421 protein-coding genes, 11 tRNA genes, 3 rRNA genes, 10 pseudogenes and 3 riboswitches (2 of these 448 running past the window's edge) are annotated in these 453,038 nt (G+C 71.5%); of the genes and pseudogenes, 200 read left to right on the top strand and 245 right to left on the bottom strand.

The features are described 5' to 3' along the window. A protein-coding gene (locus SXIM_RS15940) for a sacsin N-terminal ATP-binding-like domain-containing protein (RefSeq protein WP_030729417.1) crosses the window boundary here: on the bottom strand, positions 1-751 show its beginning. Its footprint begins 2,408 nt before the window's first position; the window shows 751 of its 3,159 coding nt (coding positions 1-751); the start codon lies at positions 749-751; its stop codon lies beyond the left edge, outside the window. Positions 752-843: 92 nt separating this feature from the next. Further along, positions 844-1,635 carry a DUF3027 domain-containing protein gene (locus SXIM_RS15935; RefSeq protein ID WP_030729420.1) on the bottom strand — a complete coding sequence of 264 codons (792 nt, stop codon included), beginning with the start codon at positions 1,633-1,635 and terminating at the stop codon, positions 844-846. A 225-nt stretch (positions 1,636-1,860) separates the two neighbouring features. On the opposite strand from SXIM_RS15935, the gene SXIM_RS15930 reads away from it, so the two are divergent. The 4 genes from SXIM_RS15930 to SXIM_RS15915 are packed head-to-tail and all read left to right on the top strand — an operon-like array spanning position 1,861 to position 5,555. Then, entirely contained in the window at positions 1,861-3,285 is a 1,425-nt protein-coding gene (locus tag SXIM_RS15930) for an MFS transporter (protein WP_030729423.1), read from the top strand. Between the two features lie 26 nt (positions 3,286-3,311). Beyond that, complete coding sequence (locus SXIM_RS15925) at positions 3,312-3,896, top strand: DUF2771 domain-containing protein (protein ID WP_148236120.1); 585 nt, start codon at positions 3,312-3,314, stop codon at positions 3,894-3,896. Between the two features lie 7 nt (positions 3,897-3,903). Further along, a complete protein-coding gene (locus SXIM_RS15920; RefSeq protein ID WP_046724457.1) occupies positions 3,904-4,638 on the top strand; it encodes a futalosine hydrolase in 735 nt (244 codons plus the stop codon). Beyond that, a complete protein-coding gene (locus SXIM_RS15915; RefSeq protein WP_046724456.1) occupies positions 4,635-5,555 on the top strand; it encodes a 1,4-dihydroxy-6-naphtoate synthase in 921 nt (306 codons plus the stop codon). The genes SXIM_RS15920 and SXIM_RS15915 overlap by 4 nt, the downstream gene beginning before the upstream one ends. On the opposite strand, the gene SXIM_RS28560 is transcribed toward SXIM_RS15915, so the two are convergent. After that, positions 5,540-5,923, bottom strand: coding sequence for a cold-shock protein (locus SXIM_RS28560; RefSeq protein ID WP_030729435.1), 384 nt, complete (start codon positions 5,921-5,923; stop codon positions 5,540-5,542). The genes SXIM_RS15915 and SXIM_RS28560 overlap by 16 nt on opposite strands. Before the next feature lie 214 nt (positions 5,924-6,137). On the opposite strand from SXIM_RS28560, the gene SXIM_RS15905 reads away from it, so the two are divergent. After that, positions 6,138-6,425: a hypothetical protein gene (locus SXIM_RS15905; protein WP_043177089.1), complete on the top strand. Its 288-nt coding sequence runs from the start codon at positions 6,138-6,140 to the stop codon at positions 6,423-6,425. Here SXIM_RS15905 and SXIM_RS15900 read toward each other — a convergent pair. Continuing rightward, positions 6,407-7,018, bottom strand: a complete 612-nt coding sequence (locus tag SXIM_RS15900) for an HAD family hydrolase (RefSeq protein WP_030729441.1) — start codon at positions 7,016-7,018, stop codon at positions 6,407-6,409. The two genes, SXIM_RS15905 and SXIM_RS15900, sit on opposite strands and share 19 nt — an antisense overlap. A 160-nt stretch (positions 7,019-7,178) precedes the next feature. Here SXIM_RS15900 and SXIM_RS15895 point away from each other — a divergent pair, with 160 nt between their 5' ends. Beyond that, complete coding sequence (locus SXIM_RS15895; RefSeq protein WP_246156975.1) at positions 7,179-8,408, top strand: Cmx/CmrA family chloramphenicol efflux MFS transporter; 1,230 nt, start codon at positions 7,179-7,181, stop codon at positions 8,406-8,408. Here the strand turns inward: SXIM_RS15895 and SXIM_RS15890 are convergent. Further along, on the bottom strand, positions 8,369-8,980 hold the full coding sequence (locus SXIM_RS15890) for an HD domain-containing protein (protein WP_324604811.1): 612 nt from the start codon (positions 8,978-8,980) through the stop codon (positions 8,369-8,371). The genes SXIM_RS15895 and SXIM_RS15890 overlap by 40 nt on opposite strands. Before the next feature lie 100 nt (positions 8,981-9,080). Here SXIM_RS15890 and SXIM_RS15885 point away from each other — a divergent pair, with 100 nt between their 5' ends. From SXIM_RS15885 to SXIM_RS15880, 3 genes are all read left to right on the top strand, one after another. Next, positions 9,081-9,836, top strand: coding sequence for a copper homeostasis protein CutC (locus SXIM_RS15885; RefSeq protein WP_078846941.1), 756 nt, complete (start codon positions 9,081-9,083; stop codon positions 9,834-9,836). A gap of 22 nt (positions 9,837-9,858) precedes the next feature. Next, entirely contained in the window at positions 9,859-10,026 is a 168-nt protein-coding gene (locus tag SXIM_RS27470) for a hypothetical protein (protein ID WP_158708002.1), read from the top strand. 76 nt (positions 10,027-10,102) lie between these two features. After that, positions 10,103-10,375, top strand: coding sequence for a type II toxin-antitoxin system Phd/YefM family antitoxin (locus SXIM_RS15880; protein WP_246156890.1), 273 nt, complete (start codon positions 10,103-10,105; stop codon positions 10,373-10,375). 224 nt (positions 10,376-10,599) lie between these two features. On the opposite strand, the gene SXIM_RS15870 is transcribed toward SXIM_RS15880, so the two are convergent. After that, entirely contained in the window at positions 10,600-11,136 is a 537-nt protein-coding gene (locus SXIM_RS15870) for a helix-turn-helix domain-containing protein (RefSeq protein ID WP_199811781.1), read from the bottom strand. A gap of 89 nt (positions 11,137-11,225) precedes the next feature. Here SXIM_RS15870 and SXIM_RS15865 point away from each other — a divergent pair, with 89 nt between their 5' ends. Together SXIM_RS15865 and SXIM_RS15860 are read left to right on the top strand one after the other, a co-directional pair. Next, a complete protein-coding gene (locus tag SXIM_RS15865; protein WP_078846940.1) occupies positions 11,226-12,002 on the top strand; it encodes an AzlC family ABC transporter permease in 777 nt (258 codons plus the stop codon). Continuing rightward, entirely contained in the window at positions 11,999-12,313 is a 315-nt protein-coding gene (locus SXIM_RS15860; RefSeq protein ID WP_234306802.1) for an AzlD domain-containing protein, read from the top strand. Before SXIM_RS15865 ends, SXIM_RS15860 begins: the two co-directional genes overlap by 4 nt. Before the next feature lie 51 nt (positions 12,314-12,364). On the opposite strand, the gene SXIM_RS15855 is transcribed toward SXIM_RS15860, so the two are convergent. The 3 genes from SXIM_RS15855 to SXIM_RS15840 form a co-directional block, all read right to left on the bottom strand. Then, positions 12,365-12,706 carry a hypothetical protein gene (locus SXIM_RS15855; RefSeq protein WP_030729466.1) on the bottom strand — a complete coding sequence of 114 codons (342 nt, stop codon included), beginning with the start codon at positions 12,704-12,706 and terminating at the stop codon, positions 12,365-12,367. A 94-nt stretch (positions 12,707-12,800) separates the two neighbouring features. Beyond that, the gene (locus SXIM_RS15850) at positions 12,801-14,867 is read right to left on the bottom strand and encodes a HelD family protein (RefSeq protein ID WP_030729469.1); all 2,067 of its coding nucleotides are present in this window, start codon (positions 14,865-14,867) and stop codon (positions 12,801-12,803) included. Positions 14,868-15,275: 408 nt separating this feature from the next. Further along, positions 15,276-16,931: a DNA repair helicase XPB gene (locus SXIM_RS15840; RefSeq protein ID WP_030729472.1), complete on the bottom strand. Its 1,656-nt coding sequence runs from the start codon at positions 16,929-16,931 to the stop codon at positions 15,276-15,278. Positions 16,932-17,163: 232 nt separating this feature from the next. Between SXIM_RS15840 and SXIM_RS15835 the strand changes: the two genes are divergently transcribed. Together SXIM_RS15835 and SXIM_RS15830 are read left to right on the top strand one after the other, a co-directional pair. Beyond that, on the top strand, positions 17,164-18,543 hold the full coding sequence (locus tag SXIM_RS15835; protein ID WP_046724451.1) for an AAA family ATPase: 1,380 nt from the start codon (positions 17,164-17,166) through the stop codon (positions 18,541-18,543). Further along, on the top strand, positions 18,488-19,171 hold the full coding sequence (locus tag SXIM_RS15830) for an RloB family protein (RefSeq protein ID WP_078846938.1): 684 nt from the start codon (positions 18,488-18,490) through the stop codon (positions 19,169-19,171). Before SXIM_RS15835 ends, SXIM_RS15830 begins: the two co-directional genes overlap by 56 nt. Here the strand turns inward: SXIM_RS15830 and SXIM_RS15825 are convergent. The 4 genes from SXIM_RS15825 to SXIM_RS15810 form a co-directional block, all read right to left on the bottom strand. Beyond that, positions 19,123-20,064 carry an aminoglycoside phosphotransferase family protein gene (locus SXIM_RS15825; RefSeq protein ID WP_046724450.1) on the bottom strand — a complete coding sequence of 314 codons (942 nt, stop codon included), beginning with the start codon at positions 20,062-20,064 and terminating at the stop codon, positions 19,123-19,125. The two genes, SXIM_RS15830 and SXIM_RS15825, sit on opposite strands and share 49 nt — an antisense overlap. Before the next feature lie 26 nt (positions 20,065-20,090). Further along, a complete protein-coding gene (locus tag SXIM_RS15820) occupies positions 20,091-20,927 on the bottom strand; it encodes a M23 family metallopeptidase (protein ID WP_030729481.1) in 837 nt (278 codons plus the stop codon). 143 nt (positions 20,928-21,070) lie between these two features. Next, positions 21,071-21,526, bottom strand: a complete 456-nt coding sequence (locus SXIM_RS15815) for a nuclear transport factor 2 family protein (protein ID WP_030729482.1) — start codon at positions 21,524-21,526, stop codon at positions 21,071-21,073. A gap of 58 nt (positions 21,527-21,584) precedes the next feature. Beyond that, a complete protein-coding gene (locus tag SXIM_RS15810; protein ID WP_046724449.1) occupies positions 21,585-24,293 on the bottom strand; it encodes a helicase-associated domain-containing protein in 2,709 nt (902 codons plus the stop codon). 165 nt (positions 24,294-24,458) lie between these two features. Between SXIM_RS15810 and SXIM_RS15805 the strand changes: the two genes are divergently transcribed. Together SXIM_RS15805 and SXIM_RS15800 are read left to right on the top strand one after the other, a co-directional pair. Continuing rightward, positions 24,459-25,301, top strand: a complete 843-nt coding sequence (locus SXIM_RS15805) for a helix-turn-helix domain-containing protein (RefSeq protein ID WP_030729487.1) — start codon at positions 24,459-24,461, stop codon at positions 25,299-25,301. Beyond that, complete coding sequence (locus SXIM_RS15800; protein WP_030729489.1) at positions 25,298-25,540, top strand: DUF397 domain-containing protein; 243 nt, start codon at positions 25,298-25,300, stop codon at positions 25,538-25,540. The genes SXIM_RS15805 and SXIM_RS15800 overlap by 4 nt, the downstream gene beginning before the upstream one ends. Here the strand turns inward: SXIM_RS15800 and pstB (SXIM_RS15795) are convergent. From pstB (SXIM_RS15795) to pstB (SXIM_RS15770), 6 genes are all read right to left on the bottom strand, one after another. Continuing rightward, the gene (gene pstB, locus SXIM_RS15795; RefSeq protein ID WP_030729492.1) at positions 25,521-26,294 is read right to left on the bottom strand and encodes a phosphate ABC transporter ATP-binding protein PstB; all 774 of its coding nucleotides are present in this window, start codon (positions 26,292-26,294) and stop codon (positions 25,521-25,523) included. The two genes, SXIM_RS15800 and pstB (SXIM_RS15795), sit on opposite strands and share 20 nt — an antisense overlap. Positions 26,295-26,323: 29 nt before the next feature. Next, the gene (gene pstA, locus SXIM_RS15790; RefSeq protein WP_030729495.1) at positions 26,324-27,259 is read right to left on the bottom strand and encodes a phosphate ABC transporter permease PstA; all 936 of its coding nucleotides are present in this window, start codon (positions 27,257-27,259) and stop codon (positions 26,324-26,326) included. Further along, positions 27,256-28,239, bottom strand: a complete 984-nt coding sequence (gene pstC / locus SXIM_RS15785) for a phosphate ABC transporter permease subunit PstC (RefSeq protein WP_030729499.1) — start codon at positions 28,237-28,239, stop codon at positions 27,256-27,258. The genes pstA (SXIM_RS15790) and pstC (SXIM_RS15785) overlap by 4 nt, the downstream gene beginning before the upstream one ends. A 173-nt stretch (positions 28,240-28,412) precedes the next feature. After that, positions 28,413-29,513 carry a phosphate ABC transporter substrate-binding protein PstS gene (pstS, locus tag SXIM_RS15780; protein ID WP_030729501.1) on the bottom strand — a complete coding sequence of 367 codons (1,101 nt, stop codon included), beginning with the start codon at positions 29,511-29,513 and terminating at the stop codon, positions 28,413-28,415. Positions 29,514-29,681: 168 nt separating this feature from the next. Then, positions 29,682-30,359 (bottom strand): response regulator transcription factor, encoded by a 678-nt coding sequence (locus tag SXIM_RS15775; protein WP_030729504.1) that lies wholly within the window; start codon positions 30,357-30,359, stop codon positions 29,682-29,684. Positions 30,360-30,417: 58 nt separating this feature from the next. After that, positions 30,418-31,194, bottom strand: coding sequence for a phosphate ABC transporter ATP-binding protein PstB (gene pstB, locus SXIM_RS15770; RefSeq protein WP_107046973.1), 777 nt, complete (start codon positions 31,192-31,194; stop codon positions 30,418-30,420). A 170-nt stretch (positions 31,195-31,364) separates the two neighbouring features. Between pstB (SXIM_RS15770) and SXIM_RS15765 the strand changes: the two genes are divergently transcribed. Then, positions 31,365-32,408: a hypothetical protein gene (locus tag SXIM_RS15765; protein ID WP_046724447.1), complete on the top strand. Its 1,044-nt coding sequence runs from the start codon at positions 31,365-31,367 to the stop codon at positions 32,406-32,408. Between the two features lie 80 nt (positions 32,409-32,488). Here the strand turns inward: SXIM_RS15765 and SXIM_RS15760 are convergent, their stop codons facing one another. From SXIM_RS15760 to SXIM_RS15745, 4 genes are all read right to left on the bottom strand, one after another. Then, entirely contained in the window at positions 32,489-32,743 is a 255-nt protein-coding gene (locus SXIM_RS15760) for a type II toxin-antitoxin system RelE family toxin (protein WP_046724445.1), read from the bottom strand. Then, entirely contained in the window at positions 32,740-33,054 is a 315-nt protein-coding gene (locus SXIM_RS15755; protein WP_148236119.1) for a hypothetical protein, read from the bottom strand. Before SXIM_RS15755 ends, SXIM_RS15760 begins: the two co-directional genes overlap by 4 nt. 105 nt (positions 33,055-33,159) lie before the next feature. Then, a complete protein-coding gene (locus SXIM_RS15750) occupies positions 33,160-33,429 on the bottom strand; it encodes a DUF4031 domain-containing protein (protein ID WP_030729515.1) in 270 nt (89 codons plus the stop codon). Further along, complete coding sequence (locus SXIM_RS15745) at positions 33,426-33,806, bottom strand: hypothetical protein (RefSeq protein WP_030729516.1); 381 nt, start codon at positions 33,804-33,806, stop codon at positions 33,426-33,428. The genes SXIM_RS15750 and SXIM_RS15745 overlap by 4 nt, the downstream gene beginning before the upstream one ends. Positions 33,807-33,881: 75 nt before the next feature. Here SXIM_RS15745 and SXIM_RS15740 point away from each other — a divergent pair, with 75 nt between their 5' ends. Both SXIM_RS15740 and murQ read left to right on the top strand, forming a co-directional pair. Next, a complete protein-coding gene (locus SXIM_RS15740) occupies positions 33,882-34,832 on the top strand; it encodes a MurR/RpiR family transcriptional regulator (RefSeq protein WP_078635300.1) in 951 nt (316 codons plus the stop codon). 50 nt (positions 34,833-34,882) lie between these two features. Continuing rightward, entirely contained in the window at positions 34,883-35,821 is a 939-nt protein-coding gene (gene murQ / locus SXIM_RS15735) for an N-acetylmuramic acid 6-phosphate etherase (RefSeq protein WP_030729519.1), read from the top strand. Positions 35,822-35,907: 86 nt separating this feature from the next. Here murQ and groL read toward each other — a convergent pair whose 3' ends face one another. From groL to thrC, 4 genes are all read right to left on the bottom strand, one after another. Further along, positions 35,908-37,533: a chaperonin GroEL gene (groL, locus tag SXIM_RS15730; RefSeq protein ID WP_030729521.1), complete on the bottom strand. Its 1,626-nt coding sequence runs from the start codon at positions 37,531-37,533 to the stop codon at positions 35,908-35,910. Positions 37,534-37,885: 352 nt separating this feature from the next. Then, positions 37,886-38,089, bottom strand: coding sequence for a cold-shock protein (locus SXIM_RS15725; RefSeq protein WP_004986573.1), 204 nt, complete (start codon positions 38,087-38,089; stop codon positions 37,886-37,888). Positions 38,090-38,511: 422 nt separating this feature from the next. Then, positions 38,512-38,790: a MoaD/ThiS family protein gene (locus SXIM_RS15720; RefSeq protein ID WP_030729523.1), complete on the bottom strand. Its 279-nt coding sequence runs from the start codon at positions 38,788-38,790 to the stop codon at positions 38,512-38,514. After that, entirely contained in the window at positions 38,787-40,085 is a 1,299-nt protein-coding gene (gene thrC / locus SXIM_RS15715) for a threonine synthase (protein WP_030729525.1), read from the bottom strand. The genes SXIM_RS15720 and thrC overlap by 4 nt, the downstream gene beginning before the upstream one ends. 16 nt (positions 40,086-40,101) lie before the next feature. Then, a riboswitch (SAM riboswitch) is annotated at positions 40,102-40,240 on the bottom strand. 246 nt (positions 40,241-40,486) lie between these two features. Between thrC and SXIM_RS15710 the strand changes: the two genes are divergently transcribed. Together SXIM_RS15710 and SXIM_RS15705 are read left to right on the top strand one after the other, a co-directional pair. Further along, on the top strand, positions 40,487-41,455 hold the full coding sequence (locus tag SXIM_RS15710; protein WP_046724441.1) for a glucosyl-3-phosphoglycerate synthase: 969 nt from the start codon (positions 40,487-40,489) through the stop codon (positions 41,453-41,455). Between the two features lie 133 nt (positions 41,456-41,588). After that, positions 41,589-43,067 (top strand): alpha,alpha-trehalose-phosphate synthase (UDP-forming), encoded by a 1,479-nt coding sequence (locus SXIM_RS15705; protein WP_046724440.1) that lies wholly within the window; start codon positions 41,589-41,591, stop codon positions 43,065-43,067. Positions 43,068-43,134: 67 nt separating this feature from the next. Here SXIM_RS15705 and SXIM_RS15700 read toward each other — a convergent pair whose 3' ends face one another. The 5 genes from SXIM_RS15700 to SXIM_RS15680 all read right to left on the bottom strand — a co-directional run bounded on the left by SXIM_RS15700 (position 43,135) and on the right by SXIM_RS15680 (position 47,758). Continuing rightward, on the bottom strand, positions 43,135-44,448 hold the full coding sequence (locus SXIM_RS15700; RefSeq protein ID WP_078846937.1) for a serine hydrolase domain-containing protein: 1,314 nt from the start codon (positions 44,446-44,448) through the stop codon (positions 43,135-43,137). 121 nt (positions 44,449-44,569) lie between these two features. Further along, the gene (gene otsB, locus SXIM_RS15695; RefSeq protein WP_046724438.1) at positions 44,570-45,433 is read right to left on the bottom strand and encodes a trehalose-phosphatase; all 864 of its coding nucleotides are present in this window, start codon (positions 45,431-45,433) and stop codon (positions 44,570-44,572) included. Positions 45,434-45,460: 27 nt separating this feature from the next. Next, positions 45,461-45,679 carry a DUF3263 domain-containing protein gene (locus tag SXIM_RS15690; protein WP_043177166.1) on the bottom strand — a complete coding sequence of 73 codons (219 nt, stop codon included), beginning with the start codon at positions 45,677-45,679 and terminating at the stop codon, positions 45,461-45,463. A gap of 100 nt (positions 45,680-45,779) precedes the next feature. Beyond that, entirely contained in the window at positions 45,780-47,060 is a 1,281-nt protein-coding gene (locus SXIM_RS15685; RefSeq protein ID WP_030729542.1) for an ABC transporter substrate-binding protein, read from the bottom strand. 233 nt (positions 47,061-47,293) lie between these two features. Further along, complete coding sequence (locus tag SXIM_RS15680; protein ID WP_046724434.1) at positions 47,294-47,758, bottom strand: hypothetical protein; 465 nt, start codon at positions 47,756-47,758, stop codon at positions 47,294-47,296. Between the two features lie 134 nt (positions 47,759-47,892). On the opposite strand from SXIM_RS15680, the gene SXIM_RS15675 reads away from it, so the two are divergent. Continuing rightward, entirely contained in the window at positions 47,893-48,897 is a 1,005-nt protein-coding gene (locus tag SXIM_RS15675; protein WP_030729549.1) for an ROK family protein, read from the top strand. Next, positions 48,884-50,056, top strand: a complete 1,173-nt coding sequence (gene nagA, locus SXIM_RS15670; RefSeq protein WP_046724432.1) for an N-acetylglucosamine-6-phosphate deacetylase — start codon at positions 48,884-48,886, stop codon at positions 50,054-50,056. Before SXIM_RS15675 ends, nagA begins: the two co-directional genes overlap by 14 nt. A gap of 81 nt (positions 50,057-50,137) precedes the next feature. On the opposite strand, the gene SXIM_RS15665 is transcribed toward nagA, so the two are convergent. Together SXIM_RS15665 and cdgB are read right to left on the bottom strand one after the other, a co-directional pair. Then, on the bottom strand, positions 50,138-51,100 hold the full coding sequence (locus SXIM_RS15665; RefSeq protein ID WP_046724430.1) for a hypothetical protein: 963 nt from the start codon (positions 51,098-51,100) through the stop codon (positions 50,138-50,140). A gap of 99 nt (positions 51,101-51,199) precedes the next feature. Continuing rightward, positions 51,200-52,816, bottom strand: coding sequence for a diguanylate cyclase CdgB (cdgB, locus tag SXIM_RS15660; protein WP_030729556.1), 1,617 nt, complete (start codon positions 52,814-52,816; stop codon positions 51,200-51,202). A 286-nt stretch (positions 52,817-53,102) separates the two neighbouring features. Between cdgB and SXIM_RS15655 the strand changes: the two genes are divergently transcribed. Beyond that, positions 53,103-53,603 (top strand): flavin reductase family protein, encoded by a 501-nt coding sequence (locus SXIM_RS15655; RefSeq protein ID WP_030729558.1) that lies wholly within the window; start codon positions 53,103-53,105, stop codon positions 53,601-53,603. Between the two features lie 113 nt (positions 53,604-53,716). On the opposite strand, the gene arfB is transcribed toward SXIM_RS15655, so the two are convergent. Further along, positions 53,717-54,157, bottom strand: coding sequence for an alternative ribosome rescue aminoacyl-tRNA hydrolase ArfB (gene arfB, locus SXIM_RS15650; RefSeq protein ID WP_030729561.1), 441 nt, complete (start codon positions 54,155-54,157; stop codon positions 53,717-53,719). Between the two features lie 162 nt (positions 54,158-54,319). On the opposite strand from arfB, the gene SXIM_RS15645 reads away from it, so the two are divergent. Next, positions 54,320-54,895 (top strand): TerD family protein, encoded by a 576-nt coding sequence (locus SXIM_RS15645; protein ID WP_030729564.1) that lies wholly within the window; start codon positions 54,320-54,322, stop codon positions 54,893-54,895. Between the two features lie 54 nt (positions 54,896-54,949). Here SXIM_RS15645 and SXIM_RS15640 read toward each other — a convergent pair whose 3' ends face one another. Next, a complete protein-coding gene (locus SXIM_RS15640) occupies positions 54,950-55,585 on the bottom strand; it encodes a Uma2 family endonuclease (protein WP_078635305.1) in 636 nt (211 codons plus the stop codon). A 144-nt stretch (positions 55,586-55,729) separates the two neighbouring features. Then, positions 55,730-56,245 (bottom strand): Uma2 family endonuclease, encoded by a 516-nt coding sequence (locus tag SXIM_RS15635; protein WP_078846936.1) that lies wholly within the window; start codon positions 56,243-56,245, stop codon positions 55,730-55,732. Positions 56,246-56,411: 166 nt separating this feature from the next. On the opposite strand from SXIM_RS15635, the gene SXIM_RS15630 reads away from it, so the two are divergent. After that, positions 56,412-57,404 (top strand): zinc-binding dehydrogenase, encoded by a 993-nt coding sequence (locus SXIM_RS15630; protein ID WP_046724428.1) that lies wholly within the window; start codon positions 56,412-56,414, stop codon positions 57,402-57,404. A 53-nt stretch (positions 57,405-57,457) separates the two neighbouring features. Here the strand turns inward: SXIM_RS15630 and SXIM_RS15625 are convergent. Beyond that, a pseudogene (locus tag SXIM_RS15625) lies at positions 57,458-59,619 on the bottom strand (alpha-galactosidase). 70 nt (positions 59,620-59,689) lie between these two features. Between SXIM_RS15625 and SXIM_RS15620 the strand changes: the two are divergent. Both SXIM_RS15620 and SXIM_RS15615 read left to right on the top strand, forming a co-directional pair. Next, on the top strand, positions 59,690-59,953 hold the full coding sequence (locus tag SXIM_RS15620; protein ID WP_046724426.1) for a hypothetical protein: 264 nt from the start codon (positions 59,690-59,692) through the stop codon (positions 59,951-59,953). 83 nt (positions 59,954-60,036) lie between these two features. After that, positions 60,037-60,651 (top strand): flavin reductase family protein, encoded by a 615-nt coding sequence (locus SXIM_RS15615; RefSeq protein WP_030729581.1) that lies wholly within the window; start codon positions 60,037-60,039, stop codon positions 60,649-60,651. A 119-nt stretch (positions 60,652-60,770) separates the two neighbouring features. Here SXIM_RS15615 and SXIM_RS15610 read toward each other — a convergent pair. The 3 genes from SXIM_RS15610 to SXIM_RS27465 form a co-directional block, all read right to left on the bottom strand. Beyond that, positions 60,771-60,843: transfer RNA gene (locus tag SXIM_RS15610), tRNA-Thr, on the bottom strand. A 159-nt stretch (positions 60,844-61,002) separates the two neighbouring features. Continuing rightward, complete coding sequence (locus SXIM_RS15605; protein WP_046724424.1) at positions 61,003-61,509, bottom strand: NlpC/P60 family protein; 507 nt, start codon at positions 61,507-61,509, stop codon at positions 61,003-61,005. Further along, positions 61,491-61,658: a hypothetical protein gene (locus SXIM_RS27465; protein ID WP_158708003.1), complete on the bottom strand. Its 168-nt coding sequence runs from the start codon at positions 61,656-61,658 to the stop codon at positions 61,491-61,493. The genes SXIM_RS15605 and SXIM_RS27465 overlap by 19 nt, the downstream gene beginning before the upstream one ends. 80 nt (positions 61,659-61,738) lie before the next feature. Here SXIM_RS27465 and SXIM_RS15600 point away from each other — a divergent pair, with 80 nt between their 5' ends. The 6 genes from SXIM_RS15600 to SXIM_RS15580 all read left to right on the top strand — a co-directional run bounded on the left by SXIM_RS15600 (position 61,739) and on the right by SXIM_RS15580 (position 66,680). Continuing rightward, entirely contained in the window at positions 61,739-62,398 is a 660-nt protein-coding gene (locus SXIM_RS15600; protein ID WP_052385123.1) for a hypothetical protein, read from the top strand. A gap of 22 nt (positions 62,399-62,420) precedes the next feature. Next, a complete protein-coding gene (locus tag SXIM_RS27460; RefSeq protein WP_158708004.1) occupies positions 62,421-62,597 on the top strand; it encodes a hypothetical protein in 177 nt (58 codons plus the stop codon). A 157-nt stretch (positions 62,598-62,754) separates the two neighbouring features. Continuing rightward, complete coding sequence (locus tag SXIM_RS15595) at positions 62,755-63,879, top strand: ABC transporter ATP-binding protein (RefSeq protein ID WP_030729590.1); 1,125 nt, start codon at positions 62,755-62,757, stop codon at positions 63,877-63,879. Between the two features lie 201 nt (positions 63,880-64,080). Beyond that, positions 64,081-64,515, top strand: a complete 435-nt coding sequence (locus SXIM_RS15590; RefSeq protein WP_030729592.1) for a hypothetical protein — start codon at positions 64,081-64,083, stop codon at positions 64,513-64,515. Positions 64,516-64,577: 62 nt separating this feature from the next. Continuing rightward, positions 64,578-65,306 carry a nucleotidyltransferase family protein gene (locus tag SXIM_RS15585; protein WP_030729595.1) on the top strand — a complete coding sequence of 243 codons (729 nt, stop codon included), beginning with the start codon at positions 64,578-64,580 and terminating at the stop codon, positions 65,304-65,306. Between the two features lie 102 nt (positions 65,307-65,408). Continuing rightward, positions 65,409-66,680, top strand: a complete 1,272-nt coding sequence (locus tag SXIM_RS15580; protein WP_052385124.1) for a HEAT repeat domain-containing protein — start codon at positions 65,409-65,411, stop codon at positions 66,678-66,680. A 277-nt stretch (positions 66,681-66,957) separates the two neighbouring features. Here SXIM_RS15580 and SXIM_RS15575 read toward each other — a convergent pair whose 3' ends face one another. The 10 genes from SXIM_RS15575 to SXIM_RS15530 form a co-directional block, all read right to left on the bottom strand. After that, on the bottom strand, positions 66,958-68,526 hold the full coding sequence (locus SXIM_RS15575; RefSeq protein ID WP_376045896.1) for a VWA domain-containing protein: 1,569 nt from the start codon (positions 68,524-68,526) through the stop codon (positions 66,958-66,960). 70 nt (positions 68,527-68,596) lie between these two features. Continuing rightward, a complete protein-coding gene (locus SXIM_RS15570; RefSeq protein ID WP_030729604.1) occupies positions 68,597-69,820 on the bottom strand; it encodes an AAA family ATPase in 1,224 nt (407 codons plus the stop codon). Between the two features lie 99 nt (positions 69,821-69,919). Continuing rightward, positions 69,920-70,915 (bottom strand): alpha/beta fold hydrolase, encoded by a 996-nt coding sequence (locus SXIM_RS15565; RefSeq protein ID WP_046724420.1) that lies wholly within the window; start codon positions 70,913-70,915, stop codon positions 69,920-69,922. A 242-nt stretch (positions 70,916-71,157) separates the two neighbouring features. Next, positions 71,158-72,693 (bottom strand): DoxX family protein, encoded by a 1,536-nt coding sequence (locus SXIM_RS15560; RefSeq protein WP_078635307.1) that lies wholly within the window; start codon positions 72,691-72,693, stop codon positions 71,158-71,160. A 148-nt stretch (positions 72,694-72,841) separates the two neighbouring features. Further along, on the bottom strand, positions 72,842-73,780 hold the full coding sequence (gene rlmB, locus SXIM_RS15555) for a 23S rRNA (guanosine(2251)-2'-O)-methyltransferase RlmB (protein WP_030729613.1): 939 nt from the start codon (positions 73,778-73,780) through the stop codon (positions 72,842-72,844). Between the two features lie 83 nt (positions 73,781-73,863). Continuing rightward, the gene (gene cysS / locus SXIM_RS15550) at positions 73,864-75,255 is read right to left on the bottom strand and encodes a cysteine--tRNA ligase (RefSeq protein WP_030729616.1); all 1,392 of its coding nucleotides are present in this window, start codon (positions 75,253-75,255) and stop codon (positions 73,864-73,866) included. A gap of 100 nt (positions 75,256-75,355) precedes the next feature. Then, positions 75,356-75,760 carry a PPOX class F420-dependent oxidoreductase gene (locus SXIM_RS15545; protein WP_030729619.1) on the bottom strand — a complete coding sequence of 135 codons (405 nt, stop codon included), beginning with the start codon at positions 75,758-75,760 and terminating at the stop codon, positions 75,356-75,358. Positions 75,761-75,851: 91 nt separating this feature from the next. Continuing rightward, positions 75,852-76,358 (bottom strand): 2-C-methyl-D-erythritol 2,4-cyclodiphosphate synthase, encoded by a 507-nt coding sequence (gene ispF / locus SXIM_RS15540; protein ID WP_030729622.1) that lies wholly within the window; start codon positions 76,356-76,358, stop codon positions 75,852-75,854. Further along, positions 76,348-77,115 carry a 2-C-methyl-D-erythritol 4-phosphate cytidylyltransferase gene (gene ispD / locus SXIM_RS15535; RefSeq protein WP_030729625.1) on the bottom strand — a complete coding sequence of 256 codons (768 nt, stop codon included), beginning with the start codon at positions 77,113-77,115 and terminating at the stop codon, positions 76,348-76,350. The genes ispF and ispD overlap by 11 nt, the downstream gene beginning before the upstream one ends. 273 nt (positions 77,116-77,388) lie before the next feature. Next, positions 77,389-77,871 carry a CarD family transcriptional regulator gene (locus SXIM_RS15530; protein ID WP_030729628.1) on the bottom strand — a complete coding sequence of 161 codons (483 nt, stop codon included), beginning with the start codon at positions 77,869-77,871 and terminating at the stop codon, positions 77,389-77,391. A 494-nt stretch (positions 77,872-78,365) separates the two neighbouring features. On the opposite strand from SXIM_RS15530, the gene SXIM_RS15525 reads away from it, so the two are divergent. Then, a complete protein-coding gene (locus tag SXIM_RS15525; RefSeq protein WP_030729630.1) occupies positions 78,366-79,094 on the top strand; it encodes a hypothetical protein in 729 nt (242 codons plus the stop codon). Between the two features lie 89 nt (positions 79,095-79,183). Here the strand turns inward: SXIM_RS15525 and phoP are convergent, their stop codons facing one another. After that, positions 79,184-79,855, bottom strand: a complete 672-nt coding sequence (gene phoP, locus SXIM_RS15520; protein WP_484422090.1) for a response regulator transcription factor — start codon at positions 79,853-79,855, stop codon at positions 79,184-79,186. A 5-nt stretch (positions 79,856-79,860) separates the two neighbouring features. Then, positions 79,861-81,180 (bottom strand): two-component system sensor histidine kinase PhoR, encoded by a 1,320-nt coding sequence (gene phoR, locus SXIM_RS15515; protein ID WP_030729633.1) that lies wholly within the window; start codon positions 81,178-81,180, stop codon positions 79,861-79,863. A 224-nt stretch (positions 81,181-81,404) separates the two neighbouring features. Here phoR and phoU point away from each other — a divergent pair, with 224 nt between their 5' ends. Then, positions 81,405-82,082 carry a phosphate signaling complex protein PhoU gene (phoU, locus tag SXIM_RS15510; RefSeq protein ID WP_030729634.1) on the top strand — a complete coding sequence of 226 codons (678 nt, stop codon included), beginning with the start codon at positions 81,405-81,407 and terminating at the stop codon, positions 82,080-82,082. Between the two features lie 405 nt (positions 82,083-82,487). Here the strand turns inward: phoU and SXIM_RS15505 are convergent, their stop codons facing one another. Together SXIM_RS15505 and SXIM_RS15500 are read right to left on the bottom strand one after the other, a co-directional pair. Next, positions 82,488-83,840 (bottom strand): sensor histidine kinase, encoded by a 1,353-nt coding sequence (locus SXIM_RS15505; RefSeq protein ID WP_053116213.1) that lies wholly within the window; start codon positions 83,838-83,840, stop codon positions 82,488-82,490. Between the two features lie 55 nt (positions 83,841-83,895). After that, on the bottom strand, positions 83,896-84,654 hold the full coding sequence (locus tag SXIM_RS15500) for a phosphoglyceromutase (RefSeq protein ID WP_030729636.1): 759 nt from the start codon (positions 84,652-84,654) through the stop codon (positions 83,896-83,898). 81 nt (positions 84,655-84,735) lie between these two features. On the opposite strand from SXIM_RS15500, the gene SXIM_RS15495 reads away from it, so the two are divergent. Beyond that, positions 84,736-87,417 carry a SpoIIE family protein phosphatase gene (locus SXIM_RS15495; RefSeq protein ID WP_046724418.1) on the top strand — a complete coding sequence of 894 codons (2,682 nt, stop codon included), beginning with the start codon at positions 84,736-84,738 and terminating at the stop codon, positions 87,415-87,417. Positions 87,418-87,450: 33 nt separating this feature from the next. Further along, the gene (locus SXIM_RS15490) at positions 87,451-87,840 is read left to right on the top strand and encodes an RNA-binding S4 domain-containing protein (protein ID WP_030729641.1); all 390 of its coding nucleotides are present in this window, start codon (positions 87,451-87,453) and stop codon (positions 87,838-87,840) included. A 44-nt stretch (positions 87,841-87,884) separates the two neighbouring features. On the opposite strand, the gene SXIM_RS15485 is transcribed toward SXIM_RS15490, so the two are convergent. The 4 genes from SXIM_RS15485 to SXIM_RS15470 all read right to left on the bottom strand — a co-directional run bounded on the left by SXIM_RS15485 (position 87,885) and on the right by SXIM_RS15470 (position 89,788). Further along, positions 87,885-88,274, bottom strand: a complete 390-nt coding sequence (locus SXIM_RS15485) for a nuclear transport factor 2 family protein (RefSeq protein ID WP_246156889.1) — start codon at positions 88,272-88,274, stop codon at positions 87,885-87,887. Positions 88,275-88,276: 2 nt separating this feature from the next. Further along, positions 88,277-88,606: a (4Fe-4S)-binding protein gene (locus tag SXIM_RS28145; RefSeq protein ID WP_234306804.1), complete on the bottom strand. Its 330-nt coding sequence runs from the start codon at positions 88,604-88,606 to the stop codon at positions 88,277-88,279. A 32-nt stretch (positions 88,607-88,638) separates the two neighbouring features. After that, positions 88,639-88,947: a GNAT family N-acetyltransferase gene (locus SXIM_RS15475; protein ID WP_030729651.1), complete on the bottom strand. Its 309-nt coding sequence runs from the start codon at positions 88,945-88,947 to the stop codon at positions 88,639-88,641. 184 nt (positions 88,948-89,131) lie between these two features. Beyond that, positions 89,132-89,788: a hydrolase gene (locus SXIM_RS15470; RefSeq protein ID WP_046724416.1), complete on the bottom strand. Its 657-nt coding sequence runs from the start codon at positions 89,786-89,788 to the stop codon at positions 89,132-89,134. Between the two features lie 319 nt (positions 89,789-90,107). Between SXIM_RS15470 and SXIM_RS15465 the strand changes: the two genes are divergently transcribed. Beyond that, entirely contained in the window at positions 90,108-90,572 is a 465-nt protein-coding gene (locus tag SXIM_RS15465) for a MarR family winged helix-turn-helix transcriptional regulator (RefSeq protein WP_030729657.1), read from the top strand. 72 nt (positions 90,573-90,644) lie between these two features. Here SXIM_RS15465 and SXIM_RS15460 read toward each other — a convergent pair whose 3' ends face one another. The 6 genes from SXIM_RS15460 to mshA all read right to left on the bottom strand — a co-directional run bounded on the left by SXIM_RS15460 (position 90,645) and on the right by mshA (position 95,519). Next, positions 90,645-91,781 carry a methyltransferase domain-containing protein gene (locus tag SXIM_RS15460; protein WP_053116212.1) on the bottom strand — a complete coding sequence of 379 codons (1,137 nt, stop codon included), beginning with the start codon at positions 91,779-91,781 and terminating at the stop codon, positions 90,645-90,647. Continuing rightward, the gene (locus SXIM_RS28555; RefSeq protein WP_267880992.1) at positions 91,778-91,912 is read right to left on the bottom strand and encodes a hypothetical protein; all 135 of its coding nucleotides are present in this window, start codon (positions 91,910-91,912) and stop codon (positions 91,778-91,780) included. The genes SXIM_RS15460 and SXIM_RS28555 overlap by 4 nt, the downstream gene beginning before the upstream one ends. A 106-nt stretch (positions 91,913-92,018) precedes the next feature. Continuing rightward, positions 92,019-92,867, bottom strand: coding sequence for a helix-turn-helix domain-containing protein (locus SXIM_RS15455; RefSeq protein ID WP_046724414.1), 849 nt, complete (start codon positions 92,865-92,867; stop codon positions 92,019-92,021). Further along, positions 92,864-93,607: a DUF6879 family protein gene (locus SXIM_RS15450; RefSeq protein WP_052385127.1), complete on the bottom strand. Its 744-nt coding sequence runs from the start codon at positions 93,605-93,607 to the stop codon at positions 92,864-92,866. The genes SXIM_RS15455 and SXIM_RS15450 overlap by 4 nt, the downstream gene beginning before the upstream one ends. 171 nt (positions 93,608-93,778) lie before the next feature. Then, positions 93,779-94,270 carry a type III secretion system chaperone family protein gene (locus SXIM_RS15445; RefSeq protein ID WP_030729666.1) on the bottom strand — a complete coding sequence of 164 codons (492 nt, stop codon included), beginning with the start codon at positions 94,268-94,270 and terminating at the stop codon, positions 93,779-93,781. Beyond that, positions 94,263-95,519, bottom strand: coding sequence for a D-inositol-3-phosphate glycosyltransferase (mshA, locus tag SXIM_RS15440; protein WP_043177092.1), 1,257 nt, complete (start codon positions 95,517-95,519; stop codon positions 94,263-94,265). The genes SXIM_RS15445 and mshA overlap by 8 nt, the downstream gene beginning before the upstream one ends. Before the next feature lie 139 nt (positions 95,520-95,658). Between mshA and SXIM_RS15435 the strand changes: the two genes are divergently transcribed. Further along, a complete protein-coding gene (locus SXIM_RS15435; RefSeq protein ID WP_046724410.1) occupies positions 95,659-96,456 on the top strand; it encodes a class I SAM-dependent methyltransferase in 798 nt (265 codons plus the stop codon). Positions 96,457-96,545: 89 nt separating this feature from the next. On the opposite strand, the gene SXIM_RS15430 is transcribed toward SXIM_RS15435, so the two are convergent. From SXIM_RS15430 to mshD, 3 genes are all read right to left on the bottom strand, one after another. Next, on the bottom strand, positions 96,546-96,965 hold the full coding sequence (locus SXIM_RS15430; RefSeq protein WP_030729672.1) for an NUDIX hydrolase: 420 nt from the start codon (positions 96,963-96,965) through the stop codon (positions 96,546-96,548). Continuing rightward, positions 96,949-99,348 carry an RNA degradosome polyphosphate kinase gene (locus tag SXIM_RS15425; protein WP_246156887.1) on the bottom strand — a complete coding sequence of 800 codons (2,400 nt, stop codon included), beginning with the start codon at positions 99,346-99,348 and terminating at the stop codon, positions 96,949-96,951. The genes SXIM_RS15430 and SXIM_RS15425 overlap by 17 nt, the downstream gene beginning before the upstream one ends. Before the next feature lie 72 nt (positions 99,349-99,420). Continuing rightward, on the bottom strand, positions 99,421-100,317 hold the full coding sequence (gene mshD / locus SXIM_RS15420; RefSeq protein WP_030729677.1) for a mycothiol synthase: 897 nt from the start codon (positions 100,315-100,317) through the stop codon (positions 99,421-99,423). 220 nt (positions 100,318-100,537) lie between these two features. Here mshD and SXIM_RS15415 point away from each other — a divergent pair, with 220 nt between their 5' ends. Further along, positions 100,538-102,358, top strand: coding sequence for a bifunctional metallophosphatase/5'-nucleotidase (locus tag SXIM_RS15415; protein WP_030729680.1), 1,821 nt, complete (start codon positions 100,538-100,540; stop codon positions 102,356-102,358). A gap of 25 nt (positions 102,359-102,383) precedes the next feature. On the opposite strand, the gene SXIM_RS15410 is transcribed toward SXIM_RS15415, so the two are convergent. Both SXIM_RS15410 and SXIM_RS15405 read right to left on the bottom strand, forming a co-directional pair. Next, positions 102,384-103,052 carry a 4'-phosphopantetheinyl transferase family protein gene (locus tag SXIM_RS15410; protein WP_030729683.1) on the bottom strand — a complete coding sequence of 223 codons (669 nt, stop codon included), beginning with the start codon at positions 103,050-103,052 and terminating at the stop codon, positions 102,384-102,386. Then, positions 103,049-103,870, bottom strand: a complete 822-nt coding sequence (locus tag SXIM_RS15405; RefSeq protein WP_107073931.1) for a metallophosphoesterase family protein — start codon at positions 103,868-103,870, stop codon at positions 103,049-103,051. The genes SXIM_RS15410 and SXIM_RS15405 overlap by 4 nt, the downstream gene beginning before the upstream one ends. 69 nt (positions 103,871-103,939) lie before the next feature. On the opposite strand from SXIM_RS15405, the gene soxR reads away from it, so the two are divergent. Further along, positions 103,940-104,437 carry a redox-sensitive transcriptional activator SoxR gene (gene soxR, locus SXIM_RS15400; protein ID WP_030729686.1) on the top strand — a complete coding sequence of 166 codons (498 nt, stop codon included), beginning with the start codon at positions 103,940-103,942 and terminating at the stop codon, positions 104,435-104,437. 29 nt (positions 104,438-104,466) lie between these two features. On the opposite strand, the gene SXIM_RS15395 is transcribed toward soxR, so the two are convergent. The 6 genes from SXIM_RS15395 to SXIM_RS15370 form a co-directional block, all read right to left on the bottom strand. Beyond that, the gene (locus SXIM_RS15395) at positions 104,467-105,891 is read right to left on the bottom strand and encodes a HAMP domain-containing sensor histidine kinase (RefSeq protein ID WP_030729688.1); all 1,425 of its coding nucleotides are present in this window, start codon (positions 105,889-105,891) and stop codon (positions 104,467-104,469) included. After that, positions 105,888-106,625 (bottom strand): response regulator transcription factor, encoded by a 738-nt coding sequence (locus SXIM_RS15390; RefSeq protein WP_046724408.1) that lies wholly within the window; start codon positions 106,623-106,625, stop codon positions 105,888-105,890. The genes SXIM_RS15395 and SXIM_RS15390 overlap by 4 nt, the downstream gene beginning before the upstream one ends. 16 nt (positions 106,626-106,641) lie before the next feature. Next, positions 106,642-107,616 (bottom strand): S1C family serine protease, encoded by a 975-nt coding sequence (locus SXIM_RS15385; protein WP_078846933.1) that lies wholly within the window; start codon positions 107,614-107,616, stop codon positions 106,642-106,644. A gap of 64 nt (positions 107,617-107,680) precedes the next feature. Continuing rightward, a complete protein-coding gene (locus tag SXIM_RS15380) occupies positions 107,681-108,193 on the bottom strand; it encodes a Uma2 family endonuclease (protein ID WP_107046975.1) in 513 nt (170 codons plus the stop codon). A 205-nt stretch (positions 108,194-108,398) separates the two neighbouring features. Then, entirely contained in the window at positions 108,399-109,424 is a 1,026-nt protein-coding gene (locus SXIM_RS15375) for a LacI family DNA-binding transcriptional regulator (protein ID WP_030729699.1), read from the bottom strand. Positions 109,425-109,509: 85 nt separating this feature from the next. After that, on the bottom strand, positions 109,510-110,262 hold the full coding sequence (locus SXIM_RS15370) for a winged helix-turn-helix transcriptional regulator (protein ID WP_030729702.1): 753 nt from the start codon (positions 110,260-110,262) through the stop codon (positions 109,510-109,512). A 224-nt stretch (positions 110,263-110,486) separates the two neighbouring features. On the opposite strand from SXIM_RS15370, the gene SXIM_RS15365 reads away from it, so the two are divergent. The 7 genes from SXIM_RS15365 (at position 110,487) to SXIM_RS15340 (ending at position 115,112) form a co-directional block, all read left to right on the top strand. Continuing rightward, positions 110,487-110,753 carry a MoaD/ThiS family protein gene (locus SXIM_RS15365; RefSeq protein ID WP_030729705.1) on the top strand — a complete coding sequence of 89 codons (267 nt, stop codon included), beginning with the start codon at positions 110,487-110,489 and terminating at the stop codon, positions 110,751-110,753. A gap of 86 nt (positions 110,754-110,839) precedes the next feature. Then, complete coding sequence (locus SXIM_RS15360; protein ID WP_030729708.1) at positions 110,840-111,643, top strand: hypothetical protein; 804 nt, start codon at positions 110,840-110,842, stop codon at positions 111,641-111,643. A 109-nt stretch (positions 111,644-111,752) separates the two neighbouring features. Next, the gene (locus SXIM_RS15355; protein ID WP_030729711.1) at positions 111,753-112,484 is read left to right on the top strand and encodes an LmeA family phospholipid-binding protein; all 732 of its coding nucleotides are present in this window, start codon (positions 111,753-111,755) and stop codon (positions 112,482-112,484) included. Positions 112,485-112,587: 103 nt separating this feature from the next. Next, positions 112,588-112,689 carry a putative leader peptide gene (locus SXIM_RS28825; protein ID WP_346133130.1) on the top strand — a complete coding sequence of 34 codons (102 nt, stop codon included), beginning with the start codon at positions 112,588-112,590 and terminating at the stop codon, positions 112,687-112,689. 160 nt (positions 112,690-112,849) lie between these two features. Next, positions 112,850-113,689 (top strand): sulfurtransferase, encoded by an 840-nt coding sequence (locus tag SXIM_RS15350; protein WP_030729714.1) that lies wholly within the window; start codon positions 112,850-112,852, stop codon positions 113,687-113,689. 17 nt (positions 113,690-113,706) lie between these two features. Beyond that, on the top strand, positions 113,707-113,994 hold the full coding sequence (locus tag SXIM_RS15345; RefSeq protein WP_030729716.1) for a DUF1416 domain-containing protein: 288 nt from the start codon (positions 113,707-113,709) through the stop codon (positions 113,992-113,994). Between the two features lie 554 nt (positions 113,995-114,548). Next, positions 114,549-115,112 (top strand): heme-binding beta-barrel domain-containing protein, encoded by a 564-nt coding sequence (locus SXIM_RS15340; protein ID WP_030729722.1) that lies wholly within the window; start codon positions 114,549-114,551, stop codon positions 115,110-115,112. Between the two features lie 264 nt (positions 115,113-115,376). Here the strand turns inward: SXIM_RS15340 and SXIM_RS15335 are convergent, their stop codons facing one another. After that, positions 115,377-116,156 (bottom strand): SDR family oxidoreductase, encoded by a 780-nt coding sequence (locus SXIM_RS15335; protein ID WP_030729725.1) that lies wholly within the window; start codon positions 116,154-116,156, stop codon positions 115,377-115,379. A 176-nt stretch (positions 116,157-116,332) separates the two neighbouring features. On the opposite strand from SXIM_RS15335, the gene SXIM_RS15330 reads away from it, so the two are divergent. Both SXIM_RS15330 and ygfZ read left to right on the top strand, forming a co-directional pair. Continuing rightward, on the top strand, positions 116,333-116,773 hold the full coding sequence (locus SXIM_RS15330) for a Fur family transcriptional regulator (protein ID WP_030729728.1): 441 nt from the start codon (positions 116,333-116,335) through the stop codon (positions 116,771-116,773). 9 nt (positions 116,774-116,782) lie between these two features. Then, complete coding sequence (gene ygfZ, locus SXIM_RS15325) at positions 116,783-117,754, top strand: CAF17-like 4Fe-4S cluster assembly/insertion protein YgfZ (protein WP_046724403.1); 972 nt, start codon at positions 116,783-116,785, stop codon at positions 117,752-117,754. 36 nt (positions 117,755-117,790) lie between these two features. On the opposite strand, the gene SXIM_RS15320 is transcribed toward ygfZ, so the two are convergent. Together SXIM_RS15320 and dtd are read right to left on the bottom strand one after the other, a co-directional pair. Further along, entirely contained in the window at positions 117,791-118,414 is a 624-nt protein-coding gene (locus tag SXIM_RS15320; RefSeq protein ID WP_046724401.1) for a DUF4232 domain-containing protein, read from the bottom strand. Then, the gene (gene dtd, locus SXIM_RS15315) at positions 118,414-118,839 is read right to left on the bottom strand and encodes a D-aminoacyl-tRNA deacylase (RefSeq protein WP_043177174.1); all 426 of its coding nucleotides are present in this window, start codon (positions 118,837-118,839) and stop codon (positions 118,414-118,416) included. The genes SXIM_RS15320 and dtd overlap by 1 nt, the downstream gene beginning before the upstream one ends. Positions 118,840-118,991: 152 nt before the next feature. Between dtd and SXIM_RS15310 the strand changes: the two genes are divergently transcribed. Beyond that, positions 118,992-119,597, top strand: a complete 606-nt coding sequence (locus tag SXIM_RS15310; protein ID WP_030729749.1) for an RsiG family protein — start codon at positions 118,992-118,994, stop codon at positions 119,595-119,597. A gap of 181 nt (positions 119,598-119,778) precedes the next feature. Next, complete coding sequence (locus tag SXIM_RS15305) at positions 119,779-121,026, top strand: GNAT family N-acetyltransferase (protein ID WP_046724400.1); 1,248 nt, start codon at positions 119,779-119,781, stop codon at positions 121,024-121,026. Between the two features lie 51 nt (positions 121,027-121,077). Here SXIM_RS15305 and SXIM_RS15300 read toward each other — a convergent pair whose 3' ends face one another. Further along, entirely contained in the window at positions 121,078-121,263 is a 186-nt protein-coding gene (locus SXIM_RS15300; RefSeq protein WP_030729756.1) for a hypothetical protein, read from the bottom strand. A 164-nt stretch (positions 121,264-121,427) separates the two neighbouring features. Here SXIM_RS15300 and SXIM_RS15295 point away from each other — a divergent pair, with 164 nt between their 5' ends. The 3 genes from SXIM_RS15295 to SXIM_RS15285 all read left to right on the top strand — a co-directional run bounded on the left by SXIM_RS15295 (position 121,428) and on the right by SXIM_RS15285 (position 124,201). Beyond that, positions 121,428-122,276, top strand: coding sequence for a winged helix-turn-helix domain-containing protein (locus SXIM_RS15295; protein WP_234306806.1), 849 nt, complete (start codon positions 121,428-121,430; stop codon positions 122,274-122,276). Beyond that, on the top strand, positions 122,277-122,969 hold the full coding sequence (locus SXIM_RS15290; RefSeq protein ID WP_030729762.1) for an HAD family hydrolase: 693 nt from the start codon (positions 122,277-122,279) through the stop codon (positions 122,967-122,969). A gap of 83 nt (positions 122,970-123,052) precedes the next feature. Beyond that, positions 123,053-124,201, top strand: a complete 1,149-nt coding sequence (locus tag SXIM_RS15285; protein ID WP_078635314.1) for a phosphotransferase family protein — start codon at positions 123,053-123,055, stop codon at positions 124,199-124,201. On the opposite strand, the gene SXIM_RS15280 is transcribed toward SXIM_RS15285, so the two are convergent. The 4 genes from SXIM_RS15280 to SXIM_RS15260 form a co-directional block, all read right to left on the bottom strand. After that, positions 124,086-126,227, bottom strand: coding sequence for an MMPL family transporter (locus SXIM_RS15280; protein ID WP_046724398.1), 2,142 nt, complete (start codon positions 126,225-126,227; stop codon positions 124,086-124,088). The two genes, SXIM_RS15285 and SXIM_RS15280, sit on opposite strands and share 116 nt — an antisense overlap. A gap of 243 nt (positions 126,228-126,470) precedes the next feature. After that, complete coding sequence (locus tag SXIM_RS15270; RefSeq protein ID WP_046724397.1) at positions 126,471-126,815, bottom strand: hypothetical protein; 345 nt, start codon at positions 126,813-126,815, stop codon at positions 126,471-126,473. A 118-nt stretch (positions 126,816-126,933) separates the two neighbouring features. After that, entirely contained in the window at positions 126,934-127,599 is a 666-nt protein-coding gene (locus tag SXIM_RS15265) for a response regulator (protein ID WP_030729776.1), read from the bottom strand. Then, positions 127,596-128,786, bottom strand: coding sequence for a sensor histidine kinase (locus SXIM_RS15260; protein ID WP_107046976.1), 1,191 nt, complete (start codon positions 128,784-128,786; stop codon positions 127,596-127,598). The genes SXIM_RS15265 and SXIM_RS15260 overlap by 4 nt, the downstream gene beginning before the upstream one ends. Before the next feature lie 53 nt (positions 128,787-128,839). Between SXIM_RS15260 and SXIM_RS15255 the strand changes: the two genes are divergently transcribed. Further along, positions 128,840-129,253, top strand: a complete 414-nt coding sequence (locus SXIM_RS15255; protein WP_030729783.1) for an ankyrin repeat domain-containing protein — start codon at positions 128,840-128,842, stop codon at positions 129,251-129,253. On the opposite strand, the gene SXIM_RS15250 is transcribed toward SXIM_RS15255, so the two are convergent. Together SXIM_RS15250 and SXIM_RS15245 are read right to left on the bottom strand one after the other, a co-directional pair. Beyond that, on the bottom strand, positions 129,250-130,104 hold the full coding sequence (locus SXIM_RS15250; protein ID WP_046724395.1) for a MerR family transcriptional regulator: 855 nt from the start codon (positions 130,102-130,104) through the stop codon (positions 129,250-129,252). The genes SXIM_RS15255 and SXIM_RS15250 overlap by 4 nt on opposite strands. Before the next feature lie 37 nt (positions 130,105-130,141). Next, the gene (locus SXIM_RS15245; RefSeq protein ID WP_046724393.1) at positions 130,142-132,184 is read right to left on the bottom strand and encodes an NAD(+) synthase; all 2,043 of its coding nucleotides are present in this window, start codon (positions 132,182-132,184) and stop codon (positions 130,142-130,144) included. 136 nt (positions 132,185-132,320) lie between these two features. Between SXIM_RS15245 and SXIM_RS15240 the strand changes: the two genes are divergently transcribed. The 7 genes from SXIM_RS15240 (at position 132,321) to SXIM_RS15210 (ending at position 142,464) form a co-directional block, all read left to right on the top strand. After that, the gene (locus SXIM_RS15240) at positions 132,321-132,683 is read left to right on the top strand and encodes a helix-turn-helix domain-containing protein (protein WP_030729793.1); all 363 of its coding nucleotides are present in this window, start codon (positions 132,321-132,323) and stop codon (positions 132,681-132,683) included. Then, on the top strand, positions 132,680-133,051 hold the full coding sequence (locus tag SXIM_RS15235; protein ID WP_030729796.1) for a hypothetical protein: 372 nt from the start codon (positions 132,680-132,682) through the stop codon (positions 133,049-133,051). Before SXIM_RS15240 ends, SXIM_RS15235 begins: the two co-directional genes overlap by 4 nt. Positions 133,052-133,144: 93 nt before the next feature. Further along, positions 133,145-133,495, top strand: coding sequence for a DUF2516 family protein (locus tag SXIM_RS15230; RefSeq protein ID WP_030729798.1), 351 nt, complete (start codon positions 133,145-133,147; stop codon positions 133,493-133,495). A 104-nt stretch (positions 133,496-133,599) separates the two neighbouring features. Beyond that, entirely contained in the window at positions 133,600-134,220 is a 621-nt protein-coding gene (locus SXIM_RS15225) for a DUF47 domain-containing protein (RefSeq protein WP_030729801.1), read from the top strand. A gap of 5 nt (positions 134,221-134,225) precedes the next feature. Next, on the top strand, positions 134,226-135,224 hold the full coding sequence (locus SXIM_RS15220; protein WP_030729804.1) for an inorganic phosphate transporter: 999 nt from the start codon (positions 134,226-134,228) through the stop codon (positions 135,222-135,224). 226 nt (positions 135,225-135,450) lie between these two features. Continuing rightward, positions 135,451-138,708, top strand: coding sequence for a S8 family serine peptidase (locus SXIM_RS15215; protein ID WP_046724390.1), 3,258 nt, complete (start codon positions 135,451-135,453; stop codon positions 138,706-138,708). Positions 138,709-139,152: 444 nt separating this feature from the next. Continuing rightward, complete coding sequence (locus SXIM_RS15210) at positions 139,153-142,464, top strand: S8 family peptidase (RefSeq protein ID WP_053116209.1); 3,312 nt, start codon at positions 139,153-139,155, stop codon at positions 142,462-142,464. Between the two features lie 76 nt (positions 142,465-142,540). Here SXIM_RS15210 and pstB (SXIM_RS15205) read toward each other — a convergent pair whose 3' ends face one another. The 4 genes from pstB (SXIM_RS15205) to pstS (SXIM_RS15190) form a co-directional block, all read right to left on the bottom strand. Then, positions 142,541-143,317 (bottom strand): phosphate ABC transporter ATP-binding protein PstB, encoded by a 777-nt coding sequence (pstB, locus tag SXIM_RS15205; RefSeq protein ID WP_030729812.1) that lies wholly within the window; start codon positions 143,315-143,317, stop codon positions 142,541-142,543. 30 nt (positions 143,318-143,347) lie between these two features. Continuing rightward, a complete protein-coding gene (gene pstA / locus SXIM_RS15200; protein WP_030729814.1) occupies positions 143,348-144,433 on the bottom strand; it encodes a phosphate ABC transporter permease PstA in 1,086 nt (361 codons plus the stop codon). An 88-nt stretch (positions 144,434-144,521) separates the two neighbouring features. After that, the gene (pstC, locus tag SXIM_RS15195) at positions 144,522-145,475 is read right to left on the bottom strand and encodes a phosphate ABC transporter permease subunit PstC (RefSeq protein WP_030729816.1); all 954 of its coding nucleotides are present in this window, start codon (positions 145,473-145,475) and stop codon (positions 144,522-144,524) included. 123 nt (positions 145,476-145,598) lie between these two features. Beyond that, positions 145,599-146,699, bottom strand: coding sequence for a phosphate ABC transporter substrate-binding protein PstS (gene pstS, locus SXIM_RS15190; protein WP_030729818.1), 1,101 nt, complete (start codon positions 146,697-146,699; stop codon positions 145,599-145,601). A 218-nt stretch (positions 146,700-146,917) separates the two neighbouring features. Here pstS (SXIM_RS15190) and SXIM_RS15185 point away from each other — a divergent pair, with 218 nt between their 5' ends. Next, a complete protein-coding gene (locus tag SXIM_RS15185) occupies positions 146,918-147,241 on the top strand; it encodes a metal-sensitive transcriptional regulator (RefSeq protein ID WP_030729820.1) in 324 nt (107 codons plus the stop codon). A gap of 204 nt (positions 147,242-147,445) precedes the next feature. Here SXIM_RS15185 and SXIM_RS15180 read toward each other — a convergent pair whose 3' ends face one another. Next, a complete protein-coding gene (locus tag SXIM_RS15180; RefSeq protein ID WP_030729821.1) occupies positions 147,446-148,246 on the bottom strand; it encodes a hypothetical protein in 801 nt (266 codons plus the stop codon). A gap of 43 nt (positions 148,247-148,289) precedes the next feature. Between SXIM_RS15180 and SXIM_RS27455 the strand changes: the two genes are divergently transcribed. Then, entirely contained in the window at positions 148,290-148,460 is a 171-nt protein-coding gene (locus tag SXIM_RS27455; protein WP_168222771.1) for a hypothetical protein, read from the top strand. 56 nt (positions 148,461-148,516) lie between these two features. Here SXIM_RS27455 and SXIM_RS15175 read toward each other — a convergent pair whose 3' ends face one another. Both SXIM_RS15175 and SXIM_RS15170 read right to left on the bottom strand, forming a co-directional pair. Then, a complete protein-coding gene (locus SXIM_RS15175) occupies positions 148,517-149,263 on the bottom strand; it encodes a phosphatase PAP2 family protein (RefSeq protein ID WP_030729824.1) in 747 nt (248 codons plus the stop codon). A gap of 169 nt (positions 149,264-149,432) precedes the next feature. Beyond that, positions 149,433-150,416: a C40 family peptidase gene (locus tag SXIM_RS15170; RefSeq protein WP_030729826.1), complete on the bottom strand. Its 984-nt coding sequence runs from the start codon at positions 150,414-150,416 to the stop codon at positions 149,433-149,435. A gap of 152 nt (positions 150,417-150,568) precedes the next feature. Here SXIM_RS15170 and SXIM_RS15165 point away from each other — a divergent pair, with 152 nt between their 5' ends. After that, the gene (locus tag SXIM_RS15165) at positions 150,569-150,877 is read left to right on the top strand and encodes a hypothetical protein (protein ID WP_030729828.1); all 309 of its coding nucleotides are present in this window, start codon (positions 150,569-150,571) and stop codon (positions 150,875-150,877) included. Between the two features lie 5 nt (positions 150,878-150,882). Further along, positions 150,883-151,902 (top strand): PQQ-dependent sugar dehydrogenase, encoded by a 1,020-nt coding sequence (locus SXIM_RS15160; protein WP_030729831.1) that lies wholly within the window; start codon positions 150,883-150,885, stop codon positions 151,900-151,902. Between the two features lie 18 nt (positions 151,903-151,920). Here the strand turns inward: SXIM_RS15160 and SXIM_RS15155 are convergent, their stop codons facing one another. From SXIM_RS15155 to SXIM_RS15140, 4 genes are read right to left on the bottom strand one after another with little or no spacing between them, the layout of a single operon-like run. Next, entirely contained in the window at positions 151,921-153,111 is a 1,191-nt protein-coding gene (locus tag SXIM_RS15155) for an MFS transporter (protein ID WP_234306807.1), read from the bottom strand. 8 nt (positions 153,112-153,119) lie between these two features. Continuing rightward, positions 153,120-155,078: a primary-amine oxidase gene (locus SXIM_RS15150; RefSeq protein WP_030729837.1), complete on the bottom strand. Its 1,959-nt coding sequence runs from the start codon at positions 155,076-155,078 to the stop codon at positions 153,120-153,122. Positions 155,079-155,082: 4 nt separating this feature from the next. After that, complete coding sequence (gene speB / locus SXIM_RS15145) at positions 155,083-156,273, bottom strand: agmatinase (protein ID WP_078635316.1); 1,191 nt, start codon at positions 156,271-156,273, stop codon at positions 155,083-155,085. Further along, positions 156,270-157,448 carry an agmatinase family protein gene (locus SXIM_RS15140; protein ID WP_046724384.1) on the bottom strand — a complete coding sequence of 393 codons (1,179 nt, stop codon included), beginning with the start codon at positions 157,446-157,448 and terminating at the stop codon, positions 156,270-156,272. The genes speB and SXIM_RS15140 overlap by 4 nt, the downstream gene beginning before the upstream one ends. Before the next feature lie 497 nt (positions 157,449-157,945). Here SXIM_RS15140 and SXIM_RS15135 point away from each other — a divergent pair, with 497 nt between their 5' ends. The 10 genes from SXIM_RS15135 (at position 157,946) to fabI (ending at position 168,964) form a co-directional block, all read left to right on the top strand. Further along, positions 157,946-160,597, top strand: coding sequence for an aldehyde dehydrogenase family protein (locus SXIM_RS15135; RefSeq protein ID WP_078846932.1), 2,652 nt, complete (start codon positions 157,946-157,948; stop codon positions 160,595-160,597). Then, positions 160,594-162,297 (top strand): thiamine pyrophosphate-binding protein, encoded by a 1,704-nt coding sequence (locus SXIM_RS15130; protein ID WP_030729849.1) that lies wholly within the window; start codon positions 160,594-160,596, stop codon positions 162,295-162,297. The genes SXIM_RS15135 and SXIM_RS15130 overlap by 4 nt, the downstream gene beginning before the upstream one ends. After that, positions 162,294-163,550, top strand: a complete 1,257-nt coding sequence (gene fabF / locus SXIM_RS15125) for a beta-ketoacyl-ACP synthase II (protein ID WP_046724382.1) — start codon at positions 162,294-162,296, stop codon at positions 163,548-163,550. The genes SXIM_RS15130 and fabF overlap by 4 nt, the downstream gene beginning before the upstream one ends. Positions 163,551-163,619: 69 nt before the next feature. Beyond that, positions 163,620-163,859: an acyl carrier protein gene (locus SXIM_RS15120; protein WP_030729854.1), complete on the top strand. Its 240-nt coding sequence runs from the start codon at positions 163,620-163,622 to the stop codon at positions 163,857-163,859. A gap of 105 nt (positions 163,860-163,964) precedes the next feature. Further along, positions 163,965-165,203 (top strand): aminotransferase class I/II-fold pyridoxal phosphate-dependent enzyme, encoded by a 1,239-nt coding sequence (locus tag SXIM_RS15115; RefSeq protein WP_046724380.1) that lies wholly within the window; start codon positions 163,965-163,967, stop codon positions 165,201-165,203. Between the two features lie 101 nt (positions 165,204-165,304). Continuing rightward, the gene (locus tag SXIM_RS15110) at positions 165,305-165,772 is read left to right on the top strand and encodes a MaoC/PaaZ C-terminal domain-containing protein (protein ID WP_052385133.1); all 468 of its coding nucleotides are present in this window, start codon (positions 165,305-165,307) and stop codon (positions 165,770-165,772) included. A gap of 32 nt (positions 165,773-165,804) precedes the next feature. Beyond that, positions 165,805-166,560 (top strand): SDR family NAD(P)-dependent oxidoreductase, encoded by a 756-nt coding sequence (locus SXIM_RS15105; RefSeq protein WP_046724378.1) that lies wholly within the window; start codon positions 165,805-165,807, stop codon positions 166,558-166,560. An 84-nt stretch (positions 166,561-166,644) separates the two neighbouring features. Continuing rightward, a complete protein-coding gene (locus SXIM_RS15100) occupies positions 166,645-167,433 on the top strand; it encodes a GNAT family N-acetyltransferase (protein WP_052385134.1) in 789 nt (262 codons plus the stop codon). Positions 167,434-167,472: 39 nt separating this feature from the next. Continuing rightward, complete coding sequence (gene fabG / locus SXIM_RS15095; protein WP_030729868.1) at positions 167,473-168,177, top strand: 3-oxoacyl-ACP reductase FabG; 705 nt, start codon at positions 167,473-167,475, stop codon at positions 168,175-168,177. Between the two features lie 19 nt (positions 168,178-168,196). After that, positions 168,197-168,964 (top strand): enoyl-ACP reductase FabI, encoded by a 768-nt coding sequence (fabI, locus tag SXIM_RS15090; RefSeq protein WP_030729871.1) that lies wholly within the window; start codon positions 168,197-168,199, stop codon positions 168,962-168,964. Between the two features lie 60 nt (positions 168,965-169,024). Here fabI and SXIM_RS15085 read toward each other — a convergent pair whose 3' ends face one another. Further along, a complete protein-coding gene (locus tag SXIM_RS15085; RefSeq protein WP_053116207.1) occupies positions 169,025-169,705 on the bottom strand; it encodes a sigma-70 family RNA polymerase sigma factor in 681 nt (226 codons plus the stop codon). Between the two features lie 579 nt (positions 169,706-170,284). On the opposite strand from SXIM_RS15085, the gene SXIM_RS15080 reads away from it, so the two are divergent. From SXIM_RS15080 to SXIM_RS15065, 4 genes are all read left to right on the top strand, one after another. Continuing rightward, the gene (locus SXIM_RS15080) at positions 170,285-172,243 is read left to right on the top strand and encodes an AfsR/SARP family transcriptional regulator (protein ID WP_148236118.1); all 1,959 of its coding nucleotides are present in this window, start codon (positions 170,285-170,287) and stop codon (positions 172,241-172,243) included. 219 nt (positions 172,244-172,462) lie between these two features. Further along, a complete protein-coding gene (locus SXIM_RS15075) occupies positions 172,463-172,876 on the top strand; it encodes a hypothetical protein (protein WP_046724377.1) in 414 nt (137 codons plus the stop codon). Continuing rightward, a complete protein-coding gene (locus tag SXIM_RS15070; protein WP_046725681.1) occupies positions 172,876-174,468 on the top strand; it encodes an alpha/beta hydrolase in 1,593 nt (530 codons plus the stop codon). Before SXIM_RS15075 ends, SXIM_RS15070 begins: the two co-directional genes overlap by 1 nt. 17 nt (positions 174,469-174,485) lie before the next feature. Beyond that, positions 174,486-174,992 carry a hypothetical protein gene (locus SXIM_RS15065; protein WP_148236117.1) on the top strand — a complete coding sequence of 169 codons (507 nt, stop codon included), beginning with the start codon at positions 174,486-174,488 and terminating at the stop codon, positions 174,990-174,992. An 89-nt stretch (positions 174,993-175,081) separates the two neighbouring features. On the opposite strand, the gene SXIM_RS15060 is transcribed toward SXIM_RS15065, so the two are convergent. The 4 genes and pseudogenes from SXIM_RS15060 to SXIM_RS15050 form a co-directional block, all read right to left on the bottom strand. Further along, positions 175,082-176,284 carry a S8 family serine peptidase gene (locus SXIM_RS15060; RefSeq protein WP_078846929.1) on the bottom strand — a complete coding sequence of 401 codons (1,203 nt, stop codon included), beginning with the start codon at positions 176,282-176,284 and terminating at the stop codon, positions 175,082-175,084. 361 nt (positions 176,285-176,645) lie between these two features. Then, entirely contained in the window at positions 176,646-177,836 is a 1,191-nt protein-coding gene (locus tag SXIM_RS15055) for a S8 family serine peptidase (RefSeq protein ID WP_046724376.1), read from the bottom strand. Next, positions 177,833-178,066 carry a hypothetical protein gene (locus SXIM_RS27450; protein ID WP_046724375.1) on the bottom strand — a complete coding sequence of 78 codons (234 nt, stop codon included), beginning with the start codon at positions 178,064-178,066 and terminating at the stop codon, positions 177,833-177,835. Before SXIM_RS27450 ends, SXIM_RS15055 begins: the two co-directional genes overlap by 4 nt. Positions 178,067-179,490: 1,424 nt before the next feature. Further along, positions 179,491-180,401 (bottom strand): annotated as a pseudogene (locus tag SXIM_RS15050) (SDR family oxidoreductase). A gap of 101 nt (positions 180,402-180,502) precedes the next feature. On the opposite strand from SXIM_RS15050, the gene SXIM_RS15045 reads away from it, so the two are divergent. Continuing rightward, on the top strand, positions 180,503-181,351 hold the full coding sequence (locus SXIM_RS15045) for a helix-turn-helix transcriptional regulator (RefSeq protein ID WP_046724374.1): 849 nt from the start codon (positions 180,503-180,505) through the stop codon (positions 181,349-181,351). 142 nt (positions 181,352-181,493) lie between these two features. Here SXIM_RS15045 and SXIM_RS15040 read toward each other — a convergent pair whose 3' ends face one another. Continuing rightward, entirely contained in the window at positions 181,494-182,204 is a 711-nt protein-coding gene (locus tag SXIM_RS15040) for a helix-turn-helix domain-containing protein (RefSeq protein WP_046724372.1), read from the bottom strand. 63 nt (positions 182,205-182,267) lie between these two features. Here SXIM_RS15040 and SXIM_RS15035 point away from each other — a divergent pair, with 63 nt between their 5' ends. Then, positions 182,268-183,074, top strand: a complete 807-nt coding sequence (locus SXIM_RS15035; protein ID WP_046724370.1) for an NAD(P)H-binding protein — start codon at positions 182,268-182,270, stop codon at positions 183,072-183,074. 13 nt (positions 183,075-183,087) lie between these two features. Here SXIM_RS15035 and SXIM_RS15030 read toward each other — a convergent pair whose 3' ends face one another. The 3 genes from SXIM_RS15030 to SXIM_RS15020 all read right to left on the bottom strand — a co-directional run bounded on the left by SXIM_RS15030 (position 183,088) and on the right by SXIM_RS15020 (position 184,141). Beyond that, complete coding sequence (locus tag SXIM_RS15030) at positions 183,088-183,432, bottom strand: hypothetical protein (protein WP_168222723.1); 345 nt, start codon at positions 183,430-183,432, stop codon at positions 183,088-183,090. A 107-nt stretch (positions 183,433-183,539) separates the two neighbouring features. Then, positions 183,540-183,752 carry a hypothetical protein gene (locus SXIM_RS15025; protein ID WP_046724367.1) on the bottom strand — a complete coding sequence of 71 codons (213 nt, stop codon included), beginning with the start codon at positions 183,750-183,752 and terminating at the stop codon, positions 183,540-183,542. Further along, complete coding sequence (locus SXIM_RS15020; RefSeq protein WP_148236116.1) at positions 183,749-184,141, bottom strand: hypothetical protein; 393 nt, start codon at positions 184,139-184,141, stop codon at positions 183,749-183,751. Before SXIM_RS15020 ends, SXIM_RS15025 begins: the two co-directional genes overlap by 4 nt. A 106-nt stretch (positions 184,142-184,247) precedes the next feature. Here SXIM_RS15020 and SXIM_RS15015 point away from each other — a divergent pair, with 106 nt between their 5' ends. The 3 genes from SXIM_RS15015 to SXIM_RS15005 are packed head-to-tail and all read left to right on the top strand — an operon-like array spanning position 184,248 to position 185,480. Continuing rightward, on the top strand, positions 184,248-185,084 hold the full coding sequence (locus SXIM_RS15015) for a helix-turn-helix domain-containing protein (RefSeq protein ID WP_046724362.1): 837 nt from the start codon (positions 184,248-184,250) through the stop codon (positions 185,082-185,084). Beyond that, entirely contained in the window at positions 185,081-185,269 is a 189-nt protein-coding gene (locus SXIM_RS15010) for a DUF397 domain-containing protein (RefSeq protein ID WP_046724360.1), read from the top strand. The genes SXIM_RS15015 and SXIM_RS15010 overlap by 4 nt, the downstream gene beginning before the upstream one ends. Positions 185,270-185,285: 16 nt before the next feature. Continuing rightward, positions 185,286-185,480: a DUF397 domain-containing protein gene (locus SXIM_RS15005; RefSeq protein WP_046724359.1), complete on the top strand. Its 195-nt coding sequence runs from the start codon at positions 185,286-185,288 to the stop codon at positions 185,478-185,480. A 96-nt stretch (positions 185,481-185,576) separates the two neighbouring features. Here the strand turns inward: SXIM_RS15005 and SXIM_RS15000 are convergent, their stop codons facing one another. Further along, positions 185,577-186,731 carry an oxygenase MpaB family protein gene (locus SXIM_RS15000; RefSeq protein ID WP_246156886.1) on the bottom strand — a complete coding sequence of 385 codons (1,155 nt, stop codon included), beginning with the start codon at positions 186,729-186,731 and terminating at the stop codon, positions 185,577-185,579. A 237-nt stretch (positions 186,732-186,968) separates the two neighbouring features. Here SXIM_RS15000 and SXIM_RS14995 point away from each other — a divergent pair, with 237 nt between their 5' ends. The 3 genes from SXIM_RS14995 to SXIM_RS14985 all read left to right on the top strand — a co-directional run bounded on the left by SXIM_RS14995 (position 186,969) and on the right by SXIM_RS14985 (position 188,636). Next, the gene (locus tag SXIM_RS14995; RefSeq protein ID WP_046724357.1) at positions 186,969-187,202 is read left to right on the top strand and encodes a DUF397 domain-containing protein; all 234 of its coding nucleotides are present in this window, start codon (positions 186,969-186,971) and stop codon (positions 187,200-187,202) included. An 83-nt stretch (positions 187,203-187,285) separates the two neighbouring features. After that, a complete protein-coding gene (locus SXIM_RS14990; protein ID WP_046725677.1) occupies positions 187,286-187,822 on the top strand; it encodes a VOC family protein in 537 nt (178 codons plus the stop codon). After that, entirely contained in the window at positions 187,815-188,636 is an 822-nt protein-coding gene (locus SXIM_RS14985) for a MerR family transcriptional regulator (protein WP_046724355.1), read from the top strand. Before SXIM_RS14990 ends, SXIM_RS14985 begins: the two co-directional genes overlap by 8 nt. A 47-nt stretch (positions 188,637-188,683) precedes the next feature. Here the strand turns inward: SXIM_RS14985 and mqnP are convergent, their stop codons facing one another. Next, positions 188,684-189,610, bottom strand: a complete 927-nt coding sequence (gene mqnP, locus SXIM_RS14980) for a menaquinone biosynthesis prenyltransferase MqnP (RefSeq protein ID WP_046724354.1) — start codon at positions 189,608-189,610, stop codon at positions 188,684-188,686. Next, complete coding sequence (locus SXIM_RS14975; RefSeq protein WP_030729942.1) at positions 189,607-191,058, bottom strand: menaquinone biosynthesis decarboxylase; 1,452 nt, start codon at positions 191,056-191,058, stop codon at positions 189,607-189,609. The genes mqnP and SXIM_RS14975 overlap by 4 nt, the downstream gene beginning before the upstream one ends. An 86-nt stretch (positions 191,059-191,144) precedes the next feature. On the opposite strand from SXIM_RS14975, the gene SXIM_RS14970 reads away from it, so the two are divergent. Beyond that, positions 191,145-191,573 carry a PLD nuclease N-terminal domain-containing protein gene (locus SXIM_RS14970; protein WP_046724353.1) on the top strand — a complete coding sequence of 143 codons (429 nt, stop codon included), beginning with the start codon at positions 191,145-191,147 and terminating at the stop codon, positions 191,571-191,573. Positions 191,574-191,610: 37 nt separating this feature from the next. Here SXIM_RS14970 and ccsB read toward each other — a convergent pair whose 3' ends face one another. The 6 genes from ccsB to hemL form a co-directional block, all read right to left on the bottom strand. Then, positions 191,611-192,708: a c-type cytochrome biogenesis protein CcsB gene (ccsB, locus tag SXIM_RS14965; protein WP_046724351.1), complete on the bottom strand. Its 1,098-nt coding sequence runs from the start codon at positions 192,706-192,708 to the stop codon at positions 191,611-191,613. Then, positions 192,705-194,603, bottom strand: a complete 1,899-nt coding sequence (gene resB / locus SXIM_RS14960) for a cytochrome c biogenesis protein ResB (RefSeq protein WP_046725676.1) — start codon at positions 194,601-194,603, stop codon at positions 192,705-192,707. Before resB ends, ccsB begins: the two co-directional genes overlap by 4 nt. A 5-nt stretch (positions 194,604-194,608) precedes the next feature. Continuing rightward, the gene (locus tag SXIM_RS14955; protein WP_046724349.1) at positions 194,609-195,379 is read right to left on the bottom strand and encodes a cytochrome c biogenesis CcdA family protein; all 771 of its coding nucleotides are present in this window, start codon (positions 195,377-195,379) and stop codon (positions 194,609-194,611) included. A gap of 7 nt (positions 195,380-195,386) precedes the next feature. After that, complete coding sequence (locus SXIM_RS14950; RefSeq protein ID WP_046724347.1) at positions 195,387-196,055, bottom strand: TlpA family protein disulfide reductase; 669 nt, start codon at positions 196,053-196,055, stop codon at positions 195,387-195,389. 103 nt (positions 196,056-196,158) lie between these two features. Further along, positions 196,159-196,806, bottom strand: a complete 648-nt coding sequence (locus tag SXIM_RS14945) for a histidine phosphatase family protein (RefSeq protein ID WP_046725675.1) — start codon at positions 196,804-196,806, stop codon at positions 196,159-196,161. 84 nt (positions 196,807-196,890) lie between these two features. Then, positions 196,891-198,207 carry a glutamate-1-semialdehyde 2,1-aminomutase gene (hemL, locus tag SXIM_RS14940; protein ID WP_425473465.1) on the bottom strand — a complete coding sequence of 439 codons (1,317 nt, stop codon included), beginning with the start codon at positions 198,205-198,207 and terminating at the stop codon, positions 196,891-196,893. A gap of 128 nt (positions 198,208-198,335) precedes the next feature. Between hemL and SXIM_RS14935 the strand changes: the two genes are divergently transcribed. After that, a complete protein-coding gene (locus SXIM_RS14935; protein WP_078846927.1) occupies positions 198,336-198,947 on the top strand; it encodes a hypothetical protein in 612 nt (203 codons plus the stop codon). 98 nt (positions 198,948-199,045) lie between these two features. Here SXIM_RS14935 and SXIM_RS14930 read toward each other — a convergent pair whose 3' ends face one another. After that, complete coding sequence (locus tag SXIM_RS14930) at positions 199,046-199,378, bottom strand: rhodanese-like domain-containing protein (RefSeq protein ID WP_030729968.1); 333 nt, start codon at positions 199,376-199,378, stop codon at positions 199,046-199,048. A 395-nt stretch (positions 199,379-199,773) separates the two neighbouring features. Here SXIM_RS14930 and SXIM_RS14920 point away from each other — a divergent pair, with 395 nt between their 5' ends. From SXIM_RS14920 to SXIM_RS14910, 3 genes are all read left to right on the top strand, one after another. After that, on the top strand, positions 199,774-200,613 hold the full coding sequence (locus tag SXIM_RS14920) for a hypothetical protein (RefSeq protein WP_030729971.1): 840 nt from the start codon (positions 199,774-199,776) through the stop codon (positions 200,611-200,613). Positions 200,614-200,695: 82 nt separating this feature from the next. Then, positions 200,696-201,463, top strand: coding sequence for a hypothetical protein (locus tag SXIM_RS14915; RefSeq protein ID WP_030729973.1), 768 nt, complete (start codon positions 200,696-200,698; stop codon positions 201,461-201,463). 81 nt (positions 201,464-201,544) lie between these two features. Continuing rightward, a complete protein-coding gene (locus SXIM_RS14910; RefSeq protein WP_046724343.1) occupies positions 201,545-202,819 on the top strand; it encodes a DUF2637 domain-containing protein in 1,275 nt (424 codons plus the stop codon). Positions 202,820-202,891: 72 nt separating this feature from the next. Here SXIM_RS14910 and lysS read toward each other — a convergent pair whose 3' ends face one another. Then, positions 202,892-204,631, bottom strand: coding sequence for a lysine--tRNA ligase (gene lysS / locus SXIM_RS14905; protein WP_030729979.1), 1,740 nt, complete (start codon positions 204,629-204,631; stop codon positions 202,892-202,894). A 131-nt stretch (positions 204,632-204,762) separates the two neighbouring features. On the opposite strand from lysS, the gene argS reads away from it, so the two are divergent. Then, positions 204,763-206,532 (top strand): arginine--tRNA ligase, encoded by a 1,770-nt coding sequence (gene argS / locus SXIM_RS14900; RefSeq protein WP_046724341.1) that lies wholly within the window; start codon positions 204,763-204,765, stop codon positions 206,530-206,532. A gap of 284 nt (positions 206,533-206,816) precedes the next feature. Then, positions 206,817-208,010: a S8 family serine peptidase gene (locus tag SXIM_RS14895; protein WP_046724339.1), complete on the top strand. Its 1,194-nt coding sequence runs from the start codon at positions 206,817-206,819 to the stop codon at positions 208,008-208,010. 146 nt (positions 208,011-208,156) lie between these two features. Here the strand turns inward: SXIM_RS14895 and SXIM_RS14890 are convergent, their stop codons facing one another. Further along, a complete protein-coding gene (locus tag SXIM_RS14890; RefSeq protein WP_046724337.1) occupies positions 208,157-208,735 on the bottom strand; it encodes a TetR/AcrR family transcriptional regulator in 579 nt (192 codons plus the stop codon). Positions 208,736-208,847: 112 nt separating this feature from the next. On the opposite strand from SXIM_RS14890, the gene SXIM_RS14885 reads away from it, so the two are divergent. Next, positions 208,848-209,717, top strand: a complete 870-nt coding sequence (locus tag SXIM_RS14885) for an alpha/beta hydrolase (RefSeq protein WP_046724336.1) — start codon at positions 208,848-208,850, stop codon at positions 209,715-209,717. Between the two features lie 49 nt (positions 209,718-209,766). On the opposite strand, the gene SXIM_RS14880 is transcribed toward SXIM_RS14885, so the two are convergent. From SXIM_RS14880 to SXIM_RS14845, 8 genes are all read right to left on the bottom strand, one after another. Then, positions 209,767-210,804, bottom strand: coding sequence for a serine hydrolase domain-containing protein (locus SXIM_RS14880; RefSeq protein WP_046724334.1), 1,038 nt, complete (start codon positions 210,802-210,804; stop codon positions 209,767-209,769). Beyond that, a complete protein-coding gene (locus SXIM_RS14875; RefSeq protein ID WP_046724332.1) occupies positions 210,804-211,574 on the bottom strand; it encodes an SDR family NAD(P)-dependent oxidoreductase in 771 nt (256 codons plus the stop codon). Before SXIM_RS14875 ends, SXIM_RS14880 begins: the two co-directional genes overlap by 1 nt. A 45-nt stretch (positions 211,575-211,619) precedes the next feature. Further along, entirely contained in the window at positions 211,620-212,651 is a 1,032-nt protein-coding gene (gene hemB, locus SXIM_RS14870) for a porphobilinogen synthase (RefSeq protein WP_078846926.1), read from the bottom strand. Positions 212,652-212,659: 8 nt separating this feature from the next. Next, positions 212,660-214,327 (bottom strand): bifunctional uroporphyrinogen-III C-methyltransferase/uroporphyrinogen-III synthase, encoded by a 1,668-nt coding sequence (locus SXIM_RS14865; protein WP_030730002.1) that lies wholly within the window; start codon positions 214,325-214,327, stop codon positions 212,660-212,662. Next, a complete protein-coding gene (gene hemC / locus SXIM_RS14860) occupies positions 214,324-215,310 on the bottom strand; it encodes a hydroxymethylbilane synthase (RefSeq protein ID WP_046724328.1) in 987 nt (328 codons plus the stop codon). The genes SXIM_RS14865 and hemC overlap by 4 nt, the downstream gene beginning before the upstream one ends. Then, positions 215,307-216,851 carry a glutamyl-tRNA reductase gene (gene hemA, locus SXIM_RS14855; protein ID WP_030730008.1) on the bottom strand — a complete coding sequence of 515 codons (1,545 nt, stop codon included), beginning with the start codon at positions 216,849-216,851 and terminating at the stop codon, positions 215,307-215,309. Before hemA ends, hemC begins: the two co-directional genes overlap by 4 nt. Continuing rightward, the gene (locus SXIM_RS14850; RefSeq protein ID WP_030730017.1) at positions 216,848-217,642 is read right to left on the bottom strand and encodes a redox-sensing transcriptional repressor Rex; all 795 of its coding nucleotides are present in this window, start codon (positions 217,640-217,642) and stop codon (positions 216,848-216,850) included. Before SXIM_RS14850 ends, hemA begins: the two co-directional genes overlap by 4 nt. A gap of 231 nt (positions 217,643-217,873) precedes the next feature. Then, on the bottom strand, positions 217,874-218,152 hold the full coding sequence (locus tag SXIM_RS14845) for a glutaredoxin family protein (protein WP_174864319.1): 279 nt from the start codon (positions 218,150-218,152) through the stop codon (positions 217,874-217,876). Between the two features lie 84 nt (positions 218,153-218,236). On the opposite strand from SXIM_RS14845, the gene SXIM_RS14840 reads away from it, so the two are divergent. The 3 genes from SXIM_RS14840 (at position 218,237) to SXIM_RS14830 (ending at position 221,965) form a co-directional block, all read left to right on the top strand. Continuing rightward, positions 218,237-219,265, top strand: coding sequence for an HAD family hydrolase (locus SXIM_RS14840; RefSeq protein WP_078635326.1), 1,029 nt, complete (start codon positions 218,237-218,239; stop codon positions 219,263-219,265). Between the two features lie 429 nt (positions 219,266-219,694). After that, positions 219,695-220,450, top strand: coding sequence for an ECF subfamily RNA polymerase sigma factor, BldN family (locus SXIM_RS14835; protein ID WP_078846925.1), 756 nt, complete (start codon positions 219,695-219,697; stop codon positions 220,448-220,450). Positions 220,451-220,732: 282 nt separating this feature from the next. After that, on the top strand, positions 220,733-221,965 hold the full coding sequence (locus tag SXIM_RS14830) for a DUF5667 domain-containing protein (protein ID WP_324604812.1): 1,233 nt from the start codon (positions 220,733-220,735) through the stop codon (positions 221,963-221,965). Between the two features lie 184 nt (positions 221,966-222,149). Here the strand turns inward: SXIM_RS14830 and SXIM_RS14825 are convergent, their stop codons facing one another. The 8 genes from SXIM_RS14825 to SXIM_RS14790 all read right to left on the bottom strand — a co-directional run bounded on the left by SXIM_RS14825 (position 222,150) and on the right by SXIM_RS14790 (position 233,040). Then, complete coding sequence (locus tag SXIM_RS14825) at positions 222,150-222,248, bottom strand: 30S ribosomal protein bS22 (protein WP_003948845.1); 99 nt, start codon at positions 222,246-222,248, stop codon at positions 222,150-222,152. Between the two features lie 133 nt (positions 222,249-222,381). Next, a complete protein-coding gene (locus tag SXIM_RS14820) occupies positions 222,382-222,591 on the bottom strand; it encodes a helix-turn-helix domain-containing protein (RefSeq protein ID WP_019431885.1) in 210 nt (69 codons plus the stop codon). A gap of 617 nt (positions 222,592-223,208) precedes the next feature. Further along, a complete protein-coding gene (locus SXIM_RS14815; RefSeq protein ID WP_046724322.1) occupies positions 223,209-224,363 on the bottom strand; it encodes an acetoin utilization protein AcuC in 1,155 nt (384 codons plus the stop codon). Between the two features lie 95 nt (positions 224,364-224,458). Further along, positions 224,459-224,575 (bottom strand): 5S ribosomal RNA (gene rrf, locus SXIM_RS14810). A 49-nt stretch (positions 224,576-224,624) separates the two neighbouring features. Further along, positions 224,625-227,747, bottom strand: a 23S ribosomal RNA gene (locus SXIM_RS14805). 190 nt (positions 227,748-227,937) lie between these two features. Then, positions 227,938-229,467, bottom strand: a 16S ribosomal RNA gene (locus SXIM_RS14800). Together the 16S, 23S and 5S rRNA genes form the textbook arrangement of a ribosomal RNA operon. 466 nt (positions 229,468-229,933) lie before the next feature. Next, the gene (locus SXIM_RS14795; protein WP_030733286.1) at positions 229,934-231,604 is read right to left on the bottom strand and encodes an ATP-binding SpoIIE family protein phosphatase; all 1,671 of its coding nucleotides are present in this window, start codon (positions 231,602-231,604) and stop codon (positions 229,934-229,936) included. A gap of 68 nt (positions 231,605-231,672) precedes the next feature. Next, complete coding sequence (locus SXIM_RS14790; protein WP_030733283.1) at positions 231,673-233,040, bottom strand: NAD(P)/FAD-dependent oxidoreductase; 1,368 nt, start codon at positions 233,038-233,040, stop codon at positions 231,673-231,675. 223 nt (positions 233,041-233,263) lie between these two features. Between SXIM_RS14790 and SXIM_RS28820 the strand changes: the two are divergent. Then, positions 233,264-234,183: pseudogene (locus SXIM_RS28820) on the top strand (TetR/AcrR family transcriptional regulator). A 123-nt stretch (positions 234,184-234,306) separates the two neighbouring features. Beyond that, positions 234,307-236,250 (top strand): sigma-70 family RNA polymerase sigma factor, encoded by a 1,944-nt coding sequence (locus SXIM_RS14775; RefSeq protein WP_046724320.1) that lies wholly within the window; start codon positions 234,307-234,309, stop codon positions 236,248-236,250. Here SXIM_RS14775 and SXIM_RS14770 read toward each other — a convergent pair. Both SXIM_RS14770 and SXIM_RS14765 read right to left on the bottom strand, forming a co-directional pair. Continuing rightward, a complete protein-coding gene (locus SXIM_RS14770; protein ID WP_053116201.1) occupies positions 236,237-239,668 on the bottom strand; it encodes an AfsR/SARP family transcriptional regulator in 3,432 nt (1,143 codons plus the stop codon). The two genes, SXIM_RS14775 and SXIM_RS14770, sit on opposite strands and share 14 nt — an antisense overlap. 67 nt (positions 239,669-239,735) lie before the next feature. Then, positions 239,736-241,748 carry an asparagine synthase-related protein gene (locus SXIM_RS14765; protein WP_030733274.1) on the bottom strand — a complete coding sequence of 671 codons (2,013 nt, stop codon included), beginning with the start codon at positions 241,746-241,748 and terminating at the stop codon, positions 239,736-239,738. Positions 241,749-242,264: 516 nt separating this feature from the next. Between SXIM_RS14765 and SXIM_RS14760 the strand changes: the two genes are divergently transcribed. Then, complete coding sequence (locus SXIM_RS14760) at positions 242,265-243,701, top strand: NsdA family TPR-like regulatory protein (RefSeq protein WP_030733273.1); 1,437 nt, start codon at positions 242,265-242,267, stop codon at positions 243,699-243,701. A gap of 147 nt (positions 243,702-243,848) precedes the next feature. After that, on the top strand, positions 243,849-244,571 hold the full coding sequence (gene trmB, locus SXIM_RS14755; RefSeq protein ID WP_046725669.1) for a tRNA (guanosine(46)-N7)-methyltransferase TrmB: 723 nt from the start codon (positions 243,849-243,851) through the stop codon (positions 244,569-244,571). A gap of 28 nt (positions 244,572-244,599) precedes the next feature. Here the strand turns inward: trmB and SXIM_RS14750 are convergent, their stop codons facing one another. The 4 genes from SXIM_RS14750 to SXIM_RS14735 all read right to left on the bottom strand — a co-directional run bounded on the left by SXIM_RS14750 (position 244,600) and on the right by SXIM_RS14735 (position 252,369). Further along, on the bottom strand, positions 244,600-245,703 hold the full coding sequence (locus SXIM_RS14750) for a DEAD/DEAH box helicase (RefSeq protein WP_046724318.1): 1,104 nt from the start codon (positions 245,701-245,703) through the stop codon (positions 244,600-244,602). Then, positions 245,697-247,520, bottom strand: a complete 1,824-nt coding sequence (drmB, locus tag SXIM_RS14745) for a DrmB family protein (protein ID WP_246156974.1) — start codon at positions 247,518-247,520, stop codon at positions 245,697-245,699. Before drmB ends, SXIM_RS14750 begins: the two co-directional genes overlap by 7 nt. Positions 247,521-247,591: 71 nt before the next feature. Next, entirely contained in the window at positions 247,592-250,756 is a 3,165-nt protein-coding gene (locus SXIM_RS14740) for a helicase-related protein (RefSeq protein ID WP_046724313.1), read from the bottom strand. Beyond that, positions 250,753-252,369, bottom strand: a complete 1,617-nt coding sequence (locus SXIM_RS14735) for a nuclease-related domain-containing DEAD/DEAH box helicase (RefSeq protein WP_046724310.1) — start codon at positions 252,367-252,369, stop codon at positions 250,753-250,755. The genes SXIM_RS14740 and SXIM_RS14735 overlap by 4 nt, the downstream gene beginning before the upstream one ends. A 152-nt stretch (positions 252,370-252,521) precedes the next feature. On the opposite strand from SXIM_RS14735, the pseudogene SXIM_RS28550 reads away from it, so the two are divergent. The 4 genes and pseudogenes from SXIM_RS28550 to SXIM_RS14720 form a co-directional block, all read left to right on the top strand. After that, positions 252,522-253,763: pseudogene (locus tag SXIM_RS28550) on the top strand (sigma-70 family RNA polymerase sigma factor); the annotation flags it as partial. 9 nt (positions 253,764-253,772) lie between these two features. Beyond that, positions 253,773-255,908 carry a histidine phosphatase family protein gene (locus SXIM_RS28135; RefSeq protein ID WP_375879596.1) on the top strand — a complete coding sequence of 712 codons (2,136 nt, stop codon included), beginning with the start codon at positions 253,773-253,775 and terminating at the stop codon, positions 255,906-255,908. After that, positions 255,905-256,897, top strand: coding sequence for a hypothetical protein (locus SXIM_RS14725; RefSeq protein WP_174864318.1), 993 nt, complete (start codon positions 255,905-255,907; stop codon positions 256,895-256,897). The genes SXIM_RS28135 and SXIM_RS14725 overlap by 4 nt, the downstream gene beginning before the upstream one ends. After that, complete coding sequence (locus tag SXIM_RS14720; RefSeq protein WP_046724309.1) at positions 256,894-257,781, top strand: DUF6339 family protein; 888 nt, start codon at positions 256,894-256,896, stop codon at positions 257,779-257,781. The genes SXIM_RS14725 and SXIM_RS14720 overlap by 4 nt, the downstream gene beginning before the upstream one ends. Here the strand turns inward: SXIM_RS14720 and SXIM_RS14715 are convergent. The 10 genes from SXIM_RS14715 to SXIM_RS14675 all read right to left on the bottom strand — a co-directional run bounded on the left by SXIM_RS14715 (position 257,750) and on the right by SXIM_RS14675 (position 269,761). Further along, on the bottom strand, positions 257,750-259,045 hold the full coding sequence (locus SXIM_RS14715; RefSeq protein WP_046724307.1) for a DNA cytosine methyltransferase: 1,296 nt from the start codon (positions 259,043-259,045) through the stop codon (positions 257,750-257,752). The two genes, SXIM_RS14720 and SXIM_RS14715, sit on opposite strands and share 32 nt — an antisense overlap. 145 nt (positions 259,046-259,190) lie before the next feature. Continuing rightward, the gene (locus SXIM_RS14710) at positions 259,191-259,670 is read right to left on the bottom strand and encodes a very short patch repair endonuclease (RefSeq protein WP_046724306.1); all 480 of its coding nucleotides are present in this window, start codon (positions 259,668-259,670) and stop codon (positions 259,191-259,193) included. A gap of 164 nt (positions 259,671-259,834) precedes the next feature. Then, on the bottom strand, positions 259,835-260,830 hold the full coding sequence (locus tag SXIM_RS14705) for a M23 family metallopeptidase (protein WP_043177610.1): 996 nt from the start codon (positions 260,828-260,830) through the stop codon (positions 259,835-259,837). Positions 260,831-260,839: 9 nt separating this feature from the next. Beyond that, positions 260,840-260,989, bottom strand: a riboswitch (cyclic di-AMP (ydaO/yuaA leader). 218 nt (positions 260,990-261,207) lie between these two features. After that, on the bottom strand, positions 261,208-262,596 hold the full coding sequence (locus SXIM_RS14700; RefSeq protein WP_046724304.1) for an extracellular solute-binding protein: 1,389 nt from the start codon (positions 262,594-262,596) through the stop codon (positions 261,208-261,210). Continuing rightward, a complete protein-coding gene (locus SXIM_RS14695) occupies positions 262,596-265,172 on the bottom strand; it encodes a caspase family protein (RefSeq protein ID WP_053116199.1) in 2,577 nt (858 codons plus the stop codon). Before SXIM_RS14695 ends, SXIM_RS14700 begins: the two co-directional genes overlap by 1 nt. Positions 265,173-265,179: 7 nt before the next feature. Beyond that, positions 265,180-265,632: an effector-associated constant component EACC1 gene (locus tag SXIM_RS27660; RefSeq protein WP_046724302.1), complete on the bottom strand. Its 453-nt coding sequence runs from the start codon at positions 265,630-265,632 to the stop codon at positions 265,180-265,182. A gap of 87 nt (positions 265,633-265,719) precedes the next feature. After that, positions 265,720-266,826 (bottom strand): PP2C family protein-serine/threonine phosphatase, encoded by a 1,107-nt coding sequence (locus tag SXIM_RS14690; RefSeq protein ID WP_046724300.1) that lies wholly within the window; start codon positions 266,824-266,826, stop codon positions 265,720-265,722. A gap of 127 nt (positions 266,827-266,953) precedes the next feature. Then, positions 266,954-267,026 (bottom strand) — tRNA-Lys (locus SXIM_RS14685). A gap of 120 nt (positions 267,027-267,146) precedes the next feature. Continuing rightward, the gene (locus tag SXIM_RS14680; protein WP_046724298.1) at positions 267,147-269,027 is read right to left on the bottom strand and encodes a DEAD/DEAH box helicase; all 1,881 of its coding nucleotides are present in this window, start codon (positions 269,025-269,027) and stop codon (positions 267,147-267,149) included. 194 nt (positions 269,028-269,221) lie between these two features. Further along, positions 269,222-269,761, bottom strand: coding sequence for a hypothetical protein (locus tag SXIM_RS14675; protein WP_046724296.1), 540 nt, complete (start codon positions 269,759-269,761; stop codon positions 269,222-269,224). A gap of 90 nt (positions 269,762-269,851) precedes the next feature. Between SXIM_RS14675 and SXIM_RS14670 the strand changes: the two genes are divergently transcribed. The 5 genes from SXIM_RS14670 (at position 269,852) to SXIM_RS14650 (ending at position 271,151) form a co-directional block, all read left to right on the top strand. Beyond that, on the top strand, positions 269,852-270,202 hold the full coding sequence (locus tag SXIM_RS14670) for a metallopeptidase family protein (protein WP_030733240.1): 351 nt from the start codon (positions 269,852-269,854) through the stop codon (positions 270,200-270,202). Between the two features lie 82 nt (positions 270,203-270,284). After that, positions 270,285-270,360: transfer RNA gene (locus SXIM_RS14665), tRNA-Glu, on the top strand. Between the two features lie 121 nt (positions 270,361-270,481). Next, positions 270,482-270,955, top strand: a complete 474-nt coding sequence (gene aroQ, locus SXIM_RS14660) for a type II 3-dehydroquinate dehydratase (RefSeq protein WP_046724295.1) — start codon at positions 270,482-270,484, stop codon at positions 270,953-270,955. Positions 270,956-270,998: 43 nt separating this feature from the next. Further along, positions 270,999-271,073 (top strand) — tRNA-Asp (locus SXIM_RS14655). A gap of 4 nt (positions 271,074-271,077) precedes the next feature. Further along, positions 271,078-271,151, top strand: a tRNA-Phe gene (locus SXIM_RS14650). A 27-nt stretch (positions 271,152-271,178) separates the two neighbouring features. Here the strand turns inward: SXIM_RS14650 and SXIM_RS14645 are convergent. Continuing rightward, on the bottom strand, positions 271,179-272,183 hold the full coding sequence (locus tag SXIM_RS14645) for an ABC-2 transporter permease (RefSeq protein ID WP_046724294.1): 1,005 nt from the start codon (positions 272,181-272,183) through the stop codon (positions 271,179-271,181). Positions 272,184-272,260: 77 nt separating this feature from the next. On the opposite strand from SXIM_RS14645, the gene hrpA reads away from it, so the two are divergent. Continuing rightward, a complete protein-coding gene (gene hrpA, locus SXIM_RS14640; protein ID WP_046724293.1) occupies positions 272,261-276,208 on the top strand; it encodes an ATP-dependent RNA helicase HrpA in 3,948 nt (1,315 codons plus the stop codon). An 83-nt stretch (positions 276,209-276,291) separates the two neighbouring features. Further along, positions 276,292-276,366: transfer RNA gene (locus tag SXIM_RS14635), tRNA-Asp, on the top strand. A gap of 501 nt (positions 276,367-276,867) precedes the next feature. On the opposite strand, the gene bldC is transcribed toward SXIM_RS14635, so the two are convergent. Together bldC and SXIM_RS14625 are read right to left on the bottom strand one after the other, a co-directional pair. Then, entirely contained in the window at positions 276,868-277,074 is a 207-nt protein-coding gene (bldC, locus tag SXIM_RS14630) for a developmental transcriptional regulator BldC (RefSeq protein ID WP_019431930.1), read from the bottom strand. Positions 277,075-277,525: 451 nt separating this feature from the next. Beyond that, complete coding sequence (locus SXIM_RS14625; protein ID WP_030733230.1) at positions 277,526-278,455, bottom strand: DUF8083 family protein; 930 nt, start codon at positions 278,453-278,455, stop codon at positions 277,526-277,528. Between the two features lie 411 nt (positions 278,456-278,866). Between SXIM_RS14625 and SXIM_RS14620 the strand changes: the two genes are divergently transcribed. Then, entirely contained in the window at positions 278,867-280,000 is a 1,134-nt protein-coding gene (locus SXIM_RS14620) for a Leu/Phe/Val dehydrogenase (protein WP_046724290.1), read from the top strand. A gap of 294 nt (positions 280,001-280,294) precedes the next feature. Beyond that, positions 280,295-280,597 carry a DUF3073 domain-containing protein gene (locus SXIM_RS14615; RefSeq protein WP_030733224.1) on the top strand — a complete coding sequence of 101 codons (303 nt, stop codon included), beginning with the start codon at positions 280,295-280,297 and terminating at the stop codon, positions 280,595-280,597. A gap of 116 nt (positions 280,598-280,713) precedes the next feature. Here the strand turns inward: SXIM_RS14615 and purM are convergent, their stop codons facing one another. From purM to SXIM_RS14600, 3 genes are all read right to left on the bottom strand, one after another. Next, the gene (gene purM, locus SXIM_RS14610; protein ID WP_030733222.1) at positions 280,714-281,787 is read right to left on the bottom strand and encodes a phosphoribosylformylglycinamidine cyclo-ligase; all 1,074 of its coding nucleotides are present in this window, start codon (positions 281,785-281,787) and stop codon (positions 280,714-280,716) included. A 107-nt stretch (positions 281,788-281,894) separates the two neighbouring features. After that, positions 281,895-283,436, bottom strand: coding sequence for an amidophosphoribosyltransferase (purF, locus tag SXIM_RS14605; protein WP_030733220.1), 1,542 nt, complete (start codon positions 283,434-283,436; stop codon positions 281,895-281,897). A 102-nt stretch (positions 283,437-283,538) separates the two neighbouring features. After that, complete coding sequence (locus tag SXIM_RS14600) at positions 283,539-284,324, bottom strand: maleylpyruvate isomerase family mycothiol-dependent enzyme (protein ID WP_030733218.1); 786 nt, start codon at positions 284,322-284,324, stop codon at positions 283,539-283,541. Positions 284,325-284,471: 147 nt separating this feature from the next. Between SXIM_RS14600 and SXIM_RS14595 the strand changes: the two genes are divergently transcribed. Both SXIM_RS14595 and SXIM_RS14590 read left to right on the top strand, forming a co-directional pair. Beyond that, positions 284,472-284,957, top strand: a complete 486-nt coding sequence (locus tag SXIM_RS14595) for a PH domain-containing protein (protein WP_030733217.1) — start codon at positions 284,472-284,474, stop codon at positions 284,955-284,957. Between the two features lie 115 nt (positions 284,958-285,072). Beyond that, on the top strand, positions 285,073-285,615 hold the full coding sequence (locus SXIM_RS14590; protein WP_030733215.1) for a hypothetical protein: 543 nt from the start codon (positions 285,073-285,075) through the stop codon (positions 285,613-285,615). 19 nt (positions 285,616-285,634) lie between these two features. Here the strand turns inward: SXIM_RS14590 and SXIM_RS14585 are convergent, their stop codons facing one another. Further along, on the bottom strand, positions 285,635-286,102 hold the full coding sequence (locus tag SXIM_RS14585; protein ID WP_030733211.1) for a pyridoxamine 5'-phosphate oxidase family protein: 468 nt from the start codon (positions 286,100-286,102) through the stop codon (positions 285,635-285,637). 211 nt (positions 286,103-286,313) lie between these two features. Between SXIM_RS14585 and SXIM_RS14580 the strand changes: the two genes are divergently transcribed. Beyond that, positions 286,314-287,039 carry a PIG-L deacetylase family protein gene (locus tag SXIM_RS14580; RefSeq protein ID WP_046724288.1) on the top strand — a complete coding sequence of 242 codons (726 nt, stop codon included), beginning with the start codon at positions 286,314-286,316 and terminating at the stop codon, positions 287,037-287,039. Between the two features lie 99 nt (positions 287,040-287,138). Here the strand turns inward: SXIM_RS14580 and SXIM_RS14575 are convergent, their stop codons facing one another. Continuing rightward, positions 287,139-287,654, bottom strand: coding sequence for a GNAT family N-acetyltransferase (locus SXIM_RS14575; protein ID WP_046724287.1), 516 nt, complete (start codon positions 287,652-287,654; stop codon positions 287,139-287,141). 36 nt (positions 287,655-287,690) lie between these two features. Here SXIM_RS14575 and SXIM_RS14570 point away from each other — a divergent pair, with 36 nt between their 5' ends. Next, the gene (locus SXIM_RS14570) at positions 287,691-288,380 is read left to right on the top strand and encodes a maleylpyruvate isomerase family mycothiol-dependent enzyme (RefSeq protein WP_046724285.1); all 690 of its coding nucleotides are present in this window, start codon (positions 287,691-287,693) and stop codon (positions 288,378-288,380) included. A gap of 16 nt (positions 288,381-288,396) precedes the next feature. Here the strand turns inward: SXIM_RS14570 and SXIM_RS14565 are convergent, their stop codons facing one another. Beyond that, entirely contained in the window at positions 288,397-290,313 is a 1,917-nt protein-coding gene (locus tag SXIM_RS14565; protein ID WP_053116198.1) for a serine/threonine protein kinase, read from the bottom strand. Positions 290,314-290,444: 131 nt separating this feature from the next. On the opposite strand from SXIM_RS14565, the gene SXIM_RS14560 reads away from it, so the two are divergent. Then, positions 290,445-291,083, top strand: coding sequence for a TetR/AcrR family transcriptional regulator (locus SXIM_RS14560; protein ID WP_046724283.1), 639 nt, complete (start codon positions 290,445-290,447; stop codon positions 291,081-291,083). A 169-nt stretch (positions 291,084-291,252) separates the two neighbouring features. Beyond that, positions 291,253-291,528: a hypothetical protein gene (locus SXIM_RS14555; protein ID WP_046724281.1), complete on the top strand. Its 276-nt coding sequence runs from the start codon at positions 291,253-291,255 to the stop codon at positions 291,526-291,528. On the opposite strand, the gene SXIM_RS14550 is transcribed toward SXIM_RS14555, so the two are convergent. After that, positions 291,449-292,372 carry a phosphotransferase gene (locus tag SXIM_RS14550; RefSeq protein WP_046724279.1) on the bottom strand — a complete coding sequence of 308 codons (924 nt, stop codon included), beginning with the start codon at positions 292,370-292,372 and terminating at the stop codon, positions 291,449-291,451. The genes SXIM_RS14555 and SXIM_RS14550 overlap by 80 nt on opposite strands. Continuing rightward, positions 292,372-293,049, bottom strand: coding sequence for a GntR family transcriptional regulator (locus SXIM_RS14545; protein WP_030733193.1), 678 nt, complete (start codon positions 293,047-293,049; stop codon positions 292,372-292,374). Before SXIM_RS14545 ends, SXIM_RS14550 begins: the two co-directional genes overlap by 1 nt. Positions 293,050-293,189: 140 nt before the next feature. Between SXIM_RS14545 and SXIM_RS14540 the strand changes: the two genes are divergently transcribed. The 4 genes from SXIM_RS14540 to madM are packed head-to-tail and all read left to right on the top strand — an operon-like array spanning position 293,190 to position 297,324. Then, positions 293,190-294,533 carry a malonyl-CoA decarboxylase domain-containing protein gene (locus SXIM_RS14540; RefSeq protein WP_046724277.1) on the top strand — a complete coding sequence of 448 codons (1,344 nt, stop codon included), beginning with the start codon at positions 293,190-293,192 and terminating at the stop codon, positions 294,531-294,533. A 14-nt stretch (positions 294,534-294,547) separates the two neighbouring features. Beyond that, on the top strand, positions 294,548-296,083 hold the full coding sequence (locus SXIM_RS14535) for an AMP-binding protein (RefSeq protein ID WP_046724276.1): 1,536 nt from the start codon (positions 294,548-294,550) through the stop codon (positions 296,081-296,083). Positions 296,084-296,135: 52 nt separating this feature from the next. After that, entirely contained in the window at positions 296,136-296,552 is a 417-nt protein-coding gene (gene madL / locus SXIM_RS14530; RefSeq protein WP_234306879.1) for a malonate transporter subunit MadL, read from the top strand. A gap of 1 nt (position 296,553) precedes the next feature. Beyond that, positions 296,554-297,324 (top strand): malonate transporter subunit MadM, encoded by a 771-nt coding sequence (gene madM, locus SXIM_RS14525; protein WP_234306878.1) that lies wholly within the window; start codon positions 296,554-296,556, stop codon positions 297,322-297,324. Between the two features lie 211 nt (positions 297,325-297,535). On the opposite strand, the gene SXIM_RS14520 is transcribed toward madM, so the two are convergent. From SXIM_RS14520 to SXIM_RS14510, 3 genes are all read right to left on the bottom strand, one after another. Next, a complete protein-coding gene (locus tag SXIM_RS14520) occupies positions 297,536-297,766 on the bottom strand; it encodes a hypothetical protein (protein ID WP_030733177.1) in 231 nt (76 codons plus the stop codon). Positions 297,767-297,856: 90 nt separating this feature from the next. After that, positions 297,857-298,882: a trypsin-like serine peptidase gene (locus SXIM_RS14515; protein ID WP_043177601.1), complete on the bottom strand. Its 1,026-nt coding sequence runs from the start codon at positions 298,880-298,882 to the stop codon at positions 297,857-297,859. A gap of 135 nt (positions 298,883-299,017) precedes the next feature. Further along, positions 299,018-299,428 carry a RidA family protein gene (locus SXIM_RS14510; RefSeq protein WP_030733172.1) on the bottom strand — a complete coding sequence of 137 codons (411 nt, stop codon included), beginning with the start codon at positions 299,426-299,428 and terminating at the stop codon, positions 299,018-299,020. Between the two features lie 310 nt (positions 299,429-299,738). Here SXIM_RS14510 and SXIM_RS14505 point away from each other — a divergent pair, with 310 nt between their 5' ends. Beyond that, positions 299,739-299,933, top strand: coding sequence for a hypothetical protein (locus SXIM_RS14505; RefSeq protein WP_148236115.1), 195 nt, complete (start codon positions 299,739-299,741; stop codon positions 299,931-299,933). Between the two features lie 45 nt (positions 299,934-299,978). Here SXIM_RS14505 and SXIM_RS14500 read toward each other — a convergent pair whose 3' ends face one another. Continuing rightward, positions 299,979-300,665 (bottom strand): ArsR/SmtB family transcription factor, encoded by a 687-nt coding sequence (locus SXIM_RS14500; RefSeq protein ID WP_046724274.1) that lies wholly within the window; start codon positions 300,663-300,665, stop codon positions 299,979-299,981. Positions 300,666-300,736: 71 nt separating this feature from the next. Here SXIM_RS14500 and SXIM_RS14495 point away from each other — a divergent pair, with 71 nt between their 5' ends. Next, entirely contained in the window at positions 300,737-301,504 is a 768-nt protein-coding gene (locus SXIM_RS14495; protein ID WP_174864363.1) for a sulfite exporter TauE/SafE family protein, read from the top strand. A 54-nt stretch (positions 301,505-301,558) separates the two neighbouring features. Here SXIM_RS14495 and purL read toward each other — a convergent pair whose 3' ends face one another. Genes purL through purS form a run of 3 tightly spaced genes read right to left on the bottom strand, consistent with a single transcriptional unit; the run spans position 301,559 to position 304,754 of the window. Beyond that, positions 301,559-303,814, bottom strand: a complete 2,256-nt coding sequence (gene purL / locus SXIM_RS14490) for a phosphoribosylformylglycinamidine synthase subunit PurL (RefSeq protein WP_046724272.1) — start codon at positions 303,812-303,814, stop codon at positions 301,559-301,561. Next, on the bottom strand, positions 303,811-304,491 hold the full coding sequence (gene purQ / locus SXIM_RS14485; RefSeq protein ID WP_030733163.1) for a phosphoribosylformylglycinamidine synthase subunit PurQ: 681 nt from the start codon (positions 304,489-304,491) through the stop codon (positions 303,811-303,813). Before purQ ends, purL begins: the two co-directional genes overlap by 4 nt. Continuing rightward, complete coding sequence (gene purS, locus SXIM_RS14480) at positions 304,488-304,754, bottom strand: phosphoribosylformylglycinamidine synthase subunit PurS (RefSeq protein ID WP_030733160.1); 267 nt, start codon at positions 304,752-304,754, stop codon at positions 304,488-304,490. Before purS ends, purQ begins: the two co-directional genes overlap by 4 nt. A 411-nt stretch (positions 304,755-305,165) precedes the next feature. Here purS and SXIM_RS14475 point away from each other — a divergent pair, with 411 nt between their 5' ends. The 8 genes from SXIM_RS14475 to SXIM_RS14440 all read left to right on the top strand — a co-directional run bounded on the left by SXIM_RS14475 (position 305,166) and on the right by SXIM_RS14440 (position 310,009). Beyond that, complete coding sequence (locus SXIM_RS14475; RefSeq protein WP_030733157.1) at positions 305,166-305,483, top strand: histone-like nucleoid-structuring protein Lsr2; 318 nt, start codon at positions 305,166-305,168, stop codon at positions 305,481-305,483. Positions 305,484-305,583: 100 nt separating this feature from the next. After that, positions 305,584-305,655, top strand: a tRNA-Gly gene (locus tag SXIM_RS14470). 49 nt (positions 305,656-305,704) lie between these two features. Further along, positions 305,705-305,776, top strand: a tRNA-Gly gene (locus SXIM_RS14465). 89 nt (positions 305,777-305,865) lie between these two features. Further along, positions 305,866-305,938 (top strand) — tRNA-Gly (locus tag SXIM_RS14460). A gap of 139 nt (positions 305,939-306,077) precedes the next feature. Then, entirely contained in the window at positions 306,078-307,004 is a 927-nt protein-coding gene (locus tag SXIM_RS14455) for an ABC transporter ATP-binding protein (protein ID WP_030733153.1), read from the top strand. After that, on the top strand, positions 307,001-307,918 hold the full coding sequence (locus tag SXIM_RS14450; RefSeq protein ID WP_425473463.1) for an ABC transporter permease: 918 nt from the start codon (positions 307,001-307,003) through the stop codon (positions 307,916-307,918). Before SXIM_RS14455 ends, SXIM_RS14450 begins: the two co-directional genes overlap by 4 nt. Positions 307,919-307,925: 7 nt before the next feature. Continuing rightward, a complete protein-coding gene (locus SXIM_RS14445) occupies positions 307,926-309,407 on the top strand; it encodes a sensor histidine kinase (protein WP_246156885.1) in 1,482 nt (493 codons plus the stop codon). Continuing rightward, on the top strand, positions 309,404-310,009 hold the full coding sequence (locus tag SXIM_RS14440) for a response regulator transcription factor (protein WP_030733148.1): 606 nt from the start codon (positions 309,404-309,406) through the stop codon (positions 310,007-310,009). The genes SXIM_RS14445 and SXIM_RS14440 overlap by 4 nt, the downstream gene beginning before the upstream one ends. Positions 310,010-310,207: 198 nt before the next feature. On the opposite strand, the gene SXIM_RS14435 is transcribed toward SXIM_RS14440, so the two are convergent. After that, on the bottom strand, positions 310,208-310,717 hold the full coding sequence (locus SXIM_RS14435) for a MarR family winged helix-turn-helix transcriptional regulator (protein WP_030733146.1): 510 nt from the start codon (positions 310,715-310,717) through the stop codon (positions 310,208-310,210). Between the two features lie 181 nt (positions 310,718-310,898). Here SXIM_RS14435 and SXIM_RS14430 point away from each other — a divergent pair, with 181 nt between their 5' ends. Next, complete coding sequence (locus tag SXIM_RS14430; protein WP_030733143.1) at positions 310,899-312,410, top strand: MFS transporter; 1,512 nt, start codon at positions 310,899-310,901, stop codon at positions 312,408-312,410. A 43-nt stretch (positions 312,411-312,453) separates the two neighbouring features. Here SXIM_RS14430 and SXIM_RS14425 read toward each other — a convergent pair whose 3' ends face one another. The 6 genes and pseudogenes from SXIM_RS14425 to purD form a co-directional block, all read right to left on the bottom strand. Further along, the gene (locus SXIM_RS14425; RefSeq protein ID WP_046724269.1) at positions 312,454-313,653 is read right to left on the bottom strand and encodes a low temperature requirement protein A; all 1,200 of its coding nucleotides are present in this window, start codon (positions 313,651-313,653) and stop codon (positions 312,454-312,456) included. A 91-nt stretch (positions 313,654-313,744) separates the two neighbouring features. Then, entirely contained in the window at positions 313,745-314,416 is a 672-nt protein-coding gene (locus SXIM_RS14420) for a hypothetical protein (protein WP_052385281.1), read from the bottom strand. A 221-nt stretch (positions 314,417-314,637) separates the two neighbouring features. Then, entirely contained in the window at positions 314,638-315,561 is a 924-nt protein-coding gene (locus SXIM_RS14415) for a phosphoribosylaminoimidazolesuccinocarboxamide synthase (protein WP_046724267.1), read from the bottom strand. A 98-nt stretch (positions 315,562-315,659) separates the two neighbouring features. Beyond that, positions 315,660-317,152: pseudogene (locus SXIM_RS14410) on the bottom strand (N,N-dimethylformamidase beta subunit family domain-containing protein). 364 nt (positions 317,153-317,516) lie between these two features. Then, complete coding sequence (locus tag SXIM_RS14405) at positions 317,517-319,109, bottom strand: hypothetical protein (RefSeq protein WP_046724265.1); 1,593 nt, start codon at positions 319,107-319,109, stop codon at positions 317,517-317,519. A 393-nt stretch (positions 319,110-319,502) separates the two neighbouring features. Continuing rightward, a complete protein-coding gene (gene purD / locus SXIM_RS14400; protein WP_046724263.1) occupies positions 319,503-320,768 on the bottom strand; it encodes a phosphoribosylamine--glycine ligase in 1,266 nt (421 codons plus the stop codon). Between the two features lie 191 nt (positions 320,769-320,959). Between purD and SXIM_RS14395 the strand changes: the two genes are divergently transcribed. Further along, positions 320,960-321,694: an SLATT domain-containing protein gene (locus SXIM_RS14395; protein WP_030733124.1), complete on the top strand. Its 735-nt coding sequence runs from the start codon at positions 320,960-320,962 to the stop codon at positions 321,692-321,694. 20 nt (positions 321,695-321,714) lie between these two features. Here the strand turns inward: SXIM_RS14395 and SXIM_RS14390 are convergent, their stop codons facing one another. Together SXIM_RS14390 and SXIM_RS14385 are read right to left on the bottom strand one after the other, a co-directional pair. Continuing rightward, a complete protein-coding gene (locus SXIM_RS14390) occupies positions 321,715-322,362 on the bottom strand; it encodes a hypothetical protein (RefSeq protein ID WP_030733123.1) in 648 nt (215 codons plus the stop codon). Between the two features lie 141 nt (positions 322,363-322,503). Then, a complete protein-coding gene (locus SXIM_RS14385) occupies positions 322,504-323,163 on the bottom strand; it encodes a GntR family transcriptional regulator (RefSeq protein ID WP_234306876.1) in 660 nt (219 codons plus the stop codon). Between the two features lie 196 nt (positions 323,164-323,359). Here SXIM_RS14385 and SXIM_RS14380 point away from each other — a divergent pair. The 4 genes and pseudogenes from SXIM_RS14380 (at position 323,360) to SXIM_RS27725 (ending at position 330,763) form a co-directional block, all read left to right on the top strand. Further along, positions 323,360-323,802: pseudogene (locus tag SXIM_RS14380) on the top strand (MarR family winged helix-turn-helix transcriptional regulator). 523 nt (positions 323,803-324,325) lie between these two features. Further along, on the top strand, positions 324,326-326,149 hold the full coding sequence (locus tag SXIM_RS14375) for a protein kinase domain-containing protein (protein ID WP_030733118.1): 1,824 nt from the start codon (positions 324,326-324,328) through the stop codon (positions 326,147-326,149). A 69-nt stretch (positions 326,150-326,218) separates the two neighbouring features. Next, entirely contained in the window at positions 326,219-328,270 is a 2,052-nt protein-coding gene (locus SXIM_RS27730; protein WP_179956274.1) for a serine/threonine-protein kinase, read from the top strand. Between the two features lie 183 nt (positions 328,271-328,453). Beyond that, positions 328,454-330,763, top strand: coding sequence for a serine/threonine-protein kinase (locus SXIM_RS27725; protein WP_053116197.1), 2,310 nt, complete (start codon positions 328,454-328,456; stop codon positions 330,761-330,763). Between the two features lie 93 nt (positions 330,764-330,856). On the opposite strand, the gene SXIM_RS14350 is transcribed toward SXIM_RS27725, so the two are convergent. After that, positions 330,857-332,140, bottom strand: coding sequence for an adenylosuccinate synthase (locus SXIM_RS14350; protein WP_046724259.1), 1,284 nt, complete (start codon positions 332,138-332,140; stop codon positions 330,857-330,859). A 107-nt stretch (positions 332,141-332,247) separates the two neighbouring features. On the opposite strand from SXIM_RS14350, the gene SXIM_RS14345 reads away from it, so the two are divergent. Next, on the top strand, positions 332,248-333,018 hold the full coding sequence (locus SXIM_RS14345) for a diacylglycerol kinase family protein (protein ID WP_030733107.1): 771 nt from the start codon (positions 332,248-332,250) through the stop codon (positions 333,016-333,018). On the opposite strand, the gene SXIM_RS14340 is transcribed toward SXIM_RS14345, so the two are convergent. Then, the gene (locus SXIM_RS14340; protein WP_046724257.1) at positions 333,015-333,533 is read right to left on the bottom strand and encodes a GbsR/MarR family transcriptional regulator; all 519 of its coding nucleotides are present in this window, start codon (positions 333,531-333,533) and stop codon (positions 333,015-333,017) included. The genes SXIM_RS14345 and SXIM_RS14340 overlap by 4 nt on opposite strands. Positions 333,534-333,599: 66 nt before the next feature. Here SXIM_RS14340 and SXIM_RS14335 point away from each other — a divergent pair, with 66 nt between their 5' ends. From SXIM_RS14335 to SXIM_RS14305, 7 genes are all read left to right on the top strand, one after another. After that, complete coding sequence (locus SXIM_RS14335) at positions 333,600-334,520, top strand: ABC transporter ATP-binding protein (RefSeq protein WP_030733105.1); 921 nt, start codon at positions 333,600-333,602, stop codon at positions 334,518-334,520. Next, the gene (locus SXIM_RS14330; RefSeq protein ID WP_046724256.1) at positions 334,517-336,196 is read left to right on the top strand and encodes an ABC transporter permease; all 1,680 of its coding nucleotides are present in this window, start codon (positions 334,517-334,519) and stop codon (positions 336,194-336,196) included. Before SXIM_RS14335 ends, SXIM_RS14330 begins: the two co-directional genes overlap by 4 nt. Before the next feature lie 237 nt (positions 336,197-336,433). Then, positions 336,434-337,033, top strand: a complete 600-nt coding sequence (locus tag SXIM_RS14325; protein WP_148236114.1) for a hypothetical protein — start codon at positions 336,434-336,436, stop codon at positions 337,031-337,033. An 11-nt stretch (positions 337,034-337,044) separates the two neighbouring features. Next, a complete protein-coding gene (locus SXIM_RS14320) occupies positions 337,045-337,878 on the top strand; it encodes a class F sortase (protein ID WP_168222770.1) in 834 nt (277 codons plus the stop codon). Between the two features lie 135 nt (positions 337,879-338,013). Continuing rightward, positions 338,014-338,382 (top strand): YbjQ family protein, encoded by a 369-nt coding sequence (locus tag SXIM_RS14315; RefSeq protein WP_030733097.1) that lies wholly within the window; start codon positions 338,014-338,016, stop codon positions 338,380-338,382. 9 nt (positions 338,383-338,391) lie between these two features. Further along, positions 338,392-338,994, top strand: a complete 603-nt coding sequence (locus SXIM_RS14310) for a DUF7691 family protein (RefSeq protein WP_046724255.1) — start codon at positions 338,392-338,394, stop codon at positions 338,992-338,994. Positions 338,995-339,092: 98 nt separating this feature from the next. Then, positions 339,093-339,806: a bleomycin resistance protein gene (locus SXIM_RS14305; RefSeq protein ID WP_046724254.1), complete on the top strand. Its 714-nt coding sequence runs from the start codon at positions 339,093-339,095 to the stop codon at positions 339,804-339,806. Between the two features lie 125 nt (positions 339,807-339,931). Here SXIM_RS14305 and SXIM_RS14300 read toward each other — a convergent pair whose 3' ends face one another. The 12 genes and pseudogenes from SXIM_RS14300 to SXIM_RS14250 all read right to left on the bottom strand — a co-directional run bounded on the left by SXIM_RS14300 (position 339,932) and on the right by SXIM_RS14250 (position 349,434). Next, a complete protein-coding gene (locus SXIM_RS14300) occupies positions 339,932-340,357 on the bottom strand; it encodes a hypothetical protein (protein ID WP_030733088.1) in 426 nt (141 codons plus the stop codon). After that, on the bottom strand, positions 340,354-340,770 hold the full coding sequence (locus tag SXIM_RS14295; RefSeq protein WP_030733085.1) for a prevent-host-death protein: 417 nt from the start codon (positions 340,768-340,770) through the stop codon (positions 340,354-340,356). The genes SXIM_RS14300 and SXIM_RS14295 overlap by 4 nt, the downstream gene beginning before the upstream one ends. Positions 340,771-341,596: 826 nt before the next feature. Further along, a pseudogene (kynU, locus tag SXIM_RS28120) lies at positions 341,597-342,832 on the bottom strand (kynureninase); the annotation flags it as partial. Further along, positions 342,825-343,646 carry a tryptophan 2,3-dioxygenase family protein gene (locus SXIM_RS14285; RefSeq protein WP_030733078.1) on the bottom strand — a complete coding sequence of 274 codons (822 nt, stop codon included), beginning with the start codon at positions 343,644-343,646 and terminating at the stop codon, positions 342,825-342,827. The gene SXIM_RS14285 and the pseudogene kynU, both read right to left, overlap by 8 nt. 166 nt (positions 343,647-343,812) lie before the next feature. After that, positions 343,813-344,226, bottom strand: coding sequence for a DUF3151 domain-containing protein (locus tag SXIM_RS14280; RefSeq protein ID WP_030733075.1), 414 nt, complete (start codon positions 344,224-344,226; stop codon positions 343,813-343,815). A gap of 51 nt (positions 344,227-344,277) precedes the next feature. Continuing rightward, positions 344,278-345,300: a class II fructose-bisphosphate aldolase gene (gene fbaA / locus SXIM_RS14275; protein ID WP_030733072.1), complete on the bottom strand. Its 1,023-nt coding sequence runs from the start codon at positions 345,298-345,300 to the stop codon at positions 344,278-344,280. A 150-nt stretch (positions 345,301-345,450) separates the two neighbouring features. Further along, positions 345,451-345,987: an orotate phosphoribosyltransferase gene (gene pyrE / locus SXIM_RS14270; protein ID WP_030733069.1), complete on the bottom strand. Its 537-nt coding sequence runs from the start codon at positions 345,985-345,987 to the stop codon at positions 345,451-345,453. A gap of 11 nt (positions 345,988-345,998) precedes the next feature. Further along, on the bottom strand, positions 345,999-346,862 hold the full coding sequence (locus tag SXIM_RS14265; RefSeq protein ID WP_030733067.1) for an aldose epimerase family protein: 864 nt from the start codon (positions 346,860-346,862) through the stop codon (positions 345,999-346,001). A 23-nt stretch (positions 346,863-346,885) separates the two neighbouring features. After that, positions 346,886-347,065, bottom strand: coding sequence for a hypothetical protein (locus SXIM_RS28115; protein ID WP_425473462.1), 180 nt, complete (start codon positions 347,063-347,065; stop codon positions 346,886-346,888). Further along, complete coding sequence (locus SXIM_RS14260) at positions 347,062-347,892, bottom strand: SRPBCC family protein (RefSeq protein WP_053116194.1); 831 nt, start codon at positions 347,890-347,892, stop codon at positions 347,062-347,064. Before SXIM_RS14260 ends, SXIM_RS28115 begins: the two co-directional genes overlap by 4 nt. A 178-nt stretch (positions 347,893-348,070) precedes the next feature. Continuing rightward, a pseudogene (locus SXIM_RS14255) lies at positions 348,071-348,880 on the bottom strand (spermidine synthase); the annotation flags it as partial. Further along, on the bottom strand, positions 348,877-349,434 hold the full coding sequence (locus SXIM_RS14250) for a DUF2617 family protein (RefSeq protein ID WP_030733060.1): 558 nt from the start codon (positions 349,432-349,434) through the stop codon (positions 348,877-348,879). The gene SXIM_RS14250 and the pseudogene SXIM_RS14255, both read right to left, overlap by 4 nt. A 446-nt stretch (positions 349,435-349,880) precedes the next feature. Between SXIM_RS14250 and SXIM_RS14245 the strand changes: the two genes are divergently transcribed. The 5 genes from SXIM_RS14245 (at position 349,881) to SXIM_RS14225 (ending at position 356,557) form a co-directional block, all read left to right on the top strand. Then, positions 349,881-351,638, top strand: coding sequence for an ABC transporter family substrate-binding protein (locus tag SXIM_RS14245; protein WP_030733057.1), 1,758 nt, complete (start codon positions 349,881-349,883; stop codon positions 351,636-351,638). Between the two features lie 179 nt (positions 351,639-351,817). Continuing rightward, positions 351,818-353,329, top strand: a complete 1,512-nt coding sequence (locus tag SXIM_RS14240) for an ABC transporter permease (RefSeq protein WP_030733055.1) — start codon at positions 351,818-351,820, stop codon at positions 353,327-353,329. An 11-nt stretch (positions 353,330-353,340) separates the two neighbouring features. Further along, positions 353,341-354,357: an ABC transporter permease gene (locus SXIM_RS14235; protein WP_030733052.1), complete on the top strand. Its 1,017-nt coding sequence runs from the start codon at positions 353,341-353,343 to the stop codon at positions 354,355-354,357. Next, the gene (locus SXIM_RS14230; protein ID WP_030733049.1) at positions 354,357-355,496 is read left to right on the top strand and encodes an ABC transporter ATP-binding protein; all 1,140 of its coding nucleotides are present in this window, start codon (positions 354,357-354,359) and stop codon (positions 355,494-355,496) included. The genes SXIM_RS14235 and SXIM_RS14230 overlap by 1 nt, the downstream gene beginning before the upstream one ends. A 2-nt stretch (positions 355,497-355,498) precedes the next feature. Then, entirely contained in the window at positions 355,499-356,557 is a 1,059-nt protein-coding gene (locus tag SXIM_RS14225; RefSeq protein WP_046724251.1) for an ABC transporter ATP-binding protein, read from the top strand. A gap of 79 nt (positions 356,558-356,636) precedes the next feature. Here the strand turns inward: SXIM_RS14225 and SXIM_RS14220 are convergent, their stop codons facing one another. From SXIM_RS14220 to clpB, 3 genes are all read right to left on the bottom strand, one after another. Then, positions 356,637-356,933 carry an MTH1187 family thiamine-binding protein gene (locus SXIM_RS14220; protein WP_030733044.1) on the bottom strand — a complete coding sequence of 99 codons (297 nt, stop codon included), beginning with the start codon at positions 356,931-356,933 and terminating at the stop codon, positions 356,637-356,639. After that, positions 356,930-357,544, bottom strand: coding sequence for a YbjN domain-containing protein (locus tag SXIM_RS14215; protein ID WP_046724249.1), 615 nt, complete (start codon positions 357,542-357,544; stop codon positions 356,930-356,932). Before SXIM_RS14215 ends, SXIM_RS14220 begins: the two co-directional genes overlap by 4 nt. Before the next feature lie 94 nt (positions 357,545-357,638). Continuing rightward, on the bottom strand, positions 357,639-360,224 hold the full coding sequence (clpB, locus tag SXIM_RS14210; RefSeq protein WP_030733039.1) for an ATP-dependent chaperone ClpB: 2,586 nt from the start codon (positions 360,222-360,224) through the stop codon (positions 357,639-357,641). 186 nt (positions 360,225-360,410) lie between these two features. Between clpB and SXIM_RS14205 the strand changes: the two genes are divergently transcribed. Both SXIM_RS14205 and SXIM_RS14200 read left to right on the top strand, forming a co-directional pair. Next, positions 360,411-360,992 (top strand): Uma2 family endonuclease, encoded by a 582-nt coding sequence (locus tag SXIM_RS14205; protein ID WP_030733037.1) that lies wholly within the window; start codon positions 360,411-360,413, stop codon positions 360,990-360,992. 59 nt (positions 360,993-361,051) lie between these two features. Next, on the top strand, positions 361,052-361,855 hold the full coding sequence (locus SXIM_RS14200; RefSeq protein ID WP_046724247.1) for a nucleotidyltransferase domain-containing protein: 804 nt from the start codon (positions 361,052-361,054) through the stop codon (positions 361,853-361,855). On the opposite strand, the gene SXIM_RS14195 is transcribed toward SXIM_RS14200, so the two are convergent. After that, positions 361,852-362,667 (bottom strand): trypsin-like serine peptidase, encoded by an 816-nt coding sequence (locus tag SXIM_RS14195; RefSeq protein ID WP_046724245.1) that lies wholly within the window; start codon positions 362,665-362,667, stop codon positions 361,852-361,854. The genes SXIM_RS14200 and SXIM_RS14195 overlap by 4 nt on opposite strands. A 208-nt stretch (positions 362,668-362,875) precedes the next feature. Between SXIM_RS14195 and SXIM_RS14190 the strand changes: the two genes are divergently transcribed. The 3 genes from SXIM_RS14190 (at position 362,876) to SXIM_RS27720 (ending at position 365,966) form a co-directional block, all read left to right on the top strand. Then, the gene (locus SXIM_RS14190) at positions 362,876-364,759 is read left to right on the top strand and encodes an N-acetylmuramoyl-L-alanine amidase (protein ID WP_053116193.1); all 1,884 of its coding nucleotides are present in this window, start codon (positions 362,876-362,878) and stop codon (positions 364,757-364,759) included. A gap of 37 nt (positions 364,760-364,796) precedes the next feature. Continuing rightward, positions 364,797-365,441, top strand: coding sequence for a phosphatase PAP2 family protein (locus SXIM_RS14185; protein WP_046724243.1), 645 nt, complete (start codon positions 364,797-364,799; stop codon positions 365,439-365,441). A 78-nt stretch (positions 365,442-365,519) separates the two neighbouring features. Further along, positions 365,520-365,966, top strand: coding sequence for a hypothetical protein (locus SXIM_RS27720; protein ID WP_030733027.1), 447 nt, complete (start codon positions 365,520-365,522; stop codon positions 365,964-365,966). Between the two features lie 12 nt (positions 365,967-365,978). On the opposite strand, the gene SXIM_RS14175 is transcribed toward SXIM_RS27720, so the two are convergent. The 8 genes from SXIM_RS14175 to SXIM_RS14140 all read right to left on the bottom strand — a co-directional run bounded on the left by SXIM_RS14175 (position 365,979) and on the right by SXIM_RS14140 (position 373,342). Then, positions 365,979-366,764, bottom strand: a complete 786-nt coding sequence (locus SXIM_RS14175; RefSeq protein WP_046724241.1) for an alpha/beta fold hydrolase — start codon at positions 366,762-366,764, stop codon at positions 365,979-365,981. A gap of 146 nt (positions 366,765-366,910) precedes the next feature. Beyond that, a complete protein-coding gene (locus SXIM_RS14170; protein WP_281289050.1) occupies positions 366,911-367,396 on the bottom strand; it encodes a heat shock protein transcriptional repressor HspR in 486 nt (161 codons plus the stop codon). A 3-nt stretch (positions 367,397-367,399) separates the two neighbouring features. Continuing rightward, complete coding sequence (gene dnaJ / locus SXIM_RS14165) at positions 367,400-368,605, bottom strand: molecular chaperone DnaJ (RefSeq protein WP_030733021.1); 1,206 nt, start codon at positions 368,603-368,605, stop codon at positions 367,400-367,402. Between the two features lie 96 nt (positions 368,606-368,701). Then, positions 368,702-369,460, bottom strand: a complete 759-nt coding sequence (gene grpE, locus SXIM_RS14160) for a nucleotide exchange factor GrpE (RefSeq protein ID WP_046724239.1) — start codon at positions 369,458-369,460, stop codon at positions 368,702-368,704. After that, positions 369,457-371,337 (bottom strand): molecular chaperone DnaK, encoded by a 1,881-nt coding sequence (gene dnaK, locus SXIM_RS14155; protein ID WP_030733014.1) that lies wholly within the window; start codon positions 371,335-371,337, stop codon positions 369,457-369,459. The genes grpE and dnaK overlap by 4 nt, the downstream gene beginning before the upstream one ends. 111 nt (positions 371,338-371,448) lie before the next feature. Further along, a complete protein-coding gene (locus tag SXIM_RS14150; protein ID WP_078635521.1) occupies positions 371,449-372,252 on the bottom strand; it encodes a peptidoglycan recognition protein family protein in 804 nt (267 codons plus the stop codon). A gap of 7 nt (positions 372,253-372,259) precedes the next feature. After that, positions 372,260-372,904 carry an NADPH-dependent F420 reductase gene (locus SXIM_RS14145; protein WP_030733008.1) on the bottom strand — a complete coding sequence of 215 codons (645 nt, stop codon included), beginning with the start codon at positions 372,902-372,904 and terminating at the stop codon, positions 372,260-372,262. A gap of 72 nt (positions 372,905-372,976) precedes the next feature. Next, positions 372,977-373,342, bottom strand: a complete 366-nt coding sequence (locus SXIM_RS14140) for a DUF488 domain-containing protein (RefSeq protein ID WP_030733007.1) — start codon at positions 373,340-373,342, stop codon at positions 372,977-372,979. A gap of 96 nt (positions 373,343-373,438) precedes the next feature. Between SXIM_RS14140 and SXIM_RS14135 the strand changes: the two genes are divergently transcribed. The 3 genes from SXIM_RS14135 to dcd are packed head-to-tail and all read left to right on the top strand — an operon-like array spanning position 373,439 to position 376,937. Then, positions 373,439-375,595 carry a (Fe-S)-binding protein gene (locus tag SXIM_RS14135; protein ID WP_046724237.1) on the top strand — a complete coding sequence of 719 codons (2,157 nt, stop codon included), beginning with the start codon at positions 373,439-373,441 and terminating at the stop codon, positions 375,593-375,595. Between the two features lie 47 nt (positions 375,596-375,642). Further along, positions 375,643-376,344, top strand: coding sequence for a Yip1 family protein (locus tag SXIM_RS14130; protein ID WP_375877996.1), 702 nt, complete (start codon positions 375,643-375,645; stop codon positions 376,342-376,344). 17 nt (positions 376,345-376,361) lie between these two features. Beyond that, a complete protein-coding gene (gene dcd / locus SXIM_RS14125; RefSeq protein ID WP_030733001.1) occupies positions 376,362-376,937 on the top strand; it encodes a dCTP deaminase in 576 nt (191 codons plus the stop codon). On the opposite strand, the gene SXIM_RS28110 is transcribed toward dcd, so the two are convergent. Next, positions 376,905-377,108 (bottom strand): hypothetical protein, encoded by a 204-nt coding sequence (locus tag SXIM_RS28110; RefSeq protein WP_078635541.1) that lies wholly within the window; start codon positions 377,106-377,108, stop codon positions 376,905-376,907. The genes dcd and SXIM_RS28110 overlap by 33 nt on opposite strands. 77 nt (positions 377,109-377,185) lie before the next feature. On the opposite strand from SXIM_RS28110, the gene SXIM_RS14115 reads away from it, so the two are divergent. After that, positions 377,186-377,259 (top strand) — tRNA-Gly (locus SXIM_RS14115). Between the two features lie 513 nt (positions 377,260-377,772). Here SXIM_RS14115 and SXIM_RS14110 read toward each other — a convergent pair. Next, positions 377,773-379,239 carry a non-reducing end alpha-L-arabinofuranosidase family hydrolase gene (locus SXIM_RS14110; protein ID WP_030732999.1) on the bottom strand — a complete coding sequence of 489 codons (1,467 nt, stop codon included), beginning with the start codon at positions 379,237-379,239 and terminating at the stop codon, positions 377,773-377,775. Positions 379,240-380,366: 1,127 nt separating this feature from the next. Here SXIM_RS14110 and SXIM_RS14105 point away from each other — a divergent pair. From SXIM_RS14105 to SXIM_RS14095, 3 genes are all read left to right on the top strand, one after another. Beyond that, entirely contained in the window at positions 380,367-381,788 is a 1,422-nt protein-coding gene (locus tag SXIM_RS14105) for an endo-1,4-beta-xylanase (protein WP_046724235.1), read from the top strand. Between the two features lie 100 nt (positions 381,789-381,888). After that, complete coding sequence (locus tag SXIM_RS14100; protein WP_046724230.1) at positions 381,889-383,211, top strand: RICIN domain-containing protein; 1,323 nt, start codon at positions 381,889-381,891, stop codon at positions 383,209-383,211. A 142-nt stretch (positions 383,212-383,353) separates the two neighbouring features. Next, positions 383,354-383,432 (top strand) — tRNA-Gly (locus SXIM_RS14095). A gap of 414 nt (positions 383,433-383,846) precedes the next feature. Here the strand turns inward: SXIM_RS14095 and SXIM_RS14085 are convergent. After that, positions 383,847-385,178 (bottom strand): MFS transporter, encoded by a 1,332-nt coding sequence (locus SXIM_RS14085; RefSeq protein WP_046724228.1) that lies wholly within the window; start codon positions 385,176-385,178, stop codon positions 383,847-383,849. 151 nt (positions 385,179-385,329) lie between these two features. Next, a complete protein-coding gene (locus tag SXIM_RS14080; protein WP_052385274.1) occupies positions 385,330-387,039 on the bottom strand; it encodes a PucR family transcriptional regulator in 1,710 nt (569 codons plus the stop codon). Positions 387,040-387,368: 329 nt separating this feature from the next. Here SXIM_RS14080 and SXIM_RS14075 point away from each other — a divergent pair, with 329 nt between their 5' ends. The 8 genes from SXIM_RS14075 (at position 387,369) to SXIM_RS14040 (ending at position 397,738) form a co-directional block, all read left to right on the top strand. Continuing rightward, positions 387,369-387,746 carry a peptidase inhibitor family I36 protein gene (locus tag SXIM_RS14075; protein ID WP_030732988.1) on the top strand — a complete coding sequence of 126 codons (378 nt, stop codon included), beginning with the start codon at positions 387,369-387,371 and terminating at the stop codon, positions 387,744-387,746. Between the two features lie 194 nt (positions 387,747-387,940). Then, positions 387,941-388,050, top strand: a riboswitch (SAM riboswitch). 36 nt (positions 388,051-388,086) lie between these two features. After that, positions 388,087-389,307, top strand: a complete 1,221-nt coding sequence (locus tag SXIM_RS14070) for a peroxidase-related enzyme (protein ID WP_234306875.1) — start codon at positions 388,087-388,089, stop codon at positions 389,305-389,307. A gap of 27 nt (positions 389,308-389,334) precedes the next feature. Beyond that, positions 389,335-390,417, top strand: a complete 1,083-nt coding sequence (locus tag SXIM_RS14065) for an ABC transporter substrate-binding protein (protein WP_030732982.1) — start codon at positions 389,335-389,337, stop codon at positions 390,415-390,417. 6 nt (positions 390,418-390,423) lie between these two features. Beyond that, the gene (locus tag SXIM_RS14060) at positions 390,424-391,542 is read left to right on the top strand and encodes a FecCD family ABC transporter permease (protein WP_030732979.1); all 1,119 of its coding nucleotides are present in this window, start codon (positions 390,424-390,426) and stop codon (positions 391,540-391,542) included. Further along, a complete protein-coding gene (locus tag SXIM_RS14055; RefSeq protein WP_030732976.1) occupies positions 391,539-392,312 on the top strand; it encodes an ABC transporter ATP-binding protein in 774 nt (257 codons plus the stop codon). Before SXIM_RS14060 ends, SXIM_RS14055 begins: the two co-directional genes overlap by 4 nt. Next, positions 392,309-394,216 (top strand): FAD/NAD(P)-binding protein, encoded by a 1,908-nt coding sequence (locus SXIM_RS14050; RefSeq protein WP_046724224.1) that lies wholly within the window; start codon positions 392,309-392,311, stop codon positions 394,214-394,216. The genes SXIM_RS14055 and SXIM_RS14050 overlap by 4 nt, the downstream gene beginning before the upstream one ends. 94 nt (positions 394,217-394,310) lie before the next feature. Continuing rightward, entirely contained in the window at positions 394,311-396,464 is a 2,154-nt protein-coding gene (locus SXIM_RS14045; protein WP_046724222.1) for an AAA family ATPase, read from the top strand. Further along, positions 396,461-397,738, top strand: a complete 1,278-nt coding sequence (locus SXIM_RS14040) for a 5-methylcytosine restriction system specificity protein McrC (RefSeq protein WP_046724220.1) — start codon at positions 396,461-396,463, stop codon at positions 397,736-397,738. Before SXIM_RS14045 ends, SXIM_RS14040 begins: the two co-directional genes overlap by 4 nt. 20 nt (positions 397,739-397,758) lie before the next feature. Here the strand turns inward: SXIM_RS14040 and SXIM_RS14035 are convergent, their stop codons facing one another. Then, positions 397,759-398,217, bottom strand: coding sequence for a DUF5997 family protein (locus tag SXIM_RS14035; protein WP_046724218.1), 459 nt, complete (start codon positions 398,215-398,217; stop codon positions 397,759-397,761). Positions 398,218-398,333: 116 nt separating this feature from the next. Between SXIM_RS14035 and SXIM_RS14030 the strand changes: the two genes are divergently transcribed. Then, positions 398,334-399,038: a LysR substrate-binding domain-containing protein gene (locus SXIM_RS14030; protein WP_375877990.1), complete on the top strand. Its 705-nt coding sequence runs from the start codon at positions 398,334-398,336 to the stop codon at positions 399,036-399,038. 15 nt (positions 399,039-399,053) lie between these two features. Here SXIM_RS14030 and SXIM_RS14025 read toward each other — a convergent pair whose 3' ends face one another. Continuing rightward, a complete protein-coding gene (locus SXIM_RS14025; protein ID WP_046724215.1) occupies positions 399,054-399,800 on the bottom strand; it encodes a dienelactone hydrolase family protein in 747 nt (248 codons plus the stop codon). 412 nt (positions 399,801-400,212) lie between these two features. On the opposite strand from SXIM_RS14025, the gene SXIM_RS14020 reads away from it, so the two are divergent. Then, positions 400,213-401,118, top strand: a complete 906-nt coding sequence (locus tag SXIM_RS14020; RefSeq protein ID WP_043177585.1) for a lytic polysaccharide monooxygenase auxiliary activity family 9 protein — start codon at positions 400,213-400,215, stop codon at positions 401,116-401,118. Positions 401,119-401,334: 216 nt separating this feature from the next. Here the strand turns inward: SXIM_RS14020 and SXIM_RS14015 are convergent, their stop codons facing one another. From SXIM_RS14015 to SXIM_RS13985, 7 genes are all read right to left on the bottom strand, one after another. Beyond that, complete coding sequence (locus tag SXIM_RS14015) at positions 401,335-402,171, bottom strand: carboxymuconolactone decarboxylase family protein (protein ID WP_046724214.1); 837 nt, start codon at positions 402,169-402,171, stop codon at positions 401,335-401,337. 28 nt (positions 402,172-402,199) lie between these two features. Then, positions 402,200-402,415: a tautomerase family protein gene (locus tag SXIM_RS14010; protein WP_030732957.1), complete on the bottom strand. Its 216-nt coding sequence runs from the start codon at positions 402,413-402,415 to the stop codon at positions 402,200-402,202. Between the two features lie 9 nt (positions 402,416-402,424). Further along, positions 402,425-403,255, bottom strand: coding sequence for a hypothetical protein (locus SXIM_RS14005; RefSeq protein WP_046724213.1), 831 nt, complete (start codon positions 403,253-403,255; stop codon positions 402,425-402,427). Next, on the bottom strand, positions 403,252-404,463 hold the full coding sequence (locus SXIM_RS14000) for an MFS transporter (protein ID WP_030732952.1): 1,212 nt from the start codon (positions 404,461-404,463) through the stop codon (positions 403,252-403,254). The genes SXIM_RS14005 and SXIM_RS14000 overlap by 4 nt, the downstream gene beginning before the upstream one ends. Then, a complete protein-coding gene (locus tag SXIM_RS13995) occupies positions 404,463-405,221 on the bottom strand; it encodes an SDR family NAD(P)-dependent oxidoreductase (protein ID WP_046724212.1) in 759 nt (252 codons plus the stop codon). Before SXIM_RS13995 ends, SXIM_RS14000 begins: the two co-directional genes overlap by 1 nt. Before the next feature lie 20 nt (positions 405,222-405,241). Continuing rightward, positions 405,242-405,850, bottom strand: coding sequence for a hypothetical protein (locus tag SXIM_RS13990; RefSeq protein ID WP_030732948.1), 609 nt, complete (start codon positions 405,848-405,850; stop codon positions 405,242-405,244). A 69-nt stretch (positions 405,851-405,919) separates the two neighbouring features. Next, positions 405,920-406,696, bottom strand: a complete 777-nt coding sequence (locus tag SXIM_RS13985) for an AfsA-related hotdog domain-containing protein (protein WP_043177584.1) — start codon at positions 406,694-406,696, stop codon at positions 405,920-405,922. Positions 406,697-406,915: 219 nt separating this feature from the next. Here SXIM_RS13985 and SXIM_RS13980 point away from each other — a divergent pair, with 219 nt between their 5' ends. The 3 genes from SXIM_RS13980 to SXIM_RS13970 all read left to right on the top strand — a co-directional run bounded on the left by SXIM_RS13980 (position 406,916) and on the right by SXIM_RS13970 (position 409,301). Next, on the top strand, positions 406,916-407,914 hold the full coding sequence (locus tag SXIM_RS13980; RefSeq protein WP_030732942.1) for a beta-ketoacyl-ACP synthase III: 999 nt from the start codon (positions 406,916-406,918) through the stop codon (positions 407,912-407,914). Between the two features lie 30 nt (positions 407,915-407,944). Next, positions 407,945-408,229 carry an acyl carrier protein gene (locus tag SXIM_RS13975; RefSeq protein WP_046724211.1) on the top strand — a complete coding sequence of 95 codons (285 nt, stop codon included), beginning with the start codon at positions 407,945-407,947 and terminating at the stop codon, positions 408,227-408,229. Positions 408,230-408,389: 160 nt separating this feature from the next. Further along, positions 408,390-409,301 carry an NHL repeat-containing protein gene (locus tag SXIM_RS13970; RefSeq protein WP_148236113.1) on the top strand — a complete coding sequence of 304 codons (912 nt, stop codon included), beginning with the start codon at positions 408,390-408,392 and terminating at the stop codon, positions 409,299-409,301. Positions 409,302-409,349: 48 nt separating this feature from the next. Here the strand turns inward: SXIM_RS13970 and SXIM_RS13965 are convergent, their stop codons facing one another. Together SXIM_RS13965 and SXIM_RS13960 are read right to left on the bottom strand one after the other, a co-directional pair. Then, positions 409,350-409,979: a helix-turn-helix transcriptional regulator gene (locus SXIM_RS13965; protein ID WP_052385270.1), complete on the bottom strand. Its 630-nt coding sequence runs from the start codon at positions 409,977-409,979 to the stop codon at positions 409,350-409,352. A 278-nt stretch (positions 409,980-410,257) separates the two neighbouring features. Continuing rightward, on the bottom strand, positions 410,258-410,959 hold the full coding sequence (locus tag SXIM_RS13960; protein WP_046724209.1) for an HAD family hydrolase: 702 nt from the start codon (positions 410,957-410,959) through the stop codon (positions 410,258-410,260). 339 nt (positions 410,960-411,298) lie between these two features. Here SXIM_RS13960 and SXIM_RS13955 point away from each other — a divergent pair, with 339 nt between their 5' ends. Next, entirely contained in the window at positions 411,299-412,363 is a 1,065-nt protein-coding gene (locus SXIM_RS13955; RefSeq protein ID WP_168222769.1) for a L,D-transpeptidase family protein, read from the top strand. A gap of 25 nt (positions 412,364-412,388) precedes the next feature. Here SXIM_RS13955 and gad read toward each other — a convergent pair whose 3' ends face one another. Next, positions 412,389-413,768 (bottom strand): glutamate decarboxylase, encoded by a 1,380-nt coding sequence (gene gad, locus SXIM_RS13950; RefSeq protein WP_046724208.1) that lies wholly within the window; start codon positions 413,766-413,768, stop codon positions 412,389-412,391. A gap of 80 nt (positions 413,769-413,848) precedes the next feature. Here gad and SXIM_RS13945 point away from each other — a divergent pair, with 80 nt between their 5' ends. Then, positions 413,849-414,838 (top strand): ketopantoate reductase family protein, encoded by a 990-nt coding sequence (locus SXIM_RS13945; protein WP_030732921.1) that lies wholly within the window; start codon positions 413,849-413,851, stop codon positions 414,836-414,838. 39 nt (positions 414,839-414,877) lie between these two features. Here SXIM_RS13945 and SXIM_RS13940 read toward each other — a convergent pair whose 3' ends face one another. The 3 genes from SXIM_RS13940 to SXIM_RS13930 all read right to left on the bottom strand — a co-directional run bounded on the left by SXIM_RS13940 (position 414,878) and on the right by SXIM_RS13930 (position 419,889). Then, complete coding sequence (locus SXIM_RS13940; protein WP_046724207.1) at positions 414,878-415,321, bottom strand: hypothetical protein; 444 nt, start codon at positions 415,319-415,321, stop codon at positions 414,878-414,880. A gap of 146 nt (positions 415,322-415,467) precedes the next feature. Continuing rightward, positions 415,468-418,758: a substrate-binding domain-containing protein gene (locus SXIM_RS13935; protein ID WP_046724206.1), complete on the bottom strand. Its 3,291-nt coding sequence runs from the start codon at positions 418,756-418,758 to the stop codon at positions 415,468-415,470. A gap of 153 nt (positions 418,759-418,911) precedes the next feature. Continuing rightward, positions 418,912-419,889, bottom strand: a complete 978-nt coding sequence (locus tag SXIM_RS13930; RefSeq protein WP_030732913.1) for a pectate lyase family protein — start codon at positions 419,887-419,889, stop codon at positions 418,912-418,914. 257 nt (positions 419,890-420,146) lie between these two features. Between SXIM_RS13930 and SXIM_RS13925 the strand changes: the two genes are divergently transcribed. After that, positions 420,147-420,368, top strand: a complete 222-nt coding sequence (locus tag SXIM_RS13925; RefSeq protein WP_030732910.1) for a DUF2277 domain-containing protein — start codon at positions 420,147-420,149, stop codon at positions 420,366-420,368. On the opposite strand, the gene SXIM_RS28815 is transcribed toward SXIM_RS13925, so the two are convergent. From SXIM_RS28815 to SXIM_RS13910, 3 genes are all read right to left on the bottom strand, one after another. Next, positions 420,343-420,558, bottom strand: coding sequence for a hypothetical protein (locus SXIM_RS28815; RefSeq protein ID WP_046724205.1), 216 nt, complete (start codon positions 420,556-420,558; stop codon positions 420,343-420,345). The two genes, SXIM_RS13925 and SXIM_RS28815, sit on opposite strands and share 26 nt — an antisense overlap. Positions 420,559-420,654: 96 nt before the next feature. Beyond that, positions 420,655-420,900, bottom strand: coding sequence for a DUF5302 domain-containing protein (locus tag SXIM_RS13915; protein ID WP_030732907.1), 246 nt, complete (start codon positions 420,898-420,900; stop codon positions 420,655-420,657). 230 nt (positions 420,901-421,130) lie between these two features. Continuing rightward, positions 421,131-421,649 (bottom strand): MarR family winged helix-turn-helix transcriptional regulator, encoded by a 519-nt coding sequence (locus tag SXIM_RS13910; RefSeq protein WP_046724204.1) that lies wholly within the window; start codon positions 421,647-421,649, stop codon positions 421,131-421,133. Positions 421,650-421,828: 179 nt separating this feature from the next. Between SXIM_RS13910 and SXIM_RS13905 the strand changes: the two genes are divergently transcribed. Continuing rightward, positions 421,829-423,058, top strand: coding sequence for an FAD-dependent monooxygenase (locus SXIM_RS13905; protein WP_046724203.1), 1,230 nt, complete (start codon positions 421,829-421,831; stop codon positions 423,056-423,058). A gap of 37 nt (positions 423,059-423,095) precedes the next feature. Here SXIM_RS13905 and SXIM_RS13900 read toward each other — a convergent pair whose 3' ends face one another. The 5 genes from SXIM_RS13900 to SXIM_RS27430 form a co-directional block, all read right to left on the bottom strand. Further along, positions 423,096-423,668 carry a hypothetical protein gene (locus SXIM_RS13900; protein ID WP_148236112.1) on the bottom strand — a complete coding sequence of 191 codons (573 nt, stop codon included), beginning with the start codon at positions 423,666-423,668 and terminating at the stop codon, positions 423,096-423,098. Then, on the bottom strand, positions 423,658-425,955 hold the full coding sequence (locus SXIM_RS13895) for a hypothetical protein (protein WP_046724201.1): 2,298 nt from the start codon (positions 425,953-425,955) through the stop codon (positions 423,658-423,660). Before SXIM_RS13895 ends, SXIM_RS13900 begins: the two co-directional genes overlap by 11 nt. A 1-nt stretch (position 425,956) precedes the next feature. Then, on the bottom strand, positions 425,957-426,388 hold the full coding sequence (locus tag SXIM_RS13890; RefSeq protein WP_046724200.1) for a hypothetical protein: 432 nt from the start codon (positions 426,386-426,388) through the stop codon (positions 425,957-425,959). 134 nt (positions 426,389-426,522) lie between these two features. After that, the gene (locus tag SXIM_RS13885) at positions 426,523-428,202 is read right to left on the bottom strand and encodes a DUF885 domain-containing protein (RefSeq protein ID WP_046724199.1); all 1,680 of its coding nucleotides are present in this window, start codon (positions 428,200-428,202) and stop codon (positions 426,523-426,525) included. 89 nt (positions 428,203-428,291) lie between these two features. Continuing rightward, positions 428,292-428,429, bottom strand: coding sequence for a hypothetical protein (locus tag SXIM_RS27430; protein ID WP_168222768.1), 138 nt, complete (start codon positions 428,427-428,429; stop codon positions 428,292-428,294). Between the two features lie 116 nt (positions 428,430-428,545). Between SXIM_RS27430 and SXIM_RS13880 the strand changes: the two genes are divergently transcribed. Beyond that, on the top strand, positions 428,546-429,001 hold the full coding sequence (locus SXIM_RS13880; RefSeq protein WP_046724197.1) for a MarR family winged helix-turn-helix transcriptional regulator: 456 nt from the start codon (positions 428,546-428,548) through the stop codon (positions 428,999-429,001). On the opposite strand, the gene SXIM_RS13875 is transcribed toward SXIM_RS13880, so the two are convergent. From SXIM_RS13875 to paaA, 7 genes are all read right to left on the bottom strand, one after another. Further along, entirely contained in the window at positions 428,985-429,551 is a 567-nt protein-coding gene (locus tag SXIM_RS13875) for a GNAT family N-acetyltransferase (RefSeq protein ID WP_046724195.1), read from the bottom strand. The genes SXIM_RS13880 and SXIM_RS13875 overlap by 17 nt on opposite strands. After that, a complete protein-coding gene (locus SXIM_RS13870; RefSeq protein ID WP_046724193.1) occupies positions 429,551-430,447 on the bottom strand; it encodes an alpha/beta fold hydrolase in 897 nt (298 codons plus the stop codon). The genes SXIM_RS13875 and SXIM_RS13870 overlap by 1 nt, the downstream gene beginning before the upstream one ends. A gap of 61 nt (positions 430,448-430,508) precedes the next feature. Continuing rightward, positions 430,509-431,591 (bottom strand): 2Fe-2S iron-sulfur cluster-binding protein, encoded by a 1,083-nt coding sequence (locus SXIM_RS13865; RefSeq protein WP_046724191.1) that lies wholly within the window; start codon positions 431,589-431,591, stop codon positions 430,509-430,511. Between the two features lies 1 nt (position 431,592). Next, on the bottom strand, positions 431,593-432,129 hold the full coding sequence (paaD, locus tag SXIM_RS13860) for a 1,2-phenylacetyl-CoA epoxidase subunit PaaD (protein ID WP_375877979.1): 537 nt from the start codon (positions 432,127-432,129) through the stop codon (positions 431,593-431,595). Next, the gene (paaC, locus tag SXIM_RS13855; RefSeq protein WP_046724190.1) at positions 432,126-432,803 is read right to left on the bottom strand and encodes a 1,2-phenylacetyl-CoA epoxidase subunit PaaC; all 678 of its coding nucleotides are present in this window, start codon (positions 432,801-432,803) and stop codon (positions 432,126-432,128) included. The genes paaD and paaC overlap by 4 nt, the downstream gene beginning before the upstream one ends. After that, the gene (gene paaB / locus SXIM_RS13850) at positions 432,800-433,087 is read right to left on the bottom strand and encodes a 1,2-phenylacetyl-CoA epoxidase subunit PaaB (protein ID WP_030732874.1); all 288 of its coding nucleotides are present in this window, start codon (positions 433,085-433,087) and stop codon (positions 432,800-432,802) included. Before paaB ends, paaC begins: the two co-directional genes overlap by 4 nt. Continuing rightward, a complete protein-coding gene (gene paaA, locus SXIM_RS13845; RefSeq protein ID WP_046724188.1) occupies positions 433,084-434,064 on the bottom strand; it encodes a 1,2-phenylacetyl-CoA epoxidase subunit PaaA in 981 nt (326 codons plus the stop codon). Before paaA ends, paaB begins: the two co-directional genes overlap by 4 nt. A gap of 140 nt (positions 434,065-434,204) precedes the next feature. Here paaA and SXIM_RS13840 point away from each other — a divergent pair, with 140 nt between their 5' ends. From SXIM_RS13840 to SXIM_RS13830, 3 genes are read left to right on the top strand one after another with little or no spacing between them, the layout of a single operon-like run. Further along, entirely contained in the window at positions 434,205-434,936 is a 732-nt protein-coding gene (locus SXIM_RS13840) for a DUF5819 family protein (RefSeq protein WP_030732868.1), read from the top strand. Further along, positions 434,933-436,279, top strand: a complete 1,347-nt coding sequence (locus tag SXIM_RS13835; RefSeq protein ID WP_107047015.1) for an HTTM domain-containing protein — start codon at positions 434,933-434,935, stop codon at positions 436,277-436,279. Before SXIM_RS13840 ends, SXIM_RS13835 begins: the two co-directional genes overlap by 4 nt. After that, on the top strand, positions 436,261-437,058 hold the full coding sequence (locus SXIM_RS13830) for a TrmH family RNA methyltransferase (protein WP_046725650.1): 798 nt from the start codon (positions 436,261-436,263) through the stop codon (positions 437,056-437,058). Before SXIM_RS13835 ends, SXIM_RS13830 begins: the two co-directional genes overlap by 19 nt. Positions 437,059-437,127: 69 nt before the next feature. Here SXIM_RS13830 and SXIM_RS13825 read toward each other — a convergent pair whose 3' ends face one another. From SXIM_RS13825 to SXIM_RS27425, 3 genes are read right to left on the bottom strand one after another with little or no spacing between them, the layout of a single operon-like run. Beyond that, positions 437,128-437,313 (bottom strand): hypothetical protein, encoded by a 186-nt coding sequence (locus SXIM_RS13825; RefSeq protein ID WP_030732861.1) that lies wholly within the window; start codon positions 437,311-437,313, stop codon positions 437,128-437,130. Then, a complete protein-coding gene (locus SXIM_RS13820) occupies positions 437,310-437,585 on the bottom strand; it encodes a DUF7848 domain-containing protein (protein ID WP_046724185.1) in 276 nt (91 codons plus the stop codon). Before SXIM_RS13820 ends, SXIM_RS13825 begins: the two co-directional genes overlap by 4 nt. Beyond that, positions 437,582-437,758: a hypothetical protein gene (locus SXIM_RS27425; protein ID WP_168222767.1), complete on the bottom strand. Its 177-nt coding sequence runs from the start codon at positions 437,756-437,758 to the stop codon at positions 437,582-437,584. Before SXIM_RS27425 ends, SXIM_RS13820 begins: the two co-directional genes overlap by 4 nt. Positions 437,759-437,852: 94 nt before the next feature. Here SXIM_RS27425 and SXIM_RS13815 point away from each other — a divergent pair, with 94 nt between their 5' ends. The 3 genes and pseudogenes from SXIM_RS13815 to SXIM_RS13805 all read left to right on the top strand — a co-directional run bounded on the left by SXIM_RS13815 (position 437,853) and on the right by SXIM_RS13805 (position 439,968). Further along, positions 437,853-439,118: a helix-turn-helix domain-containing protein gene (locus SXIM_RS13815; protein WP_046724184.1), complete on the top strand. Its 1,266-nt coding sequence runs from the start codon at positions 437,853-437,855 to the stop codon at positions 439,116-439,118. Positions 439,119-439,220: 102 nt separating this feature from the next. Next, positions 439,221-439,433: a DUF4287 domain-containing protein gene (locus SXIM_RS13810; RefSeq protein ID WP_046724182.1), complete on the top strand. Its 213-nt coding sequence runs from the start codon at positions 439,221-439,223 to the stop codon at positions 439,431-439,433. 80 nt (positions 439,434-439,513) lie between these two features. Further along, positions 439,514-439,968: pseudogene (locus tag SXIM_RS13805) on the top strand (hypothetical protein). 193 nt (positions 439,969-440,161) lie between these two features. On the opposite strand, the gene SXIM_RS13800 reads toward SXIM_RS13805, so the two are convergent. Beyond that, the gene (locus SXIM_RS13800; RefSeq protein ID WP_046724180.1) at positions 440,162-441,121 is read right to left on the bottom strand and encodes a GlxA family transcriptional regulator; all 960 of its coding nucleotides are present in this window, start codon (positions 441,119-441,121) and stop codon (positions 440,162-440,164) included. A 24-nt stretch (positions 441,122-441,145) separates the two neighbouring features. Beyond that, a complete protein-coding gene (gene paaN, locus SXIM_RS13795; RefSeq protein ID WP_046724179.1) occupies positions 441,146-442,789 on the bottom strand; it encodes a phenylacetic acid degradation protein PaaN in 1,644 nt (547 codons plus the stop codon). A gap of 124 nt (positions 442,790-442,913) precedes the next feature. On the opposite strand from paaN, the gene SXIM_RS13790 reads away from it, so the two are divergent. Both SXIM_RS13790 and SXIM_RS13785 read left to right on the top strand, forming a co-directional pair. Continuing rightward, a complete protein-coding gene (locus SXIM_RS13790; RefSeq protein ID WP_030732847.1) occupies positions 442,914-443,516 on the top strand; it encodes a TetR/AcrR family transcriptional regulator in 603 nt (200 codons plus the stop codon). 135 nt (positions 443,517-443,651) lie between these two features. Further along, positions 443,652-444,998 (top strand): nitric oxide synthase oxygenase, encoded by a 1,347-nt coding sequence (locus SXIM_RS13785; RefSeq protein ID WP_078846916.1) that lies wholly within the window; start codon positions 443,652-443,654, stop codon positions 444,996-444,998. Positions 444,999-445,048: 50 nt separating this feature from the next. Here SXIM_RS13785 and SXIM_RS13780 read toward each other — a convergent pair whose 3' ends face one another. Together SXIM_RS13780 and SXIM_RS13775 are read right to left on the bottom strand one after the other, a co-directional pair. Further along, the gene (locus SXIM_RS13780; RefSeq protein WP_030732841.1) at positions 445,049-445,693 is read right to left on the bottom strand and encodes a dihydrofolate reductase family protein; all 645 of its coding nucleotides are present in this window, start codon (positions 445,691-445,693) and stop codon (positions 445,049-445,051) included. Between the two features lie 82 nt (positions 445,694-445,775). Next, entirely contained in the window at positions 445,776-446,294 is a 519-nt protein-coding gene (locus SXIM_RS13775; protein WP_030732838.1) for an Lrp/AsnC family transcriptional regulator, read from the bottom strand. A gap of 157 nt (positions 446,295-446,451) precedes the next feature. On the opposite strand from SXIM_RS13775, the gene pdhA reads away from it, so the two are divergent. The 3 genes from pdhA to SXIM_RS13760 are packed head-to-tail and all read left to right on the top strand — an operon-like array spanning position 446,452 to position 449,974. After that, a complete protein-coding gene (gene pdhA / locus SXIM_RS13770; protein WP_078635514.1) occupies positions 446,452-447,627 on the top strand; it encodes a pyruvate dehydrogenase (acetyl-transferring) E1 component subunit alpha in 1,176 nt (391 codons plus the stop codon). Further along, on the top strand, positions 447,624-448,622 hold the full coding sequence (locus tag SXIM_RS13765) for an alpha-ketoacid dehydrogenase subunit beta (RefSeq protein WP_030732833.1): 999 nt from the start codon (positions 447,624-447,626) through the stop codon (positions 448,620-448,622). Before pdhA ends, SXIM_RS13765 begins: the two co-directional genes overlap by 4 nt. Positions 448,623-448,627: 5 nt before the next feature. Then, positions 448,628-449,974 (top strand): dihydrolipoamide acetyltransferase family protein, encoded by a 1,347-nt coding sequence (locus tag SXIM_RS13760; protein ID WP_046724177.1) that lies wholly within the window; start codon positions 448,628-448,630, stop codon positions 449,972-449,974. 219 nt (positions 449,975-450,193) lie between these two features. On the opposite strand, the gene SXIM_RS13755 is transcribed toward SXIM_RS13760, so the two are convergent. After that, entirely contained in the window at positions 450,194-450,496 is a 303-nt protein-coding gene (locus SXIM_RS13755) for a hypothetical protein (protein WP_148236111.1), read from the bottom strand. A gap of 173 nt (positions 450,497-450,669) precedes the next feature. On the opposite strand from SXIM_RS13755, the pseudogene SXIM_RS13750 reads away from it, so the two are divergent. The 3 genes and pseudogenes from SXIM_RS13750 to SXIM_RS13740 all read left to right on the top strand — a co-directional run. After that, positions 450,670-451,431, top strand: a pseudogene (locus tag SXIM_RS13750) (NTP transferase domain-containing protein); the annotation flags it as partial. A gap of 44 nt (positions 451,432-451,475) precedes the next feature. Then, a complete protein-coding gene (locus tag SXIM_RS13745) occupies positions 451,476-453,005 on the top strand; it encodes a molybdopterin molybdotransferase MoeA (protein ID WP_425473484.1) in 1,530 nt (509 codons plus the stop codon). After that, positions 453,002-453,038: the start of a potassium channel family protein gene (locus tag SXIM_RS13740; RefSeq protein ID WP_030732823.1), read on the top strand. The gene runs 1,115 nt beyond the window's last position; 37 of the gene's 1,152 nt are visible here — the first part of the coding sequence; the start codon lies at positions 453,002-453,004; its stop codon lies beyond the right edge, outside the window. The genes SXIM_RS13745 and SXIM_RS13740 overlap by 4 nt, the downstream gene beginning before the upstream one ends.

Genomic DNA, 453,038 nt, shown 5'->3' with positions numbered 1-453,038 from the left:
GGGTGAGGCTGCGGGTGCCGCCGGGCGTCTCCACGATGACCTCGGTCAGCCCCGGCAGCGCCAGCAGCAGCGTGTCGTCCACGGCGTCCAGCAGCCGGGTGACCAGGTCCTCGGCGGCGGCGTCGCGCAGTGGCAGCACCACGGCGGTGTCGTACCCCTCGGGCACCACGGCCGGCGGATCGTCAGGGGTCTGCGGGAATGGCAGCCGCAGCAGCGGTACGGCGTGCCTCCCGCCCGCCCGGCGCTCCAGCTCAGCGATCAGCTCTGGGTTGTCCCCCGCGGTCTCCCGGGCGAGCGCGGTGGAGTCGGCGAGCGACCAGCGCACCCCGCCCGTGGAACTGACGATCGCGGGATCGTCGCTGACGGCCAGTACGGCGGCGAAGCCGACCCCGAACCGGCCCACGGTCGCGGCGGCGTCACCGCCCTCGCCTTCGCCGTCCCGTTTGGCGGAGGCGCGCAGCGTGGACAGGGAGGCGACCCCGGCCGCGTCCAGCGGGTCACCGGTGTTGGCCGCGACCAGCACCCCGTCGCGCAGGCCCAGCCGCAGCCGCCCCGGCGCGCCGGAACGGGCGGCGGCGTCGGCGGCGTTCTGCGCCAGTTCGACCACCACCCGGTCGCGGTAGCCGCCGCGGGCGAGGTCCTCCTCGGCGTTGGCGTCCTCCCGGAACCGCGCCGGGGACGCGCTCCAGGCGTTCAGGACGGTCTGCCGCAGCCGTCCGGTGTCGAACGGGTCGTCGTGGGTCACGGTCACGGGAGCGACAGTACCCGTGCGCACCGACACGCCGGGCCGGGAGGCCGCGACCCGGCCCCGTAACAGCCCCCTCTAGCAGCCCCGTTACGGATTCACAGCGGATCGGCCGTCATGTGGTCGATGACCGGCTGCGGCGCGGGCGGCGGGGTCGGGACCACAGCGGCCTCCGAGTGGGCGCCGCAGCCGTAGGACAGGGCCACCACGTGGCCGTCCGCCGGGGAGAACTCGTTGCCGCACACACCGAAGGAGCGGCGCAGCGAGCCCGCCACCGGCACCAGGAAGCCACAGGTCACACAGGACGCGGGAGCCGCCTGCGCCATCGGGGTGCGCGGCCCGTAGTGCTCCTCCCAGCGTTCGGCCGCCTCGTCCAGGCCCAGCCGCGACATCACCCGGGGGCGGGCCATGCCCAGTTCGCGGGCGACGGCGGCGATGCTGGCACGTTCCGGCAGCGCCTCGCCCTCCGCGGGCGCCTCGGTCCGCTCCAGCTCCTCCAGTTCCTCGACCGGCTCCGGCGCGTACCCGGGCTCCAGGCGCGGGTCGTCCGCCTCGGACGGCAGCAGATCGCCGGGCCCCAGGTCGCCCGGGCGCAGCCGCTCGCTCCAGGGCACCCACTCGGGCGCCAGCAGCGAGGAGGGGCCCGGGGTCAGCACGACCTCGTCCACGGTGACGTTCTTCGCCCGCGAGGCGCGGGCCACCGTCACCGACCAGCGCCAGCCCCGGTACCCGGGGTCCTGGCTCTCGAAGAGATGGGTGACGAGGCGGTCGCCTTCCGCGACCGCCCCCAGATAGGGTCCGAGCGGCTGCGGACGAGCCGCCTCCGCCGCCGCGTCGCGGGCCAGTTCCACAGCCTCCGCGCACAGCCGGTCGGGGGTACGGCTTCGCATCCCGGCACTCACAAGAATCGACCCTCCTACGCCGTTGATCGGTGCGGGCGCCTGAAGGCGGACGGAGCTGACGGAGCGGGCCCGGAACGGAGGTCCGGCCGCTGCGACGTCGTACTGTTCGAGACTAGGCGCACCGTCTGACCACGCTACCGCACGGGTTACACCCGGGGCGCGTGGGCCGCGAGCCTGGGTGCGCGGGACGGCTCAGGACGTAGGCTGCTGCCCGTGGCTGCTGCCCGCACCTCGGACGCGTCGGATGCCAGGAACGACACCGGATCCGGCCCGGGTCGTCTCACCCGAGCCGGCCGGGCCATCGGGCGTGCCCTGCGCAGACCCCCGACGGCGCTGGGGCGCCGGGTCAGGAAGGCCACCCACGCGCAGGGCGCGGGCGAATCCGGTCTGGGCAAGCTGATCGAACTGCACGCCGTGCACTCGGCGGGCGACATGCTCATCACGATGTCGCTGGCCTCCACGATCTTCTTCTCCGTCCCCACCGGCGAGGCCCGGGGCCGGGTGGCGCTGTATCTGGCGGTCACCATGGCGCCGTTCGTCCTGCTGGCCCCCGTGATCGGCCCGCTGCTGGACCGGGTCCCGCACGGCCGGCGGGCGGCGATGGCCGGGGCGCTGCTGGTGCGCGGGATGCTCGCGCTGGTGATCGCCAGCGCCGTGGCCTCGGGGGCGAGCCTGGAGCTGTACCCGGCGGCGCTGGGCGTGATGGTGGCGTCCAAGGCGTACAACATCGTGCGGGCCGCCGTCGTGCCACGGCTGTTGCCCGGCCAGATCTCGCTGGTGAAGGCGAACGCCCGGATCACGCTGACCGGGCTGATCTCGGCCGGGGTGGCGGCACCGGTGGGTCTGGGGCTGAACGCGCTGGGCGAGAAATGGCCGCTGTACGCGGCGTTCCTGATCACGGTGGCGGGCGCGGTGATGTCCTTCCGGCTGCCGCACAAGGTGGACCTGGCGCGCGGCGAGCGCGAGGTGCACCTGGCGGAGCTGACCCGCTCGCGCGCCGAGCGGGCGGAGCGCACGAAGGAGACCGGGCGCGGGACGCGGCTGCTGGGCGCGGGGATGGACACCCCGGTGCTGAAGGCGCTGGTGGCTAACTCCTCGCTGCGCTGCCTGACCGGCTTCCTGCTGTTCTTCCTGGCGTTCCTGCTGCGCGAGCACGGCCTTTCCGGACAGTCGCCCGCCGTGTCGCTGAGCATCGTGGGGGTGGCGGCCGGTCTGGGCAACGGTCTGGGCAATGTGCTGGGCTCCTGGCTGCGGGACCGGGCGCCCGAGGCGATCCTGCTGATGATGATGGTGCTGGCGCTGGCCTCGACGGTGGCGGCGGTGGTGGCGTACGGGCTGGCGACGGTGACGGCGGTGAGCGCCGTGGCAGGAATCTGCCAGGCGATGGGCAAGTTGTCGCTGGACGCGATCATTCAGCGCGATGTCCCGGAAGTAGTGCGTACCTCCACGTTCGCCCGTTCCGAGACGATGGTGCAGATGGCGTGGGTGATCGGCGGCGCCATCGCGATGGCCCTGCCGCTCAACGGCACCCTGGGGATGGCGGTCGCGGCGGTCCTGGTGGTGGCCGGGGCGGTGCCCACCATGGGCAGCCTGCTGGCGACCGCGCGGCGCGGCTCCCCGTACCCGCGCGTGAGGTGAGCGGGGCTGCCCGGTAATCTGCCCGCATGACTGCGATCTCCAGGAGCCGGGGCCGACGGGCCATTCGTACCGCTGCCGCCGTCGGCGCCGTGTCGCTGGGCCTCGTCGTCCTGTCGGCCTGTGAGAAGCCGACGCCCAACGCGCACTTCACGCTCAACACCAACACCACCTCCCCCGAGGCGGACGCCGACTGCTACGGCCACGGCGAGACGCTGGGCGCGGAGCAGGCGCAGAAGTGCCTGACGGCCGCCACGGACGTACCGGTCTTCGACTACAACACCGGCGACGCGTTCCGGATCGGCGTGGACCCGAAGGTCGCCGACTCGGGCTGGCTGCTGTTCGTCAACGACCAGCCGATCGAGTACCAGCGCTACACCAGCACCTACCGCACGCTCTCCGGCGACCTGCTGTGGTCGCTGTCGCAGAACGCGATGCAGCAGTCCGGCGACGGCACGCTGCGGGTGTCGGTCGCCGAGGTGACCGAGGACTTCAGCCTGGAGAAGCTGACCGCCATCGCCCAGGCCGAGGGGCAGGAAGCGGTGCAGGCCGCCCTGTACGACAGCGTCAAGGGCGTGTGGAACGCCCAGCTGAGCCCCGACAGCGAGGACTGAGCCGGCCGTGGGCCGCGTCCTGGTGGTGACGGCCGTGGCCGCCGAGCGGGACGCGGTGCTGCGGGCGGTGGGTTCCGACGGAGCCGGTGATGCCGATGCCGGTGGTGCCGGCGCGGGCGCCGTGCGGTACGCGGTGCTGGCCGCCGGCGCGGGTCCGGCCGCGGCCGCCGCCGCGACGGCCTTCGCGCTCGCCGGTTCCGGCCCCGCCCCGTACGACCTGGTGATCTCGGCCGGCATCGGCGGCGGCATCGCGCCGCACGCCGGGATCGGCGACACGGTGGTGGCCTCCGCGCTCGTCGCCGCCGATCTGGGCGCGCAGACCCCGGGCGAGAGCCCGGAGGGCTTCACCGACCTGGGCACCCTGGGATTCGGCACCGCCGCGTACCCGGCGGACCCCGACCTCTCCCCGGCCGTGGCCGCGGCGCTGGGCGCCGTGCGCGCCCCGGTGCTCACCGTCTCCACCGCGACCGGCACGGCGGCCCGCGCCGCCGAGCTGGTCCGGCGCCATCCGGAGGCCGCCGCCGAGGCGATGGAGGGGTTCGGGGTGGCCGAGGCCGCCGCCCGGGCCGGCGTACCGGTGCTGGAGATCCGTACCGTCTCGAACGCCGTGGGCCCGCGTGACCGCGCCGCCTGGCGGATCGGGGAGGCGCTGACCGCGCTCACCGAGGCGTTTGCCAGGATGGTCCCCGTCCTGGAGGACGGCCTCGGGGCACGGACGGCAGAACGGAGCACCGCACCATGACGGACACCGGCACGCCCACCGGAACGCTGACGCTCCGCCACTCCCCCTGCCCCAACGACACCTTCGTCTTCCACGCCTGGTCGCACGGCCTGGTCGCGGGCGCGCCGCCGGTGAGCGTGGACTTCGCCGACATCGACATCACCAACGGCCTGGCCGAGCGCGGCGAGGGCGAGCTGCTGAAGGTCTCCTACGCCGTTCTGCCCTGGGTGCTGGAGGAGTACGCGCTGCTGTCCTGCGGTGGGGCGCTGGGCCGTGGCTGCGGTCCGCTGGTGCTCACCCGCGAGCCCGGCGCGTCCCTGGTCGGCAAGACCGTGGCCGTCCCGAGCGAGCGGTCCACCGCGTATCTGCTCTTCCGGCTGTGGGCGGCGGCGAGCGTGCCGGCGCCCGGCATCGGCGAGATCCGGGTGCTGCCCTTCCACGAGATCATGCCGGCGGTCCGCGACGGGGTGGTGGACGCGGGCCTGGTCATCCACGAGGCGCGGTTCACGTACCAGGGGTACGGGCTGCACAAGCTCGCCGACATGGGCGAGTTCTGGGAGTCCACCACCGGGCACCCGATCCCGCTCGGCGCGATCATCGGCAAGCGGTCCCTGGGCACCGAGCGGCTGACGGCGATCAGCGACGCCATCCGCGCCTCGGTGCGGCAGGCGTGGGCGGACCCGGCGGCGTCCCGGGAGTACGTCCTGGCGCACGCCCAGGAGATGGATCCGGCCGTGGCGGACCAGCACATCGGGCTGTACGTGAACGACTTCACGGCGGAGCTGGGCGACTCCGGCCACGCGGCGGTACGGGAGCTGCTGACCAGGGCCGCGGGTCAGGGCCTGGTACCGCCGGTGGCCGGGGAACTGCTGCTGCCCCCGGAGGCCACCGCGGCGGCGTCCGCCAAAGCGGCGGCGACGGGTCAGACGTCGAGCTGATCGGCGACCGCGCGCAGCATGCCCGCGATCTTCCGGCCGCTGTCCTTGTCCGGGTACCGGCCGCGCTCCAGCTGCTGGGTGACGTTCTCCAGGAGGGTGGTCAGGTCCTGCACGATCGAGGCCAGCTCATCGGGCTTGCGGCGCTGCTGCGCGGCGAGCGAGGGCACCGGGTCCAGGACGACCACCGACAGCGCCTGGTCACCGCGCTGGCCGGCGACGACGCCGAACTCGACGCGCTGGCCGGGCTTGAGGCTGTCGACGCCACTGGGCAGGGCGGAGGAATGGACGAAGACGTCAGCGCCGTCGTCGCGGGAGAGGAAGCCGAAGCCCTTCTCGCTGTTGAACCACTTGACCTTGCCGGTAGGCACGTGTCCTCGTCCTCGCACTCGTCCGCAGGAACCATCACAAGAGCAATACACAACGCGGCGGGCCCACAAGGACCCGCTGTTCCAAGGCTAATCGCCGAAGCGCCCCTGGCAAGAGGCCACCGACTCACGTCCCGGATCCCATGCTCCCACCCTTCACGATCAAGGTGAATGGCTTTTCTTGCCAGAAGGCGGGGTCACACTTCACTCTTGAGGGGTGAGCGGCTCCAATGACAACACCCTCGATCGTGGGGATCTGCTGGTACGGATCGGCGGCGTGATCTTCGCCGTGGGCGCGGTCGCGACCCTGATCACCTTCATTCCCCTCTTCGCCGGAACAGAACCCTTCCCCACGGCCGCGTACGCGGTGTCGATGCTGATGGGCCTAGGATTCGCCGTCGCCGCCTGCGGGCTGCTGCGCTCGGTGGCCCAGCAGCGCCGCAGGGACCGGGCGGCGGCCGCCGCCGTGCAACCGGTGGCGACCGCTCAGTCGGTCGCGCCGTAGCCGTCCAGCCAGCCGGGGAAGTGCGTCAGGTCCGGCAGCACGGTGCCGGCCCCGGCCTCGGTGAGCGCCGCCGCGTCGTAGGGGCCGGTGGCCACCGCGACCGAGTGCGCCCCGGCCGCCGCGGCGCCCCGTACGTCCCCGATGTGATCGCCGACGTACACCGTGGCACCGTGCTCGCGCAGCGCGGTCGCCTTCTCCTCGGCCCACAGCGAGCCGATGAGCGCGTCCGGGCGCAGCCCGAGCCGGTCCAGGTGGAGCTTCGCGTTGGGCTGGTACTTGGCGGTGACCACGATCGCCCGGCCGCCGCGCGCGTGCACGGCGGCGATGGCCTCGGCCGCGCCCGGCAGGGCGGGGGTGCCATGGATCGCGTACTCGGGGTACATGGCGCGGTAGCGGTCGGCCATCTCCGGGACGCGGCCGGCGGGGAACCAGTACGCCAGTTCCTCCTCCAGCGGCGGCCCGAGCCGGGTGACGGCGAGCGCCGCGTCGATGGCGACGCCGGTCTCGGCCGACAGCTTCTCGTAGGTGGCGCGGATCCCGGGCCGCGAGTCGATGAGCGTCATGTCGAGGTCGAATCCAACGGTCAGTGCCATGCGCCCAGTGTGCGGGAACGGGCCGCCGCGCGGCGTGGCCCGGATCACTGCGGGCCCAGGAATGCGTACGCCGACGGCGACTGTTGGCCCTCCCGTGCCTGATTCCACTGACGCCGCCCCGGCCTCCGTCCCGGCGACTGCGCCGGCCTCCCGTACCCGGCTGCCCACCGCCGTCCTCATTCTGGGGGTGGCGGTCTTCGCCCTCGGCACCTCGGAGTTCATGCTCTCCGGGCTGCTGCCCGAGGTGGCCGACGATCTGGACGTGTCGATCCCGACGGCCGGGCTGCTGATCTCGGCGTTCGCGATCGGGATGGTGGTCGGCGCGCCGGTGCTCGCGGTGGCGACGCAGCGGCTGCCGCGCCGGGTGACGCTGATCGGGCTGCTGGCGGCGTTCGGCGTCGGCCATGTAGTGGGGGCGCTCGCGGACGGGTACGCGCTGCTGTTCGCCTCCCGGGTGGTGAGCGCGCTGGCGTGCGCCGGTTTCTGGGCGGTGGGCGCGGCCGTGGCGATCTCGCTGGTGCCGGTGGACGCCAGGGCCCGGGCCATGGCGGTGATGATCGGCGGGCTGAGCATCGCCAACATCGCGGGGGTGCCCGGCGGGGCGTTCCTGGGCCAGCACCTGGGCTGGCGGTCCTCGTTCTGGGCGGTGACCCTCATGACGGCGGTCGCGCTGGTGGGGGTGGTGCTCTTCGTCCCCAGGGACCGCGAGACGGCGGACGGCGAGGCCCCGGCACGCCCCCGGCTCCGCGAGGAACTGCGTGTCTACCGGGACGGCGCGGTGCTGCTGGCGATGGCGACCACGGTGCTGTTCGCCGCCGGAACGTTCTGCCTCTTCTCCTACCTGGCGCCGCTGCTGACCGATGTGACCGGCCTCAGCGAGTCCTGGGTTCCGGGCGTCCTGGTGCTGTACGGCGCGGGTGCGCTGGGCGGCACGATCGTCGGCGGGCGGGTCGCGGACGCGCACATGTTCGGCACCCTGTACGCGGGCCTGGGCGGCGCCGCGACGGTGCTGGCCGTGCTGGCGCTGACCGCCCGGTTCCCGGTGGCGGCGGTGCTGCTGGCCGGACTGCTGGGCTTCGCCTCGTTCCTGTGCGCCCCGGCTCTGAACGCCCGGATCTTCAACGTGACCGAGGGTGCCCCCACCCTGGCCGGCGCGACCGCCACCTCCTCGTTCAACGCCGGCAACACGCTGGGCCCCTGGGTGGGCGGCCTGGTCATCAACGCCGGGTTCGGCTACACGTGGACCGCGTGGGTGGGCGCGCTGATCGCCCTGGGCGGGCTCGGACTGGCCTTCGCGCAGTCCCGGCTGTCGGTGCGGCGCTCGCGGGTGGTGGCCTGCGGTACGGCGGGTCAGCCGGTGAGCAGCGAGAGCTCCGCCGCGACGTTGTAGCGGGCGGTGGCCTCCCAGTGAGCGGCGCCGTGCGGGGTGTGGAACAGACGCGGCAGCGCGAGCAGCCGGCGCAGCACATCGGCGCGGCCGGTGCGGAAGGCGGCGTCCGGCACGAAGCCGTACTCCTGCCGGACCTCGGCGGCGTAGGCGGCGTACCGGGCCGGTGAGCCGGCCAGCACCCCGAGGTCGGCGTCGCACAGCGCCGCGCCGTTGGTGTCCCCGGGGCCGGCGTCGTGGGTGGCGGTGAGCCGTACCAGCCGGGCGACCTCGGCGCCGCGCCCGCCCGGCGGCAGCCGGTCCTCGGCGAGCTCGGCGCTCTCCTCCTCGTTGGTCGCGGCCTCGCGCGGGTCGTAGACAGCGTCGTGGAACCAGGCGGCGAGCCGTACCGCGTCCGGGTCGGCCGCGTACCGCTGGACGTCCAGTTCCTCCAGGCGGTCCAGCACGGCCCGCAGATGGGTGACCGTGTGATACCTGCGGTGCGGCTCCCGCCAGCGTCCCAGCAACTCCTGGGCCAGGGCGGGCGGCCCCGGGAACCGTGCGATCAGCGCGCTGTCGTCCTCATGACCACTCACCCGGGCATTGTGCACGCAAAGCGGCCGCCGTTCACGGCCCCGGCCGTCTTCGCCCGCGTCCGGCCGCATCACGGCGCCCCGGCCGGGGAAGGGCTCAGCCATGTCTGTCACCCGGCCGCTCCTCGAAGTCATCGCCCTCACCGCACAGGACGCCCGCGCGGCGTGGGAGGGCGGGGCGGATCGCGTCGAGCTGGTGACCGGCATGGAGTACGACGGGCTGACCCCCGACGTGGCGACGGTGACCGCCGTCCTGGCCGCGACGGCGCTGCCGGTACGGGTGATGCTGCGCTCGGGGGCCGGGTTCGGCGCGGCCGGGACGGAGCGGCTGTGCGAGGCGGCCCGGACGCTGCGGGCGGCCGGGGCGCGGGAGTTCGTCCTCGGCTTCCTGGACGGGGGCGGGGCGGTGGACCTGACCGCCGTACGCGCCCTGACGCGGGAGCTGGCGGGTGCGCCGTGGACGTTCCATCGGGCGCTTGACCACAGCGCCGACCGCCTCGCGGCGCGGGCCGCGCTGCGCGGACTGCCGGGCCTGGACACGGTGCTGACGGCCGGCGCGGCCGGCGGGGTGACGGACGGTCTGCCGGTGCTGTGCGCGGAGGCCGCGGCGGCGGGCGGCGAGCCCCGGCTGATGGCGGGCGGCGGGCTGCGGCTCGGCCATCTTCCGGCGCTGCGGGCGGCCGGGGTGGACGCCTTCCACATCGGCGGCGCGGCGCGTGAGGGCGGCAGTTGGGCGTCCCCCGTGTCGGCGGCGGCGGTACGGACCTGGCGGCGGGCCCTGGACGCGGCGGCGGACGGCGCGGGGGCGGCGAACGCGGCGGGGACGAACGGAACGAACGCGGCGATGTACGGCCGCTGATCACCCGCCTACACTCGGGCCCATGTCCGTACTCGAACACATCGGCGCCTGGGGCCTGCTCGCGGGCGGCACGATGCTGCTGGTGGCCACCGTCATGAACCGCACCGCCCGGCGCGGCCCCAAGATCAAACAGGGCGGCATCGCGGTGGCCGCGATGGCCATCGGCGCGCTGGTGCTGCTCAACGGCTGACGGCGACCTGCGCCCGGCGGTGGGCCGGGCGCATCGGGCCCCTTGTGTACACACGTTGATGCGTACATTGGGTCGCGTGAATGATGCGGTCAGTGTCCCTGAGGCCAGGGCCCAACTCGCCACGCTCATCAACCGGGCCGAGGCCGGGGACGCCAGCGTGATCACCAGGAACGGCGTTCCGGTGGCGGCGCTGGTGCCGATCCACGCGTACGAGGCACTGGAAGACGCCGCGGACGCACTGCTGGCCCGTGAGGCGGTAGTACATCTCGGGGACGAGACGGTCAGCATGGGCGAACTGCTGGCCGATCTCTTCGGCGAGGAAGGCGGCAAGGGAACCGCAACGGCATGACGTACGCGTTCCGCTGCACCACCGCGGCGCACAGACAGTTGCGCGGCATCGACCAGCCCACCGCGATGCCCGTTCTGGCCGCCCCTACGTGCTGGGAGACCCCTACCGCCGGGATGCCGACATCAAGAAGCTGAGGGCCACGGAGGGCTCTGCCGCCTTCGGGTCGGTCATCGTCGCGAGGTATGTCGCGGGCTGTAGCCGATTCGACCGGGCGATTCAGTCGCTCAGATGTGTTCCATCACCATCACGGCCGAGGTGTCCGGTGCCAGGGCGCGGAAGGTGTGGGGGGCGTCGCCCGGGTAGGAGATGTAGTCCCCCGGGTGCAGTTCCTCGGGGGCGTCGGCGGGGCCGATCAGGGCGTGCCCGGTGGCCAGGACGGCGTGTTCGACCGTGCCCGGCATGTGCGGGTCCGAGATCCGGGGCTCGCCCGGCTCGATGAGAATCCGGTAGATGTCCCGGCGCGCGCCGGGCGGGCAGGTGGCCAGGACGACGGCCGTGTAGTCGGCGTGTTCGGAGCGGGTCGCCGGGCCCTCGCCGGCCCGGATGACCCGGGTGACGGGGCGGGGCGGGTCCACGAGGTGGCTGAACGGGACGCCGAGCGCCACCCCCAGCGCCCACAGCGTCTCCACGCTGGGATTCCCGGTGCCGTTCTCCAGCTGGGACAGGGTCGACTTGGCGATCCCGGCGCGCCGGGCGACCTCGGTCAGGGACAGACCGGTCCGGTTCCGCTCGCGGCGGATCGAGGCCGCGATGGTGCCGATGAGGTCCACTGACGGCTCCTTGTCGTTCGGTGGGCGCTACCGGCTGTTCGCCTTGACGAACGGCCTCCTGTGCGTTCACTCTACTGGACATGCTTTCGATATGGCGAACGCTCGATCGCGACAGCCAACGGGCCATCGTGCTGATCTCCGTCGCCTACTCCCTCATCGGCGCCTCCTTCGGCGCCATCGCGGTCTCCGGCGGGCTCCCCCTGTGGGTGCCCGTCGTCATGTCCCTGTTCGTGTTCGCGGGCGCCTCCCAGTTCGTCACCGTGGGGGTGATCTTCGCGGGCGGCGGAGCGGTGGCCGCCGTTCTGGCGGGCCTGGTGCTCAACGCACGGCTGCTGCCGTTCGGCTTCGCCGTGGCCGGCTCGTTCGGCTCCCGCTGGTGGAGCCGGCTCATCGGCGCGCACACCCTCACCGACGCCTCGGTCGGCTTCGTCCTGCGGCACCAGGACCCGGCCCTGCGCCGGGCCGCCTTCTGGGCCGGCAACATCGCCGCCTTCCTCGTGTGGAACGCCGCCACCGTTCTGGGCGCGCTGGCGGGCGATGTCCTCGGCGACACCGACGCGCTGGGCCTGGACGTGGCCCTGCCCGCCATCCTGCTCTCGCTGGTGCTGCCCTCCCTCACCGGACGCGGCGACGGGCAGCGCGCCCGCCGCCGGGCCGCGCTGGTGGGCGGCGTGCTCGCCGTCGCCACCACCCCGCTGCTGCCCACCGGGGTGCCGGTGCTGCTCGCGCTCGCCGCGCTCCCCCTCACCCTGCTCCGCGACACCCCGCCACCGAAGGCACCACCCGGGCCACGTGCCCCGGCGACACCGTCCGCATCGCCCGCACCGCCTGCACCGCCTGCACCGGAGACCCCGTGACGCTGCCGCTGACCGCCATCGCCGTCCTCGCCGGGGGCACCCTCGCCTTCCGGCTCGCGGGCCCGCTGCTGCACGACCGCCTCGCCCTGGGCGACCGCACCCGCGCCCTGCTCACCGACGCCGCGACCCTGCTGCTCATCGCACTGGTGGCCACCGCCGCGCTCACCGAGGGCCAGGGCGCGGCCGGCTGGTCACGCCCCGCCGGGGTCCTGGTCGCCGCCGTGCTCGCCTTGCGCCGCGCCCCCCTGCCCGTGGTCGTCCTCGCGGCGGTCACCACCACGGCCGTCCTGCGGCTGTGCGGGGTGCCCTGAGCCACGGGACCGTACGGAGAACCCCCGTCCGCGCCGGCCCGGCGCCCTCCCTCAGCCGGCCCCCGGCCCGGGATGGCGGAGCCGCTTCCGGGCCCGCCACGCCGCACGGACCTCCCCGTACACCGCGCCGCCCACCAGCACATTCATCGCCTGGGCGGCCACGATGGCCGGCACCACGAACCCGTCCGGGCGGCCGTTCTCCCAGAACAGGTCCCCCACGCCCGTGATCAGGGCGAAGGAGGGCATGGCGGACACGAGGAGCGGCAACCCCGCGGCCGGCCCGCTGTCCCCGGCATCGCCCAGCACGGGCAGCCAGACCAGCACCATCACCACCGCCAGCCCGGCCGTCACCGGGTTGGCCACCCGCCCCGCCCGCTCCCGTGCCTCCGGCATCCCGTCTCCCCCGTCGTCTCCGCGCGTTCGGGTATCGGACGCGCGTACCGAGCAGTTGGTTCACCCCGCCCCGGGGTCACTCGGGCCCCAGGGGTCAGCCCGCGGCCAACTCCCCCGGCAGCGGCGTCGCGTGCACCACCGTCAGCCCCGACACCGCACGGGTGAGCGCCACGTACAGCCGCCGCAGCCCGGTCCGTTCGTCCGGCTCGCCGTCCACGACCGCCGCCGGCTCGTCCAGCACCACGTAGTCGTACTCCAGGCCCTTCGCCAGCGACGCGGGCACCAGCGTCAGCCGCGCCGACTCCGATGTCTCCTGCCCCGGCGTGAGATGGGCGAGCCCGGCCGCCGTCAGCGCGGCCGACAGCACCGGGACGCGCGCGTCCGCCGCGATCAGGCCCACCGAGCCCTCCCGCTCCAGCGCCTCCCGGCACGCCGCCACCGCCGCCCCGTCCAGCTCCTCCACCGGCACCTCGCGCAGGACCAGCGAGCCCTCCGAGTCCCGGATGGAGGTCGCCTCCGACAGCTCGGGCGCGATCGCCGGCAGCAGCCGCGACGCGTACGCGATCACCTTGCGCGGCACCCGGAACCCCTGCGTCAGCTCCTCCACCACCGCCTCCGGCTTGCCCAGATGGGCCAGCGCCTCCTCCCACCCCGAGGTCGCCCACGGCGTGGTGCCCTGCGCGATGTCGCCCAGTACCGTCACCGAACCCGTGCTGCACCGGCGCCCCACCGCCCGGTACTGCATCGGCGACAGGTCCTGCGCCTCGTCGAGCACCACATGCCCCAGCGACCCGGTCCGCTCGATCAGGTCACGCGCCTCGTCGATCAGGACCGCGTCGGCCGGTGACCAGCGCGCCGACTTCACCCCGCGCGCCGGGCGTTCCCACAGCAGATGCTTCTGCTCCTCCTCGTCCAGGATCCCCTCGGCCGCCCGGGCCAGGAACTCCGCGTCCGACAGCAGCCGCAGCACCAGCTTCACCGGGTCCACCAGCGGCCACACCTCTTTGACCACGGCCTTCACGGCGGGGTTACGGGCCACCGCGTTCTGCACCCGGTCGTCCGGCGCCTCCCCGGCCGCCTCCATCCGGACGAGCACGGCGTGCGCGATCCGCTGCGGCAGCGCGTCGCGGGCCGCCCCGTACCGGATGTCGCGGGCCAGCAGCTCCGTCACGATCGCGGCGATCTCGTCCACCGGCACCCGCCAGCGCCGCGAGCCGCGGACCACCACCACACCCTCGGCCGGGGTGGTGCGCACCCCGGAGCGCACGGCGCGGCGCAGCACCTCCGCCATCCGGGCGTCGCCCTTGAGGCGGGCCGTGCCGGAGGGGTCGGTGCCCCGGATCTCGATGCCGCCGCCGGCCACCAGGTCATCGACGGTCGCCTGCTTGACCTCCAGCTCGCCGAGCGCCGGCAGCACCTGCTCGATGTAGCGCAGGAAGGACCGGTTCGGTCCGATCACCAGGGTGCCGCTGCGGGCGAGCCGGTCGCGGTAGGCGTACAGCAGATACGCGACCCGGTGCAGGCCGACCGCCGTCTTCCCGGTGCCCGGCGCCCCCTGCACACACACCGAGCCGCTCAGCCCGGCCCGCACGATCTCGTCCTGCTCGGGCTGGATGGTGGCCACGATGTCCCGCATCGGGCCCACGCGCGGCTTCTCGATCTCGCGCTGGAGCAGCGCCGAGGAGCGCTCGGCCTCCGCCGGGTCGGTGAGGTGCTCGTCCTCGTACGCGGTCAGCTCGCCGCCGTCGTAGCCGAAGCGGCGGCGCAGCGCGACGTCCTGTGGGTCCTTCTTCGAGGCGCCGTAGTAGGGGCGGGAGGCAGGGGCACGCCAGTCGATGACCATGGGGTCGCCGTCCGCGTCGTGCACGTGCCGGCGGCCGATGTAGAAGCGGCGGCCGGTCTCGTCGTCCGCCTCGCCGAGGTCGTGCTCGTAGTCGACGCGGCCGAAGAACAGCGGGGTGTGGGCCAGGTCGGCCAGGGACTTGATGCGCTGGGCGAGCTCGGAGGCGAGCACCTCGGCGTTGACCCAGTTCGCGGTGACGTCGCTGATGTCCAGGCCCTCCGCCTCGGCGCGCATGGTGCGCAGCGCCGCGCGGGAGGCCGCGAGGTGGGCGCGCTCCGCGTCCAGGGGGGTGGAGGGGGACGGCTGGTCCGCGGGCATGGCGAAGCCTCCGGGGCGAAAGTGACGAGAAAGGGGGTGCCGGCCGGTACCGTGCGGCCGGCTCCACTCCCGACCGGGAGGGAGGCAGACGCAGCACCTTAGGCGCGGCCCGCTGCGAACGCAAACCCTTTCTCCCGGCCCAGTGGCACCCCTGAGCCACCCCTTAAGGGGACACAGTCGGACATTAGGTCGAAAGACCGATGACGTACCCCTGTGACCGGGAGCACGCTGGACCCATGAGTACCACGACGGTTCACGGAACCCACGGGGCCTCCGCCACCGGGCCCCTGCCCCACCCCAGGCACCGGCTGGGGAACGCGCTGCGCGCCACCCGGGTGTGGCTGGGCTCGGCGTTCGAGGTGGTGCTGCTGGGCCGCGTCGACACGGACGCGGGCGTTGTCGGACCGCTCAGGCACCATCCGGCTCAGGGGATTCCCGCAGCTCGCCGGCGTCCATGATCCGGTAGGCGTAGCCCTGCTCGGCGAGGAAGCGCTGCCGGTGGGCGGCGAAGTCCTGGTCGATGGTGTCCCGGGCGACCACCGAGTAGAAGCGGGCCTCGTGCCCGTCCGCCTTGGGGCGCAGCACCCGGCCCAGCCGCTGGGCCTCCTCCTGGCGCGACCCGAAGGTCCCGGACACCTGGATGGCGACCGTGGCCTCCGGCAGGTCGATGGAGAAGTTCGCGACCTTGGAGACCACCAGCACGTTCAGCTCGCCCTCCCGGAACGCCTGGAAGAGCTTCTCGCGCTGCGCGTTGCTGGTCTCCCCCTTGATCACCGGGGCGCCGAGCGACTCGCCCAGCTCGTCCAGCTGATCGATGTACTGGCCGATGACGAGAGTCTGCTGCCCCGCGTGCTTGCGCACCAGGGCCTCGGTGACGCGGCGCTTGGAGTCGGTCGTGGCGCAGAAACGGTACTTCTCCTCGGCCTCCGCCATCGCGTACGCCAGCCGCTCCGACTCGGTCAGATCGACCCGTACCTCCACGCAGTCCGCCGGCGCGATGTACCCCTGCGCCTCGATCTCCTTCCACGGCGCGTCGAAGCGCTTCGGGCCGATCAGCGAGAACACGTCCGACTCGCGCCCGTCCTCGCGCACCAGCGTCGCCGTCAGCCCCAGCCGCCGCCGCGCCTGGAGGTCGGCGGTGAACTTGAAGACCGGCGCCGGCAGCAGATGCACCTCGTCATAGACGACCAGGCCCCAGTCCCGGGAGTCGAACAGCTCCAGATGCGGGTACACGCCCTTCCGCTTCACCGTCAGCACCTGGTAGGTGGCGATGGTGACCGGCCGGATCTCCTTGCGGGTGCCGCTGTACTCGCCGATCTCCTCCTCGGTCAGGCTGGTACGGCGCATCAGCTCGGCCTTCCACTGCCGCGCCGAGACGGTGTTCGTCACCAGGATCAGCGTGGTGGACTTGGCGGTCGCCATCGCGCCCGCCCCCACCAGCGTCTTCCCGGCGCCACAGGGCAGCACGACCACCCCGGAACCGCCGTGCCAGAACCCGTCCACCGCCTGCCGCTGGTACGGGCGCAGACTCCAGCCGTCCTCCGCCAGCTCGATGGGGTGCGCCTCACCGTCCACGTACCCGGCCAGGTCCTCGGCCGGCCAGCCCAGCTTGAGCAGCGCCTGCTTGATCTGGCCGCGCTCGGAGGGGTGCACGGCCACCTGATCGGCGTCGATCCGCTCCCCGACCAGCGGCTTGATGCGCTTGGAACGGAGGATCTCCTCCAGCACCGGCCGGTCGGTGCTCTGCAGGACCAGACCGTGCGCCGGGTGCTTGACGAGGCTGAGCCGCCCGTAGCGCGCCATGGTCTCGGCCACGTCGACCAGCAGCGACTGCGGCACCGGGTAGCGCGAGTGGGTGACGAGGGCGTCGACGACCTGCTCGGCGTCGTGCCCGGCGGCTCGCGCGTTCCACAGCCCCAGCGGGGTCACCCGGTAGGTGTGGATGTGCTCCGGGGCCCGCTCCAGCTCGGCGAAGGGCGCGATGGCCCGCCGGCACTCCTCGGCCCGCTCGTGATCCACTTCGAGCAGGAGCGTCTTGTCGCTTTGCACGATCAAGCAGGACACACATACCTCCGGAGATCAAGGACGCCGACCGGGGCCCCTCTCCCCCGGCGCCGGTACGGACTCGGCCACCACCGCAAAAAAATCAGCCGCTGGGAGCCACCCTCACTATCGTGCCCCATCGTCGTTCACTCACGGGTGATAACACTGGTCGATGTCGATGAGAGGGCGGTATGGTCAGAGTTCGACAGTAGAGCCCCTAAAACAACATCGATGCTGGTCAAGGAAGGCTTCCGTGCTTCTGCGGTTTCAAGTGACCAACCATGCGTCGCTCCGCTACGAACAGCAACTCTCACTCATCGCAAGCGACGAGCACCCCGACCGGGCCGAACGTGGGGTACCCGACACCCGGCACCGTGTACTGCCGGTGGCTGCGATCTACGGCCCCAACGCCTCCGGCAAGTCCAATGTTCTCAACGCCCTGGTCTGGATGCGTTACGCGGTGCTCTCCTCGTTCCGTCGCTGGGATCCGGACGGAGGAGTCCCACGGCGACCATTCACGCTGTGCACCGATCCGGGCGCCTTCCCCAGCACCTACGAGATGGACTGCGTGGTGGAGGGAACCCGCTACGAGTTCGGGTTCACCGTCGATGACAGACAGGTCCTGAGGGAATGGCTCTACTACTTCCATGACGGGCACCGTCGCAAGCTCTACGTACGCTCCGAGGAGAACCCCGTGCCCAGCTTCGGGCGCTGGCTCACCGGACGGCGCAAGGTGATCTCAGAGCTCCTGCGCCCGAACAGTCTCTACCTCTCCGTGGCCGCGGCCCAGGGACACGACCGGCTCGGTGCCCTCTATCGCTGGTTTCGCAACGGACTCAGGGTGGCCTCCGACTCCGACTTCGTCAGTCGGCTCAACTACACCGTGGATCTCTACCGGCGACAGGAAGGTTCCTCTGCCTCCTCCGTGCGGGCCCCCTTGCTCGAACTGTTGAGGTTCGCCGACCTGGGTGTGCGGGATCTGCGCATCCAGGAGCAGGAAGAGGGGGTGAAAGAGGAGCAGCAGCGCATCGTGACAGCGCTGAGGGAAGCGGTCGGTGGGCACGTTCGCGTCGACAGCCTTCCCAGGCACCAGGTCCAGGTGGAGCACAGAACAGCCGAGGGCATCTTCAGCCTGGAGATCGACGAGGAATCAAGCGGCACCCGAACGTGGATCGGACTGCTCGGACCGGTTCTGACCTCACTGCAACAGGGGAGCGTCCTTTGCGTGGACGAGCTCGACGCGCGCCTCCATCCCTATCTCGCCGACGCGCTGGTCGGGCTGTTCCAGTCCGCCGAGACCAATCCCTACGGGGCCCAGCTCGTCTTCAGTACCCACGAGGCGTCCCTGTTGGGCCATAATGCCCGCACCGAACTGAAGCGGGATCAGATCTGGTTCACCGAAAAGGACACGGAGGACAGCACCACCCGCCTGTTCCCGTTGACCGACTTCCGAGTGAGAGATGTTCACGACAATCTGGAGAAGAGATACCTCTCCGGCCGGTATGGCGCTCTGCCGTTCCTCGATGAGGATGTACTGCGTCATCTGACGGAAGAAGTATCGGCAGCAGGAGGGGCACGTGGGGCGGGGAAAACCACTGAATCGTCCGGGGGAAACTCGTCCGGAGTACCGTAGGTTTCTCATCTACTGCGAGGGGGCGCGCACCGAGGAGCAGTATTTCGTTGGACTCCGCAGAACGGAACTCAGCAAGCTTCCGGTGACCGTCAAGGTTGGTTCTGCACACGGCGAGGCCATCAAATTGGTACGAGAAGCGGTCAAGCACAAGGAACGCGCTCCCACCAGCCGAGCAGACCGGTTCACCGCTTATGACGAGGTCTGGTGCGTGATGGATGTCGAGGCTCCCGCGCCACAGCCGGGTCTGACTCAGGCTCTGGAGACCGCTCGCCGGAACAACATCGAAGTCGCGCTCACCAATCCATGTTTTGAGTTATGGCTGTTGCTTCATTTTCAAGATGTCACTGGCTACCGCACCTCGACAGCAGCCCAGAAACTGCTGGAACGCCACACGGAATGCGGCTACACGCCAGAGCGCAAACATCTTGAATACTCTTCTCTGAAAGACCGCTTTGCCAAGGCTGAGAGCAGGGCACAGGGACTGCGTGGCCACCATGGATCCACACACCGGAACAACCCGTGGACGGATGTCGATCTTCTGATCAGCAAGTTGCTGATGGAGCGACCCGATACACGAGCTCAGGGCCGCGCCGATTCGCGTTCCGGGCGGCGCCGCAGCGCCTCGTAAATCAGGATGTGATGCGGGGGCGCGGCCCTCGTTCCGGCGTCCGCCGTCCACAGGCCGTTCTGCAGGATGCGGGCCAGGGTCCAGGCCACCGCGCGATCGCGGTCCAGGGCGGCGGTGGCTGTCATCAGGTCGAAACGGCGGCGGACGGCGCGGGCCGGGTCGGGCGCGGCCTCGATCTCCGCGAAACGGTTGAACAGGGCGGGGAGGAGTTCGAAGCCCGGGTCGCCGATCAGCGGCTTGGGGTCGATCGCCAGCCAGGGCTCGCGCTCACCCGCCAGCACGTTCGCGTAGTGCAGGTCCCAGTGCAGCAGCGCCCCGCCCGGCTCCGGCAGCACCTCGCGCAGGGCGGCGGCGCAGTCGGTGTACAGCGCGCGGTGGCCGGGGTCGGGAAACGCCGCGATCGCCGCCGGGGCGCGCTCCAGCATCCGGGCACCGATGTCGGCCAGGGTGCGCAGGCCGGGCGGCGGCGGTGCGGTGACCAGGCGGGCCAGCAGCAGGGACAGCGTCTCCAGGGCGGCGGGGAGGTCCGGCACGTCGGCCAGGGAGCGCGGGGCGAGCCGCTCCAGCAGCAGGGAGCCGCTCGCCGCGTCGTGCGCCAGCAGCCGGACGGCCCCGTTCCCCTGCCAGGCGGCAAGGGCGAGGGACTCGCCCACCGTCTCCTCGTCCACCATCTGGAGCTTCAACGCCGCCGGTATGCCGTCGGCGGCGCGGACCACCGGCAGCACCAGCGCGCACACGCCGTGCGCCGGCGGCCCGTCCGGACACAGGTCCCAGCGCTCCAGCAGGCCGGCGGCCAGGCGGGGCAGGGCGGCGATCCACTCCCGGCCCCGCTCGCCGTGGAACCGCCGGTAGGAGTCCGCCAGGGGCCGCGGTACGTCGATCGGCGTGCGCATGCCGTCACCCTAGGGCCGCCCCGCCCTCAGCAGTCGGGGATCACGTTGCCGCTGTTGTCCCGGGCCTCGTCGTTGCCCCAGCGGGAGAGGTAGTAGGCCGGTACGTACGCGCCGCGCCCGTTGCCGCCCGGGTGGGTCCGGTCGAGGTCGGTGCGCAGCCACCAGTGGTTGTGGCCGTACACGCCGGCGTAGCGGGCACCCCACACCTTGCAGTACACGTAGTGGGTGCCCTGGAGCAGCACGCCCTGGGGGGAGGCGGTGTTCGGCGCGGCGTAGCCCTGGGTCTGCGCGAACGTGTCGACCCAGTAGCGGCCCCCGCCCCCGCCGCCGCAGCCGTTGTCGCTGGTCAGGTACCGCTGGTGGTACGACCCGGGGTAGGGCAGGGCCGTCCCGTTGATGCGGATGTCCTGGCCGACGCCGTTCAGCAGCTGCTCGTAGTGGATGTGGGCGCCGGAGGAGTTGCCGGTGGAGCCGGTGGTGCCGATCTGCTGGCCCTGGGCGACGGCGGCGCCGTTGGGCACGGAGTACGCGGCGAGGTGGAAGTAGTACGTGCGCCAGCCCCCGCCGTGGTCGATGACGATGTAGTTGCCGGCGCCGCCGGCCTGGCTGTGCCGGGTGGCGGTGCCGGCGGCGGAGGCGAGGACCGGCGCGCCCGCGGTGGCCCCGCCGTCGGTGCGCACGAAGTCCAGGGCGCGCCGTACCTCGGCGGAGTGGTGGCTGTACGTCCAGGTCTGGCCGCAGCCGAAGGGTGCCTTGAAGGTGGGCGCGGCGGCCGTGGCGGGGTCGGCGCCGGCCGTGCCGGGCAGCAGCATCGAGACGATGAGTGCAGCGAGTGCGAGCAGGGCGATGCGGAGGGAACGCACGGGTGGTCCTCCCGAGGTCGGTCCGTGGGTGCGGGGGTTCGGACCGGATGTCCCCGGTGGCCGCGCGCCGTACGCGCCGCCCGCTGGCAGCAAGCGGACAGGCGCCCGAGGGTTACGGGCGGCAGGGCTGGTGGGGGCGGCCGTCAGGGCAGGACGGGGGGCTCGCCCGTGGTCCACACCGCCTCGATGGACATCCGCCGGAACCGCCAGCCCTCCGGCTCGGTGTGGACCAGCTCGGCCCGGCACCGGCCGCCGACGGTGAAGACGCCGCGCGCCGGGTCGTGGTGGATGTGTGTCATGAGGGTGTTCCAGGCGGCGGTGGCCCGTCCCGTCGCCGGGTCGGTGTCGGTGAGGACGTCGGTGCTCAGGTGGTGGGTGCGGGCGAACCGCCGCAGCGCCTGTTCGGTCTGCCGGGTCACCGCCCGGTGCCCGCGCGTGCGGCCGACCGGGAAGAGGGCCTCTACGTCGTCGGTGTGGAAGGGCCGGGCCCACTCACCCGCCTCGTCGAAGTCGCGCTCGTCCAGGGCCCGGAGGTAGCGGCTGATGAGGGTGGCGATGGCGGTGGTGTCGTCGGCCGTCCGGCCGCTCTGCGTGGTCATGGCACCAGCCTCGTACCTCAAGGTCACTTGAAGTCAACCCGTCGCACGGCCGTGCCGGCTACCCCTCAGGCAGTTCCGCCGTCCCGGTGATGCGGTGCAGCGGATAGGTGCGGACCTCCTCGGCCGTGTGGTCGAACGCCGTCACGAAACCGCCCTCCACCCGAACCGGGGCGAGGATCCGCTGCCCCGCGATGCCGTCCGCGCCGACGTAGCCGATCCGTACCAGCGCGCCGGTGAGCGCCGCCGCCTGCAGGACGGCCAGGGTGTCGGCGGGAGAGGTACGCGGCAGCGCGCCGAACGGGGCCGGTACCGCCGTCCGCCCGCCGGCCGGGGCGCCGGACGCCGTCGCCTTCGGGCTCCCGCCGCTGTCGTCGCCCGCCCGGATGGCGCGGACGGCCGCCGCCAACAGCCGGTCGTCGGCGGCCGGCGGGCCGTCCGGCACGGGTTCGGGCGCGGTGCGCGGCGGGGTGCGGTGGCTGGTCGCCGCCGCCGTCAGCACGGCGCCCTCCGCGGACTCGGCGGCGGGCGCGAAGCCCAGTTCGCGCAGGCGGGCCAGCAGGATCTCGGGCGGCGTGCCGGAGATCAGCACGGTGGGGGCGATGCGGCGCAGCCGCAGCGTCTCGGTGCGGCGGTCGGCGAGCACCTGGGTGAGCAGCGCCTCGTCCTCGCATCGCAGATACCCGGCCGCCACCCCGACGCGCAGCCGGCCGTGCCGCCGGGCCACGTCGTCGATGAGGTAGCTGAGGGGCTGCGGCACGGGGGTGCGGGAGTGCGCGGCGAGGAAGTCGTGGAGCGCGGCGGGCGACCAGCCGGAGTCCAGGGCGCGGCGTACGGAGTCGGGGGTGAACCGGTAGACGGTGGCCCCGCCCTTGGACTCGATGTCGGCGGCCAGCGCCATGGTCGCGGCGGGCTCGCGCAGCAGCGGGCCCGGGGCGACGGCGGTCAGGTCGGCCTGGAGGAGGAAGTGGTCGAGCGGTTCGGGCAGCAGCGGGCCGAGCCGCCGGGCCGCCTCCAGGACGGTGGGCTCGGCGGCCCTGCCGAGCCAGCCGCCGGTGGACGGGGCGGGCGGGGCGAACGCCTCCGCCGGGCCGGGCACCGGGACGCCGGCGCTGTCCACCCCGGCACCGGGGCCGGCCGCGGAGGCGGGGCCCGGGGGCCCGCCGGGGGCGGGGAAGGTGTCGGTGCCCGGCGCTCCGCCGGTGGCGGCACCGGCGTCCGCTCTTTGCCCGCCCACCGCGTCATCGGTGTCAGCGGCGTCCGGGGTGGTGTCCGCGTCCGCCTCCGGCGCGCTCGCGGTTCCGTCCGGCGTTCCGGCCGGCCCGAGCAGGGCGCGGCCGAAGGAGGTCAGGGCGCCCCTGCCGGTGACGCCCAGCAGTTCGGCCTCCGCCAGCGCCGCCTCGCACAGCGCGTCGCGGGCCTCGGCCGGCATCCGGCGCGGCAGCTCCCAGCCGATGTGGTCGCGGATCGCCGACGGTTCGGGGGCGGTGCCCGGTTCCACCGCGGCCAGCAGTTCGACCACCCGGCGGCGCAGCTCCGCCGCCGGGCCGCGGTCCAGTCCGGGGCCGAGCGCGGACAGCGGACGGCCCTTGCCGTCCCGGCCGCCGACCAGGCCGGGGACGCGGGTGCCGGCCAGCCAGACCGCCGCCAGCCGCGCCCAGCGCAGCTGCCCCGGCTCGCTCGACCACACGTCGTACGAGGGGGTCGGCGCGTACCGCTCGTCCGCCTCGCCGTCGCCGGCCACCAGACCGGCTCCGTAGGCCAGTTCGGCCCAGAACGCGGCCTGCGGCTCGGGGATGTCCAGCGCCACCGCCGTGCGCTTCAGGTCCCGTACGCCGACCCCGCCGGTGCGCAGCACGGCGGGCGGGTCGGCGGCCCAGCCGCCCAGCAGTTCGTCGATCAGCGCCACCGCGCCCTGTGCCGCGCCCGCGCCCGCCGCGTCCACCGTGTCCGGCGTGTACTGTCCACGCGCCGTCACCCGGGGCGGCTGGGGACGCAGTTCGCGGTGGGCCCGTCCGCCGCGCAGCCGCAGCGCCACCTCGCGCGGCAGGACGACGGTGCCCGGCTGGTGCGGCAGCAGCAGCCCGCGATCCAGCAGCCAGCGCAGCTGCGGCCCGGGCCGGGCCGAGACCTCGCCGTACGGCGGGCCCCACGCCAGCCGGTCCAGCGCCGTCAGCGCCCCGTCCGGGGCCTCTTCCAGCAGCCGGGCGAACCGCTCCTCGTCCCCGAACAGCTCGGTGAGCGCGTTGACCGCGCTCACCGCGTCGCCGGTGCCCGGCAGCCCCGCCCCGGTCAGCAGTTCCTGCACCCGGCGCGGCGAGATCCCCGCGCACGCCTCGGCCACGGTCGGGCCCAGCCCGGTGGTGCCCGGCCGGGCGGCGGTCGGGGCCAGCACCTCCTGCGCGGTGCGCACCAGCCGTGGCTCCCGCTCCGCGCCCCACAGCAGGGCGCGCCCGCGCAGCGCCGCCAGCGCGCGCGGCAGCTCCCGCTCCCCGCCCGGCAGCAGCCCGGCGAGCGTGTCGTACGGGCAGGGCTGCGGGGCGATCGCGAGGGCCTCGGCGACCTGGAGGGTGAAGACGTCCAGCCGGTCCAGGGCGCGGATCACCGAGGCCCGGGTGCCCGCCCTCGTGGCCAGCTGCGAGATGTCCCCGGGCAGCGGGGAGAGCAGATCGGCGCGGGCCCGCAACAGCCCGCTCAGCTGCTCGTCGCTGCGCGCCCGCAGTTCCTCGGCCAGGGTGCGCGGACCGCGCGAACGCTGCTCAGTGGTCATCCAGCCCACGGTACCGGTCCCGCCCCTCCACGGACAGGAAACAACCACCAATCACCCCATAGCCCACCGGGATACCTGTACCCCTGTGCATGCAAGTGGACTCGGGGAGTAATGGGACGGCAAACTCAGGCCAGCGCCAGCGATCAACAGGACCGGAGAACCACCATGCCGCCGAGGGAGCGTCCTACCGCCCGGCAAGCCCGCCTGGGAGCAGAACTGCGCAAGCTGCGCGAACGCGCCGGCCGCACCGCGCGCGAGACCGCCGCCATGCTCGGGACCGACCAGGGCAAGATCAGCCACATCGAGTCGGGCCGGATCGGCGTCAGCGAGCAGCGCATCCGCAGACTCGCCGACTACTACGGCTGCGCCGACACGCCGCTGCTCGACGCCCTGTCGGCGATCGCCGGCGAGCACCGCGGGCAGCACTGGTGGGACGAGTACCGCGGCGTGCTGCCGCCCCGCTTCCTCGACCTCGCGGAGCTGGAGTTCCACAGCACCCGGATGCGCATCCTGCACACCGTCAACGTCCCCGGGCTGCTCCAGACCGAGGAGTACATCCGCGCCGTCAACGGCAGCAACCCGGCCGACGACGTGGAGCCGTACGTCGAGTACCGGCTGCGCCGCCAGTCCGTCCTGGACGGCTCCGCCCCGCCCTCGTTCGACGTCGTGCTGCACGAGGCGGCGCTGCGCATGCGGTTCGGCGGCCGGCAGGTGGTGCGCGCCCAGCTGGAGCATCTGATGAAGTCGTCCGAACTCCCGCACATCACCCTGCGGGTGATCCCGTTCACCAATGAACGCTTCTACGAGGCCACCCAGCCGCTGCTGTACGCGCACGGGGTGGTCCCGCAGCTGGACACGGTCCAGATGGACACCCCGATCGGCGGCATCCTGCTCACCGCGGACGACCAGCTGGAGGGGTACCGGGAGTTCTTCGACGGCGTCCACGACTTCACCCTCAGCCCGGGCGAGTCGCGTTCGCTGATCCATCACATCGCGCGGGAGCTATGACCACACGCTGGCAGAAGTCCTCGTTCTCGTCGGGGAACGGCGGTGAGAACTGCGTCGAACTCGCCCGCCTCCCCGGTGGGCGGGTCCTGCTGCGCGAGAGCACCCGGCCCGGGACCGTCCTGGACGGTTCCCGGGCCCGTGGTGCGGCGTTACTCGCCGCCGTGAAGCAGGAACGATTCGCCCCGCTGCCGCGACCGCGTCCCCGGCGGTCGCCCCCGCTCAGCCGAACCGGCCACTGATGTAGTCCTCGGTCCGGGTGCTGCCCGGATTGTTGAAGATCTTCTCCGTGGTGTCGTACTCCACCAGCGCGCCCGTGCGCATCCCCTGCTCGTCGTCGATGTCGACGCTGAAGAACGCCGTCATCTCCGACACCCGCGCCGCCTGCTGCATGTTGTGCGTGACGATCACGATGCTGTACGAGCTCTCCAGCTCCCGGATCAGGTCCTCGATCTTGAGCGTGGCGATCGGGTCCAGCGCCGAGCACGGCTCGTCCATCAGCAGCACGTCCGGCTGCACGGCGATCGCCCGCGCGATGCACAGCCGCTGCTGCTGGCCGCCCGACAGCGCCGTCCCCGGGTCGCCGAGCTTGTCCTTCACCTCGTCCCACAGCGCCACCGAACGCAGCGACTCCTCGACCAGCTGGTCCAGATCGCCCTTGAAGCCGTTCAGCCGCGGCCCGAACGCCACGTTCTCGTAGATGGACTTGGGGAACGGGTTCGGCCGCTGGAACACCATGCCGATCCGGCGCCGCACCTCCGCCGCGTCCACCTCGGGCCCGTAGATGTCCTCGCCGTTGTAGATGACCTTCCCGCTGACGGTGGCGTCCATCAGGTCGTTCATCCGGTTCAGGCAGCGCAGCACCGTGGACTTGCCGCAGCCCGAGGGGCCGATCAGCGCGGTGACCTTGTTGCGCGGTATCTCCAGGCTGATGTCCCCCACGGCCGTGAAGGCCCCGTAGGAGACCCCCAGCCCCTGTATGTCGAACACCGACATGACTGCTCCCTTCCCCCTTCTGTCTCGCGTCACTTGAGCTTGTTGGCCTTCGAACCCAGCCAGCGGGCCAGCACCACCAGCAGCAGGACCAGCAGGAACAGCGACAGCGCGCCGCCCCACGCCCGCTCGATGCCGGCCTCGAACTGCTGCCGCGCGCCCCGGTAGATCTGCAGCGGCACCGCGCCCTGCGCGCCCTCGAAGTAGCTGCTCACCAGGTACTGGGAGCCGAGGATGGTCATGATCAGCGGCGCGGTCTCACCGGCGCCGCGGGCCACCGCCAGCATCGAGCCGGTGGCAAGACCCGGCGCGGCGGCCGGCAGCACGGTGGTGAGGACCGTACGGGACTTGCTGGCGCCCAGCGCGTACGAGGCGTTGCGCCACTCGTCCGGGACGAGCTTGAGCATCTCCTCCGAGGAACGCGCCACGATCGGCAGCATGATGATCGCGATGGCGACCGAACCGGCGAAGGCGTTGAAGCCCTGGCCGAGCCCGCCGGTGGAGGAGACCAGGAAGCCGTAGACGAACAGACCGACGAAGATCGAGGGGATACCGGTCATCACGTCGGTGAAGAACCGGATCAGGTCGGACAGCCGCCGCCCGGCGCGCGTCTCGCGGCCGTACTCGACGACGTAGATCGCGGTGGCCAGACCCAGCGGGACGGACATGAGGATCGCGCCGCCCATGACGTACGCGGTGCCCACGAAGCCGGCCCGGTAGCCGCCCTCCTGGCGGTAGCTGGGCTCGTCGGTGGTGAAGAAGTCCCAGTGGATGGCGCCGATGCCGCGCCGGGTCACCTCGATGATGATGAGGATCAGCGGGACGACGGCGATCGCCATGGCGGCCGTGAGGACCCCGGTGGCGAAACGGTTCTTCACGCCCCGGGCGTTCGCGTTGCCCTGCTTCACCAGCAGGCTGCGGTGGCCGGTGGACGTGGTCTTCGCGGTGGTGGTGTCGGTGGTGCTCATACGGCGGCGTCCCCCGAGACTCGGCCGATCCGCCACACCAGCAGTCGGGCCCCGATGTTGATGATCATGGTGAACAGGAACAGCACCACGCCGATCGCCATGAGCGCCTTGGTGGTCTCCGGCGTCGCCTCCCCGAACCGGGCGGCGATGTGCGCGGCCATCGAGTCACCGGCGGACAGCAGCGAGCCGTCCCAGTTCTTGGTGGAGCCGATCAGCATCATCACGGCCACCGTCTCGCCGACCGCGCGGCCCAGGCCGAGCATGCTGGCGGCCACGATCCCGGAGAAGCTGGAGGGCAGCACCACCTTGCGCATCACCTCGAAGCGGGTGGCCCCGAGCGCGTAGGCGGCGTGCTGCTGGTCGACCGGGTTCACGGCGATGACCTCGCGGACGATCGCGGTGATGATCGGCAGGATCATGATGGCCAGCACGATGCCGGCGGCCAGGTAGCTGGAGCCGAACACCGGGCCCTCGAAGGGCTTCCAGCCGGCGATGTTCAGCCAGCCGAGCACGGACTCCAGCCACTCCAGGAACGGGCGCAGCACGTTCGGCAGCAGCCAGAAGAAGCCCCACATCCCGAAGATGATGCTGGGCACGGCCGCCAGCATCTCCACGGAGTACGACAGCGGGTTGCGCAGCCGCCTGGGCGCCAGCTGGTTGATGTAGAAGGCGACGCACAGGGCCAGCGGCAGGGCGATCACGATGGCGATCAGCGCGGTGACCATGGTGCCGTAGATGAACGGCCAGGCCCCGTACGTACCGGTGAAGTCGCTGTCGGTGCGGCTGGATCCGGCCAGCCACTGGTCACCGGTCAGAAAGTCGAAGAAGCCGGTGTACTGGAAGATGGGCCAGGCGTCATTGGTCGTTCTGATGACCATCCCGGCGAGGATGACGAAGACGCTGGCGCCGGCGAGGGTCACGAACCAGCGGAACGCCGGGTCGGCTATCCGCTTTCGTTGACGGGACAGTGTGGCCGACATCGTTGCTGCTGCTCCTGTCTGCTGCCACGGGGCACAAGGGGGACGTGGACGGGTACCGGGCGGACGGATACCGGGTGGGGGTACGCGCGCGGGTACGGGGAAGGCCCGGGGCGGATGGCTACCGCCCCGGGCGGCGGGGGGACTGGGGGACGGACGACCCGAGGTCAGCGGGCTCAGCCCTGGCTGTTGATCAGGTCGATCTGCGCCTGCACCCGCTCCTTGAGGTCGGCACCCAGCGGGGCGTAGCCCAGCTCCAGGGCGAGCGCGTCCGCGTCCTCGGTCAGCGTCCAGGACCAGAAGTCCTTGATGATGTCGGCCGTGGCGTCTTCGTAGCCGCAGGTGTAGGCCAGGATGAAGTTGGTACCCGCGATCGGGTAACCCTCGCCGCCCACACCGTTGATGGTGAACTGGAAGGTGTCCGGGATCTCGGCCTCCTCGGAGGCGGCCGTGGTGGCCTCCAGGGTCGGCGCGATGGCCTCACCGTCGGCGTTGACCACCTTGGCGGTGGGCAGGCCCAGCTCCAGCGCGTAGGACTGGTTCACGTAGCCGACGCCGCCGGGGTTCTGCGAGATCTGCTGCGAGACACCCTCGTTGCCCTCGCCGCCGATGGTGTCACCGGACCACTCGATCTCCTTGCCCTCGCCGTAGGTGTCCGCCCAGGCGGGGACCTCGGTGGTGAGGTAGTGGGAGAAGACGAAGGTGGTACCGGAGGAGTCGGAGCGGTGGACCGGCAGGATGTCCTGGTCCGGGAGGTCGAAGTCCGGGTTCAGGTCGGCGATCGCCGGGTCGTTGAAGTTGGTGATCTCGCGGTCGTAGATCGAGGCGATCACCTCCGGGCTGAGCACCAGACCGTCGAGGGCCGGGTCGTTGAAGGCGATGGCCACCGAGCCGAAGACCACCGGGAACTGCACGGCCGGGCAGCCGCGGGCGGCCTCGGCGTCGGCGAGCGCCTCGTCGCTCAGGTACTCCTCGGAGGAGCCGAAGTCGATGGACTGCCCGATGAACTGCTCGACACCGGTACCCGAGCCGACGCTCTGGTAGTTGACGGTGACACCGGACTTGTCGCCCTGGTAGGCGGCTATCCAGTCCTGGAAGACGGTGGCGGGGAACGACGCGCCGGCGCCGGTCACCGTGCCGGACAGGGACGAGCCGCCCTCGGTCCCCTTGCCGTCGCCACCCTTGTCACCGTTGTCGCCGTCGCCGCCGCCGCAGGCGGTCAGGGCCAGGGCGGACACCGCGACGATCGCCGCGGACTTGGCGCGCCAGTTGCGCATGCCATTGCTCCTTTGACTTTGAATGTCTCGAGGAGAACGTAGGAGCGTGCGGCGAAGGCGTGCGGTCCGGAAGGTGAACAGAAAGATAGGTTCGGCGGAACCGGCAGTTTCACAAACAGAGCCGAAATCGTTAAGAAAGGCGTCACCTGGGCGAGCGGTACCCGCCCGTTACGCGAACTGCCCCGGCGGCACCAGGCGGTAGCCGACGCCGCGCACCGTCTGGATGATCTCCGGGTGGTGCGGATCGTCGCCGAGCCGCTCCCGCAGCCGCCGAATGTGAACGGTGATCGTATTCGACCTGCTGGCTCCGTCGCCCCACAGTTCGGCGCGGATACGGTCCCGGGTGATGACCTTCTCGGCGTGCAGCATCAGCAGATGCAGCAGCTGGAACTCGCGCAGCGGCAGCCGCGCGGTGACCACCCCGTGCACCCGCACCTCGTACGTCCCCGGGTCCAGCGTGAGCGGCCCGCACACCAGCGGCTGGTCCCAGCCGCCGCGGTGACCGCGGTCGGACAGGCTCAGCAACTGGGCCACCTCGCGCGGCCGGTAGGGGCGCGCCACGCAGGCGCTGGCCCCCGCCGCCAGGGCGGGTCCGACCTGGTCGGTGTCCTCGGGGCTGACCCCGAGCACCACCGGGATGGACAGCCGGCGGCGCACCATCCTGGTGACGGTGGCGCCGTCGATCAGCGGCAGCCCGGCCGAGACGAGCAGCACGTCGGGGCGGCGCAGGCCGGCCTCCAGCAGTGCCGCCGCGCCGTCGGCGCAGTGCACGACGGAGACCTGATACTTCGCCAGCTGGGCGGTGAGACCCTGTCTGATCCGCTCGTCGGAATCCGCGAGCAGCACCAGCGGATTGACACCGAGCGAAATACCCGGGGCGGAATCATCCTCATCCGGCGGGAGATTATCCGAACCGGCCGGAGATGTAATCCTCGGTACGCTGGTCAGCGGGCCGGTTGAAGATTTTCTCGGTCGCGTCGTACTCAACCAGGCGCCCATGGCGTACCCCCTCGCTGTCGGTGTCGGCAGTGAAGAAAGCGGTGCGGTCGGAGACCCGGGCTGCCTGCTGCATGTTGTGCGTGACGATCACCAGCGTGAATTCGTCCGCGAGTTTCTGCATCAGGTCCTCGATCTTCGCCGTGGCGATGGGATCGAGCGCCGAGCAGGGCTCGTCCATCAGCACCACATCGGGCTGGACCGCGACCGCCCGGGCTATGCACAGGCGCTGCTGCTGGCCCCCGGAGAGCGCGTGCCCGCTGCTGGACAGCTTGTCCTTGACCTCGTCCCACAGGGCGGCGCTGGTGAGCGCGGCCTCGACCCGGTCGTCCATCTCCTTGCGCGTGACCCGGGCGGGGCCGAAGCGCAGGCCGTAGGCGACGTTGTCGTAGATCGACTTGGGGAAGGGGTTCGGCTTCTGGAACACCATTCCGATCCGCCGCCTGACCTCGATGGAGTCGACGTCGTCGGCGTAGAGATCGCTGCCGCGGTAGGCGACCTTGCCGGAGACGGCGGCGCCGGGCACCAGGTCGTTCATCCGGTTCAGGCAGCGCAGCACGGTGGACTTGCCGCAGCCCGAGGGGCCGATGAGCGCGGTGATCTCCCGTTCGTGGATGTCCATGGAGACATCGCGGACGGCGCGGTGCGCACCGTAGGAGACGTTCACCCCGCCCAACTCGAACACAACGGGGGCGCCCTCGGTGGGGCGGCGCCCGCCGTGGGGGGATAGGGGTGTCGCAAGACCTGTCGCCATGGTTCACATGTAACGAGGCGTGGGTAGCCGATTGCGGGGTGTCCGGTGAACCCTTGATGAACAGCGGCGAAGGCATAGGTGCTGCCGCTACCATCGGGCGCGTGGGGATCGAAGGCGAACAGCTGGTACTCGACTATCTGAGCAAGGTGGGCGACCTGGCCCACACCACCAGCATGTCGGCGGCCGAACGCGCGGCGCTGGTGGGGCGGTTGCGGACCGAGATCGGACAACAGCGGTCCCGGGTGGACGGCGAGGAGAGCCGCTCGGACATCAAGAAGATCCTGCGCGGCATGGGACGCCCCGAGGACGTCGTCGCGAACGCGTCGGGCGGCGGGACGGTGACCGCCCCTGCACCGGCGCAGGCCGCGGCACCGGCTCCGGCGCCCTCGGCACCGGCGGCGCCCGAGGAGCCGGCCCGGACGCAGCGGGCCCCGCTCTTCTCCTTCCGCAAGCCCAGGCCCGCCGCCCCGGCCGCCGATCCGGAACCGGCGCCCCAGGCCCCCGAGCCGGCGGCCGCCGTGCCGGAGGAGGACCTGCCCGACCTGACGGAGCAGCCCAAACCCCCGGAGCTGTACTGGCCGGACGGCCAGATCGGCGGGTTCGTCGGCGGCATCGAGGTGCCCGAGATGCTGCGGCCCCCGGTGGAGGAGCGCAAGGATCTGAAGCCCGCCGCTCCGGCCCCCCTCGCTCCGGCGGTGGAGGCCGCGCCGCCCGCGGCGGAGGCGGCCCCGGCCGCCGAGCCCGCCGCCCCGCCCCCGCCCACGGGCTGGCGCCGGGCGAACGCGGCGATCCGTGGCACCAACCGCCACATGGGCGGCCCGATCGAGCTGATCGGCGCCCTGCTGCTGGTGGCCGGCGCGGTCCTGACCGAGATCGCCCCGCTCGCGATCGGCTGGCTGCTGGCGTACTGGTCGCCCAGGCTCTCCCGGCGCGAGGCCCAGTGGGCGACGTTCGGCGGCCCAGGACTGGTCTTCGGCGGGTACCTGGCCTGGCTGTTCGGCCGCGTCAACGCGTACTGGGGCGAGCCCCTGGTCGACACCACGGCCGGCGACCAGCTCTCGGAGACCTGGCCGCTGCTCCTGCGCCTGTCGGCGGTGGCCTCGGCGGCCATCCTCGTCTGGCGCGCCCGCCGGCCCCGCCCGTAGGGGTGGGGCCCGGGGACGGGTGTCGGGCGGAGCACACAGGTCTCCACCACCGACCGGCGGGCCGGGCCGGGCCGGGACCGCTACGGCCGGTTCGCGTGACCCACGTGCTCGACCAGGAGGACGGCGGGCTTGTGCTGCTTGACCACGTAGATGACCCGGTAGAAGCAGATCCGGATGCGGAACCGGTCGGATCCCATGGCGAACGCCCCGTCCGGGCGGGGATTTCCGGGCAGCAGGTTGACGCTGTCGAGGACCTGCTGCACCCCTGCGGGGTCCGTTTTGAACCGGTCGGAGAGGTAGCGGCGCGCGGCGGGCTCAAAATCGAGCCGGCTCACGCCGCCCCCAGCTCCGCGATCAGCTGCTTCATCGACACCGCATTGTCCACTCCGCGCACCCGGTCCAGCTCACTCTGGAGCAGGGACCGCTCCTCCCGGATGTCCTCGATCTTCTCGGGGTCGACCAGAACCGCGAGAATCCGGCCGTCCCGGGTAAGGGCCACACCGTCATCCCCGAAAGCACCGTCGGCCACTCGCTGCAGCAGTTCGGGCAACTGATCGCGCGCGTCCTCGACATCGATCGCCGCCCAGGGCCCCAGCTGTGTCACTCCCGCGATCGGGGGCACGCCTTCACCTCGCCGCACACTCATGCCCGGAAGCCTACCCATCCGGGGGTGATCACCCGAATCAACCGATCCGCCGCTTTCACCTTTCACGCGCCCGCCCGCTCGGCGTACGTTCGTCCGGCCACGGAGTCAGGCGGACGGGCGTCTCTTCCGTCGCCGCAGGCCGGCGGTGCGCAGGTGGTGGACCAGGGTTTTGCTGCCGACCTCCACCGCGCCGAGGCGCACGGCCTCGGCGTAGCTGTCGGACGGGATGTCGTAGTGGTCGCCGTCGAACGCCCTGGGCGGCGCGCCCAGGCGGGCGGCGAAGGCGTGGAGTTCGTCGTACGAGACGTCGCTGATCAGGTGCGACCACATCCGGCCGTGGCCGGGCCAGTTGGGCGGATCGATGTAGACCGTCACGCGGAGTCCGCTTCCCCCGCCGTGTCCAGGCCGCCGAGCGGGGCGACCGTACGGCCGGTCGCGCCGCACACCCAGTGCGGGTCCTCGGACAGTTCCGGCTCCAGGTCAAGGGCGTGGTGATCCTCGCAGAACGGGCACACCGGCCAGCGTCCCGCCGCCCCGTGCGCGTCCAGCAGGGCGTCCTGGACGTCCTGGGCGAGCAGCCCGGGGAGGTACGGGGCGCCCTCGGGCCACTGTTCGCACCACCACCGGCGGTGCTCCATCGCCTTCTCCAAGGCGGACACCTCGGCGGGCCCGGCGGCGTCGCAGGCCGCCAGGTCGGCCAGGACCAGCGCGCGGCCCCGGTGAATGGCCCCTTCCGGCGTCTCGTGGTTCATACGCACTATTGGAGCACCCCGAAGGCTTGACGCGACAACTCCTACGAAAATATGTTTCATCCTGTGAGGAATGCGATGAAGGAAAATTTCGTCCGCCGTCCCGGTCGGCCGCGTCCCGTCGCCGTCGCCCCACCACGCCCCGCTCCCCCGGAGCCGGCCGCGCTGGCCGCCAAGGTCCGCACCATGACCCCCTCCATGACGCGCTCCATGCAGCGTGTCGCCGAAACCGTCGCCTCCGACCCGGCCGGCTGCGCCGCCCTCACCGTCACCGGCCTCGCCGAACGCACGGGCACCTCCGAGGCCACCGTGGTCCGTACCGCCCGGATGCTCGGCTACCCCGGCTACCGCGACCTGCGCCTGGCCCTGGCCGGCCTGGCCGCCCAGCAGGCGTCCGGCGCCGCGCCCGCCGTCACCGCCGACATCTCGGTGGACGACCCGCTCAGCGACGTGGTCGCCAAGCTCACCCAGGACGAGCGGCAGACCCTCACCGACACGGCCGGCGCCCTGGACCTCGCCCAGCTCGAAGCCGTCGTCACCGCGCTGGCCGCCGCCCGCCGCGTGGATGTGTACGGCATCGGCGCCTCCTCCCTCGTCGCCCAGGACCTGGCACAGAAACTCCTGCGCATCGGCCTGGTCGCCCACGCCCACGCCGACCCGCATCTGGCGGTCACGGGGGCCGTCCAGCTGCGCGCCGGCGATGTCGCGGTCGCCATCACCCACTCGGGACGCACCGTGGACGTCATCGAACCGCTCCAGGCGGCCTTCGACCACGGTGCCACCACGGTCGCCATCACCGGCCGCCCGGACGGTGAGGTCACCCAGTACGCGGACCATGTGCTGACCACCTCCACCGGGCGGGAGAGCGAACTGCGCCCGGCGGCGATGTCCAGCCGCACCAGCCAACTGCTGGTGGTCGACTGCCTGTTCGTCGGCGTGGCGCAGCGTACGTACGAGACCGCCGCGCCCGCGCTGCACGCGAGCTACGAGGCGCTGGCGCACCGCCACTCGCCGGCCCGCGACCGCTGACCCCGCAACCGGGACACCGCCGTCCCCCGTACCAAGAGAGCCGCACCTCCATGTCCCTCAGTCCTTTTGGTGAGCTGCGCACCGAGCTCGACGGCCTGACCACCGAGGCCCACCGCCCGGATCTCGCGGAGATCGACCGGCGCTCCACGCTCGACATCGCCCGCACCATGAACCGCGAGGACGCCGGGGTGCCCGGCGCCGTCGCCGCCGAACTGCCGAAGATCTCCGCCGCCATCGACGCCGCAGCCGAACGGCTGGCGCGCGGCGGGCGGCTGATGTACCTGGGCGCCGGAACCGCCGGCCGGCTCGGGGTGCTGGACGCCAGTGAGTGTCCGCCGACGTTCAACACCGATCCCTCGCAGGTGGTCGGGATGATCGCCGGCGGCCCGAGCGCGATGGTGACGGCGGTGGAGGGCGCCGAGGACAGCAAGGCGCTGGCCGCCGAGGATCTGCGGCGGCGCGGTGTCACGGCCGACGACGTGGTGGTCGGCATCTCGGCGTCCGGCCGCACCCCGTACGCGGTGGGCGCCGTGGAGTACGCGCGGGCCCAGGGGGCGCTGACCATCGGCCTGTCGTGCAACGCCCGGTCGCCGCTGGCGGCGGCCGCCGAGCACGGCATCGAGGTCGTGGTGGGCCCCGAGCTGATCTCGGGATCGACCCGGCTGAAGGCGGGCACGGCACAGAAGCTGGTGCTGAACATGATCTCGACCATCAGCATGATCCGGCTCGGCAAGACCTACGGCAATCTGATGGTGGACGTCCGCGCCTCCAACGAGAAGCTGCGGGCCCGCTCGCGCCGCATCGTGCACCTGGCCACCGGGGCGCCGGACCCGGTGATCGAGTCGGCGCTGCGGGCGACCGGCGGCGAGGTGAAGAACGCCATCCTCACCATCCTCGGCAAGGTGGACGCGCCCACGGCCGGGCGGCTGCTGACGGAGTCCCACGGCCACCTGCGGGCGGCCCTGACGGCGGCGTCGGCCGGGAGCTGACGCCCGAGGGCGGCACCCGGGACCTGGTGGTCCCCGGTGCCGCCCTCGTCGCTACGGCAGGCTGGGCCGGTCGGCCCGGGCAGGACTCAGAAGTCCATGCCGCCCATGCCACCGGTCGGGTCGCCGGCCGGAGCCGCCGACTTCTCCGGCTTGTCCGCGATGACGGCCTCGGTGGTGAGGAACAGCGCCGCGATGGAGGCGGCATTCTGCAGCGCGGAGCGGGTGACCTTGGTGGGGTCGGGGATCCCGGCGGCCAGCAGGTCGACGTACTCGCCGGTCGCGGCGTTGAGGCCGTGACCCTGCGGCAGGTTGCGGACCTTCTCGACCACGACGCCGCCCTCAAGGCCGGCGTTGACCGCGATCTGCTTCAGCGGGGCCTCCAGGGCGAGCTTGACGGCGGCGGCACCGGTCGCCTCGTCACCCTCCAGGTCCAGCTTGTCCAGCGCGGAGGCGGCCTGGAGCAGGGCCACGCCACCGCCGGCGACGATGCCCTCCTCGACGGCGGCCTTCGCGTTGCGCACCGCGTCCTCGATGCGGTGCTTGCGCTCCTTCAGCTCCACCTCGGTGGCGGCACCGGCCTTGATGACGGCCACGCCACCGGCCAGCTTCGCGAGGCGCTCCTGGAGCTTCTCGCGGTCGTAGTCCGAGTCGGAGTTCTCGATCTCGGCACGGATCTGGTTGACGCGGCCCTGGACCTGGTCGCTGTCACCGGCACCGTCGACGATGGTGGTCTCGTCCTTGGTGATGACGACCTTGCGCGCACGGCCCAGCAGGTCGAGGCCCGCGGTCTCCAGCTTGAGGCCGACCTCCTCGGAGATGACCTGGCCACCGGTGAGGATGGCGATGTCGGTCAGCATGGCCTTGCGGCGGTCACCGAAGCCGGGCGCCTTGACCGCGACGGACTTGAAGGTGCCACGGATCTTGTTGACGACCAGCGTGGACAGGGCCTCGCCCTCGACGTCCTCGGCGATGATCAGCAGCGGCTTGCCGGCCTGCATGACCTTCTCCAGCAGCGGAAGGAGGTCCTTCACGTTGCTGACCTTGGAGTTGACGATGAGGATGTAGGGGTCCTCGAGCTCGGCCTCCATCCGCTCCATGTCGGTGGCGAAGTAGGCGGAGATGTAGCCCTTGTCGAAGCGCATGCCCTCGGTGAGCTCGAGCTCGAGCCCGAAGGTCTGCGACTCCTCGACGGTGATGACGCCTTCCTTGCCGACCTTGTCCATGGCCTCGGCGATCAGCTCACCGATCTGGGTGTCGCCGGCGGAGATGGAGGCGGTGGAGGCGATCTGCTCCTTGGTCTCGACCTCCTTGGCCTGGCCGAGCAGCGCCTCGGAGACCTTCTCGACGGCGGCCTCGATGCCCCGCTTCAGGGCCATCGGGTTGGCGCCGGCGGCGACGTTGCGCAGCCCTTCGCGGACCAGGGCCTGAGCCAGCACGGTGGCGGTGGTCGTACCGTCACCCGCGACGTCGTCGGTCTTCTTGGCGACCTCCTTGACCAGCTCGGCGCCGATCTTCTCGTAGGAGTCCTCCAGCTCGATCTCCTTGGCGATCGAGACACCGTCGTTGGTGATGGTGGGGGCGCCCCACTTCTTCTCCAGAACGACGTTGCGGCCCTTGGGACCGAGCGTGACCTTGACGGCGTCGGCGAGCTGGTTCATCCCGCGCTCAAGGCCGCGCCGCGCCTCCTCGTTGAACGCGATGATCTTGGCCATGTGAAGGGGTCCTCCCATATACAGGGGTGGATGCTCCAGGACCGCGCCGGCGCCCGCGACGGACGGCCGTACACCCTGCGGTTCCTTGCCCCGCCTGGCTCACGACCTCACCGAACCGGTCTCTGCTGTCACTCTCACCCTCAGAGTGCTAACGCCATGATTAGCACTCTCACCCCGAGAGTGCAAGCGGTTCGCCCGCAGGGCGTCGTCGGGGAGTGACGGGCAGACACCGGCGCCCTCACGTTGTCGCAGGTGAGATGGGGGCGCACGCGCCGGGGCCCGCATCCCCGCGCTGGTGTGCGCTGGATGCGGGCCCCGGTTCGCCGGCTGCGGTGGTAGTACGGTCGGCGGTTCAGGCGGTCACCCGGACCATGTCGGCCTGAGGACCCTTCTGTCCCTGCGAGATCTCGAACTCGACCCGCTGCCCCTCTTCCAGGGTGCGGTATCCGTCCATCTGAATCGCGCTGTAGTGGACGAACACGTCCGCACCACCGTCTACCGCGATGAAGCCGTATCCCTTCTCCGCGTTGAACCACTTGACGGTGCCCTGAGCCATTCCAAACTCCCCATGTTGCTGGCCCTTTCACGGAACCGCACTTCGCGGGCCCGGGTCAGACCGGAACGCGTCGACCGCCGCTGAATGTATCTGGACGGACGCCCTGTGCAACAGGCCATTGAGCGGAGAATTATTGGAGCGCCCAAACGGGCAAATTGCGCAAAACAGAGGAAAGATGAATGTTTCTCGCCCGCCTTATTGCGCAGATCCGGCAATTGGTGCAGTGAATTGCCGCGCGTTTCCGTCGAGAAGTGTCGCGAATTCATATGCGGTCGGCATCGGATGGGCCGTCCCCGCGCGGGACTCACTCTATCGCCCCGGAAACGCCCAACCGCCCCGAAGCGGACAGCTTCGGGGCGGCTGTTGAAGATGTGATCAAGTGTAGACCTGACAGGGCGTGACCAGGCCGGGCCGACCGGTCGTCAGCAGCCCCCGGCCACCGCCGGGATGATGGAGACGCCCGCTCCGTCCGGCGTCGGGGTGTCCAGGCCCTCGGCGAAGCGCACGTCGTCGTCATTGACGTAGACATTCACGAAACGGCGCAGCTTGCCCTGGTCGTCGAGCACCCGGGCGGCGATTCCCTGGTGGTTCTTCTCCAGGTCGGCGAGGACGTCGCGCAGCGTTCCACCGTCGGCGGTCACCTCGGAACGTCCGCCGGTGTAGGTGCGCAGGATGGTCGGGATTCGGACAGTCACACTCATGCGAGGCCGGCCTCTCGGAAAGCGTCCAGATTCGGACGGATGATGGCGGTGGGACCGGTGGTCGCCGCCACCGCGTCCAGGGTCTTCAGGCCGTCGCCGGTATTCAGTACGACCGTCGTCAGTTCCGGGTCCAGCTGCCCGGTCTCGATCAGCTTGCGGGTGACGCCCACCGTCACCCCGCCCGCCGTTTCGGCGAAAATGCCCTCGGTGCGGGCGAGCAGCTTGATGGCGTCCACGATCTGCGCGTCGTTCACGTCCTCGACCGCGCCACCGGTGCGGCGGGCGATGTCCAGGACGTAGGGGCCGTCGGCCGGATTGCCGATCGCCAGGGACTTGGCGATGGTGTCCGGCTTCACCGGCCGCACCACGTCGTGCCCGGCCTTGAACGCCTGGGAGACCGGCGAGCAGCCCTCGGCCTGGGCACCGAAGATCTTGTAGGGCCGGTCCTCGACCAGGCCGGTCGCGATCAGCTCCTTGAGCCCCTTGTCGATCTTGGTCAGCTGGGATCCGGAGGCGATCGGGATCACCAGCTGGTCGGGGATGCGCCAGCCCAGCTGTTCGGCGATCTCGAAGGCCAGGGTCTTGGAGCCCTCGCCGTAGTAGGGGCGCAGATTGACGTTGACGAATCCCCAGCCCTCACCGGCGGGGTCGCCGATCAGCTCGCTGCAGAAACGGTTCACGTCGTCGTAGGTGCCCTCGATGCCGACCAGCTCGCCGCCGTAGACGGCGGCCATCACGATCTTGCCCTGTTCGAGATCGTGCGGGATGAACACGCAGGAGCGGAATCCGGCTCTGGCCGCCGCGGCGCCGACCGCGCCCGCCAGGTTGCCGGTGGAGGAGCAGGACAGCGTGGTGAAGCCGAAGGCGCGGGCCGCCTCCACGGCGTTGGCGACCACCCGGTCCTTGAAGGAGTGGGTGGGATTGCCCGAGTCGTCCTTCACGTACAGCTCGCCGCCGTGACCCAGCGCGGCGGCCAGCCGGTCGGCCTTGACCAGAGGGGTGTCGCCGGGGTTCAGATTGGGCTTGGAGGCGACATCGGCCGGCACCGGCAGCAGCGGCGCGTAGCGCCAGATGCTGTGCGGTCCGGCCTCGATGGCGGCCCGTAGCGCTTCGGGGTCACCGGTGGGCAGATCGTACGCGATTTCGAGAGGACCGAAACATGCCTCGCAGGCGAAGATCGGGCTGAGAGGGAAACGCTCCCCGCACTCCCGACAGGAGAGCGCGACGGCGGGCCCGAGATCGACGGCGGAGCCGCCGGGGGGCGTGGTGGAGGTGTGCGATGTGAGCACAGGCATGGGTACGAGGCCCTTCCCCTCATCTTCCCCGTGACGGATTTCGCCACAGGACGGAATTGGCACCTTCCCCACCGGGAGCCTCGCATCGTCACGAGACCGGCGGAAGGGTTGCCGGGGCTTCAACGGGCCGTTCCCTCTGCCCCTCTGGATGAGCTGTATTCAGTTGACCGCGCAGCGTCTCCGATATGCGGAGGACACCTGCACTGCCCGAGACTGTAACGGACGCCCCGGACAATGGCTCATGCCGTCCGATCCGCGAGACGAACAGGAGACAGACATATTCCCGCCCGAACTGGGCACCACCGATGAGGGCCATAACCGCCCATTGCTGACAGATCCAACAGACAAGACTTACCTGACCTACCCGACTTATATGGTCGAAGCGAACAGGAGCGACATTCGTGCTGGAAGAGGCTGAGGAGTGGCTGAGCCGCCGGTCCTGGACTGCCGCTGACCGCTCGCTGCGACGGTTGCTGGACGCGAAAGCCGCGGCCGGCCCGGCGGGCAGCGTCAGCGTCGTGCTTCCCGCGCTGAACGAGGAAGCGACCGTCGGCACCATCGTGGAAGCGCTGCGCCGCGACCTGATGGAAACCGTGCCACTGATCGACGAGCTGATGGTGGTGGACTCCGGATCCACCGACCGCACCGGAGAGGTCGCCGCCGCGGCGGGCGCCAAGGTCGTCCACCGCGACGAGATCCTGCCCAGAATGCCCACCGTCCCCGGCAAGGGGGAGGTGCTGTGGCGCTCCCTCATGGCCACCAGCGGCGAGATCATCTGTTACGTCGACGCCGACCTGCGGGAGTTCGACTCCTGCTTCGTCTCCGGCATCCTCGGACCACTGCTCACCGAACCCGATGTGCACCTGGTCAAGGCCATGTACGACCGCCCGCTGGGCGACGCCCCCTCCGGCGCCCACCAGGGCGGCCGGGTCACCGAGCTGGTGGCCCGCCCGCTGCTCAACCTGCACTGGCCACAACTGGCCGGTGTCGTCCAGCCCCTGGGCGGCGAGTACGCGGCGCGGCGCTCCCTGCTGGAGCAACTGCCCTTCCCCGTCGGGTACGGCGTCGAACTCGGCCTGCTCATCGACACCCTGCACCTGGCCGGCCTGAACGCGGTCGGCCAGGTGGATGTCGGGGTGCGCAAGCACCGTCACCAGGACGGCCAGGCCCTGGGCCGGATGGCGGCCGCCATCATGCGCACCGCGCAGAGCCGGCTGCCGGGCAACGGTCCCGTGCCCGTGCAGCAGGGCATGATGCAGTTCGAACGGCTGGCGGAGGGCGGCTTCTCACCGCTGACCCACACGATCCACACCGAGGAACGTCCCCCGATGGCCACCATCCCCGAGTACGCCGCCCGCCAGGCGGCGTAGCCCGAGCTTCCCGGCCGACCCCGGCCCGTGCCGCACCCCCTCACCGGGGTGCGGCACCCGGGACGCGGGACGGGACACGCCAGGGTGACCGGACGCACGTTTGTACCCGGCCACGGGTGGCTAGGGTCGGGACATGGGCGTTGCAGAGGTCTCCGAGGCTCCTCCGGTCCTGGTCGCGTCCAATCGCGGCCCCGTCAGCTACACGCTCGCGGACGACGGCACGCTCACCGCCCGGCGTGGCGGCGGCGGGATGGTCTCCGGCCTTTCCGCCCTCGGCTCGGCGGCCGGCACCTGGGTGTGCGCGGCGCTGGGCCCCGGCGACCGCGAGGCCGCCGCCCGCGCGGGCACCGGCACCCTGGAGGCGGCCGACACCGGAGGCCAGTCCGTACGGATGCTGGACATCCCCCCGGACATCTTCGACGCCGCCTACAACGGCATCGCCAACTCCGTGCTGTGGTTCGTCCATCACCTGCTGTACCAGACGCCGCTGGAGCCGGTGTACGACAGCGCCTTCGAGAGCCAGTGGGCCGGCTACGAGAGCTACAACGCCGCCTTCGCGGACGCGCTGGCCGCCGAGGCCGCCCGGGGTGCGGAGGTGCTGGTCCAGGACTACCATCTGGCCCTCGTCCCCGCCCTGCTGCGCGAGCGCCGCCCCGATCTGCGGATCGGACACTTCTCGCACACCCCCTGGGCTCCCCCGGACCTCTACCGGGTGCTGCCCGACGCCGTCGCCCGCCAGGTGCTGCGGGGCATCCTCGGCGCGGACCGCGCCGCGTTCCTGACCCGGCGCTGGGCGCGGGCCTTCGCCGACTGCTGCGCCGACCTGCTCGGCGCCCGGGTCCGGGACGTGCCCGAGGGCACGGCCGGTACGGACGCGTTCACCGTCACCCTCGACGGCCGGACCACCCGGCTCGGTGTCCACGGCCTGGGCGCGGACGGCGACTTCCTGCGCGAGCGCGCCCACCGCCCCGACGCGGACGAACGGCTGGCCGCGCTGCGCGCCCAGGTCGGCGACCGCAGGACCATCGTGCGCGTCGACCGCACCGAACTCTCCAAGAACATCGTCCGCGGGCTGCTGGCCTACCGCCGCCTGCTCACCGAACATCCGCAGTGGCAGGGGCGGGTGGTGCACGTCGCCTTCGCCTACCCCTCCCGGCAGGACCTGGAGATCTACCGCGCGTACACCGCCGAGGTGTCCCGGGTCGCCGAGGGCATCAACGCCGAGTTCGCCCGGGGCGACTGGACGCCCGTGGTACTGCACGTGAAGGACGACTTCGCCCGCTCGCTGGCCGCCTACCGGATGGCGGACGTGGCGCTGGTCAACCCGATCCGCGACGGCATGAACCTGGTCGCCAAGGAGATCCCGCTGATCTCCGAACAGGGCTGCGCCCTGGTCCTGTCCCGCGAGGCCGGCGCCGCCGCCGAACTCGGCGACGACGCCCTGCTCGTCAACCCCTACGACATCGCCGGCACGGCCGAGGCGCTGCACCGGGCCCTGACGATGCCCGCGGACGAACGCCGGGCGCGGGCCGGGCGGCTCGCCCGGGCCGCGACCGCGCTGACCCCCCGCGACTGGTTCCTCGCCCAGGTCGAGGCCCTGCGCGGCAGCTGAGCGAGCCGGCGGACCGTTCACCGGTGGTCCGGGCGGCGGGCGTTCGTGCCCGCCGCCCCCGGCCGGGTCAACGGACCCCGCACACCGCCCGGTCCACCAGGTCGATGCCCGCCCGGAACTGTTCCTGGGCCTTGTCCTGGTCATCCAGCCACAGGGTGTACTCCGCGGCCGCCGCCGAGTACCGGCCGTCGGCGCTCACCCCGGTCTCCGAGACCGTACCGAACGAGGTACCCCCGTGGAACCACAGGCCGCCGTCCGCGCAGCGCTGCGGCGAGGCGCCCTCCACCGGGCGCCACGCGATGCCCAGGCCGTACCCGCCGCCCGGCGCGAAGTCGTCGGCGGGCACGGTCTCCTTCATCAGCTCCAGCGTCCCCGGCTCCAGGAGTTCGCCGCCCAGCAGGGCCCGCAGGAACGTGTTCATGTCCCGTGTGGTGCTGATGATCGCGCCGTCCGCGCCGGCGTCGGCCATGACCGAGGTGTCGGTCAGCTCCTGGCGGCCCGGGAACTGCATGTACCCGGTGGCCGTGGGCCGCGGGACGTACGCGGACGTCCCCGGGGTGAGGGTGTGCGCCAGGCCCAGCGGCTCGATGATCCGTTCGTGCACCTCGTGCTCCCACGGGTGCCCGGTCACCTTCTCGATGATCATCCCGGCCAGGATGTAGTTGGTGTTGGAGTACGCCCACCGGGTCTCGCCCTGCGGGTCCGCGGCGTCCGGCAGCCAGCCGGGGGCCTCCGTCATCGCCAGCGCCACCTTCTCCGCGTTGTCCGAGGTGCTGAACCGGGTCTCGCGGTAGTTCTCGGGCGTGAACGCGTCCAGGTCGGACAGGAAGAGGATGTCCGTGTAGTTGGGGAGACCGCTGGTGTGCCGCAGCAGGTTGGTGACGGTGATCCGGCCGCCGTCGTTGCCGTTGCCGGTGACGACGCCGGGCAGCAGTTCCTCCACGGTGTCCTCCAGCGCCAGCCGGCCCTCCTCCACCAGTTGGAGCGCCACCACCGCGGTGAAGGTCTTGGTGTCGGAGCCGATCCGGTAGTACGCGTCCTCGGGCACCTCGCCCCGCCGCTCCAGGTCATCGACCCCGGCCCGCGCGGTGCTCCGCCGGCCGTCGGCGTCCACCGTCTCCGCCGTGACCCCGGTGGCCCCGGCCGTCACCACGGCCTGCGTGTCCCGCTGCAACTGGCGCGCGACCCGGTCCCCGTGCCCCGCCCCGCCGGACTCGGCGGCGCCGGCCACCGCCGCGCCGCCGCCCGGAGCCAGCAGGGCCACCGCGGCGATCGCCCCCAGACCGGTGGCGGCGAGCCCCGCCCTGGTCCACGCCGTACGCCGCGCCGCCCCGCCGTTCCTCCTGCCGCCGCCGCTCTCCCCGTCGCGCACCGCACCCATCTCCCGACTCCGTTCTGTGAAGGCCAGTGCACTACAAGCTACCGAGTGTCACTGACAACCACGAGCCGGAGAGCCCCCCGACCGGAGGTGGGGCCAGCCCCACCCCGCAGCTGATCCGGCGTCAGCCGATCGACCGCGCGAGGGCGGACAGCAGCGCGGCGATCCCGCCCGGGCCGTCCACCGTCAGGTCCGTGACCGCCGCCAGTTCGGCCACCTCCGTGCTGCCGCTGCACACCCGGACCCCCGGAACGCCGTCCTCGCGCAGCTTCGCCACCGCGTCGAACGCCGCCAGGTCTCCGAGATCGTCGCCCCCGTACAGCACCGCGGAGGCGCCCTTCTCGCGCGCCAGGGCGGTCAGCGCCGCGCCCTTGTCCATGCCGGGCGGCCGGACCTCCAGCACGAACCGCCCCGGCTCCAGCGCCAGGCCGAGCCGGGCCGCCAGTTCGGTCAGCGGTTCGCGCAGCGCGGCGAACACCCCGGCCGCGTCGGGTGCCGTGCGGGTGTGCACCGCCAGCGCGTTGCCCTTGTCCTCCAGGAGAACGCCGGGCCCGGCCCGCTCCACCAGCGCGGCCAGTTCGGCACGGGCCGCCGCGATGCCCGGGTGCGGCGGCGGCCTGTGCAGTGCGCCGCTCGCCGCGTCCCACCGCTCCGCGCCGTAGGCGCCCAGCACGGTCAGCCCCGCCAGCTCCGGGTGCCCGGCGAAGCCTCCGAGCCGTACCGCCACCTCGGCCGGGCGGCCGGTGATGATCGCCAGCACCCCGATCCGGGGCGCGAGGCGGGCGAGGGCGGGCAGCGCGTCCGGGTGCGCGTACGCCCGCTCCGGGTCGTTCACGATCGGGGCCAGTGTGCCGTCGAAGTCCAGCGCCACCAGCGCCCCCTCGGGGCGCGCGAGCAGTGCCGCGAGCCCCTCGCGGCCGGACTCGGTCACCGGCTCCGGGAGAGAGGGAGGGGAAGGGGATCCGGAAGGTACGGGAGGAGTGCCCATGCCGGTGACCCTACCCAGCGGGTGCGGCTATCTTCCTCCGCGCCGCACATCCCGCAACCGCCGCAGCCGGTTGACCGTCACCGGGTCGTGGGCCAGCGCCCGCTCGTCGTCCAGCAGCGCGTTGAGCAGCTGGTAGTACCGGGTCGGCGAGATGCCCAGCCGCTCCCTGATCGCCCGCTCCTTGGTGCCGGAGCCCGCCCAGCCCTGCCGTTCGACCGCCAGCACCGCCAGCTCCCGCTCGGACAGCCCACCGGCGGCAGCCGTGTCCGCGTTCGCCGCCGCGTCCGCGCCCCCGTCCGTACCCCGTTCACTACTCACCCGGGCATTTTATCCCCTTATGGACGCCCTACGACGTCGGCTGCTCCCCCAGGTCGGCCGCCTCCGCCTGCTCCTGGAGATCCGCGAGAATCCCCGGCACATTGCTGCTCGGCTCCAGTGTCGCCCCGATCCCCTGCGCGACCAGCGTCGAGACCCGCGACCACGACACCTTGCCGACCGGGAAGAATGTCGCGGTCGGCAGCGCGTCGAGGAACGGCGTCAGCCGCTCGCCCTGCCGCCCCTCCTCCTGGTCCTGCATCGCCTGCGAGGCCGGCGTCGTCACCGGCAGCAGCTCCCAGCGCTCGGCGAAGGTGTTGACGTTCTCGGCCGTGAAGACGTACTTCAGGAACGTCCCGATCGCCTCCCGGTGCCCCCGCTGGTTGAACGCCATCAGCCACGACGCCTCCCCCAGCGTGGAGGTCGACGGCGCCGCGAACCCGGGCAGGTCGGCAGTCCCGTAGGACACCCCGCCCCGGTCGGACTGCCGCATCAGCACCGGGTCGGCGAACAGCATGCCCACCGTGCCCTCCGCGAAGCCGCTGTACGCCTGCTGCCGGGTCGTGGAGCCCGGGGGCCGGTCACCGGTCAGCCCCGGAGTCACCAGTTCGTCGCGCAGCCAGTTGAACGTGCTCGCGTTCATCGGCGAGTTGAGCGTGTAGCCACCGGTGTTGTCGGTCAGGCCACCACCACCGGCGAGCATCCACATGAGTGCCTCGCCCGCCGCGTCGTCATGCCCGAACGGCAGGGCGAACGGCACCGCGACCCCCGTCGTGCGCAGCGCCGTCGCCGCCTCCAGCAGTTCCTCCCAGGTCTCCGGCGGCACGTCCGGGTCGAGACCGGCGTCCTCGAACAGATCCTTGTTGTAGAACAGCCGGCCTATCCGCGCCGCGAACGGCATGCCGTACTGCACCCGCCGCATCTCGCCCGCGATCGCCAGCGAGGGGATGAAATCCGCGAGCTGGGATATCGGCAGCAGCTCATCCGCCTGGTACAGCTCGCCCGCCGACGCGAAATCCGCGAAGGCGCCGATCTGGGCGATATCGGGGGCGTCTCCCTCGGCCACCATGCGGGCGACCTCGGCGTTCGCGTCCTGCCAGCGCAGCGTGGTCACATCGATGATGATCTCCGGGTGCTCCAGCCGGAAATCCGCGACCAATTCGTTCCAGTAGCGCTGCGTGCTGCCGGTGTCGGACGCCTCCCCGGCCTCGGCCGCCACCAGCTTCAGCACGGTCTCCGAGCTGCCGCCGGAATCATCGCCCCCGCACGCGGTCGCCGAAAGGCCGACGGCCCCGGTCAGACCGGCCGTCATTCCCAAGAACTTCCGACGTCGCACGTTCACAACCCCTTTGTCCAGAAAATCATTTCTGCCCCGAGCGCGCCCGCCGAGAGCCGCGCGCGATGAAGGAGAGTCTGCCTTGCGGCGTCGTGATCACGACCGTCACCATCGGTATCGCTTTCACAACAGCTATGCGCCCGGGGAGGTTTGAGAGACGTACGGGACGGGCAAAGAGCCCCGGCGGAACGGCTGACGATCCGTTCCCGTCAGTGGCCCGCCGACCGGCACAGGTCGAGCACGCCCGCGTCGATCATGTCCTTCCCCAGTTCACAGGCTTGCGCCCACGACGAGGGGACGCCACCGGCACCGTCGGGCAGTTCCGGAACCAGCCCGGCCCCCGGGCGGGGCGCGGTGGCCGCCGTCTCCGCCGCCGACGGCGCGGCCGCCGGAGCGGGCGTGGCCCCCGCACCACCCGGGGCCTGCGGCCCGGGTTCGGGAACGGGATGCGGCCGCGGTTCACCCGCGGGCTCGGGCAGGTTGTCCCGGTCGGCGGTCTGCTCCCCCGCCTGCCGCTGCGCCGTCTCCTCGCCCCCGGCGCCGTCCGCGCCCCCGTCCGCCTCCGTCACCCCGGTGACCTCGGCGGCGTCACCACCTCCGGGGTGCACCGACACACACCCCGCACAGCCCAGACCGGCCAGACAACCCAGCAGTACCGCGATGCTCCGTTTCATGTCCTCCCCAACGCCCCGCGCCCGCACGACAGGACGGCCGACCTGCCCCGTATCACCCTGCGGGAGCAACCCGTTCGCCCTCAAGGGGGACAGGTGGACTAGACCTCTTGGCGCCGCCGGGTGAGACTGGGCGCGTGACCAGTGATCACGACGACGGGTACGTCCTCGCCCTCGATGTCGGCGGGACGGGCCTCAAAGGCGCCCTGATAGGCCCCGATCGACGACACGTCCGGTACCAGGAGCGCCGCCCCACGCCGCGCGCGGCCGGACCCGACGCCGTCGTCGAGGGCGTACTCGGCTTCGCCCACGAGCTGTACGAGACCGGCCGCGACCGCTACGGCGCACCCCCGCTCGCCGCCGGAGTGATCTTCCCCGGCATCGTGGACGAGGAGCGCGGCACCGCCGTGTACGCCGCCAACCTCGGCTGGCGCGACGTACCACTGCGCCGCCTGCTGAGCGAACGGCTGCACGGCACCGACGTACGGGTGGGCCACGACGTCCGCGCCGGCGGGCTCGCCGAGGCCCGCCTGGGAGCCGGGGCACGGGCCACCGGCGGGCGGTTCTTCTTCGTCTCGCTCGGCACCGGCATCGCCTGCGCCATCAGCACCGGTGACGGCCGGATGGAGACCGGGGCGCACGGCGGCGCCGGCGAACTCGGCCACATCGTCGTACGGCCCGGCGGCGAGAAGTGCGGATGCGGACAGCACGGCTGCCTGGAGACGCTGGCCTCCGCCGCGGCCGTCACCCGCGCCTGGGCCGTCGCCGGCGGCGACCCCACCGCCACCGCGGCCGACGCCGCCCGCGCCGTCGACGCCGGCGACCCGGCCGCCCTGGCCGTGTGGGACACCGCCGTCGACGCGCTCGCCGACGGACTGCTCACCGGCATCAGCCTGCTCGACCCCGAACTGGTCATCATCGGCGGCGGACTCGGCGAAGCCGGCGAGACCCTCCTCACCCCCCTGCGCGCCGCGCTGACCCGCAAGGCGACCTTCCAGCGGCTGCCGGACCTGGTCCCGGCCGCCCTCGGGGACGCCGCGGGCAGCCTGGGCGCGGGCCTCCTCGCCTGGGACGCCGTCACCGCCGCCGGCGCAGGCGCCCTCCCCCACGCCCCGAAAGGCCGCAGCCATGACCGCCACTGACGCCCGTGCCCGTACCGTGCTCGCCGGCGCCCACGTCGTACGCCCCGGCGGCGTCGACGAGGGCGGCCGGGTGACCGTCGAGGGCTCCCGTATCGCCACCGCCACCGCCGACAACCGCGACGGCGTCGCCGGGCACGCCACGGAGACCCACGACCTCACCGGTCACTGGATCGTGCCCGGCTTCGTCGACATCCACGTGCACGGCGGCGGCGGCGCCTCCTTCTCGGCCGGCACCGCCGAGGAGGCCCTGACCGCCATCGACACCCACCGGCGGCACGGCACCACCACGATGCTCGCCTCCACCGTCACCGGCACCCTCGACGACCTGGCCCGCCAAGCGGGCGCCCTGTCCGAACTCGTCGAACAGGGCGACCTCGCCGGCCTGCACTTCGAGGGCCCCTTCATCTCCCCGGGCCGCTGCGGCGCCCACGACCCCGACCTGCTGCGCGCCCCCGAACCGGACGCCGTCCGCCGCCTGCTGGACGCCGCGCGCGGCACCGCCCGGATGATGACCGTCGCCCCGGAACTGCCCGGCGGCATCGAGGCCGTACGGCTGCTCGCCGAACGCGGCGCCATCGCCGCCATCGGCCACACCGACGCCACGTACGAGACCACCCGCGCCGCCATCGAGGCGGGCGCGCGGGCCGCCACCCACCTCTTCAACGCCATGCCGCCCCTGGGCCACCGCGCCCCGGGGCCGGTCGCGGCGCTGCTGGAGGACGAGCGGATCACCGTCGAACTGGTCAACGACGGCACCCATCTGCACCCCTCCGTGCTCCGCCTCGCGCTGCGCGCCGCCGGCCCGGACCGGGTGGCGTTCATCACGGACGCGATGGGCGCGGCCGGCATGGGGGACGGGAGCTACCCGCTGGGCCCGCTGCGGGTGGAGGTGAGGGACGGGGTGGCGCGGCTGCCGGACGGCACGATCGCGGGCTCGACCCTGACGCTGGACCACGCCCTGCGCCGGGCGGTCACGGTGGACGGCCGCCCGGTCGACCACGCGGTCCGCGCCCTGTCCACGACCCCGGCGCGGCTGCTGGGCATCGCGGACCGGACGGGCTCCATCGAGGAGGGCAAGGACGCGGACCTGGTGGTCCTGGACGCGGACCTCACGGTGGTGGGCGTGATGCGCCGAGGTGAATGGCTGGTGAAGCCGTGAAGGAAAGAAATAAGGCCGCCCAGAGGTGGGGGTGGCGGCCGTGCGGCGGGTGCGCGCGAAGCGGGGGGGACGCGACGGGCGTCAGTTGGTGACCTGCTCGTCGGTGATCCACAGCGTGTCGATGTAGACATCGCACTTGTCACCGGTGGTGCAGCCGATGTGGAAGGTGTTCTCCCCCGGCTCCAGGTTCACCAGCTTCCAGGTGCGCGTCCACCGCTCGTCCAGGCCCGCCGAGTCATCGATGTAGGGGCCGTTGTAGTCCTCCGCCGAGATCTTGTCCTCACGGATCTCGGAGTTGACCGCGAAGCTCAGCGACTGGTCGCCCTTCACGGTGTAGCCCATGTTGAAGTAGTACTGCCCCGGCTCGCCCTGGAAGTCGATGGTCCAGGTGATCGTCGCGTTGTGGTTGTTCATGCCGCCGACGTACGCGCCGGAGTCGGTGCGGGCCTTGGGGATGTTGGACTCCAGGCCGGCGCCGCTGGAGAGCGTGATCTGCGACTGGTCGGTGAGGTCCGCCGTCGGCAGCGCCCCGTCCGGGTCGCCGTCCTCGTCCTCGTTCTCGTCGCCCGGGTCCTCGTCGTCCGGGTTGAGGTCGTCGTCGTTGTTGTCGCCGGTCGGGTCCACCGGCTGGTCGCTGCCCTGGCTCTGGTCGTCCTGGTCGCCGCCGCTGCTGAAGATGATCGCCGCGCCGACACCGACCACGACCGCCGCGACCACCGCGATGGCGCCGATCAGCAGCCCGTTGCGCTTGGGCGGTCCCTGGTCACCGCGACCGCGCCCACGGCCGCCGTGGCCGCCACCGTACGAGCCGCCGCCCTGGGTCTCGGGCGCCGCGTAGTGGGCGTCCTGCTGGCCGTGGCCACTGCCCTGGCCGCGCTGCCCGGCGAAGGTCCGCTCCCCGACCGGGCGGACCTGGTGGTACGACGGGGGCGGCTGCGGCGCCGGCGCCTGCCCGGCTCCCTGACCGCCCTCGGGCCGATAGAGGTACCCGAAGGGGTCGTCACCCTGCTCAGGCGTACCTCTGCCCTGGCTCCCCGCACTCATCGACCGCGCTCCTTACCCTTACCTGTCACTGCTGTGCCCCGCCCTGGTACATACGGGCGCGAGCCTACCCCGTTCGGGGGACAGCGCCGCCTGATCGGTTCAGCCCGCCCGGCGGCGTCCCTGTGACCTCGATCGCTTCTCCACGTACATCCGCTGGTCGGCGGACTCCAGGATCTCCGCCGTGGTCATGCCGCACGCGGCCCAGCCGATGCCGAAGCTCGCGCCGACCCGCACCGGGCGGCCCTCCACCCGGATCGGCGGAATGATCGCGTTGCGCAGCCGCACGGCGAGGTCCGAGGCGTCGGCCGTGCCCAGCCCCTCCGCCAGGACGACGAACTCGTCACCGCCGAGCCTGGCCACCGTGTCGTTGTCCCGCACGCCGCGCTCCAGCCGCCTGGCGACCTCCACCAGGACGGCGTCGCCGCAGACGTGCCCGAAGCGGTCGTTGATGGACTTGAAGCCGTCCAGGTCGCAGAAGAGCACCGCGAGGCCCTTGCCGTCCCCGTCGGCGGCCTCCGGCGACCTGATGTGCTCGTGGTGGTCGTACCCGGCCCGCAGCGGCCCCTTGCCACCGCTGTCGAAGGCGTCCGCGGCGGCCTCCGCCGGGGTGGCGGCCCGGCCGTGCCGGGCCCGGCGCGGGGTCTGCTCGCATATCCGGTCGCCGAGCCGGGCCCGCAGCTCGGCGCTGTTGGGCAGCCCGGTGAGGGAGTCGTGACTGGCGCGGTGGGCGAGGGCCAGCTCGTGCCGTTTGCGTTCCTCGATGTCCTCCACATGGGTGAGGAGCATCCGGGCGCCCTCGGCCGCGTCGGCGACGACCGAGTTGCGCAGGCTCACCCACACGTAGCTGCCGTCGCGGCGCGCGAGGCGCAGTTCGGCGCGCCCGCCCTCGGCCGAGGTGCGCAGCAGGACGCCGGTGTCCTCGGGGTGGACGAGGTCGGCGAAGCCGTAGCGGCGCAGGACGGCCGCCGAGCGGCCCAGCAGCCGGCACAGGGCGTCGTTGACGCGCAGCAGCCGGCCGTGTTCCTCGCCGCCGACCTCGGCTATGGCCATGCCGCTGGGCGCGTACTCGAAGGCCTGCCGGAAGCTCTCCTCGCTGGCGCGCAGGGCCTGCTGCTCGCGTTCGAGCCGGACCAGGGCGCGCTGCATGTTCCCACGCAGACGCGCGTTGCTGAGGGCGATGGCGGCCTGCGTGGCGTACATCTGGAGCGCCTCGCAGCCCCAGGGTCCGGGGCGGCGGCCGTTGCGCGGTTTGTCGACGGTGAGGACGGCGAGCAGTTCGCCGTCGGGTGCGTGCATGGGGGCGAAGAGGCGGTCCATGGGATGCCACTCGTCCGGGTAGCGGGGCGCGGGTCCTGTGATGTGCCACTGGGGGACATCGTCGTGGTCGAGGACCCAGCCCTCGGTGTACGGGATGAAGCGCAGTTCCCCCCAGCGCTCGCCCATGGTGAGACGGCGTTCCCAGGATTCGCGGGAGCCGGAGCGGCCGGCGACCTCCGCTTCGACGGTCTCGCTGCCGGCGACGGCGGCGACGAGGAGGTCGCCGTCAGGTCTGACGTAGTTGACCGCCGCCAGTTCGAAGCCGACGGCCTCGACGACTCCGTTGGCGATGGTCTGCAAGGTGTCGGCCACACTGCGGGCGGTGCTGAGCTTCGCGAGGACGCGGTGCAGCTCTCGCAGCGAGGCGAGTCGAACGTATGGCTCCGTCTCCGTTTCCATCACTCCCCCGAACGACCCGAATGCACGTGCAGATACACAGGCCACTGAATCACAGGGAGCTGCCCACTAGGTACACAGGGTCAGCGATAAGTCGCCTGCTGTGATTCAAGTCACACTGCGGAAGGGCTCGGTCGCACGACGTAGGACGCGGGGTCACCCGTTTTGGTTCTCGGGTCCGATACCGCTGCGCGACGTGCGCCATTAGCGTGGCGGCGTGCGCCTCCCCACTGAGTCACCCCAGATACCGGTCCCGGCACCCGAGCCGCTCGTCCCGCATCCTGAAGGGGTGAGCGAGGACGAGTTCAGGGGCGCGATGGCCAGGCTCGCCGCAGGCGTGGTCCTGGTGACCGCCCACGACGAGGAGGACGGGCCGCACGGCGCGCCCGCCGGGATGACCGCCACCGCCTTCATGTCTGTCTCCCTGGACCCGCCACTGGTGCTGGTGAGTGTACGGACCGGTTCACGGATCGACGAACTGCTGGAACGTCAGCCCCTGTGGGCGGCCTCGCTGCTCGCCGAGGGCGAACGCACCATCGCCGGCCGGTTCGCGATGAAGGGGCGGCTGAGCGACAAACTGCTGTTCCAGGAAGTCCCGCACACCCTGGGCCGGATCACCGGGGCGCCGCTGCTGACCGGCGCGCTGGCCACGGTGGAGTGCCGTACCGAACAGCGCGTGGCGGCCGGGGACCACACGCTGGTGGTGGCCCGGGTGCTGTCGGTCGGGCTGCCGGCGGTGGAGGGCGGGCCGCTCACCTACTACAAGGGGCGCTACCGCCACCTCGCCTGAACGGGCGGGGCCGGGCGGCCGGGCCCGACCCGGGCCCTGGTCCTTTCGACCCAGGACGCCCCCCGCACGGGCCCTGGCCCCGGCCGATCCCGCCCGTCGCCCCCAGGCCTCCCTCAGTCCCAGCCCTCGCGCCCGGAACGCCCCCGCTTCACGCCCCCGCGCTGCTTCTTCTCGCGCAGCCGCCGCTCGTTGATCCCCTTCGGGACCCTGGTCGCCCGGCGCGGCGCGCGCGGCGGAGCCGTCGCCTCGGCGAGCAGCCCCGCCATCCGCAGCGCGGCGGTCTGCCGGTTGCGCCACTGCGAACGGTGCTCGGAGGCCCGTACGACCAGCAGCCGCCCGTCCGTCAGCCGCCCGCGCGCCGCGAGCTCGCGCAGCGCCCGCTCCTTCCACACCGGCGGCAGCGACTCGGTGGCCGCCAGGTCGAAGGAGAGCTCCACCTGGGAGTCGGTGGTGTTGACGTGCTGACCGCCGGGCCCCGAGGATCGGGAGAAACGCCAACGCAGCTCGGCCTCGGGCAGGAGGACCGCACCTCGGATGACATAGGGACCGGACATGTGTCCATGGTCCTACGCGCCCCCGGGCGCGCGCATCCCACTTTCGGGACGCTGTGGGGCGTGATGGAACCCGAGGGCCCCCTGTCGTCGTTGAAGGGGTGCGCGGGTGTGTACCCGCAATCGGGCAACCGATCAACCAAGCTGGATTAAAGGGGATTCTCCATGGGTGTGAGCCTGACCAAGGGCGGCAATGTCTCGCTGACCAAGGAGGCTCCGGGCCTGACGGCGGTCACGATCGGCCTCGGCTGGGACGTCCGTACCACCACGGGCGCCGACTTCGACCTCGACGCGAGCGCCCTGGCGGTGAACGCCGCGGGCAAGATCGTCTCCGACCAGCACTTCATCTTCTACAACAACCTGGTCTCGCCCGACGGTGCCATCCAGCACACCGGTGACAACACCACCGGCGACGGCGACGGCGACGACGAGACGATCAACATCAACCTGGGCTCCCTGGGCGCCGATGTCGACAAGGTCGTCTTCCCCGTCTCCATCCACGACGCCGACAACCGCGGCCAGAACTTCGGCCAGGTGCGCAACGCGTACATCCGCGTCCTCAACCAGGCCGGAGGCGGCGAGATCGCCCGCTACGACCTGACCGAGGACGCCTCGACCGAGACCGCCATGGTCTTCGGCGAGCTGTACCGCAACGGCGCCGAGTGGAAGTTCCGCGCGGTCGGCCAGGGCTACGCCTCCGGCCTGGCGGGCATCGCCCAGGACTTCGGCGTCAACGTCTGAGGCCACGCCGTACGGCGGTAACGGTGGCGGTTCCCTGAGCGGAACCGCCACCCCTCAGAACTCAGAGGTGTCCACCTCGAAGCCAAAGGGATCGGGCAAGGGCACGGGCTCACCCACGGGCCTGGAGAGCGTGTCGAGATACCGGCCGCGCCGCGGGTTCGAGAACAGCGTGACCAGACCCTTCTGCCGGTCCACCAGCAGATAGCAGGGGACCCCCGCCCGAGCGTAACTGCGGAGCTTCTTACCCCGGTCGTTGTCTCCGGTGGAACGTGAGGCGACCTCACAGACCAGCAGGACGGGCGCGGGGTCGTGGTACAACTCGGGGCTCGTGAAAGCCCCCTTGGGAGCAATCACCAGATCGGGGACGAGCCGGTCCGCAGGGGCCTCTCCCGGGATGCGCAGCCCGATCCCGGTTCGCATGCGCAACCCCTTGGCCTTGTGCTCGCCGATCTGTTCGAGCAACTCGCTCACGATCTCTTCGTGATCACCATTCGCGGGTGGCACGACGTGGATATCCCCTTCGATCAATTCCACGCGCCACCCCTTGGGAGCGGTCGCGTCCAGTTCGTCGAAGGTGGTCTCCACTACCGAAGCCATGCGCTCAGCGTCCGAACGCTCCCCCTGGGACGTCCAGGGCTCGTCGCTCTGATCACGGGTGCGGTGATCACGCTCGGGAAGAGTCACGGTCATGGCGTACCTCCTTCTTACCGAACGCAACCCTGCCAGCGTAAAACTGCCCACCGACAGCCGTGACGGGACCGACCACCCGAAGGTGTGATCACCAGGTGTTCGGTTTGACCGGGGCCGGGAAGACGGCGGTGTCGAGGGAGATGTTCAACGGGGCGGGGAGGGTGAGGCGCTCGCCGAAGGGGACCGAGTTCTTCTGGATCCAACGGGCCCCGAGGGCCGCGTGAACAGCATCGTGGAACGGTAGTGACGGTCCACCAGAAGGTAGGCCGGAAAGCCCGCCCGGGCGTAGGAGCGGACCTTCTCCACCCGGTCCACATTGCCGGTCGCCTTCATCGTCACCTCCGCCACCAGCAGCGGCAGAGCCCGCGCCCCACCCTCTCCGTCCGCCGGCATCAGCACCACGTCCGGCAGTACCCGCCCCGGCATCTCCTCGTCCGCCAGCTCCAGCACCGGCACCGGGCCCACCCCCGAACGCACCGTCACGTCCGGCCGCTGGGCCCCGAGCTGGGCCGCCAGCGAGGCCACGATCTCCGCGTGCCCGGCGTCCTCCTGCGGGGTCACCCGCACATGGCCGTCCACCAGCTCCACCCGCCACCCGCGGGGGGCCACCGCGGCCATCGCCGCGTATCCGTCCAGGGCCGTCGCCGTTGTCACGTTCATGCCCCCGACCCTCCCAGCGCGGCCCGGCGCGCCGACAGAGCGCCCCAGCGATGATCACCCGAAGGTGTGAGCCTTGACCTCAAGTCCTCTTGAAGTTGCACCGTTGGGGTGTTCGCGGCACCGCCCCGGCCACCGCGCGCCACCCTCCGGGAAGGACACCCCGCCCATGCACGCCATCCGGCTCCACGCCTACGGCCCGCCCGAGAACCTGCGCCACGAGGAAGTCCCCGACCCCACACCCGCCCCCGGCCAGGTCCGTATCGCCGTCGCCGCCGCCGGCGTCCACCTCGTCGACACCGTCCTCCGCTCCGCACCCGTCCCCGGCTGGCCCGAACCCGCCTTCCCCACCATCCCCGGCCGCGAGGTCGCCGGCACCGTCGACACCGTCGGCGAAGAGGTCGACCCCTCCTGGATCGGCCGCCGCGTCGCCGCCCACCTGGGCATGGTCCCCGGTGGCTACGCCGAACTCGCCGTCACCACCCCCGACCGCCTCCACCCCCTCCCCGACACCCTCCCCGCTGACCGGGCCGTCGCCATGATGGGCACCGGCCGGATGACCATGGGCATCCTCCGCTTCACCACCATCGGCCCCGGGGACACCGTGCTCGTCCTCGCCGCGGCCGGCGGCATCGGCACGCTGCTCGTCCAGTACGCCAAGCACCGCGGCGCCACCGTCATAGGCGCGGCCGGCGGCCCGGCGAAGGCGGAGACCGTCGCCTCCCTCGGCGCGGACCTGGCCCTGGACTACACGCGCCCGGACTGGGCCGACCGGGTCCGTACGGCCTACGGCGACCGCCCCGTCACCCGCGTCTTCGAGGGGGTCGGCGGCACGTACGCCCGCACTGCCATCACCCTGCTGGCCCCGGGCGGCGCGCACCTCTCGTACGGGTACGCCTCCGACGCGGACGACATGCTGATCGTCCCGGAGGAGGAGCAGCGGCGCCTGGGCATCACCTCCGAGGGCACCTTCGGCCCCGCGCTCGCCGCGAAGATCGGCGGCATGGAGAACATCCGCGTCCTGGAGGAGGAGTCCCTGCGGTACACGACCGAGGGCGTGCTGACCCCGCTGGTGCAGAGCTACCCCCTCGCGGAGGCGGCCCGCGCGCACCGCGACCTGGAGACGCGGGCCACCACCGGCAAGGTCGTCCTCATCCCGTAGCCCGCCCCCGGGTGGCCGCCCGCCCGGCCACCCGGCGGCCCCCGACCGCCGCGCTACGCCACCCGCACCGCCTCCAGCAGCACCAGCCGCTCCGGGTGCAGCGTCGGCGGCTGCACCCCCACCGTGTCCAGCACCCGGCCCGGCAGCGTCACCCCGTCCTCGTCGCCCCACCACGGCAGCGTCAGCCACGACGACACCCCCGCCGCGTCCCCCGGCGCCAGCGGCGTCACCCGGTACTCCCCCGCCGGGTCCAGTCCCGGCAGCCGCACCCGCCCCACCGGCGACTGCACGCTCGTCGCCGTCTGCACCAGCGCGAACACCGCCCGCGCGGCGTCCGGCGCCACCACCCCGTGCACCCACAGCGCCGGATCCGGGTGGTCGCCGCGCACCACGTCACCGCCGTGCAGCAGGGGCGCAGCCGCTTGTACAGCGTGATCCACTCCGCCAGCTCGGCCCGGTCCGCCCCGCTCGCCCCCGTCAGATCCCACTCGATCCCGAAGTGCCCGAACAGCGCGGTGCCCGCCCGGAAGTCGAGCCGGTGCTCCCGCCCCGTCGTGTGGGCCCGCGGGGACCCCACGTGCGACCCCATCAGCTCGGGCGGCAGCAGCAGCCCCGTCCACCGCTGGATGGACTGCCGCTCCAGCGCGTCGATGCAGTCGCTCGTCCACACCCGGTCGGTGCGCTCCAGAATCCCCAGATCGACCCGGCCGCCGCCCGAGGAACACGACTCGATCTCCAGGCCGGGATGCCGGGCCCGCAGCTCGTCCAGCAGCCGGTAGGTGGCCAGCGTCTGCTCGCGCACCCCCGCCCGGCCGCCGGCCGCGCTGTGCCCGGCCTCGATCAGATCGCGGTTGTGGTCCCACTTCAGGTACGTGAGCGCGTACTCGTCCACCAGCGCGTCCAGCCGCCCCAGGATGTACGCGTACGCCTGGGGGTGCCCCAGGTCCAGGACCTGCTGGTGCCGCGAGGGCGGCGGCAGCCGGTCGCCGGTGGCCAGGATCCACTCGGGGTGCTCACGCGCCAGGTCGGAGTCCGGGTTGACCATCTCGGGCTCGACCCACAGCCCGAACTCCATGCCGAGCCCGCGCACGTGCTCCGCCAGCGGGTGCAGCCCCTGCGGCCACACCTCCTCGTCCACGTACCAGTCGCCCAGACCCGCGTGGTCGTCGCGCCGCCCCCGGAACCACCCGTCGTCCAGCACGAACCGCTCCACCCCGACCGAGGCCCCCACCTCCGCCAGCTCCTTCAGCCGGGCCAGGTCGTGGTCGAAGTACACCGCCTCCCACACGTTCAGCGTGACCGGCCGGTTGTCGGTACGGGGGTGGCTCGCGCGCCCGCGCAGGTGGCGGTGGAAGCGCGCCGCCAGCTCGTCGAGCCCGGAGCCGCCGTAACTCCCGTACACCCAGGGGGTCACGTACTCCTCGCCCGCCGCGCCCAGCGTCACCTCGCCCGCCAGCAGCAGTTCGCCGCCGCCCAGCAGCGAGACGCCGTGGCTGGTGCGCTCGGCGAGCGAGCGCTGGTTGCCGCTCCACGCCACGTGCAGCCCCCACACCTCCCCGGAGCGGAATCCGAAGGCGTCCGTCCCGGCCACGTGCACGGTCGCCGCGTCGGTACCGGTGCGGCCCCGGCGGTTCTCCCGCAGATGGGTACCGAGTGTGAACGCGTGCCGCTGCGGGCTGCGCTCGCGCAGATGCCGGCCGGTGAGGGTGAGCACCTCGGTGGCCCGGTCGGGCACGGGGAGGGTGAGCAGGACGCCGGAAAGGGTGTACGGGGCCCGGCCGGCGGCGGAGGGCAGGCTGGTCACGGTGGCCCGCTGCCGTACCAGGCCGGACTCCGTCAGCTCCACTTCAAGACGCAGCCCGAGCCCGGCGTGCGCGTCCTCGGCGTCGACGGTGAGGGACCGCTCGCCGGGGTGGAGCGCGGTGACGGCGAAGGCGGTGGAGAAGTCCGCCCCGGCCCGGTGCCCGGTCAGCCCGGGGGTGCCGAGCCAGCCGGCCGACTGCTCGGGAAGCAGACTCACCGGGACCGTCTCGTCCGTGCCGTTGGGCGCGACCGGCGGCACCGAGGCCCGTACGAGCGCGGCCAGCGCCGCGGCGGACAGCTCGCCCAGATCGGCGCCCCAGTGCACGGCGCGCGGCAGCCCGGTGCCCGTGCAGTTCAGCACGAGGCTGACCCCGGCGGCCCGAAGATGAACAATGGTCCCGTCGTGTCGCATCTGCGGCCTCTGCTTGATTGATCGAACATGTTGAGTCGTGTGCGATATTTCTACCTGGAGGGCAGCCTCGATGACCACCCCGTACGCCTCCGAATCCCGCACCAACCCGGAACGCTGCAACTGGTGCGAAGGTGAGGGTGTCCGCCCCTACACCTGGGCCTACGTCCCGGGCAACGACCCCTTCCGCTTCCGGGACGCCGTCACCCATACCCGTATGGGCAACTGCCGCAACTGCCGGGGCACGGGCATCTACCACGCACGCCGGGATCCGACGATCCCGGCCGAGGACGGCGCCGGCCCCGGTCCTGGCTCCGGCTCCGGCGATGACGACTGACGGCCGCGCCGACCGTGCCGCCCGCGGCGGCGGCCTCCTCGCTTCGGCGCGCACCGAAGGAACCCGTTCCTAGGCTCCGGACCATGCATCACATCGCCATCGAGCCGTCCATCCTCTACTTCGGCACCCCCGTGGTGCTCCTCAGCACCGAGAACCAGGACGGCACCTTCAATCTGGCGCCCATCTCATCGGCCTGGGCCCTCGGGCAGACCGTCGTCCTGGGCCTGGGACGCGACGGTCAGACGGCGCACAACCTCACCCACCGCCCCGACCTGGTGATCAACCTCCCGGCCCCGGACCAGTGGCCCGCGGTCGAACGCCTGGCGCCCCTGACCGGCCGCCATCCGGTCCCCGCCACCAAGGCCGAGGGCTGCCGCCACGAGCCGGACAAGTTCGGCGCCGCCGGGCTCCACCCGGCGCCGTCGCACACCGTCCGGCCGCCCCGCGTCAGCGAGTGCCCCCTGCACCTGGAGGCGAGAGCGGCCCGGGTGCGCCCGGACGCCGAGGGCGACTTCCTGATCGTCGAGGCCCACGTCCGCAAGGTCCATGCCGACCCGCGCCTGACCGTCCCCGGCACGGACCACATCAGCCCGGCCGCCTGGAGCCCGCTCCTCTACAACTTCCGCCACTACTACGGCCTGGGGCCCGAACTCGGGCGCTCGTACCGGGCGGCGGCCCCCACCGCGGCGGGGCGGTAGCGGCGGCCGGGAAGCCCACGGAGCCACGCGGTGGCGGATCTTGGCGCACGACGGGGGCCAACCCCCGGCCCGGACAACGCACGGGCTGCCCGGACGCGTCCGGGGGGCCTGTGCCTGAGAGCCGCCTGTCGGATTCGAACCGACGACCTTCGCTTTACAAGAGCGGTGCTCTACCAGCTGAGCTAAGGCGGCGCCGCCCCGGGCAACTTCCGGGGCGCGCACAGCCTACCTCGCTTCCCTGACCACCGGGCAGCGGAAGGGAGACTGCCCCACCGGGGCGGCCTCGTGGAGCGGGAGGGAGGAAGGTCCGGACGCCGCCGGCCCTGTCTCGGACGGACCCGGTACGTCGCCTCAGGTGCCGGAACCGAAGCGGGTGGCCTGGTCGTGGCGGGCAGCGGCCGGGGCGTCGGTGGTCCATCGTCTGGGGCGGGAGCCGCGCAGGAAGCGCTCGGCCGGGGCCCAGCCGGCCCGGCGCAACAGGTCCCAGCCGGGCGGCGGGGTCAGGTCCTCCAGGTGCTCGGCGGGGTCGATGCGGACGCGGTCCCAGGCGTGGATGACGCGGCCGTCGCCGAGGGCGATGCCGACGTGGCCCCAGTTGCGGCGGGTGCCGAGGAGTTCGCCGACGCTGTCGTAGAAGACGAACGCGCCGCGCGGCGGGGGCCCGGTGCGGGTGGCGGCCTCGTACAGCACGGCGGATTCGTGGGCGGTGTCGCCGCCGAAGAGTTCGAGCCCGTTGGCGCGTTCGTAGGCGTCCTCGACGAAGGCGAGGCAGCGCGTGGCGTAGGCCGTGGAGCCGAGGTGGCCCTCGGCCCAGGCGATGGCGTGGTCGGCGAGGCGGCTCAGGTCGTCTTCGTCCATCCGCCGATGCTGGCGGCCCGCTCGCCCGGCGCGCCACAGGTTTTCCGCCGCCACGGCGGCAGGGCGAAGCGGCGGCACACATGGAGGCGGGTGGCGGTCTGGGTGATGGGCCAGTTGGGCGGGGGACCCAGGCCGGTGCTCGTGTTCATGAGGGCCGGATGTTCCCGCTGCTTCACTCCGCGCTATGCGAACATGTGTTCGAGACGATCGAAACGTACGGAGCGTGCCCATGACTCAGCCCAGCTGCTACCTCCTCGAGTTCTCGGTCGGTCCGGGCGGCGCCCGCAAGGGGGACATCTACGCCGCCGGGACCCTGGCCAGTGCACGGGAGGCGTTCGAGGAAACGGATCACCTCGACCCGTACCTCCTGCTCTGGTACGGCGCCTGCCTGCGGCTGTGGGTCGTACGGCACGGCACCGTCGTGGGCGGCATCGACCTGCTGCCGTACGTGCGCAGCACCGACCCGGCGTACGACGCCACCGTGCGCGACCTGATGCTCGGCGAGGACGCGTGGGTCGGCGCGGTGATCGCGGACGTCGACGAGGCCCTCACCGAACACGGCTGGGACATGCTCGGCGCGCTCCCGCTCCTGGACCACCTCTTCACCCTGCGCCGGCGCGGCGGCCCGGCGTCCGTGGCCGAGGAGCGGCGCGCCATCGCCGCCGCCGAGAACGGGGAGCTGCCGCTGCCGCCGGGCGGCACCCCGGTGGCGGGCCTGTGGCTGGACTGGGCGGCGCTCGCCCGCGACGTACCCGCCCTGGACGGTCCGGTGCTGAGCGAGGGGCCGGTCACCGTCACCCTGGGCCGGACCGTCCCCCGCGATCCCGACAGCTATCTGGTCGTTGGTTCCGACAACGAACTCTTCGCCGGGGCCAACCATCTGGAGTGAGACGGGAAAGGTGGCCGCATGGATGGCGACGGCGAAGCGGCGGACCGGGCCCGGCTCGCCGAAGGACCTTTACGCCCATGTGTACCCGCACTGGGGTGTCGCCGTACTGCTGCCGAGCGCGCCGGCCTTTCTCGCCGGACGCGCGGCCGCGCTCATCGTCTGTCCGGGTTTTCTGCTCGGCGCACTGTTCTTCTCCTGAGTACGCCCGGACGCGTCGCACTTTTTCGCACAGGACTCGTGACAAATGATGTCCCTTCGAGTTAGGTTCGCCATGCGTTCACCAGGGACTGTGGACGTGGCGCCTTCCTACTCGGATCGTCCGGCACGTTCCTGCCGGTAGAAGGAGAGAACAGAACATGGCTTCGGTTACGTACGACAAGGCGACCCGGATTTATCCGGGCGGGGAGAAGCCCGCCGTCGACGCGCTGGACATCGAGATCGCGGACGGTGAGTTCCTCGTTCTCGTCGGCCCGTCCGGCTGTGGCAAGTCCACCTCCCTGCGGATGCTGGCCGGCCTCGAGGACGTCAACGGCGGTGCCATCCGCATCGGCGACCGCGACGTCACCCACCTGCCGCCGAAGGACCGGGACATCGCGATGGTGTTCCAGAACTACGCGCTGTACCCCCACATGACCGTCGCGCAGAACATGGGCTTCGCGCTCAAGATCGCCGGCGTCAACAAGGTGGACATCCGCACCAAGGTCGAGGAAGCCGCCAAGATCCTCGACCTCACCGAGTACCTGGAGCGCAAGCCGAAGGCTCTCTCCGGTGGTCAGCGCCAGCGTGTGGCGATGGGCCGCGCCATCGTGCGTGAGCCGCAGGTCTTCCTGATGGACGAGCCGCTGTCGAACCTCGACGCCAAGCTCCGCGTCCAGACCCGTACCCAGATCGCGAGCCTGCAGCGCCGCCTGGGCGTCACCACGGTGTACGTCACCCACGACCAGGTCGAGGCCCTGACCATGGGCGACCGGGTCGCCGTCCTCAAGGACGGGCTGCTCCAGCAGGTCGACTCCCCGCGCAACATGTACGACAAGCCGGCCAACCTCTTCGTCGCGGGCTTCATCGGCTCCCCCGCCATGAACCTGGTCGAGGTGCCGATCACCGACGGCGGCGTGAAGTTCGGCAACAGCGTCGTCCCGGTCGAGCGTGCCGCGCTCACCGAGGCGCAGAAGCAGGGCGACACCCGCGTGGTCGTCGGCTGCCGCCCCGAGCACTTCGACATCGTCAACGGCAACGGCGGCGGCCTGGAGAAGGCCGACGCGGACAAGGAAGCCGGTCTGGCCGTCACCGTCAACGTCGTCGAGGAGCTCGGCGCCGACGGTTACGTCTACGGCACCGCCGAGGTCGGCGGCGAGACCAAGGACCTGGTGATCCGGGTCGGCGGCCGCGAGATCCCGGAGAAGGGCGCCAAGCTGCACGTCGTGCCCCGCCCGGGTGAGACCCACGTCTTCGCGGTCAGCAGCGGGGCGCGTCTCACCTGATATTCCCCCCTTTCGTGGCCATGGGGCCGCGCATTCCGTACCCGCTACGGATGCGCGGCCCTTTGCACGTCAAGGAGAAATTCGAAAACGGAAAAACACGGTCACTCTTGAGAGTGACCAGCTGCCATCAAACCGCTACTCCTCGCTACGATCGCATGGCCCGTTCAATCCATCCGTCGACTCGCGAGGAAGACACCACCAGTGAATCTGGCTGTTCGCCGCATCGGCAGAAGTCTCGCCATCGTCCTTCCCGTTGTCCTGGTGCTCTCCGGAACCCTGGCCATCACCAAGGTGCCGTGGGCCTCCACACCGTCCGAGGCACTGCTGCTGCCCGCCTCCGCCGAGGCCGATGCCAGGACCTCGCCGGACGCCGCGCCCCAGGACGTGACGGCCCCGGAGGCCGTGCTCCAGGAGCAGCTGATCACCACCCTGCGCCAGGAGGACCCGGGCGTCGCGCTCACCGCCCTCCAGGAGGCCGTTCACCGCGAGCCGACCCTCGCCGAGCACTGCATGGACATCGCCCGTGCGCTGGGCCGGGCGGCGGTGGAGAAGTACGGCAGCGCGCTGCGTGCCCAGCAGCACGCCCGCCCGGTGTGCGACACGTCGTTCGCCACCGGTGTCATGGAGTTCAGCTGAGGAGACGCCCCGGTTCCAGGACGCCCGGAGCGGTGCGCGAGGCATCCCGTAGGCTGCGGAGCATGACTGTTGCCCCGCAGCCCACGCAGGCGGTGGTCCTGGCCGGCGGCCAGGGATCCCGGCTGCGGCCCTATACCGACGACCGGCCCAAGGCGATGGTGGAGATCCCCGGTACGGGGGTGCCGATCATCGGCCACCAGCTGAGCTGGCTCGCCGCCGAAGGCGTCACCGACGCCGTCATCTCCTGTGGCCATCTCGCCGAGGTGCTCCAGGAGTGGCTGGAGAAGGCGGATCTCCCGCTGCGGGTGTCCACGGTCGTGGAGACCGAACCCCTGGGCCGCGGTGGCGGGCTGAAGTACGCGGCGACCGCGCTGCCCCGCCCCGAGGAGGCGTGGTACGCGACCAACGGGGACATCTGGACCAGCTTCTCGCTGCGCGACATGGCCGCCTTCCACGCCGAGCGGGACGCGACGGCGACGCTGGCGCTGGCCAGGCCGCGCATCCCGTGGGGGGTGGTGGAGACCGACGAGTTCGGGCACGTCCTGGACTTCATCGAGGCCCCGCCCTCCCCGTACCTGGTCAACGCGGGCATCTATGTCTTCGCCCCCGAGTTCACGGCGCTGCTGCCGGACCGGGGCGACCACGAGCGCACCACGTTCCCGCGGCTGGCCCGCGCGCGGCGGCTGGCGGGCTTCGACCTGCCGCAGGGCACGTTCTGGCGGGCGATCGACACGGTGAAGGACCTGCGGGAGGCCGCCCGCGAACTGGACGCCCGCGAGGGGCGCGGCTGACGGAAGCGGCGCGGAACGGGCCGGTCGGCGCACTGCCCACGGCCGGTCTCCCGCCTGTGCGGCCCGCCGTCGTTGTCAGACCCGGCTGGCACGCTGGCAACCATGCTGGAACGACTGGACGAGACCGGCTGGGGCCGGCTCACGCACGCGTACGGATACGCCGGTGATGTGCCGGGGCAGCTCCGGTCACTGTCCTCCGCCGAGCCCGAGGAGCGGCAGGCGGCGCTGAGCGCGCTGTACGGGAACATTTTCCACCAGGGCACCCGGTACGAGGCCAGCGCGCCCGCCGTGCCGTTCCTGCTGGCGCTGGCCACCGATCCGGGCACGCCCGAACGCGACGGTGTGCTGTGGCTGCTGGCGGCGCTGGCCATCGGGTACGACGACCCGTTCGTCCCGGAGGGCTTCCCGGTGGCCGAACTGCGGCGGGCCGCGCGCGGCGGCGCGGAACTGGCGGCGACGGCCCACGCGTTCGAGCTGGCCGACCGCCCGCGGGAGGCCGGGGACGAGGGCTGGGAGGACGACGGTCCGGCCCGGTACTTCTACGAGGCGTCCCTGTCGGAGGCCGACCAGAACCGGCTCGGCGCCCACGTGGCGCTGGCGGCCTACGACGCGGTACGGGCCGGGCTGCCGGCCGTCCGTGAGCTGACGGCGGAGCACGAGCCGCCGCAGATACGCCGGGCCGCCGCGTATCTGCTGGCCTGGTTCCCCGAGGACGCGGCGCAGTCCGTCCCCGTACTGATCGCGGCGGCGGCCGGGAAGGACGGCCCTACGGCCGCGATCGCCCTCACCGGGCTCGGGCTGCTCGGCGCCCCGTACGACGCGGCGGTGGCCGGGGCGCTGGAGTCCGCCGTCTCCGGGGACGCCCCGGAGGTGGTGCGGTGGGGTGCCGCGACGGCGCTGGCCCGGCTGCGCGGGCCGGCCGCCGGGGAGCGGGCGATCGGCGAACTGCGGGCCTGGCTCGCCCGGGACGGCGGCGGGTACGGCGACCGGCACCCCGACATACCGTTCCTGGACGGGAACGTGCGCGGGTACGCCGCCCAGTCCCTGCGCGCGCTCGGCGATCCCGCCACGGACGCGGCCACCTTCGACGGACTGCTCGGCCAACTGCCGCGCCTGTCCGGCCCACCGATCCTGCCCGTACTGGACGCCGCGCTGGCCCTGGCCTTCCCCGACGGAGCGATACGCCCGGGCACACCGGCCGGTGAGCTGACGGACCGGCAGCGGCGGCTGGCCGGGCTGCTGGCCGACAACCCCGGCTGCTGGCGCACGGAGAACCGCCAGTTCGGCAACGTCGGCCACCTGATCGCCTGCTACGGACTGCCCGGCCGGCAGGACCGGCTGGCCGGCTACCTCGCCCGCGAAGAGGCCGCCTGACGGCCCGCCGGGCGCTCCCGGACGGCAAGGGGTTCATCGGTCGCGCCGGTCCGCCTGTCGTCAACGGTCCTGTGACGGCGGGGCGGCGGACAGGCCGGTCACGGTGCCGGCCACGATGATCAGGCAGATGCCCATGAAGGCCAGGTCGGTGGCGCGCTCGGTGCCGCCGTCAGGAACGTGGGACTTCGCAGGGGCGCCCCACCACCCGCTCCGGCTCGGGTCTCGTGGGGTCCGCGGCGAACGTCCCGTACGCCCCGGCCCGCTCATCGTCCCCGCGTCAGATCACCCGGAACAGGTCGGCCGCGCCCTGGACTTCGGTCAGGTCCTCGATGGAACGGAGGTTGTCGCACAGAGCCTCCAGGACCGAGCCGGATCCGGCCGCGCGCGGGGCGCCGACGGCCACGCCGAAGAGCCGGAAGCCCAGGCGCTGTTTGGCCTCGTTCCAGCCACGCGTCCACTCCTCGGTGACGCCGCACTCGTCGTCGGTGATCAGGACGATGTCGCCGCGCGAGCGGGCCGCGTCGTTGAACTCCTCCTCCAGCAGACCGCCGGCCCTGGTCAGCGGCGCCTGGTAGCTCGTGCCGCCGCCGAGGAAGCTCTCCGCGAAGTCCAGGGTCCGTTCGAGCCCGGCGGGTGCGCCCGCCGGGAAGCGGAAGACCCGGAGCCGGTCGGCCGAGGAGAACAGAATGCCGACGAAGTCCCGTCCGGCACGGCGGGCCTGGTCCAGCAGGGCCAGGGCACACGCCTTGGACCACGCCTCGCGGGTGACACCACCCGGCCCCGCCGCGTACATGGAGTGCGAGGTGTCCACGCAGGCGATGATCGCGCCGCGCCCGGTGCTCCGCTCCCCCCGGCTGTCGTAGAGCATGAGTTCCCCGGCGGCGTAGCGGGCGGCGAACACCGCGCGCAGTCCGGGCAGGCCGAGGTTGGCCAGCTCGGAGGGAATGACCCGGGACAGGTCGTCGCCGAGGGTGACCCCGATCAGTTCGCCGGCCGCCTGCTCCACCTTCCGGGCCCGCTCCCCGGCGGCCATCTGCCGGAAGCGCCCGATCAGTTCGGCCCACTGGGCGAGCCGTCCGGTGCGCAGCCGCTCGGCGAGCCGGGCGCGCCGCTCGAAGGGCATCCGCTCCAGCTCGCCCGCGCCGACTCCCCAGGCGCGCATCAGCGCGGCCTCCGCCCGTACGGCCCGGGCCGCCCGGCCCGAGGCGGCGCGGGCGGCGGCCCGGACACCGGGGGAGGCCGCGGCGAGCGCCTGCGCGGCGGCGTCCCGCGCGGCCTCGGCGGCCCGGCGTGCCGCTCCCGGGTCCCGCTCGGGCGCGGCGCCGGACTCAGCGCCCTCGTCCGGCCCGCCGGACTCGTCCGACCCGTCCGGCCCCGCTGCCGCGTCGGCGGCCGACGCCTGTGCCGCCTCCTCGGCGTCCTGCCGGGCCCGCTCCGCCTGTTCCGCCCGCTCCCGCGCCTCGCGGGTGCCCTCCAGCATCCCGCGCAGCGCGGCGCCCTGGGCGAGCACCGCCATGGCGGCGGCGTACGGGTCCCCCGCCGTCTCCCGGTGCAGCTCGGCGAAGCCCGGCGACTCCAGCAGCCCCGCGACGATCGCGTGGTTGACCCGCCGGGTGGGTTCCATCCCGGCAGCCGCCCGCAGCTTCGGCCGGACGTTGTACGCGGCCAGGAAGACGTCCGTCAGCAGGTCGGCGGCGCCGTCGTGGCGCGCGCCCAGTTCCCCGGCCAGCTCACGCAGCCCGGCCGACTGCTCGTAGGTGTCGCGCCAGGTGATCCGGTCGAACCGGTCCGCGATCACGGCGGCGGACGCGAGAGCGTCCGGCCGCCCGCCCGGCGTCCCGACCACGTTGCCCACCCCCTGGTGTCCGTGTGTTTCCGGCGGCGGAAGGGCCACCGCCCACCCCGGCCCGGCGCTGCTACGCCCGCGAGGACGACAGCTGGGCCTGCACCATGCTCGCGTCCATGCCGAGCGCCTCGGTCAGCACCCGGGCGCGCACCGCACGCTGCCGGCCGGTGACACGGTCGATGGCGGCGGTGGAACGGCCCGCGCCCGCCGCCTCCGCGCGCAGCTCCGCCAGCCGTTTCCCCGCCATCGCCAGTTTGTTGTGGGCCTTCTTGATGACCCATTCGCTCAGCGCCTCCCGGGACTGCCCGGCCATCGCGTCGAGCTGGGCCTCCAACTCCTCGATGGCGTCGGCCAGGTCGAGCGCCTCCTTGGCGTCCGGATTGACCAGGTGCAGCACTTCGCGCTCGACCGCCGGGCGCTGGGCGGGCGAGTCCCACAGCACATGGGTCAGCACCGACAGATCGGTCTCGGCCACCGCCGGGCGCCCGTCCAGATACGCGGACGCCTGGAGCAGGCCCACCGCCTGCCGCCAGCGCCGGTCGGAGGCGATGAGTTCCCTGCGGCGCAGGGCGGCCCGCAGCGTGCACACCGCGTCCACGATCGCGTCGGGGACCTCCACCGCCGGGACGCCACCGGTCACCGCCTGCCGCAGCGCGTCGAGCGTGACCGTGGTGCGTTCCGGCGGGGCGGGGCGACGGACGGCGGAGCGCACGAGCGCGGCGAAGTTGGAGGGGTCCTCCAGGTAGCCGACCTCGATCCGTACCAGCAGCCGGTCGTAGATGGCGGCCGAATCCTCCCCGTCCGGCAGCTCGTTGCTCGCCGTGATGGCCCCGATGAGGGGGCAGCGGATCGGTTCGCCGCCGCTCTCGGGGTGGTAGATCCGCTCGTTGAGGTAGCCGAGCGTCTCGTTCAGCGCGGCCGTCGAGCACTTGAAGATCTCGTCGATGAACGCGACGTGCGCGGTGGTGGCCCGCCCGTCGTACACCTGCCGGTACTCGCCCCTGGCCAGCGCCGCGACATCGATGGGGCCGAACATCCGGGTCGGGGCGGTGAACTTCGACAGCAGGATCTCCCAGTAGGCCGCCCCCTCGAACCGGCCCGTCAGCTCCCTGGCCAGCTCGGACTTGGCCGTCCCCGGCGGGCCGAGCACCAGCGAGTGCTGCCCGGCCAGCAGGGTGACCAGCAGCGTGCGCACCACGTCGTCGCGCTCGTAGAACCGGTCCGACAACTCGCCGCTGATCGCCCGCAGCCGCCGGGCCGTCTCCTGCGCGTCGTACGTCTCCTGCGCGACCATGCCACTCCTCACCCGCGGGCCGCGATGCCCCCACCGATCACCGGTCGCGTCTCAACATACGCTCCCGCAGGCGCGGACGGACCGCGGGCGCGGCTCCCGCTAGGCGGTGACCGGGGCGACCGTGCGCAGCCAGTCCACCAGCAATCCGCTGACGCGCTCGGGCTGTTCCTGCTGCACCCAGTGACCGGTGTCCGGCAGCAGATGGGAGGAGACCAGGCCGGGCAGGGTGGTGGGGAAGGCGTCGATGGCGTCGGAGAGCCAGGTGGTGGACGCGTCCGCCGCGCCGCCGATGAACAGGGACGGCTGGGTGATCGGCATCCCGCGCCAGGCGGCCAGGTCCTCCCAGTCGCGGTCCATGTTGCGGTAGCGGTTGAGCGCCCCGGTGAACCCGGTGCGCTCGAACTCGCCCGCGAAGACGTCGAGATCGGCCTCGCTCAGCCACGCGGGCAGCGGTCCGGCCGGGAATCGGTCGGCCATCCGCGCGCCGGGCGGCACGAAGAACAGGCCGCCGTGGTTCTCCTCCCCGCTCAGCCCGGTGTACATACCGGCCAGCCAGCCCCGTACGTCCGGTTCGATCTCCGCCTCCGCCCGCCCGGGACGCTGGAAGTAGCTGACGTAGAACTCCTCCTCGCCGCCCATCGACGCGAACACCTCGCTGGGGCGCGGCCCGCCGTGCGGGCTGTACGCCACGCTGAGCATGCCGACGGCGGTGAACACGTCGGGGCGCAGCAGCGCCGAGTCGGCGGCGATCCGCGACCCCCAGTCGTGGCCGACGATGACGGCGGTGCGCTCGCCGAGCGCGGCCACCACCCCGGTGTTGTCGGCGACATGGGCGAGCATGCGGTACGCGTCCACCCCGGCGGGCGCGGACGAACGGCCGTAGCCGCGTACGTCGATGGCGACCGCCCGGTATCCGGCGTCGGCGAGCGCGGGCAGTTGGTGGCGCCAGGAGTACCAGGACTCGGGGAAGCCGTGCACCAGCAGGACCAGCGGGCCGCTGCCCTGCTCCACGCAGTGGATCCGGCCGCCGGGGACTTCCACGACGCGGTGCACCGGGTGGTGAGCGGTGGGGTGAACAGGCTGCTGCTCGGGCATGGGTGGTGGCCTCCTGCGTACCGGCGACGACGGTGTGCGCGCGTCCACGTGCGTCCGTGGACACGGTGCACCGGATGTGGTCCTCATCCTGCGACGGCCGGGGCCGCCGCCCAAAAGGGCTTGCCGTTCCGGCAAACGCCACGGCCCCCGCGGCGCGCAGGGCGCGCCGCGGGGGCCGGGTGATCGGCATGCCCGGTGTTCGGGCGGGTCAGAGGGTCAGCCGCCGCTGCCCAGGACACCACCTAACCGAGCAGCCCTCCGATCGGATCCAGGCTGCTGCGATTGCCATCACCCCCCTCATCGGCCGGACCGTTGTCCGTCTCGGCCGATGGTTCACCGCCGTCGCCACCCGGGGTCGGGATCTGCTCGGGGGTGTTGTTCTGGGCGGGCGGCGCGGCCGGCGGCGCGGCCGGCTGCTGCGGGGCGGGGACCGTCTGCTCGCTGCGCGGCTGGTCCTCGTCCGCCGTCTCCTGCGGCTCCTCGGCCGACTCACCGGTGGCCGGGTCGTCCTCGCCCGGCGCCGTGGACGTCTCCTCGTCGCCGCCGACACCCGCGCTCGGCTCGGTCTCCCCCGCCGTCTCCTCGCCCGCTTCCTCGGCCTCCTCCTCGATGTCGAGGGGCTGGCCCGGCAGGTGGTTGCGCGGCGGCTCGCCCGGCTCGGGCAGGCGCGCGATCTGCGAGGACCGCACCGCGCCGCCCAGCATCGAACCGATCAGCAGCGCGAGACCGACCAGCACGGTGGCCAGCACCGCACCGCGCCGCAGCACCCTGCGCCGCAGTTCGCTCAGCGGGGCGCGCGGGCCCAGCGTGCGCCACGCCTCGCCGGCCAGCCGCGCGTCCAGCGAGTACACCGGGGCGCCCGCGATGATCAGCGGGCTCCAGGCGGCCAGCAGGATGAGGTCGGGGGCGTCGTAGACGGGGCCGCTGCGCCAGGCGACGGTCACCAGCAGCGCCAGCGACAGGGCCGCGCCGAAGGCCGCCGCGCAGCGCTGCCACAGACCGAAGATCGTCAGGACGCCGACCACGATCTGGATGAAGGCGACCGTGAGCCCGGCGGCCACCGGGTGGTTGAGCGCCCAGCTGTGCAGCGGCGCGGCCACCGCCCACGGCTCCAGGGAGCCGAGCCAGGTGACCATCGAGCCGCGCTCGCCGCCGTCGAAGTACACCGGGTCGGTGATCTTGCCCATCCCGGCCGAGATGGCGAGGAAGCCCAGCAGGAAGCGCAGCGGCAGCAGCACCACGCCCAGGTCCAGCCGGCGGTCGGGCTTGTACGCCTGCCGGTTGTCGGCTCCGCGTCCGACCGTGACCGCCCTGTCGTCCTGCCCCGCCGCGCCCGGGCCGCTGCGTGCGGAACCCGCACCGGCGCCGAACGCCTGCGGCTCCCTGACCGGCGGCAGCAGCTGGGTGTCCTCGGCGGTCCGGCGGGGTACCGGAACCGCGCCGAGCACCGCGGGATCCAGCCGGGGCAGCACCTGGGTGGAGACCCCGTCCGGCTCCGGCCGCAGCGCCGTGCGCGCGGGGGCGGCGCGAACGGCGGTCGCCAGCAGCGCACTCATGTCCGGGCCCCCCGCCCCGCCCGCTCCGGCCAGCACGACGGGGCGGCGCCCGCCCAGCGGGTGCGAGACCGGGAGATCCACCCGGAAACTCGCGTGGTTCACGATGACTTGTGCGGGATCGCACGGCACCTTCACCGTGGAGAGCAGCGGTTGCTCCTCCTCGAAGAAACCGCGCGGCGTCCCCCCAGCGGGTGGGCGGTGTGTTCTGGTGTCCACACTCATCTAACCGAGTGACAGAGGTTTAAGACACTGCCTTGACCCGACGAAGTGTCCGCGACCCGTCAAGCACCCGCGGGACACCCCTCAAGTGCCCCGCCCGCCACGGGTGATGGGGGTGTCCGCGAGGGGCCCGCGAAGTGCCCGCGAGAACTCAACTCCGTGCGCGGGACGCCTCGTACAGCACGATCCCGGCCGCCACACCGGCGTTGAGCGACTCCGCGGTGCCGGGCATCGGAATCCGTACCCGTACGTCGCACACCTCGCTCACCAGCCGCGACATGCCCTTGCCCTCGCTGCCGATGACGATCACCACCGGACCGTCCAGCACATCGAGGTCGCCCAGCTCCGCCTCGCCGTCCGCCGCGAGGCCGACGACCTGGATGCCGGCCTTCTGGTACGCCTGGAGCGCCCGGGTCAGATTGGTGGCGCGGGCCACCGGCGTACGCGCCGCCGTACCGGCCGACGTCTTCCACGCCCCGGCGCTCATCCCGGCCGCGCGCCGCTCCGGCACCACCACACCGTGCCCGCCGAACGCCGTCACCGAACGGACGACCGCGCCCAGGTTCCGCGGGTCGGTCACCCCGTCCAGCGCCACGATCAGCGGCTGCTCCCGGCGGTCGGCCGCCCCGGCCGGCAGGTCGTCCGGGTGCGCGTACTCGTACGCCGGCACCTGGAGCACCAGGCCCTGGTGGTTGAGACCGTTCGTCATCCGGTCCAGCTCGGCGCGCGGCGCCTCCATCAGGTGGATGCCGCCGCGCTCCATGGCGGCCTTCACCGCGTCGGTGACCCGGTCGTCACTGTCGATGAACTGCTGCACGTACAGCGTGGTCGCGGGGACCCCGCCGAGCAGCGCCTCCAGCACCGGGTTGCGCCCCACCACCATCTCGGAGGAGGGGCGGCGCCTGGCCTGGGCCGGCTTGTTGGACTGCTTGCGGGCCTTGAGCTGCGCGGCGCGCTGCTTGGCGTGCCCCTTGCGCATCTCGGCGGGCGGGGTCGGGCCCTTGCCCTTCAGGGCGCGGCGGCGCTGGCCGCCGCTGCCGACCTGGGCGCCCTTCTTGTTGGACGTGCGGCGGTTGGGATTGCCTGCCATGGGTTACGTTTCCTCGAATACTGCGTGGTGGTCGGAGCCCCCGAGGGGTCTCGGAAGCCTGGACGGGCCGGGCGCCGGCGCGCTCAGCCCAGCTCCCACCGGGGTCCGTTGGGCGTGTCCTCGATGACGAGCCCGGCGGCGCCCAGCTCGTCGCGGATCGCGTCCGCGGTGCCGTAGTCCTTGCGTTCGCGCGCCGCCGTGCGCTGCGCGAGGACCAGCCGCACCAGCGAGTCGACGATGCCGGTCAGCTCCTCGCCCCGGTCGCCGCCGCCGTGCCACCCGGAATCCAGCGGATCCATGCCCAGCACACCCAGCATCGCACGGACCTGCCCGGCCAGCGAAGCCGCCGACTCCTTGTCACCCTCGGCCAGCGCCGCGTTGCCCTGCCGCACCGTGGTGTGCACGGCGGCCATGGCCTGCGGCACGCCCAGGTCCTCGTCCATCGCGGCGGAGAACTCCGCCGGTACGGCCGCGGCCGGGAGGATGTCGCCGGTCCGCTCGGTGGCGCGGTGCAGGAAGCCCTCGATCCGGGAGAAGGCGGCGTCCGCCTCCGCCAGCGCGGCCTCGCTGTACTCGATGGTCGAGCGGTAGTGCGGGGTGCCCAGGTAGTAGCGCAGCACGATGGGGCGCCAGCGCTTGAGCATCTCCGAGGCGAGCACCGAGTTGCCGAGCGATTTGCTCATCTTCTCGCCGCTCATCGTCACCCAGGCGTTGTGCACCCAGTACGCGGCGAACGCGTCGCCGTACGCCTGGGACTGGGCGATCTCGTTCTCGTGGTGCGGGAAGACCAGGTCGATGCCGCCACCGTGGATGTCGAAGGCGGAGCCGAGGTACTTGTGCGCCATCGCCGAGCACTCCAGGTGCCAGCCGGGGCGGCCCGGGCCCCAGGGGCTCTCCCAGCTCGGCTCACCGGGCTTGGCGGCCTTCCACAGGGCGAAGTCGCGCGGGTCGCGCTTGCCGGTCTCGCCCTCGCCCGAGGGCTGGAGCAGCTGGTCGAGGTCCTGGTTGGAGAGCCCGAGGTAGCCGGGGAAGCTGCGCACGTCGAAGTAGACGTTGCCGTCCGCCGCGTAGGCGTGGCCCTTGGCGATCAGCACCCGCATCATCTCGGTCATCTCCGGGATGTGGCCGGTGGCGCGCGGCTCGTAGGTGGGCGGCAGGCAGCCCAGCGCGTCATAGGCGTCGTTGAACGCGCGCTCGTTGGCGTAGCCGATGGCCCACCACGGCACGCCCGTGTCGGCGCTCTTGGCGATGATCTTGTCGTCGATGTCCGTCACATTGCGGACGAAGGTGACGTCGTAGCCGCGGTGGGCGAACCAGCGGCGCATGATGTCGAAGTTGAGGCCCGAGCGGATGTGCCCGATGTGCGGTGCCGCCTGCACGGTGGCGCCACACAGGTAGATCGAGACGCACCCGGGGACGAGCGGGGTGAATTCACGGATCTGCCGGGCGTCGGTGTCGTACAGGCGAAGAGTCACGCGTCCAGAGTAGTAGGCGCGCGGCACGCCCCGCGCCGGTCGGCGCGGGGCGAGGGGGGATCGTTACGGGGCCGGTGGCGGGCCGGGGCCCGCGCCCCGCTCAGACCCGGCCGACGACCTTGCGGGCGGCCACCCGGACCACCACGCGCTCGGCGTCATCGGCCGAGGAGGGGTTGAACTCGGCGTACGGCTTGCCGGTGTACTTCTGGGAGAGCTGGTCGATCAGCTCCTGGCCGCCCTCGGTGGTAAGGGTGGCGGTGCCCCGGATCTCGGCGTACGTGTACGGGTTGTCGAACGGCTGCACCTGGACCGTGACCCGGGGGTCGCGGCGCAGGTTCTTCTCCTTCTGCCGTCCGACGGTGGTGGAGATCAGGACGTCGTCGCCGTCCCTGGCGACCCACACCGGCGACAACTGGGGGCTGCCGTCGGGCTGGATGGTGGCGATGGTGACGAACACCGGGCCGTCGAGGATTTCCTTGAGCTTGTCGGAGAGTTCCGCTGACACGCTGGCTCCTTTGCCTGATACGGGAGTTGCTGGGAGACAGAACAGTTCAAGCAGCGTCCACCGTAGTCCCGGACGGGGCCGGGAGAGGGCATCAGCGGGTGAAGAGCAGCGCCGTGGCGATCGCCGCCAGGCCCTCGGCGCGCCCGGTGAGGCCGAGCCCGTCCGTGGTCGTCCCGGAGACGGACACCGGCGCGCCGATGGCGTCCGACAGCGCGCGCTGTGCCTCCGCGCGCCGGGTGCCGATCTTGGGCCGGACACCGATCACCTGGACGGCGACATTGCCGATGGTGAAGCCCTCGGCGCGGACGATGCGGGCCGCCTCGCCCAGCAGCCGCACCCCGGAGGCGCCGGCCCACTCGGGGCGGCCGGTGCCGAAGTGCGCGCCGAGGTCCCCGACGCCGGCGGCGGAGAACAGCGCGTCGCAGGCGGCGTGCGCGGCGACGTCACCGTCCGAGTCGCCGGCCAGGCCCGCGCCGGCCCCGGGCCAGTGAAGTCCGGCGCACCACAGCTCGCGGCCCTCCTCGAAGGGGTGCACATCGGTGCCGATGCCGACCCGCGGCAGGAGCGCCGCCGCGGGCCGCGGGATGTCAGTAGCCATCGGTGATCCTTCTGCGGGCGAGCACGGCCTCGGCGAGGACGAGATCGAGCGGACGGGTGACCTTGAACGCCTCCTCGTGCCCGGGGACCAGCACCACCGGCAGGCCGAGGCGCTCGACCATCCCGGCGTCGTCGCTGGCGCCCTCGGCTCCCCCGAGCCCGGCGAACCGCTCGTGGGCGTCCAGCAGCGCGTCGGGGGCGAAGCCCTGCGGGGTCTGGACGGCGCGCAGCAGCGAGCGGTCCGGGGTGCCGGTGACCGGCTCGGGGGCACCGCCCCCGGGCCCGGGGGCGGCGATCTGCTTGATGGTGTCGGTGACCGGCAGGGCCGGCACCACGGCGGGGGACCCGGCGCGGACGGCGGCGGCGACCGCCTCCACGGTGTCCACCGGGACCAGCGGACGGGCGGCGTCGTGGACCAGCACCACATCGGCGTCGGCGGGCAGCGCGGCGAGACCGAGCCGTACCGACTCCTGGCGGGTCTCCCCGCCGGGCACCACCTGGACGTGGACGGGGCGCGGGGGCGGATGCTCGTCGAGCAGGGCGCGTACGCCCTCGGCGCCATCGGAGGGGGCCACCACGATCACGGTGGCCACGGAGCGGGCGGCGGCCATGGCGCGCACGGCGTGCACGAGGATCGGCACCCCGTTCAGCAGGCGCAGGGCCTTGGGAATCCCGGGCCCGAGCCGTACGCCTCGGCCTGCCGCGGGGATGATGACGGCCGTATGGGGGACGCCGGGGACAGGGGCGATGTCTGACATTGGCACCGTGAGAGGTTTGTTTCCAGGGTGGGAGTGGGTATGGCCACAGCGTGCCGGGCATGACCCGATCGGACCCTTCCGTGACATGCCGGTCGAGTCAGTGGCAGGCCCGGCACACCGCTTGGGGAACGATCCGTACATGCCGCAGCGCCCGCTGGGCAGGGCGACTGCCTTCGGGCGCTGGGGCAAGCGAGCCCTTGTTTCCGGGCCGGCCGGAGAGATCCGCGATATCCGGCGGTCCGAGAATTCAGGGGGTACGGCCTGGGGTGACGGTCAGGACGCGAGGACCTCGTCGAGCAGGCTTTCGGCCTTGTCCTCGTTGGTGCTCTCGGCGAGCGCGAGCTCGCTGACGAGGATCTGCCGGGCCTTGGCCAGCATGCGCTTCTCACCGGCGGAGAGTCCGCGCTCACGCTCACGGCGCCACAGGTCACGTACGACCTCGGCGACCTTGATGACGTCACCGGAGGCGAGTTTCTCCAGATTCGCCTTGTAGCGGCGGGACCAGTTGGTGGGTTCTTCGGCATACGGCGCACGCAGCACCTCGAAGACCCGGTCCAGACCTTCCTGCCCCACGACATCGCGCACGCCGACGAGTTCGGCATTGTCCGCCGGTACGCGCACTTCGAGGTCGCCCTGGGCGACCTTCAGAACCAAGTAGAGCTTGTCCACGCCTTTAATCTGGCGCGTTTCGATAGCCTCGATCAACGCGGCCCCGTGATGGGGATAGACCACGGTGTCGCCAACCTTGAACGTCATGTGACAGGTACCCCTTCCGTGGCTTTCCAGGGTAACACGGCCCAGCACCCTTCTGAATGACGTTTTCGCAGGTCAGGCCATATCTCGGGGGTTGACAAGCGCGGCTTCGGCATGCTGCGAGAGGTGCGCTGGGGCGGGTATCCGCAGGTGGGAGCGGGGTTTCGCGCCCCTTGAACAATGCGCCCCGATACGGAAAGAACTTCGCGAAGACCCGGAAAGGTGTCCGTTTTGTCACAGTTGGAAGAAAGCGTTCGGGCACAGTCTCGTGCGTCGAAGAATTGATCAGCACATTCTCCCGTAACACTCCCGTGATCCCCCTTCACATTCATACCTGGATCATGACCGGATTCACTCCCGCAGGTGGTCACGGCCCATGGGCGGGGCGGGTGAGGGCGGCGGGAGAGGGGTCGGTAGGCTTGGGCCGCTGATTTCGATCAACCGGACCGGGCGACCTGGCCGGTCCGCCGAGGTTCGTCCGAGGAGATGCCGCCGCCGTGAGCAGCAGCCTTCGACGCGGCGCCGTCGCCGCCGTCTTCGCGTTTTCGACCGTCTTGGCGCTCAGCGCCTGTGGGGCGGGCTTCGAGGCGGAGACACAGAAGATCAAGCCCGACAACGCCGCCGCGCAGGTCGACGCCATCAAGGTCCAGAACGTCAATGTGATCCTGCCCGACGGGACCGATGGCCCGGCCGGCATCAGCGCGCGGATCTTCAACGAGAGCACCACCGAGCAGGTGCTGGAGTCCATCACCCTGCCCGGCTCGGGCGTGGTGGTCGAGCTGACCCCCGCCGGGAACGAGAGCCAGGTCGTGGTTCCGGCGCGCGGCTCCGTGGCGCTGGGCGGCGAGGGCAACCCGTCGGCGTTCATCGCCGACCCGGCCGCCGCGCAGATCGCGCTGGGCAACGCCCAGCAGCTGGTCTTCCTGCTGAGCGAGACCGGGGCGATCGAGCTGGCCGCCACCGTGGTGCCGGCCTCCGAGAACTGGACCTACTACGCGGACTGGGGCCCGACCCCGCCGGCCGTCCCGGCGGACGAGGAGGGCGAAGCCGAAGGCGACGCCGACTCCGACGCCGACACGGAGCAGACCGATGAGGGCGCGACGGACGGCGCCGAGGGCGACGCGGCCGACGCGGGGGCCGAGGGTGACACCGGCACCGGCACCGACGCGGGTGCCCCGGGCTCCGGCGTCGAGAACGAGGACGGCGCCGGCCTCACCACCCCGTAACCGGCCTGCACGCACACACGGCGGCGGGGCGCCCCCGGATGGGGCGCCCCGCCGCCGTGTGTGTGCGCGCGTCGTTACGACGCCGCCGCCTACGGCTCGAACTTGTAGCCCAGGCCGCGCACCGTCACCAGATAGCGCGGGGCGCCCGGGTCCGGCTCGACCTTCGCCCGCAGCCGCTTGACGTGCACGTCCAGCGTCTTGGTGTCCCCGACGTAGTCGGCACCCCAGACCCGGTCGATCAGCTGCATCCGGGTGAGCACCCGCCCGGCGTTGCGCAGCAGCATCGCCAGCAGGTCGAACTCCTTGAGCGGGAGATCCACCTTGCGGCCGTCGACCGTCACCACGTGGCGGTCGACATCCATCCGGACCGGGCCCGCCTCCAGTGCGGCCGGGCTCTCCTCCTCCGACTCGCCGCGCCGGCGCAGCACCGCGCGGATGCGCGCCACCAGCTCGCGCGAGGAGAACGGCTTGGTGACGTAGTCATCGGCTCCTATTTCCAGGCCGACGACCTTGTCGATCTCGCTGTCCTTGGCGGTCACCATGATCACCGGGACATTGGAGCGGCCGCGCAGCTGGCGGCAGACCTCCGTGCCGGGCAGCCCCGGCAGCATGAGGTCGAGCAGGACCAGGTCGGCGCCGTTGCGCTCGAACTCATCCAGCCCATCGGGGCCCGTGGCCGCGGTGGCGACCTCGAAGCCTTCCTTGCGGAGCATGTACGACAAGGCGTCGCTGAACGACTCCTCGTCCTCGACGACGAGCACTCGGGTCACGGGAGTGCCTCCCGGGCAGGATCGTTGGTGCGGGTGGCCGCCGGCTCGCCTTCCGCCGCGGGAGCGGGGAACTCTGCCGGTTCGTGCAGACTGCCGGACAGTCCGCCGGCGCCCTCGCGGGCGGCCGTACGGGCCTGCTGGCGTTCTTGTGCGCTGCCCGGTTCGGGCAGCCGCAGGGTGAAGGTGGAGCCCTGTCCTTCAGCGCTCCACACCAGGACCTCCCCGCCGTGCGAGGCGGCCACGTGTTTGACGATCGAGAGCCCCAGGCCGGTACCCCCGGTGGCGCGGGAGCGGGCCGGGTCCACCCGGTAGAAGCGTTCGAAGACGCGCTCCTTGTCGCTGTCGGGGATGCCGATGCCCTGGTCGGTCACGGAGATCTCGATCAGATCCCCCTGCCGGGTCCGGTTGCGGGCACCGGCGATGGCGACCCGGGTGTGGGGCGGGCTGTAGTTGACGGCGTTCTCGACGAGGTTGCCGAGCGCGGCGGCCAGCTTGCCACGGTTGCCCCAGACCGCGAGCCCGGCGGTGCCGCCGGAGGCCATGGTGATCCACTTGTTGCCGGCCTGCTGGCGGCAGCGGTCCATGGCCTCGGTGACCAGTTCGTCGACGGGCACCAGCTCGGCGTGGGTGAGCGGGTCGTCGTCCTGCACCCGGGAGAGGTCGATGAGCTCCTGGACGAGGTTGGTGAGCCGGGTGGCCTCGTGCTGCATCCGGCCCGCGAAGCGGGTGACGGCCTCGGGGTCGTCGGCGGCGTCGAGGACGGCCTCGGAGAGCAGGGACAGCGCGCCGGCCGGGGTCTTCAGCTCGTGGCTGACGTTGGCGACGAAGTCGCGGCGCACCGCCTCGATGCGGCGGGCCTCGGTGAGGTCCTCCACCAGCAGCAGCACCAGGCGGGAGCCCAGCGGCGCGGAGCGGGCGGAGACCGCGAGCACGTCGGTACGGCCCAGGCCCTTGCCCGCGCGCTGCGGCAGGTCCAGCTCGGCCTGCCGGATCTCGCCGTCCCTGCGGGTCTGCCGGGCCATCGCGAGCATGGGCTCCACGGTGAGCCGGCCGCCGCGCACCAGCCCCAGCGCGTACGCGGCAGAGCTGGCCTTGAGGACGGCGTCGGACTCGTCCAGGACGACCGCCGAGGAGCGCAGGACGGACAGCACCGTGTCCACGCCCGGTGGCAGGGTGGCGGCGTCGGGAGCGGGGTGGGCACCGCGTGGTGGGCGCGTACGCTCGCGCTCACTGATGCGGAAGGCCAGCATGGCGATGACGCCGGTGCTGAGCCCGGCGATCGCGGCCACTGCGGCCACCGCCGCGTTCACGTCCATATCCTCAGGTTATGCGGGGCTTGACCGTGAACCACAGGCATGGATGAAGATGCTCGTCGGCAGTCCCGCGAGTGTTCACCTTCGTGACAGCTCGGGTTCACTCTGCGGGGCGGGATCCGCCGTCTTGCGGGCGGAGTGTGGCAAGGCAGGACAACAGGCAGCAGCTAGGTACGTACACCCGTACACGACGGCTCGGGCTTCCGTCCGAGGGAGGACGATCACTCATGCGTGACGCTTATCACGAGGAACTGGACGCGATCAGTGACACGCTGGTCGAAATGGCGCGGCTGGTGGGCTCGGCCATCGGGCGGGCCACCACGGCGATGCTGGACGCCGATCTGAAGCTCGCCGAGAGCGTGATCGACGCGGACGACCGCATCGACGACATGCAGCGGGACCTGGAGAACGGCGCGATCGCGCTGCTGGCGCGGCAGCAGCCGGTGGCCACGGATCTGCGGATCGTGGTGACCTCGCTGCGGATGAGCGCGGACCTGGAGCGGTGCGGTGACCTCGCGGAGCACGTGGCGAAGGTGGCCAGGCTGCGGTTCCCCGACTCGGCGGTGCCGCGGGATCTGACGGCGACCATCCTGGAGATGGGCCAGCTCGCGCAGCGGCTGATGGCGAAGGCGACCGAGGTGCTGATCACCAAGGATGTCGAGCTGGCGATGCAGTTGGAGCAGGACGACGACGAGATGGACACCCTGCACCGGACGCTGTTCCGGCACCTGATGGACGACCGCTGGCAGCACGGGGTGGAGACGGCGGTGGATGTGACGCTGCTGGGCCGCTACTACGAGCGGTTCGCCGATCACGCGGTGTCGATCGCGCGGCGCGTGGTGTACCTGGTGACGGGTGAGCACGCGGACGAGTTCGCGCCGGAGCCGGAGCCCGAGACGGCCTGAGCCCGGCAGGGCGCGAGGCCGTGAGGGGCGGGCGGGGGCGCTCCCGATTGCGCCCCTGTGCGCCCCGTTGACGGGCGGGCGGCGGCGGGTTTCCCATGGAGGGGCACGGGTGTGTGTGGAGGAATTCTGCTGCCCAGGAGGCATCTCATGGCGAACCGTCCCGCGACTGCCCCGACAACCGCCGCCTGTTCGTGCGGCTCCGGCTGCTCCTGCGGCTGCCAGAACGGCGGCTCCTGCAAGTGCGGGGGCTGCTGACGGCGCTGCCGCGCCGCTGAGCGGCGGCCCAGCCGCCGCGCCGGCACCGATGACCCCGGCGCGGGGCCCGGTCTCCTCCGGGTTCCGCGCCGGGGTCATGCCATGCCCGGGCCCCGGCGGGGGCCGGGGGCGTACCCGGCCAGGGCCGGGCTACGCCGCCGGCCAGGGGAGCTTGGCGACCAGTTCGAATGCCCCGTTCGTGGCGCCGTGCAGCAGGCTGCCGCCGTCCAGGGCGATGCGCTCCTCCAGGCCGGCCAGCCCCGCGCCCGCGCCGGGGATGTGTTCGCGCCCGGCCCCGGCGGTCACCGGCAGCGGGTTGCGGATCCGTACGGTCAGGCCCTGGCCCGCGGCGCCCACCAGGGTCACCGTGATCAGCGCGCCCGGGGCGTGCTTGCGGGCGTTGGTGAGCCCTTCCTGCACCACCCGGTAGACGGTGCGCTGCGCCTGGTCGCGCAGGGCCTCGGCGGCGCCCTCCGCATACTTCTGGTCCAGGACGACGCGCTGTCCCGCCCGGGTGGCCTCGGCGACCAGTTCGCCGATCTCGGCGATCCGCGGCTGCGGCCGTCCGCCGCCCGCCTCGGTGAGCGCGCCGGGCGCGGTGCCGCGCAGCACCGTCAGCACCTCGCGCAGCTCCTCCAGGGCCTGGTGGGCGTTGTCGCGGATGACCTGGGCGCTCTCGCCCACCTCGGCGTCGCTGAGCGGTTTGGCGTGCGCCCCGGCGGCGCCCGAGGTGCGGTACGCCAGCGCTCCGGCGTGCACGGACAGCAGGGAGATGCGGTGCGCCAGCACGTCGTGCATCTCGCGGGCGATGGCCTCGCGCTCGGCGCGGCGGGCGTCGGCCATCCGGCGGGCGTGTTCGGCACGCTCGCGCCCCGCGTCCTGGCGCAGGCGCACGACCAGCTGGCGGCGGGCGCGGGTGGCGACGCCCCAGGCGAAGAACGTGAGCAGGTAGGCGACGCTGAAGAAGATGTCGCCCCAGCCGCTGTTGTCCTCCGGGAGGGAGCAGAAGATGAAGTAGGGGATGGCGACGGCGATGTTGGCGGCGAGCAGGGCGAGCGCGCGCCGGGTCGGCAGGCGCAGCGCCGTGCTGAGCATGACGACACCCAGGGCGCCGAAGGCGCTGGCCGAGACCGCCCCGACCGGGACCACGAGGAGCGCGACGGCGAGCGGGTGGCGGCGGCGGACCCACAGGGCGCAGCAGGCGAGCAGCCCGAGCGGTGCGTCGATGGCCCGGATCCACTCCGGGGTGTGTTCGAGGGTGGGCAGCGCCACGATGACCATCAGCGCCCACATGCCGAGCGACCAGCCGAAGAGGGTGACGTCCACGGCCCAGTCGCGCGGGGTGCGGCGCGGGGGCCGGGGGTGCGGGAAGCGCACGCCGGTGCCCGGTGCGCCGGGAGCCGCGGCGGCCAGGTCGGCCGGCTCGGTCAGCAGATCGCCGGGGAGCAGCCAGCGCTGCGGCCGGGTGAACCGGCCGCTGACGCCGGCCGCTGTCTCGGTCATGTCATCGAGCGTAGGCGACCGGCGGCGCGGGCCACCCCTCATTCGTACGAATGTGCTACTTCTTGCCCTGGTTCTTCACGGCCTCGATGGCGGCGCGCGCGGCCTCCGGGTCGAGGTAGGTACCGCCGGGGTTCAGCGGGCGGAAGTCGGCGTCCAGCTCGTACAGCAGCGGGATGCCGGTGGGGATGTTCAGGCCGACGATCTCGGAGTCCGAGATGCCGTCGAGGTGCTTGACCAGCGCGCGCAGGCTGTTGCCGTGCGCGGTGACCAGCACGGTGCGGCCGGCGGCGAGGTCGGGGACGATGCCGTCGTACCAGTACGGCAGCATCCGCTCGACGACGTCCTTGAGGCACTCGGTCTGCGGGCGCACGTCGGAGGGGATGTGGGCGTAGCGCGGGTCGTCGGCCTGCGACCACTCGGCGTCGGCGGCGAGCACCGGGGGCGGGGTGTCGTACGAGCGGCGCCACTGGGTGAACTGCTCCTCGCCGAACTCGGCGAGGGTGGCGGCCTTGTCCTTGCCCTGGAGCGCGCCGTAGTGCCGCTCGTTGAGCCGCCAGGAACGGGTGACCGGGACCCAGACGCGGTCGGCGGCGTCCAGGGCGAGGTTCGCGGTGCGGATGGCCCGCTTGAGCAGGGAGGTGTGCAGGACATCGGGGAGCAGCCCGGCGTCCTTCAGCAGCTCGCCGCCACGGACCGCCTCCTTCTCGCCCTTCTCGGTGAGGTTGACGTCCACCCAGCCGGTGAACAGGTTCTTGGCGTTCCAGTCGCTCTCGCCGTGGCGGAGCAGGATCAGCTTGTACGGTGCGTCGGCCATGCCCCGAGCGTAGACGGCCCCGGGGCGGGGGCCGTTTGTGGGGTTACCTGCTTCCGCCTCATATTGGTGCAAAGTGGAGGAATGACGGCATTCTCCCGGGACCGGGGCGCGGGCGGCGGCGGACGGCTGGCAGCGGTGCGGTCCGCGCTGGGTGTCCGCAGCATCGTCGGGCAGATGTTCGCCCTCCAGGTGGTGACCGTCCTGCTGCTGGTGGCCGCCGCGGCCATCACCATCTACGTCCAGATGGACCGCAACCAGCGCACCGCCGCGTACAACCGCACCCTCGCCGTCGCCACCACCTTCGCCAACTCACCCGGCATCGTCGCGGCGGTGCACTCCGCCGACCCCACCTCCGCCCTCCAGCCGCACACCGAAGCGGTCCGGAAGGCGGCCCGGGTGGGCGGCGTGGTGGTCACCGACACGGCCGGCATCCGCCTCACCCACCCCAGGCCCGCGGAGATCGGCAAGCCCTTTATCGGGGACGTACGGTCCGCGCTGGACGGCAACATCGTTCAGGAGTCGCTCAACGCGGCCATCGGCCCCGCCGTGCAGAGCGTGGTCCCCATCCGGGACGACACCGGCACCGTGGTCGGCGCCGTAGGGGTCGCCATCCTGCTCGACGAGATCACCATCAATTTCTCCGCCCGGGTGCCGCTGATCCTGGGCGCGCTGGGCGCCCTGCTGCTCACCCTGGCCGGCACCGCGCTCATCAGCCGGCGCCTGCTGAAGCAGACCCGCGGCCTGGGGCCCTCCGAGATCACCCGGTTGTACGAGAACCACGACGCCGTTCTGCGCTCCGTGCGGGAAGGCGTCGTCATCCTCGACGGCGACCGGCGGCTGCTGCTGGCCAACGAAGAGGCCAGCCGGCTGCTCGACCTGCCCGAGAACGCCCAGGGCCGTCCCCTCGGCGACCTCGGCCTCGCCCCCGCCACCGCCGAACTGCTGGCCTCCGGGCACGAGACCACCGACGAGGTGCACCGCTTCGGCGGCCGGCTGCTGGCCGTCAACCACCGCCCGATGGACCTGCACGGCGGCCCGCCGGGATCCGTCACCACCCTGCGGGACTCCACCGAGCTGAGCGTGGTGGCGAGACGCGCCGAGGCGGCCCAGCGCAGACTGCGGCTGCTGTACGAGGCCAGCGTGCGCATCGGCACCACGCTGGAGGTGGTGCGCACCGCCGAGGAGCTGACCGAGGTCGGGGTCCCCGAGTTCGCCGACTACATCACCGTCGACCTGGTGGACGAGGTGACGCGCGGCGCCGAACCCGTCGCCAGCGGCAGCCGGATGCGGCGCACCGCCACCCGCGCCGTACGGGAGGACCACCCGCTGTACGGGGGCGGCGGCGTCACCCTGGACACCACCTCCCCCGAGGTACGCGGCCTGCTGATGGGACACGCGCGGGCCGAACGCGACCTGCGCGGCACCACCTGGTGGCGGGCCGCCGACCCCGAGCACGCGCGGGAACTGCTCGACTTCGGCATCCACTCGCTGATCTCCACGCCGCTGCACGCCCGCGGCGTGGTGCTGGGCGTGGTCAACTTCTGGCGGGCGGACACCTCCCCCACGTTCTCCGAGGAGGACCTGTCCCTCGCCGAGGAACTGGCGGCCCGTACGGCGGTGTGCGTGGACAACGCCCGCCGCTTCACCCGCGAGCACACCATGGCCGTCACCCTGCAGCGCAGCCTGCTGCCCAGCGGGCTGCCCCGGCAGAACGCCCTGGAGGCCGCCACCCGCTATCTGCCCGCGCAGTCGGGGGTGGGCGGCGACTGGTTCGACGTCATCCCGCTGTCGGGTACGCGCGTCGCGCTGGTCGTGGGCGACGTGGTGGGGCACGGGCTGCACGCGGCGGCCACCATGGGACGGCTGCGGACGGCGGTGCACAACTTCTCGGCGCTCGACCTCACCCCGGACGAACTGCTGGGCCGCCTGGACGAACTGGCCTCCCGCGTCGACGCCGACGAGACGACCGAGGCCGGCGGCGGCGCCATCGCCGGCGCCACCTGCCTGTACGCGATCTACGACCCGGTGGACGGCGGCTGCGAGATGGCTCGGGCCGGACATCTGCCGCCCGCGCTGGTGCTGCCCGACGGCACCGTCAGCTTCGCGGACCTGCCGGCCGCGCCGCCGCTGGGCGTGGGCGGCGTCCCGTTCGAGACGACGCGGGTGGAACTGCCCGAGGGCAGCCGGATCGTGCTGTACACGGACGGGCTGGTGGAGAGCCGCACCCGGGACATCGACGAGGGCCTGGACCGCCTGCGGGAGGCGCTCGCCGCGTCGGGCCCCGCCCCGGAACAGACCTGCGACACCGTCCTGGAGCGCCTGCTGCCCGCCCGCCCGGCGGACGACGTCGCCCTGCTCGTCGCCCGCACCCGCATGCTGCGCGACGACCAGGTGGCCAGCTGGGACGTAGCCGCAGACCCGACCGCGGTGGCCCCGCTGCGGGCCGCCGTCACCCGGCAGCTGGCGGACTGGCACCTCGGTGACGCGGCGTTCATCACGGAGCTGATCCTGAGCGAGCTGATCACCAACGCCATCCGGTACGCCGCCGGGCCCATCGGCGTCCGGCTGCTCCGCGACCGGTCGCTGATCTGCGAGGTCTCCGACGGCAGCAGCACCTCACCGCACCTGCGGAACGCCACGGACACCGACGAGGGCGGCCGGGGCCTGTTCCTGGTCTCGCAGTACGCCGACCGCTGGGGCACCCGGTACACGCCCGAGGGCAAGGTCATCTGGGCGGAGCAGCGGCTGCCGGAAACCACGTGAGCCGGGCGGCGGGACGGCGTTAGGCTCGCTGTCATGGAGACGCAGGGCGGCACGGGCGGCACGGTGCGAGTGGACGTGTGGATCTGGTCGGTCCGCCTGGCCAAGACCCGCTCCACGGCGGCGGCGGCCTGCAAGGCCGGCCACGTCCGGATCAACGGCGACCGCGCGAAGCCGGCCCAGCCGGTGAAGCCGGGCGACGAGGTCCGGCTGCGGCAGGACGGCCGGGAGCGGATCGTGAAGGTCACCCAGCTCATCCGCAAGCGGGTCGGTGCGCCGGTGGCCGTGCAGTGCTACGTGGACAACAGCCCGCCGCCCCCGCCGCGCGAGGCGGTGGCCCCGGCGGGCATCAGGGACCGCGGCGCGGGCCGCCCGACCAAGCGCGACCGCCGCGAGATGGACCGGCTGCGCGGGGCGGGTTCCTGAGGGCACGGCCCCGGCTCAGGGGACGCTGATGAGCCTCCCCGGTGTCAGACCGTCGGATGGCCGCTGACGGTCTCCCCGGGCGGGACGAGTTCCTGAACGACGTCCCAGTGCTCGACGATCCGGCCTTCGTCGAGCCGGAAGATGTCGACGATGACGACGGGGTCCGGCGCCCAGCCGTGGACGACGCTGTGGGTGCAGACGAGGTCGCCCTGCGCGGCGGTCCGCTGCGGCGCCCCCACGAAACCGTCCAGGCCCGGCACCACGGCGCGCAGCGTGTCCAGACCGCCGGCCATCCGGGGCCTGTGCCGCACGTAGGGCTCGGCCCAGTACCGGTCGAGCGCGGTCAGGTCCTTCTCCCCGAAGAGTTCCCGCATGGCGGTCAGCACGATGCCGGTGTTGCGCCGGGCCTGGTCCGCCGCGGTGTTCTCGGCCATGGTCATGCCTTCTCGCCGGTTCCGGGGAGGTGCTCAGACGTGCCGCCGCCGTTGGTGCCGGGGGCGTGACGGGTGATCGGTGCGGGCCCGCCCGGAGTCTCCTGCACGCCGTCCACCCATGCGTACTGCAACGCGCCCGAGGGGCAGCGCCGCACCACTTCGGCCAGGCGCCCGGCCTCGGCGCCGTCGGGCCTGATCCACGGGCGCCGGGCGGTGTCGAAGACCTCCGGCAGGCCGCGGACGCATTCGGCGGCGTGCCGGCAGCGCGCGGCCTCGAAGGTCACGGTGATCGACCGGCCCTCGTACGTCTTCTTCCCGGTGCTGCTACTCATCACGGCCTCCGTCACCGCTCTGCCCGGACGGTTCAGTCGCTGACCGTGCTGCGGGACTGGTACAGCAGGTCCTGGTACTCGGGGTGCCGGGCGATCCACCCCGCGAAGAACGGACAGGTGGCCAGCACCCGCAGCTTCGCGGCGCGCGCCTCGTCGAGGGCGGTGCGGGCCAGGGCCGACCCGATCCCCTTGCCCTCGTGCTCCGGCGGAACCTCGGTGTGCACGAAGGCGATGAGTTCCGCCGTCCGGATGTACGCCGCGACGCCCGCGATCGCCGTCTCCCCGTCGAGCCGGGCCTCGTACCGGTTGGCCTCGGGTACGTCACGCACTTCCACGGTCATGTGTCCTCCATGATCCGCCGGGGCGGACGAACCCGGCGCGAAGGCCGGGACGTCCGCCACGACTGTTGATGTCCTCGTGCCGGATGTCCTGTGCGAGCGTGGCAGACCGGCCGCCGCCCGCCGGGGATCCGCTGGGCGACAGGCCGTGCCACGATACGCGGGACGGGCCGGCACGGTGGCCGGGTCAGCCGCCGTTGCGGCCCTGCCCGGCGAGAAGCTGGGTCTCCCAGGCGTAGGCCACACCGGTGGCACCGGTGTGTGCCAGCATGACCTCGACGAGACCCGGGAGGGTCTTCTCGCGGGCGTAGTCACGCTGCCACTCGCTCATCACCGCCATCCAGGTGATCGGGACGACGCCCGCCCGGGCCATGCGCCGCACGGCCATGTCGTGGGTCTCCTTCGAGGCGCCGCCCGAGGCGTCGGTGACGGCGAAGACCTCGAAGCCCTCGCCCGCCGCCTGGATGGCGGGCATCGCCAGGCAGACCTCCGTCCACAGACCGGCGAGGATCAGCTTCTTGCGCCCGGTCGCCTTGACGGCGTCCACGACGCGCTCGTCCTGCCAGGTGTTGACCCACGTCCTGTTGATCGGCTTCTGCTCCGGGAACACGTCCTGCAGATCCTGGAGGAGGAGGCCGCCGCGCTCCTCCAGCACGGTCGTCAGGATGGTGGGGACGTCGAACACCTTGGCGGCCTTGGCAAGACCGACGACGTTGTTCACGATCATCGTCGGCTCGTGGCTGTTCAGGTTGGCGAACTGGAACGGCTGGTGGTCGATCAGCACGAGGACGCTCTCCTCGGGCGTCAGCAGCGCGTCGAGTCCAGCCTTGTTCTGGGTGCTCATGGGATTCCCTCTCTGGGGCTTCGCTTCCGCGGCCGCCGGCGGTGCGCCGGCGTCCGGGGTCCGCCGTGAACGCGTACGGGCCCACCCCGACCGGCGGCGAACCCTCACCCTCTGGTTGACGTGTCACCTACGTTAGAGCGCTGTGATTGACGCGTCAACTAGTCCCCCGGGCCGATGCCTTGGAGAGTGCGGCGAGCGAGGCGGTGCCGCCCCGAAGCCCTCACCCGGGCAGGCCCCGCACACCGGGCGGGGAAGGGAACCGGAATCGGCCACGTCCACGGGATGGATCAGTGATCGGTGATGTCACTACGCTCACTCCATGAACGCAACGCCTCGCTGGCTGACCCCGGAGCAGAAGGCCGCCTGGGACGCCTTCATCCGCATGCACGAAAAGCTCATCGGAAGGCTCTCCCGCCGGGTCCAGGAGGACTCCGGCATGTCCCCCTCCGACTACATCGTGCTGGCCAAACTCACCGAGGCCGGCGAGCGGATGCGCTTCATGGACCTGGTCAAGCTGGTGGAGTGGGAGAAGAGCCGCATGTCCCACCAGATCACCCGCATGGCGAAGCGCGGACTGGTGGCCAAGGAAGAGTGCCCCGACGACGGGCGCGGAGCGTTCATCGTCGCCACCCCGGCCGGCCACCGGGCGATCGAGGACGCCGCACCCACGCACGTCGCCCACGTCCGCCGGCTGTTCATCGAGGCCCTCACCCAGGAAGAACTCGACACGCTCGCCCGGATCTCGAAGCGCGTCCTCACCCACATGGAGAAGCAGCCGGACTGACCGGCCGGGAACGTCGGCGGCGCGGCGGCCGGGTACCGGCACCCGTGGCCCCCGGCGGTCGCGGCCCCCGGTTCAGCCGGCGGACCGCAGGAGAACCCGGCCCGGGTCGCGCAGCCACACGCGTTGCTCGTCGGGGGTGACGGTCATGCCGAACTCCTCCGTCCGCGGGCGGCCGCGCTCCCGCCACCAGGCAAGAAACCGCGCGGCCTCCGCCACCAGATCACGCGGCCCGTAGCGATGGCAGGCATCGCGCCTGACCCACAGCCAGGACGCGTCGTCCCCGGACAGCAGGAGAACCCCGTCGCCCTGAAGCTGTGCGGAGAAGCCCGGCGCCCGCACGGCGAGTGCGAAAAGCGCGTGGGCCGAGCCGAGATCCAGCAGCCCCGCGTCGCCCTCGATCTTCTCCGAGTCCTTCCAGGTGGCCTCCCAGAGCGACCCGATGTCGGGGGGCGTCATGCGCTGGCCGCGCACCGGCATGAACGACTCCCGGCCCTGGAAACGCCCATGGGCCGTGCCGTCGTCGCCCATCCGGAGCCGGATCAGCCCGAAGCCGTTGGCGCAGGGGTACCAGGGGATGACCAGCACGCCGCCCGGCGCCACCTGGCGCAGCCAGGCCGGGGGCACCCGACGTACGGAGGCCGTGGCGATCAGCCGGTCGTACGGCGCCCGGTCCGGGTGGCCCGCCTCGCCGTCCCCGCAGACCACCAGCGGGCGGTGGCCGGCCGAGGCGAGTCGCTCGGCGGCGAGCTCCGCGAGCAGCGGGTCGATCTCGACCGTGACGACGCTTTCGGCGCCCACGCGTTCGCACAGCAGCGCCGCGTTGTACCCGGTGCCGCTGCCGATTTCGAGAACGGAGTGGCCGGGCCGGAGGTCCAGAGCGGCCAGCATGTTGAGCACCACGTCGGCCGAACTCATCGAACTCGTGGCACCGATCCCCGTGCCGTCCGCCACCGGGGCGCCGTCGCCGATCTGCGTGATCAGCGCCGCACCGGGGCGGTAGACCAGTTCGGCCCAGCCTTCGGGGTCCTCGCGGCGGTTCAGCGGACCCCAGCCGCCGTCGGACCAGCGCCACACGGTGTGCGGCGCGAACTTCTCCCGTGGGACGCGGCCGAACACCAGCCGCAGCCACTCCGCGCGGAAGCAGCCGTCCCGGTCCAGCGACTCGGTGAGCCGCCGGCGGAAGACCTCGGTTCCGGGCGCGGTGCTCACTTCTTGCCGCCGTCCTTCTTGTGCGTCCCGCCGCCGGGCTTGAAGACATCCGGGGGCACCTGGTGGTCCCCGGTCCCGGAGGGCCCCTGCGGCTTCTGCTCCTCCGGCTTCGGCTTGTCGTGCTTGCCCATGGCGCACATCCCTTCATCCGGTCACGTACGGCGCCGGGTTGGCTGCCGTACGTGACGATGCTTGCGCAGGGGAGAAGGGGACGTCCAGGAAATTTCTGAAGATTTCTCAGACCCAGGATTCGGCGGCGGTGGTGAGGAGCCGGCGGGCGTCCGCCCCGTAGAGCGCGTCAGCCGAAAGCATCTCGAACACCCTTTGATAGAGCGCGACTTCCTCGGGGAGCCCCAGCCTCAGCTCGGCACTGTAGATCTCGACCGTGACCAAACGATCATCAAGGATGCAGAAGCCATGTGCCGGCAGGAGCAGTTGTTGCTTCCGTTGCGGAATGACACCCAGCGAAAGCGTCGGAAGCGTGGTCGCTGAGACCAGTCGGTCGATCTGAGCCCGCATCACCGGCGCCGAGGCCGTGCTGTGGAACAGCGCCGACTCGGACAGCAGAAGGAAGCGCCGCTTGCGGCCGGGCTCGTAGAGGACCTGCTGCCGGGCCAGCCGCGCCGCGACCGCACTGTCGGTATCAGGAGGGCTCCCGTGCAGCCGGCCGTGCTGACGCAGGACAGAAGCGGCGTAATCAGCGGTTTGCAGCAGGCCCGGAACACAGCTTGATTCAAAAGAGCGGATGGTCTGGGCCGTTGCCTCGGCATCAGCCCACGCACGCTGCACCGCAGCGTGCCCCTGGCGCAATTGACGTCGCCAGTCGGCATAGCGCCGGTCGAGGTTGCGCAGAAGTATCAGCAGTTCTTCGGCTGCCTGCGGTTCTCCGCAGGCAGCCGTCCACTCCCGGATGTCACCCTCGGTCGGCGACTGTCGTCCGAGCTGAATCTTGGAGACCTTGCTGGGCGGCCACCCCAGACGTTCGGCAAGAGTGCGTCCGTCCACAGCAGCCGCCTGCCTGAGGGCACGCAGACGTCCGCCAAGCTCCTGCCTGGCTTCCTGGACGCCTCTCGGTGCCGAACTCAACGCGGGGGATGCTCCTTCACGAACTTCTCGTATGCGGTGGCGTGCTGGAAGGCAACGTCAAGCCACCGCGCGTGTTCGATGACCAGAGCCGGATCCGTGATGACCTCGGTCCGCACCCTCCGTCCTTCCTCATCGAAGTGCAGCACAACCACAGTATGCGAGTCGAACAGCCAGAAATCGCGGTCGGGCAGCCCCACCCGCTCGGCCGTGGCCCGGTCGAGGTAGCGGATGTCCTCCTTGCCATCGCGGACGTTGCACTCCGTGAGGTCGAGTTCAAACCGCAGGTAATCCGTCAGCTGCGCGGGGACGACCCGCACCCGGGCCACCGTCTTTCCCTGATCGGCGTGCTCGCGCATCAGGTCGGTCCACGGCCTCATCCACGCCACGTCGGTGTCCTCACCGGCCAGGAACCGGTCGAAGTGCTCCCGCTCGTACGAGACGTCGTAGTGATCGCGAGTCTCCAGCCGCCGGGCCGAGTGCTTGAAGTCACGGAACAGGGCATTCCACTGCTCGTCCGTCTCCAGGTCGTAGGACGCCGGCGACTGCTTCCTGGGTACGAAACGCTCCAGCAGTTCCCGGGGGACCTCGACCAGGTCCTCGTTCTCCTCCAGGTTCCGTGCGTCCCGATACGCCTCGTCACTGCGGTCGATCTTCCACCCCTGGATCACGACGGTGTTCCGGTCGGTCTCGTACACGGCGGGGCAGCCTCCGTTGATGCTGTCCGTGCCACTGAAGGTCATCCTCACTGCGTTCTCCCTCATGTGAGAAATTTCTCTGAGTTTCTTCCTCGCGCCAACGCCGCCAACCCTCGCACAGCCCCCACCCCCGCCACCACGGCGCGCAGGGGGCGCAAACAGCAGCGCCCGGAGTCAACTCCGGGCGCTGGTAGGGGGGAACGAGCTTCTCGGGGGTCAGTCCGGGGGGAAGAGGTGGGAGAACGCCGCCAGGTTGTGGGTGGGTTCGCCGCGCGAGACGCGCCAGGCGTGTTCCTTGCGGATGGCCGTCGCGAAGCCCATCTCCAGCAGAGTGTTGAACGCGCCGTCCGCCGTCTCCAGGACCACGCCCAGCAGGCGGTCCAGCTCCGCCGGGGTGGCCGCCGACAGGGGCAGGCGGCCGGCCAGGTAGATGTCGCCGTGGGCGTCCAGGGCGTACGCCACCCCGTACAGCCGGGCGTTGCGCTCCAGCAGCCAGCGGTGGACCGTCTCGTGGTTCTCGTCCGGCCGGCGGATGACGAACGCGTTCACCGACAGCGCGTGCCGGCCCAGCCGCAGCGAACAGGTGGTCGCCAGCTTGCGGGTGCCCGGCAGCGTGACCACGTAGTGGCCGGGGTCCGGGCGTTCCCACTCCACGCCCAGGTCGTTCAGCGTGTCCTCGACGGTCGTCGCGGTGGTGTCCTCAGCCATGCGCCGATCGTAGGGCGAAGCGGTGCGACTCCGTCGCCTCCCGGTACACGGAGACCGTGCCCGCCGCCGTCGCCGCCCACCCGAAGCGGCAGGCGTGCAGCGCCGCCGCCTGACCCAGGCGGGCCGACAGCGACGCGTCGGCCGCGAACCTGCCCAGCGCGTCCGCGTAGTGCACCGGGTCGTGGTCCTCGATCAGGAAGCCGGTCGCCTGGTCCCGCACGACCACCGGCAGCCCGCCCACCGCCGCCGCGATCACGGGGGTGCCGCACGCCTGGGCCTCCGCCGCCACCAGGCCGAAGGACTCGCTGTACGAGGGCATCACCAGCACACTCGCCGCCCGGTACCAGTCCGCCAGCCGCTCCTGCCCCACCGGCGGGTGGAAGCGGACCAGCCGGGACAGGCCCAGCCGTTCCGCGAGCTTCTGGAGCCGCTCGGGGCGGGCCAGGCCGGTGCCCGAGGGGCCGCCCACGATCGGGACGACCATGCGGCCCGGCTCGGCCAGCGACGGGTCGCGGTCCAGCAGGTCCCGCACGGCGTGCAGCAGCAGATCGGGGGCCTTGAGCGGCTGGATGCGCCCCACGAACAGCGGGATCAGCGCGTCCTGCGGCAGCCCGAGGCGGGCCCGCGCCGCCGCCCGCCCGTCCGCCGGGCGGAAGACGTCCAGGTTGACGCCGGGGTGCACCACCGCCGTGCGCATCGGGTCGGCCTCGTAGTGCCGCACCAGTTCGGCGGCCTCCTCGGCCGTGTTGGCGATCAGCCGGTCCGCCGCCCGCACGATCTGGGTCTCGCCGATCACCCGGGCCGCCGGCTCCGGGCTGTCCCCGGCCGCCAGCGCGGCGTTCTTCACCTTGGCCATGGTGTGCATCGCGTGCACCAGCGGTACGCCCCAGCGCTCCGCGACCAGCCAGCCCACCTGCCCCGACAGCCAGTAGTGCGAGTGCACCAGGTCGAAGTACCCGGGCCGCTCCCCCGCCCAGATCTGGGTCACGCCGTGCGTGAACGCGCACATCTGGGCCGGCAGCTCCTCCTTGCTCAGCCCCTCGTAGGGGCCTGCGTCCACGTGGCGTACCAGCACCCCGGGCGCCAGCTCCACAGTCGGCGGCAGCCCGCCCTGGGCCGCCCGCGTGAAGATCTCCACCTCCGTGCCGAGCGCCGCCAGCTGTCTGGACAGTTCGACGATGTAGACGTTCATGCCGCCCGCGTCGCCGGTGCCCGGCTGATGCAGCGGAGAGGTGTGAACGCTCAGCATCGCCACCCGGCGCGGTCGGTGCCCCACTGCGTCTCCTGACGGGCCGAGAGCGGAAAACGGACGTCTCCCCCACACCAGTGTGCCCAACGGTCCGGGGACGGCACGCGCCGGGTGGCGCCCGAAAAGTAGACTCGCCGGCATGCCTGAGGGGACGGTCACCCGGGGGACGACCAACCCCAATCGTTTGCGGCGCATGGACCGCTGGATCGCCCATGCGCACGGCACCGCCCTGCGCCGCGCCCACCACCCGCCGCTGGCCGTGGATCTGGGGTACGGGGCGGCGCCCTGGACCGCCGTCGAACTGCTGGGGCGGCTGCGCCGGGTACGGCCCGACGCCCGGGTGGCGGGGGTGGAGATCGACCCGGAGCGGGTGGCGGCGGCGCTGCCGTACGAACAGGACGGGCTCTCCTTCGTCCGCGGCGGGTTCGAGATGCCGCTGCCCGGCGGGGAACGGCCACTGCTGATCCGGGCCGCGAACGTGCTGCGGCAGTATCCCGAGGACGCGGTCGCCGGGGTGTGGGAGCGGCTGTGCGGGCGGCTGGCGCCGGGGGGGCTGCTGGTGGAGGGCACCTGCGACGAGCCGGGGCGGCGGCACGTGTGGGTGGCGCTGGGGCCGGACGGGCCGCGCACGGTCACCTTCGCCGCCCGGCTGGCGGATCTCGGCACCCCCTCCGACCTGGCCGAGCGGCTGCCCAAGGTGCTCATCCACCGCAATGTGCCGGGCGAACGCGTGCACCGGTTCCTGGTCGACTTCGACCGCGCCTGGGCCGCCGCCGCCCCGTACGCGCCGCTCGGCGCCCGGCAGCGCTGGGTCACGGCCGTACGGGCCCTGGCCGCCGCCGGCTGGCCACTGGCCGATGACGTACGGCGCTGGCGGCAGGGCGAGGTCACCGTGCGCTGGGCGGCGCTGGCGCCCGGGGGTACCGGCCCCGGCTGAGCCGGGTGGTCCCGGTCCGGGGTCAGGTCCGAACCGGCGGGCGCGGGTCCGGGCCCGTGCCCCGGCGGTGGCCGTCCGGGACGGCCCCGCTACAGCGCCTCCAGCGCCGCCGCCAGCAGCGGCCGGTCCTGCGCGTGCGTCAGCTGGGTGAGGGCCTGCTCCGGCGGCAGCCACAGCAGCCGGTCCACCTCGTCATTGGGCGAGAACCGGCCGCCGACCGCCTCACCGGCCCAGTAGTGGACCTCCTTGGGCCGCCCGCGCACCACATAGCGGGCGGTGGGCAGCGGGGCGCCGAGCACGCAGATCATGCCGGTCTCCTCCAGCACCTCGCGCAGCGCCGCGTCCTCCGGCTCCTCCCCCGGGTGCAGCTTGCCCTTGGGGTGCGACCAGTCGTCGTAGCGGGGGCGGTGCACCAGCGCCACCTCCACCTCGCCCGACGGGCCCGCCGCGTACCTCCACAGCACGCAGCCGGCCGCCCGGACCGTCTCCTCCTCAGCCGTTCGTTCCACGGCGTCTCCTTCGTGCCTCGATCTGCATCTCCTGCACATTGCGCAGCGGCCGGCCGTCCGTGCCGGTCCAGTGCCGGGTCCACGCCCCGTCCGGGCCCAGGTGCCAGGACGCGGTGGTGTCGGCGGTGCCGGCCGCCAGCAGCCGGGTCAGGGTGGAGCGGTGCGCCGGGTCGGTGACCCGTACCAGCACCTCGATGCGGCGGTCCAGGTTGCGGTGCATCAGGTCGGCGCTGCCCAGCCACACCTCGCTGTCGCCGCCCGCCGCGAACGCGTACACCCGCGAGTGCTCCAGGAAGCGCCCCAGCACGCTGCGCACCCGGATGGTCTCGGACATGCCGGGCACCCCGGGGCGCAGGGCGCAGATGCCGCGCACCCATATGTCGACCGGGACGCCCTCCTGCGAGGCGCGGTAGAGGGCGTCGATCACCGCCTCGTCGACGATGGCGTTGGTCTTGATGCGGATCGACGCCGGACGGCCCGCCCGGTGGTGCGCTATCTCCCGGCCGATCCGGGCCAGCAGCCCGTCGCGCAGCGAGCGCGGAGCGACCAGCAGCCGGCGGTAGGTCTCGCGGCGCGAGTAGCCGGAGAGCCGGTTGAACAGGTCGGACAGGTCCGCGCCCACCTCGGCGTCGGCGGTGAGCAGTCCCAGGTCCTCGTAGAGCCGGGCCGTCTTGGGGTGGTAGTTGCCGGTGCCGACGTGGGCGTAGCGGCGCAGCGTCTCGCCCTCCTGGCGGACCACCAGGGACAGCTTGCAGTGCGTCTTGAGCCCCACCAGCCCGTACACGACGTGGCAGCCGGCCTCCTCCAGCTTGCGGGCCCACTTGATGTTGGCGTGCTCGTCGAAGCGGGCCTTGATCTCCACCAGCACCAGCACCTGCTTGCCGGACTCGGCGGCGTCGATGAGGGCGTCCACGATCGGGGAGTCGCCCGAGGTGCGGTACAGGGTCTGCTTGATGGCCAGGACGTCCGGGTCGGCGGCGGCCTGTTCCAGGAAGGTCTGGACGGAGGTGGAGAAGGAGTCGTACGGGTGGTGCAGCAGCACGTCGCGTTCGCGCAGCACGCCGAAGATGTCGGGGGCGGACGCCGACTCGACCTCGGCGAGTTCGCGGTGGGTGCCGGCCACGAACTTCGGGTACTTCAGCTCGGGGCGTTCCAGGGAGGCGATGTCGCCGAGCCCGGTGAGGTCGAGCGGCCCGGGCAGGGTGTAGACCTCCTCGTCCCGTATCTTCAGCTCGCGCACCAGCAGCCGCAGCACGCCGGGGTCGATGGACTCCTCGGCCTCCAGCCGGACGGGCGGGCCGAAGCGGCGGCGCAGCAGTTCCTTCTCCAGGGCCTGGAGGAGGTTCTCGGTGTCGTCCTCCTCGACCTCCAGGTCCTCGTTGCGGGTGACCCGGAAGACATGGTGGGCGAGCACCTCCATGCCGGGGAAGAGCTCCTCCAGGTGGGCGGCGATCACGTCCTCGACGGGGACGAAGCGCTGCGGCGAGGCTTCGAGGAAACGATCCAGCAGCGGCGGGACCTTGACCCGGGCGAAGTGCTTGTGGCCGGTGGCGGGGTTGCGCACCTCGACGGCCAGGTTCAGGGACAGGCCGGAGATGTACGGGAAGGGGTGGGCCGGGTCGACGGCGAGCGGGGTGAGGACGGGGAAGATCCGCTGCCGGAAGAGGGTGAACAGCCGGGTCTGCTCGGTCTCGGTCAGGTCCGGCCAGCGCAGCAGATGGATGCCCTCGGCGCCCAGCGCGGGGGCGACGGAGCGCTGGTAGCAGGCGGCCTGGCGGACCATGAGTTCGCGCGAGCGGGTCCAGATGTCCTCCAGCACCTCGCGCGGCAGCTGGCCGGTGAGGGAGCGGGTCGCGACGCCGGTGGCGATGCGCCGCTTGAGGCCGGCGACGCGCACCATGAAGAACTCGTCGAGGTTGCTGGCGAAGATGCTGAGGAAGTTGGCGCGCTCCAGCAGCGGGGTGGCGGGGTCCTCGGCCAGTTCGAGGACGCGTTCGTTGAAGGCCAGCCAGCTGCGTTCGCGGTCCAGGAAGCGGTGTTCGGGCAGCGGGGCACCGGCCGGATCGAGCACGGTGGTGGCCGCCGCGGGGGCATGCGCGACCGGTTCGGGCGCCGGGTCGGGTACGGCCACGGTCACCGGGTGGGCGGCGGTGGACGGGGGCGGCACCGTCCGGTCCCGGTCGGGGCCGGGCCGCGGGCCGTCCTCCGGCCCTCCGGAGCCGGGTTCCGCCACGGGCCCGGGTTCCGGACCCGGTTCCGCCGCCGCGCCCGGCTCGCTCCTCCGGTCCGGCTCCGGCGCGCCCTTGTTCCGTGACGCCGCCGCGGCCTTCGCCGCGTCCGGGCCGACCCGCGCGCTCCGCGCTCCCCGCACCTCAGGACTCATGCCCCCATTCTCCCGCCAAGAGTGCGAACAGAGCACGTCAGCGTCGTGACCGGGAGGTGGCCGGGATGCGGATCAGGTTTCCGTGCGGTACATCAGGTCCGTCTCGTGGGTCTGGAACCCCAGGCCCTCGTACACCCGCAGCGCCGCCACGTTGTCGGCGTCCACGTACAGCATCGCGGTGGGCAGGGCCCGGTCGGCCGCCAGGTAGCGCAGGCCGATCAGGGTGAGTGCCTTGCCGAGCCCCAGGTTCTGGGCGTCCGGCGAGACCCCCACGACGTAGACCTCGCCCAGCGACTCGGCGCTGTGCACCTTCGTCCAGTGGAAGCCGAGCAGGCGGTCGCCGCGCACCGCGAGAAAGAACCCGGATGGGTCGAACCAGGGCTCCTTCTTCCGGGCGTCCAGGTCCACCTGGGTGAGGCCGCCCTGCTCGGGGTGGTGGGCGAAGGCGGCGGCGTTCAGCTCCAGCCAGGCGGCGTCGTCCTGGCCGGGCACGAAGCTGCGGACCGTCACCCCTTCGGGCAGTACGGGGTCGACATCGCGCAGTCCCCCCAGCGGGCGACGCAGCTGCCGCAGCTCACGGAAGAGGGTCAGCCCCAGGACCTGGGCCAGGTGCCGGGCCGCCGGGTGGCCGCCGTGCGCCCACAGTCGCAGCCGGTGGCCGGACTCGGCGAGCAGCGCCTCGCCCAGCAGCCGGCCGTAGCGCAGGCCGCGGTGGTCGGGGTGCACCGCCAGTTCGCCGGAGGGGGCTTCGACCGGGTCGGTGCCGTCCAGCTGTGCGTAGCCCACGAGTTGGCCGTGGTGCCGCATGAGCAGGTGTTTCACGCCGGTGCGCCGGCCGCCGCGCAGCAGCAGTCTGCCCTGTTCCGATACGGCGCTCTGCCCGTCGGTGCGGGCTGCCGCGTCGATCAGCCGCTCGGCCTCACGCAGCTGGGGGCCCGTCACCTCGTCGACCACGATGACGTCACTCATGACGAAGACTCTATGCCCATATCGCCCGGACCCTTCATCCGCTTGTTACCCGCAGCCCCCTGACACGCTACGCGCGTAGCCGTAGGCTGCCGTCGCACTGTCATGTCATCTCCCTGACATCTGTCCCTTTTTGTCCGCTACGGCCGACCGGGATGCCGATCGGGCCGTCGCCCCCTCTTCCTTGCTTGTCCCCTGATTCCACGAGAGGCAATCTCCGCTGATGCGCACCTTGGCCACCCGGCGTTCGCGCCGGTTCAGACTGACGGCGGGCGCGGTCACCCTTGCCGCCGCCGGCGCCCTCGCCGTCGGGGTACCCGCCGCCCAGGCCGGTACCGGAAACGGCAACGGGCAGGGCAACGGGAACGGCAACAGCCGCCCCGGTCCCGCCCTCGACCTCCAGATCCTCGCCATCAACGACCTGCACGGCGCCCTGGAACCCCCGGAGGGCTCCAACGGCCAGGTCACCCACCGGCACGAGGACGGCACCACCGAGCAGTTGGCCGCCGGTGGTGTCGAATACCTGGCCACCGGGCTGCGCGACGCCCGCAAGGGCAATCAGCGCTCGGTGACCGTCGCCGCCGGTGACCTCGTCGGCGCCACCCCGCTGCTGTCCGGCCTCTTCCACGACGAGCCGACCATCGAGGCGCTCAACAAGCTGGGCATGGACGTCGCGGGCGTCGGCAACCACGAGTTCGACGAGGGCTGGGAGGAACTCCAGCGCCTCCAGGACGGCGGCTGCCACCCGGTCGACGGCTGCTACGCCGATGACCGCACCTTCGAGGGCTCCGACTTCCCCTACCTCGCCGCCAACGTCGTCCGCGAGGACAGCGGCGAACCGATCCTCGCCCCGTACAGCGTCCAGAACATCAAGGGCGTCAAGGTCGGGTTCATCGGCGTCACCCTGGAGGGCACGGCGAACATCGTCACCCAGGACGGCATCGAGGGCCTGGAGTTCCTCGACGAGGCCGAGACCATCAACCGCTACACCGCCGAGCTGGAGTCCCAGGGCGTCAACGCGATCGTCGCGCTGATCCACGAGGGCGGCTACCCGGCCGACCCGGCGTACAACGCCGACTGCGACGCGGGCGCCGACGGCATCTCGGGGCCGATCGTGGAGATCGCCGGGGCCATCGACTCCAACGTGGACGCACTGATCACCGGCCACACCCACCAGCCGTACGTGTGCACCATCCCCGACCCGGACGGCAACGACCGCCTGGTCACCTCCGCCGCCTCCAACGGCCGGCTGTTCACCGAGCTGAACATGCGGTACGACCCGCGTACCAAGGACATCGTGCGCACCTCGGTCGAGGGCACCAACCGGGTCGTGGACCGCGACCAGAAGCCGGCCCGCGACCTCACCCGGCTGATCGACTACTGGAACGAGCTGGCGGCCCCGGTCGCCAACGCCCCCATCGGCTACATCTCCGAGGACATCCGGGGCCGCGGCGCCGGCACCCCCGAGTTCCCGCTCGGTGACCTGATCGCCGACGCCCAGCTGGCTCACGCGATCGAGCTGGAGGGCACCGCCGACCTTGCCCTGATGAACCCCGGCGGGGTGCGCGCCGACCTGGTGTACGCCGCCTCGGGCGACGAGGGCGACGGCGTGGTGACCTACGGCGAGGGCTTCACCGTCCAGCCGTTCTCCAACACCGTCAATCTGCTGAGCATCACCGGCGAACAGCTGCTCCAGGTGCTGCGCGAGCAGGTCAGCGGCCCCAACGCCGCCACGCCCAAGATCCTCCAGCCCTCCGAGGGGCTCACCTACACCCTGGACCTGAGCCGCTCCGGGGCCGACCGGATCGTGGCGGACACCGTGCTGCTGAACGGTGAGCCGATCGAGGCGGAGCGCGTCTACCGGGTCGCGGTCAACTCCTTCCTGGCGGGCGGCGGCGACGGGTTCCCGACCCTGGCCGAGGGCACCGACCCGCGCGTCGGCAACGACGACATGCGGGTGCTGGCGGACTACCTGCTGGCACACTCCTCCGCCGACGCCCCGCTGGCGGCGCCGGCGGCCGACCGGATCACGGTCCTTCCGTAACACCCGGCACGGTGGCCGGTACGGGTCAGGGGCGCGGCACGGTGATCGCCGTCAGCAGCACCCCGTCCCGTACCAGCCACCGTCCGCCGAACCGGCCCACGCCCACCCCGTCCACCACCGGCCCCGGCACCAGCAGTTCGGCCTCGAACGTGCCGGCCCCGGGGTCGAAGGTCACCCGCGCCTGCTCGAAGCCCAGCCACTGCCCGGTCAGCGGGAACCACGCCTTGTACACGCTCTCCTTGGCGCTGAACAGCAGCCGTTCCCAGCGCACCCGCGGATGGCCTGCCGCCAGCTTGGCCAGGTGTTCGCGCTCCTCGGGCAGCGACACCAGCTCCAGCACGCCGTCGTCGCGCAGCGGTTCGTGCGGCTCCGCGTCCAGGCCGATGGACGCCAGCGTCCCGCCGGTGCGGGCCACCGCCGCGGCCCGGTAGCCGGCGCAGTGCGTCATGGAGCCCAGGAACCCCGCCGGCCACCGGGGCGCCCCGCGCTCGCCGGGCAGCAGCGGCACCCGGGGCCCGCCGAGCCGCTCCAGGGCGGTACGGGCGCAGCCGCGCACGGTGGCGAACTCGGTGCGGCGCTTGGCCACTGCCCGCGCCACCACCGCCTCCTCCTCCGGGAACAGCTCGGGCAGCGGTTCCGGGTCCCCGAACATCTCGACCGCGCTGACCGGCGGCGGCAGGAGTTCCCCGATCACGCGCGGATCACCACCGGGCGGCCCGGCGTGCCGCCGCGCGGGCGCCACTCGCGCGGGTAGCCCAGCGACACCTCGTGGTGCGGCACCCCGTCCCGGGTGATGCGGCGCGGGATGTGCAGATGCCCGTACACGACGGCGGCGGCCCGGAACCGCACCGGCCAGTCGTCGGTCGCCTCGGTCCCGCACCACAGCGCGAACTCGGGGTAGCGCAGCACCCGGGTGGGCTGCCGGATGAGCGGGTGGTGGTTGATCAGCACGGTGGGCAGGTCCTCGGGCAGGGCGGCGAGCCGCTCCTCGGTGCTCTCCAGCCGGGCCCGGCACCACGCCTGCCGGCTGGGGTACGGGTCCGGGTGCAGCAGGTACTCGTCGGTGCACATCACCCCGGCCGCCTCCGCCACGGCGAGCGCCTCGGCGGTGGTGCGGGTACCGGGCGGCCGGAAGGTGTAGTCGTACAGCAGGAACAGCGGCGCGACGGCGACCGGTCCACGCTCACCCTGCCACACGGCGTACGGGTCCTCGGGGGTGAGCACCCCCAGGCCGCGGCACAGCTCCACCAGCCGCTCGTAGCGCCGTTCGCCGCGCAGCTGCACGGGGTCGGCGGCGGGGGTCCACAACTCGTGGTTGCCCGGCGTCCACACCACCTGGGCGAAACGGGAGGCGAGCAGCGTCAGCGCCCACTCGATGTCCGAGAACGTCTCCCCCACGTCGCCCGCCACCAGCAGCCAGTCGTCGTCCGACTCGGGACGTAACTCCTCGGTGATCTTGCGGTTCTCGTCGTAGGCCACGTGCAGATCGCTGATGGCCAGCAGTTTCCCCATGAGCTGTGTCCTCCCACCGGGTGCGGCCGGCGAAACGCGAACCTCAATCAAGATTGAGCTATGCGTACGATGGCGGGTGTGCCTCCCACCATCACCAAGGAACTCACCATCGGACAGCTGGCCGAACGCAGCGGGGTCGCCACCTCGGCGCTGCGCTTCTACGAGGAGCAGCGCCTCATCAGCAGCCGCCGCACCGCGGGCAACCAGCGCCGCTACCACCGCGAGACGCTGCGCCGGGTGGCGTTCATCAAGGTCTCGCAGAACGTCGGGATGCCGCTGAACGCCATCCGCGACGCGCTGCACGAACTGCCCGAGGGCCGCACCCCCACCAAGGAGGACTGGGCCCGGCTGTCCGAGTTCTGGAAGGCCGATCTCAACGCGCGGATCTGGCAGCTGACCCGGATCAGGGACGATCTGACCGAGTGCATCGGCTGCGGCTGCCTGTCACTGGAGAGCTGCACGCTGGCCAACCCGTCCGACGTGTGCGGGCAGCGCGGCCCCGGCCCGGTGCGGCTGCTGGAGAACGCCCCCGAGGGCGCCCCCGGCTGCGGAACGGCGTGTTCCTGACGGCCGGCCGCCGGCGTCCCCAGGTCCTGTCAGACAGGACCTGACGAGGCGGGCGGCGGGGTCGGGGCGCCGGGCAGCCGCAGCACCGCCTCCGTACCGCCGCCGGGCGCCGGGTGCAGGGCGATCGCGCCGCCGCTCTCGCGCACGGTGCGGGCCACGATCGACAGGCCGAGCCCGGAGCCCGGCAGCCCGCGCGCGCCCGGGGAGCGCCAGAACCGCTCGAAGACGTGCGGGAGTTCGTCGGGCGGGATGCCGGGGCCGTGGTCGCGGATACGCAGCAGCCCGCCGCGCAGCGTCACCTCCACCATCTCGCCGTCGCCGCTGAACTTCACCGCGTTGTCCAGGAGATTGACCAGCGCCCGCTCCAGCGCGGACGGTTCGGCGCGCACGAACCACGGATCGAGTTCGGCGTCGATGGCGAGCCCGCGCGCCCGGCCGCGCAGCCGCACCCGGTCCACCGCCCGGCGCGTCACCTCGTGCAGCCCCACCACTTCCAGCCGCCCGCCGCCGGCGGGCCGCTCCGGGCGGGACAGCTCCTGGAGGTCCCCGATCAGCGCGGCCAGTTCGCTCAGCTGATCGGTCACCGACTCCAGCAGCCGCCGCCGGTCATCGGGCGGCAGCGGGCGGCCCGTCTGCTCGCTGCGCACCAGCAGCTCGATGTTGGTGCGCAGCGAGGTGAGCGGGGTGCGCAGCTCGTGCCCGGCGTCGGCGATCAGCTGCTGCTGGAGCTCGCGCGAGGAGGCCAGCGCGGCGGTCATGGAGTTGAAGGCGGCGGACAGCCGGGCGATCTCGTCGTCGCCGGCCACCGGGATGCGGGTGGTGAGGTCCTCGGTCCTGGCCACGTGCTCGGCGGCGGCGGTCAGCCGGTCCACGGGCCGCAGCCCGGCCCGGGCCAGGACGACCCCGGCCCCGGCGGCGGTCACCGCGCCGGCCGCGGCGACCAGCGCGAGGACGACGACGAGGGAGCGCAGCGGGTCGGTCACCTCGTCCAGCGGGCGGGCCACGGTGACGGCGCCGTTGGTGGTGGTCTGCAGCGGACGGGTGAGCACCCGGTAGGTGACGCCGTCCGAGCCGGTGGCGTTGTGGAAGGACTCGACGGCCCTGCGGCCCGCGACGGCGGTGTCGGAGGGCGCGACCTCCAGGGTCGCCGCCCCGGAGATGATGCAGCTCGATCCGTCGGAGTTGACCACCTGGATCGTGGCGTCGAACGGCATCGGCACGTTCTGCGGGACGTCGGCCGGTTCCGGGTAGCACTGGCCGTTCTCCCACATGTGGTAGATCACCACCGGGTCGGCCCGGTTGTCCCGCAGGGTGTCGTCGAGGGACCTGATCAGCTGGTCGCGGACCAGGAACCAGGCCGCGATCGCGCAGACCGCGACCGCCGCGGCCACCGCGACGGCCGTCAGCAGGGCGAGCCGGGAGCGCAGCGACAGACCACCGCCGCCGGACGTCACTGGCCGTCCCGCAGCACGTAGCCGACGCCGCGCACGGTGTGCACCAGGCGCGGTTCGCCGCCGGCCTCGGTCTTGCGGCGCAGATACATGACGTAGACGTCCAGCGAGTTGGACGACGGCTCGTAGTCGAAGCCCCAGACGGCGTGCAGGATCTGCTCGCGGGTGAGGACCTGGCGGGGGTGGGTGAGGAACAGCTCCAGCAGGGTGTACTCGGTGCGGGTCAGCTCGACGGGGCGGGGGCCGCGCCGTACCTCCCGGGTGGTGGGGTCCATCCGCAGTTCGCCGAAGACCAGCAGCCCGGCGTCCGGGTCGGGGGCGCCGTCGCGGCCGTCCCCGGCGCCGGCGCCGCCCGGTCGGGCGTAGCCGCTGCGGCGCAGCAGCGCCCGCAGCCGGGCGAGCAGCTCATCGAGTTCGAAGGGCTTGACGAGGTAGTCGTCCGCCCCGGCGTCGAGGCCGCTGACCCGGTCGCCGATCGTGTCCCGGGCGGTCAGCATCAGGATCGGCACCCGGTCCCCGGCGGCGCGCAGCCGGCGGGCGGCGGTGAGCCCGTCCATGCGGGGCATGAGCACGTCGAGGACGATCGCGTCCGGGTGGTAGCGCTCGGCCGTGGCGAGAGCGTCCAGGCCGTCGACGGCGGTCTCGGTGGCGTACCCCTCGAAGGCGAGGGAGCGCTGCAGGGCGTCCCGTACGGCCGGCTCGTCGTCGACGATGAGCACCCGCGAACCATCACTCATGCGCGTCAGTCTCGCATCAGACGTTGTGGGACGAACCGGAGCTTCCGTCGTCGAGCGTGCTGAGCACACTCTTGACGGTGTTGACGGGGATGGCGAAGCCGAGACCGGCACTGCCGGATGCGGCGGACGCGCTGTACATGGCGGAGTTGATGCCGATGACCTCGCCGTTCATGTTGACGAGGGCGCCGCCGGAGTTCCCGGGGTTGAGGGAGGCGTCGGTCTGGATGGCCTGGTAGGTGGTGGTGGAGTCACCCGTGTCGCCGTTGTAGCGGCCACCGCCGTACTCGAAGGGCCACTGCTGCTGTGGCTGCTGCTGGGAGCTGTCTCCCGTGCTGACGGTGACGTCCCGGTCGAGTGCGGAAACGATCCCGCTGGTGACGGTGCCGGACAGCCCCTCGGGCGAACCGATGGCCACGACCTGGTCGCCCACGGCCACCGCGTCGGAGTCGCCGAGCGTGGAGGCGGTGAGCCCGGAGACGTCCTGGGCCTGGATGACGGCGAGGTCGGTGTCCGGGTCGGAGCCGGTGACGGTCGCGGTGGCGGTGGAGCCGTCCGCGAAGGTGACCCGCACCTGGCCGGCGCCGGAGACGACGTGGTTGTTGGTGAGGATCTCGCCGTCGGAGGAGAGGATCACCCCGGAGCCGGTGGCGCTCCCGGTGGAGATCTCCACGACGGACGGCGACACGGCGGCGGCCACGGAGGCGACGGTGCCGTCGGTGTGGACCGAGACGTTGGTGCCGCTGACGCTGGAGCCGCCCCCGGCGACGGCCGACCCGGCGTCCCCGAGCAGTGCGGCGGTCCCGCCGCCCACCCCGGCCGCGACCACGGCGACGGCGGCCAGCAGCGCCACGGACTTCCCGGCGCGGCGGCCGCGCCCCCGGTGCGAGGCCGGCCGGGCCGGCGGAGCAAGACCTTCAGCTACGGCCTCCGGCGCCTGTCCGGGCTGCGGAGGGTAGGAGTGGAACGGCTGATTCCCCTGGTTTTCGCTCATGCACCGACAGTGGGCCCGGAAGATGAGAAGCGGCTGAGAACGGCCTCAGAGTTCCCCTGTGTTTTCAGCCGGGGAAGTCGCTGGTGTCCAGTGAGGTCTCGAAGGGGGCGGGCAGCGGGATCGGGTCACCGAACTTCCCGGTCCACAGGGTCTGGTACACGCCGCCCTGCGGTTCGCCGAACAGCGTGATGACGGGCCCCATCGGAGGTACGCGATCCACGAGCAGGTAGAGGGGGACACCGGCGCGGGCGTACCCGGCGAGCTTCTCGACACGGTCCCGGCTCGCGTTGCCGGGTGAGGTGACCTCCACGACCAGGGCGGCGTCTCCCGCCTGGGTCTCGGGCACGCCATCCAGCATCAGGGCTTCCGGCAGCACCACCAGGTCGGGCTGGAAGACGCCCGAGCGCAGCGGAATCCGCACGTCGACGTTCTGGTAGACGTCCCAGCCATCGGGAATCGCTGGATGCAGTCGCCATTGCAGCTTGGTCGCGATAAAGGTGTGTGGCTTCGACGGCGCGGGCGACATGACGATGGACCCCTCGATGATCTCCGCCTTCCAGCCCGGGGGGACATCCATCTCCTCCCAGACCCTGACGAGCTCATCCCAGGTCTCTCCCCGGACATACGGGGGTTCAACAGCAGGCACACTCACAGCGGACTCCTTGCATTGCCGACACCCACTCCAGCATGCACGGAGCACCCAAACCAGGTCTACCGACCCACTTCACCCGAACGTATGACCGCAGGCCATCAGGGTGACGCCGGGTGGTGGCCGACGGGTGTCAGACCGGCTCCGCCGGGCAGCCGCAGGAGCGGCGGACGCGCAGGGAGGCCGGGAACTGGCGGTGCCGCTCCAGGGCCGGGCCGTCCTGGTCGTTGATCGCCAGCTCGACCGCCGCGCGGGCCATGCCCACCCGGTCGGAGCCGACCGTCGTCAGCGGCGGGTCGGTCAGGGCCGCTTCCTTGACGTCGTCGAAGCCCGCCACCGCCAGCTCCTGCGGCACCTCGATGCGCAGCTCGCGGGCCGCCCGCAGCACGCCGATCGCCTGGTCGTCCGTGGCGCACACCAGCGCCGGCGGCCGGTCGGGGCCCGCCAGCAGGTCCAGCGCCACCCGGTAGGCGTCGTACCGGTTGTAGGGGGCCTGGAAGAGCCGGCCCTCCGTCGACAGGCCGGCCTCGTCCATCGCCCGGCGCCAGCCGGTGACGTGGTCGGTGACCGGGTCGCCCGACTCCGGTGTGGAGGCCACGCCGCCCAGGCAGGCCACGTAGGGGTGGCCGTGGTCCAGCAGGTGCCGGGTCAGCCGCTGCGCGCCGGCGATGTCGTCCAGCACCACCGTCACGTCGTCGATCGCGTCGGGCCGCCGGTGCAGCAGCACCACCCGGGCGTCCCAGGCGTCGATCTCGGCCGCGGCGTGCTCGCTGGGGCCCGAGCTGATGAGGATCAGGCCCGAGACCCGCATGCCCAGGAACGCCCGCAGATAGTGGACCTCGCGCTCGTCCCGGTAGTCGGAGTTGCCGACCAGCACCATCTTTCCGCGCTCGGCCGCCGCCTGTTCCACCGCGTGCGCCATCTCCGCGAAGAACGCCTGCCGGGCGTCGGGCACGATCAGACCTATGAGGTCGGTGCGTTGGGAGGCCATCGCCTGCGCCACCCGGTCCGGGCGGTACCCGAGCTCCTTGATCGCGGCGAGCACCCGCTCGCGCGTACCGGCCGCGACGGGGCGCGGTCCGTTGTTGATGACATAGCTCACGACCGCGGTCGACGTACCCGCCAGTCGCGCCACATCGTCCCGCGTCACCTTGGCCACCTCGGCAGTCTACGCGCGCAACCGCCCCCGGAACACAGGTCCCAGGGGCGGAAGACGAAGCGGAGGTGAACGCGTGGTGCGGCGTTCACGCGCGCCGCGCGGCCTCCTTGACGAGCTGCTCGGCCTCGCGGGTCACCGCGCGCGCGTGGTCGTCGGCCGGCTTCTCCTTCTCCGGAACGACGAAGCGGTAACCGACGTTGCGCACGGTGCCGATCAGCGACTCGTGCTCGGGGCCCAGTTTGGCGCGCAGCCGCCGCACATGGACGTCCACGGTGCGGGTGCCGCCGAAGTAGTCGTAGCCCCAGACCTCCTGGAGGAGCTGGGCGCGGGTGAAGACCCGGCCCGGGTGCTGCGCCAGGTACTTCAGCAGCTCGAACTCCTTGAAGGTGAGGTCCAGGACCCGGCCCTTGAGCTTGGCGCTGTAGGTGGCCTCGTCGACCGACAGGTCGCCGTTGCGGATCTCCATCGGGCTGTCGTCGCTCACCAGCTGCTGGCGGCCGGTGGCCAGCCGCAGCCGCGCCTCGACCTCCGCGGGACCTGCCGTGTCCAGGACCACGTCGTCCACGCCCCAGTCGGCGGTGACGGCGGCGAGCCCGCCCTCGGTGACGATCAGCAGCAGCGGGCAGCCCGGCCCGGTGGAGCGCAGCAGCTGGCACAGGGAGCGGACCTGGGGGAGGTCCTTGCGGCCGTCGATGAGGATGACGTCGGCGCTGGGGGCGTCGACCAGGGCGGGGCCCTCGGCCGGGGCCACGCGGACGTTGTGCAGCAGCAGTTCGAGGGCGGGGAGCACTTGCGACGACGGCTGGAGGGCGTTGGTCAGCAGAAGCAGGGAACTCATCGGGGGCGTTCCTTCCTCGGTCCTGGCGGCGGGGCTGCTGTGCGACGGGACGATTCGAGCGGCTCTGCCCTGAAAGCACAAAAGGACCCGGTATGGCGCCATCGCCCGGATCCTTTACGTGCCCAGCAGCATAACCGAAACAGTTCATCTTGCGCAGGGGCCGTCTTAAGGAGCGGGACGGACAAGCGCCATCATGGGTGCGACAGCGACGCGGGAGGATTGTGATGGCGAGCGGCACCATCCGGTACTGGGCTGCGGCGAAAGCCGCGGCCGGTACGGCGGAGGAGGGGTACGAGGCCGCCACCCTGGCCGGGGTCCTGGCGGGGGCGCGGGAGCGGCACGCGGCCAGGCCGGAGTTCGCGCGGGTGCTGGCCCGCTGCTCCTTCCTGGTGAACGGCGAGCAGGTGGGCAAGCGCGGCCATGACACGGTGACGCTGCCGGAGGGCGCGACCGTCGAGGTGCTGCCGCCCTTCGCGGGCGGGGCGCGGTGAGCGCCGGGCCCGGTCGCGGGCGCGGCGCGGAGCACCCGGAGGGGGAGGCGGCCCGGCCCGCCGTCCATCCGTACGAAAATAGCGCCGTGAGTGAGATCTCTGACCCCACCCGTAACCCCGGCGACACGCGCGCGGCAGGCGCCTCGCACCGGGCCACCTCGCCGATCATCCCGCCCGGGATCCAGCCCGCCCTGCTGACCGCCGCGCTCGCGGCGCTGTTCGCCGTCACCGCCCCGCACGGGCAGTGGGCGCTGCTGGGGCCGGTCATCGTGCTCCAGGCGGTGACCGCCGCCGGCTGGTTCCGGCTGAACGGGATGTGGCCGGCCCGGCAGGGCATCCTGCTGGCGTTCGCGGGCGGCCTGGCGGCCGATGTCGTGCTGCTGTCCACCTCCCGCGAGCACGGCATCACCGCCATGATCGGCACCCTGGGGGTCTGGTTCCTGCTGGTGGTGCTGCTCCAGCTGCGGCACCGCGGCTCGGGCGACGAGCGCCTGGACTCGCTGACCGCGACGGCCGCCTCCACGCTGCTGACGGTGGTGGCCGCCGGTCATCTGGCGGCGGTGGAGTTCTCCTCCACGGCGGTCGTGGTCGCCTCGGCGGCGGTCGCGGTGGCGGCGGTGGCGCGCGGTCTGGTGACGGCGGCGTTCGTGGCGCCCGCCCTGGCCTTCCTGCTGGCGACGGCCGCCGGGGCCGGGGCCGCGCAGGTGGCCGATCTCGACCTGTGGAAGGGCGCGGCGCTGGGCGCGGCCGCCGGGGCGTGCGCGCTGGCCGGCCTGCGCGTGGCCTCCTACGACTTCCCCTCCCGCTTCGTGCACTTCACCGCGGGGGTGGCACTGCCGCTGACCGCCGCCGCCCCGGCGGTGTATCCGCTGGCCCGGGCGCTGCTGTGAGCCCGCACGTGTAACGGAGCTGCTGCAAGGCTCCGGCCGGACCGCCGCGAAACGGAACCCCGGGTTACGCTCGCGGCAGTCCGGCCACTCCATGGGGGATAGAACCCGAATGCGCGCTCTGCGAATATCACTGATCGTGCTCGTCGTCCTCGGCGTGCTCTTCACCGCGGCCGACCGGCTCTCGGTGTCCTGGGCGGAGAACGAGGTCGCCTCCCGCGCCCAGACCTCCCTGGGTCTGTCGGAGACGCCGGACGTCTCGATCAAGGGTTTCCCCTTCCTCACCCAGATCGCGGGCAAGAACCTCAGCCGGGTCGATGTCGGGGTCAGCTCGTACCCCGCGCAGGTGGACGGCACCGCCGTCACCGTGGAGCAGCTGGACATCGAGCTGCGCGACCTGAGGCTGGGCTCCAACTTCTCCACCGCCACCGCGCGGCACGCGGACGGCACCGGCCTGATCACGTACGAGGAGCTGAGCCGCGCGTACGGCGAGCTGCTCGGCTCGGAGAGCACGGGCCTGGGGGTCTCCTTCGGCCCCGCCGAGGACGGGCGGCTGCTGATCACCCTCCAGGCGTCCGTGATGGGGCAGCGCATCAATGTCGGCGACGTGCCCGGTGACATCACGCTGGAGGGCGACCGGGTGCGGGTCGAGGTGGACACCGAGGCGCTGACGGGCATCCCCGATTCCGTGCTGCCGCAGGTGGAGACCCTGATCCAGGAGCAGGCGGGCGTGGAGCGGACGATCTCCGGGCTGCCCGACGGCCTGGCGCTCTCGTCGGTGACGCCGGGCCCGGAGGGCCTGGAGCTGACGGTCACGGGCAGCGATCTGAGCCTGGTCGGCTGAGCGCGCGGCCCCACCAGCGGCGCGTTTCATATAGCGGACATCACCGTCTCAGCATCCGGAAGCCCCGTGACAGGGCGGGGACCGTATCCGTACGATCACGGACATGATGCGTCAGGCTGCGGGCACCCCCGCCGGGGGACTCACCAAGCGGCGGGCAGTGGACCTCTGCCGCGTCGCCGCCATGCTCTGTCGCCGCGCCGGCTGACAGCCGCGCCACCCCCCGTACCGCCGTACCACCGCGAACCCCCGCGCCCCTGGCGCGCCCTGCCCCGCTCCGTCTCGGCACGCGTGTACGCCGGTACGTGTCCGGTCATCCCGATCCGGTACGACTCCCCCCCGCTCACCACAGCCGAAGGAGAACGAGCATGAGCCGCAGTGACGTCCTCGTGGACGCCGACTGGGTCCAGCAGCACATCGACGACCCCAAGGTCGTCATCGTCGAGGTGGACGAGGACACCTCCGCCTACGAGAAGAACCACATCAAGAACGCCGTCCGGATCGACTGGAAGCAGGATCTCCAGGACCCGGTGCGCCGTGACTTCGTCGACCGGGCCGGCTTCGAGAAGCTGCTGTCCGCCAAGGGCATCGCCAACGACGACACGGTGGTGCTGTACGGCGGCAACAACAACTGGTTCGCGGCGTACGCGTACTGGTACTTCAAGCTGTACGGCCACGGCGACGTCAAGCTGCTGGACGGCGGCCGCAAGAAGTGGGAGCTGGACTCCCGCGACCTGGTGGCCGAGGTGCCCGAGCGCGCCGCCACCGAGTACCGGGCGCAGGAGCAGGACCTGTCCATCCGCGCCTTCCGCGACGAGGTCGTGGCGGCCATCGGCGCGCAGAACCTGGTGGACGTGCGCTCCCCCGACGAGTTCAGCGGCAAGCTGCTGGCCCCCGCGCACCTGCCGCAGGAGCAGTCGCAGGTGGCCGGGCACGTGCCCTCCGCCCGCAACATCCCGTGGTCGAAGTCCGCGAACGACGACGGCACCTTCCGTTCCGACGAGGAACTGACGGAGCTGTACGAGGGCGAGGGCGTCGATCTGGGCAAGGACACCATCGCGTACTGCCGCATCGGTGAGCGCTCCGCGCACACCTGGTTCGTGCTGCACGAGCTGCTGGGCCAGCAGAACGTCAAGAACTACGACGGTTCGTGGACCGAGTACGGCTCTTTGGTGGGCGTCCCGGTCGAGACCGGCCCGGCCAAGTAAGAGGAGATCGAGGAATCATGTGCGGAGCGAAGTCCGGCGGCCCCGACGCCGCCGCCACGGCGGGCCAGACGACCATCCAGGGCGTCCTCACGCGTGACGGGGTCCCGGTGAGCGGGTACGTCCGACTGCTGGACGGCACCGGCGAGTTCACGGCGGAGGTGCCGACCTCGGCGACCGGCCAGTTCCGCTTCTTCGCGGCCGAGGGCACCTGGACCGTCCGCGCGCTGGTCCCCGGCGCGAGTGCGGACCGCACGGTGGTGCTGGCCGAGCGCGGTGCGCTGGCCGAGGTGGCGATCGCGCTGTAACGGCCTTGGCGGTGACGGCGGGGCGGCGGTGAACGGCCCGCCCGGCCCGGCCCGCGAATGCCAGACCGCGCCCTTTCCGGTGATCGCCGGAGGGGGCGCGGTCTTCGTGTATCAGGGGGTTCGGATTCCTGGGATTCCTGGTTGGACGGTGTCGTTTCCAAGATCAGCGACTGGGTCGGTCAGCTCACCGTCCCGCAGTTGCCACAGACCCAGTCACCCGCGGGTCCTTGATGCATGTTACCGCCACAGTTCGGACAATTCATGATCACATCCTCTCCACGCCGTTAGACGCACGAGCCGCCGAACCCGTTCAGTCCGGCGTGATCACAAAACGGTCAATGGGCGCGGCAGGCGGGGAAGCCGGCTGGCCTACCTCACTCCGCTTCCCCGCCGGGGGGCCAGCTAGACTCGGCAGAGCACCGTATTTTTCCCGCCGACGCACTAGGAGCACCCGTGCTCGAGGCATTCTTCATCACCCTGATGGTTCTGGTCGGGGTGGGTACCGCCGCGTTCACCGGCCTGGTCGTGAAGAAGCTCTACCAGGGCCAGCGCTGATGATCGAGATCCCCTCAGATCTGCACCCCGACCTGGTACCCCTGGTCTTCCTGCTCGGCGACTGGACCGGCGCCGGCGTGGCCGAGTTCACCGGCGAGGAGTCCATGAACTTCGGCCAGGAAGTCACGTTCTCGCACGACGGCCGGGACTTCCTGGAGTTCTCCTCGCACACCTGGCAGCTGGACGACAAGGGCGAGAAGGTGCGCCCGCTGGAGTCCGAGCACGGCTTCTGGCGGGTCACCGGCGAGCGCAAGGTCGAGGCGGTCCTCATCCGCCAGGACGGCGTCGCCGAGGTCTGGTACGGAGAACTGGCCGAGGGCAAGCCGCGGATCGAGCTGGTCACCGATGCCATCGCGCGTACGCCGTCCGCGGACGCCTACACCGGCGGCAAGCGGCTGTACGGCTACGTCAACAGCGATCTGATGTGGGTCGGCGAAAAGGCGACCCCCGAGGTGCCGCTGCGCCCCTACATGTCGGCGCACCTGAAGAAGGTCGTGGACCCGAGCACCTGGGCCAAGGACCTCAAGGACCTGCCGGACGACGGCATCGCCTTCTTCCGCTGACCGGCGCGCGGGCGGCGGGATCCGGAGCGGAACAGCGGGATGCCCCCGGCCGCTCGCGCGGCACCGGGGGCATCCGGTGAAGCCTTGCCTCGGGCGGCATGTCAGTCAGAGGCGGACCCGAGACTCACTCCTCGAACGTACCGCGGGGGGCAGGGCCCGGCGAGGAGACCCGAACACCCAGGAGCCACCCGCGCCCCCGGTGCGGAGGACCCAAGCCCCCCGGACTTCGTCCGGGAGGGGGCCACGGGCCGCCGCGCGGGAGCGTCAGATCGCCCGCAGGGAGCCGCCGTCCACCGCGATGACCGAGCCGGTGATGTACGAGGCCGCCGGGGACAGCAGGAAGGCGGCGGCGCGGCCGAACTCGGCGGGCTCGCCGTAGCGGCCCAGCGGGATGCCCGCCACCGCCGCCGCGCGGGCGTCGGGGAACGCCGCGTCCAGCTGGGTCATCCGGTCGGTGGCGATCCGGCCGGGCAGCAGGCCCAGCACCCGCACCCCGCGCGGGCCGAACTCGTCCGCCATGTCCTTGGCCACCATCGCCAGCCCCGGGCGCAGCCCGTTGGAGATGCCCAGGCCCCCGACCGGCTGGCGCACCGAGGTGGACAGCACCATGCCGATCGCGCCGTCACCGGTCAGCCGCCCGGCCAGGGTGCGCACCGCGCGCACCGAGCCGAGGAAGACGGACTCGAAGGCGGCGCGCCACTGCTCGTCGGTGGCGGAGGCCGCGGTGCCGGGCGGCGGGCCGCCGACGGAGATCAGGGCGCCGTCCAGCCGCCCGTACCGCTCCAGCGCCGTTCGCGCGAGCCGCTCGGCGGCCTCCGGGTCGGCGAGGTCGGCGGCGACGCCCGTCACACTCCCCCAGCCTTCGGCCGGGGGTGCCCCCATGGGCGCCGAAAGCCTCTCCACGGCCGCCTCGACGTTCGCCGCGTCCCGGGAGGCCAGCACCACCTTCGCGCCGTCCGCGACCAGCGCGGCGGCCGTGGCGTGGCCGAGCCCCTTGCTGCCTCCGGTGACGACATAGACCCGATCGGCCAGTCCCAGATCCATCGCTGCGCTTCCTCCCAGGCTCCGCGAGCCATCAGCCTTATACCGGTTTGACACACCCTGCGGCAGGGTGGGAACCGCCTCCCCGCACGGGGGTCGCCGATCCCCTCCGGCCGCCTCCGTGCGGAGGCGCTAACGCGCGACCCTACGCCCCCGCCGATTCCTCCTACACTGGGCTCGTGGTGAGCACCGACTGGCAGACCTCGCTCCGCGACCGTGGATACCGGCTGACCCCGCAGCGGCAGCTGGTGCTGGAGGCTGTGGACAGGCTGGAGCACTCCACGCCCGAGGACATCCTCACCGAGGTGCGCCGCACGGCGGGCGGGGTCAACATCTCCACCGTCTACCGCACGCTGGAGCTGTTGGAGGAGCTGGGCCTGGTCTCCCACGCCCACCTGGGGCACGGGGCGCCCACGTACCACCTCGCCGAGCGCCACCACCACCTGCATCTGATGTGCCGGGACTGCGGCACCGTGCTGGAGGCCGATCTGGAGGTGGCCGAGCCGTTCGCGCGGCGGCTGCGCGAGGGCTTCGGCTTCGAGACCGATCTGCGGCACTTCGCGATCTTCGGCCGCTGCCGGGAGTGCGCGGCCGGGCCGGACGGTCCGCCCGCGCCGTAGGCTGGGGGCATGTCGTACGCCAGTCCTCTGCTGTCCCTGCCCGGCGCGGTCGCCGCGGACGCCCCGGATGCCGGGGTCGCCGCGCACTACGGTGATCTCTTCCGCGAACAACGGGCGTTGGACCGCGGGCAGGGCCTGGTGGACCTCTCGCACCGCGAGGTCCTCTCGGTGACCGGCCCCGACCGGCTGAGCTGGCTGCATCTGCTGCTCACCCAGCACGTGTCCGAGCTGCCGGCCGGGCAGGCGACCGAGGCGCTGATCCTGACCGCCCAGGGGCGCATCGAGCACGCGCTCTACCTGGTGGACGACGGCACCACCACCTGGCTGCACACCGAACCGGGCCGGGGGGCGGCGCTGCTCGGCTACCTGGAGTCGATGAAGTTCTTCTACCGGGTGGAAACCGCCGACCGGACCGGGGAGTTCGCGGTGGTCTTCCTGCCGGCCGGCTCGATCGCCGAGACCGGCCCGGAGTGGGTGGTGCGCGAGACGCCGTACGGGCGGGACGTGTTCGTCCCGCGCGCCGCGCTGGAGTCCTTCGCCGCGCAGGCGGGGCCGGCCGCGGGTGTGCTGGCGTACGAGGCGCTGCGGGTGGCCGGGCACCGGCCGCGGCTGGGCCGCGAGACGGACGAGCGGACCATCCCGCACGAGCTGGGCTGGCTGGAGAGCGCGGTGCACCTGGCCAAGGGCTGCTACCGGGGGCAGGAGACGGTGGCCAAGGTGCACAACCTGGGCAAGCCGCCGCGCCGCCTGGTGTTCCTGCACCTGGACGGCAGCGAGGTGAAGATCCCCGAGCACGGCGCCCCGGTACGGCTGGCGGCGGACGGCACGGAGGGCCGGCAGCTGGGCGTCGTCACCACCTCGGCCCGTCACCACGAACTGGGGCCGATCGCGCTGGCCGTGGTGAAGCGCGGTGTGCCGGCGGACGCCCCGCTGCTGGCGGGCGACACCCCGGCTGCCCAGGAGACGATCGTCCAGCCGTAGCCCTGCGGTGCCCCGGGGAGAGGTGTCCGGGCCCGGTCAGGGCTCCTCGGGCGCGTGCCAGGGGCTGATGCCGAGGACTCCGGTGGTGCCGAGGTCCACGGGGGACGTGGGGGCCAGCCGCTGGGCGGCGACGCCGTCGGCGGGCCGGACGCTCAGCCGCTCGCCGTTGGCGACGGTCCGGCTGAGGTCATCGACGGTGTTGCGCCACACCAGCCCGGACAGGGCGTGCTCCCCCGGCTGGAGTGTGAGGGGAGCGGGCGGGTCGTCGAAGCCGGTGAGGCTCGCCGTGATGTCGCCCGTGCCGTGCAGCACCTTGATGTCGTACGGGTCGCCGTCCTCGTCCAGGACGGCGACGGTGGGGTAGCCGTTCAGTTCGTACGGTTCGGTGCCGCAGTTGGTCAGGCGCAGGCCCATCACCCGCAGCCCCATCGCCGCGTCGCCGCCGTCCTCGGTGACGCGCACCCCGGATTCGGGGCAGTCGGGGCGTTCGGGCTCGGGGGACGGCGGGCGCGGTGGGGCGGCGGCGTCCGTCTCCGTTTCGGGGGGCGCGGTCTGAGTGCCGCAGCCGGCCAGGGCCAGGGCCGCCAGGGCGACCGGGACGGCCCACCGGGCGAGGACCGCGGCGGGGCGTCGGGCGGTGCGTCGGGCCGGGTGTGCCATCAGACCTCCAGCCAGACGGTGAACGGTCCGTCATTGGTCAGGTTGACCCGCATCTTCGCGCCGAACCGGCCCGTCTCAACGTGCGCCCCCAGCGCGCGCAGATGAGCGCACAACCCCTCGACCAGTGGCTCCGCGATCTCGCCCGGTGCGGCGGCGTTCCATGTGGGCCGTCTGCCCTTCCTGGCGTCACCGTAGAGTGTGAATTGCGAAACAATCAGCAACGGAGCGCCCACATCCGAACAGGACTTCTCACCGTCGAGCACGCGCAGCGTCCACAGCTTGTTCGCCAGCCGCGCCGCCTGCTCATCCGTGTCCTCGTGGGTGGCGCCCACCAGCACACACAGTCCTTGGCCAACGATTTCGCCGACCGTTTCGCCGTCCACGGTGACACTCGCCCCGTCGACCCTCTGCACCACTGCTCGCATGGCGGCCATCATGCCGGAACGTTCCCTCGTACTGAATGACGGCCGGATGCATGCGAAGTCGCTGCGTCAGCTGGGTACACAGTGACACGATGCGTGGCACGGGGTACGTACCGCGCCAGCACACCGAAATGGGGATGAGGGGAAAATTCCGCATGATCACACCGGGCTCCGGCTCACAGCCGGCCGCCGCTGCCACCACCACCGTCGCCGACGCCGCGCCCGCCCGGTGGGGCAGCGGCCCACGGGTAGGGCACGGCGGCGAGCCACGCGGAGACGACTCCCCCTCCGGGCTGCGCCGGCTGCGGCTGACCGAGCTGCGGGAGCTGCGCCGCAGCGCCCAGCGCGAGGAGGCCGACCTCAGCTTCGTCCGCAGACTGCTCCAGGGCCGCATCGACATCCTGGAGGCGGAACGGCGCAGACGCCTGGACCCGGAGGCCGATCTGCTGGACCGGTTGCCGCAGATCCTGGCGGACAGCCCCTCCCCCCACCGCTCCTCGGCCCGCCATGTGACGGTGGGCCCGCCGGCCGGGCGCGAGTACCGGGAGCTGGCGGAGGAGATGCTGGCGGAGGTCGAGCTGTCGGATCTGCTGGCCCGTACCGACGACGAACTGCATGACGCGCTGGGCCGCCTCGCCCGGTACGAGGCGCAGGTCTCCCGCCGTCGCCAGGCGCTCCAGCGCACCGCCGACGGGTGCAGCGGGGAGATCGCCCGCCGTTACCGGGAGGGCGAGGCCCAGGTAGATGATCTGCTCGCCTGAACGGTGAATTCCGGGCGATCTTCCTTACGGTCCGCCGGTCGCTCCCCCGTCGGCCCGTGGGGGCACACACGGCCCTCGGGGCCAGCGGGGCACTCCGGCCGCCGGCGGGCCCGCGCCACGGCCCCACGCCGCACGGAAAATCCTTGGCCCAGGCTCGGGGCGCCCGGATAGCCTCGGGGCCATGGCCCTGAACACCCGTTTTGTCACCGGCAGTGACGCCGACATCGACGCCTGGAACCGCGCCGTGCTGCTCGGCTTCCAGGATCCGTTCCCCCTCACCGAGGACGAGCTGCGGCTGCGCCGCGAAAAGCTGCAGTACGACCGGGCCCGGGGGGTGTTCGAGGGCGACCGGTGCGTGGCCACCTTCACCAGCTTCGACCAGCAGCTGACCGTGCCCGGCGGTGCCCTCGTCGACGTCAACGCCGTCTCCGCCGTGTCGGTCACCGCCACCCACCGCCGGCAGGGCCTGCTGAGCCAACTGATGGGCGCGGACCTCGCCGAGGCGAAGGAGCGCGGTGCCCTGGCGGCCACGCTGATCGCCGCCGAGTACCGGATTTATGGCCGGTTCGGATACGGTCCGGCGGCCTCGCTCGCCGACTTCACCGTCAAGGGCCTGCGTTCCGGGCTCGGGTCGCGCTGGTCGGCGCCCGAGGACGGGGGCTCCGTGGCGTACATCGACGGGGCCGAGGTACGCAAGATCGGCCCGGAACTGCACGAGCGTTTCCGGCGGGGCCAAGTGGGCGCGATCGACCGCAAACCGCTGTGGTGGGAGAAGTTCACCGGTGAGGTGCGCTTCGGCCACCAGACCTGGGAGGAACCGTTCTACGTGCTCTACCGGGACGGCGCCGGGGTGCCGCAGGGCCTGGTGAAGTACACGACGGACAAGAAGTGGGACGGCGAACTGCCGGACAACACCCTGACCGTGCAGGAGCTGATCGCCACCACCACGGCGGCGCAGCGCGCGCTGTGGTCGTTCCTGGTGTCCATCGACTGGGTCACCACGCTGCGCGGCCCGAACCGCGGCCCGGACGATCTGCTGCCGCTGCTGCTGCCCGACGCGCGCGCCGCCGTGCTGAACGGGATCAGTGACTTCCTGTGGCTGCGGCCGCTGGATGTGCCGGCCCTGCTGGCCTCCCGCTCGTACGCCACCACCGGTGACCTGGTGCTGGAGGTCCACGATCCCATGGGTCTTGCCGGTGGGCGCTTCGCGCTGAGTGGCTCGCCGGAGGGCGCCGAGTGCGCGCCGACCTCGCGCGGTGCCGATCTCACGATGGGGGTGGGCGCGTTGGGCTCGTTGTATCTGGGGGAGACGACCGCGACCCGGCTGGCGGGTGCGGGGCTGCTCACCGAGGAGACGCCGGGGGCCGTGTCCCGGGCGAACGCGCTGCTGACCACGGGAGCGCGCCCCTGGTGCCCGGACGGTTTCTGACGGGACCTCCACCGGTCCCGGTCGTCGTGTCCGAACGCCCAGGGGCGCTTCTCACAGCGTGTTCAGTCCCAGCATCACCAGCACGGTGATTCCCACACAGATGCAGGTGAAGTTGCGCTTGCGCAGGCCGGTCCGCAGGATCAGCAAGCCGATCACGCCCGGCAGTCCGAACTGAACCTCCACTGCCTCATCGACCACGATGGCGAGGGCAGCGGCGATGATGGTTGAAACGATCATGTTCCCTCCCTACATCGACACATCCGGCGACAACTGGCAGGTATCTTTTGGATAGTTGGTGGAGTTGGCGACCAACTCTAGGATTGTTATCCCCAGTTGGTCGAACTGGCCAAACTCTTTCCCGCCAACCTCTCGGATCGGATGTCAAGTTGTAAGGTGTGCGCGTGAGCGAGGAGATCGCCCCAGAACGCATCGCCGAGACCCTGCGCGGCCGGATACGCTCCGGCGAGCTGCGACGGAACACCCGGCTGCCCACTCAGCGCGCCCTCGCCGAGGAGTTCGGCGTGAACCGCGGCATCGTCCGCCAGGTTCTCGCCGTCCTCGAACGCGAGGGCTTTGTCAGCGCGCGCGGCAGGGGGGCGCCGGCCGTGGTGTCGGCGCCCGCCTCCGACCATCCACGGCCCGCCGGGGTGGAGGTCGCCGACCGGATCGCCCTGGCCTTCCAGGCCGAACGGGTGTCCATCGACGCGTTCACCCTCACCACCGAGACGCTCAGCTCCGCCCTGGCCGGGCCGTTGATAGCGATCTCGGCCGGTGAGCTGAAGCCGCGCTCCATCACGGTGCGCGTGCTGCTCCCCTCCTGGGACGCGCCGCTCGCCTACCCCCGGCTGGTCACCGACCCCACCGACCCGCGCCCCATCGCGCGGCTGCGGGAACTCACCCGCACCTTCTCCACCTCGCTGCGGCACCAGCTCAACTCCCTCGCCGAGATGAACCTGGTCCCCGAGGTCAGCGTGGAGATCCGCACCGTGGCCGTCACCCCGCTCCAGAAGCTCTATCTCCTGAACGGCTCCGAGGCGCTCACCGCCTACTACACCGTCGTGCCGCGCACCGTCGAGTACGAGAAGGAACAGCTGGAGATCTACGACGTCCTGGGCCTGTCCTCCAAGATCTTCCGCTCCTCGTCCGACAAGGACAGCCGCGACGAACAGGAGGCCGCCTACGTCACCGAGTCCCGTCTGTGGTTCGAGTCCCTCTGGTCAACGATCTCGCGACCACTCACACTCGGTTAGATGAGGAGACTTCTCAGTAACGCCCGCTGTGTTCTCTTCGACTTCGACGGCCCCATCTGCCGTCTGTTCGCCGCCCGGCCCGCCGACGGCATCGCGCACCGTTTGCGGGCGCTGGCCGTCGAGCTGGGGGCCGCCTCGCTGCTGACCCCGCAGTTACGGGCCTCCCCCGACCCCCAGCAGGTGCTGCGCGGCATCGCGCATCACCACCCCTCCCCCACCGTGGTCCACCGCATCGAGGCGGCCCTCACCCGCGAGGAGATCTCCGCGGCGGCGACCGCGTCCCCCACCCCCTACGCCGCCTCGCTGATCGCCGCGCTGTCCACCCGGGGCCGCCAGGTCGCCATCGTGACCAACAACTCGCCCCTGGCCGCCGAGTTCTATCTGCGCCGGCAGCAGCTGACCGGCTACGTCGGCGGCCGGGTGCACGGCCGCACCCGCGACATCACCCTGCTCAAGCCGCATCCCGACCCCGTCCTGCGGGCGTTGCGCTCCACCGGGACAGCCGCCGGGCGGGCGCTGATGATCGGGGACACGAGCACGGATCTGGCCGCCGCCCGCTCCGCCGGAGTGGAGTTCCTCGGCTACGCGATGGATGACGCCCAGGCCGAAGCCTTCCGCCGGGCGGGCGCCGATTATGTCACCCGCTCCCTGGAGCATGTCCTGACTGCGCTTATTGCCCCAACTCACGGGTGATTTGAGTGCTTTGCCTCATGTCATGAGACTCTGGGGGCGTACGGTGCTGCTACCTCGCGACCGTACAGCTCTCGGAGCCGATCATGACGAGACCGACGATGCCCCTGCTCGGTGGTCACCACCGGGTCTGGCATGTACTCAGCCCGCAAGGCCAGTTGGCCGGACTGGGCCGGCTGAAGGCCGGCCGACCGCGTCCTGGCGTGGCGCACTTCGACCCGCGCTGCTTCACCGCGGAGGAGGACGTACTGATCGAACTGTCCCTGCTCGGCATGGAGCACATCCCGCCCGTGCACCACGTGGGCGAGGACGGGCTGCGTGTCCACGGATACATCGAGGGGGAGACCCTCTCCCGCCCGCACCCCCCGGGCACCCCACTGCCGGAACCGTACCTGGCCCAGCTCATGGACCTGTTCGGGCAACTGGCGGCGATCCCGCCCAGCGCGCTCGAACTCGTCCACCGGTGCCCGCCGGGCCGCAGACCCCGCACCAGCCGGGACTTCCTGCGGCGGCTGATCAGCTTCACCCGCACCCGGGTGTACGAGGTGCACCGGCCGGAGCTGCACCGGCTGTTCGCGGCGCTGCGGATCGACGGCGACGCGGTACTCGGCCCGTACGGCGTACTGGCCAGGGAGGCCGACCAGTTGACGGAGCGGCCGTTCTCCCTGCTGCACGGCGACCTGCACCGCGACAACCTCATCATCGCCGAGTCGGACGGGGCGTTGTGGACCATCGACTGGGAACTCGCCCTGCTCGGTGACCCCGTCTACGATCTCGCGACGCACCTGCATCTGATGGGATACCCGGCCGGCTGGCAGCGCGGGCTGACCCACCGGTGGTCGGCAGCCGTCTCATCGGCGCTGCCCGGCGCGGCGGCCGGAGTCTCCAAGGACCTCCCACGCTATCTGGCGTACAAACGGGTGCAGTCCGTCTTCACCGATGTCGTACGACAGGCGCAGATAGTGCGGCACACCTCCGCCGCCGATCTGCCGGAGCAGCTGGAACGCACCGCAGGCACCGTCAACACCGTACTGAGACGGGCGGCCAAACCGCTGGGGCTGGGCCGTGTGCCCAGCCCCAGCGCCGTAGAGGCCGCCTACGCCGGATACGCGGCGCTGGTCAGGAGCTCCGGTCCGCCGGCCGCGGCCGCTGGTGCTTCTCCAGCTCCACCGTCGGCAGCAGGCGTGCCAGCGGGGCCGGCAGCCACCAGGCTCGGCGGCCCATCAACCGCATGACCGCCGGCACGATCAGACACCTGATGACCACCGCGTCCATGAAGATCGCCACGGCCATCCCGAACCCGAACTGCTGGAGCATCCGGTCAGCGCTCAGCATGAACGCCGAGAAGACCACGATCATGATGGCGCCGGCCGCGGTGATCACCGCCCCGGTGTGCGCCAGCCCTTCCCGGACCGCCAGCCGGTGGTCCCCGGTACGCGTCCACTCCTCGTGGATGCGGGAGACGAGGAAGATCTCGTAGTCCATGGACAGCCCGAAGACGATGGCGAAGATCAGCACCGGGATGAACGCCTCGATCGGGCCCGGCTCGAAGCCCAGCAGGCCGTGCTGGAACACCAGCGTGACCGCACCCAGCGCGGCCCCGATCGACAGCAGGTTCAGCAGTGCCGCCTTGAGCGGGATGAGGAGGGAGCGGAAGACCACCATCAGCAGGATGACGGAGAGACCGACGACGATCGCCACGAACAGCGGCATGCGGGAGGCGACCGTGTCGGAGAAGTCCTCGACGGCGGCCGTCGCACCGCCGACGAGGTAGGTGGCGCCGGTCCGCTCCGCGAGCGCGGGCAGGACCTCGGTGCGCAGCGCCGCCACCAGCTCGGAGGTCGCCTCGTCCTGCGGCGCGGAGGCGGGGAAGACGATCACCGTGGCCACGGCGCCGTCGGCGGTGGGGATCGGCGGGGTGGTGGCGGCGACCCCGGCCGTGCCCTCCAGGACGGCGGCGGCCTCGCCCGCGGCCCGCGCCGCCGTACCGTCGGCCGACTCGGCGACCACGACCAGCGGCCCGTTGAATCCGGGCCCGAACCCGTCCGACAGCAGGTCGTACGCCTCCCGGCTCGTGGACCCGGCCGGATCGTTGCCCGCGTCGGCGAACCCCAGCCGCAGCTGCGCGGCGGGCACCGCCAGCGCACCCAGCGCGGCCACCGAGACCAGCAGCACGACCACGGGGCGGCGCTGGACGAAGGCCCCCCAGCGGCGCCAGCCCGCGCCGGTGGCCGGCTTGCCCCGGGCGGCGCGCCTGGCCGCGCGGGCCGGGAACTGGCGGGCGAAGCGGGCGCCGAAGATGCCCAGCAGGGCGGGCAGCAGGGTGAGTGAGGCGATCATGGTCACCAGGACGGTGAGCGCCACGCCCAGCGCCATCCCCTGAAGTGGGCCCAGGCCCAGGGCCACCAGGCCCAGCAGCGCCAGGATGACGGTGCAGCCGGCGAAGAAGACGGTACGTCCGGCCGCGTCCAGCGCCCTGCGGCCGGACTCCTCGGGGCCCGCGCCGGCGACGAGTTCGGAACGGTAGCGGGCGAAGACCAGCAGCGCGTAGTCGATGCCGACGCCCAGGCCGACCAGCATCATCACGTACGGGGTGTAGTCCGGGATGGTGAACACGTGCGAGGCCAGCACGATCACGGCCATCGTGGAGCCGACCGCGAAGACGGCGGTGACGACCGGGAGTCCGGCGGCGATCACGGTGCCGAACATGAACACCAGGATGACCAGGGCCGCCATGATGCCCGCGCCCTCGGCGCCGCCGCCGTCCTCCTGCGCCAGCTGCCGGGCCGCCTCGCCGCCCAGGGCGACCCGCAGCCCGTCCCCGGCGACGGCGGTGGCCGCCTCCAGGACGCGCTCGGTGTCGGCCGGGTCCATCCGCTCGGACGGCACGTCCAGGACGACGGTGGCGTAGCCGGTGGTGCCGTCCGCCGACAGCGTCGTCTCGTGCACCTGGGCCACCGCGGGCAGCCCGGCGACCTCGGCGAGCATCGTCTCCAGCCGCTCGCGGGTGGCGGGCGCCGCGAGACCCGCCGGGTCCTGGAAGACGATCTCCAGGCTGTCGCCCGCCTGGTCCGAGCCGTGCTCGGTGAGCAGTTCCAGGGCGCGCTGGGACTCGGAACCGGGCAGCCCGTAGTCCTGCCGGTAGTCGTCCCCGGCCGCCGAGGCGCCGGCCCAGACACCGACGAGGACGATCACCCACACGATGAGGGCGGTCCAGCGGTGCCGGTGGGAGAACCCGGCGAGCCGTTCGAAGACGGTCATGACATGTCTCTTTCTCGCGTGGATGAACCGGGCAGGCCCGGCGGGGGCGCCCGGCGGAACGTTCAGAAGAAGAAGGGGGTGCGGCGGCCGGGATCGCGCAGCGCGCGCCACAGCCACCACTGGGCGGCCACCAGCACCGGGACGAACGCCGTCAGCGCGGGCACCAGCAGCCCCGGCACCGGGCCCCGCGCGGCGTTCTCGCGCGGCGGCAGCCCCGCCGGAACGGCAGCGGCACCATCGCCATCAGCACCAGGTGCCAGGGCCGCGAGCGGTACACCGCGCGGCGGAAGCAGGCGAGCACCACCGCGGCCGGCACCCGTACATCAGCAGGGCGAACGCCGGCATCGTGAGCGGGCCCGCGCCCCGGGTCAGCGCCTCGTTCGGCAGGTGGTCGCCGGGTCCGAAACGCGCGGTCAGTTCGGCCTGGAGGCGGGCCACCTCCTCGGCCTCCCGCCGGAAGACGGCCGACTTCATGGGCTGGAGCGTGGTCAGCGACTCCAGTTGGAGGCCGCCGAAGACGACGGTGACGAACAGCGCGGCCGTCAGGCCGAACTGCCACCGGGCGAGGTCGAGGGTCTGGGGATCCACGCCCCCACCGTGGCGGCAGGGTGCGGGCGGGCGCGTCGGCCCGTGGCGTACACCCCGGGTACGGCGCCGGTACCGCGCGGAGCCCGGTGCCGTACTCCGGTGGTACTCGGGGTGACCCTTAGGAGAGCCAGCCGGGGGTGATCATCCCGGTCTCGTAGGCGAGGATCACCAGCTGCGCGCGGTCGCGGACATCCAGTTTGGTCATGACGCGCGAGACATGGGTCTTGGCCGTGGAAGGGCTCAGCACCAGACGGCGGGCGATCTCGTCATTGGTCAGGCCCGCTCCGACCAGGCCCAGGACCTCGCGTTCGCGCTCGGTGAGGGCGTTGAGGCGGGGGGCGGGGTCGGGCTGCTTGACGCGGCCGGCGAACTCGGCGATGAGGCGGCGGGTGATGGCGGGGGCGATCAGCGCGTCGCCGCGGGCGCACACCCGTACCGCGTGCAGCAGTTCCTCCGGCTCGGTGTCCTTGACGAGGAACCCGGAGGCACCGGCGCGCAGCGCCCCGTAGACGTGGTCGTCCATGTCGAAGGTGGTGAGGATGACGACCTTGGTCCCGGCCAGGCGCGGGTCGCGGGCGATGTCGCCGGTGGCGGCGAGGCCGTCGCGGTCCGGCATCCGGATGTCCATCAGGACCACGTCGGGCCGCAGTTCGCGGGCCAGCCGCAGCGCCTGGTGGCCGTCGCCCGCCTCGCCGACCACCTCGATGTCGTCCTCGTCCTCCAGGATGGAGCGGAACCCCGCTCGTACCAGCCGCTGGTCGTCGGCGAGAAGCACGCGGATCATGACTGTCCTTCGAGGGCGGTGGGCCGGTCGGCGATGAGCGGCAGCCGGGCGGTCACCCGGAAACCGGAGCCAGTATGACCGGCGGTCAGGTCGCCGCCCAGCGCGCGGGCGCGCTCCCGCATCCCCCCGATGCCGCTGCCTGTGCCGCACTCGCGGGAGCCGTGGCCGTGACCGTGTCCGGGGCCGCCCTTCCCGTCGTCCTCGACGCTCACCCGCAGCGCCCCGTCCTCGTACCGCGCCTCGATCAGCACCGTGGTGGCTCCGGCCGCGTGCCGGGCGATGTTGGTCAGTGCTTCCTGCACGATGCGGTAGGCGGCCAGTGACACCCCGGCCCCGACCCCGCCGGGCGGCAGCCCATCCCGGTCGGTGCGGACCGTCACCGTCAGGCCCGTGGCACGCGCCCGGTCGGCGAGGTCGCCGATGCGCTCCCAGCCGGGGGTGGGCGAGGTGGGCGCGCCCGCCGCCTCCTCGTCCACCTGGCGCAGCATGCCGAGCGTGCCGCGCAGTTCGCGCAGCGCGTCCTTGCTGGTGTCGCGGACGAACTCCAGTGCCCGGGTCAGCTCCGCCGTCTCGCCGGGCCGCTTGGCGCTGCGGTGCAGGGCGGCCCCGGCCTGCACGTTGATGAGGGAGATGCTGTGCCCGAGCACGTCGTGGATCTCGCGGGCGATCCGCAGCCGCTCGGCGACGGCGGCGCGCCGCTCGCTCTCCTCCTGGTAGGCGTGCCGCACCCGCATGGCGTGGCCGAAGGCGATCACCGCGAGGAACCAGCCCTCGAACAGCACCATCGACATGTTGTCGACATGCCGCTGCTCGCTGGTGGAGGCGACGAACTCGCCGTAGGTCATCGCCAGCATCGAGGTCACGGCGAGCGTGACGGCCGCGACGAGATGGCCGGCGCGGGACATGGTGTAGACGGCGACGACGAAGGCGACCACCGGGGTGATCCCGTCCGGGCTGGACAGCGGATAGTAGGCGACCGCCGCGATCATGGTGAGGACGCCGACCGGGATCGGCAGCCGGTGCCGCAGTCCCAGCAGCGCCCAGGCGGCGGCGCCCAGCAGCCAGGTGAGCCACAGGTGGACGGGCGACGCCTCAGCGCGGCGCACCGCGAAGAGGACCGAGTCGGCGAGCAGCGGCAGCCCGGCGATCAGCGTCACCCGGTCCATGCGGTACATCGGCGGGGTCATGCCCGCCAGAGTACGTAGGCTGGAAACCCCCCGTCCCCAGGAGGCATACCGCCATGACGTCCCCAGAGCGCCACGAACCCGCGCACGACCCCGAGGTGCTCCAGCTCGCGGCGAAGATCTTCGATCTCGCCCGGGACGGGGACACGGACACGGTGGCGGCGTACGTGGACGCGGGTGTTCCCCCGAACCTCAGCAACGACAAGGGGGACACCCTGCTGATGCTGGCCGCCTACCACGGCCACGCCAGAACGGTGGAGGCGCTGCTCCAGCGCGGCGCCGACCCCGGCCGGGCCAATGACCGGGGTCAGACGCCGCTGGCGGGAGCGGTGTTCAAGGGCGAGACGGAGGTGGTCCGCACGCTGGTGGCGGCGGGCGCTGACCCGGCGGCCGGGCAGCCCTCCGCCATCGACACCGCCCGGATGTTCGCGAAGGCCGATCTGCTGGAGCTGTTCGGCGCCGCCGGCTAGGAGGCCGTGTCCGGGCCGGGGCGTCCGACCGGCTCCTGGAGTTCGGTCACCCAGGCGCTCTCGTCCCCGGGCGGGCACTCCAGGTACAGCTCGCGCGCGTACCCGGCGGAGACGTACCCGTGGGACGCGATCCAGTGGGCCAGGGTCTGGAGGGTGGGCAGCAGGTCCGCCATCGGCCCGTGGTGGACGACGGTGGCGGCGGTCTCGATCGGCGGGAGGTCGACGATGGCGATCCCGGCGGCCCGCGCCCCGGGGTGGTCGGCGTCGACCGCGACCTGGATCCCGGCGTGCACGGTGACGGACTCGCCGCCCGGGGCCGGCTCGTAGCGGGCGATCCCGGGGCCCGAGGGCCGGATGCCGGCCTGGGCGAGCAGCTCCGTCAGCCGGGCGTACAGCGGCCCGATGACCGGGCCGATCGCCTCCGGGGAGGCTGCGCCGGCGGTCCTGGTCAGCTCGGCGACGCGGGCGCCGGGGATCTTCTTGATGACGACATCACTGGTGGGCATGTGCCCCTCGCTCTCGATGACGCGGAGCCTTGCCTCGACACCGGCCAGCCGCCGGGCGTCGGCCTCCAGGGCCGCCGCCAGCTCGGCACGGCGCAGCCGCAGCATCCCGCGCAGCTCGGTGCCGCTCACCCGCTCGCCGAGGATCTCCCCGACCTGCTGGAGTGAGAAGCCGAGCCCCTTGAGCGCGACGATGCGGTTGAGCCGGGCCAGCTGACCGGCCTCGTACCAGCGGTAGCCGCTGTGGGGGTCGGTGCGGGCGGGCACGAGGAGGCCGAGGGCGTCGTAGTGGCGCAGCATGCGCACCGACACCCGGCCGTATCTGGCAAAGTCTCCGATACTGATCATGACGTCTCCCACCACACGGCCTGCCACGGTGTGAGGGTCAAGCCCGCGGCCACTCCCAGCGGTCGAGGTCGCGCAGCCAGGCGTCGGCGGTGGTGTCGGAGGGGGCGCGCCAGTCGCCGCGCGGGGAGAGGGAGCCGCCTGCCAGCACCTTGGGGCCGTTGGGCATCGCGGAGCGCTTGAACTGGGCGAAGCCGAAGAAGCGGCGGGCGAAGGTGTCCAGCCAGTGCCGGATCTCGGGCAGGTCGTACGCCACCCGCTCGGCCTCGGGGAACATCGGCGGCCAGCCGCCGGTGCGCGGGTCGCGCCAGGCGTGCCAGGCCAGGAAGGCGATCTTCGACGGGCGGAAGCCGTACCGCAGGATGTGGAAGAGCGTGAAGTCGTGCAGCGCGTACGGGCCGATCTTCGACTCGGTGGACTGGAGTTCCTCGCCCGGCACCAGCTCGGGGCTGATCTCGGTGTCGAGGATGGCGGTCAGCGTCTCGTTCGTCTCGGCGCCGAACTGGTCGGTGCTGATCACCCAGCGGATGAGGTGCTGGATGAGCGTCTTGGGCACGCCGGAGTTGACGTTGTAGTGGCTCATCTGGTCGCCGACGCCGTACGTGCACCAGCCCAGGGCCAGTTCGGACAGGTCGCCGGTGCCGAGCACGATGCCGCCGCGCTGGTTGGCCAGCCGGAACAGGTAGTCGGTGCGCAGCCCGGCCTGCACGTTCTCGAAGGTGATGTCGTAGACGGGCTCGCCCTGGGAGAACGGGTGGCCCAGCTCCTCCAGCATCAGGCGGGCGGTGGGGCTGATGTCGAGTTCGGCGGCGGTGATGCCCAGGGCGCGCATGAGCTTGTGCGCGTTGTGCTTGGTGTGGTCGCTGGTGGCGAAGCCGGGCAGGGTGAAGCCGAGGATGTCGCTGCGCGGGCGGCCCGCCTGGTCCATGGCGCGGGCGGCGACGATCAGCGCGTGGGTGGAGTCCAGGCCGCCCGAGACGCCGATGACGATCTTGGGGCCGCCGATCGCGGCGAGCCGCCGCTGGAGCCCGGCGACCTGGATGTTGTACGCCTCGTAGCAGTCCTGGGCGAGCCGGGCGGGGTCGGCGGGGACGAAGGGGAAGCGTTCCAGGCGGCGGCGCAGTCCCAGGTCCCCGGCGGGCGGGTCGAGGGTGAACGGGATCTGCCGGTAGCCGCCGGTGCGGGCGGCGTGGGTGCGGCGGTTGTCGTCGAAGGTGCCCATCCGCTGCCGTTCCTGGCGCAGCAGGTCGAGGTCGATGTCGGCGACCGCGTACTGGTCGCCCTGCGGGAAGCGGTCGCTCTCGGCGAGCAGCGTGCCGTTCTCGTAGATCATGGTCTGCCCGTCCCAGGACAGATCGGTGGTCGACTCGCCCAGCCCGGCGGCGGCGTAGACGTACGCGGCCAGGCAGCGGGCGGAGGCGGAGCGGCACAGCAGCGTGCGGTCCTCGGCGCGGCCGACGGTGATGGGGCTGCCGGAGAGGTTGACCAGGACGGTGGCCCCGGCCAGCGCGGCCTCGGCGCTGGGCGGCACCGGCACCCACATGTCCTCGCAGATCTCCGCGTGCAGGACGAGGCCGGGGATGTCCTCGGCCGCGAAGAGCAGGTCGGTGCCGAAGGGGACGGTGGCGCCGCCGATCCGCAGGGTGCCGCCGCGCTCGTCGTCGCCGGCCGCGATCTGCCGGCGCTCGTAGAACTCGCGGTAGTTCGGCACGTAGGACTTGGGCGCGATGCCGAGGATCCGGCCGCGGTGCACGAGCACCGCGCAGTTGTAGATCCGGTGGCGGTGGCGCAGCGGGGCGCCGACGACCAGGACCGGCAGCAGGTCGGCGGAGGCGGCGACCACGGTGGCGAGCGCGGTCTCGACCTCGTCGAGCACGGCGTCCTGGAGCAGCAGGTCCTCGATGGAGTAGCCGGACAGGCACAGCTCGGGGAAGACGGCGACGGCCGCGCCGTCCTCGGCGCAGCGGCGGGCCTGGCGCAGGACGGCCTCGGCGTTGGCGGGCGGGTCGGCGATGGCGGCGTGGCCGGTACAGGCGGCGACCCGGGCGAATCCGTGCTGGTAGATCGACCCGAAGTCGGTCATGCGTGCGGCCCCTTTCCGGCGACAGGATGGCACTGGAATCGTATGCGGTGACCTTGGGCGAAGGCCGGGGAGCACTGCTGCACATCTGCTAGCGAATGTGCTTGCAGAAGTTAGCAGCATGCGGCACGCTGGAGGCATGGCGTCACTCGGAGAGTTTCTGCGGGAGCAGCGGCGGCAGGCGAAATTGTCGCTGCGGCAGCTCGCGGACGTCGCCGGGGTATCGAATCCCTACCTCAGCCAGATCGAGCGCGGGCTGCGCAAGCCCAGCGCGGAGATCCTGCAGCAGATCGCCAAGGGCCTGCGGATCTCCGCGGAGACGCTGTACGTCCAGGCCGGGATTCTCGACGCCGACGCCGTCAAGGAGCAGACGGAGGCCGGCGGGGTGCCGGCGGCGGTGCTCGCCGACCCGGACCTCTCCGACGAACAGAAGCAGGCGCTGCTACAGATCTACACCTCGTTCCGCAACGACCGGAGCAGGCAGGAAAAGGAGAAGCCGTGACCATCACCGACGAGATCCGCAAGACCGTGACCACCGCGAGCTACGCGGCCGCCGGCACCGCCGACCTGGCCGCCGAGAAGCTGCGGGAGCTGCGCACCCACGCCCCCGAGCTGCGGGAGCAGGCGCAGAGCACCTTCCGGGTGTACGCGGCGAAGGCCAAGGAGACCTACGACGAGCTGTCCGAGCGTGGCAAGGGCGCCGTGGAGACCTGGCGCGCCGAGCGGGCCGCCGCGGCGCGTGAGGAGGAGGAGCGGGACGCCGGGACCCCCGAGGTGATCGTGGAGCGGGCGGAGCCCGAGGTCACCCCGCTCGCCAAGGGCGCCCCGAAGGACGACACGAAGAGTGACACGGAGTCCCCGCGGGCATGAGGTGACTTTCAGCACCTTTCAGCACTACGCGCCCGGCGCCGCGCCCGGTAGCGTGGAAGTGGACGGCCGGCGCGGACCATGGTGGTGGACGGAATGTTGTTGAACGGGTTCTACTCCCTGTGGGGGCTTCTCACCCTCGCGCTGCTCATCCTGAGCATTTACGCCCTGGTGCACGCCGCGCTTCAGCGCGAGGACGCCTTCCGGGCCGCCGGCAAGCAGACGAAGCCGTTCTGGCTGATCATCCTGGGCCTGGCCGTCGTCGTGCAGCTGCTCCCGCTCGGGTTCCTGCTGCTGAACCTGGTCGGCCTCGTGGCCGCCATCGTCTACATCGTGGACGTGAAGCCCGCCATCGCCGCCGTCACCGGGCGCGGCGGCCACGGCGGCCGGGGCGGTGGCTGGAGCAGCAGCGACGGGCCGTACGGTCCGTACAACGGAAACCGCTGATCGGCTGCCAAGAGGTAACGAGTCAGGTCGCATGGTTAGCCGTGGCCGGAATCAGCACTTAGCATCATCGGGTACACCCGTTGATGAACCCCAGAGGAACTCCAGTGCGATTTCGCCTGACGCCCCGGGAGACGAGCTTCTACGACCTGTTCGCCATCTCCGCCGACAACGTTCTCAGTGGCTCGAAGCTGCTGATGGAACTGCTGGCGGCCGAACCCGCCACGCGCGTAGAAATCGCCGACCGGATGCGCGCGGCGGAGCATGCCGGGGATGACGCGACCCATGCGATCTTCCACCAGCTGAACTCCTCGTTCATCACCCCGTTCGACCGCGAGGACATCTACCGGCTGGCCTCCCGGCTGGACGACATCATGGACTTCATGGAGGAGGCCGTCGATCTCGTCGTCCTCTATGAGCTCCAGGAGCTGCCCAAGGGCGTCGCCCAGCAGATCGAGGTGCTGCACCGCGCGGCCGAGCTGACCGCCGAGGCCATGCCGCACCTGCGCACCATGGAGCACCTCAACGAGTACTGGATCGAGGTCAACCGGCTGGAGAACCAGGCGGACCAGATCCACCGCAAGCTGCTCGCGCACCTCTTCAACGGCACCTACGAGGCCATAGAGGTCATGAAGCTCAAGCAGGTCGTGGACGTCCTTGAGGAGGCGGCCGACGCCTTCGAGGCCGTCGCCAACACGGTGGAGACCATCGTGGTCAAGGAGTCCTGACCCACGTGGACACGTTCGCCCTTCTCGTCGTCATCGGTGCGGCGCTCTTCTTCACCTACACCAACGGCTTCCACGACTCGGCGAACGCCATCGCCACCTCCATCTCCACCCGGGCGCTGACCCCGCGGGTCGCGCTGGGCATGGCCGCCGTGATGAACCTGGCCGGCGCCTTCCTCGGCAGCGGCGTCGCCAAGACGGTGAGCGAAGGGCTGATCGACACCCCCACCGGCAAACAAGGCATGATCATCTTGTTCGCCGGGCTGCTCGGGGCGATCACCTGGAACATGATCTCCTGGTATTTCGGCCTCCCCTCGTCCTCCTCGCACGCCCTGTTCGGCGGCCTGGTCGGGGCGGCGCTGGCCGGAGCGAGCACCGTCCACTGGGACGGTGTGCTCTCCAAGATCGTCATCCCGATGTTCGTCTCGCCCCTCATCGGCCTGCTGCTGGGCTATCTGGTGATGGTGGCCATCCTGTGGCTGTTCCGGCGCGCCAACCCGCACCGGGCCCAGCGCGGCTTCCGGATAGCGCAGACCGTCTCGGCCGCCGGCATGGCGCTCGGGCACGGACTCCAGGACGCGCAGAAGACCATGGGCGTGGTCTTCATGGCGCTGGTCATCGCCGACGTGGAACCGGAGGGCGGCGCCATCCCGGTGTGGGTGAAGATCGCCTGCGCCGGAATGCTGTCGCTGGGCACGTACGCGGGGGGCTGGCGCATCATGCGCACGCTGGGCCGCCGGATCATCGAGCTGGACCCGCCGCGCGGGTTCGCCGCCGAGACCACCGCCGCCTCCGTGCTGTACTCCGCCTCGTACATCTTCAACGCCCCGATCTCCACCACCCACGTGATCACCTCGGCGATCATGGGCGCGGGGGCCACCAAGCGGGTCAGCGCGGTGCGCTGGGGCGTGGCCAAGTCGATCGTCAAGGGATGGTTCATCACGATGCCGGCGGCCGGCGCCGTGGCGGCGATCACGTACTGGGTGATCCACCTCTTCTTCGGCTGAACCTCGATCAGCAACGGCTGAAAACCCGGGAACCACATAAAAGCCGCACGCTTCTTTCACCGCTTCTCCCAGGACGGCTGTCGCACGACCCCTCTGACCCGGACATGATCTGGGCGGCGCGGGGGGCAGCGGACGCCTCCCGCCATCGGTACACCACCGACATGTGGGGGCACAGTTGCGGAAGAAATTCCATCGATCCCTTGCTGCCGGGGCCATCGCCGTCGCGATGGCCGCGGGCGCGGCCGTTCCGGCCGTCGCCGCGCCGGGCGGCTCCCAGGGGGGCATCGACTCCATCACCTCCGACGGCTCAGGGCTGCGCGTCACCCTCATCACGGGTGACCAGGTCGTCGTCGGCCAGGACGGCCAGGTCAGAGGCCTGATACGGGCCGAGGGCCGGGAGTCCATACCCGTCCAGCACCTCACCATCGCCGGCGACTCCTACGTCATCCCGCAGGACGCCCGCTCCCTCATCCGGGCCGGAAGCCTGGACCAGCGACTGTTCAACGTCAGCCGGCTGGCGACCGAGCGCTACCAGCAGGCCGGCGGGCTGCCGCTGATCGTCACCTACGGCGGCCAGGCCCGTACCCAGGACAGCGCCGCGTCCCTGCTCGCGGACGCCGCGCCACAGGGCTCCGAGGACAGCACCTTCCTGGAGTCCCTCAACGGCGAGGCGCTCGTCGTCACCGCCGAGGAGACCGCGGACGTGTGGGCCGCGCTCACCCGCACCACCGGCGGCGGCGAGGCGTTCGCGCTGGCCGCCACGCCGGGCATCACCGCCATCGCCCTGGACGGCGTGGCGCACAAGACGCTGGCCGAGTCGGTGCCGCAGATCGGCGCGCCCGAGGCGTGGGAGGCCGGGTACGACGGCGAGGGCGTGAAGGTCGCCGTCGTCGACACCGGTGTCAGCGACGCCCACCCCGACCTCGCCGACGGCAAGGTCACCGCCGCCGAGAACTTCTCCGACTCGCCCGACGCCGTCGACCGCGACGGCCACGGCACCCACGTCGCCTCCACGGTGGCCGGCACCGGCGCGCACTCCGGCGGTACGTACACCGGTGTCGCCCCCGGCGCGGAGATCATCAGCGCCAAGGTGCTGGACGACAACGGCGGCGGCTGGGAGTCGGACATCATCGAGGGCATGGAGTGGGCCGTCGACCAGGGCGCCGACATCATCTCCATGAGCCTGGGCGGCCCGGCCGGCTTCGAGATCGACCCGATGGAGGAGGCCGTCAACCGGCTCTCCGCCGAGTCCGACGCGCTGTTCGTCATCGCGGCCGGCAACTCCGGTCCGTACGCGGGCAGCATCGGCTCGCCGGGTACCGCGGACGCCGCCCTCACCATCGGCGCCGTCGACAAGTCCGATCAGCTCGCCGACTTCTCCTCGGTCGGCCCGCGCACCCGCGACGGCGCGCTGAAGCCGGACGTCACCGCCCCCGGCGTCGACATCGCCGCCGCCGGTGCCCCCGACGCCGCGATCTGGCAGTACGGCGACCCGGTCGCCGACGGCTACGTCGCCATCTCCGGCACCTCGATGGCCACCCCGCACGCCTCGGGCGCCGCCGCGCTGCTCAAGCAGCAGCACCCCGAGTGGACGGGCGAGCAGCTCAAGGCCGTGCTCACCGGCTCCACCATCGGCGGCGAGGGTCTGTCGGCCACCCAGCAGGGCTCGGGCCGCATCGACGTGCCGTCCGCGATGGACGCCACGGTCATCGCCGAGACCACCTCGCTCAGCTTCGGCATCGTGCCCTTCCCGCACGAGGAGGCCGACCCGGTCACGCAGGAGCTGACGTACCGCAACCTCGGTGACACCGACGTCACCCTGGACCTCGCTCTGGAGACCCTGGACACGGAGGGCGGCGCCGCGCCGGGGGGCTTCTACACGCTCTCCGCCGACCAGGTGACCGTCCCGGCCGGTGGTACCGCCACCGTCGAGGTCACCGCCCACACCGCGCTGGGCGACCAGTACGGCATCTACAGCGCGTACATCACCGCCACCGGTGACAACGGCCAGAGCATCCGCACCGCCGGGGCCGTCGAGCGGGAGGCGGAGAAGTTCGACCTCACCCTGGAGGTCACCGGCCGCGACGGGGAGGCCTCCGAGTTCTACTACGGCGACCTGTACAACCTGACCACCGGTGAGTGGTTCGACGTCTACCAGACCGCCCGGGTGCCCGAGGGCGAGTACGCCATCGCCGTCTCGGTGCTCGAACCGGACGAGGCACAGGAGTACCTCGACGGCATCGACTGGCTGGTGCTCCCCGGTCTGACCGTCACCGAGGACACCGCCGTCAGCGTCGACGCCCGTGAGGCCGAGGAGTTGGTGTACGCCTCCCCGGACGACGCCGCCACGCAGATCGACCTGTCGGCCGGTTTCGTGCTGGAGAGCGACGACTTCTCCCTGAACTCCGGCTGGTCCGCCGGCGGTCTGCCGGAGGGCTTCGGCACCGCGCAGCTGGGTGAGCCGGGCGAGGGCAACCGGATCTCCGGGTACGCCACCACCACCTGGGAACGCGAGGACACCCAGTACCAGGGCGCGTACATCCACGAGGAGGGCTTCTACACCGGCCTGGAGCGTCGGATCAAGCCCGAGGACCTCGCGGAGATCGTCACCCACCAGGGTTCCCCGGTCGCCGGTGACAGCGGTGTGCTGTTCACCTGGGCCACGGAACTGGGCTTCGCCTCCGCCACGGAGAAGGAACTGCCGCGCACCACCACGGTGTTCGTCGAGACCGGTGCCACCGGCTGGGGACAGGACCTGTGGGCCCTCGGGTCCGACAGCTTCTACGAGGCCGAGGCGCGCGAGTACGAGGCCGGTGAGTCGGTCGAACGCACCTTCAACGTCGGGGTGTTCGGCCCGCTGGTCGACGGCGAGTACGGCGGCCTCGTCCGCGAGGGCGACCTCCTGTGGGGCCAGCTCATCCCCTTCGCGGACGGCGCGGGGCACTGGGGCAGCACTCCGTACGACGAGGACAACGCCCGTACGGTCCTGTACCGCGACGGCGAGGAGTTCGCGGTCTTCGACGACGTGCTGGACTTCGCGACCTTTGAGCTGCCCGCCGAGGAGGCCGCGTACGAGCTGGTGACCACCGTCGGCCGCGACGCTGACGTCTTCCCGGTCAGCACCGAGATCACCGCCTCCTTCACCTTCACCTCGGGCGGCACCGACGAGGAGTGGGTCCAGCTGCCCGCCTCCGGGGTCCGCTACAGCCCGGCGCTGGCGCTGGACTCCACCGCCCCGGCCGGTGAGACCTCCTTCGAGGTGCCCTTCACCGTGCAGGGCTCAGGCGCCGGTGACGGGTCCACCGTCGTGATCTCGTACTCCACCGACGGCGGCGAGACCTGGCTGGACGCGGCCGTCGCCGACGGGGTGGCGACCGTGGACAACCCGGCGGCCGGCGGCTCCGTGTCGCTGCACGCCGAGGTCACCGACGCGGACGGCAACACCAGCACGCAGACGATCATCGACGCCTACCGCACCGCCTGATCGTTCCGCACCACGCAGGAAGGGGCGGCCCCCACCGGAGAGTTCCGGTGGGGGCCGCCCTTGCGTGTGCCCGGCGTGGGCACGCCGCCGGTGACCTGGTTCTTCGCCTCGGCCGGAGGGTCACGAGCTCGGCCGAAAATGAGGCAACCACAAAAAAGCCCCGCCATTCCTTCACGCTTCCCCCACGTGCGAGCCTCCCCCGGCCGCCGTAACCCGGACAGGATCTGGCGTCGCGGAGGGTGAGGCACACCCTTGCGCAAACGGTGCACTTCCGACAGGTGGGGGGGAACGTTGCGACGGTCATGCCATCCGTCCCGTGCGGGGACCGGCGGCACGGACCGCCGCCGCACCCGCTGAACCACTCCCCCACGGCCCGGCCACCGGCGGCACCCCGTCCGGCGGGCCGGGGCCGGCACCGCCCGTCACCACTTCCCTGGAGGACAGTTGTCCAAAAAGTACCCGCGCGGCCTGGCCGCCGGGGCGATCGCGGTGGCCCTGGCCGCCGGACTCGCCGCACCCGCCGGGGCCGCCCCCGGCGACCCCGCGGGCCCGGGCTCCCCCGGCGCGCCCGCCACCACCGGCTCCGCCGGTTCGCACGAGCTCTTCCTCATCACCGGCGACCGGGTCCTGATCAACGAGGACGGGACGTACCGGGGGCTGATACCGGCCGAGGGCCGCGCCTCCGTCCCGGTCCAGACCTTCACCCGGGACGGCGAGACCCTCGTCGTCCCCCGGGACGCCCGCGCCCTCATCGACGCCGGCACGCTGGACGAGCGGCTGTTCAACGTCACCAGGCTGGCCGCCGACCGCTACCGTGCGCTCGGCGGGCTCCCGCTGATCGTCACCTACGGCGGCACCCAGCGGGTCCAGGACACCGCCGCCGCCCTGCTCGCGGACACCACCGGGGAGGCGGCCGGAGACCGCACGGCACTGGAGTCCCTCAACGGCGAGGCGTTCACCGTCACCGCCGAGGAGACCACCGGCCTGTGGGACGCGCTGACCCGGCCGGCCGGCGGGGACACGTTCGCCCTCACCGCCGCCCCCGGCATCGCGACCGTCGCGCTGGACGGCGTCGTCGAGAAGTCGCTCGCCGAGTCCGTCCCGCAGATCGGCGCCCACACCGCGTGGGAGGCCGGGTACGACGGCGAGGGCGTGAAGGTCGCCGTCCTGGACACCGGCGTCAGCGAGGAGCACGCCGACCTGGCCGGCGGCAAGGTCATCGCCGCCGAGGACTTCGCCGGGACCGGCCACACCGGCGACCGCGACGGCCACGGCACCCACGTCGCCTCCACGGTGGCCGGCACCGGCGCGCACGCGGGCGGCGCGTACACCGGTGTCGCCCCCGGGGCCGGCCTCCTCAACGGCAAGGTGCTGAACGACGAAGGCTCCGGCTGGGAGTCGGGCATCATCGCCGGCATGGAGTGGGCCGTCGACCAGGGCGCCGACATCATCTCCATGAGCCTGGGCGGCTGGGCCGACTCCGCCATCGACCCCATGGAAGAGGCCGTCAACCGGCTCTCCGCCGAGTCCGACGCGCTGTTCGTCATCGCGGCCGGCAACGACGGTCCTGGGCCCGGCACCATCGGCACACCGGGCACCGCCGACGCCGCCCTCACCATCGGCGCCGTCGACAAGTCCGACCGGCTCGCCGGCTTCTCCTCCACCGGCCCGCGCACCCGCGACGGCGCGCTCAAGCCCGATGTCACCGCCCCCGGCGTGGACATCGCGGCGGCCGGCTCCCCCGGTGCGGCGATCTGGCAGTACGGCACTCCGGTCGCCGACGGCTACGTCGCCATCTCCGGCACCTCCATGGCCACTCCGCACGCCGCAGGCGCCGCAGCCCTGCTCAAGCAGCGGCACCCCGATTGGACCGGACAGCAGATCAAGGCCGCGCTGACCGGCTCCACCATCGGCGGCGAGGGCCTGAGCGCCCATCAGCAGGGCTCCGGCCGCATCGACGTGGCCGCCGCCCTCGACAGCACCGTCATCGCCGAGACCTCCTCGCTCAGCTTCGGCACCGTGCCCTTCCCGCACGAGGACGCCGACCCGGTCACCCGGGAGCTGACGTACCGCAACCTCGGTGACACCGACGTCACCCTCGACCTGTCCGCCGACACCCTCGGCCCCGAGGGCGACCCGGCGCCCGAGGGCTTCTTCACCCTCTCCGCCGACCGGGTGACCGTCCCGGCCGGCGGCACCGCCACCGTCGAGGTCACCGCCGACACCGCGCGGGGCACGGCCTACGGCGCGCACAGCCTGTACCTCACCGCCACGGGTGACGGGCAGTCCGTACGCACCGCCGGTGTGGTCGACCGCGAGGCGGAGCGGTTCGAGGTCAGCGTCGACGCCCGCGAGCTGGGCGGCGGGACGGCCGTCGAGTGGGACGGCTATCTCATCAACCTGGAGACGCAGGAATCCGCGTGGCTGAGTTCCGAGGACGCCGGCCCGGCCCGGGTTCCGGGCGGCCGGTACCTGGTGAACCTCAATGTGTACGAGGAGGACGGGCTGTCCTGGCTGGTCCACCCCTCGCTGACGGTGGACGCGCCGGTGACGGTCGAGGCGCATGCCGCCGACGCCGAGGAGATCGCCATCACGGCGCCCGACCCGGCGGCCACCCGGCAGGACCAGGCGCTGGTGTACCGGCTCGTCGAGGACGGCGCGCCGGACGGCTTCTACGTCTCCTGGGCCCTCGGCGGCTTCGACGGCTTCTTCCGCACCGCGCAGCTGGGCGAGGTGCCGCAGGACTGGCAGCTCGCCAGCTATCTGACCACCCTGCTGTCGCACGGTGACGCCGACTACCACACCTTCGACGAGAACCTGTCAGGCTTCTCCACCGGGCTGAGCCGGGAGATCCGGCAGGAGGATCTGGCCGAGGCGGTCACGCACTTCGGCTCGCCGGACGGCTCCGACCGGGCGTCGCTGTTCGCCTGGCCCTTCGTGACGGGCGCCGAGCCCGTCGGCCACGAGATCGGCCTGCCCGGCACCCGGCGGGTGTTCTTCGAGGGCGACCTCGGCTGGATCCAGCAGATGTGGGTGAGCGAGCCGGGGTTCGCCACGGTCATCGGCCGCGACCTGCCGGCCGCTCCCGGCGAGACGTACGAGCGCACCTTCAACACCGGGGTCTTCAGCCCTTCGCTGACCGGCTACGCGGGGGGCGTGTTCCGCGAGGGCGACGAACTCAGCGGCTGGATCGCCCCGCTGAGCGACGGGGCCGGGCACGAGGGGTTCGGCGACTACGACGCGGAGTACTCCGTGCTCTACCGCGACGGCCAGGAGTACGACCGGTCCGACACCGTCCTCGACCACATGTGGCCCGGGTTCGCCCTGACCCCTGACGAGGCGGAGTACCGGCTGGTCACCGGCGTCAGCCGGGACCCGCGGCTGTATCCGGTCGCCACCGAGGTGACGGCCGACTTCACCTTCCGCTCCGCCGGTACGCAGGGCCTTGAGGCGCTGCCGGTCAGCCTCGTACGGTTCGCCCCCGCCCTCGCGCCGGACTCCACCGCCCCGGCCGGGGAGAGCTTCCCCGTTCCGCTGGTGATCCAGGGCGCGGCCCTGGACAATGGGGTGGACTCGCTCACCGTCGAGGTGTCCTTCGACGGCGGCGCGAGCTGGAGCGAAGCGGCTGTCGACCACGACGCGTTCACGGTCGGCAACCCGGCGGCCGGCGGCTCGGTCTCGCTGCGCGCCGCGCTGACGGACGGGGACGGCAACGCCGTCACCATCACCGTCATCGACGCCTACCGCACCGCCTGAGCCGCACCATGACCTGAGCGGCCCGCCCGGCTGGGGGCGGGCCGCTCAGCCAGGTCCGGGCACACGGTCGCGCGGCTCAGCCGAAGCGGCCGGAGATGTAGTCCTCGGTGGCGCGCACGGTCGGGTTGGAGAAGATCCGGTCGGTGTCGCCGATCTCGATCAGCTTGCCCGGCTGGCCCACGGCCGCCAGGTTGAAGAACGCGGTACGGTCCGACACCCGCGCCGCCTGCTGCATGTTGTGGGTGACGATCACGATGGTGAAGGTCGACTTCAGCTGCCCGATGAGGTCCTCGATGGCGAGGGTGGAGATGGGGTCGAGCGCCGAGCACGGCTCGTCCATCAGCAGCACCTCGGGCTCCACCGCCGTGGCGCGGGCGATGCACAGCCGCTGCTGCTGACCGCCGGACAGGCCGGAACCGGGCTTGTTCAGCCGGTCCTTGACCTCGTTCCACAGGTTGGCGCCGCGCAGGTTCTTCTCCACGATCTCGTCCAGCTCGGACTTGCGGTACGAGCCGTTCAGCCGCAGCCCGGCCGCCACGTTGTCGTAGATGGACATGGTGGGGAACGGGTTGGGCCGCTGGAAGACCATGCCGACCGTACGGCGCACCGACACCGGGTCGACGCCCGGGCCGTACAGGTCCTCGTCGTCCAGCAGGACCTTGCCCTCGACGCGGCCGCCGGGGGTGACCTCGTGCATGCGGTTGAGGGTGCGCAGGAAGGTGGACTTGCCGCAGCCGGAGGGGCCGATGAACGCGGTCACCGACTTGGGCTCGACGTGCATGGAGATGTCGTCGATCGCCTTGTGGGCGCCGTAGTACGCGGTCAGGCCGGTGACGTCGATGCGCTTGGCCATGGGGTGTACCTCCTACTCTCGGGTGGCCGGTCAGCGGCCGGTCTTCGGGGCCTTCCAGCGGGCGATGGCCCGGGCGACCAGATTGAGGATCATGACGAAGGCGATCAGCACCAGGGCGCCCGCCCAGGCCCGGTCGTACGCGGACTCCGTGCCGAACGCCCACTGCTCGTAGACGAACAGCGGCAGCGAGGACTGGGCGCCTTCGAAGGGGTTGCCGTTGATCATGTTGTTGCCGAAGACCAGCAGGATGATCGGGGCGGTCTCGCCCGCGATCCGGGCCAGCGCCAGCATGATGCCGGTGGTGATGCCGCCGATGGCGGTGGGCAGCACGACCTTGAGGATGGTGCGCCACTTGGGGATGCCGAGCGCCAGGGAGGCTTCGCGCAGCTCGTTGGGGACGAGCTTGAGCATCTCCTCGGTGGAGCGGACGACGATCGGCATCATCAGGATCGACAGGGCGAGGGCGCCGGCGAAGCCGGAGTAGCCGAAGCCCATCATCATGATCCACATGGAGAGGATGAACAGACCGGCCACGATGGAGGGGATGCCGGTCATCACGTCCACGAAGAAGGTGATGGCGCGGGCGAGCCGGCCGGAGCCGTACTCCACCAGGTAGACGGCGGTCAGCAGGCCGATCGGTATGGCGATGACGGAGGCGAGCAGCACCTGCTCGACGGTGCCCAGCAGCGCGTGGTAGACGCCGCCGCCGTCCTGCCAGCTGAGCACGCCGTTCATGGAGTGGGTGAGGAAGTACCAGCTGACGCCGGGGATGCCGCGCGCGATGGTCTCCCACAGGAGGGAGGCGAGCGGGATGACGGCGACCAGGAAGCTGGTCCACACCAGGGAGGCGGCGAGCCGGTCGACGGCCTGGCGGCGGCCCTCGACGGCGGAGGTGACCGCGAACCCGGCGGCGACGAAGACCAGGGCGGCGATCAGGCCCCACTGGATCCGGCTGTCGAGCCCGGCGACCAGGCCGGTGGCGATGCCGATGGCGGCCGAGCCCAGCAGCAGCGCGCCGCGCGACCAGGCCGGCAGCCGGGGCTGCCGCAGGGTGGCGGGCCGTACGGAGCGGCGCGGACGCGGCTCCTCGATCAGGGTGGTCTGGCTGTCACTCATGGTTGCGGCCCTTTATTCGCTTCTCCGCCCGCGCGGCAACCTGCGGGCATCGCTGTCGTCTGCGGCACGGCAGCCGCGCGTGCGTCGCTCATGAGGCCCCCGAGTACTCCTTGCGCCGGGCGATGATCAGCCGGGCGGCGCCGTTGACCAGCAGGGTCAGGATGAACAGCACCAGGCCGGAGGCGATCAGCGCGTCGCGGCCCATGGAGCCGGCCTCCTTGAACTGGCTGGCGATGTTCTGGGCGAAGGTGCCGCCGCCGGACTCCAGCAGGCTGGCGTTGATGAGGAAGCTGGGCGACAGGACGGTGGCCACGGCCATCGTCTCGCCCAGGGCCCGGCCCAGGCCGAGCATGGAGGCGCTGATGATCCCGGAGCGGCCGAAGGGCAGCACCGTCATCCGGATGACCTCCCAGCGGGTGGCGCCCAGCGCCAGGGCGGCTTCCTCGTGGGCCTTGGGGGTCTGCTTGAAGACTTCCCGGGTGACGCTGGTGATGATCGGCAGGATCATGATCGCCAGCAGAATGCCGACCGTCATCAGCGAGCGGGCGGGGGTGCCGTTGTACGCGAAGATCCCGGTCCAGCCGAAGAACTGGTCGAGCCAGTCGAACAGACCCGTCATGTGCGGCACCAGGAACAGCGCGCCCCACAGGCCGTAGATGATGCTGGGCACCGCGGCCAGCAGGTCGACCACGTAGCCGATGGGGCCGGCGAGCCGGCGCGGCGCGTAGTGCGAGATGAACAGCGCGATCCCTATGGCCACCGGGACGGCGAGCGTCATGGCGATGACCGAGGAGACGACGGTGCCGAACAGCAGCACCGCGATGCCGAAGACCGGCGGCGAGTCGTTGGCGTTCCACTGGAAGGTGGTGAGGAAGTTGCCCTCGTTGTTCGAGATGGCGACGGCCGCGCGGATGGTGAGGAAGACGGCGATGGCCGCCATGATCACCAGGAGGGCGATCCCGGATCCCTTGGAGAGGTTGCTGAAGACCCGGTCACCGAGGCGCACCGTGTTCTTCCTGGGGGCGGCTTCGGGCATTCCCATGAGTTTTCCGCTCATATCGGCATCGGCTCACACGTCTCGGGTATCTCGGAGGTCGCACGGGGTCCGCGGGTCCCGGGGGCCCCGGCGGTGGCGGGCGTACGTACAGCGTCGGCGGCGTTCACGTCAGGACATCCCCGCGACACGGTCGCGCACCTGCGCGATGATCCGGTCGGGGATCGGCGCGTAGTCGATCTCCGCGAGGGCGCCCTGCCCCTCGTCTCCGGCGGCGTAGCCGAGGAATGCCTTGGTCAGATCGAGCGTGCCGGGGTTGTTCCCCTTGTCACAGATGATCTCGTACGTGACGAGAACGATCGGGTAGGCACCTGGCTCGCGAGTGGCGTAGTCGAGTTCGAGCGCGAGGTCCCCACCCTCGCCGACGACCTCACCGGCGGCGATGGCGCTGGAGGCGTTCTCCACGGAGACCGCGACCGGCTCGGGCGCGCCGGTGTCGATGCGCACCGTGCTGATGTTGTTCTGGTGCGCGTAGGACAGCTCGAAGTACGAGATGGCCCCGGCGTTCTGCTGCACCATGCCGACCAGGCCCGAGGAGCCGTCGGCGGCCTGGCCGCCCTTGCCCTTCCAGTTCTTGCCCGGCTCGTACGGCCACTGCTGGGGCGCGGAGCCGTTCAGGTACTGGGTCAGGTTGTCGGTGGTGCCCGAGCCGTCCGACCGGTGGAAGGGGGTGATCGGGAGGTCGGGCAGGGTGACGCCCGGGTTGAGCGCGGCGATCGCCGGGTCGTTCCAGCGGGTGATGCCGGAGTCGAAAACGCGCGCCAGGGTGGGGGCGTCCAGCACGAGGTCCTCGACGCCCGGCAGGTTGTAGCCGATGGCGATGGGGCCGGCGGCCATCGGCAGGTGAATGGCCTGCCCGCCGTCCGCGCACACCGCGCGGGAGGCGGCCAGTTCCTCGTCGCTCATGACCGAGTCGGAGCCGGCGAAGGCGGTGCGGCCCTGGAGGAACTCCTGGATGCCGGCACCGGAACCGGTCGCCTTGTAGTTGATCTGGCTGTCGTCACAATTCGCCTGGTAGGTGTTCACCCACACCTCCATGGCGTTGGCCTGCGCACTGGAGCCCGAGGCGAGCAGCGAGCCGCGGGGCCCGCACTCGAGATGATCGGCCGAGAAGTCCACCGCGCCCGGCAGCCCGGAGTTGTCATCGGTACCGCAGGCGGCAGTGAGGAGCAGAGCGCTGGTGACCAGGGCCGCTGCGGCGCCAAGCTTCACTGTCGTTCAGTCCTTCCGGGAGACGTCCGAGACCGAAAGTAAGCAGAGCAGATGAAGCGACTGAAGGTCATAAGTGAACAGAAAATGAACCCCACAGGGCAGCCCGGTGGACCGGACGCCACCCCATGTCACCCGGGAGGTGCACGATACTGCCAGGCAGACGGCGCATTCGTTACGCTATACCCATCGGGGGTATACGGCCGCAGGGAAGGACGATCATGACCACGACCGAGGAGACGCCCGTACCGGCCACCGTGGGTCCCCATGGCTACAGCAAGGACAAGGACGCCCACCTCAAACGGCTGCGCCGCATCGAGGGCCAGATCCGCGGCCTGCAGCGGATGGTCGACGAGGACGTCTACTGCATCGACATACTGACGCAGGTCTCCGCCTCCACCAAGGCGCTCCAGTCCTTCGCGCTCCAGCTGCTGGAGGAGCATCTGCGGCACTGCGTGGCGCACGCCGCCCAGGAGGGCGGGCCCGAGATCGACGCCAAGGTCGAGGAGGCCACCGCCGCGATCGCCCGTCTGCTGCGCACCTGACACCGGACCGCGGCGCCACCGGCGGCGCCGCTCCCGGCCGCGCGCCGCACGGTACGCCCGTACCCGCCCCGTAGCTCCCGTACGTCACCCTCGGCGGCGGCGCCGTTCACCTTCGCGGGCCCTTGCCCCGGCCCGGCGGGGTCCTGGGCCGGCTCCTTCACCGGCCCGGGACCCCGCGTCCGGGCCGGCCCCGACGGGCTCCGCTCAGCCCACCGCGCCCGTGTAGAGGTCCTCCGGCACCGGCAGGTACACCGTCACCGGCGTCCCGAAGCCGGAGAACTCCACCGTTGACGCCACATCGACCCCCGCCGGGCCCCGCTCGCTCCCCAGACTGAACTGATGCCGGATCTTGCGCGGCAGCCCGTCCGCGCCCAGATACGCGTCGAACGGCACCACCGGGTCCGCGAACCCCGCCAGCGCGGCCACCAGCTGCTCGCCCGCAGGGCCCGACGCCTCCCGCGCGGCCACCACCAGATCCGTCACCCCCCGCAGGTGCCGCACCCACTCACCGTTCAGCTCCAGCTCCGGCAGCTCCCGCACGCTCACCACCCCGCGCAGCAGCTCGGCCGCCAGCAGCGGATCCGTGGCGCCGTTGGCCACCAGATTGCCGTCCGTGAGCGTGGTGACATCGACCCGCACCCACTTGTCGGCCGGCACCCCGGCGCCCCGGTTCTTCATGTACAGCGCGCCCGGGGTGAACACCTCCGTCACCGGAGGCACCGCACCGGCCGGAATCTCCAGCGGCAGCGTCACCCGCAGTTCACCGGAGCGCGTCACGAAGTCATAGCCGCCCTCGCCGCGGATGGTCACCCGGGTACCGCCCGAGGTCATCTCCATCGCCGTCGCCACCAGCGAGCTGCCCGCGCCCGCCAGCACCTCCGGCAGCTGCCGCACCGTCTCCCGGGCCTGCCGCGTCCCGGCGTCTTCCTCCGCCGCCTCACCCGTCCCCGTGCACCCGCAGACCGCGAGCAGCAGGGCGGCCAGCGAGGCGATTCTGCCCACCATGGCCTGCCTAACGACGCGGACGGCCACTCGTTACCGTGGGAAGGTGCACGAAGCGAGCCAGAACGATCAGGTCCGGCACGAGGTCACCCTGAACGAACGCGGACCGTTCGTCGCCCCCCGATGCAGCTGCGGCTGGTACGGCCCGGCCCGGCGCTCCCGGCCGCTGGCACGCGACGAGGCCGCCGCCCACACGGCGACGGCCCGTTCCGCCTGAGAGATCAGGCGGAACGGGCCGTCGAAAACCTTCGGCAGCGGACGGAAAAGCCCTGGCTAGGCGGCGGTCACCCCGCGCCGGGCCCGCGCCCGGTGCCTGCCGCCCCCGTCGTCCCCGCCCTGCTCGCCACCGGAACCGTCGGCACCGTCGGCGCTCCCCTGTTCCCGGTCCCGGTCCCGGTCCGGTCGTACGTCCTCGCCGACCGCGATCCAGCCGAGCAGCCTGGTACCGGCCAGCACCCGCACCAGCGGGGTCAGCGCGTACAGCGCCAGCGGCGACAGCAGCAGCGCCACCGCCGTGGCCAGCGCGAAACCGGCCAGCACATCGGTGGGGTAGTGGACGGCGGTGAAGACCCGGCCGAAGCCCTGGACGAAGGCCAGCACGATCGCGGCGATCCCGATCTTGCGGTGCACCAGCAGCAGCCCCACGGCGATCGCCATGGCGCCGGCGGAGTGGTCACTGACGAACGACCAGCCCGTCTTGCCCTCGACCAGCACATGCAGGTCCGGATGGTCGATGAACGGCCTCGGCCGCGCCACGAAACTGCTGATCGGCTGGTTGATCAGCCAGGAGACCCCGGCCGCGCCCAGCGCCCAGGAGACCCCGGCCACCGCCTGCGCGGAGCCGGCCCTGGACCGCACCAGGAACCAGGTGCCCAGCACCGCGAGCACCAGGCCGATGGCGAAGCCGTACTCCACCAGGAAGGTCACGGCGTCGGACACCCAGCCGGGCAGGCTGTCGGCATAGCCGTTGATCTTGTAGAGAAGATCGACATCGATGTCGGGGTTGTCGAGTCCAGCCATGTGCCGTTACGGCCCCTTCATGATGTCGTCGTGGGGTGGAGGGGAGAGCCCGCGTACCCGTCCAGGAAACGGCATGTTCCGCGCCTGGAGTTCCGATGTCCCCGAAAGAGCACCACAGCGTTACCGAAGAGAGACGCCCGTGGTGTGACGGAGCGCGACGGTAAGACTACTACCCGGCCGTGGGCCGCGTCGCGCCGAAATAATCGGCCGAATCGATGGGGTCGAAGCGGATCTCGGCGCCAGTGTACGGGGCGTCGATCATGTAGCCGCCGCCCACATAGATCCCCACATGGTGGATGCTGCGCGAGTCCGTCAGGTCGTTGGCGAAGAACACCAGGTCACCCGGCAACAGCTCGTCGCGTTCCGGATGCGGGCCGCTGGCCCACTGGTCGTTGGCCACCCGCGGCAGCTCGATCCCCACCGCCTCGTAGGCCGCCTTCGTCAGCCCCGAGCAGTCGAACCGCCCGTCGTGCTCCGGGGTGCCGTTGCCGCCCCACAGATAGGGGGTGCCGAGCTGCTCCTGCGCGAAGTGCACCGCCCCGGCCGCCAGCTCGGACGGCGCGAGCCGCCGCTGGTCCTCCGGCGGCGCCGCGAAGCTCTCCTCGGCGGCGCGGATGATCCGCACGTAGTTCTGCGTCTCGGTGTACGGGGGCACGCCGCCGTACTGGATCACCGCGTACGGGCCGGCGTTGTAGGCGGCGAGCATGTTCTCCACCGGGTCCCCGGGCACATCGCGCACGTAGGAGGCCAGCGAGCAGTTGTAGGTGGCGGCCGACGGGATGGCGTCCTCGGGGTCCCACACATCGGCGACCCCGTCACCGTTGGCGTCGATGCCGTGCACCGCCCAGGTGCCCGGGATGAACTGCGCTATCCCCTGCGCCGCCGCGTGGGACTGGGCGCTCGGATTCCAGCCACTTTCCTGGTTGAGCTGGGCGGCGAGCAGCGCGGGCGACAGTTCGTCGCACAGGTTCCCCCACTCCTGCACCAGATCCTCGTACGCGGCCGGCACGGCGTTCTTGGCCAGCTTCCCGCCGTTCTTGCCCGCGCCGCCGACGATCCCGGCGGCGGCGCTGTACACCCCGACCACCAGCAGCGCCACGAACAACGCCAGGCCCCCCAGCCCCAGCCCGCCGACCAGCGCGACCTTGCGCATCTGCCACCGCTCCCCTCGATCTCCCCCCAGTCTGCCCGGCGTTTCCCCGAACACAACCGCCATGGAACGTACTTCGGTCAGTGTGGCGTGGCACAATCGCAAGCGGAGAGCGAGTATCGAACAGCACAGAGCCAGTTGGGCGGTGAACCCGGATGTTCCTTGCGGCGGACTCAGAGGACATCACTGAACTCATCGGCGGAATCGCCCCGGACTGGGGCCCGTTCGCCACGGTCGGTGATGAGGCACGGACGATGGTCCAGGTCATCATGGCGCTCGCCATCCTGATCTGCCTGGGCATCGCGATCTGGGGGGCGGCCAAGCAGCGGATCGGATCCACCGCGATGCGGGACTCCTTCAGCGCCGAGCAGGGCAAGGGCCTGATCGTGGCCGGACTGACCGGGGTGTTCATCATCGGCTCCCTCGGCACCCTGTTCACCATCATCTACGGCATGGCGGTCTAGCCGCGATGCTCCGTGCGCCGGCCGTGGCGGCGGCCCTGGCTCTCGCCCTGGCCGCCCTGACCACGGCCTGCGCCGGCGGCCCGGCCCAGAACCGGGCCGAACAGGTCGCCCGGGCCCAGCCCGCGCCCCAGGAGCCGCCACCGGACGACGGGGCCCCCGGCGAAGGCCCGGACGGCGAGCCCGGCGAGGAACAGCCGCAGGATCCCCCGGTCGTCATCGCCCCGCCCCACGGCTCGGTGGCGATAGCGGAGACGATCGCCGAGGACCTCCCCGAGGGCCTGCGCCACGCCGCCCCCCTCCCGGACGGCTCCCTGCTGCTGACACCGGACACGGGCGGCGCCGTCTACCACCTGAACCCGGTCAGCGGCACGGTGACCCAGGCCGGCGAGATAGAGACCACCGCGGACGAGACGACCATCGTCGACATCGCCACGTGGGAGGAGTCCGTCTACATCGCCTACGAGGGCGCCGAGAACAACCGCATCTCCCGCTACACCTACGAGGCGGGCACCCTGCGCCCCAGCGGCTCCGCCGCCGCCCGCGATCTGCCGCGCGGCGCGGGCCTGATGGCCTTCGGCCCGGACGGCATGCTGTACACCAGCACCGGACCGGCCGGCGAGATCCTGCGCATCGACCCCGCCCGCCCCGCGGCCACCGCCGCCATCTCCACCGGCCACACCGACCTGCGCGGGCTGGCCTGGGATCTGATGGGCCAGCTGTGGACGATCGACCCCGGCAACGGCACCACCACCGACGTCCTGCCCATCACCCCCGAAAACCCCCTCCCCCCGGCCGACACCACGGTCCCGGCCACGGAGAACCCCACCGACCTCACCCAGATCGCCGGCTCCCTGTGGATGACCACCGAATCCGGCACCCTGTGGCGCTACCCCCTCCCCAACGCCACCCCCGAGCCCTTCCTGACCAACGACCTGGGCCCCCTGCACGCCGTCCTCCCCACCCCGGACGGCGAGGACCTCTACCTGCTGACCGAGACCAGCGTGCTGCGCCTGACCGTCACCTGACGGAAGGCACCGGGCGGTTCACGTCAGCCGGACGTCGCGGGACCGCCCCCGCCCCGGGTGGGTGCGCCGGGCGGCGGAGGATTCGGGAGCGGTGATCAGGACCACCGCGATGACGCCGAGAGCGAGTAGCGCCGCGGTGGGGGCGAGCCACAGCGGGCCGGCGCCGGCGAGGACGGCCCCGCCGATTCCGGCGCCCAGCGCCGCACCGATGTGGTTCATCGCCCCGCTGAGGCTCAGGGCGATCACGGCGACATCGCCGCCCGCGACGAAGACCCGGTTCTGCTGGGGGATGACCAGGGACAGGGCCGTCATGCCCAGGATGAACAGGACGGCCAGGGTGGGCAGGAACCAGTGCTGTACCGCGGCGAGAAGCACGGAGTTCAGGGCGACGACGCCGAGACCGGTGACGATCACCGCGACCGCCGCGAAGCGGTCGGCGAACCGGCCGATCACCCGGGTGCCGGCGAAGACCCCCGCTCCGTAGAGCAGCAGGGCGATCATGATGGCCGTGCCGTCACCCGGCGAGCTGATGCCCACCACCGCCGAGACGTACGAGCCGAGGAGGTACTGCGGCGTGATCAGCAGCGCGCTGACCACGAGCAGCGCCAGGATGCGCGGGTTCACGAGCACCGCGAGCCGGGCGCGCATCGTGGTGGCGGGCAAGGTCACCGACGGCACGAACAGGCCGGCCAGCACCGCCGCGACCGCGGCCATCGCGGCGATGGTCCACAACGTTCCGCGCCACCCCCAGAGCTGGCCGATCAGGAGCCCGATGGGCATGCCGAGGACCGCGGCCAGGCCGGCGCCCGCGGCGATCATGGCGAAGGCCCGCGAGCGGCGGCCGGGCGGCGCGAGGACTCCGGCGACGGCGAAGGCGTTGGCCTGGAAGGCGGCGGCGCCGAGCGCGGCGACGATCTGCCCGGCCATGACGACGCCGTAGGTGGGCCCGGCGGCTTGGAGCACCATGCCCAGCAGGAACACCACCATGCCCGTACAGATGACGAGGCGGCGGTCCAGCTGCCCGGTGAGGGTCGCGATGACCGGCGAGCTGACGGCGTAGGTGACGCCGAACGCGGTCATCAGCTGTCCCGCCGCCGCCACGCTCACCGAGAGGTCCGCGGCCACCTCGGGCAGCAGACCGGGCAGCACGAACCCGTCGATGGCGAGCACGAACGCGCCCACGGACAGGATCATCAGGCGCGAGGTCACGGACGGGTTCACGGATGGCAGACCGCGTCCGCGCCGGTTCCGGCGCCGGGGGCGGGGTGGCACCCGCTGGTGGTGTCGCGGGGCAGCGGCAGGTCGAGCGCCGGGTTCCGGTCGAAGAACCCGGCCGGCCGCAGGTGCACCGAGGCCGTCGTCACCGGCATGACGGGCCAGTCCTCGGGCCGGACGACATGGTGGGCGATGAAGGTGTGCCAGACCACGATGTCGGTGTCGCGGACGTTCTCGTCGCCGGCGGTGTAGCGGGGCAGCCCTTCACCCGGCGGGCTCTGGAACGGGTAGTCCCCGGCGGCGAACAGCTCCCCCTCCCGGTAGGGCGTCACCCACAGGTGCTTGGTCGCGAACCGGGCCCGGCCGAGCATGGGGCTGTCGGGGTGCAGCAGCGGCAGCACCCCGGACTGGGGGATCAACTGGTAGCCGACCGGCTGGCCGTGGGCGTTGCGGACGCGCTCGTTCTGGATCGTCCAGGTTCGCGCGACCGAGGCGTCGGCGACGCGCTGCGCCCCCAGTTCGCGTTCCAGGTGCGTGGTGTGCACGGTCCAGGCGTTGCCGACGGGATTGTCCGGGCCGAGCGGGGCGGGCCGGGAGTCGCACTCGACGACGGAGTTGAGGTCGCCGTCCACGGCCATGTCCAGCCGCACGTTGAACGCGTGCTGGTGATGCGGCCCGTAGACCCCGGGCGCCACCACGGTGCCCGAGGAGGGCACCTCGCCGGCGGGCACGCCGCCCGTGGAGATGATGCCGGTGAGCTTGACCTCGAACTCCACGCTGCCGTCGGTGTGGAAGTACCAGAAGAATCCGTAGTCGTAGTTCTCCAGTGTGGAGAACGAGGAGACGACCAGGCGGCGGCCGCGGCGGACATCGGTGGTGGTCTCCTCGAAGCCCTCGCTGTGCCCGGTGTGCTTCCAGGCGATGCCGGTGTCCTCCTCGTGGATGCAGATCGCGTTCTCGATGACGGAGGGGCTGCCGTCCCAGTCGGCGCAGACGCCGTCGAGGTAGCGGATCTCGCCGAGGCAGTCGCAGCCCAGCACCAGGGAGTTCGCGAGCTTCCCCAGCCCCGCCTCGCCCTCGTCGAACACCGCCTTGTTGCGGTGCAGTGGCGCGGGATCGCCGTAGGGGACCCACATCTCCGAGAGGGAGGCGCGGTGGATGATCGAACGCCGGCGGCCCCGGTCGTCGTAGCTGATCCGGTGGAGCACCAGTCCCTCACGGTCGTTGAAGCCGACCCGCATCGACCAGTTCTGCCACCGCAGCAGATGTCCGTCCAGGGTGAAACTGGGGCCGTCGGGCTGGGTGATGTCCAGCCGGCGTACGCCTTCGCGGGTCGCCTGCCGCGGGCCGTGGCGCCCGTCGTCCTCGCCGACCGGTACCCGGGCGACGTCCTCGACCCGCAGGACCTCGGCGGTGTCGAGATCGGCCGTGACCACCACCCCTTCCAGCGGGCGGGCGAACGGATTGTCGTCCTGGGTGGGGCGCACGAACGTCAGCGCCTTGGTCACCCGGCGGTGCGCGTAGTCGTCGCGCTCGTCGTGGTAACCCGGCGGCCACGGATGGACCTCGATCACGGCGGGGTCGGTCAGACCGCGGCGGCTCATGGCGGCCAGCCACTCGGGGTCCTTCTTGATGGCGGCGACGACGTCCTGGAAGTCCGCGCTCTGCATACGGGGGCGCTGCCCGATCCGGTCCACCGTGGAGACCACCGTGCCGCCCGTCAGCGACACCCGCGCCTCGCGGACCATCCGGTGCTCGCGGTCGTAGAGCACGACCTGTGCCTCCCGGTCGGGGACGACGGCGCCGCGGGCGTGGTCCTTGAGTACCTGCTTGCCCGGCTCGGCCAGCGCGATGGACGAGAAGTGCGTCCGGTCGGTGAAGACAGGGTGTGCGCGGACGATCTCGCCGACCCGGGTGATCTCCTCGGCGGTCAGCGGGTCGAGGGGGTGCTGCGGGCTCACGCGGTCACCCTTCCGTGCTCGGGGCTGCGGGCGCCGGGTGATCGGGGCCGGTGATGCCCAGGCGGCGCATCGCGGTCCCGGTCAGTGCTTCGCGGGCGGCGCGGTTGGCCAGCAGGCAGGTGATCTCGCTCTTGTCGTCGAAGGGCGGGGAGACCTCGACGATGTCCATGCCGACGATGCCGACCTCGGAGGAGAGCCGGCGGACCGCGCGCAGGATCTCGTTGCTGGTCAGTCCGCCCGGTTCCGGTGTGCCGGTACCCGGGGCGTAGGCGGGGTCGGCGACATCGATGTCCAGCGAGAGGTAGAGGTGGTCGGCCTGGTCGAGGGCCTCGTCCACGGCGCGCTGCAGGACGTGGTCGAACCCGAAGCGCTCGATCTCGGCCATGAAGTGCGTGCGCATCCGCTGTTCCTTCATCCAGTCGAGGGTCTCCGGGTCGGGCCAGTAGCCGCGCAGACCGACCTGCACGAAGTTCGAGCCGGGCACGGCCCCGGACTCGATGAGCTTGCGCATGGGGGTGGCGTGGCTGGCCAGGCTCTGCGGGGCGTCGGCACCGGTGTCGGCGTGGGCGTCGAAGTGGACGATGCCGACCTTGCCGTAACCCCAGTGGTCGGCGACCGCCGTGGCACAGGGCCAGGTGATCGCGTGGTCCCCGCCCAGGATGAGGGGGATCGCCCCGGCCTCGACGATGGTGCCGACGAACTTGCGGATGCCCTCGAAGGTGACGGGGGTGTTCCCGACGCTGATCGGCGCGTCGCCGTAGTCGCAGCAGTTGAGCACCTCGAACGCGTCCACGCCGGTGTCCAGGCTCAGTTGGGGCCGGCCGTAGCCGGCCTGGTGATCCGCCGAACGGATCACCATCGGGCCGTGGTTGGTGCCGCTGCGACCGCTCGTGGTCGAGTCCCACGGCACGCCGCACACCGCGACGTCGATCTCGCCGGCGGCGAGGTCCTCGGGGGTCAGGCAGACCGGGAGCTTGGCGAAGGTCTGGATGCCCGAGTAGCCGCCCTCGTAGCGCCGGTTGACGTGGATGGGTCCGGGCTTGCGGTCCTTGTTGTAGTCGTCGACGGCCTCATGTCCTTCGAGGCCCGCCCCCAGCCGCGGTGGCTGCGACCAGAACCCTTCGGGCCACCTCGCGTGGTGGTGGTCGTGGGCGTGCTGGTCGGCGTGGTCGGGGCTGTCGTGTGTGCCGGTCATGAGGGGTCTCCGGGACGGTCGGTGAGGCCATGGTCGAGGGCGTCGGGGTGGAGCCAGCCGCGCTGGGTCAGGCCCAGCCGTCGCATGGCCATCCCGGTCAGGGTGTGGTGCAGGGTGCGGTGGGCCAGCAGCGTGGTGATCTGGCCCGAGTTGTCGTACTGCGGGCTGAGTTCGACGAGTTCGACGCCGGCGAGATCGACCTCGGCACCGATGCGGCGGACAGCACGCAGCAGGGCGGTGCTGCGCAGCCCGCCCGGTTCGGGGCTGCTCGTGCCGGGCGCGTACATCGGGTCGGCCACGTCGATGGAGATCGACAGGTAGTGGCGGGCGGGTGCTCCGGGAGCGGTGGCCCCGGCGATCACCCGGTCGATGACGGTGTCGATGCCGTGCTGATCGACCGCCGCCGCCGGGTGGACGCGTACCCCGTTGTCGTGCAGCCAGGACCGCAGTCCCGCGCTGGTGTCGAAGCCGCGGGCGCCGAGCTGGATCACGTGCTCGCCACGGATCACGCCCGAGGCGACGGCGCGGCGCAGCGCGCTGCGGGCGGCGCCCATCTGCCAGCCCTGGACCGGCTCCATGGCGGTGTGCGCGCCCAGGTGGATGACGCCGACCGCGCCGTGGCCGAGGTGGTCGGCCACCGCGGTCAGGCAGGGCCAGGTGATGCCGTGGTCGCCGCCCAGCACCAGCGGGCGGGCACCGGCCTCGAGGATGGTGGTGACGAACTTGCGGATGTCCTCGAAGGTCTCCGGGGTGTTGCCCGACGCGGTCGGGGCGTCCCCGTAGTCCGCGCAGCGCAGCACTTTGAAGGGGTCCACCCGGGTGTGCAGGTCGGGCAGGGCGAACTCCTGGGTGGAGTTCATCCCGCTGGTGCGCAGCGCGACGGGCCCGCGCCGGGCCCCGCTGCGACCGGTGCCGGTGGCGTCCCAGGGCACCCCGCAGGCGGCGATGTCGATCTCGCCGGCCACCAGGTCCTCGGGGGTCAGGCAGAGCGGGAGGCCCATGTAGCTCTGCACGCCCGACCGGCCGTACTCGTAGGCCCGTTGCACATAGATGGGCCCGGGCGGCCGGTCCTGGTTGTAGTGGTCGACCGCGCCGTGGTCCTCGGTGCCCGTGCCGAGGTGCGGCCGGGCCGCCCGCATCGAGGCGCCCCATTCGGGCGCACCCAGCTCTGTCATGCCGGGGCCGAACGCCGCTGGGCCCCGGGGCAGAACACGCCGGAGCGTCGTTTCGCGCGCATGGACAGCCGGCCGGCCACGCTTTCGTGGCCGGCGCTTTGCGGCTCCGTCCAACTCGCTTTGGATACTCGCCGGTAAGGGTGCGCGAAGCCTGAATGAGATGGGGTCACGTACTGAACACGCACCGGCGGCCGTCCACGGTTCACCGGGGCTCCGCACACGGATCGGCCGTATTTTCTCGCGGTGCTCGGTTCCACCGCGAATGAACCACCGCGGCGGTCCGCGCCGTGTTCTCGGTAGAGGCCGCGACATCCTCAGCGCCGTCGCACCCCCCGTCCGTACAGGGCGGATGTGCGACGCCAGGAGGTGTTCGCACCTTGTCGTGAGCCGGAGTTCGCGCCTTCCGCGCCGAGGAAACCCCTGAAAAGCGCCACAGTTGACCGAGAATTCCGCGCCTATTCGGCGATGTCCATGAGCAGGCACCCTGGAGGGGCCCGATGTTTCTTTTCAGGCGATTACTGGTGCCTGATGGAACCACGTGGGAAACCGACGAGATCATCACTCGCGTGCGTTCCGAGGCGCATTCCCTGGCCCGTCGAGGAATCGGGCCGGGGTCGCGGGTGATGCTGTCCGGTCCGAATTCTCCGGAATGGGTCGTGGCATTGCTGGCCCTGGCCCACCTGGACGCCTCGGTGGTGCTGTGCGACCACCGCGCCACGGCGGCGCACCGCGCCTCGGTCCGGGAACGCGCCCGGGTCGTGCTGGAGATCGACGGTGCGTCGGCGCCGCCCGGGGCCGTCCCGGGGCCACGCGGCCGGCACGAACAGGTGCCGGATCTCACGGCCTGGTCACGCAGGACGGACGCGGTCATCTCCTGGTCCTCGGGCACCACCGGAGCGCCGAAGGGCATCGTGCGCTCGGGGCGGTCGATCCTGGACAACCTCACCCTCAGCGCCGAGCGGATGGGCTACCGCGCCGACGACGTTCTGCTGCCGGTCCTGCCCTACTCCCATCAGTACGGCCTGTCCCTGGTGCTGTGCTGGTGGCTGGGCGGCGGCACGCTGGTGGTCTACGGGCCGACGACGCGCCTGGACCGCGCGCTGGAGGCCGGCGCGGCCCACGGGCTCTCGATCGTCGACGCCACCCCGCCGACCTATCACAGCCTGCTCAACCTGTTCGGCAGCCGGCCCGCGCTGCGGGACGCGCTGAGCGGGGTCCGCGCGTGGTGTGTCGGCGGCGCCCCGCTCGGGCAGTCGCTGGCCGCCCGCTTCGCGGCCGACACCGGCCGGCCCCTGCTGGACGGCTACGGGGCGACCGAGGTCGGCAACATCGCCCTCGCCCCGCCGTCCGACCCCGTCCGATGCGGGACCCCGCTGCCCGGCGTGGTCGTCGAGGTCCATGACGAGGCCGGCCGGCCACTGCCGCCCGGCCGGCTCGGCGAACTGGTGGTGCGCAGCGCGGGCCTGATGACCGGTCACCTCGGCCCGGACGGCGAGATCGTCCCCGTGCCCGGCCCCGTGCACCACACCGGTGACATCGGCCTGATCGACGACGAGGGGCGGGTGGTCCCGATCGGCCGCAAACGCGCGGTGCACCGCGACGGCCACACGCTCTACCCCGACCATCTCGCCGAGCTGGCCGAGGCTGCCGGGGCCCCGACCCAGGTCGTCGCGCTGGAGGACGAACGCCGTGGCGTCCGCCTGGTCTTCGTGGTGGCCGACGCGCGGGGCCGCCCACGCGCGTACTGGAAGCGGGCGTTCCGCGCGGTGCTCGCCCGCTACGAGCAGCCCGACGACGTCCTCGTGGTCCGTGACTTCCCCCTGAACAGCACCGGAAAGCCCGACCCCGCCGCACTGGAGTCCCTTGCCATGACATTACCGTCCACATCCGCCGGCCAACCCGGTGGCGACACCTCCGCGTCCCGCCCCGCCGGGGAACACATCCCCTTCCCGGAGCGCCTGGAGGCGCTGCGCGCGGTCCGCCGCTGGGCGCACGACAACGAGGGCGCCGTGCTGGAGATCCTCACCGAGGTCTCGCCCCACCGCACTGCCGTCGCGGAGTTGCAGTCGTTCCTGGCCACCCTCGACGGGGCCGAGGAGGAGATCCGCCACTTCCGGCCCGGCCGGGTGCCCCGCGCCGCGGTGTTCATGCCGTCGAACATTCCGCTGTACGCCTACGCGCTCTATCTGCTGGTGGCGTCGCTCTACACCGACACCGTCACCTTCCGGCCGTCCGCACAGATCGCGCACCAGGCACGGCGGCTGCACGCTCTGCTCGCCCCGGTGCACGGCCTGCCGATCGAGCTGTCGGACCTGTCCCAGCGCAAGTTCGTCACCGGGCCGGTCCGTGAGGCCGATCTCATCGTGTTCACCGGCAGCTACGCCAACGCCGAGACGGTGCGCGAGGAGCTGACCGCGGACCAGCTGTTCCTGTTCTTCGGCCAGGGCCTCAACCCCTTCGTCGTCGCGCCCGACGCCGACTTCGAGCACGCCGTGCACGACCTCGCGGCCATCCGGCTCTACAACTCCGGGCAGGACTGCTACGGCCCCGACGTCGTCTTCGTGCCCCAGGAGCGCTCGCGCGAGTTCATCGACCTGCTCTCGGCGAAGCTCTCCTCCCTGCGCTACGGCGCCAACTCCGACCCCGACTGCGACTACGGGCCGATGTACTACGACGCGGCCCTCAGTCAGTGCTCGGAGTACCTCCTGCGGTACGCGGACCACATCCGGCACGGCGGCGGAATCGACCTTCGGACACGGCGGGTCGAACCGACCATCCTGGCATGGGACTTCGACGACAAGATGCCCCTCGACGAAATGTTCGCGCCGGTGTTCAACATCGTCGCCTATCCCGACGGGGAGCGGCTGCGCGAGCGGCTGTCGAGCCCGTACGTCGGCGAGCGCGCGCTGGGCGCCATGGTGTACGGAAGCGACCCGGAGACGGTCGAGGTGCTCTCCAGGCGGCACCGCGTCTGTGTCGACCAGACGCTGCTGGACGCCGAGAACGGCAACAGGCCGTTCGGAGGGCTCGGCATGATGGCGAACTACCTCTCCGTCGGCGGGCGGCGGCGCTCCGAGCCGCTGCTGATGTCCAAGTCGGCGGCCGAGTACCTGCCCTCCGTCGGCCCGGTCGCGGCGGGCCGGTCGTGACCGGGGACGGGGACGGGGCGCGTTACGACGGCGCCTGGCCGGCCGTCGTCGACCTGCTCGTACGGTCCGGCGTGGACACCTGCTTCGGGCTGCCGGGCGACGACATGGAGTTGCTGCGCGCGCTCGACGCCGCGGGCGTGGACGTCGTGCCGTGCCGCGACCAGCGCAACGCGGTGTACATGGCGGCCGGTTACGCGCTCCAGTCCGGCCGGCCCGGAGTGTGCGCGCTGGGCAAGGGCCCGGCGGTCACACACGCCGCGACCGGGCTGCTGGAGGCGCGCGAGTCCGGGGCGCCGGTCCTGCTGCTCGCCGCGGGCACCCCGGAGCGCGGCCGGGGCAGCGGCGGATTCCAGGAGCTGGACCAGGTCGCCGCGGTGGCGCCGCTGGTCCGGTGGGCCCACCGGGTGACCCACCCCGACCGCGTCGTGCCCGCCGCCGCGAAGGCGCTCGCCCTGACCTCCGGGCCCCCGCCGGGCCCGGTCTACCTGGAGATCGCCGACGACGTCCGCACGGCGGAGATCGTGCGGACGGGCCCGTGGCCGCGCCTGCCCGAGCCGCTGGAGGACGAGTCCTTCCCCCTCACCGGCGGCCCGACGACGGCGGCGGTCCTCGCGAGCCGGCGCCCGGTGGTGCTGGTCGGGGGCGGGATGCGCCACCTCAACGCGGACGGGGCGATCGAGGGTTTCGCCGGGCGCCTGGACGCGGCCCTGTTCACCACCGCGTCCGGCCGGGGCACCGTCGACGAGCGCCACCCGCTGTTCTGCGGGGTGGCCGGTCTCTACGCCTCGGCGCCCGCCCGTGAACTGTTCGCCGGCTGCGACCTGGTGATCTCCCTGGCCGGCCGGCTGGAGGAGACCGTCACCGAGGGCGGGACGCCCTGGCCGCCGGTGCCCGTCCTCCAGGTCAACATCGACCCGGCCGGCCTGTCCGCCGAGTTCCCGGGCCCGCGCGTGCTCGGCGACGCGCGGCGCGCCGTGCTCGCCTGGTCGCGGGCTCTGAGCGACGCCCACGCGGAAGGGCTCCGGGGGCACACCGAGCCGTGGGCGCGCGAGATCGCCGTCGCCCGCAAGGCCATGGCCGCCGAGGCCGACGACGAGCGCGCCCGGGCGGCGGAGCTGCCGGGGGTACGCATCGCCGAACTGCTGGCCGCGCTGGACGCCACGTCGAGCGAACCCCGGGTACTGGTGGCCGAGAACGGCCTGCAGGACATGTGGTCCTACTGCTATCCCTTCCACGCCGGAGGCGGCTCGATCGTGCCCTCCGAGCAGACCCCGCTGGGCTTCGGCGCGGCCGCGGCGATCGGGGTCAAGCGCGCCGCCCCGCAGCACGAGGTGACGGCGTTCATCGGGGACGGCGCCTTCGTCGCGGCGCGCGGCGACATCGCGGCGACGGCCGGCTCCCACGGCGGCGTCCTCTACGTGGTGCTGTGCAACGGCGGTTACGGATGGCTGGACGCCCAGCGCGCCCGCCTCGGCCTCGACGGCGAACGCTACGCCTTCGCCCGACCCGGCACGCCGCCGCCCGCCTTCGACGAGGCGGGCATCCACCACCGGGTGCTGCGCGACAAGGAGGCGCTGGCCGACGAACTGCGCACCGCGCGGGAGGTCTGCGCGCAGGGCGGCACGGCCGTCCTCATGGTGCCGGTGGATCCCGACGACATCCCCCCGCCCATCCGCGACGCGGAGGTGATCCCGCAGTGAGCGACACGCCACGCAAGGTCGTCGTCACCGGCTACGGCGCGGTGACCCCGCTGGGCCACACCGCCGGCGCCACCTGGGACGCGATGCTGGCCGGCCGCAGCGGCATCGACACCCTGGAGGGCATCGACCTCACCGGACTTGGGGTGCGCATCGGTGGTCAGGTCCGCGGCTTCGACGCGGCCCGCCACATGCCGTCCCCGGTCAGGCGGCGCACCGACCCCTACGCCCAGTACGCCCTGGCGGCCGCGCTGGAGGCGAGCGAGCACGCCAAGCTCGTCGTCGACGAGGAGATGGCCCCGCGGGTCGCCGTCGTCATCGGCAGCGGCTACGGACCGGTCGCCTCCTTCGCCCGCTCCGTGAACACCCTGCGCGACAAGGGCGCGGCGGCGATCAGCCCGTTCACCCCGATCACCACCGCCATCGACGGTGCCGCCGGCGAGATCAGCATGCGTCTGGGCGCGCAGGGCCCCAGCCGGGCCCAGAGCACGGCGTGCGCCAGCGGCTCGGACGCGGTGGGCGCCGCGCTGCGGATGATCCGCGCCGGGGACGCCGACACGGTCGTGGCCGGCGGCGCCGACGCCTGCGTCACCAGGATCGACCTCGCGGGCAGCGGCAACGCCCGCGCCCTCTCGACGCGCAACGACGATCCGGCCGCGGCCTGCCGTCCGTTCGACGCCGACCGCGACGGGTTCGTCATGAGCGAGGGCGCCGCGGTCCTCGTGCTGGAGGCGGCCGAGACCGCCGCGGCCCGGGGCGCGACGGTCCTCGCCGAACTCATCGGCTACGGGGCGAGTTCCGACGCCCACCACTGGACCGCGCCGCACCCGCAGGGCCGGGGCGCGCGCGTGGCGGTCGAGGCCGCGCTGCGCGACGCCGGGGTGGCGCCGGGCGAGGTGGACTACGTCAACGCCCACGGCACCGGGACCGTGCTGAACGACGCCGTCGAGACGGCGGTCCTGCGCGAAGTGCTCGGCGAGCGGGTCACCCGCATCCCGGTCAGCTCCACCAAGTCGATGACCGGGCACATGATCGGGGCGGCCGGGGCGGTGGAACTGGTCACCGCGATCCAGGTCCTGCGCACCGGGACCGTGCCCCCCACGGTGAACTGCCACCGTCCGATCGACCCGGGGATCAACTTCGTGCCGCACGAGGCCCAGACCCACGCCGGCATGCGGGTGGCCCTCAGCAACTCCTTCGGCTTCGGCGGGCACAACGCGGCCCTCGTCGTCCGTACGGATCCCGGCGCGCGGTGACCCCGGCGCACGGGGCGACCCGTCCGTGACCGCAATGCGCATCAGGCAACTCAGGAAAGGACACAGCAGGTGGCGACGAACGAGGAAATCCTGGCCGATCTCCGCGAAATCATCGAGGAGATCGCCGATGTGGTGGCGGCTGACGTGACCTTGGAGAAGTCCTTCGTGGACGACCTGGACATCGACTCGCTGTCGTTGCTGGAGATCGTGGTCCAGGCCGAGGACAAGTTCGGGGTCAAGATCCCGGACGACGAGATGGCCGGCACGGTCGATGACGCGGTCCGCTACATCGCGGCCCACCAGAGCTGACGTCAGGGGTGCGGGAGGTCCGGCCGGCAACCGGGCCGGACCTCCGACCGCCGCACTTTCTCCCCTCCCGCCCCGCCCCGCCCCGCCCTCAGGAGACAGCACACCATGACCAGTACCTCGCCCCCCACCGACCGTCTCGCCCCGTGGTCCTTCGCGGAGTTCGTCGACGCGAACGGCCACGAGATGGTCACCCGGCCGCCGGTGATCGACGGCGTCGTCGGGCCCACGATCGTCCGCGACGGCCGCGAGCTGGTGAACTTCGCGAGCATCAACTTCCTCGACCTGGGGCAGCGTCTCTCGCTGACCCGCGAGTTCACCGACGCGGCCCACACCTACGGCCTGACCACCGGCGGCTCCCGGATGACCCAGGGGGTCTGCCGCCCGCACCAGGTGCTGGAGGAGTCCATCGCCCGCCAGACCGGCAAGGAGCGGGCCCTCACCTTCGCGACCGGGCTGCTGGCCAACATCGGCTTCGTGCATGCCATGAGCCACTCCGCCCGGTTCGACGACGCGCTCCAGGTGCACAACCGCGACACCGTCTTCGTCCTCGACCGGGACTCCCACTGGAGCCTGTGGAAAGCCGTCGAGGGCCTTGAGTACGGGCGCTCCGTCCACGCGTTCCGGCACAACGACGTCGCCGACCTGGCCCGCGTGCTGGGCCGCGTCCGGTCGCGGAAGGTCGTGGTGATCATCGAGAGCGTCTACTCGGCCGACGGATCGATGGCACCGGTCATCGACCTGCTCGACGAGTGCGACCGGCACGGCGCGATCAGCATGGTCGACGACGCGAACGGCTTCATGCTCTACGGGCCCTCCCACCGGCCGTTCGCCGCGGAGTACGCGGCGATCCGGGAGCGGGCCGACTTCGTCATGGTCTCGCTGTCCAAGGCCGTCGGTCTGGAGGGCGGCGCGCTGGCCGGCCCGGCCCACGCCATCGACGCCTTCGAAGTGCTCTCCGGCACCTCGATGTTCACCGCGGCCATGCAGCCACCCACCGCCCACGTCGCGGGGCGCACCATCGAGGCGCTGGCGAACGACCCGTCGATCGTCGACGACTACCTGGCGCGGGCCGACCGGCTGCGCGCCGGCATGCACGAGATGGGCATGCCGACCACCCCGGCCGCCTCCTACATGCTCTCGGTGCCGATCGGCGACGACGACGCCGCGATGACGATGCGGGAGTGGTTCGTCAAGGACGGCTATCTCGTGCCGGTCTTCTGCTACCCGGCGGTGCCCCGCAATCAGGCGCTGCTGCGCCTGATCCCGCACGCCGGCCACACCGAGGAGCAGGTCGACGGCTTCCTGCACACCCTCGCGAGCTACCGCCGCCGCCTGGGCCTGTGACGTCCACGGAGCGGGACCGCGCGGCGCGTGACGCCGTCGGGGACCTCATGGGCGTCGCGCCACCGGCGGGCGCGCCCGAGGGCCGTCACCATGGTGGCCGCGTGAACGGGGCTGGCCCTCCCCGGGCGTTCACGACCGCGGAACTGCCCGATCACGTGGGACAGGTGCTGGGCACCAGCGCGGACCACCGGATCGACCAGGAGCGCGTGGACGCGTTCGCCCGGGTCACCGGGGACGACCAGTGGATCCACGTCGACCCCGGGCGGGCCCGTGCCGCCGGGGGCACGATCGTCCACGGACATCTGCTGCTGTCGCTGATCCCGGTCATGTCCACGGAGGCCTTCACCGTCACCGACGCGGTCCGCACGGTGAACCACCGTCTCGACGGCGTGCGGTTCCGCGCTCCCGTCCCCACCGGCGAGGGGGTCCGCGGCCGCTTCCGGCTCACCGGCGCGCGGCCCCGGGTCCGCGACTGGTACGAGCTCGTCCTCGGTGTCGAGATCGAGTTGCTCGACGGGCCGGTGGTGTGCCGGGCCGTCCAGACCTATCTGTGCGCGCTGCGCACATGACCGCTCCCCGGGCGGGGAGCCAGGAGGACTTCATGGAATCGTCGGACGCCCCGGTGGCCCTGGTCACCGGCGGAACCAGCGGGATCGGTCTGGCCACGGCCCGTCTGCTGAGCGAGCGCGGGCACCGCGTCGCGGTGTGCGGGCGCGACCAGCGGCGGCTGGACCGTGCGGCGCGTGAACTCCCCGGCGTGCACGCCGTCCGCGCGGACCTGTCCACGTGGGAGGCCGCCGCGGCGGCCGTGGCCGAGGTGGTGTCCGCGTTCGGGCGCCTGGACGTACTGGTGACCGCGCACGGTGCGGTCGGCGAGCCCGGCCCCGTGGCGGAGTTGCCGGCCGCCGCGTGGGATCACGTACTGGGCACGAACCTGATCGGACCGATCGCGACGACCGTCGCCGCGGTCCCCGCGCTGCGGCGGACCCGGGGGGCCGTGGTGCACGTGGGATCCATCAGCGCGATCCAGGCGACGCCCCAGACAGCGCCCTACGGGGTGTCGAAGGCGGGTCTGGTCGCGTTCACCAAGCACGCGGCGGCCGATCTCGCCGAGTTCGGCATCCGGGTCAACGCGGTGCTGCCGGGGTGGGTCAGGACTCCGCCGGCCATCGCGTACTTCGAGCAGATCGGCCGGCCCGAGGGCCCCAGGGACGGCAACTTCCTGGGCCGGGTCGCCGAGCCCGCCGAGATCGCGGAGGTGATCGCGTTCCTGGCCTCGCGGAAGGCCAGCTTCATCACCGGAGAGGCCGTCGTCGCCGACGGCGGTGAGTGGATCAAAATGTCCGACCCCGAGTGAGCGCGACCCGTCCACCCCGCGCTCCCCGAACGGCGATCAGGTCAGCCATGTACACCATGCGCACGACAATCCAGGGAGGATCGGATGAAGAATTCCGAGATCCGTACGCTGCTCGGACTGCACCACACCTTCCTGTTGAGCACATTCTGCTCCGAACGGCGTCCGATGCCGCACGGGGACCTGATGCTGAGCGATCTCATCGCGGACCCCTACTACAACTTCTTCTGTCCCGACGCCGATTTCGCGTGGTCCGCCCTCGGTTCCCTCAGCGACGCGTTGCACGATCGCGGCCGGCTGCCTGCCCTGTACACGACACCTCTCTCGCCGATGGGGAACGACGGCCCGGCCGGCTTCTCCCCGCACGCGTGCGACTCCTGGATGCTGCGTGAGGCGAGTCCGCGGGACACCGGGATCACACCCGGTATCGAGGTGCGGAGCATCACCAGGGAAACACGGGAAGAATTCCTTTCCGCGTTCTCCTCGGCATACTCCAGCGATGACGCCGTGGATCTGTACGGGCCGCTGGAGGAAAGCCATATCCAGGCCCTCCGCCGCAGCTTCGAGATCACCGGGCCGGAGTACGAGAAGTTCTATCTGCTCGCCCGATCCGGCGGGAGGGCCGTCGGTGTCGCCGTTTTGCTGGTGGCCGGCGCACACGCGGGGGTGTACGCGGTCGGCACGGTGGCCGACGCGCGAGGCCGGGGTGTGGGCCGTGCGCTGCTGAACGAATGTTCCGGCCTTGCCTTCGACACCGGCGCCACCTCCCTGTTTCTTCAGGTGGAAGCGGGAACCGCGGCGGAGAAGTGGTACGGGAAACTCGGCTACCGGCACGCGTTCCACGGCACCTGTTACGCATCCGGGGCGCCTCGGTGAAGGTCACCCCAACACGTGGGGGAAATGGAGGAATCGAACGTGGCACGGTCGGTATTGGTGACGGGCGGCAACCGCGGCATCGGTCTGGCGATCGCGCGAAGATTCGCCGAACAGGGGGACAGCGTCGCGGTGACCCACCGCGGCGCGCCCGTACCGGACGGATTGCTGGGCGTCACCTGCGACGTGACCGACTCCGAACAGGTCGACGCGGCGTTCACCGAGATCGAGGAGACGCACGGTCCGGTCGAGATCCTGGTGTCCAATGCCGGTATCACCGACGACTCCTTGCTGCTGAGGATGAGCGAGGAACAATTCAGCCGCGTCCTGGACGCGAATCTGACCGGATCGTTTCGCGTCGCCAAGCGCGCCACCCGCGGCATGCTCCGCAAACGCTGGGGCCGACTGGTCTTCATTTCCTCGGAGGTGGGCCTTTCCGGCGGCGCGGGTCAGGCGAACTACGCGGCGAGCAAGGCCGGCCTGGTCGGCTTCGCCCGGTCACTCGCCCGCGAACTCGGCAGCCGCAACATCACCGCGAACGTGATCAGCCCCGGGTTCGTGGCCACCGGGATGACCGCGGTCCTGCCGGACGAACGCAAGCGGGACATCCTGCGCCAGGTCCCGCTGGGTCGCGGCGCGGACACCACGGAGATCGCCGCGGCCGCGACGTTCCTCGCCTCCGGGGCGGCGGCCTACATCACCGGCGCGGTGCTGCCGGTCGACGGCGGCCTCGGAATGGGCCACTGAGTCAGCAAAGGGAGAGATCGTGACGGGACTACTCGACGGCAAACGACTGCTGATCACCGGGGTACTCACGGACGCCTCGCTCGCGTTCCACGTCGCGCGCGTCGCGCAGGAGCAGGGCGCCGAGGTGGTACTCACGGGGTTCGGCCGGCTCAGCCTGGTCGAACGGGTCGCCAGGCGGCTGCCCGCGCCGGCTCCGGTGATCGAACTGGATGTCACCAACTCCGAGCATCTGGACGCCTTGTCCGGCAAGGTGTCCGAGCATGTCTCCGGCCTTGACGGGGTGGTGCACTCGATCGGGTTCGCTCCGCCCTCCTGCCTCGGCAACCCCTTCCTGGAGGCACCGTGGGAGGACGTCGCCACCACGGTCCGGGTCTCCGCCTATTCGTTCATGTCGCTGACGCGCGCCGTGCTTCCGCTGCTGAGCGAACGGGCCTCGGTGGTCGGGATGGACTTCGACGCCCGCCAGGCCTGGCCCGATTACAACTGGATGGGGGTCGCCAAAGCGGGTCTGGAGTCCGTCACCCGCTACCTCGCCAAGGAACTGGGCCCCCGCGGGGTCCGGGTGAACCTGGTCGCCGCGGGCCCGGTCCGGACCATGGCAGCCCGGTCCATCCCCGGGTCCGGGGACATCGAGGCGCAGTGGGACTCCCGGGCACCGCTCGGGTGGAAGGTCGATGACCCCGAGCCGGTGGGCAGGTCCGTGTGCACACTGCTGTCCGACTGGCTGCCCGCCACGACGGGGTCCATGGTGTGGGTGGACGGCGGCTTTCACGCCGTCGGCGCGTAGCACTCCACGAGGCCGGATTCCTCTGCCCGGCAGAGGAATCCGGCCATCCGGGCGGTGTCCCTACGCCGCCATGGGCGACTTCGCCTCGACACGGAAGACCTGCTGGAGCTGTCGTATCGCCTTATGGCATCGAGATTTGACGGTGCCGGGTGGAATGCCCAGCATGGTCGCCACATCATTCACGTGGTGGCCCTGTACATAGACCGCCAGGACGGCGGCACGGTGCTTCGGTGAAAGACACGACAACATGTCGGCGACGACCGTCTCCGATTCGATCGTCTCGAATGCACGGTGGCCATCCAGAACATTGCTGGCGGTGGCCTGCGGGCCCTCCACGTCCAGTTCGGTGGCCAGATTCACCTCGGTCGGCCTGGCCCGGACCCGACGGTGCCGGTCGACCACAATGTTCCGGGCCACGGTCCGCAGCCACGGCCTCAGTGACCGCCCGGACTTGAGCACCTCGGGATGGAGCCACAACCGGATGGCCGTCTCCTGGGCCACGTCCTCGGCGGCGTGGATGTCGCCGTCCAGCAGATGCCTGACATAGTGCACGATCTCGGCCCGGTGAATGAGCCATTGTTCGGCCGACAACTCGGCGGCCCCCTCCGGATCGGAATCCTGACCCCGCTCGGCGATCTCGGAATCCCGTGGGACATCGCGTGATCTCTTGATGAAAATGCTGCCGGCCTGGCGGTGAACGTCAGAAGACCTCTGTGCCTGTGCTGGGGGGCGCGTCGCCACGAAGAGCTCCCTTGAGATGTCGCTACCGTCGGATGTCCCTGGCCACTTCTCGGACTTGGCGCAGAAAAGGATTTCTGCGCCAAGCGGAACGAGTGATTCTGTGCGCTGCACATGAGAGGCCCCGGCCGTCGGCGGATTTCACCGTCCCGGACGTCCGGAACATGTCGGGTTCTTTGAATGCGGACAAGGCGCTATCCCGTCGCCCCATGGGTGAATGAGCGACGGTTCGTCACGGCCGGCCGACGGCATGACGGTATGCGTGTACGGCCGGCAACGGGGCCGGTTTCCAGTTTTCGCGCGCTGAGAACCGGCGAGGGCAGTGCTTCGACCATCTCACCCGTGACTTGCGGACCGTTTGTCGCACACTTGCCGAATGCTTGCGCAGGGTGCGCAGGCCGAGTGCCGTGCCGAACGACGCCACCGGAGGGAACAGCCGGCACACCTCCCGGCGTTCACACTCGACACACCCAACGCGTCAAGCGGGAACCGCACGGCGACGGTCTAGCATGATCAACAACCGTCCCCCCAGTTCAACGGCGGACGGGACATCCTCAGCGGGGGGGATTGGAAAGCCGCCTGGTGGTAGAAATCGACATACGGGTCTCCATGCTCGGCCCGCTGGCCATCGGCCGCAGAGGGCAGGATCTCAACCTCGGGCCACATCTGCGGCGCGTACTGCTGATCCGGCTGCTTCTGGAGAACAGCCGCTCCGTTCCCGTCGATGTGCTGTGTGAGGATGTCTGGCAGGGGCGGCCGCCGCCCAGCGCGGTCGCGACCCTGTATTCGCATGTGAGCAGACTACGCGATGTCCTCGAACCCTCACACTCGCGCCGAGCGGGCCACGAGGTCCTCGCCCGGGAGTCCACGGGCTATGCCCTGTTGTTGCCCGAAGATGTCCGCGACACCGCGCGCTTCGAGCGATTGGTCGTGAGTGCCCGGCAGTTGCTGGCGGACGGCCGGGCCGCGGAGGCGCGGTCGGAGATCGACCGCGCGCTGGCGCTGTGGCGGGGCACGGCGCTCGCGGACGTCGAGCATCACAGGTTCGCGATGCGCGAGTCGGCCCGGTTGACGGAACTGCGCCTGCAAGCGGTGGAGTTGCGCACGGAAGCGCTGCTGAACGAGGGGCAGTACGAGCAGGCCGTGCTGGTGGCCGAGGACCTGACGGCCCGCCATCCCCTGCGGGAGAGGACCTGGAACCTCTTACTCCGGTCCCTCTACCTGTCCGGACGTCCCGCCGACGCCCTGCAGCGCTTCGACGAAGTACGCCGACGGCTCGGTGAGGAACTCGGCGTCGACCCGGGCCCCGAACTGCGGGGCACGCACCAGGCGATCCTGAACCACGACATCCGGCTGGAGCATCCGGCTCCTCGCGGGCCGACCCGTGACGGGAGTCGGCCCCAGAGTGAGCGCATACCCCGGCACGATCCGCACGACGTCCTGTCGCGGCCCGCGCAACTCCCCGCCGACCTGTCCACGTTCGTCGGAAGGTCGGCCCAACTGGCCCGGCTGCGGCGGTCGATCGACGAGGAGGAGGCCGGAACGACCACACGGGCGGTACAGATCGACGGGGCGGCCGGCAGTGGAAAGACCGCCCTCGCCGTCCACTGGGCCCACCGGGCCGCCGACAACTTCCCCGACGGACAGCTCTTCGTCAATCTGCGCGGCTACGACCAGTCCGACCGGCCTTTGAACCCGGCCGATGCCCTGGACGACTTCCTGGGTGCGTTCGACGTGCCGCAGTCCCGCGTCCCGGCGGGCCTCGACGCGAAGATCGCCATGTTCCGCAGCCTGCTGGCCCGCCGCCGTGTGCTGGTCGTCCTGGACAACGGACTCGACGAAGGCCAGGTCAGGCCGTTGCTGCCGAGCACGCGCGGTTCCATGGCTCTGGTGACCAGCCGTGCCCCGTTACCCGGGCTGATCGTCACGCACGACGTCCGTCCGATGACCCTGGGCGTCTTCTCCCCGGAAGAGGCACGTCAGGCCATGGCCCGACGCCTCGGCGCGGATCAGATCGAGGCCCATCCCGAAGCGGTGCGGGACATCATCGACCTCTGCGGGCGGCTGCCCCTGGCGCTGGCCATCGTCGCCACGGTCGCGCAGACCCGCCCCAACCACGCACTGCCCCAGATAGCGGACGAGCTGCGCCGGGCCGGCGGAAGCCTGGACCTGTTCACCGGGGCCGATGCCAACACCGACCTGCGGACGGTCCTCTCGTGGTCCTACCGGGTCCTGAGCGCGGACGCGGCGCGCCTATTCCGTCTGCTCTCCCTTTCCGACGCGGCCTGGATATCCGCGCCGGCGGCCGCGAGCCTCGCGGGAGTGACGACCTCGACGGTGCGGCCCCTGCTGGAGGAGCTGACCCGCCAGCATCTCCTCGGCGTGCAGCGCCCCGATCGGTACGTCCTGACCGGCCTCAACCGCGCCTACGCCTCGGAGCTGGCTCGCCGTCATGACAGCGCTGTCGACCGCCGCGCGGCACGAGCCCGGCTCACGCGGCAGTTCCCTTCGGTGAACGGGCGCCTGGGCACCGGCAGATGAGGCGGGGGACGGCCTCGCGACGCGCCGCCGCGGCAAGACCTTCGTCTCCCTCCGCCCCACCGTCGCCCCCAGGTCACGGCCCGAGCCGCGCCGGGGTCGTACGGGCCCCGTCCTGGCGCCCCGCGCTGGAGGTGACGCGCCCGGACCCTCACCACCGGCCGGCCGATGGCCGTATCGTGGGCCCCGGCACGGACCGTACGGGGGAGGTCACCGGTCACGATGACATGGGAAGAAGAATGGGCGGCGGCGAAGCAGACCGCCCGCGAGGACATGACGCGCACCCGTCTGAACTCCGACGAGGCGGGCAACGGCGGCTCCGCCCCGGGGCGCAACGACCTGAGCGTCCCGCTGGACGTCCTGCGTTCGGCGTCGAGCGCGTCCCGCGATGTGGAGAGCGACCTGCGGCCCGTCATCGACGACGCCATCGCCAAGGCCCACGCGGCCGGCGAGTCGCTCCAGGGGTGGGACCTCGGCCCGCGGCTGACCATCACGGCGGACAAGTGGGGCGACAAGCTGTGTGAGACCTCCGACCGGCTCATCGGCCACGCCGACGGGCTCGACATGCTCTCGTACGGCATGTCCGAGACCGACATGGAGATCGGCCGCCAGTTCCGTACGTGGGGCACGGTCTGATGCCCGAGAAGTTCCGTGAACTGATGACCCAGGACTTCAGCGCCCTCGCGGAGGTCGCCACCGCGTGGACCCGCATGGCCGAGGCGCTGCTGGAGGCCCAGGAGGAGTCGTACCAGCGGGTCTCGGCCCCGCTGATCGCGGCCGACTGGACCGGCCAGGCGGCGACCAGCGGGCTGCGCTCCATGGAGGTGGCCCAGAGCATCCTGCACACCGCCGCGATCAACATGACCCTCATGGCGACCGCACTGCGCCGGGCCAACCGCACGATGCAGATCGCCCAGGTGAAGCTGCGGAGCGCGGTCGAGGGCGCGGAGGCCGACGGCTTCACGGTCCGCGAGGACGGCTGGGTCCTGCCCCGCGAGCTGGACCCCGAGATGCGCAACGACCCGGACTACGAGCGGCTGTCACAGGCGGCGAACGCCGGTCTGGGCGAGTACCGGCGGCAGATCGAACAGGCGGTCGCGGACGCCACGAGCGCCGCGGTCGCCGCCGCGGGGGTACTCCGGGATGTCGACTGGTTCACCTTCGACAAGGAGTACGGGCGCGACGCTGCCCTGGAACTGGCGGCGCGGATGGGCACCCGGCTCGACATCGGCGCGAACGTGGAGGACATCCCCGAGGACGGGACCCCCGACGCCAACGCCCGCTGGTGGAACGGCATGAGCCAGAGCCAGCGCGAGGCGTACCTGCTCTACTTCCCGGCCGAGGTCGGCGCCCTGGACGGCCTGCCGACCGCCGACCGGGACATCGCCAACCGGCGGGCACTGGACGCCCTGCTGGAGGAGTACGCGGCGAGGGAGCACACCCACGGCATCCACGACGGCATGGCCTACGCGGGCCTGACCCACCTGCGCGAACAACTCGACCTGGCGGCGGGCGCGGAGGGCGACAAGCAGCTGTACCTGCTGGGCTTCGACACCTCCCACGACGGCCAGTACGTCCTCGCCCAGGGCAACCCGGATACGGCGGCCCACACGGCGATCCTGGTCCCGGGCACGGGCACGGACATGACCTCGGCGGGCGGCCAGATCGCGCGGATCGACAGGATGCAGACGGCAGCGCAGGAATTCACCGACGAAGAAGTCGCCGTGGTCTCCTGGCTCGGCTATGACGCACCTGAGATTCCCAGCGGCGTGGCCACGACAGGTCGCGCCGATGCAGGGGCAGCTGACCTGCGAGAATTCACCGCTGGGCTCGGCGCGGCCCACACGACCGGGAACAACCATCTCACTGTGATGGGACACAGCTACGGCTCCACGATGGTGGGTGCCGCCGACAAGGGGGGCGATGGGCTGGGGGCCGATGACGTCATCGTTGTCGGAAGTCCTGGCATGTCGGTGAGCAAGGCGCGAGACCTTCACATCGACCCGGAACACCTGTGGGTGGGCACAGCGGATGACGACCCCATTCCCCGCCATCTCAGCGAGCAGACGCTGGGCGTCGGCCCCCACAAAAGCTACTTCGGAGCACAGGAGATGTACGTCGACACATCGGGCCACAGCGGCTACTGGGACGAGGGAAGCGAAAGCTTGAGGAACATCGGCCGTATCGTCGCCGGGGACAAGCCCCTAACAGGAGATGCCGGCCGGTGAGGCAGATGAAGTGCGCTGTGCGCAATCTGGTTGCGACCATGACTGTCGCGTTCGCGCTGGGAGGTTGCATGACGAGCGGTGCCAATGACCCACTTCCGCGCATGAGCCAAGAGGACGCTGAGGCCTGGTCCAGACACTGGATCGAGTCTATGGCCCGCACCGCTGGCGGAGAGATCGCGGAAGATACCAAGAAGGTCAATTTCTACGCGTGCCTCGGCAGAAACGGCGAGGTCGCGGAGGACGGACGTTTCGAGCATTCCTATTCTGCTCGCATCGAACTCCCTCCGGAGGACCACGCGCAGGCGGTTCTCGACATCCGTGAAATCTTGGAGGAGAAAGGTTTCGAGATCAACGGTTACCGTTCAGACCCTTCGGTGTCCCCTGCGAACGCTCTTGATGCCCGGCATCCGGAAGAGGGTCAGTCGGTCACGGCCCAAGATTTCACCGGGAACGAGAACCATCTGCTCCTCATCGTCTCCACTCCCTGTCTCCTCCCTCCGGACGTCGAGCAGCAGCAGTTCTGACCGGCTCGCGAAACGCCTGGACTGAAGCACAACCCATCGCTGTCACCTCCAATCAGGGGATGACGCGCACGTCGGTGCGTGATCGGTGTTCAGGCACGCCGCCGGAGCAGCAACCATCCGGTCAGGGCGACGAGCAGGACGGCGGTGGTGCCGCCGAGGATCCAGGGTAGGGGGCTGCCGTCGTCGCTAGTGGCGGCGGCTTCCGCCTCGGGTCCGGGGGCGGGTTCGGCACTCTCGTCCGGCGTCGTTTCGGGTGTCGGCTCAGGCGTGGCGGGCGGCACAAGGCCCGCTTCCCAGTCGCGGAAGATCGGCGGACTGTCGGGATCACCGGGGTCACCCTCCCCATCGACGATGACCCGGTCCGGCCGCACGATGCCGTACCCCGTGTAGTCATCCCGCCGCTGATCATCGGACCGCTCGGCCGTATTGAGCATCACCCGCAACACCTGGTTCTTCGTCCAGTCCGGGTGCTGCGACCAGATCAGCGCGGCAGAGGCCGACGCCAAGGCGGCAGCTGCGCTCGTCCCGCCACCCTCGATCAGACAGAGGGAGCCGCCCAGATCTCCGCAGTACGCGGGAACACCGTTGCCAGGAGCCGCGAGGGCTACGTGCGGGCCGGACGTGGAGTAGGAGGACCTCTCACCGTCGCTCCGTACGGCGCCGACACCTATGACACCGTCAAGGCTTGCCGGCGGTTGAACCGTGTTCGCCCTCTCCCCTTCGTTACCAACAGAAGCGAAGAAAAGTATGCCCTGCCTGGCCGCTTCTTCTGCCATTTCAGACAGTGGCCCCGCCGCGCCAATGATGTCTTCCCGTGTGCCGGAGATGTTGATGATGTCCACCTCCGAATCAATGGCGTATTGAATTCCCTCTACCCATCGAGCGACACCACTGATGGCGAAATCGCCACTTTCGACGATGCGGACAGGAAGAATTTTGACACCTGGAGAGATGCCTCGAATTCCGTTTCCATCTCCCGTTCCAGCGATGAGCGCTGCCATGTGAGTACCGTGTCCGTCGGTGTCCACGTGTGCACCTTCAGCACGCCCAGTGAGATCGGTGCCTTCGAGGACTTGGCCTTCCAGCTCGGGGAGCGAGCTGTCGACACCACTGTCGATGAGGGCGATAGTGATGCCTTCGCCCTTCGAGTGTTCCCACATCTCTTCGACTCGCAGGGTGTCGAAGTACCAGGGGTGTTGAGGGGTGTCGGCTGCTTGTGCGGTGGTGGGTGTGGTGGCCAAGGCTGCGGTGAGGGCAAGGGTGGTGGCGAGGGCCCGGCGGGTGGGGGTCATGGCTGCTGCCTGTCGTCCTTACTCTCGTCTTTCGATGGGGCGACAAATGGGCCGCGCTGCCCGTCGGTCGGCATCGGGTTGCCTACGGGCAGACCCTGGTTCTCCGCCTGCAAGGGATGGCTTGGCCCATACGTCCGGCGCCTCTGCTCGTGTCCACGACCCAACCCATTACCTCCGACGGGCTCACCGGCGGCGGCACCGCTAATCCCGCGCACGCGACGGTTGCCACTGACGATCAACAGCCCGAACCCGTGGAGATCATCATCTGCGGCTGGAGTACGGGCCAGCTGTGGGCCACAGTCGGCGCGGAGGCATACCGGGAGACATCGTCCGTACGAGCTCGCCATCACCTGAGTGGCGATCAGGCGGCGCGTCGCCGGAGCAGGAGCCATCCGGTCACGGCGACGAACAGAACTGCGGCGGTGCCACCGAGAATCCAGGGCAGAGGGCTGCTGTCGTCACTCGTGGCGGCGGCTTCCGCCTCGAGTCCGGGGGCGGGCTCGGTGCTGTCGTCCGGCGTCGTTTCGAGTGTGGGCTCGGGCGTGGCGGGCGGCACAAGGCCCGCTTCCCAGTCGCGAAAGATGGGCGGGCTGTCGGGGTCGCCGGGGTCGCCATCCCCATCGACGATGACACGGTCGGGCCGGACGATGCCATAGCCGGTGTAATCATCCCGCCGCTGATCATCCGGCCGTTCGGCGGTGTTGAGCATCACGCGCAGGACCTGGTTCTTCGTCCAGTCGGGGTGCTGCGACCAGATCAGCGCGGCGGAGGCGGAAGCGAGAGCGGTGGCGGAACTGGTGCCGCCCTCATTGACGATGCAGGCGGAACCGGCAAGGCCGTCACAGTGGCCTGGAACATCGTTTCCCGGGGCGGCGAGTGATACCTGCGGGCCGGAAGAAGAATAGGGAACGCGCTCGCTGCCTCTGTCCACTGCCCCGACAGCGATCACTCCGGGGAAGGAGGCGGGCGCGGCCACGCGATTATCCGATTCTCCAGTATTTCCGGTTCCTGCAAAGATGAGCACATCGTGGCGCGCGGCCAGCGAGGTAGCCTCCGCTAGCTCCTCTTCCGAAACGGATCCTGATTGAGAGATATTGATGATCTGCGCACCAGATTCAATGGCGTACGTAATTCCTTCGCTGAAACGCTCATCGCCACTGAAGTTGATGCTGTCGACGAGGGTTCGTACGGGCAGGATGGAGACGCCTGGAGCAAGGCCCTGGATGCCCGCGTCCTTTCCCGTTCCGGCGATGAGCGATGCCATGTGGGTGCCATGGCCCGAAACATCGATATGGGCTCCTTCCTGGGCTGCTGTGAGGTCCGTGCCGTCGAGGACTTGGCCTTGGAGTTCGGGGAGGGTGGGGTCGACTCCGCTGTCGATGACGGCGACGGTGATGCCTTCGCCGGTGGTGTGTTGCCACATTTCTTCGACGCGGAGGGTGTCGAAGTACCAGGGGTGTTGGGGGGTGTCAGCTGCCTGGGCGGTGGGTGCGGTGGCCAGGGCTGCGGTGAGGGCAAGGGTGGTGGCGAGGGCCCGGCGGGTGGGGGTCATGGCTGCTGCCTGTCGTCCTTGCTCTCGTTCTTCTTTTGCTTCTTCTTGCCGTTCTTGCGGCCCTGACCGGGCAGGCCGATGACACCGGTGGGTTTGGGCAGGGACCGCCCGCGCTCCCCACGACCGGTGGCCGGCCGTCCGTCGACCGTCGCCTTCCCATACATGGGACGCGGCGTGGTGTTGGGCTGGTCGTTCCTGGTCGGGGTGAGGCGGGAGTTGGCGGCGTTCATACCGGGCTGGATCACCCCACCCGGCGGGATACGTGACGCCACCGTGGGTTTCGCGTTCGGTACCGGCTTGCCCCCGAGAAGGCCGTAGTTGTTCGCCCTGCCCCAGGGATTACCCCCACCCGGGCCACCACCTCCCGTGGGCGGACGCCCCACGGGAGGATGCTGACCACCCGGCATCCCAGGCCCGGCGGGTCGCCCCACCGGTGGCTGTGAACCCGGACCGGACGGCGGACCAAAGGGCCGCACCACAGGCGCCTCACCCGGACGCAGACCCGGGCCACGCACCGGCGGCACCTGACCCCCACCCCCACGCCCCTGACCGGGCTGGGCCGGTGACGGCCATCCCGGCACCGGACCCACCACCGGCTGCTGTGGCGGACCGCCACCCACAGGACGCTCCACCACCGGAGCAGAAGGCGCCGAAGGAGCCACCGGAGGAACCCCACCATTCGGCACCACCCCCACCGAATCCAACGACGTCCCCACACCACCCTGATCACTCACGCCCCCCTGGCCGGAGGCGTGAGGCGTTGGGGGCGAGACTTCGGAGGATCGAAAGGTGGGAGCACCGGCGGGCTGCTGTGCCGGTGGGAACCATGGTTGAGGATCCCCCGGTTGGATCTCGGAATCCGGAGTCGAAGCAGGGAGATTGCCCGAGGGAGTCGGTCCGATGACGCCATCGGGGGCTCGGAATCTCGGTTCCCGCTCATTCACGTACTGGATCGTCCCCGCCGATGTCTTGTACACCGAGCCCAGGCGGTTGATGACGGCGATCGCTTCCTGGCGGCTGGATTCCGCTTCGGTCATCGTCATGGGGCGTTCCCCGTCGCCCGTGTCGTAGGCCACGTCGAGAGCGGTCGCCGGCATCTCCTGGGGCGGGGCGGGTGGCATCTCACTCTGGGCCTGGCGCAGAGCAACGCCCGCGTTGGTGATCGCGCTCGCCATGAAACTGGCGTACGTCTTCAGATCCACCGACGCGTGATGGAAGTGGCGGATCCATTCGCGGAACTCGTCCGCCGTCTGACCCTGCCACTCCAACTCACCGGCCCGCGACCAGATCTGCTCGCCCACCCACTCCACGGCCTCGGCCACGGCCTCCAGCGCTTCGCCACGCTGGATCAGCGCGTCCGGTCTCGCTCCCGTCAGCAGTCCAGCGAGATCCCGGTGGGACATGCCCTGCAACTGGTCCGCCGCATAGTCCTCGGAGCCGTGGCCCCTGTACGTGCCGCGATACGTCCCACTATCCTCCACGGCCCGATCCCCTCCCCGTCGGCCTCTCCCCGCCAAGACGTTCGAGCCTCAGGATACGTTCCGCTGCCGACACGCTCCGGTGTGCCACCGTTTCCACAGCTGGACATCCGGTGCGGAGGAGCGGGGCCGTCAGCGCGGCGGCCGATACGGCGGGGTTCGCCCCCCGTCTGGGCTCATGCCCGGCTGGGGAACGTGACGTCGGCCAGTTCGCAGGAGAGGTCCCACAGCCGGGAGGCGTCCTTTGGGTTGCGGGCGGAGCGATAGATCTTCTCCTCGGTCGCCGCGCCCGTGAGGTGTCCCAGGCCGCGCGGGCCGTAGAAGCGTCCGCCCCCGGCGTCGAGGCTGGTCGCCGCGTGGAGCGCGGGGCGCAGCCCGCCCTCCACGCGCTGGACGGGCCAGCCGAGCGGGGCGAACAGCCGGAACCCGGCATCGAAGGGCGCCCTGCCGCCACCCATCCTCGGCCCCGCGCTCTGCAAGTTGGTCCGGGTGAACCCGGGGTGGGCGACGTTGCTGGTGATGCCCCAGCCGTTGGCCCGGCTGCGGCGGTCCAGTTCCAGGCCGAAGAGCATGGTGGCCAGCTTCGACTGGCTGTACACGGGCCAGGGCTTGTAGCCGCGCTCGAACTGGAGGTCCGGCCAGTTCATCGTCCTGGCCAGGGCGGCGGCCAGGGCGGACTGGGTGGTGACCCGGGCGCGGCCGGCGATGAGCAGCGGCAGGATGCGGGCCACCAGGGCGAAGTGCCCCAGGTAGTTGGTGCCGAATTGCAGTTCCAGGCCATCGGCGGTGGTGTGCCGGGTGGGGGTGTCATGACGGCCGCGTTGTTGATCAGGATGTGGATCGGCCGCCCCTCGTCGTTCAGGCGGTCCGCCAGCGCCGCGACCGACGTGAGAGACGCCAGGTCCAGTGCGCGCAGGGAGGAGTTGCCGCCGATCCGTTCCAGAGCGGCCCGGCCCTTGGCCTCTTTGCGCACCGGGATGATGACCTCGGCGCCGGCCAGGGCGAGGCGGTGTGCCAGCCCGAGCCCGATGCCGTCGCTGCCGCCGGTGACGACGGCGAGCTTCCCTTGCAGATCCAGTGTGTCCATGACCCGATCGTCGGCGGTCCGCCGCCACGGGGGCAGAGAGCGTTCATCGGGGGATCGGCGGTCCCTGGCTCGCCCTCCCGCACCAACGGATACTCGCTCGTATGGACCGTGCAGCTCTGGCCGATTTCCTGCGCCGCCGCAGTGAGTCCCTCCAGCCGGAGGATGTCGCGCTGCCCCCCGGGGTTCGCCGACGCACCCGGGGCCTGCGGCGTGAGGAGGTCGCGTCCCTCGCCGTGATGTCGACGGACTACTACACGCGGCTGGAACAGCGGCGCGGCCCGCAGCCCAGCAAGCACATGCTGGCCTCGCTCGCCCGGGCTCTGCGGCTGACGGGCGACGAACGCGACTACCTGTACCGGGTCTCCGGCCACAACGCCCCGGCCTCGCTGTCGGCCTCCCCGCACGTCGCCCCCGCCCTGCTGCGGGTCCTGGACCGCCTCGACGACACTCCGGCGCTCATCCTGACCGAGTTGGGCGAGACGCTGGTGCAGAACGCGATGGCCGTCGCTCTGTTCGGGGACGCGTCGCGGCACACGGGTCCGGCCCGCAGCGCGATCTACCGCTGGTTCACCGATCCCGCGGAACGATCCGTCTATCCCGAGGCCGACCGTGACCGGCAGAGCCGCGCCCAGGTGGCGAACCTGCGTGCCGCCCACGGACTGCGCGGCCCCCGGTCGCAGGCCGGCGACCTGGTGCGCGCCTTGGGGGCGGCGAGCAAGGAGTTCGCCGCGCTGTGGGCCCGGCACGAGGTCGCGCAGCGCTTCGAGGACCACAAAACGCTCCTCCACCCCGAGGTCGGCCCCATCGAACTGGACTGTCAGGCCCTGTTTACCGAGGACCAGTCCCAGACGCTGCTCGTGCTCACCGCGCCGCCACGGTCTCCCGGGTACGAGAAGCTGCAACTCCTCGCCGTGCTCGGACTGGACCGCTTCAGCGACGCGGAGCGGTAGCCGCTCTCCGTCCAGAGGAGAGCGGGCAACGTGTACGGCGGTCGGTCCCACGACCAGCGGCCCGCGCTGCGCCCCCCCGTACGTCCGCCGCCGCGTTGGGCAGGCCCGTCCGGTCGGCGGGCGACGGCGCGCCGTGGCGCTGTCAGGGGTGTCCCTGCCGCTCTGTGCAGGAGGTCGCGGCGGGGAAGCGTCCGGCGGTGAACGCGGCCGGTGGGACGCCCATGAGGCGGCGGAACTCCCCCGTCATGTGGGACTGGTCGTAGTACCCCGCCGACGCCGCGATGTCCGCCCACCGCCCCGGCTCCGCCCCCGCCGCCAGTACGGTCCGCAGCCGGTCGATCCGCGCGAAGCGCTTGGGGGACAGCCCGGTGCCGTCCAGGAAAAGGGTGTGCAGGCGGCGCTCACTCAGGTGCAGCCGGGCCGCCGCCGCGGCGACCGTGCCACCGGCCAGCAGCCGCGCGGCCTCGTCGAGCCGGGCCGGGGGCACCGGCAGCCCGGCCCATGCCCCGTCGAGGGCGGTCACCGGGTCGGTGGCGAACTGGTCGATGTCCAGGCCCGGCAGGGCGCGCAGGGGCAGGACGCGGTCCGCGAGATCCCGCAGCGGACGCCCGAGCAGGGCTTGCGCGCGCCCAGGCCGCATGCGGACCCGCACGCACGAGTGGCCGGCCCCGCCCGCGTGATAGGCGGCCCGGGTACGGGGCCCCATCACGATCAGCTCGCGCCGTTCGACGCGCAGGAGAAGAGTGGTGGCGTGGTCGGGTACGTCGACCGCTGTCGGTCCGGCCGTCGCCGTGGCGACATCGATCCCGGACACCCAACGCAGCAGAGCGGGCGGCACGTTGAGGGAACCCACCGCTCCACGATAGTGCCGAAACTTCCTATCCGGCGGTGTGGAGGCGCTGCCATCGTCGGATGCATGATCCTGATCACCGGTGCCACGGGCACCATCGGCAGCCATGTCGTGCGCCTCCTCTCCGAACAGGGCGTACCGTTCCGGGCGATGTCCCGCCGCGCCCAACCGGGCCACGTGCGGGCGGACTTCGAGGATCCGGCCTCGCTGGAACGCGCGCTCGCGGGCGTCGACACCGTCTTCCTGGTGACGGTGCCGCCCCGGCCGACGGCGGACCACGACCTCGCCCTGGTACGAGCCGCACGCGCGGCCGGAGTCCGGAAGATCGTCAAGCTGTCGGCGATCGGCAGCGGCGGGATCTTCGGCGGACAGAGCATCGGCGCGTGGCACGTCGCCGCCGAGGAGGCGATCGAGGCCGCCGGGTTCGCGTGGACGATGCTCCGCCCCGGGAGCTTCGCCTCGAACCTCCTCCCCCACCGCGCCCTGATCCTGGCCGGGGAACCCGTCCCGAACCTGGCCGGTGACGCCCGGCAGGCCGTCATCGACCCGAGGGACGTGGCCGCGGTCGCCGTCGCGGCCCTGACCGGCGACGCACACGACGGACAGCGGTACGACCTGAGCGGCCCGGAACTGCTCACGTTCGCCGACCAGGCGTCGATCCTGGGGCGGGTGCTGGGGCGCACGGTGCGGATCGCGGACGGCACGGACATCCTCAGCCAGTTGCCGGCCGAGGTCGTCACCGGCATCGACTGGGCCCGCGCGGGCGGCACGGCCTACCTAACAGACCATGTACGGCAGATACTCGGCCGCCCGGCGGGCACGTTCGAGCAGTGGGTACGCGACCACCGGACGGCCTTCGCGGAAACACCCTGATCCGGCACGGCGGTCAGGCGACCGGAGCCGAGGGCCTTTCGCGGCCGGTGATGAGACGGTGCCACAAGCGGCCGAGCGCCGTACGGGGGCGGCGGGTACGGGTGCCGGGACGGGGGTAGTTGATCGGTTCGGGGCGGGGCGGGTCCTCGGGGGCGGTGTACAGCGGGACCTTGAACCCTGCGGCATCCGTGGGTGCGTCCCGCATGGCGTCGGCGTAGTCGATGATCGTGTGGTGCAGCCGGGCGAGGCACGGCTCACAGACGTAGAACTGGGCGTAGTGCCCAACCGTTGACGCCGAGCCGAGCCACAGCACCCACGTGCAGCGGTTCCCGCACCACAGCCAACAGCGACCCAGCACCCATTCCGAGCTGCCCCTGGCCTCCGGCCGGGAGGCGCCCGCAGGCAAGCGCGGTGGCAGGGGCCGGATCTCGGCGAACCTGAGATCAGGGAGCCGGGGAACGGACGTCACCTCGTCCTCCCACGGTTGCTCAGCCGGGTGCCGGTCAGCCGGGAACGGGCGTGCAAGGTCAGCGCCTCCCCCGTCGCGAACTCCAGCCGGCGTCCGCCTCGGGTGGTCAGCACCAGATCCGCGACGACCAGCGCCCGGCCCCCGACCTGGATCACATCGCCGACCAGCACCGTCTCGGCGGTGATCTCCACGACCTCCGGAACGCTCATCCGGACACCGCCCGCGTCACGGCCGCCAACTGCCGTACGGTCGCGGGCCGCAGGTCGGCGGCCGGGGCGTGCGTCTCGAACGACGGATCGTCGTACGCCCGCACCCGGATCAACGCCCCGGCTGTGTAGACGACGACCACGACGCGCTCCAGTTCGGCGCTCCACACCACCGCCCCCGGCGACAAGTGCTGACGCGCCAGCCCGCACACCAGGTCCGGTACGAGCCGTCGCACGATGCCCAGCGACATCCGGTGGACGGAGATGGTGGGCGAAAGCCCGGGGTTGAGGCTGACCTGTGTCGTGGAGACGCCCAGCAGAGCGAGGGCCTCGCGCAGTTGAAGGAGTTCCATGGGGACTTGGGGAAGTTCCAGCCGTTCGGTCGTACGCACGACCGCTCCTCTCCGTAGTGAATCCACTACCAGCGAGGTTCAGCGTTGCGCAGGCCAGGGCATCGTTCAACGTGTCGAACGTGAACGGAAGGTTGGTACAGGTCAATTGAATCGCAAGGAACTCAATCCGGACAGCAGTCCACAGGCTGCATTCGGAGCGCGATTGCGCAGTTCGCGGGAGGCTCGCGGCTGGAAGCAGGAAGATCTCGCCGCTCAGATGGGATATTCCAGCACACATATCTCAGCTGTCGAAACTGGGCGGAAGGTTCCAACCTCGCGGTTTTCGCGCAGTGCGGACAAGGCGTTCGGTATCCGGGACACCGTCGAGACATTCGAGCGCCAGTGGCGCGAGATCCGGCAAGGCTCGTTGCTGGAGGGCTTCCCGGAGTACGTCAGCCATGAAGGCCGGGCAACAGAGCTCCGGTTGTACGAGGTGGGCGTCATCCCGGGCCTGCTCCAGACACCCGAGTACGCGTCGATCCTCGCCAACAGCGCGGTCAGGCGGGGGGCCATCACGGAAGACCAGGCGAACGAAAGGGTGTCGCTCGTTGCGGAACGGCAGGCGGCGCTCATGGGGAAGTCTTCGCCCATGATCTTCGCGATGCTGGACGAGGGCTGCATCCGCCGAGCCATGGGCGGGCCCAAGGTCATGGACGCGCAGCTGGCGCGGCTGATCGAGTTCGCTGAACTGCCGAACACCATGTTCCAGGTAGTCCCGTTCAGCTTGGGGGAGCGCCGTCCGTTCAATTCGACGTTGTACTTGCTGACGATGCCGGACCGGTCGCTCATTTCCTACGCTGAATCCGCCCATCGGGGCCATCTTGAGCGGGAAAGTATGTTCGTCCAGCCTCTACTCAGGGCCTACCATCAGCTACAGGCCGACGCCCCCTCGCAGGCGGAGAGCGTGGCCATGATCAACCAGATGCGAAAGGGCACCCCGTGACTGAGACCCCCAAGTGGTTCACGTCCTCCTACAGCGACAACGGCGGCGTCTGCATCGAGGTAGCCGTAAACCTCGTCCCCTCGTGCGGCGTGGTCCCCGTCCGCGACTCCAAGCACCGTGAAGGGCCCGAGGTGGCCTTCCCTGCCACCGCGTGGTCGACGTTCGTCAACTCCCTCAAACATTGACGTCGAAGGGCACCCCGTGACGACCGAATGCCTTCGCTGGTTCACGTCCTCCTACAGCGAGCACGGCGGCGCCTGCATCGAGGTCGGCGCCGACCTCACCGCCTCCCACGGCATCGTTCCCGTCCGCGACTCCAAGCAACGGCACGGCGGCTCCATGGTGGTCTTCCCCACGGCCGCCTGGTCGGTGTTCGTCAGCGACCTCAAGCGGTGAAGCGCGACCCTGCCCCCTGCCGACTCCGGCAGGGGGCAACATCGTTCCCGCCCCAGTCCCGGTCCGGGGCCCGGCCCTACAACCGGCCGCCAGCCGTCACCGGTTGTCGTCCAGTTCCTGGTGCATCTGCGGCTGGTCGTCCTGGTCGTGGGTCAGGGCGTACTTCTCGACCTCGTTGAACGCCTTGGAGGCGATACCGAGGGTCTCCTTGTACGGGTTGACGCCGACGGTCTTCTCCGCCGCGCCGCCGAACAGGCCGCCTCCCAGTCCGCTGGCGATCTTGTGGCCTGCCGCCAAGGGCTTGCCGGCCTCGTCCAGGAGGTTCTTGGCGAGCCCCGCCATGTCGGCGTACTTGTCGGTCAGCGCCACCCGGACCATCGCCACGAACGCGTCGTGGAAGCCCGGCGGGAAGAACTTCTTGTAGAACTCGACCGCCTGCGCCGTCATGAAGACGCCGTCCTCGGTCTTCTTCCACTCCTTGTCCCGTTCCTGGTTCCACAGCCGCTCGACCTCGTCGGCGTCCTTCGGCAGCAGCCATTTCTCCGGGGTGCCCAGGTAGTGGCCGACGTAGTGCCAGGCGCACATGAAGCCGTCCGCGTCGGAGCGGGAGACGTCGACGCCGAGGTTCCGCATGGCCTGGACGATCTGCGTGCTGAACACGCAGGCCGCGCCGGTGGTGTACTTCTGGGAGACCGGCTCGCCCCACTTGGCGTAGTCCCACTGGCCGCTCTTCTTGTGCAGCTGCCGCACGGAGGCGTGCACCAGGCGCACCTTGGTCACGTTCGCGGCGAGGGTGCCGTCGCGCAGGGCGTCCTTGTCCCCCATGTCGATGAACAGCCGCGAGGACTGCGACAGTCGCCGCCCTGGCCCCTCCACCCCGCCGAGGCGGCCGGTGGAGCGCAGGGTGAAGGCGCCGGTCGGCGAGAGGTACGTGCCGATGAGGCCCACCGTGCCCTGGAGCATGGAGACTTCGCCGTGGTGCCGGCCGAAGAAGCTCTCGGCGGCCCGGACATCGGCCTCGCTCCAGTCCGGCGGCGGGGCCGTGGCCCCGCGCAGGAACTCCGCGAGCCGCTCGGGCAGCGTCGACAGGTCCTGGCCGGGCTTCAGGGTCCCGATGGTGCGGAACAGCGCGTTGACCCCGTCCACTTCGCGCTTCTCGATCAGCTCGGCCACCAGTTCGTCGGCCTCGGGGTCGCCGACCTGGTTCGCGGCTTCCAGTTCCGACGCGACCGTTGCCGCATTGAGTGTCACAGCGCTTTCCTCATTCCGCACGGGGTCATGGCACCGCGCGCGAGCCGTCCGGCCGGCGCGCGGACCGGATGTCGATCGCGATCTTGTACCGGCCGAAAGGGCGCGACCATAACCCGCAGGGAGTACAGCGGAGCACGCTCCCCGGCGCGAACGGGGGCGCACGCGGGCGGCGTCGCCCTGTGCCGTTCCGACGGGTACCGTAAGCACCGCTCAGGTCACGCTCAGGAGAGGTCTGTCATGGCGGAGAGCCGCAATCTCGATCATCTCGACTGGATTCAGGCCCCCGTCGAGGACGGGAGCGACGAGCACTGCTTCGAGGTCGCCGCCGGGGACGGGGACCTGATCCACATCCGGCAGACCGACGAGCCGGAGAAGGTGGTCACCACCACCCGCGCGAAGTGGGACGCGTTCGTCCTGGGGGTCCAGAACAACGAGTTCGACCACTTCGTCGAGGACGTCCCGCGCTCCTGACCCGGCGCCCCCAGCCTCCGCGCCACCGGCGGCGGGCATCCGGACTTGACCCTCACGTTGCGTGAGGCTGCACCGTGGTGCTCATGAGCGACTACTACAACGCGTTCGAGATCAGCCCCGTACCCGCCCCCGGCCCGGACGCCGTGCCGCCGGAACCGTTCCGCGGCATCTACGGAATGCCCGCCTTCGTCACCATCCCCACCACCGACCTGGCGGGCTCCGCCGACTTCTGGGTCCGCGGGCTCGGCTTCTTCGAGCTGTTCAGCATCCCCGGCACGCTGGTGCACCTGCGCCGGTGGGCCTTCCAGGACGTCCTGCTGGTCGCCGCGCCGAACGCGGCGGAGCGGCCCCCGGCCATGAGCGTCAGTTTCGCGTGCGTGCTGGGCCAGCTCGACGGGCTCGCCGAGGCGTGCCGCGCGCTGCGCCCGGAGTCGGTCGAGGGCCCGCGTGACACGCCCTGGAACACCCGCGACGTGGAGGTGATCACCCCCGAGAACACCCGGGTCGTGCTCACCGCCGCGAAGCCGTTCGACCCGGACAGCCAGGAGGCGCGCAACCTGGCGGACATCGGGATCACCGCGCCCGACACCATCGGCGCCGATCATGGGACCCATGCCTGACACCACGGACGCGGACGCGCACGCCGACGCCGAGGGCCTGACCGTCGGTCAGGTCGCGGCGCGGCTGGACGTGACGGTCCGCGCCCTGCACCACTGGGACGAGATCGGTCTCGCCCGCCCGTCGCTGCGCACCTCCGCCGGATACCGGCTCTACACCGCCGGTGACCTGGAACGCCTGCACCGCATCGTCGTCTACCGCGAGATCGGCCTGGGCCTGGACCGGATCCGGGCCGTGCTGGACGACCCGGCCACCGACGTGCCCGACGCGCTGCGCGCGCAGCGGGCCCAGGTCGCCGAGCGGATCGAGCGCCTGAAGCGGCTCGACACCGGGCTGGAGCGGATGATCGAGGCGCACGAGCGCGGTCTGCTGCTGACCGTCGAGCAGCAGGCCGCGGTCTTCGGCCCCCGCTGGGACCCGTCGTGGCCCGCCGAGGCTCGGCAGCGCTACGGGGACACCCCGCAGTGGCGGCAGTACGCCGAGCGTTCGGCCGCGCGCGGCCCGCGGGAGTGGCAGGCCGTCGCCGACGCCGTCGCCGGGCTCGACCGGGAACTGGGCGAGGCGATGGACGCCGGTGTCACGCCGGGCAGCGACCGGGCCGGCCGGCTCGTCGGGCGGCACCGTGAGGTGTTCGCCGCGTACTTTCCGCTCACCCGGCAGATGCAGGTCTGCCTGGCCCGCATGTACGAGGCCGATCCGGCCTACGCCGCGCACTACGACACCGTGCGGCCCGGCCTCGCGGGCTGGTTCCGGCGCCTGGTGGACGCCGACGCGCGGGCCCACGGCATCGACCCGGACACCGCCACATGGGAGTAGCGGGGCCAGGGGGGTGGGTCCCGGCAGGACGGCGGATGAGAAGCGGACTAGAAGACGATCAGGCCGCGGGTCAGCAGGTCGGTCAGAGCGAAGGCGAACAGGGTGATGCCCACGAAGCCGTTGACCGTGAAGAAGGCCCGGTTCAGGCGGGACAGATCGTCCGCCTTGACCAGCGAGTGCTCGTAGACGAACGCGCCCGCGACCACCGCCAGGCCGACCCACAGGAAGGGGCCCGCGCCGGTGGCCGCCGCGTACCAGACGAGCAGGGCCATCGTCACGGCGTGGCACACCCGCGCCGTACGCAGGGACGTGGCGATACCGAAGCGGGCCGGGAAGGACCGGACGCCCGTCTCCCGGTCCGTGGCGATGTCCTGGCAGGCGTAGATCAGGTCGAAGCCGCCGATCCAGATGCCCACCGCCAGGCCCAGCAGGACCGCGTCCCACGACCAGGTACCGGTGACCGCCAGCCAGGCGCCGACGGGCCCGGCCGCCTGGGCCAGGCCCAGGATGGCGTGCGGGAAGTCCGTGAACCGCTTGCCGTAGGGGTAGACGACCATCGGGACCACGGCCACCGGCGCCAGTACCAGGCACAGCGGGTTCAGCAGCGCCGCGGCCCCCAGGAACAGGGCCAGGGTGAGGGCCGCGCCGATCCAGCCGGCCCGCACCGACAGCGCGCCCGTCACCATCTCGCGGCCCCGGGTGCGCGGGTTACGCGCGTCAATCTCGCGGTCGATGATCCGGTTGGCGGCCATCGCGAAGGACCGCAGCCCCACCATGGCGGCCGTGACCAGGCCCAGGGTGTCCCACTCGATCCGCCGGCTCTCGGACAGGAACATCGCCGTCAGGGAGGCGGTGTAGGCGAAGGGCAGGGCGAAGATCGAGTGCTCGAACATCACCACGTTCAAGAACGCGCGGAGCCGGCCCGGCACCGCGGCGGGGGCGGGCCGGCCGGCTGAGGCGGGGAGGGCGGTCATAGTCCGTATTCCTTCCAGCGGCGGTCGACCAGGGCCGCCGTATCCGGGTCCGAGACCACCATGTGCGGCCAGCCGCCGTCGCGGGTGTAGCCCTCCTCGGGCCACTTCGCGGTGGCGTCGATGCCGGCCTTGCCGCCCCAGAACTGCTGGTAGGAGGCGTGGTCCAGGTGATCGACCGGGCCCTCGGTGAGCAGCAGATCGCGGGCGTAGTCCGTGTTGCCCAGCGCCCGCCACGCCACCTCGTGCAGGTCGTGCACATCGCAGTCGGCGTCCACGACGATGATCAGTTTGGTCAGGGACATCATGTGGGCCCCCCACACCGCCGACATCACCTTCTGCGCGTGTTTCGGGTACTTCTTGTCGATCGAGATGATCGCGCAGTTGTGGAAGCCGCCCGCCTCGGGCAGGTGGTAGTCCACGATGTCCGGGATGATGATCTTCAGCAGCGGCAGGAAGAACCGTTCCGTCGCCCGCCCCAGCGGCCCGTCCTCGGTCGGCGGCCGGCCCACCACGATCGACTGGAACATCGGCTTCTTCCGCATCGTCACGCAGTCGATGGTCAGCGCCGGGAACGGCTCCTGCGGGGTGTAGAAGCCGGTGTGGTCCCCGTACGGGCCCTCCGGCAGCATCTCCCCCGGCTCCAGCCACCCCTCCAGGACGACCTCGGCGTGCGCGGGCACCTGGAGCGGCACCGTCACGCAGTCCACCATCTCCACCCGCTTGCCCTGGAGGAAACCGGCGAAGAGGTACTCGTCGATGTCGCCGGGCAGCGGCGCGGTGGAGGAGTACGTGACGGCCGGCGGGCAGCCGAAGGCGATCGCGACCGGCAGCCGCTCACCGCGCCGGGCCGCCACCTGGTAGTGGTTGCGGCTGTCCTTGTGGATCTGCCAGTGCATGCCGATGGTGCGCTTGTCGTGCCGCTGGAGCCGGTACAGGCCCAGGTTGCGCACGCCGCTGTCGGGGTCCTTGGTGTGGGTCAGCCCCAGGTTGAAGAAGGAGCCGCCGTCCTCGGGCCAGGTGAACAGCGCGGGCAGCGCCTCCAGGTCCACCTGGTCGCCCTTGAGGACGACCTCCTGCACCGGACCGCTCTTGACCTTCTTCGGCGGCACGTGCGTCATGGCGCCGAGCTTGCCGAACGCCTCCCGCACCCCGGTGAAGCCGTGCGGCAGCTCCGGCTTCAGCAGGCCGCCGATCTTCTCGCTGATCTCGTTGTACGAGGACAGGCCCAGCGCCTTCAGCAGCCGGCGGTCCGTGCCGTACACGTTCATGGCCAGCGGCATCGTCGAGCCCTTGACGTTCTCGAAGAGCAGCGCGGGGCCGCCGGCCTTGTTGACGCGGTCGGTGATCTCGCCCACTTCGAGGTGCGGATCGACCTCCGCCCTCACCCGCTTCAGCTCCCCATCCTTCTCCAGGGCCTTCAGCAGTGCGCGCAGGTCGTCGTATGCCATGCGCCTCAGTATTGCCGACGCATTACCCTGGCCTTAGTCAGGGGGCCCCGCCCCGACCGTGGCCACACTTCCCCAGGGGGACCACAATGCTCAGGGTGCTGATGTTTCTGGTACCGATCGCGCTCATGATCTACGCCCTGGTGGACTGCATCAGCACCAAGGACGAGGACGTCAAGCATCTTCCGAAGCTGGTCTGGCTGCTGCTGATCGTCTTCGCCTGGCTGATCGGCGCGATCGCGTGGATCTTCGTGGGGCGCCAGCGCGGTGCCGCGGCCGTCGGCAACGGCGGCGGGCAGGCCAGGGGCGGCAGGTCCGGCGGTGGCGGCTGGGTCGCCCCCGACGACAACCCCGACTTCCTGCGCTCGCTGAACGACGAGAAGCAGCGCGAGGAGAACGCCAAGGACAAGGAACTCCTGGAGAACTGGGAGGAGGACCTGCGGCGCCGCGAGGAGGACCTCCGCAAGGAGGACAAGAACTCCGACGACGGCGGCCCGCAGGACCCCCCGGCCAAGTGACGGCGGGTTCCCGCCCCGCCGTCCGGCCCGGCCGGGCTCAGACGCCCGAGTACGAGTGCAGACTGTTCACGAACATGTTCACACCGTAGTAGTTGATCAGGTAGCAGACGAAGCCGGCGATGCCCAGGTAGGCGGCCTTGCGCCCCTTCCAGCCGGCCGTGGCGCGCGCGTGCAGGTACGCGGCGTAGGCGACCCAGGTGATGAACGCCCAGACCTCCTTGGGGTCCCAGCCCCAGTAGCGGCCCCAGGCGTTCTCGGCCCAGATGGCGCCCGCCACGATCGTGAAGGTCCACACCGGGAAGACGGCGGCCGTGATCCGGTAGGCGAACTTGTCCAGCGAGACGGAGGCCGGGAGCCGCTCCATCACCGAGGTCGCCAGGCGGCCGGGGGTGCCGCCGGAGGCGATCTTGTTCTCGTAGGAGTCGCGGAACAGGAACAGCACGGTGGAGACCACCGCCAGGTACATCAGTGCCCCGCAGGTGATGGCCAGCGCGACGTGGATCCACAGCCACACCGAGTCCAGCGCGGGTACCAGCTGGGTGCTCTCGGTGTAGAGCACCGCCACGGCCAGGCCCAGGTCCAGCAGCACGGTGGTGACCAGCGGCAGGCCCAGCCAGCCGACGTTCTTCTTCGCCAGCAGGAACAGCAGGTACGCGGCGACCGCCGTCATGGAGAAGGCGGTGGAGAACTCGTACATGTTGGCCCACGGGGCCCGCTCCACGGCGATGGCCCGCACCAGGACCGCCGAGAAGTGCATGAGGAAGGCCAGCACCGTCAGCGAGAGGGCGATCCGGCCGTACAGGTCGCCCTTCTCGTCCCCGCCGGAGGGGCCGGGGCCGTCCGGGACGGCGTCGCGCCGCGGGCTCGCGGAACGGGTGACGACCGCCGGCCGCTCCAGGACGTCGGTGGCGCCGCCCTTGCCGCGTACGGTCACGCTGATCGTGGACCGCTGCGCCGGTACGGCCGCCGCCTCGCTGTCCGCGGTCAGGGCCGCCGCCGTTCTGGCGACCTTGGAGCGGCTGCCGAAGAGCCACTCGGCGATGTGGGCGAGGAAGGCGAGGGAGTAGACCGCCATCGCCGAATAGATCAGGTAGTTACTGAGGTCGGCGAGCTCCTCGCTCATGGCGAGATTCATGCGCGCGCTCCTTGGTCGTCAGAGGACTCGGAAGACTCGGGAGACTTGGCGGTCGTGGCGGACCCGGAGGACTCGGAGGACTCGGGGGAGTCGGCGGAATCCGCGGCGTCGGAGGACTCGGAAGTCTCGGAGGTCTCGGGGATCAGGGGGGCGTCCGGTTGCAGGGCGGCGGCGAGGTCGGCCAGCTCGTGCGGGATCCTCGCCGACTCGGTGCGGCCGAGCGACGCCAGCTCGACCACGGTACGGCCCGCGCCGTCGGTGGTGGCCCGCACCCACACCCGGCGGCGCTGGAGCATCAGCGACCCGGCCAGGCCCACCACGGCGGCCAGCGAGCCGGCGAGCGCCCAGCCGTTGCCGGCCTTGGTGGTGATCTGGAAGGTGGCCCAGCGCTGGTAGCTCTCGTAGGTGAGGGTGCCCTTGCCCTCCGGCAGGTCGATCGACTCACCGGGCAGCAGGTCGAAGCGGAACGGCTCGCCGTCCTCGGACGTGAACTGCTCCAGCTTGCGGGTGTTGAGCTGGTAGACGTTCTGCGGGATGCCGGAGTCCAGGCCCAGGTCGCCGTGGTAGGCGGTGAGGGTGAGCACCGGCAGGTCGGGGTCGGGGAAGGTGGAGTGCGGGCCGCGCTCCGCGTCGATGGCGTAGCTGGGGTTGAAGAAGCCCTGGAAGCCCAGCTGCTCGGGGTCGCCGTTCTCGTCGAGGTAGTCGGTCACCTTGACCACGCCGGTGGAGGTGAGCCCGGTGTCCTGCGGGAGGAACGGCACCGGCCCGGAGAAGGCGGTGCGGCCCTGTCCGTCGGTGACGGTGATGACCGGGGCGAAGCCGTGGCCCAGCAGATAGACCTTGGAGTCACCGATGTGGACGGGGTTGTTGGGCTGGACGGTGGCGTCGGTCTCGGTGCCGTCCGGCAGCCAGTAGGTGATGTCGGCCCGGAACTCGGTGGGGGTGCCCAGGTCGGGGCCCTCGCGGGAGAACTCGGCCGTGAACTCGTTCAGCGTGAAACCGAACTGGTCCAGGTCGTGGTCCACGTCGAACATCGACCCGGAGGAGAAGTCGTCGTACTGGGGCAGCGTGTTGGAGAACCCGTCGCCCTGGATGACCAGCTTGCCGCCCTCGGAGTAGAACAGCTGGCCGGTGCCGAAGGCGACCAGCAGCACGATCAGCGAGATGTGGAAGAGCAGGTTGCCGGCCTCGCGCAGATAGCCCTTCTCGGCGGCGACCGAGCCCCCGTCCGGGGCGGGGGCGGTACGGAACCAGCGGCGCTTCAGCAGCCGCTGCGCCGAGTCCAGCACCGTGGCCGGCTCGGCGTCGGTGCGCCAGGTGGTGTACGCGGGCATCCGGTCCAGGCGGCGCGGGGCGCGCGGCGGACGGCCGCGCAGCTGGCCCACGAACTGCCAGGTGCGCGGGACGATACAGCCGATGAGCGAGATGAACAGCAGGATGTAGATCGCCGAGAACCACACCGAGGAGTACACCTCGAACAGCTGGAGCCGCTCGTAGAGCGAGCCCAGTGTCGGATTGTCGGCCTTGAACTGCTCGACGAGGAGCGCGTTCACGTCGCTCTGCGGGATGAGGGAGCCGGGGATGGCGCCGAGCGCGAGCAGGAACAGCAGGATCAGCGCGACCCGCATCGAGGTGAGCTGGCGCCACATCCAGCGCGTCCAGCCCACCGCCTCGCGTCCCAGCCACCGGGCCGTGCCGGCGGCGCCCGTGCCGCGTACGCCGCCGAACGAGCCGGGCACGGCGGTGCCCTCGCCGGGACGCTCCGCGGCCGTGCCCTCCTCGTCCTGGGCGGGGGCGGTGGACAGGCCGGCGGTGGCCGCGGCCTCGTCCGTACCGTCCCGGCCGTCCGTACGGGTGCGGTCGTCGCGGTCGTCGTTCAGGTTGTCGCTGGCCATGGTGTTCAGATCCAAACGTCGAACTCGGACGACCACACCTGAAGGTCGTACACCAGACGGTCCCAGGTGCCGGTGAACAGCAGCACGCCCGTCACGATCATCATCAGCCCGCCCAGGCGCATGACCCACACGTAGTGGCGCTTGAACCAGGCGAAGGCGCCCAGCGCCCGGCGGAAGAACAGCGCGGCCAGGATGAACGGCGCGCCCAGGCCCAGGCAGTAGAAGACGGTGAGCAGCGCGCCGCGCCCGGCGGTGGCCTCGTTGAAGGCCAGGAACTGCACGGAGGCGAGGGTGGGGCCGATGCACGGGGTCCAGCCGATGCCGAACACCACGCCCAGCAGGGGCGCGCCGGCCAGGCCGACCCCGGGCTTGACCGGCAGCTTGAACTGCCGCCCGGACAGCCGGGGCAGCAGGCCCATGAACAGCAGACCCATGATCACCATGAGCACGCCGGCGATCTTGTTGAGGAGTTCGCGGTGCTCCAGCAGGGTGCGGCCGAACTCGCCGAACAGCGCGCCGGTGGAGACGAAGACCGCGGTGAAGCCGAGGACGAACAGCAAGGTGCCCACGAACATCCGGCCGCGCCGCGCGTCCTTGAGGTCGGCGCCGCTCGCCCCGGTGACGTAGGAGAGATAGCCGGGGACCAGCGGCAGGACGCAGGGCGAGAAGAACGAGACGAGGCCGCCGAACAGGGCGAGGGGTATGGCCAGCAGCAGGGCGCCGGTCAGTATCGTCTCGTTGGAGTCGGTGACGGCGGCGAGGGTGACGGAGTGCATGTCCGGGTCACTTCTCGGTGGTGTCGTCGGCCCCGGTGTCCTCGCCGGTCCCGGCGGTGCCCGCGGCGTCGGCGGTCTCCGCCAGCACCGGCTCGATGGCCGCCCGCAGTTCCTCCTCGGTCAGCGGCTTCAGCGCGCGGGCCGCGATGTTGCCCTCCGGGTCGATGACCAGGGTGGAGGGGATCGCCTGCGGGTTGAGGCTGCCCTTGGGGAACTGGAGCAGCAGCTTGCCCTGCGGGTCGTAGAGGCTGGGGTACGGCACGCCGAACCGCTCGTCGAAGGAGCGGGCGTTCGCCGCACTGTGATCACGGGTGTTGATGCCGACGAACTGCACCCCGTCATCGGCGAGGTCCTCGGCGACCGCCACCAGGTTCGGCGCCTCGGCGCGGCAGGGGGCGCACCACGATCCCCAGACGTTGACCACCACGATCTGGCCCCGGTAGTCGGCCAGGTCGAGCCGCTCGCCCTCGGTGGTCTCCCCGCTGAGGTCGGGCAGCGGCTGCCGGTCACCGGCCGCGACATGGGTGATCTGGCCGGTGCCCTGCACAATGTTGCTGTCGCCACCGGAGGGCCCGGCCGAGGCGCCGGAGCAGGCGGTGAGGGCTGCGGTCAGGGCCACTGCGGCGGCGCTGAACCCGAGGTGTCGACGGCGCAGGGATGTGCGGCTCTCGATCATGTGAAAAGTTTCCCATGCGCCCCGAGGCGATCTTCCGCGCCCCCCTTGTCCCGAATCCAGCCCCGTTGAGCTGGGAGAACACCCCTGCTCCGGCGGGCGTCGGCTACGCGCCGAAGCCCTTGCTCGCGCCCTTCTTCGGCTTGCCGCCCGCCCGCAGATGCGGCGGGACCAGCTCCAGCGCGGGCTCCGAGTACCGCACCGAGACGATGTGGTCGCCCTCGTAGGTGAAGCTGGTCAGCGAGGCGAGCGTGCACTGCCGGTTGCGCGGGTCGTGCCACAGCCTGCGGTGCTCGACGAAGCTGCGGACGATCCAGATCGGCAGCTGGTGGCTGACGCACACCGCCTCGTGGCCGCGCGCCGCGTCGCGGGCCGCGTCCAGGGCGCTCTTCATCCGCACCACCTGCTCGACGTACGGCTCGCCCCAGGACGGCCGGAACGGGTTGCGCAGGTGTTTCCAGTTGCCCGGGTGGCGCAGTGAGCCGTCCCCGACGCCGAAGCTCTTGCCCTGGAAGACGTTGGCGGCCTCGATCAGCCGTCCGTCGGTGGCCACCGGCAGTCCGTGCGCCTTGGCGACCGGCTCGGCGGTCTCCTGCGCGCGCTCCAGCGGGGAGGCCACCACGTGGGTGATGTCGTGCCCGGTCAGGGACTCGGCCACCACCTCGGCCATCCGCTCCCCCAGTTCGGACAGGTGGTAGCCGGGCAGGCGCCCGTACAGCAGCCCGTCGGGGTTGTGGACCTCACCGTGGCGCATCAGGTGGACGGTGGTGCGCACTCTGTCGCCGCTGTCGCTCTTCTCGCTGTTCTCGCTGCTCACTAGGTAACGCTCCAGATCGGTTTATGCGGTGGCGGTGGCCTCGGCGGCGGCGCGGGCGGCGCCCGGCAGGGCGTCGGCGATGCGTTCCAGGGCGCGCTCGTCGTGGGCCGTGGACAGGAACCACGCCTCGAAGGCCGACGGCGGCAGGTAGACCCCCTGGTCCAGCATGGCGTGGAAGAAGGCCGTGAACCGGAAGGTCTGCTGAGCGCGTGCCGCCGCGTAGTCGGGGACGGACGCCTCGGTGAAGAAGACGGAGAACATGCTTCCCGCGCACTGGATGGTGTGCGGGACGCCCTCCTTGGCGAGCGCGGCGGTCACCAGCGCCCGTACCTTGGCCGCGGCGTCGTCGACGACGGCGTACGCGGCGTCGTCCAGCAGCCGCAGCTGGGCGAGCCCGGCGGCGGTGGCCACCGGGTTCCCGGACAGGGTGCCCGCCTGGTAGACGGGACCGGCCGGGGCCAGGCGCTCCATGACGTCCGCGCGCCCGCCGAAGGCCGCGGCCGGGAAGCCGCCACCCATCACCTTGCCGAACGTCATCAGGTCGGGGGTCACCCCGTCCAGGCCGTACCACCCCTGGCGGCTGACCCGGAAGCCGGTCATCACCTCGTCCGAGATGTACAGCGCGCCGTGCTCGGCGCACAGGTCCTTCAGGCCCTGGTTGAAGCCGGGCAGCGGCGGCACGACGCCCATGTTGCCGGGGGCGGCCTCGGTGATGACGCAGGCGATCTCGCCGGGGTGACGCGCGAAGGCGGCGCGCACCGCCTCCAGGTCGTTGTACGGCAGCACCACCGTCTCGCCGGCGGCGGCGCCGGTGACGCCGGGGGTGTCGGGCAGCGCGAAGGTCGCGACGCCGGAGCCGGCCTGGGCCAGCAGCGCGTCGACGTGGCCGTGGTAGCAGCCGGCGAACTTGATGATCTTCTCGCGGCCGGTGAAGCCCCTGGCCAGCCGGATCGCGGACATGGTGGCCTCCGTACCCGAGGAGACCAGACGTACGCGCTCCACCGGGGGAATCCTGGCGACGATCTCCTCGGCCAGGGCCACCTCGCCCTCGGTGGGGGTGCCGAAGGAGGTGCCCTTGGCCACGGCCGCCTGGACCGCGTCGATGACGGCCGGGTGCGCGTGGCCGAGGATCATCGGCCCCCAGGAGCACACCAGATCGACGTACTCCCGCCCGTCCGCGTCGGTCACGTACGGACCGGACCCGGATGCCATGAACCGGGGCACTCCGCCCACCGCGCCGAAGGCGCGCACCGGAGAGTTCACGCCGCCGGGGGTCACACTGGCTGCGCGGGAGAAGAGTGTCTGCGAAACTGGGGTGGCCTCAGAGGTGTGCGTCACGCGTTCCATGGTGGCAGAGCCTCCAGACAGCTGTGCGTTCGGGCGTTTCGCGAGCGCCTGTCGGGGGAGGTCCTCTGAGACGATGATCGGGTTGCGCGGCGGGGACCGCGCCGAGGCGGGGCGGTGGCATGCAGCGCGGAGGCGGACTGGGCGAAGGGGACCTCGGTCCCGAGCCTGCCCCGCGCCCGCGCTCACGCCGTGGCCGGCACCGCCGCAAGGGTGAGGGCGGCGCCCCCGGAGGCACCGGTGTCCCGGCGCCCGGCGCGGGCGGCGGTGAGAGCGAGATCCGGCTCGGCAACGGCAGGCTGTCCGTGACCTACAAATACTTCGGTGCCCCCGACGGCGCCACCGCGGCCCGCGTGCCGCTGTCGATGCGCCCCGAGGAACTGGGCGGCGACGAGCTGGGCCAGGGCATGTTCACCCGCATCAAGCCCGAGACGATGGCCGCCATGGTGCTCACCGGCATCGAGGGCATACCCCTGCACCGGGTCCCGCCGCTGGAACTGGTGGTGCTGCACCCGGACTACGCCGTGGTCAAGCTCCCCACCACCGCCGTGGACCCGCTGCGCGCGATCGGCGACGAGACGGTGGGCGCGGCGGCCTTCATCTGGTCCACGGTCCCCGACCGGCGCGGCCCCAGCGACGCCTTCGGCGTCTACCGGCTGCTGAACGAGTGGCAGGACTTCTCCCGCCGCCTCCACGAGGCCGGCCACCAGCCGTACTGCCTGGTCTGGCCCTGAGCACCTGATCCGGTCCGCCCGGGCGGACCTCGCCGGTCACAGCGGCGGGACGGCACGGCCCGGCCCGGCGTCCGCGGACCGCTCGCCCGCGGGTGCGGTCACCGGGTGGTGAGCGGACCGCCCGCGGCGCGCCAGTCGACGAGACCCCGGCTCATGTTGACCGCCTCGAAGCCGTTTTCGACCAGCAGGTTCGCGGCGCCGGCGGACCGGATGCCACCGGTGCAGAACGTGATCAGCAGCCGGTCCTCGGGGAGTTCCAGGCAGCGTTCCGGCAGGACTTCGAGCGGCAGGTGCACGGCGTCCGGGATGTGGGTCCGGTTCCACTCGAAAGCACGGCGTACGTCCACGACGAGGGCGCCGTCCGCGACGAGGCGGATCGCCTCGGCCGCGCTCACGGCCGGTGGGCGGCGGAAGTAGTGGCGCAGGCTCACGCGGTCACGCTCCCGGCGGCGCCTCCGTGCAGGACCTCGAAGGGGACGACGGCATCGAGCGGTTCGAAGCCGTCGGACAGGACGATCTGAACGTGCATGGCGCTTCCTCGGAATCGCGGAACGGAGCCGGAGCACCTACGACGCTAGGCGGGCGGCACCGTACCGCACAGCGCCGTGACTGCCAGGTTCCGACGGATAGCCGCCATCCGGGACCGCTTCAACGCACCACCGGCGTCGGCCCGCACGCCTACCCGCCGCGCCTTCGGCCGACCCCATGGCCACCAGAAATAAGACAAACTACCTTATTGCGGCAACCGGACGAGCGCCCGGCCGGGGCGTGCGGTAGACATGACCCCCTGACCACGTCAGCGCGACACACCGACCCGGAGGCAGCCATGCGCAGTGCGGCAGCAGTGGTACGCACCACCCTCGCCGCCGTGGCACTGTGCGCGCTCGCCGCCGGGTGCGGCGGCGACTCCGGCACCCAGAGCGGCACCGGCGGCTCCGGCCCCAGCGGCAGCGCCTCGGGGCCCGGCAAGCCCGGACGGTACTCGGCGCTCCCCGAACCCTGCGGCTCCGTCAGCGAGAGCACCCTGCAACGGCTGCTGCCCGACGCGGCTCCCGAGGTGTACCGGGGCACGCCCACCGAGACGTACGACTCCGGCCGCCGCAGCGGCTGCACCTGGCAGGGCACGGACCCGGAGAGCGGCAACACCCTGCGGCTCACCGTCGACTTCGAACGGGTCATCTCCTACGACCCGCAGGTCAGCGACGACGACCAGGCGGAACTCGACTTCGCCGCCCGCGCCACCGAGGCCGGCCTCCCCTCCCCCGACGCTCCCGAGGACCCGGACGCACCCGGGTCGCCCGACGCCCCGCAGGACGGCGACGACACCGGCGATGACACCGGTGACGGCGACGCGGGCGGCGAAGCGGACAGCGACGACACCGAGAGCGGTACCGACGCCGGTGCCGCCACCGGCACCGACAGCGACGGCAACCCCGTCCCGCGCGACATCGGCATCGGCCACGACGCCTACCTCGACGACCGGCTCAGCACCACCACCACCGGAGCACACCGCGACGTGACCGTGGCGTTCCGCAGCGCGAACGTCATCGCCACCGTCCACTACACCGAGATCACCACCCGCACCGGCGCACCACCCGAGAGCGGACCACTCCAGGACGGCGCCCAGCGGGTGGGCCGGCACCTGGCGGGCGGGTTCGACGATTAGCACCCCCGGCGGGCCGAGGGCGTACCGTGCTGTGCGGCGCACCGTCCCGAGCGCCCCCTGAATTAACGGAAGCGAAGAGATCATGCACCCCACCGCGACTCCCCGAGGCGCCCTGCGCGCGCTGGCCTGGGCCGCCGTTCCGGCCCTGCTGATCGCCGGCTGCTCCTCGACCCCCTCCGGCGACGACGCCAAGGACGACTCCGCGGCGGGCGAGGAGCAGAGCGCTCCGGAGCCCGAGCCCGTACGGTTCACGGATCTGCCCAACCCCTGCGCCACGATCAGCGAGGACACCGCCGGTGACCTGGTGCCCAAGGCCGACCCCGCGGGCGGCTCGGCACTGACCTCGAACGACACCTCGCTCTCCGGCACCTGCCTGTGGAGCGGGCTCAAGGAGTACCAGTACCGCTCGCTGACCGTCTCGCTGCGCCGCTTCGAGTCGGACCTGTCGCTGGGCAGCGGCGACGACCGGGCGCAGGGCTTCATCGCGCAGCAGATCGAGGAGATCACCGGCGACGGCGCCAACAGCGATGTCGACCAGGAGGAGCTGGCCGGCACCGGCGACTCGGCGGTCACTCTCGCGTACAACGCCGAGAAGGACATCGACGACGACAAGCAGGACTTCCGCCAGCAGCGGGTCGTCGTGCGCACCGGCAACGTCGTGATCACGGTCGACTACGCGGGCACCGGCCTGGAGGGCGACGACCTGCCGGGCGCCAAGGGCATCAAGGAGCGCGCCGAGACGGCGGCGGCGGAGGCCGTGGAGCGGCTCGGCGCGACGGCCGCGGACGAGGGCCAGGACGCGGACGGCGCGGAGGATGGCGCGGACACGGACAAGAAGGACGACGAGTAACCGAGCCACGGCAGCCGGATCCGCGGTGTGCGAGTCTTGCCCCGCGAGGGAACACCAGTTTCATTACGGGGAGGCCCACGGGTGGCCGCGATCAAACTCACACGCGCACACCGCGTCCTGGTCGGCATCATCCTGGCCGGGGCGGTCGTCATCGCCGCCATCGGCTTTGTCGGCTCATACACGGCGGTCCGTGACCTGGCCGAGAAGAAAGGATTCGGCGCCTTCTCGCCGTTCTTTCCCATCGGCATCGACGCGGGCATCGTCGTCCTGCTCGCCCTGGACCTGCTGCTGACCTGGCTGCGCATCCCGTTCCCCCTGCTGCGCCAGACCGCCTGGCTGCTCACCGCCGCCACCATCGCCTTCAACGGCGCCGCCGCGTGGGGCGACCCGCTGGGCGTCGGCATGCACGCGATCATCCCCGTGCTCTTCGTCATCACCGTGGAGGCGGCCCGGCACGCCATCGGGCGGGTCGCCGACATCACGGCCGACAAGCACATGGAGGGCGTCCGCATGTGGCGCTGGCTGCTCTCCCCCATCCCCACCTTCCGGCTGTGGCGCCGCATGAAGCTGTGGGAACTGCGGTCCTACGACGAGGTCATCACCATGGAACGGGACCGCCTCGTCTACCAGACCCGGCTGCGCGCCGAGTACGGCCGCGCCTGGCGCCGCCGCGCACCGGTCGAGGAACTCATGCCGCTGAAGCTGGCCCGCTTCGGCGTCCCGCTCTCGGAGACGGCCCTCGCCGGCACCGCCCGGCGCACCGAGACCGACGAAGAGGCCACGCGCGCCGTGCAGCCGCCCCGCATCCCGCTGCCCGAACTGCCGGTGCTCCAGCCCCGGCCGGAGCGCGAGGAGTGGTACGACCCCCGGACGCGGGCCCCGCAGGACGAACCGGCGCCGTCCGAGGCGCGGGCACACGGGGAACCCGCCCCCGTACCGGAGGACGCCGGACAGGCCGCGCCCGAGTACGCCCCCGAACCGAACCCGGACCCAGACCCGTACCCCGACGCCACCGTCCCGGTCGCCCCGGGCCGCCGCCGCACCCTCGGCCAGGCACCGGCCCCCGGGCTGCTGCCGGCCCAGCGCAGCGGCGCCGGCGGCGAGGAGCCCCCGCAGGAGCCCGTCGAACTGCCGGACGACCTGGCCCAGGACGAGCTGTACTACCAGGCGTTCCACCAGTACGTCGTCGAGCACGACGCCTTCCCCACCGCCCGCCAGCTCTCCCTCATGCTGAACGACCGCTACAACGTCACCGACCCGCACGGCAATCTGCTGACCGAACAGCACGTGCGCGACTTCATGCGCAACCACGGCTTCAAGGAGCGCTACAACGCCGACATGGGCACCAGCGTCTGAGCCGGCCGCGTCAGGGCGGCGCAGGCGCGCGGCGGTGACCGCCGGGCCGCCCGCCGGGCGGCCCGGCGGGGCCTAACCGCCCAGCAGTACGCGCACCCGGTCCGCCCCCACCGCCAGCAGCAGCGTGGGCAGCCGCGGCCCGGTCTCCTTGCCGATCAGCAGCCGGTACAGCAGCGCGAAGAAACTGCGCTGCGCCACCTTCAGTTCGGGCGTCGGCTTCGCCTGCGGGTCGAGCCCGGCCTGGATCTTCGGCACCCCGTAGACGAGCGTCGTCAGTCCGTCCAGCGACCAGTGGTCGGCCAGGCCCTCCCGCAGCAGCCGCAGCGACTCGCGCTGCGTCTCGTCCAGCGAGCCGAGCAGTTCGGTGTCGGGCTCGGCGCGCACCTGGGTACGGGCCTCGGCGGGCATCTGGGTGGCCACCCACCGCGCCGCCCGGTCAAGACGCGGCCGGGTCTGTGCCAGGTCGGTGACCGGATGCTCCGGGTCGAGCTCGCTCAGGATGCGCAGGGTCTGCTCGTCGTCGCCGGTGGTGATGTCCACCACGGAGGCCAGCATCCGGTACGGCAGCCGGCGCGGGGTGGTGGGCAGTTCGCCCGCCGCGGTGCCGATCGCCCGCCGGTACGCGGCGACATCCGCCGGCTGGGCCGTGCCGTCCGCGACCTTCTTGGCCAGCGCGTCCCACTCGTCGTAGGTGCGCTGGATCTCGCCGTCGAAGGCGATCTTGAACGACTGGTTGGGCTTGCGCCGCGCGTACAGCCAGCGCAGCAGCGGCGCTTCCATGATCTCCAGCGCGTCGGCCGCGATCGGCACCCCGCCCTTGGAGCTGGACATCTTCGCCATGCCGCTGATGCCGACGAACGCGTACATCGGGCCGATGGGCTGCTTGCCGCCGAAGATCTCGGAGACCAGCTGGCCGCCGACCACCCACGAGGAGCCGGGCGAGTGGTGGTCCACGCCGGAGGGCTCGAAGACGACGCCCTCGTACGCCCAGCGCATCGGCCAGTCGACCTTCCACACCAGCTTGCCGTGGTCGAACTCGCTGAGCTTCACCGTGTCGCCGTGCCCGCACGCCTCGCAGCGGTAGGTCAGCTCGGTGGTCTCCTCGTCGTAGGCGGTGACCGTGGTCATGTCCCGCTCGCAGACGGTGCAGTACGGCTTGTACGGGTAGTAGTCGCCGCTGCCCGCGCTGCCGTCGTCCTCGGCGGCGGCGCCCGAACCCTCGGCGGCGGCCAGCTCGGCCTCGTCGACGGCCTTCTGCGAGGGCTTGCCGCCCCCGGCCTTCGCCGCCTTCGCCTTGGTGCGGTACCGCTCCAGCACGGCGTCGATCCGCCGCCGCTCGCGCATCGCGAACAGGATCTGCTCGCGGTAGACGCCCGAGGTGTACTGCTCGGTCTGGCTGATCGCGCGGACCTCGATGCCCATCTCGGCCAGGGCGGTGAGCATCGGGGCCTTGAAGTGCTCGGCCCAGCTGCCGTACGGGCTGCCGGCCGGCGCCGGTACGGAGGTCAGCGGCTTGCCGATGTGCTCGGACCAGGACGCGTCGACCCCGTCGACCCCGGCCGGGACCTTGCGGAACCGGTCGTAGTCGTCCCAGGAGAGCAGGTGGACGCACTCGACGCCGCGCCGCTTGATCTCGTCCGCGACCAGGTGGGGCACCATGACCTCACGCAGGTTGCCCAGGTGGATCGGTCCGGACGGGCTGAGCCCCGAGGCGCAGACAACGGGTTTGCCGGGCGCGCGCTGCTCCGCCTCGGCGATGACCTCGTCCGCGAGCCGGGAGACCCAGTCGGTCTCCGGGGTGGTCCGATCCACTGCTGTGCACTTCCTTCTGCCGCGCTTGCGCTGAAACCGGGTGGCGGTCCGCGTGGGATACTGACGAAGATTCTCAGAATCCGCGTTGACTCCGCGAATCCATTGTCTCCTACGGAATGGCTCGCCCTCCCATGTCCTCGGTTCCCGCCCTTGCCACCGTCGTCGATCAGCGCCTCGCCGAGGCTCTCGGGGCCGCCCGGCCCGAGGCCGCCGGTGCGGACCCGCTGCTGCGACGAAGTGACCGGGCGGACTTCCAGGCGAACGGGATGCTGGCGCTGGCCAAGCGGCTGAAGTCCAACCCGAGAGAGCTGGCCACCGAGGTGGTGGCGGCGATCACCACCGGCGGGGACGGGCCGATCAAGGATGTCGAGGTGTCGGGTCCCGGCTTCCTCAACATCACGGTCACCGACGAGGCCATCACCGCCAACCTCGCCGCGCGTGCCGCCGACGACCGGCTCGGGGTCCCGTACGCCACGGACCCCGGCACGACCGTCATCGACTACTCGCAGCCGAACGTCGCCAAGGAGATGCACGTCGGCCACCTGCGCTCCACGGTGATCGGGGACGCGCTGGTGCGGCTGCTGGAGCACCGGGGCGAGAAGGTCGTCCGGCGCAACCACATCGGCGACTGGGGCACCCAGTTCGGGATGCTGATCCAGTACCTGATCGAGCACCCCGACGAGCTGGACCACCCGGGCGGCACGGAGGCCGGCGAGGCGGCGATCTCGCGGCTGAACCACCTCTACCGGGCCTCGCGCGCCGTCTTCGACTCGGACGCCGAGTTCAAGGAGCGCGCCCGGCGCCGGGTGTCGGCGCTCCAGACCGGCGACGCGCAGACGCTGGCGCTGTGGCAGCGGATCGTCGACGAGTCGAAGCTGTACTTCAACGCCGTGTACGACCGGCTGGACGTGCTGCTGACCGACGAGGACGCGGTGGGCGAGTCCGCCTACAACAGCGATCTGCCCACGCTGGCGCGCGAGCTGGAGGAGTCCGGGGTGGCCGTCCGCTCGGACGGCGCGCTGTGCGTGTTCTTCGACGACGTCAAGGGCCCCGACGACCGGCCGGTCCCGCTGATCGTGCAGAAGGCGGACGGCGGCTTCGGGTACGCGGCCACCGACCTCGCCGCGATCCGCGACCGGGTGGGGGTACTGGGCGCCGAGACCCTGCTCTACATCGTGGACGCGCGGCAGGCGCTGCACTTCAAGATGGTCTTCGAGACGGCCCGCCGGGCCGGCTGGCTGCCGGACGGGGTGGCGCACCACCTGCCGTTCGGCTCCGTGCTGGGCAAGGACGGCAAGCCGTTCAAGACCCGGGCGGGCGAGACGGTACGCCTGATGGACCTGCTGGACGAGGCGGTGGAGCGGGCCGGTTCGGTCGTCCGCGAGAAGGCGCCTGAGCTGCCCGAGGCGGAGATCGCCGAACGCGCCACCCAGGTGGGCATCGGCGCCGTGAAGTACGCGGACCTGTCGACCTCCCGTTCGCGGGACTACATCTTCGACCTGGACCGGATGGTCTCGCTCAACGGCGACACCAGCGTGTACCTCCAGTACGCGTACGCCCGGATCCAGTCGATCCTGCGGCGCGGGCGTGAGCAGGGCATCACGCGTGCGGTGGCGCACCCCGAACTGCCGCTGGCCCCGGCCGAGCGGGCGCTGGGGCTGCACCTGGACGAGTTCGGGCAGACCCTGGACGAGGTGGCGCGGCACTACGAGCCGCACCGGCTGACGGGGTATCTGTACGCGCTGGCCTCGCACTACGCGACGTTCTACGAGAACTGCCCGGTGCTGAAGGCGGAGTCGCCCGCCATGGTGGAGAACCGGCTGCTGCTGTGCGAGCTGACGGCGCGCACGCTGCGCCAGGGCATGTCGCTGCTGGGCATCGAGACGCCCGAACGCCTGTAGGACGGAGCGTCGGCACCCCCGGTGGGGGCGGAGGAAGCTGCCAGAATTCTGGCGTTTCCCCGCCCCCTTTGTGGTTTGAGTTGCCGAATACCCCTTCGACATCACGCCTGTTGTGTCGTTACGTGACCGTCGCATGACATATACGTGACAAACACCGACGCCCCCTTGCCGGTCTCCTCTGCCGGGGCGAATGATTTCGGCGGAGCGATCGCGGGTGTCATGCCCACGATCGCCATGCATCGGTTCACCCCCACCGCAGCACCTCTATGAGGAGGACCCCTCAGATGGCAGCGATGCGCAAGACCGTTCTGGCCACCGCCGCAGTCGTGGCACTCGGCATCGGCGTTGCACTTCCCGCCTCGGCCAACACGGGCGCAGCCGACCAGCCCCTGGGCTTCATCGCCAACGCGGACGCCCCGGGCACGATAGAGGACAGCTACATCGTCATACTTGAGGACACCACGTTCTCCGCGGCCTCCGTCGCCGCCGAGAACCTGGCCGACAAGTTCGACGCGGAGATCGTCACCACCTACGAGCACGCCCTCAACGGCTACGAGATCGAGGCCAGTGAGGCCGACGCGCTCGCCCTGGCCGCGCACCCGGCGGTCAAGGAAGTGGTGCAGAACCAGCGGGTGTCTCTCGACGCCACCCAGGTCAACCCCCCGTCGTGGGGCCTGGACCGCATCGACCAGCCGAGCCTCCCGCTGAACCAGACGTACAACTACCCCGACTCCGCCGGTGACGGCGTGACCATCTACGTCGTCGACACCGGAATCCGCCACAGCCACTCGGACTTCGGCGGCCGGGCCAGCTTCGGCTACGACTACTGGAACCAGGGCGGCGCGGACGGCAACGGCCACGGCACCCACGTCGCCTCCACCGCCGCCGGCACCGCCTACGGCGTGGCCAAGCAGGCCGACCTGGTCTCCGTCCGCGTCCTGGACAACAGCGGCGGCGGCACCACCGCCTCCGTCATCGGCGGCGTGGACTGGGTGACCGCCAACGCCTCCGGCCCCTCCGTCGCCAACCTCAGCCTGGGCGGCGGCGCCAACACGGCGCTGGACGCGGCCGTCCGCAACTCCATCGCCTCCGGCGTGACCTACGCCGTCGCCGCGGGCAACAGCAACGCGAACGCCGCCAACTACTCGCCGGCCCGGGTCGCCGAGGCCATCACGGTGGGCGCCACCCAGAGCAACGACGCCCGCGCGAGCTACTCCAACTGGGGTGCGACCGTGGACATCTTCGCCCCGGGCACCAGCATCACCGCCGCGTGGCGCACCAGTGACACCGCCACCAACACCATCTCCGGCACCTCGATGGCCAGCCCGCACGTGGCCGGTGTCGCCGCCCTCTACCTCGCCGGCAGCCCCAGCGCCAGCCCCGCCCAGGTCTGGTCCGCCCTGGACTCGGCCTCCGTCACCGGCCAGGTCGGCAGCCCCGGCACCGGTTCGCCGAACAAGCTCCTCCAGGTCCCGTAACCCCCAGGGCCCGACAGCACGTCACCGCCCCGCCCGCCGCACCCGCGGCGGGCGGGGCACCGCCGTCTCCGGGCCCGGATACGGCCGTACGATGCGGCGCGAGGGGGCGGCGCCGGGTTGAGCGCGGGCGCGACCCACTGGCCGGTCTACGACGCCCGGCTTTCACCCTCGAACGCCGCCAGCGAGGCGATGAAGTGCTCGGCCGCGGCGTCGACCTCGGCGCCCGGGGTCAGCAGCCGCTGCAGCAGGAGCCCTCGCAGGCACGCGGTCACGATGATGCTCTGCCGCCTGGCGTCGGTCGCCGTGGCGCCGTCGCGAAGAGCCGCCGCTTCGAGCAGGTGCGCCAGGCCATCGATGTCGACGACGAGCTCCTGGAACGCGTCGCGTTCATAGACGGCGAGCCCGACCAGGTGGAAGAAGGCATGCGTGCGATCTTCGTGCGCGGGGTCCGAGTAGAAGTCCCAGATCGCTCTGCACAGGGCCTCGAAGCCGAGTTCGGTGCCGGTCGCGGCGATGACGAGATTGTCGCGGCGGCGCGCCTCCGCCAGCACGGCACGCAGCAGCCCCGGCCGCGACCCGAAGTGGTACGTCAGCAGCGTGTGGTGCACGCCGAGCCGCTCCGCCACTTGGCGCATCGACAGGTTCGGGCTGGGGCCGTTCTCGCCGAACTCCTCGAACAGCGCCTCCAGGAGACGCTTCTTCCCTTCCCCCACCGGCGATCTCACATGGCCTCCGTTGACAGTTTCACCACTGTTGAGTACGTTACCGCAAGATCAATTCACCACTGTTGAGTACTGCCCTGCGCGTGACCCACGGCCGCAGGAGGGGAGAAACCCGATGAGCGAGATATGGCACGGCTGCCTGCCGGACACCGAGTACCTGGAGATCACCGCCCGCTCGGGGCACCGCTACGGCGTCTGGGTGACCACACCCCCCGGTTACGCGGACTCCACGGATCCGCTGCCGCTGATCTACGTGCTGGACGGCAACTGGACGGTCGGCCTCACCGCGCCCCTCATCGTCAGCCAGGCCGACCCGTACCTGACGATCGCCCCCTACATCCAGGTCACCATCGGCTACACCGGCGAGGAGGCCGCGGCCTGGGCACAGATCCGCAACCGCGACCTCGTGCCGCCGGGCGAACCCCTCGGTGACGACATGCTGGCCACCCTCACGGCCGCCCGCGAGTCGGGGTCGATGACCCAGGAGCAGGTCGACGCCTACCTCGCCGAGCTGAAAGAAGCCCGCGCCGATGTCTTCCTCGACTTCCTGACCGGCGAACTCCACCCCCACCTGCGGTCGAAGCTGCGGGTCAGCGAGTCCGGGCACGGCCTCTTCGGCTACTCCTACGGAGGTCTCTTCGCCCTCTACAGCTGGCTGCGCGAGACCGGACTCTTCGCGAGCGTCGGTGCGGGCAGCCCCGGCGTGGCCAGCAAGGACAGCCAGATCTTCACCCTCCTCGACGCCCTCCCGGAACCGGACGGGGACGCCGCCGCCCCACGGCTGCACATCACGCTGAACGAAGCCGAAGTGCTGGGCGACATCCCGTTCTACCGCGGCATGGCCCGCCACGTCCTCACGACGGTGGAACAACTGCACACCCGGGGGCGGTCGGAGCAGGTGTCACACGCCCTGCTGCGGGAGACACACGTCACCGGGCTCCAGGCGTCCTTCCTCAGCTACCTGAAGACCTGCCACCTGCGCTGACCGGGCCCCGGCCGCGAGCGACGCCGGCTCGTCCCACCCGGGACGGGCCTCACAGCGCCGAGGCCACCGCCGCCCGGACCCCGGCCACCGGCCGCTCCCGCCCCGGATGCACCCGGTTCGTCAGCAGCACCAGCACGGTGCCGCTCCCGCTGTCCGCCACCACACTCGTCCCGGTGAAGCCGGTGTGGCCGTACGTACGGGGCGAGGCCAGCGCGCCCATGTACGCGGGCCGGTCCCGCTCCCAACCCGGCCACAGCGCCGCCCGCTCCGCGCTCAGCACCCGCACGCCCCCGTACCGGCCGCCGTTCAGCAGTACCTGGGCCAGCACGGCCACCTCCCGCGCCGTGCCGAACACCCCCGCGTGCCCGGCCACCCCGCCCAGCAGGAACGCCTTCTCGTCGTGCACCTCACCGCGCACCATCCCGCGCCCCGTCCACGGCTGGTACTCGGTGGCCGCACACCGCGCCACCCGCTCAGGGGCGGGCCGGAACCCGGTGTCCACCAGCCCCAGCGGCCCGGTGAACCAGCGCTCCAGCAGGACGTCCAGCGCGGCGCCCGCCGCCCGCTCCACCGCCACCCCGGCCGTGATCAGCCCGAGGTCGGAGTACCGCTCACCCTCCCCCGGCACATACACCGGCGGCTCCCCGAACACCGCCGCCAGCCGCAGCGCGCGCGTACCGTACGGGGCCAGGTCCAGGTCGGCCGCCATCCCACCGCGGTGCGCCAGCAGAAGACGCAACGTCACCCGCGCGTCCGTCACCTCCGGCACGTACCGGCCCACCGGCGCGTCCAGGTCCAGCAGCCCCTCGTCCGCCGCACGCGCCACCAGCAGCGCCGTGTACAGCTTCGTCAGCGACGCCAGATCGAACACCGTGTCCACGGTCATCGGCACGCTCCACCGGCCTTCGGCCGGGGGGACCCCCCTGCCCACCGGCAGCTCGACCGGCCCGTCGGGGCCCGCGCCCCAGCGCACCGCCCACCCGCCGGCCCCCTCGGCCAGCACCACGCCGTCCCGCACCGCCAGCACCACGAACCCGGGGCGGGCCAGGGCCCGTGCCACCGCCACCACCCCGGGCCGTGCCGACATCAGCTCTCCCGGTGCACCTTGGTGTTGGAGACCTGCGCGCGCGGCCGGAGCACCAGCAGGTCCACGTTCACGTGCGGCGGCCGGGTCACCGTCCACGCGATGGTGTCCGCCACGTCATCGGCGGTCAGCGGCTGCGCCACCCCCGCGTACACCTGGGCCGCCCGCTCCGCGTCGCCACCGAAGCGGTTCAGCGAGAACTCCTCGGTCGCCACCATTCCCGGCGCGATCTCGATCACCCGCACCGGTTCCCCGGCCAGCTCCAGACGCAGCGTCCCGGTCAGCGCGTGCGCCCCGTGCTTGGCCGCCACATAGCCGCCACCGCCCTCGTACGTGTCGAGCCCGGCCGTCGAGGACACCACCAGCACCGTGCCGGCCCCGCTCGCGACCAGCGCCGGCAGCAGCGCCTGCGTCATGTGCAGCACACCCAGCACATTGACCTCGTACATGGCGCGCCAGTCCGCCGGATCACCCAGCGCGACGCTGTCCATGCCGTACGCCCCGCCGGCGTTGTTGATGAGGACGTCCACCCGCTCCAGCGAGGCCGCGAACGCGTCCACCGCCGCCCGGTCGGTGACATCCAGCGGGTACGCCAGGGCCGGGTGCCCGGCCTGGGTCAACTCCCGCGCCAGCGCCTCGATCCGCTCGGCGCGGCGCGCCGTGAGCACCACCCGGTACCCGGCCGCCGCGAGCCGGCGCGCCGTGGCGGCGCCGATCCCGCTGCTCGCCCCGCTCACCACGGCGGTGGGTTCCTGTATGGCGGTGCTGCTCATGGCGCCTTCTCTCCTGCGTCGTTCCCCGTACCGGTGCTGCGGCCCTCAGCCTGCCAGCCGCCGGGCCGCCTCGGTGGCCCAGTAGGTGAGGATCACATCCGCGCCCGCCCGCTTGAACGCCATCAGGGTCTCGTCGATCGCGCGCTCCCGCTCGATCCAGCCCCGCTCGGCCGCCGCCTCGACCATCGCGTACTCACCGGAGATCTGGTACGCGGCCACCGGCACGTCCACCGCGTCCGCCACCCGGCGCACCACGTCCAGGTACGGCATGCCCGGCTTCACCATCACCAGGTCGGCGCCCTCGGCCAGGTCGAGCGCCAGCTCGCGCATCGACTCCCGCCCGTTCGCCGGGTCCTGCTGGTACGTCTTGCGGTCCCCGCGCAGCGAGGAGTTCACCGCCTCCCGGAACGGGCCGTAGAACGCGGAGGCGTACTTCGCGGTGTACGCCAGCAGCGACACGTCCTGGTGCCCGGCCGCGTCCAGCGCCGCCCGGATCACCCCGATCTGACCGTCCATCATCCCGGAGGGGCCGAGCATGTGGGCGCCGGCGTCCGCCTGCACCACCGCCATCTCGGCGTACCGGGCGAGCGTGGCGTCGTTGTCGACCCGGCCGTGCGCGTCCAGCACCCCGCAGTGGCCGTGGTCGGTGACCTCGTCCAGGCAGGTGTCCGCCATCACGACCAGCTCGTCGCCGACCTCGGCCCGCACCGCGCGCAGCGCCCGCTGCAGGATGCCGTCCGGGTCGGTGCCGGCCGAACCGACCGCGTCCTTGACCAGCGGCACCCCGAACAGCATGATCCCGCTCACCCCGGCCGCCACCGCGTCGGCGGCGGCCTTCCGCAGCGAGTCCAGGGTGTGCTGGACGACGCCCGGCATCGAGGAGATCGGCACCGGCTCCGCAATGCCCTCCCGCACGAACGCGGGCAGCACCAGATCGGCCGGACGCACCTGGTGCTCGGCCACCATCCGGCGCATCGCCGCGGTGGTCCGCAGCCGCCGGGGCCGCGCCGCCGGGAAGGACGGCCCGGCGGACGGCGCGGCAGGCGCGACCGGTGCAGAACCGTATCCGCTGCTCACTGGCTCACTCACGAGGTACGGGCCCTCCGACGCTGCGGACGCTTCTCGCTCGGCCGCTTCAGCACCTCGCCGGAGGCGACGGCCGCCGCCCGGCGCTCCTCGCCGTACTGGGCGAGCGCCTCGGCCAGCGCGTGCACCGACGGCTCGGGCGAGAGCACGTCCACCCGCAGCCCGTGCTCCTGCGCGGTCTTGGCCGTCGCCGGCCCGATACACGCGATCACCGTCACGTTGTGCGGCTTGCCGGCGATGCCGACCAGGTTCCGCACCGTGGACGACGAGGTGAACAGCACCGCGTCGAAGCCACCGCCCTTGATCGCCTCGCGGGTCTCGGCCGGCGGCGGCGAGGCACGCACCGTGCGGTACGCCGTCACGTCGTCCACCTCCCAGCCCATCTCGACCAGCCCCGCCACCAGCGTCTCGGTGGCGATGTCGGCGCGCGGCAGGAACACCCGGTCGATCGGGTCGAAGACCGGGTCGTAGGGGGGCCAGTCCTCCAGCAGCCCCGCCGCCGACTGCTCGCCGCTGGGCACCAGATCGGGCCGCACACCGAACTCGATCAGCGCCTGGGCGGTCTGCTCACCGACCGCCGCGACCTTGATCCCGGCGAACGCCCGTGCGTCCAGCCCGTACTCCTCGAACTTCTCCCGGATCGCCCGCACCGCGTTCACCGAGGTAAACGCGATCCACTCGTACCGCCCGGTCACCAGACCCTTGACGGCCCGGTCCATCTGCTGCGGGGTACGCGGCGGCTCCACCGCGATCGTCGGCACCTCGCTGGGCACCGCGCCGTACGAGCGCAACTGCTCCGACAGCGAGGCCGCCTGCTCCTTCGTACGCGGCACCAGCACCTTCCAGCCGAACAGCGGCTTGGACTCGAACCACGCCAGCTGATCGCGCGACTCCGGAGCCCCGCGCTCACCCACGACCGCTATCACCGGCCGGTCGCCCTCGGCCGAGGGCAGCACCTTCGCCGACTTCAGCGTGCGCTCCACCGTGCCCAGCGTCGCCGACCACGTGCGCTGCCGCGTCGTGGTGCCCGCGATCGTCACCGACACCGGGGTGTCCGGCTTGCGGCCCGAGGAGATCAGCCGCGCCGCCGTGCCGGCCACCGAATCCAGCACCGCCGACACCACCACCGTGGCGTCGGAGGTCCCGACCTCGGTCCAGCACCGCTCGTCGGCGGTCGCCGCGTCCACGAACCGCACATCGGCGCCGTCCGGGTCGCGCAGCGGCACCCCGGCGTACGCGGCCACGCCCACGGCGTGCGCGATACCGGGGACCACCTCGAAGGTGATGCCCTCGGCGGCCAGCGCGAGCATGTCGGCGGTGGCGTCCGCGTCCATCCCCGGATCACCGGCGACCGCACGGACCACCCGCTTGCCGCCGCGCGCGGCCCGCATGACAAGATCGGCGGCATCACTCGCCGCCGCGGTCGGTGCGCCCAGGGCGGCGTTCTGCAGCGGGGTGTCCGTGCCGGGCCGCAGATGTGTGCGCACCACGTCGTACGCGCGTGGATCGGCGACCAGGACATCGGCCCGCGCCAGCGCCTCCACGGCGCGCAGGGTCAGCAGGCCCGGATCACCCGGTCCGGCCCCGAGAAAGGTGACGTGCCCGTGGTACGGACCGGAGTGACCGGCCGGCTGGGCCGCCAGGATGCGTGCGGCGGTGGGGCTCACAGTGCTCGCTCCCCCATCAGACCGGCCGCGCCTTTGGCGAGCATCTCCCGGGCGAGTTCGGCACCCACACGCGCTGCGTGGGTCACCGCCTCGGCGGGCGACGCCGGTACGGGACCGGTGGTGGACAGCTGCACCAGCGTGGCGCCGTCGGTCGTGCCGACGACGCCGCGCAGGCGCATTTCGGTGACATCCCGCTCATCGCTCCGCAGGTCGGCCAGCGCACCCACAGGTGCGCTGCAACCGGCCTCCAGGGCGGCGAGCAGGCTTCGCTCGGCGGTGACGGCGACCCGGGTGAACGGGTCGTCCAGCTCCGCGAGCTGGGCGGCGAGCTCCGCGTTCGACGCGGCGCACTCGACCGCCAGTGCCCCCTGGCCGGGGGCGGGCAGGACTGTGTCGGGCGGCAGGAAGTCGGTGATCTCCGCTTCCCGCCCCAGCCGGTGCAACCCGGCGGAGGCGAGGACGACGGCATCGAGTTCGCCGCCGCTCACGTACCCGATCCGGGTGTCGACATTCCCCCGGATGGCGACCGTGTCCAACTCGCAACCCAGCGAGCGGGCCCACGCGTTCAGCTGCGCCATGCGGCGCGGCGAGCCGGTGCCGATCCGGGTGACGCCGTTCTCCACCACCAGCTGCTCGAAGGTCAGCCCGTCGCGGGCGACCAGCGCGTCCCGCGCGTCGGCCCGGACCGGCACGGCCGCCAGGGCCAGCTCGGCGGGCTGCGCGGTGGGCAGGTCCTTCAGCGAGTGCACCGCGAGGTCGATCTCGCCGGCCAGCAGCGCGTCGCGCAACGCCGAGACGAAGACCCCGGTGCCGCCGATGGTGGCCAGCGCCTCCCGGGAGACGTCGCCATAGGTGGTGATCTCCACCAGGTCGACCGGTCGCCCGGTGAGGGCACGGACCTGGTCCGCGATCATCCCGGACTGCGCCATGGCGAGGGCACTGCGCCGGGTGCCGAGCCGCAGGGCCCAGTGGGGGGTGGTCATGACCGCTCCTGTTCCGCGTTACTTCTGGTGCTGCCGCCACCGGCGGCCACCGCGTGCGGGTCGAGATCGAACAGCTCGCGCAGGGCGGCCGCGTAATCGGCACCGCCCGGCTCACCGGCCAGCTCCTTGACCCGCACGGTCGGCGCGTGCAGCAGCTTGTCGACGACGCGGCGCACCGCGTGGGTGACCTCCGCGCGTTCCTTCTCGCCCAGCCCCGGCAGCCGGCCGTGCAGCCGGGCCAGCTCGCTGGAGACCACGTCGGCCGCCATCGCGCGCAGGGCGACGACGGTGGGGGTGATGTAGGCGGCGCGCAGGGCGGCGCCGAAGTCGGCGACCTCCTGGGCGACGATGTCCCGCACGGCCTGCACGTCGGCGGCCATCGGGGCGTCGGCGGAGGCGGCGGCCAGCGACTCGATGTCGACCAGGCGCACCCCGGGCAGCCGGTGCACGGCCGCGTCGATGTCGCGCGGCATCGCCAGGTCGAGCAGCGCGGGCTCGCCCTGCCCGGCGTGCCGCTCGCCCAGCGCGCCGGCCACGGCGGAGGCGGACAGCACCAGGCCGGTGGCGCCGGTGCAGGAGATGACGAGGTCGGCGAGCTTCAGCTCGGCGGCGATGGAGATGGCGTTGATCGGTACGGCGCGGGCCCGGGGCCCGGCGGGCGCCGGGGTGTGGTCGCAGCCGTCGCCGACGGGGCACATCCGGCCGTGCTGCCCGCCCTGGGCGGGCACGGTGGCCCGGCCGGCGCCCCCGCCGTCACCGGCGGCGCCCTCGGAGGCCGTGCCGTGCGCGGCGCGGTCGGCTCCGGCGGCCGGGCCGCGCTCCGCGTCCAGCGAGGCGGCGAGCCGCTCCGCGCGCTCCAGCGTCCTGTTGGCGATCACCAGTTCGGCGACACCGGCGCGCGCCAGCGTCGTCGCGGCCAGCGACGACATCGACCCGGCACCGATCACCAGCGCGCGCAGCCCGCGCACCCACGACATGTCCGGCTGGGCGCCACCCGCGAGCGCCCGGTCCCGGTCGGGGCCGAGCTGCCCGAGGCCGAAGGTCACCAGCGACTGACCGGCCCGGTCGATGCCGGTCTCGCTGTGCGCGCGCTTGCCCACCCGCAGCGAACGCTGGAACAGCTCGTTCAGCATCCGCCCGGCGGTCTGCTCCTCCTGGGCGAGGGCCAGCGACTCCTTCAGCTGACCGAGGATCTGCCCCTCGCCGACCACCATCGAGTCGAGCCCGCAGGCCACGGTGAACAGATGGGTGACGGCCTCGTCCTCGTACCGCACGTACAGGTACGGGTCCAGCTCGTCGGGCCCGACACCGCCGTAGCGCGCCAGCATCCCGGACAGCTCCGCGACCCCGGCGTGGTACCGGTCCACGTCCGCGTACAGCTCGACCCGGTTGCAGGTCGACAGCAGCGCCGCCTCCAGCACCGGCTCGGCCGCCAGCAGATCGTGCAGCAGCTCGGCGCGTACGCCGGGCGCGATCGCGGCGCGTTCCAGCACGCTCACCGGGGCGCTGCGATGACTCACTCCCACCACGAGCAACGTCATGCCGGCATCACCGCCGGGATGTCCCCGTCGGGGCCCTGCCCCTTGGGCCGGTCCGCGCCGGCACCGCCGGCGCCCTCGGCGGGCGCGGCGGTACGGGCACCGCGCGGCCGTACGCCGCGCGAGATCTCGTCCGCGGCCTTGCGCTGCTCGTGGAAGGCGAGGATCTGCAGCTCTATCGACAGGTCCACCTTGCGCACGTCCACCCCCTCCGGCACCGAGAGCACCGTGGGGGAGAAGTTCAGGATCGAGGTGACCCCGGCGGCCACCAGCCGCTCGCACACCTGCTGGGCCGCGCCCGCCGGGGTGGTGATGACACCGATGGAGACACCGTTGGTGTGCACGATCGACTCGAGTTCGTCCACGTGCCGCACGCCGATGCCCGCGACCTGCTTGCCGGTCATCTTCGGGTCGGCGTCGATGAGCGCCGCGACCCGGAAGCCGCGGGAGGCGAAACCGCCGTAGTTGGCCAGCGCGGCGCCGAGGTTACCGATGCCGACGATGACCACGGGCCAGTCCTGGGTGAGCCCGAGTTCACGCGAGATCTGGTACACGAGATACTCGACGTCGTACCCCACGCCCCGGGTGCCGTAGCTGCCGAGGTAGGAGAAGTCCTTGCGCAGCTTCGCCGAGTTCACCCCGGCGGCGCCGGCCAGCTCCTCCGAGGAGACCGTCGGCACCGAGCGCTCGGACAGCGCGGTCAGCGCCCGCAGATACAACGGAAGCCGGGCGACAGTCGCCTCGGGGATTCCTCGGCTGCGCGTCGCCGGTCGGTGGTTTCGGCCAGTTGCCACGGTGCTCCTGCCGGTCGAGCCAAGCGGAGAGCGGTCGCGTACGGCGCACGCGCCGAGACCGCCCCGTCGCGCCCAGGCTATGCCTTTGTGAACGCGTGCACAAAGATGGTGTCCGCTTTGTCCGTCCAAAGTGACCGGTGCCACACGCATCAACAGGGACACCTGGTCACACTCCTCACGTATGTGCACCGGAACGGAAAAAACGACCCCGCATGCTAAACCAAACCGGGCTCAAGCTCCCAACGCGCTGCGCAGCCTCCCGGCGTCCACCCGCCAGAAATCGTGCTGCTCACCGTCCACCAGCACCACCGGGATCTGCTCCCAGTACAGCCGGTGCAGTTCCTCGTCCGCGGTGATGTCCCACTCCTCCCAGGCGGCCCCGGTCTCCTCGCACACCGCCGCCACCACCTCCCGGGCGGCATCGCACAGATGACAGCCGGGCTTCCCGATCAACGTGACGACGCGGTCCCGGGGCGACTTACGGGACGCACGGCGCAGCAGGGGTCTCATGCCGCCCATTGTGCCGTGCATGGCAATCCGGGCGACATGCCCGCGCAACCGGTACTCCGCGCGCGACTGGCTATCCTCGATCACATGGCAAGCTCGCCGCTGGACCAGCCCGCCGACCGCTCTGACCTCAGCACCGGTGATCGTGACGCCGGCCTGAGCGGCGATCCGGGCGGCGAGGACGGCGGCACCGCCGGGAGCCGTACGGGTCTGCTGGCCGACCTGGCCAGGGGCCGCTGGCGGTGGCCGGGCCGGGCCCCCACCCGGCGCAGCGAACTGGCCGGGCAGGCGTCGGCGGAGGCGGCCGGGGAGACCGTGGCCGAGCCGGAGTTCCCGGTGCCCGGCGATGTCAGGGCGGCGGCCTTCTTCGATCTCGACAACACGGTGATGCAGGGCGCGGCCCTCTTCCACTTCGGCCGCGGCCTGTACAAGCGCAAGTTCTTCAGCGGCCGGGATCTGGCGCGGTTCGCCTGGCAGCAGGCGTACTTCCGGATGGCGGGCTCGGAGAACGCCGGGCACATGCGGGACGCCCGCGACAGCGCGCTGTCCATCGTCAAGGGCCACAAGGTGGCCGAACTGATGGCGATGGGCGAGGAGATCTACGACGAGTACATGGCCGGGCGGATCTGGCGCGGCACCCAGGCGCTGGCCCAGGCCCATCTGGACGCCGGGCAGCGGGTGTGGCTGGTGACGGCGGCCCCGGTGGAGACGGCCACCATCATCGCCAGGCGGCTGGGCCTCACCGGGGCGCTGGGCACCGTCGCCGAGTCCGTGGACGGGATCTACACCGGCCGGCTGGTCGGCGAACCGCTGCACGGCCCGGCCAAGGCGATGGCGGTGCGGGCGCTGGCCGGACGCCAGGAGCTGGACCTGGAGCGCTGCGCGGCGTACAGCGATTCGGCGAATGACATCCCGATGTTGTCTCTTGTCGGTTATCCCTACGCGATCAATCCGGACAGCGCGTTGCGGGCGCACGCCCGCAAACAGGGCTGGCGGGTGCGCGACTACCGCACCGGCCGCAAGGCGGTGCGGATCGGGGTCCCGGCCGCCGCGGGCGCCGGAGCCGTGGCGGGCGGCGCCGTGGCGGCGGTCGCGCTGCGGCGGCGCCGGCGCTGAACCGCAGGCGCACCCCGGCGCGCCAGGGGCATTCCGGCCCTTTACCCCGTGCTCGCGGCGGACAGTCCCCCGACCGGCCATCGGTCACATTCGTTCATTCAGTGATCGGATCGGGACATTCGCCGATCAGCAAGCCCATGGCGTTGGGTAGCGCGCCGACAACAACACGTAACTGTTCAAACCTAATCGGCGATTTTCGCAACTACGCGTAGCACGCCAAGTACAAAGCGTTATTCTCCTCAGACGCATTCCGGTCCCCAGGCGTCTCCCCCCAGGCGTCGGCTGACGGACCCGCACCACTGAACGTGTCGGAAGCTCTGCCTCTGGGAGTCCCGTGTACCCACACGTCGGGGTTGACACCTCGGGCCTGGCCACGCTGCGCACGACGGTCTTCGGCCGGCTGCGCGTCTTCGTCCCCCCGCGTACGCCATGTCCGCCCTCTCCGCCGCACTTGTCCCCGCCGGCCCCGCCTATGTCCTCGCCGAAGGCACCGCCGGCACCACCTCCGCCTCACCGACCCCCGTCCCCGCCACCCCACCCGAGGCCGCCCGGGCCACCACCCCCGCGGCCTCCGCCCCCAGCACCGGCAGGCGCATCCCCAGGAACACCACCGCCCGCCGCCCCGCCGCCGACAGCGACAGCCGGCGCATGATGGACCTCGTCGAACGCGCCCAGGCCGGCGAGACCGAGGCATTCGGCGGCCTCTACGACCACTACTCCGACACCGTCTACCGGTACATCTACTACCGGGTCGGCGGCCGGGCCACCGCCGAGGACCTCACCAGCGAGACATTCCTGCGCGCCCTGCGCCGGATCGGCACGTTCACCTGGCAGGGCCGCGACTTCGGCGCCTGGCTGGTCACCATCGCCCGCAATCTCGTCGCCGACCACTTCAAGTCCAGCCGCTTCCGGCTGGAGATCACCACCGGCGAGATGCTCGACGCCAACGAGGTCGAGCGCAGCCCCGAGGACTCCGTCCTGGAGTCGCTGTCCAACACCGCGCTGCTGGAAGCGGTCCGCAAGCTCAACCCGCAGCAGCAGGAGTGCGTCACCCTGCGCTTCCTCCAGGGCCTCTCGGTCGCCGAGACCGCCCGGGTGATGGGCAAGAACGAAGGGGCCATCAAAACCCTGCAGTACCGCGCGGTGCGCACCCTGGCGCGGCTGCTGCCCGACGACGCGAGGTAGCGCCGCCGTTCCCGCGCACCGCCCCCGTACCGCCCGTACGCGTGCGGGCAGCGCGGCCTCATGACCGCCAAGCGTCACCAGTCAACGGCGAACAGTAACATTATCTTCCAGCCGTAACCCGAGTGCCCGTCCGCTCGTTGTCGAGTTCGCAGACTCCCTATGACCGGCCCCACCACCCAGCTATCACCCGAACGGGTGATAGCGGTGGCGACCGGCAACCATCCATCCGCATCGGGGAGTCGACCGTGCTGACGAGAGGAGGTGCCGCCCGTGATCGGATCCGTGCCAGCAAGCCGACGGGCCCAGGAGTTCGCCCGGGCCGTCGAGGAGCCCCGGCCGGACGAGGCGGCCGTGGCGGGCGGGCCCGAAGAGGCACCGCCGGCCGACGGGACCGAACAGGCAGCCCTGCTGTCCGTGACGGACCGGCTGACCGCCCTGCCCCGGCCCGAGCTGAGCGCCGAGACGAAAACCGCACAGCGTGCCCAGCTGATGGCCGCCATGGAATCCGCCTTCGCCGCCGCCCGCGGCGGCGAGGAGCAGATCCCCGAACAGCGCGCCGCGGCCAGAACCGGCCGCGGCGCCCACCGGGCCACCCCGCTGAGTGACGCCTTCAGCCGGCTGCGCCCCCGCAGCCGGCTCACCAAGGGCCTGGCCGCCGGCGGCCTGTCCATGGGCGTGGCCGCCGGCGCCTTCGGCGGCGCCGCCGTCGCCAGCACCAACGCCCTGCCCGGCGACACCCTCTACGGCCTCAAACGAGGCATGGAGGACCTGCGCCTGGACTTCACCGGCGGCGACACCGCACGCGCCCAGCTCTACCTCGACCACGCCTCCACCCGGCTGCACGAGGCCCACCGCCTCATGGACCGCGGCCGGGCCGGCGACCTCGACCACGAGCAGCTGCACGAGATCCGCACCACCCTCAGCAGCATGGCCGACGACGCCGCCACCGGACACCGGCTGCTCAGCCAGGCCCACGCGGCGGACGGCTCCCTGGACCCGCTCCAGACCCTGTCGTCCTTCGCCGAGGGCCACCGCGACACCTGGGACCTGCTGCGCGGCAAACTCCCCGCCCAGCTGTGGGACATCGGCGAGGAGGTCACCTCCGTCTTCGACGCCATGGACGACGAGATCGTCCCGCTGCGCACCCTGCTCCCCCAGGAGCCGGAGCACTCCGGCGCCGACCCCGGCGCCGGCGACCCGCAGCAGTCCGCCCCGTCCACCGCCGAGACGCCGCATACGCCCGACACGGACGCCACGGAGGCCCCCGGTGGCTCCGAGGACACCGAGGACCCCTCCAGCGGCCAGGAGAGCCCCTCCACGGCCGCCGAGGAGTACGAGGGATTGCTCGGCGGCACCGGGCTGCTCAACCCGCCCGCGCCGAGCACCGGCACGGACGAGGACGGCGGCTCGGGCGACGCCCCGCTCGGCCCCCTGCCGCAGCCGGACGTCACCATCCCGCCCCTGGTGCAGGACCTGCTCCCGGGCCTCGGGCTGAACGTGAAGAACGCCGAATAGCGACGGCGGACAACAGTCCGGGAAAGCAGCACGAAGTGGCCCGGTCGCGGGTGTCGACAAGACACCGCGACCGGGCCACTTCACGTATTCCGCGCCGGCCGTGTGACGGCCCCGCGCCGCGGAGCGGCGGCATGCGTCGGCCCTCCCATCCGTATGACGGGAGGGCCGGTTCAGCCGCGCTCGCTCACTTCTTGTTGCGGCGCTGCACGCGGGTGCGCTTCAGCAGCTTGCGGTGCTTCTTCTTCGCCATCCGCTTGCGCCGCTTCTTGATTACAGAGCCCACGACTTACCCTCGCTCACTTCGATGACTCGGTGCGGGGCGTCCGAGCCCACACGACCTACATGGGGGTCAGCCTACCGGTCACCGGGTGATACGGGTAAATCGAGTGCCTAGCGGGCCTTCTCCCGGCCCGCCATCAGGCGCTTTCCACCCCTACAAAGGATTCCCGCAGGTACTCGTGGACGGCCTGCTCGGGGACCCGGAAGGACCTTCCTACCCGGATCGCGGGCAGATGACCGGCGTGCACCAGGCGGTACACGGTCATCTTGGACACTCGCATCACCGCGGCGACCTCCGCCACGGTCAGGAACTTGGCTTCGCTCAGAAGCCTTTCACCAGCAGCCATGTCACACCTGACCTTCCGCACATGTCGGGCACCGGCTTCCCCTCCGGTGACTCCCTCTCGCAAGTGCGCTCCTCCCCAGATTAGGGGCGGGTGATGCGAGTGAGGAAGAGGTGCCTCAACCGGCCGTTTGCCACCAAGCTGACAGAGAAAGCCGATTGCGCCCATAGCGCATCAGGGGCTCTCGGGCGCAAGCCGGGGCCACATCCGTGCGGGCCGGCACCCCGCGCCCCGTGCCGCGGACCGCCGGGCCGTCCCCGGCCCCCGGTCGGCACAGCGCCCCGCGCCCCCGCCGCCGGCTCCCGCGCGCGCCCCCGGACACCGCCCGTGGCCTGCGGCCTTGGCCACCGCCGGAGGAAAGTACGGTCCACCCGGCGGGAAACTGGGGCAGTTGTGTGCGCCGGGGGCGTGCTGGGGCCCGGGTGAAGAAAACCCATGCGCCCGCCCGGCTCCCCCCGTGCCCCGGATCGCGCACGGGGCGCCGGCCGCCGTATCCGCAATGGGGTCGTTAAGTCGATACTTCCCGCCCGCACCGGGGGGAGGAGAACACCGCACCGGTACGCGCGCCACGGGATCAGGTGACGTAGTACGGACGGGGGTCGCCGTACAGCGCCCGCTCCTCAGGGCAGCAGGCCACGCTGGGGGAAGGCCGCCCGGCGGGTGGCGAGGACGGCCTGGTCCACCGGATCCGCCGGATCGTAACCCGCCTCCCAGTCCAGCCACTTGGGGGTCCGCCCGTCGGTCATGCGCCACGGGCCGCTCTCGCGGGTGAGCGCGTACACGGTCTGCCGCCAGCTTTCGGGTACGGGCGTGGCGGGGTCGACGGGCGCGTGGGCGGCGACGGCCGTCAGGTGCGCCCACAGACGGGGAACGACGTCCACGACCGCGTAGCCGCCCCCGCCGAGCGCCAGCCAGCGTCCGTCGGCGTACCGGTGCGCCCAGTCGTGCGCGGCCTCGATACCGGCCCGCTGGGCGTCCAGGCTGAGCAGGAGATGCGCCTGGAGGTCCTCGAAGTGGGTGTCGGCGCCGTGCTGGCTCACCAGGACCTGCGGCCGGAAGTCGGCCAGCAGCTCGGGCAGGACCGCGTGCACGGCCCGCAGCCAGCCGGCGTCGGAGGTACCGGCTGGCAGCGCCAGGTTGGCGGCGCTGCCGGGTGCCTTCTCCGGGTCGCCGGTCTCGTCGGGCCGGCCGGTGATGTGCGGGAAGAGCGTGCGCGGGTGTTCGTGCACGGAGAGGGTCAGCACGCGGGGGTCGTCCCAGAACGCCTCCTGGACGCCGTCGCCGTGGTGGGCGTCGAGGTCGACGTACGCGACGCGTTGCACGCCGAGTTCCAGCAGGCGGGCGATGGCCAGGGATGCGTCGTTGTACACGCAGAAGCCGGCCGCGGAGCCGGGCATGGCGTGGTGCAGCCCGCCGGAGAAGTTGACGGCGTGGGTGGCGGCTCCGCTGTGCAGGGCCTCGGCTCCGCCGACCGAGAGGCCGGAGATGAGCGCGGCGGCCTCGTGCATGCCGGCGAACGCCGGGTTGTCCTCGCTCTCCAGGCCGTGCCAGCGGTCGGTGTCGCGGGGGTCGGCGGAGGCCCGGCGTACGGCCTCGATGTAGTCGGGGCGGTGGATGAGCCGCAGGGTGGACTCCCCGGCCGGGCGGGCCCCGGCGAGCTCGATGTGCCGGGTGAGGCCGAGGTCCTCGACGAGCCGCATGGTGAGTTCAAGTCGCACGGGTTTCATGGGATGTTCGGGCCCGAAGTCATACCGGGTGACTCCGTCGTCCCACATCAACCGTGCTGCCGCCCCTGCGTTCATGGCTGCCACGGTAACCCACAACGCAAGTGAGCCCCACCGGTAACCCGGTGGGGCTCACTTCAAAGATTGTTCGGCGGCGACCTACTCTCCCACACGGTCCCCCATGCAGTACCATCGGCGCTGAAAGGCTTAGCTTCCGGGTTCGGAATGTAACCGGGCGTTTCCCTTTCGCCATGACCACCGAAACTCTAATGGTTGTCATTCGAAAAAAATTCACAGTGGACGCGAGCATCTGAGGACAAGCCCTCGGCCTATTAGTACCAGTCAACTCCACCTCTCACGAGGCTTCCATATCTGGCCTATCAACCCTGTCGTCTACAGGGAGCCTTACCCCATCAAGTGGGTGGGAGTCCTCATCTCGAAGCAGGCTTCCCGCTTAGATGCTTTCAGCGGTTATCCTTTCCGAACGTAGCCAACCAGCCATGCCCTTGGCAGAACAACTGGCACACCAGAGGTTCGTCCGTCCCGGTCCTCTCGTACTAGGGACAGCCCTTCTCAAGACTCCAACGCGCACAGCGGATAGGGACCGAACTGTCTCACGACGTTCTAAACCCAGCTCGCGTACCGCTTTAATGGGCGAACAGCCCAACCCTTGGGACCAACTCCAGCCCCAGGATGCGACGAGCCGACATCGAGGTGCCAAACCATCCCGTCGATACGGACTCTTGGGGAAGATCAGCCTGTTATCCCCGGGGTACCTTTTATCCGTTGAGCGACGGCGCTTCCACAAACCACCGCCGGATCACTAGTCCCTGCTTTCGCACCTGCTCGACCTGCCAGTCTCACAGTCAAGCTCCCTTGTGCACTTACACTCACCACCTGATGACCAACCAGGCTGAGGGAACCTTTGGGCGCCTCCGTTACTCTTTAGGAGGCAACCGCCCCAGTTAAACTACCCACCAGACACTGTCCCCGATCCGGATCACGGACCCAGGTTAGACATCCAGCACGATCAGAGTGGTATTTCAACAACGACTCCACCTGAACTAGCGTCCAGGCTTCACAGTCTCCCACCTATCCTACACAAACCGAACCGAACACCAATATCAAGCTATAGTAAAGGTCCCGGGGTCTTTCCGTCCTGCTGCGCGAAACGAGCATCTTTACTCGTAGTGCAATTTCACCGGGCCTATGGTTGAGACAGTCAAGAAGTCGTTACGCCATTCGTGCAGGTCGGAACTTACCCGACAAGGAATTTCGCTACCTTAGGATGGTTATAGTTACCACCGCCGTTTACTGGCGCTTAAGTTCTCAGCTTCGCCACACCGAAATGTGACTAACCGGTCCCCTTAACGTTCCAGCACCGGGCAGGCGTCAGTCCGTATACATCGCCTTACAGCTTCGCACGGACCTGTGTTTTTAGTAAACAGTCGCTTCTCGCTGGTCTCTGCGGCCACCCCCAGCTCAGAGAGCAAGTCTCATCACCAGAAATGGCCCCCCTTCTCCCGAAGTTACGGGGGCATTTTGCCGAGTTCCTTAACCATAGTTCACCCGAACGCCTCGGTATACTCTACCTGACCACCTGAGTCGGTTTAGGGTACGGGCCATTGTGAAACTCGCTAGAGGCTTTTCTCGACAGCATAGGATCATCCACTTCACCACAATCGGCTCGGCATCAGGTCTCACCCTCGTGTGGAACGGATTTACCTGCTCCACGGGCCACACCCTTACCCCGGGACAACCACCGCCCGGGCTGGACTACCTTCCTGCGTCACCCCATCACTCACCTACTACAGGTCTGGACCACCGACTCCACCACTCCACCCACCCCCGAAGGGACAGATGGCGGCTTCGCGGGCTTAGCATCGCCTGATTCAGCGTTGGCGCTCCACAACGGGTACCGGAATATCAACCGGTTATCCATCGACTACGCCTGTCGGCCTCGCCTTAGGCCCCGACTTACCCTGGGCAGATCAACTTGACCCAGGAACCCTTAGTCAATCGGCGCAAGAGTTTCCCACTCTTGTATCGCTACTCATGCCTGCATTCTCACTCGCATACCGTCCACAACTCGTTTCCACGGCTGCTTCACCCGGCACACGACGCTCCCCTACCCACCACAACCTTCGTTAGAAGTATTGTTGCAGTGACACGACTTCGGCGGTGTACTTGAGCCCCGCTACATTGTCGGCGCAGAATCACTCGACCAGTGAGCTATTACGCACTCTTTCAAGGGTGGCTGCTTCTAAGCCAACCTCCTGGTTGTCTCTGCGACTCCACATCCTTTCCCACTTAGCACACGCTTAGGGGCCTTAGTCGATGCTCTGGGCTGTTTCCCTCTCGACCATGGAGCTTATCCCCCACAGTCTCACTGCCGCGCTCTCACTTACCGGCATTCGGAGTTTGGCTAAGGTCAGTAACCCGGTAAGGCCCATCACCTATCCAGTGCTCTACCTCCGGCAAGAAACACACGACGCTGCACCTAAATGCATTTCGGGGAGAACCAGCTATCACGGAGTTTGATTGGCCTTTCACCCCTAACCACAGGTCATCCCCCAGATTTTCAACTCTGGTGGGTTCGGGCCTCCACGAGGTCTTACCCTCGCTTCACCCTGCCCATGGCTAGATCACTCCGCTTCGGGTCTAGGGCATGCTACTGAGTCGCCCTGTTCGGACTCGCTTTCGCTACGGCTACCCCACACGGGTTAACCTCGCAACACACCGCAAACTCGCAGGCTCATTCTTCAAAAGGCACGCAGTCACGGCCATACACACAAGTGCGCATGACGACGCTCCCACGGCTTGTAGGCACACGGTTTCAGGAACTATTTCACTCCGCTCCCGCGGTACTTTTCACCATTCCCTCACGGTACTATCCACTATCGGTCACCAGGGAATATTTAGGCTTAACGGGTGGTCCCGCCAGATTCACACAGGATTTCTCGGGCCCCATGCTACTTGGGAAACCTTTAAGTGAGCCATGCAGATTTCAGCTACGGGGGTCTTACCCTCTACGCCGGGCCTTTCGCATGCCCTTCGCCTATCCACACAGTTTCTTACTCACCGACCGTCCGGCAGAACGATCAAAAAAGCTCCCACAACCCCGCATGCGCAACCCCTGCCGGGTATCACACACATACGGTTTAGCCTCCTCCGGTTTCGCTCACCACTACTCCCGGAATCACGGTTGTTTTCTCTTCCTGCGGGTACTGAGATGTTTCACTTCCCCGCGTTCCCTCCACACCGCCTATACATTCAGCAGTGGGTGACAGCCCATAACGACTGCCGGGTTTCCCCATTCGGAAACCCCCGGATCACAGCTAGGTTGACAACTCCCCGGGGACTATCGCGGCCTCCCACGTCCTTCATCGGTTCCTGGTACCAAGGCATCCACCGTGCGCCCTTAAAAACTTGGCCACAGATGCTCGCGTCCACTGTGCAATTCTCAAACAACAACCGAAGATTCGACCTTTCACAGCCGTACCTTCAGACACCCAACAGCGTGCACAAATAAAGCGTCAATGTTCCACCCATGAGCAAACCACCGCCGGACACTCGCCGGCGTAGTGGCTCTGGACTACCAAAAGGCAGCCTAGAAGCTCCTTAGAAAGGAGGTGATCCAGCCGCACCTTCCGGTACGGCTACCTTGTTACGACTTCGTCCCAATCGCCAGTCCCACCTTCGACAGCTCCCTCCCACAAGGGGTTAGGCCACCGGCTTCGGGTGTTACCGACTTTCATGACGTGACGGGCGGTGTGTACAAGGCCCGGGAACGTATTCACCGCAGCAATGCTGATCTGCGATTACTAGCGACTCCGACTTCATGGGGTCGAGTTGCAGACCCCAATCCGAACTGAGACCGGCTTTTTGAGATTCGCTCCACCTCGCGGTATCGCAGCTCATTGTACCGGCCATTGTAGCACGTGTGCAGCCCAAGACATAAGGGGCATGATGACTTGACGTCGTCCCCACCTTCCTCCGAGTTGACCCCGGCAGTCTCCCGTGAGTCCCCGGCACCCCCGAAGGGATCCGCTGGCAACACAGGATAAGGGTTGCGCTCGTTGCGGGACTTAACCCAACATCTCACGACACGAGCTGACGACAGCCATGCACCACCTGTACACCGACCACAAGGGGGCGACCATCTCTGGCCGTTTCCGGTGTATGTCAAGCCTTGGTAAGGTTCTTCGCGTTGCGTCGAATTAAGCCACATGCTCCGCCGCTTGTGCGGGCCCCCGTCAATTCCTTTGAGTTTTAGCCTTGCGGCCGTACTCCCCAGGCGGGGCACTTAATGCGTTAGCTGCGGCACGGACAACGTGGAATGTTGCCCACACCTAGTGCCCACCGTTTACGGCGTGGACTACCAGGGTATCTAATCCTGTTCGCTCCCCACGCTTTCGCTCCTCAGCGTCAGTATCGGCCCAGAGATCCGCCTTCGCCACCGGTGTTCCTCCTGATATCTGCGCATTTCACCGCTACACCAGGAATTCCGATCTCCCCTACCGAACTCTAGCCTGCCCGTATCGACTGCAGACCCAGGGTTAAGCCCTGGGCTTTCACAATCGACGCGACAGGCCGCCTACGAGCTCTTTACGCCCAATAATTCCGGACAACGCTTGCACCCTACGTATTACCGCGGCTGCTGGCACGTAGTTAGCCGGTGCTTCTTCTGCAGGTACCGTCACTTTCGCTTCTTCCCTGCTGAAAGAGGTTTACAACCCGAAGGCCGTCATCCCTCACGCGGCGTCGCTGCATCAGGCTTTCGCCCATTGTGCAATATTCCCCACTGCTGCCTCCCGTAGGAGTCTGGGCCGTGTCTCAGTCCCAGTGTGGCCGGTCACCCTCTCAGGCCGGCTACCCGTCGTCGTCTTGGTAGGCCACTACCCCACCAACAAACTGATAGGCCGCGGGCTCATCCTGCACCGCCGGAACTTTCCACACACGAGCATGCGCTCATGTGTCGTATCCGGTATTAGACCCAGTTTCCCGGGCTTATCCCAGAGTGCAGGGCAGATTGCCCACGTGTTACTCACCCGTTCGCCACTAATCCCCGGCCGAAACCGGTTCATCGTTCGACTTGCATGTGTTAAGCACGCCGCCAGCGTTCGTCCTGAGCCAGGATCAAACTCTCCATGAATGCTTCATGTAAGAGCAAGGAAAATCCTCGCTTAAATGCTGCACCTCAGACGAGGTCGAGATGCAGACTCAGTAAATCATCTGGCATTGACTATTTGGCACGCTGTTGAGTTCTCAAGGAACGGATGCTTCCTTTGGTTCCCTCTCGGGCCCCTCCGGGCTTTCCCTTCGTGTTTCCCAGCTTACCACACTCGGTTTCCCGAACTTGGCCTCCGCTGGGAGGAGTTGAGCCTTTCGGCCCGGTAAGTTTTTCGCCCTTCGGCGTGTTCACTACTTTAGAGGATTTCCCCGCCGGATTCAAAATCCGGAGCCGAGTACCGAATTTGGGCAAGCCAAATAAGGCCCTCGCGGGGTCGTTCTCTTTCGAGTGAGTGCCGCCTTCGTGATCAGACGATCATGAGCGGCGAGATGTGCCGCCCAGGCCCCGAGGGGTGGACAGCTCGGAGAACATTACGCACCGGTCCGCATCACGTCAACTCGAACTCGGCCCACACGGCCTTGCCGCCCTCCGGCAGCCGCCTGGCGCCCCATTCCGAGGCGATCGTCGCCACCACTGCGATGCCGCGACCCGTCTCGTCGGCCGCGTCCGCCTGCTGCCGGCGGGGCAGGTGCTCGTCCCCGTCCGTCACCTCCACGATCAGCCGGCGGTCGGTCCTGCGCAGCCGCAGCCGCATCGGGGCCTTGCCGTGCTTGAGGGAGTTGCCGACGAGTTCGCTGGCCGTCAGGACGCCCAGTTCCCGCAGTTCCTCGGGGAAGCGCCAGCTGGTGAGCACGCCCTCCGCGAAGGCGCGGGCCCGGGAGGCCGCCTCGACTCCGCCCAGCAGTTCCAGTGCGGCACCCCGGAAGAGATCCGCCTCCTCGCCGTCCCGCTCGGGGCAGGCGAGCACCAGCACCGCCACGTCGTCGTCGTGGTCGCCGGTGATGCCCAGCGCGCGCAGCAGCCGGTCGCACACGATCTGCGGGCTGTCGCCCGAGCCGGCGAAGGCACGCTCCAGCGCGCTCAGGCCCACGTCGATGTCGGCGTCCCGGCGCTCCACCAGGCCGTCCGTGTACAGCACGGCGCTGGCGCCGGGGCCGAACGGGACCGAGCCCGAGGTGTGCAGCCAGCCGCCGGTGCCCAGCGGCGGCCCGGTCGGGTCGGTGACCCGGTGGATCTCGCCGTCCGCGTCGCGCACGATCAGCGGCAGATGGCCGGCCGAGGCGTACGTCAGCGTCCCTTCGTTCGGGTCGTAGACGGTGTAGGCGCAGGTGGCGATCTGGCTGGGGGCGATCTCCCCGGCCAGGCCGTCGAGCAGCTGGATCACTTCGTGCGGCGGCAGGTCGAGGCGCGCGTACGCCCGTACCGCCGTGCGCAGCTGGCCCATGACGGCGGCGGCGCGCACCCCGCGGCCCATCACGTCCCCGATCACGGCCGCGGTGCGGCCGGCGCCGAGGGTGATCACGTCGTACCAGTCGCCGCCGACCGCCGCGTCGATGCCGCCGGGCTGGTACGTGGCCGCGACCCGCAGGTCGTCGGGCTGTTCCAGCTTCTGGGGCAGCAGGCTGCGCTGGAGGGTGACGGCGGCCTCGCGCTGGTGGCTCTCGCTCTCTCGCAGACGCTCGGCGGAGGCGGCCTGGTCGGTCACGTCGGAGGCGAAGACCAGGACCCCGGCGGCCGTGGAGCCGTCCTCGGGGGTCAGCAGTTCCACCGGGGTGCAGGTGAAGGTGTAGAAGCTGTCGCGTTCGCGGGCACCGGCCGTGGCCGTGCCGTCGACCCGGCGGGACTTGAGGGTGCGCGAGGTGCCGCTGCGCCGCACCTGGTCCATCAGCGGCAGCAGACCGACGTCCACCAGCTCGGCCAGGGACTCGCGGACCGGCTTCCCCGGCTCGCGGGAACCGAAGACGGCCGTGTAGGCATCGTTGGTGTAGACGAGGCGGTGCTCGGGGCCGTGGACGACGGCGACGGGCGCGGGGACCTGGCCGAGCAGTTCGTGGACGGCGGCGGAGTCGACGCCGCGTCCGCCGCCCGGCGCCGGGACGGCGGGCGGCGGCTGGGGTTCCGTGCGCGCCGCGGGGACGCCGCCGGTCTCCGCCCGGGCGGCAGCGGCGTTGCGCCGCTGCGCTCCGGGCAGCCGGATACTCCAGCGCGTCAAGTTCACTGCCATCCGATCATTCGTCGTCTGTCGTTCTGGGTGAGCCGCCGGCCACCCATGGTCACATGCGGGCGTCAGGGGCGGTCCGTGCGGGGGGTGCCGCCGGCCGCCTCCTCGAACTCGGCTCGCGGGTGTTCCAGGGAGCCGAGAGAGACAATCTCACGTTTGAACAATCCCGCAAGGGTCCATTCCGCGAGGACACGCGCCTTCCGGTTGATCGTCGGCATCTTGTTCAGGTGGTACGTGCGGTGCATGAACCAGGCGGGGAAGCCCTTCAGCTTGCGTCCGTACACCTGTGCGACACCCTTGTGCAGACCCAGTGATGCGACGGAGCCCACATAGGCGTGCCGGTACGGGGTGACGGCCGAGCCACGCAGGGTCGCCAGCAGGTTGCGGGCGATGTGCCGGCCCTGGCGCACCGCGTGCTGGCCGTTGGGGGCGCACAGCGCGGTGGGGTCGTCCGCCGTGAGGTCGGGAACGGCGGCGCTGTCGCCGGCCGCCCACACGTGTGGGGTGTCCAGCACCCGAAGCTCGGCCGTACAGCGGATCCGGCCGCGCTCGTCCAGCGGGATGCCGCAGGTGGCCAGCACGGGGTGCGGCTTGACGCCGGCGGTCCACACCAGGGTGCGGGTGGGGTAGCGCGAGCCGTCGCTGAGGACCGCGACCCGGTTCTCGATGGTCTCCAGGCGGGTGGAAAGCCGGATGTCGATATTGCGGCCGCGCAGCTCGCGCACCGTGTACCGGCCCATCTCGACACCCACCTCGGGCAGGATCCGGTCGGTGGCCTCGATGAGCATCCACTTCTGCTCCTCCGGCCGGATGTTCGGGTAGTAGCGGCAGGCGTAGCGGGCCATGTCCTCCAGCTCGGCGAGCGCCTCGACACCCGCGTACCCGCCGCCGACGAAGACGAACGTGAGGGCGGCCTGCCGGATGGCGGTGTCGCGGGTGGAGGAGGCGATGTCGAGCTGCTCCAGCACATGGTTGCGCAGCCCGATGGCCTCCTCGACGGTCTTGAAGCCGATGCCGTGCGCGGCGAGCCCGGGGATGGGCAGCACGCGGGAGACCGAGCCCGGGGCGAGGACGAGCTCGTCGTAGCCGATCTCCAGCGGAGGCGCTCCGCTGTCCTGGGCGGCGGCGGTGCGAATGGTGGCCACCCGGCGGTCGGTGTCGATCGCGGAGACCTCACCGGTGACGAAACGGCACCGGTTGAGCACCCTGCGCAGCGGGACGACGACGTGGCGGGGCGAGATGTTGCCGGCGGCGGCCTCGGGCAGGAAGGGCTGGTAGGTCATGTACGGGTCGGGGCTGACCATGGTGATGCGGACATCGCCGCGGCCGAGCTCGCGCCGCAGGTGCCGCTGGAGGCGGTGGGCGGTGTAGAGGCCCACCGATCCACCTCCGATGATCAGGATGTGCGGGGGCTTCGTGGCGTCCTTGGTCACCTGTCCATGAGGCACTCGGTGGTGCGGTGTTGTCCACAGGTCGGACAGGACGCTGCGCCGAACGGGCGGTTGCCGGGACGACCGGTCGCGCTGCGCCGCCGCGGGGTGTCTGAGAGTGGCGGCACGGCGCTTCTCAGTGCCGATGGGCTGAACTATGTTCGTGGGTCAGATGGAGGAGGGGCGTTCTGAGGGGGGCGTCCGTGCTGACGGGGGGTTGACGGACATGACGCGGACGGATGACACGGGCGGGCGGACGGGCGGCGGGGGCTCCCGGATCGGTGGGTTACGGGTGGACGCGCGGCGCAATCTGCGGCACGTGCTGAGCGCGGCGCGGGACGTGTTCGGGGAGCAGGGGTACGGGGCGCCGATGGAGGAGGTGGCGCGGCGGGCCCGGGTGGGGGTCGGCACGGTGTACCGGCGGTTTCCGAGCAAGGAGGCTCTGGTGCGGTACATCGCGGCCGAGCAGACCCGGTGGCTGACGGACCGGGCCGCCGAGGCGCTGGTGGTGGCGTCGGACGGGCGGCCGTGGCAGGGGCTGGAGGGGTTCGTGCGGGGCTCGGCGGCCTCGGGGTCCGGTCGGCTGCTGCCGCCCGAGCTGTGGTGGGCGCGGGGCGAAGGGCCGGGGGCGGCGCCGCCGGCGCCGGAGCCCCGGGCCGGGGCCCCGGCTGAGGCTGGGGTGGGGGTCCCCCCGGCGGAGGTTGGGGTGGGGGTCCCCCCGGCTGAGGCTGGGGTGGGGGTCCCCCCGGCTGAGGCTGGGGTGGGGGTCCCCCCGGCTGAGGCTGGGGTGGGGGTCCCCCCGGCTGAGGCTGGGGTGGGGGTCCCCCGGCCGAGGCTGGGGTGGGGGTCCCCCCGGCCGAAGGCTGGGGGAGGGTGCCGCGGCAGCGGGCCGGCACCGACGGTGCGACCGGGACCGAGGGTGCCGAGGGCGAGAGCGGGGCGACCCGGGAACTCCTTCTAGCCGTCGGGCAGTTGGTGGAACAGGCGCGGGTGGCTGGGGAGTTGCGGGCGGATGTGACGGTGGCGGACGTGATGCTGGTGATCGCCGCCGCGCCGCCGCGGCTCACGGACCCGGAGCGCCAGGAAGCCGCGGCCGAGCGGCTGTTGGAGGTGCTGTTACGCGGGCTGCGGCCGGGCCGTGACTGATGTGTGTTCGCGAGACCGCTCGGAAGGGTGGTTCTACGGTGAACTTTGATCGCGGTGGGCCGTTCGTGTGGCAACCTGACCCAAGTCGCTGACACGTATGTCAATACCGGGGGGCTTTCCCGTATGGGTGCTGACGCTGATGAGGCTCAGGATGGTTCGGGGGAGCGCGAGGGCCTCGCGGACGGTCACACGGAGGGCCGGGCGGACGGTCCCGCGGAGGAACCCGCCGAGGGTTCCAAGGTGCCCAGGCAGCGCGAGCCCCTCGCGGCCGGCACCACGGCGGGCGAGAGCGCGTCCGGGCCGGCCGCTGAGGACCTCGGCCCCGCCGACGTCGAGCTGGTCGAGCGGATGCGGCAGGGGGACGAGGCCGCCTACGACGAGCTGTACCGGCGGCACCGGGACCCGGTGCGCCGCTACGCCCGTACCTGCTGCCGGGACGCCGACACCGCCGACGACCTGACCAACGAGGTGTTCGCGGCGACCCTGCAGGCGGTACGCGGCGGAGCCGGGCCCGAGACCGCGGTGCGCGCCTATCTGCTGACGGCCGTGCGGCGGGTGGCCGCCGACTGGGCGCGCACCGCCCGGCGCGAGCAGCTGATCGAGGACTTCGCGGTGTTCGCGGTGTCGGCGGCCGGGGCGCGGGCCAGTGAGGAGGACACCCTCGACCTGGGCCCCGATGTCATCGCCATGCGGGACGCGGAGGCGTCCCTCGCCGTGCAGGCGTTCCGGTCGCTGCCCGAGCGCTGGCAGACCGTGCTGTGGCACACCGCGGTCGAGGAGTCCTCGCCGCAGGAGGTCGCCCCGCTGCTGGGGCTCACGCCGAACGCGGCGGCGGTGCTGGCGCACCGCGCGCGCGAAGGGCTCAAGCAGGCGTACTTGCAGGCCCATGTCGGCCATGTCGGGGCGGACGGCGGGGACTGCGCGCGGTACGCGGACCGGCTGGGAGCTTACGCTCGGGGCAAGTTGCGGATGCGTGCGGAGCGCGGGCTGCGCAAGCACTTGGAGGAGTGCGCCCGTTGCCGGCTGGCCGCCTCCGAGGTGAAGGACCTGAACGAGACGATCCGTACGGTGCTGCCGATCGCGGTCATCGGCTGGTTCGCGGCGGGTTCCTCGGGCAAGATCGGCGCGCTGCTGCTGGGTGCCGGCGGGGCGGGGGCGTCGGCGAGCGCCGCCGCCGCGGCCGGCGGTGTCGGCGGGGTGCTCTCCAAGGGTGGCGGCGGGGTCGCCGCCGAGGGGCTCGGCTCCTCGGTGAAGGCGGGCGCCGCCACCGGCGTGGTGGTGGTCGCGGCGGCGGCCGTGCTGGCGTTCGCGCTGATCGGCGGGTCGGGCGAGGAGGAACCGCCGCGCGCCGCCGATCCGCCGCCGGCCGCCCCGGTGATGCCGCCGGCCGCCGAGGAGCCGCCCGCCCCCGAACCCGAACCCGATCCGGAACCGGAGCCAGACCCCCCGGCCGAGCCGGCGCCAGAACCCGAGCCGGAACCCGAGCCCGAACCCGTACGGCCGGCGCCGGCACCCGAGCCCGAGCCCGAGCCCGGCCCCGAACCGGTGGAGCCCGACCCAGACCCCCCGGCCGAGCCCGAACCCGACCCCGAACCGGAGCCGGAGCCCGAACCGGAGCCCGAACCGGAGTCGGAGCCGTACGAGTTGCGCACCCTGCGCTTCGACCTGTTCAACGACGGCACCGAGCCGGCCATCCGGCTGTGGGAGAGCGGCTGGGTGTGGCAGCGCTCGAACGTGTCGATCGGCGGGCAGACGTACGCGCACGGCATCACCGTCAACGGCCGCTCCTCGGTGACCATCGACCTCAACCGTTCCTGCACCTCCTACCGCGCGGTGGCCGGCATGGACGACATGAACGCCCTCGGGCTGGGCTCGGCCACCTTCAGCGTGTACGGGGACGGTCAGCAGCTGTGGCGCTCCGGGGTGATCGCCACCGGGGACCGGGCCGTCCCGGTCGAGGTGCCGCTGGACGGGGTGTCCGTGCTGCGGCTGGTGACGGAGCCCGAACGGCCGCTGAGCGCGCTGGCGCTGGCCGGCTGGGCGCAGTCGGAGATCAGCTGTCGCTGAGCAGACGGGTGACGAGGTCCAGGGCCTCGGTGCGCTCCAGCGGCGGTTCGCCGCCGGGCGGTGGGAGGGGCAGGGCGTCCATGGCGCGCCGCTCGGGCGGGGTGAGCGGCAGGTCCCCGCGCAGGGCGTACGCGGTGGCCAGCAGTCGTGCGGCCACCGTGGTCCGCCCGCCGGCGGAGACGGTGGCCGCGGCGCCGAGCAGCAGCTGGCTGAGGAGGAGATCGGAGCAGCCCACCAGCACGCCGTAGGAGAGCGCGGTGCGCAGTTCGCTCAGCGCGTCCCGCCACGGGGCGCCCTCGGCCAGCAGCAGCCGGCTGGTGAGGATGCCCATGATGACCTGGAACATGGGGGCCGGGGTGCCGGCCTTCAGGTTGCGGGCGGCGCGCTCGCGCAGGGTGCGGGCGGTGCCCGGGTCGCCGTTCTCCAGCGCCATGGTGGCGCCCAGGTACTGGGTGAGGCCGAGGCAGTCGGGCAGGCCGAGTTCCTCGGCGCGGGCGACGGTGGCGGTGAGGAGGGCGCCGGCCCGGTCGATGTCCCCCGCGTAGTAGGTGGCTTCGGCGAGGCGGGCGGTGAAGAAGGGCACCTCGGCGTGCGCCCCGACCTCCTCGGCGGTGCGGACGGCCCGGGTGAACGCGTCGGCGGCGCCCCGGTAGTCGCCCAGGAGGACGAAGTACTCGCCGCGCAGCCCGTGGGTCTGGCAGGTGAGCCAGCGATCGCCGACCCGGTGGGCGAGGGCCTCCAGCTCGGCGAGGTCCTCGCTGTCGTGGGCGGCGCGGTGCCGGACGGTGGAGTACGCGCCGGGGACGTCCAGGCTCACCCGGAAACGGAAGAGGAGCATGACGGCCAGCTCCCAGTCACCGCTGCCGGGGCTGGTGGCGCGCGCGGCGGCGGAGGCGCGTCGTGCGCGCAGCCGCCCGATGGACTCGGTCATGCGGCGGGCGATGTCGTGGAAGGTCTCGCCGATCATGAAGCCGGTGAACGGCCACAGCATGCCGGGGAAGCGGGTGCCGCGTTCGCGGTCCGTGACACCGAACGCGGTGAACATCCGGCGGGCCTGGCGGTGCAGGGTCTCGTCGGTGAGGTCGAAGCTGCTGTGGTCCTGGTCCTGCATCAGGAAAGCGGCCAGCAGGCGCAGTTCGAGGCGGTGCAGGTAGCGGGGGTCGTCGGGCCAGGGCTCGCCGTCGGCGGGGACGGGGGCCGCGTCCTGGTCGGCGTCCGGGTCCAGGGCGATGGTGTGCCGGATCCATTCGAGGCCCTCGGCACGGTAGTTGCGCAGGTACCAGAACCAGCCCATGCCGACGACGAGTTGTCCTGCGCTGTCGCGATCGGCGGCGCGCAGGGCGCGCCGGAGGGCGGCGCGGATGTTGTCGAGGTCGGCCTCGACGCGGGCGAACCAGTGCAGTTGGCCGGGGCCGCGCAACCGGGGCTCGGCCCGCTGGACGAAGCGCAGGACGTGGGCGGTGTGCCGGGCCCGGGTGGCGGCGCGTTCGGCGGGGTGCTCGGCGGCGCGTTCGGCCGCGTACTCATGGATGGTCTCCAGCATGCGGTAGCGCGCGCCGGTGCCGTCGTCCGTGCCGGGGGCGGTGTCGGTGCCGGGGGCGGTGTCGGTGCCGGGGGCGCTGTCCGCCTCGTCCGCCCCGTCCGTCGTGTCGGCGCCGGTGTCCGCCAGGACGATGGACTTGTCGACCAGCGAGCCGAGCAGGTCGAGCACCTGGCCGGAGGTGACGGTCCGCCCGTCGGCGCACACGGCTTCGGCGGCCGCGAGCGTCCAGCCGCCGGCGAACACCGACAGCCGGCGCAGCACAGTGCGTTCGGGCTCCTCCAGCAGGTCCCAGGACCAGTCGACGACGGCGCGCAGCGTCTGCTGGCGGGGCAGCACGGTGCGCCAGCCGCTGGTGAGCAGCCGGAAGCGGTCGTCCAGGCGGGCGGCGATCTGGCGTGGGGTGAGGGTACGCAGCCGGGCGGCGGCGAGTTCGATGGCGAGCGGGAGGCCGTCCAGGCGGCGGCAGATCTCGGCGACGGCGGGTTCGTCGGCGGGCAGGTCACGGCGTACGGCGGCGCCGCGCTCGGTGAACAGCCGGTGGGCGGGGGCGGGCGGCAGGGGTTCGACGGGGCGGACGCGTTCGCCGGGGATGCCGAGGGGCTCGCGGCTGGTGGCCAGGACGGTGAGGCGCGGGCAGTGGGTGAGCAGGGTCTCGGCGAGGGTGGCGGCGGCCGTGATGACGTGTTCGCAGTTGTCGAGGATGAGCAGCAGTTCGCGGCCCGCGCAGTATTCGAGGAGCCGGGCGGCCGGGTCGTGGTGGTGTTCCACGGATGTCTCGCGCAGGCCGAGCGCGGAGAGTACGGCGCCGGGGACGGCGGTGGGGTGGTCGAGCTTGGCCAGCTCGGCGATCCAGGCGCCGTCGGGGTAGCGGTCCTGGCCGCCGGTGGCGAGTGCGGCCTGCTCGGCGAGCCGGGTCTTGCCGGACCCGCCGGCCCCGGTGAGCGTGACCAGGCGGGCGGTGCGCAGATCGGCGCTCAGTGCGGAGAGGTCCGCCTCGCGGCCGACGAAGCTGGTGAGCCGGGGCCGGATGTTGCCGGCGGGCGCTGTGCCGGGCGGGCGGCGCGGCGCGGGGCTGCCTGCGGCGCGGTTCCCGGTGGGCCCCGCATCCCCCGCGTCCCCCGCGTCCCCCGCGTCCTCGGCGAGGAGTTCGGCGTACAGGGCGCGCAGTTCCGGGCCGGGGGTGGTGCCGAGCCGCTCGGCGAGGGTGGTGCGTACCGCCTCGTACGCGGCGAGCGCCTGCGCCGGGCGCCCGGCTGCGCGCAGGGCACGGAGGTGGAGGGCGCGTACCGGCTCGTCCAGGGGGTGCTCGGCGGTCAGTTCGCGCAGTTCGGGCAGCAGCGGTTCGGCGGGGCCGAGGGCGAGGTCGGCGGTGATCCGGCGGCGCAGGGCGGTCAGCCGCAGCGTCCGGGCGCGCACGGCGACGGGGTGCCGGGCCGATTCCGGGAGGTCGGCGAGGGCGGGCCCGCGCCACAGGGCGAGGGCGGTGCGCAGCGTACGGGCCACCGTGGCGGGGTCGGCGTGGGTGGGGTCGGCCTCGCGCACCAGGCGCTCGAAACGGAACAGGTCGACGGACTCGGGGCCGGCGGTGAGCCGGTAGCCGGCCGGTGCCCGGTGGTGGCCGATGAGCCGCCTGCCCTCCTCGCCCAGGGCGCGGCGCAGCCGGCCGACGAGGGCCTGGAGGGCGGCGGGCGGGTCGGCCGGGGCGTCGCCGTCGGGCCAGATGCCGGCGATGAGGGTGTCGACGGGGACCGGGCCCGGACCGTCCGCGCGCAGGGCGAGTGCGGTGAGCAGGGCGCGCACGCGCGGTCCGCCGAGCGGGATGACCCGGCCGTCCTCGTGTCGCGCCTCGGTGGCGCCCAGGATGAAGAACCGCACCGCCCCATTGTCCGGTGCACCGCTCTGCGCGGCGTTCGGCCTCACCGGCACGGGGGGCGTCACGCGGTCAGGCGGAGGGCCCGACCCCGCTGGTGACGGCGCGCGGGTCGTGGTGGCCCTCGGCGGTCCAGCACGAGCCGCGGCGGGTCAGCAGGCGGCGCAGCCACAGTTCGGTGGAGACCAGTTCGGCGAGGCCGTCCAGGGGGAGCGGTTCGCCCTCGGTGGCCGCGCGCAGGGCCTTGCGGACGACGCGGGCCTCGATCAGTCCGGCGTCGGCGAGCAGCGGGGCGTCGAAGAGGTCGACGAGGTCGCCGATGTTGGCGCGCATGCCGGTGCGGACCGGGTCGGCGGGGACGGTGGGGCTCGCGGTGCCCCAGCCGGGCGGCAGTTCGCGGACGCCCGCGCCCTCCAGCACGGCGCGCAGTACCTGGGCGCGCGCTCCCGGCTGGACGCGCAGGCTCTCCGGAAGCGCCTGGCAGGCGCGTACCACCTGATTGTCGTAGAAGGGTGCGTGCAGCCGCTGGTGGCGCACCTCGGTGGCCTGTTCGAAGACCCGGTGGTCGGCGGCGTGCCGTGCGAGCGCCGCACGCGCCCGGCGTACGCCGGGCCGGCCGGCCGAGGACCCCGAGTGCGGGCGGGCGGCGGCGGCCTCCAGACGGATGGACACCTGCGCCAGCGACTCCCCCGTCAGCCAGCGCGCCGCAGGTCCCGGTCGGCTCCAGGCCAGCGCGGCGAGCGAGGCGCCGAGCGCGCCGTCCCGCGTCCCGGGGGCCGCCTCGTCGGGCGGCCGGCGCAGCTGGAGCGCGGTGCTGGTCAGGCCCTCCGGGTACGGGGTACGGGCCAGGCGCCGCGCCGCGCGGTAGATGGTGAAGGGCACCAGCAGGCCCCCCGTCGCCGAGGCCTTGGCCAGGGCGGAGACCGGTCTGAGCAGATGGCGCCGGCGGCGGTCCAGCAGCAGGTCGGCCAGCCGGGCCGGGTGGGCGTCGAGCACCTGGCGGGCCCCGTTGCCGATGAGGTGGTCGGCGCTGCCGGCGGCGAGGCGGTGCCGGTGCCGGGCGGCGCTGATGAGCGAGGGCCCCGGCTCGTCGGTCAGTGGGCCGCTGTCGAGGTCGGAGTAGGGCAGGGCCTCCTCGCCGCCGGTGACCACCACGTGGTGCAGCCGGGGGTTCTCGCCGATCAGGCGGGCCCGTTCCAGGTCCAGGGGCGAGCTGCCGCTCCCGGTGAGGTCGTTGAAGGTGACGGCGAGCAGCCGTTCACCGGCCTGGGTGGCGCCGGTGCCGAACACCGTGCCCGGCATCCCCGGCAGCCCGGCGGCCAGCAGCGCCAGTGTCGCCGAGGCGCTGCCGCCGGACAGATCCGCGCCGACGCCGGGCGCCGTACCGCCGCCCTCGGCCAGGTCGGCGTGCCGTGGCGCGGCGAGCCGGGTGCGGACGGCCTCGATCAGGGCGTCGCGCACTCCGGCGATGGCGTCCTCGCCGGCGAGCGGCGGCGCGGCGACGACCAGCGGGGCGGTGGGCTCGTAGTCGACGGTGCTGCGGCCGCCGCCCTCGCGCAGCTTGAGCGCGTGGCCGGGCGGGACGCGGCTGACCCCGGCGTACGGGGTGCCGTCGCCGTACGCCTCGGGGGTGTCCGGGCAGGCCAGGAGCGCCGCCAGGTGTGGGACGTCGAGCTGTGCCTCGGTCAGGTCGGCGAGCGGGAGGGCGGCGGTGGCGTAGGCCGTGCCGCCGGCCCAGTCCGTGTGGAAGACGGGGCGGGTGCCGGCGAGGTCGGCGGGGATGACGGTGCGCCGTCCGAAGCGGGCGACGGCGGTGTAGCTGCCGGGCCACAGGGTGAGCTGGCGCAGTGCGCCGGCGCGCGCGGAGACGAGCGAGCGCCGCAGTTGCTCATCGGTGGCACCGCAGTAGCCGAAGACGGCAAGATGGGTGTCCCCGTCCGCGAAGACGAGGCGGATCTCGTCGGGACGCCAGTCGCCCACCGCCCACAGCGGGTCGGGGCCGTCCCACAGCAAGTGCGCGCCCAGGGGCTGGATGTCACGGGCAGCGCTGGCCGACGCGCCGCACCACCCGACCAACCACCGCATCGCCGCCTCCCCCACTGGACCTTAGGCCCCATGCTGCCATGGGAGCGAGGTGAACGGGACATACCCAGGGCGGTGTTCGGCGGGCATGCCAAACCGACCGGCTCCGGCACCCGCCCCGAAAAACCGGTGTGTTTCGGCCAAACTCTGGCTGGGGAAAGGCCGTTGGCGAGGTCGCCCGGAGGGCGGAAGATGTTGTGGTCCGGGAGACGCTGGTCGTCTCCCGGACCAGACCGCCGTCCGCGGGGAATGAGACGGCGGCTCCCCCGGCCCGCCGGAACCCTGAGGGCCAACGGGCCGACCCACGCGTTATCCATCGAACCTCTGCCCCCGCCCGGTGCCCAGAGCGCACACCCGGGCGCACGGCCACATGCCCGGAGCACAATCCGGAAGAGGGGAAGCGCTCGAATCTGTGTACGGACATGATTCCGCCATCCGGGAACAAACCCCTTAACGGTCAGCAGGCACCGAACTACGCTGGGTTGGCGGAAGGCGTCGGTGTGTGTCAGGGGTGCGCGGATGACCAGGGAGCAACGCGGGCCGAACGAGAAGCTGGGGACGATCCTCGCTCTGGCCGGTATCAGTAACGCCGGTCTTGCGCGCCGGGTGAACGATCTCGGCTCGCAGCGGGGATTGACTCTGAGATATGACAAAACCTCCGTCGCACGATGGGTGACGAAGGGGATGGTGCCCCAGGGCTCCGCCCCGCATCTCATCGCGGCGGCCATCAGCAGCAAGCTCGGCAGGCCCGTGCCGCTGCACGAGATCGGCCTCGCGGACACCGATCCGGCGCCGGAGGTCGGTCTGGCGTTCCCGCGCAAGGTCGCGCACGCCGTGGAGTCCGCCACCGAGCTGTACCGGCTCGACTCCTCGCCCGGCAAGGGGATCTGGCAGTCGCTCGCCGGCTCCTTCGCGGTCAGCGCCTACGCGACCCCCGTGTCCCGCTGGCTGATACGCCCGGCCGACGCCACCGTCACCCGCGAGGCCGAACGCCCCCCGGCCTCCGGCCGGGAGGTGCCCCCACGTGAGGGCGGCTGGGGCCGGGTCGGGCACTCGGACGTGTCCAAGCTCCAGGAGGCCGCCGAGGAGGCACGCCGCTGGGACTCCAAGTACGGCGGCGGGGACTGGCGTTCCTCGATGGTGCCGGAATGCCTGCGCACCGACGCGGCGCCGCTGCTGCTGGGCAGCTACAGCGACGAGGTCGGCCGATCCCTCTTCCGCGCCACCGCCGAACTCACCCGGCTGGCCGGCTGGATGGCCTTCGACACCGGCCAGCAGGAAGCGGCGCAGCGGTACTACATCCAGGCGCTGCGGCTGGCGAAGGCCGCGGCCGACGTACCGCTGGGCGGGTACGTCCTGGCCTCCATGTCCCTCCAGGCGACCTACCGCGGCTTCGCCGAGGAAGGCGTGGACCTCGCCCAGGCGGCCCTGGAACGCAACCGCTCCCTGGCCACCGCGCGCACCATGAGCTTCTTCCACCTGGTGGAGGCGCGCGCGCTGGCGAAGGCCAACGACGCGCCGGGCTGCGGCTCGGCGCTCTCCGCGGCGGAGGGCTGGCTGGAGCGCTCCCGTCCCGGAGACGGCGACCCGAGCTGGCTGTCCTTCTACGCCTACGACCGGCTGGCCGCCGACGCCGCCGAGTGCTACAGCGACCTGAAGCTGCCCGGTCAGGTGCGGCGCTTCACGGAACGGGCGCTGCAGGAGCCCACCGAGGAGTTCGTGCGCTCCCACGGGCTGCGGCTGGTGGTCGCGGCGGTCGCGGAACTGGAATCGGGCAATCTGGACGCGGCGGTGGCGGTCGGCGCCCGGGCCGTGGAGGTGGCCGCCCGCATCTCCTCGGCGCGCACCACCGACTATGTGCGCGATCTGCTGCACCGGCTGGCCCCGTACGGCAACGAACCGCTGGTCAAAGAACTCCAGGAGCAGGCCCGTCCGCTCCTGGCTGCTCCTGCGTGACGTTGCACATGACAGAGGCACTGGCCCCCGGCATGGCCGGTAAGGGCCGGTGCCGGGTATGACCCCGGTCACATCGCCCCCCGGACGTACCATGGCACCACTGTGCACAACGAACCGAACCCCACGCCGACCGACGCCCCCCGCCCCATGTTCGCGGCGGGCACCGGCCCGGCGGCCGACCCCGCGGGCGACCGCCACGAACGCCGCATCCGCAGCTTCCAGCCCCGCCGCAGCCGGGTCACCACCGCGCAGCGGGAGGCGCTGCTGCGGCTGTGGCCGCAGTGGGGCCTGGAGGTGGACGGGGAGTCCGTCCTGGACCTGCCGGCCCTCTTCGCCGGCCGGCCCGTGGTGCTGGAGATCGGCTTCGGCATGGGCGAGGCCACGGCGGCGATGGCGGCGGCCGACCCGGACACCGGCATCCTGGCGGTGGACGTGCACACCCCCGGCCAGGGCAACCTGCTGCGGCTGGCGGAGGAGCGGGACCTGACCAACGTCCGGGTGGCCAACGGCGACGCGATCATCCTGCTGCGCGAGATGCTCCCGCCGGCCTCCCTGGCGGGCCTTCGGGTGTACTTCCCGGACCCCTGGCCGAAGAAGCGCCACCACAAGCGCCGCATCATCCAGCGCGACTTCATCGACCTGGCGGTGACCCGGCTGGCCCCGGGCGCGCTGCTGCACTGCGCGACGGACTGGGAACCGTACGCCGACGCGATGCTGGAGACCCTCACCGCGTCCCCCACCCTGACGAACCTCTCCCCCACCCAGACCTTCACCCCCCGCCCCGAGTCCCGCCCCCTCACCCGCTTCGAGTCCCAGGGCCTCTCCAAGGGCCACGCGGTGAAAGACCTCCTCTTCCGCCACGAGCCCTGACCTCACCCCTCGGCGACTTCACCGAGTGTCAAGCCGCGTGACGGGCCAACAAGGAATCCGGAATGCCGGAGAGGACCGCAGGCTCTTCCGGTCCACGATGGGCGAAGTAGAGATCCTCTCGGGCCCGGGTGCACAGCACGAAGAGGCGGAGGCGAACGTCGACGCCGGTCGGATCCTCCGTGTAGGCGTCGAGATCCGGAACAAAGACGCTGTCGAACTCGAGTCCCTTCATGCTGGCCGTGGTCACCACATGAATGGGGCGGGCAGAGAAATCGACTGTACGACGATGTCGATCGTCGTGGACATAGGTCTGAGTGTGTCCGGCGAGCCCCAAGCGCCTGAGGCCGCTCTGCACATCCAAGAGCATCCGTGTTGATCGACAAATGATGCCGATGCTGCGCTCCGGATGTGCACCGAAGTACCTCGCGACCTCGGCCACCAGGTACTCCGACGAAGGGACACCTCGCACCGTGGGTGTACGCCCGGCACGTTCCGGCAACGGCACGTCACCCAGGACGTCCTTTCGGAACTCCGATGCCAGCATGACAATCTCTCGACTGTTCCGGTGATTGTCCTGCAGCACCAGAGGTTCGCTTTGCACTCCGAGCGCCCTGCAGATCTCGGACAAGGTGCTCTCATCATCACCGATACGCTGATTCCCATCGGCAAAAACGGTGGCACTCATGCCGAGGGAGCGAACCAGTCGAAAGAAATCGACAGGGAGGTTCTGCCCCTCATCGATCACAAGATGCGCATTCGAGCTGACGCGGCCAACGATGCAGGCTCTGATCATCTCGACCCAGTCGTACCTCCATCCCTCCTCATCGATCGATGGCGGATCGCACCGAAAACAAGCTCCCCAGAGTTTCTTGACCCATCGATGGAAAGTGGTGACATGAAGGGAGTCCATCAATTCTGGTGCCATTTGGGAAAGGTACTGCTGCAACAGATTGGATCGCGTGAGCAGAACAACCTTGCGTCCCGTCGTCGCCACGGACCAAGCCCGATACAGGGCCATCACGCTCTTTCCTCCACCGGGTGCCCCAGTGATGACGTGATGTCCCTGGAAAGGGAGATCGATGGTCGCCGTCTGCTCGGCCCGCAGGTCCAGGAGGGACGGGATCTTCACCACGGATCAACGGCGTCAGCCGATTCCTCCAACGCGGTCCTGACGATGTCACGAAAGAACCCGGGAACCTCACCGTCACCGATCAACAAAGTTCTGTCCAGGAGGGAGTTGTCGATTTCACAGCATGTCTCCGGAAGCAAGGTGCAGGCATGGCAGGCAGCTCGGTTGAGGTTGGCCAATGATCTTCCGGTGGAATCCGCGCACAGGGGGTCCTGTGAACACCATTGGGCTGATTCGAGCAGTCGGATCAAGGTTTCCGCCAGATGAGGCGGCTGCCCCTGACGGACAAGGCCGCCCAGAGTGCCTTCCGCATCCCCGGCAGCGGTGTAGATGAACACTCCCGCCTGGGCCGGAAGCTCTCGGCCGGCTGGGTGTGACCTGGCGTAGACGCGTTCACGCAGGGAGGCTGCGTTGTACCCACTGTCATAGGACAGTTGCCGGATGAAGTGATGAGCGAGCGTGTGCAGCATTACGAACCTGGGGAGAAGATCCGGGCCGGATTTCGCTCTCAATCGGTCGGCCTTGAACGAGGCTTCCAGATCACGCTGGATCCGCCGTGTCCATTCGCGTACCGGCGCCAGACTCTCCCAGGAGTGCAGACGCTGCTCATCCACGGCGACGAAGATTCCCTCACCATAGGTTTCCACCGCCGGAAGCCAGGGGGCTCGGGTCACCGTGTTGACGGACACAATGGTGCCACCTTCCCCCTCCTCGCTCTCCCCTGAAGGCTCGTACCTCGAGAACCCTTCGAGAGCGCGGACTTCGCGAACCCGGTCGGCCACGACGACCGTAGAAACGACGGAGTTCAATTCCCTCATCGACACCGGGGCAGCCTCGTCGATTCCCAGGCTTGTGCGACGCACCGCGAACGTCTTCGAGTCTGCGACCGATTCAGGGGCTGAAAAAGCAGTCCATTCAGCGATGCTGAGGTCGTCCTCCGCGTCCCCACCCGACAAGGTCGAGAGGCCATCGCCATCGACACGATTCCGGACAGATCTCACAAACTCCGGAGTTACTCCACATTGCTCGGAAATCACAGTGACCAATGCATCGGAAATCGGGCCATTTTCTGCACTGTTGAAGTCCGGCCAATATTTGTGGTTGATAACCGTTCGAACCAATTCTTCCTCCTGCGGAGAACCAACAGGTGAAGGAATATCAATGGCCGAGTGGATGACGGGGAAATAGACATTTGAGGCGCCACGCTGAACGGCCTGCGGTATCTCATCGCAGGCATCTTCCGCGCCAGGGGAGGACTGCCACGGATTGCTTCCGGTGCATCGCTGGCCAATTTGCTTGAGAATATTCTTCCGGCTGATCCCGAGCAGATCGCGCGCGGCCCGGCAGGTGACGCAGACGACACGCAGCGCCTCGAGTCCGGACGATTCGGGGGTGGCAACGAATCGAAGCCGACGGACCTGGCATTGGCGTTGCTCGTGCGCATCGCTCCTCGAGTGGGCCCACCGACGCCAGTCGATGTCCGCCATGTGGCCTGCACGGCACACCTGGATGAAGCGCATCGGGGCCAACTGGGATCGGTCGGCACACCTTCCGCAAGTGGGCGGCCTGTTCCGCACCTCGCGATCCGTGTGCCACAGTTGCATGTCTCTGCAGCGCGGACAGAACAGCCACTTCGGAAATCGCACATATCCAGGACCGAGACGGGTCGCGTACGCAGCCTTTCCGGAAGGAATGACCGGGGCCGAACGAAATCCATCTACCCGCAACTTATTTGCGAGCCGCGGCGAGTCGACTCCCTCCGCTGCCGCCGGCCAACTGCGAATATCCGCGGCCACAAATGACTCGCCGAGAACATCCATGACTCCGCCGACGCCGAATGGAACGATGGTCTGCGTTCGGCGAACCTTGTGACGAATGTCCTTCATGGAGTTCACGCTCCTTTCACGACAACGAGACAATCGCGATCAACATTGCGCATCGATTGAGGCGTCTCCCACAGCCCCCCCTTTTTGCCGAAATCGGTGAGGAGTGCGGTAAAAGGTCCCCGCCCCTGGGGCTGATAGTAGAGGCGGCGTCCTTCCCCGCGTGCGATCTCGGCTTCCTGTTGCCATTCGTCGATCAAGAAATCCAACTGATCGGCGGCGGACTCGGCCTCTTCCGGATCGGCTCGGCTCACGTGATCCACCACCAAATCACGAATCGCTGCCACCCCATCCTCGTGATGGAGAATGTCTCCCGCCCTGTTCTCCAGGTCGAGTCCGATCCCGTGCCGAACGAGGATCGTGAGTACAGCATGCAGAGCCCTGCTGCGCGAGGGCAAGGACCATGGTGTGACGCTCGTGGGCTCGACATGCCGATACAGCGAGCGGTGGTAGACACCAAAGGATTCGTAATGGGATCGGTCACGAGGTTTGGTCGACCGGAAGACCGTCACCACCAGACCCGGCACGTGGCGCCGCCCCACACGACTGGTTGCCTGAATGTACTCGGATGTCGTCTTGGGCTGCCCATTCATCAGCATGAGGCCCAGACGCGCGACATCGACCCCCACGGACAACATGTTCGTCGTCGCCAGGAAAGAGACGCTGCCGGACTCCTTGAAGTTCTTGCCGAGACGCTCCAGGATCCTGGGCTGCTCGGGGCGCGGAATGTGGCTGGTGAGCTCCACCACCGCTTCGTCGCCGAGCTCACGCCGCAGCGAGCCGCCCTTCGTCAAGTGCTCCAACCGTGCGGGGATGTCGTCCCTTGCGATCGTGACCGTTCTTCCGAGCTCCCGCAGGCTGTTGTGGTAGGCGACCGCCGTCCAGTAGGCGTCCCGCAGGGAATCATCGTCGCAGGTCTCCTTCGGCGCCTGCAGTGCTGCCGCTCCCACATGGACGGTGGCCGTAGACGCGGTGTGCCCCTGGGCCATGACGCCCACGTACAGGCGCCCGGGTCGATCCTTGTCCGGCGAGGCGAAATAGGAGTGTCCCGCCTTGAGCCCCGGCGGGGGGAAGAGTTGCGTCGGCCGACCGTACAACCGGCGGACCTGGTCCTGGGAGCGACGGATCGTTGCCGTCGAGGCGATCACCTTCGGCATCTCACCACCCCAGGCACACAGTTCGAGGACTGCCGACTCGTAGAGGCCCACTGTCGTCCCCAGCGGGCCGGACAGCAAGTGCAACTCGTCCTGGATCACCAGCGAGGGCGGTCGTCCTCCGTTCCTGCCGAACAGGTTTCCCGCCGCAGTTTCCCAGGCCAATCGGGCAAATTTGTCGACCGTGCCGAGCACAAAGGTGGGTGGTTCCCGATAGATCTGCTCGTCCACGACAGACACCGGAAGCAGATCGTGGAAGACACAGGTGGCACGGGGGCAGAAGAAGGAGGTCGTGACACCGTCCGCCCGAATCCCGAAGTCCTTGTTCTGCCCCTGCCGCTCCGGAACGATCTCGGTACCGCACCAGGGGCAACGTTCCAATAGGAAGCGATCGTCCGGTTGGTTCATCTGCTTGAGCGCCTCGAGATCTTCTTGCGCCGCCGAGATCCTGTTCGGCGTTGTCTCCCTTCCCACCCACAGCCCGATGGAAATGGGCTCCTCACCGAGGTCGTGAGCCGGCCGGCCGTCGTGTCCTCTCCTCATGTATTCAAGGGCACAGATGGCTGTCGCTGTCCGCTGGAACTGCTGGGTGGTGAGAAGGCTCAGCGTGTAGCGACTCAGCACTGCCGTGCCGCCCCCGGCCGCTCCGTACCGCAGCCGCCGCCACAGGATCTCGAAGCAGGCGGTAAGGAGATAGGCCTCCGTCTTACCACCGCCGGTAGGAAACCAAATGAGGTCGACCGTGCCGCGATCCTCGTGCTCGGGGTACATCAGGCCCTCGACCACGAGCAGGAAGTAGGCGAGCTGGAACGGGTGCCATGCGTAGGCGTCATCGGGCTCGTCCAGTTCGACAAGCGCCGTGTTTCTGCGTCGACGGCTGCCGGCAAGTTCTGGGCGGCTGTGGAGCATTTGAAGGGCCATGGCCCGATTGGCGAGACGAAATGCCTCACGGGCCTTCGCCCCTGTCGGCGTCGGTGCGGTGAGCGCCTCCACACCGGATGACATCCGGTCAAGGGCGGTCTCGATCCGGGCGAGTATCCGGTCGGCCGGCGCGACTGCCCAACCCTTGAAACCCTCCGCCTTCGACCGTTGGGAGTCGAACCAGATGCGATAGCCGTGGACGAAGGCTCGCAGCTCGGCACGGAGATCCTCCGCGCCGAGTTCCGGCCGGGACAAGTGCGCGAGCTTGAGAACCGCCAGATCAGTGTCGCCGTCCGGCTTGATGTGCTCGACCATCTGCTGAGGCATCACCTGGGCACGTACGGTGACGACCTCGCTGTCCTCGTCGTCGTCCCACTCCACCGCGCAGCCGTGTCCGACGGCTCGAGTCACGATGTGACCGTACTGAACCCGAAGTTCCTGTTCCTCTTCATCACGGCTGTTGAGACGCGTGCTCGGGTACTCGAGGATCTTCCCATCGATCGTCGTTGCTCGCAGTGCGGCCTGGAAGAGCATCCTCTCTCGATCCTTGTGCGCGTTCTCCTCCTCATCATGAGCATTGGCGAGCACACAGGTGACGAGGTGTCCTGCGCCGAGGGTGCGCCACCGGACGTGGAGCCGACCGTGCCCGTCCAACACCGGAATGGGGGAGGACTGCCCGGCGGCAATGGTTTCGGTGGAGCTCAGGCGGGGCTGTCTGTGCCAAGTGCGTCGCCCGCCATCGCGAACCGTCAGATAACGGGATGCAGCACAGGTAACCTCGATACGGTCGGACTCGGTGAAGAAGGAGAATCCGAGCGAGGAGGGGAGCCAGGCATTCGCCTCGGCCACGGGATCGTCAGCGAAGCTGTCCTCTTCGCCGCCACCGGTCTCCGACTCGCTGAAATCCTGCTCACCCTCCTCGCCGGAATGCTCCAGCACGGAAGCCCCACGTGGATACAGAGTGCCCATGAGATAACGCCGATCCGGTGGGTCGACGAGGATTTCATCAGTGGCTCCCGCAGGACCGACCAGTTGACGGCGCAGGTATTCCACGAAATCGTCGCGATGTGCCGAGATTCGGGATTCCAAACTGTTCATTCGCCTCGCCCTTCCCGGTTCAGTGCGGCGCGCCCCAGTTCCTGAAGTTTCTGTCGGACGCCTGGTCGGCATGCCACCCAGAGATGTGCGCGAGCCCGGGTCCAGGCTACGTAGAGTGCGTCGAGACGCCCGTCAAGATGCTCGGGTTCCATGTCGATCAGGCAGACGATGTCGCTCTCGTGACCCTTGAAATCGGAGATGGAGGACCATGTGAGACGGTGTTTCGTACGATCGGTCCCCACCACATCGCTGAATCGATCGATCTTGGAGGCCAACCCTGACATCCGAGCTGAGCTGTCGTCCCACGACCCGGAGGCCGACACCAAGGTGATGTCCCGGAGCGAAATGCCCTCCTGACTGAGCTCTTCGACATAGGCGTCGAGCAGAGTGGCTTCCTCTCCCGGGTCGTATGCGTCGGCGAAGCGTGCCGGTTCCCCCTCACCGGCGGACGCAACGCCCAGATCGGCGGCAGTATAGAGCCGTACCTGGCGGACGATTTGTTCGGTATTGCGACAATTGCGCTTCAAGGGACCGTAGACGAAGCCCAGTGAAGACAGGTACTCCCAGGCTTCAGAGTCGTAGGTGTCCGGGGTCAGGATCTGGTTGTTCTGGTCCAGCATGAAGATCCACCGGCCCTTTTCGAGGCCACCGGACACCAGGTTCTCCAAGGTGTTCAAGCCACCGAAGGTCATCACGTCCTGTGCTTCGTCCACGATCAGGTGATCGAAAGTACGCCCTCGAACCTCATCCAGGCGCTCGAATGGCAGGACCGTGATTGCATCTTCGTCGAGAATCCGATTCATGTGCGTGGCCAGCGTGTTACCCGCACAAGTGAACAAGACCGTGCCGTGGGCGGACCTTCGGCGAGCCGCCTCGGCAGCGAGAAACGTCTTGCCGGTCCCAGCCCCGCCGGTCCACGCAAGTCGGGGATTGGACTCCAACTCATCCAGTCGGTCCATCTGCTCGCGGGTGAGGCGCTCGAAGACAACATCTAGGTGCCTCAACCTGGACCGAAGGTTGGGCACGAGATCGAAGTCCGGGCGAATGGCCTCGAGCATCTTCTTTCGCAGCGGAGCATTGATGGGAGTGCGCGCCCATTTATTGCGCCTCAACCAGAACTGCGTGGCCCGTTCGATACCTTGTGCCAGACCACGCCCTCCGTCGTAGGCAGTGCTGCCGAGATACTGTTGGGGCTCGAACTCCGTGGTGCGTTGCACATCGATGTCAGTGGTGATCACAAGGTACCCGCCGGCCACTCCGTGTCCCCTGAGATCGCCGATCAGCGCTCCCAATTTCCCTTCGAGCGCATGCATTCCCCCGCTGGCCTGTACGAAAGGGCTCTCCTTGGGGCCGGTTTCACGACCGATCGGCCCGTAGTACCAACCCCCGTCGCGGTGAACGACTCTGCCGCCCTTGACCTCGATGAACAACAGAATCTCGGGCATGATGACGACGAAGTCGATCTCACCGACACGCTTCTTGTGATGCTGGGGAAGGTGCACGGTGTGCAGCGCGACGCTCAGGTCGTCGGGTATCGCTTTGAGTGCTTCGAAGACGCTGCGTTCCGCTTGGCTCCTGGTGCTGCTCGAGACCTCACTCGGAATGATCCGCATCCACCCTCCCCATCGTCGCGCCGAGTAGTCCCCCAAGATACCGAGTGTTGGATCTCCTGGCTTCGCGTCCTCGCCAGGTGGTGGCATCGACCGCCTGATGAGTGATGGACTAGGGAGATCGGCGACGGAGCACGACCCGGGGGCGGGGCGGGATGACCAAGGATGCGGACACTGTGTCCGGCAGACGAACGGATGGGCCTGGTTGGGACTTCCTTGTCCGCCTGATGCGTCGGTTCCTGGCCGAGGGGGTCGACCACCGGGCAGCCCTGCAGCAAGTGATGCGAGCTGCTCGTCTCGACGACCAGGAGGCTCGGACGTTGTACCGCGCGGTCGTGGGGCCGAATCGGCCCGGCGAACAAGCGGAGAGGGAACGGGATCATCAGTCTGCGTCGCCGGGCGAAGTGCACGTCTCCTTGGCGACGAAGGCACCGGACGACGACTCCGGCACCGCGGAAGTGGAGGGGCAGGAGGATCTCGAGTCCCCCGAACTGGAGGCCGTGCGGGACGCAGTGCGTGTCGATGACCTGGGGGCCGCTCGTCGTGCCGCCCGGGAAGTGCTGAGAATCGATCGGCTGGACTCCAAGAACCATGCGCGCGTCCTCAGGGCCGACGAGGAAGTGGGGCTCTGCCTCCTATTCCGAGGAGCCATAGGACCCTCGGATCCATTGCCGGCCGGCTACACAGCGTCCCTGCTGTCCACTGGCGAGGCGCACGAAGCGCTCTCCGCCATGGTCAGCCACAACGTGCGCCTCGTGCACTCCATCATGCGCGCGTCGGGGCGCAGGCAGGGCGACCCGATGTACGAAGACCTCGTACAACACGGCAATTTGGGACTCATACGTGCCGTGGAGAAGTTCAACCCATCCATGGGTTATAAATTTTCCACCTATGCCACTTGGTGGATTCGCCAGAATATTTCACGGGCCGCCATCAACGAGGGCACGACGATTCGCATCCCGGTCCATATGTGGACCGACATGGAAAAGGTGCGCAAGGCCGAGCGAAAATTCCGTGCCGAGCGTATGGATCCCACCGTGGACGATCTGGCGGTGGCGTGTGATCTCAGGCCGGAAAAAGTAGAGGAGTGTCAAATTCTCCTCCGCAGTACGACGGTTTCATTCGAGCATCCGATCGGCGAGGGCGCAACCCTCGGAGACCTGGTCGCCGACACGATGCACCCGATTCCCGGCCCCGAACAGGCACTGTGGGCAGCGTTCGAGCGCCAGGATATCATTCGCCTCTTCGAGGCATGCGAATTCAAAAATAGGGATCGTCAAATTCTTCTCCTGAGGTTCGGTTTTTTTGACGGCACCCCTTGGACATTGGAGGGAATCGGTAGGCAATTCGGCGTCACTCGCGAGCGCATCCGTCAGATCGAGAAGAAAGCACTGGAAGCCCTGCGGATCCAAGTCGCACGGAATCCCAAGGACGGCACATCGCCCCAGCGCTCGGAGGAGCCTGAACGAACTGCTCGAAACCGTCTCGAGGAAACCCGGCATCGGAGGATCCGGGTATCGCAGAAAAGAACCGCGGCCGGCATGTCACGGCCGAAGGAAGGTGGATCCATGCCGGACACGGAGCGTAGTTCCGACGAAAGAGAGAAGACGGTGGCGAGGGGACAGGACGACACTCCGGCGACATCGGCGGTGTGGTACCACCGTCCCGGCCACCACGACGGGGGGCGGGAGTTCGGCAACGCAGCCGCCTTCGCCTTCGAAGCCGACCTGGAGGTACTGGCGCGAGAGGCAACGCAGAACAGCCTCGACGAACGGATCAGGCAGAACCACCAACCGGTCCGCGTCCGTTACACGCTCCACGAACTCACCGGGGAGCCTCTCTCCCGGTTCCTCGAGGCGCTGCGCTGGAAGGACCTCCACCCGCACTACGAAGCGGCAGCAGCACAGGACCAGAAGGTCGGGCGCGTCATCAGGGCAGGGTTGGAGGAGATGTTCGAGAGGGGCCGACTCGTTCTGCTCCGCGTCGATGACTACAACGCCAACGGCCTGACCGGCGACGACTACGAGGACGGTCGATTTGCGGCCGTCGTCCGCCGCCAACTCGACAGCCGCAAGTCAGATGCCGGGGCAGGAGGATCGTACGGTCTGGGGAAGGCCACACTCTGGGCAACCAGCCGTATTGGGCTGGTTCTCATGAACTCCACACTGTCCGAACCTCACGAGGGGCGTACGGAACGCCGACTGATCGGCCGCCTCGATCTGCCCTGGCGGGAAGTGAACGGCAGCAGATACGCGGGGCCGGCCTGGCTGGGCCGACCGGACCCCGAGGCGGATAGTGCGGATGTCGCCCGTTCCTGGTGGGCCGACGAGGCCGAGGTGGCGAATCTGCATCTCACGCGCGAAGGTCCCGACCCCGGTACGTCATTCCTGATCGTCGGAGCGCACGATGTAGCAACCCTCGCGGCAGCGGGACAGGATCCCGAGGGCGATGCGGGAGATGACGAGGACAGCCTGGAGCGCATGCACCAGCGACTCGTTCGGGCAATCGGACGCAATTTCTGGGCAGCCATGACGACTGGGGGCACCCGGCGACCCTTGCTGGAGGCGTCCGTGCGCACTCTGCGAAACGGTACGGAGTACCTGCCGGAGGAAAGAGTCGACCCACGAGTGCACCAGCCCGCGCGTTCGCGTGCGCTTCAAGCGTTCCTCAGCGGCAACACCGTGGAACGCCTCACCGAGCCCGGGCAGGTGGCCCTTGTCAGGGTGCCTTTGAAGATCCCGCATCAGGACGGTCGGGCAGGAAGCCTCGGGGAGCATCAAGCGGTACTTCTCGTCACGGACGCCACCGATGCTGACGGCCGGATCAATCAGGTGACAGCCATGCGGGGCAACCGCATGACGGTCAAGACCACTCGGGTGCCCAACCTTCCGGTGGGTACGAACCCGTTCCAGGCCGTGCTCCTCGCAGGCAGGGCGGCGGGGGACGGATCACCGTTCTCGGCGGAGGCCGAGGAGTTCCTCAGATGCTCCGAGCCGCCCGAGCACAACAAGTGGGGTCAGACCGAAGAGCTGAGGACACGCTATTCTCCCTCCGCTCACCGGCGAATCCTGGCCCTCACGACGGAGGCCAACCGTGCCGTCCACAAACTTGTCGCCTTCTCGGAAGGGAAGAAAACCAGCGGTCCGAGCAAGGCCAAGAAACGTCTCAAGATCTCTGGCAAGCCTGTTGCCAAGGCCAGACGCACGCTGACGCCGCCGACGCTTGACGATCTGGAGGCAGTCATCAATTCCTCCGGTGCGTGGCAGGTCACCGCAGAGGTCAAGATTCCCTCCGGAAGGGACTCCTGGTCCATGAATCCGGTAGCCAAACTGGAGGTGCGTTCGGGTCCCCGCCCGGTGGTCGCATGGGCCGAACTTGTTGCCGTCAGCAACTGTGATCTGACCGACGGTGTACTGCGTTTCACTTCTGGGGCACGACGAGCCGTCTTCCGCGGCGTCACCGACGTCTCCACCCACCCGGTGCGGGCGGCCTTGACCGGTCTCGTTGTCGAACTGCACGAGAACAGAGGGAGCATCGCGTGAGAGCCTTTCCGTATCCCCGTCTCAACGGTGCGATCACCGCACGCGTCACAGCCATACGGTTGCGAGGCCCCCATGGTCCCCGCGAGCAACTGGACACCAAGGCCTACTCCGTCATCGAGCAGGTTGTGGCTCTCGGCAGGGCCGAGCGTGACGACTGGCGTACGGCACGGATCAGCCTCACAGCGGACATTCCCGTGCGTGAAATCGAGTCGAAGGGGCACTGGTCCGATGTCTCCGTTGTCGCCGTTCTGACGGAGGGGGCCACCAACGCACGGACTGTCTCGCGATTGGAGCCCGCCACGGATGGCGGCAGGGGCTGGACCGGAGAGATTGAGCTCGACCGGGACCACCATCTGGATCGTGCCACTCTCACCGTGCACGTCGTGGCAACTGTCGGCGGTGTAGCAGGACGAATCATCGCTTCCACCGACCACGAGTGGTTGATCGACGTGACGTCCGAGGACCCGATCCGGGACCGTCAACTCGACATCAGCATGGTCAGTTTCGCGCGCGGCGCGGAGTGGCTGCGGGGGTTCCGGGACGCTCCCTGGGTGGTGGACATCTCGGGGCGGGTGCCGGGCGTACGGCTGAACTCGGACTTCGAGGGTCTGGTGGCGCTGGTGGACGACCGGGGGTCGAAAGTCGAGCAGATGGTGAGCGAAATGCTGCTCTCCCAGATGTGCACCGATGTATGGACCGCTGTCTTCCACACTGCGATCGGCGATCTCGAGCTCGAGGACGACGGCACTCCGCTCTTTCCCCCTGATTGGCGTGGCGCGGTGCTCCGCGAGATGCTGCCGGACATCTTCCCGGGTCGGTCGGACGACGACGCCCTCCGAGAGGTCCAGATCCGGCAGTCCGGCGGGGGAAGCTGGGCGGATCTGCAAGCGCGTATCCAGTACGCGGCAGCGCGTCGTGCCGAGGTGCCCAAGACCTTGGCCACAACTGTCCGTGACATCGCACGACTCGATCAGGAGAGCAACGCGTGACTTCCCGCCCCGAGCACCTCCCGGAACGGCTTGCCCTCATCTCCGATGTGCAGGCCGCGGAGTACATCACCTCAGGATTGCTCGAAGGACGCGAGGACGTCCCGTCCATCGCGCTGAACAAGGTTGCGGAGCCTCTGGACCAGAATGATGAGCGCTTCCAACTCCATCGAGTGAGGGACCTGATCGACGACGCGATGGATCGATTCCAGGACGAACGCCCCACCACGGCGGACGCCTGGCTAGCCCCCCGCCTGCACGAAACGCTCCGGCTGACGCGCAGAGAAGCTGCTGAGAAACAGCTGTGGACCTACATCGCTCTCGGTGTGGCACCGGACTACGTGGTGTGGCGCCATCTGCCGGAGCCGAGACCGGAGGGTTCGCGCGGGCCGGTCGCCCGGGACAAGTTCATCGGTCCGCACTACAAGCAAGCGTTCTCCCGCCTGTGGTGGGCAGCGGAACTGTTCCGTGACGGCCCAGACTACGGTCCTGTTGTCGTCGCCTGCGGCAATCAGGACATGCTCAATTCCGCCCTTCGGCTGGACATCATCGATCACCGCCCCACCGCGCTGGCGTTGGTCGGGCTCCTGCGGGACGGAATCGTTCGTACGGGTCGCGAAGTCAACGCTCTGGCTCCTGCGGTCAATGCCGCCGCCGCAACACTGCTCTACGATGTGATCGCTCCGGATGTGGAGCGCAACGAGGAGCCCCTGCGGGAGTGGATCGAGGAGGCCGCATCGGCGCTTCCGTCCCCCAGGATCGATCTTCCTGTGGGCCCGGAGGAGGACCGTGTCCCGGAGAGTGCAGTTCAGACGCTGGCTTCACACTTCGAAGAGCTCTTCGCGGACGCGCCGGTCAGAGGGCGGACTCAGGACGAACGGCACTGACCTTGTGCGAGCCCGGGGGGCACCGACTTTCATCGCCGCACCCGATGACCCGCAGTGCTTCGGTGGTGGTGCCGGGCACTGCGGGCCAGGTCGCGGCGGCGGCGAGCTCTTCCTCGGAAGGTGCCTTTCCGCGGAGAACGGTGCTGAGCACATGCATGCCGAGCCTGGGCGGCACGGCGTTGCCAACCTGCTGGGCTTGGTCCTTGCCCGACCAGGGGAAGTTGTGGGGGAAAGTCTGCAGGACTCCGGACTCGGGAATCGTGAACCGGTCCGGCTTGTCCGCGTCGTAGTCTGCGAGGCTCTTGTAGACCTTGTTGCGGGAAATTTTACCGGTAACTGTGAAAGCCGGCTGCGAAGAAGTTCGGCGGCCTCGGTTCTTGGGATCACCGCCGGAACCGTAGTTGGAAACGACGAAGAACCTTATGGCGCCATCCGTCCTGAGTCGGGAGACGTCCACGGGTGAGTCCTTCGCCTTGCTCGCCGCCTCCAGTGCGGCCGCCATGGACAGCCAGGGCAGTTTACTTCCGGAGACCCCGGGAATCCCCTCGGGCGAGGTGTCCCTACGGCGGCCGAAGGACATGTGAGTGGTCCTGAGCGGTTCGATGGCGCCATGGCCTGGCCGTCGAGCGACAAGCACGGCCCGATTCCGCGTCTGGGGGACTCCGAACTGCTCGGTCTTCAGAACCCAGCATTCCGCTTCGTACTTGACGCCCTGGAGCCTCCCCTCGCCGCCACGCAGAACCTTTGCATAAACATCCCAAAGGGGTAGAACGGTGGGCACCTGCTCCAGGACAATCACCTTGTAAGGATCTCGCCCCTCCGTCTCGATCGCCTTGATGAGCCAGCGAAGAGGTTCCAGAACCAACGCGGTGCGCGGGTCGCCGAGGGCATGCAGGTCACTGTCGATCCTGTCCTCGTCCTCCCCGTGCACGAGGCGGTGAATGAATTCCTTGACCGTGTCCAGCGCTTTCCGGCCCGCTCCCTTTCCCGCCACGGAGAAGGACTGGCAGGGAGGACCACCGGCAAGCACGTCGACCGACTTTGGAATCTCATCGAATCGACTTTCGCGCATAACGCTCACATCGGCATGAATAGTCGGGAGCCCTGCGGCGTACCGAGTCTCGCATGCGTTGTGATCCCACTCGATCCCGATGCTCTTGAAGCCCAGAAATCGAGCGGCCACGTCAAGGCCACCCGGGCCGGCGAAAAGATCCAGGATCCGAATTCCGTCGAGGTGCTGAACCTGTGTGCCTGGGCCGCTCATAGGGTCGAAGTGTAGCCCGGGACCGAGCACCGGGGTGGCTCCGATACGGCACGGAACACGAGTCCGAAAGCAGGGCATACGGAAAGATCTCGGGCGTAAGTCACAGACTACGGGCCTCAGGCGGGCTTTGAGAGTCGCTTCCGAGTCACTCGCCCCCGTCGTTCGTGGCTCCTTTCTGCCCGTTCGCCTTCTTGAGCTCGACAGCTACAGCCACCCGACGTGCCACGGCCTCCGGCGACTCATGCTCCCAGAAGCGCAGCACCGTCCAGCCCTCGGCGCTCAGCCGCTCCGTGGTCTCCCGGTCCCGGTCGATGTTCTTGTCGAGCTTCCGGCGCCACCAGTCCTTGTTCGCCCTGGGCTGCGTTGCGTGCTGGGGGCAACCGTGCCAGAAGCAACCGTCCACGAAGACCGCCACCTTGGGCCCCGGGAAGGCGATGTCGATGGTTCGACGGGCCATGCCGGGCACCTTTCGGTGCAGGCGGTAGCGGTGTCCCGTGGCGTGGAGCAGCCGACGGATGGCCATCTCAGGGCCCGTGTCGCGGCTCGCCTGTCGGCTCATGCGGGAGGACACCGCCGCGGAGGACGGTACGGGGCGTGGACCGACGCCACGCGAACCTTCCTTCATACACCCCTCCAGTCCCGCAACCACGGCCGACCGAGCGATCGTACGTGATCGGGGTCACCGGGCCGCCGTCACTTCAGGAGTGGGGGACCAGGTATGCCGCCGGCCCTGATGTCGGGGGGAGTCACCAGGGCCGGCGGCGGTGTGGGGGGATGGTCGTCGGCCGGTCAGACCGCCTGGCCCTTGCCACGCAGCCAGGCCAGCGGGTCGATCGGGTCACCGCCGCCGGGGCGGACCTCCAGGTGCAGGTGCGGCCCCGAGGAGTTCCCGGTGGAGCCGACCCGGCCGATGGTGTCGCCGGTGTCGACGGACTGTCCCGCGGTGACGTTCATCGAGGAAAGGTGGCAGTACCAGAGTTCGGTGCCGTCCTCCTGCTCGATGATGATGCGGTAGCCGTACGAGCCGGCCCAGGCGGCTTCCTTGACGGTGCCGGTGTGCACGTTCTTCACGGGCGTGCCGGTGGGGGCGGCGAAGTCGGTACCGGTGTGGGTCGAGGACCACATGGAGCCGCTGGCGCCGAAGCTGGAGGACAGCGTGTAGGTGGTGAGGGGGATGGTGTAGCTGGCGCGCAGCTCCGCGAGGCGGCGCTCCTCCTCCAGGCGCCGGCGCTCCTCCTCGGCCTCGCGCTGCCGCTGCTCCTCGGCGAGCCGCTCGGCCTCGGCGAGTTCGGCGGCGGCGGCGACGGCGTCGCTCTGCGCGCCGGCCAGGATCTGGGCGTGCTCGGCGGCCTGGGCGGTGGCCTCCTGCTCCTCGGCCTGCTGGAGGATGCGGGCGCGCAGCGCCTCGCCGGCGTCCTGGGCCTCGGTGAAGGCGGTCACCGAGGTGGTGTCCTGCGCCTCGGGCTCGCTCTCCGGGGAGGAGATCAGGTCGCTGAGGACGGGGATCTGGTCGGGGATGGAACGCACGGAGTCGAGGCCGGGCACGGAACCCGTGCCGCCCTCCTGGGCGGTGGCCATGCCGCCGGCGCCGACGGCGGCGAACATGCCGACGCCGAGGACCGCGCGGCTGCGTGCCATGGTGCCGCCGCGCTGCCGGGCGACCCGGTGCCGGCCGCGCACGGGGCGCAGGGTCTCGGCGCTGGGGTTCCACTCGGTACGGGGCTCGTCCTCGATGGTCTGCGGCCCGTAGTAGGCGGGGTGGGACCCGTGCGGGTTCGACGCCACGGAGGCGTTCTCCTTTCCTTCCTTCGCCGACCGGGTTAGCTGACGGGTTCGGAGCAGGAAGGTCTCCTACGGACGGTGGGCCGTCCGATGCACCCCAAGTGGTGGTTCCCCGGTTCCCGGCGCGCTGGTGGCGTGCCGTGGATTAGGCGGTACAGCACGACCGCCGTCTTGGCGACGGCGGAGACGACCGCGCTGCGTTATCGAACGTTAATAGACGGCCCGCCGTAATTCCAAGTGGATCCGGGAATTGAGTCAGGCACTTTCCCCCCTCAAACAGGTGTGGATCATGGCAAATTACCCCATAGATTTTTGTTGCTGCCATGGCAAGCGTTTCTGACGGTGTGTCAGTTGTTATCGGAGCGATGTCTTCCGATCACTCACGGTGAAAGGCGTCCCTCCAGCGCGAGTGCCAGCTTCTGGTGCAGCCGTTCCGCCGTCCCCTCCACCGACCCGTTCTCCGCCAGCAGTTGCGCGACCTCCCGCCGCAACTCCCGCGAGAACGCCGGGTAGTAGGGGCTCGCCGGCCGTGCTCTGGCCTCCTCCAGCGCGCACCACAGCAACTCCGGGTACCCGGGCGGCACCTCGCGCACCGCCCCCTCCGCCGGCTCCCCCGGCGCCCGGGGCACCGCCACCGCCGTGACGGCCGCGCAGTCCAGTTCCCGCGGGTCCCCGATGCCGTACGCGTCCCGCAGGGCCGGTGCGAACCCCGCTTCCAGCAGCCTGCGCTGGCTGTCCGGCTCCGCCGTCAGGAAGCGGATCAGCCGCTCGGCGTCCGCCGCCCGCGCGCTGTCGGCCGAGACCGCGAGCGACTGCCCGCCCAGCGCCGCCGCCCCCGGCAGCGGGACCACCCCGAAGTCCGCGCCGTCCGGCAGCGTGGCGTCCAGGTGCTGGTACGCGTACGGCCAGTTCCGCATCAGCACCACCCCCGACGGGTCGCCGCCGTCCAGCTCCCCCGTGAACTCGCGCAGCGCGCCGGTCTCGTCCGCCTCCCGGGCCCGTTCGCTCAGCTTGCTGCCGTCCGCGATGCGCAGCAGTTCACTCAGCCCGCGCCGCAGCTCCTGTTCGCTGCCCCGGTATCGCCCCCGCTCGTCGGTCAGCTCCACCCCCACGCTCCAGAACGCCTCCAGCACGTTGACCGTCAGCCCTTCGTAGGGGCGCAGTTGCGTGATGTACAGCGGATGTTCCTGGCCGCCGGGCCACTGCGCGATCAGCTCGCCGAGCGTCTCGTGGCCCAGCAGTTCCCCGGGTTCGCGGCCGAGCGCGGTCAGCAGGTCCTGCCGGTAGTAGAGGAGTCCGACGTCGGTGTTGAACGGCACGGCGTACGCCCGCTCGCGCCAGCGGCCCGCCTGTGCCGCCTGCGCCAGGAAACCGGCCTCCAGCAGGGTGTCGTCCAGCGGGCGGATCAGGCCGGCCTCGGCGAACTCCGGAACCCAGGTGGTGTCCAGGTTCAGCACGTCGAAGTCGGCGCTGCCCGACTGGAGCGCGGCGATCAGCTCACTGTGCTGGCCGCCCTCGGTGCGGGGCAGCTCCACCAGCCGGGCCGGGCGGTTGTCCTCGTCCGCGTTCCAGGCGTCGATCAGCGCCTGCCGTACGCCCTCCCCCTCGCGGCTGGTCAGGTCGGCGCCGCTGACCACCACCAGCGGTCGCCCGTCGTCGACCCGGGCGGGAGGCCGGCCCGGATCCGGCGCCCCGCTGCATCCGGCCACCACCGACAGCGCCAGCAGCGCCGGCAGCACCCGCGCCCGTACCGTGCCCCGCCGCGTCATCACGGCTCCCAGGGCGCGGTCAGGCCCCGCAGGGTCCCGGCGAGCGCCGCCCCCGGCGACCCCGAGCCGTCGAAGCACAGGGCGCCCGAGGCGATGAGCATCCGGTTGTACAGGTGTTCGCAGCCGAGCGAGCCGTACGAGACGACGGCGACCGGCGGCGCCGCGTCCGCCGGTCCGTCCAGCCGCCCGGCACTGTCCTCGTCATCGGTGATCAGCACCACCAGCCGGCCCCGGTCCGTCTCCGCGGCGTCCGGCTCCGGTGTCAGCAGCGCGAGGCCCGCCTCCAGCGCCGGGGTGATCGGGGCGTGCCGTTCCACCGGGGCGAGCGCGTCGATCGCCGTCCGTACCCCGTCTGCCCCGTCGTACGGCGCCAGGCCCCGCACCGTGCGCACCGGATCGGCGCCGCCGCCCGGTGTGGCCAGCACCGCGTACCCGTCCTCGGGCCCCAGCACCCCGATCGCCGTCCGCAGCAGCGCCGCGTACTGCGCTTCCCTGGCGTACGAACCCGAGGACACGTCCACCACGAACACCACGTCACGCGGCCCCTGCCGGCTCTCCTCCGCGGCCAGATACCCGGCCGCCGCCGCCTCGTCCGGCGCCAGCAGCCGGGGCAGCGCGGGTGCGGTCACGAACGCCTCGTGGTTCAGCGGCGGCGCCTCGATCAGCGCGCGCCGCTCGTCCCGCGGGTCCCGGAAGCCCTGCGCGCCCAGCGCCCGCATCCCCTCCGCCGAGCCCAGCCACGCCCCCAGCCGCCCGATCGCCTCCCGCCGCTCCGCGTCGTCGGCGGCGGCGTGCTCCCAGTGCACGGGCACGAACGTCAGATCGAGCGGCGGTACGTCCCCCGGGTAGTACGCCCGGTACCGCTGGTCCCAGGTCAGCTGGTCGAGAGGGGCGCCGGCCGCACCGCTCAGACAGGCCGGACGCCGCTCGGCACGCACCAGGTCCACCGCCGTCCGCTCCGCCACCAGCAGCGCGGGTGCCGGGGTGGCGGGCCCGCCTCCCGCCGGCCGCGCCAGCGAGCACAGCAGTGCGGCGTCGTCCGCCGGCGGCAGCGGCACGTCCTGGATCCCGCCCGGCCCGGCCGTCATGCCGTGCAGCAGCGCCGCCGCCGAAGCCGCTGGGCGGGCCCGTAACACCGTGAGGTCCTGCTCGCCGGCCGCCTCCAGCAGCCGTTCCAGCGGCTCGCCGGACCGCCGCAGTCCACCCGGCGGCTCCCCCGGCAGCAGGACGACGGCGGGCGAGGTGGCCACCGTCACCGGCTCCCCCGGGTACGCGGCGCTCTCCGCCCCGTCCACGGCGTCCGCCGTCCCCCGCAACGCGATCGAGGAGGACGGCAGCCACACATCCGGGCGCGGCCCGATGTCGCGCAGCGGCTGCGCGCACTCCTGCCCCGCCGCGTCCGCCGAGGCGTCGGCCGCGCAGGTGCGCTCCGGCTCCGCCCAGGCGGCCGAGCGGCCCAGCGCCCGGGCGGCGTCCCCGTCGGGGGCCGCGTAGACGAAGGCGTTCAGCTGGCGGCAGCCCGCCGGACGGCCGCCGATGGCCTCCCGCGCCGCCGCCGAGCCCTCGAACGTCTCCAGCACCCGGGCGAGGGGCCGCTCGTACTCGGGGCTGGTCAGGATTCGCAGCTCCAGGGGGACGGGACAGTCGGGGGGCGGTGGATGGAGCGCGCCGCCGATCGCGTCGCCCAGCGCCAGCAGGCCCGTACCGGCCAGCGCCGCTCCGGCCGCCACGAGCAGGGCGCGGGCCGGGTGTTCCCTGATCAGGCGCCAGGCCGTGGCCGGCCAGGCGGGAAGCGGCCGGCGCGCAGCAGGCGGCGGCGGGGTGGCGATCGCCTGGGACAGGACGGTGTCCTCGGCACCGTTCTGGAATCCGACATACGGCTGCCAGTCGTCGGGGTCGCTGTCGGCGGGCGCCGCCGCCGCGTCCCGCCCGGCCCGCTGCCGCAGCGGTGCGCGCAGCGCCGCGACCGTCACCGGTCCCCCGTCGGGGCTGCCGGTGCCCTCCCGCAGGATGTCGAGCAGCGCGGCCGTGAACGGGGTCGGGCCCCGGCCGTCCCCGGCGTCCTGCCGTCCCAGCGGCCGGGAGGAGGTCACGAGTGCGAACGGCACCTCCGCCCGCAGCGGCTCCAGGCGGGCGTTGCCCGAGAAGCAGCAGTCCAGGATCAGCACCACCCGCTCGGCACGGGTACGGCACAGCAGGTCGCGCAGCTCGGCGTACCGGATGCCCAGCAGCCCGGCCTCCGTCGCGCTCGCCTCGCGGGGTTGCAGGTGCAACCGGCCGGGCCCCGACTCCTCTTCGACGAGCTGACCGTGCCCGCTGAAGTAGCACAGCAGCAGGCTCTCGGCCTCCTCCGCCGCGCGCCCGACGGTGTCGACGATCTCCTCGCGGCGGGGCGAGTGCAGCGGGGGCAGGAGCGCCGGACCCAGCCGGCCGAGCACGTCGTCGCCGAGCACCTCGTACAGCTGATCGATGTTCGCCGTCACGGAGGGCAGCGGCGGATAGTCGGCGGCGTGGTCGTACCGCGCCACCCCGATCAGCACCACCCGGGAGCGCCCGGCGTCCGGCTGAAAGCTCACCGCCCCGTCACTCGGCGGGGCCGGAACCAGGACCCGAGCGGGGGCCGGACCCGGGCCCGGGAGCCGAACCGGGACCCGCCCCCGGGTCGATCGCCTCCGCCGCCAGCCGCGCCTTCTCGGCCAGCTCACCGCGCGAGTACGTGCGATCCCCCTCCACCGTCACCCGCAGGTTCCCCGCCATCTCGACGGTCACCCGCAGATCGCGGCGCGGCCGGTTGCGCAGATGGTTGTAGACGGAGCGCAGCAGCAGCACCATCACCGCCCCGGTGGCCCGTTGCGCCAGGTGCAGGAGCAGGTCGTCCCACACCCCCATGGCGTTGTCGACCGGCCGGGGTTCCCGGCCGATCCGCTCGGTCACCTCCCGCAGCTCGGGGTCGGCCTCCAGCCACAGACGCAGCTGCCTGATGTCCTCCTGGGTGGCTCCCGTCCCCTCCACCCGAATCCGTACGGTGGCCGTCATCGTCACATTCCCGCCCTTCCCCCGGACACGCTGACAAACCGTCACCCGATTGTATGAGTGACCTGTGACACAGCAATGGTGCGCGCGTCAGCCGCCGTGGTTCCCCGTCGGCCGGGCGACCGCCAGCAGGGCCATGTCGTCGTTCAGCCGGCCGCCCGTGTAGCGCAGAACCTCCGTGACGAGCCGGTCCAGCAGTTCCTCGGGGCCCCGGAAGGTCTCCGCGTCCAGCGCGTACGCCGGATCGAAGAAGACGCCCCGCCCGTCCCGCGCCTCGCTCACCCCGTCCGTGTACAGCAGCAACTGCGCACCGGGCGGGAACGCGAACGTCTGCGGGCAGCCCGTCCAGCCGGACAGATCCATCAGACCCAGCGGCAACTGCGGGTCCGTCACCTCCAGATAGTGCGCCGGGCCGCCCCCGGGCAGCAGCAGTGGCGGCGGGTGGCCGAGGTTGATCAGCCGCAGCTCGTGCGGCGGCGCCCTGGGCACCTCCACCACCAGCGCCGTGGCGAACTCCTCCTGCGGATCGATCGCCCCCCGCGCCCGCTTCTCCCGGTCCACCGCCGCCTGGAGCCGGGTGCACAGCGTCCCCAGCTCCTCCTCGTACTCGGCGGCCTCCCGGAACGTACCGAGGATCACCGACACCATCTCGGTGGCGCCGAGGCCCTTGCCGCGCACATCGCCCACCAGCAGCCGCACCCCGAACGGGGTCTCGCGCACCGCGTACAGGTCACCGCCGATGAGCGTGTCGCGCTGCGCCGCCCGGTAGCGCGCCGCCACCAGCAGCGGCCCGGCCCGGCCCGGCGGCTCGGGCACCACCGAGCGCTGCACGATCTCGGCGACCCCGCGTGCCGAGGCCACCCACTGGTCGCGCTGGGCCACGACCCGGTTGATCAGCAGGGCGAGGCCGGAGACCGTGAACACGGTCAGAAAGGTGACGATCTCCTGGCCGGTGACCGCGGCCCGCCCGGTGAACACCAGCAGCGCCGCCGCCAGCATGGCCGCGAGCCCCGTGTACAGCGTGCCCCGGAAGCTCATCACCGGAGCCGCCAGCACCGGCGGGGCCACGAACAACGGGGTGAAGGTGAGATGCGGCGGGGTCACCGCGCTCAGCGCCAGCCCGGTGAGAATCAGCACGGCGGGGACGAGGCGTACGTATCTCAGCCCCCTGGCCGGCTGCGCTGGTGTCGGGTACACACAACCAATCTGCCGCGCCGGGCGACCGGGGGCGAGTCGATCACCGGCTTGTGAGGGTCACCGGCGGTCGGCACGCGAAAGCTCCCGCACGGCACGCGCGGGAGCTTTCGTACGGAGAACGGAACGGTAGGCCGTGTGGGACTCGAACCCACAACCAAAGGATTAAAAGTCCTCTGCTCTGCCAATTGAGCTAACGGCCCGCAGACAGCAGCATAGTCGCACCCCTGGCGCGGCTCGCAGGCAATACGGCACAGACGCGGCGGAGTGCACGCCCGCCGGGGCCCGGCACGCTGGCCGGGCCCCGGCGGGCTGTCACGGTGTCAGTTGTCGCGCTTCCAGCGCGGCTTGTCGTCGCGGTAGCCGCCGCCACCGGTGCCGGTGCTGCCCCGGCGGTCATCGCGCCGGTCGTCCCGGCGGAACCCGCCACGGTCGCCGCCGCCGGTGCTGCCACCGCGGTCATCACGGCGGCCCTGGTACGGACGCCGGTCATCGCGCCGGAAACCGCCGCGATCGCCACCGCGATCATCGCGCCGGAAGCCGCCGCGGTCGCCACCCCGGTCATCGCGCCGGTCCCGCTCGAAGGAGCCGCGGTAGCCACCGCGGTCGTCCCGCCGGTCACGGTCACCGCCCCGGCGGTCATCGCGCCGGTCGTCCCGCCGGAACCCACCGCGGTCATCGCGGCGGTTCTGGTACGGACGCCGGTCGCCGCGCTCGCGCTCCTCCTCGGCCGCCTTCGCGGCCCGCTCCGCACGCCGCGCCTCGCGCTTGGCCTCGCGCTCGGCCTCGGCCACGGCCTGGGCCTCGGCCGCGGCGGCAATCGCCTCCGCCGGGTCCTCGCCGCGCTCGCGCGCCGCCCGCCCGGTCAGCTTCTCCGCCTCGGAGCGCAGCTCGGCGGCCCGCTCCTGGGCCCGCTCCAGCTCCCGGGTCAGCCGGTTCACCTCACGGTCGGCGTGCAGCGCCGCACCCATGGCGGCCTCCGCCTGCACCTCGGTGAGCGAACGCGCGCCGATGATCTCGGCGACCTCGTCGTCGAAGAGGTCACCCCGCCCGATGACGTGCCGCGAGGCGTCCACGCCCGCGTCCTCCATCAGCCGGAAGATCGTGCGCCGCTGGTGCGGCAGCGCCAGCGACACCACGGTGCCGGACTGCCCGGCCCGGGCGGTACGCCCGGAACGGTGCAGGTAGTCCTTGTGGTCCCCGGCCGGGTCCACGTTCAGCACCAGGTCGATGCCGTCCACGTGGATACCGCGCGCCGCCACGTCGGTGGCGACCAGGACCTTGATCTTGCCGCTCTTGAAGTCCTCGAGGGTGCGGGTACGGGCGCCCTGCGTCATACCGCCGTGCAGCGCGTCCGCGCGTGCCCCGGACTCCCGCAGCTGCTCGGCGACCCGGTCGGCGCCCAGCTGGGTCCGCACGAAGACGATCGTGCGCCCCTCGCGCGCCGCGATGGCCGCCGTCAGCGGGGCCTTGTCGCGGGGCTTCACCACGAGCACGTGGTGGGTCATGGTGGTCACCGCGCCCTGCGCCGCGTCCACCTCGTGGCTGACCGGGTCGACCAGGTAGCGCTTGACGAGGGTGTCGATCTCGTTCTCCAGGGTGGCGGAGAACAGCATGCGCTGGCCGCCCGGGGGCACCAGGTCCAGCAGCTCGGTGACCTCGGGCAGGAAGCCCAGGTCCGCCATCTGGTCGGCCTCGTCCAGGACGGCGACCTCGACATCGTCCAGCGAGCAGGAGCCGCGCGCGATCAGGTCGCGCAGCCGCCCGGGGGTGGCGACGAGGATGTCGACGCCGCGCTCCAGGGCGTAGATCTGGTTGCCCATGGAGGTGCCGCCGCAGACCACCTTGAAGCGGAGGTTCAGCTCGTGGCCGTAGGGCTCCAGCGCGTCGGAGACCTGCATGGCCAGCTCACGGGTCGGGGTGAGGATGACCGCGCGGGGCTTCTTCTTCTCGGTGCGGCCGCCGGCCAGGCGGGCCAGCGTCGGCAGGCCGAAGCTCAGCGTCTTGCCGGAGCCGGTACGGCCGCGGCCGAGGATGTCCTTGCCCTCCAGCGCGTCCGGGATGGTCGCGGCCTGGATGGGGAACGGGGTGGTCACGCCGTTCTCGGCGAGCTTGCGCACGACCGCCTGCGGGAGACCGAGGTCGGCGAAGGTGGTCGTCGGCTCATCCAGGGGCAGGATGGCGTCAGCGGTTGTTACGGACATGCGAAATGAGACCCTTCCGGAGTCTTGGTCGGCACGCGCCTTAGCTCCGTAGGTGCTCAAGACCGCCTGTCTTTGCGGTCAGCCACGGCTTGACGAGGAACGCGCCACACGGCGCGCTGCGATCGGGCGCCGGGCAAGTGGGATCAAACGATCTACAAGCATACGCACCGCACCGGCGCGAACGCAAACGGCGCTCAGCCGTCGCCCTCCGGCTCGGGGTCCGGCTCCGGCTCGGGGTCGGGGTCCGGGGCCGGCGGCGAGGTGGGTTCGGGCGAGGCGGGCGGCTCCGGGGCCGGCGGCGTGCCCGGCTCCGGAACGGCGGGCGGCGGCGGCACGGTGCCCGGCGATGTGGGGGTGCCCCCGGGGCGCGGGCCCGGCGCGGGGCCCGGCTCCCTGTCGTCGGCGGACGGGGCGGGCACCCGGCCCGGCTCGGGCCGCTCGGTGGGCCCCGTGGTCCGGTCCTCCCGCTTCTCCACCTTGTCCGCGCCGCCCTTGCCGTCGTCCTCCGGGTCCTCCCGGGCGTCCTCGCCGGGCGGCGACCCGTCCGGCGAGGCCGGCTCCCGGCCCTCCTCGGCCGGCCCCTCCCCGGCCTCCCCCTCGACCAGCGGCGAGGCGTTCCCGGCCTCGGTGGGGCCGCCGGACGGCGCCTCGGGGTCGACGCTGAGGCAGCCGGTGAGCGTCAGCGCCAGCAGCGAGGTGAGAGAGGTGACAGCGACGGGAACGAGTGGACGCACGGCGGCGCACCTCCGGAGCACGGTGGGACGGCAAGGACAGGCGCCCTGCCCAACTGCCATCCGGCCCCGGGAGTCACGGACAATGGGGATGTGCTGAAGATGACACGTGAGTCATTCGAGGAACTGGTGAGCGAAGCGCTGGACCAGGTCCCCCCGGAACTGGCCCGTCTGATGGACAACGTCGCCGTCTTCGTCGAGGACGAACCCGACCCGTCCGACCCGGAACTGCTGGGCCTGTACGAGGGAACGCCGCTCACCGAGCGCGGCGAGTGGTACGCGGGGGTGCTGCCGGACCGGATCCTCATCTACATGGGCCCCACGCTGCGCTACTGCGAGACGGAGCGGGACGTGGTGCACGAGGTGACGGTGACCGTCGTCCACGAGATCGCCCACCATTTCGGCATCGAGGAGGAGCGGCTGCACGAACTGGGCTGGGGATGAGGATCCGTGTTGGTGATCCGTTCGGGCATCGCCTATGCTTCTCGCGTTCACCCGTCACTTCGCGGTGTCGGTGTGACCAGAGGCCCTCATCGTCTAGTGGCCCAGGACGCCGCCCTTTCAAGGCGGTAGCACGGGTTCGAATCCCGTTGGGGGCACCACCCGAAGCCATCCGCAGCGTTCCGTCTGTGGGTGGCTCTTTGCCTTTTTCCGTTTTTCCGCCGCCTTTTCGCCGCCTCCCGCGGCCCCGAGCCGCCCCGAGAACGAGAGAAGTGATGCCGGGTGTCCGACCGACCGCTCCTGGTGCTCAACGGTCCCAACCTCAACCTGCTGGGCAAGCGCGAACCCGCGATCTACGGCACGGACACCCTGGCCGACGTCGTCCGGCTGTGTGTGGAGACGGCCGCCCCGTACGGCGTCACCGTCGACGCCCGGCAGAGCAACCACGAGGGCCAGCTGATCGACTGGATCCAGGAGGCCAGGGAGGAGCACGCGGGCATCGTGATCAACCCGGCCGCGTACTCGCACACCTCGGTCGGTCTGCTGGACGCGCTGAGCGCCTGCGACGGGCTGCCCGTCGCGGAGGTGCACATCTCCAACATCCACCGCCGCGAGGCGTTCCGGCACCACAGTTACGTCTCGGCCGCCGCCTCCGCCGGAGTGATCGTGGGCTGCGGTGTCCAGGGGTACGCGTTCGCGGTGGAGCGGGTCTGCCGGCTGCTGAAAGCGCCGCTCAGCGGGGTCTCCGCACCGTGATACGCTGCTTCAGCGACATCGGGAGAGCCGGTCGCACAAGCCAGGTCCTGTAGAGCAGTTTGGAGTGCTCGCCACCCTGTCAAGGTGGAGGCCGCGGGTTCAAATCCCGTCAGGACCGCTCTGGCTGGGTAGCTCAGTTGGTACGAGCGTCCGCCTGAAAAGCGGAAGGTCGCCGGTTCGACCCCGGCCCCAGCCACCTTCCTTCATCGACAAGCCCCGCGCCTCACAGCGCGGGGCTTTCGTGTTTCTCCCGGCCGCCGGGGTGGCGGGTGCGCCAGGTCCAGAAGATCACCGAGGAGACCAGGGCCCAGCCCAGCAGGACCAGATAGGGCTGCAGGTGCTGGTATCCGTGGAAGTAGACCGCGTTGTGCAGGGCGTTGACCGAGGCGCCCGGGGGGAGCCAGCGGCCCAGGATGCCGAGGGCGGCGGGGAGCAGTGGCCAGGAGACGGGGCCGCCGGAGGCCGGGTTGCCCAGGATGACCAGCAGGGCCCAGGTCGGCAGCAGCGCCCAGCGGCCGAAGAAGGTGTTGAAGACGGTGAAGACCATGCCCGCGGTGAACATCGTCAGCATGAGCTGGAGCCAGCTGATCAGCGGCAGCGGGACCGCGTCCAGGATCCAGTCGACGGTGGCCGCGATGAGGAAGCCGCCCAGGGCGGAGAAGCCGGCCACCGCCACGATCCGCTCGCCCGGGGTGAGCCGGGAGGCGTGGACGCTCAGCTGGATGGTGCCGAGGAAGCCGATGATCACCGCGGCCAGGGTGATGTAGAAGAGCGCCAGGCCGCGCGGGTCGCCGGAGTGCAGGGGCTTGAGGTCGGTCACCGTGACCTGGGCGCCGATCTTGTGGCCCGCCGCCGGGCCGGCCGTCTTCAGCAGTTCCGCCACCGAGGCGCCCGAGGCGCTGGAGACCGACAGGTCGATCGCGTCGTCCCGCTCCCGCACGATCGCGAAGACCCGCTGTCGCTCCACCGCGTCCACAGCCTGTGGATAATCCGGGTAGGTGTGGATGCGCAGCGTGGTGTGGAGGGCTTCTTCCAGGGCCGAGACGTACGCGGTGGTCCTGGCCGACTCCGGTTCGCCGGCCACCGCCACCGGCATCCGGTGCGGGGTGGGGTTGGCGAGGGCGTAGGTGTACGCCCCGGCGAAGACGGCCGCGCCGACGGCGGCCAGCAGGGAGATGACCACCGCCGCGTAGTAGGGGGAGTGTTTGAACGCCTGCCAGCGACTCACATACGCACTCTAAAGGGATAAATCTTCCCAATATTGGTTCGCCGCTCCCCGCCGCCAGGTGAGACGCTTGACTCCGTATGTCTACGCAGCCCCCCTCCCCCGCCGCTCTTGCCGAGCGCCTGCCCCAGCTGATGCTGCACGACGAGCGGCGGCTCGGCCGGCGGCTCGACGGTGCCCGCCGGATCCGTAAGCCCGAGGCGCGGCAGTCCGTGCTGGCCGAGATCGCCGAGGCGATGGACCGTGCCGAGCTGCGCGTCGAGGCGCGCCGGGCCGCGCTGCCGTCGATCGTCTATCCCCAGCAGCTGCCCGTCAGCCAGAAGAAGGACGAGATCCGCGACGCGATCCGCGACCACCAGGTGGTGATCGTGGCCGGTGAGACCGGGTCCGGGAAGACCACCCAGATCCCGAAGATCTGCCTGGAGCTGGGGCGCGGGGTGCGCGGGCTGATCGGCCACACCCAGCCGCGCCGGATCGCGGCCCGTACCGTCGCGCAGCGGGTCGCCGACGAGCTGGGGACGCCGCTGGGGGAGACGGTGGGCTGGAAGGTCAGGTTCACCGACCAGGTCGGGGACTCGACCCTGGTGAAGCTCATGACGGACGGCATCCTGCTGGCCGAGGTGCAGCACGACCGCGAGCTGCTGAAGTACGACACGATCATCATCGACGAGGCCCACGAGCGGAGCCTCAACATCGATTTCCTGCTCGGCTACCTCGCCCAGCTGCTGCCCCGGCGGCCCGATCTGAAGATCATCATCACCTCGGCCACCATCGACCCCGAGCGCTTCGCCCGGCACTTCGGCCCCGGGGAGGGGCGGGCGGCGCCGATCATCGAGGTGTCCGGGCGGACGTTCCCGGTCGAGGTCCGGTACCGGGAGCCCGAGGAGGACGACGACCAGGTCTCCGCGATCTGCGCCGCCGTCGACGAGCTCCAGGGGGAGGGGCCCGGCGACATCCTCGTCTTCCTCTCCGGGGAGCGCGAGATCCGGGACACCGCCGACGCCCTCGAGAAGCGCCGGCTGCGGTTCACCGAGATCCTGCCGCTGTACGCGCGGCTCTCGCACAGCGAGCAGCAGCGGGTCTTCCAGCAGCACAGCGGGCGGCGGGTGGTGCTCGCCACCAACGTGGCCGAGACCTCGCTCACCGTGCCCGGCATCAAGTACGTGATCGACCCGGGGACGGCCCGCATCTCCCGGTACAGCCACCGCACCAAGGTGCAGCGGCTGCCGATCGAGCCGGTGTCGCAGGCCAGCGCCAACCAGCGCAAGGGCCGCTGCGGGCGGACCAGCGACGGCATCTGCATCCGGCTGTACTCGGAGGAGGACTTCCTCTCCCGGCCCGAGTTCACCGATGCCGAGATCCTGCGGACCAATCTCGCCTCCGTGATCCTCCAGATGAACGCGGCCGGCCTGGGCGAGGTCGAGAAGTTCCCCTTCATCGACCCCCCGGACCACCGCAGCGTCAAGGCGGGCGTGCAGCTGCTGGAGGAGCTGGGCGCGCTGCACGGCGCCAAGCTCACCGACACCGGGCGCAAGCTCTCCCAGCTGCCGGTCGACCCCCGGCTGGCCCGGATGGTGCTGGAGGCCGGCCGCAACGGCTGCGCCCGCGAGGTGATGGTGATCGCCGCCGCGCTGTCCATCCAGGACCCGCGCGAGCGCCCCGCCGACAAGCAGCAGGCGGCCGACGAGAAGCACCGGCGGTTCCGCGAGGGGCCCGGCGAGGAGTCCGACTTCCTCGCCCTGGTCGCGCTGTGGGACTACGTGCGCGAGCGGCAGCGCGAGCTGTCCTCCTCCGCCTTCCGCCGGATGTGCCGCACCGAGTTCCTGAACTACCTGCGCATACGGGAGTGGCAGGACATCTACGCCCAGCTGCGCTCGGTCGGGAAGACCATGGGGGTCACCCCCGGCGACCAGGCCGCCTCCCCCACCGTCGTCCATCAGTCGCTGCTGGCCGGGCTGCTCTCCCACCTCGGGCTCAAGGACACCGACAAGAACGAGTACCTGGGCGCCCGCAGCGCGAAGTTCGCGGTCTTCCCCGGCTCGGCGCTGTTCAAGAAGCCGCCGCGCTGGGTCATGTCGGCCGAGCTGGTGGAGACCTCCCGGCTGTGGGCCCGGGTCAACGCGAAGATCGAGCCGGAGTGGATCGAGCCGCTCGCCCAGCACCTGGTCAAACGCACGTACAGCGAGCCGCACTGGGAGCAGAAGCAGGCGGCGGTGATGGCGTACGAGCGGGTCACGCTGTACGGGATCCCCGTCGTCGCCCAGCGGAAGGTCAACTACGGCCGGATCGACCCGGAGACCTGCCGGGACCTGTTCATCCGCAACGCCCTGGTGGAGGGCGACTGGCGCACCCAGCACCAGTTCTTCCGGGAGAACCGCGCGCTTCTCGCCGAGGTCGAGGAGCTGGAACACCGCGCCAGGCGCCGCGACATCCTGGTGGACGACGAGACGCTGTACGACTTCTACGATCAGCGGCTTCCGGAAGAGATCGTCTCCGGGGCGCACTTCGACTCCTGGTGGAAGAAGAAGCGCCACGACGAGCCGGATCTGCTCAACTTCGAGAAGTCCATGCTCATCAACGAGCGGGCCGAGGGCGTCACCAAGGCGGACTACCCGGACACCTGGCGGCAGGGCCGGCTGTCCTTCCGGGTGACGTACCAGTTCGAGCCGGGCACGGACGCGGACGGCGTCACCGTGCACGTCCCGCTCCAGGTCCTCAACCAGGCCACCCCGGACGGCTTCGACTGGCAGATCCCTGGGCTGCGCGAGCAGTTGGTGACCGAGCTGATCCGCTCGCTGCCGAAACCGATCCGGCGGCACTGCGTACCGGCGCCGAACTACGCCGCCCGCTTCCTGGCCGGGCTCTCCGGGCCGACCTCCCGGCCGCTGCGCGTGGAGCTGGCGGCGGCGCTCCAGCGGATGACCGGGGTACGGGTGTCGGCCGAGGACTTCTCGCCGCAGGCGGTACCGGCCCATCTGCGCATCACCTTCCGGGTGGTGGACGAGCGGCGCCGGACGCTCGGCGAGGACAAGGACCTGGAGGCGCTGCGGCTGGCGCTCAAGCCCAAGACGCGGGAGGCCATCTCGCGGGCGTTCAAGGCTTCCGGGCAGGCCGCCGGCGGGGAGACCTCCCAGGTGGCCCTGGAGCAGCGCGGCGGCATCACCTCCTGGACGGTGGGGACGCTGCTGCGCCGGTTCGAGACCCGGCGGGCCGGGCAGCCGGTGCAGGCCTATCCGGCGCTGGTGGACGAGGGGTCGAGCGTCGCGGTGCGACTGTTCGACACCGAGGAGGAGCAGCTCGCCGCGATGTGGCCGGGGGTGCGGCGGCTGGTGATGCTCCAGCTGCCCTCCGACCCGGCGAAGTTCGCGGTGGGCAAGCTGGACAACGCGGCGAAGCTGGCGCTGGCCGCCTCCCCGCACGGCAGCGTGCAGGCGCTGCTCGCGGACTGCGTGACGGCGGCGGCGGACCGGCTGATCGCCGACCGGGGCGGGGTGGTGTGGGACCAGGAGAGCTTCACCAAGCTCTTCGACGCGGTACGCGCCGACATCGTCGATCTGACGCTCAAGATCGTGCGGCAGGTGCGGCAGGTGCTGATCGCCTGGCAGGCGTGCGAGCGGCGGCTGAAGGCCACCACCAGCCCCGTCCTGGCCTCCTCGGTGGCCGATGTCCGGCAGCAGCTGGGCGAGTTGCTGCGTCCGGGCTTCGTCACGGCGCACGGGGCCGGCCGGCTCGCCGATCTGCTGCGCTATCTGACGGCCGTGGACCGGCGGTTGCAGCAGCTGCCGCACCAGGCGGAGCGGGACCGGGCGCGGATGGCCAAGGTCGCGGAGATGCGGGACGAGTACGCGTGGCTGCTGGAGCAGTTCCCGGCCGGGCGCCCGGTGCCGCGGCAGGCCCGGGAGATCCGCTGGATGATCGAGGAGCTGCGGGTGAGCTACTTCGCGCACGCGCTGGGCACCGCGTACCCGATCTCCGACAAGCGGATCGTGAAGGCCATCGACGCGCTGGTGCCGGGGCCGGCGCGCTGAGCCGGCCGGTGGGTGCGGCGGGCCGATCTTCCGATTGGCTCCGCGCCCCGGCGGTGGGGTAGAGTCATCGACGCAAGGAACGAGGTCCTGTAGAGCAGTTTGGAGTGCTCGCCACCCTGTCAAGGTGGAGGCCGCGGGTTCAAATCCCGTCAGGACCGCATCACGAACCGGACCCCCACAGGGGGTCCGGTTTTTTTGTGTCACGTTTTCAACTACCCCGATGAAAAAGGGGAGTTGAGGGGAAGGAGAGGGGCAGAGGAAGAACGGGCCCCGCCGCGAAGGAGCGGGCCGGCCCGGGCGAACGGTTCGCACTACCTCAGCAACTGCCGCACGGGCAAGGGTTTTCCCGTGTGACGGGAGTCACCTGGAACGATCGCTCAGCGGGCTGGTTCGACCCCGCAGAGACACCCGCTTATTTAATATGTGCAATTGCACCGCCCCCAGAGGGCTTCCGGAAGATCCCCCGAAAGATGCCGGAAGGACCGGAAGCCGGCACCCCGGCGTACGCCGGGGGAAAAGCAGATCGCGCCGGACCCGGCGGAGTCCGACGCGATCTATGACCAGGAGGCCGGGATGGGGGCCCCGAAACCTGGGTTGTACTGGGGTTTTACCGGGTGTAGCCAGGTGTTGCAGGGTGTTGCGCTTGCTGTGCTGCTGGCTCAGGCCTCGCCGCGCTGCTGCGGGATGCCCGCCAGCAGTGCGCGCACCTCCGCTTCGCGGTAGCGGCGGTGCCCACCGAGCGTGCGGATAGACGTGAGTTTGCCCGCCTTTGCCCAGCGTGTGACCGTTTTGGGGTCGACGCGGAACATCGTGGCAACCTCAGCCGGGGTCAGCAGCGGCTCGGCATCAGGGGTGCGAGCGGTCATGAGCGGCCTCCTCGGGAGAACCGAACCATCACGGTTCTTTCCTCTAAATTCTGCACCTTGGCCCGCGTTGCCCGAAATGGCAGACGCGGGCCGAGTCGGTTATAGGACGAACGGCTTGTCCTCGGCACTACAACTACACCATCCGTCCAGCCGGGTCGGCCAAACCGATGGAATTGCGCTCTCAGGTGTTCAACCTCGGCGGAAGCCGATGGACCATGCCATAGCGGACAGTCATCGACGGGTGACAATCAGTCACTATCCTGATCAGTCCGCATCTGGCGCACCAAGGAGTGCATTACCGATCTATCCGCCCTTCGACGGATAGAAGAAGCCCGATCGGGCTCCTTGTCCTATTTTGGCACGAGGAGACGGGTTGCTGACAAGACTTCCTTAGAGTGCCTTCCATCACGCTTGGGCCTTTAGTCCCATGGCCCGGCGTCCCGGCCGGCTCTCAGTTGGCGAACTGGCGCTCCCGGACGGTCATCCAGCGCTCGGTCAGCTCCTCGTACAGCCTGCCCGCCCGCTCCAGGTCGCCCTCCGCCAACGCGGAGAGCCCCGCCGCGACCTCCGCCGCCGAGCGATCGGCGGCGAGCTGTTCCTCAGTGATCGTATAGACCAATCCGCCGTAGTCCAGTTCGACCAGTGACCGCGGATGAAACTCCTCCAGCCAGCGACCCACATCGGTGAGCGCCGCCGCCAGCGGACCGTCCTCCGGCCCCCGGCCGGGAGATGCCCCCCGTTCCTCCTCCTGCGCCCCCACCTCGGACGGCGCCTCGGCCGCCGCCTGCCGGGCCGCGTCCCGCACCGTCCGCAGCCCGCGCGCCACCCGCTGCCGCGCCCGGACCATCGGCGTCCGGTAGCGCAGCGCCGCCGGCCTCCCCTCCCCCGGCCCCTCCCCCACCGGCTCCGCCGCCGTGAACTCCCGCTCCTCGTCCGCGAACAGCGCGAACCAGCGCACCGGCACATGCCACAGCGCCGACCTGATCCACGGCCGGGCGTCCGGGTTCCGCTCCCGCCAGCGGCCGTACTCCTCCACCGCGCGCTCCCGCGCCTGCGGCGGCAGCGCCTCGTCCAGCACCGACTGCGGCATCAGCCAGTGCCCCACCTCGCCCAGCGCCTCCCAGGAGCGCAGCCGGGTCCGCCAGGGGCACACGCACACCACCCCGTCCACCACCGCCACGAACGCGTCGGCGCTCTCCTTGGGCGGCACCACCCGTCCCGGCACCGCGATCAGCTCGCGGATCGAGCGCCGCAGTTCCTCCTGCGGCCCCGGGAGGTCCCCGCGCTCGGCGTACCGCGCCCAGTGCGAGCGCTCCGGCTCGGGGAACGCCCCCAACGGCTCGTACACCCGCAGATACGCCGCGTACGGCACCTTCGACACGTGCGGTCCCTCCAAGTCCCGGCTCCGGCGGCACGGGCGGCCCGCCCGGTCCCGCCGGGCCGCCGCCGCACACCCCTCGATCGTGGCAGTGTGACGCACTCACGGCATCCCCCGCGCGGCATCAGGCTTGAGGGCCTGTCTGATGGATCCCGCCTGGCCCACGGCGTCTGGCACGGCACCTCGCTGCACTCCGCTTCGCTCCGTCTCTGCTCTTCTTGCGAGAACCTTGGAGGCAGAGCTGTCGAGACGCCCAAGTAGCCCACTACGAGGACGCCCCTCCGCCTTGCGATGCACCGCACCAGACACCGCGGGCCTGACCGGCGCTATCCATCAGACAGGCCCTAAGCTCGTCTCAGCAGGCCCTCCCGACCACTTGGAGGGCATCCGCCGCGTAGCGCAGGAGTCACCACCGTGACCGACGTAACAGCCGCTGTCAGCGCCGACAGTGTTCCCTTCGCCCCCTCCGGCTCCGTCCTGGACACCCTTTTCCGCTCCGAGCAGGGCGGCCACGAGCAGGTCCTGCTCTGCCAGGACCGGGCTTCCGGACTCAAGGCCGTCATCGCCGTCCACTCCACCGCCCTGGGCCCGGCGCTCGGCGGCACCCGCTTCCACGCCTACTCCGGCGCGGCCGTGCCCGAGGAGGCCGCGCTGCGCGACGCCCTCAACCTGGCGCGCGGGATGAGCTACAAGAACGCCATGGCCGGCCTGGACCACGGTGGCGGCAAGGCCGTGATCATCGGTGACCCGAGCACCCTCAAGAGCGAGGAACTGCTGCTCGCGTACGGGCGCTTCGTCGCCTCGCTCGGTGGCCGTTACGTCACCGCCTGCGACGTGGGCACCTACGTGGCCGACATGGACGTGGTGGCGCGCGAGTGCCGCTGGACCACCGGGCGTTCCCCCGAGCAGGGCGGTGCCGGGGACTCCTCGGTGCTCACCGCCTTCGGCGTCTTCCAGGGGATGCGGGCCGCGGCGACGCACCGCTGGGGCGCCCCGGACCTGGCCGGCCGCACGGTGGGCATCGCGGGCGTCGGCAAGGTGGGTCACCTGCTGGCCGGGCACCTGATCGAGGCGGGCGCCCAGGTGGTGATCACCGATGTGCGCGCGGAGTCGGTGGCGCGGGTCAAGGACGCGCACCCCGGGGTACGGGTGGTGGCGGACACCGAGGCGCTGATCACCACCGAGGGCCTGGACATCTACGCCCCGTGCGCGCTGGGCGGCGCGCTGAACGACCGCACGGTGCCGGTGCTGACCGCGGGCATCGTGTGCGGGGCGGCCAACAACCAGCTGGGCCACGCGGGCGTCGAGAAGGACCTCGCGGACCGGGGCATTCTGTACGCGCCGGACTACGTGGTGAACTCGGGCGGGGTCATCCAGGTGGCCGACGAACTCCACGGTTTTGAGTTCGCACGTGCGAAGGCGAAGGCCGAGTTGATCTACGGGACGACCCTGGAGATCTTCGAGCGCGCCGACACCGAGGGGGTCCCGCCGGCGGTGGCCGCCGACCGGATCGCCGAGGCCAGGATCGCGGCCGCGGGCCCGCGCTGAGGCCCCCTCGCGGGGCGTACGGGGGCGGCGGCTCGCCCCCCGGGTAAGACATGTCACCACCCCTAGGGCGAGTCGCGCTCCGAAAGAAGGTAAAATCGCCGCTGACCAGCAAGGAGAGTTTCACCGGAATCGTTCGGGCGACCCGGGACCTGCGGACGGCGTACCGCAGGCGCGCGGAAGCAGGTACGGTTGAAACCCGATGGATCGGGTCCTCGTCCGAGAGCCCGCTCTCCTTTATGAACGGATGTCAACACTCCGGGGCCGTTGGGCTCCGTCGTTGAGGGGGTCGAGCCAATGGGGCGCGGCCGGGCCAAGGCCAAGCAGACGAAGGTCGCCCGCCAGCTGAAGTACAGCAGTGGCGGAACCGATCTGACACGTCTGGCCGAAGAGCTGGGTGCATCGCCGTCGAACGAGCCGCCGAACGGCGACCAGTTCAAGGACGACGAAGAGCTGGACGATGAGCTGGACAACGACCCGTACGCGAAGTACGCGGAGATGTACGGCGACGACAGCGACGAGGACGAGGACGAACAGGGGACCGGCAGGTCCCATGGGTCCTCCGGCTCGTCCGGTGCCTCGAAACGCCGGGGCACCTGAGCGGAATCTCAGGCAGTTCCTCAGCAGCCTGCTGAGCGACGGCAGCACGCGACCCGGTCCCGGTACCACCACCACCGGACCGGGTGCTGTGCTGTCCACGGACGGTCCCTCGCCTATCAGGCGTAGTCACCATTGAGCGTCACGGCCTCATCGCCCTCGGCACGCTCGGTCACCTCACCGGCCACCCATGCCGGTACTCCGCGCTCGGCGAGCAGCGCCAGCGCGCCGTCCACCGCGTGCGGCGGCACCACCGCGACCATGCCCACGCCCATGTTGAGCGTGCGCTCCAGCTCCGCCCGCGCCACCTTGCCGGCGTCGCCGACCAGGCCGAAGACGGGCGGCGGGCTCCAGGTGCCGCGGTCCACCCGGGCGTGCAGCCCTTCGGGCATGACGCGGGCGAGGTTGCCGGCCAGGCCGCCTCCGGTGATGTGCGAGTACGCGTGCACCTCGCTGTCACGGGCCAGTGCCAGACAGTCCAGGGAGTAGATCCGGGTGGGCTCCAGCAGTTCCTCGCCGAGGGTGCGGCCCAGCTCGGGCACCTCGCGCTCCAGTGCCCAGCCCAGCTGCCGCAGCAGCACATGGCGGACCAGGGAGTACCCGTTGGAGTGAAGGCCGGAGGCGGCGAGCGCGATCACCGCGTCGCCGGAGCGGATGCGGTCGGCGCCCAGCAGCCGGTCGGCCTCGACCACACCGGTGGCGGCGCCGGCCACGTCGTACTCCTCGGGGCCCAGCAGCCCCGGGTGCTCGGCGGTCTCGCCGCCGACCAGCGCGCAGCCGGCCAGCACACAGCCCTCGGCGATGCCCTTGACGATGGACGCCACCCGTTCGGGGTGCACCTTGCCGACGCAGATGTAGTCGGTCATGAACAGCGGCTCTGCCCCGCACACCACCAGGTCGTCCACGACCATGGCGACCAGGTCGTGGCCGATGGTGTCGTGGATGTCCAGGCGCTGGGCGATGGCGACCTTGGTGCCGACGCCGTCGGTGGCCGAGGCCAGCAGCGGGCGGCGGTAGTTCTTGAGCGCGGAGGCGTCGAAGAGCCCGCTGAAGCCGCCGAGGGTCCCCACGGACTCCGGGCGCTGGGTCTTGGCCACCCACTTCTTCATCAGCTCGACGGCGGTCTCGCCGGCCTCGATATCGACACCGGCGGCCGCGTAGCTGGCACCGGGCTGCCCGGAGTGGGTGGTCATCGCGCGTCTCTCTGTGGATGGGGCGGGGGAAAGGGGAAGGTGCGGGGTCCGTACGGGAGGTACCCGCCTCGCGGTCGGGTCGGTCGTACGGGCCCGGCCGCCCGCGGCTAGGGGCGGCGCAGCGCGTCGGCGGCGCCGGGGCCGGTCAGCAGCGTCAGCGAGGTGCGGGCGTCCTCCTGCTCCAGGACGTCCTTGCCGAGCACCTGGGGGTCGGGCAGCTCGACGGGGTACTGGCCGTCGAAGCAGGCCCGGCAGAGGTCGGGCTTGTCGATGGTGGTGGCCTCGATCATCGCGTCTATGGAGATGTACGCGAGGGAGTCGGCGCCCAGGGAGGTGCCGATCTCGTCGACCGACAGGCCGTTGGCGATCAGCTCGGCGCGGGTGGCGAAGTCGATGCCGTAGTAGCAGGGCCACTTGATCGGCGGGGAGCTGATCCGGACGTGGACCTCGGCGGCGCCGGCCTCGCGCAGCATGCGGACCAGGGCGCGCTGGGTGTTGCCGCGGACGATGGAGTCGTCGACGACCACCAGGCGCTTGCCGCGGATCACCTCTTTGAGGGGATTGAGCTTGAGGCGGATGCCGAGCTGCCGGATGGTCTGGCTGGGCTGGATGAAGGTACGGCCGACGTAGCTGTTCTTGACCAGTCCCGATCCGTACGGGATGCCGCTGGCCTCCGCGTAGCCGATCGCGGCGGGGGTGCCGGATTCGGGCGTGGCTATGACCAGGTCGGCCTCGACCGGTGCCTCGGCGGCGAGCCGGCGGCCCATCTCCACCCGGGAGACGTACACGTTCCGGCCGGCGATCTCGGCGTCGGGGCGGGCCAGGTACACGTACTCGAAGACGCAGCCCGCGGGCTTCGCGTCCGCGAATCGGGAGGACCGCAGACCGTTCTCGTCGATGGCGATCAGCTCACCGGGCTCGACCTCCCGGATGACCGAGGCGCCCACGATGTCCAGGGCGGCCTGCTCGGAGGCGACCACCCAGCCGCGCTCCAGGCGGCCCAGGACCAGCGGGCGGATGCCCTGCGGGTCGCGGGCGGCGTACAGCGTGTTCTCGTCCATGAAGACGAAGCTGAACGCGCCCTTGACCTGGGGCAGCACGATCGGGGCGGCCTGTTCGACGGTCAGCGGCTCCCCGGTGGCCTCGTCCCGCTGGCCGGCGAGCAGCGCGGTGACGAGGTCGGTGTCGTTGGTGACCGCGGCGCGCTGGCGGCGGCCGTGGTCGGTGGGGAGTTCCGCGACCAGGTCGGCGAGGTCGGCGGTGTTGACGAGATTCCCGTTGTGGCCGAGCGCGATCGAACCGTGGCCGGTGGCCCGGAACGTCGGCTGGGCGTTCTCCCAGGTGGAGGCACCGGTGGTGGAATACCGGTTGTGGCCGACGGCCAGATGCCCCCGCAGGGAGCCGAGAGAGGTCTCGTCGAAGACCTGGGACACCAGTCCCATGTCCTTGAAGACCAGAATCTTGGATCCGTCGCTCACCGCGATGCCCGCGGACTCTTGTCCGCGGTGCTGGAGTGCGTACAGACCGTAGTAGGAGAGCTTGGCGACCTCCTCGCCCGGGGCCCAGACACCGAAGACGCCGCAAGCGTCCCTCGGGCCCTTTTCACCGGGGTCGAGGTCGTGGCTGAGGAGTCCATCACCACGAGGCACGTGGTTGAGTCTAGGACAGGTTCTCCGCTGGGGAAGAACCAGTGGATTGTGAGACATCCCCCAGCGGGTGCCTGACCTGCCCCGTTTCCGCACCCTGTGGCATCAGCCGAGCACGGGCAGTTGGCCGGCGAGGGAGATCGCGCGTTCGCCGCTCGCCTTGAGCCGGCCGGTGGCGGCGGTCTGCGCCCAGGTGGCGCGGCCGGTGGCCAGCCGCAGCCAGGTGATGGGGTCGGCCTCGACGACCGAGGGCGGGGTGCCGCGGGTGTGCCGGGGGCCCGGCAGGCACTGGACGGCGACGAACGGCGGAACGCGCAGCTCGGTGGAGTTGCCGGGGGCCTTGGCGGCCAGGGCGTCCGCCAGCACCCGGACGGAGATGGCCAGGGCGCCGCGGTCCAGCCGGACGGGGCTCTGCAGGGAGCGGGTCAGGTCGTCGCTGTGCACCACCAGCTCCACCACCCGGGTGACGGTGAAGTCCAGGCCGCGCATCGGGCCGAAGCGGTGCGGCAGGAGGAGGTCCTCGCGGACGGCCGTCTCCAGGACGGCGTCCAGTTCCTCGGCGGCTGCGTCGATGGCCTCCACCGGGTCGCCCGCGGCCTCGGGGGCGTCGCCGATGCCGGCGCCGGGGTGGACGGCCCACTCGTCGAGATCGAGCGCGGGCCGGGTGGCGGCGGGGGCGGGCTCGGCGAGGAGCCGGGGGACGGCGTCGATCTGGCCCGCGATGTGCGCGAGCAGGGAGCTGACGTCGCGGCCCGGCAGGGCGGCGGGCCGGGCGAGCTGCTCGGGCGTGAGGGCGTGGGCGGCCAGCCGTACGTGTTCCACCTGCGCGAGCAGCGCGTCACGGACTCGGTCGGGGTGGTAGGCGCGCGACTTGCGCCGGACGGCACACATGGGAGGGAGCTTACGGCCATTCCTGCGGGAAGATCAGTGTTTGGGGAGGTGAAGTGGGGTGGGAGCGTGGTGGCAACGACATGACAACCTGATACCAAGTGGCCGGAGGGCGGCTGTGGCCTCGGCGCGTTGTGCCATGCTCCCGGTATGGCTTACGCGGACCGTTACCTCGCCGACGACGAAGAACTCCTTTACGAGACCAGGCAGCACTGGACCACGCTGGTCAGTGAGTTCGTGCAACTGGTCGTCATCGCGGCGGTGGCGGCCGTACTGACGCTGATCATCGGGGACCTGGGCTCCCCCGTGGCGTGGGTGGTGCTGGGGCTCGCGGGGATCGCGATCATCTGGCGGTGGCTGGTGCCGATGCTGCAATGGCGTTCGACGGTGTACTTCCTGACCACCAAGCGCCTGCACAAGCGCACCGGTTTCCTCAACAAGGTCGGCCGCAGCATCCCGTTGAGCCGGGTGAACGACGTGTCGTTCTCGGCGTCGCTGTGGGAGCGGATCATGCGGTACGGCACGCTGCACGTCCAGTCCGCCTCCGAGCAGGGCAAGATGACCTTCAAGCACGTGCCCAGCCCGGAGGAGTTCAAGAACCGGGTGTACGAGGCGCTGGACCGCGTCGAGGACTGAGACAGGCCGGGCCGCCCGCCGTTCACACGTCCCGGTCGCGGCCTTGAGAACCGTGCGAGAACAAAGGGAGTTGGGGCCGGTCACGCCACGCGCGTAGCCACTACGATCATTTCTTGTGATCGCACTGGTGGTGACCATCGCGCTGGCGTTCGCCGGTTATCTCGCCACGTACCTCAACGGGGTACGGCTCTCCCAGCGCCAGGAGCGGCTCGCCCGGGTGAACCGGCAGCTGAGCGACTTCTACGGGCCGTTGTTCGCCCTCACCGAGGGCAACAGCCGCAGCTACGCCGAGTTCCTGGAGCGCAACGTACGGCCGGACGGCAGCTCGCCGTTCGGCGAGGGCGGACCCGCCGCCACCGAGCGGGAGAGCAGCGAGTGGCGGCTGTGGGCGTCCACGGTGTTCCTGCCCAACATCCAGGCGATGCGCGATCTGGTGATCCAGCGCGCCGACCTGCTGCGCGAGCGTGAGGTGCCGCCCGTGCTGCTCGAACTGTGCGCGCACGTCTCCGGATACGAGATCACCGCGGCGCGCTGGGCCCGCGAGGACTACAGCGAACACCTGTCGGTGGTCCCCTTCCCCGGCGAGGAGATCCGCGCCTACGCGCGCCGCGGGTTCACCGAGCTGAAGGCGGAGCAGGCCCGGCTGCTGGGCGGCTGAGCCCTCCCCTCCCCCACTGCTACGGCGAGGCGGGCCCGGCGGGTGGTTCCACGGCGTAACTCAGGTCCTTGACGGTGAGGGTGGCCGGGGCCAGGCGCAGCCAGACGGCGCCGCCCGCCGTGGGGTCGCCGTACAGATACCCGGTGAACCGCCGATCCCAGCGGGACTCGTCGGGGCCGAGGTAGCGGCTGAGCTTGCGGCGGCCGCGCGGCACGTCGAAGGGCAGGAGTTCGGCGCCGCCGCGCGCCATGACCTGCCGGACCCTGCCGGTCGCCAGGTCGCAGTCGTCGACCACCACGGCCACCCGGGGATCGGCCTCCACGTGCTGCCGCAGCTTCGCCCAGGGGCCGGTGAGCGTCCAGAACGCGCCCTCCTCCCACAGGAACCACACCGGCCGGACGGCGGGCCCGGCCGGGGTGTTGGTGGCCAGTCGCGCGGTGCGGGGCGCGGCGAGGAAGGCGTCGACATCGAACGGATGGTCAGGCATCCCCCGATCCTCACCGTCCGCGGGCCCGTCCGCATCGGTCCCGGGACGGAGCCGGCCTGGTCCGTCCGTGCTCCGCCGGGCCCTGCGCTGCCACGGCTGGCGCGGCGTCGGCGAGGAGGAGTACGGCGTGCTCGCCCCCGGTCCGGCGGGGGATGTGCGGTGCGGTGCGCGATCCTGGACCGGGGGAAGCCGGTCGGTACAGGATGGGGCGATGGCGACCCTGGTGGCTTTTCACGCGCATCCCGATGACGAAGTCCTCCTGACTGGCGGCACCTTGGCGCGGGCCGCCGCCGAAGGGCACCGGGTGGTGATCGTGGCCGCGACCGACGGCCACATGGACGCCGTGCCCCCACAGGGCGCGCCCCGGCTGGCCGAACTCCGGGCCGCCGCCGGTGTTCTGGGCGCGCACCGGGTGGTCCATCTCGGGTACGCGGACAGCGGGCACGGCAAGGACCTGTACCCCGACCCGGCCGACCGGCCGCGCCTGGCACGGGCCGATACCCAGGAGGCCGCCGGGCGGCTCGCCGACGTGCTGCGGCAGGAGCGGGCCGATCTGCTGCTGGGGTACGACCGCAACGGCGGCTACGGGCACCGCGACCACGTGAAGGTGCACGAGATCGGGCGCCGGGCGTTCACGTCCGGAGCCGTGCCACGGCTGCTGGAGGGCACCGTGCCGCGCGAGACGGCTGCCCGGGTGGCGCGGGCGCTGCGCGAGGACGCCACCCGCCTGGAGCGGATGTTCCTGCCGCGCGCGGAGATCACGCACGCCGTCAACGTCCGCCGCTACGCCGCCCTCAAGCAGCGGGCCCTGGCCGAGCACCGCTCGCAGACCGGCGGCAAGCTGCCCGGCACCCTGCTCGGTCTGCCCGTCCCGCTCTTCCGGGCGCTGCTGGGACGGGAGTGGTTCAGCGAGGTCGGGCGGCCGCGGCGGCCCTGAGCGGCGGACGAACGGGTACGCGCCCCCGGTCCGCCGCGTCCCACCCCCGCCACGCGCCCGCCGGCCGTGGGACCGTCCCGCCGTGACCGGTGGTGCCGGTCACAGCGCGAACTCCCCCTGGGTACCGATCAGGCCGATGCCGGACATCAGCTGCCGCATCGCTGTGTTCTCCGGGGTCGTGGACAGATACAGCCGGTCGTGACCGTCCGCCCGGGCCCGGTCGATCAGCAGCCGGAGGACCGTGCCGCCCACCCCCGCGCCCCGGTACGAGCGGCCGATCCACAGGCCGGCCTCCACCGTGTCCGCCTCCACCGTGCCCGGCCCCTCGCGCTCCCGGTTGCTGTTCCGGTCCGGGCGGGGGCACAGCCGCGCCGCGCCCGCCACCCGGCCGGCCACGGTGATCGCGTACGTCGACTCCACCGGGTCCGGCGGCAGCGAACGCCACGCGTGGAACCGCACGAACGCGGCCCGGCGCTCCGCCGTCCAGCCGTCGCCGCCCGTCGGGTCCGGGACCGGCGGCATCACCTCCGGCGGGTCCGCGTCCGCGACCGCCACGGCGAGCAGTGCGGTCAGCAGGGGCCGGTCGAGCGGGAGCAGGGTCACATCGGAACGCATCCCCGCATCCTGCCGGACAGGAGTAGGGTCCGGCGCATGCGTCCCGAGTCGTACCTGAGCCATCTGCGCCGCGAACTCGACGCTTTCCGGGCTACGTTGGGCGCCGACTTGGGCGCGCCCGTCGAACACTGCGGCCCTTGGACGCTGCGCGATCTGGCCGGGCACCTGGGCAGCGGCAATCTGTGGGCGGCCACAGCCGTCACCGAGGGGCACGGGGACCATCACCCGCCCGCACCGCGGGACCCCGGAGCGCTGCTGGAGTGGTACGACGGCGGGTGCGCGACGCTGCTGGCCGCCCTGGACGCCGATCCGGCGGCTCCGGCCTGGTCGTTCGCCCCACCGCCCACGGTCGGTTTCTGGCAGCGGCGGCGGGCGCAGGAGACGCTGATCCACCGGTGGGACGCGGAGCACGCGCTCGGGGCGGCCAAGCCGCTCGATCCCGTTCTGGCGGCGGACGGTGTCGCGGAGGTCTTCGACACGATGGCGCCGCGGATGATCACCCGGGGTCTGGCGACCGGGCCGCCGCACGCGCTGCGGGTGACGGCCACGGACACCGGGGCCTCGTGGACGTATGGACCCGGCGAACCGGTGGCCACGCTGGCGGGGCCGGCCGGGGAGCTGCTTCTGCTGCTGTGGGGCCGGATGGCCGAGGGCGAGGGCGACCTGTCATGGTCCGGCGACCGCGCGGCCGGGCTGCTCGTCCTGGGCTCGCGGCTGACGCCGTGAGCCGTGCGGCGGCGGCTCACAGCCACTGCCAGCACACCGTGTAGCCGAGGTCGGGGAAGTCGGAGTTCTGCCAGGTGGTCGAGCCGTCGTTGCCGCAGAACGCGATGTCGTTGTAGGTGCTGGTGCGGCCGGTGACGTAGACGTTCCCCTCCTCGCAGCCGGAGAAGGTGAAGGTCGCGGCGGTGTCCGGGCCGGACTTGATCATGCAGTTGTTCTGCTGGGCGACGCCCGCGTCGTCGGGGTAGTTCATGGCCAGGCAGAGCCGTACGCCCAGCTCCGGCCAGCCCTCCACGGAGAAGTAGCGGCTGTGGTGCCAGGTCCAGGAGTCGCAGTCGCTGGAGGGGCTGTCCTCGCCGAACCGGGCGACCACGGTGAAGTTGCCGGTCTCGCAGTCGGCCTCGCCCCAGTAACTGCTGTCGCCCTGCTCGCCGTACACGCAGTCGCCGGGCTGTGCGTGGTAGGCGGTGCCGCTGCTGTGGTGGTAGCTGAGGCACAAGGTGGTTTCCCAGTACGGGTAGTTGACGGACCAGTCGACGTCCTGGACGCCGTCGCAGTCGTCGTAGTCCGTGCTGTCGTGGTAGACGGCCACGGCCTCGAAGGTGCCGTCGCCGCAGCCGGCCGGTGTCAGGTCGAGGTCCTGCATGGTGCCGTGGTTGGTGAAGCAGTCGCCCGTTTCCGCGTCCCCGACGGGGTCGGGTTCCGGCTCGGGTTCCGGCTCCGGCTCCGGTTCCCACTCGGTGTCGGTACCGGTGTCCGCCTCGTCCACCGGGTCGGACCGCTCCTCGTCAAAGGTCTCGGTGGCGGTGGGGGCCGGCGTACCGCCACCGGCCGTGTCGTCCTTGTCGCCGCCGGGCAACCACACCACCAGGGCGAGGATCAGCAGCACGACCAGGCCCACGGCGGCCACCACCCCGCCGGCCGGGTTCTGCCGATCGGGCGCCCGGGGCCCGGTGGGCGGGGCGACCACCGTCGGGGGCACCGCGTCCGCGGTGACCGTGGGCGCGTCCGCCGCCGGGACGAGCCCGCGCACCTGTGCCCGCTGCGCCTCGGCCATCCGGTGCACGGCGGGCGGCCAGCAACGGGCCGCCCCGGCCCCGGCCTCGGGCAGCGGGCCGATCAGCTCCAGGACGCGGGCCGGGGTGGGGCGTTCGCCCGGGGTCTTGGACAGGCACGGCTCGATGACCCGGCGCAGCCGGTCGGGGACCGCGCCCAGCTCGGGCGTCGCGTACACCACGTTGAACATGGTCTGCGGGATGCCGGGGCCCTCGAAGGGGTTGGTGCCGGTGCACGCCATCAGCAGGATCGTGCCGAGCGAGAACATGTCGCTGGCCGGGGTCAGTTCCGCCCCCTGTGCCTGCTCGGGCGACATGAACCCGGGCGCCCCGATGACCGAGCCGGAGCGGGTGACGGCCGTGGTCATGGTCTGCAGCCGGGTGGTGCCGGCGCCCTCGGCGGCGCGCACGATCCCGAAGTCGATGACCTTGGGACCGTCGTCGGCCAGCATCACATTGGACGGCGACAGGTCGCGGTGCACGAGGCGCGCCGCGTGGATGTCGCGCAGGGCGGCGGCGAGGCCGGCGGCCAGCCGCAGGACGGCGTCGGCCGGCAGCCGCCCGGTCTCCTCCAGGACCCGGTGCAGCGAGGGGCCGTACACGAACTCGGAGGCCAGCCACGGCACCTCCGCGTCGATCTCGGCGTCCACCACGGCCGCGGTGTGCGGGCTGCGGACCTTGCGCGAGGCCGCGACCTCACGCTTGAAGCGTTTGCGGAAATCCGCGTCACCGGCGAGGTGTTCGTGCACGCGCTTGACGGCGACCAGGTTGCCGTGCGGCCCGGTGGCCAGCAGCACCCGGCCCATGCCGCCCTCACCCAGCACGGCGAGCGGCCGGTAGCGGCCGATCCGGCGCGGATCGGCGCCCCCGAGATCCTCCATGGCCGTAGCCCTCCCCCCGGGCTCCCCTTCTGGAACGCTGTTCTAGAACCACTTTCCAGTTGACCCCCGGCGTGCGTCAATATCCTCAGGACACAGGGCCGTTGAAGACAGTGAAGATATGGTGAGGGCACGTGACGGAGCGGGCACGCACAGCCCCGGCCGGGCCGGCGAAGCAGCGGCGCGGACAGCACACCGTCGACCGGCTGCTGCGGGCCGCATTCGAGGTCTACCGGGACGCCGGGCCCCAGGGGTTCACCCTGCCGGCGGTGATCGAGGCGTCCGGGGTGAGCGTGGGCAGCCTCTACCACCACTTCGGCAGCTTCGACGGGCTGGCGGCCACCCTGTTCATCCGGTGCAAGGACGACCTGCTGGCCGCCCTCACCGACGCGGTACGCCCCGCCACCTCGGCCAAGGGCGCCGTCACCGCGCTCGTCAGCGGCTATCTGCGCTGGTCGGCGGCACACCGTACGGAGGCGCTCATCATCCACGCCTCCCCGTACGCCGGCTATCTGCGCGCCCACACCGAGCGGGTGGACGCCGGGCGGGCGCCCCGGGTCGCGGAGCTGCTGGAGTTCTTCGGGCCGCGGCTGGCCGCCGAGGGGCTGCGGCCGCTGCCGCCCGCCCAGGCCGAGATGCTGATCATGGGGCCGGTGACCTTCGCCGTCACCCGGTGGCTGGCCGGTACGGAGGGGTTCGATCTGGAGGAGGCCGCCCGGACGCTCCCCGACCGGATCTGGCTCTCCCTGGGGACAGTGCCGGCGGGGCCCTGACCGGCGACGGCCGGGCGGGCGGGACGGCCGCGGCGACCCGATGGCGCCATCCCGTTGAAACGTGGCACCGGGGCCCCTGGGACGGGCGGGACGGGCGGCCTAGCGTCGGTGCTGCCCTGTACGGGCCGCGACCCGTACCCCCGCGACCGCCGCCCCGAAGGACGTCACCGTGCCCCTGCGGCCCCTGCGCATCGCCGCGCACATCGAGCTGGTCTCGCTCCTCATCCTGCTGGCCAACCTCGCCACCGTGCACCTGCGGCCCCTGTCCTCCCTGCTGGGCCCCACCCACGGCTGCGCCTACCTGTTCGTGATCCTGCTGGCCTGGCGCCTCCCGCACGCCACGCCCGCCGTCCGGGCGCTGTCGCTCATTCCGGGAGTGGGTGGACTGCTGGCGCTGCGCCGCGCAGCCGCTCGATCACCGCTCGGCCGGCCGGCCCCCAGGTAGGCTGCCCGCCCGGCCGGCCCAACTCTCCCGCCCGCCCGATGCCGATGAGGGCGAGCGCCTTGGTCAGCGCCAGACCCCTGGCCCGGCGCACGGCTGCCTCGTCGGCGGCGCCGTACGCGGCCAGGAAGGACACGTCCGCCCCGGCCGGCAACAGCAGCCAGGCGGCGGCGAGATCGATGGCCGGGTCGCCTCCGCACAGTTCGCCGAAGTCGACGACCCCGGCCAGGGTGCCGCCGTTCACCACGACGTTGGCGGGGTGCAGATCCCCGTGCAGCCACACCGGCGTCCCGGACCAGTCGGGCGCGGCCACGGCGTCCTCCCACACGGCGCGGAGCGCGGGATCACGCTGGACGGCCAGGACCGCCGGGTCGTCCTCCATGCCGGGCAGCACGCCGAGGGTCCGCAGCGGAGCGGCCTGGTAGGCGTGCCCGGGCACACCGGGGGGCGCGGGCCGGTGCAGCGCCCGCAGGAAGCGGGCGAGTTCGGCGGCGGCGTGCGGCCCGTCGGTGATCGGGGCGCGGTCCGCCGGTTCCCCCGGCACCCAGGCGACGACGGACCAGTGCCAGGGGAAGTGCGCGGACGGCGCCCCGGCGCGTACCGGCAGGGGAACCGGCAGCGGCAGGCCCGGCACCACTTCGGGGGCCCAGCGCTGTTCCTTGAGCGCCTCGGGGGCGGCGGATTCCCGGCGCGGCAGCCGGACCGCGAGGTCCTCCCCCAGCCGCCACAGCTGGTTCGACCAGCCGGTCGCCGCGAGCCGCAGCTCCCGCCCGGCGAGATCCGGGTGCTGCTCCCGCAGCAGGGCCCTGACCAGGGCCTCGTCGATGTCGTGGTGGGAGTCGATCATCACGGGACCGGCCGTACGTCCTGGGTGAGACTGCGCCAGGTCCGCACCAGCTGGCTGAACTCCCTGACCTGGACCAGCACATGCTCGCGGGCGGCCGCCTCGGCGGCCTCGGCGTCGCCGCACGTGATGGCCTGCGCGATCGTGCGGTGCTCGGCGAGGGAGCGGCGCATGCGGTCCGGGACCCGCAGTTGCAGCCGCCGGTACGGCTGCAGGACGCGCTTGAGCGCACGGACCTGCTGGCGCAGATATTCATTGCCGCAGGAGTCGTACACGATGCCGTGGAAGTCGGCGTTGGCGTAGTAGTAGCGGTCGGCGTCACCGGCCAGCGCGTGCTTCTCGCACTCCCGCAGGGCCCGCCCCAGATCGTCCAGGGGCTCGCGTTCGATGCGGCGGGCGCTCAGCCTGGCGGCCATGCCCTCCAGCTCGGCCATGACCTCGAACCGCTCGGCCAGCTCGGGGACGCTCAACTCGGTGACGTAGGTGCCCTGTTTGGCGCGGATCTGCACCAGCCCCGAGCGTTCCAGGGCCTGGAGGGCCTCACGCACCGGAGTGCGGGAACAGCCGAACTCCCGCTCCAGCTGGGCGGGGTCGAGTCGCTGGCCGGGGCGGTAGCGGCCTTCGACAACAGCTTTCTCCAAGGCGTCCCGTACCCGCCGGGCCTCCGGGATTCGAGCCATGCGCACCTCCGGGCTCAGGCTATCCGGTCAATCGGTGTGTTCCAGGGGGTAGCGCACCGCACGTCTGTCCTCTACGGTGCGGCTGTTATATACATCACGCCCGGTGATGCATACACCAAAGCTGTCGGGAGGAGCGAAACGTGGAACACCATGACGGCTGGCCCCTCACCGACCTCTTCCCCGCCGCCGGCCCCGGACCGGAAGACCCGCTGGAAGCTCTGCTCACGGCCTGCGAGGTGCTGATGAGCGACGTGGGCGAGGCGTCCCTGCGCGCGGTCGCGGCCCGCGCCCTCACCGCCTACCGCGCACTCGACGACGACGGCAGGCTGGCGTTCTTCACCCACGTCACGACGGCGTACGGCGTCGACGCCGACCAGGTCCGCGCGGCCTTCCACCAGTGGGAAGCCGCCAGGGACGGCGGCCTGGGCGGCGACACCGAACTCGTCCGGCTCTTCGACGCGGTCGAACCGGCCAGGCAGCAGCTGCTGCGCCGCCTCCACCACGCGCCGGGCGCCACCCTGGCCCTGGTCGGCATGCGCGAGGACCTGCTCCGGCTCGCCCGCCACCACCCGCCGCTGCGGCCCCTCGACCACGACTTCCACCACCTGCTCACCTCCTGGTTCAACCGCGGATTCCTGCGCATGGCGCGGGTGACCTGGCAGGACGCGCCGCCGGAGCTGCGCGGGCGACTGCTGCGCGGCGAGCGGGTCCACCCGATGGCGGACGAGAACGCACTGCGCCGCCGGCTGGAGCCCGCCGACCGCGACCTGTACGCCTTCTTCCACCCGGCCACCGGGGATGTGCCGCTGATCTTCGTGGAGGTGGCGCTGGTACGCGGCCTGCCCGACCGCGTCGGCCCGCTGCTGGAACCCGGCCCGGAGCTGGACCCGGCGCAGGCGGACACCGCCGCGCTGTACTCGATCAACAACGCGCTGGACGGGCTGGCCGGGGTCTCCTTCGGCAGCTTCCTCATCAAACAGGTCATCGAGGACGTGAGCGAACGGCTGCCGCATCTGCGGCGCTTCGCCACCCTCTCCCCGCTCCCCGGGTTTCGCCGCTGGCTCACCGCCCAGGCCGGGCACGACCCGCGGCTGCGTGCGCTTCGGGACGAGCTGGACGCCCTGGCCGGGCCGCAGCGGATATCCGCTCTCCCGGCGGCGGAGACCGAGCGGATACGTTCGCGGCTCCTCCCCGCCCTGACCCGCTACATCGCGCTGGGCAAGCGGGAGACCGACGGGCGACCGCTCGACCCCGTCGCCCGCTTCCACCTCGGCAACGGCGCCGCCGCCTGGCAGCTCAACTGGCCGGCCGACACCTCGCCCACGGCCTGGCGGCAGTCGTACGGCGCGATGATCAACTACCGCTACGAACCGGAGCGGCTGGAGCGCCGGCACGAGGATTTCGTACGCCACCGCACCGTCGCTCTCGGCGGGCCGATGCGGGACGCCCACGCGGCGGCCGCACGGGACACGAGCGGAACGTGAAAGGAACAGCCCCGATGGCACCACCTCTGCCGACGACCATCCATCAGTCCTTCGCCGAACAGGTGGAACGGCAGCCGGACAAGGCACTCTTCGAGCTGCCCGACGGGCGGAGCGTCAGCTACGGCGACACGGAACGGACCGTACGCCTGATCGCCGCCCGGCTCGTCGCGGACGGGGTCACCCCGGGCGACCGGGTGGCCATGCAGGTGGAGAAGTCCCCGGAGGCCATCGCGCTCTACCTGGCCACCCTGCGCGTCGGCGGTGTCTTCCTGCCGCTCAACACCGCCTATACCGGCGCCGAGATGGAGTACTTCATCCAGGACGCGGAACCCCGCGTCCTGGTCTGTTCCCCGGAGCACCGGGCCGGCCACGCGCACCGGGCCGGCCCGGAACTCGTCCTGGAAACCCTCGGCACGGCGGGCGACGGAACCCTGCTGGAAGGCGGACCGGACGCCCCGGAGCCGGAGCCCTTCACGGCCTCGGCCGACGACCCGGCCGCCATCCTCTACACCTCCGGCACCACCGGACGCTCCAAGGGCGCCGTGCTCTCGCACGGCAATCTGGCCTCCAACTGCCGGGCACTGCTCGACTCGTGGCAGTTCACGGGCGAGGACCGGCTGATCCACGCCCTGCCGATCTTCCACATCCACGGGCTCTTCGTCGCCGCGAACATGACCCTCACGGCCGGGGCCTCCATGTACTACCTGCCGAAGTTCGACGCGGAGACGATCATCGACCTGCTGCCCCGGGCCACCGTGCTCATGGGCGTGCCCACCTTCTACACCCGGCTGCTGCGGAACGATCGGCTCACCGCCGCCTCCTGCTCCTCGGTACGGCTGTTCGTCTCGGGCTCGGCGCCACTGCTCGCGAGCGACCACGAGGCGTTCCGGGCGCGAACCGGGCACACCATCCTGGAGCGCTACGGGATGACGGAAACCGGTATGAACACCACCAACCCGTACGCGGACGGGCCGCGCAAGCCCGGCACCGTCGGCAAGCCGCTGCCCGGAACCGAGATCCGGGTGGTGGACGCCGCGACCGGCCGGGTGCTGCCGGACGGCGAGGTCGGCAGCATCGAGGTACGCGGCCCGAACGTCTTCACCGGCTACTGGCGGCTGCCCGAGAAGACCGCCTCCGAGTTCCGCGCGGACGGCTACTTCATCACCGGGGACCTGGGCCGCGTCGACGAGGACGGCTACCTCAGCATCGTCGGCCGGGGCAAGGACCTGGTGATCTCCGGGGGTTACAACATCTACCCGAAGGAGATCGAAGAACTGCTCGACGCCCACCCGGGCGTGCTGGAGTCCGCCGTGATCGGGGTCCCGCACCCGGACTTCGGGGAGACGGTGGTGGCCGTCGTCGTCCCCGCACCGGGCCAGGAGCCCGGGGAGCGGGAACTGCTGGACTTCATCGGCGGTGACCTCGCCCGGTTCAAGCACCCGCGGGCCGTCCGGCTCGTGGAGGCGCTGCCCCGCAATGTCATGGGCAAGGTACAGAAGGCCGAACTGCGCAAGCGCTACGCGCGCCTGTTCACCGGCGCCGACACCTGACCCGGCCCGGTACTCCCCCATCTCACCCTTTCCTGTCCCTCAGTCTCTCAGCGTGGAGAAGACGATGATCATTTATGGAGTCGCGGCACTGGCGGTGTGCCTGCTCGCGGGCACCCTCGCCGGTGAACTGATCGGCGCCGCCGTAGGGGTCGACGCCAACGTCGGCGGGGTCGGATTCGCCATGATCATGCTGGTGCTGGTCACCGGCTGGCTCCGGGCGAAGGGGCGCTTCCCCCAAGCGACCGAGCAGGGCGTGCTCTTCTGGAGCGCGATGTACATACCCATCGTCATCGCCATGGCCTCCACCCAGAACGTGGTGAAGGCGGTCAGCGGTGGCCCGATGGCCATCCTGGCGGGTCTCGCCGCGATCGCCGCCGGCCTCGCGCTGGTGCCCGTACTGGCACGGATCGGCGAACCGGGCGAGCCACTGCCGCCGCAGGCCGCCTCCGAAGAGCGGCAGGAGGCCTGAGATGGAACTGGACAGATTCGCCTCCGTCTTCGAGAACAACGGCCTGCTGGTGGCCTTCGCCCTGGTCGGTGCGCTGATGCTGGTCTCCGGCTGGCTCTCCAAAACGCTGACCCGGGGACGGCTCCAGGGCTCCGCCATCGCCATCCTCCTCGGCCTGGCCCTGGCCTACTGGGGCGGTTCGGTGACCGACGGCGAATCCGGCCTGGCCGGTTTCGCCGCCCTGTCCGGCCTGAGCGTGATGGGCGGGGCGATGCTGCGGGACTTCGCGATCGTCTCCACCGCGTACGGCGTGGACCTCAAGACCATCAAGCGAGCCGGGGTGGCCGGAGCACTGTCGATCCTGCTCGGCGTGCTGGTCTCGTTCGCGGCCGGAGCCCTGATCGCCGCCGCGTTCGGCTACACGGACGCGAAGTCGATGGCCACCATCGGCGGTGGCGCGGCCACCTACATCGTGGGCCCGGTGACCGGCACGGCGGTGGGCGCCGAATCGGACGTCATCGCCCTGTCCGTGGCCGCCGGACTGGTCAAGTCCGTGGTGGTCATGGTGGGCACCCCGCTGGTGGCCCCGCTGATCGGCCTGAACAACCCGAAGTCGGCCATGGCCTACGGCGGGCTGATGGGCACCACCTCGGGCGTGGCGGGCGGCCTGGCGGCCACCGACAAGCGACTGGTGCCGTACGGCGCCATGACGGCCACCTTCTACACCGGCGTGGGCTGCCTGCTCGGCCCTTCGCTGCTGTACTTCGCGCTGCGGGCGATCGTGGGCGGGTGAGACGCCGGCTCCTGCCGGGAGACCGGGAAGACCGGGAACCGGCGGGCCGCAGGACGGGGGACGGCGTTCGTCGCGGACGCCGCCACCAACCGGGAATGGATCACCGGGGCCGGTCTGGCCGTCGAACGGGAGGAGTTCGTCCCGGAGGGCGACACCGGGCACGCCCTGTTCTGGGCACACCGTCCGTCCTGAGGGGGTCAGGGCGCGGGCGTCAGTCGGGGATCGGCATGGGCGCGGGCTCGGCGTCCCGTATCCGTTCGGGGGTCCAGTAGTCCAGCACGTCCTGCGGATCCTCGTCCGTGGTGTGCGTGATGACGCCGGAGTCCTCGGCGTCCCCGGAGTCCGAGGCCAGCGCCATCGCCATGCCCGCCAGCGCGCCGACGACGAGCACCCCGGTCAGGATGCCGACGGCGGCGAGTGCGCGTCGGGTGGAACGTCCCATGTCCGTCCTCCTCCGGGCGGCTTCGCGACCGGCTGCCGTGCCTGCCCTGCCCGCCCGGTGCAGCGTAACCGGGCGGGCAGGGCGGGAACACTAGGTGTAGCTGCCCTGGGCGTCGAACATCTCCTTGACGCTGTCACCGAAGTACGGGCTCCGGTTCGCGCCCGCCGAGTCGACGGTGCTGGTCACCCCGTTGACCTGGCCGAGTCCCGTGCTGTCGTTGTACACGCGCAGCCAGGGGCCGCCGCTGGAGCCGCCGCCGAAGTTGCAGTCCAGCCGGAGCCTGCCGCCCGAGTCGACGGTCGTCCCCTGGCACCACCACTGCACCTGGCCGCTCGCGTGGTTCCCCGGGTAGCCCCAGATGGTGACGGCCTGGCTGCGGCTGTAGTTCCAGCTCAGGCCGTGTCCGCCGGTGACGTTGACCAGCTTGCTGCCGTTGAGCGGCCAGGTGGTCACCATGGCCACGTCCCACTCGAAGTTGCTGTTGTTGATCCAGCCGTTGAACGACCGGAACTGCTTGGCCGCGAACGTCCCGAAGGGGCGGGCGCCCTCGCGGTAGCGCGGGACGTACGTCCAGTTGGTCATCCACGCGCCGGCGTTGCCGTTGCTGCCGCCCACGTTGACGCAGTGTCCGGCGGTGATCAGCATCTGCTTGGAGTCGCTGTTGAGGGCGCCGGCCGAGCACCAGTAGTCGCCGCCGTTGTTCGGGTTGGTGTAGAAGACCCGGCCCACGACCGGGGTCTCGGTGAGGGCAGCCGAGATGTCGCGGCCCTCCTGCTGGAGCGGCGGCGCGGGCTCGGTCGAGCCGGGCTCGCCCCCGGAGTCCTCCGGCGCCCGCGCCGCCGGGGTGGCGTCGGCGGCATCCGCGGCGTCCGGCACGAGGGTGTCGGCGGGGAGGGCCCGGGCCATCCGCTCCGGGGTCCAGTACTCCTCCAGCGCGGCGGCGGGATCGGTGTCCGCCAGGGCGGCGAAAGCGGCGGCCCCGCCCGAGAGCTGGGCGTCGGCGGTACGGGTACCGGCCGGGTCGGTCCGGTCCTCGGCGGAGGCGTTCCCAGCGAGTCCGGAGAGCAACAGGGTGGCGGCCAGCAGCGGCAGGCACGCGCGTCTTAAGCGGTTCACAGAGCAACCTTCCGGTGGGAGTTGCGTGAAGCGACGAAAGATTGTGCGCCCCGCGGGTGTGCGCTGCCTAGCCCCGTACGACCGGATCGCGCCGTGCGCGGCAGGGGTGCCGGTCCGGCCTGTGGTGTCCCGCGCTCAGGAGTCGAGCACGGCGGCCACGGCCTCGATCTCGACGAGCTGGTCGTCGTAGCCCAGCACCGTGACCCCCAGCAGCGTGCTGGGCACGTCGTGGTCGCCGAAGGCGTCCCGGACCACTTCCCAGGCGGCGACGAGGTCCGCCTGCCGGGACGAGGCGACGAGCACCCTGGTGCTGATGACGTCCTCCAGCGAGGCACCAGCGGCGGCCAGCGCGATCCGCAGGTTCTCCACGCACACGGCCGCCTGTCCGGCGTGGTCACCGATCGCCGCGGTGGAACCGTCCTTGTTCAGCGGGCAGGAACCGGCCAGGAAGATCAGCCGGGCCTCGGCCGGAGCGGTGGCCGCGTAGGCGTACTCGGCGGCGTCCGAGAGCTCGGCGGAACGGATCAGCGTGACGGCGCGGGGCATGGGCGTTTCCTTCGGCGACGGCGACGGCGAGGTGGGCCCTCATCGTCGCCGGGCCGCGCGCCCGCTGTCACCCCGGTTTTCGCGGGTCAGCGACCCGGACCCCGCCCGGCGGGGGGTGGTACCGCGCCGTCCGATGCCGGTCGCTTCCGGTGGGTCTGTCGCGCGGGGTCGAAGAATGTCATGCTCGTAGCCATCGCAGTCGCCTTCTTCGTCTCCGTCTCATTCGCGCCGTCGCTCATCACCGCATCAGCACCTGGCACATCGAGGCGGTCCGGGAGCGGTCGGGGCCCCGTCGTAGGGGGTGAGCACCGTGACCGAGCCACTGCCGGACCTGCGCCGGTTACAGCCGCATCAGCTCATGGGCATCCGCTGTGTGCTGTGCAATCGCTATCTGGGCGCCATGGCCCGGCGGCTGGGGCCGCCGCTGCTCGACCGGTGGGGGTACCGGTACCAGTTGTACGCCTGCCGCCCGCACTGTCCGCTGCGGCGCTTCCCGGAGCCGTAGGGGCACGGCCGGCCGCGTACGGCGCCACTGTTCACCGTCGACCGTTCACAGCGTCAGGGACAGCTGCGCCGACAGGGCGGCCCGGCCGGCGTCCGTCACGGTCACCGCGCGAGAGGACTTGTCACGGGTCAGCCAGGCCGACTCGAACGCGTGGCGGCACAGCGCCGCCCCCACCACGCCCGCCAGGTGCGGGCGGCGTTCGGTCCAGTCGAGGCAGGAGCGGACCAGCGGGCGGCGCGTGCGGACGACGGGAAGCGTGATCCCCACCTCGGCGAGCCACACCGCCCCGTCACCCGTGAGCCGGACGCCCTGCTGCCAGTCCAGCAGCCCGCGCTCGGTCATCGCGTCCGTGATGGCCACCCCCACCTCGCCCGCGAGGTGGTCGTAACAGGTGCGGGCCCGTGCCAGGGCCTCGTGCCGGCGGACACCCGACAGGGAGCGGACGGGGGCGGCGCGGTTGGGGGCGAGGGCGGCGAGGGTCTCGATGAGGTCGGCGACCTGGGGGTCGGCGAGCCGTACGTAGCGGTGCCGGCCCTGGCGTTCCTCGGTGAGCAGGTTGCCGCTCACCAGCAGGTTCAGGTGTTCGGTGGCCGTGGAGGCGGCCACCGCGGCGTGCCGGGCCACCTCGGTGGCCGTCCAGGCGCGGCGGTCGAGCAGGGCCCAGCAGATCCGGGCGCGGGTGCCGTCGGCCAGCAGCCGGGCGACGGCGGCGAGGTCAGGAGCGGTGTCCATGTGTCCAGTGTCGCCCCACTACCCTTCGGTCCTCGCCGAAATGTTCAGGTTTTATGATCGCGAACATGCACATGTCCCTGGGAGAGATGATCGCCGTGTTCAGCGCCGGCCTCGGCGCCGGTGCCATCAACGCCGTGGTCGGCTCAGGGACGCTGCTCACCTTCCCCGTGCTGCTGGCGGTCGGACTGCCGCCCGTGACCGCCACCGTGTCCAACGCCATGGGCCTGATCCCCGGCGCCATCAGCGGCGCCATCGGCTACCGGCGGGAGCTGCGGGGGCAGCGCACGCGCCTCCTCAAGTTCGGGGCCGGAGCCCTCGTCGGCGGTCTGACCGGCGCCGCGCTGCTGCTGGCGCTGCCGGCCTCCGCCTTCGAACGGATCGTGTCCGTCCTGGTGGGACTCGCCCTGATCCTCGTGGTGTTCCAGCCCCGGATCAGCCGGAAACTGCGCGAGCGCCGCGAACGCGACGGCTCCACCGCCCACCCCGACGGCGGGCCGGTGCTGTCCGTCGGGCTCGCGCTCGCCAGCGTCTACGGCGGCTACTTCGCGGCCGGCCAGGGGATCATCTACATGTCCCTGATGGGCATGACGCTCGACGAGAGCATGCAGCGCCTCAACGCCGTGAAGAACGTCCTGGCGGCCCTCGTCAACAGCGTCGCCGCGCTCTTCTTCCTCTTCCTCGCCGACTTCCACTGGACCACCGTGGCGCTGCTCGCCGTCAGCTCCGCGATCGGCGGTCAGCTCGGCGCGAAGGTGGGGCGGCGGCTCAGCCAGACCGTGCTGCGGACGCTCATCGTCCTGGTCGGATCCGTCGCGATCGTGCAGCTGGTCCTGCGCTGACACAGCACGACGGGGCCGGTACGTCCGTACCGGCCCCGTCGCACGCTCGTGTGCTCAGCCGAACAGCGCCGGCAGCGTCGCCTCACGCGCCTCGCGCAGCTCCGCCAGCGGGATGCCGAACTCGCCCTGCACCTCGATCGACTCGCCGTCGACCACGCCCACCCGCGCGGCCGGAAGGCCACGGGCCGCGCACATGTCGGTGAAGCGGGTCTCCTCGCTGCGCGGCACGGCCACGATCGCGCGGCCGGCCGACTCGGAGAAGAGGAAGGTGAACGCGTCCAGGCCGTCCGGGACGACCAGGCGGGCACCCACTCCCCCGGCCACCGCCGACTCCGTGACCGCCTGGACCAGACCGCCGTCCGACAGGTCGTGCGCCGCGTCGATCATGCCGTCGCGGGAGGCGTTGATCAGGACCTCGGCCAGCAGCCGCTCGCGCTCCAGGTCCACCTTCGGCGGCAGACCGCCCAGGTGGTTGTGGATCACCTGGGACCACGCCGAGCCGCCGAACTCCGCCCGGGTGTCGCCGAGCAGGTAGATCAGCTGCCCGGCCTCCTTGAAGGCGTGCGGGGTACGGCGCGTGACGTCGTCGATCACGCCGAGCACACCGACCACCGGCGTCGGGTGGATGGCCTGCTCGCCGGTCTGGTTGTACAGCGAGACGTTGCCGCCGGTCACCGGGGTGCCCAGCGTCTGGCAGGCGTCCGCCAGGCCGCGGGTGGCCTCGGCGAACTGCCACATCACGGCCGGGTCCTCGGGCGAGCCGAAGTTCAGACAGTCGGTCACGGCCAGCGGCTTGGCACCGGTGGCGGCCACGTTGCGGTACGACTCGGCGAACGCCAGCTGCGCGCCCGCGTACGGGTCGAGCTTCGCGTACCGGCCGTTGCCGTCGGTGGCGATCGCGACGCCGAGGTTGGTCTCCTCGTCGATCCGGATCATCCCGCCGTCCTCCGGCTGGGCCAGCACCGTGTTGCCGAGAACGTACTTGTCGTACTGGTCCGTCACCCAGGACTTGGACGCCTGGTTGGGCGAGGAGACCAGCCGCACGACCTGCTCGCGCAGTTCCTCGGAGGTCTCCGGCCTGGGCAGCGCGCCCGCGTCGTCCGCCTGGAGCGCGTCCTGCCACTCGGGGCGGGCGTACGGGCGGTTCAGCAGCGGGCCCTCGTGCGCGACGGTGCGCGGCGGCACGTCCACGATCTGCTCGCCGTGCCAGAAGATCTCCAGCCGGTCGCCGTCCGTCACCTCACCGATGACGGTGGCGATCACGTCCCACTTCTCGCAGACCGCGAGGAAACGCTCGACCTTCTCCGGCTCGACGACCGCGCACATGCGCTCCTGGGACTCGCTCATCAGGATCTCCTCCGGCGACAGGGAGGAGTCGCGCAGCGGGACCGTGTCGAGCTCGACGCGCATGCCGCCGGAGCCGTTGGAGGCCAGCTCGGAGGTGGCGCAGGACAGGCCGGCCGCGCCGAGGTCCTGGATGCCCACGACCAGGTCCTGGGCGAACAGCTCCAGCGTGGACTCGATGAGCAGCTTCTCCTGGAACGGGTCACCGACCTGGACGGCGGGGCGCTTGGCGGGCTTGCCGTCCGCGTCCTCGAAGGTCTCCGAGGCGAGGATGGAAGCGCCGCCGATGCCGTCGCCGCCGGTGCGGGCGCCGTACAGGATGACCTTGTTGCCGGCGCCGGACGCCTTGGCGAGGTGGATGTCCTCGTGCCGCATGACGCCCACGCACAGGGCGTTGACCAGCGGGTTGCCCTGGTAGCAGTCGTCGAAGACGATCTCGCCGCCGATGTTGGGCAGGCCCAGGCAGTTGCCGTAGCCGCCGATGCCGGAGACGACGCCGGGCAGCACGCGCTTGGTGTCCGGGTGGTCGGCTGCGCCGAAACGCAGCGGGTCCATCACGGCGACCGGGCGGGCGCCCATCGCGATGATGTCGCGGACGATGCCGCCGATGCCGGTGGCGGCGCCCTGGTACGGCTCGACGTACGAGGGGTGGTTGTGCGACTCGACCTTGAAGGTGACCGCGTAGCCCTGGCCGACGTCCACGACGCCCGCCTGCTCACCGATGCCGACCAGCAGCGCGTCGGAGTGCGGGGCCTTCTCGCCGAACTGCTTGAGGTGCACCTTGCTGGACTTGTACGAACAGTGCTCGGACCACATCACGGAGTACATGGCCAGCTCGGCGCCGGTCGGGCGGCGGCCGAGGATCGCGCGGATGCGCTCGTACTCGTCGTGCTTGAGGCCGAGTTCGGCCCACGGCAGCTCGGTGTCCGGGGTGTCGGCGGCGTGTTTGACGGTGTCGAGCGTCATGAGGCGGCGACCATCTTCTTGAGGACTGAGGTGAAGAAGCCGAGGCCGTCGGTGCCCGGCCCGGTGAGGGACTCGACGGCGTGCTCGGGGTGCGGCATCAGGCCGACGACGTTGCCGGCGGCGTTGCTCACGCCGGCGATGTCGCGGCGCGAGCCGTTGGGGTTGCCGTCCAGGTAGCGGAAGACGACGCGCCCCTCCGCCTCCAGCTCGTCGAGGGTGCGCTCGTCCGCGACGTAGCCGCCCTCGCCGTTCTTCAGCGGGATGGTGATCTCCTGGCCGGCCGTGTAGTCGGCGGTCCAGGCGGTGTCGGCGTTCTCGACGCGCAGCCGCTGATCACGGCAGATGAAATGCAGGTGGTCATTACGGGTGAGGGCACCGGGCAGCAGGTGCGATTCGCACAGCACCTGGAAGCCGTTGCAGATCCCGAGGACCGGAAGGCCGGCCCTGGCCTGCTCGATGACGGTTTCCATCACCGGGGAGAAACGGGCGATCGCACCGCAGCGCAGATAATCCCCGTAACTGAAGCCGCCCGGCAGAATCACCGCGTCGACCTGGTGCAGGCTGGTGTCGCGGTGCCACAGGGCGACCGGCTCGGCGCCGGCGAGCCGGACCGCGCGCTGCGCGTCTCGGTCGTCCAGCGAGCCGGGGAAGGTGACGACTCCCACACGGGTGCTCACGGCGCGACCTCTTCCGCGCTCTCTTCCACGCGCACGGTGAAGTCTTCGATCACCGTGTTGGCGAGGAAGGTCTCGGCGAGCTCGCGGATACGGGCGAGGGCGGCCTCATCGACGGGGCCGTCCACCTCCAGCTCGAAGCGCTTGCCCTGGCGGACATCGGAGATTCCGGCGAACCCGAGCCGGGGCAGCGCGCGTTGCACGGCCTGGCCCTGGGGGTCGAGGATCTCCGGCTTGAGCATGACGTCGACTACGACGCGGGCCACAGGTACTCCCGGTGGGATTGGTGCTGACGCTGCTGCCCATCAGCGTACCTGTCGGACAAATCTACACGGGTAGACCTGACGCCGGACGGCCCCGCCTCTGGCATGAATCGGTCACGTTCAGGTATCGGGGGCGGAAACCCCTGCAAGAAGCGGCGAGAAAACCGTAAGGTCCCCATTGCGGCATGACACGTGCGGCCGAATTTCCACTCGCCGGGACTTCGCGCTTCGCAGAAAAAGCCGGCCGATGTACAAATAACGAACGCGGCACCGCCGTACAGCAGTACAGCACCTTGCTCCCGATCATGGGAACGTCCCCGCGACACCGGCGCGCGGTCCGGCCAGGACCGGCTCCGTCGCCGCCGTCGTCGCCGTCAGGCACGGGGGACGCACCCGCCGAAAGGACCGATATCCGTGGCACAGCGCGTCGTGGTCACCCTCTCCGACGACATCGACGGCGGAGAAGCGTCGGAAACGGTGGCTTTCGGGCTTGACGGGAAGACGTACGAGATCGACCTCAGCGAGGAGAACGCGGAGAAACTCCGCACCGTCCTCGCCCCCTATGTGACGGCCGGCCGCAAGCGCGCCAAGTCGGGCCGGACCTTCACCCACACCTCGGTGGCTCCCGACCCCCGCGCGGTGCGCGCCTGGGCGGAGTCCAACGGCTTCGACGTACCGGCCCGCGGACGCATCCCGCGCAAGGTCTACGACGCCTTCAACGAGGCGCACTGATCCGGTCGTTGGGCCGATTTGCCAACGACCCCGGGTGATCGGCTAGAGTCTGGATCACGCCGAAGGGCGGGGCCGGAAAAGCCCCGAACGAGGCGGATGCGCGGGTGTAGTTCAGTAGTAGAACACCCTCTTTCCAAGAGGGAGGCGCAGTGTGCAATTCCTGTCACCCGCTCTATCCACTCCGGTGCGTATGCCCGTCATGCGCACCAGCGGGTGGAGATGCGGGTGTAGTTCAGTAGTAGAACGCCCCCTTTCCAAGGGGGAGGCGCAGTGTGCGATTCCTGTCACCCGCTCTGCATCTCCGTACTCGGTACAAGACCCCCTCGGGGATCGGGTACAGTAGGTGCCGCACCACCCGGGAAGCCCCGTGCGGGGCAACCAGGCGGACGTAGCTCAGCTGGTAGAGCACAACCTTGCCAAGGTTGGGGTCGCGAGTTCGAATCTCGTCGTCCGCTCAGATGAAGGGCCCGGTCTCAACAGACCGGGCCCTTCGGCGTTGTGGGGCGCACGTGCCCCGCCCGATCTGACATTCGTCATACGGATCCATGACAGTCGGCAGTGGGACCCGGGCCCCGGCGGCGGAACCCTTGAGGCATGACCAAGGGTGATGCGTGGGGGACGACGGTGATCGAGGCGCGCGGACTGCGCCGCCGCTACGGTCCGGAGGGGCCCGACGGCTTCGAGGCCGTGCGGGGGATGGACTTCGAGGTGCGGCGGGGGGAGCTGTACGCGCTGCTGGGCACCAACGGCGCGGGCAAGACCTCCACCGTGGAGCTGCTGGAGGGGCTCGCCCCGGCGACCGGCGGCGAGGTGCGGGTCTTCGGGCACGACCCGTACCGGCAGCGGGCCCGGGTGCGCCCGTACATCGGGATGATGCTCCAGGAGGGCGGGTTCCCGGCCGATCTGACGGTGACCGAGACGGCGCGGATGTGGGCCGGCTGCGTCACCGGGGCGCGTCCGGTGCCCGAGGCGCTGGAGCTGGTGGGGCTCACGGACCGGGCGGATGTCCGCGTGAAGCAGCTGTCCGGCGGTGAACGGCGGCGGCTGGACCTGGCGATGGCGCTGATGGGGCGGCCCGCGCTGCTGTTCCTCGACGAGCCGACCACCGGTCTGGACCCGGAGGCGCGGCAGCGCACCTGGCAGCTGGTGAGCGAGCTGCGCGACGCGGGGACCACGGTGCTGCTGACCACGCACTACCTGGAGGAGGCGGAGGTGCTCGCCGACCGGCTGGCGATCATGCGGGAGGGACGGATCGTCGTGTCGGGAACCACCGGGGAGGTCCTGGAGGCCCAGCCGGCCCGGATCCGGTTCACGCTGCCGCCGGGCGTGGGGCCCGAGCGGCTGCCGCTGACGGTGCCGGCCGCGGCGGACGGGCAGCGGGTGGAGATCCGTACCCGCCAGTTGCAGCGGGCGCTGACCGAGGTGCTGCTGTGGGCGCGGGACGCGGAGGTGGAGCTGGTGGATCTGGACGCCCGCTCGGCCTCGCTGGAGGAAGTCTTTCTGGAGGTGGCGGGAGCATGAAGCAGCGCACGGGGACCGAGGACGCGCGGGGCGGGACGGACACCGCGACGCACACCGGGGTGCGGCACGTGCCGCACGGCGGTGGCGGTGGCGGCGAACGGCACGCGGGGATGAGCACGCAGACGTGGCGGCTGCTGATGGGGATGCCCAGCAGGGCGTCGCTGCGGCGGATGGGCTCGCTGGGGCGTGCCGAGCTGACGCTGCTGCTGCGCAACCGCACGGCGCTGTTCATGAGCCTGGCGATGCCGGTCGGCATGGTGCTGGTGTCGTACGTCTCGGCCGGCAACCTGGAGTCGACGGGGACCAGCCTGGGTGTCGGGGAGATGGTGCTGACCGCCGGCATCGGGTTCGTCCTGCTGCTGGTGGCGTACTTCAACCCCATCACGGCGTATGTGGCGCGGCGTGAGGAGCGGGTGCTCAAGCGGCTGCGCACCGGGGAGGTGACGGACGCCGAGATCCTGACCGGTACGGCGCTGCCCTCGCTGGCGCTGGCGCTGGCGCAGGTGGCCCTGCTGGTGATCTCGGGGGCGCTGATCCTCGATGTGGGGATGCCGGACCAGCCGGTGGTGCTGGTGGTCGCGGTGCTGCTCGGGATCGTGATGATGGTGGCGCTGGCGGCGGTCACGGCGGCGTTCACCAAGACCGTGGAGAGCGCGCAGATCACCAGCCTGCCGTTCTTCATGCTGTCGGCGGTGGCCTCCGGGCTCTTCGTCCCGCTGGACGGGTTGCCGGACGGGGTGGCCAATGTCTTCCGGGCGCTGCCGATGACGCCGGTGGTGGAGCTGGTGCGCGGTGGCTGGCTGGGCGGGATGACGGGCGGCGAGATCCGTCTGGCGCTGGTGCTGGCGGTGGTGTGGACCGGTCTGTCGGTGTTTGCTGTACGGCGGTGGTTCCGCTGGGATCCGCGGCAGTGAGAGGGATGTGAGAAGCGGCATGGGGACGGCGGCACCGGGTGGCGGCGGCTGGGTGGACCGGCTGATCGGCAGCAGCCAGCGGGCTCGGGTGCATCACTACACGCGGTACACGCTGTACACCTTCGCGGGGGTGGAGCTGGTCGCGGTGCCGCTGAACATGCCGCAGTGGATCGCGAACAGCCATCCGCTGTCGGCGGTCGGGACCGGGGTGCTGATCCTGCTGCACGGCCTGTGCAACATCCAGCTCACCCGGGTCGGGCTGCGCTGGTACCTGGCCGAGGGGCGCGGCGTCGTGTGGCCGGGGCGGCTGCTGGCCGCGCACGCGGTGGTGACGGTGCTGATCGTGGCCCTGGTGTTCGTGTCGGTGGCGGCGGGGCAGGCGCCGGAGACGACGGTGGGCGCCCTGGTCTCGCTGTGGGCGTTCGGTATCTCCGGTCCTTCGCTGCTGCTGTCGCAGCGGCAGCTGTGGGCGGGTCTGGGTGTGCTGGTGGGCGCGATGGTCGTCGGCGGCACGGCGGCGGGGATGGCGACGCAGCTGACGCTGGTGCTGGCGGTCATGTCGGGAGGGCTGTCGGTGCTGATGGCCTTCACCTGCCGGGTGACGGCGTGGACGCTGCGGGTGGTGAACAAGCTGGACGCGGCTCGGGAGACGGAGGCCCGGCTGGCGGTCGCGGAGGAACGGCTGCGGTTCGGCCGGGACATGCACGACGTCCTGGGGCGGAACCTGTCGGTGATCGCGCTCAAGAGCGAGCTGGCGGCGCAGCTGGCGCGGCGCGGGTCGCCGGCGGCGGTGGAGCAGATGACGGAGGTCCAGCGGATCGCGCGGGAGTCGCAGCAGGAGATGCGTGAGGTCGTGCGCGGCTACCGGGAGGCGGATCTCCAGGCGGAGCTGGCGGGGGCGCGCGGTGTGCTGGAGGCGGCCGGGATCCGCTGCCGGATCGAGGACGGGGGCAGTACGGAGCTGCCGGTGGCCGTGCAGTCGGCGCTGGGGTGGGTGGTGCGGGAGGGCACCACGAACGTGCTGCGGCACGCGGACGCGGCGGTGTGCGTGATCCGGCTGCGGCCGCCGGCGCGGGGCGGGATCGTGGCGGTGCTGGAGATGGAGAACGACGGGGTGCGGGGCGCGGGCGCGGCGCCCGGTGGATCGGACGGTACGGGGCTGCGGGGCCTGCGCGGCCGGCTGGGTGCGCTGGGCGGGACGCTGACGGCGGAACCGTACGGGGGCGGGGTCGCGGGGTCCGGTGCCGCCGGGGCTGGGGGCGGGGCCGGGAAGGGCGGTTCGTTCCGGCTCACGGCGACGGTGCCGGTGCCCTCCCCGGCGGGTGCCGCGGCCCGGACGCGGACGGGCGCGGTGGCGGGCGCGGCGACGGACGCGGCGGGGCGCGAGGAGCCGGGGGCGGCCGTGCCGCACACCGGGGAGCGGGAGGCCGGGCCGCCGGACGGGGCACTGCTGCCGGGCCCTGCGGGTGACCGGGAGGTGGGCGCGTGATCAGGGTGCTGCTGGCGGACGACGAGCATCTGATCCGCGGCGCGCTGGCCGCGCTGCTCTCGCTGGAGGACGACCTCGTCGTGGTCGCCGAGGCCGCCTCGGGTCCCGAGGCGCTGGCCATGGCGGCGGCGCACCGGCCGGATGTGGCGGTGCTCGACCTCCAGATGCCGGGTGCGGACGGGGTGACGGTGGCGGCCAGGCTGCGGACGGAACTGCCGCGGTGCACCACCATGATCGTGACGGGGCACGGCAGGCCCGGGCATCTGAAGCGGGCGCTGTCCGCCGGGGTGCGCGGGTTCCTGCCGAAGACGGTGTCGGCGCAGCGGCTGGCGGAAATCATCCGAACGGTGCACGGCGGCGTCCGTTACATTGACCCGGAGCTGGCGGCGGACGCCATCAGCGCGGGCGATTCGCCGCTGACCGCCCGGGAGACGGAGCTGCTGGAGCTGGCGGCCGACGGGGCGCCGGTCAGCGAGATCGCCGAACGGGCGGCGCTGGCCCCGGGCACCGTACGCAATTACCTCTCCTCGGCGGCGGCCAAGCTGCACGCCGAGAACCGGCACACGGCCGTACGGCTGGCGCGGGAACGCGGCTGGCTGTGACCGCGCGTCCACCCGTACCGACCGAGCCCCGCCCCCGCACCACCGAAGGGATCGCCGCACCATGACGACTGCCACCCTGATCGTTTTCGCGATCTCCATCGGGACGGTGGCCTGGATCGCCTGGCGCGGTTTCCGGGCGGAGGACGCGCGGCGCGAGGCCGAGGAGCGCGACCGGTAGGCGGACCGGGCCGGGCGGGTTCAGCCGGCGGCGTTCTCCGGGGTCCCGTCCGGTCCGGCGGGCCCACCTCCCGCCGGGCGCGGCCAGCTGCGTCCGGTACGGGCCTCGATGCTCTGGTTGAAGCGGGTGAGCGACTCCTCCAGGGCCTGTACGTCCTCCGGGTCCCATGCGGCGAGCACCGCGGCCAGGCCCTCCCTGCTGCGCTGTTCGCGGTCCGCGAGCCGGCGCGCGCCCTCCTCGGTCATCTGGAGGCGGCGGGCCATCCCGCCGTCGGGGTCGGGCACCCGGCGGGCCAGTCCTTCCCGGAGCAGGGCGGCGGTCTGCCGGTTGATGGTGGAGGTGTCCAGGGCGAAGGCCTGGGCGAGTTCGGCGATGGTCATGGGGCCCTGGGCGGCGAGCCGGGTGAGCAGCAGATGGGCCGAACGCTCCAGGGCGGCGCCGCCGTCGCGCTGCCGGCTGGACAACTCGTACCGGGTCAGAAGCAGCAGTTCACGCTGCAGCCCCTCGAACCGTTCCCGCGACTGGGCCACCTCGGTTACCTCCTGGGTCGGATCCTCAAGAAAACCCCAAGACCGAGCGTTCCACACCCGAACGAAATATGCATGATGCACATCGTATGTATGCTGCATGAAGGGGTCGTGAGCCCCGCCCCGCCGCTCCCGTCGCCCTTCCCTTCCTCCCCCGCACACTCCGCCCGGAGGCCGCCTTCCCATGCCCAGCTCCACCGCGCCACCACCCACCGCGCCACCCACCCCCGTCGCCAAGGGGTCGGCCAACGTCATCGTCGTGATCCTCGCCTTCTCCGGCATCGTCACCGCGCTGATGCAGACCCTGGTGATCCCGCTGCTCGTCCAGCTGCCCGTCCTGCTCGACACCACCGCCGCCAACGCCTCCTGGGTGGTCACCGCCACCCTCCTGGCCGCCGCCGTCGCCATGCCCACCACCAGCCGGCTCGGCGACATGTTCGGCAAGCGCCGGATCATCTTCGTCAACCTCGGCCTGCTGATCGCCGGATCGCTGGTGTGCGCGCTGTCCGACTCGGTCCTCCCGATGATCGCCGGACGGGCCCTCCAGGGCTTCGGCATGGGCCTCATCCCGCTGGGCATCGGCGTCATGCGCGACGTCATGCCGCCCGAGCGGGTCGCCTCCTCGATGGCGCTGATGAGCGCCTCCCTGGGCATCGGCGGCGCGCTCGGACTGCCCGCCGCCGCCCTGGTGGCCCAGAACTTCGACTGGCACGTGCTGTTCCACGCCTCCGCCGCGCTCGCCGCGCTGGCCCTCGTCCTGATCGCCCGCTACGTACCCGAGTCGCCGGTACGGTCCCCCGGACGCTTCGACTTCGCCGGTTCGATCGGCATCGGCATCGGCCTGGTCTGCCTGCTGCTCGCGCTGTCCAAGGGCGCCGACTGGGGCTGGAGCAGCGGCAGCACCCTGGGTGTCTTCGCCGCCGGCGTGCTCGTGCTGCTCGTCTGGGGCTGGTACGAGCTGCGCACGCCCGACCCGCTGGTGGACCTGCGCACCACCGCCAAGCCGCAGGTGCTGTTCACCAACCTCGCCGCGCTGGTCATCGGGTTCGCCATGTACTCGATGTCGCTGATCGCGCCGCAGCTGCTCCAGCTGCCGCGGGAGACCGGGTACGGGCTCGGCCAGACCATGCTCGCGGCGGGACTGGCGATGGCCCCCGGCGGGCTGATGATGATGCTCTTCTCGCCGCTGTCGGCCGTCATCACCAAGTCCCGGGGGCCCAAGACCTCACTCATCCTCGGCTCGCTCGTCATCGCCGCCGGTTACGCGCTGGGCCTGGTGATGATGGACGAGGTGTGGCAGGTCATCGTCTTCTCCTGCGTGGTCACCTCCGGCATCGCCATCGCGTACGCGGCGATGCCCACCCTGATCATGAGCGCCGTCCCGGTCTCGGAGACCGCCTCCGCCAACGGCCTGAACAGCCTGATGCGCTCGATCGGCACCAGCACCGCGGGGGCCGCGATCGGCGTGGTGCTGGCGAACAGCACCCTCACCTTCGGCGGAGTCGAGGTGCCCTCGCTGACCGGGTTCCGCACCGGCTTCGCCATCGCGTGCGGGGCGGCGCTGCTGGCCGCGCTGATCGCCGTGTTCATCCCGGGGGCGCGACCGCGGGGCGCGGCCCTGGAGGCCGACGCGGCGCAGGAGAGCGCCGGGGGCGGGGAGGACCTGGCCCGTACCGCCACGCGCACCGCCGGCTGACGGGCGGCCGGGCGCCGGGGCCCGCCCCGGGAACGGCCCCCGGTCACCCGGCCGGAGCACGGCGGCCGGCCAGCAGGCCGGCCGCCAGGGTCGCCGCCACCGCCACCCCCATGCCCAGCACCGCACCGCCCGGGCCCAGCAGCGGTGCGCCGAATCCCAGGGCCAGGACCGCCGCCGCACCGGCCAGCAGCGGCCAGAGCCCCACCGCGGCGGCGTCCGTCATCCGGTGCAGCGCCCCCAGCAACAGCAGCACGACCGCCACCGGCACGGCGACGGTCAGCCCCGCGGACAGCTCGGAGAGATGGGCGTGGTGCTCGGCGACATCCAGCGCCGCCTCCAGGCCCGCACCGAGGGCGGCCAGCGCCGCGAACACCACATAGTGCCCGTACCCCCAGGCCAGGGCCGTGCGCAGGGTCGTCAGCCGCACCTCGCGACCGGTGAAGTACAGCCACCACAGGGCGAAGACCAGCAGCAGCCCGCCCACCGCGATCAGCAGGACGGGGGTCGACAGGCCGCGGTCGGTGACGGCCGACTGGATGGCCGTCACCGAGCCAAGAATGACCTCCCCGAGCACGATGATCGTGAACAGCCCGTACCGCTCGGCGATATGGCCCGGATGCCAGCGGGTCACGCTCCCACGGAACTCGGCCCAGGCCGGTACGGCGAGTTCGGCCGCCACCAGGACGACGAACGTGGCCGCCGCCCATCCCCCGAAGACCCACAGCCGGGCGACCCATCCGGCCTGCACCAGCGCCACCCCGGCCGCGTACCGCAGCGCGCCCCGGCGGCCGGCCGGATCCGCGGCGGCGGCCCGCAGCCACTGGGCGACCATCGCGGCGCGCATGATCACATAGCCGGCCACCACCAGCGCCCAGTCACCGTGCTGGAACGCGCCGGGCACCCCCGCCGCCAGCACCAGGACGCCCGCCATCTGGAGCAGCGTCAGCAGCCGGTAGGGCACGTCGTCGGTGTCGTAGGCGGAGGCGAACCAGGTGAAGTTCATCCAGGCCCACCAGATGGCGAAGAACACCGCCGCGTAGCCGAACAGGCCCGGTCCGGTGCGGCCCTCCGCCAGCGCGTGATGGAGCTGGGCGGCGGCCTGGGAGACGGCGACCACGAAGGTCAGGTCGAACAGCAGCTCCAGCGGGGTCGCGGCGCGGTGCGCCTCCCCCGGGTCCCGGCCGCGCATGGGCCGCCGCGCCGCACCGGCGCGGGCCGTGCGGGCGGCGTCCTCTGCGCCCATGCCGCCTCTCCCGCCGTGGTCGGTGCCCCGCCTCCGTCGCACGACGAGGATAAGCGGACATTTCAGGCGTCGGCCAGCGGGCGGTCCGGCGTCATATCCAGCCGCGATCCCGGGCCAGCAGGGCAGCCTGGGCCCGGCTGCCGGCGTTGAGATGGTCCATCAGATGGGCGATCCGGCGCCGGTAGGTGCGCACCGAGACGCCGATGCCGCGCGCCGCCGTCTCGTCCTTGGCACCCGAGCACATCGCGGCCAGGATCAGCCGGGCGTTCTCGGTCGGGGCCGGCGCGGGGGTGAGCGGGGTGGCCCGCTCCCAGGCGCGCTCGAACAGCGCCCGGACACTGGCCACGATGGCCGGCTCCTCGGTGAACAGCGCCCCGTGCTCGACCGTGGGGCCGCCGCCCAGCGGGAGTGCGACGGCGCGGGAGTCGCAGGCCAGCAGCCGTTCGGTGGCGTGCGGGATCAGCCGTACCCGGGCGCCGTGCCGTTCGATCTCGCGCAGGTACGCCGCGGTGGGCGGGTCCTCGAGGGTCTCGCAGAGCATCACGGTGCGGAAGGCCACGCCGCGGCGCAGACAGCGCAGGGCGAGCGGGCGGATCCAGGCGAGGTACGCGGCGGACAGCTCGGTGTGCGGGACGAGGGTGAGGATGTCCTCGCGGGCGTGGAAGGCGAGTTCCTCGATCCGGTCGCGGATGGCGGCAGGGTCGGTGAGCCGCTCGATCCGCCCGATGCGGTCGGCGGGGGCCGGGGCGGGGCCGTCGGGCACGGCGCGCGCTGTGCCGTCGGTGGGAACGGGACGGTCCTCGCGCCCTGTTCGTCCGGGCCCACGCGGGCTGTCCTGGCTGCGTTCCGTGCCGGCGTGCATGTTCTTCCCCGTTCGGGCGGTGCGGTGCCGGGGTGGTCGGGCCCGGCGGCATGCCTGTTGGGGGAGTTTTTACCAAGCGGGCCCCGACCCGGCCAGGCCGGGGCCCGCTTGACCGTTCACGGTCAGTCCCAGGCGGTGCCCGTCAGCAGCCGGAACGCCTCCGTGTAGCGCTCCCGGGTGCGGTCCACGACCTCCTGCGGCAGCTCCGGCGGCGGGGTGTCGCCCGTACGGTCCCAGCCGGAGGCCGGGGAGGACAGCCAGTCGCGGACGAACTGCTTGTCGTACGCCTTCTGCGGGCGGCCGGGCTCCCACTCGTCCTTGCGCCAGAAGCGCGAGGAGTCCGGGGTCAGCACCTCGTCGGCGAGGACCAGCTCGCCCTCCTGGTCGCCCTCCCCCGCGCCGGGCCGGCGGCCGAACTCGAACTTGGTGTCGGCCAGGATGATCCCGCGGTCCCGCGCGATGTCCCGGGCCCTCCCGTACACGGACAGGGTGGCCTGGCGCAGCTGAGCCGCCGTCTCGGCGCCGACCTGCCGGGCGACTTCCTCGTAGCTGACGTTCTCGTCGTGCTCCCCCACCGCCGCCTTGGTGGCCGGGGTGAAGATCGGGGCGGGCAGTTCGGAGCCGTCGACGAGACCGGCCGGCAGGGCCAGACCGCACACCGTACGGTCGCGCTCGTACTCCGCGAGCCCGGTACCGGTGAGGTAGCCACGGGCCACCGCCTCCACCGGGACCATGTCCAGCGCGTGGCAGACCATCACCCGGCCCGCCCAGTCGGCGGGGGCGCCGGTGGGCACCTCGGTGGAGATGACATGCCCCGGCACCAGATCGGCGAGCTGGTCGAACCACCACAGCGACAGCCGGGTCAGGATGCGGCCCTTGTCGGGGATCTCGGTGGGCAGCACCCAGTCGTAGGCGGAGATCCGGTCGGTGGCGACGAGGATCAGCTCACCGGCCTCGTTGCGGTAGAGATCGCGGACTTTCCCGGTGTGCAGATGCACAAGACCGGGCACCCGCGCGGGCTCAGGCTTCGTGACGAATCCTGGCACTGTGCCTCCTGGCGGCTAAGCGGTCGGTCGGTCGATGGGCCACGCGGCGTTCATTCTCACGCATGGCGGCCGGTGACCGGCGCGCGGGGCCCGCCCCGTCAGTCGCGTTTGCAGATGCGGTCCAAGAGGTTGGCGGTGGCCTTCTGGATCCGGGTGTCGGTGTGCTGCGGGCGGTCCAGCGCCGGCGACCAGGCGAAGGTGCCGGAGGCGAACACCCAGGCCCCGCTGGGCGCGCGGTACAGGGAGGTCTCCTGGTGGCGGCGGGCCCCGGATTCGTCCCGGTACGGGGAGTGGGCCAGCAGGATCCGGCTCTCGCACTCGGGCAGCGCGGTGCGCGGGTAGTAGCGGTCGGCCTCCCCGGCGACCAGGCCCGGGAGTTCGTCGCCCTCGGCGGCGCCGGTGGCCTCCCACAGCCAGTGGTCGGCGTTGCGGACCACCAGCGGGTACGGGCGGGGCACCCGGCCCGCGTACTGCACGCCGAGCAGCAGCTGCTCGGGCTCGCCCTGCTCGCGCCACAGGGCGGGCCGGCCGGGGCCGTGGCGCTTGCGGCAGCGCAGCAGTCCGTCCTCGTCGCCGGAGGGCAGCGCGGTCAGCTCGACCTGCCAGTACATGGTGTTCGCCGACAGGAACACCAGCGAGGTGCCGGTGTCACGGGCGTGCTCGACGGCGCGGCGCATCGGGACCGACCAGTACTCGTCGTGCCCGGGAAAGATCAGACCGCGGTAGCGGGAGGTGTCGACGCGGCCCGCGTGCAGATCGCGGGCGGTGGCGTAGGCGAGGTCGTAGCCGTAGCGCTCGGCCCAGCGGATGAAGTCGTAGGCGTGCCCGACGTGCAGCGGCAGGCCGGCGCCGGCGAAGGGGCGGGCGAAGGAGACCGTGGTGGCGGCGTCCCGCTCGCCCAGCAGATGGCCCGAGGCGTCCCAGGCGTGGTAGAGGCTGGCGCCGGTGCGGCCGTCCTCGGGGAAGAGGTTGTACGCCTGCCAGGTGATGTCGGGGAGCAGCAGGAGCAGATCAGCGGGCTGGTCGTCCCGGACGGTGAAAGGTACGTGCGAACGGAATCGGCCATCCGCGGTGGTGAGGACGGCGACGTGCGCGCCGGGCCGCCAGTCGGGCGGGACCTGGAGCCGCCACGAGAGCCACCAGTTGTGGCAGGAGGCGGTGCGGTCGGCGAGCAGCGGCTCGGGCTGCCGGGTGCCGCGCTGCGTGGGGCTGCGGGTGAGCATCTTGGCGCCGTCGCCCGCGTAGTGCCCGATCCGGTAGATGTCGATGGAGAAGTCCTGAGGCGGGTTCACCGTGACCCGGAAGTCGATGGACTGGCCGGGCGCGACGGTGCTCTGCGGGGCGAAGCCCTTGATCTGGCAGTCGACGTCATCGGAGGTACGGGGGCCCGAGGCGGGCTGGTCGTCCCCCGCCGACCTGGGGAACATAGCCCCTGGGCGTCGGGGTCCACGTACCACGGGACGACCCGGCCGGTGTCGTCGAAGTAGTGCTCGCTGCCGCGCAGCCAGGGCAGCGGTCCCTGCCCGAACGGATCGGACACGGCGTGCGCCAGGGCGCCCGACTCCCACCGCCGGATCCGATCGGTTCCCACAGATCCCAGAGACAAGGTCCCCTCCTCCGCCCCAATTCCACTGCCGAACCAGCACATCACACATCGCGAGGGCGTTGTCACCGTTCGTCGTGAAATGGCTGGAGGTGATTGTCCCCGCGGTGGTGGGACGGCGGCGGGAAGTGCCCGGCCGGGGCGGGGGACGGCCCGTCCGGGACCGTCAGCGGCGCGACGGGGGCCGTGGCCCGGCCGGAGCGGGGAACCGCGGGAGGTGGGAGGCCGCATGGCGCCGAAGCCCAGCCTCCGCAGGGGCGGCTCCCCACAGGAATCCGCTCGGTGCTGTGTCCGCCCCCGGAGTGAGGGGCGTCACCTCAGCACCGGGGTGCGCCGGCCCCGGCCCGTCGGCTCAGACCAGGCGTACGGGCTTGTCCGGCCGTACCCCGGCCGCCGTCAGCCAGGCGCGCAGCGGCTCCGGGTCGGCCTCGTCCACCAGGCTGTGCACGCAGCCGCCCAGCCGCTTCAGATCGGCGCGGCGGCGCGGGCTGCCGGTCCGCAGCACCGGCCCGTCCAGCCAGTCGAGGGCCGGGGTGGCGCCGGTGGTGTCGGCGGCGGCGCAGCACACCGCGGCGGCCACGTGCTCCACCAGCACCTCCCGTCCGCTGGGCGGCGGCTGGGCGGGGAAGCCGAGCGGTGCCACCAGGCCGGTGTGGCCGTCTGCGGCGGACGGGGGCGGCTCCTGTGCCGTGCGGGGCGGGGTGGCGGCGCCGATCCTGGCGGCGAGCGCGTCGGCGCCGCCGGGCCCGGTGGCGGCCTCGGTCAGTTCACTGAGCGCGCGGGCCAGAGTCGGGGTCCCCTCGGTGTCCAGCGCGGCGAACAGCCGGGCCGCGCGGTCCCGCCAGACGCGGTCCACGACCTCCTCCGGGTAGGCGGCCCAGTCCAGTGGTGCCCAGGGCGCGCCGCCCCGCGCCGGGCCACCGTGGAAGAGCCGGGCGGCGAGGAAGGAGATCTCCTCGTCCACCCGTCCCGGCTCCTCCAGCAGATCGCAGGCGGGGCGTTCGCCGAGCCGGGAGGCGAAGCCCTGGGGGGCGAGCCGGTCGCGGCGGGAGAGTTCGGTGAGGGCGGAGACGACACCGGCGTTGAGGCGGCGAGGCCAGCGGCCGACCCGCCAGGCGGGCAGCGCGACCTTGGTCAGCAGCCGGTCCCATCCCGCGTAGGCGAGTCCGACCTGCTCCTGGGCGGCCATCCGCACGCCGTGGTCCACGCTGTGCGCGCGGGCGGAGGCGGCCGCGGCCACCCCGCGTTCCATCTCGGCGGCGTGCGTTCCGGCGGCGCGCAGCAGCAGCCGGGCGACCAGGCCGGAGAAGCCGAGCAGCGGATGCCGCAGCGGCGAGGCCGCGGCGGCGAGCCCCGCGGTGGCGTCCCAGCTGCGGACGCAGCGGCGGGCCGCGGCGATGTCGGGGTGGGCGGAGGGGCCGGTGCCGGCGACGACGGGGGCGAGCAGGGCGCGCAGCTCGCTGACCCGCATCCACCACAGGAAGGGGGAGCCGATCACCAGAACCGGGGCACGGGTGTCGGCGGACGGCTCGGGACGGGGGCCACCCGTATCCCGGGCCCGGGGTCTTTCCTCCAGCCAGCTGTCGCAGTCGGGGGTGAGGGCGATCCCCCCGGGGTGCGGGACGGCGAGGCGGTCGGCGAGGTCCCGTATCAGGCCGTGCAGCGCCGGGGCGGCGGCCTCCGGCACATCGACGGTGGGCGTGACGGCCGGCCTGGCGCGGGTGATGAGCACACCGACGGCGACGGCCACCCCGATCGTGACGGCGGCGAGGGCGGCCACCGGCCACCGTACGGCGTCCGGCACGCCGGAACCCGCGGCGAACAGCACGACGCCGACGGCGCACGGAAGGAGCGCGAGCGCCAGCGCGCTGTTGCGCGCGCGCAAGACGGCCAGCGCGTGGTCGCGCGCGGAGAGTGTGGCTCTGTGCTGCTGACGCTGCCCCATGCCCCTGCCCTCCGCCTGCCCAGCCCCGATACCGCTCGTCATCCCACTGTGGCACCGCCGAGCGACATCGCAATGTGCGCTGAGCCGATCGCATGATCACTACGGCGGCCCGGCGTGGGACAACTCCCGCCGCACCCTAGTTGCGCACGGCGCGAGCGTCAGCCGGACAGCACCATCGGTCACCCGATGGAGGGGCTTTGGGCAAAGGATGACGACCTGATCCAGCCACCCCGACGCAAACCCGCCGGTGGCGGAGAGGCACCGGCCGGCCGGGCCGTACGAGGGCGTACCGGGTCGCGCCCCGGCCCGGCGGGCGGGCGCACACCGGCGCCCCGGCCGGGTCGGGCGGCCGGGGCGCCGGAAACGGAAGACCGGGGTGCACCCGGGCGGGGCTCAGGCCGGGTCCGTCCCCAGCGCCGCCGCCTCCGCGATGTCCTTGCGGTAGTGGGAGCCCTTGAGCTCGACGCGCCCCACCGCCGCGTACGCGCGGGTGCGGGCCGCCGTCAGGTCCGCTCCGGTGGCCGTGACCGACAGGACGCGGCCACCCGCGCTCAGCACCGCGCCGTCCGCACCCCGCTTCGTACCGGCGTGCAGCACGTACGCGTCGGGGCCGTCCACCTCCGCCACCGCGTCGAGCCCCGTGATCGGGTCCCCCGTGCGCGGCGCCGCCGGATAGCCCTCGGAGGCGATGACCACCGTCACCGCCGCCCCCTCGCTCCAGCGCAGCGGCGGCAGCGCGGCCAGCTCATCGGTGGCCGCCGCGTACAGCAGCCGGGAGAGCGGGGTGCGCAGCCGCGCCAGGACCGCCTGGGTCTCCGGGTCGCCGAAGCGCGCGTTGAACTCGATGACCCGCACACCGCGCGAAGTCACCGCGAGACCCGCGTACAGCAGCCCGGAGAACGGCGTGCCGCGTCGGCGCAGTTCGGCGACGGTCGGCTCCAGGACCGTCGCCATGACCTCGTCCACCAGCCCGGGCGGGGCCCACGGCAGCGGCGAGTACGCGCCCATGCCCCCCGTGTTGGGGCCCTCGTCGCCGTCGTAGGCGCGCTTGAAGTCCTGCGCCGGCTGGAGCGGGACGACGGTGGTGCCGTCCGTGACGGCGAACAGCGAGACCTCGGGGCCGTCCAGGAACTCCTCGATGACCACCCGCTCACACGCCAGGGCGTGCTCCCGCGCCTGCGCGCGGTCCTCGGTGACGACCACGCCCTTACCGGCCGCGAGGCCGTCGTCCTTCACCACGTACGGGGCGCCGAAGGCGTCCAGCGCCGCGTCGATCTGCTCCGCCGTCGTACACACGTGGCTGCGCGCCGTGGGTACCCCGGCCGCCGCCATGACGTCCTTCGCGAACGCCTTGCTGCCCTCCAGGCGGGCGGCGTCCCGGGAGGGGCCGAAGACCGGGATCCCCGCCTCCCGCACCGCGTCCGCCACACCGGCCACCAGCGGCGCCTCGGGGCCGACGACCACCAGGGCGGCGTCCAGTTCGCCGGCGAGCGCGGCCACGGCCGCGCCGTCCAGCGCGTCGACGGGGTGCACGGTGGCGACCTCGGCGATCCCGGCGTTGCCGGGGGCGCAGTGCAGCGCCGTCACCTCGGGGTCGCGGGAGAGGGCGTGGCACAGAGCGTGTTCGCGGGCACCGCCGCCGATGACAAGGATCCTCACGGGCAGCAGCCTATCCGCGCCGCCACCCCGCTCACTCCTTCGGGTGAGGGGAGCGGAGCGGGCAAACGGCATCACCCTCCGATCTCGCCCGCTTACGGGCGCAATTACTCCGAAAGTGGTCCGTCGGTCGCTGTTTCCCGGGGTAGGAAAGGGGATCTTCGTTCGTTCATACCTCTTCAGGGAGTCGCGGGATGAGCCATCCGGAGCACGCCCGGCGCGCGGATCTGACCGGGGGCCCCGCCCCCTGCGCCGACTGGCACGAGCCCACCGACCGGCTGGTGGAGCTGTACGAACGCGCCGAGCGGGAGGCGCTGGCCACCATGGAGTGGTATCTGGAGTCGCGGCAGCGCAAGCGACGGGCGGCCCGGGCACTGCGCGGCGGGATGCTGGCGGGGCTGGCGGTGGGGGCGGGGCTGCCGCTGCTGGCGTTCACCGGGGCGGGCGGGGGCGGGGGCGCCCTGGCGGGCTGGGGGTATCTGGCGCTGCTCGGCGCGGGCCTGTGCGCGGCGTCCGACCGCTGCTTCGGGCTGAGTTCGGGCTGGATGCGGGACATGGCGGTGGCCCAGGCGGTACGACGGCGGCTGGAGGCACTGCGGTACGACTGGGCGGCGGAGAGCGTACGGGAGGTGCTCGGGCCGGCCGAGGGCAGCGCCGGCGACGCGGCCGAGCGCTGCCTGTGGGTGCTGCGGCGGTTCTCGGAGGACCTGGCCGAGCTGGTGCGGGCGGAGACCGCCGACTGGATGGTGGAGTTCGGGTCCGCGCCGGGCCCGCTGCCGGCGCGGACCGGGCCGGAGCGGGGGCACCGGGAGGAGCGGTACGGGGAGTGCCCGGCGGTGGGCGGCGCGCGGCTCGCGCCACTGCCCGGCGGAGGCGGCGGCCGGGCGAACATGCCGAGGCAGCGGCCCCCGGAGGGGCCGCGCCCCTGAACGTCACGGCGGCCGCCGGATCAGCTGAAGACGATCATCGAGCCCTGCGCGAGGCTGCGGGTGGCGGCGGCGTGCAGGCCCAGCCAGACATGGCGTTCGCGGGCGAACGGGCCGTCGTCCGCGTACCCCTGTGCCGGTTCGTCGAGCCGGGTGGGACGGCCGGGCGGGGGCGGGCTCGGGGGCGGGTGGAAGGGGTCGATGCCCAGGGCGGGGGCGACCGTCTCCAGCTCGCGCAGCAGACCGTGACTGGAGCCCAGCGGCCCGCCGCCGGCCAGCAGCGAGTCGGTGACGAGCGGGTGCGGGAAGTCGACGGGGACGTACGCGCCGGCGTGGTCGAAGTGCCACACGAGGTGGGTCTGCTGGGCGGCGGCCTCGAACATCTCCAGCAGCTGCTGGTAGTCGCCGTCCAGGTCCTCGACCGGGGTGACGGGCAGCCCGCTGAGCCGCAGGAGGTAGGCGCGGCGCAGGAGATGGAGGGCCGTGTAGTCGAAGCCGGCGACGGGGGCGACGTCGCCCGACATGCCGGGGACGTACCCGTGCACCGGGACGGGCGGGGCGCCGGCCTCGGCGAGGGCGCGGTCGTACTCGGCGAGTTCTTCGGCGAAGGGGTTGTCGGGGCTGTGGCACAGCACGTCGACAAGGGGGACCAGCCACAGATCACATGCCACGGCATCACGTTCTCTCAAAGGGGAGTTCGGCGGACGGCCCGGAGGTGGTGCGCTACGGGCCTCGGGGTAGGCGTCGGTGTCGGTTTCGGCGTCGGTCGGCGACGGTGTCGTGGGGAGAGGTCTCCCCCGCCGTCGGCCCGGTCACGCCCCGGAGAGTTCGATCGCCAGCGCGAGGGTGTGGGCGCGGTGGGCACCGAGGAGCCGTTCGGTGTCCTTGGCGTCGCGGCGCTCCACGGCGTCGGCGAGTTCGAGGTGCCCCGACCAGAGCCGGCCGTCGAGGGAGTGCCGGCGGCGGAGATAGGGGACGGTGTACGCCCAGCACCGGACACGCATCCGGTCCATGAACTCCCCGATGTGGGGGTTGGTGAGCAGCGCGTCGAACTCGCGCCAGAAGCGCAGGTCGTACCCGATGAGGATGTCGAGGTCGCCGCCGAGGGCGGCCTGCCGGGCGGCGGCGGCGCGGCGGCGGATGGAGGTGAACTCCCCGGGGTCGGCCTGCGGCAGGGCGAGAGTGGGGTTCTGGTGGAGCACGCCCTGGCAGACGAGCGCCTGCGCCTCGATCAGTCGTTCGAAGTCGCTGAGGGTGTCCTGGCGGATGCGGAAGCCCCGGTGCTGCTCGACCTCCAGCAGGCCCTGGGCGGACAGGTCCACCAGGGCTTCGCGCACGGGGGTGGCGGAGACGCCGTAGTGCTCGGCGATCTCCCGGACGGTGAACTCGCCACCGGGGGCCAGCCGGCCGGCCAGGATCTCTTCCCGCAGGGCATCGGCGAGTTGCTCGCGCAGGGTACTGCGTTGAATCACGCCGACCCACACTACAGTTCCCCGATTTCATTGACAGCATTATGTCTAATTGACATCATGCTGTCATGAGCAATGAGACGGCGGGACCACCCCCGCGGACCGCGCGGCGCTTCCTGGACGCCGGCGCGTGAGCGGGGAACGGGCCGGGGGCGCGGAAGCCGCCGCCGGGGCTAGAGCCGGGGCCGAGCGGCAGGCGCTGTTCTCGGGGCGGCACTGACGGCCTTCCGGCTGAACGGACAGTTCCTGTCGGTCGCCGAAGGGCTGGCCCGGCCGGCGGGGCTGACGGCGGCCCGGTGGCAGGTACTGGGCGCGGTCGTGGACGAACCGCTGTCGGTGTCGGGCATCGCGCGGGCCTTGGGCATCAGCCGGCAGAGCGTGCAGCGGATCGCGGACCTGCTGGTGGAGCGCGGCCTCGCGGCGTACGAGCCCAATCCGGCGCACCGGCGGGCGAAGCTGTTCGGGCCCACGGCCGAGGGCCGGGAGGCGATGCGCGCGATCGGCCCGGACCACGCGGCGTTCGCGGACCGGCTGAGCGCGGCGCTGGGCGGGGACGGGGAGTTGGCGCGGGCGCTGGCGACCCTGCGGCGGCTGAGCGAGGCCCTCGACCGGCTGGAGGCGGAGAATCCACCGAACGGTTGATGTCACTCTCTGTAATCCTTCGCTACGCTCGTGGTGACGGTGGACACGACGCGGGGGGCGAGCGCGATGAGGGAGCGGGCGATGCGCGAGCGGGCGATGGAGGCGTGGCTCGCCCGGCTGGCGGGGCGGGTGGGCCGCCGGTGGCGGGGCACGGGTGCCGCGCGGGCGGCCCTGCGGGGCCACCGCCCCGATCCTGGGGGCGGCGCCGGGGCCCGGGCGGGAGGCGGCGCCGGGGCCCGGGCGGGAGGCCGGACAGGGAGCCGGGGTGAAGGTCCGGTGAAGGGCCCGGCACACGCGGGCGGGCGGCACGGAAGGGCCGAGCCGGGCGGTACAGGCGGTATGCCGGGTTCGGGCACCATCAAGGGCACGCACCGTACATACGGCGTATGCTGCGTGGCCGTGCCGGGTGCCCGCGGCCCTGCCCGCACGGGCAGTTCATGGGCTCCTGCGGTGCGGACCCGGCTGACCGGCCTCTATTCTCGGTGGCGTTCGGGACCGCAACACGGGGAGGGAAACGCCGCTCATGCGACCGCTCGCGCCCGAAGACCCGCCCACCATCGGCGGCTACCAGCTGCTGGGCAAGCTCGGCGAGGGCGGAATGGGGCAGGTCTACCTGGCCCGGTCCGACCGCGGCCGCACCGTGGCCGTCAAGACCGTGCAGCCGGCGCTGGCCAGGGAGCCGGAATTCCGGCGGCGGTTCGCCCAGGAGATCACCATCGCCCGCAAGGTCGGCGGGCAGTGGACCGCACCGGTGCTCGACGCCGACACCGACGCCGACACCCCCTGGGTGGCGACCGGATACATCGCCGGCCCCGCCCTCAACCAGGTCGTCTCGGAGGACTACGGGCCGCTGCCCGAGAAGTCCGTCCTGACCCTGGCCTCCGGGCTGCTGCTGGCGCTGCGGGACATCCACGCCGTCGGCCTGGTGCACCGCGACCTCAAGCCCGCCAACGTACTGATCACCATCGACGGGCCGCGCGTCATCGACTTCGGTATCGCGCGCGCCTACGACGGGGTGACCGGTGGCGGCCTCACCCGGACCGGTTCGGTGATCGGCTCGCCGGGCTTCATGTCGCCCGAGCAGATCATGGGCAAGCGGCTGTCGGCCGCCAGCGACGTGTTCTGCCTCGGCTCGGTACTGGCGTACGCCGCCACCGGCAAGCTGCCGTTCGGCACCACAGACAGCGGCGGGCACGCCCTCATGTACCGGATCGTGCAGGAGGAGCCCGAGCTGGAGGGGGTGCCCGACGGGCCACTGCACGAACTGATCAGCGGCTGTCTGCACAAGGACCCGGAGGTGCGGTCCTCCGTCGACTCGCTGCTGGAGCTGACCGGCAGCGAGCCACCGAGCGGCGCCTGGCTGCCCGCCGATGTGCTGGCCCAACTGGGACGGCACGCCGTCCAGTTGCTGGACCGGGAGGACCCCCTGCCGGTCGGCGGCCGGGCCGGGCCGGCGGCGGGCGGACAGCCGGCCCGACCGACGGTGCCGCCGGCCGTCGCCCTGGCCGAGACCCCGCCGCGCGGCGGGCCGCAGGCCGCCCCGGCGTACAGCGGTGTGCCCTCCGCCCCGGCCGGGTTCGGCCCCGCGCTCACCACGCCCCTGGTCTCCCCGGTCCCCGCACACGCGGCGCACGCCGCCGCACCGCGCCCGCCGCACGCGGGTCCCGGGGGCAACGGCGGCCACGGCCCCGGGGGCCGCCTGCCGGGCACCAAGCCCGTGAAGGGGCTGTCCAAGGCGCTGATCTGGCTGCTGGTGCTCATGGCGGTCGTCTCGACCTTCAGCCTCAGCCAGTACATCGACATCACCGAGCGGATGACGGGCTGGAACGGCGGTGACGTCTCCGGCTTCGCCAACAGCAGCGAGATCCGAAGCATCGCGACGCTGACCACGGTCATCGCCGCGAGCGCCCTGCTGCTGCAGTGCGTGATGATCGTGGTCTGGCTCATCTGGTTCTACCGGGTACGGCACAACGCCGAGATCTTCGCGCCGGGCCGGATCCGGTACGGCAAGGGGATGGCGATCGGGTCCTGGTTCATCCCGATAGCGGGAATCTTCCTGCCCCGGGGCATCGCCCGGGACATCTGGCGGGCCAGTCACCCGCAGTCGTATCCGTCCATGAAGGTGGTCGACTTCTGGTGGGTGCTGTGGGCGCTGTGGATGGCCTGGCTCCACCTGCCGCTCACCTGGAACTCCTGGGAGGCGGTGGGGAGCATCGAGACGGCCCAGGTGCTGCTCGGGGCGACCCTGGTGAGCGAGTTCCTGGTGTTCGTGGCCTCCATCGCCGCCATCGTCTTCGTCCAGCGGCTCAGCCGGCTTCAGGAGCAGAGGATGGTCAACGCGGCTTGACAGGGCCGCGCCGGGGGGCCTCTATCCTCAGTGAGGCATGAAGGTTTCGAACGGGGGAGTTCGTTTCGCATGGACCCGCTGACGCCACAGGACCCGCAGCGCATAGGTGAGTACCGGCTGCTGGCCAGACTGGGCGAGGGCGGCATGGGCCAGGTGTACCTGGCCCGTTCCGACCGCGGCCGCACCGTCGCCGTCAAGACCATCCGCGGTGAGCTGGCGCGGGAGCAGGACTTCCGGCGGCGATTCGCCCTGGAGATCACCGCCGCCCAGCGGGTCGGGGGCCGCTGGACCGCCCCCGTGCTGGACGCCGACACCGAGGCGGCGACGCCCTGGGTCGCCACCGGCTACATCGCCGGCCCCTCCCTGCACCAGGTGGTGGGCCGTGACTTCGGGCCGCTGCCGGAGCGCAGCATCCGGCTGCTGGCCAACGGTCTCACCGCGGCGCTGCGCGACATCCACGCCGCCGGTCTGGTGCACCGCGACCTCAAGCCGTCCAACGTGCTGTTGACGATCGACGGGCCCCGGGTCATCGACTTCGGCATCGCCCGTGTCCTGGAGTCGGAGCCCGGCGCCGGGGTGACGCGGACCGGGGCCACGGTCGGCTCCCCCGGATTCATGTCCCCCGAGCAGATACGCGGCCAGCGGCTGACCCCCGCCAGTGATGTGTTCTGCCTGGGCTCGGTACTCGCGTACGCGGCCACCGGGCGCACCCCGTACGGGGCACTGGACAGCGGGGCGCACATCCTGCTGTTCCGGATCGCCGAGGAGGAGCCGGAACTCGACGGCATACCCGCCCCGTTGCGTGGTCTGGTCTCCGCGTGTCTGGCGAAGGAACCGGCGGCCCGCCCCACCCTGGACGACCTGGAGCGCCACACGGCGGCCGAACGCGACGGCGAACCCTGGCTGCCGGGCGCGCTGGTGGCCCAGCTGGGGCGGCACGCCGTCCAGTTGCTGGACTCCGAGGACCCGGAGAGCCGCACCGACACCCCGGCGGTGACCCCGCCCGCGTCCTCGTCCGAGTCCCCCTCCCCCACCCCGACGGCGCTCGCTACCCCGGCGACGCCCGCGCCCGCGCAGCAGCAGCAGCCCGCATCGGCCCAGCCGCCGCATCTCCAGTCCACCTTCGGCGGCCCGGTGCCTTCCCCCTACAGCCGGCCGGGGGCGGCCCCCGGCCCATACGCGCACCACTCGGGCGGGTTCGGCCCGCCTTCCCAGCAGGTGTACACGCACCAGCCGCACCAGCCACCCCCGGGCCGCGCCGCCGGCCGCCGGCTGTCCGGCCCGGCGATCGCGGGCATCTGCGTCGCCTTCGTCGCCCTGATCGGGGGCGGCATCATCACCGCCAACGTCATCAACGGCAGCGGAGACGGTGGCGGAGACGGTGGTGAAGCGATCACCGAGGCGTATCTGGGCTCCTGGCAGGGCGAGTACACCACCGTGGACGACGAGGGCGAGAACGTCTGGCACGGGGTGCGGCTGGATGTCGTCCAGGGCGAGGGGGGCGCGAACGTCGGCACCGTGACCGCCGTGACCGACCATCTGCTGTGCTCGTACGACATGCGGCTCAGCTCCTTCGACAAGGACGCGGACGAGCTGGGCTTCCGGGCCGAGCCCGCGTGGAGCGTGCCCGCCGACGAGGTGGACGGCGACTGCCCCACCCCCGACACCCCCGAGGTGCAGCGGATGGTGGCCGTCGGCGAAGGGGACATGACGCTCGCCCTCGCCGGCGAGGAGATCGACCTGGAGCGCGCCGGGAGCGACGCGGTACCCGATCTGCTGGTCGGCGAGTGGGGCGACACCTGGACCGACGAGGACGGCGTCGAGTGGGCCACCACCCTGACCGTCTCCGAGGGCACCATCGGTGAGGTGGTGCTCAGCTACGAGGAGTGGAACGACGATCGCGGCACCTGTGTGTGGGAGAACAACCTCGCGCAGGTCTTCGACCGGGAGGTCGTCCTGGGGCCGGACGTCTACGTGGAATCCGCGTCCGCCGCGAGCCTGGAGTCCTGCGGCGAATTCAGTGCTCCCCGGCTGACGGTCGCGCGGGGCACCAATGACACGATCACGGTCGGCTGGATCGACGATCCGGGCGGCCGGACCCTGGACTTCTACCGGCAATAGCGGCTGACACGACTACTGATCAGTAAGTGATCGGTATTCGATGATCCAGATCACAAATTGGCAAGGAGCGCAAGCTCACACCCGAGAACGGGAACCGGTTACGGTTCGGCTTCTGTCCCCATGTGTACGTACAGGCACCCGTATCCTCAGGGGGCTTACGCGAGCGAAGAGGAGTACCACAGCATGAAACCGCTCGGGCCCACCGATCCCCAACGTGTGGGCCAGTACAGGCTGCTGGGGAAATTGGGCGCCGGCGGGATGGGCAGCGTCTATCTCGCCCGTTCCGACCGTGGACGCACGGTGGCCGTAAAACTCGTGCAGCCCGAACTCGCCCGGCAGCCCGAATTCCGCCGCCGCTTCCAGCAGGAGGTCGAATCCGCCCGCCGGGTCGGCGGGGAGTTCACCGCGCCGGTGCTGGACTGCGACACCGAGGCCGAGACGCCGTGGGTGGCGACCGGCTACGTGGCCGGCCCTTCTCTGCACGAGGTGGTCACCTCCACCTACGGCAAGCTGCCCGAGCGCACGCTGCTCATCCTCGCGAACGGTCTCGTCAAGGCGCTGCGCGACATCCACGCGGCCGGCCTGGTGCACCGTGACTTCAAGCCGTCCAACATCATGCTCACCATCGACGGCCCGCGGGTCATCGACTTCGGCATCGCCCGGGCCCTGGAGGCCCACGGCGAGGGGCTGACCCGTACCGGCGCGGCGGTCGGTTCGCCGGGCTTCATGTCGCCCGAGCAGTGCCGCGGTGAACTGGTCACCCCGGCCAGCGACATCTTCTGCCTGGGTTCGGTGCTGACGTTCGCCGCCACCGGGCACACCCCGTTCGGCGACGCGAACAGCGCGATGCACGCGCTGATGCTGCGGATCGTCCAGGACGAGAAGAACCTGGACGGCGTGCCCGACGGCATCCGCCCGCTGATCGAGGACTGCCTGGCGCAGTTCCCCGGCGAACGGCCCGGGCTGAGCGCGCTGCTGGAGCGGACGGTCGACGCCGACGAGATCGGCGACGACGAGCCGTGGCTGCCGGGCGCCCTGATCGCCAAGCTCGGCAAGCACGCCGTGGAGCTGCTGGACTCCGAGGACCCGCTGGTGACCCCGCCCCGGCCGGCCATGTCGCCGCCGCCGGCGATGCCGTCCGCGCCGCCGTCCTCGGTGAACGCCCCGGCGGCGCCCGCGTCGCCGCCGCCGCACTCCGGCCCGCCGAGCGCCCCGGTGACCCCGCCGCCGCCCGGTGCCCTGCCGACCCCGACACAGCTGGCGGCCCCCGGCACCCCCGGAGCCCCGGGCACCCCACCTCCCAGCCCGGTGCCGGGGCAGGGTCCGGGCAGCATGGACGCGATGCAGACCATGACCTCGGCGATGCCGCCGCCGGGGATGTACGGCACGGCCCAGCCCACGCCGTACGGCCAGCCCACCACCGGCTACGGCTACCCGGGCCAGCAGGGCCCCGGCTACGGCTACCCGCAGGGCCCCGGCCCCGGACAGCCCACGCCGTACGGGCACCAGAGCATGAACGCGGTCTACCCGATGGGCCCCGGCGGCCCCGGTGCTCCCGGCGGACCGGGCGGGCAGAACGGCAAGAAGAAGTTCACCTGGCTCATCGTCGCGGCGGCCGTGGCCGTCTTCGGCATCGCGGTCGGCGTGGCCCTGGCCCTGACCAACGGTGACGACGACAAGAACAACCAGGCGGACCCGGACCCCACCCCGACCCAGCAGACCGACCCGCAGACGGACCCGGAGCCGGAGCCCGAGCCCGAGCCGGACCCGATCGAGGAGGTCCCGGGGAACATCGACCCGAACGAGATCCCGTACGACATCTACAACGCGTGGGAGGCGGAGGTCGAGAACCCCTCCGGCCAGACCGCGCTGCGCCGGATGGAGGTCTCGTACGACGACGACTACAACCCCCACCTCACCACCTGGGACCTCTACGGCGACGTGCTGTGCAAGGGCGAGGGCCAGCTGCTGGACACCACCGGCGGGGTGCTGACGTTCAGCAACGAGATGACCGAGACCGTGCCCAGCTCGGCCTCGTGCTCGGCGCTCGGCAACCAGACGCTGGAGATGGACGGCTCCGAGGTCAACTGGACCGTCCCGGCCGCGGGCATGGAGGCCGACTTCGAGCTGGCCGTCGCCGGCGTGCAGCGCGACTCGATGCCGTACGCGCTGATCTCCAAGTCCTGGGTGGTGGACATCCCGGGTGAGGGCTCGGCCACCGTCTCCCCCGAGACCATCGCCTACCCGGGCCAGAAGGCGCTGACCGTCAGCGGTTCTTCCTGCACCTGGGAGTTCCAGATGGTGTCCGGCGACATCAATGGCAACGGCATGACCGTCAGCCCGGGTGAGGTCACCAGCGGCAGTTGCGACCCGCTGCCCGCCTACTACGTCACCTCCGACGAGGACAGTGAGGCGCCGGAGCTGACGATGGAGCCCGTGGAGGGCGCGACCCTCTCGGAGACGCTGACGGGCGAGTACCAGAGCCCGTACTGACGGAGGGCGTCGCCGCACCGGGCGACGACGAACGGCCGGGGGCCGGAACGCGATCCGCGTTCCGGCCCCCGGCCGTTGTACCGAGACGCCCGGTTACAGGAACGAGTTGATCTGGATCGTCTCGTCCCGCCCGGGGCCGACGCCGATCGCGGAGATCGGGGCGCCGGAGAAGTCCTCCAGGGCCTGCACGTACCGCTGCGCGTTGATGGGCAGGTCCTTCACCGAGCGCGCCTTGGTGATGTCCTCGCTCCAGCCGGGCAGGTACTCGTACACCGGCTTGGCGTGGTGGAAGTCGGTCTGGCTGTAGGGCAGTTCCTCGACCCGGCGACCGTCGATCTCGTACGCCACGCAGACCGGGATGCGCTCCCAGCCGGTGAGCACGTCCAGCTTGGTGAGGAAGAAGTCGGTGAGCCCGTTGACCCGGGTCGCGTACCGCGCGATCACCGCGTCGAACCAGCCGCAGCGCCGGTCGCGCCCGGTGGTGACGCCGAACTCGCCGCCGATGCGCCGCAGCGCCTCGCCGTCCTCGTCCTCCAGTTCGGTCGGGAAGGGACCGGCGCCGACCCGCGTCGTGTACGCCTTGAGGATCCCGATCACCCGGCTGATCTTCGTCGGGCCGATGCCCGCGCCCGTGCAGGCGCCGCCCGCCGTCGGGTTGGAGGAGGTGACGAAGGGGTACGTGCCGTGGTCGACGTCCAGCAGCGTGCCCTGGCCGCCCTCCAGCAGCACGACCTTGTCCTCGTCGATCGCCTGGTTGAGGAGGAGGGTGGTGTCGGCGACGTACGGGCGCAGCCGGTCGGCGTAGCCGAGCAGTTCGCCGGTGATCTCGTCGACGCCGATGGCGCGGCGGTTGTACAGCTTGGCCAGCAGCTGGTTCTTCTGGTCGAGGGCCGCCTCGACCTTCTGCCGCAGGATCGATTCGTCGAACAGGTCCTGGACCCGGATACCCTGCCGGTTGATCTTGTCGGCGTAGGTCGGGCCGATGCCACGACCGGTGGTGCCGATCTTCCGCTTGCCCAGGAAGCGTTCGGAGACCTTGTCGAGGGTCTGGTGGTAGGGGGTGATGAGGTGGGCGTTGCCGCTCACCAGCAGCCGCGAGGTGTCCACCCCGCGAGCGTTGAGGCCGTCCAGCTCGGAGAAGAGGACCTTGGGGTCGATGACGACGCCGTTGCCGATGACCGGGGTGCAGCCGGGGGAGAGAATGCCGGAGGGCAGCAGATGCAGCGCGTACTTCTGGTCGCCGACGACGACCGTGTGACCGGCGTTGTTGCCGCCCTGGTAACGCACCACGTAGTCAACCGAACCGCCGAGCAGATCGGTGGCCTTGCCCTTGCCTTCATCACCCCACTGAGCGCCGAGCAGCACAAGTGCGGGCACAGGCGTACACCCCTTCCGAGCGGGGCATGGGAAAGTCAGCTGCCCCGGATCGACGAAACCCCTGGCGCAATCGCGACAGGGGCTCTTGCACAGAGAGCTTACGGGAGATGGGGGCGGGAGGCGAACAGGTGCTCATCGTCATCGACCCGGCGGCACGGCGTGCGGATGGGGAATCGGTAAGGATCGCGCGCGATGTGCTGTGCGCGGGTGTGGGGGCGGGTGAGGCCAAGGTCCGCATGCTGGAGGGTCCGCAGGCCATGTCGAGGGCGCTGGCCCGGCGCGGCAGCCACCGGGTGGTGATCGTCGGGGACGACCGGGCCCTGGTCCGGGCGGTACGGGCGCTGCACCGCGCGGGAGAGCTGGCGGTGGCGCCGCTGGCGATGGTGCCGGTGGGCGCGGGCCCGGCGGTGGCGCTGGCGCGCGGCCTCGGGGTGCCGACGGACGCGGTGGCCGCCTCGCGGGCGGTGCTGGCGGGCGCGGACCGGTCGCTGGACCTGCTGACGGACGACGCGGGGGACGTGGTGCTCGGCGCGCTGGGCATTCCGGCGCCGCGTCCGCCGGTGGTGCCGTGGTGGCGGCGCGGGTTCGGCGCCGCGCAGGTCCGCGGTGAGCGGCTGCGGGTGGAGGCGGACGGGCGGGTGCTGGTGGTCGGCGACCGGCCGGTGACGGCGGTGTCGGTGCGGGCCGCGGGCGGGCTGGCCGAGGTGGTGGTCCGGGGCGGTTCCGAGGTACGGGTGCGGGCGGCGTCGGTGACGGTGACCGGGCAGACGGGGCAGGGGTTCCGGTACCGGGCGGACGCGATGGACTGCGGGCCGACCCGGGCGCGGACCTGGACCGTGCTGGAGGGCGGACTGCGGCTGCGGATGCCGCCGGGCTAGTCGGTGCCGGTGCCGGTGCCGGTGCGCTTCCGTTCGCGCCAGCGGTCCAGCATCCCGCTCAGCTCCTCCTGGAGGAAGAACATGAAGTCGGCGGTCTCGGCCAGCCGTTCGGCGGCCGGGGTGCCGGGGCCGACGACCTCGGCCCCGGCGCGCATGCTGGCGCTCCAGCGCTCGATGATCGGTTCGCGGTGGACCAGGGCGGCGAACCACACGTGCTGGTGGAGGCGGTAGCGCTCGCGCCGGGAGCCGGGCTCGCGTTCGCGGCTGACCATGTGGACATTGGCGAGGTAGCGCACGCCGCCGGAGACGGCGGCCGGGCTGACCTGGAGCCGGCGGCCGATCTCGGCGGCGCTGAGGACCCCCTCCTCCGAGGCCATCAGGCAGGCGAAGATCCTGGCCGGCATCCGGGCCATGCCGGCTTCGATGAGGTCGGCGGCGAACCGTTCCACGAAGGCCGCCACGGCCGCCTCGTCCCGGGGCTGCTGATCGTTCACCTGCTCATACTCCCATCTCATCGCCGGCCGTCTCTCTTGGCGCTTTCTTAACTTCACACATTACTGAAAGTTCGGTAACTTCGAGAGATGACCCAGGCAACTCCCCCCACCGCCATCGAGGTGACGGGGCTCGTGAAGACCTTCGGCAGGACCCGTGCCCTCGACGGCCTCGACCTGACCGTCCGCTCCGGTGAGGTGCACGGCTTCCTCGGCCCCAACGGCGCCGGCAAATCCACCACCATCCGGGTCCTGCTCGGCCTGCTGCGCGCCGACACCGGCACGGCCACGCTGCTCGGCGGCGACCCGTGGGCCGACGCGGTGGCCCTGCACCGGCGGCTGGCGTACGTACCGGGCGACGTCGAACTGTGGCCCTCCCTCACCGGCGGCGAGGCCATCGACCTCCTCGGCCGGCTGCGCGGCGGGCTCGACGCGCGGCGCCGCGCGGAGCTGATCGAGCGCTTCGACCTCGACCCGACGAAGAAGGGCCGCACCTACTCCAAGGGCAACCGGCAGAAGGTGGCCATCGTCGCCGCCCTCGCCTCCGACGCCGAACTCCTCCTGCTGGACGAGCCCACCGCCGGCCTCGACCCGCTCATGGAGGTCGTCTTCCAGGACGTCATCCTCCAGGCCAAGGCCGCCGGGAAGACCGTGCTGCTCTCCAGCCACATCCTGGCCCAGGTCGAGAAGCTGTGTGACCGGGTGAGCATCATCCGGCTCGGGAAGACCGTCCAGAGCGGCACCCTCGACGAGATGCGGCATCTGACCCGCACCACCATCGAGGCGGTCACCGAGCGCCCGTCCGCCGCGCTCGCCCAGGTCGCCGGGGTGCACGACCTGCGCGGCGGCGAGGCGCCCGGGGAGGTGCGCTTCACGGTGGACGGCGCCCGGCTGGACACGGTGGTGCGGGAGCTGTCCGGGTACGGGGTCAGGTCGCTGGTCAGCCATCCGCCGACCCTCGAGGAACTCATGCTGCGGCACTACGGCGACGAACTGGCGGCCCACCGGTGACCGCCGCCACCACGGCGGCGCCCGGCACCGCGCCCCTCCCCCGGCCCGCCCGGGACGATGCCCCGGCGGGCGCGCTGACCGGCACCGGCGTCCTGCTGCGCTTCGCGCTGCGCCGCGACCGGGTACGGCTGCCGGTGTGGATCGGCGCCCTCGTCCTGGGCACCGCCTCCTCCCTGGCCAGCTTCGAGTCCACCTACGCGGACGCCGCCGACCGGCAGGCCGTCGCCGACACCCTCGGCAGCCCGGCCGGGCTCGCCATGACGGGACCTGCCCGCTATCTGGAGGGCGACTACGGCTTCGGCGCGATGCTCGGCCACCAGATGCTCGGCTTCGTCCTGGTCGTGGTCGGACTCATGAGCGTCCTCACGGTGGTGCGGCACACCCGGGCCGAGGAGGAGAGCGGGCGCGCCGAACTGCTGCGGGCCGGCGTGCTGGGGCGGCACGCCCAGCTGGCGGCGGCGCTCGTGCTCGCCGCGCTCGCCAACGTGCTGCTGGGGCTCGGGGTGACGGCCGCCGTGGTGGGACAGGGCGCCGAGGGCGCGCTGCTGTACGGGGCGGCGCACACCGCCACCGGGCTCGTGTTCGCGGCGCTGGCGGCCGTCGCCGTACAGATCACCCCGTACGCGCGCGGTGCCTCCGGCCTGGGGCTGGCCGCCATCGGGGTGGCGTACGCGCTGCGGGCGGTCGGCGACGTGGGCGGGGACGGCGGCAGCTCCGCGCTGTCGTGGCTGTCGCCGATCGGGTGGGCCCAGCGGACCTATGTGTTCGCCGGCGACCACTGGTGGCCGCTGCTGCTGTCGGTGGCGCTGGCAGCGGCCGGAACGTGGGGCGCGTTCGCCCTGTCGGTACGCCGGGACGTGGGCGCCGGGTTGCGCGCGCAGCGGCTGGGCTCCCCGACCGGTTCCGCCGCCCTCGGCCACCCGCTGGGGTTCGCGCTGCGGCTGCACCGGGGCGTCCTGGTGGCGTTCGCCGCCGGGCTCGCGCTGCTGGGGGTGATGTACGGCTCGATCCTGGGCGATGTCGAGAAGATGATCGAGGACATCGAGGCGGTGCGCGAGCAGGTGGCGCGGGCCGGCGGGGCGACCGTGGCCGAGTCCTTCCTGTCCGTGGTGCTGATCGTCCCGGCGATCGTGGCGGCGGTGTACGTGGTGATGGCGGCGCTGCGGCCGCACGCCGAGGAGAGTGCGGGGCGGGCGGAGCCGGTGCTGGCGACGGGCCTGTCCCGTACCCGGTGGGCCGGTTCCCATCTGCTGGTGGCGCTGGCGGGCGGCACCGCCGTGCTGGCGGTGGGCGGTCTCGCCCTCGGCGCCACCGGCGCGCTGTCGGGATCGGACGGCTCGCTGCTGTGGAAGACGCTGGGCGCGGCGCTGGCGTACGCCCCCGCGCTGTGGGTCACGGCCGGGCTCGCGGCGGTGCTGTACGGATGGTTCCCGCGCGTGAGCGCCGCCGCGTGGATCGTGCCGGCGTACGCATTCGTGTGCGGCTATCTGGGGGAATTGATCGGCTTCCCCTCCTGGCTGAACGATCTCTCCCCCTTCGGCCACGTCCCGCAGCTGCCCGCGGCGGCCCTGGACGGGGCCGCGTGGCTGTCCCTGCTGACGCTCACCGCGCTGGCCGCGGCCCTGCTGGCACTTGGCCTGGCGGGCTTCGGCAGGCGGGATCTGGACACCAAGTAGGGCCTGCGGAAGCACCTCGCGGGAGCACAATGGAAGGGAGGGAGGGCGGTGTCCACGCCCCCTTCCCGCAGACGCCCGGCCGTCCTTTCCCCCGAGGGGCGGTCGGGCCCTTCCGTAGGCCGTCGCGGTGCACCCGTACCCCGGTACGGAGCAACGCGGCACCCGCAGGGACGCACTCCGGATGCGGATCACATGACCCGCTGTTCGCATAGGTGACAACCCGTCACGCCACCGCGCGTGCCGTTCGCCGACGACCCGGAGGTCATCGCTCCTATGAAGTCCCAGTCACCGCGAAGGACGTCCACGACCGGGCGCCGCCTGGTCACCGGCGTCGCCGCCGCCTTTCTGACCCTCGGTCTGGCCGCCGCTCCAGCCGTCGCCGGAGGCGACAACAAGGGCAGCCAGACCACCAACCCGCCGCTGTCCATCAGCCCGAGCGCGGGCGGTGCCGGTACCTCCGTCACCGTCCGCTCCACTTGCCAGCCGGGCGGGCCCGCCACCTCGGAGGCGTTCCAGGCCGACATCAACCTGGCCACCAAGGAGTCGGACGGTCGCTGGTTCGGCACCGGCAAGATCAGGACCAGCGGCCTGACCATCGGGAAGAGCTACCCGGTCACCCTGGTGTGCGCCGATGGCGTCACCCTGACGACCAACTTCACCTTCACCTCGGCGACCCCCTCCGGTGGCGCGGGGGCCGGCTTCGGCGGCACGGCGGACGGTGGCAGCACCGCCCAGACCACGGCGCTGGCCGTCGGCGGCGGTCTCGCCGTCGCCGGTGCGGTGGGTTACGTGTTCCTCGCCCGGCGCCGTCGCTCCGCCGGTAACCACTACTACTGATGGGCACGAGCGTGACTGAGATCCTGCGCGGCCTCCTGGGCGGTCCGGCCGCTCTCGTACGCCGGGCGGGCGAGCGCTACCGTTGCGCCCGCTCCCGTCCGGGTACCCCGAGCGGGCGGCGCCGTCCGGCGCCGCGCGGCCGGGGTCTCAGACACGCCGCTGCCCAGCGTCCGGCCTCCAGCCTGACCCGGTTCCAACGGCTCGCGCGCCGCAGCCGCCGCTATGAGGTGGCGGCTGCGGTGGCGGCGGTGACGGTCGGTCTGACGGCCGGCATCTGGCCGCCGGAGCCGGTGATCGAGTTCGGCAAGCAGCGGACCGCGGTGGCCGAGTCCGAGGCCGGGGCCAGCCCGACGATCGGCCCCTCCTACACCGGCGCCGAGGGATACGGGGCCCCGTTGCCCCGCTCCCGTCCGACCCGGGTCCGCGTCCCCTCCCTGGGCACGGATGTCGAGGTCTTCGGGGCCCAGCTCGACCCGGACGGCGGCCCGCCCACCCCGGCCGAGGAGGACGCCATGCGCGCCGCCTGGTACTCCGGCGGCGTCTCCCCCGGCGAGCGCGGGGCGGCCCTGCTGGTCGGCCACCTCGACACGTACGTCGGCCCGGCGGCCTTCGCGGGCCTGGCGAACCTCCAGCCCGGCGAGACGGTCGAGGTCGACCGGGAGGACGGCACCATGGCGACCTTCATCGTGGACGCGGTGGAGATGTACGCCAAGAACAACTTCCCCTCCGACCTCGTCTACGGCTCGGACGACACCCCCCAGCTCCGCCTCATCACCTGCGGCGGCGCCTGGTCGGCTCAGACGGGCTACGACTCCAACATCGTGGCGTACACACACCTGGCATGACCGCGCCCCGGTGCCGGGATTCCGGCCGGCCCACGGCCCGGCCGGCGGAGCGGATCACCGGTGGGCGTCCGGAGTCGCGGGCGGCCTCCGCACACCTTCTCGCCATCACCCGCCGCCCGGCCTAGGCTTGTGGGCATGAGCATCGACGATTTCGGCGGCGGCCCGAGCGCGGCCGCGGGAGTGCTGGTGGTCACGACCAACGACATCCCGGGGCGCCGGGTCACCGAGGTGATCGGTGAGGTCTTCGGACTGACGGTGCGTTCGCGCAACCTCGGCAGCCAGATCGGTTCGGGCATCAAGTCGATGTTCGGCGGCGAACTGCGCGGACTGACCAAGACGCTCGCCGAGTCCCGGGCCCAGGCCGTGGAGCGGCTGATGGAACAGGCCCGGGCGCGCGGCGCCAACGCGGTGCTGGCGATGCGGTACGAGGTCAGCACGGCGGACTTCGGCACCGAGGTGTGCGCGTACGGCACGGCGGTCCGCCTGGCGGACGCCGACTCCTAGACTCGCGCCATGAGTTACGCACTGAGCCTGTATCTCGTCGATCCCGTGCTGGTGCGCGGCGTCGTCGGCGGCGGGGACGAGAAGCAGCGGCGGATGATGGGCGGCCGCTTCAAGCGGGAACTCGCCCGGGACGACGAGTGGTTCGCCGAGCAGATAGCCGAGGGGGCGCCCACGGCGTACGAGGCGCTGCGTGCGGTGATCGACGGTGGCCCGTTCGAGAAGGCGCACGCCTTCCAGTACGCGTACGCCTACCAGCGGATCTGTGCCTTTCACGGCCAGGCGCTGGACAACAACAGCTTCTCGCCCTTCCGCTACGGATGGCTGGGCCGGGTGGACGAGGGTCTGGCGCGGCTGGGCGTCACCGCGGTGGACGTCACCTCCTTCACCTACCACGACTTCCCCGGCCCGCTGCCGCGCCCCGACGACGTGCCGGGGCACGGCGTGTGGAGCGCGGCCGACTGTACCCGCGCGCTGACGCAGTGGGAGTCCGCCACCCGCGAGCAGCGGTCCGCGCTGGACGGGGAGGTCCTGGAAGCCGTCGAGTCGATCGCGGAGTGGCTGCGCCGGGCGGCGGCGAAGCCGGGCGCCGGTGTCGTGGGGTTCTTCGCCTGAGCCGGAGCACCGCCGCGCGCCGTCCCCGGGAGGCGGTGCGCGGCGATGCTCCGTGCCACCACAGGCACCGGTAGTCAAATTTGACTAGAGTCGGCGGCATGACTGAGAAAACCATTCCGCTCCTCACCTGTCCGGCCATCGCGCCGGTCGCCGAGTTCTACACCGCGCTCGGCTTCGCGGTGACCTTCGAGCAGCACAGCCCGTACGCCTACCTCGTCGTCGAACGCGGCACGGTGGAGCTCCAGTTCCTCGGCATGAAGAACTTCGACCCGGCCACCTCCCTCGGCGGCTGCTACATCCTCACCGACGAGGTCGACGCCCTGCACGAGATCTTCCGGGCCGGCCTCAAGGAGACCTACGGGAAGGTGCCCACCCGCGGCATACCGCGGATCGGGCCGCTGAAGGACATGGCGTACGGCGTGCGGCAGTTCCTCATGACCGACCCCGGCGGGAACTCGGTCCGGGTCGGGCAGCCGACCGGCGGCGACGGACACATCGAGCCCGCGCCCAAGGACACCTTCGAGCGCGCCCTGCACTTCGCGGCGCTCTTCGCCGACTCCAAGGAGGACCTGCCGGCCGCCGCCACAGTGCTGGACCGGGTGCTGGCGCTGACCCACCGGCGGCCCACGCCCGTGCAGCGCGCGCGGCTGCTGATCCTGCGCGCCGATGTCGCGCACCGCACTGGGGAGGACGCCGCCGCCGTCACCCGGCGCCTGGACGAGGCGGCGGCCGTCCCGCTCTCCGACGCGGAACGGGCCACCATCCCCGACGACCTCGCCCGGCTCGCCGAACTGCGGCTCAGCCTCCCCTGAGGAGGCCGATCAGCCGGGCACCCGCCGCCGTTCCCGGGTCCATCGGCGCGTCGTGCCCGGCGTGCTGGGCAGGCGCGGCGGATCGGCCGCCACCGGGTCGGCGGCGTACGGCACGGCGGTCGGTGTCAGCCCCCGTCCGTCCAGTACTGCTGGAGTCTCGCCACCGCGTCGTTCTTGGTCATACCCGCGACCGTTCCCTCGTCGAGGCCCACACGGTGGAGGAGGAGATGCACCAGATCGGCGGGGAGCGCTTCGCGCGGCGGCTCGGGGGCGCCCCGGTCCGGCAGCTCACCCTGCTGGGCGCACGCCCAGAACTCCTCTTCGGTGACGTCCAGCTGGTCCCGCAGAATGTGCCGCCAGATGGCGGGGCCGTACCTGGTGCGGTCCACCGGATGCGAGATTCTGGTCCGCAGGATCCGGCCGTCGTACAGGGCGAGTTCAAAGGTGACGTGATGGGTACCGGTGCGCCCTCGGGCATCCCGGACCTGTTTCCACTCCTCCGTGCGGCAGAACCGGTCGTGGTTCTCACGGTCGGGCTGGGGCCAGGTCACCGCGCGGCACCCACCAGCCAGGCGCGCAGCTGCGCGTCATCGCTCAGCGCGATCAACTGCACCAGACCCCAGTTGCCTTCATGGTTGGGGGCGGTGCGCAGCCGGTCCTGCCAGTCCTCGGCGTACTCGCGCAGGACCTGGACCATCTCCTCCATGGCCTCGTCGAAGGACCCGCCGTCGGCGGCCAGCGGCAGGCCCGGCAGAAACACCGACCAGCCGCCCGCCTCCGCCACCACCTCCGCCTTCGAGGGACACACGAGGGACAGGTAGTGGCGCAGCCGCTCCACGTCCACCACCGCGGCCCGGCCCGAGTCGCGGCGCACGGTCGCCACCCGGCCCTCGTCCGCCGCGTCGAGGATGTCCTTCAGGTGTGCGCGAGCCTGGGTGTAGCTCTCGTAGTGCACTGCGGGCATGGCCTGCCTCCTCGGTCCTCTGCCCACAGTGTGCGGCCGGTGACCACGTACGTCAAGTACGTCGCGTACGTCACGTACCTGCCTGCGCCGGACCGCCCGCCAGCACGGCGATCAGCCGGGCCCCCGCCGCTGTTCCCGGGTCCATCGGCGCGTAGTGCCCGGTGCCCGGCAGCGGGATCACCGTCGCGCCGTGCCGGGTGGCGTACGCCAGCGAGTGGGCGAGCGGCACCTGCCCGTCCTCCGCGCCGTGCAGCACGGTCACCGGACCCGGCGGGGTCGGCAGACGCAGCGGATCGGCCTGCGGGTGCGGCCCGCCCAGGTGGTCGCGGACCGCGCCCGCGCCCAGGCCCAGCCGGTCGGCCGCGACCAGGTCGGCGACCGGGGAGACCACGACCGTACGGGCCACCCGGCGGTGGTCACGGGCCGCCGCCCACAGTGCCAGCTGGCCGCCGGCCGAGTGGCCCGCCAGGGTGAGGGGTGCGCTGCCCGGCAGGGCGTCCAGGGCGGCGCGCACGTCCTCGGCGGCGTGCGGCCAGGACCCCGCTCCCCGGCGGTACTCGATCAGCGCCGCCGGGACCCCGTGCCCGGCCAGTGCCGCCGCGAGCGGGGACAGGTGGGCGCGGTCGTAGCTCTCGCGCCACCAGCCGCCGTGCACGATCACCACCCGCGGGTCCCCGTCCCCGTACAGGTCGACGAGCTGTGCGGGATGCGGGCCGTACCGCAGGGTGCGGGCGGGCGGGGCCGGGGGCCGGGAGAGCAGGGCGGCGGCCTCGTCGGCGTCCCGGCCGGTGTCGGGCGCCCCCGCGCCGGAGGGCGGGGCCGGGGTCCCGGCGAGCACCTCGGTCAGCACCCGCGCCGCGCGGTCCGCGTCGGCGAAGGAGGTGTACAGCGGGGTGAAGCCGAAGCGCAGCACGTCCGGTTCACGGAAGTCCGCCACCACCCCGCGGCGGGTCAGCTCCGCCGTGACCCGGCGCGCGTCGGGGCAGCGCAGGGCGACCTGGCTGCCGCGCCGGGCCGGGTCGGCGGGGGTGATGCTGGGCAGCAGCCCGGCGAGCCGGCGTTCGAAGAAGGCGGTCAGGGCCAGGCTCTTGGCCCGCACCTCGGCCATGTCGACGCCGTCCCACACCTCCAGCGCGGCCTCCAGGGCGAGCAGCGACAGGATCTCCGGGGTGCCGACCCGGCCGCGCGGGGCGCCGTCGGCCGGGCGGTAGCGGGGGGACATCGCGAACGGCTCCGCGTGCGAGTTCCACCCGGGGAGCGGCGAGTCGAACGCCTCCTGGTGCCCGGAGCGCACGTACAGGAACGCGGGGGCGCCGGGGCCGCCGTTGAGGTACTTGTAGGTGCAGCCGACCGCGAAGTCCACGCCGTCCGCGTCCAGCGCGAGCGGCAGGGCGCCCGCGCTGTGGCACAGGTCCCACACCGCCTGGGCGCCCGCCGCGTGGACCGCCGCCGTGATGCCGGGCAGGTCGCGCAGCTCGCCGGTGCGGTAGTCCACGTGGTTGACGAGCACCGCGGCCGTACGCGGTCCGGCCTCCTCCGCGATCCGCTCGGCGGGGACGGGGCGCAGCGTCCGGCCCGTCAGCCGGGCCGCGGAGTCCGCTATGTAGCCGTCGGTGGGGAAGGTGGTGGCGTCCACCAGGATCTCGTCGCGGCCGGAGGGCGCGATCCGGACGGCGGCGACCATGGCCTTGAAGACGTTCACGCTCGTCGAGTCACCCACCACCACCTGGCCGGGTGCGGCCCCGAGCAGCGGGGCGATCCGGTCGCCGACCCGTTCGGGGGCGGTCCACCAGCCGGACTCGGTCCACGAGCGGATCCGCAGCTGCCCCCACTCGCGGGACACCACCTCGGCGAGGCGGTCCGGGACCGTACGGGGCAGGGCGCCCAGCGAGTTGCCGTCGAGGTAGACGGTGTCGTCCAGGACGAACGCGGCGCGTTTGGCGCGCAGGGGGTCGGCCGCGTCCAGCCGCCGCGCCTCGGCCCCGGGTTCGCCCGCGTCAGCGGCCACGGTCGGTGTCCCTGCCCCGGTGGCTGTCTCCGTCCCGGTGCCGGCTTCAGACATGGCTGCGCGCCGTCCACAGTTCGGGGAAGACGTTCTTGGCGGCACGTTTCTCCAGCCAGGCGACCCCGGCGGAGCCCGCCGTCCCGGTCTTGCCGCCCATCGCCCGCCGGGTGGCGACCAGATGGTCGTTGCGCCAGCGCCACACGAGCTCGGCGACCTCGGTCAGCGCCTCCCCCAGCCTCTGGAGGGGGCCGTCGCCGGCCGCGTACACCCGCTGCCAGGCCGCCTCCACCTCCGGGTGCGGCTCGTAGCGGGCGCTGAAGTCGCGGCCGAGCACCTCGGCGGGCAGCGGCCGATCGCCGTGCCGGGAGAGGTAGGCCAGCGCCTCGTCGTACAGTCCGGGCTCGTGCAGGGCCTTGGCCAGCTCGTCGTGGACCTTCGGGGTGCCGCGGTGCGGGACCAGCATGGCGGCGGACTTCTCGCCGAGCAGGAACTCCATCCGCCGGTACATCGCCGACTGGAAGCCCGAGCCTTCCCCCAGCGCCGCCCGGTAGGCGTTGAACTGCCCCGGGGTGAGGTGGGCCAGCGGCTCCCAGGAGGCGTTGAGCGCGCTGAGCTCGTACCCGGAGCGGCGCAGCGCCTCCAGCGCGCGCGGGAGGTCATCACCGCGCAGCGCGTCGGCGGCGGTCCGCCATTCGTGCACGATCACGGTGAACCACAGCTCCATGACCTGGGTGGTGACGAGGAACGCCATCTCGCCCGGGTCCTTCGAGAGCGGGCGCTGGAGGTGGGTCAGCACCTCGGCCCGTACATAGTCCTCGTACGGCGTGCTGCCGTCGTAGTGCAGCGTCGGCTCGCCGGGGGTGTCCGACATCTCGCTGGCTCCTTCACGCTGGTCCGTACACCTGCGTACTTCCCGGGATCGCCGGGGTACAGCCGCAGAGTACGTCCCCCGGGCCCGAAGAGCGCCCCCGCGTGGTGTGCGGGGGCGCTCTCGTGGTCACGGGCGTCGCGCGGGCCCGGCGGTCAGGTGCGGGGGTTCAGGACAGCGTCTGGGCCGCGGTGGGCGAGCTGTCGCGCAGGAAGGTCGTGCAGCGCTCGTACTCCTCCTGCTCCCCGATGGCCTGCGCGGCGCGCGCCAGCGCGTGCAGGGCGCGCAGGAAGCCCCGGTTCGGCTCGTGCTCGAACGGGATGGGGCCGTGCCCCTTCCAGCCGCTGCGGCGCAGCGCGTCCAGGCCGCGGTGGTAGCCGGTGCGGGCGTACGCGTAGGAGGCGACGGGAGCGCCCTCGGCGAACGCGTCGTCGGCGAGCTGGGCCCAGACCAGGGAGGAGGCCGGGTACTTGGCGGCCACCTCGGAGGGGGCGGTGCCGGACGCGAGCAGTTCGCGCGGCTCCGGGTCGTCGGGCAGGTGGGTCGGGGGCGGACCCCCGAGCAGGTTCTCGTGAAGGGACATGTGGTCCAGTCTGCCTGCTCGGGGGCGCCTTTCACCTCGGTGCCCGGGGTGTCACTTCAGGCGGGTGCCGGTGGAACGCAGGTCGCCGCAGGCCTGGGTGACGCGGGCGGCCATGCCGGCCTCGGCGAGCTTGCCCCAGCTGCGCGGGTCGTAGGTCTTCTTGTCGCCGACCTCGCCGTCGACCTTCAGCACGCCCTCGTAGTTGCGGAACATGTGGTCGGCGACGGGCCGGGTGAAGGCGTACTGGGTGTCGGTGTCGAGGTTCATCTTCACCACGCCGTTGCCGAGCGCGGTGGCGATCTCCTCGCGGGTGGAGCCGGAGCCGCCGTGGAAGACGAAGTCGAAGGGGCTCTGCTTGCCGTAGCGCTCGCCGACGCCCTCCTGGAGGTCCTTGAGCAGCTCGGGGCGGAGCACGACGTTGCCGGGCTTGTAGACGCCGTGCACATTGCCGAAGGAGGCGGCCAGCAGGTAACGGCCCTTCTCGCCCAGGCCCAGCGCCTCGGCGGTGCGCAGGGCGTCCTCCACGGTGGTGTACAGCTTGTCGTTGATCTCGTGGGTGACGCCGTCCTCCTCACCGCCGGTGGGGGTGATCTCCACCTCCAGCACGATCCTGGCGGCGGCGGCGAGGGCCAGCAGCTCCTCGGCGATCTCCAGGTTGTCCTTGAGGGTCTCGGCGGAGCCGTCCCACATGTGGGACTGGAAGAGGGGGTTCAGGCCGCGGTCGACGCGCTCCTTGGAGAGCTGGAGCAGCGGGCGCACGTAACCGTCCAGCTTGTCCTTGGGACAGTGGTCGGTGTGCAGCGCGATGTTCACCGGGTACTTCGCGGCGACGACATGGGCGAACTCGGCCAGCGCGGTCGCGCCGGAGACCATGTCCTTGTCGTACTGACCGCCCAGGAACTCGGCGCCGCCCGTGGAGATCTGTACGATGCCGTCGCTCTCCGCCTCGGCGAAGCCGCGCAGTGCGGCGTGCAGGGTCTGCGTCGAGGTGACGTTGATGGCGGGGTAGGCGAACTGGCCTGCCTTCGCCCGGTCGAGCATCTCGTTGTAGACCTCGGGAGTTGCGATGGGCATCTGTCCGCTCCTTGGTATCCGTGCGGTTCCGCGTCCCGCCCATCCTCCCAGACCGGAACAGATGCACCAGTGTGGCGGGCACCATAGACACAGAGAGTCACCGTTTCACGTGAAACAGTGACTCTCCGCGATAACCGCTGGCGGGGGGTGTCAGCCCAGGCCCAGCTCCGGCAGGCCGTAGATCTGCACATACGGCAGCCCGGCGGCCTCGACGGCCGGCGCCGCACCGCGTTCGATGATCACGGCGACCGCGACCACCTCGGCACCGGCCTCACGCACCGCGGCCACCGCCTCCAGCGCCGAGGACCCGGTGGTGGAGGTGTCCTCGACCACCAGCACCCGGCGGCCCGCCACGTCGGGGCCCTCCACCCGGCGCTGAAGTCCGTGCACCTTCTGCGCCTTGCGCACCACGAACGCGTCCAGCCGGCGGCCGCGCGCGGCCGCCGCGTGCAGCATCGACGCGGCCACCGGGTCGGCGCCCAGCGTCAGCCCGCCCACCGCGTCGTACTCCAGATGCGCGGTGGCCTCCAGCAGCACCTCGCCCACCAGCGGGGCGGCCTCCCCGTCCAGAGTGATCCGCCGCAGGTCGACGTAGTAGTCGGACTCCACCCCGGAGGAGAGGGTCACCTTGCCGTACACCACGGCCTTGTTCTGAATCTGCCGCAGCAGGGTCTCACGCGCGTTCATGAAAGCCGACATTACGGCAGCCGCCGCCAGGTCCAGACCGTGGAGATCTCCAGCGGCTCGATGGGGGTGACCAGGTGCGGGGTGGTGTTCAGCCCGTTCGGCGGCCCCGACTGCGGCTCCACGCACAGCGCTTCGGCCACCTCGTCGTAGATCACCACCCACTCGCTGCGGCTCGCGACCTTCAGCTCCAGCTGCCCGGGCCAGGTCAGGGTGACGTCCACCCCCTCCGGCATCCCGAAACAGTCGTCCCACGGCCCCGGCAGCGGCGTCACGCGCCGCCCGGTGGGCAGATGGTCATCGCCGCGCTCCTCCTGCCAGCCGGCGCTGAAAGCCAACTCCGCGCCCGGGGCTCCGGGAGTGAGATGCCGCAGGAACCAGGGGTGCCAGCCGGCCTGAGCGGGGAAGGACACCTCGGCGGTCTCCACCCCCAGGGTGAGCGTCAGCCCACTGCCGTCCTCGGCCAGTTCGACGCGCTGGGTCACCGTGCCCGCGTACGGCCAGGGGTCGCCCTGCTCGCCGGCGCCGATCGCGCGGCTGAACACCGCCGAGCGCTCATCGGCCCGCAGCGTCCGCCACGGCCTGCCCCGTACCGTGCCGTGCATGGCGTGCCGCTGGCCCTCGTCCACCGGCAGCTGGTGCGAGATCCCGCCGTTGCGGAACCGGCCCTCGCGGGTGCGGCCGCACCAGGGGGCCATCACGAAGGAGCCGAAGCGCTCGCCCTGCCGCAGCAGTTCGGTGCCGTCGATCAGCAGCGAGGACAGCCGGGCGCCCTGGTCGGGGCGCACCGTCAGCCGGGTGCCGCCGGCTCGCAGCGAGACGCCCTGCTCGGCACGGTCGTCCTGGCGGTCGGGTCGGTCTGAGTCATCCGTGGTCACCCGAAGACCATAACGAGGCCCGCTCAGCGGCGCCGTCGCAGCACCCGTCCCACCACGACGGCCGAGGCGAGGGCGAGCGCGGCGGCCGGGGCCACCCAGCGCAGCGGGATGGAGACGGCGCCCCCGGTACCGGGCGGCGGCGCGGGGGCGTAACGGCCGCGCGGCGGGGCGTGGTCGACCTCCTCGGCGCTGCGGCCGATCATGGTCCGGCGGGCGAAGTCGGCCTCGGGGGCCGGGCTGTGCCGGCGGGCGGCGCGTTCCCCCTCCTCCTCCAGGTCCTCCAGATCCTCCAAGTCCTCCAGGGCTTCGAGATCCTGCAGATCCTCCAGGCCGTCGAGCTCCTCCAGGCCCTCCAGCTCCGGAAGTCCCTCCAGGCTCTCCAGGTCCTCGAACTCCTGCCCACCGTGCGCGGACGCCGCCGCCGGCTGACTCTCGGGGCGGGGATGCCGGGGATGACCCGCTCGTTGTCACCGGGCTCACCGATGCCTCCGGTGCCGCTCACCGGCGGCACCTCGCCCCGCTCCACCTCCTCCTGGCCGAGATCGGCCACCAGCGCCTCCAGGAAGCGGTCCAGCAGCCTGCGGCCCGCCGTCTCCCGCTGCCGTGCCCCGATGGCCGCCAGCCGGCCCTCGCTGCGCACGGAGGCGCTGAAGGCGAGGGTGGTGCCGGAGCCGTCGGCGAGCGTGCGCGGGGCGACGGTGAGGGTCAGCGCAGCGGTGCCGGTACCGCGTGCCTCACCGCCCTCGGCGGTGAGGGTGAGGGGCCCGGTTCCGGCCGGGGCCGTGACGGTCAGGGTGCCCCGATAGGTGATGGAGGTGCCGCCGATGCGCAGCCGCAGCCGGCCGGCGACAGTGGACGGCTCCGCCGCGGCGCCGGAACCCGCGGCGGAAGCGGCGGGTTCCCCGGACGGCCCGGACGGCTGCTCCCGGTCCAGCTCAAGGCCGGGAACACAACGGGCCACCCGCCCCGGATCGGCGAACGCGCTCCGCAGCACGGCGGCGGAGAACGGGACGTAGACCTCGTGTTCCATGCGGCGACCCTACCCACTGGGGCCGCTTAAACGACTAGTCCGACACAGGACACGGAAACCGGCCACCCCACCTGGGGGCACTCCGACGCCGACCCGGCCTGCCAGCCCACCCGGCCTTCCTCCGCCGCCCTGATCCGCCCCGTTCCCCGCACCGCTATCCGGGCTCCTCACCGGTCCCGCCGCTCACCGCCCGCTCCGCCAGCGCCGCGTCCGTGGCCCGCTCCAGCGGAGCCACCCACGTGATCAACCCGAGCAGCACCACGATGACGCTCGCGTTGAGCGCGAGCAGCCGCCACCGCCAGGAGCGGGTCAGATCGTGCCGGAACAGCCACAGCACCAGCAGCCCGCCCGCCGCCGCGTTGACCGCGCCGGTGACCAGGGCGGCCGTGAGCCGCCCCAGCAACGGCAGCAGAAGAAAGGGGAAGGCCAGCCCGCCGAGCAGCGCCCCCACGTAGTCCGCCGCCGACAGATCGGCCACGGCGCGGTCCGCCTCCTGCTCCCTGATCCGCTGGATGAGCGCCATCAGCAGCGGCATCTCGGCACCGATCAGCACCCCGATGGCGAGCGCGTAACCGAACAGCACCCAGCGCGCCTCGCCGCTCCACACGTAGGCGAGGCACAGCACCATGGCGCAACTGCCGCCCACCAGGCCGAGGAACGCCTCGATCAACGCGAAGTTGGCGGCGGCGTGCCCGCGCAGCCGTTTGGAGGCGAGCGAGCCGATCCCCATCGCGAAGACCATCAGCGACAGCACGACCGAGGTCTGGGTGACGGTGTCCCCCACCAAGTGATCGGCCAGTGCGATCAGTTCCAGCTCGTAGACCAGGCCGCAGGCCGCGCAGACGAAGACGCCGGCCAGCACCAGCGCCCGGCCGATACCGGGGGGCACCGGCAGCCAGGCGGCGTCGGAGCCGGGCCCGTTGTCGTGCGGCGAGCCGGACCGCCGGGGCGTGGGCCACCCCGGTGCGGGGGCGGATGGTGCGGTCACGAGCCGAACATTACGTCACTCCCCGCACCCACTCTGTCACCCGCGGAAGGGCTGTGCACGCCGATCCTGGTCCGGGTGACCACCAGGCGCCGCTCCTGCGGATAGGCGTGCCAGGTGCGCCAGTGCACCTGGTGGCCGCGCCGCTGGGCGAGTAAGGCCGTGAAGGCGTTCGGGTCACCGGGGAAGGTGGCGGCCAGTCCGTAGGGATGCTCGGCGACCAGCGCCAGCAGCTCCTGCGCGCGTCCGGTGAAGGAGCCGGCGCTCAGGGTCTCGACGCGGGCGGCGAACTCGTAGTCGAAGCTGCCCAGCCGCTTGGAGACCCCCAGCGGCAGGGGGGTGTTGCTGCCCGGCATGCAGGCCACGGTTTCGGAACAGGAGTCGCCCAGCGCGCTGAGCAGCACCTGATGGGAGGCTCCCAGCACGCGCAGTTGCACGCTCGCGCCGGCGAGTTCGAGATCGAGGGTGGCCAGGGACGGCAAGGGCTCGCGGCCCAGTGCCCAGGCCAGGTCGTCGGCCCTGGTGTCGGTATAGGCGGTGTGAATGGTGGTGAGCATGGGTCGGCTCCCGCACGCACGCGATCGATGGTGGGACGGACCGGCCACCGGTTACCCTCGGCCGGCTCCGTCCGCCGGGCCTGGCAGGCACTGGGCGGGGCGCCCAGGCGCTGAACCCGGATACGGACATCACCGAATCACGGAACACGCCGCCCCCACAGCGTTTTTACCCAACTTCGGCAGGTTTCCATCCCCCCGGGGACAGGGTGGGTCAGGTGTTCTCCTGCCCGTGCCCGCAATGCGAACACGCGTTCACGTTGCCGATGTGCTAGCACTGCGGAAACGCCCGTTTGTTCCATATATGCGCGTAGATACTGGTAACAACTCAGTCTGTTTCACATCTCGGCTGCACAACGGTCACTCTTGCGCACTTGTTCGCGCGCTGTTCTGTGACGAAGCTCTCCGCAACTTCACACTACAAGTCATCACACCGTGGAAGGCCCAAGATGACCCGAATCGGCAGGGCGTCAAAGCTGGGCGCAGCCATCCTGGGAGGCGCACTCGTCCTCTCAGCATGTGGCAGCGACAGCGACGGCGGCGACGACGCAGGCAAGAAGAACAACGGCGGCGGGGGGTCCTCCGACACGGTGACGCTCGCCTGGGCCCAGCCGCTGGACAGCTACAACCCCACGACCGCGGGCGCGAACTCCAACGCCAACGGCACCATACTCAACGGCACCGTCGGCGGCTTCTGGGGCTTCGACGGTGAGCGCGGTCTGGTCACCCCGCACGAGGAGTTCGGCACCTACGAGAAGGTGTCCGACGACCCGCTGACGGTCGAGTACACCATCAACGAGAAAGCCCAGTGGTCGGACGGCGTTCCGATCGACTGCATCGATGTCCAGCTGTGGTGGACCCAGCAGTCCGGCGCCATCGACGGCCTGTTCTCCGCCGTGGGCACTCAGGGCATCGAGGACACCACCCGCCCCGAGTGCGAGCCGGGCGGCAAGTCCTTCACCCTCGTCTACGACACCCCGTACGCCGACTGGGAGACCGCCGGCCCGGGTGTGGGCAACAACAAGATCATGCCGGCGCACGTCGTCGCCGCGGAAGGCGGTCTGAGCGAGGAGGAACTCCTCACCGCGCTGCTGGATGAGGACGCCGACGCCCTGGCCGACGCCGCCACGTTCTTCAACGAGGGCTGGCTGATCAACGGCGCGCTGCCGGACGAGTCGATCATCCCCTCCTCCGGCCCGTACAAGCTGAGCGGCTACGAGGAGGGCCAGTCGGTCACCCTGACCGCCAACGAGGCGTACTGGGGCGAGCAGCCGGCCACCAAGAACATCGTCGTCCGCATGGTCGCCGAGGAGCAGCAGGTCCAGGCGCTCCAGAACGGCGAGGTCGACGTCATCCAGCCGCAGCCGACGGTGGACGTGGCCAACCAGCTGGAGAACGCGACCGGCATCCAGACCTTCCTGGGTGACCAGTACACCTACGAGCACTGGGACTTCAACTTCGACCGCGGTCCGTTCTCGGACTCGCTGCCGCTGCGCCAGGCGTTCGCCCTGTGCGCCCCGCGCCAGCAGATCGTCGAGAACCTGATCCAGCCGATCGTGCCGGACGCCTCCGTCAAGGAAGTCCGTAACCTGGCTCCCTGGGACCCGGGTTACGACCTCGGTGTGGACGCCGTCGCCCCGGTGATCTCCGAATTCGGCACCACCGACATCGACCGCGCCCGCCAGATCCTGGAGGCCGAGGACGCGGTCGGCACCAAGATCCGCGTGGAGACCCTGGACAACCAGCGCCGCAACGACTCCGGCGCGCTGGTCAAGGCCTCCTGTGACCAGGCCGGCTTCGACGTCGAGTTCGTCTCCTCCGCCGACTTCTTCGACACCACCGGTGGCCTGTCGCAGGGCACCTTCGACGTCGCCCAGTTCGCCTGGATCGGCTCGAACCAGATGTCCGGCTGGAACTCCACCTTCCGCACCTCGGAGTGCACCGTCGAGGGCAAGGGCAACAACAACGGTTGCTACTCCAACCCCCAGGTGGACCAGCTGCTCGACGACATCCTGGTCGCCCCCAACCCTGAGGACGCCCAGGCCATCGCCGCCGAGATCGAGCTGCTGCTGTGGGAAGACCTGGCCACCATCCCGATCTTCCAGCACCCCGGCATCACCGCCTGGGGCGACAGCGTGCAGAACATCGTTCCCAACCCGTCCCAGGGTTCCATCACCTGGAACGTTCACGAGTGGTCCAAGGGCTGAGGCCGCGGCGGTGACGGCCCACCCGGTCCCCGGGTGAGCTGATCCACCGCACCGCATCACACGGCACACGCCTCACGGGGCCGGGGGCCTCAAACCCCCGGCCCCGTCTGCCATTTCTCACCTCCCGTTTCAGCCCGTTCACACCTCCCACACCACTCGCACCTTCAGGAGTCAGCGCCATGCTCGTCTTCATCGTGCGGCGGCTGTTTGTCTCGATCTGGGTGTTCCTCACCGCCACGGTCGTGATCTTCTTCCTGGCCACCAAGGTCAAGGACCCGCTCGCCGACGCGCGCCAGCTGCCGGACAACACGCGCGAGAACGCCATCGCCGTGATCGTCGAACGCATGCATCTGGACGAACCCTTCATCGTCAGATATTTCCTGTGGCTCGGCGACGCGATCAGAGGTGATCTCGGCGTCAACCGACAGGGGCTGAGCGTCAACTCGATGCTGGACGCAGCCGTGGGCGCCACTCTTCAGCTGGTCATCGGCGCCACCGTGATCTCGATCATCGTCGGCATCACCATCGGCGTGATCTCCGCACTGCGCCAGTACAGCGCCCTGGACCAGTCCGTCACCTTCGTGGCGTTCGTCTGCTTCTCGCTCCCGTCGTTCTGGATCGCCACCCTCCTGAAGGAGTTCATGGCGATCGACTTCAACGACTGGCTCGCCGACCCCGTCATCTCGGTGCCGTTCATCGCGGGCATCGCCCTCATCACCGCGCTGGCGGCCGGCGGACTCGTCGTGGGTGACCGCCGCACCCGGCTCACCGTCTTCGGCACCACCGCCGCCGGCATGGCCGTCCTGCTCGCGGTCGTCTCCGCCACCGGCTGGTTCACCGACCCGGGCCTGGGCCCGGTCGTCGTGGCCCTGACCGCCCTCGGCGGCGCCATCGGCTTCACCACCCTGGTCAGCGGCCTTGAGTGGGCACCGCCCATGAAGGCGGCCCTGGCCTCGGCCGTGCTCGGCATCATCGCCTACTTCGCGCTCGGCCCCGTCCTGGAGGACCCGAACCTGCTGACCATGGTGCTGCTGGCCCTGGTCACCGCCGGCATCGGGTACGGCCTGGGCTGGTTCCTCGGCGGCGACCTGTACCGCCGCAACGCCATCCCGGCGGCCATCTTCACCGGCCTGTTCACCGGCGCCGTGATCTTCCTGGACCGGATGCTCCAGTCCTTCGCCTCCTACAGCGACTCGGTCGGCGGCCGGCCGGTCTCCACCATCGGCGCCAACACCCCCAACTACGACGGCACCTTCTGGCAGAGCGGCCTCGACTCGTTCGGCCACCTGGCGCTGCCCAGCCTGGCGCTCGTGCTGATCTCGCTGGCCAGCTACTCCCGTTACACCCGTGCCAGCATGCTGGAGGTCATGAACCAGGACTACGTGCGCACCGCCCGCGCCAAGGGCCTGAGCGAGCGCGCCGTGGTCACCCGGCACGTCCTGCGCAACGGCCTGATACCCATCACCACCCTGGTGAGCCTCGACATCGGCACGGTGCTCGGCGGCGCGGTCATCACCGAGAAGGTCTTCGGCTGGCGGGCCATGGGCACCATGCTGCTGGAAGGCATCCAGCAGGGCGACCCGATGCCCATCATGGCGTTCTTCCTGGTCTCCGGTGGCGCGATCATCGTCTTCAACATGATCGCGGACATCACCTACGCCGTCCTCGACCCCCGTATCCGGCTGTCCTGAAGGAGATTGACATGACGGACACGAAGCGCACAGCGCAGACGGCGGGGCCGGAGCCGGAGCCGGGACCCCAGCAGAGCGCGGCCGACACCGCCCAGGGCATGAACGTCGTCGCCCGCAGCCAGGGCCAGCTGGTCCGCCGCCGGTTCTTCCGGCACAAGGGCGCCATGCTGGGCCTGGTGCTGTTCATCCTGGTGGTCGGCCTCGCGGTCACCTCCATCGGCGCGGGCCCCATACCCGGCTGGTGGGACAAGGACCCCACCACCACGGGCACGGCGCTCAACGGCGGCCGGCCCACCCTCTCCGTCATCCCCGAGTTCCTCGGGGGCGGCGGCGTCCACCTGGGCGAACACCCCTTCGGCCAGGACAACATCGGGCGCGACTACTTCGCCCTCACCATGCGCGGCGCCCAGGTCTCCCTGGTCATCGCGCTGCTGGTGGGCCTGATCGCCACCTTCGTCGGTACGGTCATCGGTGCCGCCGCCGGCTACTTCCGCGGCTGGACCGAGTCCTCCCTGATGCGGTCCACCGACGTGCTCATCGCCATCCCCACCCTGCTGATCGCCGGCCTGATCGGCACCATGATCGCGGGCCGGGGCATCGTCCTGTTCGGCGTCTTCCTGGGCCTGGTGACCTGGATGCAGACCGCCCGCCTGGTGCGCGGTGAGGTGCTGTCCCTGCGCGAGAAGGAATTCGTGGAGGCCGCCCGCTCGGTGGGCACCTCCTCCAAGCGGATCATCTTCAAGCACATCCTGCCCAACACCATCGGCATCATCATCGTCTCCGTGACGCTGGCGATCGCCTCCGCCGTGCTGCTGGAGACCGGCCTGTCCTTCGTCGGCCTGGGCGTGCAGCCGCCGGACACCTCCCTGGGCCGGCTGATCAGCGACTACCAGACGGCGCTCGGCACCCGCCCGTGGCTCTTCTACTGGCCCGGTGCCTTCATCATCCTGATCGCCCTGTCGGTGAACTTCATCGGCGACGGTCTGCGTGACGCCTTCGATCCCCGACAGAACCGGGTGCGTGACTGATGTCTGCGATCCAACCCCCCGCCGCCGTCCCCGCGGTGACCGAGGCGGCCGAGGATGTCCACGAGGCGCTCACCCTCGCCGACGCCAAGCCGCCGACCGACGAGGCCATCCTCGAGGTCGAGAACCTCACCGTCGAGTTCCCCACCGACGATGGTGTGGTCCGGGCCGTGCGCGGCGTCGACTACACCCTGCACGCCCGCGAAGTGCTGGGCATCGTCGGCGAATCCGGTTCCGGCAAGTCGGTCTCCTCGATGGCGGTCATGGGCCTGCTGCCCAAGTCCGCCCGCATCAAGGGCTCCATCCGATACCGGGGCCAGGAGATGCTGACCATGCGCCCCAAAGAGCAGCGGGCGCTGCGCGGCAAGAAGATCGCCATGATCTTCCAGGACCCGATGACCTCGCTCAACCCGGTCCGTTCCATCGGCGACCAGCTCGCCGAGGCCGTCCTTGCGCACCACCTCGTGCCGCGCAAGGAGGCGCTGGCCCGGGCGAAGAACATGCTCGACCTGGTCGGCATCCCGCAGGCCGGCAAGCGGCTGGGCGCCTACCCGCACGAGTTCTCCGGCGGTATGCGGCAGCGGGTGATGATCGCGATGGCGATCATCAACGACCCCGACGTCATCATCGCGGACGAGCCCACCACGGCGCTCGACGTCACCGTCCAGGCGCAGATCCTCGAAAAGCTGCTGGAGGTCAAGGACGCGGTCAACGCGGCGATCCTGATGATCACCCACGACCTCGGGGTGATCGCCGGCATGGCGCACCGCACCCTGGTGATGTACGCGGGCAAGCCGGTGGAGATCGGCGGCACGGACCAGGTGTTCTACGAGCCCCGGATGCCGTACACGGCCGGTCTGCTGGGCTCCATCCCGTCGCTGGACGGGGACCGCGAGGACCGGCTGCGGCCCATCGTCGGCACGCCCCCGTCGCTGATCCACCTGCCCTCCGGCTGCCCGTTCGCGCCGCGCTGCCCGCTGGCGACGGACCAGTGCACGGCCACCGAGCCCGCGCTCACGGAGGTCGGCGAGGGCCACCGGTCGGCCTGCCACCACAGCGACAAGCTGGCCGAGGCGGCGGACCCGACGGCGTTCTTCCGCGACGACACGGACACGGACACCACCGAGAGCGAGGAGGGGTGACGATGACAACCACGGAAACCCCAGAAACCACGGATCTGTCGAAGACCCCCGAGAAGGCGGCCACCGAGCCCCGCGAGGAACTGCTGCGGGTCAAGGACCTGGTGGTGAACTTCCCGGTGCGCGGCGGCGGGCTGATCCGCCGCGTCACCGGCCAGGTGCAGGCCGTCAGCGGCGTGTCCTTCAGCGTCGGCACCGGCGAAACCCTCGGCGTGGTCGGCGAGTCGGGCTGCGGCAAGTCGACGACCGGGCGCGCCGTGCTCCAGCTGATCAAGCCGACCTCCGGCTCGGTGAAGTTCAACGGCAAGGAGATCACCGGACTCAAGCCCTCCCAGCTGCGCCCGGTGCAGCGCGAGACCGGCATGGTCTTCCAGGACCCGTACGCCTCGCTCAACCCCAAGCTTCCGGTGAACGACATCATCGCCGAGCCGCTGAAGGTGCAGGGGCAGTGGCGGGACGGCGGCAAGGACCGGGTCGCGGAGTTGCTGCGGCTGGTGGGGCTGAGCCCCGAGCACGGCAACCGCTATCCGCACGAGTTCTCCGGCGGTCAGCGGCAGCGCATCGGCATCGCGCGGGCGCTGGCGCTGTCCCCGAAGCTGCTGGTGCTGGACGAGCCGGTGTCCGCGCTGGACGTGTCGGTGCAGGCCGGTGTCGTCAACCTGCTGGAGGACATCCAGGACCGGCTCGGCGTCGCGTACGTCTTCATCGCGCACGACCTGTCGGTGGTGCGGCACATCTCCGACCGGGTCGCGGTGATGTACCTGGGCAAGGTGGTGGAGACCGGCGAGCGCTCCGAGGTGTACGAGCGGCCCTCGCACCCGTACACGCAGGCGCTGCTGTCGGCGGCCCCGCTGGCGGACCCGAAGAAGGAGCGGCAGCGGCGCCGTACGGTGCTCACCGGTGACGTGCCGAGCCCGCTGGACCCGCCGAGCGGCTGCCGCTTCCGTACCCGCTGCTGGAAGGCGCAGGACATCTGCGCCACCGAGGAGCCGGAGCTGAAGGACCGCGGCACCGGGCATCCGGTGGCGTGCCACTTCGCCGAGGAGAACACCGCGGTGGTGTGAGCGCGGGGCTCGGGCCCGAACGCGTGACGGCGGGCCCCGGGGATCACCCCGGGGCCCGCCGTTCCGTGTGTGCCGGTCCTCAGCCCTCGCCGAGGATGCGCTCGACGGTGGCGACCTTGCTGTGCAGGCCGTCGGTGACGCCCTCGCGCAGATCGGCCTTCAGCACCAGGCTGACCCGCCCGGCGTGCGCCTGGACGGCCTCGGTGGCGCGTTTGACGACGTCCATGACCTCGTCCCACTCGCCCTCGACGCTGGTGAACATGGCGTCGGTGCGGTGCGGCAGCCCGCTCTCGCGGACCACGCGGACGGCGTCGGCGACGGCCTCGCCGACATCCTCACCGGCGCCGATGGGGGTGACGGAGAACGCGACGATCACGCGTCGTCGCCGCCCTTCCGCGTCTCGCCACCGTTGTCGTCACTGTTGCCGGCGTCGCCCTCGCCGCCGCCGTCGCCGCCGCCGGACTCGGCGTCCTGCTCCAGACCCAGGGTCTCCACCAGCCACTTGTCGAACTCGATCGAGGCCCGGATCCAGCTGACCGTCGTGTTGACGAAGTGGTCGGGCGCCACGCCCAGGCCGATCAGCAGCTGCGACTCACCGATGAGCCGGACCGTGCCGTCGTCATTAGTGTGCGTGTAGACCTTGGGCCACAGCGTGCGGCGGTTCCAGTCGTCGATGGTCTCCAGCAGCCGGCCCTTGTCCTCGATGCTGTGCGGCCGGTCGTAGAAGGTGCGCACCGAAAGAATCCGCTGCTGCTTCTCCCCGCGGAACATGAAGTACGTGCGGAACTTCTCCCAGGGGGCGACCAGGTCGCCCTCCTTGTCCGTCACGTACTTCAGCTTCATCCGCTCCAGGAGCTGCTTGATCAGGTCCTGGTTGGGCATGATCGGTCCGGTCGGCTTCTTCGCTCCGCCCTGACCAGGGGTCTTGTTCTCCGGCTTCTCCGGTTCGCCGCCGAAGTTCGGAATCGCGGAGGGATCGACAGACACGGGATGGGTCCCTTTCCTCGGTATAAGGAGACACTGCCATCCTCGCTCATCCCCGCCCCGTTCTGGCAAGCAGTACGGGACGGGAAAGATCACCTCATCCGGCCGGAACCGCCGACACCAGCAGCCCGCCGCCCTCGGCGGACGGCTCGACCCGCACGGTGTCCCCGTCCCGGACCTCCCCGGCCAGGATGCGGCGCGCCAGCTGATCGCCGATCGCCGTCTGGACCAGCCGGCGCAGCGGACGGGCGCCGTACGCCGGATCGAGGCCCTCCTCGGCCAGCCAGTGCAGCGCGGGCTCGGTGATCTCCAGGGTGAGGCGGCGGTCGGCGAGCCGGCGCTGGAGCGAGTCGATCTGCAGCCGCGCGATCCGGCTCAGCTCGGAGATGTCCAGGGCGCTGAAGACGACCAGGTCGTCCAGCCGGTTCAGGAACTCGGGGCGGAAGGCGGCCCGTACCGCGGCCAGCACCTGCTCGCGCCGCTCGTGCGGCTTGGCCAGCGGGTCCATGAGGTGCTGGCTGCCGAGGTTGGAGGTGAGGATGAGGATGGTGTTGCGGAAGTCGACCGTACGGCCCTGACCGTCGGTCAGCCGCCCGTCGTCGAGCACCTGGAGCAGGATGTCGAACACCTCGTGGTGCGCCTTCTCCACCTCGTCGAGCAGCACTACGGTGTACGGGCGGCGGCGCACCGCCTCGGTCAGCTGGCCGCCCTCCTCGTACCCCACGTAGCCGGGGGGCGCCCCGACCAGGCGGGCCACCGAGTGCTTCTCGCTGTACTCGCTCATGTCGATGCGGACCATGGCGCGTTCGTCGTCGAAGAGGAAGTCCGCCAGGGCCTTGGCCAGCTCGGTCTTGCCGACGCCGGTGGGGCCCAGGAAGAGGAAGGAGCCGGTGGGGCGGTCGGGATCGGCGACCCCCGCGCGGGAGCGGCGCACGGCGTCCGAGACGGCCCGTACGGCGTCGGTCTGGCCGATGAGGCGGCGGCCCAGCTCCTCCTCCATCCGCAGCAGCTTCTCGGTCTCGCCCTCCAGCAGGCGGCCGGCCGGGATGCCGGTCCAGGAGGAGACGACGTCGGCGATGTCGTCCGGGCCGACCTCCTCCTTGACCATGGTGGCGCGGGCGGCGGTCTCCTGCTCGGCCTCGGCGGCGTCGGCGAGTTCCCGCTCCAGGGCGGGGATCTCGGCGTACAGGAGCTTGGAGGCCGTCTCGAAGTCGCCGTCGCGCTGGGCGCGCTCGGCCTGGCCGCGCGTCTCGTCGAGGCGCTCCTTGAGCTCACCGACGCGGTTCAGGCCCTGCTTCTCCTTCTCCCAGCGGGCGGTGAGGCCGCGCAGCTCCTCCTCGCGGTCGGCGAGCTCGCGGCGCAGCCGGGCCAGGCGCTCCTTGGAGGTGGCGTCGGACTCGTTGGCCAGGGCCAGCTCCTCCATGCGCAGCCGGTCCACCGAGCGCTGGAGTTCGTCGATCTCCACCGGGGAGGAGTCGATCTCCATGCGCAGCCGCGAGGCGGCCTCGTCGACGAGGTCGATGGCCTTGTCGGGCAGGAAGCGGGAGGTGATGTAGCGGTCGGAGAGGGTGGCGGCGGCGACCAGGGCGGCGTCGGCGATCTGCACCTTGTGGTGCGCCTCGTACCGTCCCTTGAGGCCGCGCAGGATGGCGATGGAGTCCTCGACGGTGGGCTCGGCGACCAGGACCTGCTGGAAGCGGCGTTCGAGGGCGGCGTCCTTCTCGATGCGCTCGCGGTACTCGTCGAGGGTGGTGGCGCCGACCATGCGCAGTTCGCCGCGGGCGAGCATGGGCTTGAGCATGTTGCCGGCGTCCATGGCGGAGTCACCGCCGGCCCCGGCGCCGACGACGGTGTGCAGTTCGTCGATGAAGGTGACGATCTGGCCGTCGGAGGACTTGATCTCGGCGAGGACGGCCTTCAGCCGCTCCTCGAACTCGCCCCGGTACTTGGCGCCGGCCACCATGGCGCCGAGGTCGAGGGAGACCAGGCGCTTGTTCCGCAGGGACTCGGGGACGTCGCCCTTGACCATGCGCTGGGCCAGCCCTTCGACGACGGCGGTCTTGCCGACGCCGGGCTCGCCGATGAGGACCGGGTTGTTCTTGGTGCGGCGGGAGAGGACCTGGACGACGCGGCGGATCTCGTGGTCGCGGCCGATGACGGGGTCCAGCTTGCCCTCGCGGGCGGCGGCGGTGAAGTCGGTGCCGTACTTCTCCAGGGCCTTGTAGGTGTTCTCGGGGTCGGCGGTGGTGACGCGCTGGGCGCCGCGGGAGCGCTGGAACGCGTCGGCGAGCGCCTTGGCGTCCAGCGGCTCGCCGGCCTTGCCGCCCCGGTCGGCGATCCCGATGAGGAGGTGCTCGGTGGAGACGAACGTGTCCCCGAGGTCGGTGGCCCGCCGCCCGGCGTCGGCGAGCACCGCCATCAGCTCGCGGTTGGGCTGCGGACGGCTGACGGTGCTGCCCTGCACGGTGGGCAGCGCCCCGAGCAGCCGCTCGGCACCGGCCCGCAGCGCGGCGGCGTCGGCGCCGACGGAGGCCAGCAGATCGCGGATGTTCTCGTTGTCCTGCCCCTCCAGGAGGGCGAGCAGCAGATGCGCCGGGGTGATGTCACTGTGGCCTTCGGTGAGTGCCCGGTCATTGGCACCACTGATCGCTTCCCGGCTCCTGTTGGTCAGCTCGGCACTCACGTCGCGTTACTCCTCCGGCTTGCCTCATGGAACGTGCGATAAGTTGAGCGTACTCCACTCAAGGCAAGGATGCACCTGGTCAACGTCTTTTCCGGTTGTCCTCTTTTGAATGAAGAAGATCGTTCTACCTGGCATCCGGCGCCGTCCACGGCCGATGCTGGCCCCGGTATGCGAAGGAGGTGCACCATGACGGTTATGGCACACGAGCCCATGACCACACAGGCGGACGTCCTCCTGGAGACATTTCTGGCCCTGGAGATCCCGGACGGGATCAGGGCGGAGCTGATCGAGGGAGAGATCGTCGTGTCCCCGGCCCCGGAGGGCAACCACGAGCGCAACATCAGCAGGCTGATCAGGCAGGTGCTGCGTCACTCCGCCGTCGATATGGATGTCTCGGGCCACAAGGGACTGTCGCTTCCCAAGATGGGGCCACTGCCCAGGGACCATGTGATCCCGGATGTCACGTTCGCGCCGGTGGAGAAGGACATCTTCCGTGACGCTCCCTCCTGGATGCCGTCCGACGGCGTGGCCATGGTGGCGGAAGTGACCAGCAGCAGGGCCGAGCGCGACCGCACTCAGAAGCGGCGCTCGTACGCGAGGGCACAGATCCCGCTCTACCTGCTGCTCGACCGGGAACTGGAGACCGTCACCCTGCACAGCGAACCAGGCATGAACGACTACCGCACCGTCCTCTCCGTCGTCTACGGAAAGGCGCTGTTCCTGCCCGAGCCGTTCGGGTTCGAACTGGAGACGGCCGACCTCATGTGACCGGGCCGCCACCGGAATCCCGGTGGCGGGCGGGGGCACCGCACCGGGACAGTGGCCCCATGGACGAGCGAGGGCTGAACCCGGACGGGACCATCGCGCGGGAGGGCTCCCTGGCGCGGGTGGCGGAGCCGTTCTGGCCCGTCGTCGCGGCGGCCAGGGAGCGGATCGGTGAGGTCTTCGGCGGCTCCCGGCTGCACAGCGCGTACCTGTACGGCAGCATCCCGCGCGGCACCGCCGTACCCGGGATCTCCGACCTCGACCTCCAGCTCGCCCTGCACCACGAGCCCACCCCCAAAGACCGGGCGGACGCCAGAGCCCTGGAGTCCGCCCTCGACACGGCGTTCCCGCAGATCGACGGGGCCGGCGTGCTGCTCGGCAGCCGCCGCGCGCTGCTGGCCGAGCACGTCCGGTACGACGCCGGGTTCTTCCTCGCCTGCCTGTGCACCCCGCTGCTGGGCCCCGACCTCGCCGCCGGGCTGCCCCGCTACCGCCCCACCTCGCTCCTCGCCCGCGAGACCAACGGCGACCTCGCCCGCACGATCCCCCGCTGGCGCGCAGAGGCGGCTGGAGCCCGTACGGACGCCGCGCGCCGGGCGCTGAGCCGCCGTGTCGCGCGGCGGCTGGTGCGCACCGCGTTCACCCTGGTGATGCCGCGCTGGGGCGGCTGGACCAGCGACCTCGCGGCCTCCGCGGAGATCTTCGGCCGCTACTACCCGCGACGGGCCGGTCAGGTGCGCCGTGCCGCGGCCATCGGCCGGCAGCCCAGCGCCGATCCGGCCACGCTGCGCTTCCTCATCGAGGAGCCGGCCCCCTGGCTGGCCGCCGAGTACGCGGCCGTGCACGGCGTTCCCGCACCGCGCTAGGACGCGTCGGCCGGCGCCGCCCGGGCCAGCAGCTCACGCGCCTCCTCGGGGAAGGGCCGGCCCACCACGCGGCCGGTGCCGGTGCCGGCCGACATCACGGCCACCAGTGTGCCGCTGCCGGTCGCGGGGTCGTAGTCCTGGAGCCAGGGCCCGCCGCTGGCGCCCTCGGTGAGGTCGCAGTCCTCCAGCAGCAGCCCGCCCACGTTCGCCGCGGGCGCGTCCGGGCCGTCCAGCACCCGCGTGGCGCCCGAACAGGCCCGCAGCGACTCCCCGTCGTACGGGGCGGCCGCCGGATAGCCGAGGGCGTCCACGTCCTTGCCGTCCGGCACCGGCGCGAACGCCAGGGTGTTCGCGCCGTGCGTCTGCTGGATGGTGCGCCCCTCCTTCTCCTCCACCGTCAGCAAGGCGTAGTCGTGGGGCAGGAGGTCGGCGATGTCCCCGCCCGGCTCCGGCTGCCACTGCGGCGGGGTGTGGAAGGCGAGCACCCGCCAGCCGTCGCGCTGATAGCTGCTCAGGCCGTGGTCGTACCCGGGAACGAACCACACCTCGGCGGGCGGCTGGGGGCTCTCGGGCGAGCTGACGCAGTGCGCGGCGGTGGCGATGACGCTGCCGCCCGGCGCGTCCACGATCGCGCCGGAGCAGACCCCGAGACGGCCGTTGTCGTCCAGCTCCCAGATGATCTTGCCGACCGTGCCGGGCGCACCGTCCGCCCAGGGATCGGCGGCGAGTGCGCCGGGCGCGGCGGCGCCCTGGACGGTGACGGTGAGGGCGCCCGCGACGAGGGTGGACAGCAGGCGGCGGGGGAGGTCCATGCGGAAACGGTCCTGCCGGCGCGCGGGCGCTGTCCAGCTCCGTCATTCGATCGAGTGAAAAGATCACGGAACGGCAACGGAGAGGGGCGCTCGGCCCGTCTTCACCGGTGTGGACCGATGACGGCAACACCCCTGTCGCACCCGCGCATTGACGCGGACATGAACAACCACTACCCCTGTACCCGACGCGCAGCAGAAGGAGCCTGCCATGCGACGACGCCCCCCGGGCATCTCCCGCCTCAGCACCGCCTGCACCGCCGTGGCCCTCGCGCTGCCGCTGCTGCTCGCCGGGCCCGTTTCCCCGGGCGCCGTCGCGGCGGACGACGACCGGGCCCTGCAAGCGGCCTTCGGCGCCGCCGCGCGGGAGTCCGGGGTCCCCGAGCCCGTGCTCCTCGCGGTCTCCTACCTCTCCTCCCGCTGGGAGGGCCACGGCGGCGCCCCCAGCGTCACCGGCGGGTACGGACCGATGCATCTGACCGACGCCGCCACCGCGCTCGCCGGAGAGCCGGACCGGCGCGGGGACGACGCCCGCACCCCGCAGACCCTGGTGCGGGCCGCCGCGCTCACCGGCCTCGACCCGGACGAGCTGCGCGCGCGGGACGCGGCCAACGTCGCAGGCGGCGCCCCCCTGCTGGCGGAGCATCAGCGCGCCCTGGGGCTGCCGCCGAGCCCCGACCCCGCCGACTGGTACGGGGCGGTCGCCGCCTGGTCGGGCGCCGACACCCTGGAGGCCGCCGAGGTCTTCGCCGACGAGGTCTACACGGTCCTGCGCGAGGGCGCCGCCCGCACCACCCCCGAGGGACAGCGGGTGGTCCTGCCCGCCACCCCCGTCACCCCGGACAGGGCACAGACCGCGGCGCTGGGGCTGCCAGAGCCGCCGCGCGATCCCCGGGTGGAGTGCCCGCGCACCGTCTCCTGCGCCTGGCTGCCCGCGCCGTACGAGGAACTGGACGAGGAGGGCGGCTACGGCAACCACGACAAGGCCGACCGGCCGCGCTCCCAGTCGATCGACTACATCGTCATCCATGACACCGAGGCCACCTGGGAGCGCACCCTCTCGCTGGTCGCCGACCCGGCCTATGTCTCCTGGCACTACAGCCTGCGCTCGGCCGACGGCCACATCGCCCAGCACGTGCCGACCAAGGATGTCGGCTGGCACGCCGGGAACTGGTACGTCAACGCCAAGTCGATCGGCCTGGAGCACGAGGGCTTCCTGACCGACCCGGACGCCTGGTACACGGAGGCGATGTACCGCACCTCGGCCCGCCTGGTGCGTCATCTGGCCCGCGCCTACGACATCCCGCTGGACCGGCAGCACATCCTGGGGCACGACAACGTCCAGGGCACCGTGACCGCCAACGTGCCCGGCATGCACACCGATCCCGGCCCCTACTGGGACTGGTCGCACTACTTCGAGCTGCTGGGCGCCCCGCTGCACCCCACCGCCGGGCCGCGCGGCGGACTGGTGACCATCGCCCCGGACTACGACCGTCACTCTCCCGTGTACACCGACTGCGACGGCACCGCCTGCGCGCCGCACGGCTCCTCGGCGGTGCGGCTGCACACCGAGCCGGACGCCGGCGCCCCGCTGGTCCGGGACATCGGCACCCATCCCGGCGGGGACGGCACGTCCTCCACCGGCGTCAACGATGTCGGCGCGCGGGCCACCGCGGGGCAGCGGTTCGCGGTCGCCGAGCGGCGCGGGGAGTGGACGGCGATCTGGTACCTGGGCCAGAAGGCGTGGTTCCACAATCCGCCCGGGGCGCCGACCGCCTTCGACGCGCAGGGCTGGGTCATCACCGGCAAGCGGGGCGCGCAGACCATCCCGGTGTACGGGCGGGCCTACCCCCAGGAGTCCGCGTACCCGCCGGACGTGCCCTACCAGCCGGTGAGCCCGCTGAGTTACGAAGTGCCGGCGGACCAGGTGTACGCGGTGGGGCTGCGGACGGCCAGCGAGTACTACCGGGCGGTGACGTTCGACCCGGCCGGCCATCAGGTGGTGCGCGGCGAGACGTACTACCAGATACAGGTCGGGCACCGGATCGGCTTCGTCAAAGCGAGCGATGTCACCGTGCGCTGGTCCGCGCGGTGACGCGCGACGGGGGCGGAAGGGGGCCTAACCTGCCCCAATGGCCCGCTCTTTGCTGACCGCCGCCGTCTCAGGTGTGTTGTTCGTGCTGCTGACCGTCGCCGTGCTGGTGCACGGCCGCGAGCCGTTCGGGATCGATACCACGCTGACCAACTGGGCCGTGGAGCACCGCTCCTCCGGGCTCACCCAGGTGATGAGAGCGATCACCGATTCGGGTACCGGGGTGGTGCCGATCCTGCTGATGGCCCTGGCAGGCGCGCTGGCGGCGCGGCGCTCCGGCGGAATCGCCGTCGGGGCGCTGGCCGGGGTCGGGGCGCTGGTGGTGGGGCAGTTGCTGCGGTACGGGCTGGCGCAGGCAATCAACCGGCCCCGTCCGCCGTCGGTGGACTGGGTGATGCACGCCAACGGCCCGTCCTTCCCTTCCGGGCACACCACGACCTCCGCGCTGGCCGGGTTCACGCTGTGCACGGTGCTGTTGCTCACCGTGCGGCGCGGCGCGGCGCGGACGGCGGCCGTGGTGCTGCTGCTGTGCTGGACCGTGGCGGTCGGGGTGAGCCGGGTGTACCTCGGGATGCACTGGGCGACGGATGTGCTGGGGGGATGGCTGTTCGCGGGCTTCCTGGTGTTCCTGGTACTGCCTGCGGTCCCGACGCTGGCGCCCAAACGGTTGCCCCTGCCGGTCTGACCGGCCGTCCGCCGCGTGCGGCGCCCCCCGGTGAACAGCCGCTGGCACCGGGGGTGTTGAGGGGTCCATACTCGGCGGATGCGTTCGCGTTCGCTGGGAGCCGCCCTCGCGGTGGCCGTGGTGTCAGCCGTTGCCGGGTGTGGTGCCGCCACCGAGGCGGCGCCGGATCCGGGGCCTTCCCCGCGGGGGGAACGGACGGCGCCCGGCCCGGACGCCCCGCTGAAGGTGGCGCCGTGGACGCCGGAGGCGGTCGCCGCCGAACCCCCCGAGGAAGGGCTCACGCCCGCCTCGCCCACCCCGGCACCGCCCCCGCCGCCCGAGCCGGAACCCGAACCCGAACCCGAGCCGGAACCGGCGCCCGCCGGCGAGGAGGACGCGGAGGAGGGCGCCGGTACGGATGAGCACGCACCGGGCCCCGGCTACGACGGTCACCACCGGAACCGGGACGGCGGCGAACACTGCGGGCCCGCCCGCGAGTGGCTGGAGGAGTGGCAACGGGAATGGTGCGACGTGGTCTTCGACTGACCCCCGACCCGTTCACGGAGTGAGGAAGCCGCGGACGGCCTCCGCCACGCCCACCGGATCGTCGTCGTGGATCCAGTGCCCGGCGGCGGGGAACTCCAGCAGACGGGCTCCGGGGCGGCGGGCGGTCATCTCCCGGGCCAGCACGGCGGGCAGCAGCGTGCTGTGTCCGCCGCGCAGCACCAGCGCGGGGCAGCGGGAGCCGAGCCATCGCGGCCACCAGTCCCCGACTCCGCCCGTCTGCACCTCCGTCATCGTGTCCCAGTCGAACAGCAGCCGCCAGCCACCGCGTTCCTCGTCCGGGACGGCGCTGGCCATGAAGTACGCGGCATCCGGTACGCCGGCCGCCTCGATCGCGGCGGCGAGCGCCTCCCGGGTGGGCGCGGTGGCCGGCCAGCCGCGCACGTCCAGCACGGGACGCTCGATCTCCGGGCGCCGCATCACCGGGCCGACGTCCTCGATGATCAGCGCGGACACCAGATCGGGCCGGCGGGCCGCGAGGTGGTACGCGATGATGCCGCCCAGCGAGTGGCCGAGCACCGCGAGCGGCCGACCGCCCCGTTCCTGGACCAGCTCCGTCAGCAGCCGCTCGGCGTCGTCGGTGAACCGCTCGACGCCGAAGCCGCCGGGGCGCGGCGGGCAGTGACCGTGACCGCGCTGGTCGGGTGCGAGGACCCGGAAGGCGGGGCCCAGATCGGCGGCGAGCCGCGCGAAGACCGCCCCCCGCCCGAAGCTGCCGTGCAGAGCGAGCAGAGGTATCCCGTTCCCGCCCGAATCCAGTCCAGGTGCTGTCCATGCCATGCACGCGACCCTAGGTTCCCGGACCCGCGCCGGGCCCCCCGCTTTTTTGGCCCGGCACCGGCCCCTCATCACCCCGCGCCGCCCCGCGCAGCGCATGGCGAGGGGCCCGGCGCTTCCGCGCCGGGCCCCTCGTCCGCACGTTCCGCTCAGCCGCGCCGGTCGGGCCGCCACACCACGACGGCACCCTGGTGGGTGACGTCCTGGTACGGCACCAGGTCCCGCCGGTAGGAGGCGTGCACCTGGGCCTCGCGCTGCCGCATGGCCAGCGCCGCGCCCTCCAGCGCCTGCTGCATCTCGGCGGCCTGGGCGCGCAGCACCGCCACCTGATGCTCCAGCTCGATGATCCGCTTGATCCCGGCGAGGTTGATGCCCTCGTCCTGGCTCAGCCGCTGCACCTCGCGCAGCATCTGGATGTCCCGGGCGGAGTACCGCCGGCCGCGCCCGGCCGTACGGTCGGGGCAGACCAGACCGAGCCGGTCGTACTGGCGCAGGGTCTGCGGGTGAAGTCCGGACAGCTGGGCCGCGACCGAGATGACGTACACGGGGGTGTCGTCGGTCAGCGGGCCGGGGCCCGGCCCGGGGCCTCCACCTGGTGAGCGGGGCCCGGTTCCTGGTGCGTTCCAGCCGTGCATTCGTCACTCTCCCTTCGCGGCCTCGAACAGCGCTGCCCGAGGGTCATCGTCCCCGGCGGCCGTCCGGTACTCCTCCAGGGCCTTGCGCGCCGCCTCGTTCAGATCCCGCGGAACCACTACCTCTATCGTGACCAGCAAATCGCCGAGCGAACCGTCCTTGCGCACCGCGCCCTTGCCCCGGGCACGCATGGTGCGCCCGCCCGGGGTGCCGGGCGGGAGCTTCAGCGTGACGGGCGGACCGCCCAGTGTCGGCACGGTGATCTCGCCCCCGAGGGCGGCCTCGGGGAAGCTCACCGGCACCGTAATGGTCAGATTGTCACCACGGCGGCCGAACACGGGGTGTTCGTCCACATGGACGACGACATACAGATCACCGGCCGGGCCGCCGCGTTCGCCCGGGGCGCCCTTGCCGCGCAGCCGGATGCGCTGCCCGTCGCCGACGCCCGCCGGGATGCGGACCTGCATGGTGCGGGAGCTGGTCGCCCGCCCGCTGCCGCGGCACACGGAGCACGGGTCCTGGGCGATCAGGCCCCGGCCCTTGCAGTCCACGCACGGATCGGTGAGCGAGAACCCGCCACCGCCGCCCCGGCTGACCTGGCCGGTGCCGACGCACGTCGGGCACACCCGTGGTGTGCCGTTCTTGTCGCCGGTGCCCGAACACGCCTTGCACGCCGCGCTGGAGGACATCCGCAGCGGCACCGTGGCACCCGAGACCGCCTCGGTGAAGCTCAGCGTCACCTCGGACTCCACGTCCTGCCCACGGCGCGGCGCGGTCGTACGGGTGCCCGCGCCGCCCCGGTTGAACAGTCCGCCGAAGACGTCGCCGATGCCCCCGCCGCCGCCGAAGCCGCCGGCCGGGCCACCGGGCCCGCCCGGGCCGCCGGGACCGCCCTGGGTGCCCCCGAAGAGGTCACCCAGGTCGAAGTTGAACTGCTGGCCGCCCGCCCCGGGGCCGGGCCGGAAGCCGCCACCGCCGAAGAGGGCGCGCGCCTCGTCGTACTCCTTGCGGCGTTTCACGTCGCCGAGCACGTCGTACGCCTCGGAGACGTTCTTGAACCGCTCCTCGGCGCGGGAGTCACCCTTGTTGGCGTCCGGATGGTTCTCGCGGGCGAGCTTCCGGTACGCCTTCTTGATCTCCGCCTCGGTGGCGTCGCGCGGGACGCCGAGGACCTTGTAGTAGTCCTTCTCGATGAAGTCCTTGGTGCTCATCCCCGGCATCCCTCCTCTCCGGCCTTCCCGGCCCGTCCGGCCTCACCGGTCGTCCCAGTGAGGCCGATTCCGATCAGCAGCCGCATTCCCCCGGCCTCAGCCCTCGTCCGGAGCGGCGGCATCGCTCTTGCCGCCGCCGGTTCCGTTCTCCGGCTCGGACGTCGACGCACTGTCCTCCTGCTGCTCGGCCGCGGAGTCGGCCCCCGCCGCCGCGGGCTGCGCGCCCGGCTGCGGCTCGGCGACACCGACCCGCGCGGGGCGGATCGTCCGTTCGCCGATGCGATACCCGGGCTGGAGGATCTGCACGCACGTCGTCTCGGTGACGTCCGGCGAGTAGCTGTGCATGAGGGCCTCGTGGATCATCGGGTCGAAGGGCTCGCCCTCCTTGCCGAACTGCATCAGACCCATCTTGGCCGCCACCGTCTCCAGCGACTCGGCCACCTGCTTGAAGCCACCGACCAGTTCGCCGTGGTCCCGGGCGCGGCCGATGTCGTCCAGCACCGGCAGCAGCTCGGTGAGCAGATTGGCGACCGCGATCTCCTTGACGGCGATCCGGTCCCGCTCCACCCGGCGGCGGTAGTTCTGGAACTCCGCCTGGAGCCGCTGCAGGTCCTGGGTGCGTTCGTTCAGCGCCGAGCGGGTCTGGTCGAGCTGCGCGGTCAGCGCCACCTCGACCGAGGACTGCCCGGCGTCGCCGCCCTGGCCGCCCTGGCCCGCGCCCGTACCACCGTCACCGGGGGCCGGAGCCCCCCTGCCGTCCGGGTTCTCCGGCTCGGCGGGGGTGGCGTCCGCGTTCGCGGCATCGCCGTCGGGGACCTCGGGCTCCTTGTCGAAGCCCTGCGGGTCCTGGGTCACGCCGCACCACCCTTCGGCTTGTCGTCGTCCACGATCTCGGCGTCGACGACGTCGTCCTCGGCACCGCCGGAGGCCGCGCCGCCCTGGGCACCGCCGGCCGCACCCGCGCCCGCCTCGCCGCCGGGACCGGCGGCCTGGGCGCCCTGCGCGTCCGCGTACATCGCCTGGCCCAGCTTCTGGCTGGTGGAGGCGACGGTCTCGGACGCCTCGCGGATCGCCGCGGTGTCCTCGCCCTTCAGCTTCTCCTTGAGGTCGGCGACCGCGGTCTCGACCTCGGTCTTCACCTCGGCCGGAACCTTCTCGGCGTTCTCCTTGAGGAAGTTCTCCGTGGTGTAGACGAGCTGCTCGGCCTGGTTGCGGGTCTCCGCGGCCTCGCGGCGGCGGTGGTCCTCGTCCGCGTACTGCTCGGCGTCGCGCATCATCCGCTCGATGTCGTCCTTCGGCAGCGCGGAGCCACCGGTGACGGTCATCCGCTGCTCCTTGCCGGTACCGAGGTCCTTGGCGGAGACGTGCATGATGCCGTTGGCGTCGATGTCGAAGGTGACCTCGATCTGCGGGACGCCGCGCGGCGCCGGGGGCAGACCGGTCAGCTCGAACATCCCGAGCTTCTTGTTGTACGCGGCGATCTCGCGCTCGCCCTGGTAGACCTGGATCTGCACGGACGGCTGGTTGTCCTCGGCCGTGGTGAAGATCTCCGAGCGCTTGGTCGGGATCGTGGTGTTGCGCTCGATCAGCTTGGTCATGATGCCGCCCTTGGTCTCGATACCGAGGGACAGCGGGGTGACGTCCAGCAGCAGGACGTCCTTGACCTCACCCTTGAGCACACCGGCCTGGAGGCTGGCGCCGATGGCGACGACCTCGTCCGGGTTGACGCCCTTGTTGGCGTCCTTGCCACCGGTCAGCTCGCGCACCAGCTCGGCGACCGCGGGCATCCGGGTGGAGCCGCCGACGAGCACCACGTGGTCGATCTCGGACAGCTGGATGCCCGCGTCCTTGATGACGTTGTGGAACGGGGTCTTGCAGCGCTCCAGCAGGTCCGCGGTCAGCTGCTGGAACTGCGCCCGGGTGAGCTTCTCGTCCATGTGCAGCGGGCCCTCGGCGGACGCCGTGATGTAGGGCAGGTTGATCGAGGTCTCGGTGGACGAGGACAGCTCGATCTTGGCCTTCTCGGCGGACTCGCGCAGCCGCTGGAGGGCCATCTTGTCCTTGCTGAGGTCCACGCCGTGCGCGGCGGCGAACTGGCGCACCAGGTGGTCCACGACGCGCTGGTCCCAGTCGTCACCACCGAGGTGGTTGTCACCGTTGGTGGCCTTCACCTCGACCACGCCGTCGCCGATCTCCAGCAGCGAGACGTCGAACGTACCGCCACCGAGGTCGAAGACCAGGATGGTCTGGTCGTCCTTCTCCAGGCCGTAGGCGAGGGCGGCGGCGGTCGGCTCGTTGACGATCCGCAGCACGTTCAGGCCCGCGATCTCGCCGGCCTCCTTGGTGGCCTGCCGCTCGTGGTCGTTGAAGTACGCCGGGACGGTGATCACCGCGTCGGCGACCTTCTCGCCCAGGTAGGCCTCCGCGTCCCGCTTCAGCTTCTGCAGGATGAACGCGGACATCTGCTGCGGGTTGAAGTCCTTGCCGTCCAGGTGCACCTTCCAGTCGGTGCCCATGTGGCGCTTGACCGAGCGGATCGTCCGGTCCACGTTGGTGACGGCCTGGCGCTTGGCGACCTCGCCGACGAGCACCTCACCGTTCTTGGCGAAGGCGACGACGGACGGCGTGGTCCTGGCGCCCTCGGCGTTGGTGATGACGGTGGGCTCACCGCCTTCGAGAACACTGACGACGGAGTTCGTCGTGCCCAGGTCGATGCCGACCGCTCGTGCCATTTCGGTTTCCTCCAGCACTGTTGAGTGAATCTGACTCAAGAGTGCCGCAGGCTGCCACCGGCGTCAAATGACCTGAGCGTGGCCGACTCAACTCTTATCCCATTCTTACGCTCAAGGGGGCCCGGAGGGCTCGGCTCCCGCCCCGTCCCCCCGCAGCCGGGCGGCCTCCGCGCGGATGGCGGGCAGCGCTTCCTGCAGGGCGTCGCCCGGACAGTCCGTGTACGAGGTGTCGCGGTGCCCGGAGATCACCTCGACGTCCACCGCCTCCCCCTCCCCGAAACGGCTGTCGTCATTCGTGGACACCAGCTGGGTGTGCTCGCGCGGATCCACCCCGGACCGCAGCTTCCAGGCGGCGACCCGCGCGATCGCGTCCAGCACCGCCTGCGGCGGCGGGGCGTCGTCGAAGGTCCCCAGCACGGCGACACCCACCGTGTCACTGTTGAAGCCCTCGGTGTGCGCCCCGTACGCGTCCCGCTCCAGGCCGCCGGCCCGGCCCTCGTAGATCGTGCCGCACCGGTCGACCAAGAAGTTGTAGCCGAGGTCGTCCCAGCCGCGCCGGCCGACGTGGTACCCGTACATCTCGCGCAGCATCTCGGGCACCTCGGCGCAGTCGTACACGTCGTCGTGCGCGGTGTGGTGCACGAAGACCGCCTTCACCGCGCCGGTGTACGTGGTCGGCCCGGAGCGCAGGCTCTCGTCCGCCCCCCATTCCTGACGGGTCATGATCCCCTCCGGGCGGGCGGTGGCCCGCTGCGCGGTGGCCGCGCCGCCGTCCGGCTGCCCGCCGCCGCCCCCGGCCTCCCCTGCGCCCGGAACCCCGTCCCAGGTCACCAGGAGGGCGAGCGGCAGGACGGCTGCGGCCAGCGCCCAGCGGCGGCGCGGCCCGTCGGCTGTGGTGATCCGGATCTGCCTCACGCCACCCCTAGGAAATGATCTTGAGTGCGCCGGCCCAGTCGAAGCCGAGCCGGTCCTGGACCGTCATGAGCAGGAACTGGAAGCCCTCCAGCTCCCGCGCCCGGCGCAGCGGCCCGACATCCAGGGGCCGCAGCCCGCCGGAGGAGACGAGCTCGGCGACAGTGGCCTTGGCCCCCTCGTCGTCACCCGCGAGGAACACGTCCAGCCGCTGTCCCGCCACCTCACCGGCCACCAGGGTGGTGGCGAAGGTGGTGTTGAACGCCTTGACGACGGGGACGCCGGGCGCCGCCTCGGCGGCGATCTCCTCGGCCGCGGAGACCCCCGGCGCGGTGACGAGGGAGTCGAAGGTGGTGAAGTCGACGGGGTTGCAGATGTCGACGACGACCGAGCCGGTGAGCGCGGTGCCGTAGTCGCTCACCAGGTCGCGGCCCACGGGGTGCGGCACGGCCAGGACGACGATGTCGGCGTCCTCGACGCCGATCGCGTCCGAGGGCTGCACATGGCCGGTGGGATGACTCTGGCGCAACTCGTCGGCCAGGGCACGCGCCTTGTCGGCGGAGTGGTCGATGAGCCGTACGCTGTGCCCGCCGACCAGTGCCCGGGTGGCGATGCCCCGGGCCATGCTGCCGGCACCCACGATGGTCACGATCATGAGCTCATCGCACCACGCCCCCCGGGGGACCGCACCTCGAATGGGCCCAGGGCGGCGGCCCCCCGCACCGGCTCAGCGGCCCCGCAGCCGCTCCGCCAGCACCGCCGCGTGGCTGCGTTCCGGCTCCCTGACCGAGGTCACGAGGGTGACGGTGTGGGTCCGCGCCTCGGCACGCAGCCGTTCGAGCTCATCGGCCCGTTCGGGGGCTTTCAGTTCGGCCAGATAGCGGCGGCGGAACTCCGCGTACGACGCGTGTTCCCCGTGAAACCAGTGCCGCAGGTCGGTCGAGGGCGTGATCTCCTTGGGCCACTCGTCGATGTGCGCGTCCGCCTTGGAGACCCCGCGCGGCCAGACCCGGTCGATCAGCACCCGGGTCCCGTCCTGTTTGTCCGGCGGGTCGTACACCCGCCGCACCTGAATGTCGGGGCGGCTTGTCATCACTGTCCTCCAAGATGTTTCCAGGATGGCCGGTGAAGTGGGTACCCTCATACGAAGCCGTTAAGTTACCGCCCAGTAAGACCGACAGGAGCTGACATGCAACTGGCCGCGATCGTTGTCTCGCTGGTGCTCACCGCTGTCGCCGTGGCGCTGTTCAGCCGGGCGATCGTGGAGATCGTCCGCTTCCTGCGCCTGGGCCAACCCGTGCCCGAGGGCGCCCGCACCGGCGACCCCGGGGCGCGCACCCTCACCCTGGTCAAGGAGTTCCTCGGCCACACCCGGATGAACCGCTGGGGCATCGTCGGCGTCGCCCACTGGCTGGTCGCCCTCGGCTTCCTCACCCTGGTGCCCACCCTGCTCCAGGCGTACGGCCAGCTCTTCCAGGCCGACTGGCTGCTGCCGGTGATCGGCGGCTTCACCCCCTTCGAGATGTGGACGGAGCTCTTCGCCGCCGGCACCACCGTCGGCATCCTCGTCCTCATCGCCATCCGGCTGCTGAACCTGCCCTCGCGGGCGGGCCGCAAATCGCGCTTCACCGGGTCGACCGCCTGGCAGGCGTACTTCGTCGAGTACGTCATCCTCACCATCGGCGTCGCCATCCTGCTGCTGCGCGGCCTGGAGGGCGCCCTGCACCACGTGGACGGGTACGGCGCGGCGTACTTCGTCTCCTACCCGCTGGTCGCCCTCTTCGACGGGCTGAGCGTCGGCACCCTGCAGACCCTCGTCTACCTGGTCGTCCTCATCAAGATCAGCGTCTCGATGATCTGGGCCATCACCGTCGCCCTGAACACCTCCATGGGCGTCGCCTGGCACCGCTTCCTGGCCTTCCCCAACATCTGGTTCAAGCGCGAGGCGGACGGCGGCACGGCCCTGGGCGCGCTCCAGCCCATGACCTCGGCCGGCAAGCCCATCGACTTCGAGGACCCGGGCGAGGACGACCAGTTCGGCGTCTCGCAGGTCGAGCACTTCTCCTGGAAGGGCCTGCTGGACTTCTCCACCTGCACCGAGTGCGGCCGCTGCCAGTCGCAGTGCCCGGCCTGGAACACCGGCAAGCCGCTCTCCCCGAAGCTGCTGGTGATGTCGCTGCGCGACCACGCGCACGCCAAGGCCCCGTACCTGCTGGCGGGCGAGGAGGCCCCGGAGCGCCCGCTCATCGGCACCGAGGCGGAGCAGGGCGTCATCGACCCCGACGTGCTGTGGTCCTGCACCACGTGCGGCGCGTGCGTCGAGCAGTGCCCGGTGGACATCGAGCACGTCGACCACATCGTCGACATGCGCCGCTACCAGGTGATGATCGAGTCGGCCTTCCCCAGCGAGGCCGGCACGATGCTGAAAAACCTGGAGCGCAAGGGCAACCCCTGGGGGCTCGCGAAGAAGAAGCGCCTGGAGTGGACCAAGGAGGTCGACTTCGAGGTACCCGTCGTCGGCCAGGACGTCGAGGACCTCACCGAGGTCGACTACCTCTACTGGGTGGGCTGCGCCGGCGCCCTGGAGGACCGGGCGAAGAAGACCACGAAGGCGTTCGCGGAGCTGCTGCACACCGCCGGGGTGAAATTCGCGATCATGGGCGGCGAGGAGACCTGCACCGGCGACTCGGCGCGGCGGCTCGGCAACGAGTTCCTGTACCAGCAGCTGGGCCAGCAGAATGTCGAGACCCTCAACGAGGCGTTCGGCTCCATCCCCGTCAAGCGCATCGTGGCCACCTGCCCGCACTGCTTCAACACGCTGGCCAACGAGTACCCGCAGCTGGGCGGCCGGTACGAGGTCATCCACCACACCCAGCTGCTCCAGCACCTGATCGACGAGGGCCGGCTGGTGCCGGTCACCCCGGTCGAGGGCCTGATCACGTACCACGACCCGTGCTACCTGGGCCGGCACAACAAGGTGTACACCCCGCCGCGCGAGATCATCGGCCGGGTGCCGGGACTGCGCAACGAGGAGATGCACCGCCACAAGGAACGCGGCTTCTGCTGTGGCGCGGGCGGCGCCCGGATGTGGATGGAGGAGCGCATCGGCAAGCGCGTGAACGACGAACGCGTGGACGAGGCCCTCTCCCTCAACCCGGACATCGTCTCCACCGCCTGCCCCTTCTGTCTCGTGATGCTGACGGACTCCGTCAACGGGAAGAAGGAGAGCGGCGCCGCGAAGGAGAACCTGCAGGTCGTGGACGTCGCACAGCTCCTGCTGACCTCGGTGAAGACCCCGGTCGCGGCCGCCGAGACGGAGGGCAGCGTGGAAGACCCCGTCAGCTGACAGGGACCGGGTCCGGAAGACCGCCGGGAGGGGGTACGTTCGTACTTGTGCCCGGACAACGAAGGAAGCGCGAGCAAGATCCGCAGCAGCCGTATCCGTACCAGCAGCCGGTCCCCGATCCGTACTACGACGACGGCGGCGGGAACCAGCACCAGGGGTACGGCTACGGCGCGGCGGATCCGACCGAACCGCCACCCGAGCCCCCTCAGCCCCCCCTGCACTGGAAGGAACTGCTGCCGGCGGTCCTCCTGCGGCCGGAGCCCACGTTCTGGCGGATGCGGGACTACCCCATGTGGGGCCCGGCCCTGATCGTCACCTTCCTGTACGGATCGGTGGCGGTCTTCGGCCTCGACAAGGCGCGCGAGGACATACTCAACACCACGGTCTCCAACGCGGTGATCTACCTGCTGATCACCGGGGTCGCCATGGTGCTCGGCTCACTGCTGCTGTCGACGGTGACCCACAACCTGGCCCGGCAGTTCGGCGGCAACGGACTGTGGGCGCCGACCACCGGCCTGGCGATGCTCATCATGGCGCTCACCGATGTGCCGCGCCTGGCGGTGGCCATCTTCGTCGGCGGGGCCAGCCCGGTGGTGCAGATACTGGGCTGGGCGACCTGGCTGTTCGCGGGCGCGCTGTTCACGCTGATGGTGTCCCGCTCCCACGAACTCCCCTGGCCGCGCGCCCTGGCGGCGTCGGCCATCCAGCTGATGTCGCTGCTGATGCTGGTGAAGCTGGGCACGCTGTGACGCTGTAGCCTTCGGGGGTGCTTCTCTCAGACAAGGACATCCGGACGGAAATCGACGCCGGACGGGTACGCATCGACCCCTTCGATCCGTCGATGGTGCAGCCCTCCAGCATCGACGTGCGGCTCGACCGCTACTTCCGGGTGTTCGAGAACCACCGCTACCCCCACATCGACCCCTCGGTCGAGCAGCCCGACCTGACCCGCGTGATCGAGCCGGCCGGCGACGAGCCGTTCATCCTGCACCCCGGGGAGTTCGTCCTCGCCTCGACGTACGAGGTGGTCTCGCTCCCCGAGGATGTGGCCTCCCGGCTGGAGGGCAAGAGCTCCCTCGGACGCCTCGGGCTGCTCACCCACTCGACGGCCGGCTTCATCGACCCGGGCTTCTCGGGCCATGTGACGCTGGAGCTGTCCAACGTGGCGACGCTCCCGATCAAGCTGTGGCCCGGCATGAAGATCGGCCAGCTGTGCATGTTCCGGCTGACCTCGCCGTCCGAACACCCCTACGGATCGAGCGGGGTCGGCTCCCGCTACCAGAACCAGCGCGGGCCGACCCCCTCCCGGTCATACCTGAACTTCCACCGCACCCAGGTCTGACACAGGCACGGCACTGCGCAGCCGCCCGCACCGCGGACACCTCAGCAACCGCGCGGGCCCGATCCGCTCACGACGCAGCTGCCGCAGGGGGAAACGGGGCGCGGCGAACACGTGCCCCTCGGCACAACGGACAACGGTGACCTGCAAAGAGACCCCTCCAGACGCCGGCAACGCGGCCACCTTAAGGGATCCCTCCGACACCCGTCCCCAGCCACTCCCAGGATGCGCTAAACTAGCTCCAGCTCCCGGCGGGCGTAGTTTAATGGTAGAACATGAGCTTCCCAAGCTCAGAGCGCGAGTTCGATTCTCGTCGCCCGCTCCATCTCAAACCCCCAAGTCAGCGACTTGGGGGTTTCTGCTGAGCGAGGCCGGCATGGGGGTCACGTGCCAGATCCGCGCCATATGGAGCCCTTGGGCGCCCGGATAGCCGCGCCTGCGGCTCCTGTGTGACCGCCGGACACCGCCGGTATCCATTTCGCGACACAGAGTGCGTGATGCGCACCACACGCATCCGCACCGCATACCAGTGCACCCAGCGGCATGCCCGAACGGCTCCGAGTGCCCAGCGCCCCGAGCACCGGGAAGACGCCTTCTGGCCACACCACTCCGGAGGCGGAACTGTCTTTCGCTGAACGGATTGTCGTTGCCGACCCGGGGCACGTGGCGTCGTTCGAGGTCGAGACGCTGTAGGGGGAGCGCTCGGGCTGGTCAGCGTTGTGCGGCCCGCGCTCTGTCGCCGTATGACTCCTGACGTTGTCGTGTGACGCGGCGGGCTCGGCGGAAGGCCGAGCCCGCCACGTCGGCTCCATGTCGGAGCCGGAGTCGTGTCACGCCGTCAGCGCTGCAGTGTCAGCAAGCCTGGGCGGTAGGGGAGGAGACCGTAGTCGCCGCCGGAGTTGGGGCTGCGCCCCTGGTAGAGGAGTTGCAGATTGCAGGGGTCGATGGTCATGGTCTGATCGGCGCTCGTGCGGAGCAGTTCGCCGTGGCTGATGTCGTTGGTCCAGGTGGCGCCGCTGTTGGCCTTGCCGGCGAAGGGGTTGTTCTCGGTCGCGGCTTGGGGTGTCCACGAGCCGTTCAGGCTGGTGGCTGTGAACGAGCGGAAGTAGCGGCCTTGCGAGCCGATCGCCTCGACGATCATGAGGTAGCGGTTCTCACCCTGAAGTTTGTAGACCTGCGGGCCTTCGAACAGGTTGTTCTGCGTATCGCTCATGATCACGGTCGATGTCGAGCCGAAGCTGCTCGGGAAGTTCCCGATCGGCATACTGGCCCGGTAGATCCTGCCGTTGTCACCGGCGAAGAACAGGTACATGTTCGTGTCGTCAGCGATGAGCGTCTGGTCGATGGGACCGGTCTGGGAGTCGGAGATTCTTCCGGAGAAGAGCTCCTGCTCGGCCGACCAGCCGTTCGGGTTGGTGGGGTCGCTTGAGGTCCGGTAGGAGAAGGAGGTCCTGCCCCACTGGTAGGCGAGCACCCAGATGTTCTTCGGCGCGAAGTAGAAGAGCGTGGGCGCGACGGTGGAAGCTGACATCGTGTTCTGGCTGGCCGAGGCCATCTGCGACCAGTTGCCGAACAGGCTGAAGTTCATCGAACCCCAGCGCGTCCCGGTGTCGTGCGTCGTCGCGTAGACGAGGTGCTGGCCGTTGTAGGGGGCGACGGTGAAGTCCTTGAGCGAGACCCAACCCGCCTTGGGCTGCGCCAGCGCGCCCGTTGATGTCCAGCGGTATGTCGATGGCAGAGCGCACGGGCTGGGGTTGCCGCCGCCGACCTTGACGAGCTGCCACTGCTGATTGGCGCCGTTCCAGTCGTCGTACTGGACGATGTTCGCGCTGTCGGCGGTGGAGGCGCCTTGTACTTCGAGGGCCTTGCCGCTGTGACGCGAAATGAACCTCACGTAGCCATCAGAGCTGTCGGCCACCCGCCACTGCTGGTTGGTGGCGTTCAGGTCGGTCCACTGGACGATCGAGCCGCCGTTCTGGGTGGACCAGTTGTGGATGTCCAGGACCTTGCCGGAGTGGCGGGATTTGATGCGGTAGTTGCCGTTGCCGGAGTCGACGAACTGCCACTGCTGCTGGGCCTGGTCGTTCCTGGTCCACTGGGTGATGCGTGCGCCATCGCCGGTCGCCTGGTTGTAGACGTCCAGGGCCTTGCCGCTGTTGCGGTTGACCAGCACGTACGAGGCGTTGGGGTCGATGGTCGCCGCGCTGGCGGGCTGGGCACCGAGGAAGGTGGCCACGAGCAGTAAGGGCGCAAGGACGGCGAGCAGGCGTCTCCGGCGGAGCGGGGACGGACGGCGAAGCCACATGAGGCATCCCTTTCTGGGGTCGGGGGTGGGGTGACCCCGATGAACCGCAACGGCCGCCCCGGGGGGTCAGGGACGGGAGAGGTGCGAAAGCGGCCGCGTGTGCCGAAGAGTTGGTGCGCTGGGCGCTCAACCGGAGCGCTTCGCCGTGGACGGAGACGAGAGATACCTCCAGCCTTCAGCCGTCCCAGCTGACGACCCGTTGTAACAGCTGCCGCCGGGGGGCCGTCACACCAGCGGATCCACTGTGCGTCCGGTGGGTGTCGGCCCTGGAGACCTCCGGGGCGGGAAGCGTCAAGCATCGAAAACTTACGAAACTTCACGGACTCCTTGGCGCCACAAGGTAGGAACATGTGACCTCTCGGTCAAGACCTGTCACCCATCTGTCCACAAACAGCGCCTCTCCTTCGCGCTTGAGGGGGCACGTCCGACCCCGGCCGGCACTCGGCCTCGCGCGACCGGCCGGCACCTGGACCTGTCGCCTCAGGGGCCGCTTGACCTCGCCGACCTGCTGTTTCGCTCCCCTTGTCGGGGCCCGTGCCAACGGCCCCCACCGACGGCGGCGCCGGGGGTCAGGCCGTCCCCGTCGAGCTCACCGGGCTTCCGGAAATTTTCGGTCGAGATGCGGAACATTCCGCGAGGATGATTGACGATCCACCGTCAACCCCTCACTCTCGCTGTCTGAGAAGGCAGTTGCCGCTCGCACTTCGAACAGTCCGCCCCGAGTGTTCTGTGGTGCACGGCAGAGCCGCGCACCACAGCACCCGCGCCACCCCGTTTCCGATCCGGTGAGGTTCACGCCGGCGCATCCTGGCTCTTCGCACAATCGGAGAGGTAAGCGACGCCGCGTGGCGGTCCGCCGGTTGAGCCGCCATGGAGCACCCCATGCCTCTGTCGCAACCCCGCCACGGCCCCGCGTCCGGTACGCGCGGCCGTGGTCGTCCATTACGGCCCGGCGTCGTCGTCGCTCATCGTCCCCGCCGAATCCGCTGCCCTTCGGCGCGCCCATGGTGTCCGGTCATCCCGTGATGCCCGGGTTCCGGCCCGCCTCGTCCGCCCGCCGCGTGGGGGCGGACGACGCCTCCGCCGCACTTCAGCCCTTCCGTGACGTCTACCCAGGAGGCACAGTCATGGGCTCGTACGCCATATCTCCACCCACCGCCCGCCGGAAGTTCCAGGGTCTACTGATAGCGCTGGTCGTCGGCGTCCTCGGGGTGGTCGGTGCCCTGGTCAACCCGCCGAGCGCACACGCCGCCGAGAGCACGCTCGGCGCCGCGGCGGCGCAGAGCGGTCGTTACTTCGGCGTCGCCATCGCCTCGGGCAGGTTGAACGACTCGGTGTACACGAGTATCGCGAGCCGCGAGTTCAACTCGGTGACGGCCGAGAACGAGATGAAGATCGATGCCACCCAACCCCAGCGGGGACAGTTCAACTTCACCGCAGGTGACCGCGTCTACAACTGGGCGGTGCAGAACGGCAAGCAGGTGCGCGGCCACACCCTGGCCTGGCACTCCCAGCAGCCCGGCTGGATGCAGAGCCTCAACGGCAGCGAGCTGCGCCGGGCGATGAACGACCACATCACCGGCGTGATGACCCACTACCGCGGCAAGATCGTCGAGTGGGACGTCGTGAACGAAGCCTTCGCCGACGGCGGTTCGGGAGCCCGGCGCGACTCCAACCTGCAGCGCTCCGGCAACGACTGGATCGAGGTCGCCTTCCGCACCGCGCGCGCCGTCGACCCGGCCGCCAAGCTCTGCTACAACGACTACAACGTAGAGAACTGGAACTCGGCCAAAACGCAGGCCATGTACTCCATGGTCCGGGACTTCAAGCAGCGCGGCGTGCCGATCGACTGTGTCGGCTTCCAGGCGCACTTCAACGAAGGCAACCCCTACAACAGCAACTTCCGTACCACCCTGCAGAGTTTCGCCGCGCTCGGCGTCGACGTGTCCGTCACCGAGCTCGACATCCAGGGCGCCTCGCCCACGACTTTCGCCAACGTGACCAATGACTGCCTGGCGGTCGCGCGCTGCGTCGGCATCACCGTCTGGGGTGTGCGCGACAGCGACTCCTGGCGATCGCAGCACACGCCGCTGCTGTTCAACAACAACGGCAGCAAGAAGCCCGCCTACGACGCCGTCCTCAACGCGCTCAACGGCGGCTCGTCCACGCCCATTCCGGGTGGGCGGATCAGGGGCGTCGGTTCGGAGCGGTGCCTGGACGTGCCCAACTCCAGCACCACCGACGGCACCCAGGTCCAGCTGTGGGACTGCCACGGCGGCACCAACCAGCAGTGGACGCACACCGCCGACGGCGAGTTCAGGGTCTACGGCAACAAGTGCCTGGACGCCGGCGGCACCGGCAACGGCGCCAGAGTTCAGATCTACAGCTGCTGGGGCGGCGACAACCAGAAATGGCGCGTGAACTCCGACGGCTCCATCGTCGGCGTCCAGTCCGGCCTCTGCCTCGATGCCACAGGCTCCGGCAACGGCGCCCTGCTCCAGCTCTACTCCTGCTGGAACGGCAGCAACCAGCGCTGGGCCGTCACCTGATGGGGGCCGTCGCTGACAAGGGAGTGACTCGATGAAGATCCCTGGTGCGGCTCGCTCCGCCCGCCCACACGGATCTCGATGGTGGTCCCGGATCACCGCCGTGCTGGCGACGGTCCTCGCGACCGGTCTGCTCACCTCGGTGATCACCACGCCCGCCCAGGGGCTGTCAGCGTCCGCCGAGGCCGCGGCGGTGGACACAGACACCTGGTACGTCCTGGTCAATCGCAACAGCGGCAAGGCACTGGACGTCGCGGGCGCCTCGACCGCCGACGGGGCCGCGCTCCAGCAGTGGACGCGCCACGACGGAACCAACCAGCAGTGGCAGTTCGTGGACGCCGGCAACGGCTTCTACCGGCTCAAGGCCCGGCATTCGGACAAGGTTCTCGACGTCGCGGGCGCCTCGACCGCCGACGGTGCCGCGGTCCAGCAGTGGGCCGACCACAACGGAGCCAACCAGCAGTTCCGGCTGGCCGACTCCGACGCGGAACACGTCCGGCTGATCAACCGCGGCAGCGGCAAGGCGGTAGAGGTGCGGGACGCCTCGACCGCCGACGGCGGCAGCATCATCCAGTACGCCGACTGGGGCGGCACCAACCAGCAATGGCGAATGATCAAGCTGTCGTCCGGTGGCGAGGGCGGATGCGGCAGCGCCCCGGGGCTGACGAGCGGCACGCACACGATCCAGAGCGGCGGCAAGAGCCGCAGCTTCATCCTCAGAGTCCCTGCCAACTACGACAACAACCGTCCCTACCGGCTGATCTTCGCATTCCACTGGCGAGGCGGAACCGCCCAGGACGTCGCCTCCGGCGGAACGAGCGGGAACGCCTGGTCCTACTACGGCCAGCAGGAACAGTCGAACAACACCGCGATCCTCGTCGCTCCCCAGGGCCTCGACAACGGCTGGGCCAATGCGGGCGGTGAGGACATCACCTTCGTCGACGACATGATCCGGCGCATCGAGGCCGGCCTCTGCGTCAACCCGGCACAGCGTTTCGCCACGGGGTTCAGCTGGGGCGGCGGCATGAGCTACGCACTCGCCTGCGCCCGGGCGAACGACTTCAGGGCCGTCGCGGTCATCGCCGGCGCCCAGATCAGCGGGTGCAGCGGCGGCAACCAGCCCATCGCGTACTTCGGCATCCACGGCATCAGCGACTCCGTTCTCAACATCGCGCAAGGACGGTCCCTGCGCGACAGGTTCGTCAGCAACAACGGCTGCACTTCCCAGAGCCCGCGCGAGCCCGCGCCGGGCAGCCGAACGCACATCACCACCACGTACTCGGGCTGCCGTGCCGGGTACCCGGTCCAGTGGGCCGCGTTCGACGGAGGCCACATTCCCGGTCCGGTCGACGGCTCCCCCAACGAAAGCGGCGTCGCCACCTGGACCAAGGGAGAGATCTGGAGGTTCTTCGCACAGTTCGAGTGACACACCCGCGTGAGGTGTGGCGGGCTGCGCGGGCCCCTGTGGCCCGGTGAGACGTGCCCGATGCTTGCCCGTGCGGGCGGCCGTTCACGGTCAACGGCGGTTCTCCGTGGCCTGCCGGACTGTCGCCGTCGGCGGCAGTCCGGCGGGTCGGCGACCACGGGCCCGCCAAGAGCTCAGTGCTTCCCGAGCTCAGAGCGCGAGTTCGATTCTCGTCGCCCGCTCTTTACACGAAGGCCCAGGTCAAGGACACCATCCCCGATCTGGGCCTTCGTCGTGCTCGAATCTGTTGGGCGCCCCGTGCGAGATTCGTGCCGAATTCCTGTCGCCCGGCCACCTCGGCATGCCCGCCGCCCTCGGCGGCCAGATCCAGATCTCCGCCGTCTTCGGCGACGACCTTTACATCCCGCGCGGCACGGACACTCGCACGGCGTAGGCCCCAGGCCCTTTGCGCATGGGTGTGATTGGCGCGCAGGTCTTCCGGACTTCGGCAGCCCGCTCACCGGGGACCACGCGTTCCGGCTTCTGCCCGACGACCTGTAGGTGTTTCTCCGGCGTTCCGTGCGATGGGAGGCGGGAGGTGGAAGGCCCAGGCAGGGCGGGGGCCTTGCCTGGGCCGGGTGGTCTGGGGGCGGGGGTCAGACGGTGTCCAGGTCGCGTTCCTTCGTTTCGGGGAGGGCCAGGGTGCACAGCAGGGAGAACAGGGCCATGGCGCTCATGAACCAGCCGCCGACCGAGGCGCTGTAGTTCTCCGCCAGGGCTGTGACGATGAGCGGGGCCGCCGCGCCGCCCAGGACGCCGCCAAGGTTGTAGGAGAAGCCGGCGCCGGAGTAGCGCATCCTGGTGCCGAACAGTTCGGGCAGGTAGGCGCCGGCCGGGCCGTAGATGATGCCCATGCACAGCAGGGCACCGCTCAGCGCCACGGCGATGAGGAGGTAGTTGCCGGTGTCGAGCAGGGGGAAGAGGACGGCGCCCCAGACGATGCCGAACGCCGCGCCGCCGAGGATCAGTTTGCGGCGGCCGACGCGGTCCGACCACCGGGCCACGAGGTAGGTGGAGACGCCGAGAACCACGACGGCGACAAGGGTGAGCAGCAGCATGTCGTTCTTGGGGATGCCGAGGTCGTCGGTGGTGTAGGTCATGCAGTAGGTGGCCGCCGTGTAGAACATGACGTACACGACGGTGATCATCCCGGCGCCGAGCAGCATCTCCCTGGGGTGCTTGCGGAACGCCTCAGCCAGCGGGGCCTTGGCCGTCTCGCGCTGTTCGGTGACCTTCGTGAAGGCGGGCGTCTCGGCGACCTTGAGGCGGATCACGAGGCCAACGGCGACCAGGACGAACGAGAGCAGGAAGGGGATGCGCCAGCCCCAACTGTCGAACGAGGCGTCGTCCAGCACCGAGGACATGATCAGGAAGGTGAGGGTGGCCGCGAAGTAGCCGACGGGTGAGCCCATCTGGGGTGCCGCGGCGTACAGGCCGCGTTTGTTCTTGGGGGCGTGTTCGACGGCGAGGAGCGCGGCACCGCCCCACTCGCCGCCCAGGCCCAGGCCCTGGATGATCCGCAGCAGCACGAGCAGGATCGGCGCCAGTACGCCGAGGGTGGCGTAGCCGGGCAGCAGCCCGATGAGCCCGGTGGACAGGCCCATCATCAGCAGGGAGACCACCAGGACGGCCTTGCGGCCCACCCGGTCGCCGAAGTGGCCGAAGATCGCGGCGCCCAGGGGGCGGGCGGCGAAGCCGACCGCGAAGGTGGACAGGCTGGCCAGGGTGCCGGCCGTCTTGGAGAGTTCGGGGAAGAAGGCGTCGTTGAGGACGAGGGCGGCCGCGGTTCCGTAGATGTAGTAGTCGTAGAACTCGATGGCCGTGCCGACGAAGCTGGCGGTGGCGATCCGCCGCATGCCGGCCGGGGCGGAAGCGGCGTCGGTGGTGGGCTGGTCGGCGGTGGCGCCGGGGGGCGCGGAGGAAGACATGACGGGCCTCCGGGGGGAGTGGTCGGGGCAGGGACGCCGTCGTGGAAGGCGAACAGGGTGTGAACGTAAGCCGTCCCGCCCGCCCCACCTCTTGTCCGCCACGACAGCGCTCGGGGCCCCGATGTGTCCGTCCCGACAACGGGGTCGCGGCTCAGACGCCCGGGAAGGCCGCGTCGCTCGCATCCCGTGGGTTCAGCTCCAGGCGCAGCTGGAGCGTGGCGGCGAGCCGGTGTTCGGGGTCGGCGAGGTCGAGGCCCGTCAGCGCCACCGCCTTGCGGACCCGGTAACGCAGCGTGTTGGGGTGCACGTTGAGCTGTCCGGCCACCGCCGTGACGTCGCCGAACCCGTCGAGGTAGAGCATCAGGGACCGGGCCAGGTCGGTGCCCTGGTCACGGTCGCGCGCGGCGAGGGCGGCCACCGCGGGAAAGCGCAACCGCGGTGTCCGCTCCAGCAGTTCCAGGGTGTCGCCGACGAGCAGGGCCGGGGCGAGCCGGGTGTGGGTGCCGACAGTGGTGGCCTGGGTGCGGGCCAACAGGCGCAGCGCGCGGTGGCCGCGGAGCTTGACGGAGGGGATGTCGGTCAGCCGCTCGGCGCGGCCGGCCACGACCGCCTGGACCGGGGTGCCGGTCATGCGGCGCAGCGTGACCACCAGTTCCTCGGCCCAGCGCACCAGGCTTGCCTCGTCGGGCGGTGTCCCCGCGTCGGCGGCGGCTCGTGGGCGCGGGGCTCCCGCCGGGGACGGGAGGATGGCGTAGATCTGCCCGCAGGCCTGGACGACGAGGGCGTTCTCCCGGTGCGCGGCGGCATGGACGGAGGTGATGCCGGCCGCCTCGGCGCGGCGGACGTCCGCCGGTGCGGGGGCGACTCCGTCGGCCGGGCCGCGCAGGTCGACGGCGACCACGTCTGCTCCGGCGGCCGGGTCGATGCCGAGGTGGGCGGCGAGGGCGGCGGCGTCGAACCGGCCGGTGAGCAGTCCGTGGCTGAGCTCCTCGCGGGAGGCGAGCCGGGCGCGCGCGTCGCCCTGGAAGTAGTGGTCGGCGAGTTGTGCGGCGGCGATGCGGGCGGCGCCGCGCAGTAGTTCGGGTGTCCGTGCGGCGAGCGGCCGGCCGCCCTCCTGCACCCAGATGATCCCCAGCGGGCGGCGTCCGGCGTTGATCCCGATCGCCAGCCGTCGCCGCGCGCCCATCTCCGGCTGCTCCCCGACCGGGACGACCTCGTCGCCCTCGCGGACGCGCTGGTACACGCCGAGCCGGCGCAGCAGCGCCAGATAGGGCTCGGGGCAGCTGCGGCCGAGGATGGAGCGGCGGCGCAGTTCGTCGGCCTCGTCGCCGGAGCCGGCGTACGCGACGACGCGGTGCGCGCCGTCCTCGATGCTGACCACCCCGTGGGTGAGCGTGGCCACGGTCTGCGCCAGGGAGAACAGGTCGCCGTCGCGGCCCGCCGCGAGCGCGCCGGACGGTACGGCGAGGGCGGCCCGTACCTCGGCCTCCGCGCGGTCCCAGCGCAGCCCCCGGGGGATGCCGAGGACGGCGATCCCGGTGTGTTCGGCCGCCGCGCGTACCGCGTCCGGCAGTTCCTCGCCGTGGGTGCGCACGGCGAGCGCGGTCGCTCCGGCGGCGCCGGCTGCCGCCACCATCGCGGGTGCCTCCGTCTCCCGTACGCCGATCGCGAGGACGAGGGCGCCGGCCGCCCCGTCGAGGGGTTCTCCCGGCTCGGCGATGACCACGTCGGCGATCTGGCCGTCGCCCGGCCCGCAGTGGGGCGGCCCGGGCTCCAGGAGGTCGGCGAAGTGGCGGACCACGGCATCGACGGTCAGCCCGCTGCGGGCGGGGGCGGCCGGCTCCAGGGGGATGTCGTTCACCGGGGCAGCGTAGAGGGGGTCCGGCGGCGGGGCTGCGGGCGTCCGGGCATCGGTCGGGGGAGGACGAGGCGGTGGATCGTGGCTCGTGGCGCAACAGGAGGGGGGTCGGCGGTGTCTGCGGGCGTCATCCCGGCGCCGTGCCGGTCACTCGTCCGGGGGGATCCGGTCCGGGCACCAATCTTGCAACTCGGCCGATTCCAGCAGGAGTTGAGGAGCGTTCCGATGGTCGGGCGGTCATAGGTCCTCTGGTCCGGGCCACCGTGGCGCTCCTAGCCTTCTTGCGCACACATCGTGTAATGACAGGCACACAAAACATAGGGGGATTCCAGGTGGAAAACCGGAAGATTGCCTCACGTCTGGCGAGCATCGGGGCGGCGCTGACCTTCGCGGTGGCGACCGCGGGGCTGGCGGCGGTGCCGGCGGCGGCTGATTCCAGTCAGTGCTCGGCCGGGAACTTCTGCGTGTGGGAGCACTCCAGCTACACCGGCAAGTTCCTGCAGTCCAAGAGCTCCGTGTCGAACGTCGGCAACGACTTCAACGACAAGATGACCTCCTACTGGAACCGCACTGACAAGACGGTCGCCGTCTACCAGCACGACAAGTACACCGGCTGCATGTTCTCCGTCGGCCCGGGCAAGTCCGAGGCGGCGGTGGCCTCGCACTTCAACGACAAGATGACCTCCTTCAAGGTCGGCTCCTCCTGTTGATCTCCCCCTGAGCACGCGGGCCCCGGGTCGCCGATCCGGGGCCCGTCCCCACGTGCGCGCCTGCGTGCGTGTCTCACATGACGGACAGGGTGCCCTTGCGAGAACTGGGCCGTCCCTCCGCGTGAGACGCGTTGGTCTCATATGGCGGACAGTGGGTGTTTCGCGCGGAGTCGGTGGTGCTAGGTTGCTGATCAGGTCAAGAGCGCCAGCGCCAAGTCCCGGCTCGCTGGCCGGCAACCCTCCTGCACGGCGGGGTGCCCCCGGGACCGACGACCGGGCTGCGGTGATGCGGCAAGCGTGCTCCTCGTGAGACCTCGTTCTCGTCCTCGACGATTTCGACATGTTTGCCCGTGCCTCGGCCGACCACGCGACCGAGCACCACGAGGCGGAACTCATGAGCACCACCCCCGACGACATCGCACGACTGGCCGGGCTCGACGAGCGGATCGCGGCGGCCAGGGCCACCAAACCGCTGGTCGCACAGCGCGCCCAGGAAGCCTCGGACGCGCTGTTCGGCGGCGAGGCGGCGGTGAGCGTACCGGTACGCCGGGGGCTGGCCGCCCTGGCCGCGCGCCGGCACGGCGTCGACGCGCTCGTCCAAGATCACGTACGGCTCGGGGCGGACACCGCGTTCCTCAGCGACGAACTGCCCGAGGACCCCACGCTGCGCGCCGCCGCCGCCCACGTCGACCTCATCTCCGTCTCCCCCGCCCTGGCCACCCGCGCGGACCTCGACCTGCTGACCGAAGCCGGCTGGACGCCCGACGACATCGTCGTCATCTCGCAGGTCGCCGCTTTCACCGCCTTCCAGGCGCGCGCCATCCAGGGACTGCGGCTGCTCCAGGGGCAGAACCCCGAGCCGGCCGACACGCCGCACCGCCCCACGCCGGGGCGGGGCCGCACCAAGAGCACCGCGCGGGTGGCGTCCAACGGACGCGAGCGCCCCGTCGCGTACACCCGTGAGCTCCTGTCCTGGACGGCCTGGGTGCCCCCCGTGCCCACCGACGAACTCACCCCCGAGCAGGAGGACTCCTTCCGGGGCAAGACCAACGGCGAGTACTTCCGGCTGCTGGCCCGGCTGCCCCGGGTGCTGGCCGCCCGCACCTCCCTGGACGCCGCGATCTTCGCCACCCGCGAAGGGCTGCCCCGCGCCGAACGCGAACTGGCCGCCGCCGCGACCAGCAAGGTGACCGACTGCGTCTACTGCGCCTCCGTGCACGCCCGCAAGTCCGCCCAGATGTCGAAGCGGCCCGAGGACGTGGACCGGCTGCTCGGCGTCTCCCTCCAGCGGGACGCCGACTGGCTTCCGGCCGCCACCGCTCCGCTCGCCGCCGGGCAGGACGCGCGGTGGACGGCGGTCATCGAGTTCGCCGCTGCCCTGGCCACCACCCCGGTCAGCGCCACCACCGCCCACGTGGACCGGCTGCGCGCCGAGGGGCTGGCGGACACCGAGCTGACCGACCTGGTCGCCGCCACCGCGTTCTTCGGCTGGGCGAACCGGCTGATGCTCAGCCTCGGCGACCCGTACTGGCCGGACGCCGCGCCCACCCCCGCCCGCTGACCCACCCGCAGAACGGAACCCCTCATCATGAGCCAACGGCTTTCCCGCACCGTCGCCCTCGCCGCCGTCACCGGTGTCGTGCTGTCCCTGGGCGCGTGCGGCACCGTGGTCAAGGAGACGGACGACAGCAGCGGTGACGGCGGCGGTGACCGGACGCTCACGGTCGTCGACGACGCCGGGCGCACCGTCGAACTCGACGGGCCCGCCGAGCGCGCCGTCGTCCTCAACAGCTACGGCAACGAGTTCGCCCAGGCCATCGGCGCCGGCGACCGGGTCGTCGGCTACGACCGGGTCTCCGCCGCCCGGCTGCCCTACCTGGGGATATCCGACGACGAGGTGGTCAGCGAGGACCTCCAGGAGATCAACTACGAGTCGGTCGCCGAACTCGACCCCGATGTCCTCATCATCCCGCGCAACGGCGCCTGGCAGGAGGCCGCCCGGCAGCTGGAGCCCTTCGGCATCCCCGTCGTGGTCGCCACCGCCTGGGACTTCGACGTCTTCCACGAGACCGTGGAACTGCTGGGCGAGGTCTTCGGCGAGACCGAAGGAGCCCAGCGGGTCTCCGGGTTCTACGACGAGATCTTCGACGTGATCAGCGAGCGGGTGGCCGGCACCGACCCGGTCCGCGTGTACTGGGAGACCGAGCAGCCCTACCTCACCGGCCTCCCGGGCTCCGGCTTCGACCAGATCATCGTGGCCGCCGGCGGCGAGAACATCTACGGCGACCTGGACACCGGCGGCGACCAGCAGGCCGAGACCACCGTGGACCCCGCCTCGATCCTGGAGCGCGACCCGCAGGTCGTGGTCCACGAGTTCGGGCCCTCCGCCGAACCCACCGGCCAGGAGCGCTTCGACACCCTGGCCGCCGAACTCACCGGCCGGGCCGGCTGGCAGGACCTCACGGCCGTCGCCGAGGACCGGGTCTTCGTCACCAACGGCTGGGCCACCAGCGGCCTGTCCAAGGCCATCGGCGCGCTGTACCTGGCGAGCTGGCTGCACCCGCGGGAGTTCGCCGACGTCGACCCGGGCACGTACCTGGAGCGCTGGGCCACCGAGTTCCAGGGCGCGGACTTCCCCGGCGACGACGCGTACATCCAGAAGGCGGGCTGAGCGGCGATGAGCATCACCACGGGGGACGCGAGGACCGCGGCGGGCCCCGGCACCGCCCCCGGCCCGCGCCCCGCCCCCGAAAAGCGCCGCACCCGGGGCGCCCGGCTGGGCCGGCCCGCCGTCCTGTGGGCCGGTACGGCGGTGACCGTCCTCGTCCTCACCTGGTCCGTCACCGCCGGAACGGCCGGCGCCGGACTCCTGGACGTGTGGCGCGCGATCCGGCTCGCCGTGCTCGGCGGCGTGCTGGAGCGGGACTTCGCCCAGACGTACTCGATCATCATCAACCTGCGGCTGCCCCGGGTGCTGCTCGCCTTCGTGGCCGGCGCCGCGCTCTCCCTGGCGGGCGTGGTGATGCAGGGCCTGCTGCGCAACCCGCTGGTCTCCCCGTTCACGCTCGGTGTCTCGCCGGCCGCCGCCTTCGGTGCCGCGCTGGCCATCCTGCTCACCGGCGGCTCGGCCGGCTCCGGGTCGTGGCTGGTCATCGGCAGCGCGCTGGTCACCGCGCTGGCCGTGTCCGCCGTGGTGCTGGGGCTGGCCTCGGCCAAGGCGATGTCCACCGCCACCCTGCTGCTGCTCGGCATCGCGCTCACCCAGTTGTTCGAGGCGATGACCGCCGCCCTCCAGTTCGTGGCGGACGAGAACACCCTCCAGGCCATCGTGCGCTGGACCTTCGGCTCGGTGAACAACGCCGGCTGGGGCGATGTCGTCGTCGTGGGGGCGTGCACCCTGGCCGCGCTGCCGCTGCTGCTGTGGTTCAGCCGCGACCTCAACGCCATCGCCTTCGCCGGTGACGACGCCGCCAAGAGCCTGGGTGTGAACGTCACCGCCGTCCGGGTCGGCCTCATCGTCGTCTCCGTCGTCCTGGCCGCCGTCGTGGTCTCCTTCTGCGGCGTGATCGGCTTCGTCGGCCTGGTCGGACCACACATCGCCCGCCTGGCCATCGGCGCCGACCACCGCTACCTGCTGCCGTTCTCGTTCCTGACCGGCGGTCTGCTGCTGGTGATCGCGGACACGGTGGGGCGTACGGTGCTGGCCCCGTCGGTCATCCCGGTCGGCATCGTCGTCGCGTTCATCGGCGCCCCGATCTTCATCAACCTCATCCTCACCCGGAGGGCCGCCCAGTGAGTCTCGACATCGGCGCGGTCCGGTTCGCCTACCGGCGCAACCCGGTCCTGCAGGGCGTCGACCTGCGGGTGGCGGAGGGCGCGTTCTGCGCCCTGCTCGGCCCGAACGGCTCCGGCAAATCCACCCTCACCAAGATCATCGCCCGGGTGCTGACCCCGGCCGGCGGCAGCGTCTCCTTCGGCGGCCGGGACCTGCTGACCGCCCCGCGGCGCGAGCACGCCCGGGTCGTCGCGTACGTACCGCAGTCGGGGACGACCCCGTTCGAGCAGACCGTACGGGAGGCCGTGCTGCTGGGCCGCACCCCGCACATCGGGCTGCGCCCCACCCGCGCGGACCGGGAGATCGTGGACGCCGCGATCGAACGGCTCGGCCTGGCGGAGCTGGGCGACCGCCCGATGTCCCAGCTCTCCGGCGGGCAGGCGCAGCGGGTGCTCATCGCGCGCGCCCTGGCGCAGCAGCCCCGGGTGCTGCTGCTGGACGAGCCCACCTCCGCGCTCGACCTCCGGTACCAGATCGAGACGCTGCAGATCGTCCGCTCGGTGACCCGGGAGGAGGGGGTCACGGCGCTGATCGCCATTCACGACCTCAACCACGCGGCGCACTTCTGCGACCAGGCGGTGCTGCTGGACGGCGGCCGGATCGTCGCCGACGGGCCGCCCGCGCGGGCGTTCGACGCCGACGTGCTGAGCCGGGTGTACGGGCTCGACGTACGGGTGACGCACGGCGAGAACGGCGTCCAGGTACGGCCCTCCGCGCTGGAGGCCGCGTGAGGGCCTACGACGTGGTCGTGGTCGGCGGCGGGCCGCGCGCGGTCTCCGTCGTGGAACGGCTGGCCGCCCGGCACCCGGACGGCGCGCCGCCGGTACGGGTGGCGGTGCTGGACCGGGTGGAGGCGGGCGCCGGTGCCACCTGGCGCACGGACCAGTCGCCGCTGCTGCTGAACAACACCTACAGCGCGCACACCACCATCTACCCGGACGCGTCCACGCCGATGACGGGCCCGGTGACCCCTGGCCCCGATCTGCTCACCTGGGCGCGGGAGAGCACCCCGCCGCCGGACCGGCCCGCGTGGGTCGCGGCCGAGGCGGCGGCCCTGCGGCCGTGGTCCTATCCGAGCCGGCGCATCCAGGGCGTGTACTACCGCGAGCAGCTGGCGCGGGCGGAGGCGACCGGACGGGTGCGGGTGACCCGGGTGCTCGGCACCGCGACCGGACTGGAACGGACCGGGGACGCGGACGGTGCCCGTACGGTGCGGCTGGCCGACGGGGGGACGCTGACCGGCCGGTTCGTGATCCTCGCCCAGGGCATGGTGCAGGCCAGACGCTCGGCGCGGGAGCGCGCACTGGTGGCCGCGGCGGAGCGCGACGGCCTGGTGTACATCGAGCCCGGCATGCCCGCCGAACGCGACTGGGACCGGGTCCCGGCCGGCGAGAACGTGCTGGTGACCGGGCTCGGCGCCAACTTCTTCGACGTGGTCGCGCTGCTGACCGAGGGACGCGGCGGCCACTTCGAACCCGCAGGGGACCCGGAGCGGCCCGCCCGGCTGCGCTATGTACCCGGCGGGCGCGAGCCGCACCTGGTGGCGGGTTCGCGGCGCGGACTGCCCTACCGGTCGAAGGCGGCGTACCCGCAGGGCTTCCCGCCCCGGTACGAGCCCCGGCTGGCCACCCGGGAATGGTTCGAGCGGATCGCCGCCGTACCGGGGCAGGACTTCCGCCGCGACGTGTGGCCGCAGCTGGCTCGGGAGTTCGCCTGGGCGCATCTGTCCACGCTGCTCGCGCACCGGCCCCGGGCGCTGGCGGCCGGGGCGGCGGAGGCGGACCTGCTCGCCGCGCTGCGGGCGGCGCCGGACGACGCCGCGGTGGACGCGGTGGTGGCGGGGGCGGTCGCCGACGAGCGCTGGGCGCTGTCGGTGACGCGTCTTGACCGGCCGCGCGGCGCGGGACCGGTGGATCCGGGGACATGGCGGCGGTGGGTGCGCGAGCACGTCGAGGACGAACTCGACGCGATGCACGCCCCGCTCACCCACCCGCGCAACACCGTCAACCGGGCCATGGCGGCGGTACGCGGCCCGGTGCGGCGGCTGGTGACCCGCGGCGCACTGGACGGCCGCAGCGTGGCGCGGGACATCGACGGCTGGTTCACCGCGCTCGGCCTCGCCCTGGCGTCGGGGCCGCCGCCGCACCGTACGGCGCAGGTGCTGGCCCTGATCGACGCGGGCGTCCTCGACCTGCTGGGCGAGGACAGCACGGTGACCCACGAGGACGGCGCCTTCACCGGCCGGTCGGCGGTGCGGCGCGACGCGCCGGTGCGGGCCCGGGCGTTCGTGGAGACCCGCATGTCGAAGGGGATCGTGACGGACACCGACGACCCGCTGCTGGAGGGACTGCTGCGCACGGGCCGGGCGCGGCTGCACCACTGGCCCAGCGACCACGGCCCACCACCCACCAGCGGCACCCTGGACGTGACCCCGGACGGCTTCCACCTGCTGGACGCGGCCGGGGGCGCGGACGAGCGTGTCGTGGTGCTGGGGATACCGGCGGAGGCGGTGCAGCCGGGCTCGGCGATCGGCGCCACCCCGGGAACACCGTCCCCCCTGCTGGCCGGAGCGGACCGGGCCGCGGCCCAGGTCCTCGCGGTGGTGGAGCGGACCCCGGAAGAGCTTCCTTCATGACACCCGGAAACAACGGGACGTTCCGGCAGGGCAGCGGCGGGATGGCATCAGCAGAAACCCTGCGCTGTGCGTGTCCGTGAGAAAGAATGTCCGCATGATTCAGGGTGGGGAGTTCCAGGACGGTTTCACCGATCGCCTCGCGCGCTTCGACCGGGCGGCTGCCCGGAAGACGGCCGAACGGGCAGAGGAGGAACGGAAGGGCGTCCTGGACGCCTTCCCGCTGGAGGGCTGGCCCGGGCTTTCGCTGGAGCGGTATGCCCTGGGCCCGTCCACCCGGTCCAACGCACGGCCCTCCTTCTGCCGCCTGCTGGAGTACGGCACCAACGCCTTCGGAAGCATCCGCGGCGGCAGCGCCGCCAAACACATCGTCTACCAGCACCGGTCCGGTGAGTGGCGGATCGTCCCCAGCACTCTGCGGAGGCTGGACGTGCACGAAGCCTGGGAGCGGGTACGTGAGGACTTTCTGGCGGCGTTCTCGGCAGCGGGAGAAGGAGCGTACGAGCGCCTCGATGAGCTCGAGTTGCTGTCCTACGGGCAGGCACTGGCCACCAAGACGTTGGCGATCTACTTTCCCGAAGCCTTCCTGCCGGTGTTCTCCGCCTCACACATCAGGCACTTCACGGCACTCCTCGGCGGCCGGCCCCACTCGTACTCCTCAGGCGTCCGCGCCTGGCGCGCGAATCGCGAACTCCTGAACCTCGTCCGGCGAACGCCCCAGTTCGAAGGCTGGCGTCCGCACGAAGTGACGGAGTTCCTTTACGCCTTTCACGATCCGCGGCCGAAGGACCGCGCCATCTGGAAGGTCGCGCCGGGTGAACGCGCCTCTCTGTGGGAGGACTGCCTCACCCACGGCTGGATCCGAATCGGCTGGGACGAGGTCGGCAGCCTTGCTCAGTTCGAGAGTGACCAGGAGCTCAAGGACGCACTTGACCAGTACTGGCCGGGCAGCACCGGAGGCAATCTCCGTCTGGCCCGGCAGATGCTCGCCTTCCGCGACCTGGAGCGCGGCGACCTGATCGTCGCCAACCGGGGCAAGTCGGAGGTGCTGGGGGTGGGAACCGTCACCGACGGATACTCCTACAGCCCACACCTTGAGAAGTACCAGCACACCGTGGCGGTGGAATGGGACACCACCTTTGCCCAGCAGTTCGACTCGCCACGGCATGCCTGGCAGCCGACGCTCGCCAAGGTCCCCGCCACACTCTGGCAGCACATCCGGGAGGGCCGCAGAGCAACCCTCTCCGGCCCGACGGTCGAGGTGCCGGCCGAAGGAGAACTTCCCGGCTCCGTGGGCAAGGTGTGGGACCTGCTCACGCGTAAGGGGCAAGTCGTGCTGCAGGGCCCTCCCGGCACCGGCAAGACCCGGCTGGCCCTCAGCGTGGCTCTCGCGATGGCCGGCCACGCAGATCTGATCGACGCCCCACCGGAGCGCCGTGCGGCAGCGCTGGCCGAGCTGTCCCGGGTCCCCGCGGGTTCCGGGGCGGCCCGCCTCACCACCGTGACCTTTCACCCGTCCTACGGCTACGAAGACTTCGTCGAAGGCTTCAAACCCCGTGCGGCGGCGGATGGGGCAGGGCTCAACCTGACGATGACGGACGGGCTGTTCCGCCGGGTGTGTGCTGCGGCCGAGGCGTCACCGAACGAGACCTTCCTGATCGTCGTGGACGAAATCAACCGGGGGGACCTGCCAAGGATCCTTGGCGAGTTGATCACCCTGCTGGAGCTGGACAAGCGCGGATCCCTCTCGGTGACGCTGCCCACCAGCGGACGGCAGCAGACCGTCCCCTCGAATATCCGCATCATCGGCACGATGAACTCCGCCGATCGCAGTGTCGGGCACATCGATGCCGCGATCCGGCGCAGGTTCGCCTTCGTCGATGTGCCGCCGGACCTGGACGCCCTGGACGGCGAGGTCGAGGGACTCGGACTGGCCGAATTCCTCGAGGGCCTGAACTCCAAACTCGACGCCTCCTTCGGGCCGGACCACCTGCTCGGCCAGGCCTATCTGCTCGCGGAGGACCGCCCGTTCGGCACCGCCGAACAGCTCTACCACTCCTTTCATCACGAGATCGTCCCCCTGGTGGCCGATTACTGCCTGGGTCAGCCGAACCTGCTGCGCAGTGTGCTGGGCTCGCTGGTGGACGGCAAGACCGGCCGAGTCATCCAGAGCAATCCGCGGGACCTGCCAGGTCTGCTGGCCGACGAATTCGTGGTCTCCGAGACCCGCGCGAACGGCGATGGAGGGTGACCCGGGGTCCCGTCCCACACGAGGTGACGCTCACCGAGCACTCGTCCGTCACCATCCCGCACGACCGACTGTCCGCCGGCGACCTCGACACTCTGCGCGCGATGAAGCCCGTCACTCTCACCGACCGGCGAGCCGGCTACGACATCCGGGCGCAGGCCCTGACGGGTGTCCTCCAGCTCAGCCGGATACGGCTGGTGATCAGGCCCAAGCTCCCGATCGCGGGAAACCGGCTGATCGACTGGCTCTGCTACGCGGACAACCAGCGGGAGCCGGACGAGTCGCTGCGGAACTGGCCACTCGGCCGGGACGGCTATGCCGGACTGGTGCCCGCTGCTCTTCTGCACGAATGCCGTCTGCTGCTCCGGCGCGGCCTGCGCAGGGAGTACGTGCGGCGGCACCGTGTGGACACGACTCTGCGCGGGCGGCTCGATGTGGAGGCACAGGCGACACGGCGCTTCGGCGCGGTGGACCAGCTCCATCTGCAGACCTTCGAATACGAGGACGGTGGCTGGGAGAACCTGGTGTGCGGGGCGGCGCTGACCGTGGCAGCCAGCCGGTCCACCGACTCGGGGCAAGCGCGACTGCTGCACGAGGTATCAGCCCATTTCCCTTCCCCGCGGCAGCCGCTGGACGCATTGCCCCTCCTCGCCAGGGCGCGGTACAACCGGCTCAATGATCACTACCGCGCCGCACATGCCTGGGCTCGGATGGTCCTCGGTGGGGGAGGTGCCACCGACTTGCTGGAGCCCTACGGCTTCGGGGCGAAGAATCTGCTGCTCAACCTGAACGTCCTCTGGGAGCGAGTCGTCCGCCGGATGGCCGTGGAGGCGGCTTCCGGGATGGGCGGCAGGGGCACCCTTCATGGAGAAGGCCACATCCGTACCCTGGGCATGCGCAAGGCCAAGAACACGCCGTTGTTTCGCCCCGACGTATTGCTGGCCTTCCCTCAGGGCTCGGGCACTTCCACCGCGACACGTTTCCTTGCCATCGACGCGAAATACAAGAGGTACGGGGAGGAGGATGTCTCCTCGACCGACCGTCACCAGTTGCTGACGTACATCGCCGGATACACCGGGGCGGAGAATCCCCTCGCCTTGATCGTGTATCCCTCACCGGCCGGCCCCGACCATCACGTCCTGCGGATCGAGGGCCCGCGCGGCCACCTGGGCCGTATCGAGGTGCTGGGGATCGACACCCGCGTCGCCCCGCAGGACGCGGTGGACCCCCTGCGGAAGGTGATCGCCGGATTCGCCGGTTCCGCGGTCACCACCTAAGGGTGACCGCGGAGGAGCCTTCAGGAACGGCGGCGCGGCGCGGTGGTGCGGGTGGGGCGGGAGGGGCGGGTGGGCTTGTCGCGCTTCTCCTGCTGTTCCCGTTCCTGCTGCTCCTGCTTCTCCTTGACGCGGACGGCTTCCTTGCGGACATCGGCCTGGGTGGCACGTTCCTGCTGGAGCCAGTCGGGGAGGTCGGTCTTCAGCGCCTCGATCTGCGCCGTGGTCAGGGGGTCGGTCACCCCGCCACGGGCCAGGCCCGCGATGGAGATGCCCAGCTTGGCGGCCACCACGGGCCGGGGGTGGGGCCCCTCGGCGCGCAGGGTCTGGAGCCACTGGGGCGGATCGGCCTGCAGCGCGTTCAGTTCGCTGCGGGTGACGACGCCCTCCTGGAACTCGGCGGGGGTCGCGGGGAGGTACACACCCAGCTTCTTCGCCGCCGTGGCGGGCTTCATCGTCTGGTCGGTCCGGTTCGAGCTCATGGGCCCAAGCGTAGCGAGCGCGCGCGATACCTCCGACCATGACCGGATAGCCTGATGTTGTGACGGACTCGGACGCGGACGCTGCCCCTACGTTCCGGCTCGCTTACGTACCGGGTGTGACGCCCGGCAAGTGGGTGCGGATCTGGAACGAGCGGCTGCCCGGCGTCCCGCTCGTGCTCGACGCGACGGCGGCGGCCCCGGCCCCCAATGCCCTGCGGGAGGGCCGGGCCGACGCGGCGCTGCTGCGGATGTCGCAGGACCGCGAGGGGCTGGATGTGATCCCCCTCTACACGGAGACCACCGTGGTCGTCGTCCCGAAGGACCATGTGGTGGTGGCGGCCGACGAGGTGACGGTCGCGGATCTCGCCGATGACGTGGTGTTCCACCCGCTGGACGACACCCTGGAGTGGGAGCGGCTGCCGGGACGGCCCGCGGTGGAGCGGCCCGCCACCACGGAAGACGCGATCGAGCTGGTCGCGGCCGGGGTGGGCGTGCTGGTCGTACCGCAGTCGCTGGCCCGCCTGTACCACCGCAAGGACCTCACCTACCGGCCGGTCACGGACGCGCCCGCCTCGCGGGTGGGGCTCGCCTGGCGGGCGGACGGGGAGCCGGGTGAGCTGGTCGAGGAGTTCATCGGGATCGTCCGGGGGCGGACCGTGAACAGTTCGCGCGGGCGGCAGCAGGCCGAGCCGGCGCCGAAGGTGAAGGCCAGGGCGAAGGCGAAGGCGAGGGCCGAACGGCGGGCGTCCGCCTCCCCGTCCTCGTCCTCGTCCGGCGGCAAGGGCGGGGCGCGGCGCGGGCGGCCCCGCCGGCGTTCGTAGCGCCGCTCCCCCGGTTCAGGGGGTGAGGGTGCGGCCGAGGAGATCGAGCAGGGCCCGCCAGTGGCGTGCGTCGGCCTCGGCGCTGTACGCGGCGGTGTCGGACTGGGTGAAGCCGTGCCGGGCGCCGGTGTAGACCTCGGACCGGTGCCGTACCCCCGCCGAGGTGAGGGCCTCCTCCAGGCGGTCGATCTGCTCGGGCGGGTTGCTCGTGTCCTGGTCGGCGTGGCCGAGGTACAGCTCGGCCCGCACACGGCCGGCGAGCAGATGCGGGCTGTCCGGCGCGTCGGTGGCCAGCCGCGCGCCGTGGAAACCGGCGGCGGCGGCGACCCGGTCCGGGTACGTACCGGCGGTGCGCAGCGCGAGCGCGGCGCCCATGCAGTAGCCGGTGATCCCGACGGGGCCCGTGGTGGTGAGCGGTGAGGCGGCCAGCCAGTCGAGGTAGGCGGCGGCGTCGCGCCGGGCGGCCTCGGGGGTGAGGGCGCGCAGGGCGGGACGCAGGCGGTCGAAGAGCGCGGGCCGCTCGGCGGGGCCGATGAACGCGGGCAGGTCGAGGACGGGAGCGCGGCCCTCGCGGTACAGGACGTTGGGCAGCAGCACCGTGTAGCCGGCCGCGGCGAGGCGGTCGGCCATGGCCTTCAGGGGCGGGCGGACGCCGAAGGCGTCCATGTACATGAGGACGGCCGGGTGCGGGCGGTCGTCGGCGGGGTGGGCGAGGTACGCGTCGGCGATGCCGTCCGGGGTGGGGATGTCGACGGTCGTCATGAGTGGCTGCCTGTCTCCTGGTCGGGGGTTCCGGTTCCTGGGGTTCGTCCACGCGTGATCACCGTAACCGTGCGGCGCGCCCCGCCGGGGCCGACCCGGGGCCGCTCATCACCGGCCCCGGTGGTCCGCGCGACCGGGCCCTCGCTGGTCACCGTGATCGTCGGCCGCGTCCTGCGCGGCCCGGCCGCCGCCGTCCCACCCGGCATCGGCGTCCTGCGCGAGGAGTTGTCGGCCCCGGCGCGTGCGGAGGGGGTTCTGGAAAGGGCCACAGGGCGCTATTTTGTTGTGCGGGAGCGCTCCCATGCACGGACTGAAGTACCGGCGACGGGCCGTCGGTACCGCCGGCCCGTACGACCTACAGGGCCGGCGCTGCCGCATGCCTGTCACGGTCCATCCCCTTACAAGGAGAACCGTGAGCACTCATCCCCCCACCACGCGCAAGGCCCGGCTGCTGGCCGTACTCGGCGCCGCGGTCCTCGGCCTCGTGGCCGCACTGATCCCCTCCCCCGCCTCCGCGCACGGCGCGACCATGCTGCCGGGCGCGCGGACCTACCTGTGCTACCTGGACCTGCAGCGCAACTCGAGCACCCAGATGCCGACCAACCCCGCCTGCGCGGCGGCGGTGCAGGCGACCGGCACCGGCCCGCTCTACAACTGGTTCGCCGTCCTGGACTCCAACGGGGCCGGCCGTACCAGCGGTTACATCCCGGACGGGCAGCTGTGCAGCGGCGGCAACCGGGGCCCGTTCAACTTCTCCTCCTACGACGCGGTCCGCAGCGACTGGCCCATCACGCACCTCACCTCGGGCCAGAACATCGAGCTGCGGCACAGCAACTGGGCGCACCACCCCGGCCAGTTCAACGTGTACATCACCAAGCAGGGCTGGAACGGCGGCGCCCTGGGCTGGGGTGACCTGGAACAGATCAACTCGGTGACCAACCCGCCGCAGCGCGGCAGCGTCGGCTCCGACAACGGCCACTACTACTGGAACGTCCAGCTGCCGCAGCGGACCGGCACACACATGCTGTACGTGCACTGGATCCGTTCCGACAGCCAGGAGAACTTCTACTCCTGCTCCGACGTCGTCTTCGACGGCGGCAACGGCCAGGTCACCATGGGTGACGGGGAGACGCTGAGCGCGGAGGAGGTCAACGAGCTGGCCGACACCGTCGAGGCGGCGGCCACGGCGTCCCACAGCGGGCACGCCGAGCACACCGACCACAGCGCGCACGAGGGCCACACCGCGTCCGCGGCGGCGACCGGCACGGTGACACCGGCCGGTGCGGGGCTGCGCACGCTGGTGTCCGCGCTGTTCTGACGCGGCGCCACGCCGGCGCCGGCACCCCGGCTGCACCGGCGGCGGACCCGGGCCCGGCCTCGCGCCGGGCCCGGGTCCAGGTCCGGCGCGGGGGACTCGGGCGGGCGGGAGAAGAGCGTGTCCGGGACGCCGGCGACGTCCGTGATCACGACTGCGGCACCCGCGCCCCGCCGGCCCTCCCGGGGCACCGTCGCGGGAGGGCCGGCGGGGCGGTGGTCAGGAGGCGGCGCGTTCGGTGAAGACCTCGCGGGCCGCCGTGATGCCGTTGATGGCGGCGGGGAATCCGGCGTAGACGGCCATCTGGAGAATGGTTTCCACGACTTCCTCCTTGCTGCCGCCCACATTCAGCAGTCCGTGCACATGGACTTTCAGCTGGGGGCGGGCCGTTCCCAGGGCGGTGCAGGCGGCGATGGTCACGATTTCCCGCGCGTGCAGATCGAGTCCGGGGCGCACGTAGATGTCGCCGAAGGAGAATTCGATGATGTAGCGGGCGAGATCGGGGGCGATGTCCGCGAGGCTCTTGATGACCGCTTCGCCCGCCTCTCCGTCGATATCGCTCAGGGCCCGCCAGCCGCGGTCGTAGCGGGATTCCCCGGATTCCTCGCCAGCGGTTTCCTCCGCGTTCCGCTCCGCGTTCCGCGCGGTGTTCCCGTCCTCGTTCCCCCGCTCCTGTCCGGCGGCCTCGAAGACGTCCTTGGCCACCGTGAGCGCGTTGATGGTCGCCGGGAAGCCCGCGTAGATCACCACGTGCATGATGGCTTCGGTGATCTCGCGGCGGGTGCAGCCCACGTTCAGCGCGCCGTTGATGTGGAAGCGCAACTGCGGCAGCGCGTGGCCCAGCGCCGTCAGGGCGCCGATGGTGGCCAGTTGGCGCTGCCGCAGGGTGAGCGCCTGCCGCGCGTAGATGTCGCCGTACGGGAATTCGACCGTGAATCTGCCCAGGTCCGGGGCCACATCGGAGAAGCTGTCGAGCACCGACGGATGTTCCTCGCCCGCCAGTTCCCGCAGGATGGTCAGGCCCTCGCCGAAGCGGTCGCGGTCGTTCGCTGCCATGGTCGGTCGCTCCTTGTACGGCGTACGGTCAGCCCCGCCGCCGGCTGAGTTCGGGGAATTCCGGGTGGGTGGCCATGATCCCACCCTCGCCCCAGCGATTCTGCGGAATCTCCTGGATGACGACGGCGATCTTGTCCAGGGGTGCGCCGGTCACGGCATGGGTGGCCTTGGTGATCTCCTCGATCAGCTCCTGGCATTTCTCATCGGTCTGATTCGGCCAGGTTGTCACCGTGATAAAGGGCATGAATCGCTCCTAGGGTTGTGTGGCGAACTCGTGAAATGCGAGGGATTTGAGTTTCAGCTGGGCGTGGATGTCGCCGCCCAGGCCGTACCAGCCGATCGCGCCGCCGTAGCTGGTCTGATAGCTCATCCACAGCACGATGACGTTGACGATCCGGTTGCCGCCCGGGTCCGCCGGGAACGGGTTCGGCAGGGTCGCGCCGTAGTCGGCAGCGCCCTTGGCGTCCGTCACGAAGACGTTGGGGACGCCGAGCGGTCCGGGCCGGGTGGGTCCCGCCGGGTCGAGGTCGTGGGCGCGCAGCGACATCACCGTGTACAGGCTGTTGGGGATCAGCCCTTCGCATCGCATACGAAAGTCGGCGCTGCGCCGGTCGGCTGACTGGGTCACCTCCAGCTCGCCCCGGGCCCGTAACCATTGGCCGTAAGTGATCGGTTCGGTGACCTTCGGGCCGTCCTCCGGCCGCAGATCCGGGATCGGCGCGCGGTGCAGCGGATAGCTGGGCCGTACCTCGCGCCCGGCCTCCGGGCGCTGCTCGGGGGCGAAGACCATGGGGTAGTTGGTGCACGGCAGCGGGAGCGGCAGGGTGTACAGCACCATGTCCTCGTCGCCGGCGCCGTCCGGCGCCAGTTCGCGGACGATGGTGTACGGCACCTGCTCGCCGAACGGCGGGAGTTCGCTGGCGGCGCTGACGATCGCCGCGCCCCACGAGCGCTCCCCCGAGGCGTGGTTGAGCATGCCGAGGACCACGAAGTCGCCGTCCTCGTTCATGATCTCGCTCGGTGGGTAGGGCGGCCCCTGGGTGGTGAGGTCCAGTGCGTAGGTGCGGGACAGGCGCGTACTCATCGGGGGGTCTCCTCCGTTCGCGGGAAGCCGAGGAAGGCCAGGGCCAGCGCTGCGGCGACGGCCGCCGCCCCGGTGCCGGTCACCGCGGCCCAGCCGCCCGCCGACCACACCGGGCCGAGCGCCGCACTGGACAGCGAGCCGGCCAGCAGGCACACGAGCAGGTAGAGCGAGGACGCGGCGCCCGCCCGCTCCGGCGGGGCGGCCCGTGCCAGCAGCACCAGGACGGCCGGCTGGCAGGAGAACACCCCGAGGAAGACGAGGAGTACGCCCGCCGTCAGCAGCACGGGGCCGGTGGCCACGCCCAGCGCGCCGATGCCCGCCGCCACCAGGGCGAGGCCGAGCAGCACCATGCGGCGGGCGCCGATCCGGCCGCTCAGGCGGCCGGCCAGCGGCGCGCCGGCGACGCCGATCAGTCCGGCGAGGCTGACCGCGCCGATCGCGCCCGCGCCGTAGCCGAAGGGCTCGCCGCGCAGCCGGTAGGTGAGGAACGTGATGACGCCCAGGTAGCCGAAGAACAGCAGCGAGCCGATGGCCAGCGGGCGCAGCACCGGCGGGTGCGCCGTCATGCGGGCCGCCGCCCGGTACGCCTGGGCCAGTCCCGGGGAGTTCGGCGCCGCCGCCGAAGGTGCGGGTGGTGCCGGGAGGCGGGTCACCGCGAACGCGGCGGCGAGGTTCAGCAGGGCCAGCAGCAGCAGCGCCTCCCGCCAGCCCGCCCAGCCCGCGACCAGACCGGTGAAGGAACGGCCCAGGGTGATCCCCGCGACGGTCGCGCCGATGATCAGCCCGAAGTACAGCCCGGTCTGTCCCGGCGGCGCGATCCTGGGCATCAGCGCGATCATCGCCGCGGGCACCGCGGCCGCCGCGATGCCCGCCAGCGTCAGCAGCGCCGCGAACAGCGGCAGGTTCGGCGCGGCGGCGGCGGCCGGGAGCAGAAGGGCGACGGCGACCGCGCCCGAGCCGCCGAGCACGGTGGTGCGGACCCGGTCGGTCAGCGGCCCGAAGAGGAAGAACGCCAGCGCGTAGGCGAGGGTGGTGACGGTGAACGCCAGCCGTACGCTCTGCGCGCCGGTGTCCAGGGAGGCGGCGATCTCGGGGAAGACCGGCTGGGTCAGATACACGGTGGACACGGCGCAGCAGGTGGCCGCCGCCGCGGTGAGCGGGGCGCGCAGCGCGGTGGCCGGCGCGGCCGGGGGCGCGAGCGCCGTCATCACACCGCCACCGAGGCGCCGCCGTCGACGGTGATCGACGCGCCGTTGATCTGCGCGGCGGCCGGGGAGAGCAGGAACGCCACCGCCTGCGCGACGTCCTCGGGGGTGGGCAGCCGTCCGTAGGGGGTCTTGGCGGCGAAGTCGGCGCCGGTCTCCCGCGCGGTGCCGCCGAAGCGGCGGGCCAGGTCCTCCAGGGTGCGCGACCACAGCGGGGTGTCGGTGGCGCCGGGGTCCACGGTGTTGACGCGCAGCCCGTGGGCGCCCAGATCGCGGGAGATGGCCTTGGCGAAGGCGCCCAGCCCGGCGTTGACGGTGCCGTTGATGACGAACAGCGGGTCGGGCTCGCGGCGGAAGGAGCCATTGATGAACACGATCCGGCCGCTGCCCCGTTCGACCATGGCGCGGGCGACGGTGCGGGTGAGGCGGACCGCGCCGAGCAGCTTGCCGCCGATCGTTGCGTCCCACAGGGCGTCGGTGGTCTCCAGGAGCGGGGCGACCGGCCCGTCCCCGGCGGCGTTGACGAGCACGTCGATGCGGCCGAACCGTTCCAGGACGGTGCGGATGCCGTCCGTCACGGAGTCGGGGTCGTTGATGTCGAGGACGACCGGGACGCCGGCCTCCAGCCGTTTGCGGGTGGCCTCCAGGCGGGCGGCGTCGCGGCCGAGGAGGATGACGGTGGCACCGTCGCGCACCAGGCGTTCGGCGATCGCGCCGCCGATGCCGCCGGTGGCGCCCGAGATCACTGCGATGTCGCTCATGTGGCTGCTCGCTTCCCTGCTCAGGCCGTGACGCGGGCGTAGATCCGGGTGTACAGGCCCCGGTCGGTGATGTAGGTGTCGCCGGCCTGGCGGACGATCTCCTGGTACGCGGGGGAGGTGAACACCGCCTGGTAGGTGTCGGGTTCGACGGAGAAGCCGGAGACGAACAGCACGCCGGGCTCGGTGGACAGCAGCGAGTGGTAGGCGAGGAAGACCTCGACCTCGGCGTGCTCGCGCACCACCTCGAAGATCGTGCGCTCGCGCCAGGCGCGGTAGCCGTCGTACACGGGCGGCTTGACCTCGACGTGCCGCAGCTGGAGGTACGGGGTGGCGGGCAGCGGGTCGTCGGTGTCCTTGGGCGCCTCGACGAACGCGACGACCTGGCGGCGGAAGTCGCCGGCCAGCAGCGGGGCGAGCGCGTCGGCCGCGGCGCGGTGGGCGTCGGCGTGCTCCGCGATGTCGTCGGTGCCGGTGAGCGGGGTCAGCTCCACCAGCAGCCCTTCGCCGTCCAGGGAGCGGAAGAGGGCGGAGCCGGGGGCGGTGGGGTGGGCGCTCCAGGTCTCGGCGGCCTTGTCGACGGCGTCGGTGAGGACCGGGACTTCGGTGACGAGCAGCAGCGGTGCGGACACGGGGGTCTCCTCCGTGGTCGGGGCGGGTGATGGGGTGGGGGTGGGGGTGGGGGTAGGGGTGTCGGGGCGTCAGGCGGCGACGGTGGCGAGCACGCCGCTCACCGCGCGGGCGGCTTTGCGGCGTTCGATGGCCGCGATCCGGTCGGTGGGCAGCGCGGAGAATCCGATCTCCCCGGCGGCGACCGGCCGGCCGCCCTGGCTCAGCTCGGTGTGCAGCGCGAATTCCAGCTGCTGGCGGGGGCGTTCGAGGGAGATCTCGCGGACGGTGCCGCTGATCTGGGCGGGCAGCGGGAAGAGGAAGCCGGCGAAGTCCAGCCGGACCGAGTTCCAGACGATGTAGAAGCTGGTCAGCGGCCAGCGGTCGCGGTAGCCGTGCTCGAAGACGCCGAGGAACAGCTGGCGGGCGGCCTCCACGATGACCATGCCCTGGACGTGTTCGCCGGTCTGGTGGTCCAGGAGCAGTTCGTTGTCGCCGTGCACCCGGATGCCGGCCGTGTACGTGCGGTCGCCGGTGCGCCGCAGGCCGGCCAGCAGGACGTTGTCGGCGCTGCGCTTGTGAACGATGTCGCGCCCGACCGGTTCGAGGCCGGGGTCGGCGAACCGGATGCGGTCGGCGAGACCGCGCCGGTCGATCGCGGCCTGCAGATAGGCGCGTTCGAAGCGGCCCACGCCCTGGCCCTCGTGGAGCCGGACGCCGCCGTCTGCCTCGCCGCTTTCCGGGTCGCCGTTTTCCGTGTCGTACCGGCCGGCGCCGATATCGGCCGCGAGGGCGGAGACGGTGCGGACCACGCCAGGTCCCGCGAATCCGCTGAAGCGATCCGCAACCACCATGACATGCGTGCTCATTTCCCGTTCCTCTCCTGGAAATAGAGATGTAACATCGATGCGGGAAGCCCGCGGATCATCCTCGTTTCCAGAATCTGCGGCCACAATCGGGAAGAGTGGGGTAGCCCTTCGGGCAGGCCCCCCGATATCCACTGCCGGTGTCACCGCTCTGCGCGTTGACGCCGCTTTGTTCTCCGCGCTTCCATGGGCCTCCGGATTCTCTGGAGGAGATGACCCGAAATGGAATTAGGAGCACGGGCGGCGGTGCTGGCCGGAATCGGTTCGTGGTTGCCGCCCAGGATCGTCACGAATGAGGAGCTGGCGGGTGAACTCGATACCAGCGACGCCTGGATACGCACCCGTACGGGAATAGGCAGCCGGCATGTGAGCGCGCCGGGGACGGCGACCTCCGACCTGGCGGTGGAGGCCGGCAGCCGGGCGCTGAAGTCGGCCGGCGCGGCCGAGGCGGACGCCGTGCTGGTGGCCACCACCACCCCGGACCGGCCGTGCCCGGCCACCGCCCCCGAGGTGGCCAGCCGGCTGGGGCTCGGCACGGTGCCCGCCTTCGATGTGGCGGCCGTGTGCAGCGGGTTCGTGTACGGGCTCGCGGTGGCGTCCGGGCTGATCGCCAGCGGCTCGGCGCGGCGGGTGCTGCTGATCGGCGCCGACACCTACTCGACGATCCTGGATCCGGCGGACCGCACCACCCGCGCGGTGTTCGGGGACGGGGCGGGCGCGGTGGTGCTGCGGGCGGGTCAGGCGTCCGAGGTGGGCGCGCTGGGCCCCTTCGACCTGGGCAGCGACGGCGCGTTCGCCGATCTGATCACGGTGCCGGGGGGCGGTTCGCGCCAGCCGGTGGGCGGTGACCGGTACTTCCGGATGCAGGGCAAGAAGGTCTTCCGGCGGGCGGTCGCGCAGATGGCGGCCTCCTCGCGTGCGGTGCTGGAGCGGACCGGGTGGACGGTCGCGGATGTGGACCGGGTGGTGGCGCACCAGGCCAACCAGCGGATCCTCGACGCGGTCGCGGCCGAACTCGGGGTGCCGGCCGGGCGGGTGGTCTCGCAGATCGAGCGGGTGGGCAACACCTCGGCCGCCTCCATCCCGCTGGCGCTGGCCGACGCGGCGCTCGGCGGCGGGCTGCGGCCCGGGCACCGGGTGCTGCTGACGGCCTTCGGCGGCGGGCTCACCTGGGGATCGACGGTACTGCGCTGGCCGGACGTCGCGCCGGTCGCGGGCTGAACACGAATGAGCGGAGAGGGAGTTCAGGACATGCGGGACACGAGAGAGGCGAATGGAATGGAAGCGGACGTGCGGGCGAAGGTTACGGGAATCCTCAGAGAAAATTTCGAAGTCGACGCGGCGGCCCTCGATCGGGACCCGACGCTGGACGATCTGGCCTTCGACTCCCTCACCATCGTGGAGTTGGCGACCGCGCTGGAGAAGGAGTTCGAAACCCCCGTCGACGAGGAGGAACTCTCCGCCGAGCTGACGGTTTCCGGGCTGCTGCGGCTGGTGCTGGAAAAGGCGTCGACCCCAGCCGCCGCGCGCGGCTGACCGGGCCGTCCTGACCGTTCCGTATACGAAACCGGTACGGGCCCCGGGGCGTTCACGGACAGCGTGGTCCGTTCGCCCTTGCGCTGGAGTGCACTCCACTTTGTATGTTGTTTACCCACCGGGGTTTCCCGCCCCCTTTCCTTTCTGCCACGAGGTGGTCATGCGTCCCTTATTGCCGCGACTTGTCATGGCCGGCCTGCTGGTGACCTGCGCGACGGCGTGCGCCGGCGGCGGAGACGCGGCGGACGGTGACACCGCCACCGGCGGAACGTCCGTCTCGTCCCCGCCCGCCACCGGCGACCCCGGACCGGACACCGACGAGGACACGGACGCGGTGGCGGCCGGGGCCGACGCCTGGCACGGCGCGGACGGCTTCTCCTCGCCGACCGGGATCGCCTTCGGGCCCGACGGCTCGGTGTACGTGTCCAACTGGTCGGCGGGCACGGTCGAGCGCATCGCCGCGGACGGCACCCGTACGACCTACGCCGAGGACCTCGGCTCCCCCGCCGGACTGGCCGTGGACGCGGAGGGCGACCTCTATGTCGCCGACTACACCCGGGACGTGATCGTGCGGGTGAGCGCGCCCGGCGAGGTGAGCGAGTTCGCCTCCGGGTTCCACACCCCCACCGGCATCAATTTCGACCCGGACGGGAACCTGCTGGTGACCAACCGGGCCAGCGACGAGATCGTGCGGGTGGCGCCGGACGGCGGCGCCGAGGTGATCGCGCGGGGTCTGCACACCCCGGTCGGGGTGGCCGCGAACGCCGGCGGTGAGATCTTCGTGTCGAACTACGTGGGCGGCGAGCTGTCCCGGGTCACGCCGGACGGGACGGTCGAGACGTTCTCCACGGACTTCGACGGCCTCGGCGTCGGCCTGGTGGTGACCGGGAACGACGAGCTGTTCGCGGTGGACCGCGCGGCCGGCGAGATCAAGCGGGTGGACCCGGACGGCAGTACCGAGGCGGTGCTCGGCGGGCTGAACTCCCCGGTCGCCCTCGGAGTGGACGTGGCGGGCGTGCTGGCCACTGCCACCTGGGGCGACGCCACCCTGCACGCGGTACCGCTGGAGTGAGGGGCCGGCGCGTCGCCTTCGTCGCGCCCGTCCGGCCACCGCTCGCCCTCACGTGGCGCGCGCGTATCTCTCGTACAGCCCCTCTCTGAGCGCTCTGGACACGGCGAGGGTGCGGTTGTTGCAGTCCATCTTGGCCAGGATGTTGGCGACCAGCCGCTTGGCGCCGTGCTCCGATATCTGGAGCCGGCGCCCGATCTGCTTGTTGCTCATGCCGTCCACCATGAGGACCAGCGCCTGCTGCTCGCGCGGGGTGAGCCGCAGCTGGGAGCGGGCCGGTTCATGACGCTGGGTGGCCAGGACCAGCAGATCGTGGGCGAGTTCGGGCGGGATGGCGACCTTGCCCTGGGCGACGGCGGCCAGGCCCCTGTTGAGGGTGGTCTCGTTCACGTTGCCGATCTTCATGAATCCCGCTCGCAATCCTGTCACCTTGGGCAGTTCCACCAGGCCGTCATCGTCGATGAGCAGCATGATCTTCGCGCCGCGCTCCTCACGCTGCCGTAACTCGGCCGCCGAGGACTCCTCGACCTCACCGAGCAGGGCGATCAGCACATCGCCCGCGCCGAGTCCGGCGGCGAGGGCGCCGCCGAGACCGGCGACGGCCCGCACCTCCACTCCGGGCGGCAGCTGAAGCATGCGCTCGACGCCGTAACGGAGCAGTCCGCTGCCGATGCCGATCACGACTCTACGGGCGTTGATTTCAGGTTCTCGGTGATTCTCGTTCTGACTTCCCCTTGCACCCAACACGGCTTCTCCCCGTCCGTTTGAGTTGTTCTCGCAGGACCTGCGGTCAACCCTTCAAGGTTACTCCAAGGATTGCCCGGGAACCGGTCAGGAGTTCGGATGTGACGTGGGTCACCGGGCATTGTTCCGAAGAAGTCGGAGAAGTCAAAGAATCCGTAACGCCCGGGAAATAACACGGCGTTCACCTGCCGGGCACCAGGGAAACCGATGGAGAATTAATGCGGTACGGAATGGGTGGCGGGGCGGGCCGCGGGGCCGTCGGGGAGCACCGTCCAGCCGTGCTCGCGCGCGTGCGCCAGCAGCGCCGGATCACCGCCGGCCACCACGTGCGGATGACCGACCTGCCGCAGCATGCCCAGGTCGGACAGGTGGTCGCCGTAGGCGTGGCAGTCGGCCGCCGCCAGGCCGAGTGAGGCGATGGCGGCAGCCACCGCCTCCCCCTTCGCGGGGCCGATCATCGGCCGCACCACTTCGCCGGTGAGCCGCCCGGCCGCGTCCGTGACCGGCTCGGTGCACAGCAGCGGGTCGGCCCCGTACTCCTCGGCCAGCGGCCCCAGTACGGGGCGGAAGGAACCCGATACCAAAGCGATGGTGGAACCCTGGGCTCGGTGCCGGGACAACTCCGCCGTGACGGCCGGCACGAACGCGTCGGGGGTGACCCGGTAGGCCGCGTACCACTCCTGCCCGGCGCGGGTGAGTTCGTCCAGCGAAATTCCCGCGAACAGCCGGTAGTAGGCGCGGTTCACTTCACTGCGGTCGACTTTCCCGGCGAGTTCCCTGATCTCCGCCATCGTCTTCTCGTACGCATCGCCCGAATCGCCGTTGGCGGCCATCCAGAATCGAAGAAAAGCGAACATGCTCTTGGTCCTGATGACTGTCTCGTCGACATCGAAAAAGGCCGCTGCCCTGTTTCCCATACCGTCGCCTCACCCTGCGGAAGACAATAGACCCGCCCATCCTGCCCAGCCGTGACGCGCGAAGACAGACCGACTTCGGCATGCCCCATCGGCTACGCCGGTCGGCGGACCGGGACGGCCCGCGAAAACAGCGGGTGAATGGCGCGCCGATAGCGGGACGGAACCGGCCGCACGCACCCACGCACGCGCCCCCGGGGCGCGCGACCGGCGCACGGGCACATCCGACACACCTCCGATACCCCATCGTTATGGCCTGGTCGGCAACGGAACGGCCGGTTAGCGCATCTTTACTACTGAGACCTACGAAACCTTCAGGGGGACATGGTGCGCTCCGCGCTCATGCACAGATCGTCCGTCGCCGTCGCGGCACTCGCCGCGACGGCTCTGCTGCTGACCGGATGCGGTGCCCAGGGCACTTCGGACGACGCGGCTCCGCCGCCCGCCGACTCGGCCCCCGAGGCCGACCAGGTGGACGACAAGCCGGCCGACGAGGAGCCGGAGGAGGAGACGGAGCCCGCCGAGGAGGTCGTGCTCGACTTCGGCGACGAGTCGGACCAGGTGCGGGAGTTGCAGGCGCGGCTCGCCCAGCTGGACCACTTCGCCGCCGACCCCACCGGCTACTACGGCGATGTCACCGTCGGCGCGGTCGCCGGTTTCCAGGAGGCGCAGGACCTGGAGGTCTCGGGCACCGTCTTCGAGAGCACCTGGTCGGCGATCACCGAGCTGAGCACCGAGCCCAGCCAGCAGGAGCTGTACCCGCCGCAGTTGGTCATGGGCTACGGCGACAACACCGACACGGTGCGCGAGCTCCAGGCGCGGCTCATCCAGCTCGGCCACTTCGACGAGAAGCCCACCGGCTACTACGGCGACGTCACCTCGGCCGCCGTCCGCGCCTTCCAGCAGTCGGCCGGCATCGAGGCGACCGGCCAGGTGGACGAGACGACCTGGTCCGCGCTGAAGGAGCAGACCAGCGAGCCGGCCCGGGACGACATGTTCCCGCCGATCGAGGTGCCGGAGGTCGAGACCCCCGCCAACCTCGACGAGCGCTGCATGACCGGGCGCGCGCTGTGCATCTCCAAGACCACCAACACGCTGTCGTGGGTGATCGACGGCACGGTGCAGACGACGATGGACGTGCGTTTCGGTACCGAGGAGTACCCCACCCGTGAGGGCGAGTTCGACGTCTACTGGAAGTCCCGCAACCACCACTCCACGCTGTACGACTCCCCGATGCCGTACGCGCTGTTCTTCGACGGCGGCCAGGCCGTGCACTACTCGGAGAACTTCGCCGCCAACGGCTACAACGGCGGTTCCTACGGCTGTGTGAACGTCCGTGACGAGGCGGCCATCGCCGCGCTCTTCGACGACGTGCGCGAGGGCGACAAGGTCATCGTCCACTGGTGACGGCGCGGCGGGCGGGCCCGCCCGCTCAGTGATGGAACGCGGGGCGCTGCTCTGCTGTGGCCGCCGGATGGCGGCCCAGCTCGGCCAGCGCCCCGCGCATGTCCTCCAGCAGCAGCTGCACCAGATCGCGGCTCACCCCGTGCCGGACCACCACCCGCTGCACCACGGTCTCCTGCCGGTCGGCCGGCAGCGGATAGGTGGGCACCTGCCAGCCGCGCAGCCTCAGCCGTTCGGCCAGGTCGTACAGGGTCCAGGTGCTGTGGTCCGGCGCCAGCGTCCAGCAGACCACCGGCAGCCCGGCGCGGCCGTCGTGCAGCACCCGGAACGGTCCGAGGGCGGCGAGGGAGTCGGCCAGCGCCACCGCCGTGTCGGCGCAGGCGCGCTGCACGGCCTGGTAGCCGGCCCGGCCCAGCCGCAGCAGGTTGTAGTACTGCGCGACGATCTCCCCGCCGGGGCGGGAGAAGTTGAGCGCGAAGGTGGGCATGTCCCCGCCCAGGTAGTCCACGTGGAAGACGAGTTCGGCGGGCAGTTCGGCGGCGTCCCGCCACACCACCCAGCCCACGCCCAGCGGCGCGAGCCCGAACTTGTGCCCCGAGCAGTTGACGGACTTCACCCGGGGCACCCGGAAGTCCCACTTCAGGCCGGGCTGGAGGAACGGGGCTACGAAGCCGCCGCTCGCCGCGTCCACATGGATCGGGATGTCGACCCCGGTGCGGGCGGCCAGCGCGTCCAGCGCCGCGGCGATGTCCTCGACCGGCTCGTACGCGCCGGTGAAGGTCACCCCGAGGGTGGCGACCACGCCGATGGTGCGCTCGTCGCAGTACCGGGCCAGCTGCGCCGGATCGGCGGTCGTGCGGCCGGGCAGCAGCGGCATCTGCCGCAGCTCGATGTCGAAGTAGCGGGCGAACTTCTCCCAGCACACCTGCACCGGGCCGCACACCAGGTTGGGGCGGTCGGCGGGCAGCCCGGCCGCCTCGCGCCGCGCCCGCCAGCGGCGGTGCAGGGCGAGCCCGCCGAGCATCGCCGCCTCGCTCGACCCGGTGGTGGAGCAGCCCACGGCCGCCTCGCCGTGCGGCGCGTGCCACAGCGCGGCGAGGATGTGGACGCAGCGCGACTCCAGTTCGGCGGTCTGCGGGTACTCGTCCTTGTCCACCATGTTCTTGTCGAGGGTCTCCGTCATCAGCGCCCGGATCTCCGGCTCGGACCAGGTGGTGCAGAAGGTGGCCAGGTTCTGCCGGGAGTTGCCGTCCAGGGCCAGCTCGTCACGGATCAGCTGGTACGCCTCGCGGGCCGGCATCGGCCCCTCGGGGAGGGTGTAGCGCGGCAGGGCCCGGCCGCTGCCGGGCAGCGCGTACAGATCGTCGGCCTGGTCCGTACGCTCCTGGGTCACACGGTGGAGGGGCACGCCTCCACGCTGCGGCCGGCGGGCGTGCCGCGCAACCGTACCTGCGCCGATCCGGCGACGCCCGGGTGATGATGGCGGTTATGCGCTACATCATCATCGGAGCGGGAGCGGTCGGCGGAGCCATCGGCGGGCGGTTGCACGAAGCGGGTCACGAGGTCGTTCTCGTGGCGCGCGGCGCGCACTACGCCCAGTTGCGCGACGGCGGCCTGCGACTGCGTACCCCCGACGCCTCCCTCACCCTGCCCATACCCGCGGCCGACCGGCCCGAGGCCGTCAGCCTGCGCCCGGACGATGTCCTCGTGCTGGCCGTCAAGACCCAGGACAGCGTGGCCGCGCTGGACGCCTGGGCCGGCCGGCCGGTCGAGGGCGGCGGCACCGCCGGCGAGCTGCTGCCCCTGCTGTGCGCGCAGAACGGGGTGGTGAACGAGCGGCTGGCGCTGCGCCGTTTCCGGCGCGTGTACGGGGTGTGCGTGTGGCTGCCCGCGCAGTTCCTGGCCCCCGGCATCATCACCGCGCCGTGCGCGCCACTCACCGGCATGCTGCACATCGGCCGCTTCCCCGGCGGTACGGACGAGGTGGCGGCACGGATCGCGGCCGACCTGGACAAGGCGTACTTCCTGGCCCCGGTGGCGCCCGACGTGATGCGCTGGAAGTACGCGAAGCTGCTGTCGAACCTGGCGAACGCGGTGGAGGCGGTGACCGGTTCGGCGAGTGAGCCGGACGCGGCCGAACTGGCGGCCCGGGCGCGGGCGGAGGGTGTCGCGGTGCTGGAGGCCGCGGGCATCGGGTACGCGAGCGAGGCGGAGCAGGCGGCGCTGCGCGGGGAGCGGATGCGGCTGCGCCCGGTGCCGGGCGGCGACCCGGCGCACGGCTCGTCCTGGCAGAGTCTGCGGCGTGGCGCGGGATCGATCGAGGCCGACTACCTGAACGGCGAGATCGTGCAGCTGGGACGGCTGCACGGGGTGGACACCCCGGTGAACGAGGTGCTCCAGCGCACCGCGAACCTCTTCGCGCGCGAGGGGCGGGCGCCCGGCTCACTCGCGGCGGCGGATCTCCTGCGGGAAGCCTGAGCCCCCGGCCCCGCGCCCCGGCGCGGGGCCGGGCCCGTCTCAGGCCGGGGCCGCCGCGTCGCCCTCGTCCTCCGGCAGCCGCTCGGTCAGCCGGGCGTGCCGCTGGCGGGCGGCCTGCGGGGTGCCCAGGCCCAGGCCGAAGGCGATCTCCTGCCAGGTGAGCCCGCGCCCCCGGGCCATCTCGATCAGCCCGGCCTCCACCTCGTCCAGTTCGGCGCGGGCGCGGGGCACCAGGGTGAGCGCGGCGGTGATGTCGGCCCGGTCCACCTCCGGCTCCCCTTCGACGGGGAGCGCGGCGCCGCTGAGCAGGAAGGACACCAGCCGGACCGCCTCGTGCGGGGCCAGCACGTGCGGGTGGGTCTGCCGCGCGCGCTGCTCCGCGTCGGCGGCGTGCCGCTCGGCGATCCGGAACAGGGCGGTGTAGACGCGCTGGGCGCGGGCGGCGCCGGCGTCGGGGGGTGTGAAGGGGTCGTTCTCCGTCATGCCTCCATGCTGCGCCCCTGAACGCATTATTGTCAACGAATTGAGTTGAACATTTCGTTCACCACTCTTGCCTCGCCTCGGCGCGGTCGGGTGGCGGTGGTGGGACCGGGCCCGGGCCCAGGGCGTCGGGCGTCGGGGCCGGGGGCTCAGCCGCCCGCTTCCCGGCCGCCGTCCCGGTAGGCGTGCGGGGTGTGGCCGGTGTGGCGGCGGAAGACCCGGGTGAAGTAGGCGCGGTCGTGGAAGCCGACCGCGCGGGCGATGGTCTGGATGTTGTCGTCGCTGTTCCGCAGCCGCGTCCTGGCCCGGCGGATGCGCAGCCGGGTCAGGTAGTCCCACAGGGTCAGCCCGATCTCGCGGTGGAACAGCCGCCCCAGATGGTCCTCGCTCATGCCGGCCGCCTGCGCCACCTGCCAGCGGGTGATGCGCTCCCGGTAGTGCGCCTCCAGATAGGCGAGCGCCGCGCGCACCGGCGCGGGCGCAGGCTCCGTGCGCTGGGTCATCGCCGTCAGCAGCGCCACCGTCTCCGGCCCGGTGAGCACCTCCCGCCCCAGCAGCACCAGGCCGGGATGCGGCTCGGCGCGCCGGACGTCCACCGCCGTGAACCCGTCGTCGCTCAGCATCAGTACGGGCGTCGCCGCGGGTGCGCCGGTCAGTTCGCGGGCCTGGTCGACCAGGTCGAAGCCGTCCATGTCGGGCAGCACGCGATCGGTGATCAGCAGCACGGGCGGCTGCCCGGCCTCCTCGGCGAGCAGCGCGAGCGCCGTGGTGCCGTCGGCGGCGGCCCGTACCGTACGGCCCGGCAGGACGGCCGTCGCCAGCCGGCGCAGCTCCTCGCGCACGGACGGCGAGGCCGTCGCGATGAGCGCGGGGAGCGTGAGCCCCGGAGGGCGCAGCGCGGTGAGAGCGCTGTGCAGATCCGGACGGCCGTACGCGGCGGAGCCGGAGCCCCCGTACAGCAGGAACGGGGTGTGCCGCAGCGCCGGGTGATCGTGCAGCCGGCGGATCATCGACCACTCCTGGGGCCGGGCGTGCGCGGTGTCCCAGGCGATGGCGGCGGGCCCGGGGGCCGCGGTGAGGGTGGCCAGGTCGTCGTCGGGGTGCAGGCGGTGCGGCAGCAGACCGTGGCGGCGGGCCAGCGCGGTGAGTTCGGGGGGCGGCGCGGTGGAGGTGGCGATCAGCAGGGTGCGGCCCGGACCCGCGGCCCGGTCGGCCGGAGGCGCTCCCCGGACGAAGTCCGGCTGCGGGGCGGGCAGCGGGAGTTGCAGGACGAAGGCGCCGTCGGCGAAGCCGAGCGCGCCGCCGTGCAGCACGGCGAGCCGGCGGGCGATGGCCAGGCCGAGACGGGAGCCGGGCTCCCCGGTGGCGAACGGCTGGAAGAGCTGGTCCGTCTCGCCCGGCGCGAGCCGCAGGGCGGGGGCGGTGAGCCGCAGGACGAGGAACGGGGGCCGGACATCGGCGGTCAGCCGGCTGCCGGGGCCCGCGGCCGCGCGGCGCAGATTGCCGAGGATCTGCCGCAGCCTGGCCGGGTCGGCGGCGATGGCCGGCAGCCGGCGGGGGAGGACGGCGCACCCGGCACCGTACATCTCGATCAGGAGCGGCCGGGGGTCGATCAGTTGCCGATCGAGATCGAGCGCGTCGATCTCCGAACGTGACAGATCCAGCAGGTCATCGATCAGCAGCAACAGCCGTGCGGCATCCGCGTACCCCGGGTCGCCCGGCCGGAGGTGCCGCAGGATCGCCTCGACGGGGGTGCGCAGTTCATCGGTGGCGTCGTCCAGCAGCCGGGTCTTGCCGCGGCTGGCCCGCTCGGCGGCATCCCGCGCCCGGCGCACCTCCTCGAACAGCCGCACACCCTTCAGCGCCGCGCTGATCTGGTCGCCCAGCGCCCGGAGCAGCCCGCCGTGCCGGGCGGCGACGCGGCGCGGCCCGGCGGTGAACAGGGCGAAACCGAGGTGCTCGGCGCCGATGTGCAGTGGTTCGAGGACGGCCGTCCACCGCTGCGCGGCGGGTAACGCCCGCTCAAGGGAAGCCAGTTCCGGAGTCCCGCCCAGCAGCAACTCGGCCCCGGGGACGCCCAGCGGCGGCAACTGCCGCTCCAGGGCTGCGGTCAGCGCGGCGGTGTCGGTGACGGTGGTGAGCGCGGTGGCGAGTTCCTGGAGCCGCCGGGCCTCCTGCTCCTTCGTCCAGCGTTCGTACTCCAGCAGCCGCCGCGCCTTGTCGGCCACCATGAGGCGGGCCTGTCCCAGCAGGCGTTCACGGCGCCCGTCACCCGGCATCGGGCCCCTCGCGCGCATCGCCAGCAGCGCCCGGTCCCAGACGGCGGCCTGCTCGTAGCTGTGGATCCGGCTGCCGATCAGCCGCTCCAGACCGGCCAGGAACGCCGTACCGCCCGCCTCCTCCCGCAGTGCCGGGGCCAGCTCGGCCAGGGCGCGCGGCAGCGCGGGGTCCTCCACCGGACCTTCCCCCGGGTCATCGCCCGGGCCGCCGGTGAAGGGGCCTCCGTCGGCCCGCGGTTCACCCTGGCTCACCAGCGGCGAGTGACACCCGCAGGACCTGCGGATCACCAGGGTGCCGGGCACCGCGCGGCGGGTGGGCGGCGCGGTGCCGCGCAGCCGGGCGAGCAGGGTGTCCACGGCCAGCGCGCCGAGTTCGCCGAAGGGCAGCGCGACGGAGGTGAGGGGCGGGTCGCTGATCCGCGCCTCGACGGAGTCGTTGAAGCTGATCAGCGCCACGTCCTCGGGGACCCGGATGCCCCGGTGGGTGAGGAAGCGCAGCGCGTCGGCGGCGAGTGCGTCGCTGCACGCGATGACGGCGTCGAAGTCGCGTCCCGGGCGCAGTCCGCGTACATCGAGCAGGACGCGCATCGCGGCGGCGCCCGCGCCCGGCGCGAAGTCGACGGAGGCGGCTACCAGGGCGCGGTCGTACGGGATGTGGTGACGGGCGAGGGCGTCCGTATAGGCGCGGAAGCGGTCCACGGAGACCGGGTTGGCGAGCGGTCCGCGCAGGCAGGCGAGCCGGCGGCGGCCGTGCTCCCCCGTGAGGTGGCCGACCGCGCGGCGCATGCCGGTGTTGCTGTCCAGCAGCAGCGTCTCGTGGTCCTCCAGAGCGCGGTTGAGGCTGACGACGGCGGGGAGGGCGGCGAGGCGTTCGGTGAGCCGGGCGGCGGGGGCGGTGCCGGGGGCGGGCAGGCCGAGGGTGGAGGTCCAGCAGATCGCGCCATCGAGGTGCTCGGGGGAGATCAGCCGGTAGAGGGCGTTGCGGGCGGCGCCGTCCGCGCCCTCCGGGCGGAGGGCACCCCCGGGGAAACACAGGACGTTGACATCGTTGCGCTCGGCCGCCTCCAGGACGCCGGACCACAAGGTGGCGCCGACGCCCAGGTGGATGTTGGCCGTGACGAGCCCGATCGTGGGCCGGGGCTGACGCCGTGCCGTGGCCATGGAGGGCTTCCTCGTCCGCCGTGGGACATGTGCAGAGGAAGATAGCCCCATGACCGTACCCGGACAAGGCCATGGCCTGTCCGGGTACGGGTGGTGCGTGACGGCGCGGGGTCATGCGGGGTCATGCGGGGTCGTACGGAGTGGATACGGGCGTCAGATCTTCCCGGCGCCCGCGCCCGACTGGACGATCGACTTGACGCTGGACGCCGCGTCGAGGCTGTAGCCGTACGGGATGCCGTTCACCGAACCGCCGGCCTGGCCCGAACCGGAGTTGACGAAGTGGTTGTTGCGGGCGACCAGGGTGCCGGCCGGGGACGAGCCCTCACCGAGGTGGAAGGGGTCCTTGGTGTTCTCGAAGTAGTTGCCCTCGACCAGGACGCCGGCTTCCTTGGTGGAGGCGACCCCGTAACTGGTCACCCCGCCGTAGTAGTTGTTGTACACGTGCACCGGGTTGCCGAAGCGGACCCGGGGGTTGCGCTGGTTGGTGCCGTCGAACCAGTTGTGGTGGTAGCTGACCCGCAGCTTGCCCCGGTCCTGGGAGGCGTTGCCGTCGTCGTGGCCCAGCAGCATGGTCTTGTCGTGACTGAAGACGCGGTTCCAGGAGACGGTGATGTTGTCCGAGGCCCGCTTGATGTCCACGAGGCCGTCGTAGGCGCTGGACAGCGTGTTGTGGTCGACCCAGACCCGGGTCGAGTTCTCGATGTTGATGGCGTCGTCGTTCGAACCGGAGAAGGTCAGGTTCTGGATGATGACGTTGCTGACGCCGCTCACGTTGAGGCCGCTGCCGGTGATCCGGCCGCTGGTGCCGACCCCGAGGATGCTCGTGTTGGCGGAGACCTTGGTCATCGAGCTGAGCGAGATCGTGCCGTTGACCCGGACCTGGACCGCGCCGGAGCGCTGCACGGCCTCGGTGAACTGGCTGGCGTTGGTGACGGTCACCGTGGTGCCGCCCGCACCGCCGGTGGTGCCGGCCCCGAAGCCGGTGGGGCTGCCGACGGCGAGGGTCGACACGGTGTCCTGCGGTACTTCGGCGGCCGATCCGCTGGAGGCGGTCAGTGCGCCCAGCGTCGCCACGGCGGTCGCGATGGCCGCGACCGATGCCAGCTTGAACCTTGCGCTCGTCCTGCGCATGCGATTCTCCGTCCGGTGTGGGGGGTGGGAGGATTGGTCGCGCGGCTCGGCATACAGGGAGTGATGACCTGATGCCGTGGAGCAATGCCTCGATGCTAGGGCGGAACCGTGTGGACGATGGCGGGCCGCCTGTGGACTATTGCGCGCTTGTGTTGTGAGGCGGTGAGCCGAGGCTGTTCGGCTGTGCGAACTCCGCGAACCGGTCCGCCGGGCCACAGGGCCGTGGCGTTGTCAGTGGGGCGCGGCACACTGGAGACATGTGCAGAAGCATCAAGACCCTGCGGCCCCCGATGACCCCCGAGGTGACGGAGGGCGACATCGAGGCGGCGGCACGGCAGTACGTACGCAAGGTGAGCGGCTTCCGCGAGCCGGCGGCGCACAACAAGGAGGTGTTCGAGGCGGCGATCTCGGACATCACCGCCGCCACCGAACACCTGCTGGCACATCTGGAGGTCAGGAACACAGCGCGTTCTCGATGAGCGCGCGGGTGGCGTCGCCCTCCGGCACCGGCGTGGTGGTGTTGACGGACAGCACGACGCCGCGGGTGCCGTGCTCGGTGATGCCGTCGCGGGTCATGAACCCACTGGTGTGCTGGAGCAACTGGTGCACCGTGATCGCGGAGCCGTCGATGCCCTCCCCCTGGACCGGGCCGGGCAGCCAGTCCGCCACGGCCGGGTCGCTCCCTCAGGCAGCGCGAAAAGGCGCCCGACTCGGTTCTCCGCCGTCGGGCGCCTTGCGCGGGGCCGGTCAGGCGCCCGTCACGGCTCAGCCGCCGCTCTTGCGGCGGAACGAGCGCTGACTCGCGGCCGGGCCGTGCGCCGCACGCACCTTCGCCGCGCCGGGATTGCCGCCGGCCTCGGCGGCGTTCGCCTGGGTACCGCTCTTGCGCTCCAGCGCTTCGCGGAACCTGCGCTTGAGGTCGTCGTTGCCGCCGCTGTCCGGCGCGAGCGGGGCGGCCTCGGGGGCGGCGTCCGGCTCCGAACCTTCCGGGGACACGTTCTCTGCGGTCATGATGACCTCCTGCGGTTCGGGGTGAGACAGCACAGCTTGTCATGCCCGACGGGTGCGGGGCGCCGCGCAACCCTTCCCCCAGACTCCGCACGCACACCGCCGCCGCGCGGACGACCGGCACGAACGGACGGGAACGGACGGGAACGGACGGAACGGGCGCGGACCGACCCCGGCCCGGGCGCCCCGGACGCCGGTCGACGGGCAGGCGGCAGCACCGTGCACGCCACCCCCTACCCCTGCCCCCCCTCCCCCTCCTCCGGCAGTGCCAGCCGGGCCAACACGTCGTCGGCGAAGCGGGCGAGAAGGCGGAGGAGGTCATCGCGGTCCTGCCGGGGCCAGTCGGCGAGGACCTCGGCGAGCCAGCCGAGCACCGAGGCGACATAGCGGCGTGCGGCCTCGTTACCCGTCTCCGTCGGCTCGATGAGGCTCGCCCGGCGGTCGAGGGGGTCGGCGATGCGCCGCACGAGGCGGCGCCTCTCCAGGGCCTGGACCTGACGGGTGACGTGCGGGCCCACGACCTGCATGCGGTCGGCGATCTCCCCGATGCGCAAGGGCTCCCCGGCCGCGAGCAGGGAGACCAGCACCCCCACGGCGGGGCGGTCCAGGGAGGGACCGGCGGCCTCCACGGCACGCTCGATGAGCCGGCCCTTGTTGAACGCGGAGCTGAGCCGGGTGATCCGGGGCAGCACGGCGAGCAGGTCGTCGGGCGAGAGCCCGGGCGCGGGCTCCCCGGGGGACTCGGGGGTCATGGCACCTCCATTTGCATACCTGAGTTAGGTATCTATATCGTTGGGGACGAAGCCGCGGCGCAGAAGAGCGCCTCACGGCCTCATAAAGGATACCTAAGGTACGTATTTGTGGCCGTCCTCCGGGGCGTGCCGCGTACCGCCTCCGTGCCGGGTCCGCCCGGCGGAAAGGTGCCATTCCCATGACGCACCCGACGTCCACGTCCGCCCCCCGCCGCGTCCTGATCTCCGGGGCCAGCATCGCCGGTCCCACCCTCGCCTACTGGCTCGACCGGTACGGCTTCGAGGTGACCGTCCTCGAGAAGGCCACCGCCGTCCGCGGCGGCGGCTACGCGATCGACATCCGCGGCACGGCCCGGGAGGTCGTGGACCGCATGGGCCTGCTGCCGCGACTGCGCAAGGCCCACATCGACACCCACCGGGTCTGCTTCCTCGACGCCGCCGGGGACACGGTCGGCGCGGTGCAGCCCGAGCAGGTGACCGGCGGCGAGAGCGGCCAGGACCTCGAGGTCCGGCGCGGCGACCTGGCCGACGCCCTCTACGCGCCGCTGCGGGACCGCGTCGAGTTCCTCTTCGGCGACTCGATCGCCACGCTGGAGGACGACGGGGACGCCGTGCACGTCGTCCTGGACAGCGGCACGCGCCGCACGTTCGACCTCGTGATCGGCGCGGACGGACTGCACTCGAACACCCGCCGGCTGGTCTTCGGGCCCGAGGAGCCCTTCCACCGCTACCTCGGGCACGTCTTCGCGGGCTTCACCCTGCCCAACGAACCCGGCTTCTCGCACGAGGCGTTCATCTGGAGTGAGCCGGGACGCAGCGCGGTCACGTACGCCTACGAGCCCTCCGAGCCCGTGCACGGATTCCTCATCTTCGCGCGCGACACCCCGCCCTTCGAGGCGTTCCGCGACCCGCGCGCCCAACGCGATCTGGTCGCCTCGCAGTTCCCCGAGCAGGTGTGGCAGGTGCCACGGCTGGTGGCGGCGATGCGGGCGTCCGAGGACCTCTTCTTCGACATCGTGAGCCAGATCCACATGCCCGCCTGGTCCCGCGGGCGGGTCGCGCTGGCGGGCGACGCGGCGCACGCGACGTCCTTCCTCTCCGGACAGGGGTCGAGCGTCGCGCTCGTCGGCGCCTACGTCCTGGCCGGCGAACTCGCCTCGCACGCGGACCACGCCGAGGCCTTCGCGGCGTACGAGCGCCGGATGCGCCCCTTCGCGGAGCGCAACCAGGCGCTGTCCACCGGCGGCGGCACGATCGTCATACCGACGACGCGTGCCCAGCTTGACGCCCGCAACGCGCTGCTCCGCGACCCGGAGGCGATGGCGAAGGAACTGGCGACGGCGGACGCCGAGGCGCGACGGGCGACGCACTCGTCCCTGACCCTGCCGGAGTACCCGACGGGACGCTGAACCGCACTCTCCCCCGTCCCGGCGCGCCGGCCAGACCCTAGCCGGCGCGCTCCTCACAGGGCACGCCGTCGATGGCGGCGGCCATGTAGGGCTGGATCAGCCGGGAGAGGACCTCGACGGATTCCTCGTCGTCCTTCGGGTGACTTACCTGGAGATAGACCAGAAAGCCCTCCATCATGTTGTGATCCGAGTTGACCGGTACGGTGCACGGGGCCTTGGCGACGGCAAGACCGGGCCAGACCATCGCCTCGAACTCTCCTGCCACAGGCCTCCCTTCGGCCTCCTCGACGGTCACACCCTCCCTCGCGATGACGGTCTGAAAGTCGCCCCCGGCCGTGGTCTCGGACCTGATGGCGACTTCTCCGTCCACCTCTATGACGCAAGAACGACCAGCGAACAAACCACCGTACTTCTCGAAGGAATCGAGCACTTCTTTCTCACTCCCCGGCGGGAAGACCGGATCGTAGAGATTTTCCGGCAGGTCCAGACCGCACATGGTATCGGGAAGGGAATAATTCCTCTCGGCTGGACCGCTGCTGCACGCGGAGAGCAAGAGCGCAGCCGATGCAACGGAAAATCCGATCCAGGCGCGACGCAGGTCACGATTCATCGTTCGGCATACCCCCGGGGTCCCAGCTGATCTTGGTATGAAAAAACTGCTGAACGTCAAGATTCACCGAGTTTCCGAAGTGCTGGCGCATATCGTCGCTGTGGGATGCACCAGAGATTTCAACCGCCCTGACCGCAGCGTCGATCGCCTCCTGACGCCACTGGCGGTACGCGCTGTCCACATCATCAGCGACCGCCGCACTGTTGTCCCGTACAAGCGAATCAACGACTGCATCGTTCAGCTGCTCCACTCCCCAACTGATGAAGGAGCCTCCCACCGGAAGCGAGTCGGCAACCTTGGATGCCACTTCGTCGAGAATCAGGCCGGAGAACTCAAGGGCAGATTCGACCTTTTGGTTGTACTCCTCATCCGCGGCAACGCCGTCCGCGTACACGGCTTGAGCGCGGGCCTCTGCGAGGATTCCAGCCATCATTGCCCCAGGAGCGACAGCATGTTCCAGCCGCTGCTCCAGAATCGCATCGGACCCGGCGGAGGAATTCAGCGCGTAGTCGACGGTAGCCGCAGTATAGGCCTGCTGGGCCGTCGTCAGGTATCCATAGGCATCTGGATCTCTCCCCAGCTGGCCGAGGAATTTGTCCACCTTTACTCCCTCCAGATCCAGCCTCGGATCCGGAATGGGCATCACTTCGATCTTGCCACCGACCGCGAATTGGAAGTCACCCACGTACGCAGCCGTCATCCGCCCCAGTTCCGGCCGCATGAAGGACCAGTCGCCGTCATCCGCGATCAGCGCGCCCTCGTCCTCCGAGAAGGCGGCGACAAGATGTTCCATCACACGGGCGCCCTCCTCCGTGCGGTTCAGGGCGCGGTCCGCCGGTGGGGAGTCGGTGCCCATGGGGATGCCGGTGGTCGCCGCCTCCAAGGCGTTGACCAGGCCGTCGCGGGCTCCGTCCGGCTCGGTGGGCCGCGCCGTGATGCTGTCTCCCCCGCCGTAGGCGTGGTCGTTCATGTCCATCTCGCCGTAGTGCACGAGATGGTTCCACTTCCGGTCGTGCAGGAAGTAGTCCAGGTTGTCGTTGGCGTCCGGGTCGAGGTAGGCGGCCGACGTGTCCGGTGCTGCCGCCATGAGGCCGAGAACGGCGTCCAGAGGGTCCAGGGCGAAGCGATCCAGTTCCGCGGCGCTCAGACCGTCGACGTTTCCCTCCTCGGCACGCTGCTGCCAGATGTCCTGGCTTCCGCCGCGAGAGGGGTCCTCCGCCGTACGGATGTCGTCGGCCAGGTCCCGGAGGAAACGGTCCGGGTAACCCTCGCCCGAGGACAGCACGGTGGCCAGGAGTTGGTAGCCGGTCACACTGTGGTCGGTCAGCCCCGGGGCGGGATAGCGCGTGGTGCCCGCCTCGCGCAGGTCGGTCATCCAGCCCTCGTAGAACCGGCCTTCCTCCGTGTGGATCCACTGTCCGTACGGGATTCCCCCGTCCAGGGCCGGGGTCTGGGTGGCCACCGCCACCGTGTTCGCGAGGCGCTGTTCGAGGATGGCGTAGCGCCGGCGGGATTCCTCGTCGCCGCCGTCGCCCAAGTGGCCCGCCACCTGGGCGGACAGCGCGAGCAGGCCGTCGGCTCCCAGTTCCGTCAGCAGGTGGCGGTTGAACGCCGCGTCGTCCGCGTGGCTGGCCATCAGCTGGTTCAGCTCGAACCACTCCTGCTCGGAGAGCTCGCCCTGCTCGTTGAGCCGCAGGGCCAGTTCCGCCGCCTGCTTCCCCGGCGGGACCTGCGCGTCCGTCAGCGCGGCACCGTTGAAGATCCCACCGCCCATGAGGTCCAGGCCGGTTGTCGCGTCCTTCAGCTCCAGGGCCAGGCTCACATCCGCCGCCGCCACCAGCGACACCGCCCGGTCCAGTTCCAGACGCCATTCGGCGGCGACCTCGTCGAGCCGCTGCGTCTCCGGGTCGTTCGGCTGCCGGTCGGCGACCGACACGTGGCCGTCGGCGTTCACGGCGAAGCCCGCCGCCCTCGCCTCCTCCACCAGCGACATCAGCCGGCCGCGCAGCCGGGTCAGTTCCGCCTCGCCGTCCCGCAACAGCCGCGCGATGCCCCGGCACTCCTCCTGGGCCGCCGCCAGTTCGCGTTCGGTCGCCGCGAACCGGTCGGTGGCCGCGTCGGCACTCAGGCCGCTCCACACCTCGGCGTTGCCGCTGGTGGCGTGGTAGACGCGGGTACGGTGGTCCGCCTCGGCCTCCCCGAAGCCCTCCGCCGCGCGCTCCCACGACTCGGCCGCCGAGATCAGCGCGCCGAAGTCCTGCTCGGCGACCTCGCGATAGGACACCATGTCAGTCGGGTATCCCGTTGATGGGGGTCGCGCGGATGGCCTGCAGGTCGTTCACGATCTGGGCCTCCTGGTGGACGAACGCCTGCGATACCCCTCGCAGCGCCTGCGCCTCCAGTTCCAGCCACTCACCGAGGGCCGACAGCTTGTGCTCCCATGCCTGGGACGCGTGCGCCAGCCCGGCGGCGGAGCGCCAGCCCGCCATCCGGGCCGCCGAGCGCACGGAGGCCGCCATCACGAGGGCGCCTTCCCTGGTCACCGCCGGCTTCAGCTCCTCCTCCAGGTAGGCCGCCGCCGCTTCCTTCGCGCCGGCCGTCACCGTCAGGCCGCTGTTGCCGCCGGCCCCGCCGCCCTCGTGCGTGTTCAGCCGGGTGCGCGCGATCTCCTCGCGCGCCGCCTCCTTGGCAGCGGCCCACTCCGCGTCCCAGTCGGACATTCCCCACCCCGTCCCACCCGTCGTGCCCCACCCCCGACGCGCGCCATTCTAGGCGGGCGGGGGCCGTCACGGAGGCCGTCGTGCCCTGCCCGACCGCGCGTGGAGACGACGCGTTGGGCAGGGCACGCGGGCGGTCACAGCGCGGCGAGCTCCTCCGTCAGATCGTCCAGGCCGAGCGAGCCGAGTGACAGGGCCGCCATGTGCCACGCCTTCAGGTCGAACGCCTCGCCCCGCGCGGCGCGGGCCGCGTCCCGGCCCGCCAGCCAGGCACGCTCGCCCAGCTTGTAGCTGATGGCCTGCCCCGGCATGCCCAGGTAGCGGGTCAGCTCCGAGCGCGTGTACTCGGGCTCCTGGCCGGTGTGGGTCATGAAGAACTCGGTGGCCAGCTGTGGGGTCCACACCTCGCCGGGGTGGTAGCTCTCACCGGCCGGGACCTTCAGCCCCAGGTGCATGCCGATGTCGATGATGACCCGCACCGCGCGCAGCATCTGGCCGGAGAGGTAGCCAAGACGGTGCGCCGGGTCGGTGAGGTAGCCGAGTTCGTCCATCAGCCGCTCCGCGTACAGCGCCCAGCCCTCGGTGGCCGCGCTGACCGAGCCGACGCTCACCTGGTAGCGCGAGAGCCGTTCCTGCACCAGCACCCACTGCGCCAGCTGGAGGTGGTGTCCGGGGACGCCCTCGTGGTACCAGGTGGAGACGACGTTCCACACCGGGAAGCGGGTCGCGCCCAGCGTCGGCAGCCAGGTCTGGCCCGGGCGGGCGAAGTCCAGGGAGGGCCGGGTGTAGTACGGGGCGGCGGCGCTGCCGGGCGGGGCGATGCGGGCCTCGACGCGCTTGATCGGGTCGGCGAGGTCGAAGTGCGTACCGTCCAGATCGACGATGGCGCGCTCCATCAGGTCCTGGAGCCACCGGCGCATCTCCTCCTGGCCGTCGATCGCCTGGCCCTTCTTCTCCAGGTGGTGCATCGCGGCGAAGGTCGACTCCCCGGGCAGGACCTCGGCGGCCACCGCGCGCATCTCGCGCTCCAGGCGGTGGAACTCCTCCCAGCCGTAGGCGTAGGCGTCCGCCAGGTCCAGGTCCGAGCCGGTCCAGCGGCGGGCGGAGAGGAGATAGCGTTCGCGGCCGACCGCGTCGGGCGTGCCGGCCACGGCGGGCAGGTAGTCGTCGCGCAGGTAGGCCCGCAGTTCGGCCAGGCCGCCGGTCGCGGCGTCGGCCGCCGCCGCCAGTTCGGCGCGCCGGGCCTCGGGGCCGCTCGCCGCGAAGGTGCGGTACCAGTCGGACTCCAGCCAGGCGTCTAGCTGTTCGATGACGGTCTCGACCTGGCGGGGCGCGGCGTTCAGGCCACGTCCGGTGCCCGCGCGCAGCGATTCGGCGTAATCGCGCAGCGCCGCCGGTACGTTGTGCAGGCGGCGGCCGATGACGGCCCAGTCGTCGTCGGTCGTGGTGGGCATCATCAGGAAGACGGAGCGCTGCTGTTGCAGCGGGGAGAACAGGTTGCTGACCTGCCGCAGGTTCTCGCCCGCCTCCTCCAGGGCGAGCGAGGCGCCCAGCCGTTCCCGCAGCAGCCGGGCCGCGCGCCGCTCGTCGGCCGACTCGGCCAGGCCGGCGCGTTCGGCGGCGTCCAGAGCGGTGAGGGTGTCGCGCTCGACGGTGGCGAGGGCGGCGTGGCCCTCCGGCGAGTAGTCGGGGAAGCCGTCCGCGCCGGGGTTGACGCCCAGTTGGGTGCCGACGACCGGGTTGAGTTCCACGAGCTGGTCGACGTAGGCGTCGGCGATCCGGCGGGGTGTGGTGGGGGAGGAGTCAGATTGCTGCATCGTGCCATCCTCTACAACACGCGGACCAAAGGGAAGGAACATTTGTTCGATTACCGCGTATCGTCGGGCGCACCATGACCACTGATCCCTTACTGATCGGACGCGACCACCCCGCCGAGGTCCTGCGCTCCGCCGTACGCCGGTCCGCCGGGAGCCACGGCGGGCTGATCCTCGTGACGGGCGAGGCGGGTCTTCACCAGCCCTGTCGTCTCGATCGCGAGACTCATGGGTCCCCCTGTGTCTTCCGGTTCGCGTCCGTTCACCCGTGGGGCGCGAGGTCCGGTCCAGCGGGTGCTGGACGGGAGTTGACCTCAAGTGAGGTTGAGGTTCTAGCGTCGGCTGCATGAGCGATCTGAGGAAGTACCCCACCGAAGAACTGGCGGCCCAGCCCATCGGCTACTGGAGCACGGCGGTGAGCCGGGCCGTCCTGGGCCGGATCCGCGCCGAGCTGTCCACCGAAGGACTGACGCAGCCGCACTGGTGGACGCTGAACCACGCCGCGGGCGACCCGGGCGGCTGGGAGCGCGGCCCGCTGGCGCGCAAGCTGCTGCCGTTCGCCGATCCGGGCACGGAGTTCGGGCCGGTCTTCGACGATCTCGTGGCGCGCGGCTGGCTGACGGAAAGCCCGGGGTTCACCCTCACCGGGGCCGGCGAGGCGGGCCGGCTGCGGGCGCGCGCGCTGTTGGGGGCGGCGCACGAGCAGATCCACCGGGGGGTGCCGGCGGACGAGTACGCCGCCGCCGTCAACGTCCTGCGCCGGATGGCCGGCAATCTGGGCGGTGTCAGCGATCTCCCGTAGCGGCCGCCTGTGCCGCCGTCAGCGCGTACTCGACCTCGCCGTGCTCGGAGCCGGGGATGGCCTCCGGCCAGTCGCCGAAGTAGGCGCGGACGAAGCGCAGTCCGGCCTTCTCCATCACCCGGCGCGAGGCGGCGTTGACCGCCATCGTGTTCGCGGTGACGCGCCGGGCCCCCAGATCCGTGAAGGCGGCGGTGAGCAGGGCGCGGGCGCCCTCGGTCGCGTACCCCTGGCCCCAGACGGAACGGTTCAGCCGGTAGCCGAGTTCGAGGACGGCGGCGCTGTCCCCGTCAACCGGCAGCAGCTCGAACCAGCCCAGGAACGCGCCCGTCGCGCGGTCCTCGGCCGCCCAGAAGCCGGGCCGCCCGCCCAGACAGGGGTAGCGGCGGGCCAGCCGGGGCAGGACACGCTCCCGTACGTCCTGCGGCGTCCTGGGCCGACCGCCGTTGATGTACCGCATCACGGCGGGGTCGCTGTCGAGCCCGAGGACCAGCGCCGCGTCGGACGCGTTCTCGGTGAAGGCCCGCAGGGTCATCCGTTCCGTCGCGCGCATCAGGGACGCTCCGCCCGTCGCGTGTGGTCGGCGATGGCGCCGGTGATCAGCGGCCACAGTTCGCGCGGCCGGTCGTGCCCCATGCCGGGGATGAGCAACAGTTCGGCGCCGGGGACCAGTTCGGCGGTGCGCCGCCCGCCGCTCGGGTCGATGAGGGTGTCGTCCAGACCGTGGATGACCAGGGTCGGCACCCGCAGGGTGCGCAGGGCGTCCGCGCGGGAACCACTCAGCACGATGGCGCCCAGCTGACGCCCCGCCGCCTCGGGGCGGTGGGCGCGGTCGTAGCCACGGGCGGCCAGGTCCCGCAGGCCGGCCGGGTCCGGGTAGCGCCGGGAGGACCACACCAGGGCGCGCTCGGCCGCCGCGATGTATCCGGCGCGGTCGGCCGGCGCGGGCCGGGAGAGCGCGGCGAGGGCCTCGGGGGTGGACTGTCCGTAGGCTCTCTCGCCCGTCGAGGACATCATCGAGGTCAGCGTCAGCACCCGCTCGGGGTGCTCGATGGCCATCGTCTGGGCGATCATGCCGCCCATCGACGTGCCGACCACATGGGCGCGTTCGATGCCGAGCGCGGTGAGCAGACCCAGACCGTCCGCCGCCATGTCCCGCAGCCGGTAGGGGACCATCGCGCGGGCGGCGTCCAGGTCCCCCGCCTCGACGGTGGCCATGAACCGACCCACGTCCACTGGGTGCTCGTCGAACGTCGTGGACAGGCCGCTGTCGCGGTTGTCGTACCGGATCACGTAGTGGCCCCGGTCGGCGAGCGCCCGGCAGAAGTCCTCCTCCCAGGCGATCAGCTGGGCGGCGTACCCCATCACCAGCAGCACCGGCGGATCGGCGGGGTCGCCGAAGGTCTCGTAGGCGAGGGTGACTCCGGGGGACGCGTCGGCGAACGGCATGCCCCGGATCCTGCCAGGCGGCCGGAACGGGCGCAGCCGAATTGTCCGGGCGTCGGCGTGGCTACGCGTCGTAGTCGACCTCGACCGTGCCGGTGACGGGGTGCGACTGGCACGGGAGGATGTAGCCGGCGGCCAGTTCCTCCTCCTCCAGGGCGTAGTTGCGCGCCATCCGCACCTCACCGTGGAGCAGCCGCGCGCGGCAGGTGCCGCACACGCCGCCCTTGCAGGAGTACGGGGCGTCGGGGCGGTTGCGGAGCGTCGTCTCCAGCACCGTTTCGGCGGGGCGGGGCGGCCAGGTGTCGCGGCGGCCGTTCAGGGTGGCGGTCAGCAGCGCCCCGCCGGCCACGGTGGCCGGGGGCGGGGGCGGTGCGGCGGGCTCCGTACCGGCGTGGAAGAGCTCCGCGTGCACCCGGGCCCGGGCCACCCCGAGCGCGTCCAGCGCCGCACGCGCCTCCTCGATCAGCCCCTGCGGGCCGCACAGATACCAGGCGGTCACCTCCCGTACCGGAACCACGGAGGGCAGCAGGGCGCGCAGCCGGCCGGCGTCCAGGCGTCCGGTGGCGGGCCCGGTGTGCCGTTCCTCGCGGGTGAGGGTGTAGAGGAGTTGCAGCCGTCCGGGGTGGCGGTCCTTCAGTTCGGCCGCCGCCTGGAGGAACATCGTGGCCGCTGCAGTGCGTTCGCTGCGCAGCAGCGTGAAGCGGGCCCCGGGGTCGCCGGCCAGGGCGGTGGCGGCCATCGACAGCACCGGGGTGATCCCCGAACCGCCGGTGATGGCGACCGCGTGCCCGCCGCTCCCGCCGTCCGCGCCGCGCAGCGTGAACCCGCCCACCGGGGGCAGAACATGCAGGGTGTCGCCCACCGCGAGGTCCTTGACGGCGTGCGCGGAGAAGGTGCCGCCGGGCAGGTGCCGGACGCCGATGGTCAGTTCGCGCACCGGGCCGTCGGCGGGGGGCACCGGGCCCGAGACGGAGTACGTGCGGCGCAGTTCAGCTCCCGAAGCGTCGTGATGACGGATCGTCAGATGCTGCCCGGGTACGTAGCGGAAGATGTCGCCCAGCGGCTCGGGTACGGCGAGGGTGAGCGCCACCGCGTCCTCGGTGAGCTGCTCGCGGGCGGCGATGCGCAGCGGGTGAAAGGCAGCCACCTCAGATCTCCTTCATGTGGTCGAAGGGCTCGGCGCACTGGGCGCAGCGCCGCAGCTCCATGCACGCGGTGCCGGAGAACCGGCTGATCAGCGGGGTGTCCACGGCATCGCAGCGCGGGCAGTGGATGGCCAGGGTGAGTGGTGTGCCCGCTCCGGCGCCGCCACCGCCCCGGGGCGGGGCGATCCCGGCGGCGCGCAGCTTGCGGCGCCCGCTGTCGGTGATGTCGGCGGTGGACCACGGCGGGGTCAGCACGGTACGGACCACCACCTCGGCGACCCCGGCCGCGCGCAGCGCCGTGCCGATGTCGGCGGCCATGGTCTCCACGGCCGGGCAGCCGGTGTAGGTGGGGGTCAGTTCCACCTCGGCGCGGCCGGGGGCGGGCAGCCGGACGGCGCGCAGTACGCCGAGTTCGGCGAGGGTGAGGACGGGCAGTTCCGGGTCGGGCACGGCTCCGGCGACCGCGTACAGTTCGCGCTCGCGCTCGCTCACCACACCGGGCGCCGTACCGGCCGCCGTGGGCCGCTGCGCCCCGCTCACCACACCGCCCCGGGGTGGCTGCGGTGCAGGTGCTGCATCTCGGCGAGCAGCCGCCCGAACGGCTCGGTGTGGATGCCGTGCCGCCCGCCGCCCGCCGACCAGGCGGTGCGCGGCGGCGGCCCCTCGGGCGGGGTGAGGGTCGCGGTGTTCAGGGTGGCGGTCACCCGCTCCCGCCACGGCTCGGCCAACTCCTCGTTGGTGTCGAACAGTTCACTGGTGTACGGCCACAGCGCGTCCACCGCCCGCTGGGTGCGCGCGTGGCTCTCCGCCGTGCCATCGCCGAGCCGCACCGTCCACAGTTCGGCGTGGTCGCGGTGGTAGGCGGTCTCGCGCACCGCCTTGGCCGCCAGCGGCAGCACCGGGGCGAGTTGCTCGTACCGCAGCTCCTGCCACACCGAGAAGTACAGCTGGCGGACGATGGTGTGCGCGAAGTCGCCGTTGGGCCGCTCGACCAGCTGGACGTTGCGGAAGTCGCGTTCGTCGCGCCGGTAGGCGAGTTCGTCCTCGTCACCGACCAGGGAGAGCAGCACCCGGGCCTGCCCCAGCAGGTCGAGGGCGATGTTGGCCAGCGCCACCTCCTCCTCCAGCACCGGGGCGTGGCCCGCCCACTCGGCCAGCCGGTGGGAGAGGATCAGCGCGTCGTCGCCGAGTCCGAGCAACTCCTCCCGATTCACAGGTGCTTCACCCCGTCCGGGATGGTGTAGAAGGTCGGGTGCCGGTAGGTCTTGTCGGCGGCCGGGGCGAAGAACGGGTCCTGTTCGTCCGGGGAGGAGGCGGTGATCGCCGCCGCCGGCACCACCCACAGCGAGATCCCCTCGCCGCGCCGGGTGAACAGGTCGCGGGCGTTGCGCAGGGCCAGTTCGGCGTCCGGTGCGTACAGGCTTCCGGCGTGGGTGTGCGCGAGTCCGCGCCTGCCCCGGACGAACACCTCCCACAACGGCCAGTCCTCGGCGCTCATACGGCCACCACCTCCTGCTCCGCCCGGCGTTCGCGTTGTTTGTCCGCGTGGGCGGCGGCGGCCTCGCGCACCCAGGCGCCCTCGGCGTGCGCCCGGCGCCGCTGTTCGAGGCGTTGCTCGTTGCAGGGCCCGGCGCCGCGCAGCACCGCCTTGAACTCGGCCCAGTCGATGGGCCCGTGGTCGTAGTGGCCGCGTTCCTCGTTCCAGCGCAGTGCCGGGTCGGGGAGGGTCAGCCCGAGGCTCTCGGCCTGCGGGACGCAGATGTCCACGAAGCGCTGGCGCAGTTCGTCGTTGGAGTGCCGTTTGATCTTCCAGGCCATCGACTGCCGCGTGTGCGGGGACTCTGCGTCCGGCGGCCCGAACATCATCAGCGAGGGCCACCACCAGCGGTCGATCGCGTCCTGGGCCATCGCGCGCTGCGCGTCCGTGCCGCGCGCCAGCGCCAGCAGCAGTTCGTACCCCTGCCGCTGGTGGAAGGACTCCTCCTTGCAGACGCGCACCATGGCGCGCGCGTACGGGCCGTACGAGCAGCGGCACAGCGGCACCTGGTTGGTGATCGCCGCCCCGTCCACCAGCCAGCCGATCGCGCCGACGTCTGCCCAGGTGAGGGTGGGGTAGTTGAAGATCGAGGAGTAGCGCTGGCGGCCCTCGTGCAGCGCGTCGAGGAGATCGGCGCGGGCCACGCCGAGGGTCTCGGCGGCGCCGTACAGGTAGAGGCCGTGCCCGGCCTCGTCCTGCACCTTGGCGATGAGGATCGCCTTGCGGCGCAGCGAGGGGGCGCGGGTGATCCAGTTCGCCTCGGGCTGCATGCCGATGATCTCGGAGTGGGCGTGCTGGGCGATCTGCCGGATCAAGGTGGCGCGGTACGCGTCGGGCATCCAGTCGCGCGGCTCCACCCGTTCGTCGGCGGCCAGTGTCCGCTCGAACGCTTCCGTCAGTCGCGCGGTGTGCGGGTCATGGGTGTGCGGGTCCGTCATGGAGCGGTCCTCCCGTCGATCCTCACCGACCGATCGTTCGGTCTGATGGTGGACGGAGGGCACGAACGTGTCAAGGCGGCGCACGACAGGTAGTACCGTGCTCGGGTCAAGCATGTGCAGTCTGGGGGAGCCGGCGGAGCATGGTGCCAACCGATCAGAACGATCAAGCCGATCAGTCAGGACCGGCCCGGGGTGGGACGGCGCCGCGGGACACCGCGACCGTACGGCTCGGCAGCCTGTCGCTGCCCGCCCGGCTGACCATCGCGCTGGGCATCGGGGGCCTCGCGGTCTTCGCCGCCTGGCACGCGTTCGCCGCGTTCCTCTTCGTGGCCCCGTCCAACACGATCACCAAGGATCACGGACCGGCCATCCGCGGCTACATCTATCCGGAGTTCGAACAGAACTGGAAGCTGTTCGCTCCCAACCCCCTCCAGCGCAACGTCGCCGTCGAGGTCCGCGCCGAACTCACCGACCCCGCCGACGGCAGCATCGAGACCACCGACTGGATGGATCTCACGGCCATCGACGTCGCCCACATCCGGCACCAGCCCCTGCCCAGCCACACCGCCCAGAACGAACTGCGCCGGGCCTGGGACTTCTACGTCTCCTCGCACGACGAGGACGGCGCCCCGCGCGGCCTGCGCGGCGAGCTGTCCGAGCAGTACGTCAACCGCATCGCGCTGCTGCGGCTGAGCGAGAACCTCGGCTACGACCTCGACACCGTGGAACGCATCCAGCTGCGCTCGGCCACCACCCGCGTCCCGGCGCCCGCCTGGAGCGAGGAGAACATCGACACCACCACCGGCTACCAGGAGCTGGAGTGGCGCACGGTCCGCGCCGAGGACCTGCCAGGCGGGGGGAACACCCAGTGAGCACACCGAGCACCCCCCGTACGCCGGACGCCTCGGGCACCCCGAACACGCCGGGCACACCTGCCTCCGAACCCCCACCCTCCCCCTTCGCCGGACTCGGAAAAAAGTTCGACGCCTCGCTCGGCCGGGGGATCGGCCACATCACCCGCCGCGCCCTGGGCCCGTACCAGACGGCCATCGTACGGATCGGGTTCGCCGCCACCTGGCTCATCTTCCTGCTGCGCGAATGGCCCCACCGCTCCGAGCTGTACGGCCCCGACAGCCCGTGGGGCTGGGACATGGCGCAGCGCCTGCTCGCCGACAACGGCGCCTTCACCGTGCTGATGTGGTCCGACTCCACCCTGTGGTTCGAGTTCGTCTACCACGCCGCCATCGCCGCCAGCATCGGCATGCTGCTCGGCTGGCGCACCCGGCTGATGAGCGTGCTGTTCATGCTCGGCGTGCTGTCCCTCCAGAACCGCTCCATCTTCATGGGCGACGGCGGCGACAACGTCATCCACCTCATGGCCATGTACCTGGTGCTGACCCGCTGCGCCCAGGTGTGGTCACTGGACGCCCGCCGCCGCGCACGGCCCGGCCGCACCGACCGCGCCGACATCGTCGTGTGGTCGGTGACCGGCGCCGCCCTGCTGGCCTCCCTGGTGAGCGGCAACCTGACCAGCCCCGTCTGGTCGCTGTTCCTGACCGGCCTGTGGCTGGTGTTCGCGGGCTGGTGGCTGCTGGAGCGGTACGCGCCGGCCGGTGAGCCGCGCACGGTCGCCGACATCCTCGGCAACCTCACCCACAACGCGACCCTGCTCATCATCATGTTCCAGGTCTGCCTGATCTACGCGACGGCCGGCTGGTACAAGATCCAGGGCTCGCGCTGGCAGGACGGCACCGCCGTCTACTACCCGATGCAGCTCGACTACTTCACCCCGTGGCCCATGCTGACCGACCTGCTCAGCAACAGCGGACTGGTGGTGATGGCGCTCTCGTACGGCACCGTCTTCGTGCAGATCGCGTTCCTGTTCGCGCTGCTGAACCGGCGCGCGAAGAACGTCCTGCTGTTCCTGATGATCGGCGAGCACATCGGCATCGCGGTGCTGATGGGGCTGCCGTTCTTCTCCCTCGCGATGATCGCGATGGACGCCGTGTTCCTGCCCACCGCGTTCCTGCTGTGGCTGGGCTCGCGCACCGGCCGGGTACGGGACCGGCTGCTGCGCCGACCCCGACCGGGCGGGGGAGCGGCACCCACCGGCACGGCGGCGCCCGCCGGGGCCGCGCCCGGATCCGTACCGTCCCAGCTCCCGATCCCGCCGCAGGCCCCGCGCGACACCCCCGCCTGGGCGGACAAACCGTGAGCGGGACGGAACTGCCGAGCGGGACCGTCCTGCTGGACGGCTTCCACGCGCTCAAGCACGCCCTGCGCTTCGGCGCGCACATCACCGAGGCGCTGACCACCGACAAGGCCGCCGCCCTCACCCTGGCCGGGCAGCTCGCCCCCGACCTCACCGACCGCCTGGACGCGCTGCTGACCGAGGTACCCGCGCCGCAACTGGCGGCCCTCTCCCCGCGCCCGCACCCCACCGGTGTGGCCGCCCGCGCGCTGCGCCCCGCCCAGCACCTGCCCGACACCGGACGCACCGCCCCCACCGTCGTCCTCGACAACCCCCGCCACCTGGGCAACATCGGCGCCGTCATCCGCCTCGCCGCCGGCAGCGGCGCCGCCGGCGTCATCACCACCGGCACCACCGACCCCTGGCACCCCAACGTCGTACGCGCCGCCGCCGGCCTGCACTACGCGCTCCCCGTCGCCCACCGCGACGGCCCGGCCCAGCTGCCTCCCGGCCCGCTCTACGCGCTCGACCCGGACGGCGCGGACATCCGTACCCTCACCACCCCCATCCCGCCCGACGCGCTGCTCGCCTTCGGCTCCGAACGCCACGGCCTGTCCGCCGCGACCCGGGCCCGCGCCACCCACCTCATCGCGCTGCCGATGCGGCCCGAGGTCTCCAGCTACAACCTGGCCACCAGCGTCGCCATGACCCTCTACCACTGGCTGCTCACCTCGGCCCCGGCAACGGGCGGGGCCGGGCCCGAGCGCGGGCCGCACCACGGCCCGGACGCCGCGCCGCACTGAACCCGCGCGGCGCCGCCACGCATCACGCGTGGCGGCGAACGGCGACGGCGGCCCGGTACGCTGCCACCCTCACCCCGGAGGAGCCGCCAGGCCCACGACCAGCCCGATGAGCCCGGCCAGGCCCGCGGCACAGGCCACCCCGCCGAGGAACAGCAGGCCACCGGCGGTCGGATGAGCCGCGTACGGATCGAGGGCACCGTCCTCCTCCAGCCGCCCCCGGCAGACCCGGCACACCCCCGCATCCGCCCGCGTCACTCCCCCACCTCCCGTTCCAGCTCCAGCAGCGGGTTGCCCGGCCCCGGATCCACCCGCAGAAACCACTCACTCACCAGCCGGAACACCCGGTGCCCCGGCACCGCACCCGTGTGCGTCAGCGCCCAGCGCTCCACCCCCACCGACTCGTCCCGCACCACCCCCGACTCCGCGCCGCAGGTCAGGCACACGGTCCGGAAGATCCCCCGGGGCACGCCCTCCCCCGTCTGCTCCGCCAGCACCCAGGCGGCCCCGGCCACCACGAGCCGCCTCACAGCGCCTCCACGTCCTCGGGCAGCACGCACCACTCCCGCCCCCCACCCTCGGGCCGCAACCACACCCACCCCACCTGGTGATCCATCACCCGGCCGGTCAGGTCGCGGACCGTGTCCCGCACCACCGAACCGATCTCCGGTTCCTTCTCCGGCCGCTGCCGCTCGCCACTCATCCGGACGGTCTCCTTCCGCAGGGGGAGAAGCCTTGCGCGGAAGAGCCGGGCAAACCCATCCCAACTCCCTATAGGACGGCCCTATAGTCGGCGCATGGGCACTGGTGACACTCCGGATCTGTGGTCTCACCCACGGCTGTCGGCCGCCGCCCGGGAGGGCGACTGGGGCGCGGTCCTGCGGACCTACCGGTCGCTCACCGGCCTGAGCCAGACCCGGATCGGCGAACGGACCGGCCTGGCCCAGCCCGATGTCTCCGCCATCGAGCGCGGGCGACGCGCCGTCACCTCCGCCGAGGTGCGGCAGCGGATCGCCGCCGGGCTCGGGATGCCGAACGCCCTGCTCGCCGGGCCGGACGGACCCTCATCGGCACCATCACCCCCCGTCGCGTCTCTTGCCCTCGGCGGCGCCGCCCCCGACGCCGACCTGTTGGAGCGCATCACCGGAACGGTGCGCGAGGGGCGGCGGGTTGACGCCCCGACGCTCGACTGGCTCGACCGGCTGCTGGCCGAACACCGCCGCGCCGAGGACACCATCGGCTCGCGCCCCCTGATGTCAGTGATGAGCCAGCAACTGTCCACGGTCGTGGATCTGCACGCGGGGGCGCGTGGCCCCCTGGGGCGCCGCGTGGTCCGGCTGGCGGCCGAGCACGCACAGTTCATGGCCTGGATGACGCACGACCAGGACAACACCGCCGCCGCGCTCGCCTGGTACGACCGCTCCCACGAGTGGGCGCTGGAGGCGGGAGAGGCGGGCCTGGCCGCCACGACGCTCAGCATGAAGGCCCACATGGCCTGGTCCAAGCACCGGCCGGGGCGCTGCGTACGGCTCGCGGAGGCCGCCCGGTGGTCGGCCCCCGGCGCCTCGCCGGGCGTGCGGGGCATGGCGGCCCAGATGGCGGCCCGGGGTCACGCGCTGGGCGGTGACGCGTCGGCCGCCCACCGGCTGCTGGACGAGGCCCAGGAGCTGATCGGCCGGGCGGCCCTGCGGCCCGAGGACGAACCCCCGTGGATGTACTTCTACGACGAGACGTGGTTCACCCTGCAACGCGGCATGGCCGACATGCATCTGGGCGACTGGCCCCGGGCGATCGAACGGCTCACCACCGGGCTCACCGGCCTGCCCGCCGACTACCGCCGGGACCGCGCCTGGTACCGCTCCTGCCTCGCCGCCTGCCTCGCCCGGCAGGGCGAAGCGGCGGCCGCCCTGGACCTGGCGGTCGCCACGGCCCCGGACGCCGACGCGGTGGGCCGTCCGTACTCCTGGCAGCATCTGCACACCACTGCCGCGACACTGTTGCGCCGCCGCGCTCCGGAGGGGCGCGCGCTGGTCGCCGTGCTCAAGGAGTACGGCAGCCCCTGACCACCGGTGCGCGTCCCCGATGGCCGGCTCCCGAACGCGTCCATGGGCGGCCGGGCTCTCAGCCCTCGCGGCGCTGTCAGTGGTGGCTGCGATGCTGCGGGTATGGCTGACAGTGTGAAGGGCCCCGCGAGTTATTTCCCGTCGATCGAGAAGACGTACGGCAGGCCGATCGCCGAGTGGAAGACGCTTCTGCGCGCTTCGCCCCTGGCCAAGCACGGGGAACTGGTCTCCTGGCTCAAGGCCGAGCACGGCCTGGGGCACGGGCACGCCAACGCCCTCGTCGCCCACACCCTGGCGGAGGACAAGGCCAAGTAGGCGGGCCGCTGGCGGGAATCCGGCGGAAGGTGGCAGCGCGGGGCGTGTTGCCCTCGCGGCCCGGTTCATAGCGTCGGGTGGTGAACAAGTTTCTGCTGAGTGTCCATGTGCTGGCGGCCATCATCGCGATCGGTCCGGTGACCGTCGCGGCCAGCATGTTCCCCCGTACGTCCGCAAGGCGGTGGCCGACCCGGACGATCAGCGGACGGCCGCCGCGCTCGGGCTGCTGCACCGGATCTGCCGGGGGTACGCGGCGGTCGGCATCGTCGTGCCGGTCTTCGGGGTGGCCACCGCCATCGGGCTGGGGGTGCTCACGGACACCTGGCTGGTCGTCTCGATGGTGCTGACCGCCGGGGCTGCGGCCGTGCTGCTGGGACGGGTACTGCCGGTACAGGCACGGCTGCTGGCACCGCGGGGGGACACGGCGCTCCAGGAGAGCAGGCGGCTCGGTATGACGGTGGGCGTCTTCAACCTGCTGTGGGCCGTGGTCGTGGTGCTGATGATCGTGCGGCCGGGGTCCACTACGGGCGTGTGATCAGTCCTTCACAGTCCCCGACATGCCTCCCGCTGCCGGCCGACCCCAAAGATCTGTCCCACGGTGAGCACGCCGGGCCTGGTCCGGACGGCGGCGGACACCGGCCTGGCGTCCTCCGGCAGATGCACCGCCCCCCTGTATGCGGCGGTGGGCAGGAGGGAGCCCAGGACGGCGGAAGCGTCCCGCAGGCCCACTAGACCTTCGCGCGGAAGGCCCTGCGGTAGGCGCGGGGGCTGACGCCGACCACGCGGGTGAAGCCGTCCCGGAAGGAGGTCGGCGAGCCACAGCCGACGTCTACCGCGATCCGTTCGACGGGCCGGTCGGTGGTCTCCAGCAGGGCCTGGGCGTGCCGGATGCGGACGCGGTGCAGCCAGCGCATCGGGGTGGTGCCGGTCTGTTCGCGGAACCTCCGGTTGAGGGTGCGCACCGACAGCGCGGCGTGCCCGGCGATGGCGGCCAGGGTCAGGTCGCGGTGCGCGTTCTCGCGCAGCCAGGCCAGCAGCGGTTCCAGCGAGGAGCCGTCCGGGGCGGGCGGCTCGTGGTTGATGAACTGGGCCTGGCCGCCGTCCCGTTCCAGCGGGCTGACGGCCGCGCGGGCCACATTGGCGGCGACCGCCGCTCCGTGGTCGCCCCGGATCATGTGCAGGCACAGGTCGAGGCCGGCGGAGGCCCCGGCGGAGGTGAGTGTGCGGCCGTTGTCGACGTAGAGCACGTCGGGGTCGACGGTGATCGCCGGGTAGCGGGCGGCCAGCAGCGCGGTGCCCATCCAGTGGGTGGTGGCCCGCTGCCCGTCGAGCAGCCCGGTGGCCGCCAGCAAGAACGCGCCGGTGCAGATCGAGGCGACCCGCGCGCCCCGGTCGTACGCGGCGCGCACCGCGTCCCGTACCCCCGGCGGCAGCGGGTCGGGCGGATCGTCGACGCCGCTGAGGATCACCGTGTCGGCGTCGGCCAGCGCCTCAAGTCCGTGCGCCACCCGGACGGTGAACGGCCCGGCCGCGATCTCCGCGCCCGGGGCCGTACCGCACACCCGTACCCGGTAGGCGGGGCTGCCGTCCGGGAGCCGCGCCCAGCTGAAGGTGTCGACGGGGTTCGACAGGTCGGAGGGCACGACCCCTTCCAGGGCGAGCACCGCCACGCTGTGGGAGGGGGCCATACCCCGGATTATCCAGACCCCGGATCAGCCGGGCCGGCGCACCTGCACCGTACGGAACCTGGGGGTGACGAAGGCGGCGTCCACCAGGGCGGCGTTGGCGGCCGGGTTGCCGCCGGAGCCGTGCAGGTCGGCGAAGGCCGCGGTCTGGTTGACGAAGAGGTCGCCGGTGAGGTTGAGGGAGAGTTGCGCGCGTTCGTCGAGGCAGACGCCGACCAGTGCGCGTTCGACGTCGGGGGAGGTGGTGTAGCCGGAGACGGTCATGGCGCCGTGGGTGCGGATGGTGCGGCGCAGGACGGCCAGGGATTCGGTGGTGGAGGCGGTGGCGACGGCGAAGGCGATGGGACCGAAGTACTCGGCCTCCACCGGTTCGGTGCACTTGACCAGCAGCGGGGTGCGGATGGTCGCCTCGGGGTGTTCGGGGTGTTTGACGGTGCGGGAGGGCAGGGCGACCTCGCCGAGCGCGGCGGCGCTCTCCAGCCGGTCCAGGACACCCTGGTTGACGATGGCGCCGAGCAGTCCCGCGGCGCGGGTGTCGTCCCCCAGCAGCCGGTCCACGGCGGCGGCCAGATCGGCGACGACCTCGTCGTAGGTGCGGTGTCCGTCGTTCTCGGTGGTGATGCCGGCGGCCGGGATCAGCAGGTTCTGCGGGGTGGTGCACATCTGGCCGCTGTAGAGGGAGAGCGAGAAGGCGAGGTTGGCGAGCAGGCCGCGGTAGTCGTCGGTGGAGTCGATGACGACGGTGTTCACGCCCGCCTTCTCGGTGAACACGCGTGCCTGGACGGCGTTCTCCTCCAGCCAGTCGCCGAACGCGGTGGAGCCGGTGTAGTCGATGAGCGCCACCTCGGGGCGCAGCGCGAGCGTCTTGGCGCTGCCCTCGCCGTCCCGTTCGGCCGCGAGCGCCACGAGGTTGGGGTCGAAGCCGGCCTCGGCGAGCGTCTCGCGGGCGATCCGTACGGTGAGCGCGAGCGGCAGGACGGCGCGCGGGTGCGGCTTGACGAGCACCGGGTTGCCGGTGGCGAGGGAGGCGAAGAAGCCGGGGAGGCCGTTCCAGGTGGGGAAGGTGTTGCAGCCGATGAGGAGGGAGACGCCCACCGGTACGGGGGTGAAGTCGTTGGTGAGGCGCAGCGTGCCGCGCCGTCCCTGGTCCTTGGCCCACGGCGCGCGCTCCGGCGTGCGGGTCTGTTCCTGGTAGGCGTGCGCGATCGCTTCGAGCCCTCGGTCCTGGGCGTGCGGGCCGCCGGCCTGGAGGGCCATGACGTACGCCTGGCCGGTGGTGTGCATGACGGCCTGGGCGAACTCGGGGGTGCGGGCGCTGATCCGGTCGAGGATCTCCAGGCAGGTCAGCGCGCGCTGTTCGGGGCCGGCGTCGCGCCAGGCGGGTACGGCGTCGAGCATCGCGGGCAGCAGGATGTCGGGGTCGGGGTGCGGGTAGCTGATGCCGAGGGGGAAGCCGTACGGGGAGACCTCGGTGCCCACCCAGTCGTCGGTGCCGGGCTGGCCGGGGGCTTCGAAGCGGCCGCGTTCGCGCAGCGCGGCGAAGGCGGCGGCGCCCGCCGTCCCGTCGCCGTACGCCTTGGGGTGTTCGGGGTACGGGGACCAGTACGAACGGGTCCGGATAGTCTCAAGTGCCGTGTCCAGCGTGGCGCGATGGCGCTGCGAAGATGTCATGGCCGGGACCAACTCCTCGTCGGCGGCAGTCAGGGTCGAGTGCGTCGGACATGCACGATACTGCTACCGAACGATCGGTCGGGCAAGACCGCGGAAGCGTGAAGAGGAAGAGGGAGAGCGCCCAGTGAGCGCGAGAGCCACGTACACGCCGGAGACCTTGCTGGAGGTCGCGGTCGCGGTGTTCAACGAGCGCGGCTACGACGGCACCTCGATGGAACACCTCTCGCAGGCCGCCGGGATCTCCAAATCCTCCATCTACCACCATGTGCGCAGCAAGGAGGAGCTGCTGCGGCGCGCCGTCAGCCACGCGCTGGACGGGCTCGCCGCCGTGCTGGAGGAGCCCGGCGCCCGGCAGGGCCGGGCCATCGACCGCCTGGAGTACGTGACGCGCCGCACCACCGCCGTCCTGATGCGGCGGCTGCCGTACGTGACGCTGCTGCTGCGGGTGCGCGGCAACACGGACACCGAGCGCTGGGCGCTGGCGCGGCGGCGGGAGTTCGACCAGCGGGTGGCGGCGCTGCTGCGGCAGGCGGCGGCGGAGGGGGATCTGCGGCCCGAAGTGGACGTACGGCTGGCCGCGCGGCTGCTGTTCGGGATGATCAACTCGGTGGCGGAGTGGTACCGGCCGCCGTCCGAGGAGGACCAGGACGCGCTGGGCGTGGTGGACGAGGCCGTGGTGGACGCCGTGGTGAGCACCGCTTTCGCAGGGCTGCGGCTGCACCGCTGAGCCCGCGCGCCCACCTGCCGTGGGCAAAGCGGTCCGGCATGTGCCACACATCAACTACTGTTATCGGCCAACCACTTTATTGACGGGGGCGTTGTCCGAGCCGCGCGCGCCAAGCACGCTTACCCCGGGGAGCCCATGAACAACGACCGTCTCATTGGACGCGCGCTCACCGCGCACCACCCGGACCAGGCACCGGGGAAAGCGCCGGGACAGGCGCCGGCGCAGGCCACGGGACCGGCCAAGGCACCCGCGCAGCCGCCGGCGACGCGGCCACGGGTGCACGGACCGGCACCCACCCGGGCCCAGGCCCCGACACCGCCGCCCGCGCGGGAACCGGCGCAGGACACGAGCCCGCCGGCCCAGGCCGACTGGGACGAGGCGCAGGACTTCATCCGCCTCTTCTACTCCGAACACCCCGACCAGCCGCTCCCCCTCACCCTGCGGCTGCACCAGGTGCGCGAACACATCGAACACACCGGCTCGTACCGGCACACCACCGACGAGCTGACCTTCGGCGCCCGGGTCGCCTGGCGCAACTCCAGCCGCTGCATCGGCCGCCTGTACTGGAAGAGCCTGCGCGTGCTGGACCGGCGCACCGCGCAGACCCCCGAGGAGATCCACACCCACCTGTGCGACCACCTGCGGGTGGCCACCAACGAGGGCCGCATCCGCCCGGTCATATCGATCTTCGCGCCCGAGACCCCGTACCGCGAGGCCCCCCGGGTCTGGAACAGCCAGCTGATCCGGTACGCCGGCTACCGCCGCCCCGACGGCACCGTCATCGGCGACCCGGCGCACGTCGAGTTCACCGAGAAGGTGCGCCAGCTCGGCTGGCAGGCGCCCGGCGGCTGGTTCGACGTCCTGCCGCTGGTCATCCAGGTGCCCGGCGACAAGCCCCAACTGTTCGACGTGCCGCGCGAGCTGGTGCTGGAGGTGCCGATCGAGCACCCCGCCTACCCGCAGATCACCCGCATGGGACTGCGCTGGCACGCGGTCCCCGCGATCTCCCACATGCGGCTGTCCATCGGCGGCGTCAACTACCCGATGGCGCCCTTCAACGGCTGGTACCTGGGCACCGAGATCGGCGCCCGCAACCTCGTGGACGCCGACCGCTACAACCTCCTGCCGGTCATCGCCCGGCTCCTCAACCTGGACACCAGCAGCGAGACCACGCTGTGGCGCGACCGCGCCCTGGTCGAACTCAACATCGCCGTCCTGCACTCCTTCGCGGCCGCCGGCGTCAAGGTCTCCGACCACCACACCGAGTCCCAGCGCTTCCTCACCCACCTGGCGCGGGAGGAGGAACAGGGCCGCATCGTCCCCGCCGACTGGAGCTGGATCGTCCCCCCGATCTCCGGCGGAATCACGCCCGTCTTCCACCGCTACTACGACGAGGCGGAAATGCTCCCGAACTTCTACCTGGACGACGACGCCAGGGCCCGCAGCGAAGGCAAGTGCCCGGTCCAGCACCACGCGTACTGACCCGGGCCGGCCCGCGCCCGCCCCGGCAGCCGGTGGCCGGTGGCCGCCGCCTACGCGTCGGCGGCGAAGGAGCCGTAGGTCGGCTTGCCGGCCGGGCGGTAGGTCTGGATCGTGATGCCGCTGGCCGTCACCGTGGAGTTGACCAGCTTCATCGCCGTCGGAGTGGAGCCCTCCGGGAAGAGGCGCTTGCCGGTGCCCAGCACCACCGGGTAGATGAACAGCCGGTACTCGTCGATCAGCCCGGCCCCGTGCAGGGTCTGCGCGAAGTCGCCGCTGCCGTGAATCTGGAGCTCCCCGCCCGGACGCTGTGGCTCGCGCTGCTTCAGCGTGGCCACCTCCGCCACCACGTCCGCGCCCAGCTGCGCCGAGTTCCGCCACTCCAGGCGCAGCTCGGGGGTCCGGGAGGCCACGTACTTGGGCAGGCTGTTGAGCATCTGCGCCACCGGAGGCTCCTCCGGATCGGGAACGTTCGGCCAGTACGAGGCGAAGATGTCGTAGGTGCGCCGCCCCAGCAGATAGCCCTCGCCCGCCCGGAACCAGTTCGCGACCACTTCGCCGAACTGCTCGTCCGCGTACGGGAACGTCCAGCCGCCGTGCGGAAAGCCGCCGCTGGTGTCCTCGTCGGGGCCGCCGGGCGCCTGCATGACGCCGTCGAGACTGAGGAAGGTGTGCAACGTGACCGGGGTGCCCATCATGCTCTCCTGAGACGTGTGCGGTGCGGGTACGGACGCTGAGATCTCGTTCTCTCACAGGGCGGACCCGGCACCGGGCGCAAACTCACCGGCGTTCGGGCGGTGTCTTCTCCACCTGCCGCACCGGGCGCCGTTCGGGCAGCAGATCCGTTTCTTCGAACACCAGCAGCGTGCGGGTGCTGATCACCTCCGGAATGGCCTGGATGCGGGTCAGCACCAGCTCCCGCAACTCCCGGTTGTCCCGCGTGTGCACCAGCAGCAGCACATCGAAGTCCCCGCTGACCAGCGCGATGTGCGCGGCGCCCGGCAACCGCTCCAGGCGGGCCCGTACCGTGCGCCAGCTGTCCTGGACGATCTTCAGCGTGATGTACGCCGCAGCCCCCTGCCCGGCCCGCTCCTGGTCGACGCGGGCCGTGAAGCCCCGGATCACCCCGTTCTCCAGCATCCGGTTGATGCGGGCGTACGCGTTCGCCCGGGAGATGTGCACCCGCTGGGCGACCTCACGGACCGAGGCCCGCCCGTCCGCCCGCAGGTGCAGCAGGATCGCGCTGTCAATGGCGTCGAGGGGTCTGGCGGGGTTCGAAGTCATCTGGTCCTCCGGCATATGGAGCGGCCTCCCCTTTCTGGACGTACTGCACCCATAGCACGCCAATCGGGGCCAGCAGTCCACAGCGCCCGACCGGCTCTGGCCAACCTGCCTCATCAACCGAACAATCGGTAGGGAGATGGAGCAGGAGACGCGAGAGGGGAGGCGCGGACCCATGACCGTGCTGCACGAACCACAGACGTCGTCACCCACCGGACCGACTGCCACCGAACCGGCCACCACCGGCGACGCCGCCGCAGGACCCCCGCCCCCCTGGCGGCGCGGCCCCCGCACCGACCCGGCGCCGCTGCTTCCGGAGACCGAGCCGTACCACGTCCTCGGCACCCCCCGCGAACGGCCCGACGCCGACCCCGGGCTGTGGCGCGCACTCCACCGCCAACTCGTCCTGGGCCGCCGCTACAACCAGCAGGCCACCGCCCTCACCCGGCAGGGCAGGCTCGCCGTCTACCCCTCCTCCACCGGCCAGGAGGCGTGCCAGATCGCCGCCGCGCTGGTACTGGCCGAACAGGACTGGCTGTTCCCCAGCTACCGCGACACCCTCGCCACCGTCGCCCGCGGCCTGGACCCGGTCGCCGCGCTCGGACTGCTGCGCGGCGACTGGCACACCGGCTACCGGCCGCACGCGCACCGTATCGCCCCGCTGGCCACCCCGCTGGCCACCCAACTGCCGCACGCGGTCGGCCTCGCCCACGCCGCCCGCCTCAAGGGCGACGACGTGGTCGCCCTGGCGCTGGTGGGCGACGGCGGCACCTCCGAGGGCGACTTCCACGAGGCGCTGAACTTCGCCGCCGTCTGGCAGGCACCGGTGGTGTTCCTGGTCCAGAACAACGGCTTCGCCATCTCCGTACCCCTCGCCCGGCAGACCGCCGCCCCGACCATCGCCCACAAGGCCGTCGGCTACGGCATGCCGGGGCGGCTGGTGGACGGCAACGACGCACCCGCCGTGTACGAGGTGCTGGCCGAGGCCGTGGGGCGGGCCCGCGCGGGTGGCGGGCCGACCCTGGTCGAGGCGCTGACCTACCGGCTGGAGGCGCACACCAACGCCGACGACGCCACCCGCTACCGGGAGGACGCGGAGGTCGCCGCCTGGCGCGAGCACGATCCGCTGCCGCTGCTCACCGACGCGCTGCGCCGACACGGGCTGCTGAGCGAGGAACACGAACAGGCTGCCCGGGACGCCGCCGAGGAGATGGCGGCCGGGATGCGCGAGCGCCTGAACGCCGAACCGGTGCTGAACCCCGACGAGCTCTTCGCCCACGTCTACGCGCGGCCGACCACCCAGCTCACCGAACAGGCGGCGCGGCTGCGGCAGGAGACGAGGACCCGATGACGATCACCGAAGCCCGTTCGGCCACCCTGGCGGAGGCGCTGCGCCGCGCGCTGCGCGACGCGCTCGCCGAGGACCCCTCGGTGCACCTGCTGGGCGAGGACATCGGCACGCTGGGCGGGGTCTTCCGCGTCACGGACGGCCTGGCGGCGGAGTTCGGGGCCGATCGGTGCGCCGATACGCCGCTGGCCGAGGCCGGCATCCTGGGCACCGCCACCGGCATGGCGATGTACGGGCTGCGGCCGGTGGTCGAGATGCAGTTCGACGCGTTCGCCTATCCGGCGTTCGAGCAACTGGTCTCGCACGTCGCCCGGATGCGCAACCGGACGCGTGGCGCGATGCCGATGCCGCTGACGATCCGCATCCCGTACGGCGGCGGCATCGGTGGCGTGGAACACCACAGCGACTCCTCCGAGGCGTACTACATGGCCACTCCGGGGCTGCACGTGGTCACGCCGGCGACGGTCGCCGACGCGTACGGGCTGCTGCGGCAGGCCATCGCCTCCGACGATCCGGTGGTGTTCCTGGAACCGAAGCGGATGTACTGGTCCAAGGACGCGGTCGATCTGGACGCGCCGCCGCAGGTGCCGCCGCTGGGGCGGGCCGTGGTGCGCCGCCCCGGTACCTCGGCCACCCTCATCACCTACGGTCCCTCGCTGCCGCTGTGCCTGGCGGCGGCGGAGGAGGCCCGCGCCCGGGGCTGGGACCTGGGCGTGGTCGATCTGCGCACCCTGGTCCCGTTCGACGACGCGACGGTGTGCGCGGAGGTACGGCGTACGGGGCGGGCGGTCGTGGTGCACGAGGCGACCGGTTTCGCGGGGCCGGGCGCCGAGATCGCGGCCCGGATCACGGAACGGTGCTTCCATCACCTGGCCGCGCCGGTGCTGCGGGTCACCGGCCACGACATCCCGTACCCACCGCCGCTGCTGGAACGGCACCATCTGCCGGACACCGCCCGGATCCTGGACGCGGTGGCCCGCCTCCAGTGGGAGGAGTGAGCGCCATGACCGAGACGTTTCTCCTCCCGGACCTGGGCGAGGGCCTCACGGGGGCCGAGATCGTGCGCTGGCTGGTGGAGGTCGGTGAGGCGGTGACGGTCGACCAGCCGGTGGTGGAGGTCGAAACCGCCAAGGCGATGGTCGAGGTCCCCTGCCCCTACGCGGGCGTGGTCACCGAGCGGTTCGGCGCGGTCGGCGAGGAAATCCCGGTCGGCTCCCCCCTGATCAGCGTCGCCCACCCGGCGACCGCCCCCGGCCGGGGTCCGACGACGGGCACCGGCACGGACCCGGCCGATGGCACCGGCACCGGCACCGGCCCGAACGGCGCGAGCCGTGCGAACGGCCACGGAACGCTCAGCGCCCCGCCGAACGGCGAATCGTCCGGCGGCGGTTCCGGTCAGGTCCTGGTGGGCTACGGAACCGGCACCACCACCTTCCCCGGGGCCTCTCCCCCGCCCCCTCCCTCCGCCTCCTCGGCGCCCGCCCGGTCGGCGGTCGCGGTGATCTCGCCGCTGGTGCGCAAGCTCGCCCGTGACCACGGCATCGACCTGCGGACCGTGCAGGGCTCCGGGCCCGACGGCCTGATCCTGCGGGCCGACGTCATGGCACGCACCGCACCGCCCACACCCGCACCACCCACACCCGCGTCGGCGTCCCCGCGCGGCCAGGACCCGGCCGGGACGGCGCTGCGGACTCCGCTGCGCGGCATCGCCGCTGCCGCCGCCGCCAAGCTCAGCCGCAGCAGGACCGAGATCCCCGACGCCACCTGCTGGGTGGACGCCGACGCCACGGAGCTGCTCGCCGCCCGACGTGCCACCGAACTCCCGCTGCTCGCCCTCCTCTCCCGGATCTGCGTCGCGGCCCTCGCCCGCTATCCGCAGCTCAACGCCACCTTCGACGCCGCCACCAACGAGATCGTCACCCTTCCCGCCGTCCACCTCGGCTTCGCCGCCCAGACCGACCGCGGCCTGCTGGTCCCCGTCCTGCGCGACGCCCACACACGCACCACCCGTGAACTGGGCGCCGAACTCGCCCGCCTCACCGAGACCGCCCGCGCCGGCACGCTGTCCCCCGCCGAACTCACCGGCTCGACCTTCACCCTCAACAACTACGGGGTCTTCGGCGTCGACGGCTCGACCCCGATCCTCAACCACCCCGAGGCGGCCATGCTCGGCATCGGCAGGATCGTTCCCAAGCCGTGGGCCCACGAAGGCGAGCTGGCCCTGCGACACGTCGTCCAGCTGTCGTTCACCTTCGACCACCGCGTCTGCGACGGCGCGGTCGCCGGAGGCTTCCTGCGCCACGTGGCCGACCGGGTGGAATCCCCCCTCTCCCTCCTCGCCGACCTCTGAAGCCGCCCCCATTCGGACCTTCGCCGGGCCGCGCCCCCCAGCTACTGGGGGCGGCTCCCGGCCGAAGGCCGACTCGACCTTGAGGCCGCGCGGCACCCGCCATGCGCCGCGCCGCCGGATCCCCCCGCGGCGATCGTGGCGGTCATCCAGGCAGCGTCCTGCCGCTCCGCCGACCCGGACCCGCCCCCGGCCGGCCCGCCGGCCACCACCGCCCGCCCCTCAGTCGACCCATACGGACCTGCCGATCGAGGCGGAGAAGTCGCCGGACGTGCCACCGGGCGCGATGACTTCGGCGATGGCCCCCGTGCAGTCCCGGTTCTGGTAGACGAGGGCGTACTCGTTGGTGAAGTTGTAGACCTTGAGCGGCAGCTCGGGGACGTTGACGCAGCCGCTCGGATTGGTCACGAACCAGTGCGTGCCGCGCAGCTCCCCGTGCGCCGCGGACGCCGGGGCGGCGAGACCCACCCCCGACCCGACGGCGATCGCCAGCAGACCGGCCACGGCGGCGAGACGAGACCCCATCACACTCAACTCCTCGGAAGAACCTCGCCGGGACGGCGGACCCACCCCGCGTCGATCGTTCGCTACTCAGAGTAGTTGCGCACCATCACTGCGTCATCACTCCGGAGAGTGAAAGGGCCCTGTTGGCGAGATGGCCGGGCAGGGCCCTCTCCGTCCGCCACCCCTCGTCTACAGTGCGGAACGTGACGGCCGACCATCCCGCGTTCGACGCGATCGTGCTCGCCGGCGGCGCCGCACGCCGCCTCGGCGGCGTGGACAAAGCAGCGGTGACGGTCGGCGGCCGGCCACTGCTCGAACGTGTGCTCGACGCCTGCCGCGACGCGGACCGCACCATCGTCGTCGGCCCGCCCCGCCCCACCAGGCGCCCCGTCCACTGGGTGCGCGAGGACCCGCCCGGCGGCGGCCCGCTCGCCGCGCTCGCCGCCGGAGCCGTCCACGCCACCGCCCCCCTGGTCGCCGTCCTCGCCACCGACCTGCCCTTCCTCACCCCCGCCACCGCGCGCACGCTCATCGGCGCCCTCCCCCCGGCCGCGGACGGCGTGCTGTTCCAGGACTCCGAGGGCCGCGACCAGCCCCTGACCGCCGTCTACCGCACCGCCGCCCTGCGCGCCGCGCTGGGGGCGCTGCCCGCGACCCGGCACGCCCCCCTGCGTACGCTGCTCCCGGCCCTCGACCTGCACCGGCTGGCCGGGGCCAGCACCACGTTCGACTGCGACACCTGGGCGGAGATCGCCACCGCCCGGGACCGGATCAAGGAGCATGGGACCGTGCTGGACGAATGGATCGCCGCCGCCGCCACCGAACTCGACATCGAACCGGGCGAACACCGCACCGTGCTGCTCGACGCGGCCCGCGATGTCGCCCACGCGGTCGCCCGCCCGGCCGCGCCACTGACCACCTTCCTCATCGGGTACGCCGCCGCCAAGCACGGCATCACCCCCGCCGAGGCCGCCCGCCGGGTCACCGCGCTCGCCGCCCGCTGGGAGGCCGAGAAGGACTCCGGCGAGGACTCCGGGAAGACGCCCGGCGGGGAAGCCGTGCGCCAACGGCGCGACCAGGACGAGCAGGGCCGGGACGGGCAGAGCCGGGACGGACAGGGCCAGGAGGGGAGGGAGGCGTCCGCCGGGACGTCACCAGGGGGTCCGGAAGGCAAGGAAGGGCACCCCGCATGACTGACGAGTTCGACGACGCCCTCGCGCTCGCCAACGGCCACCGCCCGCACGAGCGCCACCCCCGCCGCACCCAGGAGCACCCCACCACCCCCGCCGCGCCCGTCATCCCCGACCCGCCGCGCGCCCCCGACGAGCGCCCCGTACCCCCGCACACCTGGGAGTCGGCCCGCACCGTCGCGTACCGCAGCGCCGTCCCGCTCACCCCCCGCCGGCTCCCCCTGGACCGCGCCCTCGGCCACACCCTGGCCGCCCCGCTGACCGCCCTCACCGACCTGCCCGCCTTCGACACCGCCGCCATGGACGGCTGGGCGGTCAACGGCCCGGGCCCCTGGGAACTCGCCGGCGGCCCCGGTCTGCTGGCCGGTGCCCCCGGACATCCCACCCGGCTCGGCGACGGCCAGGCGCTGCGCATCGCCACCGGTGCCCGCGTCCCCGAGGGCACCACCGCCGTCGTCCGCGCCGAGAACGCCAGCGCCCGCGGTGGCCGGCTGAGTGGCCGTCTCCCCCGCCTCGGCGCCGACATCCGCCCCCGCGCCCAGGAGTGCCGCTCCGGCGCCGAACTCCTGCCCTCCGGAACCCGCCTCACCCCCGCCGCCCTCGGCCTGGCGGCGGCCGCCGGCTACGACGAACTCGCCGTGCACCCCCTCCCGCGCGCCGAAGTGCTCGTCCTGGGCGATGAACTCCTGCACCACGGCCTGCCGCACGACGGCCGCATCCGCGACGCGCTCGGCCCGATGACCGGCCCCTGGCTGGCCGCCCTCGGCGCCGAGGTCCTGGTCACCCGCCGCCTCGGCGACGACGCCGACGCGCTGCGCGAGGCCGTCGAGACCAGCCGCGCCGACCTCATCGTGACCACCGGCGGTACGGCCGCGGGCCCCGTCGACCATCTGCGCTCCACCCTGCGCGCCCTGCACGCCACCACCCTCATCAGCGGCGTCACCGTCCGCCCCGGTCACCCCATGCTGCTCGCCGAACTCCCCGAGCACGGCACGCCCGTCGTCGGCCTCCCGGGCAACCCGCTCGCCGCCGTCGCCGGGCTGCTCACCCTGGCCGCGCCGCTGCTGCACGCGCTGTCCGGCCGGATGCCGCCGGTCACCCGCACCGCCACCGCGGGCGAGGCGTTCGGCGGCCACCGCACCGACACCCACCTGGTGCCCGTACGCTGCCCGGCCGGTGACGGCGGCAGCGGCGGGGGCGCGGGCGTCGCGGTGCCGCTGAACTACGCGGGCCCGGCCATGCTCCGCGGCATCGCCGCCGCGTCCGCCCTCGCGGTCGTCCCACCGGGCGGGGTCGCCCACCACGACCCGGTCCAGCTTCTGGAGCTCCCGCCGGCATGAGACTGCCGAGGCTCGCCGCCTTCCCCACGGTCG

The sequence above is a fragment of the Streptomyces xiamenensis genome (assembly GCF_000993785.3).
Taxonomy (GTDB): Bacteria; Actinomycetota; Actinomycetes; order Streptomycetales; family Streptomycetaceae; genus Streptomyces; species Streptomyces xiamenensis.
Note: the sequence above shows the minus strand (reverse complement) of the source record. Positions and strands in the feature narration are given on the sequence as shown.

Excerpts from the sequence above, each read along its gene's own strand:
- madM (WP_234306878.1), top strand. The coding sequence starts at position 296,554 with ATGGAACTGGACAGATTCGCCTCCGTCTTCGAGAACAACGGCCTGCTG.
- SXIM_RS14335 (WP_030733105.1), top strand. The coding sequence starts at position 333,600 with ATGACCCAGGCAACTCCCCCCACCGCCATCGAGGTGACGGGGCTCGTG.
- SXIM_RS14340 (WP_046724257.1), bottom strand. The coding sequence starts at position 333,533 with ATGAGATGGGAGTATGAGCAGGTGAACGATCAGCAGCCCCGGGACGAG.
- SXIM_RS15705 (WP_046724440.1), top strand. The coding sequence starts at position 41,589 with ATGGGCGTTGCAGAGGTCTCCGAGGCTCCTCCGGTCCTGGTCGCGTCC.
- SXIM_RS14565 (WP_053116198.1), bottom strand. The coding sequence starts at position 290,313 with ATGGAGGATCTCGGGGGCGCCGATCCGCGCCGGATCGGCCGCTACCGG.
- SXIM_RS14010 (WP_030732957.1), bottom strand. The coding sequence starts at position 402,415 with ATGCCCTTTATCACGGTGACAACCTGGCCGAATCAGACCGATGAGAAA.
- SXIM_RS13960 (WP_046724209.1), bottom strand. The coding sequence starts at position 410,959 with ATGGGAAACAGGGCAGCGGCCTTTTTCGATGTCGACGAGACAGTCATC.
- SXIM_RS13915 (WP_030732907.1), bottom strand. The coding sequence starts at position 420,900 with ATGACCGCAGAGAACGTGTCCCCGGAAGGTTCGGAGCCGGACGCCGCC.
- SXIM_RS13890 (WP_046724200.1), bottom strand. The coding sequence starts at position 426,388 with ATGTCCGACTGGGACGCGGAGTGGGCCGCTGCCAAGGAGGCGGCGCGC.
- SXIM_RS27660 (WP_046724302.1), bottom strand. The coding sequence starts at position 265,632 with ATGACGGCCACCGTACGGATTCGGGTGGAGGGGACGGGAGCCACCCAG.
- SXIM_RS14600 (WP_030733218.1), bottom strand. The coding sequence starts at position 284,324 with ATGTGTGCCGTCCGGCGCAAGTCGCGCGCCTACCACCCCGACCGAGTC.
- SXIM_RS15300 (WP_030729756.1), bottom strand. The coding sequence starts at position 121,263 with ATGATCGTTTCAACCATCATCGCCGCTGCCCTCGCCATCGTGGTCGAT.
- SXIM_RS28145 (WP_234306804.1), bottom strand. The coding sequence starts at position 88,606 with ATGAGTAGCAGCACCGGGAAGAAGACGTACGAGGGCCGGTCGATCACC.
- SXIM_RS14395 (WP_030733124.1), top strand. The coding sequence starts at position 320,960 with ATGAGCCATCCGGAGCACGCCCGGCGCGCGGATCTGACCGGGGGCCCC.
- SXIM_RS14225 (WP_046724251.1), top strand. The coding sequence starts at position 355,499 with ATGACAACCACGGAAACCCCAGAAACCACGGATCTGTCGAAGACCCCC.
- SXIM_RS14535 (WP_046724276.1), top strand. The coding sequence starts at position 294,548 with ATGGCACCACCTCTGCCGACGACCATCCATCAGTCCTTCGCCGAACAG.
- SXIM_RS15570 (WP_030729604.1), bottom strand. The coding sequence starts at position 69,820 with ATGGTCGCGCAGGAGACGTACGACGCGCAGGAGACGGCCCGGCGGCTG.
- SXIM_RS15595 (WP_030729590.1), top strand. The coding sequence starts at position 62,755 with ATGGCTTCGGTTACGTACGACAAGGCGACCCGGATTTATCCGGGCGGG.
- SXIM_RS15615 (WP_030729581.1), top strand. The coding sequence starts at position 60,037 with ATGCATCACATCGCCATCGAGCCGTCCATCCTCTACTTCGGCACCCCC.
- SXIM_RS14015 (WP_046724214.1), bottom strand. The coding sequence starts at position 402,171 with ATGGCAGCGAACGACCGCGACCGCTTCGGCGAGGGCCTGACCATCCTG.
- SXIM_RS14815 (WP_046724322.1), bottom strand. The coding sequence starts at position 224,363 with ATGTGGGACGACGGAGTCACCCGGTATGACTTCGGGCCCGAACATCCC.
- SXIM_RS14945 (WP_046725675.1), bottom strand. The coding sequence starts at position 196,806 with ATGCGCCACGGTGAGGTCCACAACCCCGACGGGCTGCTGTACGGGCGC.
- SXIM_RS14500 (WP_046724274.1), bottom strand. The coding sequence starts at position 300,665 with ATGGACACCGCTCCTGACCTCGCCGCCGTCGCCCGGCTGCTGGCCGAC.
- SXIM_RS15035 (WP_046724370.1), top strand. The coding sequence starts at position 182,268 with ATGATCCTGATCACCGGTGCCACGGGCACCATCGGCAGCCATGTCGTG.
- SXIM_RS14845 (WP_174864319.1), bottom strand. The coding sequence starts at position 218,152 with ATGAGACCCCTGCTGCGCCGTGCGTCCCGTAAGTCGCCCCGGGACCGC.
- SXIM_RS13910 (WP_046724204.1), bottom strand. The coding sequence starts at position 421,649 with ATGACCCCCGAGTCCCCCGGGGAGCCCGCGCCCGGGCTCTCGCCCGAC.
- SXIM_RS15135 (WP_078846932.1), top strand. The coding sequence starts at position 157,946 with ATGTTTCTTTTCAGGCGATTACTGGTGCCTGATGGAACCACGTGGGAA.
- SXIM_RS15180 (WP_030729821.1), bottom strand. The coding sequence starts at position 148,246 with ATGGTGGGCAGAATCGCCTCGCTGGCCGCCCTGCTGCTCGCGGTCTGC.
- SXIM_RS15685 (WP_030729542.1), bottom strand. The coding sequence starts at position 47,060 with ATGACGGCCGGTCTGACCGGGGCCGTCGGCCTTTCGGCGACCGCGTGC.
- SXIM_RS14885 (WP_046724336.1), top strand. The coding sequence starts at position 208,848 with ATGAGCGAGATATGGCACGGCTGCCTGCCGGACACCGAGTACCTGGAG.
- SXIM_RS15810 (WP_046724449.1), bottom strand. The coding sequence starts at position 24,293 with ATGACCACTGAGCAGCGTTCGCGCGGTCCGCGCACCCTGGCCGAGGAA.
- SXIM_RS27425 (WP_168222767.1), bottom strand. The coding sequence starts at position 437,758 with ATGAGTGGCGAGCGGCAGCGGCCGGAGAAGGAACCGGAGATCGGTTCG.
- SXIM_RS15605 (WP_046724424.1), bottom strand. The coding sequence starts at position 61,509 with ATGGACGAAGACGACCTGAGCCGCCTCGCCGACCACGCCATCGCCTGG.
- SXIM_RS15350 (WP_030729714.1), top strand. The coding sequence starts at position 112,850 with ATGAGCCGCAGTGACGTCCTCGTGGACGCCGACTGGGTCCAGCAGCAC.
- SXIM_RS14985 (WP_046724355.1), top strand. The coding sequence starts at position 187,815 with ATGCCTGACACCACGGACGCGGACGCGCACGCCGACGCCGAGGGCCTG.
- SXIM_RS15240 (WP_030729793.1), top strand. The coding sequence starts at position 132,321 with ATGGCGTCACTCGGAGAGTTTCTGCGGGAGCAGCGGCGGCAGGCGAAA.
- SXIM_RS14305 (WP_046724254.1), top strand. The coding sequence starts at position 339,093 with ATGACTGAGAAAACCATTCCGCTCCTCACCTGTCCGGCCATCGCGCCG.
- drmB (WP_246156974.1), bottom strand. The coding sequence starts at position 247,520 with ATGGATGTTCTCGGCGAGTCATTTGTGGCCGCGGATATTCGCAGTTGG.
- thrC (WP_030729525.1), bottom strand. The coding sequence starts at position 40,085 with ATGCCTGTGCTCACATCGCACACCTCCACCACGCCCCCCGGCGGCTCC.
- SXIM_RS15935 (WP_030729420.1), bottom strand. The coding sequence starts at position 1,635 with ATGCGAAGCCGTACCCCCGACCGGCTGTGCGCGGAGGCTGTGGAACTG.
- SXIM_RS15450 (WP_052385127.1), bottom strand. The coding sequence starts at position 93,607 with ATGACCTTCAGTGGCACGGACAGCATCAACGGAGGCTGCCCCGCCGTG.
- argS (WP_046724341.1), top strand. The coding sequence starts at position 204,763 with ATGTCCTCGGTTCCCGCCCTTGCCACCGTCGTCGATCAGCGCCTCGCC.
- SXIM_RS13935 (WP_046724206.1), bottom strand. The coding sequence starts at position 418,758 with ATGGCCACGGCACGGCGTCAGCCCCGGCCCACGATCGGGCTCGTCACG.
- SXIM_RS15900 (WP_030729441.1), bottom strand. The coding sequence starts at position 7,018 with ATGGCACTGACCGTTGGATTCGACCTCGACATGACGCTCATCGACTCG.
- SXIM_RS15805 (WP_030729487.1), top strand. The coding sequence starts at position 24,459 with ATGCCGCCGAGGGAGCGTCCTACCGCCCGGCAAGCCCGCCTGGGAGCA.
- SXIM_RS15740 (WP_078635300.1), top strand. The coding sequence starts at position 33,882 with ATGAAGGAAAATTTCGTCCGCCGTCCCGGTCGGCCGCGTCCCGTCGCC.
- SXIM_RS15865 (WP_078846940.1), top strand. The coding sequence starts at position 11,226 with ATGCTTTCGATATGGCGAACGCTCGATCGCGACAGCCAACGGGCCATC.
- SXIM_RS15245 (WP_046724393.1), bottom strand. The coding sequence starts at position 132,184 with ATGACCGACTTCGGGTCGATCTACCAGCACGGATTCGCCCGGGTCGCC.
- SXIM_RS27725 (WP_053116197.1), top strand. The coding sequence starts at position 328,454 with ATGAAACCGCTCGGGCCCACCGATCCCCAACGTGTGGGCCAGTACAGG.
- pdhA (WP_078635514.1), top strand. The coding sequence starts at position 446,452 with ATGACCGTGCTGCACGAACCACAGACGTCGTCACCCACCGGACCGACT.
- SXIM_RS15620 (WP_046724426.1), top strand. The coding sequence starts at position 59,690 with ATGACCACCCCGTACGCCTCCGAATCCCGCACCAACCCGGAACGCTGC.
- SXIM_RS14775 (WP_046724320.1), top strand. The coding sequence starts at position 234,307 with ATGGGTGCTGACGCTGATGAGGCTCAGGATGGTTCGGGGGAGCGCGAG.
- SXIM_RS15445 (WP_030729666.1), bottom strand. The coding sequence starts at position 94,270 with ATGGCTGAGGACACCACCGCGACGACCGTCGAGGACACGCTGAACGAC.
- SXIM_RS15465 (WP_030729657.1), top strand. The coding sequence starts at position 90,108 with ATGAACGCAACGCCTCGCTGGCTGACCCCGGAGCAGAAGGCCGCCTGG.
- SXIM_RS14580 (WP_046724288.1), top strand. The coding sequence starts at position 286,314 with ATGGCGACCCTGGTGGCTTTTCACGCGCATCCCGATGACGAAGTCCTC.
- SXIM_RS14250 (WP_030733060.1), bottom strand. The coding sequence starts at position 349,434 with ATGCTCACCACCATTCACACCGCCTATACCGACACCAGGGCCGACGAC.
- SXIM_RS13985 (WP_043177584.1), bottom strand. The coding sequence starts at position 406,696 with ATGAGCACGCATGTCATGGTGGTTGCGGATCGCTTCAGCGGATTCGCG.
- SXIM_RS14550 (WP_046724279.1), bottom strand. The coding sequence starts at position 292,372 with ATGATCGACTCCCACCACGACATCGACGAGGCCCTGGTCAGGGCCCTG.
- SXIM_RS13840 (WP_030732868.1), top strand. The coding sequence starts at position 434,205 with ATGGTGCCAACCGATCAGAACGATCAAGCCGATCAGTCAGGACCGGCC.
- SXIM_RS13905 (WP_046724203.1), top strand. The coding sequence starts at position 421,829 with ATGACGCACCCGACGTCCACGTCCGCCCCCCGCCGCGTCCTGATCTCC.
- SXIM_RS27430 (WP_168222768.1), bottom strand. The coding sequence starts at position 428,429 with ATGAGTCTCGCGATCGAGACGACAGGGCTGGTGAAGACCCGCCTCGCC.
- SXIM_RS14375 (WP_030733118.1), top strand. The coding sequence starts at position 324,326 with ATGCGACCGCTCGCGCCCGAAGACCCGCCCACCATCGGCGGCTACCAG.
- SXIM_RS15415 (WP_030729680.1), top strand. The coding sequence starts at position 100,538 with ATGCGCACCTTGGCCACCCGGCGTTCGCGCCGGTTCAGACTGACGGCG.
- SXIM_RS14260 (WP_053116194.1), bottom strand. The coding sequence starts at position 347,892 with ATGGAACACGAGGTCTACGTCCCGTTCTCCGCCGCCGTGCTGCGGAGC.
- SXIM_RS27730 (WP_179956274.1), top strand. The coding sequence starts at position 326,219 with ATGGACCCGCTGACGCCACAGGACCCGCAGCGCATAGGTGAGTACCGG.
- SXIM_RS15600 (WP_052385123.1), top strand. The coding sequence starts at position 61,739 with ATGACTCAGCCCAGCTGCTACCTCCTCGAGTTCTCGGTCGGTCCGGGC.
- SXIM_RS14185 (WP_046724243.1), top strand. The coding sequence starts at position 364,797 with ATGGCCCGCTCTTTGCTGACCGCCGCCGTCTCAGGTGTGTTGTTCGTG.
- SXIM_RS27470 (WP_158708002.1), top strand. The coding sequence starts at position 9,859 with ATGTCCGTACTCGAACACATCGGCGCCTGGGGCCTGCTCGCGGGCGGC.
- SXIM_RS14200 (WP_046724247.1), top strand. The coding sequence starts at position 361,052 with ATGGACGAGCGAGGGCTGAACCCGGACGGGACCATCGCGCGGGAGGGC.
- hemC (WP_046724328.1), bottom strand. The coding sequence starts at position 215,310 with ATGACCACCCCCCACTGGGCCCTGCGGCTCGGCACCCGGCGCAGTGCC.
- SXIM_RS14425 (WP_046724269.1), bottom strand. The coding sequence starts at position 313,653 with ATGGGCGCAGAGGACGCCGCCCGCACGGCCCGCGCCGGTGCGGCGCGG.
- SXIM_RS15160 (WP_030729831.1), top strand. The coding sequence starts at position 150,883 with ATGCTCCGTGCGCCGGCCGTGGCGGCGGCCCTGGCTCTCGCCCTGGCC.
- SXIM_RS15635 (WP_078846936.1), bottom strand. The coding sequence starts at position 56,245 with ATGAACGTGACAACGGCGACGGCCCTGGACGGATACGCGGCGATGGCC.
- SXIM_RS15165 (WP_030729828.1), top strand. The coding sequence starts at position 150,569 with ATGTTCCTTGCGGCGGACTCAGAGGACATCACTGAACTCATCGGCGGA.
- SXIM_RS15495 (WP_046724418.1), top strand. The coding sequence starts at position 84,736 with ATGACGGCATTCTCCCGGGACCGGGGCGCGGGCGGCGGCGGACGGCTG.
- SXIM_RS14405 (WP_046724265.1), bottom strand. The coding sequence starts at position 319,109 with ATGGGGCAGCGTCAGCAGCACAGAGCCACACTCTCCGCGCGCGACCAC.
- SXIM_RS13755 (WP_148236111.1), bottom strand. The coding sequence starts at position 450,496 with ATGGGGTCTCGTCTCGCCGCCGTGGCCGGTCTGCTGGCGATCGCCGTC.
- SXIM_RS15185 (WP_030729820.1), top strand. The coding sequence starts at position 146,918 with ATGACCACGACCGAGGAGACGCCCGTACCGGCCACCGTGGGTCCCCAT.
- paaA (WP_046724188.1), bottom strand. The coding sequence starts at position 434,064 with ATGACGGACCCGCACACCCATGACCCGCACACCGCGCGACTGACGGAA.
- SXIM_RS14975 (WP_030729942.1), bottom strand. The coding sequence starts at position 191,058 with ATGGCATACGACGACCTGCGCGCACTGCTGAAGGCCCTGGAGAAGGAT.
- SXIM_RS15745 (WP_030729516.1), bottom strand. The coding sequence starts at position 33,806 with ATGAACCACGAGACGCCGGAAGGGGCCATTCACCGGGGCCGCGCGCTG.
- SXIM_RS14430 (WP_030733143.1), top strand. The coding sequence starts at position 310,899 with ATGCCCAGCTCCACCGCGCCACCACCCACCGCGCCACCCACCCCCGTC.
- SXIM_RS14740 (WP_046724313.1), bottom strand. The coding sequence starts at position 250,756 with ATGAACAGTTTGGAATCCCGAATCTCGGCACATCGCGACGATTTCGTG.
- soxR (WP_030729686.1), top strand. The coding sequence starts at position 103,940 with ATGGCGGGTGTGCCTCCCACCATCACCAAGGAACTCACCATCGGACAG.
- phoR (WP_030729633.1), bottom strand. The coding sequence starts at position 81,180 with ATGGACGTGAACGCGGCGGTGGCCGCAGTGGCCGCGATCGCCGGGCTC.
- mqnP (WP_046724354.1), bottom strand. The coding sequence starts at position 189,610 with ATGACCGCCCTCCCCGCCTCAGCCGGCCGGCCCGCCCCCGCCGCGGTG.
- SXIM_RS14315 (WP_030733097.1), top strand. The coding sequence starts at position 338,014 with ATGAGCATCGACGATTTCGGCGGCGGCCCGAGCGCGGCCGCGGGAGTG.
- otsB (WP_046724438.1), bottom strand. The coding sequence starts at position 45,433 with ATGGGCACTCCTCCCGTACCTTCCGGATCCCCTTCCCCTCCCTCTCTC.
- SXIM_RS15230 (WP_030729798.1), top strand. The coding sequence starts at position 133,145 with ATGTTGTTGAACGGGTTCTACTCCCTGTGGGGGCTTCTCACCCTCGCG.
- SXIM_RS15390 (WP_046724408.1), bottom strand. The coding sequence starts at position 106,625 with ATGAGTGATGGTTCGCGGGTGCTCATCGTCGACGACGAGCCGGCCGTA.
- SXIM_RS15490 (WP_030729641.1), top strand. The coding sequence starts at position 87,451 with ATGGAGACGCAGGGCGGCACGGGCGGCACGGTGCGAGTGGACGTGTGG.
- paaN (WP_046724179.1), bottom strand. The coding sequence starts at position 442,789 with ATGACATCTTCGCAGCGCCATCGCGCCACGCTGGACACGGCACTTGAG.
- SXIM_RS14205 (WP_030733037.1), top strand. The coding sequence starts at position 360,411 with ATGACGGTTATGGCACACGAGCCCATGACCACACAGGCGGACGTCCTC.
- murQ (WP_030729519.1), top strand. The coding sequence starts at position 34,883 with ATGTCCCTCAGTCCTTTTGGTGAGCTGCGCACCGAGCTCGACGGCCTG.
- SXIM_RS15100 (WP_052385134.1), top strand. The coding sequence starts at position 166,645 with ATGAAGAATTCCGAGATCCGTACGCTGCTCGGACTGCACCACACCTTC.
- SXIM_RS15265 (WP_030729776.1), bottom strand. The coding sequence starts at position 127,599 with ATGATCCGCGTGCTTCTCGCCGACGACCAGCGGCTGGTACGAGCGGGG.
- SXIM_RS15105 (WP_046724378.1), top strand. The coding sequence starts at position 165,805 with ATGGAATCGTCGGACGCCCCGGTGGCCCTGGTCACCGGCGGAACCAGC.
- SXIM_RS15485 (WP_246156889.1), bottom strand. The coding sequence starts at position 88,274 with ATGGCCGAGAACACCGCGGCGGACCAGGCCCGGCGCAACACCGGCATC.
- mshD (WP_030729677.1), bottom strand. The coding sequence starts at position 100,317 with ATGAGTGACGTCATCGTGGTCGACGAGGTGACGGGCCCCCAGCTGCGT.
- SXIM_RS15345 (WP_030729716.1), top strand. The coding sequence starts at position 113,707 with ATGTGCGGAGCGAAGTCCGGCGGCCCCGACGCCGCCGCCACGGCGGGC.
- SXIM_RS14085 (WP_046724228.1), bottom strand. The coding sequence starts at position 385,178 with ATGTCTTCCTCCGCGCCCCCCGGCGCCACCGCCGACCAGCCCACCACC.
- SXIM_RS27460 (WP_158708004.1), top strand. The coding sequence starts at position 62,421 with ATGGCGACGGCGAAGCGGCGGACCGGGCCCGGCTCGCCGAAGGACCTT.
- SXIM_RS15855 (WP_030729466.1), bottom strand. The coding sequence starts at position 12,706 with ATGCCGGAGGCACGGGAGCGGGCGGGGCGGGTGGCCAACCCGGTGACG.
- SXIM_RS13780 (WP_030732841.1), bottom strand. The coding sequence starts at position 445,693 with ATGATGGGCACCCCGGTCACGTTGCACACCTTCCTCAGTCTCGACGGC.
- purM (WP_030733222.1), bottom strand. The coding sequence starts at position 281,787 with ATGACCACCCACTCCGGGCAGCCCGGTGCCAGCTACGCGGCCGCCGGT.
- pstS (WP_030729501.1), bottom strand. The coding sequence starts at position 29,513 with ATGCGCAACTGGCGCGCCAAGTCCGCGGCGATCGTCGCGGTGTCCGCC.
- SXIM_RS14575 (WP_046724287.1), bottom strand. The coding sequence starts at position 287,654 with ATGCGTTCCGATGTGACCCTGCTCCCGCTCGACCGGCCCCTGCTGACC.
- SXIM_RS14000 (WP_030732952.1), bottom strand. The coding sequence starts at position 404,463 with ATGACGGCGCTCGCGCCCCCGGCCGCGCCGGCCACCGCGCTGCGCGCC.
- SXIM_RS14895 (WP_046724339.1), top strand. The coding sequence starts at position 206,817 with ATGGCAGCGATGCGCAAGACCGTTCTGGCCACCGCCGCAGTCGTGGCA.
- SXIM_RS14735 (WP_046724310.1), bottom strand. The coding sequence starts at position 252,369 with ATGCGGATCATTCCGAGTGAGGTCTCGAGCAGCACCAGGAGCCAAGCG.
- pstC (WP_030729816.1), bottom strand. The coding sequence starts at position 145,475 with ATGGGAATGCCCGAAGCCGCCCCCAGGAAGAACACGGTGCGCCTCGGT.
- SXIM_RS14045 (WP_046724222.1), top strand. The coding sequence starts at position 394,311 with ATGATTCAGGGTGGGGAGTTCCAGGACGGTTTCACCGATCGCCTCGCG.
- ygfZ (WP_046724403.1), top strand. The coding sequence starts at position 116,783 with ATGTCGTACGCCAGTCCTCTGCTGTCCCTGCCCGGCGCGGTCGCCGCG.
- phoU (WP_030729634.1), top strand. The coding sequence starts at position 81,405 with ATGCGTGACGCTTATCACGAGGAACTGGACGCGATCAGTGACACGCTG.
- pyrE (WP_030733069.1), bottom strand. The coding sequence starts at position 345,987 with ATGAACGCGCGTGAGACCCTGCTGCGGCAGATTCAGAACAAGGCCGTG.
- SXIM_RS14935 (WP_078846927.1), top strand. The coding sequence starts at position 198,336 with ATGCAGCGCGGAGGCGGACTGGGCGAAGGGGACCTCGGTCCCGAGCCT.
- SXIM_RS15055 (WP_046724376.1), bottom strand. The coding sequence starts at position 177,836 with ATGACCCCCACCCGCCGGGCCCTCGCCACCACCCTTGCCCTCACCGCA.
- SXIM_RS13955 (WP_168222769.1), top strand. The coding sequence starts at position 411,299 with ATGCACAGATCGTCCGTCGCCGTCGCGGCACTCGCCGCGACGGCTCTG.
- SXIM_RS13885 (WP_046724199.1), bottom strand. The coding sequence starts at position 428,202 with ATGCAGCAATCTGACTCCTCCCCCACCACACCCCGCCGGATCGCCGAC.
- SXIM_RS15560 (WP_078635307.1), bottom strand. The coding sequence starts at position 72,693 with ATGAGTGTGGACACCAGAACACACCGCCCACCCGCTGGGGGGACGCCG.
- SXIM_RS14520 (WP_030733177.1), bottom strand. The coding sequence starts at position 297,766 with ATGGGACGTTCCACCCGACGCGCACTCGCCGCCGTCGGCATCCTGACC.
- SXIM_RS15405 (WP_107073931.1), bottom strand. The coding sequence starts at position 103,870 with ATGGGGAAACTGCTGGCCATCAGCGATCTGCACGTGGCCTACGACGAG.
- SXIM_RS14570 (WP_046724285.1), top strand. The coding sequence starts at position 287,691 with ATGCGTCCCGAGTCGTACCTGAGCCATCTGCGCCGCGAACTCGACGCT.
- SXIM_RS14545 (WP_030733193.1), bottom strand. The coding sequence starts at position 293,049 with ATGGCTCGAATCCCGGAGGCCCGGCGGGTACGGGACGCCTTGGAGAAA.
- SXIM_RS14190 (WP_053116193.1), top strand. The coding sequence starts at position 362,876 with ATGCGACGACGCCCCCCGGGCATCTCCCGCCTCAGCACCGCCTGCACC.
- SXIM_RS14990 (WP_046725677.1), top strand. The coding sequence starts at position 187,286 with ATGAGCGACTACTACAACGCGTTCGAGATCAGCCCCGTACCCGCCCCC.
- SXIM_RS14195 (WP_046724245.1), bottom strand. The coding sequence starts at position 362,667 with ATGGACCTCCCCCGCCGCCTGCTGTCCACCCTCGTCGCGGGCGCCCTC.
- SXIM_RS13975 (WP_046724211.1), top strand. The coding sequence starts at position 407,945 with ATGCGGGACACGAGAGAGGCGAATGGAATGGAAGCGGACGTGCGGGCG.
- SXIM_RS13900 (WP_148236112.1), bottom strand. The coding sequence starts at position 423,668 with ATGAATCGTGACCTGCGTCGCGCCTGGATCGGATTTTCCGTTGCATCG.
- SXIM_RS13980 (WP_030732942.1), top strand. The coding sequence starts at position 406,916 with ATGGAATTAGGAGCACGGGCGGCGGTGCTGGCCGGAATCGGTTCGTGG.
- SXIM_RS13880 (WP_046724197.1), top strand. The coding sequence starts at position 428,546 with ATGAGCGATCTGAGGAAGTACCCCACCGAAGAACTGGCGGCCCAGCCC.
- SXIM_RS15215 (WP_046724390.1), top strand. The coding sequence starts at position 135,451 with ATGGCCGCGGGCGCGGCCGTTCCGGCCGTCGCCGCGCCGGGCGGCTCC.
- SXIM_RS13970 (WP_148236113.1), top strand. The coding sequence starts at position 408,390 with ATGCGTCCCTTATTGCCGCGACTTGTCATGGCCGGCCTGCTGGTGACC.
- SXIM_RS14915 (WP_030729973.1), top strand. The coding sequence starts at position 200,696 with ATGCACCCCACCGCGACTCCCCGAGGCGCCCTGCGCGCGCTGGCCTGG.
- SXIM_RS27450 (WP_046724375.1), bottom strand. The coding sequence starts at position 178,066 with ATGAACGCCGCCAACTCCCGCCTCACCCCGACCAGGAACGACCAGCCC.
- SXIM_RS14240 (WP_030733055.1), top strand. The coding sequence starts at position 351,818 with ATGCTCGTCTTCATCGTGCGGCGGCTGTTTGTCTCGATCTGGGTGTTC.
- hrpA (WP_046724293.1), top strand. The coding sequence starts at position 272,261 with ATGTCTACGCAGCCCCCCTCCCCCGCCGCTCTTGCCGAGCGCCTGCCC.
- SXIM_RS14105 (WP_046724235.1), top strand. The coding sequence starts at position 380,367 with ATGGGCTCGTACGCCATATCTCCACCCACCGCCCGCCGGAAGTTCCAG.
- fbaA (WP_030733072.1), bottom strand. The coding sequence starts at position 345,300 with ATGCCCATCGCAACTCCCGAGGTCTACAACGAGATGCTCGACCGGGCG.
- SXIM_RS14950 (WP_046724347.1), bottom strand. The coding sequence starts at position 196,055 with ATGATCGAGAGCCGCACATCCCTGCGCCGTCGACACCTCGGGTTCAGC.
- SXIM_RS15500 (WP_030729636.1), bottom strand. The coding sequence starts at position 84,654 with ATGGCCGACGCACCGTACAAGCTGATCCTGCTCCGCCACGGCGAGAGC.
- SXIM_RS15075 (WP_046724377.1), top strand. The coding sequence starts at position 172,463 with ATGACATGGGAAGAAGAATGGGCGGCGGCGAAGCAGACCGCCCGCGAG.
- SXIM_RS15370 (WP_030729702.1), bottom strand. The coding sequence starts at position 110,262 with ATGAGTTCCCTGCTTCTGCTGACCAACGCCCTCCAGCCGTCGTCGCAA.
- SXIM_RS14595 (WP_030733217.1), top strand. The coding sequence starts at position 284,472 with ATGGCTTACGCGGACCGTTACCTCGCCGACGACGAAGAACTCCTTTAC.
- SXIM_RS15340 (WP_030729722.1), top strand. The coding sequence starts at position 114,549 with ATGATCGAGATCCCCTCAGATCTGCACCCCGACCTGGTACCCCTGGTC.
- pstB (WP_030729492.1), bottom strand. The coding sequence starts at position 26,294 with ATGTCGGTGTTCGACATACAGGGGCTGGGGGTCTCCTACGGGGCCTTC.
- SXIM_RS14230 (WP_030733049.1), top strand. The coding sequence starts at position 354,357 with ATGTCTGCGATCCAACCCCCCGCCGCCGTCCCCGCGGTGACCGAGGCG.
- SXIM_RS15630 (WP_046724428.1), top strand. The coding sequence starts at position 56,412 with ATGCACGCCATCCGGCTCCACGCCTACGGCCCGCCCGAGAACCTGCGC.
- SXIM_RS14615 (WP_030733224.1), top strand. The coding sequence starts at position 280,295 with ATGGGGCGCGGCCGGGCCAAGGCCAAGCAGACGAAGGTCGCCCGCCAG.
- SXIM_RS14170 (WP_281289050.1), bottom strand. The coding sequence starts at position 367,396 with ATGCACGGCTGGAACGCACCAGGAACCGGGCCCCGCTCACCAGGTGGA.
- SXIM_RS15645 (WP_030729564.1), top strand. The coding sequence starts at position 54,320 with ATGGGTGTGAGCCTGACCAAGGGCGGCAATGTCTCGCTGACCAAGGAG.
- SXIM_RS27720 (WP_030733027.1), top strand. The coding sequence starts at position 365,520 with ATGCGTTCGCGTTCGCTGGGAGCCGCCCTCGCGGTGGCCGTGGTGTCA.
- SXIM_RS15580 (WP_052385124.1), top strand. The coding sequence starts at position 65,409 with ATGCTGGAACGACTGGACGAGACCGGCTGGGGCCGGCTCACGCACGCG.
- SXIM_RS15850 (WP_030729469.1), bottom strand. The coding sequence starts at position 14,867 with ATGCCCGCGGACCAGCCGTCCCCCTCCACCCCCCTGGACGCGGAGCGC.
- SXIM_RS15290 (WP_030729762.1), top strand. The coding sequence starts at position 122,277 with ATGAGGAGACTTCTCAGTAACGCCCGCTGTGTTCTCTTCGACTTCGAC.
- SXIM_RS14295 (WP_030733085.1), bottom strand. The coding sequence starts at position 340,770 with ATGCCCGCAGTGCACTACGAGAGCTACACCCAGGCTCGCGCACACCTG.
- dnaJ (WP_030733021.1), bottom strand. The coding sequence starts at position 368,605 with ATGAGCACCAAGGACTTCATCGAGAAGGACTACTACAAGGTCCTCGGC.
- SXIM_RS15475 (WP_030729651.1), bottom strand. The coding sequence starts at position 88,947 with ATGACCGTGGAAGTGCGTGACGTACCCGAGGCCAACCGGTACGAGGCC.
- SXIM_RS14840 (WP_078635326.1), top strand. The coding sequence starts at position 218,237 with ATGGCAAGCTCGCCGCTGGACCAGCCCGCCGACCGCTCTGACCTCAGC.
- SXIM_RS13775 (WP_030732838.1), bottom strand. The coding sequence starts at position 446,294 with ATGCCGGAGGACCAGATGACTTCGAACCCCGCCAGACCCCTCGACGCC.
- SXIM_RS15700 (WP_078846937.1), bottom strand. The coding sequence starts at position 44,448 with ATGGGTGCGGTGCGCGACGGGGAGAGCGGCGGCGGCAGGAGGAACGGC.
- SXIM_RS14835 (WP_078846925.1), top strand. The coding sequence starts at position 219,695 with ATGTCCGCCCTCTCCGCCGCACTTGTCCCCGCCGGCCCCGCCTATGTC.
- SXIM_RS14345 (WP_030733107.1), top strand. The coding sequence starts at position 332,248 with ATGGGGGCGGGAGGCGAACAGGTGCTCATCGTCATCGACCCGGCGGCA.
- SXIM_RS15045 (WP_046724374.1), top strand. The coding sequence starts at position 180,503 with ATGGACCGTGCAGCTCTGGCCGATTTCCTGCGCCGCCGCAGTGAGTCC.
- trmB (WP_046725669.1), top strand. The coding sequence starts at position 243,849 with ATGTTCGCGGCGGGCACCGGCCCGGCGGCCGACCCCGCGGGCGACCGC.
- SXIM_RS15435 (WP_046724410.1), top strand. The coding sequence starts at position 95,659 with ATGCCTGAGGGGACGGTCACCCGGGGGACGACCAACCCCAATCGTTTG.
- SXIM_RS15815 (WP_030729482.1), bottom strand. The coding sequence starts at position 21,526 with ATGACCACGCAGAGCGGCCGGACGGCCGACGACACCACCGCCATCGCC.
- SXIM_RS14875 (WP_046724332.1), bottom strand. The coding sequence starts at position 211,574 with ATGAGCAGCACCGCCATACAGGAACCCACCGCCGTGGTGAGCGGGGCG.
- SXIM_RS13995 (WP_046724212.1), bottom strand. The coding sequence starts at position 405,221 with ATGAGCGACATCGCAGTGATCTCGGGCGCCACCGGCGGCATCGGCGGC.
- SXIM_RS15640 (WP_078635305.1), bottom strand. The coding sequence starts at position 55,585 with ATGACCGTGACTCTTCCCGAGCGTGATCACCGCACCCGTGATCAGAGC.
- SXIM_RS14065 (WP_030732982.1), top strand. The coding sequence starts at position 389,335 with ATGAGCCAACGGCTTTCCCGCACCGTCGCCCTCGCCGCCGTCACCGGT.
- SXIM_RS15915 (WP_046724456.1), top strand. The coding sequence starts at position 4,635 with ATGACGGACACCGGCACGCCCACCGGAACGCTGACGCTCCGCCACTCC.
- SXIM_RS13785 (WP_078846916.1), top strand. The coding sequence starts at position 443,652 with ATGAACAACGACCGTCTCATTGGACGCGCGCTCACCGCGCACCACCCG.
- SXIM_RS15335 (WP_030729725.1), bottom strand. The coding sequence starts at position 116,156 with ATGGATCTGGGACTGGCCGATCGGGTCTATGTCGTCACCGGAGGCAGC.
- SXIM_RS15365 (WP_030729705.1), top strand. The coding sequence starts at position 110,487 with ATGGCGAGCGGCACCATCCGGTACTGGGCTGCGGCGAAAGCCGCGGCC.
- SXIM_RS14280 (WP_030733075.1), bottom strand. The coding sequence starts at position 344,226 with ATGTCCCTTCACGAGAACCTGCTCGGGGGTCCGCCCCCGACCCACCTG.
- SXIM_RS15565 (WP_046724420.1), bottom strand. The coding sequence starts at position 70,915 with ATGCCCGAGCAGCAGCCTGTTCACCCCACCGCTCACCACCCGGTGCAC.
- SXIM_RS13875 (WP_046724195.1), bottom strand. The coding sequence starts at position 429,551 with ATGCGCGCGACGGAACGGATGACCCTGCGGGCCTTCACCGAGAACGCG.
- SXIM_RS15175 (WP_030729824.1), bottom strand. The coding sequence starts at position 149,263 with ATGGCTGGACTCGACAACCCCGACATCGATGTCGATCTTCTCTACAAG.
- paaB (WP_030732874.1), bottom strand. The coding sequence starts at position 433,087 with ATGAGCGCCGAGGACTGGCCGTTGTGGGAGGTGTTCGTCCGGGGCAGG.
- SXIM_RS13760 (WP_046724177.1), top strand. The coding sequence starts at position 448,628 with ATGACCGAGACGTTTCTCCTCCCGGACCTGGGCGAGGGCCTCACGGGG.
- SXIM_RS15720 (WP_030729523.1), bottom strand. The coding sequence starts at position 38,790 with ATGAGTGTGACTGTCCGAATCCCGACCATCCTGCGCACCTACACCGGC.
- SXIM_RS15285 (WP_078635314.1), top strand. The coding sequence starts at position 123,053 with ATGACGAGACCGACGATGCCCCTGCTCGGTGGTCACCACCGGGTCTGG.
- SXIM_RS13800 (WP_046724180.1), bottom strand. The coding sequence starts at position 441,121 with ATGGCCCCCTCCCACAGCGTGGCGGTGCTCGCCCTGGAAGGGGTCGTG.
- SXIM_RS14135 (WP_046724237.1), top strand. The coding sequence starts at position 373,439 with ATGCAACTGGCCGCGATCGTTGTCTCGCTGGTGCTCACCGCTGTCGCC.
- SXIM_RS14455 (WP_030733153.1), top strand. The coding sequence starts at position 306,078 with ATGACCAAGGGTGATGCGTGGGGGACGACGGTGATCGAGGCGCGCGGA.
- SXIM_RS14680 (WP_046724298.1), bottom strand. The coding sequence starts at position 269,027 with ATGTCCGTAACAACCGCTGACGCCATCCTGCCCCTGGATGAGCCGACG.
- SXIM_RS14820 (WP_019431885.1), bottom strand. The coding sequence starts at position 222,591 with ATGGCTGCTGGTGAAAGGCTTCTGAGCGAAGCCAAGTTCCTGACCGTG.
- SXIM_RS15115 (WP_046724380.1), top strand. The coding sequence starts at position 163,965 with ATGACCAGTACCTCGCCCCCCACCGACCGTCTCGCCCCGTGGTCCTTC.
- SXIM_RS15060 (WP_078846929.1), bottom strand. The coding sequence starts at position 176,284 with ATGACCCCCACCCGCCGGGCCCTCGCCACCACCCTTGCCCTCACCGCA.
- SXIM_RS13940 (WP_046724207.1), bottom strand. The coding sequence starts at position 415,321 with ATGACGGAGAACGACCCCTTCACACCCCCCGACGCCGGCGCCGCCCGC.
- SXIM_RS15585 (WP_030729595.1), top strand. The coding sequence starts at position 64,578 with ATGACTGTTGCCCCGCAGCCCACGCAGGCGGTGGTCCTGGCCGGCGGC.
- SXIM_RS15505 (WP_053116213.1), bottom strand. The coding sequence starts at position 83,840 with ATGACCGAGACAGCGGCCGGCGTCAGCGGCCGGTTCACCCGGCCGCAG.
- SXIM_RS15280 (WP_046724398.1), bottom strand. The coding sequence starts at position 126,227 with ATGACCGTCTTCGAACGGCTCGCCGGGTTCTCCCACCGGCACCGCTGG.
- cdgB (WP_030729556.1), bottom strand. The coding sequence starts at position 52,816 with ATGGAAACGGAGACGGAGCCATACGTTCGACTCGCCTCGCTGCGAGAG.
- SXIM_RS15470 (WP_046724416.1), bottom strand. The coding sequence starts at position 89,788 with ATGAGCACCCAGAACAAGGCTGGACTCGACGCGCTGCTGACGCCCGAG.
- ispD (WP_030729625.1), bottom strand. The coding sequence starts at position 77,115 with ATGTCAGACATCGCCCCTGTCCCCGGCGTCCCCCATACGGCCGTCATC.
- SXIM_RS28555 (WP_267880992.1), bottom strand. The coding sequence starts at position 91,912 with ATGGGCAAGCACGACAAGCCGAAGCCGGAGGAGCAGAAGCCGCAGGGG.
- SXIM_RS15530 (WP_030729628.1), bottom strand. The coding sequence starts at position 77,871 with ATGACGTTCAAGGTTGGCGACACCGTGGTCTATCCCCATCACGGGGCC.
- speB (WP_078635316.1), bottom strand. The coding sequence starts at position 156,273 with ATGACCGGCACACACGACAGCCCCGACCACGCCGACCAGCACGCCCAC.
- SXIM_RS14710 (WP_046724306.1), bottom strand. The coding sequence starts at position 259,670 with ATGAAGGAAGGTTCGCGTGGCGTCGGTCCACGCCCCGTACCGTCCTCC.
- SXIM_RS14140 (WP_030733007.1), bottom strand. The coding sequence starts at position 373,342 with ATGACAAGCCGCCCCGACATTCAGGTGCGGCGGGTGTACGACCCGCCG.
- SXIM_RS15825 (WP_046724450.1), bottom strand. The coding sequence starts at position 20,064 with ATGCGCACGCCGATCGACGTACCGCGGCCCCTGGCGGACTCCTACCGG.
- SXIM_RS15355 (WP_030729711.1), top strand. The coding sequence starts at position 111,753 with ATGCGCGCTCTGCGAATATCACTGATCGTGCTCGTCGTCCTCGGCGTG.
- SXIM_RS15755 (WP_148236119.1), bottom strand. The coding sequence starts at position 33,054 with ATGAGTGTGCGGCGAGGTGAAGGCGTGCCCCCGATCGCGGGAGTGACA.
- SXIM_RS15260 (WP_107046976.1), bottom strand. The coding sequence starts at position 128,786 with ATGACCCCGCCGATGTACCGCATGGACCGGGTGACGCTGATCGCCGGG.
- resB (WP_046725676.1), bottom strand. The coding sequence starts at position 194,603 with ATGGCCAGCGACAACCTGAACGACGACCGCGACGACCGCACCCGTACG.
- SXIM_RS13815 (WP_046724184.1), top strand. The coding sequence starts at position 437,853 with ATGGGCACTGGTGACACTCCGGATCTGTGGTCTCACCCACGGCTGTCG.
- SXIM_RS14110 (WP_030732999.1), bottom strand. The coding sequence starts at position 379,239 with ATGTGGCTTCGCCGTCCGTCCCCGCTCCGCCGGAGACGCCTGCTCGCC.
- SXIM_RS15680 (WP_046724434.1), bottom strand. The coding sequence starts at position 47,758 with ATGAAACGGAGCATCGCGGTACTGCTGGGTTGTCTGGCCGGTCTGGGC.
- SXIM_RS15250 (WP_046724395.1), bottom strand. The coding sequence starts at position 130,104 with ATGATCAGTATCGGAGACTTTGCCAGATACGGCCGGGTGTCGGTGCGC.
- ispF (WP_030729622.1), bottom strand. The coding sequence starts at position 76,358 with ATGGCTACTGACATCCCGCGGCCCGCGGCGGCGCTCCTGCCGCGGGTC.
- SXIM_RS15255 (WP_030729783.1), top strand. The coding sequence starts at position 128,840 with ATGACGTCCCCAGAGCGCCACGAACCCGCGCACGACCCCGAGGTGCTC.
- SXIM_RS14235 (WP_030733052.1), top strand. The coding sequence starts at position 353,341 with ATGACGGACACGAAGCGCACAGCGCAGACGGCGGGGCCGGAGCCGGAG.
- SXIM_RS15070 (WP_046725681.1), top strand. The coding sequence starts at position 172,876 with ATGCCCGAGAAGTTCCGTGAACTGATGACCCAGGACTTCAGCGCCCTC.
- rlmB (WP_030729613.1), bottom strand. The coding sequence starts at position 73,780 with ATGGCAGGCAATCCCAACCGCCGCACGTCCAACAAGAAGGGCGCCCAG.
- SXIM_RS15025 (WP_046724367.1), bottom strand. The coding sequence starts at position 183,752 with ATGAGCGTTCCGGAGGTCGTGGAGATCACCGCCGAGACGGTGCTGGTC.
- SXIM_RS15885 (WP_078846941.1), top strand. The coding sequence starts at position 9,081 with ATGTCTGTCACCCGGCCGCTCCTCGAAGTCATCGCCCTCACCGCACAG.
- SXIM_RS14880 (WP_046724334.1), bottom strand. The coding sequence starts at position 210,804 with ATGTCGGCACGGCCCGGGGTGGTGGCGGTGGCACGGGCCCTGGCCCGC.
- SXIM_RS14700 (WP_046724304.1), bottom strand. The coding sequence starts at position 262,596 with ATGACGCGGCGGGGCACGGTACGGGCGCGGGTGCTGCCGGCGCTGCTG.
- SXIM_RS14035 (WP_046724218.1), bottom strand. The coding sequence starts at position 398,217 with ATGAGCTCGAACCGGACCGACCAGACGATGAAGCCCGCCACGGCGGCG.
- SXIM_RS15665 (WP_046724430.1), bottom strand. The coding sequence starts at position 51,100 with ATGAGTGCGGGGAGCCAGGGCAGAGGTACGCCTGAGCAGGGTGACGAC.
- SXIM_RS14245 (WP_030733057.1), top strand. The coding sequence starts at position 349,881 with ATGACCCGAATCGGCAGGGCGTCAAAGCTGGGCGCAGCCATCCTGGGA.
- SXIM_RS14310 (WP_046724255.1), top strand. The coding sequence starts at position 338,392 with ATGAGTTACGCACTGAGCCTGTATCTCGTCGATCCCGTGCTGGTGCGC.
- SXIM_RS14920 (WP_030729971.1), top strand. The coding sequence starts at position 199,774 with ATGCGCAGTGCGGCAGCAGTGGTACGCACCACCCTCGCCGCCGTGGCA.
- bldC (WP_019431930.1), bottom strand. The coding sequence starts at position 277,074 with ATGACCGCTCGCACCCCTGATGCCGAGCCGCTGCTGACCCCGGCTGAG.
- pstC (WP_030729499.1), bottom strand. The coding sequence starts at position 28,239 with ATGTCGGCCACACTGTCCCGTCAACGAAAGCGGATAGCCGACCCGGCG.
- SXIM_RS14970 (WP_046724353.1), top strand. The coding sequence starts at position 191,145 with ATGCTCAGGGTGCTGATGTTTCTGGTACCGATCGCGCTCATGATCTAC.
- nagA (WP_046724432.1), top strand. The coding sequence starts at position 48,884 with ATGACCGCCACTGACGCCCGTGCCCGTACCGTGCTCGCCGGCGCCCAC.
- dtd (WP_043177174.1), bottom strand. The coding sequence starts at position 118,839 with ATGCGAGCAGTGGTGCAGAGGGTCGACGGGGCGAGTGTCACCGTGGAC.
- SXIM_RS13925 (WP_030732910.1), top strand. The coding sequence starts at position 420,147 with ATGTGCAGAAGCATCAAGACCCTGCGGCCCCCGATGACCCCCGAGGTG.
- SXIM_RS14585 (WP_030733211.1), bottom strand. The coding sequence starts at position 286,102 with ATGCCTGACCATCCGTTCGATGTCGACGCCTTCCTCGCCGCGCCCCGC.
- SXIM_RS14495 (WP_174864363.1), top strand. The coding sequence starts at position 300,737 with ATGTCCCTGGGAGAGATGATCGCCGTGTTCAGCGCCGGCCTCGGCGCC.
- SXIM_RS15310 (WP_030729749.1), top strand. The coding sequence starts at position 118,992 with ATGATCACACCGGGCTCCGGCTCACAGCCGGCCGCCGCTGCCACCACC.
- hemA (WP_030730008.1), bottom strand. The coding sequence starts at position 216,851 with ATGACGTTGCTCGTGGTGGGAGTGAGTCATCGCAGCGCCCCGGTGAGC.
- SXIM_RS15380 (WP_107046975.1), bottom strand. The coding sequence starts at position 108,193 with ATGGATGTCCCCCCGGGCTGGAAGGCGGAGATCATCGAGGGGTCCATC.
- pstA (WP_030729814.1), bottom strand. The coding sequence starts at position 144,433 with ATGAGTGACAGCCAGACCACCCTGATCGAGGAGCCGCGTCCGCGCCGC.
- SXIM_RS14285 (WP_030733078.1), bottom strand. The coding sequence starts at position 343,646 with ATGTCGGACACCCCCGGCGAGCCGACGCTGCACTACGACGGCAGCACG.
- SXIM_RS15725 (WP_004986573.1), bottom strand. The coding sequence starts at position 38,089 with ATGGCTCAGGGCACCGTCAAGTGGTTCAACGCGGAGAAGGGATACGGC.
- SXIM_RS13870 (WP_046724193.1), bottom strand. The coding sequence starts at position 430,447 with ATGCCGTTCGCCGACGCGTCCCCCGGAGTCACCCTCGCCTACGAGACC.
- SXIM_RS14070 (WP_234306875.1), top strand. The coding sequence starts at position 388,087 with ATGTTTGCCCGTGCCTCGGCCGACCACGCGACCGAGCACCACGAGGCG.
- pstA (WP_030729495.1), bottom strand. The coding sequence starts at position 27,259 with ATGAGCACCACCGACACCACCACCGCGAAGACCACGTCCACCGGCCAC.
- groL (WP_030729521.1), bottom strand. The coding sequence starts at position 37,533 with ATGGCCAAGATCATCGCGTTCAACGAGGAGGCGCGGCGCGGCCTTGAG.
- pstB (WP_030729812.1), bottom strand. The coding sequence starts at position 143,317 with ATGGCCAAGCGCATCGACGTCACCGGCCTGACCGCGTACTACGGCGCC.
- SXIM_RS14765 (WP_030733274.1), bottom strand. The coding sequence starts at position 241,748 with ATGCGGTGGTTGGTCGGGTGGTGCGGCGCGTCGGCCAGCGCTGCCCGT.
- SXIM_RS15925 (WP_148236120.1), top strand. The coding sequence starts at position 3,312 with ATGACTGCGATCTCCAGGAGCCGGGGCCGACGGGCCATTCGTACCGCT.
- SXIM_RS13945 (WP_030732921.1), top strand. The coding sequence starts at position 413,849 with ATGCGCTACATCATCATCGGAGCGGGAGCGGTCGGCGGAGCCATCGGC.
- SXIM_RS13765 (WP_030732833.1), top strand. The coding sequence starts at position 447,624 with ATGACGATCACCGAAGCCCGTTCGGCCACCCTGGCGGAGGCGCTGCGC.
- SXIM_RS14060 (WP_030732979.1), top strand. The coding sequence starts at position 390,424 with ATGAGCATCACCACGGGGGACGCGAGGACCGCGGCGGGCCCCGGCACC.
- SXIM_RS14760 (WP_030733273.1), top strand. The coding sequence starts at position 242,265 with ATGACCAGGGAGCAACGCGGGCCGAACGAGAAGCTGGGGACGATCCTC.
- mshA (WP_043177092.1), bottom strand. The coding sequence starts at position 95,519 with ATGCTGAGCGTTCACACCTCTCCGCTGCATCAGCCGGGCACCGGCGAC.
- SXIM_RS13895 (WP_046724201.1), bottom strand. The coding sequence starts at position 425,955 with ATGGTGTCCTATCGCGAGGTCGCCGAGCAGGACTTCGGCGCGCTGATC.
- SXIM_RS13810 (WP_046724182.1), top strand. The coding sequence starts at position 439,221 with ATGGCTGACAGTGTGAAGGGCCCCGCGAGTTATTTCCCGTCGATCGAG.
- SXIM_RS15305 (WP_046724400.1), top strand. The coding sequence starts at position 119,779 with ATGGCCCTGAACACCCGTTTTGTCACCGGCAGTGACGCCGACATCGAC.
- SXIM_RS15140 (WP_046724384.1), bottom strand. The coding sequence starts at position 157,448 with ATGACAGAGCTGGGTGCGCCCGAATGGGGCGCCTCGATGCGGGCGGCC.
- SXIM_RS14025 (WP_046724215.1), bottom strand. The coding sequence starts at position 399,800 with ATGACGACCGTCGACATCCCCACCCCGGACGGCATCGCCGACGCGTAC.
- SXIM_RS14450 (WP_425473463.1), top strand. The coding sequence starts at position 307,001 with ATGAAGCAGCGCACGGGGACCGAGGACGCGCGGGGCGGGACGGACACC.
- SXIM_RS14715 (WP_046724307.1), bottom strand. The coding sequence starts at position 259,045 with ATGAGCGGCCCAGGCACACAGGTTCAGCACCTCGACGGAATTCGGATC.
- SXIM_RS15800 (WP_030729489.1), top strand. The coding sequence starts at position 25,298 with ATGACCACACGCTGGCAGAAGTCCTCGTTCTCGTCGGGGAACGGCGGT.
- SXIM_RS28115 (WP_425473462.1), bottom strand. The coding sequence starts at position 347,065 with ATGATCGGCCGCAGCGCCGAGGAGGTCGACCACGCCCCGCCGCGCGGC.
- SXIM_RS14955 (WP_046724349.1), bottom strand. The coding sequence starts at position 195,379 with ATGCACTCCGTCACCCTCGCCGCCGTCACCGACTCCAACGAGACGATA.
- SXIM_RS14145 (WP_030733008.1), bottom strand. The coding sequence starts at position 372,904 with ATGATCGTGACCATCGTGGGTGCCGGCAGCATGGCCCGGGGCATCGCC.
- purL (WP_046724272.1), bottom strand. The coding sequence starts at position 303,814 with ATGACGCTCGACACCGTCAAACACGCCGCCGACACCCCGGACACCGAG.
- SXIM_RS13930 (WP_030732913.1), bottom strand. The coding sequence starts at position 419,889 with ATGCGCAGGACGAGCGCAAGGTTCAAGCTGGCATCGGTCGCGGCCATC.
- SXIM_RS15320 (WP_046724401.1), bottom strand. The coding sequence starts at position 118,414 with ATGGCACACCCGGCCCGACGCACCGCCCGACGCCCCGCCGCGGTCCTC.
- ccsB (WP_046724351.1), bottom strand. The coding sequence starts at position 192,708 with ATGAATCTCGCCATGAGCGAGGAGCTCGCCGACCTCAGTAACTACCTG.
- SXIM_RS27465 (WP_158708003.1), bottom strand. The coding sequence starts at position 61,658 with ATGAACACGAGCACCGGCCTGGGTCCCCCGCCCAACTGGCCCATCACC.
- arfB (WP_030729561.1), bottom strand. The coding sequence starts at position 54,157 with ATGTCCGGTCCCTATGTCATCCGAGGTGCGGTCCTCCTGCCCGAGGCC.
- dnaK (WP_030733014.1), bottom strand. The coding sequence starts at position 371,337 with ATGGCACGAGCGGTCGGCATCGACCTGGGCACGACGAACTCCGTCGTC.
- SXIM_RS14995 (WP_046724357.1), top strand. The coding sequence starts at position 186,969 with ATGGCGGAGAGCCGCAATCTCGATCATCTCGACTGGATTCAGGCCCCC.
- SXIM_RS14005 (WP_046724213.1), bottom strand. The coding sequence starts at position 403,255 with ATGAGTACGCGCCTGTCCCGCACCTACGCACTGGACCTCACCACCCAG.
- SXIM_RS15425 (WP_246156887.1), bottom strand. The coding sequence starts at position 99,348 with ATGAGTCCTGAGGTGCGGGGAGCGCGGAGCGCGCGGGTCGGCCCGGAC.
- SXIM_RS15385 (WP_078846933.1), bottom strand. The coding sequence starts at position 107,616 with ATGAGCGAAAACCAGGGGAATCAGCCGTTCCACTCCTACCCTCCGCAG.
- SXIM_RS28825 (WP_346133130.1), top strand. The coding sequence starts at position 112,588 with ATGATGCGTCAGGCTGCGGGCACCCCCGCCGGGGGACTCACCAAGCGG.
- SXIM_RS14510 (WP_030733172.1), bottom strand. The coding sequence starts at position 299,428 with ATGCCCCGCGCCGTCACGCTGATCCGTTCCGCCGAGCTCTCGGACGCC.
- SXIM_RS15170 (WP_030729826.1), bottom strand. The coding sequence starts at position 150,416 with ATGCGCAAGGTCGCGCTGGTCGGCGGGCTGGGGCTGGGGGGCCTGGCG.
- SXIM_RS14175 (WP_046724241.1), bottom strand. The coding sequence starts at position 366,764 with ATGGCATGGACAGCACCTGGACTGGATTCGGGCGGGAACGGGATACCT.